The organism is Microbacterium sp. NPDC090225 (assembly GCF_044772365.1).
Classification (GTDB): Bacteria; Actinomycetota; Actinomycetes; order Actinomycetales; family Microbacteriaceae; genus Microbacterium.
Genome location: NZ_JBIVYS010000001.1, coordinates 2,475,143 through 2,888,438, shown reverse-complemented (window position 1 = coordinate 2,888,438; position 413,296 = coordinate 2,475,143). Strand labels below are relative to the sequence as shown.

The following is a 413,296-nucleotide window of genomic DNA, read 5'->3' as shown; positions in this document are numbered from 1 at the left end:
AAATTCTTTCCAGACGCAGACCATGCGGTCACGTCACATATCCAGTATTAGACGCCGTTTCCAGCGCTTATCCCAGAGTCAGGGGCAGGTTGCTCACGTGTTACTCACCCGTTCGCCACTGATCCACAGAGCAAGCTCTGCTTCACCGTTCGACTTGCATGTGTTAAGCACGCCGCCAGCGTTCATCCTGAGCCAGGATCAAACTCTCCGTAAAAAAGAAATGCATACCACCCGGGGAAAAACCGGGAAGCAGCGAGTTTGATGCTGACCAAAGAGACAAATTCATTGCTGACTTCATCCGTTGCCAACCCCACAAGGAGGTTGGTCTTTGATCCAAAGGAATCTCATCCAGCCGAAGCTGAATCGAGGTTATTTGGCATTTGACAAGTGCACGCTGTTGAGTTCTCAAGGATCGGATGCTCCCACGACCCAGTCATCACAACCAGGCCCGAAGGGCAACTTCTCTATCTTACTGTTCTCGTTCCTGTTGTCAAATCGCGTTTCAGCGACTTGCTCATCGAAATGAGGCAGTTCCTTCATCCAGAACACTCACAAGAGTTGATGTGGATTCGGGGGTGGTTCTCCGCTTGAGGGGGGTGAGGCTCTCGGCCTTTCCGCTTCCCTGTGGGGCGAACAGGTAATAACTTACGTGGATTCCGGGGGTCGGGCAAATCCAGCCCGTCCGCCGGGCGTGTCGCCCCGGTTTTCCGCGGAATCATGGTCACCAGGCGGTCCATGCCGCCCAGAGCCGCGCGTAGGGCCCCGGCGCCTCGACGAGGTCGGCGTGCGTTCCCGACTGCACGATCCGCCCGTCCTCCATCACCAGGACGCGGTCGGCGGTCACCGCCTGCGTGAGCCGATGGGCGATCACGATCCCCGTGCGCGCGCCGATCGCCCGCGCGGCCGCGTCGTCGAGGATCTCGGCGTCGGCCGAGCCCGCCTCCGCGGTCGCCTCATCGAGGATCACGACGGAGGCATCCGACAACGCCACCCTCACCAACGCCAGGTGCTGCGCCTGCCCCGGTGTGAGCGGATGGCCCGACTCGCCCACCGCGGTGTCGAGCCCTTCGGGCAGCCGGTGGATCCAGTGCGCACCCAGCGCGTCGATGACCTCGAGCATCCTCTCCTCGTCGACCTGCGCGAACAACCCCAGGTCGTCGCGGACCGTGCCCGCGAACACGTGAGGTTCCTGGCTCAGCATGATCACGGCGTCCTGCAGGTCATGCGGGTGCCAGTCCCCGATAGTTCGGCCGTCATGACGAACGTCGCCCCCGCCGGCCGGGAGGGCTCCGGCGAGCACGCGGGCGAGCGTCGTCTTGCCCGCACCGCTCGCGCCGACCACGGCGATCTTCTCGCCCGCCGATGCGCGCAGCGAGACACCGGCGAGGTCGTCGCGCTCGGGACGGTGCCCGAACCACAGCCCGTCGACCTCGATCGCGCCGCGACGTGCCGGCGCGCTCTCCGTACGCGGCGCAGGAGAGGGGAGCCCGATCACACCGAACAGACGCGCAAGGCTGGCCCCGGCATCCTGCAGGTCGTCGATCCGGTAGAGCAGGCTGCCCATCGGCCCGAACAGCCCCAGGAAGTAGAGCGCGGCGGCGGTCGCGGCACCCAGCTCGACCAGACCGCCCGAGACGAGGAAGTACCCCGTCACCAGGACCGCCGCGAGTCCCACGAACTCCGCACCGTTGAGGAAGACGTTGAAGTCGTTGCGCACCCGCGTCGCGCGGACCTCGAGCCCGATCGCCTGCTCACTGGCCTCGGCGATACCGGCGAGGTGCTTCTCCTCGGTACGCAGCGCCACGACCGTATCGACCCCGCGCACCGCCTCGATCGTGCGCTGCCCGCGCTCGGCCACGACCGTGCGATGCTCGCGGTAGACCGGAGCGGACCGGCGCAGGAACCACCGCAGCGAGAAGAACTGCACCGGAGCGGCGCACAGGGCCGCGAGCGCGAAGCGCCAATCGAGCGCCCCCATCCCGACCAGGCTCAGCACGATGCCGAACACCGCGGTGAGGAAGGCGGGCAGCGCCTCTTCGACCACCTCGCCCACCGCTCGCACATCACCCGAGAGCCGCGCCACCAGGTCGCCGGTTCCCGCGGACTCGATCCGCGACGTCGGCTGCGCGAGAGCCGTGCGGAACGCCGCCTCGCGCACCTCCCGGATCGTGCCCTGCCCGAGTCGGGCCAGCAGCACGCGCCCGACCCAGGTGAGCACGGCCGCCGACACCACGGATGCCGTGAGCACCAGTCCGAACGGCAGCAGCCCTGCGCCGCCCGCCACGATGTCGTCGACCATGAGCCCGATCACCCACGGGGCGACGAGCGCCGCCCCGACACCGGCGAACAGGGTCACGAGCGCGAGGATGACGAGTCCCCGGCGATGCCCGAGGGCGGTGAGGAGACCGCGCGCGGTGTCGCGGCGGCTCGCGATCGGCAGCTTCTCGCCGTTCATGCGTCGTCCCTCGGATCGTGATCGCCGCTCGGGTCGTGATCGTCCCTCAGGTCGTGCACGTGCGCGCACGCCGCGAGCAGCGAGGCGCGGTCGGTGAGCAGGAGGATCGTGCGCCCGTCGCCCGCGAGCCCCGCGGCGACCTGCGCCTCGGTGACGGGGTCGATCGCAGTGGTCGGCTCGTGCAGCACCAGCAGCGGTTGCGGCTGATGCAGCGCGCGGGCGAGCAGGAGGCGCTGGCGCTGCCCGCCCGAAAGTCGCAGCCCCCTCTCTCCCACGCGCTCGTCGAGCCCGTCGGGAAGTCGGCGCACCACCTCATCGAACGCGGATGCCTCGAGGTGCGCGGCATCGATCGGATCGGCGATGTTCTCGGCGGCCGTACCGCTGAACACCGCGGCGTCGTGCGGCGGTGCGAACACCCGCGAGCGCAGACCGTCGGCATCGAGGTGCGCGGCATCCGTTCCGCTCAGCACCAGCTCACCCGCCTCGGCCTCGCGCTGCCCTCCGAACAGACGCGCGAGATCGGCGATCCGCGCGGGGTCGGCCCGGAGGCCGGTGACCTCGCCCGCGCGGATCTCGATCGACCGACCGTCGACGTCGAGGCGCGCGACCACCCCGCCTGCGGCCACTCCGCCTGCGGTCGCGGCGAGGGCATCCGTCCCCGGCATCCGCGCGACGGCATCCGCTCCCGCCTCGGTGGCACCCGTTCCCGCCTCGGCATGATCCGCGCCGGCCTCGGCGGTGAACTCGGCGATGCGCGTCGCCGACCCGTGCTTGCTCGCGATCTGCGCCGGCAGGTAGCCCAGCGACTGCAACGGCCCGCGAATCGTCTGCGCGAGTCCCATCGCCGTGACGAATCCGCCGATCGTGATCGCGCCCTCCAGCGCCAGCCAGCCTCCGAGCATCGCGATGCCGGTGAAGGCGAGGCCGCTCACCAGCAGGTTCAGCGCCGTGAGGCCGGCCGCCGCCTTCTCGGCGCGATAGGCGGCCTCGGCCGCGATCGTGCTCTCGGCGACGTAGCGCTCCGCCGCCCGGGGCGCCCCACCCAGGGCTCCGAGCACGCGCAGGCCGGTCGCGAAATCGGTGCTCACCGCGTCGAGCCGCGCGGCCTGCTTCTGAGCCGCGTACCCGCGCCGCCGCAGCGGACCGCTCAAGAGGTGCACGACGAACGCCTGCACCAGCGTGCCGATCACGACGGCGATCGCGAGCGGCCACGCGATCACGAGCAGCGTGATGCACGCGACGAGCACAGCCGTCGCCGCGGCCGCCTGCTCGGCGATCACCCAGAAGAATCCGGCGGTCTGCCCGGCATCCGACGAGGAGATCGTCAGCACCTCGCCCGCCGGGCGCCGCACCCGACGGCGCAGCGCGAGCCCGAGCACCCCCTGCCGCAGTGCGTGCTCGCCGCGCGCGTAGACCACGGTGCCCGAGCGATCTCCCAGCTGCCACGCGCAGATCAGCACCGCGAACACGGCGACGAGGAACGCCAGCGCCCATCCGAGCGCCACCGGATCGTGCGGCGCGATGGCCCGGTCGATCACGACGCCCACCGCCACCGGCACCATGACCTCGGCGAGCTGATGGCCGCAGAAGCCCGCGATCGACAGCACTGCGCGCAGCCGGCGCCCGCGCCCCCACACCCCCTCGCGGAACACCCTGCCGACGGTCGTCGGAGCAGGATTCGGCGCGAGGTTCGGCGCAGAATTCAGCGCGGTGTTCGGCGCAGGGCGGGGCATCGGGACTCCAGGAATCGGGGGCCCTCTTCACGCTAGCGAGGGCGGGTGTCGCCCAGCGGACAAGTGCTGTCGGCCACCGGACCGGTTCGCACGGCCGAGGATTCCCGCCTCTGTCGCGATGTCGAATCGGGCGTGCGCCGCCGCGCGGAGTACTGCCACACTGGTGCGCGGAGAGGGAGTCCCATGAGCGCGCAGGAGCACGAGGCAGAGTCGGCACGATCGGCACGTCCCGAGAAGGGGCGCCGTCCGTGGCGGCGGACGAAGATCGCCGTCGCCTGCGTCGTCGGGGTGGCCGCGGTCGTGGCGATCATCGGCTCGCTCACCCCGTGGCCGTCGGCGATGATCATCCGCGCGGTGTTCACGAAGGGCGGCGACGAGACCGCCGCCGAGATGGACCGGCACGTGCCCGACACGAAGCTCACCGAGCATCTCGACGTGGCGTACGGCGACCGGGGCGCGGACACGACCTTCGACGTCTTCTCTCCGGCATCCGCCACCGGCCCGTTGCCCACGGTCGTCTGGATCCACGGCGGTGCCTGGATCTCGGGCGCGAAGGAGAACGTCGACCCGTACCTGCGCATCCTCGCCGCCGAGGGGTACACCACGATCGGAGTCAACTACACGATCGGCCCGGAGGGCGTGTACCCGCTCGCGGTGAACCAACTCAACGAGGCACTCGCCTACATCGATGAGCACGCCGCCGAGTTGGGCGTCGATCCCGCGCAGATCGTGCTCGCCGGGGACTCCGCCGGTGCCCAGCTCGCCAGCCAGATGGCCACTCTCATCACGAGCCCCGACTACGCCGAGATCATGGACGTCACGCCGTCGATCGAGGCTTCGCAGTTGGTCGCGACCGTGCTCAACTGCGGCGTCTACGACCTGTCGGCGCTCGCGCAGCTCGACGGCATCGCCGGCTGGGGTTTCAAATCGGCGATGTGGGCGTACTCCGGCACCAAGACCTGGGCCGAGGACTCGACGGGTGCGACGATGTCGACCGTGGACTGGGTGACCGCCGACTTCCCCGCGACGTACATCTCGGGCGGCAACGGCGATGGCCTCACCTGGCTGCAGTCGATCCCGATGGCGAAGCGCCTCGACGAGGTGGGGGTCGAGGTCACCACGCTCTTCTGGCCCGCACCGCACGAGCCGGCACTCCCCCACGAGTACCAGTTCCACCTCGACCTGCCGGATGCCCGGACCGCACTGCAGAAGACCATCGACTTCCTGGACGCGCATACGACCCGCTGAGGCTCAGGCAATCCGTCAGGGCATCTGTCAGGCCATCGTGTCGAGGATGCCGACGAGGTCTTCGAAGGTCGTGAGCGGGTTGAGGATCGCGAAGCGGGTGTTCGGGCGGCCCTGGTGCGAGCTCGGCACGACGAACGCGCGCTGCGAGTCGAGCAGGGCGGCCGACCAGCGGTCGTAGTCGGCGCGTTCCCAGCCGTCGCGCTCGAACACGACGACCGACAGCTGCGGATCGCGCACGAGCCGGAGCCCGGGGCGCGCCGCGATCTCGTCGGCGATGCGGCGGGTGAGCGCCATCGTCGCGCCGACCGCGTCACGGTAGGACGTGACGCCGTAGGTCGCGAGCGAGAACCAGAGCGGCAGGCCGCGGGGGCGACGGGTGAGCTGGATCGAGTAGTCCGACGGGCTGAAGTCGTCACCGTCGGTGAGCGTGTCGAGGTACTCGGCGTGCTGGGTGTGCGCGCGGCGCCCCGCCTCGGGTTCGCGGTAGATCAGGGCGCAGCAGTCGAACGGCGCGAACAGCCACTTGTGCGGATCGACGATCACCGAGTCCGCGCGCTCCACACCGGCGAAGATGTGCCGCGCCTCGGGCGACAGCATCGCGGTGAGACCGTATGCGCCGTCGATGTGCAGCCAGAACTCGAACTCGTCCTTCAGCGCCGCGATGCCGGCGATGTCGTCGACGATGCCGAAGTTCGTCGATCCCCCGGTCGCGACGACCGCGCAGATCTCGTCACCGTGCTCGGCGAGGGCGTCGCGCACGGCATCCGCGCGGAGGACGCCGTCGTCGCCCGCCGGAACGAGCAGCACGTCGGCGTCCATCACCCGCGCGGCCGACTTGTTCGAGGAGTGCGCCTCGACGCTGCAGACGATCTTCCACCGTGCCGGGAGCTGCTTACCCGCGTCGAGGAGCCGCGCCTTGGCGGCCTCGCGTGCGGCGACCAGCGCCGACAGGTTGCCGATCGTGCCGCCCTGCACGAAGACCCCGCCGGCGGTGTCGGGAAGCCCGAACTCCTTCGCCAGGAACGAGAGCACCTCGTTCTCGGCGTGCACCGCGCCCGCACCCTCGAGCCAGCTGCCGCCGTAGAGGCCGGACGCCGACACCACGAGGTCGAACGCGATCGCCGCCATGGTCGGCGCGGTGGGGATGAACGACAGATAGAGAGGATGGCTCGTCGTCAGGCACGCCGGCGCGAGGATGTGCTCGAACACGCTGAGCGCCCGGTTCGCCCCCAGTCCCGCATCGGTGATGGTCGCACCGACGAGGCGGTTGAGCTCGGCCTCGCTCTGCGGCTTGTCGAGCGGCACGTCGGCCGCCAGCATCCGCCGTCGGGAGTAGTCGAGCACCGCGTCGACGATGGCCGTCGACTCGGCCGAGGCAGCGTGCATGCGCACAGCATCCATGAGGGCGTTCCTTACTTCGCGGAGGAGGAGTCGGACGCCGAGGCGTCGCGCGGGTTCGAGGTGAGGGGATTCCGGGTGAGCGGATTCGGGGCGAGGAGGTCGGGTGCGTCGTCGCGCGGGTCGAGCACGACGGCCAGCGCGCGTCGGGCGAGCGCGGCGCGATCGTGCGGTGCCCATTTGACCAGCGAGTGCGCGTTCATGCCGTCGATCATCGCGAGCAGCAGCCAGGCGGCGGTCTCGGTGCGGGTCGCCGAGATCTCACCGGAGGCGACGGCGCGGGCGAGATGCGCCTCGAGGGCGCTCTGCCAGAGGTCCATCTCGGAGCGCACTCGCGCGGCGAGCGCCTCGTTGCGTGCGCCCAGCGCCCATGCCTGCACCCACACGAGGGTCACGTCGTCGCGCCGCCCGTCGAGCAGCGTCTCGGTCATGCGCAGCAGGTTGTCGCGCACGGTGGCTGCGGGGTCGAACGACGCCATCACCTCGTCGCGTTCGGCCGCCACGATCACGCCGAACACGTCGGCGAGGAACGCGTCCATCCCCGGTCGGTAGTGCGCGACGAGCGCCGGAGTGACGCCGACGCGTGCGGCGACGGCGCGCATGGTGAGAGCCTCCAGACCGCTCTCGCGGGCGAGACCGATGGCGCCCTCGAGGATCGAGCGGTCGCGCTCTTCGGGAGGGAGGCGCCGGGGGCCGGAGACTCTTGACGTCGTGTTCATCACGGGTTACCGTAGCACCTGTTGATCACATGATCAATAACCGCTCCACCGCGAGGAGACACCGATGGCCTGGCGCATGCCCGCAGAGACCGCACGCCACGATCGCACCTGGATGGCGTTCCCCGTCGAGGGGCAGACGCTCGGCGCGAGCGCGGCCGAGCGCGAGGAGGGCTACGCGACGTGGACGGCCGTGGCGCACGCGGTCGCCGAGTTCGAGCCGGTCACGATGCTCGTCGATCCGCGCGAGATCGCGCGGGCGCGCCGGATGCTGGGATCCGGCGTCGAGATCGTGGAGGCGCCGGTCGACGAATTCTGGATGCGCGACTCCGGGCCTACCTTCGTGGTCGACGACGACCGCCCCGAGGCGCTGGGTGCGGTCGACTGGATCTTCAACGGCTGGGGCGACCCGGACTGGGCCGACTGGGCGGCAGCCGCGCAACATGCCCGCATCATCGCGCGCTACGTCGACGCCGAGCTCGTCAGTTCGACCCTCGTGAACGAGGGCGGCGGCATCCACGTCGACGGTCAGGGCACCGTGCTGCTCACCGAGACCGTGCAGCTCGACCCGCGCCGCAATCCCTACGCCGACAAGCAGCGCGTCGAGGCCGAGATGCTGCGCACGATCGGGGCGACCAAGGCGGTCTGGCTGCCCCGCGGCCTCACCCGCGACTACGACGACTTCGGCACCAACGGGCACGTCGACATCGTCGCGACGATCGTCTCGCCCGGGCGCCTGCTGCTGCACGCGCAGAACGATCCCGCGCACCCCGACCACGCGGTGACGCGCGAGCTGCGGGCGCACCTCGCCGCGCAGACGGATGCCGCCGGCCGCAGCTTCGAGGTAATCGACCTCCCCGCGCCCTCCACGCTGCGCGACGACGAGGGCTTCGTCGACTGGAGCTACGTCAACCATCTGGTGACGAACGACGGCGTGGTCGCCTGCGGGTTCGGGGACGCACCCGCGGATGCCGCGGCGCGAGAGATCCTCGCCGAGGCGTATCCCGGCCGGCGCGTCGTGACGGTCGATGCGCGACCGCTGTTCGACCGCGGGGGCGGCATCCACTGCATCACCCAGCAGCAGCCCGCGCTCGGGCAGTCCTCGTTCGGGACGGCGACCGGCTCGACGACGGTGGCAACGGGATCACCCACGGGCGCGTTCGCATGATCGACGTCGTCGAGGCGTCGATCGCCGACCTGCGCCGCGCTCTCGATTCGGGCGCGGCGACGGCGGTCGATCTCGTCGACGCCTACCTCGCCCGCATCGACGCCTACGACGCCCCCGGCACGCCCACGGCGTTGAACGCGGTCGTCGTGCGCAACCCGGAGGCCCGTGCCGAAGCGGGGGCATCCGACGAGCGTCGGGCGCACGGCGAGACACTCGGTCCGCTCGACGGCATCCCCTACACGGCGAAGGACAGCTATCTCGTGCAGGGGCTCACCGCCGCCGCCGGCAGCCCGGCCTTCGCGCGGCTCGTCGCCCAGCGCGACGCGTTCACGATCGAGCGTCTGCGAGCCGGCGGAGCCATCTGCCTCGGACTCACCAACATGCCGCCGATGGCGAACGGCGGCATGCAGCGCGGGGTCTACGGACGCGCCGAGAGTCCCTACAACGCGGCGTGGCTCACCGCGCCCTTCGCGTCGGGGTCGTCGAACGGGTCGGGCACGGCGACCGCCGCGAGCTTCGCCGCGTTCGGCCTGGCCGAGGAGACCTGGTCGAGCGGTCGCGGGCCGGCGACGAACAACGCCCTCTGCGCATACACGCCCTCGCGCGGAGTGATCTCGGTGCGCGGCAACTGGCCCCTCGTGCCCACGATGGACGTCGTGGTGCCGCACGCCCGCACGATGGCCGATCTGCTCGAAGTGCTCGACGTCATCGTCGCCGACGACACCGAGACGCGCGGAGACCTCTGGCGCACGCAACCGTGGGTGCCGATCCCGGCCGCCTCCGCGGTGCGCCCCGACTCCTATCCGGCGCTGGCCGCCGCGAGTGACCCCTCCCGCACGAACGCCCTCGCCGGCACCCGGATAGGCATCCCCCGCATGTACATCGATGCCGATCCCGAGGCGGGCACGACCGAGGGCACCGGGGCGGGCACCGAGGCGGGCACCGCGGCGGGCACCGCGGCGAACCCCGCGGCGACCCGCGGAATCGGCGGACCGACCGGTCGGCGCATCGAGACCCGCGCATCCGTCCTCTCCCGCTGGGCCGCCGCGCGACGTGACCTCGAGGCGGCAGGGGCGACCGTGGTCGAGGTCGGCTTCCCCGCGGTGTCGAACTACGAGGGCGACCGCCCCGGCGCCCCGACGATCGCAACGCGCGGACTCGTCTCGCCCGCCTACCTGCACCGCGAGATCATCGATCTCTCGGCGTGGGCATGGGAGGACTTCCTGCGCGCGAACGGCGATCCCGCCCTCGACACGCTGGCCGGCATCGACGGATCCACGATCTTCCCGCACCCGCCGGGAGCACTGCCCGACCGCTACACCGGCTTCGACGACGACATCGCCGAGTACCCCGACTGGGTGCGGCAGCACCCCGATGCCGGGCTCAGCGACATGCCCGAGCTGCCCGAAGGGCTTCGCGGCCTCGAAGAGACCCGGCGCCGCGATCTCGAGCAGTGGATGGACAGCCTCGCCCTCGACGCCGTCGTGTTCCCCGCGGTCGCCGACATCGGCCCCGCCGACATGGACGTGAACCCGGCATCCGCCGACCTCGGCTGGCGCAACGGCACCTGGATCGCCAACGGCAACCTCGCCATCCGCCACCTCGGCATTCCGACCGTCACGGTGCCGATGGGGCTCCTCGACGACATCGACATGCCGATCGGGCTCACCTTCGCCGGCCGCGCCTACGACGACGCGCGCCTGCTGCGGCTCGCGGCGGCGTTCGAGGCATCCGGAGCACCCGGCGAGCGCCGCACGTCCCCGCCGCGCACGCCCGCGCTCTGAACGGCGAACCTCCGCGGGAGATGCGGGATTCCCTCACTCCCAGGTGTGCACCGGCTCACCGACCCGCGCGAGTTCGAGGTAGTCGCCGAGCATGCCGTGCAGAGCATCCGCCCGGGTCTGCCCCGCGCGCTCCCGGGCTGCGACGTTCCCGCGCTGCCAGGTCGCACCGTTGCGGCCGGTCACACAGCGCTGCTCGATGATGCCGAGGTACCGATCGCGCGCGGCCGGGTCGACGCCGTACGCGTCGAGCCCCTCGGCGGCCATCGGCAGCAAACGCCGCAGCACGAGTTCGCGCGCGCCGACCCAGCCCACCTCGGGCCAGTACAGGCGCGCCTCGATCCCATCGCGCGCACCCGCGTGCAGGTTCTCGGCCGCGGCGTCGAAGCTCATCTGCGTCCACAGCGGACGATCCGCCTCGGCGATCGTGCGGACGAGACCGTAGTAGAAGGCGGTATCGGCGAGCACGTCCACGACCGTGGGCCCGGCGGGCAGCACGCGATTCTCGACGCGCAGATGCGCCGAGCCGTCGACCGTGTCGTAGATGGGCCGATTCCAGCGGTACACCGTGCCGTTGTGCATGCGCAGCTCGGCGAGAGACGGGGCGCGACCGGCGGCGAGTTCCGCGAAGGGGTCCTCGTCGGTGACGGCGGGAAGCAGGGCCGGGAAGTACCGCGAGTTCTCCTCGAAGAGGTCGAAGATCGAGGTGACCCAGCGCTCCCCGAACCACACGCGCGGGCGCACACCCTGATTCTTCAACTCCTGCGAGCGGGTGTCGGTGGCCTGCTCGAACATCGGGATGCGGGTCTCGTGCCACAGGGCGCGTCCCGCGAAGAACGGGGAGTTGGCGGCGAGCGCGACCTGCACGCCGGCGATGGCCTGCGCCGCGTTCCAGTACGGCGCGAAGGAGTCCGGTTCGACTTGCAGGTGCAGCTGCACCGAGGTGCAGGCGGCCTCGGGGAGGATCGTGTCGGTCACGATGTCGAGGTTCTCGCGGGTCCTTCCCGGCAGCGGTACGCCCTCCAGCTTCAGCTCGATGTCCTCCCCGCGCGCGGCGAGCACCTGCTGGCCGAGCAGGCTGTAGCGCGGGTCGTCCGAGATCCAGCGCTCGGTGAAATGGCGCTCGTCGAGGGTCGGCAGCATCCCGATCATCGCGATCGCATTGCCGGTCGCCGTCTGCACCCGGGCATCCGCCTCGTCGATGGCGTTGCGCAGTGACGTCTCGAGATCGCGCGTGCGGCCACCGCCGATCGGGCGCGGCGCGACATTGACCTCGATGTTGAACCGGCCGAGTTCGGTCTGGAACGCCGGGCTGGCGATCGCTTCGAGAGCCGCCTCGTTGGCCATGGCCGGGTCGCCGGAGGGATCGACCAGGTTGAGTTCGATCTCGAGACCGAGCTGCGGCTGCGCGTCGTCGAAGCGCCCGTCGGCGAGCATCTCGGCGAGCGCATCGAGGCACTGTTCGGTCTTGGCGCGGAATCTCGTGCGGTCCTGGCGCGTGAAACTGCGCGCGTCGATGCGGTCACCCATCCCTCGACGGTAGCCGCCACAGGAGAAACACCCCGCCCCCTTGACATTTCATCATTGTGACGAACGGCACAGTTGTTATATGTTTGCCGCATGAGCGTCGAGAGCCCGAATCCCGAGAGCACCCCCGCCACGCAGAGCACCCCCGCCGAGAACGCCACCGCCGAGAACACGCGCGCGCTCGAGGGCGGGATCGTGACCGATCTCGAGGGCAAGATGACCTACGGGTCGTACCTCGCACTCGACCAGCTGCTCACGGCGCAGCGCCCGGTGAGCAGCCCCGAGCACCACGACGAGATGCTGTTCATCATCCAGCACCAGACCACCGAACTGTGGCTCAAGCAACTGCTGCACGAGCTCTCGTCGGCGCGGGAGCTGCTCGCCCGCGATGACCTGCGCGAAGCCCTCAAGCGGATCGCCCGCGTCAAGCGCATCCAGGACGTGATGACCCAGCAGTGGGCGGTGCTCGCCACCCTCACCCCCACCGAGTACGCGCAGTTCCGCGGAGCACTGGGCAACTCCTCGGGCTTCCAGTCGGTGCAGTACCGTGCCGTGGAGTTCGCCCTGGGCAACAAGAACGAGAAGATGCTCGGCGTCTTCCGCGATCACCCCGCGAATCTCGCGCTGCTCACCGCCGAGTGGGAGAAGCCGACCCTGTACGACGAGTTCCTGCGCTTCGCCGCCCGTCGCGGGCTGCCGATCCCGGCCGAGATCCTCGACCGCGACGTGCGGGAGCCCTACCGGATGACCGCCGAGCTCGTGCCGGCGATCCGCGAGATCTACCAGGACCCGAGCCGCTATTGGGATCTCTACGAGGCGTGCGAGGACCTCGTCGATCTCGAGGACAACTTCCAGTTCTGGCGCTTCCGTCACCTCAAGACCGTGGCCCGCACGATCGGCATGAAGGTGGGCACGGGCGGCTCCAGCGGCGTCGGATTCCTGCAGCGCGCGCTCGATCTGACGTTCTTCCCCGAGCTCTACGCCGTGCGCACCGAGATCGGCAGCTGATGATCGCCGCGACCTTCTTCGACGGCGAGGAATGGCGCGAGGGCGTGATCGACACGTCCGGCGATCGGATGCTCGTGCGCGATGCGACCCCGGCCGATCACCTCCCCCGCCTCGACGGCGTCGTGACCGGCGGGTTCACCGACCACCACGTGCACCTGCAGCTCGTCGATACCTCGGGCCTCGCCGCCTCGACGCTCGGTCGGGTCCTCGACCTCGGGGCGAACGTCACGGAGATCGCACGGCTCGGTGCGACGCTCTCCCCCGTACGGCTCGAGTACGCCGGCGCGTTCCTCACCGCTCCGGGCGGCTACCCCTCCGACCGCGCGTGGGCGCCCGCCGGTTCGGTGCGCGAGATCAACGACGCGGTGCAGGCCGCCGAGGCGGTGGCCGAGATGGCGGATGCCGGGGCGCGGTGCATCAAAGTAGCCAGCAACACCACTGCGGGGCCGGTGTTCGGCGACGAACTCATCCGCACGATCGTCGACCTCGCCGCCGCCCACGGCCTCACCGTGACCGCCCATGCGGAGGGACCGGGCGAGGCGCAGCGCATCGCCCGACTCGGCGTCGCGCGCCTCGCGCACGCACCCTTCACCGAGACGCTCGACGACGACGAGATCGCCGCGCAGGCGGCATCCGTCGCGTGGATCTCGACGCTCGCGGTGCACGACGACGCGACCCGCGCGGTCGCGGTCGAGAACGTGCGGCGCTTCCACGCCGCCGGAGGCAGGGTGCTCTACGGCACCGACATGGGTAACGGGCCGACACCCGTCGGCGCGAACCCCGTCGAGATCGCCGCGCTCCGCGACGCCGGTCTCGACGCCGCCGCCCTGCTGCGGGCCCTCGCTCCACTCGACCCGCGCGATCCCGGCGCGCGACCGCTCGTCATCCCCGGCGCGCCCGGCACCTCCCCCGACCCGCTCCGCGCCCGCCCCCTCCGCCCCGAAGACCTGAAGGTGTGACATGACCGACCTCCACGACTCCGCCGTTCTCGACTCCGCCCTTCTCGAGCACGCCCGCGCCCTCGACGCCGCCGATCCGCTCGCGGCGCACCTCGACGCCTTCGCCGATGCCCCGGGCGTCGACGCCTACCTCGACGGGAACTCGCTCGGCCGCCCCCTGCGCGACATCCCCGAGCGGCTCGCGGCCTTCGTGCGCGAGGACTGGGGCACGCGCCTCATCCGGTCGTGGGACGAGCAGTGGATGGCACTGCCGATGGAGCTCGGCGACCGCATCGGCCGCGTCGCGCTGGGCGCGGCATCCGGTCAGACCGTCGTCGCCGACTCGACCAGCGTGCTCATCTACAAGCTGATGCGCGCCGCGGCCGCCGCCGACCCGACCCGCACCGAGCTCGTGATCGAGGCGGGCAACTTCCCCACCGACCGATTCCTCGCCGAGGGCGTCGCCGCCGAGACCGGCATGACGCTGCGCTGGATCGAGCCCGACCCCGTGCTCGGCGTGAGCGTCGCCGACGTCGTCGCCGTCGTGTCGGAGCGCACCGCGCTCGTCTCGCTCAGCCACGTCGACTACCGCTCCGGCGCGCTGGCCGACATGCCCGCGATCACGGATGCCGTGCACGCCTCGGGCGCGCTCATGATGTGGGACCTCTGCCACTCGGCGGGCGTCGTTCCGATGCACCTCGACGCGTGGGGCGTCGACATGGCGGTCGGCTGCACCTACAAGTACCTGAACGGCGGCCCCGGATCCCCGGCGTTCGCGTACCTGAACCGCGCGCATCAGGGCACACTGCGCCAGCCGATCCAGGGGTGGTGGAGCGCTGCCGACATCTTCGCGATGGGGCCGGAGTACGTGCCGGCCGGCGACATCCGCCAGCTGCTCAGCGGCACGCCGCCGGTCACCTCGATGCTGGCGATGCAGGGGATGCTCGACCTGATCGAGCAGTCGACGATCGAGGCGGTGCGCGCGAAGTCGCGCTCGCTCACCGACCTCGCGGTGCGCGCGTTCGACGAAGTGCTCGCCCCGCTCGGCGTGCGGCTGCTCAGCCCGCGCGACGCCGACCTGCGCGGCGGGCACGTGACGATCGGGCACGCCGATTTCCGCGAGGTCACGCAGAAACTCTGGGCGGAGGGCATCATCCCCGACTTCCGGTTCCCCGACGGCATCCGCCTCGGCCTGTCGCCGCTGAGCACCTCGCACGTCGAGACCGTGACCGGCGTGCTGGCGGTGCGCGACGCGCTGCGCGCATGACGACGACGGCCGAGGGCACGGGGGTGGCGGCATCCGTCGTCGACGACATCGACGCGCGCCCCGGCAGCACGGCGTCGCTGCTGCGCACGGTCGTGGGCCTGTTCCTGCGCCCGCTCGGCTGGATCTCGACGGCCGATCTCGTCGCGCTCGCCGGTGATCTCGGCATCGAGCCGGCACAGGCCCGCACCGGCATCGCGCGGCTCAAGCAGAAGGGCCTGCTGCTGGCCGAGCGGCGCGACGCCGTCGGCTACCGCCTGAACCCTGCCGCCCTGCCGATGCTGCAGCGCGGCGATCGGCGCATCTTCGCGATGCGGCAGATGACGGATGCCGATCCCTGGTGCCTCGTGTCGTTCTCGATCCCCGAGACCGAGCGGGCGGTGCGGCATCAACTGCGTCGGCGACTGCACTGGATCGGGGCGGGGGTGGTGTCCTCCGCCCTGTGGATCTGCCCCGGACACCTGCAGGACGAGGTGCGGCAGATCGTCGACGAGGTCGGGGCGCGGGCGTGGGTCACACTCTTCCCCGCAGGGATGCCGGTGGGCTCCGGCACGCTGGCCGAGGCCGCGGCGCGCTGGTGGGATCTCGACGCCCTCGCCGCGGAGCACCGGCGGTTCCAGGAGTCGCTCACCGCGCTGCCCGCCGAACCGTTCGCCGCGTACGTGCACCTGCTCGACCGCTGGCGCACACTCCCCTACCTCGACCCCGGCCTGCCGCCGTCGATGCTGCCCGCCGACTGGCCGGGCACCCGCAGCTTCGCCGAGTTCGCCTGGCTGTCCGACACGCTCGAGGGCCCGGCCATGGCGCACGTGCGCGCGGTCACCGGGGGCTGACGGGTTTGGGCCGGGCCCTTCGACAGGCTCAGGGACCCAGTAGTGGGTCGCTGAGCCTGTCGAAGCGTCCCCGCACGAGAGCGGTCAGCCGTCGAGGCCGGCGAGGAAGGCGCGCACGTGCTCGCCCAGCTTCACGATGCGCAGCTCGCGCGCGAGTTCGCGGTCGAAGCCCTCGTAGGCGAGCGGGGGCAACCGACGCACGTTCGCCGAGCATCCGAAGTTCGCGCACACGAGGGTGCCGACCGTGTCGCCCTTGCGACCGGCCGGCCCGGCCTTGCGCGCGGTGAACAGCTGCACGTCGTTGCGCAGCGTGACGTCGTCGCACCACGAGCACTGCGCGCGGGCGATCACGCGCTGCTCGGCCTGTTGCAGCAGGGCGCCCGTGAACTCGCCGTCGACCTCGGCGATCACGTATGCGCGGCGCGGCGCCTTGGGGTCGACCCAGCCGAGGTAGTCGATCCGGTCGAAGTCGATGTCGGCGAAGCCGGCGGGCAGATTCAGGTCGGAGACCTCTTTGCGGGAGGCGTTGCGGAAGGAGGCGCGGATGGCGCGCTCGTCGATGGGACGCATGGGAGTGGATGCTTTCGTCTGATGCTCGCCACGGGAGGACGAGTCGAGAAGTGGAGGATGAGGGAACGATGAAGCACCGGAGACGGCATCCGCCTCCGGCCGGTCGTCAGCCTCTGCCCGCGGCACTGTGCGCGCCTGCGGCTCCTGCCTGCGCCACCCGGGCGCTCCTCGAGAACATCACCCGGCGAGCCTACACCCGCCCCCTGTCGGGGGATCAATATGTCGGTTTCCGGGGCCATTGGAGGCGACAAAGTGATCCCGCAGCGTGAACCCGCGGCCTTAAACATCCGTGGAGGGAGCGGACGGCCGAACGCAACGGCGAGACGACGAAGGCCCTCCCCGCGAGCATGCGGGGAGGGCCTTCCTGCGGGTGAGCGCTACGCGGTGAGCGTGGGGATCTCGTAGCGGCGCGGGGTACCGAAGCGATGCGCCGAGACCGACACGGCCTGCTCGCGCAGGTACGGGAGCATCTCGATGCGGCCGGCGGTGACGACCGGCTGGCCGTAGACCGCGACGGCCGGGGAGCCGCCGGTGCGGGCCGCGGTGTCGGCCGTGCTGCCCCCGACGAGACGGATGCGTCCGCCCGTCTGCGCGAGGCGTGCGGCGCGGGCGGTCCAGGCGGTGCCGCTCTCGACCGCGATCGTGACGCCGGCGGCGCGCAGCCACGACGAGACGGATGCCGGCAGGTCGGCCGCCGCGCTCACCGTGAGCGCGGCTCCGGTGCGGAGTCCCGCCGCGAGGGCGCGGATCGCGTGCACGGTCGTCGCGTCCTCGACGCGCACCGTGACGGGCACGGCGTCGTAGCGCAGGGCGTTCTGCTCGGTCTCGAGACCGGTCGCGTCGACCACGGCACCGAACTCCGCGGCCCATGCGGCCACGTCGGTCGACAGCGCGCCGGCGAGCCAGGCCGCGTCCTCACCCGAGAGGTCGCCGGCGGCGACGAGCGCGGCCTTCGACAGGGCATCGGTGGGGGCATCCGCGGCGATCGGGGCGTCGACCCAGTCGGACAGGCCGATCAGGTAGCTCGGGCCTCCGGCCTTGGTGCCGGCGCCGACGGCGGCCTTCTTCCAGCCTCCGAACGGCTGGCGCTGCACGATGGCGCCGGTGGTCCCGCGGTTGACGTAGAGGTTCCCGGCCTGCACGTTCGCGAGCCACTGGGCGACCTCGTCCTCGTCGAGCGAGTGCAGGCCCGAGGTGAGACCGTAGTCGATCGCGTTGACCATGGCGGTCGCCTCGTCGAGGGTCTTCGCCGTCATGATGCCGAGCACCGGGCCGAAGTACTCGGTCAGGTGGAACGGGCTGCCGGCCGCGACACCCGAACGGATGCCGGGGCGCCAGTACTGCCCCTCGTCGTCGAGCTTCTGCGGCTTCAGCACCCAGTTCTCCCCGGGCTCGAGCGTGGTGAGGGCGTGGAGCAGCTTGCCCTCGGCCGGTCCGATGAGCGGCCCGATGCGGCTGGAGCCGTCGCTGGGGGCGCCGACCTTGTACGAGCCGACGGCGTCGACGAGCTGGCGGCGGAACCGCTCGCTCTCGGCGACCGTGCCCACGAGGATCACGAGCGAGGCGGCCGAGCACTTCTGGCCCGCGTGGCCGAACGCCGAGTACGCGACGTCCTTCGCGGCGAGGTCGAGGTCGGCGCTGGGGGTGACGATGATCGCGTTCTTGCCGCTGGTCTCGGCGAGCAGGGGCAGGTCGGGGCGGAAGCTGCGGAACAGCTCGGCCGTCTCGTACCCGCCGGTCAGGATGACGCGCTCGACGGCGGGGGCGCTGACGAGCTGCTTTCCGAGCTCGCGCCCGTCGAGCTGCACGTACTGCAGCACCTCGCGGGGCACACCGGCCTCCCACAGCGCCTCGACCATGACGGCGCCGGAGCGACGGGCCTGGCGTGCGGGCTTGATGATCACCGGAGAACCGGCGGCGAGGGCCGCGAGGGTGGATCCGGCGGGGATCGCGACGGGGAAGTTCCACGGCGGGGTCACGACGGTGAGCCCGACGGGGCGGTGCTCCGCGCCCGGGATGTTCTCCGCGCGCTTCGCGCTCTCGGCGTAGTAGTGCGCGAAGTCGATCGCCTCGGAGACCTCGGGGTCGCCCTGCTCGAGCACCTTCCCGGCCTCCGAGCCCATGACCTCGAGCAGGTCGGCGCGGCGCGCCTCGAGCACGTCGCCGGCGCGGTGCAGGATCTCGGCGCGACCGGCGGCGCCGAGCGCACGCCAGGCCTCGCCTGCCGCGGTCGCCTCGGCGATCACTGCGTCGAGGGCCGCGGCATCCGACAGCGTGTGCGTGCGGACGGTCTCGTCGCCGAGCGTCGACGACTCCATGCGCGAGCGGATGCCGTCGCCCCAGGCGCGGTTGGCGGCGAGGCTCGGGTCGGTGTCGGGGGTGTTCTCGAAGTCGTCGCGCGGGGCGGCGGGGGCTGCCTGGGTACGGTCCTGCACGCGGTTCGAGGCGGGGACCTCGGTCGGCATCGACGCGATCGAGGCGAGGAAGCGGTCGCGCTCCCGGGCGAACAGCGCGGGCTGCTCGTCGAGGTCGAACACGGCCGACATGAAGTTGTCGGTCGACGCTCCCTCTTCGAGGCGGCGGATCAGGTACGCGATCGCGACATCGAACTCGGCCGGGTGCACGACGGGCGTGTAGAGCAGCAGCGAGCCGACCGTGCGGCGCACGACCGTCGCCTGCGCGGATGCCATGCCGAGCAGCATCTCGAACTCGATGCCCTCGGTGGCGCCGCGCTGGTTCGCGAGCAGCCAGGCGAGGGCGATGTCGAAGAGGTTGTGACCGGCGATGCCGATGCGCACGTTGCCGATGCGCTCGGGGTGCAGGGCGTAGTCGAGCACGGCCTTGTACGAGGCATCCGATGCCTCCTTGCTGTGCCAGGTCGCGAGCGGCCAGTCGTGCGACTCGGCGTCGACGCGCTCCATGGGCAGGTTCGCGCCCTTGACGACGCGCACCTTGACGGGCGCGCCACCGGAGGCTGTGCGGGCCGCCGACCACTCCTGCAGGCGGATCATCGCGCCGAGGGCATCGGGCAGGTAGGCCTGCAGCACGATGCCGGCCTCGAGGGAGCGGAACTCCTCGCGCTCGAGGATCGTCGTGAAGACCGCGATCGTGAGGTCGAGGTCCTTGAACTCCTCCATGTCGAGGTTGATGAACTTCCCGCGCTTCACCGCGATGCGGTACAGGGGGGCGAGGGCGTCGACGGCGTGCGCGACCGCGTCGTCGAAGGCCCAGGGGCTGTGCGGGGCGACGGTGGACGACACCTTGATCGAGACGTAGTCGACGTCGCTGCGCTCGAGCAGACGACGGGTGCCGTCGAGGCGGCGCGCGGCCTCCTCCTCGCCGAGGATCGCCTCGCCGAGCAGGTTGACGTTGAGGTGCACGCCGTCGGTCGACTTGATGCGCGTGATGGCCTTGCCGAGCTTGGCGTCGGTGGCGTCGACGATGAGGTGGCGCACCATACCGCGGAGCACCCGGCGGCTGATCGGCACGACGATGCCGGGGAACGCGGGGGCGAGCGCGCCGCCGAGCTTGATGAGTCCGCGCAGCGCACCGGGCAGGAACGCCGGGGTGAGCGGCACGAGGTCGCGGAGGTTGGCGGCGGCGACCCTGAGGTCTTCGGGGCGCACGACGCCGTCGACGAAGCCGACCGTGAAGTCGAGACCGTTCGGGTCGCTCAGCACACCGGCGAGGCGCTTGGCGGCGGTGTCGGCCGGCACCTCACGGCTCTCGACGAGCCAGCGCTGGACGAGCGCGACCGCGTCGTCGGCGAGGGCGGCGAGCTCTGCGCTACCGGTCGGGGCGGGGGAAGTCTGCGTCATCGGGGGTCCTCTTCGTCTGAGCTCGTACGCCGAGCACGCGCGCGTATGGGTGCGACTCTCAGTGTGGAGCGAAGCATCCGTTATGAAAAGCGAACGTTTACGATGGGTACTGTTCGGTATCATCGATGCTTTCGGGAGGTCTCCGTGTTCGAGCTGCGCCGCCTGCGCCTGCTGCACGAATTGCACCTGCGCGGCACGATCGCCGACGTCGCCGCCGCCCTGTCGTTCAGCCCCTCGACGGTGTCGCAGCAGCTCGCGCAGCTCGAGCGCGAGGCCGGCGTCGCGCTGCTCGAACCCGACGGACGGCGGGTGCGCCTCACCGCGCGCGGACGCCTGCTCGCCGCGCATGCCGCACGCGCGCTCGAACTCGACGAGGCCGCTCGCGCCGAGCTCTCGGGGGAGGCTCCGGCGCAGGTGCGCATCGCCGTCATGCCCACGGCCGCGGAGGCGCTCGTGCCGGCGGCACTCACGCTGCTGGCCGAGCGGATGCCGGGGCTCCGCCTCGAGATGGTCGAGCTGCCGCCCGAGATCGCGCTCTTCGAACTGCAGGCCCGCGCATTCGATCTGGTCGTCGCCGAGCAGTACCCCGGCCACACGCGGGAGATCGCCGACGGGATCGACCGCACGTTGCTGGGCGTCGATCCGATCCGACTGGCCGTGCCGCGCGGCGATGCAGCCCGCGGGCTCGACGACCTTCGCGACCGCGCCTGGGTGCTCGAACCGCAGGGCGCCGCGGTGCGGAGATGGGCCGTGCAGCAGTGCCGGGCCGCGGGGTTCGAGCCCGATGTGCGCTTCGAGGCCACCGATCTCGTCTCGCACGCCCGACTCGTGGCCGCCGGCCACGCCGTCGCGATGCTGCCCGACCTCGTGTGGACAGGCGGGCGGTCGACCGTGAGCCTGCGGGAGCTGCCCGGGTCGCCCGTGCGTGAGATCTTCGCCGCCACCCGCTCGTCGTCGCGCGACGATGCCGCGGTCACGGCGGTGCGCGACGCGCTGGCCGACGCCCTGGCGGCGCACGACCCGCGCTGAGTCGCGCCGAGGTTCCGCTTCGCGAGCGAGACGAAGAGCCGCCGCCGTGCGCACTCCCGGTTCCTGAGCGAGCGCAGCGAGACGAAGGGCCGCCGCGGCCCGGAACTGGGTCCTTGAGCTTGTCGAAGGGCCCCGCCCCGCGTGCACTTCCGGTTCCTGAGCAAGCGGAGCGAGACGAAGGGCCGCCGCGGCCCGGACCTGGGCCCCTGAGCTTGTCGAAGGGTCCCGCCCCGCGTGCACTTCCGGTTCCTGAGCAAGCGGAGCGAGACGAAGGGCCGCCGCGGCCCGGAACTGGGTCCCTGAGCCTGTCGAAGGGTCCCACCCCGCGTGCACTCGTTCTGCACCGGTGCTGCGTTGCCCCGAGTTCTCCACCATTCACGTCGATACTGCCTGTGGCCTGGTCTTTTCGTGTCCGAATGTCGGTGGCCCCTGGTGGACTGAGTGACATGAACAGCACCGCCGAACTTCTGGATCGGGTCGCCACCGACCTGGCCACGGTGCTGCGTGCCGATGTCGTGGCGGGGCTGTCGGATGCGGAGAAGATGGAGGTCCTCCGCGCCGCCGGCGAAGTCGCCCGCCGGGTGGACGCGGTGATCGCGGAGACGGTCGGGTCGGTCGATCAACGCCCCGCCGGGTCCGGGGAGCTCGCATTCTGCGGGAGGTTCGGATGCCGCACGATGAACGAACTCATCCAACGCGTCCTCCGCACGGACGCGGCCGGCTCGGCACGGGTCGTGAAAGCCGGGAAGATCGTCCGGCGGGAGCTGGACTACTCGTCCGGTGCGCTGCTGCCCGCCCGCTGGCCGGCCCTGCGGGAGACGTTACTGGAGGGGGCCGTCGGGATCGCGGGACTGTTGGCGGCGACCGGGCCGGTCGAGCAGGCCGGGCCCCGCATCGGCGCGGCGGACCGGTTGCGTGCCGATGCCGAGCTGGCCGAATACGCGCGTGGGCTCGTGGCCGTCGATGGATCTGACGTGGATGCCGCCGCGGATGCGGGCCCGCCGGCCACACCCGAGGACTTGAAGTTGTTGTCGCGGGTGATCGTGACGTATCTCGATCCGGACGGTGCGGAACCCGCGGAGGAGCGGGCGATGCGTGCCCGCGGGATCGTGCTCGGCCGGGTGAAGGACGGGGTGATCCCGATCCGCGGGTCGCTGCTGCCCGAGGCGGCGGGGCAGTTGCAGCGCATCTGGGATGCGTACCTGAACCCGAAAGTCGACGGACCACCTGTCCCGGTGACCTCGCCTGGTGCGGGAGCGGCCAGTGGGGTGAGGTTCGTCCCCTCCGCCGACGGTGCTGCGCTCGGTACGGATGACCATTCACTGACCGGCGAAACGCAGGATCTGCTCGACGATAACCTCCTCCCGCTCGAAGATCGTGTCCTCTCGTCCGACACATTCCTGCCCTCCGGCGACCCAGGCGGGATGGTCGATGACCGGTCGCGGGCGCAGAAGCAGCACGACGCCCTCGCCGCGGCGCTCGGCATCGCGGCGCGTCACGGTGACATGCCCTCCCTCGGTGGCGCGGCCCCCACCCTGGTCGTGTCGGTGACTGTGGAGGACTACACGTCCGGGCGGGGCTGGGCGCACGTCGACGGTGTGGATGATGCCCCCGTCTCCCTGTCGACCGCCCGGCACACCGCCTGCGGCGGCAGCATCCAACGCGTCACCTCCGACCCGGCAGGCCGCATCATCGGGATCGACACCACCGACCGGGTGTTCACCGCCCACCAACGTCGTGCGATCACCCTCCGCGATAGGGAGTGCCTCATCCCCGGATGTCACGTGCCCGCGAGCTGGTGCGAGATCCACCACGTCATAGAGCACGCCCGCGGAGGACCCACCAGCACCGACAACGGCGTCACCCTCTGCTGGCACCACCACCGCACCCTCGACACCTCCGGCTGGCACATCCGCATGCACAACGGCACACCCGAGATCCGCGGACCCGCCTGGTGGGACCCCCACCAGAAATGGCGAACACCCCGCCCCACCACACGCACCACCACCACCACACGCACCTCCACCACCGCCACCGCCACCACCGCCGTCACCCCCACCGCGACCACCACCGCCGCCGCCGCCGCCACCGCGGCTAGACAGCGAACCCGAACCCGAACCCGAGCACCGATGCGCGCATGAACGAGTGCACGACCTGTCACGCGCCCGACCGGTTGTCAATCCCGTGGTCGCCTCGCGCGGGCGGTGCGATGGTGGCCATTCCAACGATCCCCACACGGAGAGGATGACGCCATGAGCGCGGGAGACGACATCAAGAACAACGCCGAGAAGCTGGCCGGAAAGGCCAAGGAGGGCGTGGGCAAGCTCACCGACAACGAGCGCCTCGAAGCCGAAGGTCGCGCAGACCAGACGAAGGCCTCCGCCAAGCAGGCGGGCGAGAACGTGAAGGACGCCGCGCAGAAGGCCGGCGAGAACGTCAAGGACGCGTTCGACCGCTGAGACAGAAGAGCCCCGCTCCTGGGAGCGGGGCTCTTCGCCCTCCGGCACGACGTCCGGACACAGAGGAGGCCCGCCACTCGGGCGGGCCTCCTCTTTCTGGTCTAGCTGCGGCGACTGCCGGTGATCGATCGGATGAGCCATGCGATCACGGCGATAGCGAGGAGCACGAGGCCCACCCACAGGAGGAACTGCAGAGACTGCACGAGTCCTCCGGTGATCGCGAGAATCACGGCGATGACGATGACGATGATGAGGAGGATGTTCATCGTTCTTCCCTTCTGTTCGAGGCGGGCGCCCCGAATTGCTGTAGCCCTCACGTTAGGGGCCGATGCCCGCCGGAGCAGAGGGGGTTGACGCGGACACCTCCGGAATGCCAAGGGAAACTGAGGAGAGGACGACATCATGCCCGGACGACGCAACAGTTCATTGAAGGATCCGGAGCTCTACGAAGAGCTCCGCGATGACGGAGCTTCGAAGGAAAAAGCCGCCCGCATCTCGAACGCGGCCGCCCGTGACGGCCGCAAGGCCGTCGGCCGACGCGGCGGGGAGAGCGGCGACTACGAGGATTGGACGGTCTCCGAACTGCGCGCCCGCGCGAAGGAGCTCGGAATCACCGGCTACAGCGGCAAGCGCAAGGCCGAGCTCATCTCGATGCTGCGGAACCACTAGGCGGCCTCGGTGACGCGCTTCGGCATCGAGGAGGAGTTCCTGCTGGTCGACCGGAGCACGCTCGTGCCGCTGGCCATGGCCGACGGCACCCGGGAACGGCTCGCACCCGAGGGCGGCGGGCGGATCCTGCCCGAGTTCCTCACCTCCCAGTTCGAGTGCGTCACCGATCCCCTCTCGTCGATGACGGATGCCGCGGCGCAACTGCGGCACCTTCGCGCTGCACTCGCGGCGCACGCCGCCCCGTTGGACGCCGTGATCGCCGCATCCGGCACGCCGTTCAACACCACCGGACACGCGACGATCTCCGCGTCGCCGCACTACGACCGCGTCTCGGCGCAGCTCGGCGCGATCGCGCGCGGCCACGAGGTGAACGGGCTGCACGTGCACGTCGAGGTCGCGGATGCCGAGGAGCGCGTGCGAGCGCTCAACCGGGTGCGCGGCTGGTTGCCGGTGCTACTCGCCCTCACCGGCAACAGCCCCTTCGCCGAGGGGGCGGCAACGGGCTTCGCGAGCTGGCGCAGCATCCTGATCCGTCGCCTGCCCGCGACGTGGACGCCGCCCCGATTCCACGATCTCGACGACTACGAGGAACAGGTGGACCGGCTGATCGCACTCTCCGCGATCCCCGAGCGGTCGTCGCTGTCGTGGGCGGCGCGACTCTCGGACCGCTTCCCGACGGTCGAGTTGCGCGTGTGCGACGCGCAGCTCGAGATCGACGACACACTCTTCACGGCGGCCCTCACCCGCGCGATCGTGGTGAGCGACGACGGCCCCACGTCGGCGGCCCCGGTCGAGCAGATCGACGCCGGGCTCTGGGTGGCCGCGCGGCACGGCATGGCGGGGACGGTCGTCGATCCCGCGACGGGCCAGACGACGGATGCCTGGGCCGCGGCGCACCGGCTGCTCGACATCGTAGGGCCCGCGCTCGAGCAGCTCGGCGACGCGGAGTTCGTCACCGCGCAGGTCGACCGCATCCGGAGGGACGGCACGGGCGCCGAGCGCCAGCTCCGCGCCCATACGCACGACGGCCTGAGCGGCCTCCGACGACTGCACCTCGCGGGGAGCGACTCTGGAGGGTCCGCAGGAGAGCCCGCCGCAGCGTCCGCCGCAGAGTCCGCCGCAGAGTCCAGCCCCGGGGAGTGAGTTCCCGGCATCCGCCCTCGACGTCTGCCGCCGGGAGTAGCCTTCGCCTGTGGCATCCTTCTCCGGCGTCCAGCGCCTGGTCATCTCGATCGCGGTCCTCGCGTCTTTCGTGACGTTCCTCGACGGCACCGTCGTGAACGTCGCACTGCCCGCGATCAGCCGCGAGCTGGGCGGCGGCATCACGACTCAGCAGTGGGTGGTCGACGCGTACCTCATCACGCTGAGCGCGCTGATCCTGCTGGCGGGTTCGGTCTCCGACGCCTACGGCCGCGTGCTCGTGATGCGCGTGGGGCTCATCGCCTTCGGCGTCGCTTCGATCGCGGTGGCCGCGGCCCCTGACCCACTGGTGCTCATCATCGCCCGCGCGGCACAGGGTGCGGCGGGCGCACTACTGGTCCCGAGTTCGCTCGCCCTGATCACCGCGACCATGCGCTCCGACGTGCAAGCGCGCGCGATCGGCGTGTGGACCGCGTTCACGACGGCGGCGCAGCTGGTCGGCCCGCTCATGGGCGGACTCTTCGTCGACTACCTGTCGTGGCGCTTCGTGTTCCTCATCAACGTGCTGCCGATCGCCCTGAACCTGATCCTGCTGTCACGGCTGAAGCTGGCCGAGAAGCCGAGCGGTCGCCGCGTCGACTGGTTCAGCGGTGCGCTGTGCGCGATCGGCCTCGGCGCCGTGGTGTTCGCGCTCATCGAGCAGCCCAACTACGGCTGGGGCTCCCCCGCCATCTGGATCCCGGGCATCGCGGGGGCCGCCCTGTTCGCGTGGTTCCTGCTGCGGCAGCGGGGCTCGGCCTCACCGCTCATGCCGCTGTGGCTCTTCCGCGTGCGCGATTTCGGCTGGGGCAACCTCGCCACCTTCTTCGTCTACGCCGCGCTCTCGCTCAACGGATTCGTCGTGGGCGTCTACCTGCAGCAGGGCGCCGGTCTCAGCGCCACCGCCGCCGGTCTCGCGAGCCTGCCCATGACGATCCTGATGATCCTCGTCAGTTCGCGCGCCGGGGCATGGGCCGGGCGGTTCGGTCCGCGCATCTTCATGACGATAGGTCCCGCGATCATGGCCGTCGGGGCCCTCATGCTGCTGCTCGTCGCCGAGGACTTCGACTACTGGTGGCAGGTGCTGCCGGCCATGATCGTGACGGGTCTCGGCCTCGCTCTCACGGTCGCTCCGCTGACCGCCGCGATCCTCGGCGCGATCGATCAGGAGCACTCCGGCATCGCCTCGGCGGTCAACAACGCCGTCTCGCGCGTCGCCGGCCTCCTCGTCGTCGCGATGCTGTCGACCATCGTCGGCGGCATGCTCGACCTCGACGGGTTCCACAGCGCCGCCTGGGTCACCGCCGCGCTGCTCGTGCTCGGCGCGATCGTGTCGTGGATCGGCATCCGCCGCAATCCCGCCGAGGTCGAAGACGCCGTGACCCCGGCATCCACTCCGTCCCCGGCGGCGCCGACGGCCCCGACGGCCCCGACGGCCCCGACGGCCCCGACGGCCTGAGTCGAACCCTGCCTGCGCAGGATCTCGCAGATCTGCAGCCATCTCGCACGAATGCGGCCGATTCCACGTGAGACTCCGCAGATCTGCGAGATCGGGTCAGGCGCGGCGACGGCGGCGCCGTGCAGCTGCGCCCGCCGTCGCGGCACCGGCGGCGAGCAACCCGCCGGCCAGGAAGAGCGCGGCGGCCGGCACGTCCCCGCCGGTCGTCGCCAGATCGTCCTGAACGCCTGCATCGGATGCCCCGCCCGACCCGTTTCCGGAGCCGGAGCCTGAACCCGAGCCCTCACCGGGAGTGCCCGGATCCACCGGATCCACGGGATCCACCGGGTCGACAGGGTCCACCGGATCCACCGGGTCGACGGCATCCGCGACCGCGACCGGCGCGCTCTCGACCGCCGCCGCATCCAGCGCGGTCACGACCCAGCTCTCCCCCGCCGCGCGAGCCGCGACATCCGCAGCACCCGCATCCGCAGCACCCGCATCCGCAGCACCCGCATCCACGGGAAGAGCCCACGCGAACTCCCCCGCACCCCCGGCCCACACGGTGTCGACCAGCGTGCCCGGAGCGGCGACGATCTCCTCGGCCGTCCCGGTGCCGCGGTAGATCGCGTACTGACGGGCCTCCGTCACATCACCGGCCGCCCAGACGAGCGCGCCGTCGTCGACCGCGACGCCCGTCGGAGCGGCGACCGCACCGTCGGAGAGCCACGGCTTCGCCGGAACGATCGTCGGATGCGCGAACGCCTCGCCCTTCAACAGGTCGATCGCCGTGTTCTTCGCCTGATTCTTGGGCTGCTGGTCGGCGGGCAGCGCGGCGATGTCGCTGGGCTTCATGTCGTTGTAGCTGAACAGCACGCTGCCGTCGATGCCGTCGAGCTTCTGGTTGAAGCGGATCTGGTTCGGCACCTCTTCGGGGTTCATCCACGCGGCTTCCCAGCCGCCGTTGTTGACGTGCTTGTAGAGCGCGTGCCCGACGTAGATCTGCGTGCGGCTCTCGGCCGTGGTGTCGCTCCACCACTGTGCGAGCTCGCCGTAGGGGGCTGCCGCCTGGTCGAAGCTCCAGTAGATCTGCGGGGTGAGGTAGTCGATGAGCTCGTCCTGCACCCAGCCGCGGGTGTCCGCGAACACGGCATTGCTGTAGGTCTGCGACGACCCGGTCGGGGTGTGCGATCCGGCGGGGTCGAGGGCCTGGTGCTCCCAGATGCCGAAGGGGCTGATGCCCAGCTGCACGGCGGTGCCGGCATCCGCGTTGTGGGCGTCGACGGCACCGGCGACCTGTGTGACGAGACCCGTGATGTTGTCGCGGCGCCATGCCTCGATGCCCGCCTGCGTGTCGGGGTAGCCGGCGGTGAGTCCGAATTCCTCGAAGGTCGCGCGATCCTCGCCCTGGGCGCCGAAGAAGACGTTCACGCCGTCGACCGTGATCCGGTACGGGTAGAAGTAGTCATCGAAGTGGATCGCGTCGACGTCGTAGTTCTCGACGATCTCGGCGACGGATGCCGCGACGTACGCGGGCACCTCGGGCTGGCCGGGATCGAGGAACAGCTTCTCCTCGAACGAGAGCACCCAGTCGGGATGCTGCACGGCGAAGTTGTCGTCGGCGAGGATGCCGGCGCCGTTGAGTGCGGCGATGTACTCCGGGATCGTGAGCGCCTTCACCTCATCGGCGGTCAGCCCGAGGGCGGCGAGGGTCGCGGGCGCGGTCATCTTGGTGTTGGTGACGCGGTAGGGGTTGAGCCAGGCGTGGAACTCCATACCGCGCGCATGGGTCGCGTCGACCATCTTCTGCAGCGGGTCGTACCCGGGGTCGGTGCCCTGCGGACCTGCGAGGAACTCCGACCACGGGTTGAGCTCCGAGGGGTAGTAGGCGTCGAGCAGCGGGCGCACCTGGAATATCACGGCGTTCATGTTCCACGAGGCGAAGTCGTCGAGGACGGTGGCGTACTTCGCGTCGAAGTCGGCGGCATCCGCGGGCTTGCCGAAGTTGAGGTTGCCGATCGTGCCGACCCAGGCGCTCGAGAAGCGTCGGTTCTCGGCTTCCAGCGTCGTGGGGATCGCGACCTGCTCCCCCGAGCCGGGGAAGGTCTCGACCGCGTCGGTGCCGTAGCCGTAGACGCCGGCGGCATCCTTCACGAACTTGTACAGCGGATCCTCGTCGGGAGCGGCGGCAACGGCCGCGGCCGGGAGGGCGAGCATCAGCAGGGCGGCGGTCGCGGCGGCGGTGGATCTTCTCAGCATCGAGTCCTCGTTCACTTCGGCGTTCACGGTGGTAACCATTTCCACATTCAGCATTGTTAGTGGAACTAACTAACAGCGTGCCACAGCATCCGCCTGACCACCACCCCGAGATGCGCGGATGAGGCTCGCAACGCCCGAGTAGATTTGCTGACATGCGCGCCCGCCTCACCCCCGCCCTCGCGATCGCCGCGCTGACGGTCGCGGCGCTCACGGGATGCGCCACGACGACGGATGCCCCGGCATCCGCATCCTTCACCGCACCGCCCGCCGGCGCGGTGCCCGACTACCAGCTGGGCGGCGCCTACCCACCGGCATCCGGGGTCGGGATCGTCGGGCGCGATCGCGCGGCCGAGCCCGCCGAGGGCGTGTACTCGATCTGCTACGTCAACGGGTTCCAGACGCAGCCCGGCGAACTCGACCTCTGGGACGACGACCTGCTGCTGCAGCGCGACGGCGCCCCCGTGTTCGACCCGGACTGGCCCGACGAGGCACTCGTCGACACCTCGACGTCCGCGCAGCGCGAGCGCATCGCCGCCCTCGTCATCCCGTGGATCGAGGGATGCGCGGATGCCGGGTTCGACGCCGTCGAGTTCGACAACCTCGACTCGTACACGCGGTCCGACGGCGCCCTCACCCTCGAGGGGAACCTCGCCCTCGCGACGCTGCTCGTCGATGCCGCGCACGGTGCGGGTCTCGCCGCCGGGCAGAAGAACGCCGCCGAGGATGCCGCTGTGCTGCAGGACGAGGCGGGATTCGACTTCGCCGTCACCGAGGAGTGCGCCGCCTATGAGGAATGCTCGGCGTACACCGATGTCTACGGCGAGGCCGTGATCGACATCGAGTACAGCGATGAGCTGCCCCGCCCCTTCGCCGAGATGTGCGCCGACGACGAGTCGCCCGCCTCGATGGTGCTGCGCGACCGTGACCTCGTGACACCCGACGACGAGGCGTACGTCTTCGAGACGTGCGCCGGCTGACCTCTTCGGCGCGGGCCGCGCGCGAGGAGACGAGCAACCCCGCCGATACGGTGGGGGCATGACCACGGATGCACGCGTGATCGCGATCCTCGAAGAACTGCCCGAGCTCGTCGACGCCGGCGAACAGGACGGACGCCGGTGGTTCGCGCGCTGGAACGAGGGGGCGGTCCGCCTGCTCGACGATCAGCTGAGCGAGGTCAACGGTCGCGCTCTCGAGCTGACCGGAGACGTGCGTGTGCGCGCGGCATCCGCCCTCGACCGCCTGGTGCTCACCACCGGCGACGACACCGTGCTCGTCGGCGCCGAAACGGTCACGGTCGCGGGGCTCTCGATCGACGCCGCCGCGTTGGTCGGCGAGCTCGTCGTCGCCACCGCGCCCGTCGACGACGGCGGGCATCGGGTGCTGCTGCTCGACCCCGCGACAGGAGCGGTCGTCGACGAGCACCGGGTCGATGCCGACGATGCGATGGCGGTCGTGCACCCGCATCCGACCGGTCCGGTCGTCGTGATCGAGCTGGCGATGGGGCAGGACGGATGCCTCGCCCTCCGCGTCGAGGTCGACGCGTCCGGTCCGTCGGGGGCGCAGCTGCGGCTGACCGAGATCCTCGCAGGACACGACCCGGTGATCGCCGGCTTCCGCCCCGCCGGGGACCGGCTGCTGATGGCGCCGTACCCGAGCGACCCCGAGACCGCGCGGGTGTTCGCGTGGCCGTCTCTCGACGAGGTCGGCCAGGTGTCGGCCGCCGATATCGATGCGGAGTACGGTTTCGGCCTCGCCGCCTGCTGGATCGACGACGACCGGGCCGTGCTCGTCGCACCGGAGCACGCGGTCGTACTCACCGGTTCGGCGCTCGACGCGCCCGAGCGGGTCGACCTGTCGGAGATGCTCGGCGACGACGCGGAGATCGAGTCGCTCACCCCGCTCGCCCCCGGCCGCATCGCCGCGGGCGTCTGGACACCGAACGGGCGATCGACGCGGGTGATCGAGTTCGCGGCCTCGCACGACTGAGGCGAGCGACAGCCTTTCGTCGCTCTGTCAACGGGCGGGTGCCGACCGAGGCGATGCGCGAGCCTGGGCATCCGCCCGGATCGACCGACGGTCCACCGACGAGAGGACACCCCATGAGCGACCCGAAAGCGTACCCCGACGACAGCGGCCCCTACGACGCCGCCGCGGATGCCGCCGCCGAACCCGCCGACGACGGCAAGGTGTTCACCGCCGATGAGGGGTCCGACCACGACAGCCCGCACGACGGTGAGCAGGACCCGCTCGATCAGAGCGACAGCCTCGAGCGCTGACCCGCTCCGGGCCCGGAGCGATCCCGGTCGGTCGGGCCACCGCGTCAGACGCGGTCGTCGTCGACGACCGTCGTGGTCGTCGCACTGCGAGCGCGGCTGCGGCGCGTGATCAGCAGGATGATGCCGATCAGGAAGATCAGCACGCCCGCGGCCATGAGGATGTACCCGACGAGATCGAGATCGATCCAGTCGAGCCTCACCTCGAGCGCGAAGGTCAGGATCGCGCCGACCACGAACAAGAAGATTCCGGTTCCGATGCTCATGCGTGTTCTCCTTCCGGCATCCGATGACGCCGTCCCGCTTCATGATCCCGGAATACTCGGCCGGCGGGAAGGGCTTGACTTCGGCGCCGGGACGCCCGCTTCACGCCCGACGCGGCGCGGCGGTCGAGGCCCGCACGATGAGCTGCGAGCTGAGCGTCGCCGCCTCCCCGATCACGGCGCCCGCGATCGCCTGCAGCAGCAGGTCGACGCCGAGGGCGCCGCTGCGCTCGATCGGCATCTGCACGGTGGTGAGCCCGGGAGTGACGGCGCCGGCCAGGTCGATGTCGTCGATGCCGACGAGGCTCACGTCGTCGGGGCAGGTGAGGCCGAGGTCGAGGAGCCCTGCTTCGAGGCCGATGGCGACGAGGTCGTTGTAGGCGACGACGGCGGTCGCCCCGCTGGCTGCGGCGAGCGCGGCGGCGGCTCGGCCGCCCTGGATGGATGCCTCGTGGTGGCTCAGGCGGGTGAGGCGGATGCCGTGGCGTCCGCAGGCGCGTTCGATGGTGTCGAAGCGGCGTGCGTCGGCCCACGAGCCGCGCGGGCCGGAGGCGTAGGCGATGTGCTCGTGCCCGAGGGCGACGAGGTGCTCGATCGCCTGCGCGGGGCCGTGCTCGGCATCCATCAGCACGCTCGGGATGCCGTCGATCTGCCGGTTGACGACGACCGAGGGGGTGTCACCGATGAGGGCGACCACGTCGGCGTCGGGGAGGCGGGGAGAGCAGAGCAGGATGCCGTCGAGCTTGCGGGCCTGTTCGATCTGCTCGCGCTCGCGGCGCAGGTCCTCGTCGGCGTCGAACAGCACGATGCGGTGCCGCCCGTGCCATGCCTGGCCCTGGATCGCCTTGAGGAGCTTGCCGTAGACGGGGTTGGCGACGTCGGGCACGATCACGCCGAACGTGCGGGTGGCGGTGCCCGCCTGCGGGCCGGAGTATCCGAGATCGCCGGCGGCTTCGAGCACCCGGCCGAGGGTGGCGGGGGCGAGGCGTTCGGGTTCTCCGAAGGCGCGCGATGCCGTGGCGATCGAGACGCCTGCGCGCTTCGCCACGTCGGTCAATGTCGCTGCCACGTCCACCCCTCCGGTTGCCGCAATCCTATGGCACGATCCCCACCATGAAACGGACTTGACAAGTTTGTACAACTCATACACACTGCTTTACATGACGATCAACGCCGATCTCCGGATCCTGAGCCGCGCCACCCCCGCGGACATCGCTCCGCTGGTCACCCCCAGCGGCACCGGAATCCTGCACCTGGGTCTCGGCAGCTTCCACCGGGCGCACCAGGCCATGTACACCGCCGCCGCCATCGCGCAGGACGGCGGGGACTGGGGCATCGTCGGCGCCGCCTCCCGCTCGCGCACGGTCGTCGACGCGATGCACGCGCAGGACTTCCTCTACTCGGTCGCCACCATTTCCCCCGCCGGCACCAGCCTCGCGATCCCCGGCGTGCACACCGACGCCTTCGTCGCCGGCGACGAGCCCGAGCGCGTGGTCGCGCACATCGCCGATCCCGGCATCCGCATCGTCACGCTCACCGTCACCGAGAACGGCTACAGCTACTCCCCCGCCACCGAGCACCTCGACCTCGACGACCAGGCCGTGCGCGCCGATCTGCAGGGCGGCGCGCCGCGGTCGACGATCGGCCAGCTCGCCCGCGGCCTCCAGGCCCGTGCCCGTTCCAGCGCCGAGCCGATCGCGATCCTCAGCTGCGACAACCTCGCCGCGAACGGCAAGCACACCGAGAAGCTCGTGCGCGAGTTCCTGCAGGCCCTTCCCGGTGGCGAGGCATCCGACGCCCTCGACTACCTCGACCGCTCGGTCACCTTCCCCTCGAGCATGGTCGACCGCATCGTGCCGTCGACCACCGCCCGGCTGCGCGACGAGGTCACCGGCCTCCTCGGCGCGGTCGACGGCATCCCCGTGCCGGGCGAACCGTTCACGATGTGGGCCATCGAGGACGCGTTCGCCGGCGGACGCCCGGCCTGGGAGGCCGGCGGCGCCGTCTTCACCTCCGAGGTCGCCCGCTACGAGCAGATGAAGGTTCGCCTGCTCAACGGCACGCACTCGCTCATCGCGTACCTCGGTGCCCTCCGCGGAGTCGGCACGATCCCCGAGGCGATCGGCATCGACCGGATCGCGGATGCCGCGCGCGGCGTCATGCGCGGCGAATACGAGCCGTCGGTCGACGTGCCCACCGGTGTCGACATCCGCGCCTACGAGGCCGAGCTGTTCGAGCGCTGGGGCAACAGCGCCCTCGGGCACCAGACCCGCCAGGTCGGATCGGACGGCTCGGTGAAGCTGCGCCAGCGCATCCCGGAGCCCGCGCTCCTCGCCCTCGGACAGGGGCGAATGCCGCACCTCATCGCACTCACGGTCGCCGGGTACCTGTCGTGCCATGCCCCGCTCGGCGGCTTCGACCCCGGCGCGCACGCGGCCGCGATGACCGACCCCGCCCGCGAGCGCCTCGCCGGGCTGGCCGCGGGCGCACGCGACGGCGTCGATCTCGCCCGCCGCGTGATCATGGACCACCGCCTCTTCGGCAGCGAGCTCGCCCATCAGGACGCCTTCGCCGCCCGCGTCGGCGAACTGGTCGACACGATCCGTCGCGCAGGCGTCGACGCCGCGATCACCGATGCCCTCTCCGCCGCGGAAGAGGGCGAGCTCGACAACGACACGACCGCCACGACCACCACGAACGCCACGACCGCCACGAAGGAGGCCCGCCGATGAAGTCGCTCGTCATCCACGGCAAGGAGGACATCCGCTGGGACGACCGGGATACCCCGGAACCCGGCGCGGGCGAGGTGCGACTGCGCGTCGGCTTCGTCGGCATCTGCGGATCCGACCTCCACTACTACTTCCACGGCGCCAACGGCGAGTACACGATCCGCGAGCCCCTCGTGCCCGGCCACGAGCTCTCCGGCGTCGTCGACCTCGACCCCTCCGGGCGTCTCGCCCCGGGAACGCCGGTCACCGTGCACCCGGCCCGCTACGGAGCATCCGTCGCCGGCCTCGAGGACCGCCCGCACCTGCGCCCCGGCGGCGACTACCTCGGCAGCGCCGCGGCGAACCCGCACCGTCAGGGCGGAGCATCCGAGTACCTGATCGTCGAGGAGCACATGATCCGCGTGCTGCCCGACGGCCTTCCGCTCGAGCGCGCCGCACTCGCCGAACCCCTCGCCGTCGCGCTCCACGCCGTCGGTCTCGCGGGCGACATCGCAGGCCGACGCGTACTCGTGATCGGCGCCGGCCCCATCGGGCTGCTGGTGGTCGCCGCGGCCGTGCACGCCGGCGCCGGCGTCGTCGGCGCGAGCGACGTGCGCCCCGAGCCCCTCGACCGCGCGCTGGCTCTCGGTGCGACCGAGGTCTCCCTCGTCGGCCGGGACACGATCGAGAACGAGTCGTACGACGTCGTCTTCGAGTGCTCGGGCGTCGGTGTCGCCCTCACCCAGGCCGTGCGCGCCACCCGCCGCACCGGCACGATCGTGCAGGTCGGCATGCTTCCGAACTCCGACATCGGCGTGAACCTCGCGCCGTTGCTGGCGAAGGAGCTCACGATCCGCGGCGCCTTCCGCTTCTCGACCGAGATCGACGACGCGGTGCGCATGCTCGCGGAGTCGGATGCTCTCGACCCCGTGATCTCGCACGTGCTCCCGGCATCCGATGCCGTGAACGCGTTCACGATCGCTCGCGACTCCTCCGCCTCGGCGAAGGTCCTGCTCTCCCTTTAATCCACCCCCTCACGCTTCACCCCCCTTTTTCTCTGGTCCGAAGGAGTACCTCCCATGTCAGACGCCACCACGACGGCCCCGGCCGCCGATCCCGCCGCGAAGAGGTCGGTGCGCGACCTCGTCCGCGCGGCCATCTCGGGCTGGCTCGGCACCGCGCTCGAGTTCATGGACTACCAGCTGTACTCGCTGGCGGCCGCGCTCGTCTTCGCCGATCTGTTCTTCTCGTCCGAGAACCCCGCCGTCGCGGTCGTCGCCGCGATGGCCACCTACGGCGTCGGCTACGTCGCCCGCCCGGTCGGAGCGTTCTTCTTCGCCCGCCTCGGCGACAAGACCGGCCGCACGAAGGTGCTCTTCTACACGATCCTGCTCATGGGCCTCGCGACGACGCTCATCGGCTTCCTGCCGACGTACTCGCAGGTGGGCGTGCTCGCGCCGATCCTGCTCGTGCTGCTGCGCATCGCCCAGGGCTTCGGTGCGGGAGCCGAGATCTCCGGCGCCGGCGTCATGCTCGCCGAGTACGCCCCGGTCAAGCGCCGCGGCATCATCGCCTCGCTCGTCGCGCTCGGCACGAACTGCGGAACGCTGCTCGCCTCCGGCATCTGGGCGATCCTGCTCGTCGCGTACAGCGAGGACGAGGTCATCGACTGGGCTTGGCGCATCCCCTTCATCGCCAGCGCCGTCATCATGCTGTTCGCGATCTGGGTGCGCTTCAACCTCAAGGAGACCCCGGTCTTCGAGGAGCGCGACGACGTCGTCGACGGCAAGGCACTCTCCCGCGAGGAGACGATCCAGCTCGCGACCGAGACCGGCGACATCCGCACGCTCGAGGCCATGCAGCGCAAGCCCATCAAGGCCTTCGTCATCGCCCTCCTCCTGCGCTTCGGCCAGGCCGGCAACTCCGGCATGATCCAGACGTACCTCATCAGCTACATCACCGTCGTGCTTCTGCTCGACCGCTCGATCGGCGTCAACGCCGTGATCGTCTCGTCGCTCGTCGCCTTCATCACGGTGCCGCTGTCGGGCTGGCTCGGCGACCGCTTCGGCCGCAAGCGCATGTACATGGTGTGGGCGGTCATCGCCCTGATCGTCATCGTCCCGACGATGCTCATGATCGCCAGCAAGGACACCACGCAGGTCTTCATCGGCTACGTGGTGCTGCACAACCTCGCGGTGATGAGCTTCGCGTCGCTCGAGAACCTCACCCTCCCCGAGCTGTTCGGTGCGCGCAACCGCTACACCTACACCGCGATGGCCCGTGAGATCGCGGCGATCGTCGCCACCGGCGCCGGTCCCGTCATCGCCGCCGCATGGGTGTCGGCCGTCACCGGATCGTTCATCCCGATCATCGTCATGCTCGTGTTCTTCACGCTCTGCGCGCTCGTCGCGTCGATCATCATGCCCGAGGTGGCCGGTCGCGATCTGACCGACCCCCGCGACGCCGCCTGACCGCGACGCGCATCACGACCCGGGGTGCGGCCGAGACCTTCGGCCGCACCCCGCACCGCACCCGCACCGCACCCCGCTTCACACCCGCTTCACCAGGAGAACCGAGAACGCCATGACCATCGAGCTCGTCGACGTCAACATCACCAGCCCCGGACGCAACTTCGTCACGCTCAAGATCACGACCTCCGACGGCATCACCGGCCTCGGCGACGCGACCCTCAACGGGCGTGAGCTCGCGGTCGCCTCGTACCTCGCCGATCACGTCGCCTCGATGCTCGTGGGCCGCGACGAGGACCGCATCGAAGACACCTGGCAGTACCTCTACCGCGGCCCGTACTGGCGCCGCGGCCCGGTCACGATGGCCGCGATCGCCGCGGTCGACATGGCCCTGTGGGACATCAAGGCCAAGAAGGCCGGCATGCCCCTCTACCAGCTGCTCGGCGGAGCCAGCCGTGAGGGCGTGCGCGTCTACGCCCACGCCTCCGGCACCGACTACGCCGCCCTCAAGAACGCGATCACCGGCTACGCGGAGCTCGGCTACACGGCCGTGCGCGTGCAGACCGGCGTTCCCGGCCTCGGCCAGATCTACGGCGTCTCGTCGTCGGGCCCGGGCGTGCGCTACGACTACGAGCCCGCGAAGCGCTCGGGCGACCGTCCCAGCGAGGAGCGGTGGGACACCCGCAACTACCTGAACCACATGCCCGGCGTCTTCGCCAACATCCGCGAGGACTTCGGCACCGACCTGCGCATCCTGCACGACGGCCACCACCGCATGACCCCGATCGAGGCCGCGCGCTTCGCGAAGGACATCGAGCCCTACGACCTCTTCTGGCTCGAGGACTGCACCCCGGGCGAGGACCAGACCGCGCTGCGCCTGGTGCGCCAGCACTCCACGACGCCGCTCGCGATCGGCGAGGTCTTCAACTCGGTCTACGACTACCAGACCCTCATCACCGAGCGCCTGATCGATTACGTACGCTCGGCCGTCACCCACACCGGCGGCATCACGGCCATGAAGAAGCTCCTCGACTTCGCCGCGATCTACGGCATCAAGTCCGGCATCCACGGTCCGACCGACATCTCGCCGGTCGGCATGGCGGCAGCCCTGCACCTCGACCTCGCGATCCACAACTTCGGCATCCAGGAGTACATGCCGCACAACGCCCAGACGCTCGAGGTCTTCCAGACCTCGTTCACGTTCGACAAGGGCTTCCTGCACCCGGGCGACAAGCCGGGTCTGGGCGTGGAGCTCGACGAGGATGCCGCGGCGGGCCACGAGTACACCAAGGCGTACCTGCCGGTGAACCGTCTGCTCGACGGCACCGTCCACGACTGGTGACGCGTTCATGACGGGTGACGATCGCGGGATGATCACGCCCGGCGGGGTGATCACGCTCGGCGAGAGCATGGCGCTGATGCGCACCGTCGAGCTCGGCTCCCTCCGGCACGCGAGTGCGATGGCGCTCGGTGTCGGAGGGGCTGAGAGCAATGTCGCCATCGGGCTGCGGCGCCTCGGAGCCTCCGTCGCGTGGCTCGGTCGGGTCGGCGACGATTCGCTCGGCGAGCGGGTGCTGCGCGAGATCCGCGCCGAGGGCGTCGACGTGCACGGCATCGTCGATGCGGATGCTCCGACCGGGCTCATGGTGAAGGAACGGCCCTCCGCGGCCTCCACCGCCGTGCACTACTACCGCGCGGGGTCGGCCGGATCGCGGCTGCGCCCCGACGATCTGCCCGCGGAGTGGGTCGAGCGCGCGGCGATCCTGCACGTCACCGGCATCACGCCGCTGCTGTCGACCTCGGCGCGCGAGGCGCTGCTCGTCGCGGTCGACCGCGCGACGGCCGTCGGGGTGACGGTGAGCGTCGACATCAACTACCGCTCGGCTTTGGCCCCCGTCGCCGAGGCCGGCCCCATCCTGCGGGAGATCGCGGAGCGCGCCGACCTCGTCTTCGGCGGCGCCGAGGAATTCGCCGTTCTCTACCCCGAGGCATCCGCGACCGACGCGGCAGCGCTGCTGCACGCCGCGGGCGTCGGCCAGGTCGTGCTCAAGCAGGGCCCGGACGGGGCATCCGTCTTCACCCCCGACGAGGTGGTCGCTGCCCCCGGCTTCGCGATCGACGTGGTCGACACGGTCGGCGCGGGCGATGCGTTCGTGGCGGGCTATCTCAGCGCGCGGCTCGAGGGGCAGGGCATCGCCGGCACCCTCCGGCGAGCCAACGCCTGCGGCGCGATAGCCTGCCTCGTGCCCGGCGATTGGGAAGCCGCTCCGACGATGCGGGAACTCGCGCGGTTCCTCGACGGCGGGGGCGACCCCGTACGTCGCTGAGCAGACCTCCGCCCGCGGGCGTCTCTCAGTTCTGGGGGGTCTCGGGCGTCTCGAGCATCTCGTCGACGAGGCTGATGCCACCCGAGGAGTTCGCCGACATCATGAGCTGCTCGATCCACTTCAGGTTCAGCTGCGGCGCCTCGGGATCGTCGAACGTGAAGCGCAGCGGGATCGACGGGTGCAGCCAGATCGTCGACCGGCCGTCGTCGCCGCCGTCGGCGTGACGCCACGACAGCGTGAAGCTCTCGTTGCGGCGCAGCTTCGTGGCGATCGCGACCTTGAGATGCGCGAGTGCACGGTCATCGATGTGGATGGCGTCGTCCGAGCCGCCGTAGTGCAGAGAACCCATATCCGAAACCATAGTCGGGTCCGACGCTGGCGGATGCCGGATACGGCTACCAACGGCATCCGCCTCGCGCAACCCCCTCAGCGTCGGGGCGGTTCAGGTCTACCGTCGAGCGCATGGACGGGTCGAGAACGAAGCCGAGAACACGGATCGAGATCGACGGACGCGAGTTCCTTCTGGACGGCGACCGCGACCTCGTCGATCTCATGTCGCGGATCGAGGCGGCCGCACGGTCGGAGCCGACCTTCGTCGACATATCGAGCCGCGGGGGTCTCGTGAGCGTGCTCGTCTCACCCGGCGCACGCGTCGTCATCTCGGTCGAGCACGAAGGACGCGAGAGCATCGACCACACCCCGCCGATCGCCCCGCTCAGCGACTGGGACCTCTGACCGGTCGGTTGACGGGTCGGTCGGGTGGACGATCAGTTGATGATCTCGGCGCGCTCGTCGGCGTGCAGCGCGGCGAGCTTCCGCCGCCACTCGGCGAGCGCTTCCGGTGCCAACCGGACCCAGTCGTCCACCTCGCGCACGACCCGCAACGCGGCAGCGCTGCGGTAGGAACGGGTCGGGTTGCCCGGAAACTTCTTGTCGGTGACGTTGGGGTCGTTCTCGAATTCCCCGGTCGGTTCGACCTCGTACACGCGCGGTGCACGATCGCCGGGAGCGAGCTCGGCCGCGAGACCCGCACCGTTCGGCATCGCCGTGAAGTAGATGTGGTTCATGACGATCTCGGGGCGGTAGTTCGAGGGGAACCCCGCGGTCAGCAGATCGCCCGGCCGCAGATCGGCCTTCGTGCCGTGGAAGAACGGTCCGTCGTCGAGTGCGTCGCTCACGCCGACAGCCTATGCCGGGGCCTCGCCCACCGACAGTGACGACCGTCAGCGCCCGAGAGCGACGGCGACCGCCCAGACGGCGGCGGCCACGCCGATGATGATCGCGCCGACGGGGAGCAGGTGCGAGAGCATCTCACCCCGGCCGGCCGCCCCCGGGTAGCGACTGGACGCCTCGGGCGGAGTGAGCGGATCCGCGATCACGACGGGATCCCATCCGAACCTGGCGAGCGCCGCGGCGAATCCCGCGTCGCGCGGGGTGAAAGCCATGACCAGCCCTCCGCTCTGCCGCAGGACGACCCGTCGCGTCGCTGTCGGCCCCAGGCGCGTCGGCAGCACGAGGGAGATGAGCACGACCTCATCCACCGACGCTCGGTCGATGGTTCTCCTGCGCCCCCACACGCGTCGGATCGTGACGCTCCGCTCACCGACGGTCGCCTCGACTAAGCGGACAGTGAGGGCGTCACCGGCGATCCACAGGACGCCAGAGATCGAGCCCAGTGCCAGCAGGACGCCCAGCGCGCCGGCACCCGATCCCCCGCCGAGTGTGGAGAGGACATCGCTGTGATCATCTGGACCCGCTGGGGGATTCTCGTACCGCTGGCGCTCGCCCTGTCGGCGTTTCTCGGGAATCAGACACTGACCGGACTCGGCCTGCCCTCGAAGGGTCCCCTGGTCGGCGTGGCCATGTTCGGCTACGCCACGCTGGTCAGCCTGGCGCTGACGCTGTGGGTGTTCCCACGGCTCGACAAGCCGCAGCCCGCGATGCTCGAACGCGTGCTCGCCGAGCCGATCGTCGATGAGAAGGGCCGCAAGAAGACGACCGAGATCGTGCAGGCGGTCGACGACGAAGGCAACGGTCTCTTCGTCACTCCGCGGTCGACGCTCTTCTTCATCCCCGTGCGCTTCTACTGGATCGTCTTCGCCGTCGTCGCGGTGGTCGCGACGATCCAGTGGATCTTCACGCGCTGAGGGTCACCGCTCCGGCAGCTCGACCGTCTCGTTCTCACCCTCGAGCGGCTCGCCGGTGATCTTCGACTTCACGAAGCTGAACAGCGAGGCGATCTTTCCGCCCGGGCTGTCCCAGTACTCGGCGGACTCGGCGGTGAACTTCAGCAGGCCCACGTCGGGGTCGTCGGGCCCGTTCGTGAACCAGGCCTCGACCGTGGGACTCCAGAGCTCCCGCACCTTCGCCGGGTCGTCGACGAGCGCCGCGGTGCCCGACAGCGACACCCACGAGTCGTTCGACGAGAGCGATACGCCCACGCGCTCGTCGGCCTGGGCATCGAGCACGAGCGTCGCGCTCTTCGACACGAGGAACCAGAGGTCGCCGTCGAACTCGGCCTCCTGCACGGTGAGCGGATGCGAGACGAGGCGCCCCTCGGCGTTGCGCGTGGTGAACATCGCGAAGCGGAAGTCCTTGAGGAGCTCGGCGACCCGCTGGACGGGGGTGGTGTCGGTCATGAGAGTGTCCCTTCTGCGCCACGATTCGCGCGGCATCCCCGCCATCCTGCGACGGGCGGATGCCGGCGCCGAGGGGGTTGCGGATCCGCGCGGGAGGGCATAGTCGTGACGCGCGATGGTTGCGCAATCACCGCACGTCGCTTCTGACAGACTGGGAAGGTCGAGGGGAACGACGAGGGAGAGATCGATTCGATGACCGCAGGAGACGCCGAAGACCTCGAACGATCGCTCGCCTCCGCGCAGGATGACGGCGACTGGACCGGGGTGCTCGGCATCCTGGGGTCCCGCTGGAGCGATCTCTACCAGAGCCACCCGCAGGTGTTGATCCGCACGATCGAGAATCTGCCCCCGAAGGTGCTGCAGGCGAACCCGCGCCTCCGCTTGGCCGAGGAGCACCTGCGTCGACGCTCGACCCGCCAGCCCGAGAGCCGCGCGTACACCGACATCCTCGCCGACGACCCGGATGCGCCGCCGCTGGATCGTCTCGCCGCTCTGACCGGCCGCATCGCGACCGCCCGTGGCGACGGTCGTCTCGACGACGCGACCGCCGCCGCCGACCTGGCCGTGCAGACGCTGCGCGCCGTACCGGTCGACATCATCCCGACCTTCGCCAACGCCCTCCCGGAGCTGCATTACCACTGGGGCGTGACGTACTTCCTCGCCAACCGGTTCGACGATGCGCTCGAGCAGTTCGCCCGCAGCTACGACTGGGCCGCATCGGTCGACAACCGTCTCGTCCGCCTCACGGCGGGCGGGGCCAGCGCCTTCATCCATGCGGTGCACGGCCGCGGACGCGACGCCGCGCGCTGGCTCGCCCAGCTCCCGGAGGTTCCCGACGGCGCCTGGTGGGCGGCGGATGCTCCGACCGCCGCACGTCTCGCCGATGCAGTGCTGCACACCGACCGCCTCGACATGGACACCGCCGGCGAGATCCTCGAGGGCATCGACATCACTCTGTCGCTGGATTTCTGGGGTCCGTACTTCGCGCTGCGCGCCTTCATCACCACCCCGGACCGGCGCGACGACGCGCAGGTGCTGCTCTCGGAGTTCGACTCCTTCGTCGCCTCCCTCGCGCCCGAGTACGCGCGGGTGCAGGTGAATGCCGACTACACGCGCCTGGTGCGCTACCTGCTACTGCTCCTGCTGCATCAGCCCGATCGCGCCGCGCGCGAGCTCGACATCGCGGCCCCCTCCGCCGACGAGAGCCTCGTGGTGCAGATCGGCGCGACGCTGCTCGCCCGCCGCCTCCTGCAACGCGACCAGGCCGCGGCGGCGCGGCGCATGATCGTCCCTCTGCTGCAGACGTCGAACGCGCGCCCGCGCATCCTCATCGCCGCGCTCACGATCGCCGCGGAGACGGGCGCGCCCGAACAGCGCGACGATCTGCTGCAGCGCGCCGCCGCTCTCGCCACCTGGAACGGCGTGTACTCCGCCCTCCCCCAGGCGACGACCCCGGCGCGCCTCGCCCTCGCCGACATGATCGAGGAACGCGGGGAGCCGGAGATCGCCGGTCTCCTGCGCGTCCTCGCGGAGGTGGCGGCGGTCGCCGGGACCGAGGCCCTCACCCGCCGCGAGGCCGCGGTCGTGGCATCGGCCCTGGCCGGACTGTCGAACACCGACATCGCCGCCCAGCAGCACGTGAGCGTCAACACGGTCAAGTCGCAGCTGCGGGGCGCGTTCCGCAAGCTCGAGGTCTCGAGCCGCCAGGAGCTGATCGCGCTGTTCCAGCTCGGGCGCTGAGCCAGGACTCAGGTGTACGGGATAACGTCGGTGGGTACGACCACCGCGATCCCCGACACCTGAGGACACGATGAGCCGCATCACCCCCGCTCTGGAAGCATCCGCCCCCGCCTACGACGGTTTCGTCGGCTGGGTGCTGAGCCTCATCGAATCGCTCGGGGAGGTGGGCGTCGGCATCGCGATCCTCATCGAGACGTTCGTGCCGCCGATCCCGTCGGAGGCGATCCTGCCGGTCGCCGGGTTCCTCGCCTACGAGGGCCGGATGAGCGCGTGGGGCGCGTGGGCGGCGGCCACCCTCGGCGTGCTCGTCGGTGCCCTGATCTGGTACGCGATCGGCGCCGCGGTCGGGCGCGACCGCACGCGTCGGATCGTCGGTCGTATCCCGCTGCTCGACCACGACGACTTCGACAAGGCCGAGGCGTTCTTCGCCCGCTGGGGCGGCGGGGCGGTGCTCTTCGGGCGTTGCGTGCCGCTCGTGCGGTCATTCATCTCGATCCCCGCGGGCATCGAGCGCATGCCGCTGTGGAAGTTCACGCTCTACACGCTGATCGGCTCGGGCGTCTGGAACGCGATCTGGATCGGTCTCGGCTTCGCGTTCGGCCCGGCCATCAAGCCGGTGCTCGAGGAGTGGAGCGGCCTCATCTCGAACATCGCCGTCGGGGCGATCGCCCTGCTCGTGCTCGCGTTCATCGCCGCGCGCATCCGCCGGCGGCTGCGCGAGGGCGACGCACGACGGATGCCGCAGCCCGACGCCGACTGATCCCTCAGGCGTCGGCGGTGCGGGCGGCGCGCTTCGCGTCCTGGAACACCCGGATCGCCTCGTAGCGCTCCGCCGAACGCGCCTGGCGCTTGGCAGCCTGCTCCTGACGGTTCTTCGGCGGCGCCGAGGTGACGAGTCCGTCGAGCAGACTCCGCACCGACCGTTCGATCTCGGCGATCGCCCGGTCGAACACCTCCTGGTTCGCGCGCGACGGCGCGTTCGTCCCCGAGATCTTGCGCACGAACTGCAGTGCGGCGTCGTGGCATTCGTCGTCGGATGCCGGGGGCTCGAGGTTGTTCAGGGGGATGATGTTGCGGCACATGCCTGCCAGGCTAGATCGCTGAGCGCCGGAGTCAAGAGGTGGCGGCGTGGCCCCGGCGACGGGCGCGGACCCGTGCCCACCCGTTGGCACGGGTCCGCCCCTCCGAACGGGTGGTCAGCCGCGCGCGATCGCCGCGAGTTCGACCCGCGAGGTGGCCCCGGACTTGCGCAGCAGGTTTGAGACGTGGAACTTCACGGTGTTCTCGCTGACGCTGAGCGTGTGCGCGATCTCGCGGTTGCGTCGACCAGCGGCGATCAGGCGCAGAACGTCGCGCTCGCGGGGACTGGCGTCGATCGCGGCGGGCAGGTCGCCGGCATCCGCGGGTGGGTCCAGGGGCAGGCGGATGCCGACCTCCGAGCCCCAGCCCGGGGTCGCCGACACCGAGAAGTCGCCGGCGAGGGCCGACACCTGCTCGCCGATCGAGCGCAGGGTGTCGTCGTGGGTGGTGAGGTCTCCGCGGCCGTCGTCGCGGATGCCGATGAGCAGGTTCAGGCCGTCGCAGTCCCACTGGATGCGCACGCGCCGGGTGTCGCCGCGGTCGACGATCGCCAGCACGGTGCTGCGCACGATGGCGCGCGCGGGGTGCGCGATGTCGCCCGGGAGGGCACGACCGTTGGCCGGTGGCTCGACGAATTGCACGTCGAGCTCGCTGTACCGAACGAGCGGGCGCAGGTCGCCGCGCAGCCGCTCGAACGCCCCGCTCACCGGCTCGAGGCCCGCCCCCTGCTCGTCGTTCAGGGTGCGCAGCCCCACGAGGGCACCGGCGGCGACGTCGACCGCGATCGTACGCGCCGCCCGGTCGTCGAGGCGGGTCGAGCGCAGCGTCGCGAGCAGGGACTCGAGCGTGAGCGCATACCGGTCGCGCTGCTCGGCGAGTGCGCGGGAGTGGTCGGCGGTGAGGCGGCGCGACGTGGTCTGCGCGGTGCGGTCGGTGGCGCTCATGGGTACCCACTCTATCCAGCCCCCTCCTTTCGGGTAGGCCGAACGGTCCCGAGGCAGGAGCGCCCGACGATCGGATGCTGACGAGGCTGGGTACATGCCCCTCACCACTACCATCTCCCCGGGAGCGGCGATCTCCCTCGTCGCGAACGAGCTCCTGCACGCCGCCGAGCGCACGAGCGTCGCGAACGCGCGACAGCTCGACGAACTCGCCGCCCTCCTCACCGACGCCGACCGCGTCTTCGTGATGGGCGCGGGCCGCTCGGGACTCGCCCTGCGCATGACGGCGATGCGCCTCATGCACCTGGGCCTCGAGGTGCACGTGGTCGGCGACACCACCACTCCCGCCATCGCGGCGGGCGACGTGCTGCTCACCGCGAGCGGTTCGGGCACGACCGAGTCCATCGTGCGCGCGGCCACCCGCGCCTCCGGGATCGGCGCACGCGTCGGCGTGATCACCACCGCCGAGTCGTCGCCCCTCTCCGACCTCGCCACGGTGCGGGTGCGGGTGCCCGCGGCGCAGAAGCTCGACCGCAGCGCAGAAGCGTCGGCGCAGTACGCCGGGGGCCTGTTCGAGCAGATCGTCGTCGTGATCGGCGACGGGCTCTTCCACGCGCTGTGGCAGCGCCAGGGATCGAGCGCCGACGAGCTGTGGCCGCGGCACGCGAACCTCGAGTGACGCCCGACAGCGGCATCCGTCTGCTCCCCCCGAAACCATCCCCAGAAGAACGGAACACCCATGAAACTGCAGTTCGCCATCGACACCCTCAGCACCGAGAAGGCCCTGGAGCTGGCCGCCGCCGCCGCCGCGCACGTCGACATCCTCGAACTCGGCACGCCCCTCATCAAGAGCGAGGGCCTGTCGGCGATCACCGCGCTGAAGGAGGCGCACCCCGACAAGGTGATCTTCGCCGACCTCAAGACGATGGATGCCGGTGAGCTCGAAGCCGACATCGCCTTCGGCGCGGGCGCCGACCTCGTGACCGTGCTCGGCGCCGCCGACGACAGCACCATCGCCGGTGCCGTGAAGGCCGCGAAGAAGCACGGCAAGGGCATCGTCGTCGACCTGATCGGCGTCGCCGACAAGGCAGCCCGCGCCCAGCAGGTCATCGGCCTGGGCGCGGAGTTCGTCGAGATGCACGCCGGCCTCGACGAGCAGGCGCAGGAGGGCTACTCCCTCGACAGCCTCCTCACCGACGGCACGGCATCCGGCGTCGCGTTCTCGGTCGCGGGTGGCGTGAACGCGTCGAGCATCGCCGCGGTGCAGGCATCCGGCGCGCAGGTCGCCGTCGCCGGCAGCGCGATCTACAGCGCCGACAACGTCGGAGACGCCGCAGCGGCGCTGCGCGCCGCGATCGTCTGACCCGCGGGCACGCCCCCCACACGAGCGCCGAGACCCACCGCCCCCGACGTGCGGGTGGTGGGTCTCGGCGTTCGCGGTGGGCGACCCGCCGGAGTGCCGACCGGTCAGGCCTCGGAGCGCGAGTCCTCGAGCGACGGGTAGTCGGTGTAGCCCTCGGCGGTCGAGCCGTAGAACAGTTCGGGGCGGGGCTCGTTCAGCTCGGCGCGCGTCTGCCAGCGCTCGACGAGGTCGGGGTTGGCGATCACGGGGCGCCCGGCGGCGACGGCATCCGCCCATCCCTCCTCGACCAGCTCCTCGGCCTCCTCGCGGGTGGTCGGGGTCGAGAAGCCCGAGTTGACGATGAGCGGGGCCTTCGACGCGGCACGGATCGCCTGCACCAGGTCGGCGCGCGGGTCGGCGTTGAGCACATCGACGAACGCGAGTCCGAGGGCGGCGAGGCCGTTCGCGACGGCGGTGTAGGTCGCACGCACGTCGGCGTCGTCCTCTTCGAGCACGCCCTGGATGTTGTGCTGGGGAGACAGACGGATGCCGGTGCGTTCCGCTCCGACCGCCGCGGCGACGGCGCGCGTCACCTCGACGGCGAAGCGCGCGCGGTTCTCGGGAGATCCGCCGTACGAGTCGTCGCGCACGTTCGACACCGGCGAGAGGAACTCGTGCACGAGGTAGCCGTTGGCGCCGTGCACCTCGACACCGTCGAACCCGGCCGCGATCGCGTTGCGCGCCGCCTGCACGAACTGCTCGACCACGACGGGGATCTCGTCGAGGGTGAGCGCGTGCGCGACGGGCAGGTCGGCCTTGCCCTCGGGCGTGCGGGTCTGGCCCGGGGCGGCGAGCGCGCTCGGGCCGACGACGCGGTCCTCCCCCGAGATGAGCGGGTGCGAGACGCGTCCGCCGTGCATGAGCTGCATCACGATCGTTCCTCCGGCCGCGTGCACGGCGTCGGCGACACGGCGCCAGCCCTCGATCTGCGCGGGCGTGACGATGCCCGGCTGCCCGGGGTACGACTTGCCCTCGGCCGCGGGCCACACGCCCTCGCTGATGATCAGGCCCTGACCGGCGCGCTGGCGGTAGTAATCCACCATCGTGTCGGTGGGCACGCCGGCGTCATCGGCGCGGGTGCGCGTGAGCGGCGCCATCACGACGCGGTTGGACAGGTTCAGGGCGCCGAAGACGGCGGGCGAGTAGAGAGTCACTCTGAGGGGAAGGCGCGGGCGCGGCGACGTATTCCCGGTCGCTCCCGCCGCGCCTCCCGCCATGCCGCGATCACGCGCCCGGTCACGCCTCAGGACGGATGCCGGCCAGCATGATGTCGAGGAACAGCTGCCGGTCGCGCGCGTCTCCGATGCGCACGGCGTGCTCGACTCCGCAGATCAGTCGTTCGAGCTGCACGATCGTGAGCTCGGGGCGCACAATGCCCTCTCGACGCGCACGCTCGAGCACTCCCTCGAATGCGGTGAAGATCTCGACCTTCATCGCGCGCACGCTCTCCTCCTCGTCATCCGGTGAGAGCAGCACGGCCTGCAGTCCGCCGTCTTCGAGCTGCAGCGCGAGGGCGTTGTCGAGGAAGGCCGCGAGGGCTGCGCGGGTGTCGGGATCGCCGGTCGCTGCGCGGGCGATCGTCAGCATCCGCTCGAGCGTCTCGACCGACAGCGCCTCGACGAGCGCGTGCACGGTCGGGAAGTGGCGGTAGACCGTGCCGACGCCGACGCCGGCCTCGCGGGCGACGGCGTTCAGGCTCAGCCCGTCGCCGCGCTGGGCACGGGCGACCTCGAGGATCCGCGCCCGGCTGCGCGCGGCATCCGCCCGTATCTGTCGCATGCCCCCAGGGTATCACCGCAAGCGGATAGATCATCCGGTTGTGTTATGGTCAAACGGATAACTCATCCGCTTAGCATCCGAGGACTGCTCATGACCTGGAACCCCGTCCTTCTCCCCGACCAGACCGGACGCACGATCGTCGTCACCGGCGCGACCGCCGGCATCGGCTACTTCGCCGCCGAGCAGCTCGCGGCGGCCGGCGCCGACGTCGTGCTCGCCTCGCGTTCCGAGAGCAAGCTGCGCCTCGCCGAGGCCTCCATCCGCGCCCATGCCCCCGGCGCTTCCGTGCGCAGTGTCGTGGTCGATCTCGCGTCGCTCGCATCGGTCGATCGCGCAGCCGAAGAGTTGCAGGCACTCCCCCGCCTCGACGGCGTGCTCCTCAACGGCGGCACCATGTCGGGCTGGCGCGGGGCACCCACCGCCGACGGACTCCCACCCCTGCTCGGCACCCACGTCGTCGCGAACGTGCGCCTGCTCTCCGGCATCCTTCCCGCCCTCGTCGCGACCGGCGAGGCGCACGGACGGGCCGCCCGCATCGTGCACACGTCGACCGGTTTCGTGAGCCAGTTCCGTGTCGACGTCGACGACGTGCGGGCGACACCGCGGCTGGCGATCAGCGCCTACACGAAGGCCAAGACGGTCACCGAGGTCTTCGCCTTCGAGCTCGACCGGCGCCTGCGTGCGAGCGGCCTGCCCGTGGCGTCGCTCGTCGTGCGGCCCGGGGTCGGCGTCGATGCGAAGACCCCCGAGCGCGCCGGCATCCGCGATGCGACCACGCCGTACCAGCGCAACCCGTACACGCCGTGGGCGCAGGGCAAGGACACCGCCGCGTGGGCGGCCGTGCGCGCCCTCACCGATCCCGAGGCGCAGGGCGGCGAGTACTACTCGCCCGCCGGTCGCCTGCGCGGGCTGCCCGTGCGCGTCGAGCCGCTGCCCCGGACCCACACGCCTCCCGCGGCACTCGCCGCGTCGGTCTGGGAGCAGCTCGAGCAGCTCGCCGGGGCGCCGATCCGGATGCCGAGACCCACCGGTCGCACCGAGACCCACCGCCCCTGACGTACAGGGCGATGGGTCTCGACGGGCGCGGTGGGTCTCGACGACCTCAGCCACGCGCAGCGCCGCCCACAGCGGATGCCGCGCCTACGGCACGAGCGTGAACCTCACCTCCGTCACGTTCCCCGCCACGTCGTGCACGGTGAGCACGTTCTCGCCGACCACCGCGCCGAACGACCCCGGCTTCACGTTGTTGAGGTCGGACCAGACGTTGTCGCTCAGATCGGTGCCGGTGTCGTTCACCGTCACGCGGTCGATCTTGAAGGCGTCGTTCAGCTTGAACGACACCTTCGAGAAGACGCCGTCGGCGCCGATCGTGAACGCGGATCCGGTCTTGAGCGTGACGGTGGGCGGCGTGACGTCGAGCGTGAACCGCACCGTCGTCTCGTTGCCCGCGGCATCGCGCACGACCAGGGTGTTCGCGCCTTCCACCGCGCCGAACACCCCCGGCTTCACCCCGTTGAGGTCGGACCAGACGGCATCCGTCACGTCCTTCTCGACGCCGTTGAGCGCGAGGCCTGAGACCAGCCCCTCGTCGTGCAGCTTGAACGAGACCTTCGAGTAGACGCCGTCACGGCCCACCGTCGTCCCGGCATCCGTCTTGACCGTCACGGCCGGAGCCGTGGTGTCGGTCGCAGCCGCCGTGACCGTCAGGTCGCGCAGGCGCCCGAAGTTGTCGAACGAGCCGAACCCCACCCGGCCCTCCGGGAACGTGGTGTCGGTGGCGGTGAGCAGCGGGGTGTCGAGCCCGTCGAGGTAGACGGCCACCTCACCCGTGTCGCAGCGCACCACGCGCACGTCGTGCCACTCCTCGTCGGTGATCGCCGGCGGGGCACCGACCGTGCCGTCCCACTGATCGTCGACCCGCACACGGTCGGCCTTGTTCACCGTGAAGATGCCGTTGTGCGGGTAGATCGTGTTGTCCTTCGACAAGTGCACGTAGGAGTACTCGGTGTCGGACTTCCACCCGAACACGATGATGACGTCGCGGTTGTTGACCGACGCCTTCTCGTCGATGCGCACCTGGGCCGAGAGATCGAACGACCCGAGCTCGGGGCCCTCGGTCAGCACGGCGTATTCGAAGGGCCGACGGATGCCGTCGTTCGGGTTCGCGCCCGCCTCGGTGAGCACGATCTGATCACCGGGGAAGTCCCACTTGGCGGGCGTCCGCGGCGTCCAGTTCTCCTCGCCCATCACGTCGGTGATGACCTGCCCGTCGGGCGTGCAGGCGGCGGGGGTCGGCGGCTCGACCGGCGGCACGGCGTAGAGCGCGTACTGCGCCGCGATCTGCTCGGCGGTGGGCACCGTGTCGAGCAGCATCACGTCGTCCATGCGGCCGTGGAACGGGTTCGCCTCGCGGGTGTTCTGCGGGAAGCTGCCGCCGATCTTGATGCCCGCGGGCGTGGTGTCACTCGTCGCGCCCCCACCCCACGGGTTCGCCGCCGTGTACCGCCCGGCGAGCTCCTCGCCGTTCATGTACAGCTTCATCTCGCCGCCGGCGAAGTCGAAGGTGGCGGCGAGATGCACCCACTGCCCCTTCTTCAGGATCTCGTCCCACGGCAGATCGGCCGCGAACGTCCACGACCCCGCACCGTCGACACGGCGGCCGAGGGCGACGAGCTTGAGCTCACCGTCGACCGTGATCACCTCGAGCAGCGCCCGCACGGCGTGGCCGTCGGAGGTGCCGGTGAGCACGCCCGCGAGGCCGATCGCGTTGTAGACGTCGTCGGGGTTGGCGGTGCCCGAGTTCAGTGCCGGGTGATCGCCGGTGGGCTTGAACCAGCCCATCACCGAGATCTCCTCGGCACCGGCGAAGTCACCGAGCGTGTCGACGCCCGCAGCGTCGTAGACCCCGGCCTTCCAGTCGTCGTTCGAGGCCGTGGTCGGGCTCATCTGCTGCGTCTGCAGCGCCTTGCCCGCTCCCGGGTAGGCACGATCGGCCACCCGCTGCTCGACGCCGCCGTTGATCAGCGCGATGTCGGTGCCCGAGCGCCCCTGGTCGACCTCGACCGTCGGGTCGGCGCCCGGGTGGTCGAAGTCGTGGTGGGTCACGACGTTCGGTGCGAGCTCCGGCAGCACGAACGGGGAGGACGGACCAGCCTCGCGGGCTCCCGTCACCTTCCAGATCTTGCCGTTCGCCTTCGAGACGAGGTACAGCTCGCCGTCGGCATCCGATCCGAAACGCAGGTCGACGCGCGTGTCGCCCACCAGCTCCTGGAACGTGGTCTCCTCGCCGTCCTCGAACACCCGCAGCTCCTCGATCGTGGCGAGGTCGTCGGGGTCACCCGCGTTGCGAACCATCTCGTCGGCCTGCGTCGAGAGCACCCAGCCGCGCACCAGATCGGTGAACAGGTAGCGGCCCTGCAGCGCCTCGATGTCGCCGCGGTAGACGAAGCCACCGTTCACGGCCACGCCCGCATCACCGGTCTGGCCGGGGTCGCGGTTGTGGTCGTAGGCGGCGACCGGGTAGGTGAAGCCGAACTCGGCATCGTTCTCTGGCAGCGGGAAGATCTGCCGGTTCTCGGCGAGGAACGAGCCCTCGCGCACCGACCAACCGAAGTTGTCGCCCGGCTCGACGGCGTAGACCGACTCGACCTGCCACTCGCCGATGTGGGCGAGGTACATGGTGTGGTCGCCCTCGGGATCCCAGCTGATGCGGTGCGGGTCGCGCAGACCCACCGCGTAGATCTCGGGCAGCGCGTCCGCGTCACTCAGGAACGGGTTGTCGGCGGGGATGCCGTACGCGCCGTTCTCGCTGTCGTCACCGGTCGGGTCGATGCGCAACACCTTGCCCTGCGGGGTCGCAAGATCCTGCGGGTTGCCGTTGCCGACGCCGTTACCTCCGTCGCCGACGAGGATGTACAGGATGCCGTGCTCGGCGGTGCCTTCTGCGGCCGTCGGGTTGAAGGCGATCTGCTGCACCGTGTGCACGCGTCCGCCGAAGGGGATGCGCATGACCTCGCGGTGCGTGCCCTCGAAGGTCTCCGCCGAGGGATCGGATGCCGTCCACTCGGTGATCACGCTGTGGAACTGCGTGTTGCCGTAGGCAGGGAAGTCGGGGGTGTCCTCGGTGAGTGCCGTGCCGCCCTCGGTGTGCACGGTGTAGAAGAGCCCGTTCTCGGCGAAGTCCGGGTGGAACTCGGCCGCGCCGAGTCCGGTGCCCAGGCCCGCGCTGTTGTGGAAGTTGTCGACGAACTCGTCGCGCACGTTGAGATACGGCACGTACTCGCCGGATGCCTTGTCGACGAGGTACAGGATCGCGTTGTTGTCGGGCACCATCAGGCGGCCCGAGTCGTCGGGAACCTCGTCGAGGTGCGTGATGCGGTTGTGCCGCACGAGGCGCGGGTCCTGCGTGGCCGGAGTCGTCGTCGACTCGGGCAGCTGGGCGAGCTCGGTGACCTCGATGCCCAGGCTCGAGAGCTCGGGGTCGGGCAGCGGATTCAGCAGGGGCTCGGCGGGCGTCTCGCCGGGAGCGCAGTCGCCTTCGTTGCCCGTGGCGATCGCCAGGTTCTCCCCGGTGGTGTCGACCGCGACGTCGTCGAGGAGCAGGCGTCCGGTGCTGGTGGCGCCGTTCTTCCAGAAGAACCGGTCGAGGTCGCCGTTCACGGCCTGGCGGAAGCCGAACTGCTGCTCGGTGCCCTCGGGCAGGCGGGTGATCTCGTCGTAGGCGCCGCCCTGGCTGTAGACGGCGACCTTGTCGGTGGCGTTGTCGGCGACGATCCAGACGCACTGCCAGGCGTCGCGCGACCAGACGCCGGCGGGTTTGAAGGCCCCGCCGTCGCGGACGCGCAGCACGTCGTCGTTCTGGTTGTTCACGTACGCGCGGCTGTGCGCGTAGTCGTTCGGAGCGTCGACGTCGGTCAGCCCGAACGAGGTGTCGACGCTGCCGGTGCGCAGGAAGCGGAAGAACAGCGTGCCCGTCGTTCCGTCGGCGATCGCCGGGATCTCGCGGAAGGCCTGCTGCCCGCCGCCGACCGACTCGACGACCTGGTTGTTGCCGTTGAGCGGGTCGGCGACGACGCGAGGAGCGGCGGATGCCGTCCACCCGTCCTGTCCGTTCAGCGCCGTGCGCTCGTAGCCCTCGAAGTCGATCACCTCGGGGAAGGTGGCATCGGCCGTCGCGGGGGTGGCGGCGAGCAGGGTGCCGATCATGGCCGCGGCGATGGCGGCCGCCCCGGCTCTGCGGTGGCGCCTGCCTCCCGGTGGCACGGCATCCGTTCGCCGGTTCGCGCTCGTCGACCGTGTGTTTCGCTTCTGCATCAGAGACCTCTCAACGTCATCGTCGTGTGGTGTCGTGCCGGTGTGGTGTCGCGCGCCTCCCCGGGGCGGCACTGCAGAGGGGAGGGCGATCAGCATCACGGAAGCGCATGCGTAAGCGCTTTCGCAACCGCTTTCGTCGAGGCTAGCGCGCAGGCGCGGGGGAGGCAAGAGTCATCTGTGCCGAGGGCGGGGACGCTTCGACAGGCTCAGCGACCCGGCTTCACGCCACTGGGTCCCTGAGCCTGTCGAAGGGCCCCACCCCGACGCACCTACTGGGTCCCTGAGCCTGTCGAAGGGCCCACCCCGGGGTCAGCCCGGCGAGCGCGCGAGCACTGCCCCGGCATCCCGCAGCCAGCGCGCCGGGTCCTGCATCGCGGCCTCCCCCGACCCCGCGAGCTCGGTCAGCGAGGCGTGCGCGGCGAACACCGAGGTGTCGGCATCCGCATCGATCCGCCCGGCCACGAGGAGAGCATCGACCCCGGCGCCGACCGCAGTGGCCGCGACGTACGAGGGCACCTTGCCGGCTCCCGACTGCCCGTCGAACGCGCCCTCGCCGGTGATCACGAGGGTAGGACCGACAGCGGATGCCTCGGCCAGCGCACCCGGGAGCCCCACGAGTTCGCCGACCTCGGCCGAACCGGCCACGAGTCGCGCACCCCAGGCCAGCAGGCCGAAGCCGGTGCCTCCGGCCGCGCCGGCACCCGGGGTCTCGGGATCGACGGGCAGCACGGAGGCGAGTCGCGCGAGTCCCGCATCGGCGCGCGCGATCGCGTCGCCCGTGAGCCCCTTCTGCGGGCCGAACACCGCCGCCGCCCCGAGCGAACCCACCAGTGGATTCGTCACGTCGCTGAGCACGAGAACGCCACCCGGGGGCAGAGCGCGCAGCCCGGTCAGATCGAGGGACGCGAGCTCGGCGAGCCCGCGGCCACCGACCGCGATCGGCGCCCCGGACGCGTCCAGGAACCGCGCGCCCAGCGCCGTCAGCATCCCGGTCCCGCCGTCGGTCGACGCACTCGACCCGATCCCGAGCACGAGGCGCGAGACCCCGGCGTCGAGGGCGGCGGCGATCGCCTGTCCGAATCCGAGCGTGTGCGCCTCCTCCCCGATGCGCCGCTCGCCGAGCAGTTCGATGCCGCTCGTGGAGGCGAGTTCGACGACGCCCGTGCCTCCCGGGGCGTCGGGCGTCGCGGGCAGCCTCAGCCACGCGGCATCCGTGGGCGCACCGTCCGGACCCGTCACCCGCACCGGCACGCGCACCGCACCGTCGACCGCGGCGGCGAAGGCATCGACCGTGCCCTCTCCCCCGTCCGCCATCGGCCGCAGCACCACACGATCGCCGGGGCGCACCGAGCCCCACCCCGCGGCGAGCGCGGCGGCGACGTCGGCGGCACCGATCGTGCCCTTGAAGCTGTCGGGGGCGAAGACGACGGTGTGCACGCTCGGGGTCACGCTCACGACACTACGCGGGGCGCGAGAGCGCGGGCGCGAGGAACGGCGAGACGCTGCGCCCGAAGGTCTCGGCCGTGCGCCGTACGACGGCGGCGGGATCGTCGGCCCAGATGTCGGCGTGGAAGATCTCGACCTCGATGTCGCGGTCGTACCCGGTGGCGACCACGGCCTCGGTGAGGGTCTGCAGATCGATCACGCCGTCGCCGGGATAGTGCCGACTGAGCAGCACGTCGGCGGGCAGCGGGGTCTTCCAGTCGCACACCTGATAGGTCGCGATGCGCCCGTCGCGTCCGGCGCGGGCGATCTGCGCGAGCACGTCGGGGTCCCAGAAGATGTGGAACGTGTCGACCGCGGCGCCCACCACCTGCGCGTCGAAGTCGGCGGCGATGTCGAGCGCGAGTCCGAGCGTCGAGACGACGCAGCGGTCGGTCGCGTACATCGGATGCAGCGGCTCGATCGCGAGCGTCACCCCCGCCTCCGCTGCGTAGGGCGCGAGGTCGCCGATCGCGTCGCGCACCCGTTCGCGCGCTCCGGCGATGTCGCGCGAACCCTCGGGCAGCCCTCCGGCGACGAGCACCAGCACGGCGGTCGACCCGGGCGCCCCGGCAGCGGCGAGCGCCGCCGTCTCGTCGATCGCGACGCGGTTGTCGTCGAGCGATGCGCGTCGGGCATCGCCGTCGGGCACCGTGAAGAATCCGCCGCGGCAGTGCGTGGTGAAGCGCAGCCCCGAGTCGGCGAGCATCGTGGCCGCGGTCGCGAGGCCGACGGCCTGCACGGGTTCGCGCCAGAGACCGATCGCCTCGATGCCGGCCCCGCGCGTGACCTCGAGAGCGGTACGGAGGTCGGCGTGCTTGATGGTGGCCTGGTTGATCGACAGCCGGGGATCGGGCGCGGTCATGCGAGCACTCCGTTCATGCGATGACTCCGTTCAGCTTCAGCAGCGCGTGCCAGCGGCCGGCCGCGAGGTCGGGGTTCTCCAACGCGCGCGCCTCGTTCGCGAGCTCGACGATGCGCGACAGGTGCGGCAGGCTGCGCGCGGAGTGCAGGCCGCCGACCATCTGGAACGCGGGCTGGTGTCCGTTCAACCACGACATGAACGCGACCCCCGTCTTGTAGTAGAAGGTGGGTGCGGCGAAGATCTGCCGGCTCAGCGCCTCGGTCGGGCCGAGGATCTCGAGGTAGCGGCCGGGGTCGCCGGCATCCAGCGCCTGGATCGCCGCCGAGGCCGACGTCGTCAGCGCCGCGAAGGCTCCGAGCAGCGCGTCGGAGTGCCGACGCGGCTCGGCCGCCTCGCTCACGGGCTGCGCGGCATCCGGCACGTCCGCTCCGCCGATGAGGCCGACGTAATTGAAGTCGTCGCCGGTGAACATGCGCACGCCGTCCGGCAGGCGGTCGCGCACGGCGACCTCGGACGCCGCGTCGAGCAGGCTCATCTTGACGCCCGACACCTTGTCGGGGTTCTCGCCGATGATCTCGATCAGCACATCGGATGCCGCGCGCCAGTCGTCCGAGCCGAAATACCCCTGCAGCACGGGGTCGAAGGCGGTGCCGAGCCAGTGCAGCACGACCGGGGTCGTCGCCGCCCCCAGCACCTCGCGGTACACCCGGCGGTAGTCGTCGGCCGACCGGGCGGCGCGGGCCAGGTGGCGCGACGCCATGATCACGGGGCCGGCACCCTGCTCCTCGGTGAAGTGCAGCTGCGTCTTGTAGGCGTCGATCACGGCATCCACCGTGATCTGCTCGTCGTCGACGTGGTCGGTGTTGACCCCGACGACGACCGCGCCGCCCTCCTCGCGGGCGACCGCGGCCGAGCGCGAGATCAGCTCGCGGGTGGCCGCGGCATCCAGTCCCATATTGCGCTGGGCGGTGTCCATCGCGTCGGCCACGCCCAACCCCCACGCGTAGGCGTGGCGGCGGAAGGCGAGCGTCGCATCCCAGTCGATCTCGGCGGGACGCCCCGGGGTGTTGTCTCCCGCGACCTTCGGCACGACGTGCGCCGCGGCGTAGGCCACACGGCTCTGCAACGGACCGTCGGGACGGGTGTAGGCGGGCGCCGCGGACAGCTCGACCGTCGTGGTCGAGCCGTCCGGGGCGAGCAGGGTGAGCGCGCCCATGCCCGTCACCCCTCGGTCAGCGGGGTCAGTTCGATCTTGCGCCCCTCGCGCGACGACGCGAGCCCGGCCTCGGCCAGCTGCACACCGCGCGCGCCCGCGAGCAGGTCGAAGGCGTAGTCGGTGCCGAGCACGTACGACTCCAGGAACTCCTCCCACTGCTGCCGGAAGCCGTTCTGGAACACCTCGTTCGTCGGCACGCCGGCCCAGTCGGCCGCGTAGTCGTGGTCGTCGGCGAGGTCGGGGTTCCACACCGGCTTCGGCGTGGCGTTGCGGTGCTGGATCTTGGCGCCGAAGAGCCCGACGACGGCCGAGCCGAGCGTGCCGTCGACGTGGAACTCGACGAGCTCGTCGCGGTTGACGCGCACGGTCCACGAGGAGTTGATCTGCGCGATCGCCCCGCCCTCCAGCTCGAAGATGCCGTACGCCGCGTCCTCCGCGGTGGCGATGTAGCGCTCGCCGTGCTCGTCCCAGCGGTCGGGGATGTGCACGGCCGCCTGCGCGTAGACGCTCTCGACCGTGCCGAACAGGTTCTCGAGCACGTAGTTCCAGTGCGGGAACATGTCGACGATGATGCCGCCGCCGTCCTCGGTGCGGTAGTTCCAGCTCGGGCGCTGCGCGGGCTGCCAGTCGCCCTCGAAGACCCAGTAGCCGAACTCGCCGCGCACCGAGAGGATGCGCCCGAAGAAGCCCGAGTCGATCAGTCGCTTGAGCTTCTGCAGACCGGGGAGGTAGAGCTTGTCGTGCACGACACCGGTCTTGACGCCGGCCTCGCGGGCGAGGCGGGCGAGTTCGAGCGACTCCTCGAGCGACTCGGCGGTCGGCTTCTCGGTGTAGATCGTCTTGCCCGCCGCGATCGCCTTGCGCAACGCCGTGGCCCGCGCCTTCGTCACGAGGAAGTCGGCGTAGATCTCCCACTGCGGATCGGCGAGCGCCGCATCGAGATCCGTCGTGTAGTCGGCGATGCCGTGGCGTTCGGCGAGCTCGGCGAGCTTCGTCTCGCTGCGGCCGACGAGGAGCGGCCGCACCGTCACCCTCGTGCCGTCGGAGAGTTCGATGCCACCCTCGTCGCGGATCGCGAGGATCGAGCGCACGAGGTGCTGGCGGTAGCCCATGCGTCCCGAGACGCCGTTCATGATGATGCCGATCTCGCGCGTCTTCGCGGGAGCGGATGCGGGAGCCTCGGGAGAGGCGGTGGTGGTGAGTGACATCTCGTTCCGTTCTTCCGTCAGGGTGCTGTTCATGCGAGTCAGTTGCCGGCCGCGGCGGGCTTGCCGCCGAGGTAGAGCGCGGCGAGGGTGGGGTCGGCGAGCAGTTCGGATGCCGGACCCGAGATGTGCACGCGACCGAGGTCGAGCACGCAGCCGATGTCGGCGGTCTCGAGCGCCCGTCGCGCGTTCTGCTCGACGAGCAGCACCGCGGTTCCGGCATCGCGCATGCGCACGATCTGCTCGAAAACCTTCTCGGTGGTCTTGGGGTCGAGGCCCATCGACGGCTCGTCGAGGAGCACGACCTTGGGGCTCACCATGAGCGACCGGGCGAACTCGACCTGCTTCTGCTGGCCGCCCGAGAGGAGCCCGGCGAGCTGCTTCCACCGCTCCCCCACGATGGGGAAGAGGTTCTGCACGAACTCCACGCGCTCGTGGATCACCTTCTGGTCCTTGAGGGTGAAGGCACCGAGCATCACGTTCTCGCCGACCGTCATCTCGCGGAAGACGCTGTGGCCCTGCAGCACGTGGGCGAGGCCGTGGCGCAGCATCGACTGCGGGCCCTCGCCGGTGATGTCGCGGCCGTCGACCTCGATCTTCCCCGAGCGCGGCTTGAGCATGCCGCTCGCGACCTTCAGCACGGTCGACTTGCCGGCGCCGTTCGGCCCCACGAGACAGACCACCGATCCCGGCGGCACCTCGACGGTGAGACCGCGGAGCACGAGCGCCGCCCGGCCGTACCCGGCCTCGATGTCGCGCAGCTCGAGCAGGTTCTTCGCTTCAGACTCCAAGGTAGGCCTCCAGGACTCGCGGGTCTTGCTGGATGATCTCGGGGGTGCCCGCGGCGATCGGACGCCCGCGGTCGAACACGATCACGTGGTCGCACAGGCTCATGACCATCTCCATGTTGTGCTCGACGATGATGAAGGTCTTGCCCTCCTCGTTGAGCTCGCGCACGAGGGTCGCGATGCGCCCGATGAGGGCGGGGTTCACGCCACCGGCGGGCTCGTCGAGCATGATCGTGTCGGGCTCGCCCATGAGCACACCCGCGAGCTCCAGCAGCTTCTGCTGGCCGTAGCTGAGGTTGCGGGCCTCGGCGTGCTCGAGGTGATCGATGCCGACGCGTCGTAGCCAGCCGCGGGCGCGCTCGAGCTCTTCCGGATCGTGCGCCGAGCGCAGCTGCTGGCGGATGCTCGTGCTGCGCACCGCGACCAGCAGGTTCTCCATCACGGTCATCCGCGGGAAGACCCGGCACAGCTGGAAGCTGCGGCCGATGCCCGCACGGGCGATGCGGTCGGGCGACTTGCGGGTGATCGCCTGCCCCCGGTAGCGCACCTCGCCGGAGTCCGGCTTGATCATGCCGGTCACGCAGTTGAAGAAGGTCGTCTTGCCCGAGCCGTTCGGCCCGATCAGGCCGTTGACCTTGCCCTCCTGGAAGGTGACCGTCGCGGCGTCGACCGCGGTCACGCCGCCGAACCTCTTGGTCATCTCGACGGTGCTGAGGCTGTCGAGCGTGGTGGTAGCGGCGTTCATGCTGACGTCTCCTTCGCCGCGGCATCCGCTGTTCGCTTCTCGTTCTGCTCGAGCAGCTCGCCGGCGGTCACCTCGCGGATCGAGGCCTGGTCGGATTTGCGGGTGACGAGGTTGCGCACCGCGGGGATGACGCCGTCGGGCATGAAGAGCACGACGATGCCGAGCAGGATGCCGGTGGCGATGAGGTGGAACTGCGTGTCGCCGAACTCGAGCTTGAAGTACTCGAGGGCGACACCCACGACGACTGCCCCGAGGAGCGGGCCGAAGAGGTTGCGCACCCCGCCGAGCAGCGCCATGAGCACCATGTAGGAGCCGATGAGGATCGAGAACTGGAAGATCGGGTCGAGGTCGCCGAACCACAGCGCGTACAGCCCGCCGCCCAGCGACACGAACAGCGCCGAGAGGATGTAGGCGATGAGCTTGTAGCGGGTGGTCGGCACGCCCAGCGACTGCGCCTTGTCCTCGTCCTCGCGGATGGACTTGAGCGCGGTGCCGAACTTCGACCGGTCGATGATCCACCACACCAGCAGCGCGAACGCGAGCAGGGCGACGAACAGGTAGAAGAACACGCGGTGATGCTCGGGGCGCAGCATGCCCGGGAACGGCCGGGGGACGTTGAGTCCCTCGGAGCCTCCGGTCACCTCGCGCCAGCTCTGGAAGACCAGCAGCATGATGAGCACGAAGGCGATCGAGACGATCACGAACGACGCTCCGCGCACCCGGAGGGCGGCGATGCCGATCGGGATCGCGATGACCGCGACGAGCAGGGCGGCGAGGACCCAGGCGACGAAGCCCGGCAGCGCCAAGTACTTGATCAGGAGCGCGGTGCCGTAGGCCCCGAGCCCGAAGTAGGCGGCGTGGCCCAGGGAGATGTACCCCGTGAACCCGCCCATGAAGTTCCACCCCGTCGACAGCACGGCGTAGTTGAGGATGACGACGCCCGCCGACAGGATGTACGGGTTCGGGGCGATGGTCGGGAACGAGAGGATGAGCGCCGCGCCGATGATGAGGGCGGCGAGCTTGATCCACGTCGTCGAGCGACGGCGGGTGGGAGCGGGCGGAGCGATGACGACCGTCTCGGTCGCGATCGGTTCGCGGCTAGAAACGCTGGGCAAGACGACCTCCGAAGAATCCTTGCGGGCGGAACATCAGCGTGGCGAACAGGGCGACGTAGAAGATCGTCTGCGCCCACGTGGGTCCGAGGGGGAGCTGCAGCAGGCTCTGCGCGACTCCGAGGACGAGCGCCGCGATGGCCGCGCCCGGGATGCTGCCGAGACCGCCGACGACGATGATCGCCATGAGCGGGCCGATCCAGTGCCAGTGCAGCGACGGGTAGATCGTGGCATCGAGCGAGAGCGCGGTGCCGCCGATCGCGGCGGTCGCGAGGCCGAGGCCGAAGCCGTAGCCCGCGACGCGGTCGGTGTTGATGCCGACCAGCCGCGCCGCCTCCGGATGCTGGATCGTGGCCCGGAGCGCCTGGCCGAACTTCGTGTACTTCAGCAGCACGAAGAGGCCGGCGAGCGCCACGGCTGCGAGGCCGAACGCGATGAGCTTGACGACCGGCACCGAGGCGCCGAAGAAGTCGAGGCTCGCGCTGGCGTACGGCAGCGGGATGCGCCGCTGGGTGCCCGAGAAGAAGAACCCGAGCGCTCCCTCGATGATCAGCGCCACCGCGAAGGTGAGCAGCACCGACATCATGGTCAGCGTCAGCGGCTTGAGACGCGACACCAACAGCCGCTGCATCACGACGCCGGTGAGGAAGAACAGCGGCACGGTGACGACCAGCGAGAGGAGCGGGTCGAGCCCGGTCTCGCGGTTGAACCACCAGGCGAGGTACGCGGCGAGGATGAGGAACGCGGAGTGCGCGATCATCACGACGCGCATGATGCCGAAGTAGAGGGTGAGGCCTGCGGCCAAGAGGGCGTAGAGCCCTCCCAGCAGCACACCGAGGATCAGGCTTTGGAGAAGAAGAGAACCACTCACGATGTGCGGATCACCACGTCGGCTTCGGGAAGAGGAAGTCGGTCTCCTTGACGTCCTCGGGGAGGACGATGCGGATCTCGCCGCCGACCCACTGCTGGATGAGGTGGGCGCCGGTGGGCTTGCCCGTCTCGTCCCAGCTCAGGGGTCCGACCACGGTCTCCACCTCGTTGTCGCGGAGCCAGTCGATGAGCTGCTGCTGGCACTCGCCCTGCTCGGCGCAGCCGACGGCCTCGACGGCCGCGGCCACGACCTGGCCGGTCGTGTACGCGTTCGCCTCGTCCTCGGCCGGCGGGTTGCCGTGCATCTCGGTGTACTTCTCGACGAACTCGATGTTGCTGGGGAACTGCGAGTCGGGCGAGTAGCCGGTGGGAGCCAGGATGCCCTCGGTCGCCCCGCCGATCGCCGCGGCGAACTCGGGGTTGGTCGGGGCGGTCGAGAACGCGGCGAGCTCGGGCTGGTAGTTCAGCTGCTGCAGCGCGATGATCAGGTTGACCGCGTCCTGGTACTGGGTGCCGCCGATCACGATGTCGGCATCCGACTGCGCGATCTTCGCCGCGATCGTCGAGAAGTCGGTCGTGTTGGGCGGGTAGACCTCGTCGACGAGGATCTCGACGCCGGCCTCTTCGAGCTTGTCGCGGAGGCCGTAGGCGGTGCCCTGCGCGAAGGGGTCGTCCATCGCGGCGACGGCCGCCGTCTCGGGACGCTGGTCCTCGGGAAGAGCGAGCAGGTAGTCGGCGAGGTTGTTGTAGTGGTCGTTCGCGATCGCGGGGGCGGCGTAGAAGAGGTTGTCGAAGCCCTGCTCGAACACCTCGGCCGCGGCTCCCGCCGGCTCGACGAACAGCATGCCGTACTCCTGCGCGACACGCGCCGAGGGCACGACCAGGCGGGTCGAGAACGGGCCGAAGACCAGGTCGACGCCGTCCTGGGCGATGAGCGACTCGTAGTCCGAGACGACGCGGTCGGCGTTGGACTGGTCGTCGAGGATCTTCAGCTCGACCTGGCGACCGAGCAGTCCGCCGTTCTCGTTGATGATGTCTCGCCAGGCCTCGTAGCCCCGCTCGACGCCCTTGCCCGGCTCCGAGAAGTCGCCGGTGAGCGGCAGCGAGATGCCGATGACGATGGGGTCGTCCGATCCACCCCCTTCCGACTGGTCACCGGTTCCGGAACAGGCCGAAACCGTGAGGGCGGCGATCGTCAACGATCCGATCGCTGCGGCAATCCGTCGACCTTGGCGGCGTGCAGTCATGCGGGTGTCTCCTACGTCATCGTAAGCGAAAGCGCTTTCGTAAGCGCTTCCGCCACTATACTTGCGTGGAAGAACGAGAGCAACCCACAGCGCGATCAGCGTCGATTTTGCTCCAGGGGGAGGTTTTCGTGAAGCGTACAGGTACGCCGCGACTCGTGGACGTCGCCGAGGCGGCCGGGGTCTCCCTGGCGAGCGCCTCCCGCGCGATGAGCGGGGGCTCGGGCATCTCGCCCGAGGTCGCCGCCCACGTGCGACGCGTCGCGCAGGAGCTCGGGTACGAACCCAACCTGCACGCGCGGGGCCTCGCCGGCGGGCTCGTGCCGACCATCGGTCTGCTGGTGCACGAGATCGGCGACCCGTACTTCTCCGAGATCGCCAGCGGCGTCATCCGCAGCGCCACCCTCGAGAACCGCTCCGTGCAGATCGCCCAGGCCGACCGCACCCCCGAGAGCGAGCTCGCGCAGGTGCAGGCGCTGCTCCGGCAGCGCGTGGGATCGATCATCATCGCCGGCTCCGGCTACGCCGACCCCGAGCACGAGCAGAAGATGACCGCCGCGCTCGCCGACTTCGCGCTCGCCGGCGGTCGCGCCGCCGTCATCGGCCGTCACTACCTGCCGATCGACGCCGTGCTGCCCGACAACCACCGCGCCGGCGTCTCGGTCGGCGCGCACCTCGCCGCCCTCGGGCACCGTCGCATCGGCGTCGTCGCCGGCCCCCTCGAGCTCAACACCGTCGCCGATCGCATCGCCGGTCTCCGCGAGGGCATCGCGGATGCCGACGTCGAACTCACCGTGGTCTCGAAGGAGTTCACGCGCGAGGGCGGCATCGCGGGGGCGCGCGAACTGATCGACGGCGAGTTCCGGGGCCGCGGCCTCACCGCGATCGTCGGCCTCAACGACGCCATGGCCATCGGCATCCTGAGCGAACTGCGCCAGCACGGCATCCGCGTTCCCGACGATCTGTCGGTCGTCGGCTTCGACGACATCGCGGTCGCCGCCGACGTCGCCCCCGCGCTCACCACCGCCCGCATCCCGATGTTCGAGATGGGGCAGCACGCCGTCGCACTCATCCTGCGCCCCGCGAGCGACGAGGCCCGCACGATCGCGACCTCGCACGAGCTGATCGTGCGCGCGTCGACGGCGGCGCCGCGCGGCTGACGCTCCTCACCGAGGAGTCACGACACGCCGCGCCCCTGCATCCGTTCGCGGCGTGTCGTGACCCCTCACGCCCCTCCCACCCCCGGGACTCAGCCGTGCGGCCAGCGCGGCACGACGAGCGGGCTCCCCGACTCGGGGTCGAGGATGACCCGGGCGTCGAGCCCGAAGACGTCGGCGACGAGCGACTCGGTGATGACCTCGCCGGGCGTGCCGGTCGCGACCACCTCGCCGTCCTTCATCGCGATGACGTGATCCGCGTAGCGGGCGGCCTGGTTGAGGTCGTGCAGCACCGCGACGAGCGTGTGCCCCTGCGTGCGGTTGAGGGTACGGCACAGCTCGAGCAGCTCGATCTGGTGGCTCACATCGAGATAGGTCGTCGGCTCGTCGAGCAGCAGGATCGGCGTCTGTTGCGCGAGCGCCACCGCCATCCACACGCGCTGCCGCTGCCCACCCGAGAGCTCGTCGACCATCCGACCCGACAGATGACGGATGCCGGTGGCGTCCATCGCCTCGGCGACGGCGGCCTCGTCCTCCGGCGACCACGGCGCGAACAGGCGCTGGTGCGGGTACCGCCCCCGCGTGACCAGATCGACGACGCGGATGCCGTCCGGAGCCACCGGCCCCTGCGGGAGGAGTCCGATCTCGCGCGCCACGTGCTTGGTGGGCAGATCGTGCAGGCTCTTGCCGTCGAGCAGCACGCTCCCCCGGGTCGGGGGCAGGAGCCGCGTCAGGCTCTTGAGCAGCGTCGACTTGCCGCAGGCGTTCGGCCCCACGATCACGGTGAACGCGCCGTCGGGGATCTCGACGGACACATCGGCGCACACGAGCTTGTCGGCATAACCGAGGGCTGCGCCATCGACCATCAGTCGGGTCATCTCTTCTTTCCCTCTCGCAGGAGCAGCCACAGGAAGTACAGTCCGCCGATCGACACCGTGACGATGCCGACGGGCAGGGGGGAATCGGGATGGATGCGCTGCGCGACCACATCGGCGAGCAGCAGCAGCAGAGCCCCGACGGCGGAGGTCGGGCCGAGCGCGAGCCCGTCGGAACGCACCACTCGGCGGGCGATCTGCGGGGCCGCGAGCGCGATGAACGAGATCGGTCCGACGGTCGCGGTGGCGAGGGCGGTGAGCCCCACCCCGATCACGATCGCTGCGACCTGCACCGCGCGCACGTTCTGGCCCAGGGCGGTGGCGAACGGCATCCCGATCTGCATCAACCGCATCGGTCTGCTCAGCGCCATCGCGGCGATCAGGAAGACGGCCGATCCGCCGAACGCCCCGAGGAACGTCGCCCACGAGACGCCGGACAGGTTGCCGGCACCCCACAGGCTCGCCATGATCGCGTCTTCGACGGTGGCCGTCAGCAGGATCCACACGTTCACCGAGGCGAGCATGGCGCTGACCGCGATCCCCACGATGATGAGCCGCACCCCGCGCACCGCCCCGCGCTTCGACGACAGGAAGAAGACGAGGAACGCGGTCGCCACACCTCCGGCGAGCGCGCCGGCCATGGTCTCGACCGAGCCGCCGCCGAGCAGCAGCATCACGACGATCGCGCCCGTGTACGACCCGGTCTGGAATCCGATCACGTCGGGCGAGCCCAGCGGGTTGCCGGTGAGGTTCTGGAAGATCGCGCCGCTCATCGCCAGGCACGCACCCAGCAGCACCGCCAGGAGGATGCGCGGCGCACGCCATTCGAGCACGACCATCGAGGTGTACGCGTCGCCCCGGCCGATGAGCGCTTCGAGCGCCTCGATCGGGGTGATCTGCGCCGAGCCCGAGAACACCGCGAAGACGGCGAGGAGCACGATCGCGATCCAGAGCCCCGCGCAGAGACGGGCCGAGCGTGCGTCGACGAGCAGGAAGGGGCGGGAGCGCGGGCCGATGCGGTGCACGCGCCGGCCGAAGTCGAGGCTGGTCATCCCGTCACACCTCCGAGACGCGGAAGCGCCGCACCATGTAGATGAGCACCGGCGCTCCGATGAACGCGGTCACGACGCCCACCGGCACTTCGCCGGCGGTGATGACGCGGCCGAGCACATCGGCGAACCCCATGACGGTCGGCGCGATGAGCACCGAGTACGCGAGGATCCACCCCTGGTGCGGGCCGACGATCATGCGCGCGAGGTGCGGGGCGAGCAGCCCCAGGAAGCCGATGGGACCGGCGGCGGCCGTCGCCCCGCCCGCAAGCAGGGCGATCGCGACGAGCACGACCAGACGGATGCGGTTCGGATGCGCCCCCATGGCGACAGCGGATGCCTCACCCAGCGACAGCACGTCGAGGGAGCGGGATGAGAGGAAGGCGATGAGAAGTCCGACCGCGATGAACGGCACGATCGCGAGCGTCGCCTCGAGGGGCTGCGAGGCCGTGGTTCCCGCCGACCACCCGCGCATCTTCTCGAGGATCTCGGAGTGCGTGAGCAGCACGGCGGAGGAGAAGCCCATGAGCACCGCGCCGAGCGCGACGCCCGAGAGCGTCATGCGCACGGGGTTGCCGCGGGCGGTGCCGGTGTTGCCGATCACGAAGACGAGCACCGAGGTGATCATCGCTCCGGCGAACGACCACCACATGTACTGCGAGATGTCGGTCATGCCGAAGAAGGCGAGCCCCACGACGACGGCGAGCGAGGCGCCCGCGTTCACGCCCAGGATGCCGGGGTCGGTCATGGGGTTGCGGGTGACGGCCTGCATGAGCGCTCCGGCGACGCCGAGGGCGGCACCCGCGACGAGGATGAGCACGGTGCGCGGAACGCGCGAGAACCAGACGGTCTGCGAGATCGCGTCGGCGAGGTCGGGGTGCAGGAGGGCCTGGATCACCTCGGCCGGCGGAACGGCGCGAGAGCCGACGAGCATGCTGGCGGCGAGGGCCGCGACGCAGAGGATCGCGAGCGGCACGAGGCCGACCCAACGTCGACCGGCGGCGGAGCGGGTGGAGGAACGGGCGGCGGAGCGGGGCGAGGGCGGACGCGGGTCCGCCCCGGACACGAGGGTGTTCGGGGCGGGCCCGGATGCCGCGGGCTGCGGGTTCATCCGACGGTCAGGAGACCTTCGTCGACGCCGAGACGAGGTCGGCGACGTCGTTCAGCCAGGCCGCGTACGTCGTGGCGGTCATGGCGCCCTTCGAGCTCCAGGCGCCGAGCTGGTCGGCCTGCACGGCGGGCAGTGCGTCCCAGAGGTCGGCGGTGAAGGAGAAATCGTCGTTGTAACCCTCGATGAGCAGGATGTCGGCCGGGTAGGTCGAGGCATCCTCCCAGGCGACCTGGCCCCACGGGTTGCCGGTCTCGGGGGCGTCGGCGCCGACGATGGTCGCACCGAGCTCTTCGAGCAGCTCGGCCTGGGCGAAGCCGACGCCGGTGTACAGCATCTCCTTCGTGGGGCTGGTGAGCATGATGTTCAGGCCGCTGTCGGCGATCGCCGCGCTGAAGGCATCCTTGGCGTCGGCCAGGTCGGCGTCGGACTGCACGATCGCGTCGGATTCGACGTCGGCGCCGAAGAAGGCCGCGATCGTGCGGGTGTCGGCGATGCGTCCGTCGATCGTCTCGCTGCCGGGCAGCGGAACGAAGGGCGCGACGCGCGTGAGCTGCGCATTGACGTCTTCATCGAACCACTGCCAGCCGTCGGCGGTGCCCTGACCGATGATCGCGTCGGGGCGCAGCTCGGCGAGCTTCTCGACGTCGATCTCGCCGTCGGTGCCCACCTTGGGGATGTCGGAGATGTCGGCGTCGCCCATCACGAAGGGGTTGTCGCACTCGTAGCCGAAGAGGGCGACGGGCTCGATGCCATACTCGTGCAGCGAGCTGTAGGCGTAGCAGTCCATCACGATGCTCTCGGGCTGCGCGGCGAAGTCGATCGACAGGCCCTCGAGCGAGGGGTGCTCGAGGGTGACGCCCTCCCCTGATTCCGGTTGTTCCGCGGTGTCTCCGGTCGAGGCGCACGAGGCGAGGAGCAGGGCGGAGGCGGCGACGAGGGCAGCGAGAGAGGACCGGCGGAGCACGGCGAAGACCAATCTGTCGGTGGAAGGGGGAGCCCTTCGACCGTAACAAGAATTTAGTTAGGGTAGGTAATCCTAAGTTCATCCTCGGGCGTGTCTCCTCCGCTCCATTAGGCCCCTGAGCCTGCCGAAGAGCCCACCCCGCGGAATCCGCAACGGAGGAGATCACGCGCTCGGCAGGACCCGAACCGCGGATACCCCCTGCAGAAGCAGAGATCTCCTCCCCTCGCGCGTACCGGGACGCTTCGACGGGCTCAGCGACCCAGATCCGGCGCAGCAACCGCGACTGGGTCCCGGAGCCTGTAGAAGGGTCCACCCCGCAGCGACCGCGCCCGGGCTACCGCGGGAGGGCGCAGGCAGCGGTACCGCCGCTCCCCCGCGATCAGCCAGACGTAGTGCGTCACGTCGTGGCGGCTCAGGCCGAGTGCGTCGAGGTCGAGCCACTGCCAGGGCTGGGCGTCGGGGAAGCGTGCGAGTCGCTTTTCGAGCACGCCCACCGCGGTGGTGCAGAACCCGCAGTCACCGTCGAAGACGAGAAGAGGCCGGGCGCGCATACCCCGACCCCACCACAGCGCCCGGGAGTTCTCAACCCCCTGGAACGCCCTCGGTCGCGGGCGGAGTTCTCCCCGATGGGCGGATGCCCGCGCCGAGAATGTCCGCCCGACACGGAGTTCTCCGCCCCTCGCGAAGGGGCGGCACGAACCTCAGGCGTCGATGACGAGGGTGTCGGAGAGCGCCCGCGAGACGCACGGGTACATCGTCATCGACGCGTCGTCGCCGGTGAGCGAGTCGCGATGCTCGGGGATGCCGTCGAGCACGTTCACCGCGCAGGAGCCGCAGATGCCGCGCAGACATGAGCCCTCGACGGGCACGCCCGCACTCTGCAGCGCGCCGAGCATCGACCGCTCGGCCGGCACCGCGACCGTGGTGTCGCTGCGCGCGCAGACCACGGTGAACGCCTCGTTCGGCCGGAACTCGCGCGGCTTCGGCTCGAAGCGTTCGACGTGCACGCTCGCACCATCGGTCGCGGACCCCGCGAGGTCGTCGAGCGCATCGACGAAGCGCTGCGGCCCGCAGGCGTAGACCGCGGTGCCGGGTGCGAGTCCCGCGTAAAGCACGCCCAGGTCGAGGCGCCCCGCCTCGGCGCCGACATGGATCGCGACGCGATCGCCGAGGGCAGCGAGATCGTCCGCGAAGGCCACGTCTTCGCGCCGGCGTACCAGGTAGGTCATCCGCCAGTCGGCATCCTCAGCGGCGAGGTGCCGCGCCATCGCCAGGATCGGCGTGATGCCGATGCCCGCCGCGAGCAGGTGGTACGCCGGAGCATCCGCCAGCGTGAAGAGGTTGCGGGGCGGGCGCACCCACACCCGGCTCCCCACCCGCAGGAACGAGTGGATGTAGTGCGAGCCGCCGCGCGAGAACTCCTCGCGCAGCACGGCGATCCGATAGCCGTGCGCATCGGCGGGGTCGCCGCACAAAGAGTACTGGCGTTCGTGCCGCGTGATGAGCTGCACGTCGACGTGCGCCCCCGGCTGCCACGGCGGCAGCACGGCGCCGTCGGGCGCTGCCAGCCGGATGCTGACGATCGACGGCGTCTCACGGACGATCTCGCTCACGACGAGGGGGAGCATCCCCGCACGGGACCGCATTCAGTACAGGTTCCGGTAGGCGCCGGCCATCGCGTCGTCGATCACGTCGCCGACCGAGGGATCGAAGCCCGACATGCTCGCCCAGATCTTGCCCGAGGTCGGCACCTCCTCGGCGAGGTCCTGCATCTCGGCGTCCCAGAGACCCGCCCGCACGAGCGCCCGCCCGCAGTGCAGGTACACCTGCTCGGTGCGCACGACGATCGCGAGATCGGGAACCGCGTGGTCCTGCTCGAGCATCGCCAGCAGCGAGGGGTCGTTGGTGACGGTCGCGGTGCCGTTGATGCGCAGCGTCTCGGTCATGCCCGGCACGAAGCACAGCAGCCCGATGTGCCCGTTGTCGATGATGTTGGTCATCGAGTCGGCGATCTTGTTGCCGAGCCGGTCGGGGATCACCAGCGTGCGCGGGTCGAGCGCCCGCACGAATCCGGGATAGTCGCCGCGCGGCGAGCTGTCGCAGTTGCCAGCGGCATCCGCGGTCGCCAGGCTGCAGAACGGCGAGTGCGCGAGGAAGGTCAGGCAGTTCTCGTCGAGGTAGTTCGTGATCTTCTGCGTGGTCGGCGCCTCGGGTTCACCGAGCGTCGACCTGAGGTACGCCAGATCGACGGAGGGGAAGTCGAAGCTCTCCATCCCTCCAGGCTAGCCAGGCGGATGCCGGTCGTCACCGTCGCGACGCCACAGCGTCGCCCCCACCGGCTGTGCTGAGCACCTACCCCTGCGACGCAGCCGGGCGTCAGTCGCCGAAGGCGGCCAGCAGCTCCGAGAAGCGGTCGAGGTCTTCGGCCGACCAGCGGCGCAGCCGCTCGGCGAGGCGCGCCTCGTAGCGGGAGCGGGCGAGCGCGACGCGCTCCTGCGCGAGATCGGTGGCGACCAGCACACGGGCCCGGCGGTCGTCGGGGTCGGGAACGCTCTCGACCAGTCCCAGTTGCTCGAGCTGGCGCACGTGACGGCTGACGGCCGACTTGTCGGTCTGCAGGCGCTCGATGATCGCGCCGGCCGAGGTCGCCTTGCCCGTCGCGATCGACGTGAGCACCTGGTAGCCGAGGGGCTGCAGGTCCGGGTGCACGGTGGTCGCCGCCTCTCGCCAGCTCACCCGGATGCGGGCGAACAGCCGCCCCAGCTCGTGCTCGACGCGCGAGACGGCCTGGTCGATGTCGACGCTGCCGGGGTGCGCTGCCGGGTGCTCGGCGGGCTCGCCCTGGCGGGCGGGTTCGTCGGTCGAGGCGCTCATGGTCGCCAGCCTACTGGCGACGGTTCACTTGCCGGTCGGATCAGGCGATCGGGTCGGATCAGGCGGATGGCGACAGCATCCGCCTGATCCGGCACGAACGCCTGACCCCGGCAACGGAACCCCGGCCGTGTCAGACCTCCGACAGCAGCCGGAAGACCTTGGATGCCGCGTGGATCTCCTCGGGAGTGAGCTCGGCGACCACCGCGCGCAGGCGCACCCCGTGGTCGCGGCGCAACTCGGCGAGCGCCGCGCAGGCCGACGGCGTCGCCGTCAGCACGCGCAGGCGCCCGTCGCGCTCGTCCGGGCGGGACTCGATCAGACCGAGGTCCTCGAGCATCCGCACCTGGCGGCTCACGACCGACTTGTCCATCTCGAACCGCTCCGCCAGCTCGTGGGCGCTGACGGAGCCGGCCCGATCGATGAAGGTCAGCAGCTTGTAGCCGCCCACCTGCAGCTCGGGCGAGATGCGGGCGGCGGATTCCCGCCACAGCGTCCGCGTCCGCGCGAAGATGAGGTTGAGGTGCGTCTGCAGGTCACCCAGCGCGGTCTCCGCGTCGGGCGATGCGACGGCATCCGAGCCGATCATCTCAGCCCCTCGACTCCCGGTCTTCGCGTTCGAGAACGGTCGTCACCGACCCTGTCGACGGGGCGGAGGAAGAAGCGGATGCCGTTCCCGCGATGCGGATCGCACCGGTCGACATCGTCGCACCGACCTCGGCCTCCGAGACCTCGATCACCGACTCCTCGGCCTGCTCGCGCAGCTGCTCCGCGGCATTCTTGGTCGACAGCGGCTTGTTCTTGATGAACGCGATCGCGATGACGGCGATGACCGCGAGCGGGATGGCGATGATGAAGGCATCCGCGATGCCGTGGCCGTACGCACCCTCGACGATCGCGCGGATCGTGTCGGGCAGCTGGCCGACCTTCGGCACATCGCCCGAGGCGAGGTGCTGCAGGGCATCGATCTCGTCCTGCGTCGACGGCACGAAGTCCTTCAGCGAATCGGTCATGTACCCGGCGACGCTCGTCGAGAGCAGCGAACCCATGACGGTGACGCCGATGGTACCGGCGATCGTGCGGAAGAAGTTCACGTTCGACGAGGCCGCACCCAGCTGCTGCGGGGCGGTGTCGTTCTGCACGATGAGCGTGAGGTTCTGCATGACCATGCCGAGGCCCGCGCCGAGCACGAACATGTACACGGCCACCAGCGGGAACGGGGTGTCGTAGCGCAGCGTCGACATCAGGCTCACGCCGACCGTGGTCAGCACGGAGCCCGTGAGCATCCAGCCCTTCCACTTGCCGAAGCGGCTGACGAGCTGGCCGATGATGATCGACGCACCCATCTGGCCGATGATCATCGGGATCGTCATGAGACCCGACTCGGTCGGCGTGGCGCCGCGGGCCAGCTGGAAGTACTGGGCGAGGAACACCGAGGTGGCGAACATCGAGACGCCGATCGCGATCGATGCGATGACCGAGAGCGTGAAGGTGCGGTTGCGGAACAGCGACATCGGCACGATCGGTTCCTTGACGAAGAACTCGACGGTGATGAACGCGGCGATCGCGACGCCGGCGATGACGGCGAGCATGATGCTGGTCGACGAGTCCCACTCGAACTGGCTGCCGCCCATCGAGACCCAGATGAGGAGGGTCGAGACGCCGACCGCGAGCAGCACGATGCCGAAGTAGTCGATCGAGACCTTGCTGTCGCGCTGCGGCTTGGGCAGGTGCAGCGTGAACTGCAGGAGCACGAGGGCGAGGAGCGCGAACGGCACGCCGACGAAGAAGTTCGAGCGCCAGCCCCACACGTCGGTGAGGAGTCCGCCGAGCAGCGGGCCGCCGATGGTGCCGAGGGCCATGATGCCGCCGACGACGCCCATGTACTTGCCGCGCTCACGCGGCGAGATGATGAGGGCGACCGCGATCATGACGAGCGACATGAGACCGCCGACGCCGATGCCCTGGATGACGCGCACCGCGATGAGCATGTTCGTGTCGGTCGAGAACCCGGCGATCACGGTGCCGGCCGTGAAGAGGATGAGCGAGATCTGAACGAGGATCTTGCGGTCGACGAGGTCGGCCAGCTTGCCCCAGATCGGGGTGGAGACGGCGGTGGCGAGCAGGCTCGCGGTGATGACCCAGGTGTACTGGGACTGCGTGCCGCCGAGGTCGGCGATGATGACCGGCATCGAGGTCGACACGACGGTGCCCGAGAGCACGGCGACGAACATGCCGACGACGAGCCCGGAGATCGCGGTGAAGACCTCGCGTGGTGAGCGCACGGTGTCGTGCGCGGGTGAAGAGGTGGTTGTCACAGGGGAACGCTCCAGCGTAGAAAGTTGATAAGTGTCAACCATACGCCGTTAGTTGCAAAAGTGCAACTGTTGACGGGGAGCAACCACCCGCACCGCCATCTACCCCGCGGCCACCCCCAGGATCCGCTGCAGTGTGTCGGCGGTGACCCGCCGCCGGACCGGACCCTCCTCGACGGCGAGCTCGGCGATCGTCGTGCGTCCGCACCCCGTCGCCGCCGCGATCCGCCGCAGCGACCAGCCGCGCGAGCGCAGGTCGCGGATGCGCGCGGCCGCCGCCCCGGAGTCGAGGGTCTCGGCCCGCGGCGCGACCCCCGCCGCACGGGCGAGGCCGCGCCGATGCTCGGCCCGGGCCTCGGTGCACGAGACCCCGTCGTCGCCGCGCGGGCACAGGCGCCGGTCACGACATCCCATGAAGTAGCCGTTCGGGGTGCCGTGATCGATCGGCGACCCCTCCCCCGCCGCCCGGCGCGAGACGTACTCGTGCACGTAGCGGCGACGCGACTCGGCGCAGGTCACCGCGCCCAGACGCCGGTTCGGGCACGACTTCGGGTCGCGGCATCCGCGGGCGTACCCCCAAGGCGTGCCGTGCACCTCGCGCACACCGCGCGGCGAGACGACACCGCCCGGCGAGACCACGCCGCCCGGCGGCACCACGACCTCATCGACGTCGCCCGAGCGGGGAACGGGCTGATCGAGCGGCATCCGCGCCAGTCGGTAGTCGCCGCGCCGCCGCAGCGCCGCCTCGGCGCACGTGAGGATCTCGGAATCGGGCCCCATCGGGCACATCGCCCGGGTGCGGCATCCCGCCTCGTAGCCGGCGACGCTTCCGTGCGGCGCCGACACCCAGACCGCGCGCCCGGTCATGACCGCCGGGCGGCCGGTTCGGCTCGGAGCACCCGCTCGGCCGCACCGATGATCTCGTCGACGCTGCGCCGCGCGTCGATCGTGAACCCGTTCTCGTGGCCCGCGAGCGGCTCGAGGGTGTCGAGCTGCGAGTCGAGGAGCGCGAGCGGCATGAAGTGCTCGGAGCGCACCAGCATCCGCTGGGCGAGCACGCGCTTGGTGGTCTCGAGGTGCAGGAAGAACACCTCGGGGGCGTGCGCGCGCAGCACGTCACGGTAAGCGACCTTGAGCGCCGAGCAGGCGATCACGAGACCCGGCACGCGATGCCGGACGATCTCCTCGCCGACGGCGTCGAGCCAGGGGTCGCGGTCGGCATCGGTGAGCGGGATGCCGAGCGACATCTTCTCGACGCCGGCAGACGGATGCAGGTCGTCGGCGTCACCGAACGGCAGCCGCAGCCGGTCGGCCAGGGCGGCACCGACCGTCGACTTGCCGGAGCCGGCGACGCCCATCACCACGACGAGCGGACGGGAGGCGGTCAGCACGGTCATCACGCCTTCCCGAACTGCAGCAGCACCTTGCTCGACACCGTCGGATCGGCGGCGGTCGCGAAGGCGTCGGCGGCGGAGCGCCAGCGCTTGACGTGGCTGATCACGGGCGCGATGCGCAACGTACCGTCGGCGAGCGCCGCGATCACCTCGTCGATCTCGTCGTTGAAGCGGAACGAGCCGAGCAGATCGAGCTCGCGCGCGATCGCGAGCGCGACCTGCACGGGCTGCGGACCGCTGGGCAGGAGTCCGACCATCGCGACGACGCCTCCGCGGGCGGCCCCGCGGATCGCCGTGTCGAGGCCCTGCGGGCTGCCGGACGACTCGATCACCACGTCGGCGTCGACGGCCTGGACGTCCGCGGCATCGGGCTGCTGCAGCACGACGTCGGCGCCGAGCTCCTGAGCGATGCGCAACGGGCGCTCGTGCAGATCGACGGCGGTGATGTGCCGCGCACCGCGGGCCTTGAGCACCGCGACCGCGAGCAGACCGATCGGCCCGCATCCGACGACGAGCGCCGACAGATCCGACACGTCACCGATCCGGTTGACGGCGTGCCAGGCGACGCTGGCGGGCTCGATGAGCGCCGCCTCCTGCAGATCGATCCCCTCGGGGAGGGCGCGCAGCATCCGCGTGGGCATCGCGACCCGGTGCGCGAACGCACCGTCGCGATGCGGGAAGCGCGCGGCCGAGCCGAGGTACCCGCCGCCCGCGATGTTGGGGCGGTCGATCGGATGCCGGACGTGCTCCTGCGCCGGGGTGGCGGGGTGCACGGCGACCCGCGCACCCTCCCACGGCCCGCTGCCGTCGGCGGCGGCCCGCCGGACCACACCGACGACCTCGTGCCCGAGCACCATCGGCGCGCGGAGGATCGACTCCCCCGCGGCTCCGTGCTTCCAGTAGTGCAGGTCGGACCCGCAGATGCCGCCGTAGACGATGTCGATGACGGCCTCGTCGGGAGCGGGAACGGGCTCGGCGATCGGGTCGATGCGCAGGTCGCCGGCCTCGTGGATCACGATGGCGTGAAGGGCGGGGGTGCTCATGGATGCTCCGTCCGGATCAGGAGAACTCGATCAGTAGAACTCGATGGTGTCGACGACGTTGCGCTGGGGCGTGCCGTCGAGGAGGCGGGTGGCGTTGTCGGCGAACAGCTCGGCGATACGCCCGTCTTCGCGGGCGTCGAGCGCTGCGGTGTGCGGGCTCACCAGCACGTCGGGGTGCGACCACAGGGGGCTGTCCGACGGCAACGGCTCGACCTCGAACACGTCGAGCGCGGCGAAACCCACGGTTCCGGCGTCGAGCGCCTCGAGCAGGGCGGCCTCGTCGATGACGGTGCCGCGTCCGACGTTGACGAGCGTTGCGCCCGGGCGGAGCGCGGCGAAGAAGTCGGGGCCGACGAGGTGGTGCGTGGCGTCGGTGCCGGGCAGGGTCGCCACGACCGCGTCGACCTCGGGCAGCACCTCGGCGACGTCGTCCGGGTGGATGACGCGCGAGACGCCCGGAACGGATGCCCCGCTGCGCGAGGTGCCGATCACCGTCGTGCCGAGGGCGGCGAGCTGGCGTGCGACGGCCTGCCCGATGCCGCCGAGACCGAGCACGAGCACCGTCTGGTCGGCGACCTGCGACATGACCCAGCGGCCGCTCCACTCGCGCTCGCGCTGCTGGCGCTGCAGCCGGGGCAGGTGCTTGGCGCCGGCGAAGACGCCGAACACCGCGAACTCGGCGAGCGCATCGCCGTGCACACCGGCCGAGGTCGTGAAGGTCACCCGCCGCAGCTCGTCGTCGGTGAGCTGCGCGGCGCGCACCTGACCGCCGCCACCGGCGGCCATCGTGTGCACCCAGCGCAGTGCCGGGTTGGCGCGCACCGCGCGGGCGAGGGCGGCGGGGTCGACGTCGGGGATGCCGTACAGCGCCTCGGCCGAGTCGATCAGCGCCTCGTAGGCGGCCTGCTGCTCGGGCGTGCGGCGGAACGACGGGTCGCCGGAGAAGTCGGCGGGATGCCGCATCGGCGGCAGCAGCGTCTGATCGACGACGAGGTCGATGCGCGGCTCGCGAGCGACCAGCAGATCGCACAGCTCGGGGGCGAGGGGCGCGGCGACGACGACGCGCAGGCGGTCGCTAGCCGTCGTGTCGCTCATCGCAGGACCGCCACGGCTTCGGCGATCTTCTCGAGCGCGGCGGTGATCGTGCCGAGGTCGGTCGCGAACGAGATGCGGAAGAAGGGCGAACTGCCGTAGGCGGAACCCTGGATCACGGCGACGCCGGCCTGGTCGAGCAGGTAGAACGTCACGTCCTGGTCGTCGGTGAGCACCTTTCCCTCGGAGGTGGTGCGGCCGATGAGGCCCGCGCAATCGACGTAGAGGTAGAACGCGCCGTCGGGCACGAGCGGGGTCAGCCCGTCGATCGCGCGGAGACCCGCCACGGCGACGGCGCGCCGCTCGCGGTACACCGGCACCGACTCGGCGATGAAGTCCTGCGGCCCCTCGAGCGCCGCGGCCGCGGCGGCCTGGCTGATCGACGACGGGCACGACGAGGTCTGCGACTGCAGGGTGTTGATGGCGCCGACGAGGGCGGGGTCACCCGCCGCATAGCCGAGGCGCCAGCCCGTCATCGCGTACGACTTCGAGACGCCCGAGACCACGAGCACGCGGTGGCGCAGGTCGGGGGCGACCGCGGCGAGGCTCGGGGCGGGGGTGCCCGTGAACGAGATCTCGCTGTAGATCTCGTCGGAGAGCACCGACACCGCGGGGTGACGACGCAGCACCTCGGCGAGGGCCGACAGCTCCTGCTCGGTGTGGATCGCGCCGCTCGGGTTGCCCGGACTGTTCAGGATCAGCCAGGTCGTGCGGTCGGTGATCGCGGCCTCGAGCTGCGCGGCCGTGACCTTGTAGCCGTTCTCGGCCGACGTCGGCACGATCACAGGGGTTCCCTCGTTCGCGCGCACCATGTCGGGGTACGACACCCAGTACGGCGCGGGGATGAGCACCTCGTCGCCGGCATCCACCGTCGCCATGAGCGCGAGGAAGATGACCTGCTTGCCTCCGCCGCCGACGGTGATCTCGGCATCCGAGTACTCGATGCCGTGTGTGCGCTGCAGCGCACCACGGATCGCCTGGCGCAGCCGCGGCGTGCCGTTGACGGGCGTGTACTTGGTCTCGCCGGCCTCGATGGCCGCGATCGCCGCCTGCTTGATGTGCGCGGGGGTGTCGAAATCGGGCTCGCCGACGGTGAGGTCGAGGATGCTGCGCCCCTGACCCTTCAGCTCGCGCACGCGTGCCGCGGCCGCCGTACTGGGCGAGGGCTTGATGCGTCCGAGGCGCTCGGCGGCGCGGAACGAGGACGCAGGGGTCTCGGTGCTCGCGGTCACGATGCATCCTCGATGTCGGAGGTGAGGCCCTTGGCCGTGAGCACCTCGGTGAGGTTGCAGAGCTCGATGGTCGTGCCGCCGGCCCAGTACTTCGTGATGAGCTCGGCCTCGTGCGCGTCGCGCGCCGCCGACAGCTCGGCCGCCTCGCGCACCTCTTCGCGGCGCACGACGACGATGCCGTCGGCGTCGCCCTTGACGATGTCGCCGGGGCGGATCAGCTCGCCCGCGAAGACGACGGGCTGGTTGAGCGCCCCGAGGGTCTCCTTGACCGTGCCCTTGATCGAGACGCTGCCCGAGAAGACGGGCAGGCCCAGCTCGCGCAGCTCCTGCGTGTCGCGCACGCCGGCGTCGGTCACCAGTGCGGCGATGCCCTTGGCCTTGCAGGCGTTGCCGAGCACGTCGCCGAACATGCCGGCCTCGGCGAACTCGCCCGCCGAGACGATGAGCACGTCTCCGGGCTGCGCGTAGTGGATGGCGACCTGCAGCATGAGGTTGTCACGCGGGGCGCAGACGACCGTGAACGCCGAGCCGACGAACGACATGTCGCGGTCGATGGGGGTGATGTTCGAGTTGAGCGCGCCGCGGCGGCCCTGTGCCTCGTGGATGGTGGCGGCGGTGAATTCGCCCAGGCGGGCGATGTCGGATGCCTCGGCGCGATCGATCTTGGTGGTGACGTGAACCATGGTGTCGTTCCTCTTACTCTGCTTTACTCGGCGTCTCGTTTACTCGGCGCTCGCGGCGGACGCCGCGGACTGCACGAGCTCGGCGTCACGGCGATCGAAGGTGAGTCCGCCGGGCACCTGGAAGGTGGGCATGAGCTCGATGAGCCCGATGTTCACGTGCGACGGGGCGTCGACCGCGTAGTCGATGGCCGCGACGATGTCGTCGACCGTGAGCGACTCGAAGCCCTCGTAGTAGGTGGCCCAGGCGGCGGCATCCGTCTCGGGCGTGCCACCCAGGTTGCGCGAGAAGATCTCGGTCTCGATGCGGCCCGGGCTCAGCTCGGTGACGCGCACCCGCTTGCCGAGAGCGTCGTTGCGCAGCTGGCGCGACAGCTGGTGCACGGCGGCCTTGGTCGCGTGATAGGCCGTGTGGCCGAAGAAGTTGTAGTGCCCGGCGATCGACGAGATGTTGAGCACGTGGCCGCGGTCGCGCTCGACCATGCCCGGGTAGAGCAGGCGCAGGATCTGCATGACCGCCGTGAGGTTGACCTCGACGAGGTCGTCGAGGTCGTCGGCCGAGGCGTCGAGGATGTTGCCCGCGCGGCTGACGCCGGCGCTGTTGAGCACGATGTCGGCTTCCACCCCGTCGAGCGCATGCGTGAGGGCGGCGGTGTCGCGCACGTCGAGCGCGTGGGTGATCACGCCCTTCTCGGCGAGGGCCGCCAGCCGCTGCTCGTCGCGGGCGATCGCGTGCACGGTGAGACCCTTCGCGAGGAAGAGGTCGATCGCGCCGCGGCCCACGCCGCTCGTCGCGCCCGTGACGACGGCGGTGCGGTAGTCGGAGAAAGTCATAGGAGGGTCCTTCCGGTGGTGGCTGTGGAGAGGGCGTCCAGCGCGTCGAAGACGGAGCGGACGCGAAGGCGGAGCGCCTCGAGCTCGACGAGCTCGGCGCGGGCACGGGCCGCGGCATCGGATGCCGAGAGCCGCCGGAAGCGGAGGTGCTGCCCCGGGCGCACCTGGGCGAGCACATCGAGCGAGCCGGAGGTCACGACCGCCAGCACCGGGTACCCGGCGGTCACGCCGCGCCCGCGGTGCAGCACGAGCAGCTCATTGCCCGGCGGGACCTCGACGGCCCCCACGGGGACACCGCGCGAGAGCACCTCGCCCTGCGTGCGACGCTCGGGCAGCGGTCCCGTCATGCGCAGCCCGATGTGGTTGCTCTTCGGGGTGACGAGATAGGGCTGGGCGAACAAGCGGTCGGCCGTGCCGGCGAAGTCGTCGAGGTCGGGGCCGTCGGTGACGTCGACGATGAAGCCCGTGGGCAGTCGCGGCACGTCGAGGTCGTAGAGCTCGGCGGTGAAGTGCGCGTTGAAGACCGGGGCCGTGGCGGCGCGCAGAGCGATCCGCTCGCCGGCGACCAGGCGCCCGCCGAAGCCGAGCACCGAGTCGGGGGCACAACTGCCGAGCAGCTGCGGCACGTCGAACGATCCGCGCACGGCGAGGTAGCAACGCAGGCCGCCCTGGATCTGCCGCAGGGCGATCGCCTCGCCCGCGCGCACCGAGACCGGCTGGTTCGTCGGCCGGCCGACGCCGTCGACGGTCAGGTGCCCATCGGCGCCGGAGACCGCGATGAGGATGTCGATGTCGGCGACGAACTCGGCGTCGAGCGCGGTTATCTCGAGCACCGGGGCGGTCTCGGGGTTGCCGACGAGGATGTTCGCGATCCGGGCCGAGCGCTGGTCGAGCGCGCCGTTGACCGGCACTCCGAAGCGGGGGCCCCGGCGCCGCCCGAGGTCGGTGACCTGGGTGGATCCGGCCTCGACGACCGTCAGCGCCCCGGCGTTCACGGCATCCGCATTCACGATGCCACCATCCGGGTGCCGAGCAGGGCGTCGTATTCCGCCTGGTCGATCGCGCGGAAGCGGATCAGGTCGCCGGGCTCGTAGGGCACGAACGGTTCGGCCGCGAGGTCGAGCACGACGAGCGGGGTGCGCCCGATGAGCGGCCAGCCGCCGGGGGCCGCGGCCGGAGTGATCGTCGCCTGACGACCGGCGACCGACACCACTCCCTGCGGCACGTGCGCCCGCGGGCTCGCGAGGCGCGGAACGGGCAGGGGGAACGGCGGGCCGTCGAGCATGGGCGAGCCGCCGGGAGCCCCGAGGCAGCGCACCACGTAGGTCGGCTCGGAGTGCAGGCGGACGACGTCGGCGACGCTCAGACCCTGGGCATCGGCGACGGTGCGGAGGTCGAGTTCGCCCTCGGTGTCGTAGAGCACGGGTACGTCGAAGGTGCGCGGGCGGTCGGTGAGCGGGCGGTCGTGATCGAGGCCGTCGACCACGTGCGCGAGGTACTCGCCGAGACGCTCGAGCGACACCTCCGCGGGGTCGATCTCGATGAGTGCCGCGTCGTAGGTGGGGATGACGCACTCGACGCCGGGCACGTGGGCCGCGTCGACGAAGCGGGCGAGGTGGTGCACGAGGCGCCAGCCCGCTTCGCGGTCGGCGAGGGTGCTGGCGACGCGCAGCGCGGAGTTGCCGCTGGGCGAGATGACGACGGATGCCGATGACATGGGTTCGCTCACGCCAGCCAGTCCGCGAGCGGGGCGATCTCGACGCCCGCCGATTCGAGGCCCGCGCGGATCTGGCGGGCGAGCTCCACCGCGCCGTCGGTGTCGCCGTGCACGAGCACGGTGTCGCAGGCGACGGGGATGAGCACGCCGTTGCGGCTCTCGATCACGCCGTCGACGACCATCCGCACGGTGCGCCGTCGGATCTCGTCGGCATCGTGGATCACGGCGCCGGGCTCGGTGCGACGAACCAGGGTGCCGTCGTCCTCGTAGGCGCGGTCGGCGATGCCGACGATGCCCACCCGCAGGCCCGCGGCCCGAGCGGCATCCGCGAGCTTGCCGTCCTGGGCGAGCACGATGAGCTCGGGGTTCAGACGCGCGGCGGCGGTGGCGACGGCATCCGCGTAGTCCTCGCGCACCGCGACGAGGTTGCCGAGCCGGCCGTGCGGGGCGAGGTGCGTGACGTGCGTGCCGTGGAAGGCGGCGATCGCCTGCAGCGCACCGAACTGGTAGAGCACGTCGGTGCGCACCTCGTCGGCCGTGAGGCCCATGTCGCGACGCCCGAAGCCCTGCAGATCCGGGAACGAGGGGTGGGCGCCGATGCCGACGCCGCGCTGCACGCAGGCCCGGACGGTCTCGTCCATGATCTGCGAGTCGCCGGCGTGGAAGCCGCACGCGATGTTGGCCGAGGTGAGCACGTCGAGGAGGGCGGCGTCGTCACCCATCCGCCATGGGCCGAAGCCCTCACCCAGGTCTGCGACCAGGTCGATCCTGCGGGTCATCGCCAGCTCCTCTCGTCGTCGATTCCGCCGTCGGGAAAAGGCTAGGACGCGCGGCATCGGAAGGTGCAGGATCGTGCCGCTTCCGTGCCGGATGCCCCGCCCGAACACGGTGTTTCCAGGCATCCGCTCTGCTGCTCTTGGCAAAATCCGTGCCATACTGCCTTCCGATCACCGGGACCCTTCGCTACCATCGAGCCATGGCCGTTCCCGCTCGCCGCGTTCAGCGCCGCGTCACCCTCACCGAGATCGCCGAGGCGCTCGGCGTCGCCCCCTCGACGGTCTCGCGCGCCCTCTCGAACCCCAACCGCGTGAGCCCGGCGATGTACGAGCGCATCACCAGCAAGGCGCAGGAGATGGGCTACACCTCGGCCCTCCTGCCCGCCGCCGAGAACCGCCTCGCGCGCGGCACGATCGCGCTCGTGCTCCCGAACCTCACCAATCCGTTCAACCTCGACGTGACCCGTGGCGCGCAGGCGCAGATCCGCGCGGCGAGCTACCTGCACCTGCTCGTCAGCACCGAGGAGTCGCTGCCGATGGAGGAGCAGTGGCTGCGCGAGCTCGCCCGCACGGTCGACGGCATCGTCGTGTCGTCGCCGCGCATCGATGACGAGGCCCTGCGCGCGGTCGCGCAGATCGCGCCGACCGTGGTGATCAACCGCCAGTCCCCCGGTCTCTCCGGCGTCGTGATCGACACCCCCGCCGGCCTCGCCCAGGCCGTGCACTACCTGCACTCGCTCGGACACACCCGCATCGCCTACGTGCGCGGCCCGCACGGCTCCTGGACCGACGGCACGCGCTTCGACGCGATCACGGCCGCGGCCGAGGAGGACGGCGTCGACCTCGTCGCCGTCGGCCGCTACCACGTGACCCTCGCGAACGGGGCGGCCGCAGCGGATGCCGTCGTGCTCACCCGGGCGACCGCCTGCATCTTCTTCAACGACGTGCTCGCGATCGGGGCGCTCGACCGGTTCCGCCAGCTCGGCGTCTCGATCCCCGACGACCTCAGCGTGGTCGGCTGCGACGACATCTTCGGCTCGTCGTTCTCGCATCCGCCGCTGACCACCGTCACCTCGCCGGGTGAGAGCGCCGGCCGCGCCGCGGTCGACATGCTGATCGGCCGCTTCGCGACCCGCGACCGCTCCGACCGCATCGACCACATCTCGGCGCACCTCACGGTGCGGGCATCCACCGGTCCCCGCAAGGCCTGACGCCCGCTCCTTCTCCTTCTTTTCTCCGCGAGGGGTCACGACACGCCCTGAACCGGTGCCGCGTTGCGGCGTGTCCTGACCTCTCACGGCTTCCCGCGTGCACGAAGGGCCCGGGATGCCGAAGCTTCCCGGGCCCTCGAGGCATCCGTCGTCAGGGGACGAGGATCGACGCGGTGACCGCGTCCTTCTCCTTCTGGGTCTGCTGCACGTCGTCGACCTCGTCGAGCGAGTAGCGGCGGGTCTCCTTGGCGGTGAGCGCCGCGATCACGGCGATCGCCATGAGTCCGAGCCCGAGGAGCGCCGGCCCGAACCAGTTCTGCAGGTCTTCCCCGGCGAGCGCCGTCGAGGCCACCGGCCCGATGGCACCGGCGATCGCGAAACCGATCTGCGTGCCGACCGCGAGGCCCGAGACGCGGACGCGGTTCGGGAACATCTCGGCGAAGAACGCAGGCCACGCGGCGTTGGCCGTCGAGTAGAAGAAGCCGTTGCAGAGGATGCCGAGCGTGAAGATCAGCGGCCAGTTGCCCTCGCTGATCGCCCACAGGTACGGAACGGTCGTGACACCGGCGCCCACGGCTCCGATGATGAAGACCGTCTTGCGGCCGATGAGATCGGAGATGTACCCGGCGAACGGCGTGTAGAGCAGCGCGAGCAGGCTGGCGAGCACGGGCACCCAGAGCATGGTCGACTTGTCGAGGCCGTATCCGGTGGTCGCGAAGGCGACCGAGAACGTGGCGAAGAGGTAGCTGACGCCGGCGATCATGGCGCAGGCGGCGACGCGGATGATCGTCACCCAGTGGAAGCGCAGCACCTGCTTGATCGGCGGCAGCTGCGCCTTGATCGCCTGGGTCTCGACGAACGACGGCGGCTCTTCGAGGTTGCGGCGGATGAGGTACGCGACCACGACGACGACCGCAGAGAGCCAGAACGGGATGCGCCAGGCCCAGCCGAGCAGGTCTTCGGTCGGGAGCGCCGCGAACGGGATGAAGACGGCGGTCGCGAGCAGGCCGCCCGAGGCGGAACCGCTGGTGACGAAGCTCGTGGTGAAGCCGCGACGGTTGTCGGAGGCATGCTCGAGGCTCATCGAGATCGCGCTGGCCTGCTCGCCCGACACCGACAGGCCCTGGATGATGCGGATGACGACCAGCAGGATCGGGGCGAGGATGCCGATCTGCTCGAAGGTCGGCAGGCAGCCGATGATGAACGTGCAGATGCCGATGCCGAACAGCGTCAGCATCATGACGAACTTGCGGCCGAAGCGGTCGCCGAGCGGGCCGAGGATGAAGGCGCCGAGCGGGCGGACCACGTAGCCGACCGCGAGCGTCATCATGCTGAGCAGCACGCGCACGCCCTCGGGGAGCTCCGGAGGGAAGAACAGCTGATTGAGCACGAGCGCTGCGGCCGTGCCGTAGACGGCGAAGTCGTAGTACTCCAGGGTCGTGCCGACCCACGACGCGATCGCCGCTTTCGCGGGCGTCTTCTTGGGAATTTCAGTATTCGTCATTTCGCCTCCATTGGCGGACTCTCAACACGTACCACGATCGAGCGTCAGGCGCCGATGTCGGGGGTGCGCGGGTCCGCTAGCTGATTCATGGGCGGCGCTTTCGCTCGCTTGAGAGGACTGTATGGATCGCCGATCCGGCAAGACAAGCGATGTGCCACAGATGTGCCACGCGATCCTTGTGATACCGCGCTTTTTCGATACCCGCGTCATCTGATCGTCACGTTGTTGCCATCCGATTTGCCAAGGATTGCCCTCGTTCGACGCCGATTTCCGAGGCCGACGAGAGCGCATCGACGCTACGCTCGAACCGCTACAGCCGACGGGGAGGGTCGCTTCATGAACGCAGCACCGGGATGGTACGACGCGGGCACGCCGGGACGCGTGCGCTGGTGGGACGGCACGCAGTGGACGGCGCACGAGGCGGATGCTCCGGCTGCGGTCGCGGCATCCGCACCGCCCCAGCACATACCGCTTCAGCACGTGCCGCCTCAGCATGCGCCCACGTCGTCGGCACCGGCGCAGCCGTCGTCGGCTCCGGTCGGCCCCGCTCCCGGCTGGTACGTCACCCCCGCAGGCCCCGCGCGCTGGTGGGACGGCCGCAAGTGGACCGGCCTGCGCTTCCGCAAGGACGGCACCCCGGGCACCGATTGGGGCAGCACGGAGCAGGTCGGCTTCACCTGGGCCCTCGGCGTGATCTTCCTCGCGCTGGCGAGCGTGCAACTGGTGCTCGGCATGGTCACGCCCGGTGTGTCGTTCGCAGGATTCCCCCTGCTGCTCGTCGCGGCGCTGTGGTTCGGCATCGCGATCCAGACGACGATCGTACTCCGCATCCCGGTGCCGGCATCGGCGCCGCTGATGCTCGACATCGTCCGCCCGTTTCCCGGCGAGCAGGAGGGTCCCGGCGCCGGCTGGTACCCGATCACCGGCACCGCGAGCCGTTGGTGGACCGGTGCGCGCTGGGCCGAGTACACGAACTCCCGCTTCGGCATCCGCCCCACCTTCCACGCGGCGCGGTCTCTGGCCGCTCTGCGGGCCACAGCGATCGGAGTGTTCGCGCTCGCGGCGCTCGTCGTGGTCGTCGGGATCGTGTTCATCGTCATCAGCACGAACGACCCCGGCAATTACGTGGCGGTGGTCGTCGGATGGGTCATGGCGATCGGCGGCGTGCTGTTCGCCGGCCTGGGTGCCACCGTGATCGCCATGAACCGCTACCAGGCCCGGCTGCTCCTGCCGCCCTCCGAGCCGCCGCGGGCCTGGCTTCCGCCGGCGGCACCGGCGCGCCCCTGAGTTCCGCGGGCAGCACCGCGCTCCGATCTGCGCCGGGCCCGGCTGTCAGCCCCGCCCTGCCGACAGCTCGTCGCGGAGCAGCGCAGCACCGGCGCTGAGCGCGCTGAGCTTGCCCAGCGCGACGTCGCGCGGAAGGGGCGCCATGCCGCAGTTCGTGCTCGGCACGAGCTTGTCGGCGTCGACGAACGCGAGCGCATCGCGCAGGGTGTCGGCGACCTGCTCGGGCGTCTCGACCGTCGTGCTCGACACGTCGATCGCGCCGAGCATGACCTTCTTGCCACGGATGAGCTCGATGAGGTCGAGCGGCACGTGCGAGTTCGCGCGCTCGAGCGACACCGTGTCGATGATCGACCGCTGCAGCAGCGGGAACGACTCCTCGTACTGGCGCCACTCCTCCCCGAGCGTCGCCTTCCAGTCATTGTTCGCCTTGATGCCGTAGCCGTAGCAGATGTGCACGACGGTCTCGGCGCGCAGTCCCTCGGCGGCCCGCTCGAGCGTCGCGACGCCCCAGTCCTTGAGCTCGTCGAAGAAGACGTTGAACGCGGGCTCGTCGAACTGGATCACATCCACGCCGGCGGCCTCCAGCTCGCGTGCCTCCTGGTTGAGGATCGTCGCGAACTCCCAGGCCAGCTTCTCGCGGCTGCGGTAATGGCGGTCCGAGAGCGTGTCGATCATCGTCATCGGGCCGGGCAGCGCCCACTTGATCGGCTGATCGGTCTGCTGGCGGAGGAAGCGCGCGTCGTCGACGAACACCGGCTTCTCGCGGCTGACGGCACCGACGACGGTCGGCACGCTCGCGTCGTAGCGATCGCGGATGCGCACCGTCTCGCGCTGGTCGAAGTCGACACCGCTGAGGTGCTCGATGAACGTCGTGACGAAGTGCTGGCGGGTCTGCTCGCCGTCGCTGATCACGTCGATGCCGCGCCGGGTCTGCTCCTGCACGGCGCTGCGCAGCGCATCCTGCTTGCCCTCGGCCAGGGCATCGCCCTCGAGCTTCCAGGGCGACCAGAGGGTCTCGGGCTGCGCGAGCCAGGAGGGCTTCGGAAGGCTGCCGACGATCGAGGTGGGGAGAAGCGTGTTCATATCGGGTGAGGCTCCGCGGGTCACGCGGCCGCGACCGGGTAGCCGGCGGCCCACTGGGCGAGCACTTCGCCGTGGGGTTTCATGAAGTGCTCCTCCGTGTGCTTGCCCTGCGCGAGCGCGAGCTGGCTGCGCTCCTCGCGGTCGTACGCGATCTGGGTCGACGAGTAGTCGTTCTGACCGAGGCTCGGGCGGTAGATGCTCGCCGCCGCGGAGTTGGCGTTGTAGACCTCCGGACGGTAGATCTTCTGGAACGTCTCCATCGTCGCGATCGTGCCGATGAGCTGCAGATCGGTGTAGTCGTTCAGCAGGTCGCCCTCGAAGTAGAACGCGAGCGGCGCCACGCTTCCGGGAGGCATGAAGTACCGCACCTGCAGGCCCATCCGCCCGAAGTACTCGTCGGTCAGGGAGTGGTCGTCCTGCAGGTACTCGACGCCGAGCACCGGGTGGTGGTTCTCCGAGCACCGGTACTCCTTGCTCGTCGAGACGCTGATGCAGATGACGGGCGAGGTCGTGAAGCGCTCCCGGTAGGCCTCCGAGGCGAGGAATCGCCGGAACAGCTTGCCGTGCAGACCGCCGAAGTCCTCGGGCAGCGTGAACGTACCGGCCGCCTCGGTGACCGCCGGCAGCAGCACGCTGAAGTCGTAGTCGCGCACGTAGGACGAGAAGTTGTTGCCCACGATCCCGTGGTGGCGGCGGCCGCTCACGCGGTCGACGATCTGGATGTCGAGCACCTCGAGCAGCGGGAACCGCTTGTCTTCACCCTCGGCCTCGAACTCGAGCCCGGCCGAGATGATGTCGAGCTCGAGCGTGTAGCGGTCGCGGGCCGGGTTGTCCCAGTGGGCGAGGTCGTTGAACCGCCGGTCGATCATCGTGAGGGCGTTGCGCAGGTTCTGCTGACGGTGCTCGCCACGCGCGAGGTTCGCGAAATTCGTGGTGATGCGGGAGTCGCTCGACGGCGAGTAGTCCTCGTCGAAGCGCGTGGTGGTGATGTGGAACGTGAAGTCGTTCGCCATGAGAGGCCCATCTGCTGAATGATCGGCCGAGAGGCCGCGGGGAAGTCTGTAGCTCCATCGTGCAACCAGACACCGGTTATCAGGTAACTTGCCGCGGCTATGCATCCATATAGGCTCTCCCTATGGCTCGCTCGTCCAGCGGCATCACGCTGCAGCAACTCCACTACTTCGTCGAGGTCGCGGCGGAGGGATCGATCAGTGCGGCCGCCGACCTGCTCTACGTCTCGCAGCCGACCATGTCGGCCGCGATGAAAGACCTCGAGTCGCGGGCGGGGCGCACGCTTCTGCTGCGATCGGCGCGCGGCGTGACGCTCACCGCCGACGGCGCGGAGTTCCTCGGCTATGCGCGGCAGGTCACCGAGCAGGTCGAACTGCTCGAGCAGCGCTACCTCGGCCGCCCGCCGTCGCGGCGCCTGCTCGGCGTCTCGGCGCAGCACTACTCGTTCGTGATCGACGCGTTCGTGCGGATGGTGAAGACCAGCGGCGCCGCGGAGTACGAGTTCTCGCTGCGCGAGACGCGCACGTGGGACATCATCGAAGACGTCCGCACCCTGCGCAGCGAGATCGGCATCCTGTACCGCAACGACTTCAACCGCAGCGTCATCGACAAGCTGCTGCGCGACTCGGGGCTCGCCTTCCGCCCGCTCTTCCTCGCCGACCCGCATATCTTCATCTCGCGCAAGAACCCGCTGGCCGCCCGCGAGCGGGTCACCCTCGACGATCTCGCCGGCTTCCCGCGGCTCACCTTCGACCAGGGAGCGAACAACTCCTTCTACTTCGCGGAGGAGATCCTCTCCACCCTGTCGACCCCGCAGGAGATCCGCGTCTCGGATCGCGCCACCATCTTCAACCTCATGATCGGCCTCGATGGCTACACGATCTCGACGGGAATCATCAGCGACGACCTCGACCCCGAGATCGCCGCGATCCCCCTCGACGTCGACGAGCGCATCGAGATCGGGTGGATAGGCCACTCCGCGATCCCGCTCACCGAGCAGGCGCAGCGGTATCTGGAGGAGCTGCGGGCGGTGGTGTCGGACTTCGGGGTGGAGTTGATCGACTGAGCGCTGAGCTCGGCGGCGGCGGGGAGTCCGCTCCGATCGGCGAGCGCGCGGGATCCCGGTCGCGGATTGCGCTGGCTAGAGTCGGAGCATGGTCGAGGTCATCGGTGGGTCGGGTCCTGCTGTGCTGCTGCTTCCGGGCGGCGCGGAGGCGGTGTCGGGGTTCTTCCCCGGACTGATCGAGGAGCTGACGGCCGACCCCGGCTACCGCATCATCCTCTTCGACCGCCCGGGCAACGGCCCCTCCGATGCGCGAGACGGACTGCGGATCGCGGCATCCGCCCTGCACGAGGCGATCGCCGAGGCCGGCACCGGGCCGGTGATCGCCGTGGGCCAGAGCCTCGGCGGCGCGGCTGCACTCCTGCTGGCGTCGCAGCATCCGGATGATGTCGCCGGCCTCGTGCTGCTCGACCCGACGCCGATCAACGATCCCGATCTCGCAGCGAAGGTCGCTTCCCGGGCACGCATGAGCGTGACCCTGTTCGAGGCGCCCGTCATCGGAAGGCTCCTGCGCGGCGCTCTCCGGCGCAGCGCACGGAGGTCGGCCGACCGGCACGGGATGGATGCCGCCGCACGAGCGGCCATGCTCGCCATGACCGATCTGATGCGCGCAAACTCGGGCGCGCGGTCGCCGGGATCGAAGCCCTCTCCCGCGACCTCGACCTCGCCGGGCTGTCGGGCATCCCGGCAGTCGTGGTCACGGCCGACCGCACGCCGAGCGATCCGATCCGTCGCGCCCACAGCGCTCTCGCCGAGACGCTGGGTGCCCGGCTGGTGAGCTGGCCGAAGGCGGAGCACGCCGTGCACCTAACACATCCGCACGAGGTGCTCGAGGAGTTCCGGAGCGTCGCCGCCGCGAGCTGAAGCGATCAGGTAGGGGTGGTGCGCGTCGCGAACGAAGAGCAGGATCGAAGAGAGGCAGACGACGCACGAGAAGGGCACGCCCATGGCCACCGCAGAACCGCACCCGCCGGCACCCGATGCCCTGCTCGCCGACCTCGACGAGGCGGAGTGCTGGCGTCTGCTCGAAGCGACGGAGCTCTGCCGGTTGGCGTTCACGGCCGCCGATGGACGCCCGGACATCCGGCCGGTGAACCATCTCGCCGTCGAGCGCAGCATCTACATCCGCTCCGCCGCCGATGCGAAGTTCCTGGCGGTGGCGTCACCGTCCGCGGTGGCCCTGGAGGTGGACGGGGAGACCGCCGACGCGTACTGGAGCGTGGTGGTGCGCGGAGAGGCGGAGCAGGTCACGAGCGAGTCGGAGCTGTATCACTCCGGCGTCGAGCACCTCGCCTCATGGACGCCGACGCCGAAGCAGTTCGTCGTCAAGGTCGCCTCACCGACCGTGACGGGGCGGGTGTTCCCGAAGAGGCCCCGCGTCACGCTCCCCGTCTACGCCGTGCCCCTCACGGATGCGGCCCGAGCGCAGCATCGCACCGAACGCGGCGAGCGCCCCTCCCCCATCCCGCATTTCGAGCCGCCGGCGTCGTGAGTGCGGCTCGGGCCGATACGCGAAAGGCCCCCGATCTCTCGAGGGCCTTCCGGTGGGTCAGCGTCAGCGTCAGGGAACGATGACCGCGCGACCCCGGATGCTGTTCGAGGCGAGATCCTCGTAGGCCTTCGGGCCGTCGTCGAGCGAGTACGACTCGGTCTGCACGTGGATCTTGCCGGCGCGGGCGAGGTCGAGCACCTCGATCAGCTCGGAGCGCGAACCCCAGTACGGCACGCGCACGGCGGCGTCATAGGCGATCGAGCCGAAGCCGAGTGTCATGTTCCCGCCGCCTATGCCGACGATCGTGACGTCGGCCTCGAGCGCGGCGACGCTCTGCGCGAGGGCGATCGTCGGGTTCGCGCCGACGAAGTCGAACACGGCGTTGGCACCGAGGCCGCCGGTGATCTCGCGGATCTTCTCGGCCGCGGACGCATCGCTGATCAGTACGTGATCCGCCCCGACCTCGGTGGCGAGGCGCAGCTTCTCGTCGTTCACGTCGAGCGCGATGACGGTGGCGCCCGAGACGGACTTCAGGATCTGGATGCCGACGTGCCCGAGCCCGCCGGTGCCGATGACGACCGCGAACGTGCCGGCGCCGAGCTTCGGGAGCGAGTTCTTGATCGCGTGGTACGGGGTGAGCCCGGCATCCGTCAGCGAGACGTTCTGCACGGGGTCGAGGTCGCCGAGCGGCACGAGGTGGCGGGCGTCGTCGACGATCATGTACTCGGCCATCGATCCCTGGCTTCCCAGCCCGGGAGGACGGATGCCTTCGGCGGCGGCGTTCGTGCAGTAGTTCTCCTTGCCCATCGAGCAGTTGTGGCAGCGGCCGCAGCCCCAGGGCCCGTAGACCGCCACGGCATCCCCGACCTTCAGGGTGGAGTCGACGCCCTCGCCGATCTCGTGCACGATGCCCGCACCCTCGTGGCCGAGCGTCAGCGGCAGCGGGTAGCCCTGCTCGAGGTAGTCCTTCTCGGGCAGGCCCATGACGTAGTCGTCGGAGTGGCAGACGCCACCCGCGGTGATCTTGAGCAGCACCTGACCGGGGCCGGGCTTCGGAATCGGGATGTCGACGACCACCGGGGGCTTGCCGATCTCGACGTAACGGAGGGCTTTCATGTACTTCTTCTTCCTGCCGAACGAGCGGTCTGCCGCGCGGTGCGGAAGGCGGGAACGCTCGACGGCGTCCCTTCCATTGTCTGCCCGGGGCGGGGGTGGGTGGCGCGCGGGCGGATGCCATGATGTGAGGATGAGCCGCTTCGCCTCGAGAACGATCACCCTGAAGCAGGAGTACGTGCTTCTTTTCGTCACCGTCGTGCTCTCGTTCGTCGGGGGCGCGCTGGCCATCTGGGGCGCCCCGTGGAATCTCCTGCCTTTCGCGGTGGGCAACGTGATCGGGATCCTCCTGCTGCTGCTCGCCCTCGCGATCTCCGTGCTGGTGAAGCCGCAGGACGGAAGCCGTTGGGGGTGGCTCCTCGTGATCCTGATCGGAGCGGGCGGCGCCTGGACCGCCACCCGCGGCCTCGGTTCCGTCATCGGCATCGGACTGGCGATCCTCATCGTGATCCCGATCCTGCTCGTACGGCAGTACCGGAAGGCGTCGAAACGGTAGACCTCGAAACGGTAGGTTGGCATTCGGGCGGGTGCTGAAGACGCTCGTAAATCAGGAGAAACGGGTTTTTCTCTCCTGCCCCTTCGCTTCGAGCTCCCCGAGGACACGACCATGACGGACGAGACCAGCGCCTCCCCCTCCCCGCGCCGTCGCGGGAAGCGGACCCTCGCGATCACCGCCGCCGCCGCCGCGGTCCTCCTCGTCGGCGGCATCACGGTGACGTCGGCGAGCATCGCACAGGCGGAGGCCGACGAGACCCTGCGCCTGTGCACGGCCGCCCTCGATGTCGGCGACGCCGCGGCGGAGGCTTCGGCCAGCGTCGCTCGCACGTGCCGATACCGCGCTCGAGGCCGTCGCCGCGACGACTCTCCCCGACACGGAGGGATGGGTCAGCGCGGACTACGCCGACCGTCCGGGCGCCGAGGAGGGTGACGCAGGCGAGGCGGGTGCCGCACGCCCGAGCGGTGCCGAGCGCATCGCCGTCGTCGCCGATGGACGGTCGTCGCTCGCAGACGCTGCCGTCACCGACGAGTGCGCGGACCGCGACGAGGCGGCGGCGATCGGCGAGCGCGCAGAAGCCACCACTGCGGATGCCGCCGCACTCGACGAGAGCGTGGCCGCGCTGACCGAGGACTTCGCCGACTTCCAGGCGGAGGAGACCGCGCGCATCGCCGCCGAGATCGAGGCTGCGCGTCTGGCCGCGGAGGCGGAGGCCCGGCGCCTCGCCGAAGAGGAAGCGGCGCGTCAGGCCGCGGCCGAAGAGGCTGCCCGTCAGCAGGCCGCTCAGCGGAACTGGAGCGACGGCGGGAGCCGTCCGCCGGCGAACTCCGGCGGCACCCCGCCCGCGGCCGGCGGCCCTCCGCCCGGCGGCCAGGTCGGCGGCGGACCCGTCGGATGCGTCGCCGACAACGGCATGGGCGGCACACGCCCCTGCTGAGAGTCGAGTCGACCGTACAGAACCGGCGGACCGCGATCACGGGTCGCTGTCGTCGATGAGGTGGCGTTCTCGCCGAACGATGTTCGGGTCTGTCGTTGTTCCCGCGACCGGCTTCAGTAGTCCGGGCAGAGCACCACGAACGATGCCGTCGCATCCACGCGCTGACCGCCGTCGATCGCCTCATTGAACGTCTGCTCGGAGCCCGCCTCACGTGCGGCGACCGTCGCCGTTCCCGACAGATCCGTCACCGACAGGATCGCGTCGGAGCCGTCGGGCGTGACGGTCACTTCGCCCTCCCCCTGGAAGTTCGCGGCGAACTCGTCGCCTCCGACCCACGCCGCGACACTCGACTCTGCGGGATCCTCGTCGTCGAGACGGAGCGTCACCCCGGTGGACGTTCGCGAGTCGCCACCGATGACGATGATGGAGCCGTCCGGATCGCACATCGGCTGCGTCGCCTCCCCGACGACCTCCCGCTTCTCGCCCTCCCACTCGAACGAGATGCGCACGATCGGGGCGGAGTCGGGGCCGATCGCCTCCGCTGTCGCCGTCGGTGACGGCGCGGGGCTGCCACCGAACGAACATGCGGTGAGCGGGACCGCGGCACAGACGAGCGCGATCGTTGCGCACCTTCTCACCATCAGGGACAGGCCGGTCTTCTCATCGTGGAGCACAGGGCCAGCCTAGGGAACATCGGTCGGAACACGCACGGCCGCATCCCTGCCCGCCTTACCGGCACACATGACGAAGGCCCCGCATCCCAGTGTTTCCAAGGGAGTCGGGGCCTTCGTGGTGGCGGTGACGGTGGGATTTGAACCCACGGTAGGGGGTTACCCTACACAACTTTTCGAGAGTTGCACCTTCGGCCGCTCGGACACGTCACCGCGGACAAGCTTACGACACCGCGCGCTCGCGCGCGAATCGAGAGCGCTCACCAGGCCGCGGCGACCTCCGCGTGCGTGCGCAGGATGCCCTCGGTGGATCCGGCCGGGGCCCGGCCGATGCCGCACTCGGTCGCGACGCCGAACACTGGCACGAATTTGCGGGCCGCGGCGATGCGGCGTTCAGCGCCCTCGGCACCGTCCTCCCGGTGCACGAGCCCGAGGTAGAGCTCGTTCACCGGCAACAACTCTGCGAGCGGAGCGAAGTACGCCTCGTCGTCGCGGTCGATCGGCACCGGCAGGTGGAGCCACGTGAACGCGCGATCGGATGCCTCGGCCACCGCGTTCGCGTAGGCGACGAGGTGCGCAGCATCGGTCGGCTCGAAGAAGTGCTGCTCACCGGCGTCGCCGTAACAGAGGTGCACCCCGACCTCCACGTCGCCCGGCACCGCGTCGACCAGCGTGGCCAGCCGCGCGACGAGCCCGGTGAAGACGTCGCCGTCCCACCAGGCATCCATCAGCGCGCCGTATCCCGACGCGCCCTCGATGATGCCCATCTCGCTCGCGACGTCCCACTGGATCGCGAGGTCGTCGTGCGGGATCGCCTCCGTGATCTCCTCGAGCTCGCGCACCATCGCGGCCGTGTAGTAGACCTCGAACGCCTCGCGGTCGGCGCCCTGGAAGAACGACGAGATCACGGCGAGCGGCGTCGGCAGCGACACCTGGAAGCGCGTGCCCGCGGCGATCGCCCCCTCGTCGCGCAGACGGCGGAAGATCTCGTAGGACTCGATCGCGGCCGACGCGTAGCCGAGCGCGGGAATCGCGATGTCGCCGGGGTCGACCCCCTCGGCGAGGCGCAGCCCGCGCGCATCGAGGCCCGCGCCGAACGGGATCGGCTCGTCGCCCACGCGCTCGATGCCCTCGGCCTCGCCGAGCACGTCGGGCTGGAACATGATCCAGTGGAACCGCTTGCCGACCTCGCCGTCGGGGATGCGTCGGAGGCGATCCCCGAGCAACTCCGATGCCGTGCGCATCGTCGTCTCGGCGTCGTCGAAGTTCACACTGCCCACGAGAAGGGCGCCCTGTGGCTGCGTCATGACCTCAGGGTAGCCGCGGCATCCGACATCGTCCCGACCGGATTAAGCACGGTGACGGCCCGAGCGGTGTCGGAGGGGTCAAGTTAGGATGACCTCAGGGAAACCGAAGGAAGGATGCACCATGGCATTCATCACCTCCGATGCTCTGGCCGAGACCGGATACGTCGTGCTCGACGACCACGATCAGGCCGCCGACCCCGCCGAATGGCTCGACCTCGAGTACATCCCCTGGCGCTCCTCCGGCATCACCCGCTTCGCCCCGCTCGCCAGCTACGCCGGCGACCTCGAGTGCAACGGGTTCTGGAACCACACTCCCCCGCGCACCGACAAGCACGGTGTGTGGGTCGAGCCGCAGGTCGCGCTCGCCCCGACCCTGCAGGCGCGGGCGCTCGAGCCCGGCGCCGCGGTCGGCCGCTGCCGCGTGATCGAACTGCAGCCCAACGAGTACGCCGACGCCATCTACAACCTGCACCAGGACGACAACAACCGCCTCAACGACGAGGGCACCGGCTGGGTCGTGCGCGGGTACTACAACCTCACCGACGATTCCGACTCGATGCTGATCCTGCGCAGCGACCGCTTCGATCCGGCCACCGAGATCCGCCTGCCGCTACGCGAGGGCTCGCGCATCATCGTCGACACGCAGCGCTTCTGGCACGCGGTCTGGCACCGCGGCACCGCCCCGCGCTACGCCCTCATCACCTCGTGGACCTCGGGTCCCGAGCTCGACGCGTACATCGCCGCGAACCACGGCGACCCGCACCCCGCGACCGTCGACCTCGACCCCGCCTTCGTCGATGCCGCGCAGGTCGAACTGCACCGCCGCATCGAGGAGCGCCGCCGCGCCTTCGAGGCCCAGGGCATCGTCATGGAACCCCCGACGCCCCTGCACATCTGACGCCCGCACACCCGCACGGTCGAATCACACCTGCACGACCGGATGCCGCATCTCGCCGTGCAGGTGTGATCGCTCCGTGCACTCGTGAGCGCGCAGCATCCGCTCTTCCCCGCGCGCGGCGCGCGGGTCGCTTCATCTGCAGGGAGAAAAGACACGTGCAGGGACGATCTCGAGAATCCTCCCTGCACGTGTCCGAATTCCCTGCAGGTGACGGCCGCACGTTCGACGAGGGATGCCGCACGCCCCGGTTCCTGAGCGAGCGCAGCGAGACGAAGGGCCGCCCCGCCCTCCTTCAGACCGTACGCCCACCTTCGAGCCGCACGACCCGGTCGACCGACCCGGCGGGCGGTGCGATGTGCGAGATCAGCAGCACCGACTGCTCGCCCGCCGCACCGAGCAGGTCGCGCAGCAGGGCGTCGGAGGCATCCGGGTCGACACCGGCGGTCGGCTCGTCGAGCACCAGCACCGGGAACCCGCGCAGCAGGGCCCGGGCCAACGCCAATCGCTGCGCCTGGCCTCCCGACACGAGCGCACCGCGGTCGCCGACGCGGGCGTCGAGCCCTCCGCGCTCCTGCGCCCAGTCGGCGAGGCCGACCCGCGCGAGCACGTCGAGCAGTTCGTCGTCGGTCGCGGTGTCTCGGGCGAAGAGCAGGTTCTGGCGGATGTCCTCGTCGAACAGCTGCGGGCTCTGCTCGCACAGCCCGACCACGCGTCGCAGAGCCGGCCCCGCGAGCGACGACGCGTCGACGTCGCCGACGAGGTACGAACCCTCGGCCCGCAGGAACCCCACGAGCACCGCGGCGAGCGAGCTCTTGCCCGCCCCGCTGGGCCCCGCGACGAGCACGCGCTCCCCCGGCGCCAGATCGAGAGAGACCCCGCGCAACGCGGGAGCACCGCCGGGCCAGGATGCCGTCACATCACGCAGCCGCAGCGCCGGGGTTCCCACGATCGCCGCGTCTCCCCCGTCGTCGGAGCGCAGCTCGGCCGGCATCCGTTCGGGCAACACGTCGACGATGCGCGCAGCACTCGACCGCACGCTCCGCCACGACGCGGCCGCGATCGGCACCGCCCCGAACACCTCGAACACGACCATCGGCACGAGCACGACGACGGCGAGCCACGGCCCGTCGATCGCTCCGGTCGCCAGGCCGGGTGAGGCGGCGGCGACGGCCCAGACGGATGCCGCGCCCGCGACCGCCGAGACCACTCCGGCGGCTGTGGCCTGCGCGAGCGAGGCGCGGGTCACGACACGTCGGAGCGCGGCATCCGCTGCCATCACGCGCTCGCGCGCCTGCGGCTCGGCCCCGTAGGCGAGGAGCACGTCGAGGCTTCCGAAGTAGTCGACGAGTGCGGCCGAGAGGTCGGCGTGACGATCCGAGACGAGGGCCTCGGCGCGCGAGCCGAACAGCCACCCCATCCCGATCGCGGCGGCGCCCGCGAGGATCAGGCAGGCGAGCAGCGTGAGGGCGGCGATCGGCGAGACGAACGCGATGAACACGACGGCGCCCACGGCCACGAGACCCGAGACGCCCAGCGGCTGGACGACGCGCAGGGGCAGGTTCTGCAGGTTCTCGACGTCGTCGACGAGCGCCGAGAGCACCTTGCCACGGTCGGTGCGACCGAGTCCCGCCGGAGAGAGCGGGATGAGGCGGCGCACCATGTCGGCGCGGGTGGTGGCGAGCTGACGGAGTGCGGCGTCGTGCCCGCTGAGACGCTCGAGGTAGCGGGTGACAGCGCGCGACACCGCGAAGAACCGCACCCCGACCACCGCGATCGACAGCGGCACGAGCGAGTCGACGATCGAGGCGCTGACGATCAACCAACCGCTCACGGCGAGCAGGCTCACGGCGGCGGCGGCCGACAGCAGGCCCCAGATCAGTCCGGGCGTGAAGCGGCCGAGCGGCGGCTGAGCGAGACGCAGCACCTCGCGGATGCGTGCGGCGCGGGTCGTGTCGATCGACGCACTCATGCGTGCACCCCCAGCGCCACGACGTGGTCGGCGATCTCGCGGGCCGTGCGGCGGTGCGAGACGAGGAGGATCATGGCCCCGGCATCCGCCCGCTCGCGCAGCGACGACCACAGGCGCTGCTCGGTGTCTGCGTCGAGGGCGCTGGACGGCTCATCGAGCAGGAGCACCCGACGCGGGCCTGCGGCCTGGCGGTAGAGGGCGCGGGCGACGGCGACGCGCTGCGCCTGTCCGCCCGACAGACCGTTGCCCTGCACGCCGAGCACGAGTTCGGGGTCGAGGTCGGCGCACGCCCCCGCCAGCGAGGCGCGGACCCGCGCCTCGTCGGGCGCATCATCGCCGAGCGACACGTTCGCGGCGATGGTGCCCTGCAGCAGACCGGGGGCTTGACCTGCCCAGGCGGTCCAGTCCGCCGGCGACAGCTCCCGCACATCCACCCCGCCGAGCGCCGCCGCGCCCTCGAACGCCACGGCTCCGCGCAGCGCCGCGAGCAGACTGGTCTTGCCCGACCCGCTCGGCCCCTCGATCAGGGTGATGGTGCCGGGCTCGGCGGCGAACGACACGGGCGGCAGTTCGCGCACGCGCAGGTTCTCGACGGTCAGATGCGGCGGGGCATCCGTACCCAATTCAGGAAGGATGCCGGAAACGGGCCGCGAACCCGCGGAATCAGCCGCCCGCGGAGCCGTTCTTCCTGAGTTAGGTACAGCCTTCCGCCGCGCCCCCGCCTCGTCGAGCACCGCGAAGATGTCCTCGGTCGCCGCCACCCCCTCGGATGCGGCGTGGAACTGCACCCCGACCTGACGGATCGGCAGGAACGCCTCGGGCGCGAGCAGCAGCACGAACAGCCCGATCTCGAGCGACAGGTCGCCCGACAGCAGCCGGAATCCGACCGCCACCGCGATCAGCGCGACCGCGAGCGAAGCCAGCAGCTCCATCGCGAACCCCGAGAGGAACGAGAACCGCAGCACCTTCATGGTCTCGCGGCGGTAGTCGTCGGCCGTGGACTCGATGCGGTCGGCGGCGCGGCGCTCGCGCCCGAACAGGCGCAGCGTCGAGAGTCCCTGCACGGTGTCGGCGAAGCGCACGGCGAGCTGCTGCAGCGTGTTCCACTGCTTCTGCTGCACGGTGCGGGTCGCGATGCCGATGAGGATGAGGAAGAGCGGGATCAGCGGCAGGGTGACGGTGGCGATCAGCCCGCTCTCCCAGTCGAACCACCACATGATCGCGAGCAGCACGGGCGTCGCGATCGCGGTCATCACGAGTTGCGGGATGTACCGCGCGAAGTACGAGTCGAGCGCCTCGAGTCCGTGCCCCGCGGTCACCGCGAGCCCGGCCTGGTTGCGCTGCGCGAGCCACGACGGGCCGAGCGTCCCGACGGCGCGGATGAGCGCGGCTCGCAGCTGCATCCCGGTCTTCGCCGCGGCCCGCGTGCCCGCGGCATCCGAAGCGGCGATCAGCAGCCCGCGCAGCAGGGCGGTGCCGAGCAGGGCGAGGAGGGATGCCGTGACGTCGCGGCCCGCGATGGCGCCGGTGACGGCATCCGTCAGCAGCCCGGCGAAGACGATCACGACCACCGTCTGGACGACGCCGATCAGCGCGGATGCCGCGAGGAATCCCCTCGCGGCACCCGCGTAACGCAGCAGTCTCGGGTCGACGGGTTTCACGCGTGCGCCGGAGCCCCCTCGATGGACGAGCGCGTGACGCGCTTGCGGAAGACCCAGTACGTCCAGGCCTGATAGGCGATGACGAGCGGGGTGGCGATCAGCGCCGTCCAGCTCATGATCTCCAGCGTATATTGCGTGCTCGACGCGTTCGCGATCGTGAGGCTGTGGGCCGGGTCGATCGTCGAGGGCATCACGAAGGGGAACAGCGCGGAGAACAGCATGACCACCGCGAACAGCACGGTGAGCATCCCTCCGATGAACGCCCAGCCGTCGCGGCGCACGAGCGAGAAACCGACGGCGGCGATGAGGCTCACGGCGGCGAGCGCCCCGGCACCGATCACGAGCCACAGCAGCGGCGCCTCGCGGTTCATCGCGATCAGCACGGTCCACACCACGGTCGCCGCCGCGGCGAGGATCGTCGGCCCGGCGGCGAGCTTCGCGAGACGGTGGGCGTCCTCGTGCACGGGGCCGTCGGTCTTGAGGGCGACGAACAGCACGCCGTGCAGGAAGAACAGCAGCAGCGTGGTCACGCCGACCATCAGCGCGTACGGGTTCAGCAGCGAGAAGAAGCCGCCCACGAAGATGTGGTTCTCGTCGAGCGCGACGCCCTGCACGATGTTGCCGAACGCGACGCCCCAGAGCAGGGCCGGCACGACCGAGCCGATCACGATCATCCGGTCGAAGCCCTGCTTCCACTTCTTGCTCTCGCGCTGGTGTCGGTACTCGAACGAGACGCCGCGCAGGATGAGCGCGAGCAGGATGAGCAGCAGCGGCAGGTAGAACCCGCTGAACAGCGTCGCGTACCACTCGGGGAACGACGCGAACAGCACGGCGCCGGCGACGATGACCCAGGTCTCGTTGAGGTCCCACACCGGACCGATGGTGTTGATGACCTGGCGGCGCGAGACGTCGTCCTTGCCGAGGAAGGGCAGCGACATGCCGACGCCGAAGTCGAAGCCGTCGAGCACGAAGTAGCCGACGAAGAAGAAGGCGACGATGAAGAACCAGAGCGTTGCGAGATCCATGGTGTTCCTTCCTCTCAGTACACGACCGACGGCAGCTGGGCCGTCTCCTCGTGGGGTTCTTCGGTGGTGTCGGGGCCCTTCTGGGCAGCTCGGATGATGAGGCGGATCTCGACGACCGCCAGCGACGCGTAGATCGCGGTGAAGGCGATGAGCGAGATCAGCACCTCGAGTCCGCTCACGCCCGGCGAGACGCCGTCCTGCGTGGTCATGAGCCCGAACACGATCCAGGGTTGGCGCCCCATCTCGGTGAAGACCCAGCCCATGATGTTGGCGGCGAGGGCGAGCGGGAACGACCAGATCGCGATCTTCCACATCCACGGCGCGGGCTCGCGCTTCGCGTTCTTGCGGGTGATCCAGAGGCCGACGAGCGCGACGAGGGCGGCGGCGATGCCGAGGCCGATCATCCAGCGGAACGCCCAGTAGGTGACCCAGAGGATCGGGGCGAAGTCGGTGATGCCGGTGTCGGCGAACGTGGTCATGTACTCGGCGTTCAGGTCGTTGATACCGTGCACGCAGGCGTCGAACGAGTGCGTCGACAAGAGCGACAGCAGGTACGGCACGCGGATCGAGAACAGTTCTGAGCTGCCGTCGGGTGTGCCGAGCGTGAAGATGCTGAACGAGGCGTCGTAGCCGCAGACGGTGTTGAACGTCGCCTCCGCCGCGGCCATCTTCATGGGTTGCGCGGCGTACATCGCGAGGCCCAGCTGGTCTCCGGTGAGCACGACGCCGGCGGTCGAGACGATCATCGCCCAGAGACCGAACTTCAGCGAGATGCGCATGGTGTCGAAGTGCTGACGACGGGCGAGGTGCCAGGCCGAGACCGAGATGACGACACCGGCGGCGAACATCAGCGCGCCGAAGATCGTGTGCGGGAAGGCCGCGAGCGCGACGGGGTTGGTGAGCAGCGCCCAGAAGTCGGTGAGCTCGGCGCGGTTCGTCTCGGGGTTGTAGACGTAGCCGACGGGGTTCTGCATGAACGCGTTGGCGGCGATGATGAAGTACGCCGAGAGGATGCTGCCGATCGAGACGCACCAGATGGTGGCGAGGTGCAGCTTCTGGGGCAGCTTGTCCCACCCGAAGATCCAGAGGCCGATGAACGTCGCCTCGAAGAAGAAGGCGAGCAGGCCCTCGAAGGCGAGCGGTGCGCCGAAGACGTCGCCGACGAAGCGGGAGTAGTCCGACCAGTTCATGCCGAACTGGAACTCCTGCACGATGCCGGTGACGACACCCATGGCGAAGTTGATGAGGAAGATCTTGCCGAAGAAGCGCGTGAGGTGCAGGTACTGCACCTTGCCGGTGCGCACCCACGCGGTCTGGAAGATCGCCGCCACCAGCGCCATGCCGATCGTGAGCGGCACGAACAGGTAGTGGTAGACGGTCGTCAATCCGAACTGCCATCGTGACAGGACCAGGGGGTCGAGCCATTCCATGGAGCACTCCTCTTTCTCAGCCTGCTGCCACGCTAACGACGGGCCTGCCGCCCTCGTGGGGCTGCGGGCCGTGAATAAAACGGATGCTCGCCTAGGCGGCGGACATCTCCGTCAGACGCAGCTGCACGGTGCAGTCCGCCGGGAGGGCGGACGTGCGCACGGCATCCGCAGAGATCGGCCCACCGGCTTCGGTGAGCACCCCCTGCATGAGGCCGAGATGCACGCTGCAGAGCATCGGACGGTCTTCCGCGCGGCCCGCGGCATGCGGGCACGGGCTGAGATCGACGGTGAGCCGCACGTCGTCGACGACGGGCTCGAAGCCGCTCTCTTCCAGGTGTTCGATGAGTGCATCGAGTTGATAGGTCGCGTCGCGACCGAGATCGGATGCCGCGGCGGGGAGCACCCGGCGCAGGAGGTCTCCGCGGCGGGCCGCGGCGCTGACCTTGTCGCGCGCGATGGGGCTGGAGGCATCCGCCATCCCGGTCGCGGCGCTGTAGAGGGTGCGGGGGCGGCCGCGGGTGGTGCGGTGCTCGGTGGCCGCGATCACGTATCCGCCCTCGATGAGGCGCTGCAGGTGCTCGCGCACCGTGTTGGCGTGGAGGCCGGTGGCCTCGCACAGCTCGCCGATCGTGCGCTGCGCACGGGTCTGCACGAGGTGCAGGAGCTGCACTCGTGAGTACGTGGAGATCGGCCCGCAAATGGGCCCGGCGCTGGCCATGACTCCAGTATGGCCGCGGGGTCGGACACGTGGGGACCGTTTGCGATAGGGATGTCGGATGCCCGCGATAGCCCGGTCGCATGGGTGCGCCGGGTGCCGGTTCCCGGCGCCTGCGCCGCGATGTCGGATGCCGCGGCTAGCCTGGCTGAATGGCCACCCGTCGTCCCGCCCCGCCCGCGTACGTCTGCACCGAGTGCGGGTGGACGACCGCCAAGTGGGTGGGCCGCTGCGGCGAGTGCCAGCAGTGGGGAACGGTGCAGGAGCAGGCGACGAAGACCGGCATCGTGCAGCGCGTGAGCGCGCAGTCGCCGCTGGCGGAGAAGGCCGCGCGTCCGATCACGCAGATCACCACGACCGATGCCCCCCGCCGCACGAGCGGAGTCGGCGAGTTCGACCGCGTGCTCGGCGGCGGCATCGTGCCGGGGGCGGCGATCCTGCTCAGCGGCGAACCGGGAGTGGGCAAGTCCACGCTGCTGCTCGAGGTCGCGGCGAAGGCCGCGCACGCCGGGCGGCGGGTGCTCTACGCGAGCGCCGAGGAGTCCCCCGCTCAGGTGCGTCTCCGCGCCGAGCGCACCGGGGCGCTGCACGACGAGCTGTACCTGGCGAGCGAGACCGATCTCGCCACGATCCTGGGTCACATCGACCAGGTGCAGCCGCAGCTCGTGATCGTCGACTCGGTGCAGACCGTCTCCTCGGCGATGATCGACGGTGCGGCCGGGCAGCCCAGCCAGGTGCGCGAGGTGGCCTCGACGCTCATCCGCATCGCGAAGGACCGCGACCTGCCGATCATCATCGTCGGGCACGTCACGAAGGACGGCCAGGTCGCCGGCCCGCGCGTGCTCGAGCACCTGGTCGATGTGGTGTGCCACTTCGAGGGAGACCGGCAGACGTCGCTCCGCTTCATCCGCGCGCTCAAGAACCGGTTCGGCCCCACCGACGAGGTGGGATGCTTCGAGATGACCGGCGACGGCATCGCCGAGGTTCCCGACCCCTCCGGGCTGTTCCTCTCACAGGGCGCGACCGAGCCCGGCACCTGCGTGGCCATTTCGCTCGAGGGGCGCCGCGCCCTCCCCGTCGAGGTGCAGGCGCTCACCGTGCCCACGCAGGCGCCGAACCCCCGCCGCGTCGTGCAGGGCGTCGATGCGGCGCGGGTCGCGATGGTGCTCGCGATCCTCGAGCGTCGAGCGGGAGTGCCCACGAGCAACCTCGACGTGTACGTCTCGACCGTGGGAGGAGTGCGCTTCACCGAACCGGCCGCCGACCTGGCGATCGCGATCGCAGTGGCGGGGTCGATCCGTCAGATCTCGGTGCCGCGCACGGTGGCGGCCGTCGGCGAGCTCAGTCTGGCGGGCGAGATCCGCCCCGTGACCCAGTCGGCGCAGCGCCGATCCGAGGCCGCGCGCCTGGGCTACGAGCAGGTCGTCGACGACCGGTCGAAGACGCTGCGCGCCGCCCTCACCGACGTGAAGGCGCGCAGCGGCGGAGGCGGTCGACGCGACGAGCGCGATATTCCGCCGTTCTGAGGACAGTCCCGGCGGAGGGTCTGCGGAGGGCTCGTCGGGAGGCTCCCCTCGCGCGCCTCAGGCTTCGAGCGCCTTGAGCAGCTCCTGGGGCGAGGCCTGCATCGGGTGAGGACCCGCGATATCGAGGAACACGGTCGTGATCGGATGCGTGCCGAGGAAGTTCCGCAGCCACTCGGCCGTGTAGATGCCGACGCCGGGCGGCAGGTTGTCGGGCTTGTTCTTCGCGTCGCTGAACAGCAGCAGCGCGAGGTCGCCGGTGCTCGGGTCGCGGTAGGTCCACACCTCGCCGGTGTCGAGAGGGTTGTCGCGCGCCCCGGGCTTCACCAGCGGCACGACCGTCGTGCCGTTGCGCAGCGCGAGGGCTACCGCCGCGACATCCTGCTTCTCGAGCGCCAGTGCCAGGGCATCCGATCGGAAGTCCTCGGGGGCCGGCTTCTGCTTCGAGCTCTTCGCCTTCTTCGCTGCCATGCCTCCAGCCTAGGCGCGCGAGAAACCACATTCGCCGCGAACCATCACGTCTGGCGTGGTGTCTCGCGGCGAAAGTGACGTTCTCGACGCGAGCGGAGCCCGCGGAGACGATTGGGGCCCTCTCGAGTCCCACATTGGGGACTGGGGTACTCGAGAGGGCCCTCGGATTCTCGAGCGGCGGTGTCGAAGCGCTGGGGACGCTGTAAGTCGACGCCACTGGGGATGGCATGGTGCCGCATGAATCAGAGAATCGACTTCAATGGTATCCCAAAGAACCAGCCCTGTCAGCCGTTACCGATGCATCAGAGCTTTTCGGAACAATAAACCGGGACTCCTACGCTTTTCGAAGCGTTTCGAGCCGAAGACGGTCGGAATCGACTCAGTAGAGCAGGATCTGCTGCGTGGATACACTGGCGAATCCACCGATCGACACGGCCACGTGATACGACGCGCCGCCGCCCGGAGCCCGCTGGCGGTTCTCCTGCTCGCAGGTCTCGACGCTCGATCGCGTGCGATCCCAGGTGACCGGGTCCTTGCTCGTGACGGTCGTTCCCGCGGTGAGCGTCGCGATCATGCTGCTCGGGTTCTGCTGGCAGTCGGTCGAGCGCCACCACACGTCGGAGCCGCTCGAGACCGTGATCGACTGCATGGTCGAGCCGACGTCGAGCGTGCAGTCGCTCGAGCCCCGGTTGGTGAGCGAGATCGACAGCTTCGGCAGCACACCGTCGGCGTACGATTCGGCGTCGGCGACGGCCTTCACCTCGATGTCCTTCGCCTGGCACGCCACGATCGCCGGCGTCTGCGATGCATCCGGCACGTCCTCCGGAGCCTCGTCCGGCGGGAGCTGCGGGTTGGATGCCTCGGCATCCGGACTCGCGACCGTGCCGGGCGTCGGGGTCGACGCGGTCGACGAGGTCGTCGGGGTGGGCTTCGGGGTGCTCTCGGTCGCGGCCGAGGCCCACGGCTGGGCGATCAGCAACCACACGCCGATGCCGATGGCCGCCAGCACGAGGATCAGCCCGCCGAGCAGAACGATGCGCCGACGACGATAGACGGCTGCGGACTGACGGGGCATGGGTTCCAGGCTAGTTCAGGTGCTTCAGCATCCGCGTGTTGCCGAGCGTGTTGGGCTTGACGTGCGCGAGATCGAGGAATTCCTCGACACCCGCGTCGCCGCTGCGCAGGAGCTGCGAGTACACATCGGGATCGACGACCTGCTCACCGATGGTGGTGAATCCGCGGCGCGTGAAGAACTCCACCTCGAACGTGAGGCAGAACAGCCGCGAGAGTCCGAGCGTGACCGCGTTCTGCTCGAGGCGGTCGACGATCGCGCGCCCCACCCCGTGGTGCAGCCAGGCGTCGCTGACGAGCAGCGTACGCACCTCGCCCAGGTCTTCCCAGAACACATGGAGCGCACCGCATCCGATCAGTTCGCCGTCGGCCTCGGCCACGACGAACTCCTGCACGGCGCCGTAGAGCACGGCGAGGTCCTTGCCCAGCAGGATGCGTTGCTCGACCATCGGCTGCAGCAGATTTCGGATGCCGACGATGTCGGCGCTCCGTGCCGGCCGGACGATGTAGTCACTCACCCGTCCAGCCTAGAACCGCCGCTCGCCTGCGACCTTGAGGCGGGCACAGAAAAGGGGCGGATGCCGAAGCATCCGCCCCTCCTTCAGGTCACTCCCCGCTGGCGATGGCCAGGTCGGGCGTGCCGGAGATGTCGCCACCGGTGTTGACGCCGACCGAGACCGGGCCGCCCTCGCGCGGACCGTGCTCGAACAGGAACTCCCCGTCCTTGGCGTCGACCTTCACGTGGTCGCCCGAGTTGAGCTCGCCGTGCAGGATCTTCTCCGACAGACGATCCTCGACCTCGTGCTGCATCGCGCGACGCAGCGGACGGGCACCGAGCGACGGGTCGAACCCGATCTCGATGAGACGCTCCTTGGCGGCCTGCGACAGCTCGATCGTCATGTCGCGGTCGAGCAGCCGCTCGCTGAGGCGCTTGGTGAACAGATCGACGATCTGCACCAGCTCCTCCTTGTTGAGCTGCGGGAACACGATGATGTCATCGACACGGTTGAGGAATTCGGGCTTGAAGTGCCGCTTGAGCTCTTCGTTCACCTTGCCCTTCATCCGCTCGTAGGTCGTGGCGTTGCTGCCCTCGATCTGGAAGCCGACCGGGCCCCCGGCGATGTCGCGCGCACCGAGGTTCGTGGTCATGATGATGACGGTGTTCTTGAAGTCCACCACGCGACCCTGGCCATCGGTGAGCCGACCCTCTTCGAGGATCTGCAGCAGCGAGTTGAAGATGTCGGGGTGGGCCTTCTCGATCTCGTCGAACAGCACCACGCTGAACGGCTTGCGGCGCACCTTCTCGGTGAGCTGGCCACCCTCTTCGAATCCGACGAACCCGGGAGGGGCACCGAACAGACGCGAGACGGTGTGCTTCTCGCCGAACTCGCTCATGTCGAGCGAGATGAGGGCGGCCTCGTCGTCGAACAGGAACTCGGCGAGCGCCTTGGCCAGCTCGGTCTTTCCGACGCCCGTGGGGCCGGCGAAGATGAACGAGCCCGAGGGACGCTTCGGGTCCTTGAGGCCGGCGCGCTGACGGCGGATCGTCTTCGACAGGGCGGCGATGGCCTCTTCCTGACCGATGACCCGCTGGTGCAGAGCCTTCTCCATGAAGACGAGTCGCGAGGACTCCTCTTCCGTCAGCTTGAAGACGGGAATGCCGGTGGCCTGTGCGAGCACCTCGGCGATCAGACCCTCGTCGACCACCGCGGAGGTGGCGACGTCGCCCGCACGCCACTGCTTCTCGAGGCGCAGACGCTCGGCGAGGAGGCTCTTCTCCTCGTCGCGGAGGGCGGCGGCCTTCTCGAAGTCCTGCTCTTCGCTGGCGACTTCCTTCTGCTCGCGCACCTTGGCGATCTTCTCGTCGAACTCGCGCAGCTCGGGCGGGCTCGACAGGATCGACAGACGCAGGCGTGCGCCGGCCTCGTCGATCAGGTCGATGGCCTTGTCGGGCAGGAAGCGGTCGGAGACGTAGCGGTCGGCGAGGTTCGCCGCCGCGACGATCGCGCCGTCCGTGATCTGCACCTTGTGGTGCGCCTCGTAGCGGTCGCGCAGACCCTTGAGGATGTTGATCGCGTGCGGCAGGCTCGGCTCGTTGACCTGCACCGGCTGGAAGCGGCGCTCGAGCGCGGCATCCTTCTCAAAGTGCTTGCGGTACTCGTCGAGCGTGGTGGCGCCGATGGTCTGGAGCTCACCGCGGGCGAGCAGCGGCTTGAGGATGCTGGCCGCGTCGATCGCACCCTCGGCGGCACCCGCACCCACCAGGGTGTGGATCTCGTCGATGAAGACGATGATGTCGCCGCGCGTGCGGATCTCCTTGGTGACCTTCTTCAGGCGCTCCTCGAAGTCACCGCGGTAGCGGGAACCGGCGATGAGCGAGCCGAGGTCGAGCGAGTACAGCTGCTTGTCCTTCAGCGTCTCGGGCACATCGCCCTTGACGATGGCCTGCGCGAGGCCCTCGACGACGGCGGTCTTGCCGACGCCGGGCTCACCGATCAGCACGGGGTTGTTCTTGGAGCGGCGGGAGAGGATCTGCATGACCCGCTCCGCCTCCTTCTCGCGCCCGATGACCGGGTCGAGCTTGTTGTCGCGCGCGGCCTGCGTCAGGTTGCGACCGAACTGGTCGAGAACCTGCGAGCCGCCCTGCGCGCTCGGGGTGTCGTTGCTCTGCGCGCCGACGGCGGCCGGCTCGCGGCCCGGGGCGCCCGAGAGCAGCTGGATGACCTGCTGGCGCACCTTGTTGAGGTCTGCGCCGAGCTTGACGAGCACCTGCGCGGCGACGCCCTCACCCTCGCGGATGAGACCGAGCAGGATGTGCTCGGTGCCGATGTAGTTGTGGCCGAGCTGCAGGGCCTCGCGGAGGCTGAGCTCGAGCACCTTCTTGGCGCGGGGGGTGAAGGGGATGTGGCCGGTCGGCTGCTGCTGCCCCTGGCCGATGATGTCCTGCACCTGCTCGCGCACTGCGTCGAGGGAGATGCCCAGGGACTCCAGCGCCTTGGCGGCGACGCCCTCGCCTTCGTGGATGAGACCGAGCAGGATGTGCTCGGTACCGATGTAGTTGTGGTTGAGCATCTTCGCCTCTTCTTGGGCGAGGACGACCACACGACGGGCTCGGTCCGTGAATCTCTCGAACATTGTCAACTCCTTGGTTCGCACGTTCCCTGTGGGTGCGAGCGCTTGTATACCGAGAGTAACGACCGCGGATGCCGTGTATGCCCGTGTTCGCCGTCGGCATAGTGCGGTGACGTCCTGCTACGCGGCCGATGGGACGGAAGGGTTGACGCCTTTATCGAGAGTCGATATGTTAACGGGAATCGATAACAACGATCATCGATAAGGAGTGGATATGGACCCGCGCACCGGATCTCTCACCCGCGGCGACCGCTGGTCGCTCATCGCGTTCGCCCTCACCGGTCTCGCGATCGCGGGATGGTTCGTCATTCAGACCACCGGCCGCATCATCTCCCTGGCGCGCGGCATCGACGTGCCGGTCGCGGTGGACTTCATCGACACGACGACCGACATCCCCTTCACCGACCGTTCGGACTCGGTCGCGGTACGCCTCGACGGCGGAATTCTCACGGCGCCTCAGCTGACTCCGATCGCGACCGTGCCGGGGATCCTCGGGCAGATCGTGCTCGCCCTCACGGTCGTGACCGTCATCGGATGCCTCCTGCTCCTCTCCCGCGGCATCCTCCGTGGACAGATGTTCAGCCGTCGTCACACCGTCCTCGTCTCCGTCGCGGGTATCGGCGGCTTGATCGGCTTCGCGCTCGCCCGCCTCTTCGACAACATGCTCGCCAACGCCACCGTCTCGCTGATGACCGACAACCGGCTCGATACGGCAGTGCTCACCGTCGAGCCGTTCACCTGGGTGCTCGCCGCCTTCATCGTCGCGGTGATCTCCACGGCATTCACCATCGGCGACCGCCTGCAGCGCGAGAAGGCAACGCTCCAGAAAGACACGGAGGGGCTCGTATGACGCCCGCGGAGAACGACGACGAGCTCACCGGCATCCACTGCCGTCTCGATGAGCTGCTCGCCGCGCGAGGCATGACCCTCACCGAGCTCAGTGCGCGTGTGGGCGTGAGCATCGTCAACCTGTCGGTGCTCAAGAACGACCGCGCCCGCGCCATCCGCTACTCGACACTGCGGGCGATCTGCGACGCGCTCGGCTGCGAGGTCGGCGAGCTGCTGGTGCTCGCCGACCGCCCCTAGAACCGGGGCGGCTGGGGCGGCGCGGGCTGTTGCGGCTGCGGGGCGAGCGGCTCGACGACCACCGCAGTGCCGTAGGCGCAGATCTCGGTGAAGTTCTGGATCGACCCGGCGTCGAAGCGCATCGCGACGATCGCGTTGCCGCCGCGCTGCTGCGCCTCAGCCCACATGCGGCCCATGACGACCTGCCGCGCCTCGTACATGACCTGGGTGTACTCGGGGATCTCCCCACCGCCGAGAGAACGGAAGCCCGCGGCGAACCCCTGCCCGAAATCGGTCGAGCGCACCGTGAGGCCCATGACCTCGCCGAGCACCTGAGTGATGCGGTAACCCGGAATATCGTTCGTCGTCACCATGAACATGAGGCCATCGTGCCACCACTACCAGAAATCGTGATGGGTAAATATCCCCATGCTGATATTCCTATCAATGGCCTGAGAGCCGATAACCTGGCCGCATGATGAACTTCGACCGGAAACTGCGTACCCGCTCCCGCCTGCTGCTGGCCCTGCCCGCTGCGGCCCTCGCCCTCTCGCTCGCCGCCTGTGGTGGTGCGAGCCGTCCGTCCGAGGCGCAGGTCGCCGACGGGCTCACCAAGTACTTCGAAGACGCCGGCCAGTCCGAGATCTTCACCGCCGACGCCGCCGAGTGCTTCGCCGGATACCTCGTCGACTCCGACCTCAGCAACGAGACCCTCAACTTCCTCGCCAACGGCGAGGACAAGCAGGCCAACCAGGAGGACAAGGATCTCACCACCAAGATCCTCCAGGACAACATGGCCGAGTGCATGGGGACCGGAGAGTAATCCTCCCGCTCTGACCTCCGGTCGGATCGACATCGAAGGATGACGGATGCTGCGGCATCCGTCATCCTTCGTCATTTCCGCCCAGGGAATTCTCAGACAGACCTAGCGTTGAACGTTCTGGCGTGCATATCGGCATGCCGCAATCTGTTCTGGAGTTCCCCCGCAATGAGTACCACCGCTCGCGCGCAGAAGGCGCCTGATACCCGCGGACCGATCCGGAAGCTGCTGACGTCATTCGGCTTCCAGATCCTCGCCGCCCTCGTCCTCGGCATCGCCGCCGGCCTCATCGGCCGCCAGCTCGGCGCCACCGCCGAGAACCCGAACGGCCTCTCGGCCACCCTCGACACCATCGGCAGCTCGTACGTGACGCTGCTGCGCGCCGCCGTCGTGCCCCTCATCTTCACCGCCATCGTGGCGAGCATCTCGAACCTGCGACGCGTGCAGAACGCTGCCCGCCTCGCCGGGCAGACGCTGCTGTGGTTCGCGATCACCGCGTTCATCGCCGTCGTCATCGGCATCGTGCTCGGCCTCGTCATCCAGCCCGGTGCCCGCGCGGGTGAGGGCCTCGAGCCCGGCGAGCCCTACACCGTCGGCACGTGGTGGAACTTCCTGCTCGGGCTCATCCCGCAGAACTTCCTCGGCATCGGCGTGAGCAGCTCGTTCGACGCCGAGGCCGGCGCCGTCTCGTCGAGCGTCAGCTTCAACATCCTGCAGGTCATCGTCGTCGCCGCGGTCGTCGGCATCGCCGCACTCAAGGCCGGCAAGAAGGCCGAGCCGTTCCTCGTGTTCACCGAGTCGCTGCTCAAGGTCATCCAGCGCGTGCTGTGGTGGATCATCCGCATCGCCCCGCTCGGCACCTTCGGCCTCATCGGCGCCGCCGTCATCAAGTACGGCTGGGAGAAGCTCGCCTCGCTCGGATGGTTCGCGATCGCGATCTACATCGGCCTCGCGCTCGTGCTCTTCGTCGTCTACCCCGTGCTGGTGAAGACCCACGGCCTGTCGATCAAGCAGTACTTCTCGGGCGTCTGGCCCGCCGTGCAGCTGGCCTTCGTCAGCCGCTCGTCGATCGGCACCCTGCCGCTCACCGAGCGCGTCACCGAGCGCAACCTCGGCGTGCCCCGCTCCTACGCCTCGTTCGCCGTGCCGTTCGGCGCCACCACCAAGATGGACGGCTGCGCCGCGATCTACCCGGCCATCGCCGCGATCTTCGTGGCGCAGTTCTTCGGCATCGAGCTCAACTTCGTGCAGTACCTGCTCGTCGTGATCGTCTCGGTCGTCGGTTCCGCCGCCACCGCCGGCACCACGGGCGCGGTCGTCATGCTCACGCTCACGCTGTCGACGCTCGGCCTGCCGCTCGAGGGCGTCGGACTGCTGCTCGCGATCGACCCGATCCTCGACATGGGCCGCACCGCGGTCAACGTCGCGGGACAGGCGCTCATCCCGACGATCGTCGCCAAGCGCGAAGGCATCCTGAACGAGGATCTCTACAACGCGCCGCGCGCGGGCCTGCCCTTCGCCGAGGACGATGACGACGACGCCCCCGAGGCGGATGCCGGCACCCCGGCCACCCCGGAGCCCGCCGCCACGCGCTGATCACCACCCCGCGGCCGCCGCACCACCCCGCCGAGATCCCCCTTTCGGCACGAGATCCCCCTCTTCCGCACGTGCGAAGAGGGGGATCTCGTACGTAGAGGGGGACCTCGGCGATCGACGACGGGGGCGCGGACGGGGAGGACGGGACGGGAGCGGATGCCGCAGCTACGCGCGCTCGCCCGGACGGGTCGCCCCGCGGGTGTCCATGGCGAGCTCCTCGGCATCCATCGCCGCGATCAGCTCGCGCATGACCTCCTCGTCGAGGTTGCCCTTGTCGCGCTCCTCGAGCAGGATCTCGCGGCGCACCTGCAGCCACCCCTTCGACAGGGCGACGAGGTCGTCGTAGGAGGGCTTGGCGACCGAGTCCTCGACCTCCTGCGCCTCGTCGGTGTCCTTCTCGACGCGGGTCATGCGCTTGGCGAAGGCGTCGAAGATCGACAGGTCGATCTCGCCGTACTTCTCCTCCCACTCCACGCGCTTCTCGGCCAGGAAGGCCTTGCCGGCCTTGCGGCTCTTCTCCTTCACGGCGGCGAGCGCCTTCTCGTCCTCGGCGTGATCGACGTCACTGGCGATGCCGAGGCGGCGGATCAGCATCGGCAGGGTGAGCCCCTGTAGCAGCAGTGTGCCGACGGTCACGACGAACGCGACCACCACGATCGCGTGCGAGGCCTCCTCGTCGAGGGTCGCGAGATCCGCCGCGGCGAGCGCGGTCGCGAGTGTGACCACGCCCCGCATGCCCGCCCACGAGATCACGGCGTTGTCCTTCCAGGTGAGCTGGAGCCCGGCCATCCGATCGCGCACGATCTGGGTGCGCAGCTCGTCGGGGCTGTACTGACCCCAGCGCCGCGACTGCTTCTGCCGCTTCTGGAACTCTCCCGACTCGACCCCGCGATCCCAGCGCTCCAGACGCTTGCGGTCCTGGAAGTTCGCCCAGGCGCTCACCGGATAGATGTAGAGCGGGCGCACGACGAGCACCACGACGAGCACGACGCCCGAGAGCAGCAGGATCTCGCCGATCGACTCGGCCCCGAGGTCGCTGACCACGCGCGGCAGCTGCAGACCGATGTACGCGAACACGAAGCTCTCGAGCAGGAAGTCGGCCGAGAGCCAGATCGGCTTCTCCTGCTGCCGGGTCGTGTAGTCGGTGCGCGGGGCGTTGAAGCCCACGTAGAGGCCCATCGCGACGACCGCGAGCACGCCCGAGCCGTTCAGGTGCTCGGCGATCGCGTAGGCACCGAAGGGCGCGAGCAGCCCGAACGTTCCGATCACGACCGCGTCGTTGATGCGCATGCGCAGTTGGTGCAGCGCGACGCCGAACACGAGGCCGATGAGGACGCCGACCGCGACGGCGACGATGAACTGCCAGACGCCGTCCCAAACCGTGAGCGTCGCACCCGCGAGGATCGCCGCGAACACCCGGTACAGCGTCAGCGAGGTCGCATCGTTGATGAGGCTCTCGCCCGAGAGCACGGTCATGATGCGCCTCGGCAGGCCGAGCTTGCGGCCGATCGCGGCGGCCGAGACCGCATCGGGCGGCGAGACGATCGCGCCGAGCAGGAGCGCACCGGGAAGGCCCAGGTCGGGGAAGATCCACCACGCGATCAGGCCCACGGCGAGCGCCGTGATCAGCACCAGCCAGATACCCAGTCGCCGGATCTGCGGCAGGCTGCGCTTGAACCCGACGAACGAGACGTCGAGGGCCGCCGAGTACAGCAGCGGCGGCAGCACGAGGTTCAGCAGCAGGTGCCCGTCGGCGCGCAGCTCGGGCACGAACGGCAGGAACGACACCGCGAGCGCGACGACCGTGACGAGCAGGGGCGCAGGCCACCCGCGCCACCGGGCGATGGCCGCCACGACGACGGCGCCGACGAGGACGTAGAAGATCTCGGCATCCATGCTGGCCAGGGTATCGGGGAATGCCGCGCCTTCCTGGTCGGTTGCAGCAGGGGATGAATGACGTCGCACTCTCCGTCCTCGACCTCGTGCCCGTGCGCACCGGTCAGACCAGCGCCGAGGCCATCCGCGCCTCCCTCTCGCTCGCCGAGATCGCCGACCGGCTCGGCTATCGCCGCTACTGGTTCGCCGAGCACCACAACATGCCGGCCGTGGCATCCACCACTCCCCCGGTGCTGATCGCCGCCGCCGCGACCCGCACCTCGAGCATCCGCCTCGGCTCCGGTGGCGTCATGCTGCCGAACCACGCGCCGCTCATCGTCGCCGAGCAGTTCGCCGCCCTGGCCGCCATCGCGCCCGGGCGCATCGACCTCGGCCTCGGGCGCGCACCCGGCAGCGACCCCGTGATCACGCAGTTGCTGCGCGGCTCGGGCGTCACCAGCGACGTCGAGCAGTTCCCCCGCCACGTGCAGGACATCGCCGCGCTCGTCTCGAACGAGGGCGCGACCGTGCGGTTCACCTCCGGCGGCGAGTACACCGTGCGCGCGACGCCCGCGGCGACCGACGCCCCCGAGGTGTGGCTGCTCGGCTCGAGCGACTACTCGGCCCAGCTCGCGGCATCTCACGGCCTTCCCTACGTGTTCGCCAACCATTTCTCGGGCGAGGGCCTCGAGCGCGCGCTCGATCTCTACCGCACGAACTACCAGCCGAGCGAGGAGCACCCGTCGCCGCGCACCTTCCTGACGGTCAATGCGGTCGCGTCGCCGACCGTCGAGGAGGCCGAGGCACGCGCCCTGCCGCAGCTGCGCATGATGTCGCGGTTGCGCCTGAACAAGCCGCTCATCGCGCTCGAGACGGTGGAGGAGGCTCTGGCCGCCGAATCGGATGCCGCGACCGACCAGGTCGTGCAGGCCGCCCGCTCGCGCTGGTTCGTCGGGACGGGAGAGTCCGTCGCCGCCGAGGTGCGCGAGTTCGCGAGCCGCTGGGGCGTCGACGAGGTCATGCTCTCCCCCGTCGCCGGTGCCTACGAGGCCGAGGCCGCCGAATCGGCCGCGGGCCGCGCCCAGACCCTGGAGTTGGTCGCCGCAGCGCTCTAACCCCCCTCCCCCTCCGCCCTCCCTACCCTCCCCGCTGAGGGATCAATATGTCGGCTTCGCAGCACGACTGACACGACATTTTGATCCCGCGCGGGCTTCGAGCGGGAGCCCGCACGGGCGGCGAGCGGAATTCCACAGGGCCAGTTATCCACAGATCCCGCAGGAAGGTCGGATCTCGCGGGGTCCAGCCGGTCGGGAGCGGAGACGATGACCCGATGCGTCATCGAATCCCCCTCCCGGCCGAACTCGGCCCGTGCTTCTCCGTCCGCGATGCCGAGCGATCGGGCGTGGGTCGAACGCGACTGGCCGCTCGAGATCTCGCCCGCCCGTTCGACGGCATACGCGCACTGCAGCATCCGGAGAACTTCGCGCAACAGCTCGCGTGCTTCGCCCCACGAATACGACCGGGGCAGGTTCTCGCCGGACGGACTGCGGCGCGCCTCTGGGGTCTCCCCCTGCCGATGCGCTGGCGCCTCGACGAGCCGATCGATGTCGCCGTGGCGACCGGAACCAGTCCCCCGCGCACCAGTGGAGTAAGGGGCCGAAAGTTGGCCGGCGAGCGTCTCGCGGCCCTCATGATCGACGGTATGCCCGTGCTCGACCCGATCGCCACGGTTTTCCTCTGCGCCGCAGAGCTGACGCCTCGCCAGACCGCCGTGATGGTCGAGGCGTTGATCTCGACGGCACGGAACTATCCCGGCATCCGCCTCGATCGCCCTCCCGCCACGCTTGCGATGATCAGCGATCGGATCGAGGAATGGGGCCGCTTCCCGGGGTGCGGAAAGGTTCGCGACGCGCTGAGGATCGTGCGTGAAGGGGCGGAGTCGCCCAAGGAAACCGAGACGAGGATGCTGCTGAGCGACTTCCATCTCCCCGAACCGGTCGTACAGCATTCCGTCGTCATCGACGGTCGCTTCCTCGCGCGGGTCGATCTCGCCTACCCGCAGTGGCGGATAGCCATCGAGTACGAGGGCGATCACCACCGGACCGATCGGAACCAGTGGCAGACAGACATCCGTCGACACCGCGCCCTCGAGGACCACGGATGGATCGTGATCCGGGTCACGCAGCTCGATCTCCACGGCGGAGGTGCGGCCCTCGCCGCGCGAATCCGCCGAGCGATCGCATCCCGCCGCTGATACGACCCGAGCCCGGTCTCCCCTCCCCTTCCCACCTCCCTCCGGGATCAGAATCTCTTCTCGTGACACCTGGGGAGCCGACATATCGATCCCGCGAGGCGGCACCGCGACGCGCGCGACGGAGGTCTGGCGCACCGGCCCCGGTGGGCGTACCCTCAGCCCTGGAGAGGAGTTCGATGATGAGCACCAGCACCACACTCGGCCTCTGGGTGGCCTACGGCCCGAACGGCGTCGTCGGCAGCATCCGTCATGACGACGAGGGCTATCGGGTGACGATGGCGGGGGCGGATGCCTCGGCCGGCACCTACCCGTCGCTCACCGTGGCGAAGAGCGCGCTCTACGCACTCATGACGCCGGGCAGCGACTGGCCGAACTTCCGGGAGCACTGATCACCGCACCTCGGGGATCAGAATCGCGTCTCCGGGCGCCCGCGAAGCCGACATATCGAACCCGCACCGGACGGAGTGGGTGGGAGAAGGAGGCTCAGGCCTCGGGCTCACCCGAGACGATGCCGCGCAGCCAGTCGCGCGCCTCGACGAACACGTCGTCGGCGTAGCGATCCGGGTAGTGCACGATCTGGCGATCGGCGCGCGGGTACGATCCGAGGAACACGACGCGCGGACTGAACCGACGGATGCCGAGCAACGCGTCCGCCATGCGCTCGTGCTCGATATGCCCGTCGGCGTCGATGACGAAGCGGTAGCGGCCGAGCTCGTCGCCGATCGGGCGCGATTCGATCAGCGACAGGTTGATGCCGCGGGTCGAGAACTGCTCGAGCATCTCGAGGAGCGATCCCGGGTGGTCGTGCGGCAGCTCGACGATGAGCGAGGTCTTGTCGGCACCGGTCGGGGCGGGCGGCGCGGTCGTGCGCGAGACGAGCACGAAACGGGTGACGGCGTTGGCGTTGTCGCCGATGCCGGAGGCGAGCACGTCGACGTCGTAGTGATTGACGATGCCGGGGGCGGCGATCGCGGCCTGGGCGGGCAGGCTGCCGTCGAGCACTCCGATCGCCGAGGCGACGTTGCTGGACGCCGGAACGTGCGAGTGCGCGGGGATGTTCGCGCCGAGCCATCCGTGGCACTGGGCGTAGGCGACGGGGTGCGCGGCGATGACCGACACCTCGTCGAGGGTGGTGCCCCGCGGGGCGACGAGCACGAAGTTCACCTTCACGAGGTACTCGCCGACGATGCGCAGACCGGGGAGGGTCGCGAGGGCGTCCTGCGTGGTGGAGACGCCGCCCTCGATCGAGTTCTCGATCGCGATCATCGCGGCGTCGCTGCGCCCCTCGAGCACGTCGGCGAGGGCTTCACCGACGTTGTGAACGGCACGCCAGTTCTGGCCTCGGGCTTCGGCGACCTGGTCGAGTGCCGCCTCCGTGAACGTTCCAGCGGGTCCCAGATAGCTGTAGGTACGGCGTTCGGTCACGCGTTTCACCTTAGCCCTCCGCGTCAAGCCTCCGACGCGAAGTTTCCTCCGGGCCCGGATCGGTGCAGACTGAACTCATGACGAGCCGTGCCGGCCTCCCCGCGGAGGAAAGTGACCTCATCGATGTCGACGAGTTGATCGCCGCCTACTACGACCGCATCCCGCGCCCGGATGTCGCCGCCGAGCGCGTCGCGTTCGGCACCAGCGGCCATCGCGGCTCGGCGCTCAGCGGCAGCTTCAACGAGGTGCACATCCTCGCCACCACCCAGGCGATCGTCGACTACCGGAACGCCCAGGGCATCACCGGCCCGCTGTTCCTCGGTCGCGACACGCACGCCCTGTCGCTGCCCGCCGAGCGCAGTGCGATCGAGGTGCTCGTCGCGAACGGCGTCGACGTGCGCGTCGACTCCCGCGACTCGTGGGTTCCGACCCCGGCGCTCAGCCACGCGATCCTCACCTACAACCGGACCCTTCGACAGGCTCAGGGACCGGCGGAAGCGAACGCCGGCCGCGCCGACGGCATCGTCGTGACCCCCTCGCACAACCCGCCCCGCGACGGCGGCTTCAAGTACAACCCGCCGCACGGCGGCCCCGCCGACACCGACGCCACCGGGTGGATCGCCGACCGCGCGAACCAGCTGATCGAAACGAACCTCGACGGCGTGAAGCGCGTGCGCTTCGCCGACCTCGACGGCGACACGATCGGCACCTACGACTTCCGCGACGCCTACGTGCGCGACCTCTCGTCGATCATCGACGTCGAGGCGATCCGCCGCGCGGGTGTGCGCATCGGGGCCGACCCGTTGGGCGGGGCATCCGTGGAGTACTGGGCGCTCATCAAGGAGGTCTTCGACCTCGACCTCACCGTCGTGAACCCCGAAGTCGACCCGACCTGGCGCTTCATGACGCTCGACTGGGACGAGAAGATCCGCATGGATCCGTCGTCGCCGTCGGCCATGGCCTCGCTCGTCGCCAAGAAGGGCGACTTCGACGTGCTCACCGGCAACGACGCGGATGCCGACCGCCACGGCATCGTGACGCCGGATGCCGGTCTCATGAACCCGAACCACTACCTCGCCGTCGCGATCGACTACCTGTTCTCGCACCGCACCGAGTGGCCGCGGGATGCCGCGATCGGTAAGACGCTCGTGTCGTCGATGATCATCGACCGGGTCGCCGAGTCGCTCGGCCGCCGCCTGCTCGAGGTTCCCGTCGGGTTCAAGTGGTTCGTTCCCGGTCTGCTCGACGGCTCGGTCGCGTTCGGCGGCGAGGAGTCGGCCGGTGCGTCGTTCCTGCGCTTCGACGGCTCGGTGTGGTCGACCGACAAGGACGGCATCCTGCTGTGCCTGCTGGCCGCCGAGATCATCGCCGTGACGGGCAAGTCGCCGTCGGAACGGTACGCCGAGCTCGAGACGGCATTCGGCTCGTCGGCCTACCAGCGGGTGGATGCTCCGGCCACGCCCGAGCAGAAGGCGACGCTCGCGAAGCTGGCACCCGAGTCGGTGTCGGCGACGACGCTGGCCGGCGAGGAGATCACCGCCAAGCTCTCGCACGCGCCCGGCAACGGCGCGGCGATCGGCGGCCTCAAGGTGCAGACCGAGCACGCCTGGTTCGCCGCGCGCCCCTCGGGCACCGAAGACGTCTACAAGCTGTACGCCGAGAGCCTGCGCGGACCGGAGCACCTCGCCGAGGTGCAGGCCGAGGCGCGCGCGGTGGTGTCGGCGGCGCTGGGGGCGTAGCTCTCAGCGGGTCGCGGTGCTGGCGCGGACGACCAGCGACGTGGGGATGACCGACGTCGACGGAGCAAGAGCGTCAGGGTCGGCATCCGGGGCGCCCTCGATCTCGGCGACGAGCGCGGCGACCGCGCGGTCGGCGAGGGCTGTGAAGTCTTGGCGGATCGTGGTGAGCGGCGGGCGGTAGTTCGCGGCATCCGGCACGTCGTCGAAGCCGACCACGCTCACCGCGCCCGGCACATCGCGCCCGCGCTCGGCGAGGCCGCGCACGAGCCCCAGCGCCATCTGGTCGTTGGCGCAGAAGACGGCGGATGCCGCGGCGAACGAGCCCGCGGCCGCATGCCCCGAGTCCGATGACCAGTCGCCGCGCACGACGGCGGGCGGGCGGATGCCGTGGGCGACGAGCGTCTCGCGCCAGCCGCGTTCGCGTTCGGCGGCGGCGAAGGAGTCGGCGGGTCCCGCGAGGTGGTGCACCGTCTCGTGGCCGAGGTCGAGGAGGTGCCGGGTGGCGGCAGCGGCCCCTCCGGCGTGGTCGCTGTGCACGGCGTGCAACCCGCCGTCGGCGATGGCATCGATCACGACGAGGCGAAGTCCGTCCGGCCGGGCCGACGACGGGACGAGCGCGGAGGCCTCGTTGAGCACGATCGCGCCGTCGACCTCCTGCTCGGCGAGGCGATCGAAGGCGGCGTCGACACCCGCGACCCCGTCGGGTCCGGGAGCGGCGGTCGCGACCGTGAGGGCGTAGCCGCGTTCGGCGGCGGCCTCGGCGGTGGCCTGCAGCATCCGCGAGTTGCCGACCGTGGCGAGCGTCGTCACGACGAGTCCGATGGTCTGCGAGCGCCCGGTGCGCAGCGCGCGGGCGGCGCGGTGCGGGCGGTAGCCGAGGTCGGACATGGCCTGCTCGACCCGGGCGCGGGTGTCGGGGTCGACCCGGGGACTGTCGTTCACGACGCGCGAGACGGTCTGCCCCGAGACCCCGGCGCGGGCGGCGACCATCGCCATCGAGACGCGGCCCGACGTCGGTCGCGGGGAGATAGCGGGATCGGACATCCCTCCATGTTGACGTAATCATGGCCGCGGATCTACCATGTTTACGTGAACACGCCTGAATCTGCTCGTCCGGAAACTGCGGAGATGCGCATCGACAACCTGAGCGCCGGCATCGTCAAGCGCGCGACGCTGCTCGCCGACGGCCGCGACATCATCTACTACGACGACCCCGACACGACGCTCGGCGCCGAGCGCGCCGTCGATGCCCGCACGCTCGACCCGCGCCCCGCCACCGCGACCATGCGCCAAGACGTGCTCACCGGCGACTGGATCACCGTGGCCGCCAACCGGCAGAACCGCGTCATGATGCCCAGCGCCGACGCCGACCCGCTCGCGCCGCAGACCCCGACCAACCCGTCGGAGGTGCCCTCGCGCTACGACGTCGCGGTGTTCGAGAACCGCTCCCCCGCGTTCGGCCCCGCCCTCGCCGAGGCCGTCGGCACCGCCCCCGCGGCGAGCGACGCCCCCCGCGGCCTCGACGACCTCGACGCCCTCGGGCTCGGCCGCACCCGCACCTCGGTCGGCCGCTGCGAGGTCGTGTGCTTCAGCCCCGCGCACTCCGGGTCGTTCGGCACCCAGTCGGTCACGCGCGCCCGCACCGTGATCGAGGCCTGGGCCGACCGCACCGCGGCGCTCTCGCAGCTGCCCGGCATCCAGCAGATCTTCCCGTTCGAGAACCGCGGCGAAGCGATCGGTGTCACCCTGCCGCACCCCCACGGGCAGATCTACGCGTACCCCTACGTCACCCCGCGCACCGCCAAGCTGCTCGACTCGATCGATCGCACGGCACCCGACCTCTTCGCCCGCGTCCTGGAGTTCGAACAGGCATCCGAGCGAGTCGTCTTCCGCGGCGAGCACTGGACCGCCTTCGTGCCCTTCGCCGCCCGCTGGCCCCTCGAGGTGCACCTGATGCCGCACCGCCACGTGCCCGACTTCGCCGCCACGACCGAGGCCGAGCGCGACGAACTCGCCCCGCTCTACCTGCGGCTGCTGCGCGGTGTCGACGCGCTCTACGACACCCCCACCCCGTACATCGCCGCCTGGCACCAGGCACCCGTGAACGTCGGCCGCGACACCGTGCGCCTGCACCTCCAGCTCACGAGCCCGCGCCGCGCCGCCGACAAGCTCAAGTTCCTCGCCGGCTCCGAGGCCGCGATGTGGGCCTGGGCCGCCGAGGTCACCCCCGAGCAGGGGGCGGCCCGCATCCGCGACGCGATCGCGTCCGCCGAGGCCGCAGCCACGGCATCCGCTCCGGCATCCGCCCCGGCACCCGCTCCGGCATCCGCTCCGGCATCCGCCCCGACCTCCGAGGAGACCCCCGCATGACCGTCACGGAGACCAGCCCGGAGACCGCCCCGGAGACCACCGCTCAGGATGCCGCGCGGGCACTGTTCGCCGAGCTGACCGACCGCACCCCCGACGGCATCTGGTCGGCGCCGGGGCGCGTCAACCTCATCGGCGAGCACACCGACTACAACGAAGGCTTCGTACTGCCGTTCGCGATCCCGCACCGCACGGTCGCCGCCGTCGGACTGCGCGACGACGCCCGCGTCCGTGTCGCCTCGACGTTCTCCGACGAGACGGTCGAGGTCGGGCTCGACGAGCTCGACGGGCTGTTCCCGACCCTTCGACAGGCTCAGGGACCCAGTGGAGAGAACCCGGCCGTGCCGGAGTGGGCCGCGTACCCGCTCGGCGTCGCGTGGGCGCTGCGACTCGCCGCGCCGGAGGGCGCGTTCCGCGGGGTCGACATCGCGATCGCCTCCGACGTACCCGTGGGTGCGGGGCTGTCGTCGTCGGCGGCCATCGAGGGCGCGACCGCGACCGCGCTCAACGACCTCTGGCACACCGGACTCGACCGCACCGCGCTCGCCCGCGTGGGCCGCCGCGCCGAGAACGAGGCGGTCGGCGCCCCCACCGGCATCATGGACCAGATGGCGTCGATGCTCGGTGAGACCGATGCCGCGATCTTCCTGGACTGCCGCTCTCTCGAGGCGCAGCTCGTCACGGTCGGCGTCGCCGAGGCCGGCCTCGCGATCCTCGTCATGGACACCCGCGTCAAGCACGCCCACTCCACGGGCGGCTACGGCGAACGCCGCGCCTCGTGCGAGCTCGGCGCCGAGATCATGGGCGTGCCCAGCCTGCGCGACGTGTCGACCTCCGACCTCCCCCGCGCCGAGGAGCTCATGGATGACGTGACCTTCCGCCGCGTGCGGCACATCGTCACCGAGAACCAGCGCGTGCTCGACACCGTGCGTGTGCTGCGCGAGCAGGGCGCCCGTGCGATCGGTGAGCTGCTGGTCGCCTCGCACGCCTCGATGCGCGACGACTTCGAGATCTCGGTGCCCGAGCTCGACACGGCCGTCGAGGCCGCGCTGGCCGCCGGCGCGCTCGGCGCGCGCATGACGGGTGGCGGATTCGGCGGCGCGGCGATCGCGCTGATCGAGCAGGATGCCACCGCCGCCGTGTCGGAAGCCGTGACCGCGGCGTTCGCCGACGCGGGCTTCACCGCCCCGCACCTGTTCACGGTCGTGCCGTCGGCGGGCGCGCACCGCGACGCGTGACCGACGTTATATCGGTGGCGGCGGCGCCGCAGTCCACAGCATCCGCCTGAGAGAATCGAACCCGGAGTCGCGCGGTCGCGCGCGGCCGGAGAGGAACGCAATGTCCTGGATCGTCACCGGCGGCGCCGGCTACATCGGCTCGCACGTCGTCCGCGCGCTCGCGGATGCCGGGCTCACCCCGGTCGTCCTCGACGATCTGTCGAGCGGTGTCGCCTCGTTCGTTCCGGAGGGCGTGCCGTTCGTGCAGGGCAGCATCCTCGACCGCGACCTCGTCGAGAAGGCGCTCCGCGACCACGACGCCCAGGGCGTCATCCACGTCGCCGGCTACAAGTACGCCGGCGTCTCGGTGCAGCGCCCGCTGCACACCTACGCGCAGAACGTCGAGGGCACCCGCGTGATCCTCGAGGCGATGGAGGCCGCAGGCGTCGCGAACATCGTCTTCTCGTCGTCGGCCGCCGTGTACGGCACCCCCGACGTCGCGCTCGTCGTCGAGGACACCGCCAAGAAGCCCGCGAGCCCCTACGGCGAATCGAAGCTCATCGGCGAATGGCTGCTGCGCGACCAGGCCGTCGCCACCGCCGAGTCTGCGGCCCCGCTGCGGCACACCTCGCTGCGCTACTTCAACGTCGTCGGATCGGCTGACCCGACGGTCTACGACGTGAGCCCGCACAACCTCTTCCCGATCGTGTTCGAGGCGCTGCTCGCAGGACGCACCCCGCGCATCAACGGCGACGACTACGCCACCGAAGACGGCACCAACGTGCGCGACTACGTGCACGTGGGCGACATCGCCGCCGCACACGTGGCCGCCGCGCAGCGTCTCGCCACGGGCGAACCGATCGAGCCCGCCTACAACCTCGGCTCGGGCGACGGCCTCAGCGTGAAGCAGATCATGGACGCGATGGTGCGCGTCACCGGCGTCGACTTCACCCCCGAGATCGGCCCGCGCCGCGCCGGCGACCCCGACCGCATCGTCGCCGACGGCACCCTCGCCGCCCGCGACCTCGACTGGAGGATGCGGTATTCGGTGGATGAAATGGTGCGCACGGGCTGGGAGGCTCGGGGCTCTTCTTCTTAGTTTCTTGTGGGGCGGGCTCCGGGATGCTCCGTTCGTTCGCAGAACGGGGCGCCCCTCCCCGCAAGCGGGGCCCCTCCCCGATGCTCACGACCGGAGCATCCCTGCGCCCGCCAGTTGCATGCGTCGGCGATACCCGCGCTCTCAGCTTGCGTTATTAATGGTGGCGGGGAGGTCGCGGGTGCGGATGGGGTAGAGGAAGAAGCAGACCCAGGCGAGGGCGATGAAGCCCACCGGGATGACAGCGAGCATCAGGCGGATGCCGCCGTCCACCGCATCGGGCTGCGCGTCGCCGAGGGCGGCATCGAACCCGGATGCCGTCAGCACCCACGCCGCGACGATCGCCTGCAGCACGACGGAGCCGCGCACGATGAACCCGTTGACCCCGAAGTAGGCGCCCTCGCGCCGGTGCCCGGTGCGCACGGCATCCTCGTCGATGATCTGCGCCAGCACCACTTCGAGCAACTGCAGCAGTCCGCCCACACCGATACCCACCGCGACGCCCACGAGGGCTGCGGCAAGGATGCTCGTCGGGGCGAGGAACCCGAGCACCGAGAGCCCGAAGACCGCGACGCTCCACAGCAGCGCGGTGCGCGGGCTGGTGCGACGAACGACCGCGCTCCACAGCACGATCGCGGGTATGGCGGTCACGAAGATCGCGCCGAGCAGGATGCTGCCCTCCCCCTCGGGCGCACCCAGCGAGTAGCGCACGTAGAAGGGCAGCGCCGCGAGGATCACGGCGATCGCCGACTGGATGAACAGCGAGCCGATCACGTAGGGCACGAAGGCCCGGTTCGCGAACGTGTAGCGCATCTGCATGCCGAACGGCAGCGGTGCCGCGACGGATGCCTCGGGCACGCGCCGCTCGACCATCCCGCCCGTGAACGACCAGACCAGGAACGCGAGGCAGACCGCGCCGAGCACGATCGCCATCCCCGGCCAGCCGATCGGCGAGGCGTAGAGCAGCGGCGCCCCGGCGGTGCCGAGGATCATTCCGAGGATCGCGAAGATCTGCCGGGGCACGTTGCCCCGCGCGCGCTCGTCGGTGGTGCGGAAGATCTCGGGGAACAGCGCCGAGATGTTCAGCACGACCACCACGTAGGCGATGTCGTACACGGCCACGACCACGAGGAACCAGGCGATCAGGCCCGCGGCGGGCAGCTCCGGCGGCATCCAGACCATTGCGAACGCGACGACCAGCGGAACGATCCCGAGGCCGATCCAGGGGATGCGGCGTCCCCACGGGGTGCGCAGGCGATCGGAGATCGCGCCGACGAACGGATTGAGCACGGCGTTCAGGATGCCGTGGGCGATCATCGCCGCGGCCACCCACCCCGCCGGCACCGCGAGGTGCGAGACGTAGAAGTAGACGATGAACGCCGAGAACGTCTGCGCCATCAACTGGGTGGGGAACCCGGAGGCCCCGAATGCGATCGCCTGCGCCCGGGTGGGAGCGGCGTCGAGCCGTCGGTCGCGCAGGCGCTCGGTGAACGTGGTCATCGCGTGGTGCCCCTCTGCAGATCGCGCAGCGCCCGCCAGCCGATGCGCACGAGTTCTTCGTCTTCGATCGCCTGGAGCACGATGGGGTCGGCGAGAAGTCGTCGCTCGAACTCGCGCTTGGGGGAGGCGAAGTCCACGGCGGCCCGCAGCTCCTCCCCGTCGACCATCGGATGCAGGTAGATCTCGGTGAGCCCCGCGGGCACCGCGCGCAGCAGCGTCACGAAGCCGTCGCGCACCTGCTCGTAGGTCTCCTCCGTCGCGGTGCCCTCGCCGGTGAGCTCGAAGGGATGCGACCAGAGCCGATCGATGATCTCGACACCGAGGGAGTCGGCTGCGGCGGCAGCGCGCGCGAGCTTGTCGCGCAGCTCGGCATCCGATTCTGCGCCGTCCATGTGCCGCGGAAGGCGGAACGGCAGTCCGTTCGCGGCGGCCAGTGCGAACACCTGCTCGAGGAAGTCGCGACCGGTGGCGAGGCCGTAGACCGAGCCCATGTGGTTGTCGAGGTGCGTGACGTCGACCCCGGCGTCGAGGGCGGCGCGCAGCTGCGCGGCGATCTCGGCGGCGACCTCGTCGTACGTCGCACGGGTCTCGACGGCGACGACGTCGACGGGGAAGAAACCGTCGCCGTCGACCAGCGAAGGGGCGGCCGTGAGCGGGCGCCAGCGGTAGCGGGTCCACTCGCTCGTGAGCACCAGGTGCACTCCGACGTCGAGGTCGGTGCGGGATGCCGCGAACGCGAACGCCTCGGGCGACCACGAGCACGGCACCATGATCGTGGCGGAGTCGACGTGCCCGGCATCCAGCAGCTCGGCGATCGCGACGTTGGCCGCATGGCACATGCCGAAATCGTCGGCGTTGAGGATGATGGCGCGGGTGCCGGGTGCGAGACCCAGCCGTTCGATGAGGTCGGAGGGTGCGGTCATCGTCGGATCCTGTCGGGAGTGCCGGTCACCGGCTGGGCTTGTCGGGTGTGGTGAGGACGCGGGCGAAGAGTGTGGCGCGCAGGGCGGATGCCGCTTCGCCGACCGCGCCGACGAGCGGCGCCTCGGGGCCGAACGTCGAGACGACGAACCGCAACGGGAGGCGGGTGGAGTACTGCTCGGCGACCTGATGGATGATGTCGACGAGCACGGGGTGCGCGGCCTGCCCGCTGAGGATGAACGCTTCGGGGTCGAGGACGAGACCGATGCTGCCCGCGACGAGTGCGAGGCGCTTGCCGAGCTCCATCGCCATCTGCATCGCCGCCTCGTCGCCGGCGGCCGCGGCATCGAGATGCTCTTCGAGGGGCGCGTTCTGGTCACGGCCGTTGATGAGGGCGAGATCGGCGACGACCTGGTCGTTCGCGACAGGGGCGCCGACGGGCAGGGGCGTCTGCGGCAGGTACATGACTTCGCCCGCCACCCCGGAGAAGCCACGGTGCAGGGCGCCGTCGATCACGGTTCCGGCACCGAGGCCCTCGTCGAGCAACAGCAGCGAGAAGCTCGAGAGCTCGGCTCCTGCACCGGCGGTGAGTTCGGCGAGAGCGGCCAGGTTGACGTCGTTCTCGATGCGAACGGGGCACCCGAGCCGGTCGGTGAGAGCCGAGCGGAACGCACCGCCGTCGGGTCCCTGGTCGTTGCGGATGCTGCCGTCGGCGGTCACGATGCCGGGAACGCCGATCAGCGCGAGGTGCAGCGGGCCGGCGACGGTCGCATTGCATCGGTCGATGAGCGCGGCGATGTGCGCGACCCGGGTCTCGTTGTCGTCCTTCCGGGGGAAGTCGCCGTGCGCTTCGGCGCGGATCGCTCCGGTCGCATCGACGAGCACGACGTGCGCCGCGCGATGGTCGACGTGCACAGCGGCGGCGAATCCGAGGTGCGGGTGCAGCCCGACTTTGCCGGCGGCCGGTCCGCGCGAGCTGCGGTCGACACCGTCGGGCGCGACGGCCCCGGCGCTCTCGAGCATGCGCAGCACCTGCGTCACGGCGGTTCGCGACAGCCCGGTCGCGTCCATGAGGTCGGTGCGCGTCTGGGGACCTTCGCGGGCGAGCGTTTCGAGGATCGCACGCCCGTTGATCGAGCGCAGCAGTGTCTGCGGTCCAGCGAGGGGCCTGCTCATCGCGCTCCGGTCGATCTTTCTGTGAGACGTTCGATTGGGACGTTCGATTGGTGAGAGAGGCCGATCCCCCATCGGCTTCATCGAGCATGGCATACCGAAGACCCACAGGTCGACACTTCGTGTCGCACTCGGGCATTCGGTGCTTGCGATCGGGCATGCGGTGCGCGGGCATGCTGCGCTCGCGTTCGGTTGGGTGGGCGCTCATGCGCGAATCGGTGGGCGCTCATGCGCGTATCGGTGGTCGGGTTCGCTGTTTCGCGGGCGCGGTCCCTGTGGTGGTGGTGCGGGTGGTGGGTCGGGGTGTTCGCCATTTCTGGTGGGGGTCCCACCAGGCGGGTCCGCGCACGGCGGGGACGCCGCGGATCATGCGGATGTGCCAGCCGTTGGTGTCGAGGGTGCGGTGGTGGTGCCAGCAGAGGGTGACGCCGTTGTCGGTGCTGGTGGGTCCTCCGCGGGCGTGTTCGGTGACGTGGTGGATCTCGCACCAGGCAGCGGGCACGTGGCACCCGGGGATGATGCACTCTTTGTCGCGGAGCGTGATCGCTCGGCGTTGGTGGGCGGTGAACACCCGGTCGGTGGTCTCGATCCCGATGATGCGGCCTGCCGGGTCGGAGGTGACGCGTTGGATGCTGCCGCCGCAGGCGGTGTGCCGGGCGGTCGACAGGGAGACGGGGGCGTCATCCACACCGTCGACGTGCGCCCAGCCCCGCCCGGTCGCGTACTCCTCCGCAGTCACCGACACGACCAGGGTGGGGGCGGCACCGCCGAGGGAGGGCATGTCGTGGTGGCGGGCGGCGATCCCGAGGACCGCGGCGAGGGCGTCGTGCTGTTTCTGCGCCCGCGACCGGTCATCGGCCATCCCGCCCGGGTCGCCCGAGGGCAGAAAGTCGTTGGACGGGAGGCTATGCGTCTCGCCGTTCAGCGCATGGTCATCCGCGCTGTAGGTCGCCTCGTCGGCCGAGGGGACGAAACGCACTCCGCCCTCGAGCCCCGCACCAGGCTGCGGCACGACCGGGATGGGTGGTCCGTCGACTTTCGGGTTCAGGTAGGCGTCCCAGATACGTTGCAACTGTCCCGCCGTCTCCGGGAGGAGCGACCCGCGGATCGGGATCACCCCGTCTTTCACTCGGCCGAGCACGATTCCCCGCGCACGCATCGCGCGTTCTTCCGCGGGTTCCGCGCCGTCGGGGTCGAGGTACGTCACGATCACCCGCGACAACAGCCTCAGGTCCTCCGGCGTGGCCGATGGACCTCCTTCGACACGATGCTCCGTGCCGGCATCGGCATCGCCGCTCTCATCGGAGTCCCCGTCATCGCCGCCGTCACCGTCACCATCGGCTAGTCCACGCGCGTATTCGGCCAGCTCGGCATCGGCACGCACCCGGTTCGCCGCACCGATCCGCGGCCCGGCCTGCTCCACCGGACCAGTCGCCGCGAGCAGCCCCGCCACCCCGACCGCCCCGTCCAGCAACGTCTCCCGCAGGGCCGGCCAGCGGGCCGGCAGCAGCGCACCGGACGAGTAGTCCAGCTCCCGCCGCACCACCTTCCCCGCTCTCACGACCCGCGCCGCGCCGGCCGCGTCCGTGCGGAGCACCCGTTGGACGAGTTCGTTCATCGTCCGGCATCCGAACCTCCCACAGAACGCCAGCTCCCCCGCCCCAGCGGGGCGTTGATCGACCGATGCGACCGTCTCCACGATCACCGCCTCCACGCGCCTCGCGACCTCACCGGCGGCGCGGAGGACCTCCATCTTCTCCGCATCCGACAGCCCCGCCACGACATCTGCGCGCAGCACCGTGGCCAGGTCGGCGGCGACCCGATCCAGGAGTTCGGCGGTGCTGTTCATGTCACTCAGTCCACCAGGGGTCACCGACATTCAGACGCGAAAAGACCAGGCCACAGGCACTATCGGCGCGAATGGTGGAGAACTCGTAACAACACGACGGCGGTGCAGAACGAGTGCACGCGGGGTGGGACCCTTCGACAGGCTCAGGGACCCAGCTATGAGACGCGGCGGCCCTTCGTCTCGCTGCGCTCGCTCAGGAACCGGAAGTGCGGGCGGGGTGGGACCCTTCGACAAGCTCAGGGACCCAGCTATGAGACGCGGCGGCCCTTCGTCTCGCTGCGCTCGCTCAGGAACCGGAAGTGCACGCGGGGTGGGGCCCTTCGACAAGCTCAGGGACCCAGCTCCGGGCCGCGGCGGCCCTTCGTCCCGCTCCGCTCGCTCAGGAACCGCGCGCTCAGTCCAGCGCGCTCATCACGTGCTTGATGCGGGTGTAGTCGTCGAAGCCGTACTGCGAGAGGTCCTTGCCGTAGCCGGAGTGCTTGAACCCGCCGTGCGGCATATCGGAGACGAAGGGGATGTGCGTGTTGATCCACACGCACCCGAAGTCGAGGTCGCGCGAGAACCGCATCGCCCGGGCGTGATCGGTCGTCCAGACCGACGCGGCGAGCGCGTACGGGACGTCGTTCGCCAGCTCCAGCGCCTCCTCGTCGGTGGAGAACGACTGCACCGTGAGCACCGGCCCGAAGACCTCGCCCTGCACGATCTCGTCGTCCTGCCGCACCCCCGACACGATCGTCGCGGGCCAGAAGTAGCCACGATCTCCCTGCCGCGCTCCCCCGGTCTCCACCCGGGCGTGCTCGGGCAGCCGCGATACGAAGCCCGACACCTGCTCCAGCTGCGCCGCACTGTTGAGCGGCCCGTAGAGCACGCCCTCCTCCTGCGGTCCGCCGGTGCGGGCATCCGACTCCGCCCGCGCGACCAGCGCCGCCACGAGCTCGTCGTGCAGCGACTCGTGCACGAGCACCCGCGTCGCCGCGGTGCAGTCCTGCCCGGCGTTGAAGAACGCACCGGTGACGATCCCCTCGACTGCTTTCGGCACCGAGGCATCCGCGAAGACGATCGCCGGAGCCTTGCCGCCGAGCTCGAGGTGCACGCGCTTGACGTCGTTCGCCGCCGACCGCGCCACCGCCATGCCTGCGCGCACCGATCCCGTGATCGCGACCATCTGCGGGGTCGGATGCTCCACCAGCGCGACGCCGGTCTCGCGGTCGCCGAGCACCACGTTCAACGTTCCGGCCGGGGTGTGCAGCGCCACGATCTCGGCGAGCAGCAACGTCGACAGCGGAGTCGTGTCGGCGGGCTTGAGCACGACGGCGTTGCCCGCGGCGAGCGCCGGCGCGATCTTCCACACGGCCATGTTCAGCGGGTAGTTCCAGGGCGTGACCTGCCCGATCACGCCGATCGGCTCGCGGCGCACGAACGACGTGTGCCCGGCGAGGTACTCCCCCGCCGCGCGCCCCTCGAGCGACCGCGCGGCGCCGGCGAAGAACCGCAGCTGATCGACCGACTGCATGATCTCGTCCTCGACGAGGCTCGCCCGCGGCTTGCCTGTGTCGCGTGACTCGAGATCGGCGAACTCCTCGGCGCGCGCGGCCATGTCGTCGGCAATGCGGAAGAGGGCGAGCTGCCGGTCGGCGGGCGTCGTGTCGCGCCACAGCGGGAAGGCAGCGGATGCCGCGGCATAGGCGGCGTCGACGTCACCGGCATCCGACACCGGGAGCCGGCCGTACTCCTCCTCTGTGGCGGGGTCGATGAGCGGAAGGTCGCCTGCGCCCGACACGGGGACGAACCGACCGCCGATGAAGTTCTGCAAGGTCTCTGTGCGCATGCCGCCCACAGTAGCGCGGCACTTTCGGAATCGAAAGACCTCGATACAAGAGACGACTGAATCGGTTGCACCACCGGCATCCGCCTGTCAATATCGACGCATGGGCACGAAGACTCAGCCGGCGCTGGACGACATCTCGAAGCGGATCATCGAGCTGCTCCAGGAGGACGGCCGGCGCCCCTACGCCGAGATCGGCCGCGAGGTGGGCCTCAGCGAGGCAGCCACCCGCCAGCGCGTGCAGCGCATGACCGATGCCGGAACGATCCAGATCGTCGCGGTCACCGACCCCCTGCAGCTCGGCTTCCACCGGATGTCGATGATCGGCATCCGCGTCACCGGCGACCCGCGTGCGGTCGCCGAGCAGCTCACCGAGATCACCGAACTCGCGTACGTCGTCGTCACCCTCGGCAGCTTCGACATCCTCGTCGAGGCCGTGTGCGAGAACGACGCCGACCTGCTCGAACTCATCGCGACGCGCATCCGCACCATCCCGGGCGTCGTGCACACCGAGAGCCTGCTCTACGCCGGGCTCTACAAGGACCTCTACAACTGGGGAACGCGCTGACCGCGCACCCCACCCGCTGAGAGAAACAGCGGAGAGAACAGCTGAGAACAAGGGAGCGCGCATGGGAACCACCGTCTTCGAACGCCGCCGCCCGCAGGACTCCGTGATCGACGAGTCCCTGCGCGACACCTCCTTCGCCGTGTTCTGGCTCGACGACGTGCAGCGCACCGAGTATCCGACGCTGACCGGTGCGATCGAGGCCGACCTCGCGATCGTCGGCGGTGGGTACGCGGGGCTGTGGACCGCGATCCGCGCCAAGGAGCGCGACCCCGACCGCCGGGTCGTGCTGATCGAGGCGTCGCGCGTCGCGTGGGCGGCATCCGGCCGCAACGGCGGATTCTGCGAGGCGAGCATCACCCACGGCCACGAGAACGGCGTGAACCGCTGGCCCGACGAGATCGAGCAGCTCGAACGGCTCGGGCTCGAGAACCTCGACGGCATCGCCGACACCGTCGAGCGCTACGCGATGGATGCCGAGTTCGAACGCACCGGTCAGCTCGCCGTCGCGGTCGAACCGCACCAGGTCGAGTGGCTGCGCGAGGAGGAGGGGTTCCTCGACCAGGAGGCGGTGCAGGCCGAGGTGCACTCCCCCACGTTCCTCGCGGGAGCCTGGGAGCGCGACAGCACGGCCCTCGTGCACCCCGCCAAGCTCGGACTCGAGCTCGCCCGCGTCGCGACCGACCTCGGCGTGGAGATCTACGAGCACACCCTCGTGCAGGACATCCTCGGCGACGGATCGGGTCCGATCACCGTCGAGGCGCGCGACGGCCGGGTCGTGGCGGATGCCGTCGCGCTGGCCACGAACGTCTTCCCCTCACTGCTCAAGCGCAACCGTCTGATGACGGTGCCCGTGTACGACTACGTTCTGATGACCGAGCCGCTGAGCACCGAGCAGCTCGCCGCGATCGGGTGGCAGAACCGGCAAGGCCTCGCCGACAGCGCCAACCAGTTCCACTACTACCGGCTCACCGCCGACGACCGCATCCTGTTCGGCGGCTACGACGCGGTCTACCACTATGGCGGCAAGGTGCGCCCCGAGTACGAGGATCGGATGGAGAGCCACCGCCGACTCGCCTCGCACTTCTTCACCACGTTCCCCCAGCTCGAGGGGCTGCGCTTCACGCACCGCTGGGCCGGGGCGATCGACTCGTCGAGCCGCTTCTGCGCCTTCTTCGGCACCGCGCGCAAGGGACGTGTGACCTACGCCACCGGGTTCACCGGGCTCGGTGTGGGCGCGGCACGGTTCGCCGCCGACGTCATGCTCGACAAGCTCGCGGGCGAGGAGACCGAACGCACCGCGCTGCAGATGGTGCGCCAGCGCCCCGTGCCCTTCCCGCCCGAACCCGCGGCCGCCGTCGGCATCAACCTCGTGCGCGCGGCCATGGATCGCGCCGATCACAACGGGGGCAAGCGCAACCTCTTCCTCAAGACGCTCGACGCGCTCGGCATGGGGTTCGACTCGTGAGCGACACGATCCCCGAGGAGGGGCTGCTCCCCGAACCTGCCGACGGGCTGCTCCCCGGCACGGGCGCGGATGCCGCGACCCTCGCCCTCGTGCACGTTCCGCTGCCGGGATCCGAGGTTGTGGCGGGCGATCCGACAACCGCCGTGCACCCGCTCGCCCTGGTCGGCGGCACCGAGGTCGGTATCTGGGAGATGACGCCGGGAACGGCATCCGACACCGAGACCGACGAGGTCTTCGTCGTGCTCGCGGGGCGGGCGCGCATCGCGTTCAACGACCCCGCCCTGCCCGATCTCGAGGTCGCGCCGGGCTCGGTCGTGCGTCTGGCCGAGGGACAGCGCACGGTCTGGACGGTCACCGAGACCCTGCGCAAGATCTACATCGCCTGAGGGCGAGGCGATCCGGCTCAACCGACGCGGGTGACCTCGGCGTGCGGCATCCGTTCGCGCATCACCCGGATCGCCTCGGGGTTGTCGTCGACCAGCACGCTGTCGCGCCCCAGCGCCGATGCGACCGCGCCGGTCGTGCCGCTGCCGGCGAAAAGGTCGAGCACGCGGTCGCCGGGGCGGCTCGACGCCCGGATGATGCGGCGCAGGATGCCCTCGGGCTTCTGCGTCGGATACCCCGTCTTCTCACGCCCCGTCGTCGGCACGATCGTGTGCCACCACACATCGGTCGGCAGCTTTCCCCGAGCCGCCTTCTCAGGCGTGACGAGCCCCGGGGCCATGTACGGCTCGCGGTCGACCTCGTCGGAGTCGAAGAAGTACGCCCGCGGATTCTTCACGTACACGAGGATCGTGTCGTGTTTGGTGGGCCAGCGACTGCGCGACTTCGCGCCGTAGTCGTACGCCCAGATCAACTCGTTCAGGAACGAGTCGCGCCCGAACACGGCGTCGAGCATCACCTTCGCATAGTGCGCCTCGCGGTAGTCGAGGTGCAGGTAGAGCGTGCCATCGTCGGCGAGCAGCCGCCACGCCTCCTCGAGACGCGGCATGAGGAAGTCGCCGTAGTCGTCGAAGCGGTCGTCGTAGGTGCGCAGCATCCCGCGCACCCGCTCGTAGCGGTGGCCGTGGAAGCCGTGGCGGATCTCGGTGGGAACCGCCTCGGCATCCGGCTGTGCGTAACTCCGGACGGATGCTTCGGAAGAGGCCGATTCGGGCCCGCTCGGGCCCTCTGCCGGCGATTCTTCCGGAGTCATGGACGCCCGCGTCGCGGTGACGATCTGCCGTTCGCGCGCACGGCCCGTGTTGAAGGGCGGGTCGAGGTACACCAGCGTGAACGAGGCGTCGGGCAGCGCGCGTACGGCGGCGAGGTTGTCGCCCTCGAGGATCGAGACCGACCCGACCCTCACCGGTGCGATGGAGACGTCCTGCTCGATCGGGACGGGCGGAGTCGGTACCGGATCGGTCACGGCACCCGGTGCAGCCACGCGTCGGTCGAGAACTTCGTCTCGACCAGCTCTTCGGCCGCGGCGTACTCGTCGTCGGCGACCGTGCCGTCCTCGGCCGAGGTGAGCGAGCGGAAGGTCTCGATGAAGCGGTCGATGATCGCCTCGCGGCTGAGTCCGGTCTGGCTGCGCAGCGGGTCGACGCGCTTGGCCGCCGAGGTGGTGCCCTTGTCGCTCAGCTTCTCGCGGCCGATGCGCAGCACCTCGGTCATGACCTGACCGTCGAGGTCGTACGACAGCGAGGCGTGGTGCAGCACGCCTCCGTTGGCGAGACGCTTCTGCGCGGCGCCGCCGATCTTGCCGGTCGAGCTCGCGATGTCGTTGAGGGGGCGGTAGACCGCGTCGATCCCCAGAGAGCGCAGCGCCTGCAGCGCGAAGTCGTCGAGGAACGCATACGAGTCGGCGAACGTCATGCCCGCGACGAGGGATGCCGGAACGTACAGCGAGTACGTGATGATCTGCCCCTCGGGGATGAGCATCGCGCCACCGCCCGAGATGCGGCGCACGACGTCGAAACCGTGGCGCGCGGCGCCCTCGGGGTCGACCTCGTTTCGGTAGGACTGGAACGATCCGATGACGACGGCCGAGCCGTCCCACTCCCAGATGCGCAGGGTCGGGCGACGCCGCCCCTCGCCGACGCGCGAGGTGAGCACCTCGTCGAGCGCGAGGTTCATGGCCGGCGAGACCGCCTTGTCGTGCACGATCTCCCAGTCGAAGTCACGCCAGCCGGGAGCGGTGACGAGCGCGCGGCGCACGACGGTTCCGACGGCCTCGGGCGTGAAGCCGAGAAGCTGAGCCCCCTCGGGGAGCGCATCGCGTACGGCGGCGGCGATCACGGAGGCATCCGATTCGACCGGCAAGCCGTTCACGGCGTCGTTGATCGCCTCGAGCGCCGTGTCGGGCTCGAGGAAGAAGTCGCCTGCGAGCCGGAACTGCGCGATCTTCCCGTCGTCGACCTCGAGGTCGACGACGACGAGCTTTCCTCCGGGGACCTTGTATTCACCGTGCACCTCCCCAGCCTACGGCCGACGGGGGTTGTTGGTCGCGGTCGAAGTTGTGGGGCCCTTCGACAAGCTCAGGGACCCAGTGCGAAGAGCTGGGTCGCTGAGCCTGTCGAAGCGTCCCCGCACGCGAAACGGGGTCAGCGACCGAGGACGATGGCGCGCTCGCCGGCGCGGATGGGGGCCGTGAAGCGGTTGCCCGCGGGCGGGAGCGGGCACACGAACTGGTCGGAGAACGCGCACGGCGGCAGGTACGCCCGGTTGAAGTCGACGACCGCGGTGCCGTCGTCATCGGGCTCGTCGATCGCGAGGAAGCGGAACGGGAAGGTCTCGATGCCGTTGGTCCCGTCGGCGAACACGGCACCGAGGCCGCCACGCACGTTGCGCGTCACGGTGAGCTCGTGCGCGACCCCGCGGATCTCGAACCGCAGCCGCCCGGCGACCGGCGCCTCGTGCTGGTCGCCGTCGATCGCGACGATCGTGATCGATTCGTCGGTGGCGGGCTCGAACGTCGCCGGAAGTCGCCAGGCGGGATCGGGACGGTAGGCGTCGATCGCGCTGAAGCGCTCGCGCTGCGGGCGCGCCGGGTTGAACACCCGCAGCGCCACGGTCTCGCGCCGCGGGAACACCCGCAGTTCACGTCGCCCGAAGCGCAGCGCTTCTCCCCGACGGAGGGTGACGGTGGCCCCGGCGACCCCGAGTTCGGTGCCGCGGATGTCGCCGTCGCCGCCGACCGCCCAGAGCCCCGGCACGTTCTCGACCGCGGCGGGTTCGGAGATCAGCCAGTTCGTGGATTCCAGGGCCGACGGGCCGTAGTCGGCCCCCGCCACGCGTTCGCGTTCGTCGTGCCACGCACGCCAGTCGCTCTCGAAGCTCATCGAACCGTCCTCCCCTCGCGGAATGTTGCCCTGAATCTACGGCGGGGGCGGAGCATCCGTCGGGCCGGTGTCATGCACCTTCACCCGACGTCATCCGGCGTCATACCGGCACTCGCGGGGGACGCTTCGACAGGCTCAGCGACCCGGTTTCACCTCTGGGTCCCTGAGCCTGTCGAAGGGCCCCAGTTTCACCACTGGGTCCCTGAGCCTGTCGAAGGGCCCCATCGGAAGAACCCTCAGCGCGCGGGGATGTGCGTGTCGAGCCAGGCGAGGGTGTCAGCGCGCACCTCGTCCTGCTGCAGCTCGGCGAAGATCTCGTGCCGGGCATCGGGGTAGACGAGGGTCGTCACATCGGTGAAGCCCGAGCGGCTGCGGTACTCGTCGGCGAGTTTGTGCACGCTGCGGGGTCCGCCGACCGGGTCGTCTCGCCCGACGAGCAGCAGCAGCGGGATGTCCCGGCCGGCCGTCTCGCGCAGGTCGCGGCGCGGGCGCCCGTAGAGCTTGGCGGCCTCGATCGGCCCGAACAGCTTCAGCAGAGGTTCGCCCGTGGTGAGCGGGTCGGCGTCGAACGCGGCCCACACCTCGGGGTCGCGGCTGAGCCACTCGTAACCGGTGGCGTCGGGCCCCGCCCAGCGGGCGTTGAGGGGCGCGGCGCTGAGCGATCCCGGCATCCGCAGTGCCGAGCCCGAGAGGATCACGGCATCGAACGCCTCGGGATGCTCGTTCAGCAGCATCTGCGCGAGGAACGACCCCCACGAGTGGCCGAGCAGCACGAGCGGCAGGTCGGGGTTCTCGTCGCGGATGATGCCGGTCAGCTGCCAGACGGCATCCTTCGCGGCGCGCAGCCCGCCCTTGCCCAGGCGGCCCAACCGTGCCGGCCCTCCGTGCTGGCGGATGCCGGTGCGGCCGTGGCCGCGGTGATCGTCGGCGTAGACGGTGAAGCCCGCTGCGGTCAGCGCGGCGATCAGCGCACCGTAGCGCCCCGCGTGCTCGCCGACGCCGTGAAGCAGCTGCACGACGCCCCGGGGCTCGACCGTCGCCGGGTGGACGTCGTAGACGATGGCGATGCCGTCGGCATCCGTGAACTCTCGGGTTTCCGTCACGCTGCGAGCCTACCGATCGAGGGCGCGGCTCACAGCCCGATGGCGGTGCGCACCGCGAGGGCGGTGTCGCGGTCGGTGACCTCGTACCCGCCGACGCCGTCGGAGGCCGAGCCCATGCGCACGCCGCCCTCGGCGACCACGGTGCGCTTGGCCGAGAAGTGCAGCGCGTCGACTCCGGTGCCGGCGAGCTCGGCGGCGTTCGCGGCGTCGACTCCGCTGCCCGCCATGATCTGGATGCGTCCGTCGGCGCGGGCGACGAGCGCACGGAGGGTGTCGATGCCGTCGATCGCGGCGGATGCCCCACCCGAGGTGAGCACGCGCCGCAGCCCGAGCCCGATCGCGGCGTCGAGGGTCGCGAGCGGGTCGGGGCTGACGTCGATGGCCCGGTGCAGGGTGACGGATGCTCCGCCGGCCGCGTCGCGCAGCCGGGTCATGGCGTTGATGTCGAGCACGCCCTGCGCATCGAGAGCACCGATCACGACGCCCTCGGCCCCGGCCTCGATCGCGCGGCGCACGTCGCGTTCGCAGATCGCGATCTCCTCGTCGGCGTAGTGGAAGTCGCCGCCGCGCGGGCGCACGAGCACGTGCACCTCGACGCCGGCGTCACGCGCCGCCTCGACCGACAACTCGAGCGTGGCGGGCGAGGGGGTGAGACCTCCGAGGGCCAGCGCGGACGCGAGTTCGACGCGGGCGGCGCCGACCTCTCCGGCGATGCGCACTCCGGCGGGGTCCTGCACGGCGATCTCGAGAGCGGGGGTTCGGGTCACCCGACCCATTCTGCCGTTCCCGCGCCGCACGTCGATTACTTAGATAGACTAACTAAGTAATGACTTCGCCTGACGACTCCCTCCACCTCACCGCCACCGAGCTCCGCATGGCCACCTTCCGGCTCGCGCGACGGCTGCGCTGCGCCCGCGCCGCCGACTCCATGAGCGACGCCCAGCTCGCCGTGCTCGCCGACCTGCGCATGAACGGTCGACGCACGATCTCGACCCTCGCCGAGCGCGAACGCGTCACCGCCCCCTCGATGACCAACACGATCAACGGTCTCGAGGAGCAGGGCTACGTCACCCGCGCCGTCGACGAGGACGACCGCCGCCGCGTGCAGGTCGAGATAACGGATGCCGGCGCCGAACTCGTCGTCGAGACCATCCGCCGGCGCGACGTGCTGCTGGCCGACATGCTCGCCGAGCTCGACTTCACCGAGGACGAGCTCACGACCCTCCGCGAGGCGAGCATCCTGATGCGACGGGTGACCGACCGATGAGCGCGATGTTCCGTTCGTTCGCGAACATCAACTACCGCATCTGGTTCGCCGGCGCCCTCGTCTCGAACGTCGGCGGGTGGATGCAGGCGACCGCGCAGGACTGGGTCGTGCTCACCGAACTCACCGACAACGACGCGGCGGCCATGGGCTTCACGATGGCGCTGCAGTTCGGCCCTCCCCTCGTGCTCGTGAGCCTCACCGGTTGGGTGGCAGACCGGTTCGAGCGTCGGCGCATCCTGCTCGCGACCCAGAGTGCGCTGCTGCTGCTCGCGATCGCCGTGGGCGTGCTGCTGCTGAACGGCCTCATGACCCTGCCGATGATGTTCGGGTTCGCGCTCGGGTTCGGAATCGTGAACGCCTTCGACGCCCCGGCGCGCCAGGCCTTCGTGTCCGACATGGTGTCGGCATCCGACACTTCCAACGCCGTCGCCCTCAACTCGGCCTCGTTCAACCTCGCGCGCATGATCGGCCCCGCCGTCGGCGGTCTGCTGATCGTGGCGATCGGGTCGGGCTGGGTGTTCATCGTCAATGCGGCGACGTTCCTGGCGATGATCCTCGCGCTCGGCCTGCTGCGCACGAGCCTGCTCGCGAAGCGCCCCAAGAATCGCGGGCGGGGCGGACTCGCGGCGGGCTTCCGCTACGTCTGGGGCCGCAGCGACCTGCGGGTCGTGTTCGTGACGGTGTTCCTGATCGGCGCGTTCGGCATGAACTTCCCGATCTTCGCGTCGACCATGGCCCTCGAGTTCGGCGCCGGGGCAGACGGCTACGGCGTGCTCTCCTCGGTCCTCGCGATCGGTTCGCTCGCCGGCGCGTTGCTCGCCGCGCGGCGCGACCGGGCACGGGTGCGCGTCGTGATCCTCGCGGCCGGGGGCTTCGGCGTCGCCGCGTTCGTGTCGGCCGCCATGCCCACCTATCTCACCTACGGCATCACGCTGATGTTCACGGGCTTCATGATCGTGACGCTGCTGACGACCGCGAACGGCTACGTGCAGATGACGACCGACCCCGCTCTGCGCGGCCGTGTGCTCGCGCTCTACATGGCGGTCATCATGGGATCGACCCCGGTGGGTGCACCGATCGCCGGCTGGGTGGCGGATGCCTTCGGTCCCCGCACCGCGATCATGCTCGGCGGCACCGCGGGGCTCGTCGCCTGCGCGATCGGCGCGATCTGGGTGTTCACCTCCGGGCGCCTGCATCGCGACGAGAACCGGCGCTTCCTTCTGACGCTCGACGAGACCCGCCCCCTCAGCGTGATCGACGAGGTCGACCCCGTGGAGTTCAGCGACGAGGCCGCGGTCACCACGCCGATCCGCCGCCCGAAGGACCCCGAGGCGCCGTAGCCTTCGGCCCCGGGGCACCGGCGGTGAGTGCGGTAAGGCAAGGCTTGTCAATGGGGTCTTCGGATGCCGTCGCCCCCAGTACCGTCGCGGGCATGGACGAGAACACGGAACACACCCCGCACGCGGAAGACCCGGCCGAGGGCGCGGAGGGCGTCGGCGTTCCGTCCGGAAAGGGCGGAGCGATCCAGGGCGACAGCTCCCACGGGGATTCCCCGCGCGGCGCGATCCAGGGCGATGCCGACGAGGATGCTCCCGACGACGCGCACGGCAACCAGGGCGCGGCCCAGGGCGGTGCGCTCCAGGGCGACAGCTCGCACGGCGACTCCCCGCGCGGCGCCATCCAGGGCGACGCAGGCCCCGATCGCGAGGCGCCCCTCGGCGGCGACGAGACCACGGAGCGGCAGCTCCACGCAGACAACGAAGCGGAAGAGGACACCCTGAAGCTCCTCGACCCCGATAACCCGCCCGCGTAAGTCCCCCGCTTCGCGGGCGCGCGCGTCATCCCCAGTGACGCATGAGCCACCCCCTTTCAGCGCGAGCCACCCGCATGCGGGAGGCCCCGGAGGGGGTGGTTCGCGCTGTGGGCGGAACGGGCTCAGCGCAGCGGCGGCCACTCGTCGAAGCGATACGTGAGTCCGAGTCCGAGGTCCTCGTCGGCCTCTCCCAGCTCCTGACGGATGTCGTAGGTGTCACCCCACCACGACGGGCTCTCGATCGCGACGACCAGGCGGTCGACATTCTGGCGCTGGTCGATCTCGAGGGTGAAGCCGTCGGCGTCGGTCCACCCATAGCCGCGCTCCGATGCCGTCCAGCCGAGCTCGCTCAGCCGGGAATTCCACGCCTCGTCGTACGAGTCGAAGCCGGCGGGCGCCTTCTCGAGGGCGAATCCCACCTCGAAGACGTAGCACTCGGCATCCGATCCCCCGCAGGAGCCGTACGACGAGGCGAAGGCCGGCCCTCGCACCCAGCCGCCGTTCTCGTCGCGCACGCTCCAGCCGTCGTCGGCGATCAGCTCCCGCACCTCCGACAGCTTCTGCTGCGTGAGCGTGTAGTTCGCCTCCGCCCGATCGGCCTGCGCGGCGATCGGGAGGGCCTCGACCTGCGAGACCGTGTCGCCCGCGGCATCCGTCTCGAGCGCCGTCACCTGCACACCCAGCGCCACGGCGCCCACGAGCAGGGCGGGCACGAGGAAGGCGGCGTTCCACGACACCGCATCCCATGCACCGCCGCGTGTCGGCATTCCGGGCCGCGGCTGCGGCTGAGCGATCGCCACGAACAGGATCGCCAGCCATGACAGGCACGCGATCGCGACCGCTCCCAGGAAGATGCCCTGCTCGAAGCCCGACGAGAGGCGTGCGGGCAGGACGCCGCCGAGCATCGTCTCCATCGGGCCGGAGTCGCCGGCGTCCTGCATCGTGATCGTGAAGGCGACCCACGCCCACCAGTTCACGAACAGCAGCCAGACGATCGGCCCCGGAGCGGTGCGGTGACCGCGCTTGCGCAGGATGAAGCGCGGGAGCATTCCGAGCAGCCCCATCGCGGGGATGAAGATCGGCGACGCGAACAGCAGCAGCAGCGTGCCCCACCCGCCCCCGCCGAGGAACCCGTGGAAGGCGAAGAAGACCGGTAGCACCCAGCTCATCCACGGCCAGAGCGCCCAGGTGAACCCTCGGATGCCGCCGGACGTCGGGCGGGGCTGCGGCGCCGGCAGATGCCAGGGCGGCGCTCCCGCCGCCACGGCATCGGGATTCTGAAATACCATCGGTTCCCCCTCCGCCGACAGCCTAGCGAGGCGGCAGGGGGAACCGAGGAGCGGATACCGTGGCGCTACGCGCCCAGGACCACCCGGAGCTGCTCGACCGCCCAGTCGAGCTCGGTCGCGCGGATCACGAGCGGCGGGGCGATGCGGATCGTCTGGCCGTGCGTGTCCTTCACGAGCACGCCGCGATCGAGGAGCTTCTCCGCGATCTCCCGACCGGTGCCCTTCGCGGGGTCGATGTCGACACCCGCCCAGAGCCCGGCGATGCGCACCGCGGTGACGCCGTGGCCGATGAGCGGCTCGAGAGCCGCGGCGAGGTGGGTGCCGAGTGCGCGGGCGCGCTCCTGGAACTCGCCCGTCTCGAGCATCTCGACCACGCGCAGGCCGACGGCCGCCGCGAGCGGGTTGCCGCCGAAGGTCGAGCCGTGCTCGCCCGGACGGATGACACCCAGCACGTCTTCGTTTCCGACGACCGCCGACACCGGCAGCAGTCCGCCGCCGAGAGCCTTGCCGAGCAGGTAGAGGTCGGGCACGACACCCTCGCGATCGCTCGCGAACGTCTCGCCCACACGGCCGAGCCCCGACTGGATCTCGTCGGCGATGAAGAGGACGTTCTTCTCATCGCAGATCTCGCGGATGCGACGCAGGTACCCCTCGGGCGGGATCACGACGCCGGCCTCGCCCTGGATGGGCTCGACGAGCACGGCGGCGGTGTCGTCGGTGATCGCGGCGGCGATGGCATCCGCGTCCCCATAGGGCACGATGTCGAAGCCGGGGGTGTACGGGCCGAAGCCCTCGCGCGCCTGCTCGTCGTCGCTGAAGCTCACGATCGTCGTCGTGCGACCGTGGAAGTTGCCGGCCGCGACGATGATGCGGGCCTTGCCGTCGGCGATGCCCTTGACCCGGTAGCCCCAGGCGCGCGCGACCTTGATGCCGGTCTCGACCGCCTCAGCGCCCGTGTTCATCGGCAGCACCAGGTCCTTGCCCGCGAGCTTCGCGAGCGCGGCGGCGAAGGGCTCGAGCCGGTCGCTCTGGAACGCGCGGCTGATCAGGGTCACCCGACCGAGCTGCTCGGTGAGCGCCGCGACGAGCGCCGGATGCCGGTGCCCGAAGTTCACGGCCGAGTACGCGGCGAGCAGGTCGAGGTAGCGCTTGCCCTCGACGTCCGTCACCCACGCACCGTCTCCGCGCGCGATGTTCACCGGCAGCGGGTGGTAGTTGTGGGCGACGTGTCCTTCGTCTCGCTGCGCTCGCTCAGGAACCGGGGACTCGACTGTCGAAGCGTCCGTCGCCACGGCGTCCGTTGTCATTTCGCGCCCCGGAGCTCGAGCGTGCAGCACTTGATGCCGCCGCCGCCGAGCAGCAGCTCGGAGAGGTCGACGGTGATCGGGTTGTAGCCGCGCTCGCGCAGCTGCTTCTCGAAGCCCTTCGCCCGCGGCGAGATGATGACGTTGTAGCCGTCGCTGGCCGAGTTGAGGCCGAAGACCGCGCCGTCGTCGTCCGACACGAGGATCGCGTCGGGGAAGCGCTCCTCGAGGATCGCGCGGCTCGCGTCATCGAAGGCGCCCGGCAGGTACGCGATGTTGGCGCGCTCGGGCCCGCCGTTCTCGACACCCTGCACCGGATCGAGCACCGCGATGGCGGTGTCGAGGTGGTAGAAGCGCGGGTCGGTCAGGGTGAGCGAGACGACCTCGCGGCCGAAGACCTCGCCGACCTCGCGGTGGCTGTCGCCGGTGGAGCGGAAGCCCGTACCGGCCAGGATCACGTCGCCGACGAGCAGGAAGTCGCCCTCACCCTCGTTGACCTCTTCGGGCATGACCGTGTCGTAGCCGGCCTGTCGGAACCACTCGGCGAACGCGGGCGCCTCACCCTGGCGCTCGACGAAGCGGAACTCGGGCACGTACGCGCGACCGTCGATGAGGAATCCGCCGTTGGCCGTGTAGACCATGTCGGGGTAGCCGGCGAGCGGTTCGATGAGCTCGACCTCGTGGCCCAGTTCGAGGTAGAGGTCGTGGAGCTTCTGCCACTGCGCGACCGCGTTGGCGGTGTCGGTCGGCTTGGTGGGTTCCATCCACGGGTTGATGGAGTAGTTGACCGTGAAGTGCTCCGGCTTGCACATCAGGTAGCGGCGGCGGTGCGCGGTGCGCGCGGGGGCGGATGCCACGGCGGTCTCAGGCGTCGACATGGATGCTCCTCGAATGAACGGGTGCGGCGGACGCTGTCCAGGGGCCCGGCGGAAGTTCGACCCGGAACTCTTTTCGGAGCGGGGACGGGGAAGATGCGACTCGGGCACGCCGGTTTCATTGTGCCATCCGTGGGCTGTGGGGTGCCAGAGCGCCGGGCGTTCGGTTGATTCGCGTTTCGAATCGCCGCGGCTCCGCCGTGAGGGGTCAAGACACGCCCTGCCCGCGGCATCCGTTGCGGCGTGTTCTGACCCCTCACGGGTGGGTGGCCGGGGTCAGGCGGTGCCGACCACCACGACTTTGCCGGCCGTGTGGCCGGCCTCGAGGTGGGCCAGGGCGGCGGATGCCTCGGCGAAGGGGTACTCGCGTTCGATCACCGCGCGGAGCGATCCGGCCGCGGCGAGCGAGAGAATCTCGCGCACCACCTCGGGCTTTACACGCTTGTCGCACGGAGCGGAGGAGATCTCAGGAAACACAGGATGCTGCGCGCGAATCGCTCCTCCGATACGAGAGATCTCCTGCTTTACGGGCGAGGGCTCAGATCACGTCGGCGAACACCGGATCCGGATTCCCGAAGCGGTGGGCGGTGATCGAGATCGCCTGCTCGTGCACGAAGGGCAGCAGCTCGATGCGCCCGGCCGAGGTCACCTCGCCGTCGTAGACCGCGAGGTCGGGATCGCCGTCGACCGCGCGGGCGAGAGCCGCGTGCGCCGCCGCCACCGCGGGGCGCGATCCGATCAGGCGGATGCGGGACGCCGGCGTCGTGGACACCACCTCGCCCCCGTCGGCCTCGCCGGAGCGCGAGACCCGCGCGAGCCACTCGTCGTCGCTCTCGAGGAACACCGCCGCGTCGAGGTCGCCGAGCGCGTGGCGCACCCCGGCCGGGAGTCCCGCCGAGACAGACAGCACGAATCCCGCACCGGCGCGCACCGCGGCGAGCACCGTGCGCAGCACCTCCTGCAACGGGGCATCCGCCGTCGCCCGCAGTTCGACGGGCAGCGGGCGGTACCGGAAGAGGTTGCGTTCGACGCCCAGACGCGAGACGTCGCGCACCTGGCCGAACTCGCGATCCCAGGCGAGGGCGTCCGACAGGGCCGACCGCCGCAGCCACTCGAACGACTCGAAGTCGAGAGACGGCTGGGCCGACTCGATCAGCGCGGTGATGCGCGAGTCGAGGCCGCGCAGATGCAGCGTGCTCGACGGGGTCGATCCGGGGCGCGAGCGCCACGATCCGAGACCTGCGAGGTAGTTCGGGCCGCCGGCCTTCGTGCCGGGTCCGACCGAGGAGCGCTTCCACCCGCCGAACGGCTGCCGCTGCACGATCGCCCCGGTGATGCCGCGGTTCACATAGAGGTTGCCGGCCTGCACGGTGTCGAGCCAGGTCGCGAGATCGCCCGGGTCCTGGGTCTGGAGCCCCGCGGTGAGACCGTAGGCGACCGCGTTCTGCATCTCGATCGCGGCCGAGAGCGTCGGCGCGTACATCACGCCCAGCACCGGCCCGAAGAACTCCTCGAGGTGGAACCGCGACCCGGCCCGCACGCCCACGCGCACACCCGGGGTCCACAGGCGCCCGCTGCCGTCGTCATCGGCCGAGAGCGACGGTTCGATGAGCCACTTCTCGTCGCCCTCGAGCTGCGAGAGCGCCCAGGCGAGCTTGCCCTGCGGCTTCTCGATGACGGGTCCGACCTCGGCGAGCGGATCGGTGGGCCATCCGACGTGCAACGAGCGCACGGCATCCGCCAGCTGTCTCGCGAAGCGCTGCGAGCGTCCGACCGGTCCGACGAGGATCGCGAGCGACGCCGCCGAGCATTTCTGCCCCGCATGGCCGAAGGCGCTCTTGACGAGGTCGGCGACCGCGAGGTCGAGATCGGCGGACGGCGTGATGATCATAGCGTTCTTGCCGCTGGTCTCGGCCAGCAGCGGCAGGTCGGCGCGCCACGAGCGGAAGAGCGCCGCCGTGTCCCACGACCCTGTGAGGATCACCCGATCCACGGCCTCGTGCGTGATGAGCTGCTTCCCGAGCGCGCCCTCCTCGATGTCGACGAGGGCGAGCACGTCGCGCGGCACCCCCGCCTGCCAGAGCGCCTCGGCGATCACCGCCGCGCACCGTCGCGCCTGCGGCGCCGGCTTGAAGATCACACCCGACCCCGCGGCGAGCGCCGCCAGCACTCCCCCGGCCGGGATCGCGACGGGGAAGTTCCAGGGCGGGGTGACGACGGTGACGGATGCCGGAACGAACGCCGCCCCCGCGATCGCGTCGAGCTCGCGCGCGGTCGCCGCGTAGTAGCGGGCGAAGTCGACCGCCTCGCTCACCTCGACGTCGGCCTCGGCGAAGACCTTGCCCGTCTCGGACGCTGCGACCTCGATCAGTTCGCCGCGACGGGATTCGAGCGCGGCGGCCGCCCGCAGCAGCACCTCGGATCGGTCGGCGGCGGGGCGGGAGCCCCAGCTCGGCGCGGCATCCCGCACGGTCGTGATGATGTCGTCGAGGGCCGCGGGATCGTCGACCAGCGCGGTGGCGAGGGTGTCGTCTCCGGCGGTGGAGGTGGCGATGCGTTCGCGGATGCCGCGCGCCCACTCGCGGTTGGCGGGCAGAGCCGGGTCGCTGTCGACCGCGTTCGTGAAGCCGGGCGCACCCGCCGAGGCGTCGGCGAGCTCTCGGGGCGCATACACCGCGGTCTCGAGGAACTGCTCCGCGTCGAAGCCGTCGTCGTCGGACGATCCGCGCGAGATGCCGAGCACGGCCTTGGTCAGGTCGGCTTCGGGCACCGGGTCGATGAGCACCGGACGCACGGACTCGTGCATCGGCGCGAGCCGGTCCTGTCGACGCCGCGGCCCCGTGCGCAGGTTCGGGTCGGCCGAGCGATCGAGGGCGTCGAGGAAGCGGTCCTGCTCGCGCACGAACAGGGACTCGTCCTCGCCGAGCTGGAATGCCGCCGAGAGGAAGTTCTCGCTCGAGGCGTTCTCCTCGAGACGGCGCACGAGATAGCTGATCGCGACGTCGAACTCGGCGGGTGCGACGACCGGCACGTAGAGCAGCACGGGGCCGACCTCGCGCGAGACCGCCTGCACCTGCCCCTGGGCCATGCCGAGCAGCATCTCGAACTCGATGCCCTCGCGCACTCCGCGCTCGCCCGCGAGCAGCCACGCGTAGGCGATGCCGAAGAGGTTGTGCCCGGCGATGCCGAGGTGCACGGCCGCGGTGCGCTCGGGGTGCAGCGCCCAGTCGAGGCAGCGGAGGTAGTTGGCATCCGTGTCGAGCTTGGTGTCGTAGGTCGCCGGCGTCCACCCGTGCATGGTCGCTTCGACGCGCTCCATCGCGAGATTCGCGCCCTTGACGAGACGGATCTTGATGGGGGCGCCGCCGTGCGCGACGCGGTCCTGCGCCCAGGCGGTGAGCTCCTGCAGGGCGGGGAGCGCATCGGGCAGGTAGGCCTGCAGCACGATGCCGGCATGCAGGTTCGCCAGGCGCGGGTCTTCGAGGATGCGCGTGAACACCGCGATCGTCAGGTCGAGGTCGCGGTACTCTTCCATGTCGAGGTTGATGAAGGTGGGGGCGCCTGAGCCTGCGCCCTCCTGGGTCCCTGAGCCTGCGCCCCCCTGGGCCCCCGAGCCTGCGCCCTCCTGGGTCCCTGAGCCTGTCGAAGGGCCCGCCGCCGTCAGGTACAGCGGCAGCAACCTCTCGACCACCCGGTCGACGACCTCGTCGAACGCCCACATCGAGATGTGGCTGACGACGGCCGAGACCTTGACCGAGACGTAGTCGACGTCGGGGCGGCGGACCAGATCGTGGATGCCGTCGAGCCGGCGCTGCGCCTCTCCCTCGCCGAGCACGGCCTCGCCGAGGAGGTTGAGGTTGAGTCGGGCGCCGGACTCGCGGATCTTCTCGATCGCCGGGCCGAGCTTGGCGGGGCGCGCATCGACGACGAGGTGCCCCACCATCTCGCGCAGCACGCGGCGGGCGATCGGCACGGTCGGGGCGGGGAGCACCGGGGCGATCCCGCCGCCGAGCTTCACCGCGCCGCGCAGGTACCAGGGCAGGAAGTCGGGCACGATCGGAGCGATCCGATGCAGACGGGATGCCGCGGCGCCCAGGCTCTCGGGCCGCATCACGCCGTCGACGAAACCGAGCGTGAAGGGCAGACCGTTCGCATCGCGCAGCACCCCGGCGAGGCGCGCGGCGGCGGGGTCGACGTCGGCCGCCGCGGCTTCGATCACCCAGCGACGGGCGAGCTCGACGGCCCGGTCGGCCAGAGGAGCGGATGCCGCGGCATCCGAAGAAGGAGACGACGACTCTGCCATGTCTCTCACCCTAGGGCGGGGGCGGGGTCTCGGCTCGCTGGCTCGCCCGTGATTCCGCGGGTGACGCCCTGAGCTCGGGGAACGGAAGCAGCCCCCCGAGCCGCGCGCCCGATATGAACGCGATCATGATCATCACGCCCTGCAGCGCGGCAGCCCAGCGCACCCACCCCCAGCGGCGGACGCAGCAGACCAGGCCGACGATGCTCATGATGACGGCGAAGATCTCCACGAGCAGCGCCAGCAGGCTCGAGCCGGTCTCGATCGTGACGGCGATGAGGATGAGGCGATGCACGCCCCGAACGCCACGATGAGCGAGGCGCACAGGATGGCGAGAACCACGGTCCACGGCAGGTCATTCGTTCGCGCCGTCCTCGGTACCGCTCCATGATCCATCAGGACTCCCTCGAGTACACCGGCTGCACATTCTTCGGGTGATACCACCGATGCGACGACAGCAGGAACTGCAGCCCCGCGTGGATCACGAGGATGACGATCACTCCCAGGACGGGCAGAAACAGCGGCAGCACGAAACCCAGCGCGGTGCCGACGACGAGCGTTTGCGTGAGCGCCGCCCACCGCACCCACCGCCATCGGCGCACGCATCCGACGACACCGACCACGCTCATGACTGCAGCACTCGCTGACGCGAGCGTCCAGACACCGGGCACCCCCTCCACGGTTCGGAACGCCGCGATGAGCAGCACGGTCACGCAGACCCAGAAGATCACCACGCCCACCGCGAACACGGTCGCGAGAATGATGGAGGCGGGCATCGGGCCGCGCTCTCGCCCCGCAGACGGCTCGGCGCGCATGTCGAACTCACTCATGCCCCCGTCGTGCACCGACAGCCCCCTCACGCGAGCCCGCACAACTTCGGAGACTGCGGGCGACACGCCACGCTAGGCCGCGTCACGACGGCGTGTCGATCCGAAACTCCGAAGTCATGCGAGGCGTACCGATATACCTCACTAACAGGGGAAAGTCGCGAGGGGACGAACCGTCAGTTCCAGTCGCTCGGGGCGTCCGCGCGCACCGGCGGCAGGGCGGATGCCGCGGCCCACTCGTGCACCCAGGCGTCGATCTCGGGCACGCCCTCCGGCTTGCCGACCGCGGCGAACAGCTCCTCGTTGGCGACCGTGCCGCCGGTGCGGCGCAGCATCCGGGCCCGGATGATCGCCCGGGCGTAGATCTGCCCCTTCACGACCGCCCGGTGCTCGAGGAACAGCGCCCGATCGTCGTGCCCGATGAACCGCGACTGCACCTCGAACCGCTTCCACGGCACGAGCGAGCGGCGGAACGTGATCGTCTCGCTCGACACCACCGCGTACCAACCGTTCTCCTTCATGGCGTCGAACAGCCCCGAACGGATCAGCAGGTCCCAGCGCCCCAGGTCGAACAGCGACAGGTACCGGCCGTTGTTCATGTGCCGCAGGATGTCGATGTCGGTCGGCAGGGTCGTCAGACGGATGCTGCCCACCGCCGTCGGATCGAGGGTCTTGCCCCGCCGCACGCGGGAGCGGGCACGGAAGATCACCAGGAGGGTGCGCCAGATCACATTCACGAGGATCGATCGTATTCATCCGCGCACGATCCGCGAAGATCGTTGTCGAGATCCTCCATGACCACTCGGGGCGTTGTCGACGGCATCCGCTCGATTTCCGGATAGCGGATGCCGCGCGTAGAGTCACGAACATGAGCGCCGAAGCCCAGCCCGAAGTCATCGTCCGTCCGGTCCGTGATGTGGACGCGGAAGCCCTCGGTCGCGTGCACGCCCAGTGCTGGCACGAGACCTACGACCACCTGATCAGCAAGGCCGCGCTCGAGAAGGTGTCGCCGCGCCGCATGGCCGAGCTGTGGACGCACTGGGCCTCGCAGGGCCCCGACTTCACGATGCGCGCCGCCCTCGTCGACGGCGAGATCGTCGGCTTCGCCGGCTCCGGTCCCGCCCGCGACAAGGACGCCCCGGCGCTGCGCGAGCTCTACTTCATCTACCTGCTCGACGCGTGGCACTCCACCGGCATCGGCCAGAAGCTCTTCGACGCCACGGTCGAGAAAGACGCCCCGCTCTACCTCTGGGTCGCGGACGACAACCCCCGCGCGCACCGCTTCTACGCGCGCAACGGCTTCACCCTCGACGGCGCCAGCCACACCGAGCCGTTCCTCGGCGAGACGCTGACCGAGGTGCGCTTCACCCGCTGAGGCATCCTCCGCCCCGGGGCGAGGTCGTCGAGATCCCCCTTTCTGTACGAGATCCCCCTGTGCAGTGCGCACGCACAGGGGGATCTCGCACGTAGAGGGGGTTCTCGGCGTCGGGAGGCGGCGGCCGCGCTCAGCGCCCCGACACGTTGCCGAAGACCTTCGCGATCGGCGCGAGCACCAGGGGGCGAGCCGCCACCCACGCAGCGGCGATCACCACGAGCGACGCCACGAACACCCAGAAGCCCGTCCACGTCACGGCATCCTGAGACGCGTACATGTGGTTGAGGTTGCGCAGGAATCCGGTCAGCATCACCAGCGCCACGTGCGCGATGATGAACGCCACGAAGTACAACATGATCGGGAAGTGCAGCGCGCGCGCCCACTCCACCGGGTACGCCTTCGACAGCTTCTCGGCCTTCTTGGGCCACAGCCCCGACATCCGGAACCCGGTGATCGCCGCCAGCGGTGCGGCGATGAACACGGTCACGAAGTAGGCGAGCTGCTGCAGGCTGTTGTAGTTGTTCCAGCCGTTCTCGTGCGGCCAGTCGAACGACACGTACTGCAGCGCCGCCGACAGCGCGTTCGGGAAGACCTCCCAACTCGTCGGCACGATCCGCACCCAGTGCCCCGTGACGATCAGCAGCACCACGAACACGACACCGTTCACGAGCCACAGGATGTCGAGCGCCTGATGGAACCACAACGTCAGGCTGATCTTGCCCTTGGGATTGCCCCGCGGCGCCCAGAACACCGTCGGCCGCTTCTCGGTGCGCACCCGCAGACCCGAGCGGATGATCAGCACCATCAGGAACACGTTGAAGAAGTGCGCCCAGTTGACCCACGCGGGGAACCCGGACTCGACGGCGATCGGCGGCACGTACTCGCCCGGGAACGCGGCGAGGAAGTCCTGCATGAACGCGAAGCTCAGCAGTGTGCGCACGAGCGCGACCGCGGCCGCCGCGAGCACTCCGAGGGCCGCCGCACCGAACAGCACGGCGATGCCCTGCGTCCAGGTCGGGCGGGAACGAGCGGATGCCACGGCCGCGGTCGTGATGCGGCGCGGGGCGGTGCCGTCCCAGGCGGAGGGAGGGCGGGGCGGGGCGGTCACGGCGGGGGCGGGGGCCTCGTGGGGGGACGCTTCGACAGGCTCAGCGACCCATTCCTGCTCAGCGACCCCGTCCTGCTCAGCGACCCCGTCGGGTTCGACGGGAAGAACCTTGGCCCCTGAGCCTGTCGAAGGGCCCCGCCACGCGACGGTACCGGCCGGCGGCCAGGGGTCTCCGCCGGGTGTGCGCGGGAGCCCGCGACGGATGCCGGATGCGGCGGGAGCCTCATGGGCGGACGCTTCGACAGGCTCAGCGACCCGGTTTCCTTCAGCGACGCGGTTCTGCTCAGCAACCGATTCCTGCTCAGCGACGGGCTCCGGATCAGGGACCGGGTCAGCGACTGGCTCGGACACCTGGGTCCCTGAGCCTGTCGAAAGGCCCCGCCCCGCAGGAGCTCCGACCGGAGGCCACGGCTCGCCACCCGGCGTGCGCGGCAGCCCGCGGCGGAGGGAGCTCGGCGTCTCGTGGGGGGACGCTTCGACAGGCTCAGCGACCCACTTCGTCTCAGCGACCCGCTCCGTCTCGGCGGGAAGAACCTGGGCCCCGGAGCCTGCCGAAGGGTCCCACCCCGCCGAGGCGCCCGCCGGCGGCCAGGGCTCTCCCCCGGGTACGCGCGGCAGACCGCGACGCAGCATCCGCCCCTCCTGAGCCTCGGAGACCATGGACTCCCCTACTTCCGGGCCTCGAGGGCGGCGATCACCTGAGGCACGATCGTGAACAGGTCGCCGACGATACCGAAGTCGGCGACGTCGAAGATCGGGGCCTCGCCGTCTTTATTGATCGCCACGATGGTCTTGGAGGTCTGCATGCCCGCGCGGTGCTGGATCGCACCCGAGATGCCGAGCGCGACGTACAGCTGCGGCGACACCGAGACACCGGTCTGCCCGACCTGGTGCGACTGCGGGACGTACCCCGCGTCGACGGCCGCGCGCGAAGCGCCGACCGCGGCGCCGAGGGCATCGGCGAGCTCCTCGACGAGCACGAACTTCTCCTTCGAGGCGAGTCCGCGTCCGCCCGAGACGACCCGGGTCGCCCCACGCAGTTCGGGTCGCGAGGAGGCCTGCTCGACGGCTTCGATCGGGCCCACGGATGCCGCCGCCACCCCCGACCCGGCGACATCGAGCGCCTCGATCGAGGGTGACGCGACGGCCTCGGCCCGAGCATCCACCGCCCCCTGGCGCACCGTGATGACGGGCGCGCCGTAGGTGGGAGCGGAGTCCACGAGGTACGCGCCGCCGTAGACGGAGTGGTGCGCGACCACGCCCTCGTCGTCGCGCGACACCCCGATCGCGTCGACCGACAACGCGAGCCGGGCGCGCACGGCGAGGCGGGCAGCGGCGTCGCGTCCGGCGATCGAGTTCGACACGAGCACCGCGTCGGGCTGCACGCGGTCGAACGCGGCCTGCAGGGCGTCGACCACGGGAACGGTGAGGGCGGCGGCATCCGCATCGGCGGTCAGCACGACGGATGCTCCGAGCGCGGCCACCTGCGCGGCGGCATCGGTCGAGCCGCCGACGACGAGGGCGACCGGCGCGCCGACCGTCGACGCGGCGCCGATCAGCGCCGCGGTGCTGCTCGCCGGAGCGCCCGCGGCGTCGATGTCGACGAGCACGAGGATCGGGTTCTCGGGGTAGCCCATGTCACACCAGCCTGTTCTGCACGAGGTAGTCGACGAGCTGCTGGGCGGCATCGCCCTCGTCGGTGATCTTGACGCCCGCCGCACGCGGGGGCTTCTCGGCGACCGCGGTCATGATGGTGCGCGGCGCCGCGGAGGGATCGGCCGAGACGTCGAGGTCGGCGAGCGAGAGCACCTCCACCGGCTTCTTCTTCGCGGCCATGATGCCCTTGAAGTTGGGGAACCGGGCATCCGGCAGTGCCTCGGTGATCGAGATCACGGCCGGCAGCGCGGCGGTCACCGTCTGCGACCCGAAGTCGGTCGCGCGGGTTCCGGAGACGGCATCCGTCCCGATCTCGACCGCCGTGAGTGCCGTCGCCTGCGCCCAGCCGAGGTGCTCGGCGAGCATCGCGGGGATGACCCCGCCCGAGCCGTCGGTCGACAGGTTGCCGGTGATGACGAGGTCGGGGGCGCCGCGGCGGATCGCGGCGGCGAGCACCTCGGCGGTGAGACCGAGGTCGGCGCCGGTGAGCTGCTCGTCGGCGATGTGCACCGCGGATGCCGCGCCGATCGCGAGTGCACGTCGCACCGTGGCGGTCGACCCCTCGGGGGCCATCGAGACGGCGACGACCTCCGTGCCCTCGCTCGCATCGGCATGGCTCAGGGCGACCTCGAGGGCGCGCTCGGTGATCTCGTCGAGCACCACGTCGCCGGCGGCCCGATCGGCCAGTCCGGTCTCCAGGTTCAGCTTGCGGTCACCGTAGGTGTCGGGCACCTCTTTGACCAGGACGAAGATCTTCATCGATTGCTCCTCACGACTGTGTCGATTCTAGCCCTGCGGCACTGGGTTTCAGTCTTGTTGAAACCCAGGCCCAGAGTCAGGGCACCGTCCCACGCTGATAGTTCAAAAACGCAGCTTGAGGCGCCGTTTGAGAAGCGTTTCTGAACTATCACGGGCGGGAAATCGGAGGCGGGTAACTTAGAGGCGTGGTCCGACCCCGCCCCCTGCCCGTGGATCCGCTCGCCGAGGCGAAGCGGCAGTGGCTCGCGCACGGATGGACGGATGCCGCCGACGGCATGGCCGTCGTGACCTCGGTCATGCGGGCCCAGCAACTGCTGCTCGCCCGCGTCGATCAGGCCCTCAAGCCCTTCGCGCTGAGTTTCGCGCGCTACGAGGTGCTGCGTCTGCTCGCGTTCAGCCGCGAGGGCCGCCTGCCCCTGTCGAGCGTGGTGGCGCGCCTGCAGGTGCACGCGACCACCGTCACCAGCACCGCCGACCGCCTCGTGCGCGACGAACTGATCGTGCGCGAACCGCACCCGCACGACGGCCGCGCAGCCCTGCTCGCGCTCACCGTGGCCGGTCGCGACCTGGTCGAGCGGGCCACCGCCGCGCTCAACGCCGACGTGTTCGCGTCCCCCGGCGTCGACCGCGACGATGCGGCCGAGCTCGTCGCGATCGTCGCGCGCCTGCGGAAGGATGCCGGCGACTTCACCGACCCGCGCCCGACCCCGGAGCCCCTCTGACGTGGCGAAGTTCGTGCTCGAGACCGTGATCGCGGCTCCCGTCGACGCGGTGTTCGCGGCATCCCTCGATCCCGAACTGCACGTGCGTTCGATGGCCGCGCACGGCGAGAAGATGATCGAAGCTCCCGCGGGCGGCGTGTTCACCGAGGGCTCGACCGTCACGTGGCGCGCGCGGCACTTCGGCATCCCGTTCCGGCTGCGGTCGCGGGTGTTCGACATCGATCCCCCGCGCGGGTTCCGCGACCGGCAGATCTCGGGGCCGTTCGGGTCGTTCCTGCATGTGCACTCGTTCGCGGAGCATCCGCGGGGCACCCTCATGCGTGACGTCGTGACGTTCCGCTCGCCGTTCGGCCCGATCGGGCGCGCGGTCGACGCACTGTTCCTGCGCGAGTACATGCGGCGCGTGATCGCCGCACGCAATCGCACCCTCGTGGCGGAGCTCGAAAACGCCTGATCACGGCGTACCCTGTGCGCATGAGCGAACTGCGCGTCCACACGACCCTCCCGGCCAGCGGGCCGGCGACCGCCATCGTCCTCACCGACGAGCAGGTCGCCTCGTTCGGCGCGGGCAAGGCCTTTCCGGTCGCGGTGACGATCGGCGACCGCACCGCCCGACTGCGTCTCAGCCGCATGGGCGGTCGCAACCTCATCGGCCTGAGCAAGGCGTCGCGCGCCGAGCTGGGCGTCGAGATCGGCGACGAGGTCGATGCCGTCATCCGCCTCGACGCCGCTGAGCGCACCGTCGACGAGCCCGCATCGCTGACGGCAGCGCTCGACGCCGACCCCGCGCTGCGCGCCGCCTTCGACGCCCTCGCCTACTCGGCCCGCAAGGAGCACGCTCGCGCGATCGCCGAGGCCAAGCAGGACGCCACCCGCGAGCGCCGCCTCGCCAAGATCGTCGAGGCACTGCGGGGCTGAGGCGGACGCGGGAGTCATCTGTTCCGGAAGTCGGGCTGCCGCTTCTCGCGGAACGCCGACATGCCCTCCTTCTGATCCTCGGTGTCGAAGAGCAGCGCGAACGCCTGCTTCTCGTGCGCGAGGCCGTCGGTGAGGCTCGTCTCCATCGCGGTGTCGAGGGCCGCCTTCGCGGCGTAGAGCGAGGGCAGCGACTTCGACGCGATCGTCTCGGCGAGCGTCGTCGCCTCGGTGAGCAGATCGGATGCCGGAACCACCCGCGAGACCAGGCCGATGCGCTCGGCCTCCTCGGCGCCGATGATCCGACCCGAGAGCACGAGCTCGGCGGCCTTGTAATACCCGACCGCGCGGATGAGGCGCTGCGTTCCTCCCATGCCGGGGATCACGCCGAGGTTGATCTCGGGCTGCCCGAACTTCGCGGTGTCGGCGGCGAGGATGATGTCGCACATCATCGCCAGTTCGCATCCGCCGCCCAGCGCGAAGCCGGAGACCGCCGCGATCACGGGCGTGCGCACGGCCGCGAAGTCGCTCCATGCGCCGAAGTGGTCGGTGGCGAGCATCTCGGCCGACGACATGCCCTCCATCTCCTTGATGTCGGCACCCGCGGCGAAGGCCTTCTCGGACCCGGTGACCACGATCGCCCCCACGCCCTCATCGGCGTCGAACGCGACCGCTGCGGCCGTGACCTCCTCCGACACCCGGCCGTTCAGGGCGTTCAGGGCCTGCGGTCTGTCCAGCGTGATCCACCCCACGCGTCCGCGCTGCTCGACCAGGATCGTCTCGTACTCGGTCATGTCTCTCCTTCGTCGCGTGGTCTTCAGTATCGCGCCCGCGTCCTTCGTCTCGCTCCGCTCGCTCAGGAACCGGGTGCGGAGTCGCGGATGTCGGTGATGATGCCGGAGAAGTCGCGGCCGGCGCCGTCACCCGCGGCGTAGGCGGCGTAGAGCTGCTGGGCGAGCCGACCCATGCGGGCATCCGTCGAGGTCTGCTCGATCGCCTGCAGGGCGAGCCCCAGATCCTTGGCCATGAGGGCACCGGCGAAGCCCGGCTGATAGTCGCGGTTCGCGGGACTCGTCGGCACCGGACCCGGCACGGGGCAGTTGGTGGTGATCGACCAGCACTGACCGGATGCCTGCGACACCACGTCGAACAGCGCCTGATGTTCGAGCCCCAACCGCTCCCCCAGCACGAACGCCTCGGCGACGGCGATCTGCGACACGGCGAGCACCATGTTGTTGCACACCTTCGCCGCCTGGCCGAGCCCGGAACCGCCGCAGTGCACGATCCTCTTGCCCATCGCCTCGAGCAGCGGCAGGGCAGCGGCGAAGTCCTCGTCGCTGCCGCCCACCATGAACGCGAGCGTGCCGTTCTCGGCGCCCACGACCCCGCCCGAGACGGGAGCGTCGATGTTGCGGTGCCCCGCGGCGAGCGCGAGAGCGTGCGCCGCGCGCGCCTCGTCGACCGCGATCGTCGACGATTCGATGAACAGCGTGCCGGGCCGGGCCGCCGCGAGCAGCCCGCCGTGGTACGCGTCGAGCACGTGCTTGCCGGCGGGGAACATCGTGATGACGACATCCGCGTCGGCTGCGGCATCCGCCCCGCTGGCCGCGATCGGGATGTCGGCGGCCCGCGCCGCATCCACTGCCGCCGGCACCGGGTCGAACCCCTGCACCTCGTGCCCGGCCGTCACGAGGTTCGCCGCCATCGGCAGCCCCATGTGGCCGAGGCCGAGGAAGGCGATGCGCGTCATGATGCGCTCCGCATCGAGGCGGAGCCCGCGGGCCGCAGCATCTCGCGCCCGACGATCAACCGCATGATCTCGTTCGTGCCCTCGAGGATCTGGTGCACGCGCAGATCGCGCACGACCTTCTCGATGCCGTAGTCCTGCAGGTAGCCGTAGCCGCCGTGCAGCTGCAGCGCCCGATTGGCGACGTCGAAGCCCGCATCCGTCGCGAATCGCTTGGCCATCGCGCAGCGTATCGTCGCGTCCGGCGCCTTCGCGTCGACCGCCGCCGCGCCGTCGCGCACCATGAGGCGCGCGGCCTGCAGCTCGGTGCGCATGTCGGCGATCTGGAACAGGATCGACTGCTTCTCGGCGAGCGGCTCGCCGAAAGCGACCCGCTCGTGCACGTACTGCACGGCCCGGTCGAGCGCCCACTGCGCCCCACCCAGCGAGCAGGCCGCGATGTTGAGGCGGCCGCCGTTGAGGGCCGACATCGCGATCGCGAAACCGCGCCCCTCTTCGCCGAGCAGAGCGGATGCCGGCACCCGCACTCCGTCGAAGATCACCTGGCGCGTGGGCTGCGCGTGCCAGCCCATCTTCTTCTCCAGCGCTCCGAAACTGAGGCCCTCGGCATCGCCGGGGACGAGGATGGCGCTGATGCCACCGGCACCGGGGCCGCCGGTGCGCGCCATCACGACGTACACCGCGGCCTCGCCCGCGCCGGAGATGAACTGCTTCACGCCGGTGAGCACGTAGTCGTCGCCGTCGCGCACCGCGCTCGTGGCGATGTTCGCGGCATCCGATCCGGCACCCGGCTCGGTGAGGCAGTAGCCGCCGAACTCCGCCATGGCGGTGAGATCGGGCATCCACCGGGCGATCTGCTCGTCGCTGCCGTAGGTGTCGATCATCCACGCCACCATGTTGTGGATCGAGATGTACGCCGCGACCGCGGGGTCGCCCTGCGCGAGCTCCTCGAAGATCGCGACGGTGTCGGTGCGGCTGAGTCCCGTGCCGCCGGATTCCTCGCGCACGTAGATGCCGCCGAGGCCCAGCTCGCCGCCGCGGCCCAGCGACTCGCGGGGGAAGATGTGCTGCTCGTCGCGCTCGAGCGCGTGCGGGGCGAGCTCGATCTCGGTGAACTCGCGCACGGCCTCGAGGATCGCGTCGCGCTCGTCGGCGGTGAGGGGAGTGGTCACGTCGGTCATGGTCATCATCGACTCCTTGATCCTGGGTTCCTGCCCTTCGACAGGCTCAGGAACCGCAAAAGATGTGGTCAGTGCATCGTGGGGATGACGAAGCTGGCACCGTCGCGGATGCCCGCCGCGGGCCAGCGGCTCGTCACCGTCTTGGTCTTCGTGTAGAAGCGGAAGGCGTCAGCGCCGTGCTGGTTGAGGTCGCCGAACCCGCTGCGCTTCCAGCCGCCGAACGTGTAATAGGCGATGGGCACCGGGATCGGTACGTTCACCCCGACCATGCCCACCTCGACCCGGGCCGCGAAGTCGCGGGCCGCGTCGCCGTCGCGCGTGAAGATCGCGACGCCGTTGCCGTACTCGTGCTCCGAGGCCATGCGCAGCGCCTCCTCGTAGTCGGCGGCGCGGGCGATCACGAGCACCGGGCCGAAGATCTCCTCCCGGTAGATCGCCATGTCGGTCGTGACGTGGTCGAACAGCGTCGGTCCGAGGTAGAAACCCTCCTCGTGGCCGGCGACGGTGAACCCGCGGCCATCGGCGAGCAGGGTCGCGCCCTCGTCGATGCCCTGCTGGATGTATCCCTCTACCCGTTCCACGGCGGCGCGGGTGACCAGCGGGCCGTAATCGACATCGGGCGCCAGCGAGGGCCCGACCCGCAGCTGCCCGACGCGTTCGAGGAGCTTGGCGGCGAGAGCATCCGCCGTCTGCTGACCGACCGGCACCGCCACCGAGATCGCCATGCACCGCTCACCGGCCGAGCCGTATCCCGAGCCGATCAGCGCGTCGACCGCCTGATCGAGATCGGCGTCGGGCATCACGATCATGTGGTTCTTGGCTCCACCGAAGCACTGCGCGCGCTTGCCGTGCGCGGCTGCGGTGGCGTAGATGTACTCGGCGATCGGGGTCGAGCCGACGAAGCCGACCGCGCGGATGCGGTCATCGGTGAGCAGCGTGTCGACGGCCTCCTTGTCGCCGTGAACGACGTTGAGCACGCCGGCGGGAAGCCCCGCTTCGCGGAACAGCTCGGCGAGGCGCACCGGCACCGAGGGGTCGCGCTCACTGGGCTTGAGCACGACGGCATTGCCCGCGGCGAGCGCCGGGCCGGCCTTCCAGAGCGGGATCATCGCGGGGAAGTTGAAGGGGGTGATCGCGGCGACGACACCGAGGGGCTGGCGCATGGAGTAGACGTCGATGCCCGCGCCGGCGCCCGTGGAGTACTCCCCCTTGAGCAGGTGCGGGGCCCCGGCCGAGAACTCGATGACCTCGAGCCCGCGCTGGATGTCGCCCTTCGCATCGTCGACCGTCTTGCCGTGCTCGCTCGCGAGCAGTTCGGCGAGCGACTGCATCTCCCGCTGCACCAGATCGAGGAAGCGCAGCAGCACACGGGCGCGCTTCTGCGGGTTGGTGGCGGCCCAGTCCTGTTGGGCGGCCTCGGCGTTCGCGATCACCGCGCGCACCTCGTCGGCCGAGGCGAGCGGCACCCGGGCCTGCACGGCTCCGGTGCTGGGATCGAAGACGTCGGCGAAGCGCCCGTCAGCCGGGGTGAGGTGCGATCCGCCCACGAAATGCGGGATGGTACGAGTCATTGTGCGACGTCCCTTCGTGCCGTCGTTGGCACATCGCAAGTTTACTTTGATGCCCGAATATTTACTAGGACTCCCTTGCAATGCGTGCGTGCGCCCCTTGCGGGAGTCGGATGTTGAGGCGGCGTTCACCGGCCGGTCACTTCGGCGAACTACAACTACAGATGCGCGGACGACTCAGACCGGATCGGGAAGTCACAGGATTCCGCGCCTCGGGCGCCAAGCGCCCGCAGACCCCCGCCGAATCGGGTCGGCGGGGGTCTTCTCCGTCTTCGGGACGTGTCAGCCGCGGCATCCGCCGTCCATGACCCAGGACGAACAGCGCCGATCGGCCGACTCGGGCCCGGTTCGCGGTCGATTCGGCGCATCCGTCCTGAGCTGTGGCCCCCTCACGCACTCGGGACGACGACGACCTTGCCGCGCAGCGTGCCGGCCGCGGCGGCCGCATGCACCGACGCGACCTCCTCGAGACCCACGCGACGCGACGCCACCAGCCGCAGCGCTCCCTCATCGACCAGGGTCACGAGATGCGCGAGCTGTTCGGGGTCACTGCGCACGTACACGGTCTCGCTGCGCACGCCTCGACCCTCGTCGCCGGGCGTCGGCATCCACGCGGTCGAGCTGACCACGAAGCCGCCGTCACCCACCAGTGAGACGAGCGCCGCGAATTCCTCGGGCTCGATCGGCGCGAGATTCAGCAGCACGTCGACCGAAGCCGCCACGTCGTCGCGCACCGAACCCGCCGTGTGATCGACGACCTCGTCGGCGCCGGCCGCCTCCACCGCGGCACGGCTGCGCGGGCTCGCCGTCGCGATCACGAACGCCCCCGCGTGCTTCGCCAGCTGCACGGCGTACTCACCGACCGTTCCGCCGGCGCCCACGATCAGGACGCGCTGCCCCTTCTGCAGCCCGGCGAGATCGAACAGCGCCTGCCAGGCGGTGAGCCCGACCGACGGGAGCGCCGCGGCATCCGCAAGTTCTCCGGCGCGGGGCGCCGCGACCAGCAGATCCGCCGGCGCCAGGGCGTACTCGGCATCCGCCCCGTCGTCGGTCATCGACAGGAATCCGACGACCCGGTCGCCGATCGAGAGACCGTCGACGCCGAGCCCGAGCGCGTCGACCGTGCCGGCGACGTCGTAACCGGGAATGTGCGGGAGCGCGACGGGGAACGGAAGGGTTCCCCCGCGGATGCCGCCGTCGGCCGGGTTGAATCCGGTGCCCGCGACGCGGATGCGCACCTGACCCTCGCCGGGCTCGGGAACTTCGACCTCGTCGATGCGCAGGACCTCGGGGCCGCCGAGCTGGTGGAAACGCACTGCCTTCATGATGACTTCTCTCTCGATTCGGATGCTTCGAAGTTGAAGCACTTATTGAACCGTAGCACTGCTTCGATATCGAAGCAACTAATTCGAGATCGAAACATCTACACTGGTGAGCATGGCCGCCGACACCCCTCCCCTCGACCCCGCCGAACTCGGTGCGTACTTCGCACTGATCGAGGTGAGCAGCCTGCTGCGGCACGCCGTCGAACAGCAGCTGAAAGAGACCGGAGACCTCAGCTACGTCCAGTTCCAGCTGCTCGCGACCCTCGGGGATTCGCCGAACGGCAGCGCCCGCATGACCGCGCTGGCCGACGGCATCGTGCTCAGCCGTAGCGGACTCACGCACCAGGCCGGCCTGCTCGAGAAGAGAGGTCTGGTGACGCGCTCGCCGTCGCCCGAGGACGAGCGCGGCGTGACGCTGACGATCACCGATGCCGGACGGTCGGTGCTCGCCGCCGTCTTCCCCAGGCACATCGGCGAGCTGCGCCGCCTGTTCCTCGCGCCCCTCGACGCCGACGACATCCGCTCGCTCACCGCACCGCTCGAAAAGGTGCGCGAGCACATGCGCCGGATCCCCCCGCGCTCGGCCGCGCCCCGCCGCCGCAAGACGGCCGAGTAGCCCTACAGCCTCTCGACGATCATCGCGTTGGCCATGCCGCCACCCTCGCACATCGTCTGCAGTCCGTAGCGTCCGCCGACCGCGTCGAGGTGATCCACGAGAGTTCCGAGCAGGCGCGTGCCCGACGAACCGAGTGCATGGCCGAGCGCGATCGCCCCACCGCGCGGGTTGAGCTTGGCCGGGTCGGCGCCGAGTTCGGCCGCCCACGCCAGCGGCACCGACGCGAACGCCTCGTTCACCTCGTACGCATCGAGGTCGTCGATCGTGAGGCCGGTGCGGTCGAGGATCCGCCGGGTCGCCGGGATCGGCCCCGTCAGCATCATCAGCGGATCGTCGCCGACGACGGCGAACGAGCGGATGCCGGCACGCGGAACCAACCCGAGCAATGCGGCCCTCTCGGCGCTCATCAGCAGCGCGGCCGAGGCGCCGTCGGTGAGCGGCGAGGAGTTGCCCGGGGTGATCCGCCAGTCGAGGTCGGGGAAGCGCGCGGCGAGCGCATCCGTGCGGAACGCGGGGTTCAGACCCGCGAGCCCCTCGGCCGTGGTACCCGGACGGACGGTCTCGTCGGTCACGGCATCCGGCGCCTCGGCGACCCCGACGATCGCGCGATCGAAGAAGCCCTCGGCCCAGGCATCCGCCGCCCGTCGGTGCGACTCGGCGGCGTAGGCGTCGAGCGCGTCGCGATCGAGCCCCCAGCGCTGCGCGATCAGCTCGGCCGAGACGCCCTGGTTCACCAACCCCTCGGGATACCGCGCCCGCACGCGCGGCGACATCGGGGAGCCGCCGGCCGCCGACGATCCGAGGGGCACCCGGCTCATCGACTCGACCCCGCCCGCGATCACGATGTCGTAGGCGCCGGCCATGATCCCCTGCGCCGCGATGTGCACCGCCTGCTGGCTCGACCCGCACTGCCGGTCGATCGTCGCCCCCGGCACGCCCTCGTCGAAGCCCGCGGCCAGCACCGCCTGCCGGGCGATGTTCGTCGACTGGTCGCCGACCTGGCTCACGCAGCCGAGCAGCACGTCGTCGATCTGACGCGAGTCGAGGCCGTTGCGCTCGAGCAGCGCCTGCAGCACCCCGGCGGCGAGATCGACCGGATGCACCCCCGAGAGCGCACCCCCGGGCTTGCCGCGCCCGACCGGAGTGCGGACGACATCGACCAGAACGGCTTCGCTGCGCGTGCTCATGCCCCCATTCTGCGCCGATCGCTGAGCCCGCGCCGTAATCCGCCCGTCACACGCCGCGAATAGAATCGACGACGCGCCATCACCCCGGCGCACCCCCGCACGCAGGCCCGCGACCCGGGCCGCCCGCTCTCTCGAGGACCCCACCATGTCCAGTGATCCCATCACCGTGTCCATCCGCCGTGAAGTCGACCCCGCCCGCATCGCCGAGGCGACCGCGTGGGTGCAGACCGGCGTCAACCTCGCCAACAAGTACCCGGGATTCCTCGGGTCGGGCTGGGTGCGGTCGGGCGATGAGACCAACGTCTGGCACATGCTGTACCGGTTCGCCGACGAGCAGACGCTCACCGCGTGGGAGGACTCCGGCGAGCGCGGCTGGTGGCTGTCGATGGGCGAGGGCTTCGTGCGCAGCGAGCGTTCGCGGCGTCGCACCGGAATCGAGGGCTGGTTCGACGAGCCGACCACCGGCACGATCACGGTGCAGACGACGGATGGCCGGGCCGAGGTCGCGGTCGTGAACGCCCCTCCGCGGTGGAAGCAGGCGGTGTCGATCTGGCTCGGGTTCTTCCCGGTCAACCTCGCCTTCACGTACGCGATGTCGCCGGTGCCGGGCTGGGATGCGCTGCCGATCTGGCTGCGGGTGCTCGTGACCACCGCGGTGCTGACGCCGATCATGGCGTACCTCGTGCTGCCCTGGGTGACCCGGCGCCTGCGCCATTGGCTGGCGCGCTGAAGTCAAGGGACACCACCCGGAGCGGATGCCGTGGCACTGTGGTGACATGCGCATCGCTCTCACCGGATCATCGGGCAAGCTCGGCCGCGTCGTCGCGAGGGAACTCCGGGCGAACGGGTACGAGGTCATCGGGATGGACGTCACGGGGGTCCGCGGTCCGGACTTCGTGCAGGTCGACCTGACGGACTACGGGCAGGTGGTCGACGCGTTCACCGCCGTCGGCGACCGCCACGACGGCATCGATGCGGTCGTGCATCTCGGGGCGATCCCGGCCCCTGGCATCCGCAGCGATGTCGCAACGTTCCACAACAACATGCCGGCCACGTTCAACGTGTTCTGGGCGGCGGTGCGCCTCGGCATCCGTCGCATCGTCTACGCGTCGAGCGAGACCGTGCTGGGGCTTCCGTTCGACGTGCCGCCGCCCTACATCCCGGTCGACGAGGACTACCCCGCCCGCCCCGAGTCGGTGTACTCGCTGGTGAAGACGCTCGAGGAGCAGCTGGCGACCGAACTCGTGCGCTGGCACCCGGAGGTGTCGATCACGGCACTGCGGTTCTCGAACGTCATGGACCCCGGGGACTACGCCGCCTTCCCCGCCTTCGACGCCGATGCGACACTGCGCAAGTGGAACCTGTGGGGCTACATCGACGCCCGCGACGGCGCCCAGGCCGTGCAGCGCGCCCTCGAGGTCGCCGCCCCCGGGTTCGACCGGTTCATCATCGCGGCCGCCGACACGGTGATGTCGCGGCCGAATGCCGAGCTGATCGCCGAGGTCTTCCCCGGCGTGCCGGTCACCCGCGACGTCGGACCGAACGAGACGCTGCTGTCGATCGACAGGGCCCGGCGGGTGCTGGGCTATGACCCGCGGCACTCCTGGCGCGACGAGGTCTGACGCCGCTTCACCGAGGGGGTGCTTCGACAGGCTCAGCAACCCGGTTCCTCGCTGGGTCCCTGAGCCTGTCGAAGGGCCCCACCCCGAGAAGCCCCTACAGCCCCAAGCGTTGTAGGTACCCGTTCACCAACCGCCGCTCCGGGTCGAATCGCGCGGCGAGCGCGGCGAAGTCGTCGAAGCGGGGATACCGCTCGCGCACCTCGGCGGCGTCGAGTGTGAACACCTTGCCCCAGTGGGGGCGAGCGGTGGGCGGCAGCGCCGCCTCGAGCGTCGGCAGGAACGCGCGCACGGCGTCCTCGTCGGGCTTCCAGGTGAAGTGGATGCCGACGGCATCCGTGCCGTACGACGAACTCAGCCAGAGGTCGTCGGCCTTCACCGTGCGGATCTCGTTCACCAGCAGCAGCGGGGCGATCTGACCGGCGAGCGAGCGCACCGCCTGGATCGCGGCGACGGCGTCGGCACGGGGCACGAGGTACTCGCTCTGGATCTCGGCACCGGCCGAAGGGGTGAACTCGAGCTTGAAGTGCGCGAGCCGCTCGAACCACGGCCCAGGCGCGCCGAGCTGTTCGGTGCACGCGACGGGGTCGACGCCGAGGATCGGATGCCGCTTGCTCGCCGCGGCTTCGGCCCCCAGGCTCTCGAACAGCGACTCGCGAGCGGCCTCGCGCGCTTCGGGGAGGCGCTGCTTGACCCAGATCTGATCGGCGACGTCGGTGTGCTGCCAGGTCGAGAAGATGCTGACGCTCGTGCCGATGCCGGTGACCGCTTCGAGGTCCGTGAGGATCGCGTCCCACGACGGGTGCTCGAAGACGTGCTGCGCGACGTCGTAGGTCGGCTCGACGTCGAGGGTGACGTCGACCACCGCGCCGAGGGCGCCGAGGCTCACGACCGCACCGTCGAAGTCGGCGTCGCCGCGGCGCAGCTCGCGGGTCTCGCCGGCCGGCGTGACGATCGTGAGAGCGCGTACGGCGCTCGCGAGCGAGCCGATCGCGTCACCGGAGCCGTGGGTGCCGGTGGCGACAGCACCGGCGACCGAGATGTGCGGCAGCGAGGCGAGGTTGGCGAGCGCGAGCCCCTCGGCGGCGAGCAGGGGGGCGATGTCGCCGTAGCGCAGCCCTCCGGCCACTCGCACGGCGTCGCGCTCCGCGCTCACCTCGAAGACGGCGGGCAGCCGGTCGAGGGCGATCAGCACACCCTCCGTGTCGGCGATGTCGTTGAAGCAGTGGCGCGATCCCAGCATCCGCACCGGTCCGCCCTGCGCGAGCAGCGTCCGCAGCTCGTCGATCGACGCCGGGTGCTCGACCCGGGATGCCCGATAGGTGAGGTTGCCCGCCCAGTTGCGCTCGTTGCCCATCGCGCCAGCATAGCCAGGCGCACATCTTCTACAACGATGTACTGCGGCGAATGACGACCCCGCGGGTAGGCTGACCGCATGACGACGACCCCGCCGCGCCGCGCGACGATGAAAGACGTCGCCGCTCTCGCCGGCGTCTCGCCGAAGACGGTCTCGAACGTCGTCACCGGCACCGTCCCCGTGAACGACGACACGCGCTCGAAGGTCGAGGCGGCGATGGCGCAGCTCGACTTCGTGCCGAACCTCAGCGCCCGCGGGTTGCGCAAGGGACGCTCGGGGATCATCGCGGTCGCCCTTCCCGATCTCGCGACCGCGTTCTCGGCCGAGCTCGTGCACCGGATCGTCGAAGCCGCGCACGAGCGGGGGCTGGCCGTGCAGATCGAGGAGACGGCATCCGAGCCCGAGCGTGAGAAGGAGCTGGTCTCCCGCGCCCGCGCCCACCTCGTCGACGGCCTGATCCTCAACCCCATCCGCCTCGAGGACAGCGTGCTCAAGTATGCCGACCGCCTGCCGCCGCTCGTCGTGATCGGCGAGGTCGAGCAGAACCGCGCCGACCACGTGCGCATCGACAGCCGACTCGCCGCCGCCGACGCCACGCGGCACGTTCTCGCGCGTGGCGCCCGACGGATCGCGGTGGTCGGCGCCGACGACGACCCCTCGGTCGCGACGGCGACGAGCCGCCTGCGACTCGAGGGCGTGCACGACGCGCTGCGGGAGGCGGGCATTCCCCGCGACCCCGCGCTCGAGGTCAACCGCCTGCCGTGGGAGATGGCGGGCGGAGCGGATGCCGTGCGCACGCTGTTCGAGCGCGGCGTCGCCTTCGATGCGATCGTCGCCTTCACCGACTCCCTCGCCCTCGGTGCCCTGCACGCCCTGCACGACCGCGGTGTGCGCGTGCCGGATGACGTGATCGTCACGGGCTTCGACGACGTCGAGTTCTCGAAGTACACCTCACCCTCGCTCACGACGATCGCGTTCGATCGCCGGGCCTTCGCGGTCGCCGCGCTCGGCCTGCTCGAGACCCGTATGGACGACCGGGCCGCTCCCCCGCGCGCCCTCACGCTCTCGCATCATCTGCTGGAGCGCGACAGCACGGGCGCCGCCCCGCTCGGTTACCGGCCCTGAGCCGCGGCATCGTCGAGGATCGCACGCTTGCGCCAGCGATTACATCGATGTAATGATGAGGCGTCCACCATCCGGTCACGAAGGAGTGACGATGACGCCCCCGCTCGATCTGTCCCGTCGGCAGTTCCTCACCGCCGCCACGCTCACCGCCGGCGCAGCCCTGCTCGCCGGCTGCTCCCCACTCTCGCCCACCGGTTCTCGCACCGAGACCCTTCAGTTCTGGCATCTGCTCTCGGGCGGCGACGGGGTGACGATGTCGTCGCTGCTCGACGGCGTGAACTCGGCGCAGTCCGACTACCGCATCCGCCCCACCGTCCTCGCCTGGGGCACCCCGTACTACACGAAGCTCGCGATGGCGGGTGCGGGTGGTCGCGCCCCCGACGTCGCGATCATGCACGCCACCCGTGTGAACGGCTGGGCACCGGGCGGTCTGCTCGACAGCTGGGACGTCGACCGGCTCGCCGAACTCGGCGTCGACCGCTCCACCTTCCCCGGCCCGATCTGGGAGAAGGGCTTCGTCGGCGACCGGCTCTTCAGCGTCGCCCTCGACGCCCACCCCTTCGTGCTCATGTTCAACACCGACATCTGCGACGCCGCGGGAGTACTCGACTCCGACGGCACGCTGCGTGAGACCTCGTCGCCCGAGGAGTTCGTCGACCAGCTCCGCGAGGTCGGCGCCCAGGCATCCGACCACGCCCTCTCGTACGGCTACCTCGGCGACGGCGCCCAGATGTGGCGCCTGTTCTATGGCCTCTACGCGCAGCACGGCCTGCAGATCGAACTGCCCGTGGGCGGCAGGGCCGTGATCGACAAGGATGCCGCGGTCGAGGCGCTCCGCTTCATGCAGACGCTCCTCGACGGTGAGATCGCGGCCGCGCGCGCCGACTACGGCGGAGCCGTGGCCGAGTTCGCGACCGGCAAGAGCGGCATGCTCATGACCGGTGTCTGGGAGCTGCGCACGATGCAGGCCGCGAACCTGCCGTTCGATGCGACGACGATCCCGACCCTCTACGGCACACCCGCGGTGTACGCCGACTCGCACTCCTTCGTGCTGCCGCACCAGGCGAACGCGAACGACGAGCGCCGCGACCTCGTGTACCGCTTCGTCGCCGACATGCTGAAGGACTCGTTCCAGTGGGCCGAGGCCGGGCACATCCCCGCTTACCTCCCCGTGACCTCATCACCCGCCTACGACGACCTCGTGCCCCAGGCGCACTACGCCTCGGCCGCCGACCACGTCGTCTACGACCCGACCGCGTGGTTCACGGGCTCCGGCTCGAGCTTCCAGGGCGAGTTCGGTGCCGCGGTGCAGAACGTGCTCCTCTCGGGCGCCGATCCGGCCGCCGCGATCGACCGCTTCGAGGCGCGCGTGAACACGCTGCTGCGCCAACCCAATCCGGCCGACCCCGAGGGGACGTGGAAGTCATGACCTCGACCGCCACCCGCACCCTCGTCACCGGCGGAGCATCCGACTTCCGCGACCGCCGCGCCGGTTCCCGCAAGCGCGAGCAGCTCATCAGCTGGGCCTTCCTGGTCCCCTTCCTCATCGCCTTCGCACTGTTCCTCGTCTGGCCGATCCTGCACGGCATCTACCTGAGCTTCACCGACCAGTCACTCACGGGCGCCGGCGGCGGATTCGTCGGGTTCGCGAACTACGCCGAAGCCCTCGTCGACCCCGTCATGTGGCAGTCGATAGGGAACACGGTATGGTTCACGCTGCTGTCGACCGTGCCGCTCGTCGTCGTGGCGCTGCTCATGGCGGCGCTCGTCGACCGGGGCCTTCCCGGCCAGTGGCTCTGGCGGCTGTCGTTCTTCATGCCGTACCTGCTCGCGTCCACCGTGATCTCGCAGATCTGGGTCTGGATCTTCAACCCGCAGATCGGTGCGGCCAACAACATCCTGACCTTCTTCGGCCTCGAGCCGATCGCCTGGCTGCAGAACTCCGACACCAACATGCTGTCGATCGTGATCGCGACGGTGTGGTGGACGGTCGGGTTCAACTTCCTGCTCTATCTCGCGGCCATGCAGAACATCCCACCGCAGCAGTACGAGGCGGCGTCCCTCGACGGGGCCGGCGCCTGGCGACAGTTCTGGTCGATCACGCTCCCCCAGCTCGGACCGGCCACCGTGCTGATCCTCATCCTGCAGATCCTCGCGTCGCTGAAGCTGTTCGACCAGGCGTACCAGATGCTCGGCGGGGTCGCGAGCGACACCACCCGCTCGATCGTGCAGTACATCTACGAGGCCGGCTTCGTGAACTACCGCTTCGGATACTCCGCGGCGATCTCGTACGTCTTCTTCGCCCTCATCGTCATCATCGGCGTCGCGCAGGCCCTGGTCACGCGTCGCAAGAAGGAGCAGTGATGTCCTCCGCCACCCTCATCCCCACCGAGTCGGCATCCGACGACCACACCCGCACGCTCACCGTTCCCCGCCACCGTCGCACCGTTCGCCCGAAGCTCCCCGGCCAGAAGCCGTTCTCGCCGCTGCGCATCGCCGCGTTCGTGGTACTGGCGCTCCTCGCGATCGGATGGCTGCTGCCGTTCCTCTGGGCGGTCGCGACCGCCTTCAAGACCGAGACGGATGCCGCATCCGGCGATCCCGGATGGATCGGCGCGAGCGGCCCCACCTTCGAGGCGTTCACGGCGATCCTCTCGCAGGGCAACGTGTACGTCTGGGCGCTCAACAGCCTGTGGACCTCGGTCGCCGTCACCCTCATCACGCTGACGATCTCGGCTCTGGCCGCCTACGCCTTCTCGCGGCTCGACTTCACCGGCCGCAAGTGGCTGTTCGTCGTGATCATCGCCTCGATCGTCGTGCCGCCGCAGGTGCTGATCATCCCGCTGTTCTACGAGATGCTCGCGTTCAACCTGATCGACACGCACTGGGGCCTGATCCTGCCGCAGGTCGTGGCGCCGGCGATGGTGTTCATCCTCAAGCGGTTCTTCGACGCGGTCCCGATCGAGCTCGAAGACGCCGCTCGCGTCGACGGCGCCAGCCGCCTGCGCATCTTCTGGTCGATCGTGCTGCCGCTGTCGCGGCCGATCCTGGCGTCCGTGGCGATCTTCGTGTTCATCGGGGCGTGGAACAACTTCCTCTGGCCGTTCCTCGTCATCAACGACACCACGCTCATGACGCTGCCGGTCGGACTCCAGACCGTGATCAGCGCCTACGGCGTGCAGTACGCGCAGGTCATGGCCCAGGCCGTGCTCGCCGCGCTCCCGCTCATCGTCGTGTTCCTCATCTTCCAGAAGCAGATCGTCAAGGGAGTCGCGACCAGCGGCTTCGGCGGTCAGTAGTCCCCGCACCCCGCATCCCGGCGTCCGCCGCAACCAAGGAGAGCAATGTCTCACGCCCGCATCACCATCGACCGCGACTTCACCATCGCCGACGTTCCCCGGAGGCTCTTCGGATCCTTCGTCGAGCACATGGGGCGCTGCGTGTACACCGGCATCTACGAGCCGGGGCACCCGCAGGCCGATGAACGCGGATTCCGACAGGACGTGCTCGCCCTGGTGAAGGAGATGGGGCCGACGGTCGTGCGGTACCCGGGCGGCAACTTCGTCTCGGGCTACCGCTGGGAAGACGGTGTCGGCCCGGTCGAGGACCGCCCGGTACGCATCGACGGCGCCTGGCACACGATCGAGACCAACGCCTTCGGGCTGCACGAGTTCATGGACTGGGCGAAGGAGGCCGACGTCGAGGTGATGGAGGCGATCAACCTCGGCACCCGCGGCGTCGAGGAGGCCCGCGCACTCGTCGAGTACGCCAACCACCCGGGTGGCACGTACTGGTCGGACCTGCGCCGCAAGAACGGCGCCGAGCAGCCCTTCGACATCAAGCTGTGGTGCCTGGGCAACGAGCTTGACGGGCCGTGGCAGATCGGCGGCAAGACCGCTGCCGAGTACGGCCGTCTCGCGCAGGAGTCGGCCAAGGCCATGAAGCTGGTCGACTCGTCGATCGAACTCGTGGCGGTCGGGTCGTCGAGCAGGTCGATGCCGACGTTCGGGTCGTGGGAGCACACCGTGCTCACCCACGCCTACGACGAGGTCGACTTCGTCTCGATGCACGCGTACTACCAGGAGCACGACGGCGACACAGAGTCGTTCCTCGCGGAGTCGGTCGACATGGACGGCTTCATCGAGGGCGTCATCGCGACGGTCGACGCCGTGAAGGCCGCCGGCAAGCACACCAAGCAGGTCGACATCTCGTTCGACGAGTGGAACGTGTGGGATCAGCGCAAGTACAACGACGTCGAGGCGGGCGAGATCGCGAAGGCCGGCTGGCGCGAGCACCCGCGCCTCATCGAGGACACCTACTCGGTGACGGATGCCGTCGTCGTCGGCACCCTGCTCAACAGCCTGCTGCGGCACGGAGACCGCGTGCGCATCGCCAACCAGGCGCAGCTCGTGAACGTGATCGCGCCGATCCGCTCGGAGGAGAACGGCCCGGCCTGGCGCCAGACCAGCTTCTGGCCGTTCGAGCGGATGGCGCGGCTGGCGAAGGGGCGCATCCTGCGCCTCGCGGTCTCGGCCTCGCAGATCGCGACGAAGCGCTACGGCGACGTCGACTCGGTCGATGCGGCCGCCACATGGGACGAGGAGACCGGACGCCTGGTCGTGTTCGTGGCGAACCGCTCGCTCGACTCGGCGAACGACCTCACGATCGACCTGCACGGCCTGGGCGACCTGCGCGTGCGTCAGGCCGAGACGCTCACGATCCCGGAGGGCGGCGACCGCTCGACCGCCAACCTCGAGACGGCGCCCGACACCGTGCACATGGTGCCGCTCGCCGCCGCCGAGATCGTCGACGGCACGGTGCGCGCGACCCTGCCGGCCCTGTCGTGGTCGGTCATCGAGCTCGAGGTGACGCGCGCCTGAGCCCACCTGGGTCCCTGAGCTTGTCGAAGGGTCCCGAACCGCGCAGAAGGGCCCGGACCAAGAAGGCCCGGCATCGACCTCCGATGCCGGGCCCTCTCTGCGCGAGACGGATGCCGCGTCTACTGGCAGACGAGCCACCACCTGCTCTACTCGAACCGAGCGACCTGCACGAGGGTCGCCCCCGAACCGCGACGCACGAACCGCCCGCGCCCCGGCACCATCTGCTCGGCGTACACCTTCGCCAGCAGAGGGCCCTCGCCCCGATCGCCGCTCATCACCAGCGTCGATCCTCCGGTGTCGCGCAGCGACTGGAGCGACGAATCGAAAATCGCCCGCGATGACCCCAGCACCGGCCGGGTGAGCACGACGTTCAGGCCGAGGTCGCGCGCCGAGGCGAGGTAGGGCAGCAGCGGACGCAGCGGCTCGGTGCCGCCCGCCGCCAGCACGTCGAAGTCGTCGATGACCACGAGGATCCGCGGCCCCGGCACCTTGGCCGCCTGCCGCTTCTCGAGCTCGATGGCGATCGACTCCGCGAGCTGGCGCGCCAGCGGAGCGGTGGCGGCGTGCCCGCCGAGGTACGGCTCGGGCACCTCCTCGGCGAGATCGCCGCGCACATCCATCAACGCGATGACCAGGTCGTCCGGCGTGTGGCCCGCGAGCGCGCCGCGGACGATGCCCCGCAGCACGGTCGTCTTGCCGCACCCGGTGTCTCCGAGCACCATCAGGTGCGGGTCGTTGCGTGCGAGGTCGAGCGAGAACGCCGTCATCGTGTCCTGCCGCAGCCCCAGCGGGATCACCGACGGATCGATCCCGGCATCCGAAAGCATCCGCGGAGCGAGGTCTTCGGGAAGCAGCCGGATCGGCGCCGCCTCCGGGCCCGCCCACGACTCGGCCGACTGCCGCGCGAGCGCCTCCAGCATCTCGCCGACGCCCACCGAGTCGTCGTCCTCGAGCACGGGGAGGGCGATCTGCGCGAACTCCGAGGCATCCGTCAGCGCGCGCCCCGGTTCATCGCGCCGGAGCGATGACGAGAGCTTGCGCGAGACCTGCGAGTCGCTCGGTTCGTTGAGCCCCAGTTCGATCCGCGTGCCGATCACGCCCTGCTGCGGCGAGCGCAGATCGTTCCAGCGATTGAGCGTCACCACGACGTGGATGCCGTAGCTGCCGCCGCGATCCAGGAGGCGCTGCAGCGCTCCCTCGTTCTCCTCGAAGTCGGCGCGGAGGGTCGCGTACCCGTCGACGAGCAGCACGACATCGGCCGAGGGCAGCTGCGGGAGGCCCCCGGCCGCGTGTCTGCGTCGCAGCTCGTCGACCGAATCGATCCCCTCCGCGCGGAACACCTGCTCGCGCACGTCGAGCATGGTCGTGAGTTCCTCGAGCACACGACCCACGCGCTCCCGATGTCCGCGCGTCGCGACGCCGCCGACGTGCGGGAACCCCTCGATACGGGCGAGACCGCCGCCGGTGAGGTCGAGCCCGTACACGCTCACCTGCCGCGGCGTGCGGGTCACGGCGATCGACGCGGCGACGGTGCGCAGGAACGTCGAGCGACCGGACTGCGGCGCGCCCATCACGCTGATGTGTCCGCCGGAACGGGTCAGGTCGAGCCTCCAGGGTTGCTGCCGCTGCTGCACCGGTTCATCGAGCAGACCGATCGGGATGCTCAACCCCGCGGCATCCTCGATCGCACCGCTCGACGGCAGCAGTCCGCCGAGCGTGACCCGCGTGGGAAGAGGCGCCAACCAGACCGGGCGCGTGCGGATCGCGCCCTTCGCGAGCCGCTCGACGGCCACGTCGACCAGTGCCCGCTCCGGCAGCACGTGTTCCGCCGGAGCGGACTCCCGCACCCCCACGGCGTCATCGGCCACGGCCTCGGGCAGCGGCGGCAGGGTGTCGTACGCCGTGATCATCCGCATCCGCGGGCCCTCGGTCGTCTCGACCGGCCGATCCCGGGCATCGTCGACAGGGCCCGAGACGTAGCCCGCGCGGAGGCGGGTGTATATGGAGGTGTCGACCTTGAGATAGGCGTAGCCCGGGATCGCCGGCAGATGGAACGCGTCCTGGGTGTCGAGCACCATCGCGCTCTCGGCGGCCGAGAACGTGCGCAGCCCGATCCGATACGAGAGGTACGTCTCGAGGCCGCGGAGCTTGCCCGCCTCGATCCGCTGGCTCGAGAGCAAGAGGTGCACGCCGATCGAGCGACCGATGCGTCCGATCGTGAGCAGCAGGTCGACGAACTCCGGTTCGGCGGTGAGGAGCTCGCCGAACTCGTCGATCACGAGGAACAGGTGAGGCAGCGGCGGCAGCTCGGGACGAGTGCGTCGAAGCAGTCGGTACTGCGTGATCGACGCCGAGTTGTCGGCGGCTTTCAGGAGCTGCTGGCGCCGCACGACCTCGCCGTTGATGCTCGCGCGCGCCCGCTCGGTGAGCTGCGGATCGTCGGCGAGGTTGTCGATGATCCCGGCGACGTGCGGGAGACGCGCGAACGGTGCGAACGCCGCCCCGCCCTTGTAGTCGACGAGGATCATGCTGAGGTCATCAGGCCCGTGCGTGGACGCCAGTCCCAGCACGAGCGTGCGCAGCAGCTCACTCTTGCCCGACCCCGTCGCGCCGATGCAGATGCCGTGCGGCCCCATACCGAGCTGCGCCGATTCCTTGAGGTCGATGAGCACCGGGGCGCCCGTATCGTCGACTCCGATCGGCACGCGGAGGAAGTCCGCGGAGGAGCGCGGTGCCCACGCCCGACGCGGATCGATCTGCGCCACGTCGCCGAGTCCGAGGAGTTCACCGAGGTCGGGCGCCACGGCATCGGTCGCCTCGGCCGCCGTCGCCCGGCTCATCCGCAGCGCCGCCAGAGGACGAGCGATCGTCTCGAGCAGGGTCTGCTCGACGGCATCCGCCGCGCAGATCACCGGCTCCCCCGACTCGACGGGGTTCGCGATCGCACATCCCTCCGCGTCGACCGCGATACGGGCGACCACGTGCTCGGGTTCCTTGAGACGATCGTCGACGAGGTGCACGACCGTGATGCCCAGATCGGCGGCGTCGAGCACCGAGTCCCAGCGCGGCGGAGTCGTGGCATACCCGTCGCCCTCATCGACGAAGAGCACCAGACGCACCGGCCGGATGCGACGCCCCGCGCGACGTGCCGCCGTCGTGGCCGCGACGCGATCACGCAGTTCGGGCGCGATCAGAGCGAGCATCTCGTCGAGGGTGGGGGCGATGCGGCGCGCCAGCGGCTGATCACCGGCAGGGCGCGGCGCACCTGCGTGCGGGAGCAGATCGAACCCGCGCCAGTCGGCGACCGCGGCTGCCGGGAACACGGCCGCGAGGTGCACCTCGTCGGGCGAGTGGAACGTCGCGAGCTGCACCGCGATCGATCGCGCCACCTGCAACGCCCGCGTCCGGTCGCCGACGATCGCGTACTGCCCTCCGGTCGAGAGATCGATCGTCGCCGGCATCCCCTGCACCACCCCCGCCGAACGCACCAACCGCTCGGCGGCGGCCTTCATGATCGGGTCGTACGGCTGCACCGGATTCGATTCCTCGGGTAGCACCACCGGGAGCACCGGGAGGTCGCCGGTGCCGATGCGCACCTGCAGGAAGTCGGGGTCGGATGGGCGGCATTCCCAGCGACGCGCCGGGTCGTGCCCGAGCTCGACGAGCGCCGAGGGCGACGGATGCCGGGTGAGCGCCGCCCGCCGCACGTGCGCCACTCGGTCGCGCTGCTCGGCGCGGACGTGCTCGAGGTGGTCGAGATAGCGTTCTCGCTGCATCCGACGCTGACGTGCCGCGTTTCCGCGCGTCGTGAAGGCCATGCCGATGCCGCCGACGAGAGCGACGACGAGGATCACGGCGCCGATCACGACGAACATCGGGTTACCGCGGAGGAGCACCATCATGGTGATTGACGAAAGGCTGCCGACGATCGGCAGCACCGACTGCAACGGGAAACCGGCGGCGTTGTCGTTGCTCGCCGGCGGAGCGGTGAGCACGATGCCCTCCGGGGGGTCCTCCGGGAGGACGGCCCGCGCAGGACGATGGACGATGGACTGCGTCATGCGCCGACCTTCCCGATGAGGGTCCCCGCGAGACGGAGCAGGGCCTGGCGCGCCCGGAAGGATCGCGCCGGCTCTCCCCCGGCCAACGCCGCATCGTGCGGAACGACGATCACCGGCTGCTCGGTCTGCGCCGCGATCACCGCGGGAACCCGTCGCGATTCCCTGCTCGCATCGACGAGGGCGACGACCGCCCGCGGACTCCCCGGCAGGACGTCGATCGCCTCGACCACGACCCGGGCCAGTTCCGCCCCCTCGCGCCGTGCGGGAGCGACGACGCAGACCGCATCGCAGAGCCCGGCGATCTCGCCGATCTCACGATCGGGATCACGCGGACCGAAGTCCGCGATCACGACGTCGTGGAAGCGCATGACGGGTGAGACCTCACGCTCCCACGCGGCGACCGGGCGGGCCGCGGCATCCGACGGTCGGGCCCCGAGCACACCCGACGTCATCTGCAGCAGCTGCCGAGCGTCGCCGCTCGTGCGGAACAGGCGTCGGTCGCGACGCGGTGACGTCTCGACGATCCCGAGCCGCCGGGCGAGATCGCCCTCGGGCGAGAGGTCCGCGACGAGCGGGGGAGCAGCGCGCCGTCGAGCGACGAGGCGTACGATCTCACCCGCGACGGTCGTCGCACCGGCTCCGGCGGAGAGCTGGACGAAGCCGATCCGACGGACCGTGCTCATCGGTCGGGTGATCGCGGCGTCCCACGCGGCGAACCGGGTGAGGAGCGCTGCACCGCTGCCGAACATCGCCACGGGGATCGCCCCGCGGTCGAACGGCATCACGCGCCCCCTCCGAACAGTGCGAGCAGATCGGCGTAGATCCCGAAGACCCCCACCGCCATCGGCACGATCGCGATCACGGCAGCGGTCTCCAGCGCGTCACCGAAGGAGCGGAGCCGCGCCCGCCGATGCGCTTTCGGGCGGGCGAGCCCGGCGATGGCCGCTGTCACGCCGATCACCACGGCACCGGCGACGACGGTCCACCCGAGCGAACCGTTCACGATCAGGGTCGCCGCGGCGACGGCGGCGATGCCGATCCCGGCCACCCAGAGCAGGAAGCCCTGCGACCGGAGCGGGAACGCCCGCGATCGCAGCAGCACCACGAGCGCGAGCGACGCAGCGAGGAGCCTCGGCCAGACGGCATCCGTCATCCAGAGGACGATGCCGCAGAGGGCGAGCACCGCGGCCAGCACCGCCACGGCCCAGTCGAGGGTGCGATACGCGTCGGACACGGCGCCCAACGCGGCGGGTCTCGGCAGATCGGCGCTCTCGGCCGCCCGATGGTCGAGGCCCGTGAGACCGGAGGCCGAGAGCGCGAGCCACGGCACGAGTCCGAGGAGCACGGCGGCGACGACGCCGATCACCGCGGCGGCCTGATCGTGGCGCATGCCCATCACCAGTGCCGTCAGCAGCGGCACCGTCAGCACGATCCCCAGGGCACCGCCGACCATCGCGCCGCGCGAGCCCCGCGCGACCCCTCCCCCGATCAGGAGCACCGCCGACCAGACGAGTGCGACCCATAGAGCGGTGATCGGAAGGACGGATGCCGGGTGCGTCGCGGCCTGCGCAGCCGCCGCGTGCAGGGCGGCAGGCACGCCCGCCCCCACCGCGGCGGTCGTCATGACGGCCGCCGGCCGACGTCGACCGAACAGACCGAATCCCACGGCGAAGACGAGGAGCAGGCCGAGCAGACCGAAGCGCACGGCGCCGCCGACGACGCCGTCGAACGGCACCGCGATCGACGCGGCAGCCGCGGACAGCGCGACGACGACCGCGCTGACGGCGGCCCTCGATGCGTCGCTCCAGCGGTCGTTGCGGTTCTCGAGCTCGTCGGCGAGCACGTCGACCACGTCGATGACCATCGGTGGCGGCGGCGCGGAGTCGAACGGGAGCAGGCGCAGCACCGAACCGTCGACGAGACTCTGCTCACGGGCGGAGCGCTCGAGGTCGAGCGAGTCCCCGATCGCGGTGACGAGCGCGAGGGGGCGTCCGCCGGCACCGGAGGGTTCCGCCAGAGCATCGATCAGCTGTGGCAGCAGACTGCCGAGCGGGTCATCGCTCGACACCGCGATCTCGGCGCGCCGCGACGAACCCCGAACGCTCAGGCGCGTGTAGTCGCTCACACCGTCTCCTCTTCGATGATGCTGATCGACGCGTTCTGCCGCGCCTTCTCGGCCGCCTGCGCCTGGAGCAGGTCGGTGACGAACGAGATGCCGACGCACACCGCGCAGGCGAGGGCCGCCACGATGAGGGAGGCGATGAATCGGCGGACATTGTCGTTCACCGTGCGTCGATCCGGGATGCGCCCGTGCAGCAGTGCAGAACCGAGCCGGAAGCGCTGCGTGCGCGCCTCCTCGATGAGGGCGCGATCGCGGAGGTCAGGCATAGTGCACTCCTCGGGCGGCTTCATCACCGTCATCGGCCGCATCGGAGGCACCCCGGCGATCCCGACGGGAGCCGGCGATCGTGAGGCTGCGATCACCCAGCCGGAGCACGGCATCCGCGGGCATGCGCGTCGGCACGAACGGGTCGAGCGAGGCGCGCTCCACGCCGACCTCCATCGCCGTCCCGTTGGCGGAGCCGAGGTCGGTGACCCACACGCTCTCGCCGTCCCATTCGAGCCGGGCGTGGGTCTTCGACAGTGTGCGCGAGAGGTCCGGCCAGGAGAATCGCTGCTCGCCCCGGGCATCCGTCGTCGGGTTCCTGCCGACCACCAGAGCGCGCGCGAACGGAAGTCGCTGACCCGAGTCCAGCAACGCGACGGTGTTCGTCGCCCGCGCGGGCGGATGCGGCGCGGCGGCGCGTTCGGGGAACCGGTGGAGCGCCACGGCGGAGGAGATCGGATCGCGGCCGCGGCGGATGTCGATCACGAGCAGACGACGACCGGAGAGATCGGCGACGAGGAGGCGTCCGGAGGGGCATCCGCTCGACCGCTCGACGATGCGGAGCCCGAACATCCGCGCGCCGAGCGTACGCCCGGCGAGGGCGAGCGCGAGCACCTGACCTCCCGTGATCCCCAGCGCGAGGAGCACCAGTCCCGCACCCGTGAGGGGCATCCGCACCGCATACATCGACACGGCGCAGATCAGCGGTACGAGGACGGCGAGGGTGTCCGATACCAGGGCGAGACACCGCGCCCTGGTACCGGCTCGCACGCTGTAGACGAACGCGTCGACGCCGCCATCCGTCTTTCCAGCCGTGCTCATGACCCCCCTTTGTGGAGTGCGCCCCACGCGCACCCACGGTCGGCGAGTTTATACATACGAGGACACCTCGCGATGACCCCCTGTGGATAACTTCGCGATCCTCGGAGGCGGTTTTGTTACGCTCCCGGCGCTCGACCGTGGGGTCGAGCAGACCGGAGGAAGTGAAATGAACTGTGAAGGTTGGCGCGTGGATCCGGACGGGGTGGCCGGTGTGCTGGCGGGTGTCGATGACACCGCATCGCGATTCGAGAAGAGTCGCGACGAGATCGAGGAGGCGGCGTTCGAGGGCGCGGAGACCCTGATCGCCGACGGACGCACGGCGCTCTCGTCGGCCTGGGAGGTGTTCCTCGAGGATCGCCGCCTCGTGCCGGGCAAGATCATGTACGCGATCAACGCCGCGGCCGGCGCCGTGAGCGATGCGACGGTCGCCGTCATCACCGGCGACGAGCAGATGGCGGGTGAGATGCGCACCGCCGCGCAGCAGGCGGAGGACGCGTGGGGCATCTCACCGCCGCCTGCAGCCGGCTCGAACGGAGGACGACGATGAGCGTCTCGGAGCAGCTGCCGACGGTTCTCCCGCCGTCGGCGCTCGACGCATTGGCGGATCGTCTCGACCTCGCCGCGGGCAGGATCGAGTCCGCGATGACGGATGCCGCCGACCGGTGGGGACGGCTGCACGAGGTCTTCGACGTCCGCGGGGCGGAGGGCGCGTACGACCTGCTCGACCGCCCCGCGCGAGCATCCCAGGACTTCGCCGAGGCCCTTCACGACGCACGCGACCGCCTCGCCTCCGTCGCTCGCGAGTCGCTCCCCGATCTGCTGCGACGCCGCGAGGCCCTCGCGGCGCGGATCGAGGCCGTCGATGTCCGCGCCACCGCTGCGGCGCTCGACGTCGCCGCCGCCGAGGCGCGGTTCGTGCGGGCCCGCGATGCCGAGGACGCCGAAACGGCCATGCCCCGCGCATCGCGGGAACGGCTCTCGGCCTGGGCAGACCAGCATGTGGCCGAGACCGCCGTCGGAGAGCTCGAGGGCGAGATCGCCCGGCTGCGACGCGATGTCGAACAGGTCGAGGAGGGCTTGGCGAGCAGTCTCCGAGGCATCAGCGGTGGCGACACCGTGTCGGATGCCGGGGGTGGAGCCGTCGGCATCGCGCAGAGCTACTGGGGCGCGTCTCGGGCGCTCTATCCCGGTGCCGCCGGGGCGGCCATCGGACTCGAGGAGCGGTTCACCCGTTCGCTGTCGGATGCCTCCGCGCGGCGGATCTCGTGGATGGGGCGGGCCACTCGTGACGATGTGCGCGCCTGGGTCGAGAGCCATCCGGACTTCGCCGCCGCCGTCGGGATGGTCGATCCGGCGAAGGCGCAGCGGCTGTGGGCGCAGACCGAGCCGGCCTCCGCGGCGCAGCTCTTCGCCCTGGCGCCGTTCGCGATCGGCAACCTCAACGGAATCTCGTCGGTCGTGAAGAATCGGTTCAACCGCGAGTCGCTCGACCGGATGCTGGCGCGCGACGACCTGCGCGGCGACTACCGCGCCCATCTCGAGAAGCTCGAGGAGAAGCTCGATGAACCCGGGGGCCCGAAGCTGCTCTCGCTCTTCCAGGAGACCGTCGACGGTAGCCCGCGCGCGAGTATCGGGTGGGGCGACATCGACGGCGCGGATCAGATCACGACCCTGTCGCACGGCATCACGGAGGACCTCGCCGCTTTCCCCGACTGGGCGCACAGCGCCCAGACGATGCAGACGGAGGTCGCGAAGCGCACGGCGGCGACGACCGCGACCGTGCTCTTCATGGAGTGGGACTCCGGCGACATCCCGGAGGTCGAGCACATCGAGCGGCCCGACAACGGTGCCGTGCGGCTGTCGCATCTGCTCCATGGATTCCGTGCGCAGAACCCCGACTCCCAGCTCGACCTCGGTCTGCACTCCCTCGGCACGACGATGGGCGCGCAGATGATGGCGGACAATCCGCGGCTCGTCAGCAACGCGTGGTTCTACGGATCGGCGGGCATCAGCGGGCACACCGCCCGCGAGCTGGAGCGACAGATGGATGCCGGCGAGCTCGTGATCCATGCGACGTACGCGCACGGTGACGGCATGTTCAGCGGCGACCGCGTGGCTCCCGTCGGCCGGATGGGCGAGCATCCTGTCGATCCGGCCGATATCGACGGCGTACGGAACTTCAGCTCGGAAGGAGGACTGGTCGGGGACGTGGGGAACGGTGAGCCGGTGATCACGGCGCGCGGCGATCGAACCGACGGACACAACTCGCAACGCTCGAATCTTCCCTACTACCGGGCGCACCCGTTGCAGGTCCTGGTCGATCCGATCGGAGCGCTGCTGAGTCCGTGGCAGGCTCCGGCCGTCGGCTATCTCGACCCCGATTCGCAGTCGTTCCGGCAGTCCGTCGTCGACATCGCCCACACGGCCGAGACTCCGCGTTCGAGCAATTAACGTCCTCGAATCCGAGAAGAAGGGTTTCAGGTGCGGTCTGTGGATAACTTCGACGTCGTCGCAGACCACCCTGTTACTCTCTCCTCGCCCATCGGGGGCGATGGCGTCTTCGCGACCGCGGGGACGGGAGGGCAACGAAAGGAAGACCGGAGCATGAAGTTCGATATGGGGGCCGAGACGCTCAGCGTCCTCGGCAAGCAGACGTCGGGATCCAGCGACGACCTCGGCGCGCTCGTGAAGCAGCTCGTGGTCGCCGCCGACCCGCTGATGCAGGTGCACGCGGGTGCGGCGAAGGCCGCGTTCGACAGCTTCAAGGGCCGCACCGATGAGGTCGCCGCCGAGCTGAACTCGTCGCTCGCCGCTGTGCTCGGAGGCATCTCGGGCATGGACCGCGCGTTCCGCGAGGGAGAGTCCGAGATGGTCGACCAGACCCGTGGAGCCGAGAGCGGTGCGTCCTTCGAGGCCGCCCGCTTCGGCGGATCGCGCTGAGAAGAAGGAGACAGACAATGGCATACGAAGATCGCCGCGCCTACAGCGTCGCCGCCTCGCAGGAGGTCCAGGGAGAGTTCAACCGCGTCTCGGGCCTGCTCGAGAGCCTGATCGCCGACCGCGACAAGGCCGTGCAGAACGCCATGGCCGACTACTCCGCCGACGGGGTCTCCGAGGAGTACCGCGGCAAGGAGCTGCGGTGGAAGAACGCAGCCGACGAGGTGCGCAACATCATCACGCTGCTGCGCAGCACGATGGAGAGCAACGACGGCACCGCCTCGCAGGCGGGTGCCCGCGCACGCGCGGCCGTCGAGAACATCGGCTGACGCTCGAGAGCGGATGCGTCACCGCGAGCACCTGGGTCCCTGAGCCTGTCGAAGGGCCCCAGGTGCTCGCGCATCGGCGATGCGCCGCGATCAGCCCGCGATGTGCCGCTCGTCCGGGCCGACGTACTCCGAGAGCGGGCGGATCAGCGCGTTGGCACCGGCCTGCTCGATCACATGCGCCGTCCACCCCGTCACCCGCGCCGCGACGAAGAGGGGCGTGAAGGTGAGGGTGTCGAAGCCGATCAGGTTGTACGCCGGACCCGAGGGGTAGTCGAGGTTCGGATAGATGCCCTTGCGTGCGACGAACTCCGACTCGAGCGCGTCGTACAGCGCCCCGACCTCCGGCTTGTCGAAGTGCTCGACGAGCGTGTCGAGGGCCGCCTTCATGGTCGGCACCCGCGAGTCGCCCTTCTTGTACACGCGGTGCCCGAAGCCCATGATCTTGCGCTTCTCGGCGAGGGCCTTGTCGAGCCAGGCCGCGACCGCATCCGCCGTTCCGATCTCATCGAAGATGTGCAGCACGGCCTCGTTCGCCCCGCCGTGCAGCGGACCCTTGAGAGCGCCGATCGCCCCGACGACTGCCGAGTACAGGTCGCTGAGCGTCGACGTGATGACCCGCGCGGTGAAGGTGGAGGCGTTGAACGAGTGCTCGGCGTAGAGGATCATCGACCGGTTGAACGCGTCGACGACCACGGCATCCGCCTCTTCGCCGAACGTCATCCAGAGGAAGTTGGCCGAGTAGTCGAGGTCGTCGCGCGGCTCGATGAGTTCCTGCCCGCGGCGGCGGCGCTGGCCGTAGGCCACGATCGCGGGGAGCGCCGCGAACAGACGGATGCTGCGCTCGAGGTTCTGTTCCGGGCTGCCACCGGCATCCAGCACCGATCCGCCGGCGCCCGGATCGGAGGCTCCGATCAGGCTGACCGCCGTTCGAACCTCGTCCATCGGATGCGCTTCGAGGGGCACGAGGTCGATCGCGGCCTTCACGTTGTCTGCGAGAGCACGGTGCCGCCGTTCCTCGACGCGGAACGCCGCGAGCTCCTCCGGCGTCGGCAGCTCGCCGTGCCACAGCAGGTACGCCACGGCCTCGAACGACTGCGTCGCGGCGAGCTCCTGCACCGGGTATCCGCGGTAGAGCAGGCTGTTGGTCTCGGGGTTGACCTTCGAGATCGAGGTCGTGTCGACGACGATCCCGGCGAGGCCCTTCTTGATGTCCGGTTCGGTCATGCTCACTCCTTCGTGTGCTGCGTCGTGTGCTGCGTATGTGCTGCGCTCAGCGACCGGTCTGGTCGAGTGTGAAGTTGAAGACGCCCGAGTCGAAGTGGTTGTACGACTCGTAATCGATGAGCTCGTAGAGATCCGCGCGGTGCTGCATCTCTCCGAGCATCGATGTGAGGTGCCCCTCCGTGTTCAGCGTATCGAGCGCACGACCCGCCGCGCCCATCGCAGTGCGCAACAGCGACACCGGCCAGATGACGATGCTGACGCCGGCGCTCTGCAGCTGGGCGGTCGAGAACAGCTCGCTCTTACCGAACTCGGTCATGTTGGCGAGGATCGGCACGTCGAGCGCGTTCGCCATCGCCTCGAACTCCGAGAGCTCGCGCATCGCCTCGGGGAAGATCGCGTCGGCCCCGGCATCCACCAGCGCCTTGGCGCGGTCGATCGCGGCATCCAGCCCCTCGATCGCCCGGATGTCGGTGCGCGCCATGAGCAGGAAGTTCTCGTCGCGGCGCGCATCGGCGGCGGCGCGGATTCGCTTGATCGCCGTGTTCTCGTCGACGACGCTCTTGCCGTCGAGGTGCCCACAGCGCTTGGGGTTCACCTGATCCTCGATGTGCATGCCGGCGAGCCCGGCATCCTCGAGCTCCTGGATGGTGCGCGCGACGTTCATCGGCTCGCCGAACCCGGTGTCGGCGTCGACGATCGCGGGCAGATCGGTCATGCGGGCGATCTGCTTCGCGCGGCCGGCGACCTCGGTGAGTGTCGTGAGCCCGATGTCGGGAAGCCCGAGATCGGCCGAGAGCACGGCGCCCGAGATGTAGACGCCCTCGAAGCCCTTCTCGGCGATCAGGCGCGCGCTCAGCGGGTTGAAGGCACCGGGGAAACGCAGCAGCTCGCCGCCCGCGAGGCGCTCGCGCAGCACGCGACGCTTCTCGGCGGGGGTGGTGGTGGAGTACAGCATCAGAACAGCCCCTTCGGAGCGTCGACGGCTTCGAGCAGGCCGGGCTTCGCGACGATCGACAGCTCGCCGACCTCGGCCGCGGTCAGCTCGGGCAGGCGCTGCACGAGCTCGAGGAAGCGCTCGATCTCGGCGGGCTCGAGCACGGGCTCGGCCAACAGCCGGAACTTGGCGATGTAGTTCTCGCGGGCGAAGGGGCGGGCGCCGAGCGGGTGCGCATCGGCCACGGCGATCTCGTCGACGACGGTCGAGCCGTCGGTCAGACGGAACTCGACACGACCGCCGAACGCCTTCACGTCCGGGTCCTCGGAGTGGTAGCGACGGGTCCACTCGGCGTCCTCGGCCGTGGTGATCTTGTGCCACAGCGCGACGGTGTCGTCGCGACCCGCGCGCGACGGAGCGTAGGAGTCGACGTGGTGCCAGCCGCCGTCTTGCAGCGCGACCGCGAAGATGTACGGGATCGAGTGGTCGAGCGTTTCGCGCGACGCCGTCGGGTCGTACTTCTGCGGGTCGTTCGCCCCCGATCCGATCACGTAGTGCGTGTGGTGGCTGGTGTGCAGCACGATCGCTTCGATGTTCGCCGGGTCGCGGAGGGCCGGATTCTCGGTGCCGAGCTTGCGGGCCAGGTCGATCCACGCCTGGGCCTGGTATTCGGCCGAGTGCTCCTTCGTGTACGAGTCGAGGATCGCGCGCTTGGCCTCACCGGAGGCGGGCAGCGGCACCTCGTACGCGGCATCCTTGCCGTCGAGCATCCACGCGATCACGCCGTCCTCCCCCTCGTAGATCGGGGCGGGGCTGGTCTGACCGCGCATCGCCCGGTCGACCGCCTCGACGGCCATCTTGCCGGCGAAGGCCGGGGCGTGCGCCTTCCACGTCGAGATCTCGCCCTTGCGGCTCTGGCGGGTGGCGGTGGTGGTGTGCAGACCCTGGCCGACGGCCTGGTAGATCGTCTCGACGTCGAGGCCGAGGAGCGTGCCGATACCGGCGGCAGCCGACGGCCCGAGGTGGGCGACGTGGTCGATCTTGTGCTTGTGCAGGCAGATCGCGCGCACGAGGTCCATCTGGATCTCGTAACCGGTGGCGATGCCGCGCACGAGAGCCCGACCGTCGGCACCGGTGTGCTGCGCGACCGCGAGGATCGGCGGGATGTTGTCGCCGGGGTGCGAGTACTCGGCGGCGAGGAAGGTGTCGTGGTAGTCGAGCTCACGCACGGCCACGCCGTTCGCCCAGGCCGCCCACTCGGGGCTGGTGCGGTGGTCGAGGGCCGGGCCGAAGAGGTTCGCGCCGACGCCGCCGGTCGACACCGGGTGGCTGAACGCCTGCGCGCGGGCGGCGTTGATCGGAGCGCGCGTGAGGGATGCCGCGGCCACCGAGGCGTTGTCGATGATGCGGTTGATGATCATGTCGACGACGGGCTGCTCGACCTCGACCGGGTCGGCGGCGACCTCGGCGATCTTCCAGGCGAGCTGGTCTTCGCGGGCGAGGTTCTCGTCGCTGCGGTGGACGCGGACGTGGTGGGTGACGGTCATGGTCTTCCTTCGGTCGCGGGGGCTGTCGCCGGGTCGGCGGGGAGGGAGTCGAGGATGCCGGTGAGCGCGTTGTGCAGGTGCACGTGCGTGGCATGGGCGGCGAGGTCACCGTCGCGGGCGGCGAGCGCCTGGGCGATGGTGCGGTGCTCCGAGGCGGATGCCGCGAGCCGCGCGGGCTTGTCGCGGGCCATGCGCCGCACCCGCACGAGGTGCGTGCGCACGGTGCGCAGGGCGGCGGCGATGTAATCGTTGGCGACGGCCGCGTCGAGGGCCGCGTCGAAGCGGCCGATCAACGAGTAGTAGGCATCGCGGCCTTCGGATGCCGCGAGGTCGACGTGCGCGAACTCCTCGGCGAGCGCGGCGAAGACGGCGGCGTCACCGCGGGCGGCGGCGAGGCGGGCCGAGGTCTCTTCGAGCGCCCGGCGGATCTCGAAGAGTTCGCGGATGTCATCCGCATCGAGGTCGGCGACGACCGTGACGCGCGGCGACTGCTGCACGACGAGTCCGTCGGCGGCCAGACGGCGCAGCGCTTCGCGGAGCGGCGTGCGGCTGACGCCGAGCCGCGCGGCCTGCTCGACCTCGCCCAGCACGGAGCCCGCGGGAAGAGCCCCGGACTGGATGCCATCGAGCAGCGCCGCGTAGGCGCGATCGCCGGCGGTGGTGCGCTCGACGGGGAGGGTCATGGTCTTAGTGTATACACAAAGGCGTCCACTGGGCGCTCATCGACGCGAGCGAGCATCTGCCGTATACACTCCGCGACGCTCATGCCTTCTGGCGCGAGTACGGATGCCAGTGGGTCGTGAGCGCTGCGATCATCACGCCGCCGGCCGGCGTCTGCTCGGACACGGGCTCGAGCACGATGCCGTCGGCGGCGAGATCGGCGAGCACCGCCGTGCGGAGCGCGACGATGCGCTCGCTGTCCTCGGCCCCGAGCTCTGCAGATGCATCAGCCTGGATCTCCGCTGCGCGTGCATCGAGCTCGGGCTGCACGCGCTCGACGGCGACGTTGATCACCGTGTCGATCTCGAGCCTCTCCTCCGGGCGCAGCATCCGCACGAGCAGTACGAGCAGCATTCCGCCGACGCCGATGACGCCCCCGGCGATGACGAGGGGCATCACCCACATCTCCGGACGGGAGAGCTGGAAGGCAGTCGCGGCACCGAGCGCGATCGCCAGACCGATCTGCAGGCGCACGACGGCCCGGTTCCACGGACGCCAGCCCGCGACGGCGAGCACGACGAGGTCGGCGACGGTCGAGCCACCCACCAGCACCGCGAGAACACCCTGCGTCGCTTCAGGATCGGTGCGGGCGCCGCTGGCGAGAACAGCGCCGACGCCGGCCGCGAGGAGAGAGAGGAACAGCACCGGGAACGTCCAGCCGCCGTGCGGACTCCGGCCGCCGTACTCCCGTCTCATCCGCCGTCGGCACTCGCGCCATGCGCCCACCGCTGCCGCATGGGCGTCTTCCCAGACCTGGAACGCGAGATCTCGGTGCCCGACGACGCCGAAGGCGGCACGCTCGACCTCCCTCGCGTCGATGTGCGCGCGATTCGGCGGCAGATTCGACCGCGTGCGCGCGACCTGCTCGGCGAGCTCCTCGGGATCGCCCGGCTTCGGCACTCGCGCTCTCTCCACATCCGCCAGGCTAGCGATCGCCTTCGATCGCCTCGGGCACCGGCTCGACGAACTCCGCCGGCGGCGCGGGCTCACCGAGCTTCACCACGACGACGCCCGCGAGCACGAGCGCGCCGCCGAACGCCTGCAGCAGATCGGGGAGTTGCCCCAGCAGCAGCCAGCCGAACAGCAGAGCAGCGACGACCTCGGCGAGCGCGACGAACGACGCCAGTCTCGATCCGAGCATCCGTGTCGATGCGATCCCCAAGAGGTATGCGAGTGCCGTCGCGAGCACGCCCATCGCGAGCACGGGCACGAACCACGGCACGGTGCCGAAACGGTAGGCGATGTCGTCGGCGCTCCAGGAGATCGGGAGGATGCCGACGGCTCCGGCGACGGTGAGCCCGAGCGCTCCGAGCAGCAGACCGCTGCCGGCGAGCGCGAGCGGCGGAAGCCCCGTGTCGGCCTTGGCCGAGAGCACGAAGTACGTCGCCGCGCCGACCATCGCGCCGAGCGCCCAGAGGATGCCGGCGACGTTGACGTCGGCACCGGTGACGATGTCGAGCATGAGCACGAGGCCGACGAAGGCGATCGCGGCGCCGAGGATGCTGCGGCGGCTGGGCTTCTCGCCCCGGCGGATCCAGAGCCAGAGGATGACGGCGACCGGCGCCGTGTACTCGATGAGCAGGGCGAGCCCGACGTCCATCACGGCGACGGCCTGGAAGTAGAACAGCTGCGTCGCGGTGACGGCGAGCAGCCCGTAGGCGGCGATGATGCCGGCGTTGCGGCGCAGCAGGTGCCAGCGTCCGCGCAGGGTGAGGATCGTCGGGATGAGGAGCACGAGGGCGGCGACCCAGATGCGCGCGGTGACGGCGGCGCCCGGTGTCCATCCGGCGTCGATCAGGCCGCGCGCCCAGCCGCCCGACATACCGAACGCGAAGGCCGCGCCGATCGCCAGCGGAAGTCCCAGCCGCACGCCGCGCGCGGTGCGCGCGTCATTGGTCACAGTGCTCATGGCATGTGACGCTACTCGTGGCGAATGTAAGATGTCAACATGATCTTCACCGATGACACGGCGGATGCCCTGCAGGCATCCGTCTGGCTCGTGAACTCCGCCGAGCATCCCGACACGCTCGAGTCCGTCGCCGACGAGGAGGCCTTCCTCGAGGAGTTCCCCTACACGGGTCGGCTCGACCGCGACGAGGCCGAACTCGCCGATCTGCGCAGCATCCGTCCGCGCCTGCGCGCCCTGCTGCTCGCGCCGCGCGACGAGATGGCCACCCGTGTGAACGCCGTGCTCACCGACACCCCCGTCGCGCCGCAGCTCGTGCGCCACGGCGACACCGACTGGCACCTGCACGCCGTCGGCGACGAGCGACCCCTCGCCGAACGCGTGCTGATCGAGACCGCGATGGCGCTGGTCGACGTGATCCGGCAGGACGAGGGCTCGCGCCTCTCGATCTGCGACGACGAGACCTGCGAGGCGATCGCCCTCGACCTCAGCCGCAACCGGTCGAAGCGCTACTGCTCCCCCACCTGCGCCAACCGCAACGCGGTGGCCGCGTACCGCGCCCGGCAGGCGGAGGGGTAGCCGCGCACCTGCGCAGGCGACCGCGCGCAGATGCATGTAGACGCCAACCTGTAGTAACAGGTATGCTCACCTGTAATGACAGGTTGTGGCGCGATGCCCGACCAGCAATGACGCTGCGCGACGAGGAGCACCGATGCCCACCTTCCACACCCCGCCGATCCAGCCGATGGCGATCGCCTTCGACGCCGAGAAGCTGACCCTCTCGCCCGAGGGCCCCACTCTCACCCGGCGGATGTCGGACCTCGAGGGCCTCTTCCTCGATCACGACGCCTGGAAGACCGCAGCCGAGGGCGACAACCCCGTCGTCTACACCGTCGTCAGCTCGCCCGTACCCGAAATCGACCGCGAACTGCCCCAGTCGATCACCACGATCATGCCCGGCGACACCTCCGGCGAGCTCTGGATGACCAAGGGCCACCAGCACCCGAACCACCAGGGCGAGATCTACCTCGCGCTCAAGGGTCGCGGCGGACTGCTCATGTTCGACGGCGAGCGCACCGAATGGCTCGACATGCTGCCCGGCACCATCGGGTACATCCCGCCGGGCTGGGCCCACCGCTCGATCAACACCGGCGACGAGCCCTACGCGTTCCTCGCGGTCTACCCCGGGGGCGCCGGCCACGACTACGGCTGGGTGCTCGAGCACGGCATGGGAGCCCGCGCCTACCGCGGCACCGACGGCTCGGCCGACCTGCGCCCGTACACGACCGCGAGCTGAGCCGGCCATGCTGATCGCCCACGACCTCGGCACCACGGGGAACAAGGCTTCGCTGCACCACGATGACGGACGCCTGGTCTCATCGGTCACGGTGCCCTACCCCGCGCACTTCGCCGCGGGTGGTGTCGCCGAGCAGAACCCGCTCGACTGGTGGAACGCGGTCGTCGAGGCGACCCGCACCCTGCTCGCGAAGACCAGCACCCTCCCCACCGAGGTCGCGGGGCTCGTCGTGGGCGGCCAGATGATGGGCGCCGTGCTGCTCGACGCCGACGGCGAGCCCGCACGCCCGGCGATCATCTGGGCCGACACCCGCTCGGGCGGGCAGCAGCGCGAGCTCGAGCAGGCGCTCGGCGCCGAGCACGCCTACGGCATCCTGGGCCACCGACTGAACCCCACCTACTCGGTCGAGAAGATCATGTGGGTGCGCGACAACGAGCCCGACGTCTGGGCGCGCGTGCGCCGGTTCTGCATCGCGAAGGACTTCATCGTGCTGCGCCTCACCGGACGCCTCGCGACCGACCGCTCCGACGCCTCGGGCACCAACGCCTACGACCAGCGCACCGGCACGTGGTCGAGCGAGGTGCTGCAGGCGGCACGTCTCGACCCCGCACTGTTCCCCGAGATCCTCGACTCCACCGCGATCGCGGGTCCGCTGACGGATGCCGCGGCCGAAGCCCTCGGCCTGCACACGGGTGTGCGTGTGGTGATGGGCGGCGGCGACGGCCCCCTGGCCGCGGTCGGCTCGGGCGTGGTCGCGCCGGAGGACGGCGCCTACGTGTGCCTGGGCACCTCGTCGTGGATCTCGTTCGCGGCCGATGCCCCGCTGCACGACCCGGCGATGCGCACGTTCACGTTCGACAACGTCGTGCCGGGGTCGTTCGTGCCCACCGCCACCATGCAGGCGGGCGGAGCATCCGTCCAGTGGATCGCCGAGGCCCTGTCCCCCGACCCCGCGCACCCCGACACGGGGCGGCTCACCGCCGAGGCATCCGCCGACGTCGACACCGACGACCTCTACTTCCTGCCCTACCTGCTCGGCGAGCGCTCACCCTTGTGGGACCCGGACGCCCGCGGCGCCTTCGTGGGTCTCGCCCGTCACCACACCCGTGCGCACCTCGTGCGCTCGGTGCTCGAGGGCACCGCGTTCAACCTGCTCACCTGCATCCAGGCGTTCCGCGCCTCGGGCGCCACGATCGACCGCATCGACGCGGTCGGCGGCGGCGCGCAGAGCGACGTGTACCTCTCGGTGCTGGCCGACGTGTGGGGCGTGCCCGTGCGGCGCCGCACCATCGTCGAAGAGGCGAACAGCCTCGGTGCCGCGGTCACGGGCGCCGTCGGCCTCGGCCTCGCCGAGTTCTCGGCCGCCCGCGCGCTCAGCGAAGTCACGGCCGAGTTCACGCCCGACCCCGCCCGCCACGCGGTCTACGCCCAGCGCCACGCGCGCTTCACCGAGGCGTACACGGCCCTCGCCCCCTGGTTCGCCGGGCGACCGAGCGTCGAAACGACGAGCTGATGGGCGTCATCCTCGTCACCAGCCGCTCGTTCTCCGACGGCGACCTCGACCTGGTCGAGCGGGCGGCGATCGCCGGGCATCGCATCCTCCGTGGCCCCGCGCACCATGATCTCGACGAGCTGCGCGTGCTGCTGCACGGGGCGGATGCCTGGATCGCCGGCACCGGACCCGTCACCGACGCGCACCTCGCCGCCGCGCCCAAGCTCAAGATCATCGCCCGCTACGGCGTGGGCACCGAGGCGGTCGATCTGGCCGCCGCCCGGGGCCGCGGCATCCCGGTGTCGAACACTCCCGGCGCGAATGCGGATGCCGTCGCCGACCACGCGGTCGGCCTGATGCTCGCCGCCCTGCGGTTCGTGCCCGACGGCGATCGTCGGGTGCGCGCGGGCGATTGGGGCGTGCGCCGGGGCCGTGAGCTGGGAGCGGCGACCGTCGGGATCGTGGGCTTCGGCCGCATCGGCCAGGGGGTCGCGAAGCGGCTGAGCGGGTTCGGATGCCGCCTCCTCGCCGCCGACCCGTTCCTGCCCGCCGAGGTCGTGCGCGCCGCGGGCGCCGAGCCCGCGGGCCTCGACGAGCTGTTCGAGACGGCCGACCTGATCTCGCTGCACGCCCCGGGCGGACAGCTGCTCGTCGACGCCGGGCGCCTCGCGCGCATGCGCCGCGGAAGCGTCATCGTCAACACCGCGCGCGGCGACCTGATCGACGAGTCCGCCGTCGCCGATGCCCTGCACGACGGCATCCTCGCCGGATACGCGGCCGACACCCTCGACGGCGACACCGCCGCGAAGGACAGCCCGCTGCTCGCCGATGCCCTCGCCGATCGGGTGATCGTCACCCCGCACCTCGGCGCCCAGACGACTCAGGCCGTCGACAACATGGGCTCCCTCTCGCTCGACGACGTGATCGCCGTGCTGAAGGGCGCCGACCCTCGCTTCCCCGTGAAAGCCCCGTAGGAGAACCCGATGACCACGTCCCTCCCCACCTCCCTCCCCGTCGACGCGGATACCGGCGCCGGATACATGGGCTTCGTCGGCGTGAGCACCGCCTCGTCGTCGATCATGCAGGTCTTCCCCCGCTGGGCCGATGTGCTGGGCCTCCCCACCCGCGAACTGGTCGGTCACGACCTCCCGATGGACGCCACACCCGCTCAGTACGTCGCGATGGTCGAACAGATCCGCGACGACCCGAACCACCGGGGCGCGCTCGTGACGACCCACAAGATGAACGTGTACGCCGCGGCATCCGATCTCTTCGACGAACTCGACCCCTTCGCGGTCTCGTGCAGCGAGATCTCGAGCATCTCGAAGCGCGGCGACCGCCTCATCGGCCGCGCGAAGGACCCGATCACCGTCGACCTCGCCCTGAACGACTTCCTCCCCTCCGATCACTTCGCCCGCACGGGGGCCGAGGTCGTCATCCTCGGTGCGGGCGGATCGGGCACGGCGCTCAGCTGGGCCCTCGCCGAACGAGCGGATGCCCCGACACGGGTGACCGTGACGGCGCGCAGCGACGAGGCGCTGGAGCACCTGCGCGCCGTCCACGCGCAGCACGGCACGGCGGAAGGACTCATCCGTTACGTGCGCACCGACTCGCCCGCCGAGGCCGCGGCCCTGGTGGCGGCGGCACCGGCGGGCTCCGTGATCGTGAACGCCACCGGCCTCGGCAAGGACCGCCCCGGCTCTCCCCTGCCCGATGACGTCGTCTTCCCCGAGAACGCGTACGTGTGGGAGTTCAACTACCGCGGATCGCTCGAGTTCCTGCACCAGGCCCGCGCGCAGGAGCAGGCACGGTCGCTCGTCGTCGTCGACGGCTGGCGCTACTTCATCCACGGCTGGTCGCAGGTGGTCGCCGACGTGTTCGAACTCGACCTGACGCCCGAGGTCGTCGAGCAGCTCGCCGAGGCGGCGGAGTTCGCGCGCCGATGATCCGCACGGTCCTCGGCGACATCGACCCCGCGCGGCTCGGGGCGACGAACTATCACGAGCACCTGTTCCAGGTGAGTCCGCTGCTGCCCGGCGACGAGCTCGACGACGAGGCGCTCTCGGGTGCCGAGGCCGAGGGCCTGCGCGACAGCGGCTTCGCCGCGATGGTCGACGCGACCCCGTTCGGGATCGGCCGCGACCCCGAGGCCGTCGCCCGCATCAGTGCCGCGACCGGACTGCAGATCATCGCCACGACCGGGCGCCACCGCGAGGCGCACTACGCCCCCGAACATCCCACCCGCACCTGGGACGTCGACACCCTGGCCGCGCTGTTCGTGCGCGACATCGTGGAGGGGATGCCGGTCGACGACGCCGAGGCGCTCACCTCGGAGACCCCGCGCGCCGCACACTCCCCCGACGGAGCCCCCGTGCGCGCCGGACTCCTCAAGGGCGGCATCGACTACTGGCGCATCAGCGCCTTCGAGCGCACCACTCTCGACGCCCTCGCGGCCGCACATCGCGAGACCGGGGCTCCGATCATGGTGCACCTCGAGTTCTGCACCGCGGCCCACGAGGTGCTCGATCTGCTCGCGGCCGCGGGCGCGGCATCCGATCGGATCGTGCTCGCGCACGCCGACCGGGATCCCGACCCGGGCCTGCACGCCTCGCTCGCCGAGCGCGGCGCGTACCTCGGGTACGACGGCATGGCCCGGCCGCGCACGCGATCGGATGCCGAGCTGCTCGCCCTCACCGCCGCGGTCGTCGAGCGCGGCGCCGTCGACCGGGTGCTGCTCGGCGGCGACGTCGCGCGCCGAACTCGCTACCTCGCCTACGGCGGGATGCCCGGACTCGCCTACCTCGGCGAGCGCTACGTGCCGCGCCTGCGCGACCTCATCGGAGACGACGCCGTCGATCGGCTGCTCGTCGCCAACCCTGCCCGCCTGCTCACGCTCTCGCACTGAACCGATCGACCTCTGGAGACACCGTTGTCCGAAGCATCCGCATCCGAACCCACCATCCTGCACGCGACCTTCACGGCCCGCCCCGGCGAGGGCGATCGCGTCGCCGAACTTCTGCGCGAGTTTTCCGTGGAAGTACAAGCAGAAACAGGTAACGTGGTCTTCGATGCCACGCGACTCGTCGACGATCCCGATCGCTTCTTCGTGTACGAGGTCTATCGCGATGACGCAGCGTTCCAGGCGCACCTCTCGGCTCCGGCCGGAGGGCCGTTCAATGAGGCTCTGCAGCAACTGATCGTGGAACCCTCTTCGCAGCTCACATTCCTCCGCCGTCTCTGACGGCGGATGCAACCGGAGGATCCCCCCCTCTCTCCGGTTGGGAAAGGCCCGGTGTGTCCCCCTCGGATACCGGGCCTTTCCGGCGTTCGGGGTTTCTCGCGGTGGGGCCCTTCGACAGGCGCAGGGGCCCAGTTGCAGACGCTGGGTCGCTGAGCCTGTCGAAGCGTCCCACCTCGGGACGCGAAGAGGCCCCCCACCCGAAGGTGAGGGGCCTCTCGATCCGGAGATCGGATCGGATCAGATCACTGGTAGAGAACCGCAGCGATCTTGTCGTCCTCGAGGTTCGTCTTGTCGTACCAGTACGAACCCGTGTCGTAGAACTCGTCGACCGTCTCGCCGTTGGCGGCGTCGTACGCGGCCTGCACGACCTGCGCGCCGATGCCGATCGGGTCCTGCGTGATGGCGCCGGCCATCGTGCCGTCCTTGATCGCGTTGATCTGGGCCGCACCGGAGTCGAACCCGACGATGGTGAGCTTGCCCTTCTCGAGGCCGAGCTCGTTGACCGCGTTCACGACGCCGATGGCGGAGCCCTCGTTGGTGCCGTAGATGCCCTTGAGGTCGGGGTGCGCGGCGATCATGGCCTTCGCGATGTCGGCCGACTTCAGGTGGTCGCCGTCGCCGTACTGCACGTCGACGATCTCGATGTCGGGGTAGTCCGCCTCGATCTTCTCGACGAAGCCGTCACGACGCTCGACACCGGTCGAGTTGATCTGCGAGTGGCCGACGATGGCGACCTCGCCCTCACCGCCGATGAGCTCGGCCATGTGCTCGGCGGCCAGGGCTCCTGCGACCTTGCTGTCGGTGGCGGCGAGGCTCAGGCCCACGTCGCCGTCGCACGGTGCGTCGAAGTAGACGACGGGGATGTCGGCGGCCTTGGCCTTGTCGAGGTACGGGACGCAGGCCTCGGGGTCGAGGGCGGCGTACGCGATGGCGGCCGGCTTCTTGTCGATGGCGGTCTGCAGCATCTGCAGCTGGGCGTCGACCTCGGTCTCGGCGGCGGGGCCCTCGAAGGTGATGGTGACGCCGAGCTCGGCGGCCTTCTCCTCGGCGCCCTTCTTCACGGCCTGCCAGAACTGGTGCTGGAAGCCCTTCGAGACGAGGGCGATGTACATCTCGTCACCGCTGCCGGCGTCGCCACCGGCGTCACCGCCGCCCGCGTTGCTCGAGCAGCCTGCCACGACGATCGCCGCGGAGGCGATCAGAGCCGCGAATGCGGCCTTCTTTCCGAACTTCATGGAAACTCCGTTGTTTGTGTGTGTGTGCCGGCCCGGGAGCCGGAGTGGGACATTCGTGGTGCGGTGTGCCGGTGCGGATCGCTCCGCGGTGTCGGCCGGGTCGCCGATCGGAGGCGGCGGGCACAGCGCCGCCTCCGGGGTCAGGTGCGTGCGCGGTTGCGCAGGGAGTCGAAGAACACCGCGATCAGGATCACGACGCCGACGACGATGTTCTGCCACTCGGACTGGATCGACATGATCCGGAGGCCGTTGACGAGCACGCTCATGATGAGCGCACCGATCACGGTGCCGAGGATCGAGCCGCGTCCGCCGAGCAGCGAGGTGCCGCCGATGATGACGGCCGCGATCGCCTGCAGCTCGTAGCCCGTACCGATCTGCGGCTGGGCCGAGTCGAGACGCGAGGCGATGATGACGCCGGCGATGCCGGTGAACGCTCCGGCGAACATGTAGACGAAGATCGTCCAGCGGCGCGTGTTGACGCCCGAGAGGCGGGTGGCCTCTTCGTTCGAGCCGATCGCGAAGGTGTAGCGGCCGAGCAGCGTCTTCGACAGCACGAGGTACGCGATGACCGCGAGCACGAGCGTGATGAGCACGGCGTTCGGGAGGCCCGGGATGAGGGTGCCGAGGGCGATCTGCTTGAAGTCCGGAGCGGACGACGAGAAGTAGATCGGCGCGACGCCCGAGATCACGAGGGCGAGGCCACCGGCGATCATCATCATCGCGAGGGTCGCGATGAACGGGGGCAGCCGCAGGAACGTGATGTTCACGCCGTTGACGAGGCCCATCAGCACACCGGTGGCGATACCGCCGATGACGCCGACGAACACCGGCAGTCCCATATTGGTGATGAACACACCCGTCATGACCGAGCAGAGCGCCATGCCGGTTCCGAGCGACAGGTCGATGCCACCGGTGATGATCACGAACGTGGTGCCGAGGGCGAGGATGCCGATGACCGCGGTCGAGAGCAGGATGCCGGAGACGTTGCTCCAGGTGAGGAAGTTCGGGCTGGCGACCGAGAAGAAGATGAACAGCACGACGAGCGTGCCGAACGCCAGCGACTGCTGCACCTGGCGCTTGAGGAAGCCGCCGATGTCGCGCTTGTCGGTGTTCTCGTTCACGGCGGTCTGGATGATCGTCGTCGTCGACGACCCGTTCTGCGGGGTGCTCATCAGTCTTCCTCCCCATGGGCTGCGAGTTGCATGATCTTCTCCTGGCTGGCTTCCTCGTTGCGGAGCGTGCCGGTGATCCGACCGTTCGCGAACACGGCGATGCGGTTCGCGACGCGGAGGATCTCGGGCAGTTCCGACGAGATGACGATGATGGACTTTCCCTGGTCAGCGAGCTGCTGCATCAGGCGGTAGATCTCTTCCTTCGCTCCGACGTCGATGCCGCGGGTCGGCTCGTCGAAGATGAGGATGTCGCAGTCGCGCATCAGCCACCGGGCGATGACGACCTTCTGCTGGTTGCCGCCCGAGAGCAGCTTGACGACCTGGTTGACCGAGGGCGTCTTCACCCGCAGCTGCTGGACGTACTCCTTGGTGCGGTTCTTGGCCTTGCCGTCGCCCATCCAGCCGATCGCGTTGGCGTAGGAGCCGAGCGAGGCGAGCACGGTGTTGAAGGTCACGTCCTGCTCGAGCATGAGCCCGAGGAGCTTGCGGTCCTCCGAGAGGTAGCCGACGCCGTGCTTGACGGCATCCGCGGGCTGCCCGATCTTCGTCTGTCGACCAGAGATGGTGACCGTGCCGCCGTCGCTGGGGTCGGCGCCGATGATCGCGCGAGCGGTCTCGGTGCGCCCCGCGCCCATGAGGCCGGCGAAGCCGAGGATCTCGCCCTTGTGCAGCTGGAACGAGATGTCCTTGAGCAGGCTCTTGGTCGACAGGTCCTGCACGTCGAGCACGACCGGGTCGTTGATGTGGTCGCGGGCGCTGGGGCGGGTGCCCTCGTCGATCGCCCGGCCGACCATCATCTCGATGATCTTCGGGATGCTGACCTCGGCCTTGTCGAGTGATCCGATGTATGCGCCGTCGCGCAGCACGCTGACGCGGTCGGCGAGGCGGCGCAGCTCGTCCATGCGGTGCGAGATGTAGACGATGCCGGTGCCGGATGCCTTGAGCTGCTCGATCAGCACGAACAGCGTCTCGACCTCGGAGTCGGTGAGGGCCGAGGTCGGCTCGTCCATGATGAGCACCTTGGCGTTGAACGAGAGGGCCTTGGCGATCTCGACCATCTGCTGCTCGGCCACGGTCAGGTCGCCGACGCTGGCCTTGGGGTCGAGGTGGATGTTGAGCCGCTGGAGCAGTTCGGCCGTCTGCTGGTTGAGCCTGCGCTCCGACAGGAACGGACCGGTGCGGGGCTCGCGGCCGACGAAGATGTTCTGCGCGACCGTGAGGTCGGGCATCATGTTGAGCTCCTGGTGGATGATCGTGATGCCGAGCTCCTGCGCCTGGAGCGGGCTCGTGAGCTCCACCTCCTGACCCTCGAACACGATCGTGCCCTCGTCCTTGGCGTAGATCCCGGAGAGGATCTTCATGAGGGTCGACTTGCCGGCACCGTTCTCTCCGACGAGGACGAGAACCTCACCGGCGCGCACCTCGAGATGCACGTCCTTGAGCGCCTGGACACCGGGGAATCCCTTGCTGATGCCCTCCACTTTGAGGATGGGATCACTCACGTGCCTCACCTGCTTCCTTGAAGGTTCTTGTTCACTGCTGCTTCGTTGCTGAGTTCACCCGATGGGGTTAAACATCGGATCAATTCTGACGCTCCGCGGTCTCCCGCGCAAGTTGTACCTAAATGTATCTAATGAAGTCCGGGAGGGGAAGACCTGTAATAACAACTTGGTCACAGGTTCCCCCCACCGGCTCGCCCCGCCTAGTGCAGACGGATCGAGTCGACCGCGACGAGCTTGTCGCGGATGAACGCGTTCGCATGCGCACCCAGCTCGACGTTGTCGGTCCACAGGTTGCGCCAGATCCCCAGCATCCGACTCAGGTCGGGCGCGACGACCGCCGACGAGAACGACTCGAACACGATCGGACCGTCGTAACCGATGCGCCCCAGCGCCTTGAAGAACGTGTCGAAGTCGACCGATCCGGTGCCGAGGTAGCCCCGGTGGCTCTCGCCGATGTGCACGTACTGCAACTGCGGAGCGGCGTCGAGCACCGGCGCGAACATATCCGACTCCTCGATGTTCATGTGGTACGTGTCGAGGTGGATGCCGAGGTTCGGTCGGTCGATCCGGCCGACGAAGTCGATCGCCTGACGCGCGGTGTTCAGCACGTTCGTCTCGTAGCGGTTGACGACCTCGAGGGCGACCGAGACGCCGCGCTCGGCGGCGTGGTCGGCGATCGTGGAGATCGCGCGGCGGCTGCTCTCGAGCCCCTCGGCGGTGACCGGCTCCATGTACTTCTTCATGGCGCTGTAGATGACGCCGCAGAAGTGCGTGCCACCGAGGTCGGCGAGCACGTCGACGGCGCGGAGCAGCAGGGCCTCGCCCGCCGCGACGATCGCCGGATCGGAGCTCGTCACATCGGTCGCCTCCGACAGGCCGAGCGAAGCGCTGACGGCGAGGTCGTGCTCCTCGAGGGCGTCCTTCGCGGCGGCGACGTCGAACGAGAACGGATCCATGAGGGGGAACTCGATCAGATCGAAGCCGGCCTCCTTGGTCTTCTCGACCGACAGACGGATGCCGTCGGCGTCGAAGTTCCCGGTCCAGACGAGCCCGTGGCAGCCGATGTTCATGAGATCCCTCGGAGGCGGGTGTGCGGCACCGTCGCCTCCACCGATTGGCACGTGCCAACTCGGTGTGCAGGTCACGCTATGCGCCGCGGCCGATCGGTGTCAAGAACTTTCTTGTAACGTGCCAATAACGTCGGTTACGCTGATGCCACCCATCGGCGCACGGTGCGCCGGACGGTGATCACGGAGGATCGATGCCCGCGAGCGTCAAAGACGTCGCCGCCCTCGCCGGCGTCTCGTCGTCGACGGTGTCGAACTACCTCAACCACCCGCACGTGCTCCGCGCCTCCAGCCGCGAAAAGGTGCGGGCGGCCATCGAGGAGCTCGGCTACGTGCCCAACGAGTCGGCCCGCCAACTGCGCGCGGGCTCCAGCACCGCGCTCGCGCTGATCCTGCTCGACGCGTGGCTCCCCTACTTCCACGAGCTCTCCCGCGGCGTCGAAGACATCACCCGCGAGGCCGGGTGGTCGCTGTTCTTCAGCAACAGCAACCGCGACGGCGCGCAGGAGAGCCGCAACCTCGACATGTTCGAGGCGCACCGCGTGCAGGGCATCATCATCTACCCCTTCAGCGATGTCGTGCCGCGGCTCGAGACGCTCGCCGATCGCGGCATCCGCTCGGTCGTCGTCGGCCCCATCCCGCCCTCCACCAAGGTCGCCTCGGTGCTCTTCGACGATGTCGGCGGCGGACGCCTCGCGGGCGAGCACCTGCTCTCGATCGGACGCCGGCGGCTGCTGTTCCTCGGCAGTCCGACCGTCAGCCAATCGAACGACCGCCTCGCCGGTCTGCGGCAGTCGGTGGAGGGCACGGATGCCGCGATCGAGGTGATCGACGTCGACCACCTCACCACCGAGGACGGAATGGCCGCCGGGGCGCGCATCGCCGCGCTGCCCGCCGCGGAGCTACCGGATGCGGTCTTCGCCGCGAACGACATGGTCGCGCTCGGCGTTCTCACGCAGCTCGTGCGCCGCGGCATCCGCGTTCCCGACGACGTCGCGATCATCGGCTTCGACGACGTCGCCCAGGCGCACCAGGGCGTGGTGCCGCTCACGAGCGTGCGGCAGCCCGGCTACGAGATCGGTCGCGCCGCCGGGGCAGTGCTGCTGCAGCAGCTCGCCGATCCCGCCGCTCCGCCGCCCGCGATGACGCCGTTCGCCGCCGAGTTGGTCGTGCGCGAGTCGACCGTCGGGCGCGTGCCAGCCGCCGGGCGTACCTAACTCAGGACAAACTGCCCGGAACCCCCGTTTCTGGGGCGATTCGGCCCGTTTCGGCCCATTCGTCCTGAGTTGGGTACGCGTTGTCGCGCGCATAGATCCGGAGAAGTGCGTCCGGGATCTCAGGCCGACGCGTGCCCGACGACGCCCTTCCGCAGTAGCGCATTGCCGTATTTACGGGTCTCACCCGTGCGCACCATCAGATACGCGGATGCCGCGACCTCGTAGTACGCGAAGCGCTCGACGAACCGCGTGGTCTCGAGCTCGGTACCCGCAGCGGCCATGAGCTCGCGCTGCACGTCGAGCAACTCGCCGTCGGCCGAGGTCATCAGGTCGATGCCGGGGGCGTCGTCGAGCGGCAGCACGGTGCGGATCGCGGCGACGACCTCGGGCGTGGTCGTTCCGGGCAGGTCGATCACCCGCGCGCCGAGCCCCCAGGCGGGGAAGTGCGCATCGGCGATCACGACCGCGTCGGAGTGCCCCATCCGATCGAGGTGCAGCAGCAGCTCACCGGTGAGCAGGGGATGGATGCCTTCGAGCACGGGGTTCCTTCGATCGGGGTGGTGCGTGGCCGCGCGGTTCGGGTCCGCGCGGCCACGGGTCTCTGCGGCCACGGGTCAGCGGTGGTCAGCTCGCCGGGATGAGTCCCTCGGCGGCGAGGTTCTGCCAGAGCTCGGCGGGGATCGCCAGCGCGGCGTACTCGGCGTTCTCCTCGAGCTGCGCGGGGCGGCTGCCGCCCACCACGACCGAGCGCACCTCGGCCGCCTGCAACGGGAACTGGATCGCGGCGGCCGGCAACGGCACACCGTGGTCGGCGCAGACCGCGGCGATGCGCACGAGGCGGTCCCACAGTTCGTCGGGCAGCTGGCCGTACTCGTACCGACCGTCACGGCGCGGCTCGCTCGCCGCGAGCAGCCCGGAGTTGAAGACGGATGCCGCGACGATCCCCGTTCCGGTCTCCCGGCACGCCGGAAGGACGTCTGCGGCCGCGGGCTGCTCGAGCAGTGTGTAGCGCCCGGCGACCATGATGAGGTCGAGGTCGGCGGAGCGCACGGCGGCGGCCAGGGCATCCGACACCATCGATCCGATGCCGATCGCCGCCACCTGTCCGTCGGCGCGCAGCTGCTCCATGGCCGGCAGGGCTTCGGCGAGCGCGAGGTCGAGGTCGTGCCGCTCGGGGTCGTGCAGGTACAGCAGGTCGATGCGCTCGATGCCGAGGCGCTCGCGCGACTCGTCGAGGCTCCGACGGATGCCGTCGGCCGAGAAGTCCCACTCCCGCTGCAGATCGTCGGGCACGTGGAAGTCGTTGGCCGTGTCGAGGCCGCCGGTGTGCTCGGGGTTCGGGCGCAGGAGTCGTCCGGCCTTGGTCGACAGCACGAACTCGTCGCGGGGCTTCGTCTGCAGGAACGCGCCGAGGCGCTGCTCCGACAGGCCGAGGCCGTAGTGCGGGGCGGTGTCGTAGTAGCGGATGCCGCTCTCCCACGCGGCATCCAGCACCGCCCAGGCGTCGTCGTCGCTCAGCGCGCGGAAGAGATTGCCGACGTTCGCCGCACCATAGCCGAGGGCGGGGATGTCGAGCACGCGGTCAGGCGACGACATGCTCGCCCGTCCACGTGTAGGTGCGGATGCTGTCGGCCTTCATCTCCATGCCCGACCCGGGTTCGGTGGGGGCCATGTACGACCCGCCCTGGATGTCGGTCGGCACGACGAAGTGCTCGTGCAGGTGGTCGACGAACTCGATCATGCGGCCCTCGCGGGTGCCGGTGACGGCGACGAAGTCGAACATCGACAGGTGCTGCACGGCCTCGCAGAGCCCCACTCCGCCGGCGTGCGGGCAGACCGGCACACCGAACTTGGCGGCGAGCAGCAGGTTGGCGATGTTCTCGTTGACGCCGGCGACGCGCACGGCGTCGATCTGCATCACCGAGATCGCGTCGGCCTGCAGCAGCTGTTTGAAGATCATGCGGTTCTGCGCGTGCTCGCCCGTCGCGACACGGATCGGGGCGACGCCGCGGGCGATCTCGGCGTGGCCGAGGATGTCGTCGGGGCTGGTGGGCTCCTCGATCCAGGCGGGGTGGAACTCGGCGAGCGCGTTCACCCACTCGATCGCCTCCGACACCTCCCACCGCTGGTTCGCGTCGATCGCGATGGGGAAGTCGGGGCCGCACACCTCGCGGGCCTTGCGGAAGCGGCGGATGTCGTCGTCGAGGTCGGCGCCGACCTTGAGCTTGATCTGGGTGAAACCGTCGGCCATGGCCTCGCGGGCGAGGCGCTCGAGCTTCTCGTCCGAGTAGCCGAGCCAGCCGGGGCTGGTCGTGTATCCCGGGTAGCCGGTGGCGAGCAGCTCCCGCTCGCGCTCGATGCGGCCGGGTTCGGCGGCACGGAGGATCTCGAGGGCCTCGTCGCGGGTGAGGGCGTTGGTGAGGTAGCGGAAGTCGACGAGGTCGACGAGCTCCTCGGGCGTCATCCGGGCGAGGAGCTGCCACAGCGGCATCCCCGCACGCTTGGCCTTGATGTCCCACAGCGCGTTGATCGCGGCGCCGATGGCCATGTGCATGACGCCCTTCTCGGGGCCGAGCCAGCGCAGCTGCGAGTCGCCGATGATCTCGCGGAAGGTTCCGCCCATGTCGTCGAGCAGCGGTTCGATCTCGCGTCCGACGAGGTGCCCGGCGAGGGCGTCGATCGCCGCGACCTGCACGTCGTTGCCGCGGCCGATCGTGAACACGAACGCGTGGCCCTCGATGCCGTCCTCGGCATCGGTGCGCACGACCACGTACGCGGCCGAGTAGTCGGGGTCGGGGTTCATCGCGTCGGAGCCGTCGAGGCTGAGCGATGTGGGGAAGCGGATGTCGGTGGTGTCGAGTGCGACGATACGGCTCACGGGTACGGTTCCTCTCGGGGCATGGAGAAATCCCATGCAATCCCTTGGAGTGTAAACATCCGATGTCTATACTGTCAACGACGACGGCCGTCACTGGGCGGCCACCCGAAGGATCAGGAGAATCATGAAGTTCGCGCGGCTCGGCACCCCAGGTACAGAGATCCCCGTCCTCGTCGAGGGTGATCGCTACCTCGACCTCCGCTCGGTGACATCCGATGTGAACGGCGATTTTCTCGGGAGCGACTTCGTCTCCCGCGTCGCCGCCGCCCGCGACGCCGGTGAGCTCCCCGAGCTCGAGGATGCCGCGGCCCTCCGCATCGGCGCGCCCATCGCGCGTCCGAGCGCGGTGATCTGCATCGGCATGAACTACGCCGCGCACGCCGCCGAGTCCGGCTCCGAGCCGCCGACCATCCCCATCCTGTTCCTGAAGACCCCGAACACCGTGGTCGGGCCGAACGACACCGTCACGATCCCCCGCGGCAGCAGCAAGACCGACTGGGAGGTCGAACTCGGCATCGTCATCGGCACCCGCGCCGCGTACCTCGACTCCCCCGAGGAGTCGCTGGCGCACGTCGCCGGCTTCGTGCTCGCGAACGACGTCTCGGAGCGCGACTTCCAGATGGCCGTCTCGGGTGGCCAGTGGTCGAAGGGCAAGATCGCGGCGGGCTTCAACCCGACCGGCCCGTGGCTCGTCACGCCCGACGAGGTCGACCATCACGCCCTCGGCCTGCGCAGCTTCGTCAACGGCGAACCGCGCCAGGACTCGAACACGAGCGACATGATCTTCTCGGTCGAGCACATCGTGCACCACCTGTCGCAGTACGTGACCCTCGAGCCGGGCGACCTCATCCTCACCGGAACCCCGCAGGGCGTGGCCCTCTCGGGCAACTTCCCCTACATCGCCCCAGGCGACGTGGTCGAGGTCGAGATCGACGGCCTGGGCCACCAGCGCCAGGAGTTCGTGGCCTGGGAGGCGGCGAAGTGAGCGGCGCGCTCGACGGCCTGGTCGCGATCGTCACCGGCGGCGCCTCGGGCATCGGCGCGGCGATCGCTGCGCGGCTGCACGAGGATGGCGCGCAGGTCGCCATCCTCGACCGCGACACCTCGGGAGCGGATGCCCGTTTCGCCGCGTTCACGGCCGACATCTCCGACCGGGCGAGCGTCGACGCGGCGGTCGCCGCCGTGGGCGAGAAGTTCGGCCGCCTCGACATCGTCGTCAACAACGCCGGGATCGGCGCGACCGGCGACATCACCGCGAACGACGACGACGAGTGGGCCCGCGTGCTGTCGATCAATGTCACCGGCATCGCCCGCGTGACCTCGGCCGCTCTCCCCTGGCTGCGCGAGTCGCCGGCCGCGGCGGTCTGCAACACGGCATCCATCGCCTCCACCACCGGCCTCCCCCAGCGCGCGCTGTACACCGCATCGAAGGGTGCCGTCTCGGCCCTCACCCGCGCCATGGCGGCGGACCACCTGCGCGAGGGCATCCGCGTCAACGCCGTCAACCCGGGAACCGCCGACACCCCCTGGGTCGGGCGACTGCTGGGCGCGGCATCCGACCCCGACGCCGAGCGCGCGGCCCTCGAGGCCCGCCAGCCGCACGGCCGGCTCGTGAGCCCCGCCGAGGTCGCGGCGGCCGTCGCCTACCTCGTCTCGCCGGCGGCCGGTTCGACGACCGGCACGTTCATCGAGGTCGACGGCGGTATGGCGCAGCTGCGCCTGCGGTCGGAGTAGTCCCGGGCGGCGCACGTAACGGAGGAGATCTCGCGTTCCGCAGGAGCAGATGGTTCGGATGCTTCTGCGGAACGCGAGATCTCCTCCGTTGTGTGTGCGGGGTCAGGGGGTGGAGTCGTCCGGTTCGTCGCTCGGCCACTCCTCCAGGGGGAAGCAATCGCTTCCCCCACCGCACCCCCTCGTGATCGACGAGCGCGTTCATTCGCCTTCGGGAAAGCAATCGCTACTCACACTGAATCCGACCGGCCCGCCCTCAATCGGTTGCGAATAGTCAAGGCCGAAACCGTCGGCGGCCTGCGCCGACAAGACCGGGGTCGTCGTGTCCGCACCGTTGACATAGGTCGCGAATCCGGCTTCTTCAAGAGCTTCACGTACAGAGGTGTACGACGAATCGCGATCCGTTGTCGGTGATCCGCTCCAGCTCGTGGTCCATTGACTGTGCGTTCGAGAGCAACCGAGAAGAGTGGGTTCCACATCGGTAGCCCACTCTTGCCCGGTCGCACCCTTGACCACATCTACAGCCGTCAAAAGTTGTTCTCGTGCCTCATCGCTGGTCATCTCTTTCCTTCCAGGTGATCCGCAGGCCGTCAGCGCATGGAGGCTCAGCAATACGGCGACCACGGCAAACCAGCCCGCCTTCTTCACACACCTCATCTGACTTCATCCCCCCTGCCGGCCGCGATCCGCGCCCCATCCTTGATGGAATCCGAGCCCCGACTCCAGTAGCCATCGGACCTCGGGGTCTTGTCAGCCGCATGCCCGAGAACTCCGTCCGACACGAAGACGTTCGAGTCGTGGCCACCCCAGAACGTCGGATCGTTCGGATCCGCATTGTCTACGCCGACATCCGACAACGCTTCCCCTAGTTCTGCCATGCCTGCCTGCCCCGACGCGGCTGATGTCGCCATTACGAAGCCATACACCTGGACCTGCACAATCTCGGGTCCCGGCAGCCTCAGCTGATCCCCGACCGACTTCGTCGAGTACACCTCACCCGGAGGAACCCCGACGAGATCGTCCACCGTTCGCACAGGCTCTGCCAGGCCCGGCGATCCGTAGAGGATCAGATGATCGACTTCGCCACCGCCGTACGGACCGGCGGACAGTGCGTAAGTCGCGAGACGCGTCGAGTACGAGTACGCATGAACCGTCGTCTCAGCGGCGGCGTTGGTGACATCAACGCCGCCCAGGAAGCGCACCAGTGGCGCCGCCCCCTCCTGCGCGAGGTCGTCACGCCCGAGGAACTCGCTCGTGAATGGATTCGCTCCCGCCGACTCGAATCCCATCCAGACCACTGTCGCGGTTGGCTCCGTGTTACCGACGCGAACATGCGCGTCCTGCATATTGACCGCGTTTCCGACGAGACCGTACATCGACACCGCGACGCTGCTGTCCATCCCCGGGAGCATCACCCCCACGTATTGCGCAGTGTCGAGGTCACCCACCGAGATCGCCGCGCGCATGTCGCGCTCGCCAGCGTCGGCCGGAACCCCGAACGCGACGAGTTGCACCACCGTGCCGGCAGGCGACGCATCCAACGCGCGATCCAGCGCCTTCTGCATCTGCTCAGCCGCGGCACGCTGCTCCGCGGACGCATCCGGATCGTCGAGCGTCTGCCGGAGCATTTCGCGATTGAATTCGTCACGGTCTCTCGCCAAGACCCCGTTCAGGTTGCCGATCGTGAACGGCGCGATGTCGAAGAGCTGGGCCAGCGGCCCTGTCGCCCAGCTCTCACCGCCGTCATCGGCCGGCCCTCGCGTCGATTCCGACGCCATCCCCTGCCACAGGCGGGCCGCCACCGCCGGGTCGATGAGCCCGACCGTCGCCGCGAACTCGGGGTGCGCATCGAGCCATTCCTGCGCCGCCGCCGGATCCGTCACGCTCAACTTGTTGATCCTCGACACGGCCGCGTCTTCAACGGAGTCGCGCAGATGCTCCGTCAGGTCGACGGCCCGTCGGGGCGCACCCGGATACGCCTGCTCGGCAAGACCCCAGAACGCCTGCGAGACCCGCACCTCGTCAGCCCATGCGCCGAGCACCTCGTCGCCACCACTGATTCCCGTCAGTTTCCTCGCGATGGCCTCTTCCTCCGCTTCGACGTCACGCCGGAACGCCTCGATGTCGCGCTCCAGTTGCGACACGACCTCACGCGCCTGCTCTTGGCTGTGCAGCGCATCCGTCCGCGCCTCGCGAGCCGACGTGGTCGAACTCGACTCCGGATCACTGCCGTACGCCGACCAGTACTGAGCATCCGCGAGGGCCACCGCACCATCGGCATCCGACGACTGCCTGTTCACCTCGACGATCCGCTCGAGCAGTCTCGCGCGCCGGGTGACCAACGCGGGCAGCGTGTCGGAAGCCGCATCCGACAGGGCCGTCCGAGCCGAGCCGAGCGCAGTCCCCCACTCCTGCACCGCACGCGAGGACGGGTCGAGCAGATAGTTCATGCCGTCGGCGCCGTCGACCTGCAAGACGTCCGGCAACGTCAGCCAGTGCTTCTGGCCTCCTCCATCGCCGCGTCCAACTTCGACTGCGCCGACGACAGGAGAGAGCTGAGGTGCTCGACGTTCGCCGGCGCAATCACTTCGGCGACCGAGCTCACGGCGATCGCCATCAGTTCTCACCTGCTGATGCGCTGTACGCCTCGACGGGAGCAATACCCCAGCCCTCCGCTCTGCTCTGCGCCGCTCGGGTGTCGAGCGACACCTGCTCGTCGCCCGCCACCAGAGCGGCCGTGGCTTCGCTCATGGCCGACGCGGCGGCGGCGACCTCGTGCATGATCTTTCCCGGCACGAGCGCTCGGTCTTCGATGAACGTCGTCCATGCTGTTTTTACAACCGTCCGTCCACCCACAGACAGCGTCGTGCCCGATTCGGCGGCATCGGTAACGTCTCGATGCGCTCTTTCGAAGTCCGGCCCTGCCGTGTCGATACTCGTCAGCAGCGCGAGCACTCCGTCCGCATCCACCGTCCAGTCGCCCATGCGATCCCCTCACCGCGCTCGACGCGCCGGGGAGAGCCTGACACATCAGAGATTGCGGCGGGCTCGCAGACGGCAGGGCTGTGGATAACCCCGACACCGCACAGCTCAGACCGCGCCTCAGCCCCCGAACAACCGCCCGAAGAACCCGCGCCGCGGTGCCTCCGCCGCCACCGGCCGCAGCGTGTCGAGTCCGTAGAACCGCCGCCCGTTCGCCCACAGGATCGCGTCGACGTCGTGCCCGCGCGCCTCGGCCCACTCGACCACCGTGTCGAGCCAGCGCTGCCGCGCGTGCGGCTGGTACGTCGCCGAGCCGTCGGCCGGCGTGTGCGGGTCGCCCTCCTCGGCCGGGCCGATCGACGACACCGGCCAGTCGCTCCCCCACATCAGGCGCTCCACGCCGAAGGCATCGGCCGCGACGTCGAGGAACGGCACGAGCTGCTGGGCGCTCCAGAAGCCGCCGGATTCGGCGGGCAGTCCCGAGAGCTTGCAGAACGCCTCCGGATGCTTCGCCACCTCCTCCATGTCGCGCACCCATTCCGCAGAGGGAGCGAGCGGGGCCTCCGCCGTGCCGACCGCCGGCTTCCCGAGGTGGTCGAGCACCATCCGCAGCTCCGGCACGGCGCCGGCGAGGCGGGCGATGTCGGGCAGCTGCGCGGCACGCACGCACACGTCGAACGTCCACCCGCGAGCGGCGACCTCCCGTGCGCCCGTGACGAACGCGCTCGACACGGCCAAGCCGTCGGGGTCGTTCTGCAGGTTGTGGCGCACGCCGACGACGAGCGGATGCGTCGCCAACTCCTCGAGGTGCGTCACCGTGTCGACGCCGCGGTGCAGCTGCGCTCCGGCGACGATCCCGGAGATCCCGAGGCGTCCGGCGAGGGACTGCACCCACCGCACCTCTCCGATGTAATCGCCCTCGGTCGTCTCGGCCTGGACGAACACCGCCTCCTCCCGCTCGACGTCGAGGCGATCGTGCTCGACCTCCGTCTCGGCGAAGCGGTAGGCGTAGGGACCCTCCAGCCAGGTGTAGGTGAGGACTTCTTCGTCCCACATGTGCAGGTGCGTATCGAGGACTCGCATACGCCCATCCTGCCTCAGACATCGGATCACTGGCTAGGATGACGGCCATGGCAGTCACCGATGAGGCGATCGAGAAGATCAAGGCGATGATCGTGTCGGGCGAGCTGTCGCCGGGCGATCGGCTTCCCCCCGAGAAGGAACTGTCGGAGCGTCTGGGCCTGTCGCGCAACTCGATGCGCGAGGCGGTGAAGGCCCTCGAGGTCATCCGCGTGCTCGACGTGCGCCGCGGCGACGGCACCTACGTGACGAGCCTCGAACCGCACCTATTGCTCGAGGCGATCTCGTTCGTGGTCGACATGCACGACGACGACTCGATGCTCGAGATCTTCGCCGTACGGCGGATGCTGGAGTCCCAGGCCACGGGCCTCGCGGCGACCCTCGGCGACGACGAGCAGATCGCGGCCCTCGTCGAGGAGGTCGAGCGGGTCGACGCGTCGGTGACGATCGAGGAGCTCGTCGAGCACGACATCCGCTTCCACCGCGAGATCGTGGGTATGGCCGGCAACGCCTACCTCGCGAGTCTCATCGAGCATCTGAGCAGTCAGACCGTGCGCGCCCGCGTGTGGCGCGGACTCACCGAGGCGCACGCGGTCGAGCGCACGCTGTCGGAGCATCGCGCGATCGCCGATGCGATCGCCCAGCACGACCCGGCGCTCGCGACCTCGCTCGCCACGGCCCACATCGCGGGCGTGGAGCGGTGGCTGCGCCAGGCCGCCTCGGCCTAGGCATTCGCGCCGACCGTCACGCCCCGAGGCGCACCATGGCGGCGTCGAACTCGGCCGCCGAACTGTCGCTGACCTCGTGGAACAGCGCCTGCTCGATCACGTCGGGCGCGGCGGTGAAGTAGGGCACTCCGGCCAGGCGCAGCCCGACGATGTCGTCGGCCGTGCGCAGCGACGCCGCGAGCACGTTCGATCCACTGCCCTCGCAGACCTCCTGCATGCGGGCGATCACCGTGTCGCCGTCGATGCCCGCGTCGCGCATGCGACCGAGGTAGGGCGCGATGTACTGCGCACCGATGCTCGCGCACGCGAGCGCCTGGGCGACGGAGTAGACGGCCGTCACGAGCACGGTCGCTCCATCGGCGACGAGGGCGGATGCCGCGGCGAACCCGGCGGCGGTCGCCGGCACCTTCACGGCGACGCGCGGCCCGAGTTCGCGGATGCGCTCGGCGTTGCGCAGGAACGACGCGGTGTCGCCGCCCCACGTCTGGAAGAAGACCTCGGCGGCGCCCTCGGACTCCCACCGGGCGTAGAGCTCGGGGATCTCGCCGGCGGTGCGCCCGCCGCGTTCGAGGATCGTGGGGTTCGTGGTGACACCGTGCACGACGCCCGCGGCGAGGAGCCGGGACACCCGGTCGACGTCGGCGCTGTCGACGTACAGGCGGGGGGCGATCACGGTCATCGGGACTCCTCGGGGACAACCTGTCGTTACAGGTTCGCTTTCGGCTAATGTAATGACAGGCGCGGGGCGATGTCAAAGCCCCGGCCGACGTACATCGCCGTCGAAGACGACCAGGAGCGACATGGCCCCCGCACACCCCGAAGACCGTTCCGGCGTCGTGATCGTCGGCAGCGTCACCGCCGATGTGACCACCTTCTCGCAGCGCCTCCCCGCGCGCGGCGAGACGATCCTGGGCGATCAGTTCACCCTCATGCTCGGCGGCAAGGGCGCCAACCAGGCCGTCGCCGCCGGCCGCTCCGGCGCCCGCACGAGCTTCGTCGGATGCGTGGGCGACGACCTCTTCCACGACCTCGTCGTCGACGGCCTGAGCGAGGCCGGCGTCGACCTCGCACACCTGCGCACGGTGCCCGGCCCGACCGGCATCGCGCACATCCGTGTCGACGCCTCTGCGCAGAACGACATCGTGATGGTGCCGCTCGCCAATGCCTCCCTCAACACCGACCAGATCGACGAGGCTCTCGCCGCCCTCGCCCCGACCACTTCGGTGCTGCTCACCCAGCTCGAGACGCCCTCGGCCCTCACGGCGCACATCACCGGCCGCGGCCGCGAGCACGGCATGACCGTGATCCTCGACCCCGCACCGGCCGCGACGCTCCCCGTCGAGGTATGGGCGAACATCGACATCGTCACGCCGAACGAGACCGAGGCGACGCTCATCAGCGGCATCGAAGTGACGGATGCCGAGTCCGCCGAGCGCGCCGGACGCTGGTTCCTCGACCAGGGCGTCGGCGCCGCGGTCATCACGCTCGCGGGCCAGGGGTCGTGCGTTGTCACCTCGGACGGAGCATCCGTCATCCCCCCGTTCCCCGTCACCGCCGTCGACACCACCGCCGCCGGCGACGCCTACGCCGGGTATCTCGGCGCCGCGCTCGCGAACGGCAGCAGCCTCGACGACGCCGTGCGTCTGGCGACGGCCGCGGGCGCCCTCACCGTCACGAAGCAGGGCGCCTCGCCGAGCCTGCCCCTGCGCGCCGACGTCGACGCGTTCCTCGCGGAGCGCGAATCGGCCCCCGTCGGCTGACCGCCGCCACACCACAGAGACCGGAGCCGCCATGCGCAAGACCGCAACCACGATCAATCCCGCCCTGTCGCGGGTCATCAGCGAGACCGGGCACACCGACCTGCTCGTCGTCACCGACGCGGGGCTTCCGATCCCGTCCGGGTCGGAACGCATCGACCTCGCGTACCGCCCGGGGGCACCCGCCTTCTTCGACGTGCTCGACACCGTGCTCGCCGAGCTGGTCGTCGAGGGCGCCACGGTCTCGGCCGAGGTCGCCGAGAAGAGCCCCGAAGTGCTCGAGGCGCTGCGCGAGCGATTCGCCGGCATGGACTTCGAGATCGAGCTCGTGCCGCACGTCGACTTCAAGAAGCTCACCCACGGGGCGCGGGCGTTCGTGCGCTCCGGCGAGTTCACCCCGTACGCGAATGTGATCCTGCACGCGGGCGTGGCGTACTAACATGTCCGCCGTGCTTCCCGACGCGATCGACCGCCACTCCGCCGCACCCATGTACGACCAGTTGCGGCAGCTGATCGTCGACGGCATCGCGCGCGACGGGTTGCAGCCGGGCGATCCCCTCCCGGGTGAGCACGGACTCTGCGAGCGCTACGGCGTCTCGCGCACCGTCGTGCGCCAGGCGCTCGCGCAACTCGAGCACGAGGGTCTCGTCGAGCGCGTCAAGGGCAAGGGCACCTTCGTCTCGCGCCCTCGCACGGCGGAGAGCCTGGTGCACACGCTCGTGGGGCTTTACGACGACGTCGAGCGTCGCGGCGGGCACGTGCACAGCGACGTGCTGCGCCACGAGTTCGCCTTCGCCGACGACGAGATCGCTGCGGCCCTCGAGATCCCTGTCGGGTCGCGGGTCGTGGTGCTCGAGCGCCTGCGCCACGTCGACGACGAGCCCTGGTCGCTGTCGACCACGTGGATGCCGGATGCCGTCGGCGCGGTCACCCTGGGCGTCGATCTGTCGGACTCCTCTCTGTACCGGGTGCTCGCCGAGCACGGCATCGTCGCCACCCGCGGTGTGCGATCGGCCGAGGCCACGGTCGCGACGCACGAGCAGGCCGGCCACCTCGGCGTCAGCGCCGGATCCGCCCTGCTGCGCCTGCGCAGCGTGAGCCGCACCGACGACGACACCCCGATCGAGTACTTCATCGCCTACCATCGCGGCGACCGCTCGCGCTTCGAGTTCCAGCTGCAGCAGGAGCAGTCGCAGGCCTCCCTCCTGCACGTCGACGGCCGCGGCGGTATGACACTCGCCGGTAGCACGCGGGTCCAGCCGTGACGGGCGACGACCGCGCATCCGAATCCGCGCCAGGAGCGGATGCCGACGCGGTCGTCCCGCCGGAGGCGCCCACGCCCGCCTCTCCCCCGCCGCCCGCGCAGCCGCCGTTGGCTCCGCCGGTGGGGACGGATGCCGACGCCCCTGCGCTGCCGCCCGGCGCCCCGCTGCCACCCGGATACCGCCCCGCCTACCAGCCGCCCGCGGGCTATCAGCCGACTCCGGCGTATCGCCCGGCGCCCGCGTACCAGGCGCCTCCGGCACACCCCGGGGCTCCGGCGTACCGGCCGCCGTCGGCGACGCCGGGGGCTCCGGCATACCCGGCCGCCACCGGTCAGGCGCCCGCCGCTTACCCGCCGCCCGCGACTCCGGCGCCGGCATCCGCTCCGGCATCCGCGGCACCGATGCACCCGCCGCAGCCCACGCAGCTGACCTACCCGCCGCAGCAGACGTCCGGCACCCACCCGCCGGCCGGGGGATATCCGACCGGCCCCGCGTTCGGCATCCCGTCCCCTCCTCCGGCTCCCCGGCGCGGCGCACTGCCGATTCTGGTCATCGTGATCGTCGTGATCGGAGTGCTGATCGCCGCGGTGATCGGCATCGTCGCCGCGAGCAGCGGTGATCGTGCCGATCCGGCACCGGCATCCGGCTCCGACGATTCGGGCCAGGGCGCCCCCGGTCCGGACGGCACCGACGCCGAACCCGAGGAACCCGACGACGCTCCCTCGCTGCCCGATACCGGCGGCTCGGCCGAAGCACAGCTGCAGTCGAAGATCGACGAGTACAAGGCCGCGCGCACCGACGGGTCGCTGTGGGAGCGGATCCCGAACACCGAGTTCAACCAGACCGCGGTGAGCGCATACCTCTACCTGATGACCGACATGAAGCTCGCGGCCTCGTTCGGCGCCGACACCTCGGAATACCTCGAGCGCGCCGCTGAGCTCGAGCAGAAGCTCCTCGCCGAGCAGCCGCTCGGCACCGACATCCAGATCACACTGTCGGACCGCACCTTCACCTACGACGGCGACACCGGCGAAGGCGGCTACACCGACAACTGAGCCCGGGTACGCTCGAACGGTGGACTCCTGGACCAGCAACGCGATCGCTCTGCTGGAGGCCGACGCCAACCGCAGTGCCGACACCCATCTGCACGTCTTCCCGCTGCCCGCCGAGTGGGGCATCGACCTGTATCTGAAGGATGAGTCGGTGCACCCGACCGGGTCGCTCAAGCATCGCCTCGCCCGGTCGCTGATCCTCTACGGCCTCGTCAACGGGCTCATCCGTCACGATACGACGCTCGTCGAGTCGTCGAGCGGTTCGACCGCCGTCTCCGAGGCGTACTTCGCCCGGATGCTCGGGCTCCCGTTCGTGACCGTCGTGCCGCGGTCGACCGTGCAGGAGAAGATCGACCTCATCGAGTTCTACGGCGGCACGTGCCACTTCGTCGACCGCGCCGAGGACATGTCGCCCGAGGCCCGCCGCCTCGCCGCCGACTGCCACGGCCACTACCTCGACCAGTTCACCTACGCCGAGCGCGCGACCGACTGGCGCGGCAACAACAACATCGCCGAGAGCGTGTTCAGCCAGTTGTCGCAGGAGCGGCATCCGATCCCCCGCTGGATCGTCGTCGGCGCCGGGACCGGCGGCACCAGCGCCACCTTCGGTCGCTACGTGCGCTACCGGCGGCACGCCACCGAGATCGCCGTCGTCGACCCCGAGGGGTCGGCGTTCTACGACGGCTGGGCGGGAACCGCGGATGCTCCGGACGGGCGCCCGAGCCGCATCGAGGGCATCGGCCGCCCGCGCGTGGAGCCGTCGTTCGTTCCGAGCGTGATCGACGAGATGATCCGCGTGCCCGACGCCGGATCGATCGCCGCGATCCGGCTGCTGCGCGAGCGCACCCTGCACTGGGCGGGCGGATCGACCGGCACCAACCTGTACGGGGCGTTCGAGTTGATCGCGCGCATGCGCGCCGCGGGTGAGACCGGGAGCGTGGTGACGCTGATCTGCGACAGCGGAGTCCGCTACGCCGGCACCTACTACTCCGACGAGTGGGTCGCCGCACAGGGCTGGGACCTCACCCCGCACCGTGCCCGCCTCGACGGCTTCCTCGACACCGGAGTCTGGGCCGACCCGGCCTGAACCAGCGAGGTCTGCGCACGGCTCGGTCCCTGAGCCTGTCGAAAGGCCCCGTCCCCGGAGATACCCGTACCCAACTCAGGAAGATCGGCCCAGATCCCGTCGATCTCGGCGGTTGCGGGCACTCCGGACTGCATTCTTCCTGAGTTGGGTACGGGCCCGACTCCGCAGATGGGCGCCGACTACGCTGACCCCATGACTACTCTGATCCTCACCGTCGCGGGTGCAGACCGTCCGGGCCTCGTCGCCGCCGTCGCCGATGCCGTCGACGCTCACGGGGGCAACTGGGAGAACAGCCGCCTCGCCGAGCTCGCCGGCACCTTCGCCGGGGTGATCGAGGTCTCGGTCGCCGCCGATCGGGTCGCCAAGCTGCAGGCCGCGCTGCGCGCCCTGACCGGACTGCTCACGGTCGCGATCCACACCGGCTCGGAGGCCGCGGCCCATCGCGATGCGAACTCGATCTCGCTCTCGGTACTGGGCAACGACCGCGCGGGCATCGTGCACGAGATCTCCGGCGTTCTGACCTCCCACGCCCTCAGCATCACGAGCATGGACACCGAGACGCGCGACGCCGCGATGGCCGGTGGACGCCTGTTCGAGTCGACGGTCACGGCGACGGTTCCGGCATCCGCTGATCTGGATGCGCTGCGCACCGACCTCGAGAAGCTGGCGGCCGAGATCCAGGTCGACATCTCGCTCACCTGAGCACCGCGTCGGCGGACCCCGACTGCGACGCTCGAAGCACTGTCACACGACGAGGCCCCCTGTCGCGGCGTGCGGCAGGGGGCCTCGTGCGTGTGCGTCAGACGTGGATGCTCAGACCAGGCGCGTCTTCGGCGAGGTCGAGTAGGTGTGCTCGGCGTCGCGGTTGACGGTGTCGCCGAGGGCGGTGTCGATCGCCGCCATCGTGTCGGCGTCGAGCTTCACTCCGGATGCCTTGACGGTGTCGGCGAGCTGCTCGGGGCGGGAGGCTCCGACCAGGGCTGCCGCGATGTTCGGGTTCTGCAGCACCCAGGCGATCGCGAGCTGCGGCATCGTGAGACCCGCCTGCTCGGCGATCGGCTTGAGGCGCTGGACCGCGGTGAGGATGTCATCCTGCAGGAAGTTCTTGATGAAGTCGGCGCCGCTGTGCGGGTCGGTCGCGCGCGACCCCTCGGGCACGGGCTGACCGGGCAGGTACTTGCCGCTGAGCACGCCCTGCGCCATGGGCGACCAGACGATCTGCGAGATGCCGAGCTCTTCGGAGGCCGGAACGACCTTGCCCTCGATGACGCGCCACAGCATCGAGTACTGGGGCTGGTTCGAGATGAGCTGGATGCCGAGCTGCTTCGCAAGCGCGTGACCCTCGCGCAGCTGCTCGGCCGTCCACTCCGAGACGCCGATGTAGAGGGCCTTACCCTGACGGACGACGTCGGCGAACGCCTGGAACGTCTCCTCGAGCGGGGTCTCGTAGTCGAAGCGGTGCGCCTGGTAGAGGTCGACGTAGTCGGTGCCGAGGCGGGTCAGCGAGCCGTTGATCGACTCCATGATGTGCTTGCGGCTGAGGCCGGTGTCGTTCGGGCCCTTGGGCCCGGTCGGGAAGTAGACCTTGGTGAAGATCTCGAGCCCTTCGCGGCGCTGTCCCTCGAGGGCCTTGCCGAGCACGACCTCGGCCGCGGTGTTGGCGTAAGTGTCGGCGGTGTCGAACGTGGTGATGCCGGCGTCGAGCGCCGCGTGCACCGTCTTGACGGCGGCGTCGTCGCCGACCTGAGAGGCGTGGGTGACCCAGTTGCCGTAGGTGATCTCAGAGACCTTGAGACCGCTGTTGCCGAGATAGCGATAGTTGACCATGCTCTAACGCTAGCGCCGGTCGCCGACGCTGGAGGCCGGATTCCGTGACCGGTCTCAGAAGTTTCTGTTCGATCATCGCGAGGAGTCAAGACGCGCCGCTCGCGCGGCATCCGTTGCGGCGTGTCTTGACCCCTCACCGAGAGAAGAAACCCCTCAGCTCGTGCGCGCGGCCGTCTCGGTCACCGCGGCCGACTGCGTCTGCACGATCGAGGCACGATCGGCGAAGCCCTCGGCCGTGACCTTGTCGAGCGCGACCTGCTTGCGGATCGCCGCGGCCTTCTCGTAGAGGCTCGGGTCGCCGTACGAGGTGAGCACCTTCACCAGCACGGGCAGCAGCTCGATCATGAAGAACAGCGCGGCGATGAGGATGTGCGCCCAGAGGATCGTGGGCTCCTTCTCGCTCAGTCGGTTCAGTCCGCTGATCTGGCTGAGGAGGCCGGTCGCTCCCGCGTTGCCCTGCGCCACGGCATCCGCTCGGGCGTTGTAGGCCGCGAGCGCCTGGTCGTAGGTGTTGCGTGCGGCGGGCAGCTGGTCCTGCGCGGTCTGGCGGTTCGTCGTCTCGGAGGTCGACGTGTTCTCCTTCGCGGCGGTGCCGGCCGTGGCGAGCTCCTCGTTCGCGACGCGCAACTGCTCGGCGAGGCCGTCATAGGTCTGCTGAGCCTGGGCGAGCTGGGCCTGGGCCGCGTCGGAACTCGCGCCCTCGCCGTTCACCCCGGTGCAGCCGGGCACAGTGCCCGCACCCTCGCCGGTGAGCTCGCACTGGTAGAGCGCGCGGGCCTGGTCGATGACGGTCTGCTGGTCCGCGAGCTTGGTCGTGAGGTCGTCGACGGTCGCCTGAGCGGCGGATTCGGATGCCGACGACGAATCGGTTCCCGCCACGATGCCCGTCGCCGCCTGGTTCTCGAGCTCGGCGACCTTGGCGGTCGCGGCGTCGAGCGCGATCTTCTCGGGGCCGGATTCGAGGGCCTCCTGGTCGGTCTGCGACTGCGTGATGTTGGTCGATGCGACCTCGCGGGCGATGTCGTTGTGGAACACCTGCAGCACCAGCGGCTCGGCGACCACGAATCCGATGATCGCGGCCATGATCACTCGCGGGATCGCGAGGCCGATGAGGCGCCACACGTTGCGCGTCGACGCCATGGTCGAGGTGAGGAAGCGATCGAGGTTGAAGATGATGAGCGCCCAGACGAGCGCGAGCGGAACGGCCAGCCAGATCGCGGCTCCCACGCCGGTCGTGAGCGCGAACAGCATCGAGATCGCCGAGACCAGGGCGGTGCCGGCGAGCACGAAGAACATCTGCACGAAGCGCGGCGTCTCGCCGGGCACGCGGTCGAGGATCTCGCCCTCGGCCCCGCCGAGGATCGCGAGCTGGCGCAGGCGCGATCCGGGGGTGCGGGGCTCGCGGGGCTTACGCTCGCGCGGCGGGCGCGGCGCGCGAGCGGGCTTCGTCGGGGCGGATGCCGCGGCATCCGATCCTGCCGAGTCGTCGGCGGTCTCCGGGCGCGGGGTCTCGCGCGTGGCAGAGTCCGTGATGAACGGCTCGTCGGCGGATCCTGTGGGCTCGTACTCGCGCAGGAAGTCGAGGTCATCCGTCGAGGCGTTCGGGTCGCCGTCGATGATGATCCGACCCTGCGAGTCGAAGCGACCCGGTCGGTGGGCGGAATAGGGCATCCCGACAATCTACGAAAGGTCGCCTGTGCGCCCGGTGGAAGAAGGCTTTGACGGCTCCCAGGTTCGGCGGGCGGCCGCAGCGGCTCAGAGCCCGGCGAACAGCCGGTCGAGCGCGGCCTCGTAGGAGCCGAGGGCATCGTCGAGGCCGAAGTGCCCGGCGGCGGCGAGAGTGCCGAGGCCGTGGATGAGGCCCCAGAGCGCGACGACGTCGGTGGGTCGGTCGAGTCCCGTGGCGGCCGCCGCCGCGGCGAGCGCTCCTTCGAGCGCATCGATCAGCGGGGCCATCGTCGCAGTGGGCGAGCCCGGCACGCAGACCGTGGGGTCGTAGACGGCGTCGAAGGCGTGCGGATGCTCGACGGCGAAGCGGATGTAGGCCTCGCCACCCGCGGCGAGCGCCGCCCGGGGAGTCGCGGCATCCGTCGTCGCGTTCCGAACCTGGGCGAGCAGATCGGCCATGCTGCGCTCGGCGATCGCCTTGAGCAGGCCGAGACGATCGGAGAAGTGGTGGTACGGCGCGTTGTGGCTGACGTCGGCGGCGCGAGCGACCTCGCGCAGGCTGATGTCGGCGGCCGGCATCCGCTCCAGCAGTTGCATCGCGGCGTCTTCGAGGGCGCGCGCGAGATCGCCGTGGTGGTACCCCGTCTTCGAACTTGACATGCGCAACATTGTCTCCTATCTTGACACTGTCCACCTGCTTGACACTGTCCAGATTGGAACCGACGCATGACCGCTCTCGTGATCGACGGCCACCCGTACGCCGAATCCCTCACCGCTTCGCTCGCGCAGCGGTACGCCACAGGTCACGGCGATGCCCGCGTGCTCGCCGTGCGCGACCTCGACTTCGACCCGCACCTGCGCTTCGGATACCGGCAGCGCATGACCCTCGAACCCGACCTGCTCGCCGCCAAGCGGGCCCTCGCCGAGGCGCAGACGATCGTCATTGCGACGCCGCTGTGGTGGGGGTCGGTGCCCGCGCTGCTCAAGGGCTTCTTCGATCGCGCCCTGCTGCCGCAGCAGGAGTACCGCTACTCGCCGCAAGGCCTGCCGATCGGCCTGCTCACCGCGCCTCACGGACGCCTGCTGCTGCTCGCCGACACCCCCTGGTACGCGGCACCCTTCACGGGACTGCCGGCGCAGCGCCAGGTCGTGCGCAACACGATGCGGTTCTGCGGCATCCGTTCGGTGCGCGCGCACCGGATGCTGGGCGTCAAGAACGCCTCACCCGAGAGGATCGGACGCTGGCTCGAGGATGCCGAACGGCTGGGCGCCGCGGATGGGCGCCGCGATGCGCGCCGCGGTCAGGCCATCGCGGCCGAGGCCGCTTCGTCCTCCGTCGTCGCGACGAGCTGACCGCAGGCGCCGTCGATCTCCTTGCCGCGGGTGTCGCGGAGGGTCGTCGGGATGCCGGCGTCGTTGAGGCGGCGCACGAACTCGGCCGTGACGTCCTTCTCCGACGAGGTCCAGATCGAACCCGGCGTCGGGTTCAGCGGGATGGGGTTCACGTGCACCCAGCCGCGGCCGCGCTGGTTGAGCTTCTCGGCGAGGAGATCGGCGCGCCAGGCGTGGTCGTTCATGTCCTTGATGAGCGCGTACTCGATCGAGACGCGGCGGCCGGTCTTCTCGTAGTAGTTGTAGGCGGCGTCGAGGGCCTCGTCGACCTTCCAGCGGGAGTTCACCGGGATGAGCTCGTCGCGCAGGTGGTCGTCGGGCGCGTGCAGCGACAGCGCGAAGGTGACCGGGATGCCCTCGTCGGCGAGCTTCTTGATCGCGGGCACGAGGCCGACGGTCGAGACGGTGATGCCGCGGGCGCTCATGCCGAGACCCTCGGGTTGCGGAGCGACCATGATGCGCACGGCATCCATCACCCGCTTGTAGTTGGCGAGCGGCTCACCCATGCCCATGAAGACGATGTTGGAGACGCGCTCCATGCTGTGGTCGTCGGACTTCTTGCCGCCCAGACCGCCCTCGGCGATGAGGCGGTTGGCGCGCACGATCTGCTCGACGATCTCGGCCGTCGACATGTTGCGCGTGAGGCCCGCCTGGCCGGTGGCGCAGAACGGGCAGTTCATGCCGCAGCCGGCCTGGCTCGACACGCAGAGCGTGATGCGGCCGGGGTAGCGCATGAGCACCGACTCGACGAGGGCCCCGTCGTGCAGGCGCCAGAGGAACTTGATCGTGTCGCCGCGGTCGGTCTCGAGACGGCGCACCTCGGTCATGAGCGGGGGCAGCATGCCGGCGACCAGATCGTCGCGGATGCCGGCCGGGAGGTCGGTCATGTGCGCGGGGTCGGAGGTGTAGTGCCGGAAGTAGTGGGTCGCGAGCTGCTTGGCGCGGAAGCCGGGCAGGCCGAGCTCCTTCACCTTCTCGACGCGCTCGTCGGGCGTGAGGTCGGCGAGGTGCACGGGCGGCTTGCCGCGCTTGGGGCTGGCGAACTGCAGCAGCGGGCGCCCTTCGGCGTCCTTCTGCTGGGTCCAGCCCTCGGTCGCCGGACGCACCTGGGCGGGGCCCGTGGTGCGCACCTTGCCCTGGGCGGGTCGACCCTCGGGGGCGGACGCGGATGCTGCGGGGCGCGTCTCGCGCGTGCGGGGGTTCTCGGTCATACCCTCCAGGGTACCGGCGAGCGGGTGGGAGACGGCTGGACTGTCGGAGGCCCTGCCTAGACTGACCGGCATGGACTTCGTGTGGATCATCGGGATCATCGTCGGCGCGATCATCGTGATCGCCATCGTGGCCGCAGCCCTGCGGGGCATGCGGCCGAAGGTGCCCGAGGTCGCGGCCGGCGTTCCGGTGCCGATCGCCCCCGAGGTGGTCGCGAGGATCGACGACCTGGTGCGCGCCGACAGCAAGATCGCCGCGATCAAGACCCTGCGCGATCACACCGGCGAGAGTCTGCAGTCCGCGAAGCGCCGCATCGACCACTGGCGCGTCGGCGCCGCCCCCGCCACGACCGCGATCCCGATCCAGCCGCCCGTGTTCCACGACGTCGGGTCGCTGCGCGCCTCGCTGCCGTCCGAGGCGGTGGCCGAGATCGACCGACTCGTCGCCGCCGAGCAGCAGATCGCCGCGATCAAGCTGCTGCGTGAGGAAGCGGGCCTCGGCCTGAAGGAGTCGAAGGATCTGATCGACGCCTGGGGCGTTTGAGAAGGCCTGCCGCACACGTTGTAATGACAAGTTGGCGTCGGCGAGAATAGAACGACCCCCCACCACAAGGAGCATGATGTCCGACCGTCTCACCCGCGCCCGCGCCACCGGAGTCCTCGCCGTGCTCCGCGCCTCCACCCCCGAGCTCGCCCTCGAGGCGTCCGAGGCCATCATCCGCGGCGGGGTGACCGGCATCGAGGTCACGTTCTCGACACCCGATGCCCCCGCCGTCATCCGCGAACTCATCGCCCGTCACGGCGATGCCGCCTACGTCGGCGCCGGCACCGTCACCACCGCCGAGCAGGCGACGCTCGCCGCCGACGCGGGCGCCGAGTTCCTCGTGAGCCCGGGCACGCTCCCCCACCTCACGCGTTCGATGCTCGACACCGGCCGCGTCGTGATGACCGGCGCCATGACGCCGACCGAGGTCATGGGCGCGCTCGAGCTGGGCGTCGACGTCGTCAAGATCTTCCCCGCGTCGCTCGGCGGCCCCTCGTACCTGGGCGCCCTGCGCGGCCCGTTCCCCGAGGCTCCCCTCATGCCCACCGGTGGCGTGAACCCCGACAACCTCGCCGACTGGTTCGCTGCCGGTGCCGTGGCCGTCGGAGCCGGAGGCGACCTCGCCAACGGCGCCTCGCTCAAGGCCCAGGACTGGGCCGACATCGAGAAGCGCTCCGCTCGCTTCGCCGCCGCCCTCGCGGCCGTCCGCGCCTGACGTCTCGGTGATCGCCCTCGACCCGTGGGCGTGGGTCGCGCTGGCCCTCGCCGCGGTGACGATCGGCATCTCGAAGACGGCGCTCCCCGGCGGCAGCATCCTCGCGATCGCCCTGTTCGCGGCCGTGCTGCCGGCGCGCACCTCGACTGCGGCCATGCTGCTGCTGTTGATGGTCGGCGATGTGTTCGCGCTCATCGCCTACCGCCGTCACGCTCACTGGCCGACGCTGCTGCGCCTCGCCCCGGCCGTCGTGCTGGGACTCCTCGCCGGGTTCGCGTTCCTCGCGCTCACCGGCGACGGGGTCGTGCGGCGCGCGATCGGCGTGATCCTGCTGGTGATGATCGCGGTGACGCTGTGGCGGCGGTGGCGGCAGAACAGGGCGGATGCCGTGGTGCCCGCGCGCGGCGGCATCCTGCTCGCCGGCACCTACGGCACGCTCGGCGGGTTCACGACGATGGTCGCGAACGCCGGCGGCCCGGTGATGTCGATGTACTTCCTCGCGACGCGCACCCCGGTGCAGGTGTTCCTCGGCACCTCGGCGTGGTTCTTCGCGATCATCAACCTCATCAAGGTGCCGTTCCTCGCGGGACTCGGTCTCTTCGAGGGGCAGGTGCTGCTGATGGATGCCGCGCTCGCCCCGCTCGTGGTCGTCGGCGCTCTCGTCGGACTCGCGGTCGCGAAACGCCTCGACCAGCGCCTTTTCGACCGCATCGTCATCGTGCTCACGGTGCTCGGCGCGGTGTACCTGCTGTTCTGAGCGTCACGGGGCGGGCCCTTCGACAAGCTCAGGGACCCAGTAACGAGCGGCGGCGCCCGGTCCCGAAACTGGGTCGCTGAGCCTGTCGAAGCGTCCCCCGCAGAGCCCGGTCCCGAAACTGGGTCGCTGAGCCTGTCGAAGCGTCCCGCGCGCGACGCCCCGCGTCAGTCGAGGAAGATGTCGGGGAACAGCGCCCCGTCGGGGGTCCCCGGGATCGCTGCGTAGCCCGAGAAGTCGGTCACCCCTGCAGCCTCGAGAACGTCCTCCACGATGAGCGTCTGTCCCGTGTACGACCCGGCGGGCTGCAGGAGCACCTGGTACGCGGCATCCGCGTAGATGTCGGGCGTGCGGCTCGCGGCCATGACCTTGTCGCCACCGAGCAGGTTCTGCACCGCCGCGGTCGCGATGGTCGTGCGAGGCCAGAGCGTGTTCGCGGCGATGCCGTCGCGCGCGAACTCCGCCGCGAGACCCAGCGTCGCCATCGTCATCCCGAACTTCGCGAGCGTGTATCCGGTGTGCGCACCGAGCCACTTCGGCGTGGGGTTGAGCGGCGGCGAGAGCGACAGGATGTGCGGGTTCTCGGCATCCTTCAGCATCGGCACGGCCGCGCGCGACAGCATGAAGGTGCCGCGCACGTTGACGTCCTGCATCAGGTCGTACTTCTTGGGATCGAGGTCGAGCGACCGCGAGAGATCGATGACGCTGGCGTTGTTGACGACGATGTCGATGCCGCCGAACTCGCCCTGCGTCTTCATCACGGCCTCGGTGATGTCGGAGTCGTCGCGCACGTCGCCGACGATCGCGAGCGCCTGCCCGCCGGCCGCGCGGATCTGCTCGGCGGCGGTGTGGATCGTTCCCTCGAGCTTGGGGTGCGGGGTGTCGGTCTTCGCGAGCATGGCGATGTTCGCGCCGTCGGCCGCGGCGCGCAGCGCGATCGCGAGTCCGATCCCGCGGCTGCCGCCGGACATCAGGATGGTCTTTCCTGCGAGTGACATGGGTCTCCTTCTGGGTCGGATGCCGGTGCGGGCGGGTTACTTCGGCGCCATGCGGATCGCGCCGTCGAGGCGGATCGTCTCGCCGTTGAGGTAGTCGTTCTCGACGATGTGCTGCACGAGGGCGGCGTACTCGTCGGGGCGCCCGAGGCGCGAGGGGTGCGGCACCTGCTGACCGAGGGAGTCCTGTGCAGCCTGCGGCAGGCCCATGAGCATGGGGGTCTCCATGATGCCGGGGGCGATGGTGACCACGCGGATGCCGTAGCGGGCGAGCTCGCGGGCGACCGGCAGCGTCATCGCGTGCACGCCGCCCTTCGACGCGGCGTACGCGGGCTGGCCGATCTGACCGTCGAACGCGGCGACACTGGCGGTGTTGACGATGACACCGCGGGTGTCGCCGTCGCTGTCGACGGCGTTCTTCACGATGACGGCGGATGCCTGCGACAGCACGTTGAACGTGCCGACGAGGTTGATGCGCACGATGCGCTCGAAGTCGGCGAGCACGGCCGGGTTGCCGTCGCGGTCGAGCACCTTCGCGGGCGGCGCGATGCCGGCGCAGTTGACCACGACGCGCAGCGGGGCGACGGCCTGTGCCTGGGCGACGGCATCCTGCACCTCGTCGACGCTGGTGACGTCGGCCGGCACGAAGAGTCCCCCGAGTTCGTCGGCGAGCTCGGCGCCCTTCGACGTCGAGAGGTCGATGATCGTCACGTGGGCGCCGTCGGCGGCGAGTCGACGCGCGGTCGCGAGGCCCAGACCCGAGGCGCCTCCCGTGATGAGCGCGCCCTGTCCGCTGATCTGCATAGTATTCTCCTTCGAACGTCGTCGTGCGACTGAGTTTCAGCCTACGTGGTTCTTGGTGTCACCACGATCCCCCGGAGGCGGCTGTGTGTGAGCGAGCCTACGGGGTCGGCGTTCATAACTCCGGAGAATCGACGACGTGCGCGGGCCGCACCCCCGGAACGGCGCGGAGCCACGCCCGGAACGCACGCGATTCTGAGGAGTTGTGAACGCGCAGCGCGGCAGACTGGAGGGATGAGCATCCCCGACGCCCACATCGAGATCCCCGCGCGCGTGCGCGACCTCGCCGGTCGCGCCGCCGTGACCCCGGTCTGGCGCAACGGCATCGGGGGTCTCACGTTCCGCACCGACGACGGGCGCTACATCAAGTGGGGCCCGCTCGACGACGAGGCCAACATGCACGACGAGGCCGAGAGGATGCGCTGGGCCCGCCGCTGGATCACGGTTCCCGAGGTGCTCGCCCAAGGGGAGGACGACGCGCACGAGTGGCTCGTCACCCGCGCGCTCGACGCGTTCAGCGCCGTCGATCCGCGCTGGGCGGGCAAGGCTGAGATCGCGGTGCCCGCCGTCGGCCGCGCCCTGCGGGTGCTGCACGAAACACTCCCCGTCGCCGACTGCCCGTGGGAGTGGAGCGTGCAGTGGCGCGTCTCGAACGCTGCCGAGCGCGGAGTCGTCGTGCCGCCCGAGCTGCACGAGGCCCCGCCGATCGACCGCCTGGTCGTGTGCCACGGCGACGCATGCATGCCCAACACGCTTCTGAACGCCGCGGGAGACCCCGTCGCCCACGTCGATCTCGCCGCCCTCGGCCTCGCCGACCGCTGGGCCGATCTCGCCGCCGCGACCATGAGCACCGGGTGGAACTTCGGCCCCGGGTGGGAGGACCCCCTGCTCGAGGCGTACGGCGTCGAGCGCGACGACGAGCGGCTCGAGTTCTACATGCGGCTCTGGAACGAGACCTGAGCGGCGCCTACGAGCTCGGCCCGAGGATGAAGTTCCACGCGCCGGTCGCGATCGCGGCGACCACGGCCACCCCGGAGATCGCGAGACCGATGGCGAGCAGCATCCATTCGGCCGCCCCGAACCGCGACTCGCGCGCCCAGGTGCGCCGCCCCGGAGCCCCGAAGCCGCGCGCCTCCATCGCGGTGGCGAGTTTCGCACCCCGTCGGATCGAAAGCACGAGCAGGGCGAACGCCATGCCGAAGAACCGGCGGATGCGTCCGCGATCGGCGACTCCGCGGGCCCGGCGCGCGAGTTCGAGCGCCCGCCAGTCGTCGAGGAACAGCCCGATCATGCGCAACCCGGCGAGCGCACCCAGCACGAACCGAGCAGGCAGTTTCAGCACCTGCGCGAGACCGTCGGCCAGGTCGGTGGGGTCGACCGTGATGAACAGCACCACCGACGGCAGCGCGATCGCGAGCACGCGCAGGAAGGTCGCGAGAGCGAGCGCGAGCGACCCGTCGCTGATGCGCAGCACGAACCATTCGACGTAGATCGTCCCGCTGGTCTCGCCGTAGAGGGCGATCGTGACCGCGGTGAGCGGCGCCGCGAGCCAGACCGGCCAGGTGCGCAGCCAGAACTCGCGCCAGCCGATGCCGGCGAAGAAGAACAGCACGCACTCGAGCACGAGGGCGACGGATGCCGACACCGGATCGAGCGTGAGGATCAGCGGGATCGCGATCAGCGCGCTCACCCCGAGCTTGGCGACGGGGTTGATGCCGGCGATGCGTCCGGTGCGGGCGGTGGCGTCGAGAACGGTCATCAGGTGCCGCCCAGCTCGTATCGTTCGGCGTGGAGCGCGCGGGCGACGTCGAGGTCGTGCGTGATCGTGACGATCGCGGTCCCCTCGTCGCGGAGCGCGGCGAGCATCGCGACGAGCTCGGCCCAGGTGCGGGCGTCCTGGCCGAAGGTCGGCTCGTCGAGCACGAGCACCCGAGGCCGGGTCGCGAGGGCGGCGGCGACCGTCAACCGGCGCTTCTCACCGCCCGACAGCGTGTAGGGGTTGGCGCGCGCGAGCCGGTCGAGGCGCAGCCGGTGCAGCAACTCGTCGCTACGGGCCGCGATCTCGTCCTCGGGCAGGCCGAGAGCACGCGGGCCGACCGCGAGCTCGTCCTGCACGGTCTTCGCCAGCAACTGATGCTCGGGCTCCTGGAAGACCATCCCGATACGGGTGAGCAGATCGCGCGACGCCCAGTCGATCGGCGCCGGTCCGATGTCGGCGGCCAGGGCTGCGGATGCCGCGACCGCGCCGCCCGCGGGCGGAAGGAGCCCCGCGAGCGTCAGCCCGAGGGTCGACTTGCCGGCACCGTTCGGCCCGGTGATCGCGAGCGCCTGCCCGGCCCGCACGTCGAGGTCGATGCCGGTCGCCACGGCCTTCCCCTTCACCCGGGCGACGGCGAGATCCCGGGCCGAGATCAGCACCTCTCCGGGCGCCGACAGCGGGGCGGGCGGAGCATCCGGAGCGAACCCCGGCACCCACACGCCGTCGGCCGCGAGCCGGGCGCCCTCGACGCCGAGCACGTGAGCGGGCGGCCCGTCGGCGACGACCCCGCCTTGCCCGACCACGATCACCCGCGTGATCAGCGGCAGCCACACGTCGAGGCGGTGCTCGACGACGATCAGCGTCGCGGGGTGCGCCTGCAGCATCCGCTCGACGGCGTCGCGCACCTCGACCACGCCCTCGGGATCGAGGTTGGCGGTCGGCTCGTCGAGCAGCACGAGCCCCGGGCGCATCGCGAGGATGCCGGCGAGCGCGAGCCGCTGCTTCTGCCCGCCCGACAGCGCCTTGGTCGGGCGATCGAGCGGCGCGTCGAGGCCGACCGCGTCGAGCGCCTGCGTCACGCGCGGCCAGATCTCGGCGCGCGGGACGCCGAGGTTCTCGCACCCGAAGGCGACGTCGTCACCGACCCGAGCGAGGATCACCTGCGAGTCGGGGTCCTGCAGCACGAGCCCCGCACGCCCACGCGTCGACGTGGCGGGGATGCCGTCGACGAGGAGCGAGCCCTGGGCTTCACCCTCCTCGTCGCCGCCGAGCACCCCGGCGAGTCCCTGCAGCAGCGTCGACTTGCCGGCACCAGAGGCGCCGAGCACGAGCACGCGCTCCCCCGGTTCGATCCGGAACGAGACGTCCTGCAGCGCCCACGCCAGACGACTGGCGTGGCGCCAGCCCCACGCGGTCGCCTCGACCGTCGCGGGGCCGGCCTGATCGGTGGCCATCAGACGCGGACGCGCGCCTCACGGCCCGAACCGAACCGGTCGAGCGCTCCCGTGGCCGCGATGCCGCGCGCCAGCACCCACGACAGGGCCCCGGCGATCACCGCGCCCGACACGACCGTGCTGATCAGGTAGATCACCGTGAACTCGGTGCCCGACCCCGCGTACCAGAGGATGAGGTTGTTGATACCGCCGGCGAGGGCCGCGCCCGCTCCGGCGAGGATCGCGACGGGCAGCGACCAGCGACGGTAGAAGAACAGCAGGAAGATCAGCTCGGCGCCGAGGCCCTGCACGAGACCGGCCTCGAGCGTCAGGAACCCGCCCCACTGGTTGCCGATCAGTGCCGACACGACCGCGGCGAGCAGCTCGACGTAGATCGCCGCGCCCGCCTTGCGGATGATGAGGCCACCGAGCACACCGGCGAACAGCCACGGTCCGTCGAGCAGCCCCTGCAGGCCCGGGAGCAGCGGCTCGAGGAGCGCCTTCGGGCCGAGGTAGCCGACGTTCCAAGCCAGGAAGATCAGGCCGGCGGCGACGCCGAGCACACTGGCGACGACGATGTCGACGACGCGCCAGCGCCAGATCGTGGCGGGGGCGCTCTTCGCGGATGCCGGCGTCGCGGCGGATGCCGTGGGCTTCGCGGTGGATGCCGTCTTCGATCCGGATGCCGGTGCGGATGCCGTTTCGCCGGTGTTCTTCTCGGCGGATTCGGGTGTGGACGTACTCATCTGAACTCCTCCCTGCGCTGGCATGACCCAGATCAGGTTCGACGGTCGAAGCGCGATTCGCTCCCTCTCAGCCCGGCTCGCCGGACTCCCGTGGTTGTGCTGACCAGCATACCCGCGCGCCGACACCCGCGCCCGACCGTGACGCATCGCCGCAGATGAGCCCGGGGATTGGGTACCGTAATCGAGTGACCGCCGCTCATCCCCCCGACGCCGCCACGGCCGCCGTGCCCGATTCCGGCGCGACCGCGACCGATGCCCCGGGCGAATCCGCTCCGACCGTGACGGCATCCGTGCCCGTCTTGGCGGGCCCGGTGGAGGGCGCGATCGTCGGCGACGACCGGGCCGCACCCGAGGGAGATGGACCCGCGGGGGCTGGTGTCGAGGCGACTGCTGTGGAGGCATCCGCGACCGAGGCATCCGCTGCCCCGGAGGCGAGCGAGAGCGAGGCTCCCGAGACCGCGTGGGCCGATGAGCAACGCCCGGCCACTGCTCTCACCTGGATCGATACCGCCACCGTCGCGGCGGGTTCTGCGGCGCGCACCTACGACGAGCCGTACGTCGAGGATCCCGCCGTCGCGATCATGCGCGGCGCCCGGCTGCGTCCTGCGATCGCCAGCGCCCGCGTGCTCGTCCCGATCGGCATGGTCCTCGGGCTCGTCGGCGCGTACGCCGGCACGACCATCCTCTGGCCGCTGCACGAGGTCGCCCCGACCGTGCACTCGGTCGAGTTCACCACCGTGGCCGCTCCCCCGGCCGCCGTGGCGTGGCCGGGCGTCGGCAGCGCAGCAGTCGGCGTGGGCGGCATCGGCTCGACGGCATCCTCGGTGGATCCGGCGAGCATCGCGAGCATCACCAAGGTGGTCAGCTCGCTGATGGTGCTCGATCGGATGCCCCTGGCCCTCGGCGAGCAGGGCCCCGAGTTCTCGTTCACCCGCGCCGACAGCCAGTCGTACTGGTCGTACCGGATGTCGGACCAGTCGTCGCTCGATGTGCCGGTCGGCGGAGTGCTCACCGAGTACCAGATGCTGCAGGGCACTCTGCTCGGGTCGGCGAACAACTACATCGACCGTCTCGCGCGCGAGGTCTGGGGATCGAACAGCGAGTTCGCGGCTGCCGCGGAGATCTGGCTGGGTGCGCGCGGCCTCAGTGACATCACGGTCGTCACCCCGTCGGGCTTCGACGTCGGCAACGTCGCGACGCCCGACGCCCTGGTGCGCCTGGGTGAGCTCGCGATGAAGAACCCGGTGTTCGCCGAGATCGTCGGCACCCCGGCTGTCGAGCTGCCCGGGGCGGGCCTCGTGACCAACACGAATGGCATGCTGGCCGACCCGGGCGTCGTCGGTATCAAGACCGGCACGCTCGTCGGGTGGAACCTGCTCACGGCCAAAAACGTGACCGTGGGCGACAGCACCGTGCAGCTGTATGCCGCTGTGCTGAATCAAGACGACGATGAGCAGCGGCTCGCGGCCACGCGCTCTCTGTTCGCCGAGGTCGAAGCGGCGCTCCTCGCCCAGGAACCCGCGGTTCCGGCCGGAACGGTCGTCGGTCAGGTGCGCACCGAGTGGGGCGCAGCGGTCGACATCGTGACGGATGCCGACGCCGACGTGCTGCTCTGGAACGGTGCCGCGGCGACGACCTCGACGAGCTTCTCGCTCGGGGATGCGCGTGAGGACGGCGATGCCGTTGGCTCGCTGAGCACGGCCGGCCCGATCGACGCGACGACGACGGAACTCGTTCTCGACGACGACGTCGAGGGCCCCAGCATCTGGTGGCGCCTCACGCATCCGATGAACCTGTTCGGCCTCGACTCGGAGTAGAGCCGGGGTTGTTCGCACCTCCCCGCTCCCGGCGAGGGGTCACGACACGCCCTGTCCGTACCCGCCCGTGAGGCGTGTTGTGACCCCTCACGTTCGGATTGCCTCCTCGCACGCCTGTCTCCCTCTGCTCATCCGCAGGGAGGAACGACACGTGCGGGGAGAATCCCGCCGATCCTCCCCGCACCTGTCGTTTCTCCCTGCACGCGACGCCCGCCATCACGCCTGCACGGACGGATCACGTCTGCACGGCGAGACCCCGGGATTGCTGTGCGGACGTGCCCGCTCCGTGCAAATGAGCGGGATCGAGCGGATGCCGCGGCCCGCACGGTGAGCGGATGCCGCGACCGGCAGGGTGAGTGGATGCCGCCGCGCCGGGCGAGCGGATGCCGCGGCGGCGGATTGCTCGCGGCGATGTCGCTGCACACGGAAGCGCCCCGGCCCGCGGATGCGGGTCGGGGCGCTTCGGGTGGGCGTGCGCCCGGGTGCCGGTGGCGGGTCAGATGCGGCCGGTCGGATGCGGCGGGTCAGCCTCGGCGGGTGTCGCCCTCGGGAGACGGGTGCTCGACCACGGCCTGAGCCGCGGCGGCCTCGGCGGCGGGCTGCTGGGCTCCGACCGATGCTCCGGTGACGGCATCCGCTGCTGCGGCCTCGGCCGCGTTCTCGTCGTCGGCGTCTCCCGTGATGACGGTCGGCGTCGAGCCGGTGAGTGCCTCCTCGGCGTCGATGTCGGTCGCCGCCTGCTCGAACTGCGACTGGTACAGCCGCCAGTACGCACCCTGTGCGGCGATGAGCTCGTCGTGCGTGCCCTTCTCGACGATGTCGCCGTGCTCCATCACGAGGATGAGGTCGGCATCGCGGATCGTCGACAGACGGTGAGCGATCACGAATGACGTGCGTCCTTCGCGGAGCGCCGCCATCGCGTTCTGCAGCAGCAACTCGGTACGGGTGTCGACCGCCGATGTGGCCTCATCGAGGATGAGGATCGACGGCTTGGCGACGAACGCCCGCGCGATCGTGATGAGCTGGCGCTCACCCGCCGAGACGTTCGACGCGTCCTCGTCGAGCACGGTGTCGTAGCCCTCGGGCAAGGCGTGCACGAAGCGATCGACGTACGTCGCCTTCGCCGCCTCGAGCACCTCATCATCGGTCGCGGTGGAACGCCCGTACCGGATGTTCTCGCGGATGCTGCCGTTGAAGAGCCACGGATCCTGCAGCACCATGCCGGTGCGCGAGCGCAGCTCGTCACGCGTGACCTCGGAGATGTCCTGTCCGTCGAGCAGGATGCGCCCGCCGTTCAGCTCGTAGAACCGCATGATGAGGTTGACGAGCGTGGTCTTGCCCGCGCCGGTCGGGCCGACGATCGCGACCGTCTGGCCCGGCTCGACCCGGAAGGAGAGGTCGGTGATGAGCGGACGCTCGGGCGTATACGAGAACGCGACGTTCTCGAACTCGACGACGCCGTTGCCCTCCACGAGTTCGGGGGCGTCGACGGCATCGGCCTCCTGCTCCTCGGTGTCGAGCAGCTCGAACACGCGCTCCGCGGAGGCGGTGCCCGACTGCACGACGGCAGCCATCCCACCCAGCTGCGACAGCGGCTGCGTGAACTGCTGCGAGTACTGGATGAAGGCCTGCACGTCACCGATGCGCAGCTGGCCGCTGGCGACCATCAGACCACCGAGGACGGCGATGCCGACGTAGGTGAGGCTGCCGACGAACGTCATGCCCGGCATGATGATGCCCGACAGGAACTGCGCCTTGAACGCGGCCTGGTAGAGCTCTTCGTTCTCGTCCTGGAACCGGTCGAGCGCGTCGCGCTCGCGCCCGAACACCTTGACGAGCGCGTGGCCGGAGAACGCCTCTTCGACGCGCGCGTTGAGACGACCGACCTTGCGCCACTGCGTGCCGAAGGCCTTCTGCGAGCGCGGACCGATGACGCCGAAGATCACTCCCATGAGCGGAAGCGCCACGAGGGCCACGAGCGCGAGCTGCCAGGAGATCGAGAACATCAGCACGAGCACACCCACGACCGTGAGCACGGCCGTGATCGCACCCGACAGGGACTGCTGCATGGTCTGCGTGATGTTGTCGATGTCGTTCGTGACGCGAGAGATCAGGTCTCCGCGCTGCACCTTGTCGAAGTACGACAGTGGCAGCCGGTTGATCTTCGCCTCGACCTGCTCGCGCAGACGCCACATGGTGCGCACCATGATGACGTTGATCACATAGCCCTGCAGCCACTCGAGGAACGCGGCGACGACGTAGATCGCGAGCACTGCGGCGATGACCCAGCGCAGACCGTCGAAGTCGACGCCGTCACCGACCCGGAAGCTGTCGAGCGCGGCGATCTGGTTGGCGAAGTCATCCTGGCCCACGCTTCGCAGGGCGGACACGGCGTCGGCCTGGGAGGTACCGACCGGGAGCCCCGGAGCGTCTCCCACCGGCTGCGCGAGCTGATTCGACAGGAATCCGGTGTAGATGATGTTGGTCGCCTCGGCGAGCACCTTGGGCGCGGCGACGGTGAGGACGACACCGATCGCACCGAAGATCGAGACCAGGACGAACCATACGGCCGACGGCTTGAGCAGACCGATCATGCGGGCGAAGCTCTTGCCGAAGTTGTCGGCCTTGCCCGGCGCGACGCTGTCCCAGTCGCCGCTGTTCTGGCGTGCCTGCTCGGCGAGTTCGGCCTCGTACTTCTCGTCGTCGGTGAGTTCGGGCTCGACGGTCGCCGTGGCGGCCGTGGTCTTGCCGCCGCGACCTCGACGCTTCGGCGTCTCGTTCTGCGCGCTCATGCGTCGACCCCCAGCTGCGACTCGACGATCTCTCGGTAGGTCGTACTCGTCTCGAGCAGTTCTTCGTGCGTGCCCACGCCGACCATGGTGCCGCCCTCGAGGACGACGATGCGGTCGGCATCGGTGATCGACGAGACGCGCTGCGCGACGACGATCTTCGTCACGTGCGGGAGCTCGCGCCAGAGCGCCTGACGGAGACGCGCATCGGTCGTGAGATCGAGCGCCGAGAAGGAGTCGTCGAAGACCAGGATCTGCGGCTGGTGCACGATGGCGCGGGCGATCGCGAGACGCTGACGCTGACCGCCAGAGACGTTGGTGCCCCCCTGCGTGATGCGCGAGTCGAGCCCCTGGGGCATCTCCTCGACGAAATCGCGCCCCTGGGCGATCTCGAGCGCGTGCCAGAGCTCCTCGTCGGTGGCCTCCTCGCGCCCGTAGCGCAGGTTCGACGCGACGGTGCCGGTGAAGAGGAAGGGACGCTGTGGCACGAGCCCGATCGTCGCCCACAGTGCGTCGACATCGGCCGTGCGCACGTCGGCACCGCCCACGAACACCGCACCACCGGACACATCGAACAGACGCGGGATGAGCGAGACGAGCGTGGTCTTACCGGCGCCGGTCGAGCCGACGATCGCCACGGTCTCGCCCGGCTCGGCGGCGAAGCTGATGCCGGAGAGCACCGGGGAGTCCGCCCCGGCGTAGGTGAACTCGACGTCGTCGAAGGCGACCGAACCGGGGGTGGGGAACGACGCGACACCGTTCGCCGGGCGCTCCATGCTCGAGGGCGTGTCGAGAACCTCGCCGATGCGCTCGGCCGAGACCGCTGCCCGGGGGATCATGATCGCCATGAAGCTGGCCATGATGACGCCGCCCATGATCTGCCCGACGTACTGCATGAACGCGAAGATCGTGCCGACCTGCGCCGTGCCCGCGTTCACCTCGACGCCGCCGAACCAGACGACCGCCACCACCGTGACGTTGAGGATGAGCATGAAAAGGGGGAAGAGGAGGACGAAGAGCGAACCGACCTTGCGACCGACGACCATGATGTCGGTGTTCGCTCCGCGGAAGCGCTCTTCTTCGATGCGCTCGCGCACGAACGCGCGCACGACGCGCACGCCGGTGAGCTGCTCGCGCATGACGCGGTTGACGGTGTCGAGCTTGCCCTGGTAGCTGCGGAACAGCGGCACCATGCGGCTGACGACGAGACCGGCGACGACGAGCAGCAACGGCACCGACACGGCGATGAGCCAGCTCAGCCCCGGGTTCGTCTGGACGGCGAAGATGATGCCGCCGATCGCGAGAAGCGGAGCGGTGACCAGCATGGTCGCACCCATCATCGCCAGCATCTGCACCTGCTGCACGTCGTTGGTGTTGCGGGTGATCAACGAGCCTGCGCCGAACTGCGAGACCTCGCGCTCGGAGAAGCCGTTCACCTTGCTGAAAACGTCGGCGCGGATGTCTCGGCCGGCACCCATCGCGGCCTTGGCGGCGAAGTAGGTCGCCACGATCGCGGCGATGATCTGCCCGAGAGAGACGGCCAGCATGAAGAGGCCGGTCCGCCAGATGTAGGCGGTGTCGGACAGCGCCACACCCTTGTTGATGATGTCTTCGTTGAGACGGGGGAGGTACAGGGTGGCGAGCGCGCTGGCGAGCTGGAAGACCAGCACCGCCACGAGCAGCCACTTATAGCGGGACAGATATCGAACGAGAATTTTACCCAGCACAGGCGGACTTTCTGAGAGATGAAGCTGTGGACTCAGGCGTGGGGGGGAAGATGCCGACCGAGATCGGCCACAACAAAGCGTGACACGAAGCTCCGACATTCGTACCGTCGAGTTCGGAACCTTCGCTCACAGCGAACCCATCGACACCCGCTCCACGGCTCGGAACAGCCGCGCTGCGCCTCAGAACAGCGGCGTCTCCGGCACGTACGCGCGAGCATCCGCCCCGGCATCCGCTCCCAGCTCGGCGAGCGAGGCAGGCTGCCACCGCGGATTGCGGTCCTTGTCGACCAGCTGCGCGCGGATGCCCTCGACCAGGTCGGGATGCTCGTGCACGAACCACAGCACCCGCCGGTACTCGCCCTCGAGCGCCTCGCGCAGCCCGGAGGCCGCCCGCGCCTCGCGCACGGCGTCGAGCGTCACGACCAACCCCGTCGGCGCGAGCCCCTCCAGCAGGTCGGCCGTGGCCGCGGCATCCGTCGTACCCAGTGCCTGCAACCGCTCGACGATCTCGACGACCGTGTCGGCGGAGAAAGCCGCGTCGATCCACTCCGGCGACGGCGACAGCTCCGAGGGCTCCGGCGTCTCGTCGAACAGCAGCACGATCTCGCTCGGCCCCGTCGGGTCGGCGCGGAACGCGAGAGCCTCGCGCAGGGCGTCGAGATTGGCGGAGGGCACGTAGTAGTCCGCGAAACCGAGGGCGATGGCATCCGCCCCGTTCATCGACCCTCCGGTCAGAGCGAGGTACTCGCCGAGGCGACCCGGCGCACGACCGAGCAGCCAGGTGCCGCCGACGTCGGGGGTGAAGCCGATGCGCGTCTCGGGCATCGCGAGCGTCGAGCGCTCGGTCACGATGCGGATCGCCGCGTGCCCGGCGAGGCCGATGCCGCCGCCCATCGTGATGCCGTCGGCGAAGGCGACGATCGGCTTCGGGTACTCGGCGATCATCGCGTTGAGCGCGTACTCCGCGCGGAAGAAGTCGGCGGTGGACTCGGGATGCCCCGACACGATCTGCGCGTGCAGGGCGCGCACGTCTCCCCCGGCGCAGAAGCCGCGGTCGCCCGCGCCGTCGAGCAGCACGATCTGCACGTCGGTATCGGTGCGCCAGCCGTCGAGCGCCGCCGTGAGCGTCTGCACCATGTCCAGGTCGAGGGCGTTGATCGCCTCGGGGCGCTGCAGCGTGAGCCGCCCGAGAGCGCCTTCCGTGCGGACGAGGACGCGGTCGGAAGCAGAGGTCTCGGTCACGGGAGCCAGGCTACCCCGGTCGCCGCGAGGGCTCGCAATCCACAGGAAATACGCGATCCGGACGGTTTTCCGGCAGGATAGGGGGAATTGACCAAGCAAGGAGAGGTCGCGCATGACCGACGGACAGGTTCTCGAATTCACGGGCGTGACGAAGCGCTTCAATGAGGTGACCGCCGTTTCCGACTTCTCTGCTCGGATCGAGCCGGGTGCGGTCACCGCCTTCCTCGGCCCCAACGGGGCCGGCAAGACGACGACGCTGCGGATGCTTCTGGGCCAGGTGCGCCCGACGTCCGGCACCGCGACGATCGGCGGCCAGTCGTACGCCGACCTCCGCCAGCCGCTGCGGGTGATCGGCTCGGTGCTCGAGGAGACCGTCTACCGCCCGCGCCGCACCGCGAACCGCCAGCTCACGATCGCCGCGAAGGCCAACGACATCCCTCTCGGCCGCGTCGCCGAGGTGCTCTCGCTCGTCGGCCTCGAGAACGAGGGCGACGCCCGCATCGGCGGCTTCTCGCTCGGTATGCGTCAGCGCCTGAGCGTCGCGCACGCCCTGCTCGGCGACCCCGGCGCCCTCGTGTTCGACGAGCCGGCCAACGGGCTCGATCCCGAGGGCATCCGCTGGATGCGTCTGCTCATGCGGCGTCTCGCCGACGAGGGGCGCACCGTGCTGGTGTCGTCGCATGTGCTCAGCGAGGTCGAGCAGGTCGCCGACAACGTTCTCGTGCTCTCGAAGGGCCGGCTCGTGCTCGCGAGCGGCATCGAGGAGCTGGCCGATCCCTCGGCCGGAGCCGTCATCGTCGACGCGGCGGATCGCGCCGCACTGACCGCCGCCCTCGCCGCCGCCGGTTTCGACATCGAGATCCTGCGCTCGGGCCTCACCGTGCGCGGTACCGACGCCCGCCGGGTCGGGGCCGTCGCCGCGGATGCCGGGATCGCCCTCACCACTCTCGTGCAGCGCGGTCCGACGCTCGAGGACGTCTTCATCCAGCTCACCCGCGGCGGCCGGCTCGAACCGCACGCCGGCCTGCTCGCCACGCAGCTCGTCGCCCCCGCGGCGACGCCCGCCCCGACCTCCGAGGCGCTCGCCCCGGCCTCCGAGGCTCCCGCCCCGGCAGACGCCGAAGAGCAGGTCGCAGCAGACGACACGGCGGCACTGACCGCCTCCGCGATCGCCGCCGACGCCGCCGCTGCGGTTCCCGGCGGTCCCGTCGCGGCCGCTGTGGTCGCCGCCGGCGCAGGAGCCGCGATCGTGAACGAGGGCGACGTCGTCGCGGAAGAAGCGGATGCCGAGGGTGCGGTCGATGTCTCCGTCGACGACTCCGCGGCCGTCGACGAGACGCCCGCCGACGAGACTTCTGCCGACCAGACGACCGCCGACGCGGATGCCCCGGAAGCCGCACCTGTCGAGGTGTCGGCCGCGGGCCTGCCCTCGTTCGACGACATCCTCTTCGGTAACGGCGCGGCCGCCGAGGAGGAGGCCACCTCGTTCCCGGGTGCCGATGACGCTCCCTCCGACGCGATCGACGGCGAAGCCGCCGGCGTGCCGATCGGCGAGGAGGCAGGCGTCGAGGTGTTCGACGACCTGGGCCCGTCCGACGAGGCATCCGAGTCCGCCGAGGCATCCGACAGCAGCGAGACGGACACCGACGAGGACGCCGACCCGCGCTCGGCCGCGGTGAGCTCGATGCTCGCCGACGCCGCCCGCACCTACTTCGAGGACGAGCCGAAGGACTACCCCCTCGGCGAGGCGCCCTCCGAAACGGGCGATGCCGAGGCGGACGACGCCGAGACCACGAACGACGCGCACTCGACTGACGAGGTCGCGACCGACGAGCAGCCGACAGACGACGCATCCGACCACGCGCCCGAGGAGGCATCCGACGTCGACGCTCCCGAGGACGACGCTCCCGCCGACGGCGCACCCCGCACGACGGTGATCGAGATCATCCCGGAGATCCCGCTCACGGCGACCGACGACGAACTCGCCAACGCCGACGACTACGACCAGAGCGGCGACGGCGACCAGCACCACGAGCACGGCGAGTACCGCCCCCGCGACTGATCGCCCGCGCAGCGAGACGCCCTCCCGACCGATGGTCGCGGAGGGCGTTTCGCTTGTGGTCTGCGAGCGCGGTGGCTCAGGCGGGCCGCGGCCGGATCACCGGGCGCCGGGGCTGCTTCGTCGTGGGGATCGAGCCGGTCGACACGATCTCCTCGACGTCGGCCGGTTCCTCGGAGACCTCGAGCCGCAGAGCCTGCGTGAGGGCGAGACCGTGCCGGGTGGTCAGGATGAGGCGACGGTACTGCTCGTCTCCGGTGAGGTCGATCACGACGCTCGGGCGGCGCTTGCGGATGAGCACGAAGTCGGTGCTGCCCGCGGCCTTCCACGTGCCGGCGGCGAGGATGCCGGGGATGTGCGTGCCGGGGTTGGGCACGCCGCGCAGCCACGTCCAGGCATCGTCGGTGAGCTGCACCTTGGTGATCGTCTCGCGCACGATGCGGAGATTGTCGCGGTGGAAGCTCGCGGCGCGTTCCAGCGGCGAGAGCACGATCTCGAGTTGCGTCTGATCCAACAGCAACGTCACCATGACACCCAGTCTGCCAGCGGCATCCTCCCAGTTGTCTGGATCTTGCTCACAGGAACACAACGATCCGTTGTGGGAATGCGCTCACTCAGGGACGAGCGGATGCCGCGGCGGCGGCCGCGAGGGGCAGCGCCGCCTCGATGCGCAGCAGTTCCTCGTCGCCGTGGGCGGCCGTGAGGAACCACGCCTCGAACACGCTCGGCGGCAGGGCGATGCCCTGCTCCCGCAGCGAGTGGAAGAACGGCGCGTAGCGGAACGACTCCTGCGCCTGGGCCTCGGCGTAGTCGCGCGGGGCGGAGGCGCGGAACGAGGCGTTGAAGAGGTTTCCCGCCTTCGCCACCGCGTGCTCGACGCCGGCACCGGTGAGCGCTGCACCGAGCGCACGCGAGAGCCGGTCGGCCGCGGCGTCGATGGTCGCGTAGACCTCGGGCGTCGCGAGACGCAGCGTGGCGAGGCCCGCGGCGACGGAGAGCGGGTTCCCCGAGAGCGTGCCCGCCTGGTAGACCGGGCCCAGCGGCGCCAGGAGGTCCATCACGTCGGCCCGTCCGCCGAGGGCGGCCAGCGGCATCCCGCCGCCGACGACCTTGCCGAAGGTGACGATGTCGGGCAGGTAGTCCTCCCCCTCCGCGGCCTGCAGGCCCCAGAATCCGGCGGGGTGCACGCGGAACCCGGTGAGCACCTCGTCGAGGATCATCAGCGCGCCGTGCGCGTGGGCGGTGTCGGCGATGAGGCGGTTGAAGCCGGGGAGCGGGGCGACGACGCCCATGTTCGCCGCGGATGCCTCGACGATGACCGCCGCTATTCGCGGTCCGTGCTCGGCGAAGACCGCCGCCAGCGCCTCGGGGTCGTTGTAGTCGATCACGAGCGTCTGCGCGGCGATCGGCGCGGGCACGCCGGCGGAACCGGGCAGCGCGAGCGTCGCGACGCCCGAGCCCGCCGCAGCGAGCAGCCCGTCGGAGTGGCCGTGGTAGTGGCCGGCGAACTTCACCAGCAGGTCACGGCCGGTCGCGCCGCGGGCCAGGCGGATCGCGGTCATGGTCGCCTCGGTGCCCGTCGAGACCAGGCGCACGCGCTCGATCGGCCGGATCTCGCCGAAGCGCACCCGGTCGGCGATCAGTGCCGCGAGTTCGACCTCACCCTCGGTGGGCGCCCCGAACGACAGGCCACGGGTCGCGGCCTCCTGCACTGCGGCGACGACCTCCGGGTGCGCGTGACCGAGCAACGCCGGACCCCATGAGGCGACCAGGTCGATATACGTCGTCCCCGCAGCATCCGTCACCGTCGCGCCCTGCGCGGTGGTGAGGAACCGCGGCGTTCCGCCCACCGAGCCGTAGGCGCGGACGGGAGAGTTCACCCCGCCGGGGATCACCGCACGGGCGGCGGAGAAGAGATCATCGTTGCGATCGGACATGGTGCTTCCTCTCGAAGTGCGGCGGCGACCGATCAGTCGCGCAGCCAGCGGGCGGCCTCGGTCGCCCAGTACGTCAGAACCGCGTCGGCACCGGCACGCCGGATCGACAGCAGCGACTCGAGGATCGCCGCGCGGCGGTCGATCCATCCGTTCGCGGCGGCGGCCTCGATCATCGCGTACTCGCCGGACACCTGGTATGCCCAGACCGGAATATCCACGGTGTCGCGCACCTCGCGCAGCACGTCGAGGAAGGCCATCGCCGGCTTGACCATGACGATGTCGGCGCCCTCCTGCTCGTCGACCACGGCCTCGCGCACGCCCTCGCGGCGGTTGCCGGGGTCGAGCTGGTAGGTGCGACGGTCGCCGGTGAGCTGCGAGTCGACCGCCTCGCGGAAGGGCCCGTAGAACGCGCTGGCGTACTTCGCCGCGTACGACATCAGGATCGTGCCGGTGAAGCCCTCGGCGTCGAGCGCACGGCGGATGGTGGCGACCTGGCCGTCCATCATGCCCGAGAGCCCGAGCAGCTGCGAGCCCGCCCGTGCCTGGGCGAGAGCCATCGAGGTGTAGCGCTCGAGGGTCGCATCGTTGTCGACGGAGCCGTCGGCGGCCAGCACACCGCAGTGGCCGTGATCCGTGAACTCGTCGAGGCACAGGTCGGTCTGCACGACGAGGGCGTCGCCCACTTCGGCGGCCAGCGCCTCGGTCGCGAGGTTCAGGATGCCGTGGGGAGCGTCTGCACCGGAGCCCTGCGCATCGCGCACCGCGGGAACGCCGAAGAGCATGACCCCGCCGACGCCGGCCTCGGCCGCCTCGACCGCCGCGGCGCGCAGCGAATCCATCGAGTGCTGGACCACACCGGGCATCGAGCCGATCGGGGCGGGGTCGGTGAGCCCTTCGCGCACGAACATCGGCAGCACGAGCTGCTGCGGCCGCAGGGTGGTCTCGCGCACGAGCTGGCGGACGGCCGGCGACTGGCGCAGGCGTCGCAGACGTACCTCGGGGAAGCTCACGGGGTGAACTCGTCGGCCGCGTGCGGGAGGGTGAAGTGCGAGACCGCGTCGATCAGCGCGTCGACCGTCTGACGGTCCGCGACCACCGACACCGGCAGTCCGGCGTTGCGGGCATCGCGCGCGGTACGCGGACCGATCGCGGCGAGCAACGTGTCGTCGGGGATCTCGGGGAACTGCTCGCGCACCTGCTCGGCGACCGAACCGCTCGTGATGAGGATGGCGTTGATACGACCGTTCTCGACGTCGCGCTTGATGCGATCCGTCACCGGCACGCCGACCGTGCGGTACGCCACGACGCTGTCGACGTCGTGACCGGCCTCGGTGAGCTGCACGCTCAGCACCGGCTTCGCGATCTCGCTGCGGAGAGCGAGGATGCGGCGCGGCTCGGTCTCGAGCGAGATCATCTGCTGCGCCATGCCCTCGGCGGAGTTGTCCTGCGTGGGCACCAGCGCGACCTCGTACCCCACGGCCTGCAGCGCCGCGGCCGTGGTCTCGCCGACCGCCGCGATGCGCGTCGTCGCCGGCACGACGGCACGGTGCGCGAAGAGCACGTCGACCGTGGTCGCACTCGTCACCGTCAGCCAGTCGTAGGCGCCGGCCGCGAGCTGCTCGAGGGCGACGTCGAGCGCCGCCTGATCGGTCGTCGGGGCGAAGTTGATCAGGGGCGCGACGACGGGAACCGCTCCCTGCAGGCGCAGGCTCGCGGCGACGCCATCGCCCCACGGGCCTCCGCGGGGGACGAGGATCCGCCAGCCGTCTAGAGGCTTGTCGTGCTTCGATTCGGGTGTCGTGGTCATCAGGATTGCTCTCGGGGGACGAGTTCGGCCGCCCCTTGTTCGAGCAGCCGACGGGCGACAGTCAATCCCAGCGATCGAACAGCCTGGATCGGATCTGTGCCATCGGCAGCATCCGCATCGTTGCCACTGCCGTTCCGTTGAATATACCCCTCGTTCAGAGGTTCGGTGACGTCGAGCCCGATCCGACGACCGCCGTCAGCGGCGTACACGACCGTCCTGACGCGGATCGCGTCACCTTCGACGACCGCGTGCGCGGCCATGGGGGCTTGACATCCGGCGTCCAGGCCCTCGAGGATCGCGCGCTCCAGCGTGATCGCGAGTCGGGTGGGCGCATCGTCGAGAGCGGCGAGGGCTTCGCGCAGCTCGGCCGGGGCATCCGTCGTCGTCTCCACGGCCAGGGCGCCCTGGCCCGGAGCGGTCGGCCACTCGGTCAGCCCGAGCTCCTCCCGATGCAGCGGGGAGTCGGTGCCCAGGCGCGAGAGTCCCGCTGCGGCGAGGATGACGGCATCCAGCTCACCCGAGGCGACGCGTGCGAGACGCGAGTCGACGTTGCCGCGCAGGTCGACGACCGTCGCGTGCGGGGCGCGACGGTGCACCTGCGCGATGCGGCGGGGCGAGCCCGTGCCGACCGTGCTGCCCGCGTGCAGTTCGTGCAGCGGCGTGCCACCACGGGTGATCGCGACGTCGCGCGCATCCTCGCGCACGGGCGTCGCGGCGATCACGAGACCCTCGGGGATCGCGGTCGGGAGGTCCTTGAGCGAGTGCACGAGGAAGTCGCACTCCCCCGCGAGCAGAGCCTCGCGCAGACGCGTGGCGAAGATGCCCTGCCCGCCGATCTCCGACAGCGAGGCGCGATTGGTGTCGCCCTCGGAGGTGATCGGGACGAGCACGACGGGTCGGCCGACGACCTTCTCGAGGGCGGCGGCGACGTGACCGGACTGGGCCTGCGCGAGAGCGCTGCGGCGAGTACCGAGACGGATCGGGGAACTCACGGCCGGCCTACTGCAGCACGTCCGCGATCTCGTCGAACCGGAGCCTGCGCCCCGTGTAGAAGGGCACTTCCTCCTTCACGAACTTGCGGGCCTCGGTGTAGCGGAGGTCGCGCATCATGTCGACGAGATCGGTGACGTCGTCGGCCTCCATCGGGAGGATCCACTCGTAGTCGCCGAGGGCGAACGCGGCGACGGTGTTGGCGACGACGCCGGTGAACGCGGCGCCCTTGCGGCCGTGGTCGGCGAGCATCGCGCGACGGTCGGCCTCGGGTGCCAGGTACCATTCGGGCGTGCGCACGAAGGGGTAGAGGCAGAGCCAGTCCTTGGGCTCGACGCCCCGGAGGAAGCCGGGCACGTGCGAGCGGTTGAACTCGGCGTCGCGGTGCACGCCCATGACGTTCCAGACGGGCAGGAGCGAGCGCAGCAGCTCGGTGCGACGCAGACGGCGCAGCGCCTTCTGCAACTCTTCGGCGGTGTCGCCGTGCAGCCACACCATGAGGTCGGCGTCGGCCTTGAGGCCCGAGACGTCGTAGAAGCCGCGGACGGTGACCCCGGAGTCCTCGACGTACGAGACGATCGTCTCGAGTTCGGTCGAGTCGGACTCGGTGACGGGCACATCGGGATTGCGTCGCCACACGGCCCAGAGGGTGAAGCCGGACGGGTTCTCTGCGCTCTCATCGGACATGATCCCAGTCTGCCCCTTTTGTCGGACGGCTGCGAATGCGGCCCGGCGTGCAAAAAACGCGACGCCCCGGAAGCGGAGTTCCGGGGCGTCGCGAAAGAAGTCGCGAGAGAAGCGGTCAGCGCGAGATGGCCCGGGCGATCACCCAGACGGCGCTGCCGACGACGGCCGCCGCACCCACGGCGATCGCGATCGCGCCCGCGGGGTTGCGCTCGGAGAACAGTCGCAGACGCACGGCCGCGCGCTTCGAGGCCTTGTCGAGACGACGCGGCACGTTGCCCTTGATCTCGATCGCGGCGAGAGCCGCCTTGAGCTCTGCCCGCGCCGAGGCGACGGGGTCGACGATGCCGCCGGGGACGGCGGTGATCGGCAGGTCAGAATTCGTCATTGTCGCCGGCCTCCTTCACGATGCGAACGTCTGTGGCGACGGCCTGCGCGGGGTTCTCCCGGCGCAGCGCCTTGCGGAACTTGAGAAGGCCGAGCAGTGCGAAGAACAGCACGGCCAGGATCAGGATGCCGAACACCGCCAGCGCGGAGAGCCACACGGGCCACCACGAGGCGATGCCCGCGATGGCGAAGACCAGCAGCACCGGAATGGCCCAGAACAGGAAGAACAGGGCGACGACGAACCAGACGGCACCGATGCCCGCGTCCTTCGCGGTGCGCGAGACCCACGCCTTGGCGGCGTTGATCTCGGCCTTGACCAGGTTCGAGATGAGTTCGGGAAGGTCGCCGATCAGCGACAGGAAGCTGTCATCGGCGCGGTCGCGATAGCCGCGGGGCATGATCAGTTCCCGGTCTTCTTCGGGGCGGACTTGCGCGCCGCCGGCTTCTTGGCGGCGGGCTTGCGAGCGGCACCGGTCGACGCGGAGGCGTTCGACGATGAGGTCTTCGGGGAGGACTTCGTCGACGAGTTCTTGGCCTCCTCGACGCGATCCTTCACCTCTTCGGCGGCATCCTCGAGGTCTTCGGCGACGTCCTTGCCCGCGGCGATCACCGAGTCGAGCTTCTGCCCGGGGGTGCCGTCGCTGCCGACCGACTTGACGACCTTGACGGCGCCGTTCCAGAGGGCGCCCGGAACGGCCGCGGCCTTCTGGCCCACGAAGTCCTTGACCTGCTCGACGCGCTCCTGCACGGGGTCGAGATTCCAGACCTTGAGCCACTGCGTCTTGATCTGCTCGTAGCGCTCGCGTCCGGCGCGCGTTCCGAGGACGTATCCCACGCCGAGTCCGACGACGAGTCCGATCTTCCCCTTCATGGGGTCTCCTCACGTTGTTCCGGTCGAGCCGCAGGCGTTCGATCCCCGTCGGCCAGGTTCCCAGCGTAACCCCATATGCCGATTTCGGCATTGAGAGGTCAGGGGGTTGACAGGCGCGAGGCGCTCACTCCCAGATCAGGGTGCGGCGCAGGCGGTCGGTTTCCTCGGTCGCATCGGGGATCACCTGCGCCAGGCCCGTGCCCGCGAGCCAGGCGCCGACCGCCGCGAGGCCCGGAACGGCCTGCACGACGGAGCGTGCCGCCGCACGACGTTCCGCCGATCCGATCACCGATGCCGGCTGCGCCTGCACGTAGCGCGCGCGGTGCGCGGCGACCAGCGCCGACGGCGCCAGATCGACGCCGAGAAGAGCGGATGCTTCGCGCAGCGCGAGGTCCGCCGCAGCCTCGTCGTCGAGCGTCGCGGTCGCCGCGGGCTCGCCCTGCGCGCCGAAAGACACCCGCACGACGTGACGGCCACCGGCCGCCCGACGCACCCACTCCCACTTCGCGGTGGAGTGTGTGAGTGCCTTCGCGACGTGGCTGCCGGGCACCGTCAGCACGCCCGTGCCGCGGGGGGCCGCATCGAGCGCCGGAGCGTCGAGGAGCAAGGTCACGATCTCGATCTCGGGTGCCGGCACGTCGTCGCTCGACGCGAGCGCGGGCACGACGTGGGCGAGCAGCGCACGGGCGGTGCGCTCGTCGACGGCGACGACGACGGCATCCGCCTGCCACTCCTCGGCGATCGCGACGATCTCGTCGTCGGAGTCGGCGGTGTCCTCGGGTGCGACCTCGGATGCCGAAACGACGGGCGCATCGGCGACGACGATCCAGCCCTCGCCGTCACGGCTGATCGTGCGGGCCGGCGATGCCGTGCGCACCTCGACGCGGAAGCTCTCGAGGTCGGCGAGCAGGGCATCGACGAGCACGGTCATGCCGCCGTCGAGTCCTTCGACCGCCGCCCCCGGCTTCTTGCCTGCGGTACGGGCCGCCCCTTCATCGCGCAGTGCGGCGACCGCGCCCGACAACGATCCGGTGCGCGTGAGCGCGGCGTTGAGTCCGGGGGCGGCGATGTCGACGTCGATGTCGGCGGGCGACGCGGAGTACACGCCGGTCGTGACGGGAGCGACGAGGCGGTCGCGCACCTTGTCGCCCATGCGCGTCGAGACGAGCTTGCCGAGGCTGTGCTCGTGGCCGATGGTCAACGGCGGGCGCACGCGGTCGAGGTACGCGCGCCAGGCGCCCGACCAGCCGATGATGCGGCGCACGTCGTCCTGGAACGGGTTGGCGGGGATGCCGAGCAGACCGCCGACGGGAAGCGGTGCAGCCCCGACCCCCGGAATCCCGGCGAGCCAGGCTCCCCCGGGAGCGGGCGCGACGACGCGGTCGTCGATGCCGAGCTCGGCGAGGAGCGCACGCACGTGCCCGCCGCGGGTCGCGAAGCTCTCGGCCCCCGCATCGAGGGAGACCCCGTCGAGCTCGGCTCGACGGATCGCGCCGCCCACGGCATCCGACGCTTCCAGCACCGTCACGCGCATGCCGACCTTGGCGCACTCACGGGCGGCGATGAGGCCGCCGATCCCACCGCCGATCACGACGACGTGCTTCTCGGCGGCGCGGGCGGCGAGTTCGGAGGGCTCGGTCATGCCTTCCATCCTCGCATCGCCCCGCTCGGCGCTCACCGGGGATAACCCGGGTGAGGGGTCACGACACGCCGCATGCCCGAGCGGAGGCGCGGCGTGTCGTGACCCCTCACGGCATCCGTCAGTCGCGCTGCGCGTGCACCAGTTCGACGATGCGCGTGAGCTGATCGGGGTCGGTCTCGGGCGGCACGCCGTGGCCGAGGTTGACGATGTGCGCGCGGGCGGCGCGTCCGCGCTCCAGCACGTCGAGCACGTGCGCCTCGAGCACCGGCCACGGGGCCGACAGCAGCGCGGGATCGATGTTGCCCTGCACCGTGGTGTCGGGCCCGAGGATCGCCGCCGCCTCATCGAGCGGCTGCCGCCAGTCGACGCCCACGCCGTCGGCCGCACCGTCGAGACGCATGTCGGCGAGGAAGGGTCCGGTGCCGACGCCGAAGTGGATGGTCGGCAGTCCGATGCCCTCGAGCGCGGTCTTCGAGTGGGGACGCACGAAGGTGCGGTAGTCGGCAGGACTCAGGCCGCCCGCCCACGAGTCGAAGAGCTGAACGACGGATGCCCCGGCGTCGCGCTGCGCCGAGAGGAACCCCCGTGAGACCTGCGCCAGCCACCCGGCGAGGCGGTTCCACGAGTCGGGGTCGGCGTGCATCATGGCCCGTGCGCGCAGATGCTCCTTCGACGGCCCGCCCTCGACGAGGTAGGCCGCGAGGGTGAAGGGCGCTCCGGCGAAGCCGATCAGCGGGGTGTCACCGAGCTCGGCGACGGTGAGGCGCACGGCCTCGGAGATCGCGGTGGCGTCGAGCGAGGCGGGATCGATCGCGGTGATGCGGTCGACATCGGATGCCGTGCGCACCGGGTTCGCGAACACCGGACCGCGGCCCGGCTCGATCTCGACCTCGACTCCTGCCAGGCGCAGCGGGATGACGATGTCGCTGAAGAAGACGGCCGCGTCGACGCCGTGACGGCGCACCGGCTGCAGCGTGATCTCGGCGGCGAGGTCGGGGGTGAGGCACGCGTCGAGCATCCGTGTGCCCACCCGCAGCTCGCGGTACTCCGGCAGCGACCTGCCGGCCTGGCGCATGAACCACACAGGGGTCTGAGCGGGGCGTTCGCCCGCGAGGGCGCGCAGGAGCGGGGCGTCGGAGAGGGCCATGCCTCCATCCTCGCATCCGCCCCCGATGCGGATGCTGTGGGCCGGGCGACCTCGACGTCGGGAGCCTCCGGTACAATCGAAGGGTGCTGCTGTGTGTCACGGCGAGTCACAAGACCGCCAGCTTCGATCTGCTCGAACGCCTGAGCCGCACCCCCGACGACGTCGCCCCCACCCTGGTGGACATGACGCCGTGCGTGCAGGGTGCCGTTGTTCTCGCGACGTGCAACCGGTTCGAGGCGTACGTGGAAATGGACGAACCGGTCACCGCAGCCGGCGCGATCGGCGTCGAAGCCGTGCTCGAGGCGGTCGAGGCCGCGACCGGCGTTCCGGCCACCGAGCTCGACGGCGCCTACACCGTGCACTCGGGCCGCCGCGTCGCCGAGCACCTGTTCTCCGTCGCCTCGGGCCTCGAATCCGTCGTCTCCGGCGAGGGCGAGATCGCCGGCCAGGTGCGCCGTGCGCTCAAGTCGGCCCGCAAGGAGGGCACGACCTCCCCCGAGCTCGAGCGCCTGTTCCAGCGGGCCAGCCAGGCGCAGCGCAAGGTCAAGAACGTCACGGCCCTCGGCCGCGCCGGCCGCTCTCTCGTGCGGCTCGCCCTCGAGCTCGCCGACTCCCGCATCGCCGACTGGTCGGCCGAGCGTGTGCTGCTCGTCGGCACCGGTGCCTACGCCGCCGTCACGCTCGCCACCCTGCGCGAACGCGGTGCCGTCGACATCTCCGTCTACTCGCCGTCGGGTCGCGCCGAGATCTTCGCCGCGAAGCACGGCATCCGCCCCGTCGCCGAAGCCGACTACGCGCGCACCGCCGCCCGGTCGAGCCTGCTGATCACGTGCACCACCGCCACCGAACCGGTACTCGGGCCGCAGCACCTGCAGGCGCCCGTCGGGCTCGCCGCGGCCACTGCCGGGGGCTGCCCCGTCTCCCACGGCAGCCAGCTGGTCGTCGACCTCGGCATGCCCCGCAACGTCGACCCGGCCGTCGCCGCCCTCGAGGGTGTCGCGCTGCTCGACCTCGAGACCATCCGTCTGCATGCCCCGCTCGAGGAGCTGCAGGCGACGGATGCCGCACGCACCGTCGTGCGCGAGGCCGCGGATACCTTCCACGTCGTGGGCGCCCGCCAGAGCGTGACTCCGTCGGTGATCGCCCTGCGCTCCCACATCTTCTCGCTGCTCGACTCGGAGATCGATCGCGCCCGCGCGCGCGGCGACGAAGACGGAAAGGTCGAGCAGGCACTGCGTCACCTCGCCGGCGTGCTGCTGCACGAGCCGACGACCCGGGCGCACGAGCTCGCCGCCGTCGGCCGCGCCGACGACTTCGCCGCGGCCCTCGCGACCCTCTACGGCCTCTCGCCCGAGCAGCCCGCCGTGTCGGCGGTCGATCCGCTCGACGACGCCGCCTCCGCCTGACGCTGTCCCGGGCCTGACGTCTTCCCGGGCCGTCACTGTCCCGGGCCGTCACTGTCCAAACTGGGGGCTTGCGGCGCAGATGTCGGACATTCGCGCCCGATCGGTCCGACATTTGTCCTTTCGGCCCCCGAACTGACCGCACACGCCGGTGATCCGTGGCCGGGCATCCATCGCGCAGCGCCTCACGCGTCACCGCGCCTGGTGCGAGAATGAACGCATGGCCCTTCACATCACCGGAGACACCGCCGCCGACGCGCTCCTGACCGACAACCCGCTCGCCCTCCTGGTCGGGATGCTGCTGGATCAGCAGGTGCCGATGGAGACCGCGTTCGCGGGTCCGTTGAAGATCGAGCAGCGCACGGGTGCGACGGATGCCTCGGCCATCGCGAGCATGGACCCCGAGGAGTTCCTCGAGGCGTTCAAGGCGACGCCCGCGGTGCACCGCTTCCCGGGGTCGATGGCGACACGCGTGCAGACGCTGTGCCAGACGCTGGTCGACGACTGGGGCGGAGACGCCGCTGCCCTCTGGACGCAGGGCGAGCCGAACGGTGCCGAGGTGCTGAAGCGCCTGAAGGCGCTGCCGGGCTTCGGCGAGCAGAAGGCGAAGATCTTCCTGGCGCTGCTGGGCAAGCAGTACGGATTCACCGGAGCCGGTTGGCGCGAGGCGGCGGGCGACTACGGCGTCGACGGGTCGTTCCGCAGCGTCGCCGACATCGTCTCGCCCGAGTCGTTGACGAAGGTGCGCGAGCACAAGAAGGCGATGAAGGCCGCCGCGAAGGCCGAGAAGGCCTGATCATGAAGCAGACCGGTGACGACGTCGCGGGCCTGATCGCCCGCTCGACGCCGGCGAAGCGGCGGCGGGATGCCGAGACGCTGACCGCCCTCATGCAGGAGATCACCGGCCGGGAGCCCGCGACCTGGGGCACGATCATCGGGTTCGGGTCGTGCCACTACCGGTACCCGACCGGTACCGAGGGCGACTCCGGGCTGCTGGGTTTCGCTCCGCGCAAGGCGGCGACGACGGTGTATCTGCTCGACGGCGTGGCCGCGCACGAGCAGGCCCTGGCCGCACTCGGCCCGCACACGACGGGCGCCGGATGCCTCTACATCACGGACCTCGAAGAGATCGACCTCGACGTGCTCCGGGGCGTGCTCGAACGCTCGCTCGCCTGGGTCGAGGCCGGCGGCACCCCCGAGATGCAGCTCACCGTCACGGGCTGACGCCGCGGCATCCGCTCGCTCGCCCGCCCGCCGCCCTGCCGAGATCCCCTCTTACGCGCGAGATCCCCCGCTAAGAACAGTGCGCACGGGGGGATCTCGTACGGAACGGGGGATCTCGGCCTGCAACGAGCGCAGAGCTCAGCGGAGCACTTCGACCAGGGCCACCCACGACACCACGATCGCCGAGACGATCGCCAGCAGGCATCCGGCGGCGGCCAGGTGCAGTCCCGACAAATGCCCCACCGCCACCATCACGCCGGCGACGAGATACGCGGCCAGCGGCAGGAAGCCGATGAGGTACTTGAGCGGGCGCGCACGATCGGCCGGGTTCGGGTCGCGTGCGATGAGGCGCGTCACGTTCACCTGGAACACGGCCGCGAAGAGTGCCGCCGCGACGATGAGCACCCCGTACCAGGTGAGATCGAGGCCGGGAACGAGTCCGATCGCCGACACCGCGAGCGCCAGCACGAGCGCCGCGATGCCCGCGAGCAGGCGTGCGGTGAGCGTGCGCGACTTCACGATCTCGGCGATGTTGACGCTCGCGGCGACGATCACGAGACCGGCGAGCGCCGCGGTCGCACCCGCCATCGCGACGTTGAACTCGCTCCACTCCTCGATCATGCGGTCAGCATAGACCCGCGCCGAACACCCCCTCCAGAGACGAGACACCCCTCTGCGAGAGGTGCGCAGAGGGGTGTCTCGAACGGAAGGGAGTGGCTCGGCATCCGCTCGCCCGGATCAGGAGGAACGGATGCCGCGACTCACGCGCCCTTCAGGCGCTCGGCCAGGTACTCGTGAAGCTCGTCGATCGAGACGCGCTCCTGAGCCATGGTGTCGCGGTCGCGCACCGTGACGGCGCGGTCGTCGAGCGAGTCGAAGTCGACGGTGACGCAGAACGGGGTGCCGATCTCGTCCTGGCGGCGGTAGCGGCGGCCGATCGCGCCGGCGTCGTCGAAGTCGACCGCCCACGAGCTGCGCAGGGTGTCGGCGACCTCGCGCGCGAGCGGCGAGAGGCGCTCGTTGCGCGACAGCGGCAGCACCGCGGCCTTGACCGGCGCGAGGCGCGGGTCGAGCTTGAGCACGGTGCGCACGTCGGTGCCGCCCTTGGCGTTGGGCACCTCTTCTTCGCGGTACGCGTCGACGAGGAAGGCCATCATGGCGCGCGTGAGACCGAACGACGGCTCGATCACGAACGGCGTGTAGCGCTCGCCGGTGGCCTGGTCGAAGTACGTCAGGCTCTGGCCGGAGGCCTCGCTGTGGCTCGACAGGTCGTAGTCGGTGCGGTTGGCGACACCCATGAGTTCGCCCCACTCCTTGCCCGCGAAGCCGAACTTGTACTCGACGTCGATCGTGCCGGCCGAATAGTGCGCGCGATCGTCCTCCGGCACGTCGAACTGGCGCATGTTCTCGGGGTCGATGCCGAGGTCGATGAACCACTTCCAGCAGGCTTCGACCCAGTGCTCGAACCATTCCTGAGCATCCGCCGGCGGGGTGAAGAACTCGATCTCCATCTGCTCGAACTCGCGCGTGCGGAAGATGAAGTTACCGGGGGTGATCTCGTTGCGGAACGCCTTGCCGACCTGGCCGATGCCGAACGGCGGCTTCTTGCGGCTGGCGGTGAGCACGTTCGAGAAGTTCACGAAGATGCCCTGCGCGGTCTCGGGGCGCAGGTAATAGAGACCCGACTCGTCGTCGACGACACCGAGGTACGTCTTCACGAGACCCGAGAACGACTTGGGCTCGGTGTACTGCCCTTTGGTGCCGCAGTTCGGGCAGGGCACGTCGGCGAGACCGTTCTCGGCCTTGCGGCCCTTGCGCGCCTCGAAATCCTCGACGAGGTTGTCGGCACGGAAGCGCTTGTGACAGTGGAGGCACTCGACCAGCGGGTCGGTGAAGGTGGCGACGTGGCCGGAGGCCTCCCACACGCGCTTGGGCAGGATGATGCTCGAGTCGAGGCCGACCATGTCGCCGCGGCCGCGCACGAACGTCTGCCACCACTGGCGGCGGATGTTCTCCTTGAGTTCCGTGCCGAGGGGGCCGTAGTCCCAGGCCGAGCGTGAACCGCCGTAGATCTCACCCGCTTGGAACACGAACCCGCGGTGGCGGGCGAGGGCGATGACCTTATCGAGGCGGGACTGTTCGGCCATGGTGGCTCCAATGGTCGGATGCGAGTGGGATGCGGCACGCGGATGCCGCGGCATCCCCATTCTATCTGCGGGTCCGCGCGAGGTCGGAGCCGCCTGCGACTCGTGCACGGCGACCACGAGGACTACCGTCTAACCATGAGCACGACCGCGCAGCCCCGCAAGAACCGCGACGAGAACACCCGCTTCTTCGGGCAGCCCTGGGCGCTGGTGCATGTCTTCGGCGTCGAGATGTGGGAGCGCTTCAGCTTCTACGGCATGCAGGGCATCCTGCTCATCTACCTGTACTACTCCGTGAGCGAAGGCGGTCTCGGCATCCCCCAGGCGGTCGCCGGCGGAATCGTCGGCGCCTATGGCGGCTCGGTATACCTCTCGACCATCCTCGGCGCGTGGCTCGCTGATCGTCTCTTCGGCTCGGAGCGCGTGCTCTTCGTCAGCGCGATGGTCATCGTCGCCGGGCACCTCGCCCTCGCCCTGCTGCCGGGGTTGCTCGGCGTCGGGGTCGGCCTGATCCTGGTGGCGCTCGGCTCGGGCGGGCTCAAGGCCAACGCGACCTCGGTGGTCGGCACCCTCTACGCCCCGGAGGACGTGCGCCGGGATGCCGGCTTCTCGCTCTTCTACCTCGGCATCAACCTGGGCGCGTTCCTGGGGCCCATCCTCACCGGCATCCTGCAGTCGACCCTCGGGTTCCACTACGGATTCGGGTTGGCGGCGATCGGCATGACGCTGGGTCTCGTGCAGTACGCCTTCGGCCGCCGCGCCCTGCCCGACGAGGCGCGGCGCGTGCCGAACCCGCTTCCGAAGACGCGCTATCCGATGGTCGCCGTCGTCGGCCTCGCCGCCGTCGCCGTCATCGTCGTGCTGGTACTGCTCGGCGTCATCCGCGCCGACAACCTCGCGCCGATCGTGATCGGTGTGACCGTCGTCGCGGCGATCGCGTACTTCGCGGTGATCCTCTCGAGCCGCCGCATCGACGCCACCGAGCGCTCGCGCGTCTGGGGCTTCCTGCCGCTCTTCGTCACGAGCGTCGCCTTCTGGTCGCTGTACCAGCAGCAGTTCACGGTGCTCACGGTGTACTCCGACGAGCGCCTGAACCGCGACCTCTTCGGCTGGGAGATGCCGGTCTCGTGGGTGCAGTCCATCAATCCCGTCTTCATCATCATCCTGTCCGGCGTCTTCGCCGCGATCTGGACCCGCCTCGGCAAGCGCCAGCCGTCGACGCCCGCGAAGTTCGGGCTCAGCGCGATCATCATGGGCACGGCCTTCCTGCTGTTCCTCCCGTTCGCGGGTGGCGGGCCGAACTCCACGCCGCTGCTGGCCATCGTCGGCATCCTCTTCGTGTTCACCGTCGCGGAGCTGCTGCTCTCGCCCGTCGGCCTGTCGGTGACGACGAAGCTCGCCCCGAAGGTGTTCCATACGCAGATGGTGGCGCTGTTCTTCCTCTCGGTCGCGCTCGGCACGGCGATCTCGGGCTGGCTCGTCGGCTTCTACAACCCCGACGACGAGGTTCCGTACTTCTCGATCCTCGGCGGGATCGCGATCCTCGTGGGCATCGGGCTGCTGCTGTCGATCAAGCCGGTCCTCAAGCTCATGAAGGACGTGCGCTGACGGCGACGAGCTGGGGCGGACAGTTCGGGGGCCGACGGGACAGATGCCGGACGGATCGGCGCGATGCGTCCGACATCTGGCGCTTCGACCCCCGAACCGGATGCCCCTTTTCGGATGTCGGATGCCGGTGACAGACTCGTCTGCATGGAACAACGCGTCAGCTTCATCACCCTCGCCGTGTCCGACCTCGCGCGCACCCGCGCCTTCTACGTCGACGGTCTCGGCTGGGAACCGATGTTCTCCGGCGACGACGTCCTGATGCTCCCGATCGGCGAGAGGCTCATGCTGTCGCTGTGGTCGATCGAGGGCTTCACCGCCGAGATCGGCGAGGCCCCGGCATCCGGCGTCGCCCCGATCACGCTCTCCCACAATCTCGCCACCCCGGGCGAGGTCGATGCGGTGCTCGCCGAGGTCGCGCTGCTGGGCGTTCCGGTGAGCGCGGGGCGCGAGCGCGAATGGGGCGGGTACTCCGGGTACTTCTCCGACCCCGACGGCTTCCGCTGGGAGGTTGCGGTCAACCCCGGCGAGACGGGTGACTTCGTGCTGCCACCGCGATAAGCGGCTCGCGACGACCCCCGCCCCTCTCAGACGCCGATAGCCTGAGTCGGTGGGAGTGAACGACGACAAGGCCAGACGACGACTCTCACGGAACACCCCGCGGTGGGCGATCGTCGCCGTGCTCGCGTTCGCGGGCCTGTGCTCGTCGTTCATGTTCACCCTCGTGGTGCCGCTGCAGGCCGAGCTTCCGGCGCTGCTGAACTCTTCACGTGAAGACACCACCTGGGTCGTCACGATCACGCTGCTCGTCGCCGCCGTCGCGACGCCGATCTCGGGCCGCCTCGGCGACATGTACGGCAAGCGTCGCGTGGCGATCGTGCTGCTCGCCCTGCTGATCGTCGGGTCGCTGATCGCCGCGCTGTCGGGCTCGATCGTCGGCGTGATCATCGGGCGCGGACTGCAGGGCGCGGTCACGGGTGTCGTCCCCCTGGGCATCGCGATCATGCGCGATATGCTCCCTCCCGAACGCCTCGGCACCGCAGTCGCCCTCATGAGCGCGACGATGGGCGTGGGCGGTGCGCTCGGGATGCCGATCGCCGCCTACCTCGCGGTCAACGCCGACTGGCACGCCCTGTTCTGGCTCGCCGCCGCCCTCGGCGCCGTCGGGCTGCTCCTTATCTTCTTCGTCGTCCCCGAAGACGTGCTCCGCTCCCCCGGACGCCTCGACGTGCTCGGCGCGATCGGCCTCGCGATCGGCCTCACCGGCATCCTGCTCTTCGTGTCGCGCGGCGCGGAATGGGGCTGGACGTCGCTCCCGACCCTCGCCTGCATCATCGGCGGCCTCGTCGTGCTGCTGATCTGGGGCTGGTACCAGCTGCGCACGACCGATCCCCTGCTCGACCTGCGCGTCGCCGCGCGCCCCGCCGTGCTCTTCACGAACATCGCCGCGATCGGCATGGGCTTCGCGCTCTTCGCCTCGAACGTGACCTTCCCGCAGATGCTCGAGATGCCCGCCGGCACCGGCGCCGGCTTCGGCCTCGACATGATCTCGGCGTCGCTCGTCGTCATGCCGGCCGGCCTCGTGATGATGGTGATCTCGCCGCTGTCGGGATGGCTCGAGCGCACCGTCGGACCCCGCCCGCTCTTCACGGTGGGTGCCGCGGCGATCGTGCTCGCCTACGTCTTCGTGCTGCTGCTGTCGAGCGAGGTGTGGCACATCCTCGTCGGCAACCTGCTCATCGGCGTGGGCATCGGGTTCACCTTCGCCGCGATGCCGATGATCATCATGCGCTCGGTGCCGGCCAACGAGACCGGCGCCTCCAACGGCCTCAACGCGCTGTTCCGCTCGGTGGGCACATCGAGCGCCTCGGCCGTCATGGGCGGGGTGCTCGCGGCGATGAGCATCGACGTCGACGGCGTCGCGGTGCCGACGCACGACGCGTTCCAGGTGTGCTTCTGGTTGGCGATCGCCGCCGGCATCGTCGCCCTCGTGCTGTCGCTCTTCATCCCGAAGCAGCGCGCCGCCGAACAGCATCCGTCGCTGCCCTGAGTCGGGCAGCCCGGAGCCGGTCAGAGGGCGCGCGGGTCGGGGTCGTCGACGCGGGGCGGGCGCAGGCGGCTCGGGATCGGCCACGGCAGCTCGAACCGCTCGGTCGGCGGACGGGTGACGTCGCCGAAGTCGTCGACCTTCACCACGATGCGTCCCGGCACGCCGTCTCGATCGGGGGTCACTTCGACGATGCGCACCCCGAGCGGGCGATCGGCTTCGCCGTCGAGCATCCACGGGTCGGCGAGCCAGGCGATGCCCCGCTCCTCGAGGGCGGCCTCGGCATCGAGCCAGTCGGTGGGGACGGATGCCGGGCGCCCGAGCACATCGACGGCCACCCAGTCGTCTCCCGCCGAGTGGATCCATCCGAGCAGCTCGCCGTCGTCGCGGCGGTGCGGGGTCCAGTCGGAGCGGGTCACCCGACGAGCCTAGCGAGCGGGCCCTTCGACAGGGCCAGGGACCCAGGTTTCTCGACGCTGGGCCCTTCGACAGGCTCAGGGGCCCAGTTACAGAAACTGGGTTGCTGAGCCTGTCGAAGCACCCACCACGCGGGACGTCAGTGCGTGTACTCCATGAGTTCGACGCCGAGCACGCGGAACGCGTCGTGGGCGCGCAGCCGGTGGGTGATCGAGAGGTCGTCGAAGCAGACGATGAGCGAGTAGGCCACCCCTGCGCGCGGGCCGGCGAGTACGCCTGCCTCGGCACGCACGCCACGGTCGCGCCCGGTCTTGTTGACGAACAGCAGACCGTGCGCGTCGTGGTCGTGGGCGAACGGGTCGAGTCCGGTGGATGCCGCGACCAGGCTGAGATCCTGGTTGAGGCTGAGCCACTCCGACACGCGGGCGCTGACCGCGGCGTCGACGACGGCGGAGTTGACGAGGGCCGAGAAGAGACCCGCGAGCTCACGCGTGGAGCCGACGGCCACCTGCGGGGCATCGTCGGGCCCGCGCTGGTCGCGGAACCGGTCGAGCACCGCGGTGCGGCGCAATCCGAGGGCTTCGATGCGCTCGCGCACGCGATCGTGGCCGACCTTGCGAAGCAGGGCGTTGACGGCGATCGGGTCTCCCGCGGTGGCGGCGAGCACGGCGAGGTCTTCGAGCGGCAGAGCGGGAGCGTGCAGGTGTCGCCACAGTCCGGAGGTCGAGACCTCGTCGACGCTCGATCGGTCGATGATCTCGAGCGGGTCGAGGGCACCGCTCTCGAAGCCGGCGGCGACCTCGATGAGGAGCGGCACGACACCGAGTCCTGCCACCGGCATGGTGACGTGGTCGTCGCCCGCGAGCACGTGCACGTGACTGTCGAGATCGACGACGTGCACCGATACCTGGGCTCCGGAATCGACCAGATTCTCGAGGGCGCCGAGCGTCGCGGTGAAGGAGCGTCGGCCTACGGCTGCACGCCGGGGACTGCGCCTACTCGGGCGCTGAGAGCGACGCAGCACCGCGTTGGAGCCGTCGACAGGCTCGGGAATCGAGGGTTGGGGGGAGCCCACGCGTGATCCTTACCGGGGGGATGGATGGCGGGATGCCGAGGGGCTCGTCCCCCGCGGCAGGGCTATCGTAACCCCGCCGCGTGGGACGGCCTCACAGACTCCGGTGATTGGTCACCAGATCGTCACGCGTGCGTCTTCTGCGAGCCACAGAGCATCGCCGGAGGTCACGTCGAACGCCTCGTAGAAGGCGTCGATGTTGCGCACGATCTGGTTGCAACGGAACTCGTTGGGCGAGTGCGGGTCGATCGTGAGCAGGCGCAGCGTCTCGGCATCGCGGCTCTTCTGCTGCCACACCTGCGCCCACGAGAGCAGCAGGCGCTGCACACCCGTGAGCCCGTCGATCACGGGCGCCTCGGCCCCGTTCAGGGAGAGCTCGTAGGCCTTCAGCGCGATGCCGAGACCGCCGAGGTCGCCGATGTTCTCTCCGATCGTGAGGGCGCCGTTGACGTGATGCTCGGCGTCGAGCCCCTCGGGCACCAGCGCATCGTACTGAGCGATGAGGGCCTTCGTACGCTCCTCGAATGCCGAACGGTCGGCATCCGTCCACCAGTCCTCGAGGCGTCCGTCACCGTCGTAACGGCTGCCCTGGTCGTCGAAGCCGTGGCCGATCTCATGACCGATCACGGCGCCGATGCCGCCGTAGTTGGCGGCCGCGTCGCGGGACGCGTCGAAGAACGGGTACTGCAGGATCGCGGCCGGGAACACGATCTCGTTCATCGACGGGTTGTAGTAGGCGTTGACCATCTGCGGGGGCATGTGCCACTCGGTGCGGTCGATGGGCTTGCCGACCTTGTCGATGTTGCGATCGTGCTCGAAGGTCGAGGCCCGGCGCACGTTGCCGAAGAGGTCGTCGCGGTCGATCTCGAGGGTCGAGTAGTCGCGCCACACCTCGGGGTGCCCGATCTTGGGGGTGAAGGAGTCGAGCTTGGCGAGGGCGCGCTCGCGCGTTTCGGCCGTCATCCACTCGAGCTCGGTGATGCTCTGCCGGTACGCCTCGATGAGGTTCGCGACCAGCTCGTCCATCGCGGCCTTGGCGGTCGCCGGGTAGTGCCGCTCGACGTAGACCTTGCCGATCGCCTCGCCGAGGGCGCCCTCGGTGAGCGAGACGCCGCGCTTCCACCGCTCGCGGAGGGTGGGCACGCCGGTGAGCTGGGTGCCGTAGAAGGAGAAGTTCTCCTCGACCAGGTCGTCGGTGAGGTACGCGGCGGCGGCGTGCACGGCCTTGGCGCGCAGCCACGCCTTCCAGTCGTCGAGGCGGTCGGCGGTGAGCAGCGTGCCGAGGCCCTCGAAGAAGCTCGGCTGCGAGACGACGACCTCGTCGAAGGCACTCGGGTTCGACGGGGTGACCGCCTCGCGCCACGGCGTCAGGTCGACCCCGGCGAGCTCCTGCAGCTCACTCCAGGTCTTGAGGTTGTAGGTGGCGACCGCGTCGCGGCTGCGCACGTTGTCCCAGTGGTGGCCGGCGAGCTCGGTCTCGAGCGCGATCGCACGGTCGGCGTTCGCCGCGGCATCCGTGATTCCCGCCAGCGCCAGCAGGCGCTCGAGGTGCGCGCGATACGCCGCACGCGTCTCGGCGAAGGTGTCGAGACGGAAGTAGCTCTCGTCGGGGAGCGACAGCCCTGCCTGCACCAGCACCGGCACGTAGCGCTCGGGGTTGCCGGGATCGCCGTCGACGTAGAGCCCGATCACGGCGGCGCGGCCGTCGCGGTCGTAGGCGCCGACGGTGCGCAGGAAGGAGGCGACATCGTCGATCGCGTCGATCTCGGCCAGGGTCTCGGCGAGGGGCGCCGTGCCGGCGGCGGCGATGCGCTCGGTGTCCATGAAGCTCGCGAAGAGGTCGCCGATCTTGCGCGCGAGGGTGCCGGGCTCGGCATCCTGCGACTCCTCGATGATGGCTCGAACGTCTTTCTCCGCCTGCTCGGCGAGCAGGTGGAACGATCCCCAGCGAGCCTTGTCGCCGGGGATCTCGGTGCGGTCGAGCCATGCGCCGTTGACGTGGCGATAGAGGTCGTCCTGCGGGCGGATGTCGGAGCTGAACTCGTCGAGGGCAAGGCCCGAAGGAAGCGCATCAGTCATACGCTCCACCCTAGGACGCACCCCCGACATCGTGTCCAGGGCAGGTGCGATTCCGTCACACGGCGTCAGCGCCCGCGCCGCCACAGACGACGTTTGGTCGGACTCCCGGATGCCGCCGCCGCGGCTGCGGCACGCTCCGCACGGCGCTCCGCCCACGCCGACACCTCGACCTCCACGTCGCGCGGCTCGGTGACGACGGGAGGTCCGCCCTGGAGCTGTCGACGCGCCTCGCGCACGCGACGGTTGAAGTCCTCGAGCACGGAGCGCACGTCGGCCTCGCGCCCGAGCAGATCGAGCTCGGCATCCAATCCCCGATCCTCCGTGCGCAGGAGCAGTGCGGGCGGGCCGAGACCGGTGAGATTCTCGGTCTCGATCTTGCGGCGGATCCACCAGTCGGGGTCGTGATGGTCACCGAGCCCTTCGAGCGGCTTGCCCGCGCCCGGCAGATCGTCGAAGTCGCCGCGCCGGATGGCGACCTGGATCGCCGTCTCGATGAAGGCGGCGCGATCGACGGCCGCGGCGATGCCCGGGGCCGCGCCGTCCTCGTCGTCGATCTCGTGGCCGTGGCGACGCGCCTGCTGCCGCGCCCGATAGCGTGCGGCCTCCTCGCGGGGATCCGTCATGACGCTCCGATCTGCTGCATCCGATCTCTTCCAGCCTACGACCGCCCAACCGGGCGACTCCATGTCGGCGGCGGCCAATAGGCTCGGAGGATGACCGCGCGCCCCTCCCTCAATCGAGAGATCCTGCGGCTCGCCGTCCCCGCGCTCGGTGCGCTGATCGCCGAGCCGGCTTTCCTCATCGTCGACGCCGCCCTCATCGGCCACCTCGGCACGACGCCGCTCGCCGGCCTCGGCATCGCCGGCGCCGTGCTGCAGACGATCGTCGGCCTGATGGTGTTCCTCGCCTACTCCACGACGCCCGCCGTCGCCCGTCGCTTCGGGGCCGGACAGCCGGGAGAGGCCGTCAGCGTCGGCATCAACGGCATGTGGCTCGCGCTCGGACTCGGCGCGGTGCTCGCCGTGATCGGCGCCGTCTCCTCCCCCTGGCTGGTGTCGCTCTTCGGCGCGAGCGAGGCGGTCTCCGCGCAGGCCAACGACTACCTCGTGATCTCGATGTGGGGCCTACCGGCCATGCTCATCGTGTTCGCGGCCACGGGCCTGCTGCGCGGCCTGCAGAACACGATGACCCCGCTCTGGATCGCGGGTCTCGGCTTCGGCGCGAACGCGCTGCTCAACGTGCTCTTCATCTACGGGCTCGGGTGGGGCATCGCCGGCTCCGCCGCGGGCACGGTCACGGCCCAGTGGGGCATGGTCGGCGCCTACGTGCTGGTCGTGCGCCGCCTCGCCGCGAAGCACGACGCCTCGCTGCGGGCGCAGCGCGACGGTCTCACCAGCACCGCGAAGTCGGGCGGATGGCTGTTCCTGCGCACCGTGAGCCTGCGCGTCGCGCTGCTCGCCACCGTCGCCGTCGCGACCGCGGTCGGCACCGACGAGCTGGCCGGATGGCAGATCGTCTTCACGATCTTCTCGGCCGCCGCCTTCGCGCTCGACGCGCTCGCGATCGCCGCACAGGCTCTGATCGGCAAGGAGCTCGGCGCCGGCGACGAACGCCAGGTGCAGCGCGTGCTCGGGAGAACGGTCGCGTGGGGCGCGTGGTTCGGGGTCATCGTGGGCGGGGCGATCGCCGCGCTCTCGGGCGTGCTGGGGATCGTCTTCACGGGCGATGCCGAGATCGCGGCCCTCGTGCAGCCCGCGCTGCTCGTGCTCGCGGTCGCCCAGCCGATCGCCGGCGTCGTCTTCGTGCTCGACGGTGTGCTGATGGGAGCGAACGACGCCCGGTACCTCGCTCTCGCGGGAGGACTCACCCTCCTGCCGTTCCTGCCGACGCTGTGGATCATCTCGGCGCTCGGCGTCGGCGGATCCGCAGGACTCATCTGGCTCTCCGTCGCCTTCTTCGGCGTCTATCTGCTCGCGCGTCTCGCCACGCTCGGGTGGCGAGTGCGCTCCGGGCGGTGGATGACGGCCGGCTACTAGTCCTGCACATCGGCGCCGTTCCACACGTTGTCCACAGCTCACGTTCCGCGCGAAATCTCACCCCCACGCGGCCTGGCAGTCTGAAGCTCCGCGGTCGACAATGGAGGAATGCTGGGCATGAACGAACCACAGGTCTGGGTGCTGATCGGCGTCTTCGCCGCAGCAATGTTCGGCATGATCACCATCGTCTCGACGCTGTTCATCCACGTGATGAAGACCGAAATCCGGAGCGTGCACAGCCGGATCGACGCCCTCGACCGCGACGTCAGCGCCCTGTACCGGCACGTCCTCGGCATCGATCGCGACTGATTCCGACATGACGACGCACGAATGGCCGGGAGACTCCGCCACGGTGGAGCAGTGGATGCGGGAGTCCCTGCGACCCGACCCGTCCGAGTTCGAGCTGCGCGGGATCGACGACGTCCGTATCTCGAGCACCGTAGACGGCGACCACCTCGAACGGCTCATCGTCGACGGCACCGGAGTCGCCCTCCGGCTTCGGGTCCCGAAGCACGACTCAGCGCCCACGGCATCCGCCTCGCCCGTGGCTCCCGACGTCGTCGAACGACGCCGCGGCACGGCCCGCACGGTGCGGATGCTCGCCCGCCCCGTCGAGATCGAGGGCATCCCGCTCACGATCGATGTGCAGCTCGACGACGCACCGATCGAATGGCAGGTCTTCGCGTCGCCCGTCGTCGCGGGCCGACCGGAGAGCCTCTACGGCATCGTCTTGGCCGACGATGGCGCGGGGATGCGCGGATCCTTCCTCGCCTCGATGACGGCAGACGACCTCACTCCCCTCCTCACTTCACTCCTCCGCCCGGCACTGAAGGCCGCCGGCATGCGCCTCCGGCACCTCTCGGTCACCGGCGCGCAGGACGGCACCGACGGCATCCGCATCGACGGGGCGGCCGCCGTGCGCTGGCGCCTGATCGGGGCGTCCGCCCGCGGCAGTGCGCGCATCGGCATCGAGCCCGACGGCGTGGTCACCGTGCGCGATCTGCGGGTCGGGAGCACGAACCCCTTCGTCGCCCTCGCGCTGCGCGCCGCGCGCAAGAACATCCGCGCCGAGATCGGCCGACGGCACGACCTGAACGCGAGCCTCGCCGCAGACGGGGTGGCTCTGCGCGTGCACGACCTGCGCGTGACGGTCGACGACGAGATCCGGATCAGCGCCCGGGTGGGGTGATCAGTCCGCGTACCGGCGGCACCACTCGTACATGATCACGGCGGCGGCGGCGCTCGCGTTGATCGAACGCGTCGATCCGTACTGCGTGATCTCGATGTGGGCGGATGCCGCGGCGAGCGCCTCCGCCGACAACCCCGGACCTTCCTGACCGAAGAGCAGCACGCAGCGTTCGGGCAGCTCGGCCTTGTCGACCGGCACCGACCCCTCGACGTTGTCGACGGCGACGATCGGCATCCCCTCGCTCGCAGCCCAGGCCGCGAACGTCTCGATGTCCTCGTGGTGCATGACGTGCTGGTAACGATCGGTGACCATGGCGCCGCGTTTGTTCCACCGGCGGCGTCCGATGATGTGCACGGTGTCGGCGAGGAACGCGTTGGCGCTGCGCACGATCGACCCGATGTTCATGTCGTGCTGCCAGTTCTCGATGGCGACGTGGAACGGATGCCGATGCGTGTCGAGTTCGGCGACGATCGCCTCCATCCGCCAGTACCGATAGCGGTCGATGACGTTGCGGGTGTCGCCGTGCTCGAGGAGTTCGGGGTCGTACTCCTCGCCTGCGGGCCATTCCTCCCGCCCTCCGGGCCATGGGCCGACGCCGTGGGTGGTGCGCTCCGGCGTCTGCTCGTCCATCCCGCCAGGCTATCCGTCGCGGCACCCCGAAGAGATTTCGGTGGACCTAAATATCCGCTAGGGTTTCGGTGTGCCTAAAAATTCTTCGCTGATCGACGCCCCGGCCACCCGCACCGCGCCACCGCGCAGCCTCTGGTTGCTCGGCCCCGCGCTCGTCGCCGGTGTCGCCTATCTCGATCCGGGCAACGTCGCGAGCAACATGACCGCGGGCGCCCAGTACGGCTACCTGCTCGTCTGGGTCGTGGTCGCGGGCAACGTGATGGCCTGGCTGATCCAGTACCTGTCGGCCAAGCTCGGCGTCGTGACGGGGCAGAGCCTGCCCGAGGTGCTCGGCTCGCGCCTGCGCAACCGCTGGGCCCGGCGCTCGTACTGGCTGCAGGCCGAGCTCGTCGCGATGGCGACCGACCTCGCCGAGATCATCGGCGGCGCGGTGGCCCTGAATCTCCTTTTCAACGTGCCGCTGCTGCTCGGCGGGTTCATCACCGGCGCGGTCTCGATGATCCTGCTCACGGTGCAGAACCGGCGTGGCGCACGCCCCTTCGAGTTCGTGATCATCGCGCTCATGGCGATCATCACGATCGGCTTCGTCGCCGGCGTCTTCGTCGCACCGCCCGACCCGGCGGGTGTCGTGGGCGGCCTCGTCCCCCGCTTCGAGGGAACCGGATCGGTGCTGCTGGCGGCATCCATCCTCGGCGCGACGATCATGCCGCACGCCATCTACGCTCACTCCGCCCTGAGTCGCGACCGGTTCGGCGCCAATCCCCGCCTGGCACCCGCGGATGCCGCGACCGAGGCCGCGCGCACCGAGCCCTCGCGCATCCGCCGTCTGCTCACCGCGACCCGCTGGGACGTCACGATCGCGATGGTCATCGCGGGCTCGGTGAACCTCGGCATCCTGCTGCTGGCGGCCGCGAACCTCGCGGGCGTCGAGGGCACCGACTCGCTCGAGGGTGCGCACGCCGCGCTGGCCGCGGGCCTCGGGCCGGTCGTCGCCACGTTCTTCGCCGTCGGCCTGCTCGCCTCGGGACTCGCGTCGACGTCGGTCGGCGCCTACGCGGGTGCGGAGATCATGCACGGCCTGCTGCACGTGCGGATCCCGCTGCTGCTGCGACGCCTGATCACCCTGATCCCCGCGCTCGTGATCCTGGGGCTGGGCGTCGATCCGACGCTCGCGCTGGTGCTCAGCCAGGTGGTGCTGTCGTTCGGCATCCCGTTCGCGCTCATCCCCCTCGTGGCACTCACGGCGCAGAAGCGCACGCTCGGCGTCTGGGCGAACCGGCTCTGGACGACGCTCGCGGGGGTCGTCGCCTCGGTGCTCCTCATCGCGTTGAACGCCGCCCTGCTCTGGCTCGTGCTCACGGGGGCCTGAACCGAAGGCGCCCGGGGCGCGGATAGGCTCGATGTCATGTCTGCCGACACCGCCCGCCGCAACGTCCGTCTCCTCAGTTGGATCGGACTCGCGACCGGACTGCTCGGGGGCGTGCTGGTCGCCTTCCCGACCGTCATCGGCCTGGCCAGCCCGTGGGTGCAGCTCGCGCTCGGCATCGCGACGCTGGTGCTGGCGTTCCGCGCCCGCAAGATCGGCATCGCCGAGGTGCCCGATTACGACGGGCGACTGTCGCTGGCCGGGGCGATCCTCGGATTCCTCGTGATCTTCTTCGCCGGCCAGGCCGCGTTCGGCATCCTGGTCGCCGTCGCCAACTGACCCCGACCCGGGCCGCAGGGGTGGCCTCACCTAAACTGGTGCGGTGGCATCCCCGGCAGCAGACGACTACCTGAAGACGGTGTACGCGCACACCGAGTGGCAGGACGCCCCGATCACCCCGTCGGTGCTCGCCGGCAAGCTCGGCATCGCCCCCTCGTCGGTCACCGAGATGGTGAAGAAGCTGGCGGCGGCCGGCCTCGTCTCGCACGTGCCCTACGGCGCGGTGCGCCTGACGGATGCCGGAACCCGCCGCGCCCTCGCGATGGTGCGCCGTCACCGGCTGATCGAGACGTGGCTCGTGCAGGAGTTCGGCTACGGCTGGCACGAGGTGCACGACGAGGCCGAGGTGCTGGAGCACACCATCAGCGACCGGCTGCTCGAGGGCATCGACGCCCGCCTCGGGCGCCCGCGTTTCGACCCGCACGGCGATGCGATCCCGGATGCCGACGGCCACGTCGAGCGCGTGCCGTTCGTGCTGCTGGCGGATGCTCCGACCGGTCACACCGGCACGGTGCTGCGCGTCGACGACCGCGACCCGGAGCTGCTGCGCGCCCTCGAATCACTCGGCCTCGACGTGTCGTCGACCGTGCGGGTGACGACATCCGGTGTCGAGATCGACGGCGCCGAAGTGGAGCTGCCCGAGGGTGCGGCCGAGGTGGTCTGGCTCGGGGCGTAAGGCGCGTACGTAGTTTCCACATGCTTTCGTTCGCCGAACGTGAGAGGTCTCCGAACTCGATATCGTGAATCGGTTCGAGGATCTGGGGGGATTCCGTGGCAGAAAGCGTCAGCGTCACCTATTCAGCGCTGTATACGCAGCGCATGGCACTAGAGGCCGCATCGCGAGATCTGACGGACTCGACGGACTCCGCGCACGACACCGACACCGGCGTGCAGGCACCGGTCGGTCGCACCTCACTGCGCGAGATGCTCGAGGGCGCGCTCGGCGAGACGCGAGCACACGTCGAACTCGGCGAGCACGACGTACAAGTGGTGATGGGGCGCATTCGCGATATCGAGACGCAGACCGAGGAACTCGACATCCGACTCGGAGCCGGTTGGGAGGACCTCCCGCTGTGACCAGCTCGCCCCGCGGCTACCCGTTCGAGGTGATCGCCTACGACGTCGGACAGATGAACACGCTCCACGAGCGCCTGACCAAGGCGAAGGAGGCAGCCGAGCAGATGCAGCTCGTGCTGAACAACCTCACCGGCCACCTTGAAGGGTCGGGCGCTGCCATTGACCGCGTGCGGAGCAGCGCCGGCGACGTGGCGGCGGCTCTGGAGAAACCGAGTGATCGAATCGAGCGGCTATCCGGCATCGTGCTCCGATACGGTACTGCCGTCGAGGCGCACGGCGGGAAGGCGAATCAGCTGATGGCCGACGTCTCGGCCGCGCAAACCGCGCTCTCTACGGCGGTCGCCGAAGTCGGCACGGCGGAGGACGAGCTGGGCGCATGGACTCGCAGCGACGACTACCGAGCTTGGAGCGCGGGCGAAGAAACCGAGACCTCGACCTCCACTCTGCTCTCCCGTGACGACCGCTTCCGCGAAGCCGTCACGACGGCCCAGGGCACGCGCGATCGAGCGGCCGAGGACCTCGCGGACGCCTGGACGGCGTGGGAGAGGGAATTTGAGGCCTGGGACGACGCATATGCGCGCGCCGTCGCCTCGCTCGCCCGCGTCGACAGCGGGTACATCAGCACCGCGGATGCTCCCTCGTTGGCTGCGCTCGCGGATGCCGACAGCCCGGAAGAGGTCGCGGCCATCTGGGACTCGATGAGCGAGGCGGAGCGCGCACGCATCGCGGCCTCGTACCCGGAGTTCATCGGGAACCTGGAAGGGATTCCGTACGAGTACCGGATCGCCGCCAACGTCGCGGTGCTCGAAGAGGCAAGCAAGACGTCCTGGGGCGAGCCTCGGGACGGGGAGATCGCCAAACTACTCACAGAGTTGCGACGCGGCGGGCTCCCGGTCTCCATGAATCTCTTCGACAAGAACCAAGCAACTGCGGCAATGCTCTACGTCGATGGGTTCAAGTACGATCCTGCCCAAATGATGGATCCGATGGTTGGGGTGACGAACGTGACTGTTCTGCTCGGCGGGATGCTCACTGAATTGAGTCATCTGGGGGACTGGGGAGAAACCGCGAGCAACCTGAACAAGGGCGTCGCCCGAGAAGGTGGCCGCGGCGCAACGATCGTGTGGTTCGGTTACGACACGCCGAACTATGGAACGGTGGGACTCATGGATCAAGCGATTACCGGAGCCGAATCGCTCACCACCTTCTTGCGCGGCCTCGACCACGCAGCACCACGAGACGCGGTCACCACCGTGGTCGGTCATTCGTATGGCAGCACGACAGCCTTCCTCGCCGTCGGCAGCGCCGTCGACAATCTCGGGGTCGACAACCTGATCGCCGTGGGCTCGGCCGGAGTGACGGATCGACCGTTGGGCGACGACCCTGATGCGCATGTCGACTACTCGGGGACGAATATCTATGCCTCGACGTCTCCGGAAGACATGTGGGCGAAGAAGGGGCGCTGGATCTCAGATGCTGCCGACGCTTTGCCGGGAGGATCTCACGCCATCGATCCAGGCAGCATCGACGGTGCCGTCTCCTTTGACTCGAACGGGGGCTACGGTCCGAACCTCGATGGCTCGGAACCGACGCCAGAGCATCACGACGGCACCCCTTTATTGCAGACGCCGGGGCACGGCACACACAGTGAAGGAGACGCGCCGATCGGTTTCACGGGCTTCCCCGGCGGCTACCTGGAGGAAGGATCGGAGTCGTTCGCAAACATCGTGGAGATCGTCAACACGGGCGATCCACTCACGACGCCCGGCGGCTACGGCAGCGACGACTGGTGGCTCTGGTGACCTCGATCTCCCCTCGGCCAGGACGCCGACGACAACTTCTCATAAACATCGCCCTCACCCTGACGGGAATCCTCCTGATGACTTCGTGCCAATCTTCCGAACCCGCGCCGACCGGTGATGATCTGTTTACGGATGCGGAGAAGACATATCTCGAGTACCGAACACTCGTCAACGGCGTCCAGTCCGTGCTCTCGTCGGGCCCGTGGATCGTTGGCCAGCTCGGCGAGTACGGCATGCAGCCCAGTCATTGCGACAACGACACCGGCTACCAGTTCAGCCTCGGGCGTCTCCTGCGCCTCGACGTCGCCGACCGCAACAGCAATGCCGACGCGATCGAGCAGCACCTCCTCGACATCGGCATGACACCCGGACGCCGCACGCTGGGCGAGGGGGCGAAGTCTCTCATCCAGATCGAAGCACGCGACGAACAAGGGCTCGAACAACTCCTCATCGAGTTCGGCTCCAACGGCACCGCCGTCGTCTCCGCCACCACCACCTGCCGCCCCGGCGACGCAGGGGAACTCGGCGATCTACTCTTCGGCGACATCTACTTCCTCGGCGACTACCTCCCGGCCGACACCGAGTCCCCCACCGACCCCTTGTTCTTCGGCATCACCCCCGGCGACCCGCAATTCACCCAGAAGCCTTCCCCCACGCCGACCCCCTGACGCCGTGCTCTCAAGAAGTGGTTTCCAGCGTGGTCCTGCCGTAAGCATCCTCGCCCTCGCCTTCGCCTCATCTCTGACCGGATGCGGCAGCGAACCGATACCTACTGGCGATGTGTTGTACGCGGAGGCCGAGCAGACTTATTTCGACTATCGAGGCTTGGTGAACGGGCTTCAGCTCGCTCTTCACGACGGCCCGTGGGAGATCGGCCAACTGGGCTCGTATGGCATGCAGCCGCTCCGTTGCGACGACGGAAACGGCTATTACTTCAGCCTCCATCGCAACGTGGTGTTGGACGGCGACAAACGTAAGGACTACGCCGACCTCGCGGAACAGTTTCTCGCCGAACAAGGCTTCTCCCCCGCCCGTGGAACGCTGGGGGCAGACGACCACGACGGCCAACTGATCCAGGTCATTGTCCGCGACGAGGGCGACTTCGAGATGCTACTCGTCGAGTTCCGCAAGAACGGCAACATCGGAATCAGTGCCGACACCCGCTGCCGCCCGGGCGATTCGTTCGAGCTGGGAGACATGCTCTTCGGCAATGAAAACCTTGGCCAGGGCTACCTCCCGATCGATACCGAGTCCCCTACCGACCCCCTGTTCTTCGGCATCATCCCCGGCGACCCGCAGTTCGTCCGCGAGAGTCCCCCGCCGACACCTGCTCCCTGACCCGTGCGCCAGGCGCATCGGAGCCGAGTCACTGCTGCCGCGAAAGCCCTCGCTCTCTTGAGCGCGCTAGTACTGACCGGATGTACGGTGAGCGAGCCCGCCCCGAGCGGCCAGGCGCTGTTCGACGAAGCCGAAGCGAACTATCTTCGCTATCGCGGATTCGTGAACGATCTCCAGTCGACACTTTCGACCGATGGATGGACGATCGGACAGATCGGCGTCTACGGCATGCAGCCGGTCGAATGTGACGCGAATCAGTATCGATTCGACCTCAACCGCAGCATCGCCCTCAACGGCGCACAGCGCGAGGAATATGCAGACACGGTCGAATCCTTCTTCACCGACCACGACATGTCCCCGCGACGCAGCGTCCTCGGCGGAGACGACCAAGAGGGCCAACTGATCCAAGTGACCGTACGCGACCAAGGAGACTTCTCGCTTCTCCTCGTCGAAATCCGCAGAGACGGCCAACTCCGGATCGCCGCAGAAACCACCTGCTGGCCGGGCGACCGCGACGAACTCAGCCGCCTGATCTTCCACGGCGAACGGCTCGGCGAGGGCTACCTCCCGATCGACACCGAATCCCCCACCGACCCCCTGTTCTTCGGCATCACCCCCGGCGACCCACAATTCGCCCGTGAGCCCTCACCTGCACCGACCCCCTGAGCCGCACGAGACCCCCGTCGCAACTCGCTCAGGCGCGCGCAACCCGCTGGCTCTAGGCTGAGCACATGGGACAACACCGCGACGACATCGAATGCTGGCTGACCGACATGGACGGCGTTCTCGTACACGAGAACACGCCCATCCCCGGGGCATCCGAGATGCTCGCCGGGTGGGAGCAGAACGAGATCCCCTACCTCGTGCTCACGAACAACTCGATCTTCACCGCGCGTGACCTGTCGGCCCGTCTGCGCGCGAGCGGCCTGGTGGTTCCCGAAGAGCGCATCTGGACCTCGGCGCTCGCCACGGCCGACTTCCTCGCCCAGCAGCTGCCCGGCGGTTCGGCGTTCGTGATCGGTGAGGCCGGCATCCTCACGGCGCTGCACGAGGCCGGGTTCATCATGACCGAGACGAACCCCGATTTCGTCGTCGTCGGCGAGACCCGCAACTACTCGTTCGAGGCGATCACCAAGGCGATCCGCCACATCATCAACGGCGCGCGCTTCATCGTCACCAACCCCGACGCGACCGGTCCCAGCTCCGACGGCGTGCTTCCGGCGACCGGGGCGATCGCGGCGCTCATCACCAAGGCCACCGGCAAGGAGCCCTACGTGGTCGGCAAGCCGAACCCGATGATGTTCCGCTCCGCCCTCAACAAGATCGGGGCGCACTCGAAGAAGACCGGCATGATCGGCGACCGCATGGACACCGACATCGTCGCCGGCATCGAGGCGGGCCTGCACACGGTGCTCGTGATGACCGGCATCAGCGACCTGGCCGAGGTCGAGAAGTACCCGTTCCGGCCCGACGAGATCGTCGACTCGGTCGCCGACCTGCTGCCCACCGTCACCTCGTCGATCCCGACACTCGACGAGGACTGACATGGGTGTTCTCGACGACGGCGAGCGCCTCACCGCGGCGGATGATGCGGCCTGGCGCGCCTGGCTCGAGGACAACCACGAACGGACCGCCGGCGTCTGGCTGCTGAGCGTGCGCGGCGGTTCCGGCGACGGCCTCGGCTACGAAGACGCCGTGCGGCACGCGCTCTGCTTCGGCTGGATCGACGGGCCCGTGCGGGTGTTCGACGGCGTGAACGCGCAGTGGTTCTCGCCGCGCCGCCCCGGCAGCGGCTGGGCGGCGACCAACAAGGCCCGCCTCATCGAACTCGAAGCCGCAGGTCTGCTCGCACCCGCCGGCATCCGCGTGCTCGAAACCGCCAAGGCCAACGGCTCGTGGACCCTGCTCGACGGCCCCGAGGCCGGGATCGAGCCACCCGAACTGACCGCCGCACTCGATGCCGTGCCCGCCGCGCGCACCAACTGGGACGCCTTCCCGAAGTCGGTGAAGAAGTTCGGGCTCACGCACATCGCGATGGCCAAGCGCGCCGAGACGCGCGATGCGCGCATCGCCAAGATCGTGGCGGATGCCGCGGAGGGGAAGCGACCGTGAACCAGAGCGACATGCTCTTCCTGGTGCTGATCGTGATCGGGCTCAGCTCGCTCACCCTGGTCATCGTGCAGTTCGTGCGGTCGCGGCGACGCGGGGGCGACTCCGACGACCGCGGCGGCAACTGGTGGGAAGGCCCCTGGGACGAGGACCAGCGGCGCTAGACCGCCCTCGCCGCTAGCCGGCGGTGGTCAGCGTCAGGCTCGTCACCGCGTCGACCGGCTGCGGCATCCGTAGCGGCCCCTCGCCCGGCGTGATCGTGCCGAGGATGCGCGGCGCCCTGGCGCCCGTGCCACCCGGCACGATCGCGGCGACGCCGTGCATCGTGCACCAGCCGATCAGCGCGAAGAGGATCGCCTCCTTGCTGTCGACCGAGGCTCCGAGTTCGTCGGCGAGCACCACGTCGACGCCGGGCAGGGCGGAGCGCAGACCCTCGAGGATGATCGGGTTGTGGCATCCGCCGCCCGACACGGCGAGGAAGCGGATGCCGGCGGCAGCGACATCCTGCGCGACGGAGCGCACGGTGAGTTCGGTAAGGGTGCGCACGAGGTCGGCATCCGAGATGGCGCGATCGGCGACGTGTTCGCGCACGTAGTCGAGGTGGAAGTGCTCCTTGCCCGTGCTCTTCGGCGCCGAGAGCGCGTAGTACGGATCGGCGAGGAGTTCGGCCAGCAGCGCGGCATCGACCGTGCCGACGCGCGCGATCGCGGCATCCTCGTCGTAGCCCTTGTCGTTGAGGCCCCGGTCGACGACCACGGCGTCGACGAGCGCGTTGGCGGGGCCGATGTCGTAGGCCGAGACGCGGCCGTCGGCGACGACCGTCATGTTCGCGATGCCGCCCAGGTTGAGAGCGGCGGCGACGTCGCCCCGACCGCGCAGCAACAACTCGTCGAGGAACGACACGAGCGGGGCGCCGTGCCCGCCCGCCGTGATGTCGCGGATGCGCACGTCCGACACGACCGGCGCACCGACAGCCTCGGCGATCCACGCGGGCTGCCCGATCTGCAGGGTGCCACGGGCGTGATCGCCCTCGACCCAGTGGTAGACGGTCTGGCCGTGCGTGCAGACGGCATCCACTCCCCCGACGGATGCCGCGGCCGAGGCGGCGACGTCAGCGAACGCCTGGCCGATCAGGGTGTCGAGCTCGCACACCTCGGCGAGCGTGGTCTGCGCGGGCGGGAGCGCGGCGACGAGCCGGGCCCGCAGCTCGGGCGCGTAGGGCACGCTGTCTTCGTGGAGCACCGTGCCGCGCAGGGCGCCGTCGCGCTCGGCGAAGTCGACCACCACCACGTCGATCCCGTCGTGCGAGGTGCCCGAGAGCAGTCCGAGTACGCGCATGCGCCGTCCTTCCGTCGTCCTGCTTCGAGGGTACGCGGAATTTGTTAGGAGTGCGTACGGATGTCGTCGGTGGGCTCTCCCACTCTTCCTGCACGGACCTCTCAACAACGGGTTTGTCCACAGCCCAGCGGCTTGACGCGGGGCACGTCGCGACACGACTCGGTTGACGGGTACCGTCGGTGGCGAAACCTGAGATCAGGTCGCACAATAGGAGCGTGTTCGTGTCCGCAGAGACTCTTGCGATCGTCGTCAGCGCGATCGGCATCGTGCTGACCCTCGGGGCCAGCATGCTCGCGGGCTTCGCCTGGTGCGTGCGTCGCATCGATGCGGTTGACGCGAAGCTCACCACCCGCATAGACGCGGTTGCCGATGACGTCACCGAACTCAAAATCGCGCTCGCGCGCCTCGAGGGCCCCGCGCGGCACCTCTACGTGCCCGGCCGCTGACCGCGCGTCGGACTAGCGCAGCACGAGCGCCGCGGCGCCGATCAACGGGCCCTCGTCCCCCAGCCCCGAGCGCACGACGCGCGCGCGACGGGAGTACTCGTGCACGGCGCTCGCGGTGAGCGCCTCCTGCACCAGTTCGATGTAGTCGTCGGAGACACGCGAGAAACCTCCGCCGATCGCGACCACGTCGAGGTCGACGAGGGTCGCGGCATCCGCCAACGCCTCGCCCACGGCCTTCGCCGAGCGTTCGATCGCGGCGCGAGCGGTCGCGTCGCCTGCGGCCGAGTCGCGAGCGAGGTCCTCGCCGGTCGCCCCGATCCAGCCCTGCTGCTGCGCCCAGGTCACGCTCGCGGGACCGGAGGCGATCTCTTCGAGCGTCAGCCCGCCCTCGCGGCGGATCTGCCCGAGGTGCCCCGCGTTGCCCGAGGCCCCGGGAATGTACGCGCCGTTCACCACGAAGCCTCCACCGATGCCGGTCGAGACGACGATCGAGAGCGAGGCCGCGGCATCCTGCGTCGCCCCGCGCCACGATTCGGCGAGCGCGAGCGCGCCGCCGTCGTGACCGAGCACGGTCGGCACGTCGCGGCCCACCACGGCGGATGCCTCGCGCCGAACCGCGGCGGCGAGGCCGTAGCCGCGCGCCGAGGGCATGTTCACGGGCACGATCGTTCCGCTCGGGCGGTCGACGGGGCCGGCGCTTCCCGCACCCGCGCCGACGAGCTCGGCATCGGCGGGAAGAGCGGCGAGCGCATGCTGCACGATCGCGGCCACCGCGGCATCCATCGATGCGAGGGTCGCCTCGCGTCCGGTCGCCTGCCGGCTGCGGGAGCCGTCGACGAGCGTGCCGTCCTCGGCGACGAGGGCGGCCTCCATCTTCGTGCCGCCGACGTCGACGGCGAGGGCGTAGCGGGTCACTGGGGGTCGAGCCCGAGGTCGTCGAGGTCGAAGGCGGCACGCCACTCGAGACCCTCGGCCTCGATCGCGGCCTGGGCGCCGGTCTTGCGGTCGACGATCACGGCGACGGCGACGACCTCGGCGCCCTCCTTGCGGAGCGCCTCGACCGCCTTGAGCGCCGACTGGCCGGTGGTCGAGGTGTCTTCGAGTACGACGACGCGCTTGCCCGCGACATCCGCTCCCTCGATCTGGCGACCACGGCCGTGATCCTTGGGCTCCTTGCGCACGACGAACGCATCGAGCGGATGCTCGGTCGCGACGGAGGCGTGAAGCACCGAGTTCGCGATCGGGTCGGCGCCGAGCGTGAGCCCGCCGACGGCGACCACGTCGAGGTCGGCGATCAGGTCGAGCATGATGCGGCCGATGGCGGGAGCAGCCCGATGGTCGAGGGTGAGCTTGCGCATATCGACGTAGTACGTCGCCTTCTTGCCACTGGAGAGGGTGAAGTCGCCGTGGAACACCGCCTCGTCCGTGATGAGGGCGAGGAGGTTCTGGCGGTCTGCGTCGAGTGCGGTCACGGCATCCAGTGTAGGAGAGTCGCGCTATGACTGCGCTGTCAGATGTCGCCGGGGCGTCATCTGCGTGTCGCGGGCCGCAGATCGCGTGTCCGACCCCGCAACTAGGCTGGACGCATGCGCTTGGCCACCTGGAACGTCAACTCCATCCGTACCCGTGTCACCCGCACCGTCGAGTTCGCCGTTCGCGAAGACATCGACGTGCTCGCGATGCAGGAGATCAAGTGCAAACCCGAGCAGTTCCCCTACGGGCCCTTCGAAGAGGCCGGCTACCAGGTCGAGGTGCACGGCCTCAACCAGTGGAACGGCGTCGCGATCGCGAGCCGTCTGCCGATGACTGATGTGCGCACCGGGTTCGACGGCATGCCCGGGTTCGCGAAGGGCCATGAAGGACCGGATGCCCCGCTCGAGGCGCGCGCGCTGGGCGTGATGGTCGACGGCGTGCGGGTGTGGAGCCTCTACGTGCCCAACGGTCGCTCGCTCGACGACCCGCACTACGCGTACAAGCTGCACTGGCTCGAGGCGCTGAAGAACTCGACCGCGGCCGAGCTCGCGGCGAACCCCGCCCTGCCGCTCGCGCTGGTCGGCGACTTCAACATCATCCCGTTCGACACCGACAACGGAGACCCCGACATCGTCGAGGGCGTCTCCACCCACGTCTCCCCCGCCGAACGCGCCGCGTTCTTCGCGATGGCGGATGCCGGGCTCACCGACGTCGTGCGCCCGATCCTCCCCGAGGGCTACACCTACTGGGACTACCAGCGCCTCAAGTTCCCGCGCAACGAGGGCATCCGCATCGACTTCATCCTCGGATCGCGCACCCTGGCCGATGCGGTCACCGGCGCCTCGATCCACCGCGACGAGCGCAAGGGCGAGCAGCCCAGCGACCACGTGCCGGTCGTCGCCGACATCGACCTCGGCGGCACGGACGACGATGACGATCTGCCGATGATCTTCTCGTGACGCGTCGGCCATGACGCTCCGGCTGATCGCCACCGATCTCGACGGCACCCTGCTCGACTCGACCTCGTCGGTCACCCCTCGCACGCGGGCGGCGCTCGACGCGGCGCGGGCCCACGGCATCCACGTCGTTCCGGTCACCGCCCGGCAGCCGATCGGGCTGCGCGCGATCGCCGGCGACGCCGATTTCCGCGACTGGGCACTCTGCAGCAACGGCGCTTACGCCACGCACCTCACCGACGGACGGATGCTGTTCGCCGAAGAACTGCCGGCCGAGACGATCCGCACGCTGGCCGAGGCGCTGCGCGCGAGCGTGCCCGGGCTGCTGTTCGCGAGCGTGCGCGAGGGCGGCGAGACCTTCGTCGCCCAGGAGGGGTACGCGGCGATCGCCGATCTCTCCGACCACAAGCGCGACCCGAAGACGATGGGCGGCGTGCCGCTCGACGAGGTGCTCGACGCCCCGAGCCTCAAGTTCGTGATCCGGCATCCCGAGCTCGCGCCGGCCGAGCTCTTTGACGCTCTGCGGTCGCTGGGCCTCTCCGGCTTCGAGGCGACGCTGTCGGGCGCGCCGTTCGTCGAGGTGATGGCCGAGGGCGTCACGAAGGCGACCGGCCTCGCCCGTCTCTGCGGGCACCTCGGCATCGACCGCGCCGACGTGATGGCCTTCGGCGATGCCCTCAACGACGTCGAGATGCTGCGCTGGGCCGGGCGCGGGGTGGCGATGGCCGACGCGGATGCCGTCGTGAAGGATGCCGCCGTCGAGGTCGCAGAGTCGAACGATGACGACGGGGTGGCGCGGGTGGTCGAGCGGATGCTGGCTGCGGCTGAGTCAGCCTGATTCGTCGCCCTCGCGTTCGCTCGGAAGGATGACCTGCGTGCGCACGCTGAAGCCGAGCTCCGTCCCGTCGCAGCCGTAAAGGAAGAAGTCGCTCCACCCGACGCTGCCGAACAGACCCGAATCCGCGTAGATGCTGAAGGAGTCGTCGGCGGAAGAGATCTGTAGTTCCCCTTCGCTGAGGAACTCCCAGTCGGCCCACCCAGTGAGCGATTCCCCTTCGAAGTCGATACAGCCCGGTGCTGACTGCCCATTCCACGCACCCGAGGGGAAGTTCTCCAACATCGCCGTGCCGTCTTCGTGCACCGTCAGCCGAGCTGACTGAAACGGGGCCATGTCAGGAGCGTTGGATGCCGACCACGCGATGGGGTAGACGAACTTACCCTCGAACGGGTTCCGTTCGGCGCAACCGGAGAGCGCAAGCGTTGCGACGACACCGATTCCGAGCACAGCTGCGAGACGCGGGGCCGCCCAGACGATCACTCGAACTCGCCTCCCGCCAGAAGCTTCCCGCGTGGCATGCGTAACGTGCTGGCGACGAGGAAAACAAACGCGCCGATTGCCAGGATCGGGCCAGCGATCGCGAAGAGCAGCGTCACCGCGCTCCCCTCCTGCGGCCCCGGAAGATCGATCGCGTCGTAGGCCATGCTGAGCCAAAAACCGACAGCCCAGAAACTCCCGAACGCACCGAAGGCGAGCCACAGGCGGATTGCCCACAGCGACGAGGCGGTGCCGGGCCTGCGCGTCAACAGCGCGACCCCCAGACACAACACGCAACCCGCGACAGCGAAGACCCAGGCGTTGGGCAAGGTGGCGACGTTACCGGGAGGAATCTCGCTCCAGCGCGGCCCGATGCGGAGCGCCGCCTCGATAGCCACCGGCACCACAAAGGCGATCACGCCGAGGGAGAACCACCCCGCCACTTGTCGAAGAGTCATGCCCTGCCCTCACTCCACACCTCGAAGACTATTTCTTGTCCAGCCAGACAACCGTGTCGCTGGACGGCACTTCCGGGTCCTTCGACGGATCCAGGATCGAAATCGACTTGATAACCGACGTCGGGGATCACCTGCCACTCACCCGCAGCATCGACCGAATCCGCCCAGTCGATCGCCCCGGCCGTGCGGGCATCAGGCTTCTCGCACAGAAGAGCACGCGGCCAGTCATCCGCCTGGAAAGAGCCATCCTCGAAAAGCGTCAGTTCGAACGAACCGTATACCTCCCGACCCTCCCAGTTGCCGACAACATCCTTGTGCGTCAGATCTGACGCGGGTTGCTGATACCCACAGCCCACGAGTAGCACACCGAGAACAGAGCAGAGAAACACCGCCGACCACGCCCTCCCTGGAGACCGACGCATCAGACGACGCTGCCGATCAGATTGAACGCGCCCAAACCGATCGCGACGATCCCGACGACGATGCTCCACCGCGGAGCGGTGCGCGGGTCCACCGACATCTCCGCAACCGCTCCGCCAACCGCACCCAGGAGTGAGAAGCATGCCCGCCCGCATCGCTCAACGTCGTGACGTGTGAAGCACGTACCAGTGGGGAGATCCATCGCAAAATGGCTGAGCCAAAGAGCTCCAGTCGTATCCGTCGAAACGACCAGGCAATGGAGCGATCACGGCGTCGCCTGCAGCGGTTCTGACGAGAAGAGAATTCTGAGCGTCGAGATCCCAGCGTGCATCGCCAGAAAACTCTGAATAGCCGGCTGACATGCAGCTCTCACCGTCGATCACAGCGACCTCTCCGACGTAGACCAGAGACAGTGTGGCCGTGTGATCCTCGTTGAGAGTGATCGACGACCCCTCAGGCGCCGACTCCCCACTCGAGTAGCCTTGCGCCGGGCTCCACGTAGCCGGAAAGATCACCTGACTTCCGGGACCCTTGCTTTCAACGGTCGCTCGAATCGCGATGAATGCGGCGCTGCCCACAATCACTAACGCGCCGCATATCGCGATGGCGCCAACTCCCCACCCACGCGTTGCTACCGACATAACCGCCCTTCTCAACTCGTCAGTAACAGAACCGTAGTACGGCATAGATGTGGGGCCCTCTCCGAACCCGAGATTCCCACCCGAGGCTCACCGTCTCGTCGTCTACGTACTCCCATTCACCTCGAATCGCGTTCAAAAATGACTGTCGTCGTCGAGTCGACCAAGTCCGGAACTGCGAGGTAGAAGCTAAGCGTGAGGTCACCGTCTTCCTCGACGTGCAGCGACCCCGACGGGCTATACCCAGAGCAAACGCCCGACGGGAAGAAAAACGTCATCGATGCCCCACTTCCCTCGTGGAGCACCCAGCGCCCCTCAATCGAAACCGTGTCGTTCCATGACACATCGGAGACGGACGTCGCTTGCGGGATGCCGCATGCGAGATTAAGGGGCCAGCGCTCCGCGCGGTACGTCCCATCGGAACGTACTGCAAGCACGAAATCTGCCGGGGCATCTCGGCCTCGCCAGTCTCCGATCACGTCCGCGTTCGTAATATCATCTGTCGGTTTCGCCCCTGACGCGCAACTGGTAAGGCCCGCCACGAGAAGAATGAGAACCAGAGCGATACGCAAGTCAACGGCGCGCTTCACCATGTTTTCGTTTCCCGCCAAACGAAGGTCGATGCGGCCGCAGAAAAAGCATCGGATTCACTGGAGAGCGCGGGCAGGAAATCCTGCCGCAAGGCGCGCTTAGCCGGATGCCTTGCGCGATCTTTAAATCCGCCCCAAGTGCTACTCACTTGCGAACTTCTCTCTCTCACCTGGACGTGGGAAGAATAATCTCCGACTCGACATTGAAGCTGAACTTCGTCCCGTCACACTTGTAAAGGTAAAAGTCAATCCAACTCACCGTGCCGAAGCGTCCTGCGTCGGCAAAGATGCTGAATGACCCCTCGGTCGAAGTGATGAGCATCTTACCTTCGCTCACGAACTCCCAACTCGCGTCGCCAGATACCAGGTCGCCCTCGAACTCGATGCAGCCCGGCTCCGACTCATCACTCCAATTGCCGACAGGGAAGTCCGTCAGCGCCGCGGTTCCGTCTTGGTTCAGAGTTAATCGCGTCGACTCCGTCGAATCGACCCCACTCGTGCTCGTTATCGCCCACTCGATCGGAAAGACGAACTTCCCCTCGAGCGGATCCCCGCCGGCACATCCGAGCAACCCAAAAGTTAGCGAGGCGAGAATCCCAGCAGTGACTCCAAAACGCACACTCTTCATAGAGAGGATCTCAGCTCCCGTTAATACTTGGCATCAAGCGTGCTATCCGGCATGGCGAGACTCCGAGTAGTCGTCGTTGTGCGCTTGCCGACCGCAACAGGCTGTGGACGCGCCGGGCGCGGCGCCGAAGCGGAGGAATTCAATCTCACGAAGTGAAAGCTATGTGTTCCCTGAGAGCCGTGTCAATACATCAGAGGCTTCCAGAGATTTGCCGCCACGGTGTAACGCTCCGACCCGGTCCGGAAATACCCTCCTCAATGAGTCTTGAATCCGCGGAGGAGGTGGCGATGTCGATCGAGGTGTTCGCCGACTTCTACAACCGCTACCACCGACTGATGGTGACGGTGGCGGAGCAACGCCTGCGCGGTGTCGGCAGCGCGGAGGACGTGGTCGCCGAGGTCTTTCGGATCGCCTGGTCACACCACAAGGGCGGCGAACAGCTGGCGCTGCCGTGGCTGTATCAGGTGCTGCGCAACGTCATCGGTAACGAGTACCGGCGGATCGCGGCATCCGGTCGTCTCACCGAGGCGATGGCTGCGGTGACCGTCGACGAGATCGAGGAACGAGCCGATGACGACGCGCTCGAGGTGCGACGCGCACTCGAACGACTCCCCGTCGGCGACCGAGATCTGCTCTACATGGCCTATTGGGAAGACCTGACTCGGCAGGAGATCGCAACGATTCTCGGATGCTCCGCCGTGACGGTTCGCGTGCGGTTGCTGCGCGCTCGACAACGACTGAAGGGCGAACTGGAACGCGTGGGCTTCGCAGATATCGAGGAGGTGCGGAATGGACGAGATTGAGCGACGCATTCGCCACGCCCGTCCGGCCAGCGGCCATCGCGACCTTCCCCTGACCGACCGGGCGAAGCGCGAGCTCGGCGAATTGATCATCGCGGATGGCGCACAAGGCACCGCTCGTCAGGTGGCATTCCGTCGACGGAGACGCGCCTGGGTGTTCGTCCCGGCCGCTGCTGCGGCGGTCGCGGTGGCGGTCGTCGTCGGCACGATCGCACTGTGGCCCTCGTCCGCCCCGGAGGCGCTCACTCCGACGCCCACTCCCGCGACGGCATCCACCGGTACGTCCGCGACGAGTTCGGACGCCATGAGAGCCCTGGCCGATGGGACCAGCTACGACTTCATCCCGCACCACAGCAATGAGGAGCTCGCCGAGACCGCAGACGTGGTCGTCAGCGGATCGGTCGTGAAGATCCAGCCCGGGCCGACCTACGGACGCTTCGACGACGACTTCTCCGACATGGAGACGGTCGTGGTCACGATCACGGCGTCGACGGTCGCCAAGGGCGACATCGCCGAAGGCGCCGAGCTCAACGTCGTTCTCTACACGTCTGCGCACTCCGACCTCGACGCCTGGAACGCGGCTCTCCCCGAAGGCACCGGGGTCGCTGTCTACCTCACGAAGATGTCATCCGAGCGCCCGGCCGTTCCTGAGGACTCCGGCATCGATGCGGAGGGGCTCGAAGCGTTCGAAGGGATCGATCTGTACGCGACCGGGCCCCAGGGATTCGCCGTGCAGACCGAGGGCAACACGATCCTCTGGCCATGGACCGACGTGACCCGCGACGGCTCGATCAACGAAGCACTCCCCGGCGGATCCGCCGTCGGCGTGCTGACCGCAGAGGAAGCCGCGAAGGTCGACGTCGAAGACTGACGGCTAGAACGTCGAGACCTCCGGGACACGGTCGGTACAACGGTAGCGGAGCAGCGTGACACCCGCCTCGTCGGTGACCGCCGGCTCGATCAGCTCGAGCACCGCGGGGAGCGCGCGGTCATCGAACACCTTCTTTCCGGCGCCGAGCAGGATCGGGTAGACCCACAGGTTCAGTTCGTCGAAAAGTCCTTCGGCGAGCAGAGAGTGCACGAAGTCGAGGCTGCCGATCACGTGCACCTCGCGGTGGCGGGCGCGCAGGTCGGCGATCTCGGCCGCGAGGTCGGCACCGACCCGTGTGCTCCCCGCCCAGTCGAGCGGATAATCGGCGTCGCGGGTCGCGACGTACTTCGGCACGGCGTTGAACAGGCGACCGATCGCCCCCTCCTCGCCGTCGGTGTGATGCGGCCAGTACGCGGCGAAGATGTCGTAGGTGCGGCGGCCTAGCAGCAGGGCGTCGAGCCCGCGCATGCCGCGCTCGACCTGCGGACCGAGGCCGTCGCTCGGATGCCCCGCCTGCCACCCGCTGAACCGGAAACCTCCGGAGGTGTCTTCGTCGACTCCGCCCGGCCCTTGAGCGACGCCGTCGAGGGTCATGAAGAGATCGATGAGGATGCGGCCGGAAGCGGTCATCTGCGGACTCCTTCGTCAACGCGGTGGACGGGCGGATGCCTGCGCGATCTCCCGTTGACGCCGATACTCGTCCGCGCGGGGGTTCGTGTCAACGATGGGGCGTCTCGGGCGGGGTGCTTCGACAGGCTCAGCAACCCAGTGGGGCGGGCTCAGCAACCCAGCGAGGTGGGCTCAGCAACCCGGTGAGGTGGCTCAGCAACCCAGTGAGGTGGTCTCAGCAACCCGATCCCGAGGCGTCCCCGCGAGAAAACGGAGACGGGAATGGCTCACGGTGGGCGCGCCGGGCAACGGCGCGCCGCGGCATCCGCCCTTCGTCTCCGTTTTCGCGCGTGGGCTGCGGCATCCGCCCTTCGTCTCCGTTTTCGCGCGTGGGCTGCGGCATCCGCCCTTCGTCTCCGTTTTCTCGCGCGGGCTGCCGAGACAGCGCAGCATCCGCCGCACGGGGGATGCCGGGGCCCCGCCCCGCGCCCTACGGTGGAGGGATGCCCGCCGAGTTCCAGCGCACACCCACCGCGCGCGAGCGGCGCAGCGATCTGCTGCTCGCCGCCGTGCTGTTCGTGGGCGCGATCCTCAGCGCCGCGCTCTCGTCGATCTCGCAGATCTACGGCGACGAGCAGGCCGAGCTGTGGACCGCCCTCGTCTACGCCGTGATCATCACCGCTCCGCTGGCGTTCCGGCGGCGCTACCCGGCCGCGGTCGCGATCGTCGTCTCGGCCGCCTACTTCGCGGCCGTGACCATCCGCATCCCCGAGATCTACGTCGGCAACATCGCGATGTTCATCGGCATCTATACGGTCGGCGCCTGGATGAACAACCGTCGTGGGGCGATGCTCGTGCGCGTCGGCATCATCGTCGGCATGTTCGCGTGGCTGCTGATCACGATGTACCGCGACGCGATCAGCCAGGCCGACGAGGCCGAGGTCGTCGCGGGCGCGATGTCTCCCTTCGTCGCCTTCATGATGCTGCAGATCCTGCTCAACCTCCTCTACTTCGGCGGCGCCTACTACTTCGGCGAGCGCTCGTGGATCGCGGCATCCGAACGATCGGTGCTCGAGCAGCGCACGGCCGAGCTCGAGCGCGAGCGCGAGGTGACGGCCGCGCAGGCCGTCGCGCTCGACCGCGTGCGCATCGCCCGCGAGCTGCACGACGTGGTCGCCCATCATGTGTCGGTCATGGGCGTTCAAGCGGGGGCGGCTCGGCTCGTCGTCGATCAGGATGCCGGGAAGGCGAAGGACCTCCTCGCCGGGGTCGAGGGGTCGGCGCGCGATGCGATCGGCGAACTGCGCCAGCTGCTGGAGACCCTGCGCGCTCCGGGCGGCGAGACCTCCGAGCAGGCGTCGACGCTCGGGCTCGACGACATCCGCGAGCTGGTCGATGCGTCGACCGAGGCGGGGCTGCCGACCGATTACACCGTGATCGGAGAGCCCGTCGACGTGCCCTCGGTCGTCGCTGTGAACCTCTACCGCATCACCCAGGAGTCGCTCACGAACGCGCGTCGCCACGCCGGCATCGGCGCCACCGCCGACGTGCGCGTGCGCTACGACGAGCACGGCGTCGAGGTCGAGGTCGTCAACACCGGTCGCATGATCGGCCAACTGCGGCCGGGCCTCGGACAACTGGGCATGCGCGAGCGGGCGATCGCCTCGGGTGGCACGATCGAGGTCACGCCGCGCCCCCTCGGCGGCCTGCGGGTGCGGGCGCGCGTGCCGCTGAACACCGCTCCGCGACCCGTGAGGATCCCCGAATGACCGACTCCCCGATCCGCGTGCTGCTCGTCGACGACCACTCGATGCTGCGCGCGGGATTTCGCACGATCCTCGGCACCCAGCCCGACATCGAGATCGTGGGCGAGGCCGCGACCGGAGCGGATGCCGTCGCCCAGGCCACCGCACTGCGCCCCGACGTGATCACGATGGACGTGCAGATGCCCGACATGGACGGCATCGAGGCGACCCGGCGCATCGTCGCCGACCCCGACATCACGGCGGCGATCGCGATCGTCACCACCTTCGACCGCGACGACTACCTCTACCAGGCGCTGGATGCCGGGGCGAGCGGGTTCCTGCTCAAGAACGCCGGCCCCGAAGACCTGATCGCGGCCGTGCGTGCGCTGGCGGCGGGCGACGGGATGCTGGCGCCCGAGGTGACCCGTCGCGTGCTCGCCCGGTTCGCCGGATCTGCGCCCGCCGCGGCGTCGACGCCGTCTGCAGCACCGTCTGCAGTGACGGCATCCGCCTCGGCCGCGGCCCCCGCGGCGCCGCGCACCGCGCCGCCCGTGATCACGGTTCCCGGCCTCGCCGAGCCGTTCACCGAGCGGGAGGCCGAGGTGCTCACCCTCCTCGCCGACGCGCGCAGCAATGCCGAGATCGCCGCTGCCCTCTTCATCGGCGAGGCGACCGTGAAGACCCACGTCTCCCGCATCCTGCAGAAGCTCGGAGCGCGCGATCGCGTGCAGGCGGTGGTGCTCGCGCACCGCCTCGGGCTCGCGTGAGCCGCGTACCCTCCTGACGGCACCGCCCGACGACACCGCGTGTCGGCGTCGGGCGATAGCCTCGGATCCATGTCCGCCGACGCGTCCGCCGCATCCGCCGCGCCCCCTGCCCCGCTCTCGCGGCCCATCCTCGCGGGCATCGTCACCGCTCTCGTCGGCTTCACCAGCTCGTTCGCGGTCGTGCTCACCGGGCTCTCGGCGGTGGGAGCATCCGCCGCCCAGGCCGCCAGCGGCCTGCTCGCCGCCAGCCTCACCATGGGACTCGCGTGCATCGTGCTCGCCTGGCGCTATCGGATGCCCATCACCGTCGCGTGGTCGACGCCCGGCGCCGCGCTGCTCGCCGCGACCGGCACCACGGCGGGGGCCATCGAGGGCGGGTGGCCCGCCGCCGTCGGAGCGTTCCTCGTCACGGCGGCACTCATCCTGCTCACCGCGCTGTGGCCGGCGCTCGGCGGATTCATCGCCCGCATCCCCGCCTCTATCGCGCAGGCGATGCTCGCGGGTGTGCTGCTGCCGCTCTGCCTCGCCCCCATCACCGGGATCGTAGAGAACCCCTGGGGCGTCGTACCGGTCGTCGTCACCTGGCTGATCGTCGCCCGACTCGCGCCGCCCTGGGCGGTTCCGGTCGCGTTCCTCGCCGCGGCGGTGGTCGTGGCCGTCGAGCTCGTGCGTCAGGGCACGGCGATCGATCCGGGCATCCTGCTCCCCCGCGTCGAACTCACCGCCCCCACCTTCACGGTCGGCGCGATCGTGGGCCTGGCGCTGCCTCTCTTCATCGTCACGATGGCGTCGCAGAACGTTCCGGGCGTCGCGATCATGCGCAGCTTCGGGTACGAGGTGCCGTGGCGGCCGGCGATGCTCGTCACCGGCCTCGGCACGGCGATCGGCGCTCCCGCGGGCGGGCATGCGATCAACCTCGCCGCCATCAGTGCGGCTCTCGCGGCGTCACCCGACGCCGACCCCGATCCGAAGCGCCGCTGGGTCGCGGGGGTCTCGACCGGCGCGTCGTATCTCGTGCTCGGCGCCGCCTCGGCCGCGTTCGCCGCGCTCGTGCTCCTCGCCCCCGCCGCCGTCATCCCGGCCGTCGCGGGACTCGCCCTCTTCGCGGCCTTCGGCTCGGCCGTGCAGCAGGCCATCGACGACCCGGGCGAGCGGCTGCCGGCCGTGGTCACCTTCCTCGTCGCAGCATCCGGCATCTCCGTGCTCGGCGTCAGCGCCGCGTTCTGGGCGCTCGTCGCCGGACTCGTCGTGCGCACGGTTCTGCACAGCGCGCGGCGGTAGCGCGGGCCGATCATCCGCGCGGTGGATGCCCGACAATCCCCCACAGGGGGGATGCCGCGGCATCCGCCCCCTCCCTAACGTGGAGGCATGACCTCAGGAAAGCTCGAACTCCACGGCATCACCAAGAGCTACGGCTCGCGGCGCGTGCTCGACGACGTCTCGTTCGATGTCGCCCCCGGCCGACTCACCGGCTTCGTGGGCGGCAACGGTGCGGGCAAGACCACGACCATGCGCATCGTGCTCGGACTCCTCTCCTCGGATTCCGGCACCGTCACCCTCGACGGCACGCCCGTCACCGGCGACGATCGCCGCAACTTCGGGTACATGCCCGAGGAGCGCGGGCTCTACCCCAAGATGAAGGTGCTCGAGCAGATCGTCTACCTCGCCCGGCTGCACGGCTTCAGCAAGACGGATGCCGCCACCCGCGCCACCGCGATCCTCACCGACCTCGGCCTCGGCGAGCGCCTGAACGACACGATCGAGTCGCTGTCGCTCGGAAACCAGCAGCGCGCGCAGATCGCCGCGGCCCTCGTGCACGACCCGAAGGTGCTCATCCTCGACGAGCCGTTCTCGGGCCTCGACCCGCTGGCGGTCGACGTCGTCGCCTCGACACTGCAGGCGACCGCCGCCCAGGGCGCGTCGATCCTGTTCTCCTCGCACCAGCTCGACGTCGTCGAGCGCCTCTGCGACGACCTCGTCATCCTCGCCGGGGGCACGATCCGCGCCGCCGGCTCCCGCGACGGCCTCCGCGCCCAGCACGCCGGCAGCCGCTACGAGCTGGTCTCGGCGGGCGACGCCGGATGGCTGCGCACCGAACCGGGCGTCACCGTCGTCGACTTCGAGGGCGGCTACGCCCTGTTCGACACCGACGGCGCGGAGACCGCGCAGCGCGTGCTGCGCACCGCCGTCGCCCACGGCGACGTCGCGAGCTTCGCCCCGAAGCATCCGTCCCTCGCCCAGATCTTCAAGGAGGTCATCCAGTGACCACGTCGACTCCCGGGGGCGGTTCCCCCATTCGCAGTTCCAGCGGGATCTGGCTCGTCGCCGAGCGCGAGATCGGATCGAAGCTGCGCAGCAAGGCGTTCGTCATCTCGACCGTCATCCTCATGCTCATCGCTCTCGCCGGTGTGCTGATCGGCGGGTTCGCCAGCAACAACAGCGGCACCGACAAGACGCCGGTCGCTGCGACCTCCGAGACGGCATCCACGGTATCGGCGCTGCCCGACGTCGAGGTGACCGAGGTCGCCGATGACGCGGCGGCCGAACAGCTCGTGCGCGAGGAGAAGGTCGACGCGGCGGTCGTGTCGAGCGGTGGGCCCACCGGCTACACCGTCATCGCACTGAAGGACGCCCCGAGCTCGCTCGTCAGCGGACTCTCCGAGACGCCCGAGGTGCAGATCCTGGAACCGGCGACCACCAACCCGCTGCTGCGGTACTTCATCGCTCTCGCGTTCGGCATCGTCTTCCTCATGGCGGCGTCGACCTTCGGCGGCACGATCGCGCAGAGCGTGGTCGAAGAGAAGCAGACCCGGGTGGTCGAGCTGCTGCTGTCGGCGATCCCCGCCCGCACCCTGCTCGCCGGAAAGGTCATCGGCAACACGATCCTCGCGATGGCGCAGATCGTCGGCCTCGCCGCGATCGCGACCGTCGGTCTGATCGTCACCGGGCAGAGAGACGTGCTGACGCTGCTCGGCGGGCCGATCCTGTGGTTCGCGGTGTTCTTCCTCTTCGGCTTCGTGCTGCTGGCCTCGCTGTTCGCCGCTGCGGCGTCGATGGTGTCGCGTCAGGAGGACATCGGCGCCACCACGACGCCGATCACGATGCTGATCATGGCGCCGTACATCCTCGTCATCGTCTTCAACGACAACGCGCTGGTGCTGACGATCATGTCGTACGTACCGTTCTCGGCCCCGGTCGGGATGCCGATGCGCCTGTTCGTCGGTGAGGCGCAGTGGTGGGAGCCCATCCTGTCGCTGGCGATCCTGCTGGTGAGCTGCATCGCGGCGATCGCGATCGGCGCGAAGATCTACGAGAACTCGCTGCTGCGCATGGGTTCGCGGGTCAAGCTCACCGAGGCGCTGCGCGGCTGAGGCGCGCTGCGCCGGGGAAGGACGGATGCCGATACCGCGGCATCCGTCCTTCTCCGCGTCACACGACGAAACCCGCACGACCTCAGGAATATCCATGCGGACACATGCGTTCAGACACGCGTAGGCGGACGACGGAGTCCGATCGGCACCCCGTCTGAAAGGCACCACCGTGAGCATTCCCACCCTCGTCCGCACCGCTCCCACCGAGCACCCCGTCCTCGAGGTGCTCGCCGAGCGCTGGAGCCCCCGCGCCTTCGACGCCGACAACGCGATCGACGAGGCCAAGCTCGCCGCCTCCCTCGAGGCCGCCCGCTGGACCCCCTCGGCCAACAACTCGCAGCCGTGGCGCTTCATCGTCGCCCGCCGCGGAACGGCCCTGCACGCACAGGTCGTCGACGCGCTCGTCGGCTTCAACCAGGCCTGGGCAGTCAACGCCGCCGTCCTCGTCGTCGCCGTCGCCGAGACCGCCACCGAAGACGGCACGCCGATCACCCACGCCCTCTACGACCTCGGCCAGGCCGTCGCGCACTTCTCGGTGCAGGCCCACCACGAGGGACTCCTCGTGCACCAGATGAGCGGATTCGACCCGGAGGCCGTGCGCGAGTTCGCCGACCTCGAGCCCCGCTTCTCGGCCGTGACGGTCTTCGCCGTCGGCGAGTTCGGCGACGTGACCGCGCTCCCCGAGGTGCTGCAGCAGCGCGAGACCGCACCGCGCGTGCGCCGCCCGATCGCCGAGACGGTCATCCTCAGCGCCTGATCTCCCCTCTCGACGCAGAAGAGCCCGGTACGCACATCGCGTACCGGGCTCTTCTGCGTCGAGGGACGATCAGTCGTCGAGCAGTTCGGCCTCGATCACGTCGTCATCGTCGTCGGGAACGGATGCCGGGGCCTCGGCCGTGAGCACGAGACCCGTGCCGTCGGCCGCGATGTCGACCCGCACCGTGTCGCCGTCGCGCACGCCGCCCGAGAGCAGCGCGGTGGCCAGCTTGTTCTGCACCTCGCTCTGGATGAGGCGGCGCAGCGGGCGCGCACCGAACACCGGGTCGTACCCGCGCTGGGCGAGCCACGACCGCGCATCGGGCGTGACCGCGAGAGACAGCCGGCGGTCGTGCAGCCGCGTGTGCAGCTGGTCGATCGACAGCTCGACGATCTGCGCGAGGTCGTCTTCGCTGAGCGCCTGGAACATCACGATGTCGTCGAGACGGTTGAGGAACTCGGGCCGGAAGGCCTGCTGCACGAGCGCCATCACCTGCTCGCGCTTCTGGTCGGGCGAGAGCACCGGGTCGATGAGGATCGGCGAGCCGATGTTCGACGTGAGGATCAGGATCACGTTCGAGAAGTCGACCGTTCGGCCCTGTCCGTCGGTGAGGCGGCCGTCGTCGAGCACCTGCAGCAGCACGTCGAACACCTCGGGGTGCGCCTTCTCGACCTCGTCGAGCAGGATCACGCTGTACGGGCGACGACGAACGGCCTCGGTCAGCTGACCGCCCTGCTCGTAGCCGACGTATCCCGGAGGGGCGCCGACCAGACGCGACACGGAGTGCTTCTCGCCGTACTCCGACATGTCGATGCGCACCATGGCGTGCTCGTCGTCGAAGAGGAACTGGGCGAGTGCCTTCGCGAGCTCGGTCTTTCCGACACCGGTCGGCCCGAGGAACAGGAACGACCCGGTGGGGCGACCGGGGTCGCTGATGCCCGCGCGCGAGCGGCGCACGGCATCCGACACCGCCTTGACGGCATCCTTCTGGCCGATGAGGCGCTTGCCCAGCTCGGACTCGAGGTGCAGCAGCTTCTCGGTCTCGCCCTGCAGCAGGCGGCCGACGGGGATGCCGGTCCACGCCGCGATGACGCCGGCGATGTCTTCATCGGTGACCTGCTCGTTGACCATGCGCCGCTCGCCGTCGGAGTCGACGGACTCCGACCGCTCGGCCTCCATGACCTCTCGCTCGAGCGCCGGGATCTCGGCGTAGAGCAGCCGGGAGGCACGCTCGAGGTTGCCCTCGCGCTGCGCGCGCTCGGCGTCGCTGCGGGCGGCATCCAGGCGCGTCTTCAGATCGCCGACGCGGTTGAGCGACGCGCGTTCGCGCTCCCACCGGGCCTGCAGTTCGCCGAGCTTGGCCTCTTCGGTGGCGAGGTCGGCGCGGAGGGTCGCGAGGCGCTCCTTCGAGGCGGCGTCCTTCTCCTTCTTGAGCGCCAGCTCTTCGAGCTTGAGGCGGTCGACGTGGCGGCGCAACTCGTCGATCTCGACCGGGGCCGAGTCGATCTCCATGCGCAACCGCGAAGCGGCCTCGTCGATCAGGTCGATCGCCTTGTCGGGCAGCTGACGGGCCGGCAGGTACCGGTTCGACAGGGATGCCGCGGCGACGAGCGCGCCGTCGGCGATGGCGACCTTGTGGTGCGCCTCGTAGCGCTCCTTGAGGCCGCGGAGGATGGCGATCGTGTCTTCGACGGTGGGCTCGCCCACGTACACCTGCTGGAAGCGGCGTTCGAGGGCGGCGTCCTTCTCGATGAACTCGCGGTACTCGTTGAGTGTGGTGGCGCCGATGAGGCGCAGCTCGCCGCGGGCGAGCATCGGCTTGAGCATGTTCGATGCCGCGACCGAACCCTCTCCACCACCCGCGCCCATGAGCACGTGCAGCTCGTCGATGAAGGTGATGACCTGACCGTCGGACTCGGTGATCTCCTTGAGGACCTGCTTCAGCCGCTCCTCGAACTGCCCGCGGTACATCGCGCCGGCGACCAGCGCCGAGATGTCGAGCGTGATCAGTTCCTTGTCCTTGAGGGACTCGGCGACGTCGCCCGCGACGATGCGCTGGGCGAGGCCCTCGACGACGGCGGTCTTGCCGACGCCGGGCTCGCCGATGAGCACCGGGTTGTTCTTGGTGCGACGGGTGAGCACCTGGCTCACGCGGCGGATCTCACTGTCGCGGCCGATCACGGGGTCGAGCTTGCCCTGGCGTGCGCGGTCGGTGAGGTTGATCCCGAACTGTTCGAGTGCGGACTGCTGGTCGTTCTGAGAACCGGTCTGCGGGTTGGTCATCTGTCCCTCCTGGGAGACTCCTTCTGGTCGATGGTCACTCAAAGTTGAGTTGTATTGACTCAAGTTTAACAGGATGCCGATGCTCTGACAATCCCCCGGTCAGCGCAGCATCCGCACCGCATCCCAGATCGCCGCTGACACCTCGCGCTTGCTCCCGGATGCCGCGGCCACGACTGCGCCGCCGACGCCGATGATCTCGACCGCGTTGTCGGTGCGCTCGAACCCGTTCTCGGCATCCGCGAGGTTCACCGCCAGCAGGTCGACACCCTTGCGCTCGCGCTTGCGGCGAGCGCGCTCACGGCGCTGCTCGGCATCCGACAGCGTCTCGGCGGCGAACGCCACGATCGTCTGCCCCGTCGGAGCACCGCCGTCGGCACGGATCGCTGCGAGGGCCGCCACGACGTCCTCGTTCTCGACGAGGTCGACGCGATCCAGCGCACCCTCCTCCTTCGTGAGCTTGTGGTCGGCGGCGCGCGCCGGCCGGTAGTCGGCGACCGCGGCGGCCATGATCACGACATCCGCCGATGCCGCGGCATCCTTCATCGCCTCTCCGAGCTCGGCGGCCGTTCCGACGGGAACGATCGTGACCGACGGATGCCGCGCCGACGCCAGGATCGCGGCATCGATGTGCGCGGCGACGAGCGTGACCTCGGCACCGCGGGCCGCGGCCTCGGCGGCGAGTGCGGTGCCCTGACGTCCGCTCGAACGGTTGCCGAGGAAGCGCACGGGGTCGATCGGCTCCCGGGTGCCGCCCGCCGAGACGACGACGCGGGTGCCCGCGAGATCGCCGGGAGCGAGCAGCGCCTGCGCAGCGGCGAAGATCTCCTCCGGTTCCGACATCCGACCCGGCCCACTGTCTCCCCCGGCCAATTCGCCGTCGTCGGGACCCACCAGGCGCACGCCGCGCTCGCGGAGGGTCGCGATGTTCGACTGCGTCGCCGGATGCCGCCACATCTCGGCGTGCATGGCGGGCGCGATCAGCACGGGCGCCTCGGTGGCGAGCAGCGTCGTGCCGAGCAGGTCGCTCGCGAGCCCGGCGGTCATCGACGCGATCGTGTTCGCGGTGGCCGGGGCGACGATCACGAGCTCGGCCGCCTGACCCAGGGCGACGTGGCGCACGCGGGCGACGTCGTCGTGCACGCTCGTCGTGACGGGGTGGCGGCTGATCGCCTCCCAGGTCGGCGTGCCGACGAAGCGCAGCGCGTCTTCGGTGGGCACGACGGTCACATCATGACCGGCCTTGATGAGGAGGCGCACGAGGTGCACCGTCTTGTACGCGGCGATGCCGCCCGTGACTCCGACGACGATGTTCACGCTTCCGATTCTGCCGCAGCATCCGGGTGCGCGGGGCGCCAGTGGCGGAGAACTCACGTTATGCAGGAAGCATCCGCACTCCCTGCCCCTCGGAGCGAGGGATCTCCTCCCCGACGGGCGGAGAACTCCGCGTCGGGCGGATGCCTCGCACGAGAACCTCCGCCCAACGGGGAGAACTCCGCCCAACGGCGCGCATAGGATCGAGAGCGTGTGCACGGTCGTGATCGATGTCGAGAATGCCGCGACCGTGAGACTCCTCGCGGTGCGCGATGAAGACCCGCAGCGCGAATGGGATGCCCTGGGCTCGTGGTGGCCCGAGCAGTACCCGGGCGTGATCGGCATCCGCGACCGCCGTGCGGGCGGCGCCTGGCTCGCGGTCGACCCTCAGCGCCGACGCCTCGCCGTGCTGCTCAACCGCGCCGACGTGCAGGAGCTGTCCGGCGACCGCGCCGTCTCGCGCGGATCGCTCGCCCTCGAATCGGTCGCCGGCCGCTCACCCGAAGGCCCTCTGCCGATGCACGGCTTCAACCTGCTCGAGGTCGGGCCCGAGGGAGCGCGGGTGCTCTCGTGGGACGGCGCCGAGCTGCGCACCACGCCCGTCGCCGCAGGCACGCACATGATCGCCCACGACGATCTCGACGATGCGGTGACCCCGCGCATCCGCACCTGGCTGCCGCGATTCCGGGCGCTCGCTCCGGCCGCCGAGGCCGCGGACTAGGTGGCAGAGTGGACCGCCCTCCTCGCCGAGAGCGCCGAGCTCTCCCCCGAAGACGACCGCGCGATCATCCGCGACAACCGCCCGCATGGCTACCCCACTCAGTCGCTGCTGTACGCCACGGCATCCGTCGCGCCGTCGGGCGTCGACGTGCGCGACCACACCCTGCCCTCGCCCGCGCACTGGCGCGCCTGACGGGCGTTCGGCGACATTCCCGGGCCGCCTTCGCGCGACGCGGGAGGGGCCGCACCGAGGGTTGCGTAGTCATCCTCGCCCCTCGCCGTCTAGCATGGGAGTCCCGGCACGCCCAGAGGAGATCCCATGCCGCCGAAGTCCCGCGGTGTCACGAGCATCGATGTCGCCAAGGCGGCCGGAGTCTCGCAGACGACGGTCTCGCGCATCGTCAACGGGCGCGAAGGGGTGTCCGACGACATCCGCGCCAAGGTCGAGGCGGCGATCGAGAAGCTCGGCTATCGACCCAACCTCAGCGCCCGCAGCCTCGTCACCAGCCGCACCCAGACGATCGGCGTCGTGCTCGGCGACCCGCGCAACAGCTACTACGCCGAACTGCTGCACACCATCAGCGGCGAGCTCAATCAGGCCGGCTATCGCACGCTCATCCTCTCGGGGCGCGCCGACACCACCGAGGACCTCGCCCGCACGCTCTGGGAGACCAACGTCGACGGCGTCATCCTCACCACCACACTGCTCTCCCCCGACGACGAGGGGCGCATCGTCTCGCTCGGCGTCCCCTCGGTCACGATGGGTCCGGGCGCCGCCCCGGCATCCGATTCCATCTCGCCCGACAACTTCGAGGGCGGACGCATCGCCGCCCGGCACCTGCTCGACCTCGGCCACCGGCGCATCGGCGTGATCTCGGGGCCCCTGGGCGCGGCATCCGTCAACGACCGGCACCGCGGCTTCCTGCTCGAGTTCGCCGCCGCCGGTGTCTCCTTCGACGAAGACCTGCTCGAGGTCGCCGATCTCGACTACACCCGCGCCTTCGACGCCGCGACCCGCCTGCTGCAGCTGCCCGAGCCGCCCACCGCACTCTTCTGCCACAACGACCTCGTCGCCTTCGGAGCACTGAACGCCGCCACCGAGCTCGGCGTCGCGGTGCCCGAGGACGTCTCGATCCTCGGCTTCGACGACGTGGCGATGTCGTCGTGGCAGGCGTTCGACCTCACGACGGTGCGGCAGCCGATCCTCGACATGGCGCACGGCGCGGTCGAACTGCTGCTCTCACGGCTGGCGAACCCCGAGCAGGATGCCGCGCACGTGCTGCTGCCGTGCTCGCTCGTCGAGCGCTCCACGACCCGCGCCCTCTGACGCGGTTTCTCGCCGGGACGCTTCGACACGCACGAGCTCCGCAGGAGAACACGCGCTCCACAGGGCCGGAAAAGCGGATGCCTCCTGCCGAAGGCGAGATCTCCTCCCGAGTGTGCAGCCTCAGGCGGCCGGCATCTCGTCGGCGGCGCAGGAGAAGCGGGCGCGGTAGGCGGTCGGCGTCAGGCCGAGCACTCGGGCGAAGTTCTGACGCAGCACGGCCGCCGAACCGAACCCGCACTCGTCGGCGATGCGATCGAGGGGGAAGTCGGTGCGTTCCAGCATCCGCTGGGCGTGGATGATGCGCTGGCGCGCGAGCCAGGCCGCCGGCGTCGCCCCGTACTCGGCCTTGAATCGGCGGGCGAAGGTGCGGGGAGACATGAGAGCGCGGGCGGCGAGCTGATCGACTCCGAGTTCGTCGCGGAGGTGCTCGACGGCCCAGTCGGCGACCGCGGCGAGCGAGTCGCTCGGCACGACCGGGATCGGGCGGTCGATGAACTGCGCCTGCCCGCCGTCGCGCTGCGGCGGCACGACCATGCGGCGCGCGATGCGGTTGGTGAGCTCGGCCCCGAGTTCCTGCCGCAACAGGTGCAGGCACGCGTCGATGCCCGCGGCCGTGCCGGCGCTCGTGATGATGCGGCCGTCCTGCACGAAGAGCACGTCGGGGTCGATCTCGACCTCGGGGTACATCGACGCCATGATCTCGGAGTACATCCAGTGCGTGGTGGCGCGACGCCCGTCGAGCACGCCCGCTGCCCCGAGGATGAACGAGGCGCTGCAGATCGTGAGCACCCAGGCGCCACGGGCGACCGCGTCACGGGCGACGTCGAGGAGCAGCGGGTCGATGCGGTCCCAGTACTCTCGCGGCACCGGGCAGAAGACGACGAGGTCGGCCTCGTAGGCGAACGAGAGGTCGTGCTCGACGTTGATCGAGAAGCCGAGCTTGGATGCCACGACCCCGGGATGCGGGGCGACGACCCGGAAGTCGAAGTTCGGCACGCCGTCGTTCGAGCGGTCGAGCCCGAAGGCCTCGCAGGCGAGGCCGAACTCGAACGGGGCGAACCCGTCCTGGACGATGCAGGCCACTGTCTTCATGCGCGCTCCCGATTGGCAGTTTTCGTTCGATATACGTCTATCCTGCCACTCGTGGCGGATCGACGTCGACCGTAGCGTTTCTGCCATGGTACTCCTCATCCTCCTCGCCGCCCTGGCCCTCTGGGCCCTCGTCGCCACGGTCGTCGAACTCCGCCGTGACGGATACCGCCCCACCCCCACCGACTGGAACCGGGTCGCCGAACGCGACTCCCTGCACCGGGCTTCCCGCTGAGAGGTCAAGACACGCCGTACGGATGCCGTCGAGCACGGCGTGTCTTGACCCCTCGTCCCGAACCGTTCACCCCGCCGGGCCGCTCGCACGACTACGCTCGGAGCCATGAGCGACCCGCAGCTGCCTCCCGTTCCGCCCACGCCCCCGAACGGGAACGCCACCAACCCTCCGCAGCAGCCGCAGTTCCCGAGCGCTCCGCCCGCGGCATCCGCTCTTCCGGCCGACCCGCAGTACCCGGCCGCGCCGGCGTACGGAACCCCGCAACAGACAGCCCCGCAGCCGCCGTACGGCCAGCAGGCGCCGCAGCCGCAGCAGGCATACGGCCAGCCGCAGGCGCAGCCCTACGGCCAGGCCGCCCCGCAGGGCGCCTACGCGCACCCGGGTGCCGCTCCCTACGCCGCAACTCAGCAGCCCGCGTACGGTGCGAACCCGGCACCGGCGCGCCCCGCCGGGTCGACCAACGCCCTCGCGCGCGTGGCGTTCATCATCGCCCTCGCTGTCGCTGCGATCGGTGCACTGCAGGTGCTGATCCAGCCGTTCCTGCTGTCGTCGATCGGCTACTACTCGGGCTACGGCGATGGCGGCTACGGCATCTTCACCCTGCTGTTCGGCGTGGTCACGTTCCTCGCCAGCGCCGCCGCCCTCGTGCTCGGACTCATCGCGGTACGGCGCCCCGGCGGCCAGGTCTTCGCGGGTGTCGCGATCGGCGTCGGCGGTGTGCAGCTGCTGGGCATCATCCTCGGCTGGATCTCCAGCCTGTTCTACGCGTTCCTGTAAGCGGACGCGTCGAGACATCACTTCGGCCCCGAGACACCACGCCTGACGTGATGCCTCGGGGCCGAAGTGGTGTCTCGGCGACTCAGCCCTCGGCGAGCACGCGCTCGTAGACCTCGATCATCGCGGCGGTGCGCGACGACTGCCGGAAAGCCTCGGCCACCGCGGGCAACGGGGTGGGCGCCGTGCCGGCGGAGATGTCGGATGCCGCGACCCGCAGCGTCTCGGCGAGTGCCGCGACCCGCGCCGGCTCCGGACCCTCGGCGTCGGCCACCGCCCAGAACCCGCCCCCGAGCTCCGCGGCGATGTCGGGGTCGCTGATGATCGAGGGCGTGCCGAGCGTCGCGGCCTCGAAGGGCGTCATGCCCTGCGTCTCGAAGCCGATCGACGTCTGCACGAGCGCGTCGGCCGCGGCGATGCGGGCGAGGGTCTGCGGGTAGGTGAGGCGTCCGGCGAAGCGCACGCCCTCGCGACCCGCGACGAGCTTCTCGGCCGCCGCGCGCTGCCCTCCCCCGCCGATGATCTCGAGGTCGGCGTCGATGCCCGCCGCGTTCCACGCCTCGAGGAACGGCAGCAGCCGCTTCTCGGGGCTCATGCGTCCGAGCCACACGAACCGCGGGCGTCCCGGCATCCGCTCGACGGGCGCCTCGGCGAGCACGGCGGCGCGCACGTCGTCGTCGATGCCGTTCCAGATCACGTCGACCGCGTCGAACACGTCGTGCTGCTCGAGGCGGCGGGCGAAGTGCGTCGAGGGGGCGGTGACGGCGGATGCCCCGGCCGCGAGACCCCGCAGGAACGCCCAGCCGTCGCCGCCGTCGACCGGTCGACCGATCCCGCGCAGCGCCGCGCGGCGCCACACGTTCAGCGCCCCGAGCACCGGACGGTGCAGGGGAGTGACGGCGGCGATCCCGACGTCGACGCGGTTGTGCATCGTGTGCACGACGGCGATGCCGTGCCGCTGCGCATACCGGTGACCGATGAACGCGCCCCAGAAGTCGGCCTGCACGTGCACGAGGTCGACCGGCGGTCGCGTGGTCATCGCACGGTCGAGGAAGCGGTCGGTCGCGCGCCCCGGCCAGGTCATCGAATACTCGCGGTCGAGCGTGATCGGCATCGACGGCAGGTCGAGGTACGCGGCATCCGTCGCCCCGACCGCCGCGCGCGACCCGTGCATGCGCGGCGCGACGACGGTGACCGTGTGCCCGGCGCGCTCGAGGAACTCCCGCTGCAGTCGCATCGAGACCTGCGCCCCACCGAGCGAGTCGAGGTGCTGATCGCCGAAGAACACGACGTGCATGCGCGTCACTCGGGCAGGGGGGCGTCGCGGTACAGCGCCTCGAAGGTGTCGAGGGTGCGGTTGATGTCGTGGATCGCGACGCCGTCGAGCGACGCCTGCTGCATGCGCGCGTACAAGGCCGACTCGGCGGTCAGCACGTCGGTGAGACGGGCGGCGAGCTCGTCGACGTTGCCGGGCTCGAAGAGGTAGCCGTTCTCACCGTCGTGCACGAGGTGCGGGAGGGCGACGGCATCCGCGGCGACGATCGGCAACGCCGAGGCCATGGCCTCCATCGTCGCGATCGACTGGAGTTCGGCAATCGAGGCGATCACGAACAGACTGGCGCGCGACAGGAGCGCCCGCAGCTCGTCGTCGGAGGTGCGGCCGTGGAAGGTGACGCGGTCACCGAGACCGAGCTGGGTGGCGAGGCTCTCGAGCTGCTTGCGCTGGTCTCCGCCGCCGACGATGTCGAAGGTCGTGTCGAGCGCCGGGTCGAGCTTCGTCATGGCCTGCAGGATGACGTCGATCTGCTTCTCGGCCGTCAGACGCCCGACGAACACGATGCGGTTCTTCTCGCGCGGCCCGATGATCGGGGTGTACTGCGTGCGGTCGATGCCGCAGCTCACGGGGATCACGCCCTTGACCGCGACCGTGCCCTCGAGGAAGTCGGCGGCCCGGCGCGTGGGCGTGGTGACCGCACGGGTCAGGTCGAAGGTGCGCTTCGCATCGGCCCACGCGTGCTTCGTGATGAAGCGGTTCACGGCGTCCGGCATCGTCGTGTGCTCGAGGATGTTCTCGGCCATGACGTGGTTCGTGGCGATCACGGGGATGCCGCGCTGACGCGCGATGCGGGCGAGGCCGCGACCGATCACGATGTGCGACTGGATGTGCACGACGTCGGGGTTGACCCGGTCGAGCACGGTGCGGGCCCAGTGCTTCGAACGCCACGGCCACACGAAACGCAGCCAGTCGTGCGGCGCCCACCGCACCGACGGCAGCCGGTGCAGGGTCATGCGCTCGCCCTCGATGATCTCGGTGTGCGGCTTCGAGCGGCGGTAGGCCTGGTTCGGAGCCGAGACGTGCACGTCGTGGCCGCGCTGCACGAGACCGGCGGCCAGACGCTCGGCGAAGCGGGCGGCGCCGTTGATGTCGGGCGCGAACGTGTCGGCGCCGATCAGAATGCGCAGCGGTCGCTCCCCGGTGTCGGGTGCGCTGGTCGGGTCGGTGGGAGAAACAGACATGCTGCCTTACGGTTCGCGGCCAGGGGTGCCCCGGAGGGCGCTGGCAACTCTACCGGAGGCCCCTGCGCGCCGCCCCGAGGCCCACCGGCATCCTCCCGGCAACACCGTCTAGCGTTGAGGCATGCGACTGACTGCGGATGCCGACCCCTCGCTGTGGATCCCCGTGACCGACTCGCTGGGCTGGAAGGGCCGGCGCCACCGCAAGGCGGCCATCCGGATGCTTCTGGGCCAGGCGAACGCGGCCCTCGGTGCGACCGAGCGACCGGGATCGCGCCTCGGCGCGTGGATGATGAGCCAGGCCGCCCCCATGCTCATGAAGCGCGCCGACGGCCGCGTGCTGGTGTGGACATGGAAGGCCGACCCCGAGCTGGTCGTCGCGATGGCCACGACGCAGGAGCTCACGCCCGAGGTGCGCATCGCGCGCGCGTCGATGCCGATGGAGTACGACGACACGGTCTCGTTCCGCACGGTTCTCGGTGCGGGCGAGAAGCTCGTCGTGGCGATGCCTCCTTCGCCGAGCGCGCCGCCGTTCACGACCTACACGTGGGACACGGGCACGCACCTGGTCACTCTCACCGCGATCTGCAGCGAGCGCGAGCGCTTCGGCACCCTCGACGGCGCACTCGACGACCTGGCGCGCAGCATCCGCATCTCCGACGACCTCACCGGGGGCGAGTCGCCCGACGTGCTGCGCCTGCCGCCGGCCTGACGCTCCCTGTCACGTGGCGTGAGGGGTCAGAACACGCCGCGCTCCGGGGCTGCGGTTCGGCGTGTCATGACCTCTCACGAGAAGAGAAGCGCATGCAGACGAGGGCCGGGCGGGCGTCCCACGACGGCACGCGCACGAAGCCCCGCGACTCGTACAGGCGGATGACGTCGGTGCGCCACTCCCAGACCGACAGGCGCACATCGCCCTCACCGGCGGTGATCGCCGCGTCGAGCAGACCGGATCCGACGCCCCGCCCCCGCACGAGCGGCGATGCCCAGAGTCGCTTGATCTCGACCCCTCCCGCATCCGGGCGCAGCACCACGACCCCGACGACCTCGCCGTCGATCTCGGCGACGAACACGGGGCATCCCGCGTAGGCGTCAGCCGGGTCGTCGACCTCGCGTCGGTAGGCGGCGGGCAGGGCATCGGATGCCGGGGCCGGCGCGGCGCCGTGGGCGACCTTCTCGCTCTCGGTCTGCCGGAGGTAGTCCTTGACGAGGCGCCCGACGGCGACGGCATCCGTCCCGCTGAGATCTGCTGTTCGGATCATCCCTCCAGTCTCCCCCTTCCCGACTGCCGGGGAGACCACGGATGCCGTGGCTAGGCTGGCCGGATGGACAACGTCGCCCTCTCCCCCGCCGACCCCCTGCGCTTCGGCGCGAACTACACGCCGCGATCGAAGTGGATGCACGCGTGGATGTCGCTCGACCTCGACGAGGTGCGCCGCGACTTCGCCGCCCTCGCCGATCTCGGGCTCGACCACCTGCGCATCTTCCCGCTGTGGACGGTGCTGCAGCCCAACCGCACGCTCATCCGTGAGGAAGCCGTCGATGACGTGCGCGCCGTGGTCGACGTCGCCGCCGAGTTCGGACTCGACGCGAGCGTCGACGTGATCCAGGGACACCTCTCGAGCTTCGACTTCATCCCCTCGTGGCTGTTCACCTGGCACGACAAGAACATGTTCACGCACCCCGAGGCGCTCAGCGGGCAGGCCGAACTCGTCACGCGTCTGGGCGAGCGGCTGACCGATGCGCGCAACTTCCTGGGCTTCACGCTCGGCAACGAGACGAATCAGTTCTCGGCGCAGACGCACCCCTCGCCCTGGCCGGTCACCGAGGCCGAGGCCGCGAACTGGATCACGACGCTGCTCGATGCGGCCGAGGCGTCCGCGCCCGCGCAGCGTCACGTGCACAGCGAGTACGACGCCGCCTGGTACATGGACGGTCACGGCTTCACCCCGGCGCTGGCCTCACGGCTCGGCGCGATGACCACCGTGCACTCGTGGATCTTCAACGGCACCGCGCAGAAGTACGGCGGGCGGTCGACGGCATCCGATCGTCACGCCGAGTACATGATCGAGCTGGCGCGGGCGTTCGCGACCGACCCGCACAAGCCGATCTGGCTGCAGGAGGTCGGGGCGCCGTCGAACTGTCTCACCCCCGAGCAGACGCCCGACTTCCTCGAGGCGACGCTGCGCTCGGTCGCCCGCACCGACGATCTGTGGGGCGTGACCTGGTGGTGCTCGCACGACGTCAGCCGCGACCTCGCCGACTTCCCCGACCTCGAGTACACGCTCGGGCTCGTCGACCAGACCGGCACCGCCAAGCCGATCGGCCGCCGCTTCGCCGAGCTCATCCCCGAGCTGCGCGAACGCCGGTCGGCGCCGAAGCGCACGCTCGGCATCGTGGTCGAGGTCGACGAGGCCGAGACACCGATCAGCCGCGGGGCGATGGGTCCGGGCGGCTCGATCTTCCAGGCCTGGGTCGACGCCTGCGAGTCCGGTGCGGACCCGGCGTTCGTGACGTCGAAGGATGCCGCGGATGCCGCGCTCCTCGAGCGGCGCGGCATCACCGAGCTCGTGCGCCCCGTGGTCGAACGCACCGCCTACGTGTCGCGCAACACGGAGGTGTGAGCGGGCGGGACCCTTCGACAGGCTCAGGGACCCAGTTGCAGGAACTCAGGCCTGGGGCGCTGAGCCTGTCGAAGCGGCGCAGGCCGCACACGAAAGGGGCGGATGCCGAAGCATCCGCCCCTCCGCCCCTCCGGGGTTCTCAGACCGCGACGTCGCCGACGAGGTTGACCTTGATGCCCATGCCGGCGAACATCGCGGCCTTCGCGATGAGCGCCTTGTCGGCGGTCTCGGCGTCGGGCGCGTAGACCGTCTGAGCGTGGTTGGCCTTGTGGCGGGCCATGAACTGGTCGCGCGATACGCCGTGCAGCACGACGTGGGCGATCGGCCACTCCGGGTTCGTGGCGTCCTTGCGGCGCTGGGTCTCTTCGGCGGGCAGCTCGACGACGGATGCCCGGAAGATGTCGGCCTGCAGGATGCCGTCGGCGATGAACACGCGCGAGAGGACGAGCTCACCGGGCTTCGAGACGCCGTTGATCGTGGCTCCGCCGGCGGGGAAGAAGACGTGGCCCTGACGCCAGCCCTCGGCGTTCTGCCATCCGCCGAGGTGCGAGGCGGGGACCGAGCCCGAGATCTCGTAGACCCACACGAACTGGCCGTCGAAGTCTTCACCCCAGCGCACGTCGTGCAGGGTGTTGTCGGGCACGAGACCCATCGCGCGCCACACCCGGTCGGTGACGAGCGCGTCGACCGCGACGCCCTCGTCGGCCTCGTTGAAGTGCGGGAACGCACGACCCTCGTGCAGCACGCGCGAACCGTCGCGCGAGGTGACCGGCGGGCGCTCGGTGGAGTTCAGGATGCCTTCGGCCAGGTCGGATGCCGGCACCAGGTCCTTCAGACCCTGCTGGTACTGGATGCCGACCGCGTCGAGCCCGAAGTCGTCGGCGATGCGCAGCGCGGCGATGTACATCTTGAGCTGCCACTGCACCTGCTCGCGGGTGAGCTCGGTGGCGGCATCCTCGCCGTAGACGAACGTCATGCCCGCATCGATCAGCCAGTCGTAGGCGGCGTTCGCCTCGTCTTCGGTGACCTCGAGCATCTCGGCGTAGAGCGCAGACTGCGACAGGCGCTCTTTGTAGATGCCGGTCTGGTTGAGCAGCTCGTCGTCGAAGATCGCGTTGTACATGCCCATGCAGCCCTCGTCGAAGACGCCGATGATGGCCTTCTCGGCGAGGAGCTCTGCGGCGAGCGCCTCGCCCAGCTGCTTCTCGGGACTGTCGGGCAGCTCGGGCAGCGGGCGCACGTGCGAGGCGTCGTGGGTGATGGCGCCGGTCTCGGTCCACTCCTTGATGCCGTTCTTGAACCACTCGTCGGTGAAGTCGACCGACCAGATCGAGGCGTAGGGCTTGTCCATCTTCGTGAGCCCGGCGTTCAGCCCGAGCAGACCGACCAGTCCGGGCCAGTCGCCCGCGAAGTTCGCGACCGTGAGGATCGGGCCCTGGTGCGTGCGGAGCCCGGCGAGCACGTGGTGAGAGTACTGCCAGACGGCCTCGGCGACGATGAGCGGAGCGTCCGTCGGGATGTTCTTGAAGACCTCGAGGCCCATGCGCTGGCTCGAGATGAAGCCGTGGCCGGTGGCGGGATCGACGTCGTTCGCCCGGATGACGGTCCAGCCGAGGTCGTTGAAGACGCCGGTGACGCCTGCTTCGAGCTCGACCTGCACGGGCCAGCCGCCGGTGTTGGCGGCTTCGCGCAGGTCGCCGGAGGCGATCAGGTACGCGGTCTTGGGGGCGGATGCCGGTCGGGATGCCGGGGTCGGCAGGGTGTAGGTCATGATTCCTCCGATGCGGGGGTGGATGCGGTGGTCGTGGGGCGGGTGGCACCGCGCTGTTCGGCGGCGAGTTCGTGGACGACGTCCTTCGTTCCGGCGTAGAGACGCACGTACCGGTCGAAGAGGGTGTCGTAGGTCGAGCGCAGATCCTCGTTCGGGGCGATGGTGTCGGTCACCGGGTTCCAGTCGGTGATGAGCGGCGGCTCGTCGGCGGTGGCCACCGCGGCGAGGAAGGCCGCGCCGTAGCTCGCGCCGATCGTGGTCGCCGGAACCTCCTGCACGAGCCCGGTGACGTCGGAGACGACCTGCAGCCAGAGCCGCCCCTGCGTGCCGCCGCCGACCGCGACGATGCGCCGGATGTCGGCGCCGGCCGCGCGCATGGTCTCGACGTTGTGGCGCACGCCGAGTGCGGTCGCTTCGAGGGCCGCGCGGTACAGGTCGCCGCGGGTGTGCTCGAGGGTGAGGCCGGCGATCACGCCGCGGGCGTCGGGGTCCTGGATCGGGGTGCGCTCCCCCGCGAAGTACGGGAGAACGAGCAGGCCGCGGGCGCCGGCCCCGGATGCCTCGGCCTCGGCGAGGAGCTGCGGGTAGTCGGCATCCGTCAGGTCCTTGAGCCACGCGGTCAGCGCGCCCGACGTCGAGAGTCCGCCGGCGAGGTTGCGGGTGCCGGGGAAGGCGCCCGCCGTGGTCCACATCGACGGGGTGCGGAGCGTCTCCTCCCCCGTGGCGACGAGGAACATCGTGGTGCCGTACATGAGCATGAGGTCGCCGACCTCGTGCGCTCCGACGCTGACGGCCTCGGTCCACGCGTCGATCGTGCCGGTGATGACCGGCGTGCCGGCCGGGATGCCGGTGATCTCGGATGCCTGCGTCGTCACCGTGCCCGCGATGTCGCCCGCCCAGGCGAGGCGCGGCTGCACGATCGCCGTCGCGTAGCGGCCCCAGAACGGAGCGTGCCAGCGCTCGTTCTCGATGTCGTAGAGCGGCGAGACCTGGCTGGCCGACTGGTGGTCGAGCACGTATGCGCCCGTGAGCTTGCGCGCGAGCCACGACGCCGGCATGAAGAGGCGGCGGGCGCGGGCCCAGGCATCCGGCTCCTCCTCGGCGATCCACGCGATCTTCGGGCCGCCCGCCTGCGAGGTGAGCACCGAGCCGCCGACGCGGGTGATCTCATCGACCCCGAGGTCGGCGGTGATGCGCTCGATCTGGGCGGTCGCGCGGGTGTCGACGCCGTAGAGGATCGCGGGGCGCACGGGCTCGTCGTTCTCGTCGGCGAGCAGGATGCACGGGCCCATGCCGCTCACTCCGACGGCGGTGAGTTCGGCATCGGGCCGGGCGGCGATCAGTTCGCGTGCGATGTCTGCGAACTCGTCCCACCAGATCGCGGCATCCATCTCGACCCAGCCGGTGCGGGGGCGCGAGACGTCGTGCGCGCGGGTCGCGGTGGCGAGGATCGTGCCGTCGGACGCCGTGAGCACGCCCTTGGTGCTGGATGTGCCGACGTCGACCCCGAGGGTGCATCGCATGGTGGTCCTCCTTGATCACGCTCGGGTTCAGGATATGTGAAATCGATTTCAGATTGCAACCGGCGATCCTGGTTGCGTAGTCAGACCCCCTCTGCAGGCCCCCAGCCCTGGGTTGCTGAGCCTGTCGAAGCATTCCAGGGCGGCCCTTCGTCTCGCTTCGCTCGCTCAGGAACCGGTTCCTGAGCGAGGGGCCAGCGACGAGACGAAGGGCGACTAGCGGGTCGAGCGCGCGTGCTGGGTCTCGCCGCGCAGCACGACCGTGCGGGCGGGCTGGGCGTCGCCCGCGATCCGCTCGAGCAGCATGCGCGCGGCCGTCACCCCCATGTGCCGTGCGGGCAGGCGCACGAGGCTCACGGCCGTCGGCGACAGCGTCGTGAACGGCAGCGAACCCACCACGGCGACGCCGATCTGCGGCGGGGTGAGCCCGCGTTCGGTGAGCACCTGGATCGCACCGACGCCGATGAGGTTGTTACCGGCGACGACGGCATCCGGCGGTTCGGGGAGCGCCAACAGCTCCTCCATCGCCGCCCGCGCCCCGTCGACCCGGAACGTCGCGAACCGTTGCAGCGCCGCGATGTCGGTCTCGCGCCCGGCATCCGTCAATGCCTGTCGCCACCCGGCCGCGCGATCGGCGGCGGTGTCGATGTCCTCCGGCCCGCCGATGTAGGCGATGCGGCGGTAGCCGGCGGCGATCATCGACTCGGTCGCCGCGACGCCCGCCTCGCGGTTCGCCATCACGACGCCGTCGAGGTCGTAGCGCGTGGCACGGTCGACGGCGACCACGGGGCGACCGGTCGCGAGGATGCTGTCAAGGTTCGTCGCGTCAGATGCTGCGGCGATGATGACGCCCGACATGTGCTCGGCGATCGCGATCTGCAGGTAGGTCGACTCCTTCGCCGGCTGCGAGTCGGAATTGCAGAGTACGACCGAGTACCCGGACTCGCTGGCAACGTCTTCGACGCCGCGCGCCATCTCGGTGAAGTACGGGTTCTCGATATCGGGGATGACGAGCGCGATCACCTCGGAGGTCTGCGTGCGCAGGCTGCGGGCGGCGCGGTTGGGCGTGAAGTCCAGATCGGCGGCGGCGCGCCGCACGGCCTCGACCTTCTCGGGCGAGACCTTGGTGCCGTTGAACACGCGCGAGACAGTCGCGGGCGACACCCCGGCGCGCGAAGCGACGTCGTAGATCGTGGTCATGTCCCGCCCTCTGCTGCCCGGATGCTTCACCCTATCGCCGGTCGCGCGCATCCTCCTCGGCGGTCGTCGCGATGTGGTGCTGCAGGCGTGCGTACACGTCGTCGAGACGGGCGCGCCCGGCGTCGTCGAGGGCCGGCAGCGGCGACCGGCAGTCGCCGAGCGACAGAGCGGATGCCGTGCCGCCGAGGTACTTCGCGGCGCCGAAGACGCCGACCTCGACCATCGCCTCGACCGTGTCGTTGATGCGCACCTGCACCGCGCGCGCCCCGGCGAGGTCGCCCGCCTCGAACCGGCGGCGGAGCGACAGGAAGAGGTCGATCTGCAGTGCGACGGTCGTGCCGATCGCACCCCGCGCGCCGATCGACAGTGCCGGCAGGTAGAACTCGTCGAAGCCGTTGATGAGCGTCTGGTGGGGGTAGCGGTGCAGGATGCGCTCGGCGCCGTAGAGGTTGCGCGAGGTGTGCTTGACGCCGATCACCTGCGGAAGGGCGAGAAGTTCGTCGAAACCACCCTCCGAGATGTCGCGACCGGTGAACTGCGGGATGTTGTAGAGCACGAACGGCAGGTCGACGGCGTCGATCACGGTGCGGAAGTGCCGCACGACGTCGTCCGTGGAGTAGCCGTAGTAGAGCGGCGGGATCATCGAGATCGCGCCGACCCCGGTATCCTTCGCGGCCCGCGCGATGCGCACCGCCTCGCCGGTCGACATCGCGCCCACGTGCGAGACGACCGGCACGCGCCCGGCGGCGGCAGCGACGGCGGTCTCGGCCACCGCGATGCGCTCGGCCTCCGAGAGCAGCACGCCCTCCCCCGACGAGCCGCACACGTAGACGCCCTCGACGCCCCGGCGGATGTCGCCATCGAGCATCGCGGCGAGCGCCTCGTGATCGACGCTCTCGTCGGAGCGCATCGGGGTGACCGCGGCCATGAAGAGCCGTGTGCCCAGCAGGTCGTTCACCATGCCGTCCACCCTCCGTCGACGACGACGTTCGACCCGGTCATGTAGGTCGAGGCGTCGGAGGCGAGGAAGACCAGGGCGCCGTTGAACTCGTTCGCCTCGGCCATGCGCCCGATCGGCATGCGCGCGGTGTAGTTGGCCTGGAAGGTCGCGTCCTGCGTGTCGCGGCGCACGCCCGAGGGCGTGAGCGTGTTGACGCGGATGCCGGCGCGCCCCCAGTACGTCGCGCAATAGCGGGTGAGGTTGTACAGCCCCGACTTCGCGGCCGAGTACGCGACCGGCTTGATGAAGGGGATGCCGGTCTGCTCGGCCTTGTAGGCGTAGATGTCCTGCACCGGCGAGACCATCCCGTAGATCGATCCGACATTGACGATCGAGCCGCCGAGTCCGGCGTCGCGCATCCGACGACCGGCCGCCTGGGTCACGAGGAAGGTGCCGACGAGGTTGGTGTCGACCACCTCGCGGAAGACCTCGGCGGGGAACTGCTCGAACGGACCCGAGACCTCCGGCGGCGCGCTGGGCTGGGTGTCGACGCCCGCGTTGTTGACGACGACGGTCGGCACGCCCCAGGTCTCCAGGACCCTGTCGAATCCGGCGTCCACGCTCTGCTGGTCGGTGATGTCCATCGCGACCGCGAGCAGGCGGCCCTCGGGGTCGGCGATGCCGAGTTCCGCCGACGGGTCGGCAACATCACGGCGGGAGGTGACGGCCACACGCGCACCGCGCCCGTGCAGTTCGCGCACGAACTCGGCGCCGATCTGGCCGAAGCCGCCGGTGACGACCACCACCTTGTCGCGCACGGAGAACAGCGGGTCGAATCCTTCAGACATGTCTTTCGATACTCCAGGTTGCAGGGCGCTCAGCCCTTGACGGATCCGGCGGTCAGGCCCGACACGATGCCGCGCTGCGCCCACAGGAAGAAGATGATGGCGGGCAGGGCGAACAGCAGGGCGCAGAACATCACGACGTTCATCGGCGTGTAGAACTGGCCGAGGAACGACGACAGACCCACGGATGCCGGCCACAGATCGCTCGACGAGATGAACGTGTTCGCGAACATGAACTCGTTCCAGCCGTCGAAGAACGCGATGACCGAGGCGGCGGCGAGGCTCGGCATGATCAGCGGCAGCACGATCGTGGTGAGGATGCGCAGGCGGGAGCATCCGTCGATGCGCGCCGACTCCTCGATCTCGTAGGGGATCTTGTCGATGCCGCTCTTGATGATGAACATCGCCACCGGCATCACGAACGCGGTGTCGGCGAGCACGAGGCCCCAGTGGCTGTTGAGCAGCCCGGCGCCGGCGAAGATCGCGTACAGCGGCACGATGATCAGCGCTTCGGGCAGCATCTGGGTGCTGAAGAAGATGAACCCCGCGACGCCGCGGCCGTGGAACTTGTAGCGACTGAGCGCGTAGGCGGCCATGGTCGCCAGCACGAGGCTGAGGATGGTGGTGCCCGCGGCGATCACGAAGGAGTTGCCGAGCCAGCGGAAGATCGGGATGTCGGCGAGGAATCCGCCCCACTGGCCGATGTTCTGCACCTCGGGCACGAGCGGCTGCGATCCGCCGTACAGCGACGCCTCGGTGCCGAGAGAGGTCGACAGCATCCAGTAGACGGGGAAGCCGGCGAACACGACGAGCAGGGTGATCAGCGCGGCCTTGCCGAGGCTGCCGAACTTGGCGGCGACGCCGCGGCGGCGCGGGAGGTCGGTGGGGATGCGCACGGTGGTCATCGCTGGCTCTCCTGACGTTCCTGGATCTGCTCGACGATGAAGTACACGACCGTGACCAGCAGCGAGAGCACGAGGCCGAGGGCGCCGATCGCGGCGGCCCGCCCGAGGTTCTGGTCCTGGAAGGCGGTGCGGTAGACGTTCACCACGAGCGTGTTGGTGACGTCGAGCGGTCCGCCGCCGGTGATGAGGAAGATGATCTCGAAGCGCCGGATCGACCAGATCGTCATGAGCAGGGTGATGACGCGGACGGTCGGCATGATGTGCGGGAGGGTGACCGCGCGGAACGACTGGAAGCGCGTCGCGCCGTCGACCCAGGTCGCCTCGCGCAGCTCGTGCGGCACGCTCTGCAGCGCACTGAGCATCACGAGCATGACGAGCGGGGTGAGCTTCCAGACCGTCGCGAGCGTGACGGCGAACAGCCCGTACTGAGGATCGACGAGCCAGCCGTGCTGCCCGAGCCCCAGCGCGCTGGTGGTGCGGTTCAGGATGCCCTGCTCGTTGTTGTAGATCCACACGAAGATGAGGGCGGCGGCGACCGTCGGCACGGCCCACGGGATCGTCGCGATCGCGCGGATGATGCCCCGGCCCTTGAACGCGGTGTTCAGCAGCAGGGCCCCGGCGGTGCCGATCGCGACCGAGAACACGACGGTGAAGAGCGTGTAGAGCAGCGTGGTGGCGACCGACGACCAGAACTTGTCGCTCGAGAGCAGGTACTCGTAGTTCTCGAGACCGACCGGGCGTCCACCCGAGGGGTTCACGAGCTTGGTCGCCGTGAACGACAGCAGCACGCCGCGGATCAGCGGGAAGACCGTGAAGATCGCCAGGTACGCGATCGCCGGGAAGAGGAAGAGGTAGGCGCCGTTGCGCTCGATGAAGCGCGAGATCGCGCCGCTGTCGCGGCGGCGCCTCGGCGGTGAGGCAGGGGGCGCGGTGTGCGGCGCCTCGAGCGTGGGGGTGGCCATGGCCGGGTGTCCTTTCGCGTCTCGCGGGGATGACCGAGGGGCGGGCGGCGGGGGGAGAACCGCCCGCCCCTCGGGGTGCTCAGCCGAGTTCGGCTTCGAGGGTCTCCTGCACCTCGGCGAGCTTGGCCTTCACGTCGCCGCCGTTGACCCGCAGGTCTTCGACCGCCGTGAGCACCTCGCGCCAGATGACCTTGCTCTCGGTCTCGAAGCCCTCGACGAGCGTCGACTTCGAGGTCTTCGCGGCCTCGAGGAACTGCGTCGCCCACGGGTTCGCCTCGAGGAACGCGGCATCCGGCTCGACGTCGGTCGCCATGGCCGAGGCACCGAGGCCCGCACGGATCGCGGTCTGGCCCTCTTCGCTGAGCACCCAGCGCACGAAGTCCTTCGCGGCCTCCTTGTTGTCGCTGTTCGCGTTGACCGCGATGATCAGCTGCGAGTTCGAGCCGGGGTTCGCGAGCGGCAGCGGCGCCGCACCCATGTTCTGGCCGTTCACGGCGTTGTCGGGGTTGCTCGTGATCGTCGTCGCGACGCCCGAGTTCTCGAACAGCATCCCGACCTGGCCCTGGCCGAACTTCGCACGGAACGTCGACGCGTCGTCGCCGATCGGGGCGACGCCCGAGGCGAAGGTCTCGAGGAACGCCTCGACGGCCTCGACGTTCTCGGCCTTATCGATCGTCAGCTCGTCGCCGTCGCTGAGCTCGCCGCCGAATCCGTAGATCCAGTTGGCCATCTCGAGCGTCCAGCCGTCGATCTCGGCGGTCTGGTGGCGACCCGCCCAGCCGGCGATGCCCAGCTCGTCCTTGATGGTCTGCGCGGTGGTGAGGAACTCCTCGAACGTGGTCGGCACCTCGAGTCCGAGCTGCGCGAAGATGTCCTTGTTGTAGATGACGGTGCTGTAGGTCGGGCGCTCCCAGTTGAAGCCGTACTGCCCGCCGTCGAAGACGCCCGCCTCGTTGGTGTTGTTGAGGTCGTCGCCGAGCTCGTCGGCGATGTCGTCGAGAGGCTCGAGCACGCCGGCATCCACCAGCGAGGCGAACTGGCTGTCCTGCAGCACCATGACGTCGGGGCCGCCGCCGGCACCGAGTTCGGTGCTGAGCTTGTCGGCGTAGTTCGCGAACGGGATCTCGACCTTGGTGAGCTCGATGTCGTCGTTCGGTCCGGTGTATCCCTTGACGGCGTCCCAGATGATGGGCCCCTTGCCGTCTTCGAGGAACTGCCAGTTGGAGAACGTCAGCTCTCCGCCGGCGCTTCCGGCATCGCTGTCTCCGCCGGATGCGCAGCCGGCGAGGGCGAGCGCGGCGACGGCGGCGAGACCGGTGATCCGCAGCATGCGAGCGCGGGGGGACGGGTGTGCGGGATTCAACTTCACTGTTCACTCCTTTGGGCAGCAAGCTCTCTGCGACGATGCAGCCGACTTCTCACCCGGGTGTGTGTGAAATCGGTTTCATAAAGATAACTTCGTAGTCTTCACTCTGTCAAGCACCAAATGGTTACGCAACCTCGGCATGAGAAAGAACCTCCGGAAATGACGGATGCCGCGAGGCTGAGCCCCGCGGCATCCGTCATTTCCGAACTCAGGCGAGCCAGGCCGGGGCACGTCCGCGGAGGACTCCACGGTCGACCGAGAAGCGTCCGGCACCCGTGAAGGCGATCGCCAGCGCTGCGGCTCCGAGCAGGGCGACGAACTCGTACCCGCCCTCGCCGACCCAGAAGCCCGAGGGCAAGTGCACGAGCAAGAGCGCCACCACCATGTCGACGGCCAGCAGGATGCCGGCGAGGCGCGTGAAGAGACCGAGCACGAGCATTGCCCCGCCGATCAGCTCGAGGAAGGCGACGAAGGGGGCCGCGATCTCGGGCAGCGGCACGCCCATCCCGGCGAAGCTCTGTGTGGTTCCGGCGAGCGTGTACTCGAAGATCTTCTGCGCACCGTGGGCGAAGAAGATGCCGCCGACGACGACGCGGAGGACGAGGAGTCCCCATGCGGTCGCGGCGGAATTGTGGGCGGTGGTGTTCGTCATGAGGAGGCCTTCCTTCGTGGCAGGACACCGCGCGCCAGGCGCGGAGCGGGCGGGGGCACCCGTCTTCGACGCTAGGAAGGCCACCTTTCGGTTTCCTGTGGGCGGGGCCCGCAGGCAAGGCTCAGGGACCCAATTCCTCAGGCCCATACGGCAGGGCCCCTTGACAGGCTCAGGGACGCAGTGGTGAGGCCACCCCACTGGGTCGCTGAGCCTGTCGAAGCGTCCCGAACCGAGAAACCTCAGCGGTGCGCGGCGACCACCTCGGCGACGGCGGTGCGCTCGGCCTCGGTCGGCTCCGCGATCGCCATGCGGCAGTACGCGTCGACCACGTCGAGCACGCGGTACGCCTCCTTCATGCGCGCCATGTCGCCGCCGATGAGGGACACCACGTCGTCGACGGCGGTCTGGGCGGCGGCGATCGCTCCCGCGTCACCCGAGCGACCGGCATCCGCCAGGGCGCGGAACGGCTTCGGCGTCACCGACGAGACGCCCGAGACGACGCCCTGCGCCCCGGCACCGACGGCGGCGATCAGGTCGCGGTCGGCTCCCGTGTACAGGTCGAAATCGGCGGGCACTACCGCGCGGTACGCGGCGATCTCGTCGAGCGACAGCTCGCTGAGCTTCGCCCCGACCACGTTCGGCAGCTCGGCGAGGCGCACGAGCAGTTCGGGCGAGACCGTGTTGCCGCTGCGCGCCGGGTAGATGTAGACGTACAGGCGTCCGTCGCCCACGGCATCCGACACGGCCTGGAAGTAGTCGAAGATCGCGTCGTCGGTCGACTTCAGGTAGTACGGCGTGAGGGCGGCGAACTCGGTGGCGCCGAGCCCGCGGGCGATCTCGACCAGACGCACGGCCTCGAAGGTGCTGGGCTGGCCGACGTGCACGATCACGCGCATGGTGCCGGCGAGCTCGGCGATCGCCGCGCCGACGAGGGAGCGGAACTCCTCGACGTCGACCGCGGGGAACTCCCCCGTCGTGCCCAGGATGAACGCGCCCTCGTTGCCCGACTGCCCGACGAAGCGGAAGATCGCGCGCGACCCCTCCAGGTCGAGGCTGCCGTCGCGGTGGAACGCGGTGGGGACGGCGGTCAGGATGTCGTAGCGGGTCACTTCTCGTTCTCCTTGGAGTTCTTGCGCGCCTTGCGCAGCGCGCGGGGGGATGTGTCGACGTTGCGCACGGTGGACGTGAGCAGGTCGGGGTTGGCGGCGAGTTCGTCGTGCGCCTTCTCGATCTGCCGGCGGCTCTCCTCGTCGAGGATCGAGTCCTCGAGCGAGGTGCGCTCGGCGCGCGGCTTGCGGGCCGCACGGATCGCGGGCATCACGATCGAGAGCACGGCGAGGGCGAGCAGCACGATCGCGATCGGGCTGACGACCTCGAAGAACGGGCGCGTCGGGAGGATCGCGAGGGTGCGGGCGAGGTTCTCCTCGGCGAGCGGGCCGAGGAGCAGGCCGAGCACGACGGGCCCGGCCGGCACCTGCATGCGCTTGAGCAGCACGCCCACCACGCCGAACACGAGCATCGTGACGACGGTCGACAGGCTGTTCGAGGTCGCGTAGGTGCCGATGATGCAGAAGATCAGGATGCCGCTCCACAGGTACGGCTGCGGCACGTCGAGCAGCTTCACCATGCCCTTCATGCGGATGAGGCTGAGCACGAGCGAGAGGATCGTGGCGACGAGCATGATGCCGACGATCGACACGACGAGGTCGGGGCGGTTGGTGAACAGCGTCGGGCCGGGGGTGATGCCCCAGATGATCATCGAGCCGATCATCACCGCCATCACGGAGTCGCCGGGGATGCCGAGCGCCATCGTGGTCGTGAGCGATCCGCCGAGCGTCGCGCTGGAGGCGGTGTCGGATGCCGCGACGCCCTCGATCGAGCCCTTGCCGAACATCTCGGGGTGCTTCGACGCCTTGCGCGCCCGCTCCCATCCGATGAGGCCGGCGATGTCGCCACCGGCAGCCGGGATGAGCCCGACGCCGAGGCCGACGGCACCGCCGACCGCGGTCGCGCGACCGGACTGCGTGAGCTCCGAGCGGTTGGGCCACCAGCGGCCGAGGCTCGAGATGGGGCGCACGTTCGACTTCTTGTGCGTGAGCAGCTGGTCGAACAGTTCGGCGATGCCGAAGAGGCCGATGATGACGGCGATGAAGTTGACGCCCTCGACGAGTTCGAGCACCCCGAAGGTGAAGCGCTGATCGGCGGTCGCGGCGTACGTGCCGACGCTGCCGAGCATGAGACCGAACAGACCCGCGAGGATGCCCTTGAGCATCGACTTCGATGAGATGCCGATCATGATCGAGATGCCGAAGACCACGAGGGCGAACAGCTCGGGCGACTTGAAGTAGTCACGGGCGAAGCTGGCGATCGGCACGGCGGCGACCGAGAACAGCACGAGCGAGGCGAGGATGCCGACGGCCGAGACGATCGCCGAGATCGTGAGCGCGAGTCCGGCCCTGCCCTGCTTCGCCATCGGATACCCGTCGAGGGTGGTGGCGATGGATGCCGGGGTACCGGGGGTGTTGATGAGGATCGACGGCACCCGGTCGCCGAAGTTCGCGGCGACGTAGATCGTGAGCAGCACGGCGAGGCCCTGCACGGGCTCGAGGGTCATCGTGAAGCCGGCGGCGAGGGCGACCGCCATGGTCGCGGTGATGCCGGGGAAGGCTCCGACCATGAAGCCGAGCACGAGGCCGACGAGCATGTAGAGCAGGATCGAGATGTCGAGGAGCGAGTTCAGCCCCTCCATGAGCGCGTTCACAGGGGAATCCTCAGGAGCATCCCGAACACGACGTAGACGAACGCCGTGACGGAGGCGGAGTAGATGACGAGGCTCAGCCAGCGGCGGTGGCCGTAGAGGAGCATGAGGGCGGCCATCAGCACGGCGGCCGCGACCGGGAACACCTCGATGCGGTAGCCGAACAGGATGACCGTGCCGAGCGACCAGAGGGCGATGAACGCGCCGGTGATCGCGAGCGTGGCGATGACGCGCAGGTAGCCGCCGGGCTGGATGCGCTCGAGGTCTTCGCGGGTGGGCGCCGGGCGGGTGAGGGCGATGGCGAGGATCGCGATCGCGACGACCACGCCCGTGACGCCGATGACGAGGGGCCAGAAGCGGGCGTCGATCTGCCCGGGGGCGGCCTCGCGGCGCAGCGGGATCTGCGTGGAGAGGAAGAGGTAGCCCGCGGTGAAGGCGAGGGCGACGACGCCGAACGCGATCTCGAGGCCCCGCGAGGCGGGTGCGCCCTCGTACTCGTCCTCGGATGCCGCGTCGGCGGCGATGTCGGGGGTCGACATGGGTTCTCCTTCGTTGGAGGGGTGCGCTGCGGGGCCGACGGACGCCGGCCCCGCAGGAGTGCTCTCAGCCCAGGAGGTCCTGGAACAGCGTGAACTGGTCGTCGACGTACGTCGTCCACTCGGCCGAGTCACGGTAGACGACGAGGTTGCCGGCATCCGCCTGGAACTGCTGGTAGGTGTCGGACTCGACGGCCTCCTTGACGGCGGCCTCGAGCGTCTCCTTCACATCGTCGGGCAGACCCTTCGGCGCGTAGATGCCGCCCCAGCCACCGAACACGACGTCGTCGCCGATGGCCTCTTCGACCGTCTCGACGTCTTCGGCGTCGGGGTGGCGCTCGTCGTTCATGACGGCGAGGATGCGCACGGCATCGCCCTGCGCGAGCGCCTCGCCGAGTCCGGAGACGGCGGCGACGGTCTCACCGGATGCCGCGGCAGCGACGGCGGTCGCGCCGCCGTCGTACGGGACGGGGGTGAAGTCGGCGTCGGTCGCGGAGCCGAGGCCGACGGTCGCGGCCTCCCAGATCGAGCCGGCGCCGGAGTTGGCGACGGTGACGGGGCCGGCCTGCGCCTGGGCGACGAGGTCTTCGAGGGTCTCGATGCCGCTGTTCGCGCCGACCGTGATGACGCCGGGGGCGAGCATGATCTGGCCGAGCAGGTCGAAGTCCTCGGGCAGCACGTTGGCGCCCTGCGTGGTGTTGAGCATGGCGATCTCGACCGGAGCGAAGCCGATCACGTAGCCGTCGGCGTCCTGCGAACCGACGTACTCCATGGCCAGGGCGCCGGCTGCGCCGGGCATGTTCTCGGGGATGACGCTGACGCCGAGGATCTTCTCGAGCTCGGTCGCGAGGGCGCGCGACGACAGGTCGGATCCACCGCCCGGGTTGGCCTGGATGATCAGGCGGATGTCCTTCTCGGGGAATGCCGACGCGGCATCTTCGCCCTCTTCGACCTTGGTGCAGGCCGAGACGACGAGAGCGGTGGCTGCGAGGGCGGCGAGTGCGGCGGCCGCCCGGGTGATGCGCTTGCGGGGCATCTTTGCTCCTCTACGTGGGTCGACCGTGTTGTCGACACCGTGAGGCTAACAGTGTTGACTGTTAACAGTCAACACTGGGCGCGAGGATCGGGCTCCCGCGCCCGTCGGGAACAACGGATGCCGCGGCTCAGACGCGGTCGGAGATCTCGGCGAGCATCCGGTCACGGGCGCCGTCGAGATGGGCTGCCAGAACAGCGGATGCCTCGTCGGGGGTGCCGGTGCGCATGACGTCCATGAGCGTGAAGTGGTCGCCCGAGGACTCGTGCAGGTCTTCGTCGTGGTTGATCGTGACCTCGAGCAGCGCGGCGAAGGTCGGGAGGTACTGACTCCACGCCCCCTCGAGCCGCGGGTGGTCGGCGAGCGCGTAGATCTGGGAGTGGAAGTCGAGGTCGGCCGCCACGAAAGCTGCGTGATCACCGGCATCCGCGGCCGCGCCCATGCGCCCGACCGCCGCCGCCATCGGCGCCCACCGCGAGGCGTCGTCGACGCGCATCGCTCGCGAGAGGGCGAGCTGTTCGAGTGCGCCGCGCAGGCTGTAGAGCTGGTCGACGTCGTCTTTCGTGAGCCCTACGATGTAGACGCCGCGCGGACGCTGCACCTCGACGAGGTTCTCGAAGCTGAGCTGCGTGAGCGCGTCGCGGATCGGACCGCGGCTCACGTCGAACTCCTCGGCGAGCGCCTCTTCGGTGATGCGAGTGCCGGGCGCGAGATCTCCGCGCACGATGCGCTGTCGCAGCACACGCGCGACCTGGGCCCCGAGCGACTCCGCCCGCTTGACGATCTGTGTCACGCCGACCTCCTGTTAACAGTTGACAGGATACACAGGTGGATGCGGTGCGGGCCCTGCGACGCTTCGACAGGCTCAGCGACCCAGGGCGGTGACGCACGACTGGGTCCCTGAGCCTGTCGAGGGGCCCCACGCCGAGAAGCTCAGCCGCGGTTCTCGCGCGGGTTCCAGAGCACCACTTCGGTGGACCGGCGGATGCGGCGGCCCGAGGGCATCGGCACCACACCGGCGGAACCGGCGGCGAACACGCGCACGCCGGGGCGGTTCTCGCGTTCGGCGCGGAGAGACGCCTCGAGTTCGGTGACCCGTCGGCGGAGCATCCGATTCTCGTCCTCGAGGTCGAGCAGTCGGGCGATCGCCGGCAGGCTCATCCCCTCGGACGACAGCTGGGCGACCTCACGGAGCTGCTCGATGTCGCGATGCGAGTACCGGCGAGAACCGCCGCGCGTGCGGCCGGGGGTGACCAGGCCGATGCGGTCGTACTGGCGCAGCGTCTGCGGGTGCATGCCCGCGAGCTCGGCCGCGACGGCGATCGCGAAGACCGGGGTGTCAGCGTCCATCCGACACCCCCGTCCTCGCGCACGAAGAGCGGATGCTCGTCATCGCCGCGCCTTCGCCATGAGCTCGGCGCGGGGGTTCTCGGTCGGCTCCAGGGCCTGGAACTTCTCGAGCGCCTCGCGCGCCGCCTCGTCGAGGTGCGTCGGCACGGCCACCTGCAGTTCGGCGAGCAGATCGCCGGTGCCCTTGCCTGTCGTGACGCCGCGGCCCTTGACCCGCAGCACCCGCCCGGAGGGGGTGCCGGGGGCGACCCGGAGCTTGACGACGTCTCCGCTCAGCGTGGGGACCTCGATGGTCGCGCCGAGCGTCGCCTCGGTGAAGGTGACCGGCACGACGACGCGCAGGTTGAGACCGTCGCGGGTGAAGACGGGGTGCGGGCGCACCGTGATCTGCACCACGATGTCACCGCTCTCGCCTCCGTCCGGCGAGGGTCGACCTCGGCCACGCAGACGGATCTTCTGCCCGTCGGCGACCCCGGCCGGGATCTTCACCTTGAACGGCTTGCCGTCGTCGCCCTGCAGGGAGATCGTCTCTCCCTGCACGGCGGTGACGAAGTCGAGAGTCGTGCGGGCGGTGACGTCGGCACCGCGCTGCGGGCCGCCGAAGCCGCGGAATCCGCCGCTCGTCTGCCCGAAGCGCCCGTTGCCGAAGCCTCCCCCGCCCTGACCCTGGTTGAACATCGCGAAGATGTCCTCGAAGTCGGCGGACTGCCCGCGACCTCCCTGGCCGAAGCGGCTGAAGACGTCTTCGAATCCGCCGGCGCCCGAGCCACCCGCCGTGAAGCGGGCGCCCGAGCCCATGGCGCGGATCTCGTCGTACTCCTTGCGCTGCTCGGCATCCGAGAGAACCGAGTAGGCCTCGCTGATCTCCTTGAAGGTCGCCTCTGCCTTGGCGTCACCCTGGTTGGAGTCCGGGTGGTACTTCCGGGCCAGCTTGCGGTACGCCTTCTTGAGGTCGGCCTCGCTGACATCCTTGGCGACCCCGAGGGTCTTGTAGAAGTCCTTGTCGAACCAATCCTGGCTAGCCATCCGTCACCTACTCCGCAGGGACGGCGACGACGACCTTCGCGGGACGCAGCTCGACGTCTCCGAGGCGGTAACCCACCTCGACGACCTCGAGCACCGTGGTCTTGTCGACGCCGGGCGTCGGCTGCTGGAAGATGGCCTCGTGGCGCTGCGGGTCGAACTCCTCGCCCTTCTCGCCGTACGAGACGACACCGAGGCGCTCCACGACCGCGCGCACCTTCTCGGCGATCACGGCGAACGGAGTGCCGTCGACGAGGTCGCCGTGCTGGCTGGCGCGATCGAGATCGTCGAGCACCGGGATCAGACCCTTGACGGCTTCACCCTTCGCGCGCTCGATCTCGACCTGACGCGACTCCTCGGTACGGCGACGGTAGTTCGCGTACTCGGCCTGCAAGCGCTTGAGGTCGTTGAGCAGCGTCGACTCGAGGTCGGCGAGCACGGCGTCCTCCGCCGCGGCCTCGCCGGTCTGCGTCGCGCCGAGGATGTCGTCGACCGTGAGCCCTTCGACAGGCTCAGGAACCGAATCCATCGCGTCGACCGGCGTCTCGTCCGAGCCCTCGGCCGCTGCGGCCTCGGTGGAATCGGGGTTCTGCGGCTGGGGGCCGGCCGCATTCGCGGCCGACCCCTCTTCCGGAACCCCGGCGTTGTCGTCGAAGTTCTTGTCCGTCATGATTACTTCTTCTCGTCCTCGTCGTCGACGACCTCGGCGTCGATGACGTCTTCCTCGGAGGAGGAAGCGTCACCCGCGGGGGCGTCACCTTCGGGAGCTGCACCGGCCGCGGCATCCGCCTGGGACTGCGCGTAGATCGCCTCGCCCAGCTTCGTCTGCGACTCGTTGAGCTTGTCGAATGCGGTCTTCACGGCGTCGTCGTCCTCGCCGGCGAGAGCCGTCTTGAGGGCGTCGACGTCGGCCTGGACCGACTCCTTGACGTCGGCGGGGAGCTTGTCCTCGTTGTCCTTGATCAGCTTGTCGATCGAGTACGCGAGGGTCTCGGCCTGGTTGCGGACCTCGGCGGCCTCACGGCGCTTCTTGTCCTCCGCAGCGTTCTCCTCGGCCTCGCGCACCATGCGCTCGATGTCGTCCTTCGACAGCGACGAGCCACCGGTGATCGTCATCGACTGCTCCTTGCCCGTGCCCTTGTCCTTGGCGGACACGTGCACGATGCCGTTGGCGTCGATGTCGAAGGTCACCTCGACCTGCGGGATGCCGCGGGGCGCCGGGGCGATTCCGGTGAGCTCGAACGTTCCGAGCGGCTTGTTGTCGCGGGTGAACTCGCGCTCGCCCTGGAAGACCTGGATCGCGACGGACGGCTGGTTGTCGTCGGCCGTGGTGAAGGTCTCGCTGCGCTTGGTCGGGATCGCGGTGTTGCGGTCGATGAGCTTCGTCATCATGCCGCCCTTGGTCTCGATGCCGAGGCTCAGCGGGGTGACGTCGATGAGGAGGACGTCCTTGCGCTCGCCCTTCAGGACACCGGCCTGCAGAGCGGCGCCGACGGCGACGACCTCGTCCGGGTTGACGCCCTTGTTCGCTTCCTTGCCGGTCTCGCGCTTGACGAGCTCGGCGACGGCGGGCATACGCGTCGATCCACCGACGAGCACGATGTGGTCGATGTCGGCGACCTTGATGCCGGCTTCGCGGATGACGTCCTCGAAGGGCTTCTTGGTGCGGTCTAGCAGGTCCTTCGTGAGGTCCTCGAACTTCGCGCGGGTGATGGTCTCGCTGAGCGAGACGGGGCCCGAGTCGGTGAGCGAGAGGTACGGGAGGTTGATCGAGGTGCTCGTCGAGGACGAGAGTTCCTTCTTCGCCTGCTCCGCAGCCTCCTTGAGGCGCTGCAGGGCGATCTTGTCACCCGAGACGTCGACACCGGTCGTGGACTTGAACTGCGAGATCAGGTAGTCGACGAGGCGCTGGTCCCAGTCGTCTCCACCGAGGCGGTTGTCACCGGCCGTGGCGCGCACCTGGATCGTCGAGAAGTCGTCGTCCTTGCCCACTTCGAGCAGGGAGACGTCGAACGTTCCACCACCGAGGTCGAAGACCAGGATGAGCTCGTCTTCCTTGCCCTTGTCGAGGCCGTACGCGAGGGCCGCGGCGGTGGGCTCGTTGATGATGCGCAGGACGTTGAGGCCCGCGATCTCGCCGGCCTCCTTGGTGGCCTGGCGCTCGGCGTCGTTGAAGTACGCGGGGACGGTGATGACCGCGTCGGTCACCGTGTCACCCAGGTACGACTCGGCGTCGCGCTTGAGCTTCATGAGGATGCGCGCGGAGATCTCCTGCGGCGTCCACTTCTTGCCGTCGACGTCGAAGGTCCAGTCGGTTCCGATGTGACGCTTGACCGACGCGATGGTGCGGTCGACGTTCGTGACGGCCTGGCGCTTGGCGGTCTCACCGACGAGCACCTCGCCATCCTTGGTGAAGGCGACCACCGACGGGGTGGTGCGGAAGCCCTCGGCGTTGGCGATGACCTTCGGCTCGCCGCCCTCGAGGACGCTGACGACGGAGTTCGTCGTACCGAGGTCGATTCCCACAGCACGTGCCATGTTGTTCTCCTTTGTGTTGCTGACGATGGTTGGTCTGAAATCTGCGGCGATCAGGAAAACCTGAGTCGCGATGGCTCAACTGTAACCGAGGCCGGGAAGGACTGTCAAATGAACTTGATATGAACAGGCTCAACTTTGACCCTGAGAGTGATGTGGGCCCCCGGCCGAGTCGCATGGCAGGATGGAAGTAAGGCGAGCCTTACCCGACGGCTCGCGGCGGCGTCGCCCGGGCGGCGCGGCCGCATTCCATCCGAGATCGCGTCCGCGACGAACGCAGGTCAGAACGCAGGTCAGGAGGATGCTGTGGCCCACACCGAGCACGACGTGATCATCGTCGGCGGCGGCCCCGCCGGACTCTCCGCCGCCCTCAACCTCGGCCGCTCCCTCGCCCGCGTGCTGGTGATCGACGCCGATCGGCCGCGCAACGCCGCCACGCTCGCCTCGCACGGATTCCTCACGCGTGACGGCATACCGCCCCACGAGCTGCGCCGGCTCGCCCGCGAGGAGCTCGCGGCGTATCCGAACGTCGAGATCCGCTCGCGGGTGCGAGTCGTCTCCTTGCGGCGAACGGATGCCGGGTTCACGGCCGAGATCGGGCGCCGCGAACCCGCGGGCACGGCATCCGCGCCGGCCGTACTGATCGCGACCGGCCTGCGCGAGACGCTCCCCGCGGTGCCCAACCTGCGCGGCTTCTACGGCATGAGCCTCTTCAGCTGCGCCGCCTGCGATGCGTGGGAGCTGCAGGGGCGCACGCTCGCCCTGATCGGGGAGACGGCGGATCTCGCCGACCGCGCCCGTCTGATCTCGCGCTGGACCGAGAGCCTCACGGTGTTCACGAACGGAGCGCCGATCGTCACCCCGCAGGAGGAGGCCGAGCTCGCCGCCGCCGGAGCGGTGGTGCAGCGGCATCCGATCGTCGAGCTCGTCGGCGACCGAGGACATCTCGAGGCCATGCGGCTCGCCGACGGCACCACCGTCGCGGTCGAGGGCGGGTTCGTGCGCCCGGAATGGAATGCCGCGCTGCCCTTCCTCGACGGCATCGACCCGGCGCGCGACGCCGCGGGTCACCTGCTCACCGATCGCTCCGGGCGCACCGACGTCGCGGGACTATACGCGGCCGGAGATGCCGCAGCGCCCGGTCCTCAGCAGTTGATCGTGGCAGCGGGCGCGGGCGCGCGGGTCGCGGCGGTCATCGTGCACGACGGACTCGGGATCGCGACCTCGCACTGACGCGGGATGGGCAGTCCTGCCCCTGTGCGCGCCACAGGCGGGTGATTAGGCTCACGGTATGCCCCGGATGCCCCTGCCCCGCCTCGCCGCCGCCGTCATCGCAACCGCGGCCCTCCTCCCGCTGAGCGGATGCATCTACGCACAGATCCCCGCCGACGTCCCCGCCGCCGAAGACACGACCGCGCCCGCACCGGACGATTCGCCGACCACGGCGCCCGGCGACGGCATCCCGACCACGATGTCGTTCGACGACGGTCTCTCCCTGCCGTCCACCACCTACATCCAGTGGGGTGATGGACTGCTCGTCGACGAGGGGTGGGAGATGGCCTCACCCGACGACGGGCAGGGCAACTGGAGCTACGCCACGGTCGACGGTGCCTGCACCGCCCACTTCTGGCAGGGCACGATCGGCGCCGACATGCAGGTCGCAGGTGACGACAGCGCCACGTCGGACGCCGTCATCGCCGCCGTCCTCGGAGGATCCCCCGACGACATCACGCCGAACGCGACGACGGGTGCGTTCAGCTATCAGGTCGGCGGCAACACCGACGTCGAGAATCGCCAGGTCGTCGGCCAGGACACCGGCCGCACCTGGATCATGGCGGCTCGTGCGTTCAGCGAGGTCGGCGTCGGTCTGTACGTCATCGTCGACTGCACGACCGGCGACCCCGCCGCGGTCCTCGCCGAGATCGCCGATACCAACTCGGTCGTCGTCACGCCCTGAAGCGGGCGGTCGCGCTCACTTGCCGCCGGGAGGGCCGGCGAGCAGAAGGATCACGTAGAGGGCGACGATCGCGACGGCGAGCAGGAGCACGAGCACGACCGGGCGACGCAGGAACCAGCGCATCAGGCGGTCGTACCAGCGGCGGTCGCGCGGGTCGTCGGTGGCCTCGAGGCGCCAGGCTCCCGCGAGGCGCCCGGTGCGGTGCAGCCAGATCTCCATCGGGATCGTCGCGTACGGCACCACGGCGCTCGCGACGGCGAGGATCGCGACCCCGACGTGCCAGCGCTGGTTGATGGCGACGAGCAGCGCCGTCGCCCCGTAGGCGAGGAACACGAACCCGTGGATGCCGCCGCCGATCGTCACCACGATCCCCGGGGCGCCGAGGGCACGGGCGATGATCGCCCCGATCAGCAGGGTCCAGGTGATCGCCTCCGCGATCGCAAGAACTCGGTACAGGCGGTCGGGCGTACGGAACACGGGACTCCTCGGGTGGGGGTGGTTCCAGAGTATCGGCGGCGGCTATGAGCGGAATAAGGGCGGGCGCAGCCGCGTTGCCGAAAGCATGACTGTGGATGCGGATGCTCTGGCGCGCGTGCTCGCGACCGTCGACCTCCGCGTGGGCTTCGCCCGCCGCGTCCCCATCTCCTCGGGCGAGCTGCTGCCGATGATCCCCGACGCCATGACGCTCGTCTACGTCGCCGAGGGCGGGGTGGCGGGGCATCCGCCGCTGAGGGCAGGATGCCGTCTCGACGTCGATCGTTCCTCGCAGGAGGTGTCCGTCGACCGCAGCGCGCCGCGCGATCTCCTGGTCGCCGGCGATGCGTTCCTCACGCGCGGCGGCTCACCGTTCGCCCTCGAGGCCGACGGCGACACCACTCTCATCGTGCTCGACATCGAGCTCGCCGACGCGGCCTCCCCGCTGCTCCTGCTGCTCCCCGACCTCGTGACCGTCACCGGCTTCGACGCCCTCGAACCCGCGGCGGCGACGCTCGCCGCGAGCATGGGACTCGTCGACCCGACGCAGTTCCCGCTCCGGCGCACCGATCCGGTGATCTGCAAGCTCATGGCGACCACCGTCTTCCTCTCGGTGATCCGCGCGTGGGCCGAGAACGGCTGCGCGCCCGCCGGGTGGCCGCACGTGTCGAGCGATCCGTTCCTCGACCGCGTGATCGACGCGATCCACGACGAGCCCGGCCGCGACTGGACCGTCGAGCGCCTCGCGAGCGTCGGTGCGATGTCGCGCTCGGCCTTCGCGGAGCGGTTCCGCAGCGCGATCGGCCGCTCGCCCGCCGAGTACGTCACGGAGGTGCGCGTCGATCAAGCCAAGCGGATGCTCGACGCCGGGCAGTCGGTGTCCGACATCTCGCGTGCGCTGGGCTACGCCTCCGACGAGGGCTTCAGCCGCGCCTTCCGCCGGCGCACCGGCATGACGCCGTCGTCGTGGCGCCTGGCGCACCGCACGCCGGTCTCGGCGTAGCCCGCACGGCGACCCAGCTTCAGAAACTGGGTCCCTGAGCTTGTCGAAGGGCCCCAGGTCTCACGGGGCGGGACGCTTCGACAGGCTCAGCGACCCAGGTGCGTGGCACGGCGACCCAGGTGCGTGGCACGGCGACCGAAGTGCGTGGCACGGCGACCGAAGTGCGTGGCTCGACGACGTACCGGACTCAGCCGCGCACGCGGTTCGAGAGCCCGAAGAGCACGGCTCCGACGACCAGCAGCGCCGCGCCGAGCACGTAGGCGACCTCGACCCCGGCCCCGTCGACGAGGAATCCGCCGAGTCCGGCCGCGATCATGATGGCCCCCTGGAACCCGACGACCACCAGGCTTCCGCCGGCTTCCAGTCGTGACGGCATCCGATGCCCGACCCACGTGTTCACGACGATCAGCCACGAGGCGAAGAAGAAGCCCCACACGAACACCACGACCGCGATCCCGACGACCGAGCCCGACAGCAGCAGCATCGAGGCGACCGACACCGCGATCACTACGGGCGCGAGCACGGCGAAGAACGCGAAGGTCTTGTCGATCACGAAGCCGATGACGAGGTTGCCGATCAGGCCTCCGGCGCCGAACAGCGCGAGCAGCACGACGATGGTCGTGGCATCCGCGTCGGGGATGCGCTCGAGCGCGAGCCGCACGTACGTGTAGGCGAGGAAGTGACCGAGAACGACGAAGACGTGACCGATCAGGCCGAGCCCGATGCCCGGCTGACGGATCGTGTCGACCAGCAGACGGATGCTCGACGCCTGCGCCGCGGGCACCGAGGGCAGCAGCGCGCGCAGGGCGATCGCAAGCAGTCCGGTGGCGACGCCGGCGATCGCGAACACCGTGCGCCAGTCGACGATCTCGGCGAGCATCACGCCGAGCGGCACACCGGCGACGGTCGCGAGCGAGGTGCCGGCGGCGGTGAACATCACGGCACGACCGAGGCGCTCGGGCCCCGCGATGCGAGCGGCGACCGTGATCGACATCGACCAGAAGGCGCTGATCGCCGCGCCCAGAAGGAACCGGGCGAGCAGCACGATGATCAGATTCGGGGCGATCGCCACGATGAGGTTCGAGACGGCGGCGGCGAGCGCCATCCACACCAGCAGCGACCGGCGATCGAGGCGCGGGAAGACGAGGCCGATGGTCGGCGCGACGATGAACCCGACGAGCGCGGTGACCGTGACGGTCTGACCGGCCTGCCCGGGCGTCACGCCGAGCGCGGTGGCCATCTCGGTGAGCACGCCGTTGGGCAGGAACTCCGCCGTCACGAGCAGGAAGCTCATGAGCATGACGACGATCAGCCCGCCGTAGCGCATCCGTCCGGCCGGGGCGGATGCGGTGGTGGGCACGGGAGAGGTGATCGTCATGCTTCCAGCCTGGTGCAGACGGATGCCGCGCGCCCGACGTCTCGTCCACGGCATCCGACCGATCGTCCGGGGCCTCCGGCACGGCGCGCCGTCACCGCCCGTTCACCGGGTGCGGCCAGACTTCGACTCATGAGCGCACCTGAACCCCCGCCCGGCGTCCCCGAGCCGGTCGCCACGGCGAACAGCGGCGCCGTCGCCGTCATCGGCCTCGACCTGCGCGGCGAGACGCCGGCCCCGAAGAAGCAGGTCTTCTCGTGGGCGCTGTGGGATTGGGCGACGCAGCCCTTCAACACCGTCATCCTGACCTTCGTCTTCACCGCCCTCTATCTCGTGGGCGAGGGATTCCTGCCCGCCGACATCGCGGCGCTCGACGAGAACGATCCGGTGCGCCTGGCAGCCGAGGCCGACCTGACTTCGGGCCTCGGGCTGGGATCGACGATCGCGGCGTTCGGCATCCTGCTGCTCGCGCCCGTGCTGGGCCAGCGAGCGGATGCCGCGGGGCGGCAGAAGCTCTGGTTGGGCATCGGCACCGGCGCCCTGATCCTGTGCATGCTGGGGCTGTGGTTCGTCGAGCCGAGGCCGAGCCTGTTCTGGCTGGGTGTGGCACTGATCTCGGCGGCGACGGTCTTCCAGGAGATCGCGGCGGTCAACTCCAACGCGATGCTCATCGGCATCGCCAACCCCAAGAACGTCGGCCGCATCTCGGGTCTCGGCTGGGGCTTCGGCTATCTCGGCGGCATCCTCGCGCTCGCGATCGTGGTGGCGCTGAACGCGGTCGACTGGTTCGGGATGCCGACCGACAACGGTCTCGTCTACCGCCTGATCGCGGTCGGCTGCGCGGTGTGGGCGATCGTGTTCAGCATCCCGATCTTCCTCAACGTGCCCGAGCCGTCGCTCGGCCGCCCCGAGCGCAAGGTCGGATTCTTCCGCTCCTACGTGCTGCTCGTGAAGGACGTCGCGGGTCTCTACCGCGACCCCGAGACGCGCCCGACCTTCTGGTACCTGCTCTCGAGCGCCGTCTTCCGCGACGGCCTCGGCGGGGTGTTCGCCTTCGGGGCGATCATCGGCACCGCCGTGTTCCGGTTCGAGACCGACGACATCATCATCTTCGGCATCGCCGCGAACCTCATCGCCGGGGTCTCGACGATCCTCGCCGGGCGCCTCGACGACCGCGTCGGCCCCAAGCGCATCATCCTCGTGTCGATCGGCTCGATGATCGTCGCCGGACTCGCGGTCTTCCTGCTGCGCGACGGCGGGGCGATGGTGTTCTGGATCGGCGGACTCATCCTCTGCGCGTTCGTCGGGCCGGCGCAGGCAGCCGCGCGTTCGTTCCTCGCCCGGGTCACCCCGGCCGGACGCGAGGGCGAGATCTTCGGCCTCTACGCGACGACCGGCCGCGCGGCGAGCTGGATGGCCTCGGGCGCCTGGACGCTGCTCATCGTGCTCACGGCGCAGACCGCCTTCGGCATCCTGGGCATCATGATCGTGCTGATCATCGGCTTCCTGCTGCTGCTCCCGGTGAAGGCGCCGCGCTGATCTGACGCTCCGGGTTAGCGCTGCCAGTTGTCGGCGAGCTTGTTGAGAAGACGGGCCAGCTCGGTGCGCTCCTCGTCGGTGAAGGCGGCGAGCGCGCCACTGAGCATCTGACGCCGCTCGCCCCGCACGCCGCGGGCGAGGCTGCGTCCCTCGTCGGTGAGCGCGATGCGCGTGCGGCGGGCGTCATCGGGATCGGCTTCGCGCCGTAGGAACCCGTGGTCGACGCCCTGCTGCACCAGCCGTGAGGCGCGCGGCTGGTCGACACCGATCGCCGCGCCGAGCTCGCTCACGCTGAGCGGTGCGGATGCCGCGGCGAGGGCTTCGAGCATCCGCATGCGCGCGGGTCCGCCGAGGCGTCCGGAGGGATCCCCCATCCACGGGGGCATGCCGGGGCGTCCGTGGCCGAAGGGTCCGCCGCGGTCGCTCCCGTGCGGGCCGCCGTGCCAGCCGTGCGGGCCACCGTGACCGTGATCGTGGGGTCCGCCGCGGTCTGCGCGATCGCCGCGGTCACCCGGCCGACGTCCGCGCAGACGGGACAGGGCCTGGGCGATCGCTTCGGCGGGGTCGATCTCTTCGGTGCTCACGCATCGATTTTACATGCGACTTGACATGCATTCATATCGCATGTCACACTACATGTACATGCACAGTGACATACACGTGCACCCTGACATGCAAAAGGACGCATCCCATGAACACCTCTGAACAGAACCCCGAGAACACCACCCGCCCCTTCGGCTACTGGCTGAAGGCCGTCGACCGCCTCATGGCGGCCGAGTTCGCCTCCGCTTTCGACCGCGAGGGTGACGAGGTCGGTCGCCGCGACTGGCGCCTCCTCAACGTCATCGACGGCACGATGCCGGCGCGACGCCCCCTGAACGAGCACAAGCTGCACCGCCTCGTCGAGCGCGGCTGGGTCATCGCCGACGGCGACGGCTGGACACTCACCGACGACGGACGCGCAGCGAAGGAACGCCTCGGCGCGATCGTCGACGGCATCCGCGCGAAGGTCACGGGAGCCGTCTCCGAAGACGAGCTCGCCACCACCCTCGCCTCGCTCGAGAAGATCGCCCGCGCCTTCGGGTGGGACGAGGAGACCCCTCTCCCCCGGTCGCGCCGCCACGGCTTCGGCCCGCGCGGACGCTTCGGAAAGCACGCCGGCCCGCGGCACGGCTTCGGCCGCCGTCACGGTTTCGGTCCCGGCTTCGGCCCGGGTCGCGGCTTCGGCCCCGGTCAGGGCTTCGGACCGGATGCCGACGGCGAGCGCGACTTCGGACCCCGTCACGGTTTCGGCCCCCGACACGGCTCCGGCCGCGACGCGGACTGCGGCCACGGCGCGCGCGGCGAGCGCGGTCACGGCACCCACGCCCACGGTGACGACCGCGGTCACGGCCCGCACCGCGTCGCCCGCCTGGCGCAGCACGCCTACGAGCGCGGTTTCGACGCCGGCTTCAGCCGCGGTCGCGACGCCTGACCCGAGTCACCCCACGAGAGAGGGGCGGATGCTTCGGCATCCGCCCCTCTCTCGTCGTGCCCCTGTACCCAACTCAGGAAAAACGGCGCTCACCCCCGTCGAATCGGCCGAAACGGCGCCGATTCCCGGCATCCGTCCTGAGTTAGTGCCAGCTTCCCGTTCATGACTCCTCAAAACCGCCGGCCGAAACCCCGAAATCCGGGGTTTCCGGGCCTTCGCGTCCCGTTTCTCCGGCGTTATGAACGCTGAGACCGGGTCAGATCGGCAGGGCGAGGTAGAACTGGTTCGTGGCGTCGTCGGGTCCGGTGACCTTCAGCACCCACGGATTGCCGTCGTCGTCGGCGACCACCCAGAGGATCGTCATCCCCTCGGCATCGCTGAAGGTGCGCTGCTGGCCGCGACCGTCGCCGTAGACCGTGTCGCTCGATACCGGCTCTCCGCGGTCCGCCGTCTGCGCCTCGAACCCGGCCAGCGCAGAGGCGTCGTCGTCGAAGCGCCACACCGTGAACTCGAGCGAACCCGCCGACGACGAGTACGTGCCGACCGACTGCTCCACGGCATCCGCAGCAGCACCGTCCGCAGACGTCCACGGCTCGGCGATGCCCCACCTCACCGCACCGTCGGCCCCGACCACCGAGGCTCCGACGGCACGGGCGACCTCGCCGCAGAAGTCGCTGCAGGGCTGCCCGGCGACGACGCCGACGCCCGGCAGCGCATCGGCGTCGGCCGCCGGCGCCGATGTCGCGACGGTGCTCGGGCCGTCATCGGACGAGGCGTCGTCGAAGCCCGGGATGTTCAGCGTCGTGCTCGTCGCGAGGTAGATGACGAGGGCGATCGCGCTGGCGAGCAGCAGCAGCAGGATGCTGAAGATCGCGACGGTCCAGCCGCGGTATCCGCCCGATGCCGGCACCTCCGGCGCGACGAAGGCGGGGTCGGGTTCGGGTGCCGTCGATCCCGGTTCGGGCACCGGGACAGGGAGCGGCGGCGTACGCCGACGGAGGGACTCGGATGCCGGGGCAACCGCGCCGGTGACGGTCCCGTCGAATGCAGGAGGCGGCGGCACCACGGCGTCTCCGGTCGTGCCCTCGAACACGGGAGGCGGCGGGACCACATCGTCGGTGCTCGACGTGAGCGGCGGAACCGACCCGGTCAGGGGTCCGTCGAACGAGGGAGGCGGCGGCACCACGACGGCGGCTCGATCGTCGTCGAAGACCGGGGGCGGCGGCACGACCGCATCCGCCGCGGCATCGTCGAACGCCGGAGGTGGGGGAACGACGGCATCCGCCTCGCCGTTCTCGCGCTTGTCGGGGTCGGGCGGGGTGGTGCTGTCGCTGGTCATGTCAGCCTCCGAGGGCTCCGACGTCTGTGACGCCGACGTCTGTGCGATGGAAATTCTGGAAGGAGCGGGATGCCGTCGGCCCCCGCTGTCCCTGGTACCGGTTGCCGTAAGGGCCGGAGCCGTAGGGGTTCTCGGCGGGCGAGGTCAGGCGGAAGAAGCAGAGCTGCCCGATCTTCATGCCCGGCCACAGCTTGATCGGCAGCGTCGCGACGTTGGCGAGTTCGAGCGTGACGTGACCGGTGAATCCCGGATCGATGAACCCGGCGGTCGAGTGGGTGATGAGGCCGAGGCGGCCGAGCGACGATTTGCCCTCGAGGCGGGCGGCGACGTCGTCGGCCAGGCTGACCTGCTCGAACGTCGCGCCGAGCGCGAACTCGCCCGGGTGCAGGATGAAGGGCTCGTCGGGGGCGACCTCGATCAGACGCGTGAGCTCGGGCTGATCGACCGAGGGATCGATGAAGGGGTACTTGTGGTTGTCGAACAGCCGGAAGTACCGGTCGAGTCGCACGTCGACGCTCGACGGCTGCACCATCGCCGGGTCGTGCGGCGTGAGCCCGATCTTGCCGGAAGCGAGTTCTGCCCTGATGTCGCGGTCGCTGAGAAGCACGGGCACCAGCCTAGTTGCCGCGTGGTTCGCGTCGACGAAGTATGCCCGTATCCGACGACCGATTCGGGAATCTCCATCGTCTGGATTTGTGACGCACTCCCCCGGGTGCGTCATCCATCAATGAATGATGACCGGAGAAGAAACATGTCGATGAAGACGAACAAGAAGAATCGCTGGGTCGGACTCGCTCTGGCCGCGCTTTTCGTGGCCGGAGGAGTCGTCGCGATGCCGCAGGCTGCGAGCGCCGCGACGGTGACGACCAACTCGACGACGTGCACCTCGCACGCGTCGACCTGTTCGAAGACGAAGACCGCCCGTCACGGGCTGATCGTTTTCAACGCGACCGATCCGTGGATGAACAAGCACTCCCAGCGCTACACCGTGAAGACGGACAGCGGTCGGATGCTGTGCTCGGGATCGATCACCGTCAACGGCGGCGCGCGCCAATGCCTGACCGGGTCGCATCGCGGCAACGTCAAGGTGACGATCAGCAAGCAGGAGAGCCGGAGCATCCGGATCTCCGCGACGTCGTGATCGTTCGCTCGGCGCACTGAGCACAGAGCGCGCCTTCGGCGTCCGCCGGAGGCGCGCTCTGCGTTCGTCCCCTCGCGCATGCGCCGAAGTATGCCCGTACGCGACGACCGATTCCTCGTCCGGCAACGTCACACAGTCGACGGGCTCGCCGAGCCCCGCAATCCCCCACAGTAGAAGACCGGAGAGACACATGCTCACGAAGAAGAAGGCCGGCCGCTGGCAGGCGCTCGCACTGGCCGCACTCTTGCTGGCCGGCGGATCGATCGCCGTACCGCAAGCCGCGGATGCCGCCGGCGGAAGCTTCTGCAACGACGGCAAGCGCGCGTGCCAGACGACGACGATGGCGAAGAAGAGCGTCAAGTTCCGGATCTCCGCGCCGCTGCCCGCAGGGTCGAAACTGCGATTCTCGGTGACCTCGCTCAACGGGGCGGCCCTCTGCAGCGGATACGCGAAAGTCGGATCGACCCGCACCTGTTCGTTCCAGTACTACGGGAAGGTGCGGATCAAGGTCCCGGCGAGCTTCGTCAGCTGGGTGAGCATCACCGTGCGCTGACGGCCGCACGGCCCCGCATCCATGCGACGCCGCGAACGCTTTGGTCGCGGGCCGAGCGGCAGGTAGGCTGGCGTCACCCCGTTCCGCGAGGATGCGGGGTGCGGGGCTGTAGTTCAATGGTAGAACTTCTGCTTCCCAAGCAGACAGCGCGGGTTCGATTCCCGTCAGCCCCTCCACTCGCAGTCCTCCCTTGCTCCGGCACCACTCCCGCAGACGCCCTCTCAGGGGTCGATCACGACCTCGGCGATGCAGGGTCGAGGCGTACGACGAGCTTCTGGGCGGATACACCACAGCGAAGGATGTCGATGGCTTCCTGGATCGCCGAAAGGCCTTCTCCGACGATGCGCGCTTCGGGGTAGAGCTGATGGCTGCCCGAAGCGAGTGCGCCGGGGAGATACTCCCCCCAGACGGCCGGTCCTACGGGTGACGTGGCGATGGCGCTCCCCCAGATGAACGACGCCCGGATACCGCGGGCCCGACTGCGCACCTGCAGGAGGGCGGTTCGCGTTCCGAGCTTGAGGAAGAGCCGGATGCGGGCCGGGGAGAAGCCGCGACGACGGGGCTGTTCGTAGAACGAGACGGGAGGGCTCGCCATCGCGATACGCGTGGCGCCGGTGGCACGCGCGATCCTCAGACACGGTTCGGCCGACCCCACCGCGATGGCGAGGACTCCCGCCACGGCGGAGTCGCCGATCTCGTCGACGATCCGAGCCGCCACCGCGGGATCGCGATAGTCGAAGACGGCTTCCGCCCCCAACCGCCTCATCCGCTCGTGGTTCTTCTTCGAGGCTGTCGTGATGACCCGATATCCGGCTGCCCGGGCGAGCTGGATCGCATTTCCTCCGACCGCCGTCGCCCCACCCCAGATCACGACGACGTCGTCGCGGGGTGCCGCGTCTGCGAGACGGGAGAAGTCCAATCCCAGCTGGTCCTTCTCGAACAGGCCTGCCGCCGCGGTGGATACCGCCAACGGCAGGACCGCAGCATCCTCGAACGTCGTCGCGGCCGGCAGAGCGACGGCCAGGCGGGCATCGACCACGACGTAGGCCTGGAAGCCACTCTCGGAAACGGCATCCCGCCCCTTCTCCAAGCCCATGGCATACGCCACGACGCGGTCGCCGACGGCGAAATCGTTCGCGTCGGCGCCGGTTCCGACGACGACGCCGGCGACGTCCTCCCCGAGGATCACCGGGTAGAGCAACCACCCGTACATCACGGTGCCGTTGGACTGGATGATCGCATCGAGCGGATTCACCGCCACCGCGCGCACCTCGACCAAGAGCTGCCCCGCGCCGGGCTTCGGCATCGGAGCATCTCGGATCGTCAGATCCGCATAGGGGGAATCGATCCACGCCGCGCTGTTGTCACTCATTGCCGTACACCCTTCGGGTCTGATGACATCCCATGTCATCAGACCCACCTTACGACAGTTCGTGTCATCATGGCTCTATGCCTCGTTGGTCACCGGACGCCGCCTTGCGGTTGGAAGCCGCGGCGATGACCCTTTTCGCAGAACAGGGGTACAGGGGAACCACGGTTCCGCAGATCGCCGAGGCGGCGGGGCTGACGACTCGGACGTTCTTCCGCCACTTCTCCGACAAGCGCGACGTGCTGTTCCTCCGGGATCGCGAGTTCCCTCAGGCGGTGAGCGACTTCATGGCGTCCATCCCGCAAGAACAGGGCGGAGTGTCCACCGTGCGCTCAGGCCTTGCCGCCGCCTGCCGAGGCATCCAGAACTGGCGAGAACAGATCGCTCGCCGACGCGGCATCATCCACAGCGAACCCGCGCTTCACGAGCGTGATCTTCTGCGCAGCCATCACCTCGCACGCGCCATCGAGCAGTCCCTGACCGAACGCGCAATCGACTCCGAGCACGCGCACGCACTGGCCGCGCTCGCCGTGACCTGTTTCGATCTCGCGATGGACCGATGGCTGGAGGGTCCCGCCGACCTCTCGCTGGAAGGCGCCCTGACGATGGTGTGGACCGATATGCAGGGGTGGATCACCGAGTGACAGGGGGATGATCTCGATTTTTTGGACACTCGTCCACAAAAGCGTAGGGTTCGACTATGCCAACGAGGTCCGATCGCGCCACTGACCCACGTCCGGCACGCACGCGCAACGCGCTCCTCGACGCCGTCCAGCACATCGCCGAAGCGGGCGAGGCCGTGACGCTGGCGCAAGTGTTGAGCACCTCCGGAGTGAGCCGCTCGTCGTTCTACATGCACTTCACCGGCCTGGACGATCTCGCCCTGACCATGCTCGTGCGGGAGTTCTCCGCGATCAGCGAGGGCGACGTGGTCGATCGGGCGACCGGCGCCGACGATGTGAGGGCCATTGCCCGCCGGGCGGCCTCCCGCCTGATCGTCTTCGTGCACGAGAAGCGTGACATGTACCGCGCCGCCCTCGACGGGCACCTGTCGACGCAGTCCGCGGACGCACTCGTGGATGCCTTCGCCCGGGCGGTGCTCAGATCCATGGACTTCCTCGACGATCCGCCACCGGCCGCGCTGGACCACAGTGGGCATGCGCGCTTCATCGCCGGTGGAGCCATCACCCTTCTGCGCGACTGGCTCCGGGCGGACCGCCCCGTTCCCCCTGACGTGATGACCGACCGGCTCATCGCCGCGATGCCCACGTGGCTCGTCGGAGAAACCGAAGATCCCTCTTCGAAAGGAACACACTCATGACCGACAGGCTCGCGGGCAAAGTCGCCCTCATCAGCGGCGCCGCAGGAGGGATGGGCGCCGCCCACGCCGAGCACTTCGTCGCGCACGGCGCGAAGGTGATCCTCGGCGACATCGACCTCGATGGGGCGCGAGCTCTCGCGGCCCGGCTCGGCGAATCCGCACTGGCCGTCGCGTTGAACGTCACCGAGCCCGCGACGTGGCGCGAGGCGATCCGACTCGGAGCCGAGAGATTCGGACCCGTCAACGTCCTCGTCAACAACGCGGGCGTGTCGGGCAGCGCGACCTCGACGACGGAGATCTCCGATGAGGAGTGGCACCGAACCATCGACATCGACCTGAACGGCACATTCCACGGCATCCGCTCCGTGCTGCCGCACATGCTCGACCACGACGGCGGCTCGATCGTCAACATCTCCTCCGCTGCGGGAATGGCGGCGGCCCCCGGGGTGAACATCGCCTACGTCGCCGCGAAGTTCGCCGTCCGCGGCATGTCGAAGCAGGTCGCCATCGAGTACGCGCAGAAGGGTATCCGCGTGAACTCCGTGCACCCCGGGGCGGTACGCACGCCGTTGACGCAGGCTCTCGTCGAGCAGCTCGGCCCGGAGTTCATGGAGGGCTTCTACGCCTCCGTTCCGATGCACCGCATCGCCGAGATGAAGGAGGTCTCCGATGCGGTGATCTTCCTCGCCTCCGACGAGTCCTCGTTCATCACGGGCACCGAACTGGTCGTCGACGGCGGCCTCCTCGCGCTCTGATCGAGTGCGCCACCCACAGAGAGGAAACGACATGACCCGCACCTACCTCGTCACCGGCTCCGCATCGGGCATCGGAAAGGTCACGGCCGCGACGCTGTCCGAACGCGGGCACCGCGTCATCGGCGTGGACCTGAAGGATGCCGACATCGAGGCCGACCTGTCGACGGCCGAGGGCCGCGACGAGCTCGTCCGTCGCGCCACCGAGCTCAGCGGAGGAGTTCTCCACGGCGTGCTGGCCGTCGCCGGCCTCGTGGTCCCGCGTCCGGTGACCGTCGCGGTGAACCACTACGGCGCCGTGGCCACCCTGGAGGGGCTGCGCCCCCTGCTCGCCGCCGCGGAGAACCCGCGCGCCGCCGTCGTGTCGTCTCTCGCCGCGCTCGAGGAGATCGACGATCGGTTGCTCGAGATCATCGAGACCGGAACCGAAGCGGATGCCCTCGCCCACGCGGACTCCCTCGGCGCCACCGCGAACGCCACGGGATCGAGCGTGCTCTACACGACCTCGAAGCTCTCGATCGCGCGGTGGGTTCGGCGGACGGCCGCCTCCGCGGACTGGGCGCGTGCGGGCATCGCGCTCAATGCCGTCGCTCCCGGCGTGATCCTCACCCCGATGACGGCCGCCGCCCTGGAGACGGAGGAGGGCCGCGCCGCGCTGGACGCGGGAGCGCCGGCTCCGTTCGGCGGTCCTGCCGCGGATCCCCTCGCCGTGGCGAACCTGCTCGCCTGGCTCACCAGCGAGGAGAACGTGTACGTGACGGGACAGATCGTCTTCGTCGACGGCGGAGCCGAGAGCATCCGACGCCCCGACCTGGTCTGACGCTCGGCCGGTCGAGCCTCCCACCCCTGCACGAGAAACCCCCGGACACGCCCGGGGGTTTTCTCTTCCCATCCGGATCCCCTCCGGCTCCGAACAGGAGCAGATGGGCGACTCGCGCGCGCCCGCACGACGAGAGGACCTCCCCATGATCGAGTCGTCGACCCCACCGCTCGCAGCCCTCGACGGCTACCGCAACGTCACCGACCTGCTGGCCCGGCGCGAAACGGCCGCCCCCGACCACATCGCCTTCGAGGTGGACCGGGACGGCGGCTGGCAGCCCGTCACCACCCGGGAGTTCGCAAACCAGGTGCGCGCCCTGGCGAAGGGGTTCATCGCCCGCGGCATCCGCACCGGCGACCCGATCGCGATCATGGCGCCGACGCGCTACGAGTGGGCCGTCGCCGACCTCGCCGCGTGGTTCGCCGGCGCCGTAGTCGTGCCGATCTACGAGACGTCGTCGCCCTCGCAGGTGAACGCGATCGTCGCCGACGCCGGCGTGCGTCTGGCGATCGGCGGCACCCTGCAGCACACCGAGCTCCTGCGGGCGGCGCTCACGCAGGCCGACGAACCGACGCTGGGCGCGTGGACGATGGATGCCGACACCCTGGGCGATTCCGAGCCGACTGCCGCGGCATCCGGAACCCTCGACGACCTGGTCGCGCTGGGCGCCGACGTCGCCGACGAAGAGGTCGAGGCGCGCAGGACGAACGCCGCGCAGACCGACCCCGCGACCATCGTCTACACCTCGGGCACCACGGGCGAGCCCAAGGGCGTCGTGCTCACGCATCGGAACTTCCTCGGCCAGGTGCTCAACATCGCCGCCGCGTACCGCGAGATCGTGAACGAGAACGGCAACACCGTCATCTTCCTGCCGCTCGCGCACGTGCTGGCGCGCGGACTCCAGCTGATCTGCCTGGCCAGCGGCATGCGCATCGCTCACCTCTCTGATCCGTCGACCGTCGTGGCCACCCTCGACACCCTCCGCCCGACGTTCCTGGTCGTCGTGCCGCGGGTGCTCGAGAAGATCCAGGCGGCCGCCGCCACCAAGGCGGCCGACAAGGGTCTCGGCCGCGTCTGGGCGAAGGCTCACGAGACGGCCGTCGCCTGGGGCCGCCGCGCCGAGCGCATCGACGCGGGACGCAGGATCCCGAATCGCCGAGGACTCCGCCTGCGACACCGCTTCTTCGACGCCCTCTTCTTCCGCCGCCTGCGCAGTGTGATGGGCGGTCGGGTCGGATACATCCTCTCGGGTGGTGCCGCGCTCGATCCCGAGCTCTCGCTCTTCTTCCGCGGCCTCGGCGTGCCCGTCATCGAGGGGTACGGGCTGACCGAGACGACGGCACCCCTCACCGGCAACCTCCCGGGCCTCATCTCCTCGGGCAGCGTCGGCCAGCCCCTGCCCGGACTGACCGTGCGCATCAGCGACGACGGCGAGGTGCTCGCGCGCGGCATCGGCGTGTTCGACGGCTATCGCAACCCGGCGCACAACGCGGATGCCTTCGTCGACGGATTCTTCCGCACGGGAGACCTCGGGCGACTCGACGACCAGGGTCGGCTGATCCTCGACGGCCGGCTCAAGGAGGTCATCGTCACCTCGAACGGCAAGACGATCGTGCCCACCCGATGGGAGCGGTCCGTCGAGGCCGATCCGCTGGTCTCGCACGCGGTGATGGTCGGCGAGGGCAAGCCCTACCTCTCGGCTCTGCTCGTGCTCGACCCCGAGCAGACGCACGCCTGGGCATCCGCCGAGGGCGTGACCTTCCCCGCCGGCCCGCATGCCGACATCCGCGCGGTGAGCGACCCGGCGCTGCATGCACACCTGCAGCGCGCCGTCGACGCCGCCAACGCGCTCGTCGCGCGCAGCGAGCAGGTGCGCCGCTTCAGCGTCGTGCTCGCCGACCTCGACGACCGCGAGCTGGTCACGCCGACCATGAAGCTCAAGCGGAGCGTCGTGCTGGACCGCGCGGCCGTGACCGTGAACGACCTGTACCTCTGAGAAACGGAAAGAACGCCATGTCGTCACCGACGCCCTCGAACACCAAGTCCTCCCGCTCCTCCCTCATCGCGATCGCGGCCGCCCTCGTCATCGGCGCGCTCGTGGCCCTCGCCGGCAGCCAGAACGGCGCGACGCTCGGCGGCATCCCGCTGTTCGCCCTCGCCGTCGCCGCCGCGTTCGCGATCCAGATCATCGCCTTCATCCCCGCGATGCTGCTGCGCACCGAGCGGTTCTTCGATCTCACCGGCAGCCTCACCTTCTTCGCGATCTCGGCAGCACTCGTGCTGCTGACGCCGATGCCCGACGCGCGCAGCTGGATCCTCGCCGGGATGGTGATGCTGTGGGCGATCCGCCTCGGATCCTTCCTCGCCCTGCGCGTGCACAAGGCCGGATCGGATGGCCGATTCGACGAGATCAAGGGCTCCCCGGTGCGCTTCCTGCAGGTGTGGGTGATCCAGGGGGCGTGGGTGTCGTTGACGGCGGCGGCCGCGTGGATCGCGATCAGCACGGATGCCGCGGCCCGGCCGCCCCTCGGATGGCTGAGCATCGTCGGCGTCGTCGTGTGGGCGATCGGCATGGTGATCGAGGTCGTCGCCGACGCGCAGAAGTCGGCGTTCCGGAAGGACCCGGGCAACCGCGACGAGTTCATCCGCACCGGGCTCTGGTCCCGCTCGCGCCACCCCAACTACTTCGGCGAGATCGTGATCTGGGTCGGTGTCTTCGTCACCGCCGCGCCCGTGCTCACCGGGTGGCAGTGGGTCGCTCTGCTCTCACCGCTGTTCGTGATCCTGCTGCTCACGCGGGTGAGCGGCATCCCGCTGCTCGAGGCACGGGCCGAGAAGAAGTGGGGCGACCGCGACGACTACATCGCCTACCGCGACACCACTCCCGTGCTGATCCCGCGGCTCACGCGGCCGCGGGAACGCGTGACGACGGTGTGACCCCCTCGCCCGCGGGTGCGCGCCCGCCCACGGGCGGGCACGGCCGTCGTGGGCGGTGTCAGCTGGCGATGTCGGTGATGCGCGTCGGAGCCGGGCGGAGGTTCGTGAGCGCCGCCCGCGTCAGCGCGCGCACGATCGGGAGCGCGGTGGCGGTCGCCGCGGCGATCTCCTGCGGGGAGAGTCCGAAATACCTCGCGAGCGCGACGCATTCGCGCTGCTCCTTCGGCAGAGTGCGCAGGATGCCGCTGTCGTAGCGGTCCACCGCCCGCTCGTGCGCGATCTCCGCGATCCACCCGAGAACGGATCCGGCGACGATCGCACCTTCGCCCGCACATCGCCAGACGGCGAGGTACGCGGCCTGCAGAATCTCCTCCGTAGCCGCCCGCTCGCTGACGACGTCGTGGATGAGCCGGAGCACCTGCGCAGAGGTGCGGTCGTAGACCTCGGCGAAGGCCTCCTGGTCTCCGCGGGCCGTCCGATCCATCAGCACGCGCAGGCTCGCCTCGTCACATCCCCGGGGGACAAGAGTCGAGGCCACCGCATCCATGATCCGATGGTTCCACTCCGAGGCATTCCGCAGTGAGCCATTGCTTCGACGCTCCTTTTCCGCTACGGGCGTCGACGGCGTCCCGTCGACGCCCGCGACGCACGACACCTCTATGTGCGGACCGTTCATTCCGAGCATCCGACCCTGTGCCCTGCGCACATGAAGACCTCCGGACGACCTGCCTAGCCTGGGTGAGGTTCGCCCGCCCACCGATGACCTCGGCGCGCGCACCACCACCTCGACACACAGGAGTGCCATGGACATCGACATCGCCGACGACATCGATCGCCCCGGACTGGACCCGCGCGCACAACGCCGTCGGGCCGTCATCGGAAGCTCGGTCGGAACCATCATCGAGTGGTACGACTTCACTCTCTACGGGCTCGCATCGGCTCTGGTCTTCGCGCCGCTGTTCTTCCCGGGCGGCGGCGACTTCGCCGGTCTGCTGGGTGCGTTCGCGACGTTCGCCGTCGGTTTCGGCGCCCGCCCGATCGGCGGCCTCGTGTTCGCGCACTTCGGTGACCGGATCGGCCGCAAGGGAACCCTCCTCGCGACGCTCCTCATGATGGGCATCGCGACGACCCTCATCGGCCTGCTGCCGACGGCCGAGACGATCGGCATCTGGGCACCGATCCTGCTGATCGTCCTGCGCCTCTTCCAGGGCGCCGGAGCGGGGGCCGAGTTCGCGGGCGCGATGACGATGGCGAGCGAATCGTCCGACACGCGCAACCGCGCCTTCATCGCGGGCTTCCCCGGAGCATCCGTCTACGTCGGCATGGCGCTCGCCACTGCCACCTTCGCGCTCATCAGCCTGCTGCCCGTCGAGCAGTTCCAGGCGTGGGGATGGCGCATCCCGTTCATCGCGAGCATCGTGATCGTGGCGTTCGCGCTGTACTTCCGCCTGCGCGTGAAGGAGACCGCTGCGTTCGAGGCCGCCGAGCGCGACGGCGAGGTGACGCGTGCGCCGCTGGTCACGGCGGTGCGCTCGCACTGGCGCACGCTCCTCGCCGGCATGGCACTGTTCGCGTTCGCCCTGCCGTGGGTCTACGTCGTGCAGACGTTCTCGATCTCGTACACGACCGGCACGCTCTCGGTGAACCCCACGCACGCCCTCATCGGCCTCATCGTCGCCGAGCTGCTCACGATCCCGGCGACCCTCGGGTTCGGGCGACTCGCCGATCGCATCGGCCGCAAGCCGGTGCTCATCGGGGCGGCGATCTTCGCGATCGCGTTCGCGTTCCCCATGTTCATGCTGTTCCAGACCGAGAACTCGGTTCTCGTCGCTCTGGGGCTCATCCTCGGCCTCGCGATCGTGCAGGGGGCGACGATCGGGGTGAGCGCCGCCATGCTCGCAGAGCTCTTCCCCACCCGCATGCGCTGGAGCGGCATCGCGATCTCGCGCGAGATCCCCGCCGCCCTCGTCGGCGGCACGGCACCCCTGGTCGCCACCGCACTGGTCGGCCTTTCCGGGGGCGCGCCCTGGCTGGTCGCCGGTTATCTCGTGGGTCTCAGCGTGATCGGACTCATCGGCATCTCGGTGCTGCCCGAGACGCTGCACCGGGCGGATGCCGCGGCCCCCACCGACACGACGGACGGGTCGCTCGTCACGAAGTGAGAGCCGCTCAACCTGAGTGATCGCACCGAATCGGAGGCGCCGCACACCGCCTCCGCGCTTCTCCCACCCGGCGGCGCCGGCAGGCTCCACCGGGCCGATATTCTGCTGGGCGATCGGGGGGAGGGCGCTCTGGCGGCGCATGCGCGCCGTCCCGTCATGACTGCCTCGATCGGCATACCGGAAGGCCATTGAAATACCCGATCACAGGTGAGAAATTTACCCTCTCGGGGGGTGTGCGATCCCGCACGGAGATGCGTAGCATCCAGCGGTGGACGCTCCACGCGTCGACGTATCCACACCCGTCGCCCTCCCGAGAGGTACACGAATCGTGCTGTCGCCCCGCACCGACGATCTGCCGACCGTCTCGGTCGTGATCCCCGCCCTGAATGAGGAGCTGACGATCGCTCGCTGCCTCCACGCCCTGTCGCGAACGCCGGATCCTCCCGAGGAGATCGTCATCGTCGACAACGGATGCTCGGATCGCACCGTGCCTCTCGCGCGGGCGTTCGACCGCGTCAGGGTCGTCCAGGAGCCGCGTCGAGGGATCACTTTCGCGCGATCGACCGGTTTCGACGCGGCCCGAGGAGACGTCATCGCCCGGATCGATGCGGATTCGGAGGTGGCCCCTGACTGGCTCCATCGGATCCGCGATCGATTCGCCCACGAACCCGACCTGGATGCCATCGGGGGCGATGCCGCGATCTCCGAACTCTCCCCCGGCGACCGCCTCTGGTTCCGCTGGTGGTATCGCGGATTCCGGGCATGGCATCAGCGGAGCATCGGAGTGCAGCCGATGCTCTACGGATTCAACTGCGCGTTCCGGCGCACGGCGTGGGAGAGCGCTCGGCACCTGACCGGCACGGATGACCTGCGCGTCACGGACGACCTGGATGTCACCATCGCCCTGCTGCGCGCCGGACACACCCTGCGGCACGACCCCGGGCTCCTCGTGAAAGCGCGTCTCTTCCGCTCGATCCAACGCGAGAAGCTGCGCCAGTACTACCTCTCCGACGGCCTCACGCTCGCACGCCACGGAGTCGGCAATCCCCAGCGCTGGGTATCACCGCTCACCAGCGGGAGTCGGACGTGACGGACGGGAGCATCCCCCGCGGCGCCGGCACGCCGTGGTATCGATCCGGCAGGTTCTGGGTGAGCGCCGCGACCGTCGTGGTGGTGGGCGGCATCATCTGGAGTGCGTGGCCGCAGGTGATCGAGGCGATCGGGTCCCTCGCGACCGTGAACCTCTGGGTGCTGGCGCTCCTCGTCCCGGTGCAACTGGCGAGCTTCGCCGTCACGGGCGAGGTTCTCTACTCCTTCCTCCGCTCGCGCGACGAGATCGCGCGTGTGGGCCCTCTCGCCGCCATGCGGATGTCTCTCGAGTTCAACTTCGCCAACCACATGCTGCCGTCGGCCGGCGCCGCCGGCGTCGCGTACACGACCTGGAAGCTCTCGACGCTCGGCGTCGCCGCCAGTCGCGGGACGCTCGCTCAACTCGTCCGATTCGGCGTCACGTTCGTGTCCTTCGTCTGCCTCCTGGCGGCGGCCGCGCTCGCCCTCATCCTGGAGGGGCGCGGGCGCTCGGACGTCCTGTGGCTCGCCGCCCTGATCGCGTTCCTCGCCATCGTCGCGATCATCGGGACGATCGTCCTGCTTCGACGTCGCCGCCTCCTGCACCGCTTCGCGGGGGTGATCTCGCAGACGGCCGCACGCGCGGCTCGGGTCTTCCGAAAGCCGCCCCCCATCGGCACGGTGGCGCTCGTGCGCTTCTTCGACGGGCTCCACCTCGAACTCCGCGATGTCGCCCGCCGGCCTCGCGCGCTCCTCACGCCGCTCCTGTGGTCCTTCGTCGTCAACGTGCTCGACGCGGGAATCCTGTGGGTCGGACTCGCCGCGTTCGACATCCGCGCAGACCCCGCACTCCTGTTCGTGGCCTACGGAATGGCGACCCTCGCAAGCATCGTGATCCTCACCCCCAACGGCGTCGGCGGGTACGAGGTCGTCCTGGTCGGAACCCTGTTCGCCGGCGGCATGAGCGGCGGCGGCGTCATCGCCGCGGTGGTCGTCGTGCGAGTCGTCCAGCTGCTCGGCACGATCGTGTTCGGGTGGGGCTTCTACCAGCACAGCGTCGCCACCGCCGGAGCCCCGGCGCTGCGGTCCGCTCGGGCGCAGGTCTGAGCAGGAGGGACGCGCCGACAGACTCGACGATTCCGCTGTCGACGTCGCGACCGGCCGCCGTCGCGACCGGCCGCCACTCAGCCCGCGTACATCTCCCCCACCGGCACCGCGACGGGGAGCACGTTGCCGGGCTGGGCGAGCGGGCAGGCCCACGCCGGGTCGTAGGCGCACGACGGGTTGTACGCGAAGTTGAAGTCGAGCACGAGCGTTCCGCCCGCGGCATCCGATCCGAGGTCGGCGCCCTTGATCGTGTCGACGAGGTAGCGGCCGCCGCCGTAGGTGCCGCCGGGCTTGCCGGCGAGCGCATCGCGCACCGGGATGAAGAGCCCGCCGCCGTACGTCGTCAACCGCCACACGTCGAGCGAACCGGCATCGGGCACCTCGACCCGACCGATGCGCTCGAAGGGCACGACGCCGTCGGTGCCGGTCGGGAAGTCGAACGTCGCGGGCTCGGCCTCGAGGATCGGCAGCTCGAAACGCCACTGCGCGTCGTACGACGCGATCGGCAGCCCCTCGAACATCACGCGGTCCTCGGGGAGCAGCGCGGTCGCGGGGTGATGCAGCATCAGATCGTCGCGCTCGATGCGCCACAGTTCGTGGGCGTCTTCGGGAGAATCCGCCTCGCGCACGGCGGCGTAGAGGGCGAAGACGCGGCGTCGCCAATCGGCGACCTCGAGGGCGGTGCGCGAAGCGGTGGTCGACATGCGTCCAGGCTACGGGGCTTCGCCCGCCGCCGGGCAGGATCGGGAAGGCCTGGCGCGGATGCCGCGCGCCGGACTACCGTGACCCCATGGCGACCTTCGCACTCATCCACGGCGGCGGATCGACGGGCTGGGACTGGCACCTGGTCGCGCCGCACCTCGAACGCACCGGGCACGAGGCGGTGACGGTCGACCTGCCGACCGAGCGAGCGGATGCCGAGCTCTCCGACTACGTGCGCACGGTGCGCGATGCCGTGGGCCCTCGCGAACACACGATCGTCGTCGGCCATTCGCTGGGCGGCTTCACGGCGCCCCTCGCCGCGGAGGCGCTCGGTGCCGACGGACTCGTCTACTTCTCGGCGATGATCCCGCAGCCGGGTGAGACCTTCATGGACTGGTGGACGAACACCGGCCACGACCGCGAGAGCATCGACGACGATCCCGAGGTCTCGTTCTACAACGGGGTGCCACGGGAGCTCGCCGACGAAGCGCGTCGACGCGAGCGGGATCAGCAGGGCGCGTGGCTGTCGAAGCCGTGGCCCGGCGAGCACCTGCCCGCGATCCCCACCATCGGGATCGTGTGCACCGACGACAACTTCTTCCCCGCACCGTTCATGCGTCGGGTCATCCGCGAGCGACTGGGAACCGACGCGGTCGAGGTGCCCGGCGGGCACTACGCGGCACTCACCCACCCCGCCGAGGTCGCCGCCGCGCTCGACCGTTTCTCGCGCGAGGTGACGTGAACGACTCGTCGTTTTCGGGCGAGGCGCGCAAGGATACGAACATGCGCCTCGCCGATCTCACTCCTCCGTCGTCTCCCGCCGCCGTCGCCGCCCGCGACATCGCGACCCGGTACCACTCGCCGTCGCTGCTCAATCACGTGGTGCGGTCCTGGCTGTGGGCCGAGGGATTCGCGCTCCTCGAGGGCCGCGACGAGATCGATCACGAACTGCTCTACGTCTCGGCCCTGCTGCACGACATCGGCATCGTTCCCGCCTTCGACAACGCCTCCCTCTCCTACGAGGAAGCGGGCGGACATGTGGCCGTGGCGCTGACGGCGGGCGCGGGATGGTCGGCGGAGCGCAGCGATCGTGCTCTCGACGTGATCATCCGACACAACTGGCCCTCGGTCGACCCGGCGTTCGACATCGAGGGTCACCTGCTCGAGATCGCGACGGGCCTCGACATCTCGGGCGCCCGCCCCGATGCCCTCCCGGCGGACTTCGTGCGGGAGGTGCTCGACGCCTACCCGCGCCTCGATCTCGCCGAGGAGTTCGGCGCGGGCGTCGTCGACCAGGCCCGGCGCAAGCCGCACACCGCGGCCCTCCGACTCGTCGACGGCGGAGTGGTCGACAAGCTGCGCAACAACCCGCTCGAACGGATCGGGTGAGGTGTCGACCCCTCGGAGCCACCCCTCGACCACGGGGGGCGCCGAGCGGAGCGACGTCAACCCCCTCCGCGGCGCTCTCGACGAGACGTACCGTCGAACTCCCGACGGAAAGAGGACGACATGAGCGATCCCGTGAGCAACGACCTGCACGACGACGACCACCAGAACACGCAGGGCACGCCCGGCGCCGACGAGGAGGCCGACACGGCCTCTGGCGGCGCGCCGGAAGAGCCCGACAAGGACTGATCCCGGCGCTGAGGGGTCAAGACACGCCGCGCGCGCGAGCGCGATTGCGGCGTGTCTTGACCCCTCAGCAGTGTGCGGGAATGACAGGGGCGGGGTCGCACCCACGACCCCGCCCCTCTTTCATCCCCTCAGGTCACGAGGCATCCGCCTCCGACGCGTCGGCCAGGACGGACCGACGACGCCACACCATCAGCACGCCGAGCGCGAGGAGAAGCGCTGCGGCGATGCCGACGGGCACCACGGGGAAATCGGAGCCGGTCGACGCCAGCCCATCGGGGCCGGCCACAGCGGCTCCACCGGCGGGGTCACCGTCCGACCCGCCGTCCGACCCACCCTCGGCCGGGGCCGCCGCGACGGTGACCGCGAGCGACGCGAGCCCCGAGGGGCCGGTGGCGGTGAGCGTGTGCTCTCCGACGTCGACCGAGTCGGGCACGGTGACGACCGCGCGGGCCGTTCCGTCCTCACCGATCGTGAGGGTGGCGAGGAGGACGGGCTCGGAGTGCAGCACCAGCTCGACCTCCTCACCCGCGACGAATCCTGCGATGTCGATCGTCGTCGGCACGCCGATCCGCAGCGCACCGCCCTCCAGCGAGATGCTCCGCGCGGGGGTCTCGCCCTCGCCCGGATCCACCTCGGCGATCGCGGTCGAGAGCACTCCCGCGACCTCTTCCACCTCCACCTGGCTGACCTCCGCATTGCCGGAGCCGGGGGTGGTGCGGTTCACCTTCGCGACGAGCGCCCGAGCATCGTCGAGGGCCGCATCGAGAGCGGCATCCGACACCGATGCGGCGAGCGCATCGCCCTCGGAGATCAGCGCCTCGATCTCGCTCGTGTCGACGATCTCCACCGTGACGCGCACGGGGGTGCCCGCACTGAACTCGAAGATCAGCCCGGACGTCCCGAGCATCTTGTCGGCATAGAAGGCCGGAGTCAGCCGGTACACGCTGACGCCATCTGCCCCTGCGGTGACGGTGTAGTCGTCGGCGTCGAGCGATCCGACGACCGCTCCCGAGGTCGTGACATAGCGGATCGCGTCGAGCGTGGCGCCATCGGCATCCGCGGTGAACTCCACCGCGTTGTTCGGGTTGTCGGCCTGCGCGGGGTTGCGGTCGAACACGCCGATCGCGGGCGTGACGACCGGCTGGGAGTCGTCGGCATTGCGGTAGACCGAGATGCGCGTGAGCGTGGGCTTGTAGATCTCGCCGGACCGCATGCTCGTGATCGAGAGGCGCAGCTTCGACGAGGTGACCGTGCCGAAGCCGTCGATCACGGCATCGCGGCCGATGCCCGAGTCGCGGGTGACGAACGCCTCCCACTGCTCGGTGTCGGCGTTCCAGCTCTGCAGGGTGAAGTCCATCACGCGCAGCCCCGTGCCCGAGTCGGTGAACTCGTCGAGCACGACCTCGTCGAAGGCGGTCTCGGCACCGAAGTCGATGTCGATCGTCAGCGGGAACGTGGCGTCGTCCGCGGCCGCCCAGCGGGTGGTCGGGTCGCCGTCGACGAGCTTGTCGGCCGAGAGCACGAAGTTCTGGTGCGGATGCGTCGAGCTCGCCGTCGCGGTCTTGCCGAGGGCCAGGTCGACACGCGTGTCGACGCCCTCCTCCTCGATCGGGTCGTCGTCGACGGGGTTCGTCACCACCGGGCCGTTCGCCGTCTCGTGCAGTCCGATGTCGGGGGCGTCCCCGCGGTACGAGGGGTCGCCGAAGAAGTCGAACTCGCCGATGCGCTCGTTGTAGCGCCCGGCGTCGACGAGCGGCGAGGCGTCGTCGAGGCGGAAGATGCTCGCCGACTGCCGGATGTTCTCGACACCGGCGCCCTGCGCATAGTCGGCGGGGTCACCGACGAAGAGCGGGTCACCGACGACGGCCCGGTCGTCCTTCGGCTGCTGCGTCGAGTACTCGCCGCTCGCCTCGTAGTAGGCGTTGTTGGAGAACACCGCACGGTCGAGGCCGCCCGGCTTCGCCGCCCACGTGGTCGTGTCGGTCGTGGAGGTGTTGTAGAAGATGTTGTTCGCGAAGTAGACGCGGTCCTTCAGCACCTCGTCGTGCACCGATTCGAGGATCGACCCGTCGTAGACGAACACGTTGTTGAGCACGTACGTCGGCGAGTAGTTGCTCGACAGCATGTTCTTCCAGATCACGCCGTTGTCGTTGACGCTGAGGTTGTACCGGGCGACGGAGTTGCCGCTGTTGCCCATGTAGGCCATCCAGCCGCCCTTGTTGTCGTGCGAGTAGTTGTACTCGTAGGTCACGTCGAAGTTGGTGAACTCGAGGTCCCAGGGAGTGGCGTCGTACTGGTTCGCCGGCCCGTCGTAGATCTCGTTGAACCGCATGACCGACTCGGCGCCCGCCCAGAGGTACAGACCGGCCGAGACCTGCTCGTAGCGCTGCAGCCACCCGTTCGCCTCGTTGTACTCGGCGAGCAGGTTCTTGGTGTTCGCGAACTGGTACGGCCCCTGGCCGATGCTCTCGGCGTAGTTGTGGGCGATGTGCACGTTGCGGCTGTAGAGGTCGCGGTCGCGTACCCAGAGCTGCTCCCAGCCCTCGTGGAACTTGCCGGTCTCGTCGTTGTATCCGACCTGGTCTCCGAACCAGTTGAAGCCGAACTGGATGGCGTGCAGCTCGACGCGCTCGAACGTGTTGTTCACGATCTCGATGTCGCGGAAGTAGTGGCCGCCCGTCGCGTACGCGCCGTACTGCTGCGAGCCGAACACCTGGAAGTTCACGCCGCCGTAGTGGATGCGCTGCCAGATGCTCGGACCGTCGATGTCGTGTACGTGGAGGTCGCGGATCACGATGCCGTCCATGATCGTGTCGGCACCGGCGGGGAGCAGATCGGCGTTGATCGACACCGAGACACCATCGCGCACGTAGGAGCCGCGCGTGATGTCGGTGGCGAAGTCGTCGTCGTTGCTGAGCTCCAGGTTCGCGATGTGCACGTACTCCTGGTTGCGCAGGTTCACGGCGCCGGTGAGCCCGACGGTCTGGACGTTCTTGGTCGTGCCCGAGGTGAAGGGGCTGGGCACGTTGCCGTTGGTGGCGATGTAGGGCAGGCCGTCTGCGGGGTCGCCGTAGGCGTCGATGACGATGGGCTTGCCCGCCTCGCCCGAGCCCTTGGGCCAGAGCTGCTGGTCGCTCCAGGTCTCGCCGCCCTTGAGCAGGATGCGGTCGCCGGGGAGGAAGGTGGTGTCGTTGGCCTTGGCGAGCGACTTCCAGGCGGTCGCCTCGGAGGTTCCGGATGCCGCGTCGTCACCGCCCGTGGCGTCGAGGAAGTAGTCGGTGCCGCCGTAGGGGTTGGCCGTGGCTCCTGCCCAACCGGTGTCGGCGACGTCGGCGACGGCGGGGGCCGCGGCGACGCCGACGAGGGCAGTCGTCGCGAGGATGCTCGTGAGGGCGAAAGCGCCGAAGCGCCGGCCTCGATGTCTCGGGGAGCGGTGTCGTGTCATTGCGGGTCCCTTCTTCGGAGGTTGCTGCGGAGGGCAGGACGGCAGGGGCCGTCAGTCGGAGACGTTCTGGTGGGCCCGGGCCTCGGCGATCGCCGCGGTGAGCTTCTCGTCGAGCAGGACGCTGCGGATGCGCTCGCGATAGCGCTCGTAAGCGGCCTCGGTGTCGACCTCTCGGGCGTCGACGCGATAGACCGCCCAGCCGGATCGCGAGGTTTCGGGACCCGCCGTTCCGCCGATGTCGGCGGCGCGGATCGCGGCGGCGGTCTCGGGGTTCCACAGGCCGTCGACGAGCTCGGCATCGGCGACGGTGATCGTCTCGACCTGCACGTCGGCGGTGTCGCCCGTGGCCAGGGTGCGTTCGAGGATCGCCTGCGCGGCGGCCGGGTCGGCCTCGTCGGTGCGGAAGCGGGTGAGGGTGTGAGTCGTCGCGGCGGATGCCCACTCCGACGATTCGGCATCGAAGCGCTCGCGCACCTCGTCGTCGCCGACGGCGAAGCGCGGGTCATCGGACGAGAGGAGCGCGCGGGCGGTCGCCTCCCGGATGTCGGTGAGGCTCTTGGAGTAGAACGTGCGGGCGCTGTAAGAGATCGGGCCGTAGACGACCTCGCCCGTTCGCTGCGCCTCGGCGCGGGCGGCGTTGACCTCGTCGAGCGCATCGAGGATGTCGGCCGGGCGCTCGAGGTCGGTCACGCCGACCTCGCGGGCGATCTCGAGGAGCGCCACGTCGTCACGGAGGGAGTCGATCGCCGCCGCGCGCACGGCGGCGTCATCACCGCCGGCCTGCTCGGCTGCGCGGCCGGCACGATCGATGCCGATGGCGAGCTCGTCGTCGGTGAGCACGATCCCGTCGATCTCGGCGCGGGCCGGCGATGACACGGCCAGCGGAATCGCCACCGCGGCGACCGCCGCGAGACCGAGCACACCCGCCCCCCAGGCGGCGAGTCGCCGCCGATGCTGCCGTCTGTCCACGCTGTCTCCCTCGTCGGATCCGTGTTCAGGAGGATGGCACAGATTGTGATGGATCACAACCGTTGCAGATAACTCTTTCCGAAATGAATAAATCCTTGGAATGTCGGGAGTGATATCGATGCCAATTTGCCCCCATAATGGATCTCATGCCTTCTGCACTCGTCACTCCCGCGTCTGACGCGACCGTTCCGGCGCCCGCCGCGCCGACGCTCTCCTGGGCCGGGAACCGCCTCCTGCGCGAAGGCACGCGCACCCGCATCCTCGCCGGGTCGCTGCACTACTTCCGCGTGCACCCCGACCAGTGGCGCGACCGCCTCCAGAGGCTGCGCGACCTCGGCCTGAACACGGTCGACACCTACGTGCCCTGGAACTTCCACCAGCCTCGCCCCGACGACGCTCCCGACTTCACCGGATGGCGCGACATCGCCGCGTTCCTGCGGATCGCCGCCGAGGTCGGGCTCGACGCGATCGTTCGCCCCGGGCCCTACATCTGCGCGGAGTGGACCAACGGCGGACTGCCCACATGGCTCACGGCATCCGGCATCCCCTTGCGCACCGCCGATCCGCGCTTCCTCGACGCCGTCGACGCCTGGTTCGCCGCGCTGCTCCCCCGCATCACCGACCTGCAGGCCAACGTCGGCGGCCCGGTGATCGCCGTGCAGGTCGAGAACGAATTCGGCAGCTACGGCGACGACCCGTCGTACGTGGCCGAGGTCGCGCGGCTCCTGCGCGCGCACGGCGTCACCGAGATGCTCTACACCGCCGACGGCCCGACCGACCTCATGCTCGACGCCGGCATGCTGCCCGACACCCTCGCCGCCCTCACGCTCGGCTCGCAGCCCGGCGCCGCGCGCGAGCTGATCCGCCGGCGCCGACCCGACGAACCCTTCTTCGTCGCGGAGTTCTGGAACGGCTGGTTCGACCACTGGGGCACCGCTCACCACGTGCGCGGCACCGCGAGCGCGGCCGGCACCCTCGCCGGCATCATCGAGGACGGCGGCAGCGTCAGCATCTACATGGCCCACGGCGGCACCAACTTCGGCCTCTGGTCGGGCGCGAACCGGGTCGACGGAACACTGATGGCGACGACGACGAGCTACGACTCCGACGCGCCCATCGCCGAGGACGGCACGCTGACGCCGAAGTTCTTCGCGATGCGCGAGGTGCTCGGCGCCACCGAGCCGGTGCGCAGCGCCCAGCCCGAATTCCTCGCGCCCCAACGGATCGACGTCGCGCGCGGTGCCGACCTGCCGGCGATCCTGGATGCCGCCGCCACGGGTCCCCGCCGCGTCGCCGCCACGAGCAGCTTCGAGGAGCTCGGCGCCGACGACGGCTTCGTCCGCTACACGGCCGACACGCTTCTCCCCGATCGCGAGCTGCGCCTGGTCTTCGAGCGCATCGCCGACCGCGCCTTCGTCTTCGTCGACGGAGAGCCCGTCGGCGAGATCGAGGAGCGCGGAGAGATCGTCGTGCGCGGTCACGGCGCCCGCGCCCGAATCGTCGTGCTGGTCGAGAACCGCGGACGCGTGAACTACGGATCATCGATCGGCGAGCGCAAGGGGATGCTCGGCCCCGTCCTGGTCGATCGCCGGATCGTGCAGCGCTGGGAGGCATCCGCCGTCGACCCCACGACCTTCGACCTCGAAGCCCTGCGTGCACCCGCACAGCCCGACACCGCACGGCCCGACGCTCAACGACCCGGCCTCGCCACGGCATCCTTCGACATCACCGGCGCCGTGCGCGACACGCACCTCGCGCTCCCCGGCTGGGGCACGGGACTCGTCTGGGTCAACGGCTTCCTTCTGGGCCGCTACGCCGAGGTCGGACCGCAGCAGACGCTGTACGTGCCCGCGCCGCTGCTGCGCGCCGGCTCGAACGAGATCGTGCTCCTCGAGCTGCGCCGCCGCGGTGGCGCGCTCGAGCTGCGGGCGACGGCCGAGCTCGGCCCCGAAGAGGAGTACGTCGAGGAGTTCTGAGCGTCAGCGCGCGGGCGGCGCTGTGCTGCCGCGCACGATCAGCTCGGGCGCGATGTGGGCGTTACGACGCTCGTCGCCCTCACCGTCGAGCTCGGCGATCACCCGCTCGACGGCGAGTTCACCCATGCGCTCGAACGGCTGGCGCACGGTCGTCAGCGGCGGCGACAGGTACTGGGCGACCGGGATGTCGTCCATGGCGACCACCGAGATGTCGCCGGGTACGTCGCGCCCCAGTTCGCGCAGCGCGTGGATCACCCCGATCGCCATCTCATCGGAAGACACGAACACGGCCGTCGCGTCGGCCACCCGGCCGAGCACGAGACCCAGCTGGTAGCCGGATGCCGGGGTCCAGTCGCCGTTGAGCACGGGAGGCGCGGTCTTGCCGGCCTCCGCGAGCGCCGCGGCCCACCCCTGGGTGCGGCCGGAGGCGTCCTTCCAGTTCGCCGGACCGGCGATGTGCCAGACGGTCTCGTGCCCCAGATCGATGAGGTGCTGCGTGGCCAGGCGTCCGGCGGCCTCCTGATCGAGGTCGACCACGACGTCGGCCGCGGAGGTGTCGGCATCGATGACCGCGGTCGGGATGCCGTGGACGGCCTTCGCGAGCGCGGGCTCGTCCCAGATCGGCACGGCGATGACGAGGGCGTCGACGCCCTGGTCGCGCAATCGCCCGATGCCGCCGGCGATCGCCGCGGCCGAGACCGAGGTCGTGCCGGCAGAGGAGACGAAGTAGCCACGGGCGCGAGCGGCGCGATGGATGCCGAGCATGATCGAGCTCGCCGCGTACTGATCCGACTCGTGGGTGAGCACGCCGATGGTCATGCTGCGCCCCGTGACGAGGGCGCGCGCGAGACCCGTGCGGCGGTATCCCGTGCTCTCGACCGCGTTCTCGACCTGCAGTCGGGTCACCTCGGAGACGTTGGGGTGATCGCGGAGCACGCGCGAGACGGTCTGCGGAGACACTCCCGCCAGGGCGGCGACATCCGCCATGGTCGGAGGGCGGACGCGGCCCGCGTGCGTGGTCTTCGGCATATCCGTTCCGGTGGGATCAACGGCGCCCCTGGTGGCGTGTTGCCTCATGTTAGCGGATGTGATCGGTGCCGCCGGGGACGTCACCAGGCACCCGTCCGGCGGAACACCCGCACCTGCGAGAGCGCCACGGGGCCGCGGCATCCGACGATCTCGACCTCGACCGCGCGCACGCCGTCGACCGCGGCATCGACGATGCGCTGGGCACCCACCGACGCGCCGCTGCGCTCGGCCAGCACGGCGCCGTCGGCGTCGTGGAAGCGCACGACGAAGCCGTCGATCCGCTGACCTTCGACGATGTCCTCGCGCAGGGCGACGCCGGCGATGTCGGCATCCGTCTCGAAGCGCAGCACCACGGATGCCGGCACGTCGTCGGCCTCGACCCGCCACACCCCGCCGGGGCCGGGCGCCGCCGACAGCGGCGATGACGAGAACTCGGCCGCGGCCGTCGCGGCGATGTCGCTCTCGTCGAGCGAGCGGATGAGCTCGCCGAGTCGCGCGAGCATCACGCGGTCGGACTCGGCGATGCGGCCGAACGCCGTGGGCGGCACGTTGAGCAGGAACGTCGCGTTGCCGCCGACGCTGCGACGGTAGATCTCGAAGAGCTCCTCGGGCGAACGCACGGCGTCGTCCTCGGCGGGGTGGTGGAACCATCCCGGTCGCGTCGACGTGTTCACCTCTGCCGGGTACCAGACCAGCGGATCCGTCGACGCGAGGAGCGCGTCGCGGCCACCGAGGTCCTCCTCATCGCTGCGCACCATGCGCGAGAAGAGACCGTCGTCGACCTGCTGCGAGCGCGACGCGGTCGACTCCGCCTCGCGGAGCGATGCCGGGACGACGCTCCACTCCTCGGGACGAGTGTCGCCGGCCTCGTTCCCGCACCACCGCACGTCCGGTCCGCACACACTGATGACGGCCTCGGGCTGCAGGCGGCGGACGAGTGCGTAGTAGCGATCCCAGTCGTAGTACTGGCGTCGCCCGTCCGCGCCCTCGCCGTTCGCACCGTCGAGCCACACCGAGAAGATCGGCCCGTAGCCGGTGAGCAGCTCGGTGAGCTGGGCCACGAAGAAGTCGTCGTAGGGCGTGCCGGTGCCGTAGGTCGCCTCGGTGCGGTCCCACGGCGAGAGGTACACGCCGAACGCGAGCCCCTCGGCGGCGCAGGCCTCGGCGACCTCGCGCACGAGGTCACCCGACCCACCCCGCCACGGGCTCGCCGCGACCGTGTGCGCGGAGTGCGCGCTCGGCCACAGGGCGAAGCCGTCGTGGTGCTTGCAGGTGAGGATCACCGCGGTCATCCCGGCGGCGGCGAGGGCGCGCACCCAGGCGCGGGCATCCACGTCGACCGGGTCGAACAGCGCGGGGTCCTCGTGCCCGAGCCCCCACTCACGATCGGTCATCGTGTTCATGCCGAAGTGCAGGAAGCCGTAGAACTCCCGACGCTGCCAGGCGAGCTGGCGTTCGGAGGGCACGACGACGGCGGCCTCGGCCAGACGGGCGGATGCGGTCGGACGGGCGGATGCGGTCGGACGGGCGGATGCGGTCGGACGGGCGGATGCCGAGGTCAACGGTGCCTCCTGTTGAAGATCGCGAGCTGCGCGATGAGCACGGCGAGGGCGCCGAGCATCGTCAGCAGTTGCGGCCAGCCGGTCGTCTGCTGGGCCACGATGATGGTCGTGATCGCGGCGACGAAGACGACGGCGTGGACGATGCCGACGACGAGCGCCTGCACGTCGATCACACGACGGGGAGTGGGACGACCGGTCATTTGATGCCTCCCCCGCCGACGGACTGCAGCAGTCGGCGCTGGACGATGAGATAGAAGACGATGACGGGCACCATCACGATGACCATGCCCGCGTAGAGCTGGCCGTAGTCCGCCGCCGCGCGCTGCGCCTGGAACAGGTTGAGGAGCCCGACCTGGACGGTCTTGTTCTCGCCCGGCATGAGGGTGAGCGAGATGATGAAGTCGTTCCAGTACGCCAGGAAGTTGAACAGCAGCGCGGTGTTGATCACGGGCGAGGCGAGCGGGAGCATCACCGACACCATCGTGCGCAGGCGGGAGCTGCCGTCGAGCGTCGCCGCCTCTTCGTACTCGACGGGGATGGTGCGGAAGAACGACGTCAGCAGGTAGATCGTGAACGGCAACGAGGTGGCCGCGTAGACGAGTGCGAGCACCGCGAGGTTGTCGATGAAGAAACCGCCGCGGAGGACGTCCTTCAGCGCGCGGTCCCAGCCGAGCAGCATGAGGAAGATCGGGATGACGATGTAGTTGACGTTGATGAAGAGGCCGGCGAGCATCAGCACCTCGACGACCGACTTGCCGCGGAAGTCGAAGCGGGCCATCACATAGGCGGCGGGCACCGCCACGACCAGGCAGATCGCGAGGGCGAGCGCCGTCACGAGCACCGAGTTGACGAAGTACTCGCCGATGCGGGCGTTGACGAACGCCTGAACGAAGTTCTCCCAGTGCACGCCGAGCGGGATGGCCCAGGGGCTCTCGTAGAACTCGGGCTTGGTCTTGATCGAGGCCATGAAGACCCAGGCCACCGGGATGAGGATGGCGAGGGAGATCGCGCCGAGCAGGATGTTGACCAGCACGCGGTAGGTGCGATCGCTCGCCGCGCGGCCTCGGGTCGGGGTGAGGAAGGCCATCAGAACTGCTGCACCTCTCGCTTGGTTGACCGGTTGATGATGAGCGCCAGGGCGAACGAGAAGAGGAAGATCACGACGCCGATCGCCATGCCGTACCCGTAGCTGGAGTTCGTGTACGCCTGCTTGTACATGTAGTTGAGCAGCACGTCGGAGGAGCCGTTGGGGCCGCCGTCGGTCATCGCCCGCACGAGCACGAACGCGAGGTTGACCGACGAGATGATGAAGAACGTGAGCGTGGTGCGCAGGGTGCCCCACACCAGCGGCAGCGTCACGTCGAAGAAGCGACGGAAGGCACCGGCGCCGTCGAGCGCGGCCGCCTCGTAGACGTCGGCGGGGATCGAGCTCATCCCGCCCATGTAGAGCAGCACGTAGTAGCCGAGGGACTGCCACAGCATGGCGAGGGCGATGCTGTACATGATGATCTTCTCGTCGCCGAGCCACACCTGCGCGAGGTTCTCGAGGCCCACCGTGCTGAGCGATCCGTTGATCAGACCGTTCTTCTGGTCGTAGACGGCGGAGAAGATCGCCGCGACGACGACGATCGAGAGCACGCTGGGTAGATACAGCACGAAGCGGTAGAAGTTGCGGGCGCGGATGCGCGGGTTCACCATGATCGCCGCGATGCCCAGCGCTCCGGCCATCGTCACGATCGTCACGATCACGAGCAGCAGGATCGTGTTCTGGAACGAGCGCACGAACTGCATGTCGCCGAGCAGGGCTGTGAAGTTGTCGAAGCCGATGAACGTCTGCGAGCCGCCGAAGCCGGTCCACTGGAACAACGACATGCGGAACACGTCGATGGTCGGCACGATCATGAACACGAAGTACAGCACGAACGCCGGGAGCAGCGAGAACAGGATGAAACGACCGCGACCTCGGTGCATCGCGGAGCGGGTGTGGGCCACGGGGGTGTCCTTCGGGCGTGGGGATGGAAGCGGGGCCGCCGACGGATCGGCGGCCCCGCGGGGTGTCACTGTGCGGCAGCGCCGAGCTTGTTGCTGGCGTCGTTCACCGCGGCCTGCCACTCGTCCAGGCTCATGGTGCCCGAGATCACGCTGTTGGCCGAATCGAAGAGCGTCGCCTTGAGGTCGACGCCCGGGACCGGGGTGGTCGCGGCGAAGCTGCCGACGAGCGCCTTGACACCATCGCCCGAGTACCCGGCGTAGAACTCCGCCGAGTCTCCCGTGAGTCCGTCGGCGAGTCCGACGATCGGCTGGATGGCACCGGTCGCGGCGAAGATCTCGGCCGCCTCATCGGAGTAGAGGTACGCGAGGAAGGTCTTCGCCTCCTCCTTGTGCGTCGCCTCGGCCGGCACCCACGCCGACTCCACGAAGGTCGTGAGGTAGCGCTCGCCACCGGCCTCGGGCGCCGGCACCGCGGTGAGACCCCAGGTGAACCCGTCGCTGCGCGGAGCATCCGCCATCTCGTTCGCGATCCAGGTGCCGTTGGGCATGAAGATCGCGGTGCCGTCGAGGATCGTCTGCTGGTTCTTGGTGAAGTCCTGGCCGTTGGCGTAGCCGACGGTCGTGGGCGCGGTGTACTCGGTGAGCAGCTCGGTGGTGAGCTCGAGCACCTCGCGGGCCTCCGGCTGCATCCAGACGTCTTCCTCGTAGGTCATGACGTCGGAGTAGAAGTCCTCGCCACCCGCTGCCGCGAGGAGCGAGAAGAAGTAGGAGTCGAGGTACCCGGCGGTCGGGTAGGTGAAGAGCGAGATGCCCTCGGCCTTCGCGGCCTCGCCGAGTGCGAAGAACTCGTCGAAGTCGGTGGGCACCTCCCAGCCGTGCGCGTCGAGGAGGCCCTGGTCGTAGACGAGCCCCGTCGGGGAGGCGAACATCGGCAGCAGGTAGACGCTGTCGTCGCCGTAGGGGTTGGTGTTGAGGTTGCCGACGATGCCCTCGGTGAGCTTCTCGCCGACCGTGACGTCTTCACCCGGGACGGTGAGGTCGAGCACGTCGGAGAGGTCTTCGAGACCGCGGTCGCGGATGAAGCCCTCGGTGAAGCCCTCCTTCGCGCCCTGTCCGAGCACGACGACGTCGGGGTAGTCGCCCGCGGCGACCTGCGGGGTGAGCTCCTGGGCGAGGGTCTTGCTGGTGACGAGCTCGACGTCGATGTCAGGGTTCGCCTTCTCGAACGCGGCGACGACGTCGGCGTACATCTCGGCGCCGTAGCCGCCTTCGAACGCGGCGACCTTGAGCGTGTCGCCGGAATCGGCATCCTGCCCTCCGGCGCCGCTGCAACCGGCGATGAGCGAGACGCTGGCGATCATGGCGACCGCGCCTGCGATGGTCTTCTTCTTCACGGGGGTCCTCTCGGGTTTCTGCATGATCATCGACCGGGCGAGCGTGCAGCCCGGTGCTGTCGTGATCGGGTGTGAGACTTCGTCGTTCCGCGGCTCAGAGAGGAGCCGTGGAGATAGTGTGTCACACTTTGGCATCGATGCCAACATAAACATCCGATGTATATATTCGATGCACGAATGGAGCGCCCGGACGCACTGAGGGGTCGAGACACGCCGCGCGCGCGAGCGCGATTGCGGCGTGTCTCGACCCCTCGGGTGTCGGAGCGTCAGTCCTCGGACGACACAGCGAGCCGGCGGCGTCGTGCGACGAGCAGTCCGCCGGCGGCCAGCAGCAGCAGCGCGGCCACGAGCGACCACCCGAGCACCAGGCCGGTCGCGGCGAGGTCGCCGTCGGATCCCGAACCGTCTCCGCCGGCACCCTCTCCCGAGCCACCTCCGGGAGTGCCGGGAGTGCCGGGCTCTCCGGGCTCACCCGGATCCACCGGCACCGCGGTGACCTCTCCGGCGAAGGCGCGGGTCGAGGCCTCGCCGATCCCGTTGTCGGCGGCGACCGTGAAGGCGTACGCACCGACCGTCGTCGGCGCACCCGCGAGCGCACCGGTGGCGGGATCGAGGGTCACGCCGTCGGGCAGGGCACCGGCCACGACGGCATACGTCGGGGCCGGAACACCGGATGCCTGCAGGGCGCCGTTCACGTCCGCACCGACCACGAGCGCGGGGATCTCGCCTCGGATCGCGCCCGGGGCGGCATCGTCGACCGCACCCGGAACGAGCACGCGGAGTGCCGTGAGGCCCGGGCCCCCGGTCTTCCACGCGGTACTCAACGCCACGTAGCGCGCGGTCGCGTCGACGGGCACGGCGCCGTGCGTCGTTCCCGCGTCGATCGCCCCGACGTCGCGGAACGTGACGCCGTCGTCGCTCACCGACACGGTGGCGGCGGGGGCATCCGATCCGTCCCACAGCGTCGTGACGGTGCCGATCGGCTGCGCGGACCCGAGATCGGTCACCATGCGGCCGTCGACGCCCGGCGTCCACGACGTCTTCTCGTCGCCGTCGACCGCGCCCTGCGGCGAGGTCATGCCCTCGGGCAGGACGGATGCCGGGAACGTCAACGCGCTCAGCGCCCGGTCGGGCACGGGGAACGGCGTCGCACCGGGGAAGCTCGCGGCGGCCGTCACGACGGGCTCGCCCACCGGCAGCGCCCGCGTCTCGCCCGTCTCGACGTTCGTCACCTCGAGGGTGGGCGCGGCGGCGGATGCCTCCGCTCGCACATCGGCGGCGGCACCCGAGATCCGGATCGTGCGCCCGTCGACCACCGAGACCCCGACGCCCGCAGACCTCGCGACCTGGGTGGGCACCGTGGCGCGCGGAGCGAGCACGGCCGCCTGCCCGGCCGGCACCGTGACCCGCAGGGTCGAGGCATCCGCGCCGAGCGTCTGCTCCCCGGCGAACAGCGACATCGTGTCGCCGACGTACGGGATCGTGACGTCGGTCGTCACGTCGGCGCCCGAGAGGTTGAACGCGGTGAGGTAGCCGCCGAGCGAGCTGACCAGCAGCCCCTCGGCCGACGGCTGCGGCGCGGCGTCCTGAGCCGCCGTCGCCGCAGCGTCGCCCGGCACCATCTCGACGAGCAGCGGGCGATCGCCGCCGCCGAGCCGGAGCGCGTTGATGCCGGGCTTCTCGGCCGACACCGTGATCGGGGCCTGGCCGCCGCGCACGACGAACCCGGCCTGATCCTCGACGTTGATCCACGACCCCTCGGTGGAGGTCACCTCGTCGCCGGTGTACCGGAAGCTCGCGGCATCCGTCCATGTCTGGCCGTCGGGAGAGACCTGGATGCGGTACTCGCGGCCGGCCGACGCCTCCCATCCCAGCTGCACCTGCGCGATTGCGGTCGGTGCTCCGAGATCGACCTGGATCCAGGAATCGGCGCGCGTCCGGTCGGCGCGCGACACCGCCCAGCGCGAGGCCGCGTCGTTGTCGGTGACGCTCGAGGGCGCACGGCCCGTGTCGGCGCTGGATGCCGTGGCCGGCTTACCCGCCGCCGCATCGACGCCGGATGCGGTCAGCGCGCGCAGCGTGTACAGCGAATAGCCGTAGGCGGGGTCGCCCTGCACGCCCTGCATGCGCACGAAACGGGTCTCGACCGGTGCGGGCGCGGTCGCGCCGGCGGGCGTCAGGTCGACCGTGTCGAGGCGGGCGACATTCGCGTCGACGCCGCCGGTGCGAGCGGTCTGCGTCGTCCAGGTCTGGCCGTCGACCGAGGTCTGCACGAGGTAGCGCTCACCCGCGCTCGCCTCCCACGCCAGACGGACCGCGGAGACGGTGCGCTCGCTGCCGAGGTCGACCTGGATCCACGAGTCGGCACGCGTGCGATCCGCGCGCACCACCGCCCACCGGGTCGTCGGGTCGGCATCGGTGACGGTGGTCGCGAGACGCGCCGGGTCCTCGCTTGATGCGGTCGCGGGGCGTCCGGCGGCGAGGTCGGTCGTGGCCTCGGCATCCGCACCATAGGCGTGGAACGAGTACAGCGAATAGCCGAACTGCGGGTTGCCCTGCTGCCCCTGCATGCGCACGTAGCGCGCCGGCACCGGATCGAACGACAGGTCGTCGACCCGGGCGGCGTTGGCGTCTGCCGGGTCCGGCGGCGTCACGACGGGAAGGGTGTCGGTGGCCGAGCCCTCGGCCGTGACGTACGTGCGCGAGCCATCGAGGCCGTTGTACCCGCCCATGTCGAGGTTGCGCACCGACACCGAGCCGTCCTGCCAGCCCGCCCCCGTCGACGCGTAGAGCGCCGCGCCGTTCGGCAGGGTGACCTGCCCGGCGTAGCCGTCGCCGATGCGGAACACCGAGGAGGTGCCCTCGAAGCCGTCGCGCGGGGTCGTGAAGGTGCTCGTGCGCCGGTCGTCGACCGTCGCGGCCGAGTTCGGGTAGAGGTACGGCGTCGCGCCGGAGAGGGCGAACAGCCACGAGTCGTGGCCCGGCACCCACGGGAACTTCAGGAACCCCTTCTTGCTGGATGCCGCGGCCCAGGCATCCGCGGTCTGCTGCACCGAGAGCCCGGGACCGGCGCCGAAGTCGCGCACGCCCGCGAGCCGGGCGAAGAACTCGTCCTGCGGGGTCGGGGCGACCGGCCCCTCCTCGGACTCGGCGGCCGCGACGTGCAGGAGGTACGAGATCGCGATCTCGGCCCGTGCTTCGGGCTCGTACTTCGGCTCGCCCGAGAACTTCGCGAGGCGATCGACCGGGGCGTAGGCCTGATACGCCTCGAGCGAGGCGGCCATGTTCGCCTCGGCCCGCACGGCGTCGGGGTCGCGCAGCACCTGGCCGAGGAAGGCCATCGGGATCACGTCGCGCCCGTACAGGTACTCGCGGTCGTTGACCATGGGCATGAAGGGCTCGCCCTGGTTCGACATCACCATCTTGATCGACTCCCAGAGCTCCGCCGAGTTCGGCTGGTGCTTCAGGTACTCGGGGATCGGCTGGTCGTTGAGCACGAACTGGATCGCGTTGCGTCCGCCCGAGCGCCAGATGTCGGACTGGTAATGCGGGCCGAACGACCCGTGGTTCTCGACCAGGTACGTGTCGTAGATCGTCTGCATCGTGTTCGTCGAGACGGGCTTGCCTGCGACGATCGCCGGGTTGTTGAGGTCGGCGGTCGGCTGACCGGCGGCGTTGCGCGCCCAGTCGCCGAGCTGCTCGTCCCAGCGCGCGGCATCCGCGTGATCGGGCGCCCAGGCGAGGCCCGGGGCGAGGGCCTGCGTGTAGACGCCGGCCTCCTCCTGCGCGGTGTCGCCCTCGTGCTTTCCGGTCGGCCAATCGGCGGTCCACGAGCCCGAGAGCGGGTCGTTGCCGTAGTTCAGATCGGACGTGTACGCGGACTGCCCGACCGCGATCGTCTCGAGGTTCTTCTGAGTCGTGGCATCGAGCTGATCCCAGAGCACGCGCCCGGCATCGAGGAAGTACGACTGGAACGTCGAGTCCCAGAAGAGCTTCTTGCCCCAGGTGCCGTTCGGATCGACGAAGCGGTTCTTCGCGGCGTAGTAGCGGATCGTGTCGACCGTGCGCTGCTGCAGCTGCTCCTTCGGGATGCCCGTGACCGCGGCGTCGTACTCGCCGTGCGTGAGGATCACGGCGTTGCCGAGCACGACGGCGAAGTTGAAGTCCTTGAACTGATAGGCGCCGATGGCCGGATCCCAGACCGTGTTCACCCAGCGCGTGTGGCGCAGCAGGGCCGCGTAGTAGTCGGCGGCGATGTCGTCGGGGGCGCCGAAGGCCGCGGTCTTCACGACCGGGGCGGCGGATGCCTGCGCCGCGGGCGCGAGGGCGGCGATCGGGGCGGCGAGGGTCGCGGCGAGGGCGAGGGTGACGGTGCGCTTCAGGATGCCGAGGCGACGGGAGCGGGCGGTCGCGCGGTGGGAGCGGGCGGGGCCGGAGCGGGCCATGGGGTCTCTCCTGGATTCAGCGGGCTTCGGGGGCGCCGCGTACGGATCGACAGGAGTCACATCGGGAGGATTCGGAATGACAACGCTGTCAGAACGGGGTGCGGCAACAGTAACCCGGGTGTCGAGGGCGCGTCAAGAACCGGTTCATCTCAGTGGGTGCCGCGACGGCGCTCGGTCGCGCGACGCGCGCTTCGGGAGGAGATCTCCGTCTAGGGAGGAGAAAAAGGAGGGATTTCTCCTCCCCACCCCGAGATCTCCTCCCAAGCGGCGCCTCAGACGGCGAGTCAGACGGCGAGTCAGATCGCGGGCAGCGAGGGAACCGCGTCGATCAGCAGGCGCGTGTACGCGTCGGCCGGGGCCTGGAGCACCTGCGAGGTGGGACCCTGCTCGCGCACGACGCCGCCCTGCAGCACCACGACCTCGTCGCAGACCTTCTGGATCACACCGAGATCGTGCGAGATGAAGAGGTATCCGACGCCCGTCTCGGCCTGTAGGCGCGCGATGAGCTCGAGGATCTGCTTCTGCACCGCCACGTCGAGCGCCGACACCGGCTCGTCGAGCACGACCACCGCCGGCTCCACGGCGAGCGCCCGGGCGATGCCGAGACGCTGGCGCTGACCGCCCGACAGCGACGAGGGTCGGCGGTCGGCGAAGTCCGCCGGGAGTCCGACGCGCTCGAGCCAGTCCCGCACGCGCGCACCGCGTTCGGCGCGCGACAGGGACGGATGCCGCAGCCCGATCGCCTCGTCGAGAAGCCGCCCCGCTGTCCACCGCGGATCGAAGGACGATCCCGGGTCCTGGTACACGAACTGCACGTCGCGCGGGTCGTCGCTCGCACGACGCACGGTCCCGGCATCCGCGGTCTCGAACCCGGCCAGGATGCGCGCGACCGTCGTCTTGCCCGACCCAGACTCGCCCACCACGCCGAGCGAGCGTCCGCGGCGCACGGCGATCGAGACGTCCTTCACGGCGGGGCGCGTCGCGCCACCCGGCAGGCGGAAGGTCTTGCTCACGTGCTCGGCGGCGAGGACGACGTCGGGGTCGTGCGGGGCGGGGCCCTTCGACAGGCTCAGGGACCCGGTTTCGGCTGGAGCGGCGCCCTTCGTCTCGTCGCTGCGCTCCTCGCTCAGGGACCGATCCACACCCGGTTCCTGAGCGAGCGCAGCGAGACGAAGGGCCGGGCCGCTGTCGAACCGCGGGGCGGCGTCGATCAGGGAGCGCGTGTACGGGTGCGCGGGGTTCGACAGCACGTCGGCCGTCTCGCCCTTCTCGACCACCGCGCCGCCCTGCAGAACCAGCACGCGGTCGGCGAGCTGCGACACCACGGCGAGGTCGTGGCTGATGAGCAGCAGCGCGATGCCCTGCTGCTTGAGCTCGCTGAACAGAGCGAGGATCTGCTTCTGCACCGACACGTCGAGCGCGGTCGTCGGCTCGTCGGCGATGAGCACGGCGGGGTCTCCGGCGAGCGCGGTGGCGATGAGCGCACGCTGGCGCTGACCGCCCGACAGCTGCGCCGGACGCTCGTCGATGCGCGTCTCGGGATCGGGCACGTGCGTGCGGCGCAGCAACTCGAGGGCGCGCTCACGCCCGACTCGTCCGCGCGGACCGCCGGTCGCGGCGATCGCCTCACGCACCTCCTTGCCGACCGTTCGCAGCGGGTCGAGCGACGAGAGGGCGTCCTGCAGGATGTACCCGATGCGGCGTCCGCGGATGCGGCGCCAGCGGCGTTCGGTGAAACGTCGGGCGTCGACGCCGTCGATCTCGAGCACCGCGGCATCCACCCGAGATCCCGTGCCGACGAGTCCGAGCAGGCTGCGCGCGCTGACCGACTTGCCCGACCCCGACTCGCCCACGAGTGCGACGCACTCGCCGGGGGCGATCTCGAAACCGACGCCCTCGACGGCCGTGCGAACGCCGAACGACACGGTCAGGCCCTCGACCCGGATCAGCGCGTTCATCCGCGACCCTCCAGACGCGCCTGCAGGCGACGACCGAGCACGGTCGTGCTGATGACGAACAGGGTGATCGCGAGACCGGGGAACACCGCGGCCCACCACCCCAGCGTCAGGAAGTTACGCGCGTTCGAGAGCATCGAACCCCATTCGGGAGTGGGCGGCGGGCTGCCGAGACCGAGGAACGACAGGGCGGCGCCCGCGAGAGTCGCCCCGCCCAGGCCGATCGTGGCGATCACGACGACCGGGCGCACGGCGTTCGGCAGCAGGTGCCGGCCGAGCACGCGGGCGCGCGACAGACCCATGCCGCGGGAGGCCTCGATGAAGGCCGAGGTGCGCACGCGCAACGTCTCGCCGCGCACGACGCGCACGTAGTACGGGATGCCGGCGATGCCGATCGCGATGGTGGCGGTCGCGAGCCCTCCACCGAAGAGCGCCAGGATGAGGATCGCGAGCACGAGCTCGGGGAACGCCGCTCCGATGTCGGTGAGCCGCAGCGTCACGGTCGAGATGACCCGGTTCGACAGCCCGGCGACGAGGCCGAGGATCGTTCCGAAGAAGAGCGAGATGACGACGGCGCCGAACCCGAGCACGAGCGAGCTGCGCGCACCGAAGACGATGCGGGCGTAGACGTCGCGCCCGATCTCGTCGGTGCCGAGCGGATGCCCCGGTCCCGGAGGCGCGAGGATCAACGCCCGGTCGGCGGCGAGCGGGTCCTGCCCGGTGAGCAGCTGCGGCCACAGCGCGGCGAGCACGAACAGCACCAGCACCAGCGCGCACAGCAGCGTGCCGATGTCGGCGGCGAGGCGCACCCAGCCGCGCCAGCGCACGTGCTGCCGCGCGGTGACGGCCTCGGCGACGACTCCCCCGCTCATGCGGTGACCTCCGTTCGGTCGGCATCCGTCTGTTCGGATGCCGCCTGTTCGGATGGCGCGGCGGCGTTCTTCGAGGAAGTGAGCACGCGGTCGGCGTCGCGCACGCACGGATCGACGAGCGCGTACGACAGGTCGACGAGCGTGTTGACGAGGATGAACACCGCCGTGCCGACGAGCACGACGCCGATCACGACCGGGATGTCCTGCGAGGCCACCGAGTCGACGAGCAGGCGCCCGAGCCCCGGACGGCTGAACAGGGTCTCGGTGATCGCGGCACCGCCGAGCAGGGCTCCGAACGAGAACCCGAGCATCGTCAGATACGGCACCGCGGCGTGGCGGAGCGCGTGCCGCACGGTCACGGCGAGCGACCCGAGACCGCGCGCACGCGCCGAGAGGATGAAGGGCTGCTCCAGAGCGTCGTCGAGCGACTGGCGCAGCACCTGCAGCAGCAGGGCGGCCGTCGGCAGCGCGAGTGTGAGAGCGGGGAGGACGAGCGAGCGCAGATCACCGCTGTCGAGAATGGGAAGGGCTCGCAGCCACACGGCGAAGACCAGCATCAGCACGAAGCCGAGCCAGAACACCGGGGTCGAGGCGAGCACGAGTTCGACGCCCGAGGAGATCCAGCTGGGCAGACGGCGCCCGGCGGTCAGCACGCCGCCGGCGAACGAGATCACGACGGCGAGCACGATCGCGGCGAGCGCCAGCGCGATCGTCGGCCCCGCTTGCGCGGCGAGCAGCGGGGCGACCGGCTGCTCCTGCACGTACGACATGCCGAGGTCTCCGCGCAGCAGCCGACCGAGGTAGAGGAAGTACTGCACGATCAGCGGCTCGTCGAGGTGGTACTCCTGCCGCACGACGGCGAGGACCTCGGGACTGATGTCGACCTGCTGCTGACCGGCGCCGAGGATCGCGAACGCCGGGTCGACCGGCACGAGCCGCAGCGCGAAGAACGTGAGGGTCGCCGCGCCCCACAGGGTGATCAGGCTCACGCCGAGACGGCGCAGTACTCGCCAGACCGTGCTCATGTCGTTCCTCCTCCTCTCGTCAGCATCCGTCCCCAGCCCGCCCCCTCCGCTGCGGGATCAATATGTCGGCTCCCGAACGTGTTCTATCCGACATATTGATCCCGCACGAGACGCAGGAGCGGGTCAGTTCTTCCAGGCGTCGAACAGGTACGGCTGCGGCCACGCGTAGTCCCACGCGACGCCGTGCACGTTCGGCTGCCACGCCACCACGCGGGCCCGTGAGTACAGCGGGATCGACGGGGCGAGCGAGGGCAGCAGTTCCTGCGCCTGGCCGTAGAAGTCGGCGCGGGCGGCCGGGTCGGCGCTGGCGCGCGCCTGGGCCAGGATGCCGTCGAGCTCGGCATCCGCCAGGAACGACGCGTTCGAGCCGATCGACGACCCGTCCGACACGTTGTCGCCGCCGTAGAGGCGCCACAGCTGCATGCCGGTCGCCTCCGACTGGAACGACGGCATGATGCCGTACTCGCCGGTGTAGAGGCGCTGCGAGAAGTCCGCCGCCGGGACCGGCTGCAGAACGAGCTCGAAGCCGAGCTCCTTCGCGTCGATCTGCACCTGCTCCAGCGTGCGCTGGGCGAGCTGGTCGTTGTCAGCGTAGGGCACGGTGGTGCTCAGGCGCTCGCCGTCCTTGGTGCGGTAGCCGTCGGCATCCGTTCCCGTCCAGCCGGCCTCGTCGAGCAGCGCTCCCGCGGCATCCGCATCGAACTCGATGACGTTCTCGAGATCCTTCTTGAAGTCGGGGGTCGTGGTGGCGAGGTACTCCTGCACGGGGTAGGCGCCGAAGGTGGCGCTCTTGACGATCGCCTCGCGGTCGATGCCCGTGAGCAGCGCCCGGCGCACGTTCACGTCGTCGAACGGGGCGGTGCGCGTGTTCAGGTGCAGCGTGAAGCCGACACCCGGCAGCAGGAACTCGTCGGACTCGTAGCGGTCGTCGGCCTTGACCCCTTCGGCGTACTCGGGAGCGATGTAGTCGACGATGTCGGCCTCGCCCGTGAGCAGCGCGTTGTAGCGCGTCTGGTCCTCGGGCAGGAAGCGGTACGTGATCTTGTCGAGGTACGCGGCGCCCTCGTGAGTGCCCTCGGGGCCCCAGTCGTAGTCGTCGTTGCGCACGTAGCTGATGCTCTGTCCCTTGACCCACTCGTCGAAGACGAACGGACCGGTGCCGACCACGGTCGACGCGAGCGAGTCGGGGTCGTCGAGCAGCTGGGTCGGCGACACGATGCCGAAGTACGGGGCGGCGATCAGCGTGAGGAAGCTCGACTCCGGCTGCTCGAGCGTGATGCGCACGGTGTACTCGTCGAGCACCTCGGCGCTCGGGCCCAGCTTCGCGACCGAACCCGTGGACTTGTTGGCCGGGTCGGCGACGTAGTCGAAGTTCACCTTCACGGCCTCGGCGTCGAACGGGGTGCCGTCGTGGAAGGTCACGTCGTCGCGCAGCGTGAACGTGTACACGCGGGCGTCGTCCGACACCTCCCAGTCGGTCGCGAGCCACGTGCCGTACGTGCCGTCGCCGTTGTCCCACACGAGGGAGTCGACGACCGGGGTCAGCACGTGCGCACCGCCCATCTGGTCGACGAGCGGGTTGAGCTGCGGCGGTTCGGAGCGGGCCGCGACGACGAGGTCGCCGCCGGTGACGGGCTCGCCGTTGCCGCCCGAGGACTCGGGGGCAGCGGACGCGCAGGCGGTCAGGCTCAGCGCGGTGACGACGGCTGCTGCGACGGCAGCGCCGAGGCGACGGGGGATTCCGGATGCCACGATGGGTCCTCTCGGGTCGGCACGGGCTTCCGACGCTATCCAGGGCAGCGGATGCCGGTCGCCCGGGGCTACACAGGGAGACACCGTGCGTCAGATTGCGTCACACGGGTGAGTTGCGGCATCCGTTCCGATAGGGTCGGCGCTTCTTCGGGGTGGGACCCTTCGACAAGCTCAGGGACCCAGTTCCGGGCCCTCGACGCCAACCGCTGGGTCGCTGAGCTTGTCGAAGCGCCCCGCCCCGCACCGCCTCGGAGTTCCGCGGCGACACCCCGCTGACGGATGCTCCACTCCGGCGCGCCGCTCCGAATCTCCGAAGTCATGCGGGGTCAACCGCAGCGGAGGAGAACTCGCGCTCCGCAGGAGGCATCCGCCATTCCAGCCCTGCTGAACGCGAGAACTCCTCCCGAACGGATGCCGCGGGGCACCGCCTCAGCCGAGCAACTCCCGCCGGAGGCGCTCGAGTCGCACGGCGGCCTGCAGGCGGAACCGGTACTCGGCATCCGCGGGGTCGCCGTCGAGCAGCGTCCAGATCCTGTCGAGCCGCTGCTGCACCGTGTTCGTGTGCACGCGCAGTGCCGTCGCGGCACCCTGGCGGCTCTCCCCCGCGTCGAAGTAGGCGACGAGGGTGTCGACGAGCGCCGTGCCCCGCCGGTCATCCCAGTCGCGCACCGACCCGAGCACTCCGTCGACGAATCTGGCCGCAGCCTCCGGCTCTCCGGAAGTGAGTACGTGATACGGCGCGAAGTCGTCCGACCGCACGGTCGCCCCCGACACCCCGAGCGGCCCGAGGAACCGCAGGTCGCGCACCGCGCGCTCGACCGACGCGCGCAGCGCCGGCACCCCCTCGACCGTCGCGCCGACGACCGCGGTGACGGCCTGATCGTCGAACCGTTCGGCGAGGATCCGCCGCACCCGCTCGGTCGCGGTGGCGAGACCGTCTCCGCCGGCGTCGGAAGCGGATGCCGTCCACACGACCACGAGCCCGTGCTCGCGCACCGCGACGAGGCCGTCGTCGCCCACGGCATCCGCGGCCACCGTCAGCGCACCCTCGCGCCCGCGTACGTCGATCGCCGCCGCGCCCACGAGCGGGTGCACGACCTCGGCGGAGAGGGCGGATGCCTCGGCCGAACCGTCGAGCACCGCACCGAGCACGCGCGCCCGGCGTTCGGCGCGGATCGCCGAGACGGCATCGCGTTTGAAGGAGACGAGGGCGGCGACCTGCGCGGCGCGCTCGAGCGTGGGACGGGCGACGTCGTCGGGTACGGCGACCTCGTCGTCGGCGACCATCGCGCCGAGCACCCGGTCGGCGCCGAGGATCGCGACGACCAACCACCGGCGCTCCCCGTCGGTCACTGCGACCGCGTGCCCGCTGGCCCGGCTCTCCTTGATCGCATCGGTGAGCGGTCGGCGGCGCGGCAGGCCTGTCCGCGCATCCGCCCCCGCATCGAGGGGGCGGCCCGTCTCGTCGACCGCGCGCACGCGTCGCCCGAGGCGATCCGACACCGTCGCGACCAGATCGATCAGGGTCGCGCCCGAGACGACGGCGGCGGTGAGCTCTTCGTGGATGCCGCCGACGATCTGCGTCGCGGCGAGGTGGCGCTCGAGCTCGGCATACGCCTCTTCGGCGCGTGCACGGGCAGCCGCGCTCTCGGCCAGCACGCGGGCGCTGTGCAGCACGGCGGCGGCGTGATCGGCGAACGCCGAGAGCAGCAGCACCTGGTCGGGGGTGAAGTCGTGGGCGAACCGGTTGCAGGCGAACAGCGCCCCGAGTACCTCGTCGCCGACGGCCAGCGGCACGCCGAGGAACGAGACGAGCCCTTCGCGCGCGACCGCGTCGTCGATGGAGGGGTCGTGCGGAGCATCCGCCATGCGCGTGTACTCGCGCACCCAGACCGGTTCGCGGGAATCGGCGACGAGGCTCGCGAGGCCGAACCCGGCGGGCACGAGCAGATCGCGGAACTCCGGGGTCACCGTGCCCGCCGAGTACCGCACGCGCAGATCGCCCCGCGCGTTGTCGACCTCCGAGAGGTACGTGACGTCGGTGCCCATGAGTTCGTGCGCGCGCTGAACGAGGCGGCGCAGCACATCGGTCACGTCCTGCAGCCGCACCAGTTCGCGCGCGGTCGAGAACAGGGCTTCGAGTTCGACGGTGCGCCGCCGGAGCCGTGCGGTCTGCTGCTGCGACTCCTGCACCGCGGCGAGGATCTCCTCGACATCGGATGCCGCAGCATCCGCCTCGGTGAGCAACTGCGTGAGAGCGAGCATCCGCTCTCCCGGCTCGGCGCGCGCGGCGGCGACGACCTCGCGCACCAGCGCCGAAGCGGCGTTCTCGACCATGAGGCTCCTCTCACCCCCACCTTCCCACGCCCGGCGCCGGCCTCGGGCGTGACCCCGGGCGTGGCCCCGCCCCCGGCCCTCCGCCTGTTGCGGGTTCGATATGTCGGCTTCCGGAGGCGTTTCATCCGACATATTGATCCCGCAAGAGGTTGGTGGGGGGGTGGGGGCGGGGAAGGTGGGGCGGGGGAAGGCGGGGGCGGCGGGGGGGGTCAGGCTCGGGACGGGAACCGCGGCGGGCGGCGCTCGGCGAAGGCGGCCAGGCCCTCGCGGGCATCGTCGCTCGCGAACGCCTGCTGCCCCAGCACCGCCTCGAGACGGAACGCCTCGGGCTCGGGCAGGTCGGCGAGCGCCCGCACCGCGCGCTTCACGGTCGCGAGCGCCGTGGCGCTCTTGGTGAGCAGCTGCTCGGCGACCGCGATCGCCTCGTCGTGCAGAGCGGATGCCGGAACGACCCGGTTCACGAGCCCGTACCGCAGTGCGGTCTCGGCGTCGATGCGGTCGCCGCGCAGCATGAGGTCCATGGCGAACGCGTAGGGGATCTGCCGGATGAGGCGCACGAGGGTGCCCCCGGCCGGCACGACGCCGACGCCGGTCTCGGGCAGCGCGAACTGGGCATCGGCGGAGGCGAGACGGATGTCGGTCGACAGCATGATCTCGAACCCGCCGCCGAGGCAGAGACCGTTGATCGCGGCGACCACCGGCTTCTCGAGCGTCGAGTGCTTCTGGTGCGCGGCATCCCACTCGCTGATGTCGAAGCGCTCCTCGGTGAGGGCGGGGATCGACTCGCCCAGATCGGCACCGACGCAGAACGCGCGCTCCCCCGCACCCGTCAGCACCGCCACCCCGATGCGCGGGTCATCACGCACCTCGGCGAACGCGGCGCCGAGCTCGTCGTACATCGCGAGCGTCAGCGCGTTGAGCTTCTCGGGGCGGTCGATCGTGATGACGCCGATGCCGCCCGAGCGGTCGAGACGAATGCCCATCAGATCGTGCCTCCCGTGCGCAGCGCGGCGACCTCGTCGGCCGAGTAACCGAGGAACTCCCCCAGCACCCGGTCGGTGTGCTCACCCATGTCGGGCGCGAGCCCCGCGGTCTGCGCGGGCGTGCGGTCGAGCTTCACCGGCGACCCGAAGGTGCGCAGCGACCCGTGCCCCGGGTAGTCGTTGTCGACGATCATGCCGCGCGCGGCGATCTGCGGATCCTCGACCACCTCGCCGATGTCCTTCACCGCGCTCAGCGGCACGAGGTCTCCGGCGAGCGCTTCGAGCTCGGCCTTGGTGCGGTCGGCGAACCAGCGCACCACCATCGGCTTGACCCTCTCCTGGTAGACCTCGGCGTCGAAGCGGGTGGCCATGGCGTGCAGGTCGGGGTTGTCGTCCCAATCGGCCGGGCTGCCGAACGTCTCGCACGAGATGCGCCAGAACTTGTCGGTGTAGCCGCCGAAGAACACGAATCCGTCGGCGCAGGGGAACAGCTCGTAGGGACGCACGAACGGATGCTGGTTGCCGAGGGGCTTCGGCACGACGCCGTCGACCGTGTACGACACGACCGCGTTCTCGGTGAGGGTGAGCACGGAGTCCTGCTGCGAGATGTCGACGAGCTGCCCCTCGCCCGTCTGCTCGGCGTGCCGGAGCGCGGCGAGCACCCCGATCACACCGTAGAGGCTGGCCGCGAGGTCGCCGATGATCGTGCCGACGCGGGTGGGCGGCCCGCCGGCCTCGCCGTTCATCGACCACAGTCCGCCGGTGGCCTGGGCGCTGTTGTCGTAGGCGGGGCGCAGCCGGTACGGACCCGACTGGCCGTAGCCGCTGAGCGCGGCGTACACGAGCTTCGGGTTCACCCGACGAAGACGCTCGTAGCCGTGCCCGAGGCGATCCATCGTGCCGGGGCGGAAGTTCTCGACGAGCACGTCGGCGCGCTCCACGAGCCGGTCGAGCACCTCGGTGGCACCCGGACTCTTGAGGTTGAGCGTCACACCCAGCTTGTTGCGGTTGTACTGCGCGAAGAATCCGCTCAGCGGCTCAGCATCCTCGCGCGGCAGCATCGGCGGGAAGGTGCGCGTGTAGTCGGGGTCGTCGGGGTTCTCGACCTTGATGACCGTCGCGCCCAGGTCGGCCAGGATCATCGAGCAGTAGGGACCGGCGACGACGCGCGTGACGTCGACCACCACCACCCCCGCGAGCGATCCGGGTGAGGCATCCACCCCTCCGAGTCCGGCGAGCAGGGCGCGGGTGGCGTCATCGATCATCGAGAGGATCCTTCCGGGACGGCGGAGTCGCGCCGGGCGGCGCGACGCGAGAGGCGGTGGAGCAGGGCGACCGAGACGAGGGTGACGATGCCCGCGACGACCATGTAGAGGGCGATCGCCCACGAGCCGCCGAACACGTCGAGCAGCTCGAGGTAGATGATCGGCACGAACGCCGACCCCACGATGGTGCCGATACCGAGCGCGAGCGACATGCCCGTGTAGCGGATGCGCACGTCGAACGCCTGCGCGTAGAGCACGCCGAGGGTGCCGTAGGTCGCGCAGAAGCCGATCGTCGTCGCGATGTACGCGACGTAGGCGGCGGCGAGGCTGCCGGTGTCGATCAACCAGAACGCCGGGAACGCGAGCAGCACCGAGAGGATCGTGCCGGCGGCGAAGACCTTCGCGACGCCGAAGCGGTCGGCGAGCCACCCGGCGAGCGGCAGGCCGACCAGCGCCAGCAGCGAGCAGATCGTCGCGATGGTCAGCATCTCGGGCTGCGTGTGCCCGACGAACTGGGTGCCGTAGGTGAGGCTGAACGTGAACAGCATGTAGAAGACCGCACCGATGACGGCGAAGCTGAGGGCCGCGAAGACGACCTGGCCCGGGTGGGTCTTGAGGGTCTCCCAGAGCGGCACGCGGGCAGCCTTACCGGCATCGCGCATCTTCTCGAACTCGGGCGTCTCGCTGATCTTCAGACGGATGAACAGGCCCACCAGCACCAGCACCGCGCTGATGAGGAACGGCACGCGCCAGCCCCACGCCTGGAACGCATCGCCGGGGAGGGCGACCAGCGGCAGGAACACCAGTGTCGACAGCGTCAGACCCAGCGCGAGCCCCACCTGCGGGAAGCTGCCGAGGAACGCGCGACGACGCGGCTCGGCGTGCTCGACGACGAGCAGGACCGCACCGCCCCACTCGCCGCCGAGAGCGAAGCCCTGCACGAAACGCAGCACCATCAGCAGGATCGGGGCGGCGACCCCGATCGCGGCGTACGTCGGCAGGAGACCGATCAGGAACGTGGCGATCCCCATGAGGACGAGCGAGATGACGAGCATCCGCTTGCGTCCGATGCGATCGCCGAAGTGCCCGAACACGATCGACCCGAGCGGGCGACCGAAGTACCCGACAGCGATACCGCCGAACGCCAGGATCGTGCCGACGAGCGGGTCGTAGTCGGGGAAGAACAGGCTGTTGAGGATCAGTGCCGCCGCCGTCGAGTAGGCGAAGAAGTCGAACCACTCGACGGTCGTGCCGACGACGCTCGAGGCGACGATCGTGCGGATCTGCGAGCTCTGAGGTGTGGGCGCTTCGCGCGTGGCAGTGGATGCCGAGGTCATGGGGGTTCCCTTCCACCGGCATCTCCGCTGACGCCGGCCAGGGATCAGCCTGTCAGGGCGGGAAGTGTGGGCCTATGTCTCAGTCGCATATACCTGTGGTCTCCATATGGCTCTCCGCGCCACGGCATCCGCGGGGCGGGGCCCTTCGACAGGCTCAGGGACCCAGTACAGGAGCTGGGTCGCTGAGCCTGTCGAAGCGTCCCCGCGAGAGACGGAGTCAGCCGCGCAGCAGCCGGCGCCAGGCGAGCTCGGCGAGGACGGATGCCTGCAGCGGAAGCACCTCGTCGTCGAAGATCGCCTGCTCGGAGTGCAGGGGCATCGGGCCCGAGTCGGGGGCGGCACCGACGAACACCAACGCGCCGGGCACTTCCTGCAGCACGTACGAGAAGTCCTCGGATGCCATCGACGGCGCCGCGAGCCGGGTCACGCGCTCCTCCCCGACGAGCTCGTCGAGCACCTCCAGCACCTCCCGCGTCTCGGCGGGGTCGTTGTAGGTGACGGGGTACGAGGCGATGAACTCGGTCTCCAACCGGCATCCGTTCGCCTCGGCGATGCCGGCGAGCATCACCGGCAGCTGCTCGCGCACCGTATCGAGGGTCTGCATCGACAGGGTGCGGATGTTGGCCTCGAGCGACACGGTCGCCGCCAGCACGTTGCTCGCCTCGGAGTCGCTGCTCAGGCGCGTGATCGAGATCACGGCCTGGTCGGTGGCGGGCAGGCGGCGTGCGGCGAAGGTCTGCACCGCGAGGATGAGCTGCGCCGCCACCGGCACCGGGTCGATACCGAGCTGCGGGAAGGCGGCGTGGCCGCCGGTGCCGTGCAGGGTCAGGCGCAGCGCGCTGGCGCTCGCCATCATCGCGCCCTCGCGGGTGACGAGCTGTCCGCGCGGGGTGGCGCTGTCGACGTGGATCGCGTACGCCGCGACCGGCCGCGCCCCGGCGGCGTCGAGCACGCCCTCCTCGATCATGATGCGACCGCCGGCCTGCCCCTCCTCACCGGGCTGGAACATGAACACGACCGTGCCGGGGAGTTCGTCGCGGCGGGCGGCCAGCAGCCGCACGGTACCGAGCACTCCGGCCATGTGCAGGTCGTGGCCGCAGGCGTGCATCGCGCCCGAGGTCGCGGCGAACGGCAGACCGGATGCCTCGGTGATGGGCAGTCCGTCCATGTCGCCGCGCAGCAGCACCACCGGGCCCGGACGCCCGCCGCGCAGCACGGCGGTGATCGACGACAGCGACTGCCCGAGGGTGATCTCGAGTCCGAGACCCTCGAGCTCGCGCAGCAGGATGGCCTGCGTGTTCGGCAGGTCGAGTCCGATCTCGACCGCCCCGTGCAGCTCGCGCCGCACGGCCGTGAGGTGCGCGCGCAGTTCTTCCGCCGCACCCCCGAACCCGCCGTCGAAACCAGAACCCGCGTCCGAACCGGAACCCATCAGAACTGCATCCTCTCGCCGAGAACGGGGACCGCGTCGAGCAGGTCCTCCGTGTAGGGGTCGGCGGGGTTCGCGAGCAGTGCTTCGGTCGGCCCGGCCTCGACCAGCTTGCCATGACGCATCACGCAGACCTCGTCGCTGATGTATCGCACGACCGCGAGGTTGTGCGATATGAACAGCATCGACAGCCCCAGTTCCTGCTGCACCTCGCGCAGCAGGTTGAGGATCGCGCCCTGCACCGAGACGTCGAGGGCGCTGGTGACCTCGTCGGCGATGAGCACCGAGGGCTCGCCGGCGAGGGCGCGCGCGATCGTGATGCGCTGGCGTTGACCGCCCGAGAAGGCGCCGGGCCTCTCGCCCGCACGGTCGGGGTCGAGGTGCACCTGTGCGAGCAATTCGCGCACGCGGGCGATGCGCTCGGCGCGGGTCCAGCGGCGGCCGGTGGCGCGCAGGGCCTCGGCGATCGAGTCGCCGATGGGCATGAGCGGGTCGAGGGCCGAGAACGGATCCTGGAAGACGAGCTGCATGCGGCGGCGCGCACGGCGCGCGGCCGCGCCACCTGTCGCCGTCTCGACCCCGTCGACGCGGATCGATCCGGACTCGGGGCGCACGAGCCCGACGGCAGCCGCCGCGATCGTGCTCTTGCCCGACCCGGATTCGCCGACGAGTCCGACCGTGCGACCCTTCGGCACCGACAGGCTCACCCGTTCGACCACGCGGGTGCGGCCGTAGCGGACGCTCAGGTCCGTGATCTCGAGCGCGTTCACACCGGCACCTCCTTCTCGTGGGCGTCCTCACGGGCGTCCGACGGTTCCTCCACCGGAGCGGAATCGTCCAGCGCTTCGGGCATCAGCTCCGGCGGGATCACCGGCAGCGGTTGCGTGCGGTCGCTGGTCATGTCGGGCAGGCATGCGATGAGCGCCTGCGTGTACGGGTGCTGCGCATCCTGCCGGATACGCCCGGCCGAGAGCGCCTCGACGACCCGCCCGTCCTTCATCACGATGACCCGGTCGCAGAACGCCGAGACGAGCGCGATGTCGTGCGAGATGAACACGATCGCCGCCCCCGTCTCCTCCTGCGCCCGGTGCAGCACGCCCATCACCTGGCGCTGCACGGTCACGTCGAGGGCGGTGGTGGGCTCGTCGGCGATGATCAGCCGCGGCTTGCCGGTGAGAGCCATGCCGATCATGGCCCGCTGGCGCATACCGCCCGAGAACTCGTGCGGATACTGCTTCAGCCGGCCCGCGGCATCCGGGATCCCGACGGCGGTCAGCGCGTCGGCGGCGCGCACGCGCGCCTCCTTCGGACGCATGCCCATGTGCACCTCGGGCACCTCGGTGAGCTGGCGCCCGATGGTGAGCGCGGGGTTCAGCGAGGTGAGCGGGTCCTGGAAGATCATGCCGAGCTCCACACCCAGGCGGGCACGATCGGATGCCGTCAGCTGCCCGGTCATGTCGAGGTCGTCGAAGCGGTGCGCCGAGGTCGTGATGATCGCGTCGTCGCCGAGGAGCCCGGCGAGCGCCATCGCGGTGAGCGACTTGCCCGACCCGGATTCGCCGACGATCCCGACGATCTCGCCCCGGGCGACCCGCAGGTCGACGCCGCGCACCCGCTCGACCACGCCGCCGTCGGCGGTGGGGAAGGCGATGTGCAGGTCGGTGATCTCGGCGACCACGTCGCCCTCGGGCGCCGCTGCGGCCGGGGCCGGGTTCCGCCGGCGCGAGGTGATCGTCACCCCGCCGGCGGCCCGGGCGGCGACGGCGCGGAAGCCGGAGCCACGGGTTCCGGCGACGGCCTCGCTGAGCAGCGTGAAGACGAGCCCCGCGAGCACGATCGCGATGCCGGGGCCGATCGCCGCGAGCGGGTTCACGTAGATGCGCAGGATGCCCTCCTGCAGCATCCGCCCCCAGTCGTACGCGGGAGCCTGCACCCCGAGACCGAGGAACGAGAGACCGGCGAACGACAGCAGCGTGACGCTCGCGGTCGCGGCGGCGTTCACGAAGAACGGGTTGGCGATGTTCGGCAGCACGTGCCGCAGCAGGATGCCGACCGGCCCGACGCCCACCACGCGGGCGGCCCGCACGTAGTCGCGGCCCGACACGGATGAGGCGAGGTTGTACACGAGACGGGCGAACGAGGGGATGCCGGCGAAGCCGATCGCGAGCATCGCCCCGGTCGCCGTCGCACCCCAGATGACGGTGAAGAACAGCACCATCAGCAGCCAGGGGAACGCGAGCAGGATGTCGAGGAGACCCGTGAACCAGCGCCGCGGATACTTGGGCAGGATGCTCGCGACGAGACCGAACACGATGCCGCCGGCGAGCGCGATCGCCGTGGCGCCGAGGGTGAGCAGCAGTGTGAGGCGCGTCGCGGTGAGCACACGGGCGAGGATGTCGCGGCCCAGCTCGTCGGTGCCGAACGGGTGCGCCGCGCTCGCGCCGAGCAGCCGCGAGGCGACGTCGGTGGTGTCGGCGGCGGGGCCCCAGATCGTGGGACCGGCGACGGCGAGGAACACCAGGAGCGCACTGCCGGCGAGGGCGGAGATCGTGGTGGCGTTGAGGAGTTTCTTGCGCACGGACATGTCTCAGCCCTCCGTGATCGACGAGCGCGGATCGATGGTGGCGAGGATGACGTCGACGACGAGGTTCACGCCCAGCACGATGAGCGCGTAGACGATGACGACGCCCTGCACCATCGGGTAGTCCTTGGCCCCGACCGACGAGACCATGATGGTGCCGAGCCCGGGGATCGCGAACACGGTCTCGATGAGCACGGTCGCGGCGGTGAGGCCGGCGAGGATCAGCCCACCGACGGTGAGCGACGCGGTGACGATGTTCGGCAGCGCGTGCCGCAGATGGATCAGGTGCCGCGGCAGGCGCTTGGCCCGGGCGGTGGTCATGTAGGTGGTGTCGAGCACCGCCAGCATCTCGACCTGCACGATGCGCACCAGGTACGCCATCGGCCCGATCGCGAGGGCGATGACCGGCAGCACGGCATCCGCCGGCTTGCCCCATCCCGCCGCCGGCAGCCAGCCGAGCTGCACCGCGAACAGCGAGATGAGTCCGACCGCGACGAGGAAGCTGGGCACCGCGATCAGGATGCCGAGCACGGCGGAGAGCGTCATCGACAGGCCGCGGCGGCGACCCGAGCGGGCGAGCACCGCCGCGCCGATCCCGGCGGGGAGTGCCCCGATCACGGCGATGATGAACGCGAGCACCGCGAGGAGCAGCGTCGTCGGGAAGCGCTGCGCGAGCACATCCGCCACCGGTCGCTGCAACCGCACCGAGGTGCCGAGGTCGCCCGTGAAGAGACCGCCGATGAAGCGGAAGAACTGCTCCCACATCGGCCGGTCGAGGCCGAGTTGGGTGCGGGTCGCCTCGACGAGCTGCGGCGTCGCGCTCTGCCCCAGCGCCGCGCGCACGGGATCGCCGGGCACGAGGTACATGAGCAGGAACGACGCGACGATCACCACGGCCAGTGAGATCACGAGCCGGCCGAGGCGGCGGAGCAGGAACGCGCTGCGCGGGGAGAGTCCCCGACGCAGGCGGCGCTCCTCCACCCGCGCCGCCAGGGCGGCCGTGGTGGTGTCGACCACCTCGGCGGTCGCGGGAGGAGGAGTCGTCGTCATGTCAGCCCAGCATCCGGATCGAGGTCGGCTGGATGAAGTTCGGCTGCTCGAACACCGCGCCCGACTGGTAGGTCGGCAGGATGTTGTCGGTCACCGGGAACACGTCGAAGCGGTTGATGAGCTCGGCCTCGGCGTCCTGCCAGATGCCGCAGGTCTCCTCGGGGCTCGCGCTCGAGGCCTCGGCGGCGAGAGCGGAGTACTCGGGGTTGTCGACCCACATGAAGTTCAGACCGCCCTGGTCAGGGGTGGCGCCGTCGAAGAACGTCGACAGCACGACCGGGCCGCCCGGTGCCACCTGCACCCAGCCGGTGTCCCAGTCGAAGGTCGACCAGAGCTGCTCCGACCAGGCCGCCGCGTCGTTCGCGAACAGCTCGGTCGTCACGCCCAGCTCGTCCCAGGTCTCCTTGACGAGCTCGGCCGCGGCCGCGTGCGTCGAGGTGGGGGCGTTGTAGACGAACTTGATGGTCAGCGGCTGGCCGTCCTTGGTGCGCGTGCCGTCGGAGCCGACCGTCCAGCCGGCCTCGTCGAGCAGCTCGGCCGCCCGGTCGAGGTCGGTGTCGGGCAGCTCCCACTTCGGGCCGTCGGCGACGCAGAGCAGCGGGTTCTTGGTCACCAGCGAGACGGACTCCAGTGCCTCGCCGTCGGCGATCACCGTGCCGACCTCGTCGCGGTCGATCGCGATCGACAGCGCCTCGCGCACGAGCGGGTCGGAGAACGGACGCCCCTCCTTCTCGTTGAAGAGGATCATGCCGACCGGGTTGCGCACACCCGAGTGGGTGAGTCCGGCGCCGTCGAGACGGGCACGGTCCGCGCCCGAGATCGTCGCCGCATTGATCTCGCCGGAGACGAGCAGGTTGGCGGCCGTGCTCTCGTCGGTGACGACGCGCGCCTGGATCGTGTCGGGCAGGCCGACGGTCTCGCTCGTGACGTCGTCGGGACCCCACGTGTAGTCGTCGCGCTTGGTGAACGTGTAGGTGTCGCCCGGCTTGACGTCGCTGAGACCGAAGAGACCGGTGCCGTCGGTCGCGTCCGACAGCGTGGTCGGGTCGGCGAGGCCGGTGTCGCAGACCAGCATGATCGTACCGACGTTGACGGCCAGGAACGGGTTGTTCTCGGTGCTCGTCACCGTCACGACGTTACCGTCGGCCGTGGCCGAGATCGTCTCGTCGATGACCGAGCCGTACGAGAAGGTCGCGTTGGCGGGATCGGCGTTGTAGTTGAGGTTGTCGGCGACGGTCTGCGCCGTGAACTCCGACCCGTCGGTGCAGGTGATGCCGTCCTTGAGGGTGAAGACGACCTCGGTGCCCGTCTCCTCCCAGCTCTCGGCGAGCCAGGGCACGAGGTCTCCCTCGTCGGTGACGGCGATCAGCGACTCGTAGGCGAGGCTGACGACCGCGAACGTGTCGGGCGAGACGGCCTTGAGCGGGTTCAGGTCGCCCGGGTCGTCGCCGACGGCGGTCACGAAGGTGCCACCGGAGACGTAGTCGCCCTCGGCGGGCGCGGACGAATCGTTCGAGCCCGCGCAGGACGTCAGTGTCAGCGCAAGCGCAGAGAGAACGGCGGCCACGGGTACTGCGGTACTGCGTTTCATAGCGATCTCCTGATTTCGGGTGAGGGGGTGGAGCTGCGGATGCTGTGGTCTTCTTCTTCCGGTCAGCGGACCGGGACCTCGGCCGAGAGCCGCGCGAGCGGGCCTGCGGCCTTGACCGTCACGTTGACGGTGGGCTGGGCGGTGTAGGGGACGTGCGTCTCGAGGACCTCGACGATCGACACCTGCAACGGGTCGGCGCCGGCCTGGATCGCCTTCGCGATCGCGGCTTCGGATGCCTGCTCGATGGCCTGGTCTCGGTCGCCCATCGGTGCCATCTGGTCGGCTCGGCCGCCGGCGAGCGAGATCGCCGCGCCGACCGCGTTGGCGACACCGCCGTGGTCGGGGCGCAGGATGCTGCCCGCGCTCGCGAGGCTGTCGGGAACGAGGAATCCGCCACCCCCGACGACGACGAGGGGGATGTCCATGCGGCCGAGGGAGAGGCGTTCGACGGCCTCCTCCAGACGATCGGCGACCTTCGCGAGGGCCTGCTCGAGCGCCTCGGTCACCTGCGACGACAGCGCGGGCAGCGTGCGGCCGGCGACGGGGCTGCCGGCGAGGGCCGCGGCATCCGTCAGCGTCGGGGTGGAGCCGCCGAACAGCAGGCCCTCCCGGTCGATGCGGTAGCCGACCGAATCCGGGCCCACGCGGCCCGAGGCGACGTCGACGATCGTGCCGCCGCCGATGCCGACGCTGAGGATGTCCGGCATCCGGAAGTTCGTGCGCACCCCGCCGATCTCGCGCGGCAGCGTCGATTCGCGGGGGAAGCCGCCCACGACCACGCCGAGGTCGGAGGTCGTGCCGCCCACGTCGATCACGATCGCATCGTCGTGGCCCGAGAGGTACGCGGCGCCGCGGATGGAGTTCGCGGGGCCGGAGCCGATCGTGAGCACGGGGTACTGCGCGGCGTAGTCGAGCGACATCAGGGTGCCGTCGTTCTGGGCGAAGAAGGTGGTCGCGTCGAGGCCCTCCTCGGCGACGACGGTGACGAGCGCCTCGGTGACCGACCGCGCCACGCTGTAGAGCGCGGCGTTGAGGAGCGTCGCGTTCTCGCGCTCGAGCAGCCCGGTCGGGCCGATGTCCTGGCTGAGGAACACCCGGGTGTCCTGACCCAGGTGGCCGCGCAGCAGGTCGGCGACCTCGAGCTCCTGCTCGGGCGACGAGGGGCTGAAGATGCCCGCGACGGCGATCGCGTCGAAGTCGTCGAGTCCGTCGACGAAGCGCAGGATGCCGTCGCGGTCGAGCGGGGCGATCGGGGTGCCGTCGACCATGTGGCCGCCGCCGAGCATCGTGGCGCCGGCGAGCACCATGCGCACGAGGTCGTCGGGCCAGCCGGTCAGCGGCGGGTACTCGGTCGCGGCCGGGGCGCCGAGGCGGATCATCGCGACCCGGTCGAGCTGGCGGCGCTGCACGATCGCGTTGGTCGCGTGCGTGGTGCCGAGCATCACGCGCGAGACGCGGGAGCGGTCGTCGCCGATCGCGGCGAGCACGTCGCGGATGCCGGCGCGGATGCCCCCGGTGATGTCATCCGTCGTGGCGCGCTTGGTCCACGCGAGCACCCGGCCGTCACCGTCGAGTACGACCGCGTCGGTGTTCGTGCCGCCGACGTCGACGCCGATGGAGAGGTCGCGGGCGGTCATCGGGTCGCTCCTTCGAACGGGACGTACGGCAAGTCGTAGCCGAAGGCCAGGGGCCCGGCGAGTTCGAGGCCGCGGGGCGTGCGCCAGATCGGGTCGCAGGCCCACGCGAGCACCGAGACGCGCTGGCCGAAGCGCAGCATCTCGGTCGTGATCGCGTGGCCGGTCTCGGCATCGATGATCGTGATGAGGTCGGGAACGCTCACCAGCACCTCGCCGTCTTCGAGCACGAGCAGGTTCTCGTTCTGCAGCTCGAGACGCTGCAGGCGTCCGCGGTCGGCGCCGGTGCCGGTGATGGTCACCGAGCCGCGCACGAAACCGCCGACGGTGCGGCGGTCGAGGTCGGTGATCTTGCCGGTCATCAACACGCGGGCGTCGAGCTCGGCCGCGACGGCGGCGACCGGGTCGGACGACGACATCAGGGCGTGGCCGACGCGGATGGCGGCGCTCACCGTGCCCTCGATGACCGAGCCCTTCACCTGATCGGCGGTCATCGGGTAGTGCGCGCCGATGCAGATCGAGCCGCTCGCGACGGTGAGCGCGCGGGCGTGACGCTCGAGCCAGTGCAGGTCGACCGTCTTCATGACCGAGATGTTGCCGACGACATCGCTCTGCACGGCCCATGCGCACGGGACGCCGGCGACGTTCATCGCCACCATCGCAGCATCCGGGAACGCGCGGCCCATGCCGTCGGCATCGAGGATCTGCAGGCCGAGGCGGGCGGCCCAGCCGATCGGCTGCACGCCGTTGCTGCCCCCGATCTCGGCCGCCATCAGCGTCGTCACCTTGCGGCCGAGAAGGCGCTCGGCCTCGGCGAGCAGCGCGTGGATCTGGTCCTTCGCGGCCAGCATCTCGATGCCGACCGTCGGCGCGCCGATGCCCGACATCAGGATGACGACGTCGTCGGCGGTGAGGTCGTCGACCTGCACCAGCCGCACGGGGCCGTGCTCGCGCAGTGCGGTCTCGACCATGATCTGCGAGGTGTAGACGGCGCCACCACCGCCGGTGCCGAAGATCGCGGTGCCGACGCCGAGCGCGGCGATGTCGTCTGCCGTGATCTCGGTGATCGGAGCCGCGGTGCGTGCGACGGAGGAAGTCTGGGCCATGTGTTCACGGTACGGAGCCGTTCACCTCGCGGCAATGTTTCCCGCATCCAGTGTTTCCGGGCATACTGTGCGCATGGCACAGTACACACTGCGAGATCTTCGTGATGACGCCGACCGGCTCGGGCTGCGCTCCCACGCCGGCCCCGTCGACGACCGGCAGATCGTGCGCGTCGACCTCGCCGCCGTCGACCGCCTCGACGCCCTCGCCAGCGGCACCCTCGCGATCATCGACGGCGAAGAGCAGCCGCCGCCCTTCCGCATCGACGTCGCCCTGCGGCAGGCCAGCGCCCGTGGCCTCGCCGGCCTTGTCTTCACCTGTCCGCTCACGCTCGCCGAGACCGCCCGCGTGCTCGCCGAACGCGCCGGTGTCCCCGTGTTCTCGGCCGTGGGCGTCGGCGCCGCCGACCTCGCGAAGACCATCGACCGGGCGATCTCGGGCGGGGCATCGGAGGCGATGATGCGCGGCGCGCACGCCATCGCCCTCGCGACCGAGGCAGCGGCATCCGCAGAGAGCACGACCGAGAGCATCCTGTCGGTCGCCGGCGGCGCCCTCGGGGTCGCGCTGTCGATCGCCCCCGACCCGACCGCCGCGTGGACCGATGCGGATGCCGTGTTCATCGGCGAGGTGCTCATCGGACGCCTCGTGGCCGATCGCACCGACGGCGCGACCGAGGTGTCACTGCCCGTGATCGCCTCGCTGCTCTCGCGCGTCGCGCAGCGGCAGAGCCGCGACCGGTTCGCCCCCACGCAGTCGCGCGCCGACCTGCTCGTCGAGCTCGTGCTCGCCGAGCCGTCGCGCGCCGAAGGCTTCGTCGCCCAGGCCGCTCGTCTCGGGTTGCCCCTCCCCCAGTCGCACGCGGTCGCCTGGCTCGCCCCGACCGGCACGACCGACCCCGACGCCCGCGCGCCGCGCAGCGTGCAACCCGCGCTCGAACTGTTCGCCCTGCAGCTCGTCGAGGCGCGCGAGGAGATGTGGCACGTCGCCTTTCTGCAGGACGACCTGCTGCTCGTCTGCACCGAGGAGCACGGGGCCGGCGATCACCAGCGCCGCGTGCGCGAGGTCGCGATGCTCATCCAGGAGCGGGCGCAGGAGATCGCCGGCTCCGACTGGGCCTACACGCTCGGGCTCGGCACCCCGCAGGTCGGCGCGCTGGGGCTGCGGCAGTCGGCGGCCGAGGCGCGCATCGCGGCCGAGTCGGCGATCGCCGCCGGACGCCTCGGCGGGGTCGAGCTCACCGACGTCACAGGCCTGCGGCGGGTGCTGCTCGACGTCTACGCCTCGCCGATCAGCCGTGAGCTGCTGCACGACATCCTGCGTCCTCTCGACGACCTCGGCCCCGAGCGGGCCCTGCAGTCGGTGCGCACCCTGCTCGTGTACCTCGCGCACGAGGGGTCGCTCGTGCACGCGGGTCGCGAACTCATGCTGCATCCGAACGGCGTGGGGTACCGGATGCGGCGCATCCGCGAGCTGCTCGGCATCGACCTCGCCGACCCCGACGCCCGCTTCGCCGTCGAACTCGCCTGCCGCGTGCGGTTGCTCGGCGCCGGGTAGCTCTCCGCCGTTGGCTCGGCGGGTCCCTGAGCCCGTCGAAGGGCCCCCGGCGGCGAGACCGAACCACGTGAGGGGTCACGACACGCCCTATCCGGATGCCGTCGCGCGGCGTGTTGTGACCCCTCGAGGGAGTCTGCCTCTCGTCGGGGATGCGGGCCCGAACCGGAGAGCCCGGTCGGGTCTTCCGCGAACCTCGTCCCCAACTCAGGAAAACCGCCTCGAAACCGGCCAAAACCGAGGTTTCGGGGTGCGAGCACGCCTTTCTTCCTGAGTTAGGTACGCAGCTCCGCGCGGAGTTCCGGGCCGTCGGCGTCGAGCTCCGGCGCCCGGGCCAGTCGGGCCGTGCCGTTCGTGCCGAGCGCCGAGCGGGTGATCGACACCCCGTCGTCGTTCTCGATCAGGCCGAGGGCATCCGCCTGGGGTCCGCGGGCCGCCTCTTCCGGCGTGCGCACGCGCGCCACGAGCACGCGCGCCGCCTGCAGGCACCCGACCACCGTCTCGAGGCGAAGCGACCCCACCCGCGCGGTCAGGATGCGCTCGAGCTCGTCGCGTCCCTCCACACGGGCCCGGTTGCCCGCCCACTCCGGTCCGCCCAGCACCGCCCCGAGATCGAGCGCCGCCACCAACCGCGCGAACATCGCGTCGTTCGTCGCGCCGAGCACGACATGGCCGTCGGATGCCGCGAACGCGCGGTACGGCACGATCGACGGGTGCGAACTGCCCCACGGCTTCGACGGCGGTCCGCCGGCCGAGGTCGCGGCGATCACCGTTCCGAGCGAGCTGAGCGCGGTCGCGAACAGCGAGAACTCCAGCCGCCGGCCGACACCGGTGCGCTCGCGTTCGAGGAGGGCGGCGAGCACGCCGTTGATCATCGACATCCCGGTCGCGATGTCGACCATCGCCACTCCCGACCGCACGGGGTCGGCGCCCTCGTACCCGGTCACGTGCATGAGCCCGGACTCGGCTTCGACCGTCACCGCGGTTCCCGGCTCGGCCGCGAGCGGCCCGTCCTGCGAGAAGCCGCTGATCGAGGCGTAGACGAGCCCCGGGAACCGTTCGCGCATCGCGTTCGCTCCGATCCCGAGCCGATCGGCGACCCCCGGACGGAAACTCTCGACCACGACATCCGCCGTGCCGATCAGCGCGTGCGCGGTCTCGCGATCTGCGGGGTCGGCGAGGTCGAGGGCGATGCTGCGCTTGCCGCGGTTGATCGCGTGGAAGTACGCGCTCGCCCCGTGCACGTAGGGCGGGCCCCAGTGCCGGGTCTCGTCGCCGATGCCCGGCTGCTCGACCTTGATCACGTCGGCGCCGAGTTCGGCGAGGGTCATGGTCGCGTACGGGCCGGCGAGCAGTCGCGTGAAGTCGATCACGCGCACGCCCTCCAGCGGTCGGAATTCCCCGTCGGTCATCGTCGCCCCTTCGCTCCCGAGCGAGGTTATCGGCGGTCGGATGCCGTCGGCGATGGATGCTTCGCACACCGGAAGCGTCGCGGGGTGGGCCCTTCGACAGGCTCAGGGACCCGGCCGCGGCGAGAGACCGATTCCTGGGTCGACAGGCTCAGGGACCCGGCCGCGGCGAGAGACCGATTCCTGGGTCGACAGGCTCAGGGACCCGGCCGCGGCGAGAGACCGACTCCTGGGTCGCTGAGCCTGTCGAAGCGTCGCAGGAATCCCCCCGGAGTTGCGCGGGGTGGGCCCTTCGACATGCTCAGGGACCCAGTTCGGCTCAGGGACCCAGTTCGGCTCAGGGACCCAGTTCGGCTCAGGGACTCGGTTCGACTCAGGAGCCCCGGAGGCCTCAGCGCACGAAGACCCGCTCCCCGCGGATCCAGGTCTCCGCCACGCGCACGGCGGCGATCTCGTCGTCGGGCACGCCGAAGACGTCACGGTCGAGCACGGCGAAGCTGCCGTCGAGCCCCGGCGCGAGGCGTCCGACCCCCTCCAACGGCGACAGCGAGGCCGCCCGCGAGGTGTACAGCAGCAGCGCCTGCGGCACGGTGATCGCCGCCTCGGCGCCGAACTCGATGCCGTTGTAGGTGCGGCGCCGCACGGCGGCCTCGACCGAGAGCATCACGTCGTCGGCGCCGCTCCACGCGGTGGCCGGCCGGTCCGACGACAGCGCCAGAGGCTCGAGGCCCGCGTACAGGCGCGCGATCGGGTAGGCATCCGGCACCTGCTCGACGCGTAGCGCCTTCTCGTAGCCGTCGTACTCGGCGAAGAAGAACACCGTGTGCGTGGCGATGCCGAACGACATGCGCGCCGAGCGCAGACGCTCCAGGTACGCGTCGCTCACGATGGTCGCGTGCTCGATGCGCACCGAGGGGATGCCGTCGAGCCACGGCTCCTGGTCCTCGAACAGCTCGACCACCCGATCCAGCGCGCGGTCGCCCATCGCGTGCACGGCGAGCTGCACGCCGTTGCGGCGCGCCCAGTCGCCGGCCGCGAGCACGTCGGCGTCGTCGACGAGGCGCAGTCCGTGGTCGCAGGAGTCGGGGTACGCCTCGTGCACCCAGGCCGTGCGGTTGGAATAGGCGCCGTCGAGCACGACCTTCACGCCCGCGATGCGGATCGGTCCCGTGCGGTCGTCGTCGGTCAGGTCCCCCAGAGGCGCCTCGGGGTCCCACCCCGGGTACAGCGCCACGCGGGTGCGCAGGCCGCGCTCGGCGGCGGCGCGGAAGGTCTCGAGCGGACGATCGATGCGCGATGACAGCAGGTCGCAGACCGCGACGATGCCACGCGAGGCGAGCTCGTCGCCGATCGCCACGATCGCATCGATCTGCTCATCGCGGCTCGGTGCCGGGATGAACGCGGCGACGACGTTGACGGCGGCGATCTCGGTGAGCACCCCGTTCGGATTCCCGTCGGCGTCGCGTTCGAAGCGCGCGCCGTCGGGGTCGGGCGTCGCGGCCGTGATGCCGGCGAGTTCGAGCGCCCGGGTGTTGCACACGGCCGAGTGCGCGTCGCAGCGCCACACCAGCACGGGGCGATCGGTGGCGATGCGGTCGAGGTCGTCGGCCGTCGGCATCCGCCCCTCGGGGAACTTGGTGTCGTCGAATCCGCGACCCAGCACCCAGGCATCCGTCCCGGTGATCGTCGCGGCGTGCGCGTCGAGCACGCGTACGAGGTCGTCGGCGCTCAGGACGGCGGGCGGGAAGCACTCGGCCGCCGCTGCGGTTCCGGCGAGCAGCGCGGGGTGGGTGTGGCTGTCGAGCAGACCGGGCAGCACGGTGCGGCCGCCGAGGTCGACGGCATCCGCATCGGTCACCTCGGCCGCGTCGCCGACCCAGTCGACGATCCCGTCGACGATGCGGAACGCCGAGGCGAACGCGGTCTCGCTCTCGCCCGTGAACACACGGCCGTTGGTGAAGGTGGTCATCACAGCTCCCGGTGGGTGAAGCGGCCGCCGAGCAGGGTCGCGGCGACGGGCATGGATCGCAGTTCGTCGCGGTCGCTCGCGTAGGGGTCGCGATCGCCGATCACGAGATCGGCGGGCTGCCCGACGGCGAACGACGTACGAACGGATGCCGCGAGCGCCACGTCGAGCGGAAGACGCTGTTCGGGGTGCCAGGCGTCGCGGTCGCCGCGGCTGCGCGCGGTGGCCGCGCTGAGCGAGATCCACGGGTCGAGCGGGGCGACCGGGGCATCCGACCCCAGGCGCAGGGTCGCTCCCGAGCGGTGCAGCGAACCGAACGCGAAGGCGCGCCCGGTGCGGCCGGCCCAGTGGTGGTCGGCGACGTCGCGGTCGTCCATGGCGTGCTCGGGCTGCACGCTGGCGATCAGACCCAGTTCGGCGAACCGGGCGAAGTCGTCGTCGCGCACGAGCTGGGCGTGCTCGATCACGCCCTTCATGTCGAGGGCGTGGAACGTGTCGAGCACCTCGGTGTTCGCCCGGTCGCCGATCGCGTGCACGGCGGCCTCGATGCCGGCGCCGCGGGCGCGCTCGAGCAGGCGGCGCAGCTCGGGGATCGGCACGCTCTCCATGCCGCAGGCGTGGGGGTGCCCGGGGTCCATGCCGGGGTACGGGTCCCAGCACCAGGCGGTGCGGGTGTTCAGCGAGCCGTCGACGACGACCTTGAGGCGGCCGAAGGTGACCAGTCCCGCCTCGTCGACGATGTCGCCGGTACGGACGCCTGTGGCGATCACCTGCTCGAGCAGGTCGGGCCACACCGCGATGTCGGTGCGCAGGCTCGTGAGCCCGCCCGCCGTGCGCGCCGACCACTCGGCGATGTTGTCGGTCTTCTCGTACTCGACGATGCCCACGACACCGCGGGCGGTGGCGGCCGCGGCAGCCTCGGCGTAAGCGTCGGCCGGCAGCTGCGACGCCTCGTCGAAGTCGTGCAGGATGCCGATCCACGGCCCCTCGCGCAGCAGCCCCGTCTCATCGAGCTCGACGCCCAGGCGCGCGGCCGCGGCGCGGTTCATCCATCCGCAGTGCAGATCGCCGCTGACGAGCACGACCGGGATGTCGCTGACCGTGGCCTCGAGGGCCGCGAGCGAGGCGGGCACGGGCCACAGCCCGTCGCGGAACCCGTAGCCCATCAGCATCCCGTCGCTCAGCGGCGCACCCTCGGCGCGTGCCCGCCGCACGATGTCGAGCACGTCGTCGGCGCTGTGCGTCTCGGTGAGGTCGAGGCGGCGACGGCGGATCACGTGCTGCGTGAAGTGCACGTGCGCGTCCCAGAACCCCGGGCCGATCCAGCGCCCACCCGCCTCGACGACCTCGCCGGTCGGTGCGACCGTTCCGGCGGGGGCGATCTCGGCGATCAGTCCGTCGCGCACGAGCACGTCGACCGGCTCGCCGCCGTCGTACGGGCGCACGTCCCGCAAGGTGAGGGACTCGGTCATGGTGCTCCTCTCGGCGCGCGGTGCGCGCGGGGATGGTCGGGGTCGGCGGGCGGGGGCGATCGCGGCCGGCGGTCAGGCCACGGGGACGGGCGAGGTCGCGAAGCCGAAGAGGTCCTTCGGGTCCTCGGGAGCGGCGACGAGGTCGATCTCGGTGTCGAGCCCGATGCCGACGAGATCGGCGCGCAGGTGGCGCAGCGCCGAGAAGTCCTCGATCGCGAAACCGACCGAGTCGAAGATCGTCACCTGCTCGGGCGAGGTGCGTCCCGCGGCGGTGCCGTTCAGCACCTGCCAGAACTCCGTCACCGGGAAGTCGGCGGCGACGTTCTGGATCTCGCCCTCGACGCGCGTCTGCGGCGTGTACTCCACGAACACCGGGCCCCGGTCGAGGATGCGCGGGTCGAGCTCGGTCTTGCCCGGGCAGTCGCCGCCGATCGTGTTGATGTGCATGCCCGGGGCGACGTCGGCATCCGTCAGCACCTGCGCGACCGCCTTGTCGGCCGTGCACGTCGTGACGATGTCGGCGCCGGCGGCGGCCTCCGACGCCGAGGCGCACACCGTGATGTCGAAGCCGCGCGGTGCGAGGTTGCGCACGAACTTGGCGGATGCCGCGGGGTCGACGTCGTAGATCCGCAGGCGCGAGACGCCGAGCACCCCGCGGAACGCGAGGGCCTGGAATTCGGCCTGGCTGCCCGCGCCGATCATCGCCATGGTCGACGAATCGGGACGCGCGAGCTTGCGGGCGACCATCGCCGAGGTCGCGGCGGTGCGCAGCGCGGTGAGCATCGTCATCTCGGCGAGGAACACCGGGTAGCCGTTGTGCACGTCGGCGAGCACGCCGAACGCGGTCACCGTCTGGTAGCCGCGGCCCGGGTTGAACGGGTGGCCGTTGACGTACTTGAACGCGTAGACGTCGGGGTCGCTGATCGGCATGAGCTCGATCACACCGAAGGGCGTGTGGTTGGCGACGCGCTCGCTCTTGTCGAACGACTCCCAGCGGCGGAAGTCCGCCTCGATCGTGTCGGCCATCTCGGTCATGATCGTCTCGGCTCCACGGCGCGAGATCCACTCGACCATGTCACCCACTCCGACGAACGCGGTCATGCGGTCACTTCCTTTCCAGCGAGCACGTCGCGGTTCACATCCGCGATGCGATCGGCGAGCTTCGGGTTCTCATAGGGGCCGGGGTTGCGCAGCGCCTCGACGACGCGCGCGATCACCTCGGGGGACTTGTCCTGGTGCATCTTCTCCTTGGCCTCGATGCGGGTGGCCCGCAGGCGGAACCCCACGGTGCCGTGCACGATGCGCTCCGCGTAGGCGCTGTTCTCGAGGGTGCGGCGCATCAGGAAGGGATCGGGCAACGGGCTCTCGAACCACGACACGAGGCGGTCGAGCACCGCGAGGTTCTCGTCGTCGGAGAGAATCTCGGGGGTGCCGAAGAGGTGCGCGACGGCGAAGTCCCACGTGGGGACCGCCGGCGAGGTGCCGTACCAACTCGGCGAAACGTACCCCTGCGGACCGTAGATGATCACCATCGTCTCGTGCTGACCCAGTTGATGCAGCCGCTCATCGGGGCGTCCGACGTGACTCACGATCGAGACGCCCTCGGCATCCTCTTCGAGCAGCACCGGGTAGTGCGAGGCGACGAGTCCCTCACCGGGCACGTGGCTGACGATCGTCGCCCACGGGTTCTCGCGCACGAGTGCGCGCACGGTCTCGACGTCGTCGAGGGCGTAATCGGGGTTGTGCCTCACGGTGTCTCCTGGTGGGGGTGGGGTGGCCGTCAGGCCCAGGTGATGTCGGCGGTGGCCAGCACCACGTCGTCGGCGTCGACGGCGGTGACGCGGATGCCGTCGGGCGTGGTGTTTCCGACCAGGCGCAGCGGCCGGTCGACGAGCACCGGGGCGATCGCCCGCACGTCGAGCCGGGCGGGGACGCGCTCGGGGGCGTGCCGGCGGGCGGCGTCCATCAGCAGGATGCGCGTCAGCGGACCGTGCACGAGCAGGTCGGGCAGGCCCTCCACGTCGCGCGCCCAGGCGCGGTCGTAGTGGATGAGGTGCGTGTTGAACGTGAGCGCCGAGAAGCGGAACAGCTGCCGGGCGTCGGGCGTGACCTCCTCGACCCACTCCCCCTCGGCCGCGATCGTCGGGTCGGGGCGCGGGGCGCGGGCGGGAGCATCCGGATCCGCCGCCTCGAGGAACACGTCGTGCCACACGCTGCGCACGGCGACCTCGCCGGAGACGGCGTATTCGCGCACGATGTCGACGAAGGTCAGGCGCCCGCGAGAGCCAGTCTTGTCGACCACCGAGCCGAGCGTCGTGGTCTGGACGACCTCGTCGCCCAGGCGGATCGGCCGCAGGAACTCGGTCGTCTCGCCCGCGTACATGCGGCGGGGCAGGTCGATCTCGGGCACGACGCCGTCGCGCGCCGGGGTGCCGTCGGGGCGCAGGTCGGCGAGCGGCACCGCGAACGGGAAGAACACGCCTTCCCAGGCCGCGGGCAGCAGGGCGCCCGCGGCGAGCGCGGGATCGGATGCCGCGAACGTGCCGCGGTACGCCTCGACGGTGTCGGTGGTGATCGTCTCGGTGCGCGCGACGGGCGCGGGGGTGCTCACGGCAATGCCCCGGCGGCGCGCAGCTCGGCGATGCGGGCGGCGTCGTACCCGGCGAACCGCTGGAGCACCTCGTCGGCGTGCTCGGCGAAGCGGTTGGCGGTGCGGGCGGGGGTCGCGGGGGTCTCCGACAGCTTGATCGGCTGCCCGAACATGCGCAGCACGCCGAGGTCGCCGTAGTCGGCCTCGACGATCATGTCGCGCTCGGCGGTGCCCGGATCCTCGACCACCTCGCCGATCGTCTTCACGGCGGTGAGGGGCACGACGTCGCCCGCGAGGTCCTCGAGTTCCTGCTTGGTGCGCGAGGCGAGCCACCCCGCCACGATCGGCTTGACCCGCCGCTCGTAGACATCGGTCTCGAACCGCTTGCGCATGGTGTCGATCTCGGGGTCGTCCTTGTGCTCGGGGGTGCCGAACAGGTCGCAGCTCGCGTTCCAGAGCTTGTCGGTGTACGCCCCGAAGAAGACCTGGCCGTCGGCGCAGTCGAACAACTCGTAGGGGCGCACCCAGGCGTGCGCGTTGCCCTGCGGCGAGGCGACGGTGCCGTTGACGGTGTAGTCGACGACGGCAGTCTCGGTGAGGGCGACGATGCTGTCGACCTGTGCGACGTCGACGACCTGTCCGACGCCGGTCGCCTCGGCGTGACGCAGGGCGGCGAGCGTGCCGATCACCGCGAACAGGGTCGCCGAGAGGTCGCCGATCGTGACGCCGACGCGCACCGGCGGATGCTCGGCGTAGCCGTTCATCGACCAGATGCCGCCCGCGGCCTGGGCCGTGTTGTCGAAGGCGGGGCGCTTGCTGCGCGACCCCGTGCGGCCGTAGCCGGAGATGGCGGTGTAGACCAGGCGCGGGTTGATCTCGCGCAGCACCTCGTAGCCGACGCCGAGCTTCTCCATGGTGCCGGGGCGGAAGTTCTCGACGAGCACGTCGGCGCCGCGCACGAGGTCCTTCAGCACCTCTTTGCCCTCGGGGGTCGCGAGGTCGAGACCGACGCCGAGCTTTCCGCGGTTGTACTGGGCGTAGTAGGCGCTGAACTCCTCGTCGCCGTCGGTGAGGTACGGCGGGAACCCGCGCGACACGTCGGGGTCGCGGGGGTTCTCGACCTTGATGACCGTCGCGCCGAGGTCGGCGAGGGTCTGCGAGGCGTAGGGGCCCGCGAGCACGCGCGACAGGTCGATCACGGTGACTCCGGCGAGCGCGCCGGGGGCGGGGAGTGTGGTGTCGATCATGCGGGAGTGACCTCCTGTACGGGTTCGGGGGTGTCGAGTCCGGCGGCCGCGAACGCGCGGGCCACGTTCGACGCGGGACGCACGGTGCGGATGCGGGAGAGCCAGAGCGTGGTGGCGGCCAGGGCTTCGAGATCGAGTCCGGTCTCGATGCCGAGGCCGTGCAGCATCCACACGAGGTCCTCCGTCGCGAGGTTACCGGTCGCGCCCTTGGCGTAGGGGCAACGGCCGAGCCCGCCGACCGACGCGTCGAACTCGGCGACGCCGAGCCGCAGGGCGGCGTGCACGTTCGCGAGCGACTGCCCGTAGGTGTCGTGCAGGTGCAGGGCGATCGCCTCGACGGGGATGCCGGCGTCGAGCGCCTCGTCGATGACCGCGATCGTGTGACCGGGGGTGGCGACGCCGATCGTGTCGCTGATCGCGATCTTCCGGGCACCGGCCTCGTGCAGGGCGCGCGCGGCTTCGGTGACGGCATCCGTGTCAACACTCCCCTCCCAGGGGTCGCCGAACGCCATCGAGACGTAGCCGCGCACGGGGATGCCCTGCGCGGTCGCCGCGGCGATCACCTCGACCGCGCGGTCGATGGCCCCTGAGCGGGTGGTGTTGAGGTTGGCCTTCGCGAACGACTCGGTGGCGCTGACGACCACCGACACCTCTCGGATGCCGGCGTCGATCGCGCGCTGCAGGCCGCGGAGGTTCGGCACGAGGCCGACGGCGCGGGCGCCCGCGGGCACCTCGAGGCCGGCCACGACCTGCTCGGCGTCGGCGAGCTGGGGAATCCAGGTCGGCGGCACGAAGCTCGTGACCTCGAGGTCGCGGCTGCCGGCTGCGTACAGCCGACGGCAGAGCTGGATCTTGACGGCGGCGGGGATGATGTCGGTCTCGGCCTGCAGGCCGTCGCGCGGGCCCACCTCGAACACGGTGACGCGCGCGGGCAGCCCGTCTTCGCGGATCACCCGGGGCGCCGGGACCGTGGCGGTCATGCGCCGGCCCCGCCCCCGCGCAGTTCGGCGAGCACCTCGCGGGCGTACTCCACGCGGATGCGGCGGTCGGCGACGATCCGGGCGGCGACCGCACCGATCTCGTCGACGTCGGCACCGGCGGATGCCGCGATCGTGCGCGCGTGCAGGGTCATGTGTCCGCGCTGGATGCCCTCGGCGGCGAGCGCCCGGCAGGCGGCGAGGTTCTGGGCGAGTCCGACGGCGGCGATGACGCTCGCGAGTTCGCGCGCGGTCTCGACGCCGAGCAGCTTCACGGACGCCTGTGCGGTGGGGTGCGCGCGGGTCGCACCGCCGACGAGCCCGACGGCGAGGGGCACCTCGAGCGTGCCGACGAGGTTGCCGTCGGCATCCTTCTCGAACTGCGACAGCGCCGTGTAGCCGCCGGCGCGGGCGGCGTGCGAGTGACAGCCCGACTCGACCGCGCGGGTGTCGTTGCCGGTGGCGAGCACGACCGCGGTGATGCCGTTCATGATGCCCTTGTTGTGCGTGGCCGCACGGTAGGCATCCGCTTCGGCGAAGGCGCTCGCGGCGACGATGTCGTCGACGACCTGGGGCCCGCCCAGCAGTTCGGCGTCGAACACGGCGCGGGCGCGGGTGAGGCGCAGCTCGGCCTTGTTGGTGAGGATGCGCAGCAGCGTGCGGGTGCCGGCGAGTTCCGCGATGCGCGGGGCGATCGCCTCGGCCATCGTGTTCACCGCGTTCGCGCCCATCGCGTCGCGCACGTCGACGTGCAGGTGCACGATGACCTGCACTCCGGCGCGGGTGGGGAGCACGCGCACCGAGATGTCGAAGGCCCCGCCGCCGAGGGAGACCAGCATGGGGTCCTGCTCGTTGGCCAGCTCGAGCAGCTCGTCCTTCGCCTCGAGCAGTGCGAAGCGCGCGCCGTGCGGGTCGATCGCGTCGAGCACCTGGATCTGGGCGATCATCACGTCGCCCGTGTACGAGGTCGTGAAGCCGCCGTGACCGCGGGCCATGCGGGCGGCGTTCGAGGCGGCGGCGACGACGCTCGGCTCCTCGGTGGCCATCGGCACCAGGCGGTCGCGTCCGTCGATCGTGAAGTTCGTGGCGACGCCGACCGGCACCGCGATGAGGCCCACGACGTTCTCGACCATGTGGTCGGCCTGGGCGAGCGAGAGACCGCTGTCGGGGCGCAGCGCCCCCAGAGCATCCGCATCCAGCTCCGCACCCTGCGCGACGAGCGCGAGGCGCTCATCGGGGGTGTGATCGCGGAGTCCGGAGATTCGGCTGTTGATCGACATCGGCCACCTTCCTTCGGGACAGCGGCCGGGTCATCGGCGCTGTGGTCAAGGAAGACACTAGGAGCGGGCGGCAGGGCCGACGATGGGTGGAACACTCATCCTCGGGGCCCCGCTGTATGCGGTCGACACATCACCCCGCCTCACCACGGAACCTAGACTCGCACCATCACCCGGAGCGCGGACCGCGGGTCCCCCGAGCGCGAGGAGTACCGATGCCCTATACCGATTCCGCCGATGTGCGCCTGTACTACGAGGTGTTCGCCGAGGCCGACGCCGCCGCCGACGCCCCCGTGCTCGTGCTCGTCTCGGGCGGCGGCGCCCAGCTGCTCAGCTGGGACGAGGAGTTCATCGGCATCCTCACCGCCGGCGGCCTGCGGGTGGTGCGCTTCGACAACCGCGACACCGGACTCTCGCAGCTCTTCGGCGGGGCCGACGATGTCGACGGCGGCTACGACCTCATCGACCTCGCCGAGGACGTGCTGCGCGTGCTCGACGACCTCGGGGTGGCGCAGGCGCACGTCGCCGGGCACTCGATGGGCGGCATGATGGCGCAGATGCTCGCGATCCACCATCCCGAGCGCATCCTCAGCCTGGGACTGCTGTCGACCATCCCCGGCCAGTCCCGCCGCTGGGTGGCGCACGGCGAACGCCCCGAGCTCGCCGAGACTCCCGTGCGCGTCACCCGCGAGCAGGCGGTCGCATTCACCCGCGCCGCGTTCGACGCCGCTCCGGTCGGACGCTTCGACCACCAGGTCGAGTGGCACGTGCGCGCGACCGGAGAGGCCTACGACCGCGGCTATTACCCGGAGGGGTTCTCCCGGCAGTGGGCGGCGCTCACGCGCGCGCCCGAGCGCCTCGAGGCCCTGCGCGCCGTGACCGCGCCCACGTTCGTCTTCCACGGACGCGACGACGACGTGCTGCACTGGGCATCCGCCGTCGACATCGCCGAGGCCATCCCCGGCGCCGAACTGCAGGTGCACCCCGACATGGGGCATCTCATCCCGCACGAGCTGTGGCCCGAACTGGCCGCCGGGCTCCTGCGCACCGCGGCGCGCGCCGAGGGCCGCGCCGAGGGCCGCGGCTGAACGACCTGATTTGAGGGCGACCGCGCTCATGCTCGACACTGAAGTCACGCGCCTGTCGGCGCCGCCCTCCCCCGAAGGGACGAAGATGCCCGAGCACGACGACGCCATCGCCTCGCTCCTCGATGCGGCCCACGACCCCGAACTCGTCGGCCCCACCGGTGTCAGCGACGCCCTCCGCGCGCTCGGGGCCAGCGAAGCGGATGCCGCACTCCTCGCCGAGCGCGTCGCCCGCATCCAGCGCGAGCTGTCGCGTCTGCGCCGTCGCGAGCACGAGCTGACCGCCCTCTTCTCCAGCGCCCGCGAGCTCGCCGAGCTGCGCGACAGCGACGCCGTGCTCGCCCGGCTCGTGCAGCGCGCGCGCGAGATGATGGGCGTCGATCTCGCCTACCTGTCGGAGTTCGACCCCGACACCTCCGAGCTGCGGGTGCGCGAGACCAGCGGTTCGGTGAGCGCCTCGTTCCAGCAGTTGCGCGTACCCCCGGGTCGGGGCCTCGCGAGCGTCGTGGTCGAGTCGCGCAGCGCGCAGTGGGTCGCCGACTACACCGCCTACACCGAGGACCGCCACGACACCGGCATCGATGACGCCGTCTCGGCCGAGGGCCTGGTGTCGATGCTCGGGGTGCCGATGCTCAGCAGCGACGACGTGCTCGGCGTGCTGTTCGTCGGCAACCGCGAGACCAAGGAGTTCTCCCCCGACGAGGTCGCGCTGCTGTCGGCTCTCGCCGACCACGCCTCGGTCATCCTCCAGACGACGCAGACGCTGCGCGAGCTGCAGGTGTCGGAGGACGCCAGCCGCCGCACCCTCGAGAGCCTCACCGCCCACCTCGTCGAACGCGACCGCGCGAACACCGTGCACCAGGAGCTCGTGCAGGCGGTGCTCGCCGGCGGCGGGTTCGGCCCGGTGGCCGAAACCCTCGCCTCGGCGCTCGGCCGCGCGGTCGCGATCATCGATGCGCAGGAGAACGTGATCGCCGCCGCGGGGCTTCCGCTGGCCCCCGGGATGCTGTCGCTCGACGAGCCCGTGCGCGACGCCCTCGCCGAGAGCCGCCGCAACGGACACTGCGTACCGGTCGCGGGGGCGGGCGTGCGCGCCGTCTCGGCCCTCACCGCCGGCAACCGGCACTTCGGGGCGCTCCTGCTCGGCGACGGCGCCTTCGAACTCGGCGCCGTCGACCTCCGCACCATCGAGCGTGCGGCCCAGGTCGGGGCGCTGCTCGAGCTGCAGCAGGAGGCGGCATCCGGAGCCGACCACCGCGTGCGCAGCGAACTGATCGCCGACCTGCTCGACGACGTGCCCGAGCGGCGCTCCGACGTCGAGCGGCGGGCGCGGCGCCTCGGCGTCGACCTCGCGACCCTCGACTCCCTGCTGCTGCTGGCGGTGCCGGGCGATCAGCAGACCGCTGCGGCGCGCGCCGTCGTGCGCTCGCTCGACGATCGTGCGCTCGTCGGCGAGTACCGCGGATTCGTGGTCGCCGCGCTGTCGGAAGACCGGGGCCCCGTCGATCCCGAGCGGCTGCGGAGGGAGGTCGCCTCCGCGATCCAGGAGGCGGTGACCGTCGTCGTGCCGCCCGCGAAGGGCCCGCTGCCCTCGGCGTTCCTCGCCGCCCGGCGCACCGCGCGCCTGCTCGCCGCGCTCGAACTCACCGACCTCACCGCCCGCGTCGAGGACTTCCTCCCCTACTCCGCCGTGCTCGACACCGACGCGCAGGGGCTGTCGGCGTTCCTGCGCGACACGATCGGGACGGTGCGCCAGTACGACGCCGAGCGCAACGCCGATCTGCTCGGCACGCTGCGCGCGTTCGTTCGCAACAACGCCAGCCCCACCCGCACGGCGCGCGCCCTCAACTTCCACACGAACACGATCCTGCAGCGCCTCGACCGGCTCGACCACGTGCTCGGGGCCGGATGGCGCGACGACGAGCGGATGTTCCGCATCGGCATCGCCGTGCGCCTCGACGAGCTGCGCGAGCGCCTGCGGGGCCCCGCCGCGTAGCGTTGCGCCCCTGTGTGCACCGATCGGTCATGAATGCCGGTTCTGAGGCATGAAAACCGGCGTTCATGACCGATCGGTGCATCCATAGCGCGGATGCCGCGGGGCGGGGCCCTTCGACAAGCTCAGGGACCCAGTGCCTGGCACACCGGGTCACTGGGTCGCTGAGCCCGTCGAAGCGTCCCCCACGCGCGACTCGGGAGGAGAACACAGCCTCCGCAGGAAGCATCCGCCGTTCCGATCCTGCTCAGGCCGCGAACTCCTCCCGAACGGATGCCGCGAGGCGCCCCCACGCGCGACTCCGGCGGAGAACTCCCCATCGGGCGGAAGCATCGGCCCGAGAACTCCGCCCAACGACGAGAACTCCGCCCATCACGGATGCCGTCGAGCGACCCGTCGTCGACCGGTTCCTGAGCGAGCGCAGCGAGACGAAGGGCCCCCGCCCTCACCAACGGAGGAGAACACGGCCTCCGCAGGAAGCATCCGCCGTTCCGATCCTGCCGAACGCGAGAACTCCTCCCGAACGGATGCTCGGGGGGGGGTGGGCCCTTCGACAAGCTCAGGGACCCAGCTCCAGACACTGGGTCGCTGAGCCCACCCCGCTGGGTCGCTGAGCCTGTCGAAGCGTCCCCCACGCACAACTTCGGAGTTCCGGCCGCGACACCCCGGAAACGGATGCTTCGCCCCGGCGTGTCGTCTCGAATCTCCGAAGTCGTGCAGGGAACGGCGACTCAGACGAGCCGGCCGGCAGGGTCGAGGGCCGGAGCCTCGGGGCGCCAGGGACGGTCCCAGATCATGCGGTCGGCCGTCAACTCCTCGCCGCAGGCGCTGCAGATCTGGCCCTGCGTCGTCTCCTCGCCGCAGACCGTGTGGATGAGGGCCATGTGCCCACCGCCGGTCGGGGTAATCGTGTGCCGCTCTCCCCAGATCGCGAGCTGCTGCAGGATCGGCAGCAGTTCGGTTGCAGCATCCGTGGCGGCGTAGCCCTGACGGGCGCGCCCGTCAGCATCGTCCTGCTCGACGCGAGTCAGCAACCCGGCGTCGACCATGTCGCGCAGACGCCGGGCGAGCACCGCCTCCGACACGCCCAGGTTGTCGCGCAGGGTGTCGAAGCGCCGCGGGCCGTGCATCACGTCACGGATGACGAGCATCACCCACGGGTCGCCGACGACGTCGAGCGACCGCCGGATCGGGCAGAGCTCCTCCGACCAGTCAGACCGCAGCGCCATGTGCTCGCCTTCCGACCCCCGCGTGTGGTTTCATGGGTCCAGATTACAACTTCGTTCAAGAAAGTACATCGATGACGACTCCCGAGACGGATGCTTCCGCCCCGCGCCGACGACACCGCATCCACCCGGCGTGGTGGGTTGCCGCCGTCGCTTTCGTGGCGCTGCTGGCCGCGGCCGGGTTCCGCGCCGCACCCGGCGCCCTCATGGTGCCGCTGAACGAGGACTTCGGCTGGTCGACGAGCGTGATGTCGCTCGCGGTGAGCGTGAACCTGCTGCTCTACGGCCTCACCGCCCCGTTCGCCGCCGCCCTCATGGATCGCTTCGGCGTGCGCCAGGTCGTCGCGATCGCGCTGCTGCTCGTGTCGCTCGGCGCCGGCGGCAGCATCCTGATGACCGCCTCCTGGCAGTTGCTGATCTTCTGGGGCCTCCTCATCGGACTCGGCACCGGATCGATGGCGCTCGTCTTCGCCGCCACGATCGCCAATCGGTGGTTCGTGAAGCGCAACGGACTGGTGATGGGCATCCTCACCGCCGGCTCCGCGACCGGCCAGCTGATCTTCCTCCCGCCCGTCGCCGCCCTCGCCGAGAGCAGCGGCTGGCGACCGGCATCCCTCGTCATCGCCGCCGCGGCGCTGCTCGCCGTGCCGATCGTCTGGTTCGTGCTGCGCGACCACCCCGAAGACCGCGGCGTGCTCCCTTACGGCGCCGACCCCGCCACCCACGTGCCCGCGGTGCGCGCGACCGGCGGCGCGGCGAAGCGGGCGATCGAGGGCCTCGTGTTCGCCTCGAAACACCGATCGTTCTGGGCGCTCGCGGCGGCGTTCGCGATCTGCGGCGCGACGACGAACGGGCTCATCGGCATCCACTTCATCCCGTCCGCGCACGACCACGGCATGCCGACGACCACCGCCGCCGGGCTGCTCGCCGTCGTCGGCGTCTTCGACATCGCGGGGACGATCGCCTCGGGTTGGCTCACCGACAAGTTCGATCCGCGCAAACTGCTCGTCGCCTACTATGCCTTCCGCGGCGCGGGACTCGCCCTGCTGCCCTGGTTGCTCTCCGACACAGTGCACCCGAGCATGGTGCTGTTCATCGTGATCTACGGTCTCGACTGGGTCGCGACCGTGCCCCCGACCGCCAAGCTCTGCCGCGAGATCTTCGGCGACCGCGGCACGATCGTCTTCGGATGGGTGTTCGCCTCGCACCAGATCGGCGCGGCGATCGCGGCCCTCTCGGCGGGCCTCATCCGCGACGGCCTCGGCACTTACACCTACGCCTGGTGGGGCGGGGCTGCGCTGTGCGTGATCGCCGCCGTGCTCTCGATCGCGGTGCGGCGACGGCTCGCGCCCGACGCGAAGGTCGCACCCGTCGCACCGCGCGAGCCCGAGGTCGAACCCGCGCCGCCCGGGATGTGAGCACGTGACCCCGGAAGCTTCCACCCCCGCGCCCGCGCACCCGCACGCGCCGGAGGTCGTGGCGTGCGTCGTCGCGCTGATCGGGGTCGTCGACACGTGGCTCGGGCTGTGGCTCGCCCCGGTGTTCTGGGCGGCTCTGATGATCGTCGGGGCGCTCGTGTTGACGGCGCTGCGCGCGCGGGCGTCGCGCGGCGGTTGGTCGACCCATCACGCCGCTCTCGGGCTGCTGCTCGTGGCCGTGCTGCAGATCGCGTCGATCCCGACCGGCGAGGGTCCGCAGCTCGCCGCGACCGGGCACTCCCACGGCGCACCTCTGGCGGCCGGCGGACTCCCGGTGATCGCCTCGATCGCCGCGATCGGATACGCGGTGCTCACCGTCCTCGTGCTACCGCGCGTCTCCGGTTGGCGGGCGCGAGTGCCGGTGGTCGCGATGGCCGCGGTCGTGCTGCTCATGGCCGGGAGCGTCGTCGGCTGACGGCCTCCGCGTGGCGGGACCCTTCGACAGGCTCAGGGACCCAGTTGCAGACACCGGGCCGCTGAGCCAGCACCATCACCGGGTCGCTGAGCCTGTCGAAGCGTCCCTCAGGCGCGACAGCGGCGGAGAACTCCGCGTTGGGCGGAAGAATCCGCGCGAAAACTCCGCCCAACGGCGAGAAGTCCTCCCGAACGGATGCCTCGACGAATCCCGCCCTACCGCTCACCCTCCGCGTCGAACGCCTCGACCCCGGTCTGCGGGAACGGATGCTGGCCGCGAGGCCCGAACACGAGCACGAGCTCGGCGACGGCATCCGACTCGTTGCGCACGCCGTGCCGCATACCCTCGGGCGCGTAGAAGGCGTCACCCACCCGCAGAACCCGGCGATCGGAACCCGCCGTGATCACGACCTCGCCGCGCGTGACGATGTACATCTCGTCGGAGCTGTTCGGCGAGCAGCTCGTGGGGTCGTCGTCGAGGTGATGGTGCTGCCCCTCCTCGGCGCCCGGCTCGAGCCGGTACATCATCACCGAGGTGGGCAGCGACGACGATTGCTGGAAGTACCACTCGATGCCGATCCGGCCCTCGCCGTGGTACAGCTCCCAGTCGTGCTCGTTGTCGCCGCGTCTCTGCACGCGCATGTGCGACCCCTTTCGAAGAGACCCTCAGCTCCGGTACAGCACCGGCATCGATTCGAGGAGCTTCTGGGTGTACGGATGCTGCGGAGTGTTCATGACCTGCTCGCCGGTGCCCTCCTCGACGACCCGCCCCTGGTGCATCACGGCCACCCGGTGGGCGATGTGGTGCACGACGGAGAGGTTGTGGGTGATGAAGAGGTAGGTGACGCCGGTGTCCTTCTGCAGCTGCACGAGCAGGTTGAGCACCTGCGCCTGCACCGACACGTCGAGCGCCGAGGTGGGCTCGTCGAGCACCACGAACTCGGGTTCGGCGGCCATGGCCCGCGCGATCGCGATGCGCTGGCGCTGCCCACCCGAGAACTCGTGCGGGTAGCGTCCGGCGGAATCCATCGGCAGCCCCACGCGGTCGAGCGAGTCGGCGATCCGGCGGCGGCGCTCCTTCGGGCCGATGCCGGCGGCCACGAGCGGCTCGGCGATCGACCGCGCGACCGTGAAGCGCGGGTCGAGGGAGTCGTTGGGGTCCTGGAAGACCATCTGGATACGGCGGCGGTGCGTGCGCAGGGCGCGACCCCGGATGCCGGTGACGTCGGCGCCGTCGAACTCGATCGTGCCGAGCGTGGGCTTGCGCATGAGCAGGATGGCTCGGGCGAGCGTGCTCTTGCCCGACCCGGATTCGCCGACGAGACCGAGCGTCTCGCCGCGGGGCACGCTGAGGCTCACGTCGTCGAGGGCGGTCATGACGTTGTCGCCGTGCCCGAATCGCTGGGTGATGTTCTTCACCTGCAGCACGTCGTCGGGAAGGGCTGCGGGGGTCTGCAGGGCGTCGGTCACGATGCCTCCTCGAGCACGGCGGGAACGCTGTCGAAGTCGTTCACGGCGGGGATGACGGCGAGCGGCGAGCGCACGGGCACCGAGGGCCGCGGGATGCTCTCGAGCAGCGCCCGGGTGTACGGATGCCGCGGGTCGTCGAGCACGCGTCGGGCCGAACCGGTCTCGACCACGCGTCCGCGGTACATCACGGCGACCCGCTCGCAGAGCTGGCCGATGACGCCGAGGTCGTGGCTGATGAACAGCACGCCCATGCCGGTCTCGTCGCGGAGGCTCTTGATGAGGTCGAGGATCTGCGCCTGCACGGTCACGTCGAGCGCGGTGGTGGGTTCGTCGGCGACCAGCAGGTCGGGGCCGGCGGCGACGGCGATCGCGATGACGACGCGCTGACGCTGACCGCCGGAGAGCTGGTGGGGGTAGTAGTTCAGGCGCTTCTCGGCATCCGGCATCTGCACGAGCCGGAGGATCTCGAGGGCACGGGCGCGCGCCTGCTTCTTGTCGGCCTTGCCGTGGATCTGCAGCACCTCGGCGATCTGGGCACCGATGCGCATGCAGGGGTTGAGCGCCGACATCGGCTCCTGGAAGACCATGGATGCCTTCACCCCGCGCACCTGGGCCCAGTCGCGCTCGGTGGCGTCGTTCATGTCGGAGCCGGCGACGTCGATGCTCGCGGCGGTGACGCGGGCCGAATCGGGCAGCAGCCCCATCATGGCGAGCGCGATGCTCGACTTGCCGCTGCCGGACTCGCCGATCACACCGACGATCTCGCCCTTGCGCACGCGCAGCGAGACGCCGGAGACCGACGGCGGGGCGCTGCCGTAGGCGATGCTGAGGTCTTCGACGCGGAGGGCGTCGGTGGCGTCGGTCATGCGCGACTCGCTTCTGTGAGGGAGCTTCTGTGAGAGAAGAGGGGTGCCCCGGCGCCTCCCGGGAGAGAGGCGCCGGGGCGGGGTGTCACTGCGTCAACCAGGCGTGGTCGAGAGCCGAGCGCGCGTAGAACGCGTCGTTCTCGTAGTCGTGCAGCTTGTTGCTGTCCCAGACCTCGAAGTACACCGGCACCGCGGCGGGCACGAACTCGAGCGCCTTGTCGGCCGCCTCGGTCGCGAGTTCCGCCACGAGCTCGTTGTACTCCTCGGGGGTGGCCGCCGACTTCGCCTGCACGAGCAGTTCGCGGGCCTTCTCGGCGTCGGGGTTGCCGTCCCAGTGGTTGTAGTAGCCGCCCTCGAGCAGCACCGGCTCGAGGTAGTACGCCGCCGAGGCGCGCGGGCTGCCCGGGATCGCGACGAGGTCGGTCCAGGACTCGCCGGTGGTGAAGATCGGCGAGATCTCGGCGAGCGGCGTGGCCTTGAGGTTGAGGGTGATCCCCGCCTCGGCCAGCTGCTGCTGCATCATCTCGTAGACCGGGTGGTGCGCCGCCGCGACGTCACCCATGTAGCTGAGGGTGATCTCGGGGTTGGGCTGACCGGCCTCTTCGAGCAGACGCTTGGCCTCATCGACGTCGCGCTCGTGGTACGGGAGCTTCGTGGCATCGGTGGCGCCGGGGTCTCCGGCGGGCGGCACGAACGAGATGCCGGCGTTGCCGAGCATGGCCGTGTCGACGATCGCCTGTCGGTCGAGCGCGAGCGAGAAGGCGCGGCGCACGTCGACGTCGGCCAGCGGACCCGACTCCGGGTTCACGTAGACGGCGAGGTTCTGACGGAACGCGGCCTCACCGAGCGTGAAGCCCGACGATGCGGCCTGCTGCGCGAGGCTGCCGTCGATGAACGACGCCGCCTGCACGCTGCCCTGCTGCACAGCGGCGAGCAGGGTGTTCTCGTCGGGGTACAGCTCGAACACGATCGTGTCGATGTAGGGCTCCTCACCCCAGTAGTTCTCGTTCTTCTCCATCGTCACCGAGACGCCCTGGTTCCACTCGGTCACCTGGTAGGCACCCGTGCCGACGCTCGTGGTCTGACGCTCTTCCTCGGTGGCGTTGCCGTAGGCCTCCTCGCTGACGATGAGGAAGGTCTGCCGCGCGGAGACCGCGTCGAGGAACGTGCCGTCCGGGGCGCTGAAGTGGAACGTCACCTCGTAGTCGCCGGTGGCCTCGACGCTGTCCATCAGGCTGAGGTAGGTGGCGTTCGTGCCGCCGTCCTTGCGGGTCTCGAACGAGTAGACGACGTCACCCGCGTCGAACGGGGTGCCGTCGGCGAACGTGACGTCGTCGCGCAGCTGGAACACCCACGTCGTCTCGTCGGTCTGCTCCCACTCGGTGGCGAGGGCCGGCTCGATGGTGCCGTCGTCGTCTCGGGTGAGGAGGGTGTCGTAGGCCATCGAGTAGATGACCTCGGCGGCGATGGCCGAGGCCACCATCGGGTCGATGCCGCCAGCCGAGGGCTCGGCGGGCACGCCCCACGTGAGGGTTCCGCCGGCGACGGGGTCACCGGCATCCTGCTCGCCGGTTCCGGTACCGCCGCCGGACGTGCATCCGGCGATCGCCAGGGTCGCGACGGCGAGTGCCGCCACCCCTGCCCAGTGTCGTCTGTTCATACCTCTACTCCGTTCGGGTGTGCTGCGTGGATGTGGTGGTGCGGTCGGGATGCGCGGGGCCGCGGCGTTTCGTGCGCTTGCCCAGCGAGAAGGCGGGCTCGCGCCGAGGAGCGAGGTAGTCCTGCATGCCGTCGGCGAGCAGGTTCCAGGCGGCGGACAGGAGGATGATCACCAGCGAGGGCAGGATGATCAGCAGCGGCTGCAGCTGCATGAAGCGGGTGAACTCGCTGATCATGCGGCCGGCCGAGGGCTCGGGCGCCTGCACGCCCTGGCCGAGGTAACTCAGCGCCGCCTCGATCAGCACGACCTGCGAGGCGACGGAGGCGAACTGCACGAACAGCGGGGTGAGCACGTTGGGCAGCAGGTGCTCGACGATCACGCGCGCCGGGCGCACTCCGCTGAGGGTCGCCGCGAGAACGAAGTCCCGCTCGCGGAGGGCGATCACCGGAGCCCGCATCACCCGGGCGAAACCGGGGGCGAACACGAGTCCGAGGGCGAGGATGAGCGGCCAGGGCCCGTTGCCGATGACGACGCCGACGACGAGGGCGACGAGGATCGCCGGGAGGGCGAGCACCGCGTCGACGACGCGCATGATCACGGCATCCACCCATCCGCCGACGTACCCGGCCACCAGTCCGAAGAAGGTGCCGATGACCGCGCCCAACAGTGCGGCCGCGCCGGAGATGATGAGGCTGGTGCGGGCGGCGAGCGCCAGGCGGGTGAACGTGTCGCGGCCGAGGTTGTCGGTACCGAGGATGTGATCGAGGCTCGGCGGTGCGAGCGCCGGGCCCGAGGCGACGAACGGGTCGTACAGCGGCGCGACGGTCATCCAACCGGCAAGGATCAGGATGACGCCCAGGATGCCGGCGCCGCTCCAGAACGCGGGGCCGAACTTCCGGCGGGCCGGACGCTTGCCGGCGACCTTCGCGAGGGCGAGTTCTCTTGTGACGGTCATCGCGTGTGCACCCTCACTCGGGGATCGATCAGCGGATAGAGCAGGTCGACCACGAAGTTGATCACGACGTAGACGACACCGATCAGCAGCACCGTGGCCTGGATGATCGGATAGTCGGACGAGCGGATGCCGGTCAGCAGCAGCGACCCCATACCCGGCAGTGAGAACACCGCCTCGATGACGACGGTGCCGCCGACGAGTGCCGCGAGCTCGATGCCGATGACGGTCGTCACGGGGATGAGCGCGTTGCGCAACGCGTGCCGGCCGACCAGGCGTCCGGGCGCGGCGCCCTTGGCCCGGGCGGTGCGCACGAAGTCCTGACCGAGCGTGTCGAGCAGGGTGCCGCGCGTGTACCGGGCGACGATCGCCGCGAGCACGATGCCGATAAGCAGGGCCGGCAGGATCAGCACCCCGATCGCCCGCAGCGGATCGTTCGCCGCCCCCGCGTAGCCCACGAGCGGGAGGCGGAGGGTGAGCGAGTTCACCAGGATGAGCACCGTGCCGAGCACGAACGGCGGGGTAGCCAGCAGCACGAACGACAGACCGCGCACGACGTGGTCGGGCAGGCGGCGCCAGCGGGTCGCGGCCAGCACACCGGCCGGGATGCCGAGCACCGTGCCGAACACGGTCGCCATCACCGCGAGGGTGAGGCTGAGCGGCAGGCGCGTCGCGATGAGGGTCGACACCTCGCCCGGGACGGTGATCGCGCGGCCGAAGTCGCCCTGCACGACGCCCAGTAGCCAGGAGAAGTACTGCGTGATCCACGGCTGGTCGAGACCGAGTTCGGCGCGCAGGGCCTCGAGCTTCGCCGGGTCGGGGTTGGCCGGGTCGACGAACGCGGCGAGCGGGTCGCCCGGGATGATCCTCACCATCGAGAACACGATGATCGAGAGGATGAAGAGCACGAACAGCGACGAGAGGATGCGCTGGATGATGTAGCGGGTCACCGTCGTGTCACTCCCCCGTGCTCGTCGCGCGGTGGCGTGCGCCCGCTGTCGCGTGCGTGCGGGGTCCGAGAACGGAGGGTGTCGTCGATGACATGGCGGTCACGCTACTCAGCGCACGGCGGCTACTGTACGGTGCGGCAGCCCAGGGGAACGGTCGCATGATGGGCGAAACCTCCATAGCAGGGACGGGAGAGGGGCGCGGCGGTCGGGATGCCGCCGGGACGCGGGTCAGACGACCATCGAGTCCGCCGCGGCGAACTCGCTCAGGTCGTCGGTCGACTCGCCGTCCAGGGCGAGCTCGGCGAGCACGCGACCGAGGGCCGGGGTGAACTTGAACCCGTGCCCGGCGGCGAGTCCGACGATGATGTCGGGGTGCTGCGGGAGGGCGCTGAGCACGAACCGGCGGTCCTTGGTGAGCGCGTACTGGCAGGTGACCGTCCGCAGCTCGGGGCCCGATCCGGGGATCACGTCGTGCATGAATCCGGTGAGCTGTTCGATGAGCTCGGGCGACGGGACGAACGACCGGTTCTCGGGCGTCATCCGGTTCTCCGACACGTCGCGGGCGGCCTTGATGGTCGGTTCGCCGTAGGTCGGGAACCCGTAGTAGCACTCGTCGTCCTCCCAGATCCACACGGGGAAGACCGAGCGGTCGTAGTTCTCGGGTTCGGCGGGACGGAAGTAGCTGACCTGCTCTTGCATGATGTCGAGCGGGATCGTCGCGCCGAGCGGGTCGAGGAGCGTGTTCGTCCAGGCATCCGTCGCGAGGATCACCTTGCCGGCGCGGATGTCGCCGTTCGACGTGTGCACGATCACGCCGTCGCCGTCGGGCGTGAGGCTCTCGACGGCGGTGCGGTCGCGGATGTCGGCGCCGTGCACGCGGGCGCGCATCTGGAGCGTCGCGACCGTGCGGGCAGCGTGGGCGATGCCGGTGTCGGCCGTGTAGACCGTCTCGACGTTCTCGGGCACGCGGAACTGCGGCCAGCGGGCCTGCACCTCGGCGGGCGAGAGCAGCTCGTGGGCGACGTCGCACTCGGTGAGCGCGGCGGTGAAGTCGGATGCCGAGTAGGGGCCGTCGGAGGGGATGAGGATCACGCCGCCGGTGATGGTGAGCAGGCGCTCGCCCGACTCGGCTTCGAGGTCTGCCCAGTCGCGGTACGCGGACTGCGCGAGGCGCACGTAGGCGCTGGATCCGTAGGAGGTCCGCACGATGCGCGAGGTGTCGTGCGAGGCTCCCCGCACGTGACCGAGCTCGTACTGCTCGAGCGCGACCACCTTCGCTCCACGACGGGCCAGGTGGTAGGTGGCGGCGCTGCCGAGCGCTCCCATCCCGACGACTGCGACCTCGAACGACTCCATGATGCTCCGTCTCTTGTGCGCCCGGGCACTCCACTCGGGCTGTTGTCGTTCAGTGTGGATGCCGCCGCGGGGCCGCTGCTATGGGGCGATGTCCCATGTTGTGCGCACAGGAATGTGCGTTCGATACGCGTCGGACCCCGCATATGACAGTCGTCGGCAGAAGGTGTTTCCGGCGCGTTTCGGCGGCCCTTCCGCGGGCGACTGGGTCGCTGTGGACCCCCGCGCTCACTGGGTCGCTGAGCCTGTCGAAGCGCCCCACCCCGACTACTGGGTCGCTGAGCCTGTCGAAGCGTCCCACCCCGACTACTGGGTCGCTGAGCCTGTCGAAGCGCCCCACCCCGACGAACGCGAGAGCCCCGGCAGGTCCTCCCCCCGCTCTTCGATGAGCGCGATTTTCTTCGCCCGACTCCAGCCCTGGATCTGCTTCTCCCGGAAGAAGGCGGCGTCCACGGTGTCGAACTTCTCCGCGTAGACGACGATCACGGGTCGTCGGACACGAGTGAAGTGCGCCGCGAACTCGTCATCGTGGTTGTGCTGCCACACGCGTGCGTCGAGATCGCCGTTCGTGCTTCCGGTGTAGAAGCATCCGTCGTTGCAGCGGAGGATGTACGTCCAGGCCATGGGCCATTGTCGGATGCTTCGGCACCGCGTTTTCACGCCTGGGGATAAGTCGCGCAGTGAGGAACCCTTCGACAAGCTCAGGAACCCAGCCCTGACACCCCGCGTCGCCGAGCCCTCCCTCCTCGGGGCGGAACCCTTCGACAGGCTCAGGGACCCAGCCCCGACACCCCGCGTCGCCGAGCCACCCCACTGGGTCGCTGAGCCTGTCGAAGCGTCTCCCACCCCCCCCCCCC

390 protein-coding genes, 2 tRNA genes, 1 rRNA gene and 1 riboswitch are annotated in these 413,296 nt (G+C 70.0%); of the genes, 160 read left to right on the top strand and 233 right to left on the bottom strand.

Annotated elements, in window-relative coordinates; translation table 11 throughout:
• From ACIQTT_RS13870 to ACIQTT_RS13860, 3 genes are all read right to left on the bottom strand, one after another.
• A 16S ribosomal RNA gene (locus ACIQTT_RS13870) occupies positions 1-214 on the bottom strand; the annotation flags it as partial.
• 507 nt (positions 215-721) lie between these two features.
• Positions 722-2,455 (bottom strand): ABC transporter ATP-binding protein, encoded by a 1,734-nt coding sequence (locus ACIQTT_RS13865; protein ID WP_402791036.1) that lies wholly within the window; start codon positions 2,453-2,455, stop codon positions 722-724.
• Complete coding sequence (locus ACIQTT_RS13860) at positions 2,452-4,188, bottom strand: ABC transporter transmembrane domain-containing protein (protein ID WP_402791033.1); 1,737 nt, start codon at positions 4,186-4,188, stop codon at positions 2,452-2,454. Before ACIQTT_RS13860 ends, ACIQTT_RS13865 begins: the two co-directional genes overlap by 4 nt.
• A gap of 183 nt (positions 4,189-4,371) precedes the next feature.
• On the opposite strand from ACIQTT_RS13860, the gene ACIQTT_RS13855 reads away from it, so the two are divergent.
• Positions 4,372-5,436 (top strand): alpha/beta hydrolase, encoded by a 1,065-nt coding sequence (locus tag ACIQTT_RS13855; protein ID WP_402791030.1) that lies wholly within the window; start codon positions 4,372-4,374, stop codon positions 5,434-5,436.
• A gap of 27 nt (positions 5,437-5,463) precedes the next feature.
• On the opposite strand, the gene ACIQTT_RS13850 is transcribed toward ACIQTT_RS13855, so the two are convergent.
• Both ACIQTT_RS13850 and ACIQTT_RS13845 read right to left on the bottom strand, forming a co-directional pair.
• On the bottom strand, positions 5,464-6,837 hold the full coding sequence (locus ACIQTT_RS13850; protein WP_402791027.1) for a pyridoxal phosphate-dependent decarboxylase family protein: 1,374 nt from the start codon (positions 6,835-6,837) through the stop codon (positions 5,464-5,466).
• An 11-nt stretch (positions 6,838-6,848) separates the two neighbouring features.
• Complete coding sequence (locus ACIQTT_RS13845) at positions 6,849-7,553, bottom strand: TetR/AcrR family transcriptional regulator (protein WP_402791024.1); 705 nt, start codon at positions 7,551-7,553, stop codon at positions 6,849-6,851.
• Between the two features lie 64 nt (positions 7,554-7,617).
• Here ACIQTT_RS13845 and ACIQTT_RS13840 point away from each other — a divergent pair, with 64 nt between their 5' ends.
• The gene (locus tag ACIQTT_RS13840; RefSeq protein WP_402791021.1) at positions 7,618-8,718 is read left to right on the top strand and encodes an agmatine/peptidylarginine deiminase; all 1,101 of its coding nucleotides are present in this window, start codon (positions 7,618-7,620) and stop codon (positions 8,716-8,718) included.
• Positions 8,715-10,502 (top strand): amidase, encoded by a 1,788-nt coding sequence (locus ACIQTT_RS13835; RefSeq protein WP_402791018.1) that lies wholly within the window; start codon positions 8,715-8,717, stop codon positions 10,500-10,502. Before ACIQTT_RS13840 ends, ACIQTT_RS13835 begins: the two co-directional genes overlap by 4 nt.
• A 33-nt stretch (positions 10,503-10,535) precedes the next feature.
• Here the strand turns inward: ACIQTT_RS13835 and ACIQTT_RS13830 are convergent, their stop codons facing one another.
• Entirely contained in the window at positions 10,536-12,029 is a 1,494-nt protein-coding gene (locus tag ACIQTT_RS13830; protein WP_402791015.1) for a glutamate-cysteine ligase family protein, read from the bottom strand.
• 213 nt (positions 12,030-12,242) lie between these two features.
• Between ACIQTT_RS13830 and ACIQTT_RS13825 the strand changes: the two genes are divergently transcribed.
• Genes ACIQTT_RS13825 through ACIQTT_RS13810 form a run of 4 tightly spaced genes read left to right on the top strand, consistent with a single transcriptional unit; the run spans position 12,243 to position 16,069 of the window.
• Positions 12,243-13,034 carry a tryptophan 2,3-dioxygenase gene (locus tag ACIQTT_RS13825; protein ID WP_402791198.1) on the top strand — a complete coding sequence of 264 codons (792 nt, stop codon included), beginning with the start codon at positions 12,243-12,245 and terminating at the stop codon, positions 13,032-13,034.
• Positions 13,034-13,993, top strand: a complete 960-nt coding sequence (locus ACIQTT_RS13820; protein ID WP_402791012.1) for an amidohydrolase family protein — start codon at positions 13,034-13,036, stop codon at positions 13,991-13,993. Before ACIQTT_RS13825 ends, ACIQTT_RS13820 begins: the two co-directional genes overlap by 1 nt.
• 1 nt (position 13,994) lies before the next feature.
• Positions 13,995-15,239, top strand: coding sequence for a kynureninase (locus ACIQTT_RS13815; protein ID WP_402791009.1), 1,245 nt, complete (start codon positions 13,995-13,997; stop codon positions 15,237-15,239).
• Positions 15,236-16,069, top strand: coding sequence for a PaaX family transcriptional regulator C-terminal domain-containing protein (locus ACIQTT_RS13810; protein ID WP_402791006.1), 834 nt, complete (start codon positions 15,236-15,238; stop codon positions 16,067-16,069). The genes ACIQTT_RS13815 and ACIQTT_RS13810 overlap by 4 nt, the downstream gene beginning before the upstream one ends.
• Before the next feature lie 84 nt (positions 16,070-16,153).
• Here the strand turns inward: ACIQTT_RS13810 and ACIQTT_RS13805 are convergent, their stop codons facing one another.
• Both ACIQTT_RS13805 and ACIQTT_RS13800 read right to left on the bottom strand, forming a co-directional pair.
• Positions 16,154-16,639, bottom strand: coding sequence for an FBP domain-containing protein (locus tag ACIQTT_RS13805; RefSeq protein ID WP_402791004.1), 486 nt, complete (start codon positions 16,637-16,639; stop codon positions 16,154-16,156).
• Between the two features lie 377 nt (positions 16,640-17,016).
• Positions 17,017-20,457, bottom strand: coding sequence for a bifunctional proline dehydrogenase/L-glutamate gamma-semialdehyde dehydrogenase (locus ACIQTT_RS13800; RefSeq protein ID WP_402791001.1), 3,441 nt, complete (start codon positions 20,455-20,457; stop codon positions 17,017-17,019).
• 144 nt (positions 20,458-20,601) lie between these two features.
• On the opposite strand from ACIQTT_RS13800, the gene ACIQTT_RS13795 reads away from it, so the two are divergent.
• The 3 genes from ACIQTT_RS13795 (at position 20,602) to ACIQTT_RS13785 (ending at position 23,945) form a co-directional block, all read left to right on the top strand.
• A complete protein-coding gene (locus ACIQTT_RS13795; protein WP_402790998.1) occupies positions 20,602-21,486 on the top strand; it encodes a LysR family transcriptional regulator in 885 nt (294 codons plus the stop codon).
• Between the two features lie 446 nt (positions 21,487-21,932).
• Complete coding sequence (locus ACIQTT_RS13790) at positions 21,933-23,627, top strand: DUF222 domain-containing protein (RefSeq protein ID WP_402790995.1); 1,695 nt, start codon at positions 21,933-21,935, stop codon at positions 23,625-23,627.
• Between the two features lie 111 nt (positions 23,628-23,738).
• Entirely contained in the window at positions 23,739-23,945 is a 207-nt protein-coding gene (locus ACIQTT_RS13785) for a CsbD family protein (RefSeq protein ID WP_402790992.1), read from the top strand.
• Between the two features lie 101 nt (positions 23,946-24,046).
• Here the strand turns inward: ACIQTT_RS13785 and ACIQTT_RS13780 are convergent, their stop codons facing one another.
• Positions 24,047-24,211 carry a hypothetical protein gene (locus ACIQTT_RS13780; protein WP_247624650.1) on the bottom strand — a complete coding sequence of 55 codons (165 nt, stop codon included), beginning with the start codon at positions 24,209-24,211 and terminating at the stop codon, positions 24,047-24,049.
• Between the two features lie 136 nt (positions 24,212-24,347).
• Between ACIQTT_RS13780 and ACIQTT_RS13775 the strand changes: the two genes are divergently transcribed.
• From ACIQTT_RS13775 to ACIQTT_RS13765, 3 genes are read left to right on the top strand one after another with little or no spacing between them, the layout of a single operon-like run.
• Positions 24,348-24,614: a Rho termination factor N-terminal domain-containing protein gene (locus ACIQTT_RS13775; RefSeq protein WP_247624649.1), complete on the top strand. Its 267-nt coding sequence runs from the start codon at positions 24,348-24,350 to the stop codon at positions 24,612-24,614.
• 9 nt (positions 24,615-24,623) lie between these two features.
• Positions 24,624-25,757 carry a YbdK family carboxylate-amine ligase gene (locus ACIQTT_RS13770; protein WP_402790988.1) on the top strand — a complete coding sequence of 378 codons (1,134 nt, stop codon included), beginning with the start codon at positions 24,624-24,626 and terminating at the stop codon, positions 25,755-25,757.
• Positions 25,758-25,806: 49 nt separating this feature from the next.
• Positions 25,807-27,252, top strand: coding sequence for an MFS transporter (locus ACIQTT_RS13765; RefSeq protein WP_402790985.1), 1,446 nt, complete (start codon positions 25,807-25,809; stop codon positions 27,250-27,252).
• 96 nt (positions 27,253-27,348) lie between these two features.
• Here ACIQTT_RS13765 and ACIQTT_RS13760 read toward each other — a convergent pair whose 3' ends face one another.
• The gene (locus ACIQTT_RS13760) at positions 27,349-29,529 is read right to left on the bottom strand and encodes a glycoside hydrolase family 10 protein (RefSeq protein ID WP_402790982.1); all 2,181 of its coding nucleotides are present in this window, start codon (positions 29,527-29,529) and stop codon (positions 27,349-27,351) included.
• Between the two features lie 113 nt (positions 29,530-29,642).
• Here ACIQTT_RS13760 and ACIQTT_RS13755 point away from each other — a divergent pair, with 113 nt between their 5' ends.
• From ACIQTT_RS13755 to ACIQTT_RS13745, 3 genes are all read left to right on the top strand, one after another.
• Complete coding sequence (locus ACIQTT_RS13755; protein ID WP_402790980.1) at positions 29,643-30,467, top strand: endo alpha-1,4 polygalactosaminidase; 825 nt, start codon at positions 29,643-29,645, stop codon at positions 30,465-30,467.
• Between the two features lie 58 nt (positions 30,468-30,525).
• Complete coding sequence (locus tag ACIQTT_RS13750; protein WP_402790977.1) at positions 30,526-31,476, top strand: hypothetical protein; 951 nt, start codon at positions 30,526-30,528, stop codon at positions 31,474-31,476.
• A gap of 113 nt (positions 31,477-31,589) precedes the next feature.
• Positions 31,590-31,766: a hypothetical protein gene (locus tag ACIQTT_RS13745; RefSeq protein WP_247633935.1), complete on the top strand. Its 177-nt coding sequence runs from the start codon at positions 31,590-31,592 to the stop codon at positions 31,764-31,766.
• A gap of 44 nt (positions 31,767-31,810) precedes the next feature.
• Here the strand turns inward: ACIQTT_RS13745 and ACIQTT_RS13740 are convergent, their stop codons facing one another.
• Both ACIQTT_RS13740 and ACIQTT_RS13735 read right to left on the bottom strand, forming a co-directional pair.
• Positions 31,811-32,029 (bottom strand): DUF6458 family protein, encoded by a 219-nt coding sequence (locus ACIQTT_RS13740; RefSeq protein ID WP_402790974.1) that lies wholly within the window; start codon positions 32,027-32,029, stop codon positions 31,811-31,813.
• Between the two features lie 100 nt (positions 32,030-32,129).
• Positions 32,130-33,095: a LacI family DNA-binding transcriptional regulator gene (locus tag ACIQTT_RS13735; RefSeq protein ID WP_402790972.1), complete on the bottom strand. Its 966-nt coding sequence runs from the start codon at positions 33,093-33,095 to the stop codon at positions 32,130-32,132.
• Between the two features lie 91 nt (positions 33,096-33,186).
• Here ACIQTT_RS13735 and ACIQTT_RS13730 point away from each other — a divergent pair, with 91 nt between their 5' ends.
• From ACIQTT_RS13730 to ACIQTT_RS13710, 5 genes are all read left to right on the top strand, one after another.
• On the top strand, positions 33,187-34,758 hold the full coding sequence (locus ACIQTT_RS13730) for a mannitol dehydrogenase family protein (RefSeq protein ID WP_402790969.1): 1,572 nt from the start codon (positions 33,187-33,189) through the stop codon (positions 34,756-34,758).
• A complete protein-coding gene (locus tag ACIQTT_RS13725; RefSeq protein WP_402790966.1) occupies positions 34,755-35,759 on the top strand; it encodes an L-idonate 5-dehydrogenase in 1,005 nt (334 codons plus the stop codon). Before ACIQTT_RS13730 ends, ACIQTT_RS13725 begins: the two co-directional genes overlap by 4 nt.
• Before the next feature lie 54 nt (positions 35,760-35,813).
• Positions 35,814-37,205: an MFS transporter gene (locus ACIQTT_RS13720; protein WP_402790963.1), complete on the top strand. Its 1,392-nt coding sequence runs from the start codon at positions 35,814-35,816 to the stop codon at positions 37,203-37,205.
• 112 nt (positions 37,206-37,317) lie between these two features.
• Positions 37,318-38,544, top strand: coding sequence for a D-mannonate dehydratase ManD (gene manD / locus ACIQTT_RS13715; RefSeq protein ID WP_402790960.1), 1,227 nt, complete (start codon positions 37,318-37,320; stop codon positions 38,542-38,544).
• Between the two features lie 28 nt (positions 38,545-38,572).
• Complete coding sequence (locus ACIQTT_RS13710; protein WP_402790957.1) at positions 38,573-39,529, top strand: sugar kinase; 957 nt, start codon at positions 38,573-38,575, stop codon at positions 39,527-39,529.
• Between the two features lie 25 nt (positions 39,530-39,554).
• Here ACIQTT_RS13710 and ACIQTT_RS13705 read toward each other — a convergent pair whose 3' ends face one another.
• A complete protein-coding gene (locus ACIQTT_RS13705; protein ID WP_402790955.1) occupies positions 39,555-39,878 on the bottom strand; it encodes a hypothetical protein in 324 nt (107 codons plus the stop codon).
• Positions 39,879-39,991: 113 nt separating this feature from the next.
• On the opposite strand from ACIQTT_RS13705, the gene ACIQTT_RS13700 reads away from it, so the two are divergent.
• Positions 39,992-40,264 (top strand): hypothetical protein, encoded by a 273-nt coding sequence (locus tag ACIQTT_RS13700; RefSeq protein WP_402790953.1) that lies wholly within the window; start codon positions 39,992-39,994, stop codon positions 40,262-40,264.
• Positions 40,265-40,296: 32 nt separating this feature from the next.
• Here the strand turns inward: ACIQTT_RS13700 and arr are convergent, their stop codons facing one another.
• Both arr and ACIQTT_RS13690 read right to left on the bottom strand, forming a co-directional pair.
• Positions 40,297-40,707 carry an NAD(+)--rifampin ADP-ribosyltransferase gene (gene arr / locus ACIQTT_RS13695; protein ID WP_402790950.1) on the bottom strand — a complete coding sequence of 137 codons (411 nt, stop codon included), beginning with the start codon at positions 40,705-40,707 and terminating at the stop codon, positions 40,297-40,299.
• A 45-nt stretch (positions 40,708-40,752) separates the two neighbouring features.
• Positions 40,753-41,058, bottom strand: a complete 306-nt coding sequence (locus ACIQTT_RS13690; RefSeq protein ID WP_402790947.1) for a hypothetical protein — start codon at positions 41,056-41,058, stop codon at positions 40,753-40,755.
• 210 nt (positions 41,059-41,268) lie between these two features.
• Here ACIQTT_RS13690 and ACIQTT_RS13685 point away from each other — a divergent pair, with 210 nt between their 5' ends.
• A complete protein-coding gene (locus tag ACIQTT_RS13685; RefSeq protein WP_402790944.1) occupies positions 41,269-41,676 on the top strand; it encodes a hypothetical protein in 408 nt (135 codons plus the stop codon).
• A gap of 3 nt (positions 41,677-41,679) precedes the next feature.
• On the opposite strand, the gene ACIQTT_RS13680 is transcribed toward ACIQTT_RS13685, so the two are convergent.
• Positions 41,680-42,168, bottom strand: coding sequence for a pyridoxamine 5'-phosphate oxidase family protein (locus ACIQTT_RS13680; RefSeq protein ID WP_402790941.1), 489 nt, complete (start codon positions 42,166-42,168; stop codon positions 41,680-41,682).
• A gap of 192 nt (positions 42,169-42,360) precedes the next feature.
• Here ACIQTT_RS13680 and ACIQTT_RS13675 point away from each other — a divergent pair, with 192 nt between their 5' ends.
• Complete coding sequence (locus ACIQTT_RS13675; RefSeq protein ID WP_402790938.1) at positions 42,361-43,908, top strand: LuxR C-terminal-related transcriptional regulator; 1,548 nt, start codon at positions 42,361-42,363, stop codon at positions 43,906-43,908.
• A 70-nt stretch (positions 43,909-43,978) separates the two neighbouring features.
• The gene (locus tag ACIQTT_RS13670; protein ID WP_402790935.1) at positions 43,979-44,668 is read left to right on the top strand and encodes a DedA family protein; all 690 of its coding nucleotides are present in this window, start codon (positions 43,979-43,981) and stop codon (positions 44,666-44,668) included.
• 4 nt (positions 44,669-44,672) lie between these two features.
• Here the strand turns inward: ACIQTT_RS13670 and ACIQTT_RS13665 are convergent, their stop codons facing one another.
• Complete coding sequence (locus tag ACIQTT_RS13665) at positions 44,673-44,990, bottom strand: DUF2277 domain-containing protein (RefSeq protein WP_402790932.1); 318 nt, start codon at positions 44,988-44,990, stop codon at positions 44,673-44,675.
• A 114-nt stretch (positions 44,991-45,104) separates the two neighbouring features.
• Positions 45,105-45,932: a LuxR C-terminal-related transcriptional regulator gene (locus ACIQTT_RS13660; protein ID WP_402790929.1), complete on the bottom strand. Its 828-nt coding sequence runs from the start codon at positions 45,930-45,932 to the stop codon at positions 45,105-45,107.
• Positions 45,933-46,026: 94 nt separating this feature from the next.
• Between ACIQTT_RS13660 and hxlB the strand changes: the two genes are divergently transcribed.
• Positions 46,027-46,608 (top strand): 6-phospho-3-hexuloisomerase, encoded by a 582-nt coding sequence (gene hxlB / locus ACIQTT_RS13655; protein ID WP_402790926.1) that lies wholly within the window; start codon positions 46,027-46,029, stop codon positions 46,606-46,608.
• A gap of 60 nt (positions 46,609-46,668) precedes the next feature.
• On the top strand, positions 46,669-47,292 hold the full coding sequence (gene hxlA / locus ACIQTT_RS13650) for a 3-hexulose-6-phosphate synthase (protein ID WP_402790923.1): 624 nt from the start codon (positions 46,669-46,671) through the stop codon (positions 47,290-47,292).
• 104 nt (positions 47,293-47,396) lie between these two features.
• Here hxlA and ACIQTT_RS13645 read toward each other — a convergent pair whose 3' ends face one another.
• Positions 47,397-48,485, bottom strand: a complete 1,089-nt coding sequence (locus ACIQTT_RS13645; protein ID WP_402790920.1) for an alkene reductase — start codon at positions 48,483-48,485, stop codon at positions 47,397-47,399.
• A gap of 82 nt (positions 48,486-48,567) precedes the next feature.
• Positions 48,568-49,110 carry a TetR/AcrR family transcriptional regulator gene (locus tag ACIQTT_RS13640; RefSeq protein ID WP_402790917.1) on the bottom strand — a complete coding sequence of 181 codons (543 nt, stop codon included), beginning with the start codon at positions 49,108-49,110 and terminating at the stop codon, positions 48,568-48,570.
• 90 nt (positions 49,111-49,200) lie between these two features.
• Between ACIQTT_RS13640 and ACIQTT_RS13635 the strand changes: the two genes are divergently transcribed.
• Positions 49,201-50,166 carry an SDR family NAD(P)-dependent oxidoreductase gene (locus ACIQTT_RS13635; protein ID WP_402790915.1) on the top strand — a complete coding sequence of 322 codons (966 nt, stop codon included), beginning with the start codon at positions 49,201-49,203 and terminating at the stop codon, positions 50,164-50,166.
• Positions 50,167-50,250: 84 nt separating this feature from the next.
• Here ACIQTT_RS13635 and ACIQTT_RS13630 read toward each other — a convergent pair whose 3' ends face one another.
• From ACIQTT_RS13630 to ACIQTT_RS13585, 10 genes are all read right to left on the bottom strand, one after another.
• Positions 50,251-54,423, bottom strand: coding sequence for a PQQ-dependent sugar dehydrogenase (locus tag ACIQTT_RS13630; RefSeq protein WP_402790912.1), 4,173 nt, complete (start codon positions 54,421-54,423; stop codon positions 50,251-50,253).
• 309 nt (positions 54,424-54,732) lie between these two features.
• Positions 54,733-55,860, bottom strand: coding sequence for a glycerate kinase (locus tag ACIQTT_RS13625; RefSeq protein ID WP_402791195.1), 1,128 nt, complete (start codon positions 55,858-55,860; stop codon positions 54,733-54,735).
• Positions 55,861-55,882: 22 nt separating this feature from the next.
• Positions 55,883-56,770, bottom strand: a complete 888-nt coding sequence (locus ACIQTT_RS13620) for a sugar phosphate isomerase/epimerase family protein (RefSeq protein WP_402790909.1) — start codon at positions 56,768-56,770, stop codon at positions 55,883-55,885.
• A 13-nt stretch (positions 56,771-56,783) separates the two neighbouring features.
• Complete coding sequence (locus tag ACIQTT_RS13615; protein WP_402790906.1) at positions 56,784-57,986, bottom strand: dihydrodipicolinate synthase family protein; 1,203 nt, start codon at positions 57,984-57,986, stop codon at positions 56,784-56,786.
• A 5-nt stretch (positions 57,987-57,991) separates the two neighbouring features.
• Positions 57,992-59,194, bottom strand: coding sequence for a Gfo/Idh/MocA family protein (locus ACIQTT_RS13610; RefSeq protein WP_247633913.1), 1,203 nt, complete (start codon positions 59,192-59,194; stop codon positions 57,992-57,994).
• A gap of 38 nt (positions 59,195-59,232) precedes the next feature.
• Complete coding sequence (locus ACIQTT_RS13605) at positions 59,233-59,982, bottom strand: ABC transporter ATP-binding protein (protein WP_247624612.1); 750 nt, start codon at positions 59,980-59,982, stop codon at positions 59,233-59,235.
• Positions 59,972-60,724 (bottom strand): ABC transporter ATP-binding protein, encoded by a 753-nt coding sequence (locus ACIQTT_RS13600; RefSeq protein ID WP_247624611.1) that lies wholly within the window; start codon positions 60,722-60,724, stop codon positions 59,972-59,974. Before ACIQTT_RS13600 ends, ACIQTT_RS13605 begins: the two co-directional genes overlap by 11 nt.
• Positions 60,721-61,839 carry a branched-chain amino acid ABC transporter permease gene (locus ACIQTT_RS13595; RefSeq protein WP_402790900.1) on the bottom strand — a complete coding sequence of 373 codons (1,119 nt, stop codon included), beginning with the start codon at positions 61,837-61,839 and terminating at the stop codon, positions 60,721-60,723. The genes ACIQTT_RS13600 and ACIQTT_RS13595 overlap by 4 nt, the downstream gene beginning before the upstream one ends.
• Positions 61,823-62,707 (bottom strand): branched-chain amino acid ABC transporter permease, encoded by an 885-nt coding sequence (locus tag ACIQTT_RS13590; protein WP_402790897.1) that lies wholly within the window; start codon positions 62,705-62,707, stop codon positions 61,823-61,825. The genes ACIQTT_RS13595 and ACIQTT_RS13590 overlap by 17 nt, the downstream gene beginning before the upstream one ends.
• Before the next feature lie 10 nt (positions 62,708-62,717).
• Positions 62,718-63,953, bottom strand: a complete 1,236-nt coding sequence (locus tag ACIQTT_RS13585; protein ID WP_247624608.1) for an amino acid ABC transporter substrate-binding protein — start codon at positions 63,951-63,953, stop codon at positions 62,718-62,720.
• Positions 63,954-64,081: 128 nt separating this feature from the next.
• Here ACIQTT_RS13585 and ACIQTT_RS13580 point away from each other — a divergent pair, with 128 nt between their 5' ends.
• Complete coding sequence (locus ACIQTT_RS13580) at positions 64,082-65,110, top strand: LacI family DNA-binding transcriptional regulator (protein ID WP_402790893.1); 1,029 nt, start codon at positions 64,082-64,084, stop codon at positions 65,108-65,110.
• Between the two features lie 89 nt (positions 65,111-65,199).
• On the opposite strand, the gene ACIQTT_RS13575 is transcribed toward ACIQTT_RS13580, so the two are convergent.
• The 20 genes from ACIQTT_RS13575 to ACIQTT_RS13480 all read right to left on the bottom strand — a co-directional run bounded on the left by ACIQTT_RS13575 (position 65,200) and on the right by ACIQTT_RS13480 (position 83,063).
• The gene (locus ACIQTT_RS13575; RefSeq protein WP_402790890.1) at positions 65,200-65,985 is read right to left on the bottom strand and encodes an ABC transporter ATP-binding protein; all 786 of its coding nucleotides are present in this window, start codon (positions 65,983-65,985) and stop codon (positions 65,200-65,202) included.
• Complete coding sequence (locus tag ACIQTT_RS13570) at positions 65,982-67,034, bottom strand: FecCD family ABC transporter permease (protein WP_402790888.1); 1,053 nt, start codon at positions 67,032-67,034, stop codon at positions 65,982-65,984. Before ACIQTT_RS13570 ends, ACIQTT_RS13575 begins: the two co-directional genes overlap by 4 nt.
• 4 nt (positions 67,035-67,038) lie before the next feature.
• Positions 67,039-68,142 (bottom strand): iron chelate uptake ABC transporter family permease subunit, encoded by a 1,104-nt coding sequence (locus ACIQTT_RS13565; RefSeq protein ID WP_402790886.1) that lies wholly within the window; start codon positions 68,140-68,142, stop codon positions 67,039-67,041.
• A gap of 7 nt (positions 68,143-68,149) precedes the next feature.
• Complete coding sequence (locus ACIQTT_RS13560) at positions 68,150-69,106, bottom strand: ABC transporter substrate-binding protein (protein ID WP_402790883.1); 957 nt, start codon at positions 69,104-69,106, stop codon at positions 68,150-68,152.
• Positions 69,107-69,357: 251 nt separating this feature from the next.
• Positions 69,358-69,657: a hypothetical protein gene (locus tag ACIQTT_RS13555; RefSeq protein WP_402790880.1), complete on the bottom strand. Its 300-nt coding sequence runs from the start codon at positions 69,655-69,657 to the stop codon at positions 69,358-69,360.
• A gap of 150 nt (positions 69,658-69,807) precedes the next feature.
• Positions 69,808-70,734, bottom strand: a complete 927-nt coding sequence (locus ACIQTT_RS13550) for a PDR/VanB family oxidoreductase (RefSeq protein ID WP_402790877.1) — start codon at positions 70,732-70,734, stop codon at positions 69,808-69,810.
• Positions 70,735-70,752: 18 nt separating this feature from the next.
• Positions 70,753-71,379: an MSMEG_1061 family FMN-dependent PPOX-type flavoprotein gene (locus ACIQTT_RS13545; RefSeq protein ID WP_402790875.1), complete on the bottom strand. Its 627-nt coding sequence runs from the start codon at positions 71,377-71,379 to the stop codon at positions 70,753-70,755.
• A gap of 103 nt (positions 71,380-71,482) precedes the next feature.
• Positions 71,483-71,980, bottom strand: a complete 498-nt coding sequence (locus ACIQTT_RS13540; protein ID WP_402790872.1) for a MarR family winged helix-turn-helix transcriptional regulator — start codon at positions 71,978-71,980, stop codon at positions 71,483-71,485.
• A gap of 130 nt (positions 71,981-72,110) precedes the next feature.
• Positions 72,111-72,566: a MarR family winged helix-turn-helix transcriptional regulator gene (locus ACIQTT_RS13535; RefSeq protein ID WP_247624597.1), complete on the bottom strand. Its 456-nt coding sequence runs from the start codon at positions 72,564-72,566 to the stop codon at positions 72,111-72,113.
• 1 nt (position 72,567) lies between these two features.
• On the bottom strand, positions 72,568-74,337 hold the full coding sequence (locus ACIQTT_RS13530) for an MDR family MFS transporter (protein WP_402790869.1): 1,770 nt from the start codon (positions 74,335-74,337) through the stop codon (positions 72,568-72,570).
• Positions 74,338-74,394: 57 nt separating this feature from the next.
• Positions 74,395-75,159: a helix-turn-helix domain-containing protein gene (locus ACIQTT_RS13525; protein ID WP_402790866.1), complete on the bottom strand. Its 765-nt coding sequence runs from the start codon at positions 75,157-75,159 to the stop codon at positions 74,395-74,397.
• The gene (locus ACIQTT_RS13520) at positions 75,156-75,689 is read right to left on the bottom strand and encodes a gluconokinase (RefSeq protein ID WP_402790863.1); all 534 of its coding nucleotides are present in this window, start codon (positions 75,687-75,689) and stop codon (positions 75,156-75,158) included. Before ACIQTT_RS13520 ends, ACIQTT_RS13525 begins: the two co-directional genes overlap by 4 nt.
• A complete protein-coding gene (locus ACIQTT_RS13515; protein WP_402790860.1) occupies positions 75,689-76,729 on the bottom strand; it encodes a zinc-binding dehydrogenase in 1,041 nt (346 codons plus the stop codon). The genes ACIQTT_RS13520 and ACIQTT_RS13515 overlap by 1 nt, the downstream gene beginning before the upstream one ends.
• Before the next feature lie 30 nt (positions 76,730-76,759).
• Positions 76,760-77,824: a D-2-hydroxyacid dehydrogenase gene (locus ACIQTT_RS13510; RefSeq protein WP_402790857.1), complete on the bottom strand. Its 1,065-nt coding sequence runs from the start codon at positions 77,822-77,824 to the stop codon at positions 76,760-76,762.
• Positions 77,821-79,053: an aspartate transaminase gene (locus ACIQTT_RS13505; protein ID WP_402790855.1), complete on the bottom strand. Its 1,233-nt coding sequence runs from the start codon at positions 79,051-79,053 to the stop codon at positions 77,821-77,823. Before ACIQTT_RS13505 ends, ACIQTT_RS13510 begins: the two co-directional genes overlap by 4 nt.
• Positions 79,050-79,736: a 4-carboxy-4-hydroxy-2-oxoadipate aldolase/oxaloacetate decarboxylase gene (locus tag ACIQTT_RS13500; RefSeq protein WP_402790852.1), complete on the bottom strand. Its 687-nt coding sequence runs from the start codon at positions 79,734-79,736 to the stop codon at positions 79,050-79,052. Before ACIQTT_RS13500 ends, ACIQTT_RS13505 begins: the two co-directional genes overlap by 4 nt.
• A gap of 39 nt (positions 79,737-79,775) precedes the next feature.
• Positions 79,776-80,567, bottom strand: coding sequence for an SDR family oxidoreductase (locus tag ACIQTT_RS13495; RefSeq protein WP_402790849.1), 792 nt, complete (start codon positions 80,565-80,567; stop codon positions 79,776-79,778).
• A complete protein-coding gene (locus tag ACIQTT_RS13490; RefSeq protein ID WP_402790847.1) occupies positions 80,564-81,577 on the bottom strand; it encodes a biotin-dependent carboxyltransferase family protein in 1,014 nt (337 codons plus the stop codon). Before ACIQTT_RS13490 ends, ACIQTT_RS13495 begins: the two co-directional genes overlap by 4 nt.
• Entirely contained in the window at positions 81,574-82,296 is a 723-nt protein-coding gene (locus ACIQTT_RS13485) for an allophanate hydrolase subunit 1 (protein ID WP_402790845.1), read from the bottom strand. The genes ACIQTT_RS13490 and ACIQTT_RS13485 overlap by 4 nt, the downstream gene beginning before the upstream one ends.
• A complete protein-coding gene (locus tag ACIQTT_RS13480; protein ID WP_402790843.1) occupies positions 82,293-83,063 on the bottom strand; it encodes a LamB/YcsF family protein in 771 nt (256 codons plus the stop codon). The genes ACIQTT_RS13485 and ACIQTT_RS13480 overlap by 4 nt, the downstream gene beginning before the upstream one ends.
• 197 nt (positions 83,064-83,260) lie before the next feature.
• On the opposite strand from ACIQTT_RS13480, the gene ACIQTT_RS13475 reads away from it, so the two are divergent.
• On the top strand, positions 83,261-84,271 hold the full coding sequence (locus ACIQTT_RS13475) for a LacI family DNA-binding transcriptional regulator (protein ID WP_247633888.1): 1,011 nt from the start codon (positions 83,261-83,263) through the stop codon (positions 84,269-84,271).
• Positions 84,272-84,422: 151 nt separating this feature from the next.
• On the opposite strand, the gene ACIQTT_RS13470 is transcribed toward ACIQTT_RS13475, so the two are convergent.
• On the bottom strand, positions 84,423-85,775 hold the full coding sequence (locus ACIQTT_RS13470; RefSeq protein WP_402790841.1) for an MFS transporter: 1,353 nt from the start codon (positions 85,773-85,775) through the stop codon (positions 84,423-84,425).
• A 336-nt stretch (positions 85,776-86,111) separates the two neighbouring features.
• Here ACIQTT_RS13470 and ACIQTT_RS13465 point away from each other — a divergent pair, with 336 nt between their 5' ends.
• On the top strand, positions 86,112-87,062 hold the full coding sequence (locus ACIQTT_RS13465) for a DUF2510 domain-containing protein (protein WP_402790839.1): 951 nt from the start codon (positions 86,112-86,114) through the stop codon (positions 87,060-87,062).
• Positions 87,063-87,107: 45 nt separating this feature from the next.
• Here the strand turns inward: ACIQTT_RS13465 and ACIQTT_RS13460 are convergent, their stop codons facing one another.
• Together ACIQTT_RS13460 and ACIQTT_RS13455 are read right to left on the bottom strand one after the other, a co-directional pair.
• Complete coding sequence (locus ACIQTT_RS13460) at positions 87,108-88,145, bottom strand: methionine synthase (protein ID WP_402790837.1); 1,038 nt, start codon at positions 88,143-88,145, stop codon at positions 87,108-87,110.
• A 20-nt stretch (positions 88,146-88,165) separates the two neighbouring features.
• Complete coding sequence (locus ACIQTT_RS13455; protein ID WP_402790835.1) at positions 88,166-89,158, bottom strand: putative oxygenase MesX; 993 nt, start codon at positions 89,156-89,158, stop codon at positions 88,166-88,168.
• Between the two features lie 122 nt (positions 89,159-89,280).
• On the opposite strand from ACIQTT_RS13455, the gene ACIQTT_RS13450 reads away from it, so the two are divergent.
• From ACIQTT_RS13450 to ACIQTT_RS13440, 3 genes are all read left to right on the top strand, one after another.
• Entirely contained in the window at positions 89,281-90,222 is a 942-nt protein-coding gene (locus tag ACIQTT_RS13450; RefSeq protein ID WP_402790833.1) for a LysR family transcriptional regulator, read from the top strand.
• Between the two features lie 88 nt (positions 90,223-90,310).
• A complete protein-coding gene (locus ACIQTT_RS13445) occupies positions 90,311-90,997 on the top strand; it encodes an alpha/beta fold hydrolase (RefSeq protein ID WP_402790831.1) in 687 nt (228 codons plus the stop codon).
• Between the two features lie 168 nt (positions 90,998-91,165).
• Positions 91,166-91,711, top strand: a complete 546-nt coding sequence (locus ACIQTT_RS13440; protein WP_402790828.1) for a pyridoxamine 5'-phosphate oxidase family protein — start codon at positions 91,166-91,168, stop codon at positions 91,709-91,711.
• Between the two features lie 69 nt (positions 91,712-91,780).
• Here ACIQTT_RS13440 and ACIQTT_RS13435 read toward each other — a convergent pair whose 3' ends face one another.
• Positions 91,781-92,827, bottom strand: a complete 1,047-nt coding sequence (locus ACIQTT_RS13435) for an NAD(P)-dependent alcohol dehydrogenase (RefSeq protein WP_247633866.1) — start codon at positions 92,825-92,827, stop codon at positions 91,781-91,783.
• A 130-nt stretch (positions 92,828-92,957) separates the two neighbouring features.
• On the opposite strand from ACIQTT_RS13435, the gene ACIQTT_RS13430 reads away from it, so the two are divergent.
• Both ACIQTT_RS13430 and ACIQTT_RS13425 read left to right on the top strand, forming a co-directional pair.
• The gene (locus ACIQTT_RS13430; RefSeq protein WP_402790825.1) at positions 92,958-93,320 is read left to right on the top strand and encodes a hypothetical protein; all 363 of its coding nucleotides are present in this window, start codon (positions 92,958-92,960) and stop codon (positions 93,318-93,320) included.
• A 283-nt stretch (positions 93,321-93,603) separates the two neighbouring features.
• Positions 93,604-94,257 carry a hypothetical protein gene (locus tag ACIQTT_RS13425; RefSeq protein WP_402790822.1) on the top strand — a complete coding sequence of 218 codons (654 nt, stop codon included), beginning with the start codon at positions 93,604-93,606 and terminating at the stop codon, positions 94,255-94,257.
• A 113-nt stretch (positions 94,258-94,370) separates the two neighbouring features.
• On the opposite strand, the gene ACIQTT_RS13420 is transcribed toward ACIQTT_RS13425, so the two are convergent.
• The 3 genes from ACIQTT_RS13420 to ACIQTT_RS13410 form a co-directional block, all read right to left on the bottom strand.
• Positions 94,371-94,931: a hypothetical protein gene (locus tag ACIQTT_RS13420; RefSeq protein ID WP_402790819.1), complete on the bottom strand. Its 561-nt coding sequence runs from the start codon at positions 94,929-94,931 to the stop codon at positions 94,371-94,373.
• A gap of 119 nt (positions 94,932-95,050) precedes the next feature.
• Positions 95,051-95,141 (bottom strand) — tRNA-Ser (locus ACIQTT_RS13415).
• Positions 95,142-95,188: 47 nt separating this feature from the next.
• Positions 95,189-96,235: a hypothetical protein gene (locus ACIQTT_RS13410; RefSeq protein ID WP_402790817.1), complete on the bottom strand. Its 1,047-nt coding sequence runs from the start codon at positions 96,233-96,235 to the stop codon at positions 95,189-95,191.
• Between the two features lie 121 nt (positions 96,236-96,356).
• Here ACIQTT_RS13410 and ACIQTT_RS13405 point away from each other — a divergent pair, with 121 nt between their 5' ends.
• On the top strand, positions 96,357-97,133 hold the full coding sequence (locus tag ACIQTT_RS13405; RefSeq protein WP_402790815.1) for a hypothetical protein: 777 nt from the start codon (positions 96,357-96,359) through the stop codon (positions 97,131-97,133).
• A 292-nt stretch (positions 97,134-97,425) separates the two neighbouring features.
• On the opposite strand, the gene cydC is transcribed toward ACIQTT_RS13405, so the two are convergent.
• The 5 genes from cydC to ACIQTT_RS13380 all read right to left on the bottom strand — a co-directional run bounded on the left by cydC (position 97,426) and on the right by ACIQTT_RS13380 (position 103,936).
• The gene (gene cydC, locus ACIQTT_RS13400) at positions 97,426-99,102 is read right to left on the bottom strand and encodes a thiol reductant ABC exporter subunit CydC (protein WP_402790812.1); all 1,677 of its coding nucleotides are present in this window, start codon (positions 99,100-99,102) and stop codon (positions 97,426-97,428) included.
• Entirely contained in the window at positions 99,099-100,763 is a 1,665-nt protein-coding gene (cydD, locus tag ACIQTT_RS13395; protein WP_402790809.1) for a thiol reductant ABC exporter subunit CydD, read from the bottom strand. Before cydD ends, cydC begins: the two co-directional genes overlap by 4 nt.
• Positions 100,760-101,788, bottom strand: a complete 1,029-nt coding sequence (gene cydB, locus ACIQTT_RS13390; RefSeq protein WP_402790806.1) for a cytochrome d ubiquinol oxidase subunit II — start codon at positions 101,786-101,788, stop codon at positions 100,760-100,762. The genes cydD and cydB overlap by 4 nt, the downstream gene beginning before the upstream one ends.
• Before the next feature lie 14 nt (positions 101,789-101,802).
• A complete protein-coding gene (locus ACIQTT_RS13385; protein ID WP_402790803.1) occupies positions 101,803-103,218 on the bottom strand; it encodes a cytochrome ubiquinol oxidase subunit I in 1,416 nt (471 codons plus the stop codon).
• A 91-nt stretch (positions 103,219-103,309) separates the two neighbouring features.
• Positions 103,310-103,936: a helix-turn-helix transcriptional regulator gene (locus ACIQTT_RS13380; protein ID WP_402790800.1), complete on the bottom strand. Its 627-nt coding sequence runs from the start codon at positions 103,934-103,936 to the stop codon at positions 103,310-103,312.
• Positions 103,937-104,085: 149 nt separating this feature from the next.
• On the opposite strand from ACIQTT_RS13380, the gene radA reads away from it, so the two are divergent.
• Positions 104,086-105,459: a DNA repair protein RadA gene (radA, locus tag ACIQTT_RS13375; protein WP_402790797.1), complete on the top strand. Its 1,374-nt coding sequence runs from the start codon at positions 104,086-104,088 to the stop codon at positions 105,457-105,459.
• Positions 105,460-105,516: 57 nt separating this feature from the next.
• Here the strand turns inward: radA and ACIQTT_RS13370 are convergent, their stop codons facing one another.
• The 4 genes from ACIQTT_RS13370 to ACIQTT_RS13355 form a co-directional block, all read right to left on the bottom strand.
• Positions 105,517-105,927, bottom strand: coding sequence for a dehydrogenase (locus tag ACIQTT_RS13370; RefSeq protein WP_402790794.1), 411 nt, complete (start codon positions 105,925-105,927; stop codon positions 105,517-105,519).
• 379 nt (positions 105,928-106,306) lie between these two features.
• Positions 106,307-107,002, bottom strand: a complete 696-nt coding sequence (locus tag ACIQTT_RS13365; RefSeq protein WP_402790791.1) for a hypothetical protein — start codon at positions 107,000-107,002, stop codon at positions 106,307-106,309.
• A gap of 10 nt (positions 107,003-107,012) precedes the next feature.
• A complete protein-coding gene (locus ACIQTT_RS13360) occupies positions 107,013-107,516 on the bottom strand; it encodes an amino-acid N-acetyltransferase (protein WP_247624548.1) in 504 nt (167 codons plus the stop codon).
• 88 nt (positions 107,517-107,604) lie between these two features.
• Complete coding sequence (locus ACIQTT_RS13355) at positions 107,605-110,133, bottom strand: ATP-dependent Clp protease ATP-binding subunit (RefSeq protein WP_402790787.1); 2,529 nt, start codon at positions 110,131-110,133, stop codon at positions 107,605-107,607.
• 211 nt (positions 110,134-110,344) lie between these two features.
• Between ACIQTT_RS13355 and ACIQTT_RS13350 the strand changes: the two genes are divergently transcribed.
• Complete coding sequence (locus tag ACIQTT_RS13350) at positions 110,345-110,980, top strand: hypothetical protein (protein ID WP_402790785.1); 636 nt, start codon at positions 110,345-110,347, stop codon at positions 110,978-110,980.
• A complete protein-coding gene (locus ACIQTT_RS13345; protein WP_402790783.1) occupies positions 110,977-111,216 on the top strand; it encodes a helix-turn-helix domain-containing protein in 240 nt (79 codons plus the stop codon). The genes ACIQTT_RS13350 and ACIQTT_RS13345 overlap by 4 nt, the downstream gene beginning before the upstream one ends.
• Here ACIQTT_RS13345 and ACIQTT_RS13340 read toward each other — a convergent pair.
• A complete protein-coding gene (locus ACIQTT_RS13340) occupies positions 111,213-111,575 on the bottom strand; it encodes a YbjQ family protein (RefSeq protein WP_402790780.1) in 363 nt (120 codons plus the stop codon). The genes ACIQTT_RS13345 and ACIQTT_RS13340 overlap by 4 nt on opposite strands.
• A gap of 95 nt (positions 111,576-111,670) precedes the next feature.
• Here ACIQTT_RS13340 and ACIQTT_RS13335 point away from each other — a divergent pair, with 95 nt between their 5' ends.
• Together ACIQTT_RS13335 and ACIQTT_RS13330 are read left to right on the top strand one after the other, a co-directional pair.
• A complete protein-coding gene (locus tag ACIQTT_RS13335; RefSeq protein WP_402790777.1) occupies positions 111,671-112,018 on the top strand; it encodes a hypothetical protein in 348 nt (115 codons plus the stop codon).
• Positions 112,019-112,183: 165 nt separating this feature from the next.
• Positions 112,184-113,611: a dicarboxylate/amino acid:cation symporter gene (locus tag ACIQTT_RS13330; RefSeq protein WP_402790774.1), complete on the top strand. Its 1,428-nt coding sequence runs from the start codon at positions 112,184-112,186 to the stop codon at positions 113,609-113,611.
• A 165-nt stretch (positions 113,612-113,776) separates the two neighbouring features.
• Here ACIQTT_RS13330 and ACIQTT_RS13325 read toward each other — a convergent pair whose 3' ends face one another.
• On the bottom strand, positions 113,777-115,507 hold the full coding sequence (locus ACIQTT_RS13325) for a cation:proton antiporter (RefSeq protein WP_402790771.1): 1,731 nt from the start codon (positions 115,505-115,507) through the stop codon (positions 113,777-113,779).
• Between the two features lie 53 nt (positions 115,508-115,560).
• On the opposite strand from ACIQTT_RS13325, the gene ACIQTT_RS13320 reads away from it, so the two are divergent.
• From ACIQTT_RS13320 to ACIQTT_RS13310, 3 genes are all read left to right on the top strand, one after another.
• On the top strand, positions 115,561-116,601 hold the full coding sequence (locus ACIQTT_RS13320) for an LLM class flavin-dependent oxidoreductase (RefSeq protein ID WP_402790768.1): 1,041 nt from the start codon (positions 115,561-115,563) through the stop codon (positions 116,599-116,601).
• Positions 116,602-116,816: 215 nt separating this feature from the next.
• Positions 116,817-117,740, top strand: a complete 924-nt coding sequence (locus ACIQTT_RS13315) for an endonuclease domain-containing protein (protein WP_402790765.1) — start codon at positions 116,817-116,819, stop codon at positions 117,738-117,740.
• A gap of 179 nt (positions 117,741-117,919) precedes the next feature.
• Complete coding sequence (locus tag ACIQTT_RS13310; RefSeq protein ID WP_402790762.1) at positions 117,920-118,129, top strand: methyltransferase; 210 nt, start codon at positions 117,920-117,922, stop codon at positions 118,127-118,129.
• A 94-nt stretch (positions 118,130-118,223) separates the two neighbouring features.
• On the opposite strand, the gene pheA is transcribed toward ACIQTT_RS13310, so the two are convergent.
• The gene (pheA, locus tag ACIQTT_RS13305; RefSeq protein WP_402790759.1) at positions 118,224-119,174 is read right to left on the bottom strand and encodes a prephenate dehydratase; all 951 of its coding nucleotides are present in this window, start codon (positions 119,172-119,174) and stop codon (positions 118,224-118,226) included.
• Between the two features lie 68 nt (positions 119,175-119,242).
• On the opposite strand from pheA, the gene pgm reads away from it, so the two are divergent.
• A complete protein-coding gene (pgm, locus tag ACIQTT_RS13300; protein WP_402790756.1) occupies positions 119,243-120,904 on the top strand; it encodes a phosphoglucomutase (alpha-D-glucose-1,6-bisphosphate-dependent) in 1,662 nt (553 codons plus the stop codon).
• Between the two features lie 3 nt (positions 120,905-120,907).
• On the opposite strand, the gene ACIQTT_RS13295 is transcribed toward pgm, so the two are convergent.
• Positions 120,908-121,948, bottom strand: coding sequence for a LacI family DNA-binding transcriptional regulator (locus ACIQTT_RS13295; protein WP_402790753.1), 1,041 nt, complete (start codon positions 121,946-121,948; stop codon positions 120,908-120,910).
• Between the two features lie 84 nt (positions 121,949-122,032).
• Here ACIQTT_RS13295 and galT point away from each other — a divergent pair, with 84 nt between their 5' ends.
• From galT to galE, 3 genes are all read left to right on the top strand, one after another.
• On the top strand, positions 122,033-123,274 hold the full coding sequence (gene galT / locus ACIQTT_RS13290) for a galactose-1-phosphate uridylyltransferase (RefSeq protein ID WP_402790750.1): 1,242 nt from the start codon (positions 122,033-122,035) through the stop codon (positions 123,272-123,274).
• Entirely contained in the window at positions 123,271-124,509 is a 1,239-nt protein-coding gene (gene galK, locus ACIQTT_RS13285; protein WP_402790747.1) for a galactokinase, read from the top strand. The genes galT and galK overlap by 4 nt, the downstream gene beginning before the upstream one ends.
• A gap of 100 nt (positions 124,510-124,609) precedes the next feature.
• Positions 124,610-125,587 (top strand): UDP-glucose 4-epimerase GalE, encoded by a 978-nt coding sequence (galE, locus tag ACIQTT_RS13280; RefSeq protein WP_402790744.1) that lies wholly within the window; start codon positions 124,610-124,612, stop codon positions 125,585-125,587.
• Positions 125,588-125,728: 141 nt separating this feature from the next.
• Here galE and ACIQTT_RS13275 read toward each other — a convergent pair whose 3' ends face one another.
• The 5 genes from ACIQTT_RS13275 to ACIQTT_RS13255 form a co-directional block, all read right to left on the bottom strand.
• The gene (locus ACIQTT_RS13275) at positions 125,729-127,084 is read right to left on the bottom strand and encodes an MFS transporter (protein ID WP_402790741.1); all 1,356 of its coding nucleotides are present in this window, start codon (positions 127,082-127,084) and stop codon (positions 125,729-125,731) included.
• On the bottom strand, positions 127,081-128,007 hold the full coding sequence (locus ACIQTT_RS13270) for a polysaccharide deacetylase family protein (RefSeq protein WP_402790738.1): 927 nt from the start codon (positions 128,005-128,007) through the stop codon (positions 127,081-127,083). The genes ACIQTT_RS13275 and ACIQTT_RS13270 overlap by 4 nt, the downstream gene beginning before the upstream one ends.
• 25 nt (positions 128,008-128,032) lie before the next feature.
• Positions 128,033-129,181, bottom strand: coding sequence for an ROK family transcriptional regulator (locus tag ACIQTT_RS13265; protein ID WP_402790735.1), 1,149 nt, complete (start codon positions 129,179-129,181; stop codon positions 128,033-128,035).
• Between the two features lie 223 nt (positions 129,182-129,404).
• Positions 129,405-131,027 carry a DUF222 domain-containing protein gene (locus tag ACIQTT_RS13260; RefSeq protein WP_402790732.1) on the bottom strand — a complete coding sequence of 541 codons (1,623 nt, stop codon included), beginning with the start codon at positions 131,025-131,027 and terminating at the stop codon, positions 129,405-129,407.
• A 394-nt stretch (positions 131,028-131,421) separates the two neighbouring features.
• A complete protein-coding gene (locus ACIQTT_RS13255) occupies positions 131,422-132,855 on the bottom strand; it encodes a gamma-aminobutyraldehyde dehydrogenase (protein ID WP_402790729.1) in 1,434 nt (477 codons plus the stop codon).
• Between the two features lie 100 nt (positions 132,856-132,955).
• On the opposite strand from ACIQTT_RS13255, the gene ACIQTT_RS13250 reads away from it, so the two are divergent.
• From ACIQTT_RS13250 to ACIQTT_RS13240, 3 genes are all read left to right on the top strand, one after another.
• Positions 132,956-133,420, top strand: a complete 465-nt coding sequence (locus ACIQTT_RS13250) for an Lrp/AsnC family transcriptional regulator (protein WP_391479995.1) — start codon at positions 132,956-132,958, stop codon at positions 133,418-133,420.
• A 61-nt stretch (positions 133,421-133,481) separates the two neighbouring features.
• On the top strand, positions 133,482-134,885 hold the full coding sequence (locus ACIQTT_RS13245) for an NAD(P)/FAD-dependent oxidoreductase (protein ID WP_402790725.1): 1,404 nt from the start codon (positions 133,482-133,484) through the stop codon (positions 134,883-134,885).
• Entirely contained in the window at positions 134,882-135,271 is a 390-nt protein-coding gene (locus ACIQTT_RS13240; RefSeq protein WP_402790722.1) for a cupin domain-containing protein, read from the top strand. The genes ACIQTT_RS13245 and ACIQTT_RS13240 overlap by 4 nt, the downstream gene beginning before the upstream one ends.
• A 17-nt stretch (positions 135,272-135,288) precedes the next feature.
• Here the strand turns inward: ACIQTT_RS13240 and ACIQTT_RS13235 are convergent, their stop codons facing one another.
• From ACIQTT_RS13235 to ACIQTT_RS13215, 5 genes are all read right to left on the bottom strand, one after another.
• Positions 135,289-136,260, bottom strand: a complete 972-nt coding sequence (locus ACIQTT_RS13235; protein WP_402791192.1) for a DNA-methyltransferase — start codon at positions 136,258-136,260, stop codon at positions 135,289-135,291.
• Between the two features lie 29 nt (positions 136,261-136,289).
• The gene (locus ACIQTT_RS13230) at positions 136,290-137,339 is read right to left on the bottom strand and encodes a lipoyl protein ligase domain-containing protein (protein WP_402790719.1); all 1,050 of its coding nucleotides are present in this window, start codon (positions 137,337-137,339) and stop codon (positions 136,290-136,292) included.
• 131 nt (positions 137,340-137,470) lie between these two features.
• Positions 137,471-138,208 carry a DUF1684 domain-containing protein gene (locus ACIQTT_RS13225; RefSeq protein WP_402790717.1) on the bottom strand — a complete coding sequence of 246 codons (738 nt, stop codon included), beginning with the start codon at positions 138,206-138,208 and terminating at the stop codon, positions 137,471-137,473.
• Positions 138,209-138,444: 236 nt separating this feature from the next.
• Entirely contained in the window at positions 138,445-139,311 is an 867-nt protein-coding gene (locus tag ACIQTT_RS13220) for an alpha/beta fold hydrolase (RefSeq protein WP_402790714.1), read from the bottom strand.
• 29 nt (positions 139,312-139,340) lie between these two features.
• The gene (locus ACIQTT_RS13215; RefSeq protein ID WP_402790711.1) at positions 139,341-140,078 is read right to left on the bottom strand and encodes a copper homeostasis protein CutC; all 738 of its coding nucleotides are present in this window, start codon (positions 140,076-140,078) and stop codon (positions 139,341-139,343) included.
• A 59-nt stretch (positions 140,079-140,137) separates the two neighbouring features.
• Here ACIQTT_RS13215 and ACIQTT_RS13210 point away from each other — a divergent pair, with 59 nt between their 5' ends.
• From ACIQTT_RS13210 to ACIQTT_RS13200, 3 genes are all read left to right on the top strand, one after another.
• Positions 140,138-140,578, top strand: a complete 441-nt coding sequence (locus ACIQTT_RS13210) for a MarR family winged helix-turn-helix transcriptional regulator (protein ID WP_402790708.1) — start codon at positions 140,138-140,140, stop codon at positions 140,576-140,578.
• 5 nt (positions 140,579-140,583) lie between these two features.
• Positions 140,584-141,918 carry an MFS transporter gene (locus ACIQTT_RS13205; RefSeq protein WP_402790705.1) on the top strand — a complete coding sequence of 445 codons (1,335 nt, stop codon included), beginning with the start codon at positions 140,584-140,586 and terminating at the stop codon, positions 141,916-141,918.
• Between the two features lie 92 nt (positions 141,919-142,010).
• Positions 142,011-142,391 carry a hypothetical protein gene (locus tag ACIQTT_RS13200; protein WP_402790702.1) on the top strand — a complete coding sequence of 127 codons (381 nt, stop codon included), beginning with the start codon at positions 142,011-142,013 and terminating at the stop codon, positions 142,389-142,391.
• A 122-nt stretch (positions 142,392-142,513) separates the two neighbouring features.
• Here ACIQTT_RS13200 and ACIQTT_RS13195 read toward each other — a convergent pair whose 3' ends face one another.
• The 8 genes from ACIQTT_RS13195 to ACIQTT_RS13160 form a co-directional block, all read right to left on the bottom strand.
• Positions 142,514-143,680 carry a hypothetical protein gene (locus ACIQTT_RS13195; RefSeq protein ID WP_402790699.1) on the bottom strand — a complete coding sequence of 389 codons (1,167 nt, stop codon included), beginning with the start codon at positions 143,678-143,680 and terminating at the stop codon, positions 142,514-142,516.
• 65 nt (positions 143,681-143,745) lie between these two features.
• Positions 143,746-144,987 (bottom strand): ornithine--oxo-acid transaminase, encoded by a 1,242-nt coding sequence (gene rocD, locus ACIQTT_RS13190; RefSeq protein ID WP_402790696.1) that lies wholly within the window; start codon positions 144,985-144,987, stop codon positions 143,746-143,748.
• Positions 144,984-145,862 (bottom strand): dimethylargininase, encoded by an 879-nt coding sequence (gene ddaH / locus ACIQTT_RS13185; protein ID WP_402790694.1) that lies wholly within the window; start codon positions 145,860-145,862, stop codon positions 144,984-144,986. Before ddaH ends, rocD begins: the two co-directional genes overlap by 4 nt.
• A gap of 273 nt (positions 145,863-146,135) precedes the next feature.
• On the bottom strand, positions 146,136-146,285 hold the full coding sequence (locus ACIQTT_RS13180) for a zinc-binding dehydrogenase (protein ID WP_402790691.1): 150 nt from the start codon (positions 146,283-146,285) through the stop codon (positions 146,136-146,138).
• 112 nt (positions 146,286-146,397) lie between these two features.
• A complete protein-coding gene (locus ACIQTT_RS13175) occupies positions 146,398-150,162 on the bottom strand; it encodes a proline dehydrogenase family protein (RefSeq protein ID WP_402790688.1) in 3,765 nt (1,254 codons plus the stop codon).
• A 10-nt stretch (positions 150,163-150,172) separates the two neighbouring features.
• Positions 150,173-150,454 (bottom strand): hypothetical protein, encoded by a 282-nt coding sequence (locus ACIQTT_RS13170; RefSeq protein WP_402790685.1) that lies wholly within the window; start codon positions 150,452-150,454, stop codon positions 150,173-150,175.
• A 100-nt stretch (positions 150,455-150,554) separates the two neighbouring features.
• Positions 150,555-150,989: a hypothetical protein gene (locus ACIQTT_RS13165; protein WP_402790682.1), complete on the bottom strand. Its 435-nt coding sequence runs from the start codon at positions 150,987-150,989 to the stop codon at positions 150,555-150,557.
• Between the two features lie 173 nt (positions 150,990-151,162).
• Positions 151,163-151,723, bottom strand: a complete 561-nt coding sequence (locus ACIQTT_RS13160) for an acyl-CoA thioesterase (protein ID WP_402790679.1) — start codon at positions 151,721-151,723, stop codon at positions 151,163-151,165.
• A 131-nt stretch (positions 151,724-151,854) separates the two neighbouring features.
• On the opposite strand from ACIQTT_RS13160, the gene ACIQTT_RS13155 reads away from it, so the two are divergent.
• Positions 151,855-152,361, top strand: coding sequence for a GNAT family N-acetyltransferase (locus ACIQTT_RS13155; protein WP_402790676.1), 507 nt, complete (start codon positions 151,855-151,857; stop codon positions 152,359-152,361).
• Between the two features lie 130 nt (positions 152,362-152,491).
• Here the strand turns inward: ACIQTT_RS13155 and ACIQTT_RS13150 are convergent, their stop codons facing one another.
• From ACIQTT_RS13150 to ACIQTT_RS13140, 3 genes are all read right to left on the bottom strand, one after another.
• Positions 152,492-153,469: a cytochrome b/b6 domain-containing protein gene (locus ACIQTT_RS13150; protein WP_402790673.1), complete on the bottom strand. Its 978-nt coding sequence runs from the start codon at positions 153,467-153,469 to the stop codon at positions 152,492-152,494.
• A gap of 668 nt (positions 153,470-154,137) precedes the next feature.
• Positions 154,138-155,106, bottom strand: coding sequence for an electron transfer flavoprotein subunit alpha/FixB family protein (locus tag ACIQTT_RS13145; RefSeq protein ID WP_402790670.1), 969 nt, complete (start codon positions 155,104-155,106; stop codon positions 154,138-154,140).
• Position 155,107: 1 nt separating this feature from the next.
• Complete coding sequence (locus tag ACIQTT_RS13140) at positions 155,108-155,884, bottom strand: electron transfer flavoprotein subunit beta/FixA family protein (RefSeq protein WP_402790667.1); 777 nt, start codon at positions 155,882-155,884, stop codon at positions 155,108-155,110.
• A 185-nt stretch (positions 155,885-156,069) separates the two neighbouring features.
• On the opposite strand from ACIQTT_RS13140, the gene ACIQTT_RS13135 reads away from it, so the two are divergent.
• From ACIQTT_RS13135 to ACIQTT_RS13125, 3 genes are read left to right on the top strand one after another with little or no spacing between them, the layout of a single operon-like run.
• Positions 156,070-156,606 carry a MarR family winged helix-turn-helix transcriptional regulator gene (locus ACIQTT_RS13135; RefSeq protein ID WP_402790664.1) on the top strand — a complete coding sequence of 179 codons (537 nt, stop codon included), beginning with the start codon at positions 156,070-156,072 and terminating at the stop codon, positions 156,604-156,606.
• A 1-nt stretch (position 156,607) separates the two neighbouring features.
• Positions 156,608-157,060 carry an SRPBCC family protein gene (locus tag ACIQTT_RS13130; RefSeq protein WP_402790661.1) on the top strand — a complete coding sequence of 151 codons (453 nt, stop codon included), beginning with the start codon at positions 156,608-156,610 and terminating at the stop codon, positions 157,058-157,060.
• 20 nt (positions 157,061-157,080) lie between these two features.
• Complete coding sequence (locus ACIQTT_RS13125) at positions 157,081-157,524, top strand: YdeI/OmpD-associated family protein (RefSeq protein WP_402790658.1); 444 nt, start codon at positions 157,081-157,083, stop codon at positions 157,522-157,524.
• A 14-nt stretch (positions 157,525-157,538) separates the two neighbouring features.
• Here ACIQTT_RS13125 and ACIQTT_RS13120 read toward each other — a convergent pair whose 3' ends face one another.
• The 5 genes from ACIQTT_RS13120 to ACIQTT_RS13100 all read right to left on the bottom strand — a co-directional run bounded on the left by ACIQTT_RS13120 (position 157,539) and on the right by ACIQTT_RS13100 (position 163,342).
• A complete protein-coding gene (locus tag ACIQTT_RS13120; protein ID WP_402790655.1) occupies positions 157,539-158,315 on the bottom strand; it encodes an enoyl-CoA hydratase-related protein in 777 nt (258 codons plus the stop codon).
• 62 nt (positions 158,316-158,377) lie between these two features.
• On the bottom strand, positions 158,378-159,271 hold the full coding sequence (gene mmsB, locus ACIQTT_RS13115; RefSeq protein WP_402790652.1) for a 3-hydroxyisobutyrate dehydrogenase: 894 nt from the start codon (positions 159,269-159,271) through the stop codon (positions 158,378-158,380).
• Positions 159,268-160,455, bottom strand: a complete 1,188-nt coding sequence (locus ACIQTT_RS13110) for an acyl-CoA dehydrogenase family protein (RefSeq protein WP_402790649.1) — start codon at positions 160,453-160,455, stop codon at positions 159,268-159,270. The genes mmsB and ACIQTT_RS13110 overlap by 4 nt, the downstream gene beginning before the upstream one ends.
• A 62-nt stretch (positions 160,456-160,517) precedes the next feature.
• Entirely contained in the window at positions 160,518-162,020 is a 1,503-nt protein-coding gene (locus ACIQTT_RS13105; RefSeq protein ID WP_402790646.1) for a CoA-acylating methylmalonate-semialdehyde dehydrogenase, read from the bottom strand.
• Positions 162,021-162,406: 386 nt separating this feature from the next.
• Positions 162,407-163,342: an NADP-dependent oxidoreductase gene (locus ACIQTT_RS13100; protein WP_402790643.1), complete on the bottom strand. Its 936-nt coding sequence runs from the start codon at positions 163,340-163,342 to the stop codon at positions 162,407-162,409.
• Positions 163,343-163,454: 112 nt separating this feature from the next.
• Here ACIQTT_RS13100 and ACIQTT_RS13095 point away from each other — a divergent pair, with 112 nt between their 5' ends.
• Positions 163,455-163,958 (top strand): MarR family winged helix-turn-helix transcriptional regulator, encoded by a 504-nt coding sequence (locus ACIQTT_RS13095; protein WP_402790640.1) that lies wholly within the window; start codon positions 163,455-163,457, stop codon positions 163,956-163,958.
• A gap of 2 nt (positions 163,959-163,960) precedes the next feature.
• Here ACIQTT_RS13095 and ACIQTT_RS13090 read toward each other — a convergent pair whose 3' ends face one another.
• Positions 163,961-165,145 carry a thiolase family protein gene (locus tag ACIQTT_RS13090; RefSeq protein WP_402790636.1) on the bottom strand — a complete coding sequence of 395 codons (1,185 nt, stop codon included), beginning with the start codon at positions 165,143-165,145 and terminating at the stop codon, positions 163,961-163,963.
• Positions 165,146-165,290: 145 nt separating this feature from the next.
• Here ACIQTT_RS13090 and ACIQTT_RS13085 point away from each other — a divergent pair, with 145 nt between their 5' ends.
• On the top strand, positions 165,291-165,875 hold the full coding sequence (locus ACIQTT_RS13085) for an antibiotic biosynthesis monooxygenase (protein WP_336641695.1): 585 nt from the start codon (positions 165,291-165,293) through the stop codon (positions 165,873-165,875).
• 46 nt (positions 165,876-165,921) lie between these two features.
• The gene (locus ACIQTT_RS13080; protein WP_402790632.1) at positions 165,922-166,767 is read left to right on the top strand and encodes an NAD-dependent epimerase/dehydratase family protein; all 846 of its coding nucleotides are present in this window, start codon (positions 165,922-165,924) and stop codon (positions 166,765-166,767) included.
• A 94-nt stretch (positions 166,768-166,861) separates the two neighbouring features.
• On the opposite strand, the gene ACIQTT_RS13075 is transcribed toward ACIQTT_RS13080, so the two are convergent.
• A complete protein-coding gene (locus ACIQTT_RS13075; protein WP_402790629.1) occupies positions 166,862-168,121 on the bottom strand; it encodes a D-arabinono-1,4-lactone oxidase in 1,260 nt (419 codons plus the stop codon).
• A 78-nt stretch (positions 168,122-168,199) separates the two neighbouring features.
• Here ACIQTT_RS13075 and ACIQTT_RS13070 point away from each other — a divergent pair, with 78 nt between their 5' ends.
• The 5 genes from ACIQTT_RS13070 (at position 168,200) to ACIQTT_RS13050 (ending at position 174,126) form a co-directional block, all read left to right on the top strand.
• On the top strand, positions 168,200-169,246 hold the full coding sequence (locus ACIQTT_RS13070) for a LacI family DNA-binding transcriptional regulator (RefSeq protein ID WP_402790627.1): 1,047 nt from the start codon (positions 168,200-168,202) through the stop codon (positions 169,244-169,246).
• A 91-nt stretch (positions 169,247-169,337) separates the two neighbouring features.
• Complete coding sequence (locus ACIQTT_RS13065; RefSeq protein WP_402790625.1) at positions 169,338-170,675, top strand: extracellular solute-binding protein; 1,338 nt, start codon at positions 169,338-169,340, stop codon at positions 170,673-170,675.
• Positions 170,672-171,610, top strand: a complete 939-nt coding sequence (locus ACIQTT_RS13060) for a carbohydrate ABC transporter permease (RefSeq protein WP_402790623.1) — start codon at positions 170,672-170,674, stop codon at positions 171,608-171,610. The genes ACIQTT_RS13065 and ACIQTT_RS13060 overlap by 4 nt, the downstream gene beginning before the upstream one ends.
• Complete coding sequence (locus ACIQTT_RS13055; RefSeq protein ID WP_402790620.1) at positions 171,610-172,545, top strand: carbohydrate ABC transporter permease; 936 nt, start codon at positions 171,610-171,612, stop codon at positions 172,543-172,545. Before ACIQTT_RS13060 ends, ACIQTT_RS13055 begins: the two co-directional genes overlap by 1 nt.
• 45 nt (positions 172,546-172,590) lie before the next feature.
• Positions 172,591-174,126, top strand: coding sequence for an alpha-N-arabinofuranosidase (locus tag ACIQTT_RS13050; RefSeq protein ID WP_400443056.1), 1,536 nt, complete (start codon positions 172,591-172,593; stop codon positions 174,124-174,126).
• Positions 174,127-174,272: 146 nt separating this feature from the next.
• Here the strand turns inward: ACIQTT_RS13050 and eccCa are convergent, their stop codons facing one another.
• Genes eccCa through ACIQTT_RS13025 form a run of 5 tightly spaced genes read right to left on the bottom strand, consistent with a single transcriptional unit; the run spans position 174,273 to position 181,395 of the window.
• Entirely contained in the window at positions 174,273-178,187 is a 3,915-nt protein-coding gene (gene eccCa / locus ACIQTT_RS13045; protein ID WP_402790616.1) for a type VII secretion protein EccCa, read from the bottom strand.
• Positions 178,184-178,969 (bottom strand): hypothetical protein, encoded by a 786-nt coding sequence (locus ACIQTT_RS13040; protein WP_402790613.1) that lies wholly within the window; start codon positions 178,967-178,969, stop codon positions 178,184-178,186. The genes eccCa and ACIQTT_RS13040 overlap by 4 nt, the downstream gene beginning before the upstream one ends.
• Positions 178,969-180,312 carry an EsaB/YukD family protein gene (locus ACIQTT_RS13035; protein WP_402790610.1) on the bottom strand — a complete coding sequence of 448 codons (1,344 nt, stop codon included), beginning with the start codon at positions 180,310-180,312 and terminating at the stop codon, positions 178,969-178,971. Before ACIQTT_RS13035 ends, ACIQTT_RS13040 begins: the two co-directional genes overlap by 1 nt.
• Positions 180,309-180,575, bottom strand: coding sequence for a hypothetical protein (locus ACIQTT_RS13030; RefSeq protein ID WP_247956952.1), 267 nt, complete (start codon positions 180,573-180,575; stop codon positions 180,309-180,311). Before ACIQTT_RS13030 ends, ACIQTT_RS13035 begins: the two co-directional genes overlap by 4 nt.
• Complete coding sequence (locus tag ACIQTT_RS13025; protein WP_402790606.1) at positions 180,568-181,395, bottom strand: FHA domain-containing protein; 828 nt, start codon at positions 181,393-181,395, stop codon at positions 180,568-180,570. The genes ACIQTT_RS13030 and ACIQTT_RS13025 overlap by 8 nt, the downstream gene beginning before the upstream one ends.
• Positions 181,396-181,561: 166 nt before the next feature.
• Here ACIQTT_RS13025 and ACIQTT_RS13020 point away from each other — a divergent pair, with 166 nt between their 5' ends.
• From ACIQTT_RS13020 to ACIQTT_RS13005, 4 genes are all read left to right on the top strand, one after another.
• Positions 181,562-181,942 (top strand): DUF6507 family protein, encoded by a 381-nt coding sequence (locus tag ACIQTT_RS13020; RefSeq protein WP_402790603.1) that lies wholly within the window; start codon positions 181,562-181,564, stop codon positions 181,940-181,942.
• Positions 181,939-183,846, top strand: a complete 1,908-nt coding sequence (locus tag ACIQTT_RS13015) for an alpha/beta hydrolase (RefSeq protein ID WP_402790600.1) — start codon at positions 181,939-181,941, stop codon at positions 183,844-183,846. Before ACIQTT_RS13020 ends, ACIQTT_RS13015 begins: the two co-directional genes overlap by 4 nt.
• A 153-nt stretch (positions 183,847-183,999) precedes the next feature.
• Positions 184,000-184,335, top strand: a complete 336-nt coding sequence (locus ACIQTT_RS13010) for a hypothetical protein (RefSeq protein WP_247624474.1) — start codon at positions 184,000-184,002, stop codon at positions 184,333-184,335.
• 17 nt (positions 184,336-184,352) lie between these two features.
• Complete coding sequence (locus ACIQTT_RS13005; protein ID WP_247624473.1) at positions 184,353-184,661, top strand: pore-forming ESAT-6 family protein; 309 nt, start codon at positions 184,353-184,355, stop codon at positions 184,659-184,661.
• 90 nt (positions 184,662-184,751) lie between these two features.
• On the opposite strand, the gene ACIQTT_RS13000 is transcribed toward ACIQTT_RS13005, so the two are convergent.
• The 6 genes from ACIQTT_RS13000 to ACIQTT_RS12975 form a co-directional block, all read right to left on the bottom strand.
• Positions 184,752-185,885 carry a bifunctional 2-methylcitrate synthase/citrate synthase gene (locus tag ACIQTT_RS13000; protein ID WP_402790597.1) on the bottom strand — a complete coding sequence of 378 codons (1,134 nt, stop codon included), beginning with the start codon at positions 185,883-185,885 and terminating at the stop codon, positions 184,752-184,754.
• Positions 185,886-185,931: 46 nt separating this feature from the next.
• Positions 185,932-186,840 (bottom strand): methylisocitrate lyase, encoded by a 909-nt coding sequence (prpB, locus tag ACIQTT_RS12995; protein ID WP_402790594.1) that lies wholly within the window; start codon positions 186,838-186,840, stop codon positions 185,932-185,934.
• A complete protein-coding gene (locus tag ACIQTT_RS12990; RefSeq protein WP_402790591.1) occupies positions 186,840-188,366 on the bottom strand; it encodes an MmgE/PrpD family protein in 1,527 nt (508 codons plus the stop codon). Before ACIQTT_RS12990 ends, prpB begins: the two co-directional genes overlap by 1 nt.
• Positions 188,363-189,049: a GntR family transcriptional regulator gene (locus ACIQTT_RS12985; protein WP_402790588.1), complete on the bottom strand. Its 687-nt coding sequence runs from the start codon at positions 189,047-189,049 to the stop codon at positions 188,363-188,365. The genes ACIQTT_RS12990 and ACIQTT_RS12985 overlap by 4 nt, the downstream gene beginning before the upstream one ends.
• A gap of 79 nt (positions 189,050-189,128) precedes the next feature.
• The gene (locus ACIQTT_RS12980) at positions 189,129-190,001 is read right to left on the bottom strand and encodes a hypothetical protein (RefSeq protein ID WP_402790585.1); all 873 of its coding nucleotides are present in this window, start codon (positions 189,999-190,001) and stop codon (positions 189,129-189,131) included.
• Positions 190,002-190,011: 10 nt separating this feature from the next.
• Positions 190,012-190,995, bottom strand: a complete 984-nt coding sequence (locus ACIQTT_RS12975; protein ID WP_402790582.1) for an EamA family transporter — start codon at positions 190,993-190,995, stop codon at positions 190,012-190,014.
• Between the two features lie 39 nt (positions 190,996-191,034).
• Between ACIQTT_RS12975 and ACIQTT_RS12970 the strand changes: the two genes are divergently transcribed.
• The 7 genes from ACIQTT_RS12970 to ACIQTT_RS12940 all read left to right on the top strand — a co-directional run bounded on the left by ACIQTT_RS12970 (position 191,035) and on the right by ACIQTT_RS12940 (position 197,022).
• Complete coding sequence (locus ACIQTT_RS12970) at positions 191,035-191,571, top strand: CGNR zinc finger domain-containing protein (protein WP_402790579.1); 537 nt, start codon at positions 191,035-191,037, stop codon at positions 191,569-191,571.
• Between the two features lie 133 nt (positions 191,572-191,704).
• Positions 191,705-192,289: a glucose-6-phosphate isomerase family protein gene (locus ACIQTT_RS12965; protein WP_402790577.1), complete on the top strand. Its 585-nt coding sequence runs from the start codon at positions 191,705-191,707 to the stop codon at positions 192,287-192,289.
• Positions 192,290-192,296: 7 nt separating this feature from the next.
• A complete protein-coding gene (gene xylB / locus ACIQTT_RS12960) occupies positions 192,297-193,802 on the top strand; it encodes a xylulokinase (protein WP_402790574.1) in 1,506 nt (501 codons plus the stop codon).
• Positions 193,802-194,755 carry a phosphoglycerate dehydrogenase gene (locus ACIQTT_RS12955; RefSeq protein ID WP_402790571.1) on the top strand — a complete coding sequence of 318 codons (954 nt, stop codon included), beginning with the start codon at positions 193,802-193,804 and terminating at the stop codon, positions 194,753-194,755. The genes xylB and ACIQTT_RS12955 overlap by 1 nt, the downstream gene beginning before the upstream one ends.
• A 9-nt stretch (positions 194,756-194,764) precedes the next feature.
• Complete coding sequence (locus ACIQTT_RS12950) at positions 194,765-195,727, top strand: shikimate dehydrogenase family protein (RefSeq protein ID WP_402790569.1); 963 nt, start codon at positions 194,765-194,767, stop codon at positions 195,725-195,727.
• Positions 195,724-196,686 carry a phosphotriesterase gene (locus ACIQTT_RS12945; RefSeq protein ID WP_402790567.1) on the top strand — a complete coding sequence of 321 codons (963 nt, stop codon included), beginning with the start codon at positions 195,724-195,726 and terminating at the stop codon, positions 196,684-196,686. Before ACIQTT_RS12950 ends, ACIQTT_RS12945 begins: the two co-directional genes overlap by 4 nt.
• A 24-nt stretch (positions 196,687-196,710) precedes the next feature.
• Entirely contained in the window at positions 196,711-197,022 is a 312-nt protein-coding gene (locus ACIQTT_RS12940; protein ID WP_402790564.1) for a putative quinol monooxygenase, read from the top strand.
• Positions 197,023-197,264: 242 nt separating this feature from the next.
• Here ACIQTT_RS12940 and ACIQTT_RS12935 read toward each other — a convergent pair whose 3' ends face one another.
• The 4 genes from ACIQTT_RS12935 to ACIQTT_RS12920 all read right to left on the bottom strand — a co-directional run bounded on the left by ACIQTT_RS12935 (position 197,265) and on the right by ACIQTT_RS12920 (position 202,001).
• Positions 197,265-198,257, bottom strand: a complete 993-nt coding sequence (locus ACIQTT_RS12935; protein ID WP_402790561.1) for an ABC transporter substrate-binding protein — start codon at positions 198,255-198,257, stop codon at positions 197,265-197,267.
• A 140-nt stretch (positions 198,258-198,397) separates the two neighbouring features.
• Complete coding sequence (locus ACIQTT_RS12930) at positions 198,398-199,429, bottom strand: ABC transporter permease (protein ID WP_402790559.1); 1,032 nt, start codon at positions 199,427-199,429, stop codon at positions 198,398-198,400.
• A complete protein-coding gene (locus ACIQTT_RS12925; protein WP_402790556.1) occupies positions 199,429-200,931 on the bottom strand; it encodes a sugar ABC transporter ATP-binding protein in 1,503 nt (500 codons plus the stop codon). Before ACIQTT_RS12925 ends, ACIQTT_RS12930 begins: the two co-directional genes overlap by 1 nt.
• Before the next feature lie 200 nt (positions 200,932-201,131).
• Positions 201,132-202,001 (bottom strand): sugar phosphate isomerase/epimerase family protein, encoded by an 870-nt coding sequence (locus tag ACIQTT_RS12920; protein WP_402790553.1) that lies wholly within the window; start codon positions 201,999-202,001, stop codon positions 201,132-201,134.
• Positions 202,002-202,192: 191 nt separating this feature from the next.
• Here ACIQTT_RS12920 and ACIQTT_RS12915 point away from each other — a divergent pair, with 191 nt between their 5' ends.
• Complete coding sequence (locus ACIQTT_RS12915) at positions 202,193-203,215, top strand: LacI family DNA-binding transcriptional regulator (RefSeq protein WP_402790550.1); 1,023 nt, start codon at positions 202,193-202,195, stop codon at positions 203,213-203,215.
• Between the two features lie 119 nt (positions 203,216-203,334).
• Here the strand turns inward: ACIQTT_RS12915 and ACIQTT_RS12910 are convergent, their stop codons facing one another.
• The 3 genes from ACIQTT_RS12910 to ACIQTT_RS12900 all read right to left on the bottom strand — a co-directional run bounded on the left by ACIQTT_RS12910 (position 203,335) and on the right by ACIQTT_RS12900 (position 206,093).
• Positions 203,335-203,754: an RbsD/FucU family protein gene (locus ACIQTT_RS12910; protein WP_402790547.1), complete on the bottom strand. Its 420-nt coding sequence runs from the start codon at positions 203,752-203,754 to the stop codon at positions 203,335-203,337.
• A gap of 85 nt (positions 203,755-203,839) precedes the next feature.
• Positions 203,840-204,811, bottom strand: coding sequence for an aldo/keto reductase (locus ACIQTT_RS12905; protein WP_402790544.1), 972 nt, complete (start codon positions 204,809-204,811; stop codon positions 203,840-203,842).
• Complete coding sequence (locus ACIQTT_RS12900; RefSeq protein ID WP_402790541.1) at positions 204,798-206,093, bottom strand: L-fuconate dehydratase; 1,296 nt, start codon at positions 206,091-206,093, stop codon at positions 204,798-204,800. Before ACIQTT_RS12900 ends, ACIQTT_RS12905 begins: the two co-directional genes overlap by 14 nt.
• A gap of 124 nt (positions 206,094-206,217) precedes the next feature.
• On the opposite strand from ACIQTT_RS12900, the gene ACIQTT_RS12895 reads away from it, so the two are divergent.
• Both ACIQTT_RS12895 and ACIQTT_RS12890 read left to right on the top strand, forming a co-directional pair.
• Positions 206,218-207,078, top strand: a complete 861-nt coding sequence (locus ACIQTT_RS12895; RefSeq protein ID WP_402790538.1) for a fumarylacetoacetate hydrolase family protein — start codon at positions 206,218-206,220, stop codon at positions 207,076-207,078.
• Entirely contained in the window at positions 207,075-207,827 is a 753-nt protein-coding gene (locus ACIQTT_RS12890; RefSeq protein WP_402790535.1) for an SDR family NAD(P)-dependent oxidoreductase, read from the top strand. Before ACIQTT_RS12895 ends, ACIQTT_RS12890 begins: the two co-directional genes overlap by 4 nt.
• A gap of 198 nt (positions 207,828-208,025) precedes the next feature.
• Here ACIQTT_RS12890 and ACIQTT_RS12885 read toward each other — a convergent pair whose 3' ends face one another.
• The 5 genes from ACIQTT_RS12885 to ACIQTT_RS12865 form a co-directional block, all read right to left on the bottom strand.
• Complete coding sequence (locus ACIQTT_RS12885) at positions 208,026-208,472, bottom strand: hypothetical protein (protein WP_247633759.1); 447 nt, start codon at positions 208,470-208,472, stop codon at positions 208,026-208,028.
• Positions 208,473-208,477: 5 nt separating this feature from the next.
• Positions 208,478-210,274, bottom strand: a complete 1,797-nt coding sequence (locus ACIQTT_RS12880) for an alpha/beta hydrolase (RefSeq protein WP_402790531.1) — start codon at positions 210,272-210,274, stop codon at positions 208,478-208,480.
• Positions 210,275-210,312: 38 nt separating this feature from the next.
• On the bottom strand, positions 210,313-210,441 hold the full coding sequence (locus ACIQTT_RS12875) for a hypothetical protein (RefSeq protein WP_402790528.1): 129 nt from the start codon (positions 210,439-210,441) through the stop codon (positions 210,313-210,315).
• Entirely contained in the window at positions 210,441-210,809 is a 369-nt protein-coding gene (locus ACIQTT_RS12870; RefSeq protein WP_402790525.1) for a DUF6507 family protein, read from the bottom strand. Before ACIQTT_RS12870 ends, ACIQTT_RS12875 begins: the two co-directional genes overlap by 1 nt.
• Before the next feature lie 117 nt (positions 210,810-210,926).
• Positions 210,927-211,889 carry an amidohydrolase family protein gene (locus ACIQTT_RS12865; protein WP_402790522.1) on the bottom strand — a complete coding sequence of 321 codons (963 nt, stop codon included), beginning with the start codon at positions 211,887-211,889 and terminating at the stop codon, positions 210,927-210,929.
• A 47-nt stretch (positions 211,890-211,936) separates the two neighbouring features.
• Between ACIQTT_RS12865 and ACIQTT_RS12860 the strand changes: the two genes are divergently transcribed.
• On the top strand, positions 211,937-212,614 hold the full coding sequence (locus ACIQTT_RS12860) for a FadR/GntR family transcriptional regulator (protein WP_402790519.1): 678 nt from the start codon (positions 211,937-211,939) through the stop codon (positions 212,612-212,614).
• 16 nt (positions 212,615-212,630) lie between these two features.
• Here the strand turns inward: ACIQTT_RS12860 and ACIQTT_RS12855 are convergent, their stop codons facing one another.
• Positions 212,631-213,293, bottom strand: a complete 663-nt coding sequence (locus ACIQTT_RS12855; protein WP_402790517.1) for a transaldolase family protein — start codon at positions 213,291-213,293, stop codon at positions 212,631-212,633.
• A gap of 121 nt (positions 213,294-213,414) precedes the next feature.
• Here ACIQTT_RS12855 and ACIQTT_RS12850 point away from each other — a divergent pair, with 121 nt between their 5' ends.
• The 6 genes from ACIQTT_RS12850 (at position 213,415) to ACIQTT_RS12825 (ending at position 218,477) form a co-directional block, all read left to right on the top strand.
• Positions 213,415-214,374: a ribokinase gene (locus tag ACIQTT_RS12850; protein ID WP_402790515.1), complete on the top strand. Its 960-nt coding sequence runs from the start codon at positions 213,415-213,417 to the stop codon at positions 214,372-214,374.
• A 31-nt stretch (positions 214,375-214,405) separates the two neighbouring features.
• Positions 214,406-214,810, top strand: coding sequence for a D-ribose pyranase (gene rbsD / locus ACIQTT_RS12845; protein WP_402790513.1), 405 nt, complete (start codon positions 214,406-214,408; stop codon positions 214,808-214,810).
• A gap of 1 nt (position 214,811) precedes the next feature.
• On the top strand, positions 214,812-215,636 hold the full coding sequence (locus tag ACIQTT_RS12840) for a GntR family transcriptional regulator (RefSeq protein ID WP_402790510.1): 825 nt from the start codon (positions 214,812-214,814) through the stop codon (positions 215,634-215,636).
• Positions 215,633-216,691, top strand: coding sequence for a hypothetical protein (locus tag ACIQTT_RS12835; RefSeq protein WP_402790507.1), 1,059 nt, complete (start codon positions 215,633-215,635; stop codon positions 216,689-216,691). Before ACIQTT_RS12840 ends, ACIQTT_RS12835 begins: the two co-directional genes overlap by 4 nt.
• Positions 216,692-216,710: 19 nt before the next feature.
• Entirely contained in the window at positions 216,711-217,775 is a 1,065-nt protein-coding gene (locus tag ACIQTT_RS12830; protein WP_402790504.1) for a PLP-dependent cysteine synthase family protein, read from the top strand.
• A 192-nt stretch (positions 217,776-217,967) separates the two neighbouring features.
• Positions 217,968-218,477: a glycine cleavage system protein R gene (locus tag ACIQTT_RS12825; RefSeq protein WP_402790501.1), complete on the top strand. Its 510-nt coding sequence runs from the start codon at positions 217,968-217,970 to the stop codon at positions 218,475-218,477.
• A gap of 111 nt (positions 218,478-218,588) precedes the next feature.
• Here ACIQTT_RS12825 and ACIQTT_RS12820 read toward each other — a convergent pair whose 3' ends face one another.
• The 3 genes from ACIQTT_RS12820 to ACIQTT_RS12810 form a co-directional block, all read right to left on the bottom strand.
• Entirely contained in the window at positions 218,589-219,602 is a 1,014-nt protein-coding gene (locus ACIQTT_RS12820; RefSeq protein WP_247956984.1) for an aldo/keto reductase family protein, read from the bottom strand.
• 153 nt (positions 219,603-219,755) lie between these two features.
• A complete protein-coding gene (locus ACIQTT_RS12815; RefSeq protein ID WP_402790497.1) occupies positions 219,756-221,273 on the bottom strand; it encodes a DUF4407 domain-containing protein in 1,518 nt (505 codons plus the stop codon).
• Positions 221,274-221,357: 84 nt separating this feature from the next.
• On the bottom strand, positions 221,358-221,930 hold the full coding sequence (locus ACIQTT_RS12810) for a TetR/AcrR family transcriptional regulator (protein ID WP_402790494.1): 573 nt from the start codon (positions 221,928-221,930) through the stop codon (positions 221,358-221,360).
• Positions 221,931-221,996: 66 nt separating this feature from the next.
• On the opposite strand from ACIQTT_RS12810, the gene ACIQTT_RS12805 reads away from it, so the two are divergent.
• The gene (locus tag ACIQTT_RS12805) at positions 221,997-222,623 is read left to right on the top strand and encodes an NAD(P)H-dependent oxidoreductase (protein ID WP_402790491.1); all 627 of its coding nucleotides are present in this window, start codon (positions 221,997-221,999) and stop codon (positions 222,621-222,623) included.
• Here the strand turns inward: ACIQTT_RS12805 and rlmN are convergent.
• Positions 222,572-223,873, bottom strand: a complete 1,302-nt coding sequence (gene rlmN, locus ACIQTT_RS12800) for a 23S rRNA (adenine(2503)-C(2))-methyltransferase RlmN (protein WP_402790488.1) — start codon at positions 223,871-223,873, stop codon at positions 222,572-222,574. The two genes, ACIQTT_RS12805 and rlmN, sit on opposite strands and share 52 nt — an antisense overlap.
• A 70-nt stretch (positions 223,874-223,943) precedes the next feature.
• On the opposite strand from rlmN, the gene ACIQTT_RS12795 reads away from it, so the two are divergent.
• The 3 genes from ACIQTT_RS12795 to ACIQTT_RS12785 all read left to right on the top strand — a co-directional run bounded on the left by ACIQTT_RS12795 (position 223,944) and on the right by ACIQTT_RS12785 (position 225,886).
• Positions 223,944-224,414: a hypothetical protein gene (locus ACIQTT_RS12795; RefSeq protein WP_402790485.1), complete on the top strand. Its 471-nt coding sequence runs from the start codon at positions 223,944-223,946 to the stop codon at positions 224,412-224,414.
• A 76-nt stretch (positions 224,415-224,490) separates the two neighbouring features.
• Positions 224,491-225,129, top strand: coding sequence for a bifunctional 4-hydroxy-2-oxoglutarate aldolase/2-dehydro-3-deoxy-phosphogluconate aldolase (locus tag ACIQTT_RS12790; RefSeq protein ID WP_402790482.1), 639 nt, complete (start codon positions 224,491-224,493; stop codon positions 225,127-225,129).
• A gap of 7 nt (positions 225,130-225,136) precedes the next feature.
• Entirely contained in the window at positions 225,137-225,886 is a 750-nt protein-coding gene (locus ACIQTT_RS12785) for a sulfite exporter TauE/SafE family protein (protein ID WP_402790479.1), read from the top strand.
• A gap of 164 nt (positions 225,887-226,050) precedes the next feature.
• Here the strand turns inward: ACIQTT_RS12785 and ACIQTT_RS12780 are convergent, their stop codons facing one another.
• Together ACIQTT_RS12780 and ACIQTT_RS12775 are read right to left on the bottom strand one after the other, a co-directional pair.
• Complete coding sequence (locus ACIQTT_RS12780; RefSeq protein WP_402790476.1) at positions 226,051-226,881, bottom strand: SDR family oxidoreductase; 831 nt, start codon at positions 226,879-226,881, stop codon at positions 226,051-226,053.
• Positions 226,882-226,917: 36 nt separating this feature from the next.
• Positions 226,918-227,682, bottom strand: a complete 765-nt coding sequence (locus ACIQTT_RS12775; protein ID WP_402790473.1) for an SDR family NAD(P)-dependent oxidoreductase — start codon at positions 227,680-227,682, stop codon at positions 226,918-226,920.
• A 231-nt stretch (positions 227,683-227,913) separates the two neighbouring features.
• Between ACIQTT_RS12775 and ACIQTT_RS12770 the strand changes: the two genes are divergently transcribed.
• Positions 227,914-228,639 (top strand): phosphotransferase, encoded by a 726-nt coding sequence (locus ACIQTT_RS12770; protein WP_402790470.1) that lies wholly within the window; start codon positions 227,914-227,916, stop codon positions 228,637-228,639.
• A gap of 7 nt (positions 228,640-228,646) precedes the next feature.
• On the opposite strand, the gene ACIQTT_RS12765 is transcribed toward ACIQTT_RS12770, so the two are convergent.
• From ACIQTT_RS12765 to ACIQTT_RS12755, 3 genes are all read right to left on the bottom strand, one after another.
• Positions 228,647-229,438, bottom strand: coding sequence for an energy-coupling factor transporter transmembrane component T family protein (locus ACIQTT_RS12765; RefSeq protein ID WP_402790467.1), 792 nt, complete (start codon positions 229,436-229,438; stop codon positions 228,647-228,649).
• Complete coding sequence (locus ACIQTT_RS12760; RefSeq protein ID WP_402790464.1) at positions 229,438-230,892, bottom strand: ABC transporter ATP-binding protein; 1,455 nt, start codon at positions 230,890-230,892, stop codon at positions 229,438-229,440. Before ACIQTT_RS12760 ends, ACIQTT_RS12765 begins: the two co-directional genes overlap by 1 nt.
• Positions 230,892-231,617 carry an ECF transporter S component gene (locus ACIQTT_RS12755; protein ID WP_402790461.1) on the bottom strand — a complete coding sequence of 242 codons (726 nt, stop codon included), beginning with the start codon at positions 231,615-231,617 and terminating at the stop codon, positions 230,892-230,894. Before ACIQTT_RS12755 ends, ACIQTT_RS12760 begins: the two co-directional genes overlap by 1 nt.
• A riboswitch (TPP riboswitch) is annotated at positions 231,608-231,719 on the bottom strand. It overlaps the preceding gene by 10 nt.
• An 83-nt stretch (positions 231,720-231,802) precedes the next feature.
• On the opposite strand from ACIQTT_RS12755, the gene ACIQTT_RS12750 reads away from it, so the two are divergent.
• Positions 231,803-233,434, top strand: coding sequence for a D-alanyl-D-alanine carboxypeptidase (locus tag ACIQTT_RS12750; protein WP_402790458.1), 1,632 nt, complete (start codon positions 231,803-231,805; stop codon positions 233,432-233,434).
• A gap of 524 nt (positions 233,435-233,958) precedes the next feature.
• Here ACIQTT_RS12750 and ACIQTT_RS12745 read toward each other — a convergent pair.
• The 3 genes from ACIQTT_RS12745 to ACIQTT_RS12735 all read right to left on the bottom strand — a co-directional run bounded on the left by ACIQTT_RS12745 (position 233,959) and on the right by ACIQTT_RS12735 (position 239,192).
• Positions 233,959-236,226: an ABC transporter ATP-binding protein gene (locus ACIQTT_RS12745; RefSeq protein WP_402790455.1), complete on the bottom strand. Its 2,268-nt coding sequence runs from the start codon at positions 236,224-236,226 to the stop codon at positions 233,959-233,961.
• Positions 236,223-237,950, bottom strand: a complete 1,728-nt coding sequence (locus tag ACIQTT_RS12740) for an ABC transporter ATP-binding protein (protein WP_402790453.1) — start codon at positions 237,948-237,950, stop codon at positions 236,223-236,225. Before ACIQTT_RS12740 ends, ACIQTT_RS12745 begins: the two co-directional genes overlap by 4 nt.
• 180 nt (positions 237,951-238,130) lie before the next feature.
• The gene (locus ACIQTT_RS12735; protein WP_402790450.1) at positions 238,131-239,192 is read right to left on the bottom strand and encodes an enoyl-CoA hydratase/isomerase family protein; all 1,062 of its coding nucleotides are present in this window, start codon (positions 239,190-239,192) and stop codon (positions 238,131-238,133) included.
• A gap of 112 nt (positions 239,193-239,304) precedes the next feature.
• On the opposite strand from ACIQTT_RS12735, the gene ACIQTT_RS12730 reads away from it, so the two are divergent.
• Positions 239,305-241,254, top strand: coding sequence for an ATP-binding cassette domain-containing protein (locus ACIQTT_RS12730; RefSeq protein ID WP_402790447.1), 1,950 nt, complete (start codon positions 239,305-239,307; stop codon positions 241,252-241,254).
• Positions 241,255-241,330: 76 nt separating this feature from the next.
• Here ACIQTT_RS12730 and ACIQTT_RS12725 read toward each other — a convergent pair whose 3' ends face one another.
• From ACIQTT_RS12725 to hemE, 11 genes are all read right to left on the bottom strand, one after another.
• Positions 241,331-241,780, bottom strand: a complete 450-nt coding sequence (locus ACIQTT_RS12725) for a hypothetical protein (protein ID WP_247624416.1) — start codon at positions 241,778-241,780, stop codon at positions 241,331-241,333.
• A gap of 85 nt (positions 241,781-241,865) precedes the next feature.
• Positions 241,866-243,188, bottom strand: a complete 1,323-nt coding sequence (locus ACIQTT_RS12720) for a glutamate-1-semialdehyde 2,1-aminomutase (protein WP_402790444.1) — start codon at positions 243,186-243,188, stop codon at positions 241,866-241,868.
• Positions 243,189-243,220: 32 nt separating this feature from the next.
• A complete protein-coding gene (gene hemB / locus ACIQTT_RS12715; RefSeq protein WP_402790441.1) occupies positions 243,221-244,198 on the bottom strand; it encodes a porphobilinogen synthase in 978 nt (325 codons plus the stop codon).
• Complete coding sequence (locus ACIQTT_RS12710; protein WP_402790438.1) at positions 244,195-244,995, bottom strand: uroporphyrinogen-III synthase; 801 nt, start codon at positions 244,993-244,995, stop codon at positions 244,195-244,197. The genes hemB and ACIQTT_RS12710 overlap by 4 nt, the downstream gene beginning before the upstream one ends.
• On the bottom strand, positions 244,995-245,987 hold the full coding sequence (gene hemC, locus ACIQTT_RS12705; protein WP_402790435.1) for a hydroxymethylbilane synthase: 993 nt from the start codon (positions 245,985-245,987) through the stop codon (positions 244,995-244,997). The genes ACIQTT_RS12710 and hemC overlap by 1 nt, the downstream gene beginning before the upstream one ends.
• 7 nt (positions 245,988-245,994) lie before the next feature.
• Positions 245,995-246,672, bottom strand: a complete 678-nt coding sequence (gene hemQ, locus ACIQTT_RS12700) for a hydrogen peroxide-dependent heme synthase (RefSeq protein ID WP_402790432.1) — start codon at positions 246,670-246,672, stop codon at positions 245,995-245,997.
• A 115-nt stretch (positions 246,673-246,787) separates the two neighbouring features.
• A complete protein-coding gene (locus ACIQTT_RS12695) occupies positions 246,788-247,057 on the bottom strand; it encodes a hypothetical protein (protein WP_247624410.1) in 270 nt (89 codons plus the stop codon).
• On the bottom strand, positions 247,044-247,454 hold the full coding sequence (locus ACIQTT_RS12690) for a phage holin family protein (RefSeq protein WP_402790429.1): 411 nt from the start codon (positions 247,452-247,454) through the stop codon (positions 247,044-247,046). The genes ACIQTT_RS12695 and ACIQTT_RS12690 overlap by 14 nt, the downstream gene beginning before the upstream one ends.
• A 2-nt stretch (positions 247,455-247,456) precedes the next feature.
• The gene (locus tag ACIQTT_RS12685; RefSeq protein WP_402790426.1) at positions 247,457-247,927 is read right to left on the bottom strand and encodes a hypothetical protein; all 471 of its coding nucleotides are present in this window, start codon (positions 247,925-247,927) and stop codon (positions 247,457-247,459) included.
• A 124-nt stretch (positions 247,928-248,051) separates the two neighbouring features.
• The gene (gene hemG, locus ACIQTT_RS12680; RefSeq protein WP_402790423.1) at positions 248,052-249,569 is read right to left on the bottom strand and encodes a protoporphyrinogen oxidase; all 1,518 of its coding nucleotides are present in this window, start codon (positions 249,567-249,569) and stop codon (positions 248,052-248,054) included.
• Positions 249,570-249,687: 118 nt separating this feature from the next.
• The gene (hemE, locus tag ACIQTT_RS12675; RefSeq protein ID WP_402790420.1) at positions 249,688-250,716 is read right to left on the bottom strand and encodes a uroporphyrinogen decarboxylase; all 1,029 of its coding nucleotides are present in this window, start codon (positions 250,714-250,716) and stop codon (positions 249,688-249,690) included.
• A gap of 83 nt (positions 250,717-250,799) precedes the next feature.
• Here hemE and ACIQTT_RS12670 point away from each other — a divergent pair, with 83 nt between their 5' ends.
• The 3 genes from ACIQTT_RS12670 to ACIQTT_RS12660 all read left to right on the top strand — a co-directional run bounded on the left by ACIQTT_RS12670 (position 250,800) and on the right by ACIQTT_RS12660 (position 253,343).
• Positions 250,800-252,122 (top strand): glutamyl-tRNA reductase, encoded by a 1,323-nt coding sequence (locus ACIQTT_RS12670; RefSeq protein ID WP_402790417.1) that lies wholly within the window; start codon positions 250,800-250,802, stop codon positions 252,120-252,122.
• Positions 252,123-252,339: 217 nt separating this feature from the next.
• Positions 252,340-252,915 carry an HhH-GPD-type base excision DNA repair protein gene (locus tag ACIQTT_RS12665; protein ID WP_402790414.1) on the top strand — a complete coding sequence of 192 codons (576 nt, stop codon included), beginning with the start codon at positions 252,340-252,342 and terminating at the stop codon, positions 252,913-252,915.
• Positions 252,916-252,917: 2 nt separating this feature from the next.
• Entirely contained in the window at positions 252,918-253,343 is a 426-nt protein-coding gene (locus tag ACIQTT_RS12660; protein ID WP_402790411.1) for a DUF1801 domain-containing protein, read from the top strand.
• Positions 253,344-253,481: 138 nt separating this feature from the next.
• Here the strand turns inward: ACIQTT_RS12660 and ACIQTT_RS12655 are convergent, their stop codons facing one another.
• Together ACIQTT_RS12655 and ACIQTT_RS12650 are read right to left on the bottom strand one after the other, a co-directional pair.
• Entirely contained in the window at positions 253,482-253,964 is a 483-nt protein-coding gene (locus ACIQTT_RS12655; protein ID WP_402790408.1) for a hypothetical protein, read from the bottom strand.
• Positions 253,965-254,104: 140 nt separating this feature from the next.
• On the bottom strand, positions 254,105-255,490 hold the full coding sequence (locus tag ACIQTT_RS12650; RefSeq protein ID WP_402790405.1) for a glycine--tRNA ligase: 1,386 nt from the start codon (positions 255,488-255,490) through the stop codon (positions 254,105-254,107).
• 135 nt (positions 255,491-255,625) lie between these two features.
• Here ACIQTT_RS12650 and ACIQTT_RS12645 point away from each other — a divergent pair, with 135 nt between their 5' ends.
• The 3 genes from ACIQTT_RS12645 (at position 255,626) to ACIQTT_RS12635 (ending at position 259,142) form a co-directional block, all read left to right on the top strand.
• On the top strand, positions 255,626-257,095 hold the full coding sequence (locus tag ACIQTT_RS12645; RefSeq protein WP_402790402.1) for a peptide MFS transporter: 1,470 nt from the start codon (positions 255,626-255,628) through the stop codon (positions 257,093-257,095).
• Between the two features lie 144 nt (positions 257,096-257,239).
• Positions 257,240-257,653 carry a VOC family protein gene (locus ACIQTT_RS12640; protein WP_402790400.1) on the top strand — a complete coding sequence of 138 codons (414 nt, stop codon included), beginning with the start codon at positions 257,240-257,242 and terminating at the stop codon, positions 257,651-257,653.
• A 49-nt stretch (positions 257,654-257,702) separates the two neighbouring features.
• On the top strand, positions 257,703-259,142 hold the full coding sequence (locus tag ACIQTT_RS12635; RefSeq protein ID WP_402790397.1) for an MFS transporter: 1,440 nt from the start codon (positions 257,703-257,705) through the stop codon (positions 259,140-259,142).
• Positions 259,143-259,162: 20 nt separating this feature from the next.
• Here ACIQTT_RS12635 and ACIQTT_RS12630 read toward each other — a convergent pair whose 3' ends face one another.
• The 4 genes from ACIQTT_RS12630 to ACIQTT_RS12615 form a co-directional block, all read right to left on the bottom strand.
• Complete coding sequence (locus tag ACIQTT_RS12630) at positions 259,163-259,558, bottom strand: hypothetical protein (protein WP_402790394.1); 396 nt, start codon at positions 259,556-259,558, stop codon at positions 259,163-259,165.
• A gap of 137 nt (positions 259,559-259,695) precedes the next feature.
• Positions 259,696-260,631, bottom strand: a complete 936-nt coding sequence (locus ACIQTT_RS12625; protein WP_402790391.1) for a serine hydrolase — start codon at positions 260,629-260,631, stop codon at positions 259,696-259,698.
• A gap of 111 nt (positions 260,632-260,742) precedes the next feature.
• Complete coding sequence (locus ACIQTT_RS12620) at positions 260,743-262,707, bottom strand: M13 family metallopeptidase (protein WP_402790388.1); 1,965 nt, start codon at positions 262,705-262,707, stop codon at positions 260,743-260,745.
• Between the two features lie 65 nt (positions 262,708-262,772).
• Entirely contained in the window at positions 262,773-263,330 is a 558-nt protein-coding gene (locus tag ACIQTT_RS12615; RefSeq protein WP_402790385.1) for a DUF1992 domain-containing protein, read from the bottom strand.
• Between the two features lie 90 nt (positions 263,331-263,420).
• Between ACIQTT_RS12615 and ACIQTT_RS12610 the strand changes: the two genes are divergently transcribed.
• The 3 genes from ACIQTT_RS12610 to ACIQTT_RS12600 all read left to right on the top strand — a co-directional run bounded on the left by ACIQTT_RS12610 (position 263,421) and on the right by ACIQTT_RS12600 (position 265,932).
• Positions 263,421-264,743 (top strand): MATE family efflux transporter, encoded by a 1,323-nt coding sequence (locus ACIQTT_RS12610; protein ID WP_402790382.1) that lies wholly within the window; start codon positions 263,421-263,423, stop codon positions 264,741-264,743.
• A 117-nt stretch (positions 264,744-264,860) separates the two neighbouring features.
• Positions 264,861-265,052: a hypothetical protein gene (locus ACIQTT_RS12605; RefSeq protein ID WP_247633715.1), complete on the top strand. Its 192-nt coding sequence runs from the start codon at positions 264,861-264,863 to the stop codon at positions 265,050-265,052.
• A gap of 7 nt (positions 265,053-265,059) precedes the next feature.
• A complete protein-coding gene (locus ACIQTT_RS12600) occupies positions 265,060-265,932 on the top strand; it encodes a hypothetical protein (RefSeq protein ID WP_402790379.1) in 873 nt (290 codons plus the stop codon).
• On the opposite strand, the gene ACIQTT_RS12595 is transcribed toward ACIQTT_RS12600, so the two are convergent.
• Positions 265,933-266,562 carry a TrmH family RNA methyltransferase gene (locus ACIQTT_RS12595; RefSeq protein ID WP_402790376.1) on the bottom strand — a complete coding sequence of 210 codons (630 nt, stop codon included), beginning with the start codon at positions 266,560-266,562 and terminating at the stop codon, positions 265,933-265,935.
• A 70-nt stretch (positions 266,563-266,632) separates the two neighbouring features.
• Between ACIQTT_RS12595 and ACIQTT_RS12590 the strand changes: the two genes are divergently transcribed.
• The 11 genes from ACIQTT_RS12590 (at position 266,633) to ACIQTT_RS12540 (ending at position 274,757) form a co-directional block, all read left to right on the top strand.
• Positions 266,633-267,931: an Nramp family divalent metal transporter gene (locus ACIQTT_RS12590; protein ID WP_402790373.1), complete on the top strand. Its 1,299-nt coding sequence runs from the start codon at positions 266,633-266,635 to the stop codon at positions 267,929-267,931.
• A 36-nt stretch (positions 267,932-267,967) separates the two neighbouring features.
• Positions 267,968-268,267, top strand: coding sequence for a hypothetical protein (locus ACIQTT_RS12585; RefSeq protein ID WP_247624386.1), 300 nt, complete (start codon positions 267,968-267,970; stop codon positions 268,265-268,267).
• A gap of 43 nt (positions 268,268-268,310) precedes the next feature.
• Positions 268,311-268,943: a metal-dependent transcriptional regulator gene (locus ACIQTT_RS12580; RefSeq protein WP_402790369.1), complete on the top strand. Its 633-nt coding sequence runs from the start codon at positions 268,311-268,313 to the stop codon at positions 268,941-268,943.
• Between the two features lie 143 nt (positions 268,944-269,086).
• Positions 269,087-269,344 carry a hypothetical protein gene (locus ACIQTT_RS12575; RefSeq protein ID WP_402790366.1) on the top strand — a complete coding sequence of 86 codons (258 nt, stop codon included), beginning with the start codon at positions 269,087-269,089 and terminating at the stop codon, positions 269,342-269,344.
• Positions 269,341-271,146 (top strand): alpha/beta hydrolase, encoded by a 1,806-nt coding sequence (locus ACIQTT_RS12570; RefSeq protein WP_402790362.1) that lies wholly within the window; start codon positions 269,341-269,343, stop codon positions 271,144-271,146. The genes ACIQTT_RS12575 and ACIQTT_RS12570 overlap by 4 nt, the downstream gene beginning before the upstream one ends.
• 77 nt (positions 271,147-271,223) lie before the next feature.
• Positions 271,224-271,814, top strand: a complete 591-nt coding sequence (locus ACIQTT_RS12565) for a hypothetical protein (protein WP_402790359.1) — start codon at positions 271,224-271,226, stop codon at positions 271,812-271,814.
• A gap of 115 nt (positions 271,815-271,929) precedes the next feature.
• On the top strand, positions 271,930-272,484 hold the full coding sequence (locus tag ACIQTT_RS12560) for a hypothetical protein (RefSeq protein WP_402790356.1): 555 nt from the start codon (positions 271,930-271,932) through the stop codon (positions 272,482-272,484).
• Between the two features lie 3 nt (positions 272,485-272,487).
• A complete protein-coding gene (locus ACIQTT_RS12555; RefSeq protein WP_402790353.1) occupies positions 272,488-273,150 on the top strand; it encodes a hypothetical protein in 663 nt (220 codons plus the stop codon).
• 65 nt (positions 273,151-273,215) lie between these two features.
• Positions 273,216-274,028 (top strand): HAD-IIA family hydrolase, encoded by an 813-nt coding sequence (locus ACIQTT_RS12550; protein WP_400442893.1) that lies wholly within the window; start codon positions 273,216-273,218, stop codon positions 274,026-274,028.
• Position 274,029: 1 nt separating this feature from the next.
• Complete coding sequence (locus ACIQTT_RS12545; protein ID WP_402790350.1) at positions 274,030-274,596, top strand: YdeI family protein; 567 nt, start codon at positions 274,030-274,032, stop codon at positions 274,594-274,596.
• Positions 274,593-274,757 carry a hypothetical protein gene (locus tag ACIQTT_RS12540; protein WP_391479801.1) on the top strand — a complete coding sequence of 55 codons (165 nt, stop codon included), beginning with the start codon at positions 274,593-274,595 and terminating at the stop codon, positions 274,755-274,757. Before ACIQTT_RS12545 ends, ACIQTT_RS12540 begins: the two co-directional genes overlap by 4 nt.
• A 13-nt stretch (positions 274,758-274,770) precedes the next feature.
• Here ACIQTT_RS12540 and ACIQTT_RS12535 read toward each other — a convergent pair whose 3' ends face one another.
• Positions 274,771-275,931: an anhydro-N-acetylmuramic acid kinase gene (locus ACIQTT_RS12535; protein WP_402790347.1), complete on the bottom strand. Its 1,161-nt coding sequence runs from the start codon at positions 275,929-275,931 to the stop codon at positions 274,771-274,773.
• Between the two features lie 221 nt (positions 275,932-276,152).
• Here ACIQTT_RS12535 and ACIQTT_RS12530 point away from each other — a divergent pair, with 221 nt between their 5' ends.
• Positions 276,153-276,377 (top strand): hypothetical protein, encoded by a 225-nt coding sequence (locus tag ACIQTT_RS12530; protein WP_402790345.1) that lies wholly within the window; start codon positions 276,153-276,155, stop codon positions 276,375-276,377.
• A gap of 12 nt (positions 276,378-276,389) precedes the next feature.
• Here the strand turns inward: ACIQTT_RS12530 and ACIQTT_RS12525 are convergent, their stop codons facing one another.
• Both ACIQTT_RS12525 and pyrE read right to left on the bottom strand, forming a co-directional pair.
• The gene (locus ACIQTT_RS12525) at positions 276,390-277,292 is read right to left on the bottom strand and encodes an ROK family protein (protein WP_402790342.1); all 903 of its coding nucleotides are present in this window, start codon (positions 277,290-277,292) and stop codon (positions 276,390-276,392) included.
• A complete protein-coding gene (gene pyrE, locus ACIQTT_RS12520) occupies positions 277,289-277,849 on the bottom strand; it encodes an orotate phosphoribosyltransferase (RefSeq protein ID WP_402790339.1) in 561 nt (186 codons plus the stop codon). Before pyrE ends, ACIQTT_RS12525 begins: the two co-directional genes overlap by 4 nt.
• Before the next feature lie 114 nt (positions 277,850-277,963).
• On the opposite strand from pyrE, the gene ACIQTT_RS12515 reads away from it, so the two are divergent.
• Together ACIQTT_RS12515 and ACIQTT_RS12510 are read left to right on the top strand one after the other, a co-directional pair.
• Positions 277,964-278,809, top strand: a complete 846-nt coding sequence (locus ACIQTT_RS12515) for an exodeoxyribonuclease III (RefSeq protein ID WP_402790336.1) — start codon at positions 277,964-277,966, stop codon at positions 278,807-278,809.
• Between the two features lie 10 nt (positions 278,810-278,819).
• Entirely contained in the window at positions 278,820-279,644 is an 825-nt protein-coding gene (locus ACIQTT_RS12510; RefSeq protein WP_402790333.1) for a Cof-type HAD-IIB family hydrolase, read from the top strand.
• Here the strand turns inward: ACIQTT_RS12510 and ACIQTT_RS12505 are convergent.
• A complete protein-coding gene (locus tag ACIQTT_RS12505) occupies positions 279,636-280,124 on the bottom strand; it encodes a hypothetical protein (RefSeq protein ID WP_402790330.1) in 489 nt (162 codons plus the stop codon). The two genes, ACIQTT_RS12510 and ACIQTT_RS12505, sit on opposite strands and share 9 nt — an antisense overlap.
• Positions 280,121-280,579: a hypothetical protein gene (locus ACIQTT_RS12500; protein WP_402790327.1), complete on the bottom strand. Its 459-nt coding sequence runs from the start codon at positions 280,577-280,579 to the stop codon at positions 280,121-280,123. Before ACIQTT_RS12500 ends, ACIQTT_RS12505 begins: the two co-directional genes overlap by 4 nt.
• A gap of 35 nt (positions 280,580-280,614) precedes the next feature.
• Between ACIQTT_RS12500 and ACIQTT_RS12495 the strand changes: the two genes are divergently transcribed.
• Positions 280,615-280,908, top strand: coding sequence for a hypothetical protein (locus ACIQTT_RS12495; protein WP_402790324.1), 294 nt, complete (start codon positions 280,615-280,617; stop codon positions 280,906-280,908).
• Positions 280,909-282,393: 1,485 nt separating this feature from the next.
• Here ACIQTT_RS12495 and ACIQTT_RS12490 read toward each other — a convergent pair.
• Positions 282,394-282,855: a hypothetical protein gene (locus tag ACIQTT_RS12490; RefSeq protein ID WP_402790321.1), complete on the bottom strand. Its 462-nt coding sequence runs from the start codon at positions 282,853-282,855 to the stop codon at positions 282,394-282,396.
• Between the two features lie 257 nt (positions 282,856-283,112).
• On the opposite strand from ACIQTT_RS12490, the gene ACIQTT_RS12485 reads away from it, so the two are divergent.
• Both ACIQTT_RS12485 and ACIQTT_RS12480 read left to right on the top strand, forming a co-directional pair.
• A complete protein-coding gene (locus tag ACIQTT_RS12485; protein ID WP_402790318.1) occupies positions 283,113-283,658 on the top strand; it encodes an RNA polymerase sigma factor in 546 nt (181 codons plus the stop codon).
• Complete coding sequence (locus ACIQTT_RS12480) at positions 283,645-284,526, top strand: hypothetical protein (protein WP_402790315.1); 882 nt, start codon at positions 283,645-283,647, stop codon at positions 284,524-284,526. Before ACIQTT_RS12485 ends, ACIQTT_RS12480 begins: the two co-directional genes overlap by 14 nt.
• A 3-nt stretch (positions 284,527-284,529) precedes the next feature.
• Here ACIQTT_RS12480 and ACIQTT_RS12475 read toward each other — a convergent pair whose 3' ends face one another.
• Positions 284,530-285,156, bottom strand: coding sequence for a dihydrofolate reductase family protein (locus ACIQTT_RS12475; RefSeq protein WP_402790312.1), 627 nt, complete (start codon positions 285,154-285,156; stop codon positions 284,530-284,532).
• A 482-nt stretch (positions 285,157-285,638) separates the two neighbouring features.
• On the opposite strand from ACIQTT_RS12475, the gene ACIQTT_RS12470 reads away from it, so the two are divergent.
• The 6 genes from ACIQTT_RS12470 to ACIQTT_RS12445 all read left to right on the top strand — a co-directional run bounded on the left by ACIQTT_RS12470 (position 285,639) and on the right by ACIQTT_RS12445 (position 291,775).
• Positions 285,639-286,904 carry a sensor histidine kinase gene (locus tag ACIQTT_RS12470; protein WP_402790309.1) on the top strand — a complete coding sequence of 422 codons (1,266 nt, stop codon included), beginning with the start codon at positions 285,639-285,641 and terminating at the stop codon, positions 286,902-286,904.
• Entirely contained in the window at positions 286,901-287,647 is a 747-nt protein-coding gene (locus ACIQTT_RS12465; protein WP_402790306.1) for a response regulator, read from the top strand. The genes ACIQTT_RS12470 and ACIQTT_RS12465 overlap by 4 nt, the downstream gene beginning before the upstream one ends.
• A gap of 69 nt (positions 287,648-287,716) precedes the next feature.
• Positions 287,717-288,928 (top strand): benzoate/H(+) symporter BenE family transporter, encoded by a 1,212-nt coding sequence (locus ACIQTT_RS12460; protein ID WP_402790303.1) that lies wholly within the window; start codon positions 287,717-287,719, stop codon positions 288,926-288,928.
• An 87-nt stretch (positions 288,929-289,015) separates the two neighbouring features.
• Positions 289,016-289,912, top strand: coding sequence for an ABC transporter ATP-binding protein (locus tag ACIQTT_RS12455; protein ID WP_402790300.1), 897 nt, complete (start codon positions 289,016-289,018; stop codon positions 289,910-289,912).
• Positions 289,909-291,018, top strand: a complete 1,110-nt coding sequence (locus ACIQTT_RS12450; RefSeq protein ID WP_402790297.1) for an ABC transporter permease — start codon at positions 289,909-289,911, stop codon at positions 291,016-291,018. The genes ACIQTT_RS12455 and ACIQTT_RS12450 overlap by 4 nt, the downstream gene beginning before the upstream one ends.
• A 169-nt stretch (positions 291,019-291,187) precedes the next feature.
• A complete protein-coding gene (locus tag ACIQTT_RS12445; protein WP_402790294.1) occupies positions 291,188-291,775 on the top strand; it encodes a nitroreductase family protein in 588 nt (195 codons plus the stop codon).
• A gap of 69 nt (positions 291,776-291,844) precedes the next feature.
• On the opposite strand, the gene ACIQTT_RS12440 is transcribed toward ACIQTT_RS12445, so the two are convergent.
• Both ACIQTT_RS12440 and coaBC read right to left on the bottom strand, forming a co-directional pair.
• Positions 291,845-294,058 (bottom strand): ATP-dependent Clp protease ATP-binding subunit, encoded by a 2,214-nt coding sequence (locus tag ACIQTT_RS12440; RefSeq protein WP_402790291.1) that lies wholly within the window; start codon positions 294,056-294,058, stop codon positions 291,845-291,847.
• Positions 294,059-294,157: 99 nt separating this feature from the next.
• Positions 294,158-295,372 (bottom strand): bifunctional phosphopantothenoylcysteine decarboxylase/phosphopantothenate--cysteine ligase CoaBC, encoded by a 1,215-nt coding sequence (gene coaBC, locus ACIQTT_RS12435; RefSeq protein ID WP_402790288.1) that lies wholly within the window; start codon positions 295,370-295,372, stop codon positions 294,158-294,160.
• Between the two features lie 208 nt (positions 295,373-295,580).
• On the opposite strand from coaBC, the gene ACIQTT_RS12430 reads away from it, so the two are divergent.
• The 3 genes from ACIQTT_RS12430 (at position 295,581) to ACIQTT_RS12420 (ending at position 297,416) form a co-directional block, all read left to right on the top strand.
• Positions 295,581-296,090 (top strand): NRDE family protein, encoded by a 510-nt coding sequence (locus ACIQTT_RS12430; protein ID WP_402790285.1) that lies wholly within the window; start codon positions 295,581-295,583, stop codon positions 296,088-296,090.
• Positions 296,091-296,282 (top strand): hypothetical protein, encoded by a 192-nt coding sequence (locus ACIQTT_RS12425; RefSeq protein WP_402790282.1) that lies wholly within the window; start codon positions 296,091-296,093, stop codon positions 296,280-296,282.
• A 126-nt stretch (positions 296,283-296,408) separates the two neighbouring features.
• Positions 296,409-297,416, top strand: a complete 1,008-nt coding sequence (locus ACIQTT_RS12420; RefSeq protein WP_402790279.1) for a LacI family DNA-binding transcriptional regulator — start codon at positions 296,409-296,411, stop codon at positions 297,414-297,416.
• Positions 297,417-297,536: 120 nt separating this feature from the next.
• On the opposite strand, the gene ACIQTT_RS12415 is transcribed toward ACIQTT_RS12420, so the two are convergent.
• Positions 297,537-298,508 (bottom strand): GlxA family transcriptional regulator, encoded by a 972-nt coding sequence (locus ACIQTT_RS12415; RefSeq protein ID WP_402790276.1) that lies wholly within the window; start codon positions 298,506-298,508, stop codon positions 297,537-297,539.
• Positions 298,509-298,593: 85 nt separating this feature from the next.
• On the opposite strand from ACIQTT_RS12415, the gene ACIQTT_RS12410 reads away from it, so the two are divergent.
• Together ACIQTT_RS12410 and ACIQTT_RS12405 are read left to right on the top strand one after the other, a co-directional pair.
• Entirely contained in the window at positions 298,594-298,740 is a 147-nt protein-coding gene (locus ACIQTT_RS12410; RefSeq protein WP_402790274.1) for a hypothetical protein, read from the top strand.
• Between the two features lie 105 nt (positions 298,741-298,845).
• Positions 298,846-299,517, top strand: a complete 672-nt coding sequence (locus tag ACIQTT_RS12405; protein ID WP_402790272.1) for a hypothetical protein — start codon at positions 298,846-298,848, stop codon at positions 299,515-299,517.
• A gap of 82 nt (positions 299,518-299,599) precedes the next feature.
• On the opposite strand, the gene ACIQTT_RS12400 is transcribed toward ACIQTT_RS12405, so the two are convergent.
• Positions 299,600-300,811 (bottom strand): glycosyltransferase, encoded by a 1,212-nt coding sequence (locus ACIQTT_RS12400; RefSeq protein ID WP_402791189.1) that lies wholly within the window; start codon positions 300,809-300,811, stop codon positions 299,600-299,602.
• A 5-nt stretch (positions 300,812-300,816) separates the two neighbouring features.
• Complete coding sequence (locus tag ACIQTT_RS12395) at positions 300,817-302,031, bottom strand: glycosyltransferase (RefSeq protein ID WP_402790269.1); 1,215 nt, start codon at positions 302,029-302,031, stop codon at positions 300,817-300,819.
• A 121-nt stretch (positions 302,032-302,152) separates the two neighbouring features.
• Here ACIQTT_RS12395 and ACIQTT_RS12390 point away from each other — a divergent pair, with 121 nt between their 5' ends.
• Positions 302,153-302,740: a hypothetical protein gene (locus tag ACIQTT_RS12390; protein ID WP_402790266.1), complete on the top strand. Its 588-nt coding sequence runs from the start codon at positions 302,153-302,155 to the stop codon at positions 302,738-302,740.
• Between the two features lie 64 nt (positions 302,741-302,804).
• Here the strand turns inward: ACIQTT_RS12390 and ACIQTT_RS12385 are convergent, their stop codons facing one another.
• Positions 302,805-303,290, bottom strand: a complete 486-nt coding sequence (locus tag ACIQTT_RS12385; RefSeq protein ID WP_402790263.1) for a GNAT family N-acetyltransferase — start codon at positions 303,288-303,290, stop codon at positions 302,805-302,807.
• Between the two features lie 63 nt (positions 303,291-303,353).
• Between ACIQTT_RS12385 and ACIQTT_RS12380 the strand changes: the two genes are divergently transcribed.
• Complete coding sequence (locus ACIQTT_RS12380) at positions 303,354-304,652, top strand: glycosyl hydrolase (protein ID WP_402790260.1); 1,299 nt, start codon at positions 303,354-303,356, stop codon at positions 304,650-304,652.
• Positions 304,653-304,791: 139 nt separating this feature from the next.
• Here ACIQTT_RS12380 and ACIQTT_RS12375 read toward each other — a convergent pair whose 3' ends face one another.
• The 18 genes from ACIQTT_RS12375 to dnaK all read right to left on the bottom strand — a co-directional run bounded on the left by ACIQTT_RS12375 (position 304,792) and on the right by dnaK (position 324,051).
• Entirely contained in the window at positions 304,792-306,423 is a 1,632-nt protein-coding gene (locus ACIQTT_RS12375; protein ID WP_402790257.1) for a fucose isomerase, read from the bottom strand.
• Positions 306,420-307,946 (bottom strand): FGGY-family carbohydrate kinase, encoded by a 1,527-nt coding sequence (locus ACIQTT_RS12370; protein WP_402790254.1) that lies wholly within the window; start codon positions 307,944-307,946, stop codon positions 306,420-306,422. Before ACIQTT_RS12370 ends, ACIQTT_RS12375 begins: the two co-directional genes overlap by 4 nt.
• 213 nt (positions 307,947-308,159) lie before the next feature.
• Positions 308,160-309,143 (bottom strand): LacI family DNA-binding transcriptional regulator, encoded by a 984-nt coding sequence (locus tag ACIQTT_RS12365; protein WP_402790251.1) that lies wholly within the window; start codon positions 309,141-309,143, stop codon positions 308,160-308,162.
• 31 nt (positions 309,144-309,174) lie between these two features.
• Positions 309,175-310,104 carry a dihydrodipicolinate synthase family protein gene (locus tag ACIQTT_RS12360; RefSeq protein ID WP_402790248.1) on the bottom strand — a complete coding sequence of 310 codons (930 nt, stop codon included), beginning with the start codon at positions 310,102-310,104 and terminating at the stop codon, positions 309,175-309,177.
• Positions 310,098-310,931 carry an SDR family oxidoreductase gene (locus ACIQTT_RS12355; RefSeq protein ID WP_402790245.1) on the bottom strand — a complete coding sequence of 278 codons (834 nt, stop codon included), beginning with the start codon at positions 310,929-310,931 and terminating at the stop codon, positions 310,098-310,100. Before ACIQTT_RS12355 ends, ACIQTT_RS12360 begins: the two co-directional genes overlap by 7 nt.
• Before the next feature lie 29 nt (positions 310,932-310,960).
• Positions 310,961-311,833, bottom strand: a complete 873-nt coding sequence (locus ACIQTT_RS12350; protein ID WP_402790242.1) for a carbohydrate ABC transporter permease — start codon at positions 311,831-311,833, stop codon at positions 310,961-310,963.
• A complete protein-coding gene (locus tag ACIQTT_RS12345) occupies positions 311,830-312,795 on the bottom strand; it encodes a carbohydrate ABC transporter permease (protein ID WP_402790239.1) in 966 nt (321 codons plus the stop codon). Before ACIQTT_RS12345 ends, ACIQTT_RS12350 begins: the two co-directional genes overlap by 4 nt.
• A gap of 79 nt (positions 312,796-312,874) precedes the next feature.
• On the bottom strand, positions 312,875-314,164 hold the full coding sequence (locus ACIQTT_RS12340; RefSeq protein WP_402790236.1) for an ABC transporter substrate-binding protein: 1,290 nt from the start codon (positions 314,162-314,164) through the stop codon (positions 312,875-312,877).
• Between the two features lie 205 nt (positions 314,165-314,369).
• On the bottom strand, positions 314,370-314,813 hold the full coding sequence (locus tag ACIQTT_RS12335; protein ID WP_402790233.1) for a DoxX family protein: 444 nt from the start codon (positions 314,811-314,813) through the stop codon (positions 314,370-314,372).
• Between the two features lie 239 nt (positions 314,814-315,052).
• Positions 315,053-315,922: a dihydrodipicolinate synthase family protein gene (locus ACIQTT_RS12330; protein WP_402790230.1), complete on the bottom strand. Its 870-nt coding sequence runs from the start codon at positions 315,920-315,922 to the stop codon at positions 315,053-315,055.
• Complete coding sequence (locus ACIQTT_RS12325; protein ID WP_402790227.1) at positions 315,919-317,574, bottom strand: tripartite tricarboxylate transporter permease; 1,656 nt, start codon at positions 317,572-317,574, stop codon at positions 315,919-315,921. The genes ACIQTT_RS12330 and ACIQTT_RS12325 overlap by 4 nt, the downstream gene beginning before the upstream one ends.
• Positions 317,571-318,110: a tripartite tricarboxylate transporter TctB family protein gene (locus ACIQTT_RS12320; RefSeq protein WP_402790224.1), complete on the bottom strand. Its 540-nt coding sequence runs from the start codon at positions 318,108-318,110 to the stop codon at positions 317,571-317,573. Before ACIQTT_RS12320 ends, ACIQTT_RS12325 begins: the two co-directional genes overlap by 4 nt.
• Positions 318,111-318,174: 64 nt before the next feature.
• The gene (locus ACIQTT_RS12315; protein WP_402790221.1) at positions 318,175-319,143 is read right to left on the bottom strand and encodes a tripartite tricarboxylate transporter substrate binding protein; all 969 of its coding nucleotides are present in this window, start codon (positions 319,141-319,143) and stop codon (positions 318,175-318,177) included.
• Between the two features lie 127 nt (positions 319,144-319,270).
• Complete coding sequence (locus ACIQTT_RS12310) at positions 319,271-319,933, bottom strand: GntR family transcriptional regulator (RefSeq protein WP_402790218.1); 663 nt, start codon at positions 319,931-319,933, stop codon at positions 319,271-319,273.
• 140 nt (positions 319,934-320,073) lie between these two features.
• Positions 320,074-320,490, bottom strand: coding sequence for a heat shock protein transcriptional repressor HspR (locus ACIQTT_RS12305; protein WP_402790214.1), 417 nt, complete (start codon positions 320,488-320,490; stop codon positions 320,074-320,076).
• Between the two features lie 39 nt (positions 320,491-320,529).
• Positions 320,530-321,516 (bottom strand): DnaJ C-terminal domain-containing protein, encoded by a 987-nt coding sequence (locus ACIQTT_RS12300; protein WP_402790212.1) that lies wholly within the window; start codon positions 321,514-321,516, stop codon positions 320,530-320,532.
• A 7-nt stretch (positions 321,517-321,523) separates the two neighbouring features.
• The gene (locus ACIQTT_RS12295) at positions 321,524-322,183 is read right to left on the bottom strand and encodes a nucleotide exchange factor GrpE (protein ID WP_402790209.1); all 660 of its coding nucleotides are present in this window, start codon (positions 322,181-322,183) and stop codon (positions 321,524-321,526) included.
• A 2-nt stretch (positions 322,184-322,185) separates the two neighbouring features.
• Positions 322,186-324,051 carry a molecular chaperone DnaK gene (gene dnaK / locus ACIQTT_RS12290; RefSeq protein WP_402790206.1) on the bottom strand — a complete coding sequence of 622 codons (1,866 nt, stop codon included), beginning with the start codon at positions 324,049-324,051 and terminating at the stop codon, positions 322,186-322,188.
• A 303-nt stretch (positions 324,052-324,354) separates the two neighbouring features.
• On the opposite strand from dnaK, the gene ACIQTT_RS12285 reads away from it, so the two are divergent.
• Positions 324,355-325,281: an NAD(P)/FAD-dependent oxidoreductase gene (locus ACIQTT_RS12285; protein ID WP_402790203.1), complete on the top strand. Its 927-nt coding sequence runs from the start codon at positions 324,355-324,357 to the stop codon at positions 325,279-325,281.
• 58 nt (positions 325,282-325,339) lie between these two features.
• Entirely contained in the window at positions 325,340-326,005 is a 666-nt protein-coding gene (locus ACIQTT_RS12280; protein ID WP_402790200.1) for a hypothetical protein, read from the top strand.
• A gap of 15 nt (positions 326,006-326,020) precedes the next feature.
• Here ACIQTT_RS12280 and ACIQTT_RS12275 read toward each other — a convergent pair whose 3' ends face one another.
• A complete protein-coding gene (locus ACIQTT_RS12275) occupies positions 326,021-326,482 on the bottom strand; it encodes a DUF3817 domain-containing protein (protein WP_402790197.1) in 462 nt (153 codons plus the stop codon).
• Between the two features lie 85 nt (positions 326,483-326,567).
• On the opposite strand from ACIQTT_RS12275, the gene ACIQTT_RS12270 reads away from it, so the two are divergent.
• The gene (locus tag ACIQTT_RS12270; protein ID WP_402790194.1) at positions 326,568-327,482 is read left to right on the top strand and encodes a helix-turn-helix domain-containing protein; all 915 of its coding nucleotides are present in this window, start codon (positions 326,568-326,570) and stop codon (positions 327,480-327,482) included.
• A gap of 187 nt (positions 327,483-327,669) precedes the next feature.
• Here the strand turns inward: ACIQTT_RS12270 and ACIQTT_RS12265 are convergent, their stop codons facing one another.
• Complete coding sequence (locus ACIQTT_RS12265) at positions 327,670-328,860, bottom strand: MFS transporter (protein WP_402790191.1); 1,191 nt, start codon at positions 328,858-328,860, stop codon at positions 327,670-327,672.
• Positions 328,861-328,989: 129 nt separating this feature from the next.
• Between ACIQTT_RS12265 and ACIQTT_RS12260 the strand changes: the two genes are divergently transcribed.
• Entirely contained in the window at positions 328,990-330,396 is a 1,407-nt protein-coding gene (locus ACIQTT_RS12260) for an MFS transporter (protein ID WP_402790188.1), read from the top strand.
• Between the two features lie 14 nt (positions 330,397-330,410).
• Here the strand turns inward: ACIQTT_RS12260 and ACIQTT_RS12255 are convergent, their stop codons facing one another.
• Positions 330,411-330,980: a MarR family winged helix-turn-helix transcriptional regulator gene (locus tag ACIQTT_RS12255; RefSeq protein ID WP_402790185.1), complete on the bottom strand. Its 570-nt coding sequence runs from the start codon at positions 330,978-330,980 to the stop codon at positions 330,411-330,413.
• A gap of 107 nt (positions 330,981-331,087) precedes the next feature.
• Here ACIQTT_RS12255 and ACIQTT_RS12250 point away from each other — a divergent pair, with 107 nt between their 5' ends.
• Positions 331,088-331,870, top strand: a complete 783-nt coding sequence (locus ACIQTT_RS12250) for a hypothetical protein (RefSeq protein WP_402790182.1) — start codon at positions 331,088-331,090, stop codon at positions 331,868-331,870.
• A 256-nt stretch (positions 331,871-332,126) separates the two neighbouring features.
• On the opposite strand, the gene ACIQTT_RS12245 is transcribed toward ACIQTT_RS12250, so the two are convergent.
• Both ACIQTT_RS12245 and dcd read right to left on the bottom strand, forming a co-directional pair.
• Positions 332,127-333,209, bottom strand: a complete 1,083-nt coding sequence (locus ACIQTT_RS12245; protein WP_402790179.1) for a hypothetical protein — start codon at positions 333,207-333,209, stop codon at positions 332,127-332,129.
• A gap of 1 nt (position 333,210) precedes the next feature.
• Positions 333,211-333,816, bottom strand: a complete 606-nt coding sequence (gene dcd, locus ACIQTT_RS12240) for a dCTP deaminase (protein ID WP_400442821.1) — start codon at positions 333,814-333,816, stop codon at positions 333,211-333,213.
• A gap of 144 nt (positions 333,817-333,960) precedes the next feature.
• Between dcd and ACIQTT_RS12235 the strand changes: the two genes are divergently transcribed.
• From ACIQTT_RS12235 to ACIQTT_RS12225, 3 genes are all read left to right on the top strand, one after another.
• Complete coding sequence (locus tag ACIQTT_RS12235; protein WP_402790176.1) at positions 333,961-334,350, top strand: hypothetical protein; 390 nt, start codon at positions 333,961-333,963, stop codon at positions 334,348-334,350.
• 190 nt (positions 334,351-334,540) lie between these two features.
• Positions 334,541-334,903, top strand: coding sequence for a hypothetical protein (locus ACIQTT_RS12230; RefSeq protein ID WP_402790173.1), 363 nt, complete (start codon positions 334,541-334,543; stop codon positions 334,901-334,903).
• Positions 334,904-335,005: 102 nt separating this feature from the next.
• Positions 335,006-335,079 (top strand) — tRNA-Gly (locus ACIQTT_RS12225).
• A gap of 56 nt (positions 335,080-335,135) precedes the next feature.
• Here the strand turns inward: ACIQTT_RS12225 and ACIQTT_RS12220 are convergent.
• Positions 335,136-336,275, bottom strand: a complete 1,140-nt coding sequence (locus tag ACIQTT_RS12220; protein WP_402790170.1) for a zinc-binding alcohol dehydrogenase family protein — start codon at positions 336,273-336,275, stop codon at positions 335,136-335,138.
• Positions 336,276-336,385: 110 nt separating this feature from the next.
• Here ACIQTT_RS12220 and ACIQTT_RS12215 point away from each other — a divergent pair, with 110 nt between their 5' ends.
• The 6 genes from ACIQTT_RS12215 to ACIQTT_RS12190 all read left to right on the top strand — a co-directional run bounded on the left by ACIQTT_RS12215 (position 336,386) and on the right by ACIQTT_RS12190 (position 342,102).
• Complete coding sequence (locus tag ACIQTT_RS12215; RefSeq protein WP_402790167.1) at positions 336,386-336,916, top strand: helix-turn-helix domain-containing protein; 531 nt, start codon at positions 336,386-336,388, stop codon at positions 336,914-336,916.
• Between the two features lie 56 nt (positions 336,917-336,972).
• Positions 336,973-337,593, top strand: a complete 621-nt coding sequence (locus ACIQTT_RS12210; protein ID WP_402790164.1) for a TetR/AcrR family transcriptional regulator — start codon at positions 336,973-336,975, stop codon at positions 337,591-337,593.
• Entirely contained in the window at positions 337,590-338,348 is a 759-nt protein-coding gene (locus tag ACIQTT_RS12205) for an SDR family NAD(P)-dependent oxidoreductase (RefSeq protein ID WP_402790161.1), read from the top strand. Before ACIQTT_RS12210 ends, ACIQTT_RS12205 begins: the two co-directional genes overlap by 4 nt.
• Before the next feature lie 31 nt (positions 338,349-338,379).
• Entirely contained in the window at positions 338,380-339,165 is a 786-nt protein-coding gene (locus ACIQTT_RS12200; protein ID WP_402790158.1) for an SDR family oxidoreductase, read from the top strand.
• 145 nt (positions 339,166-339,310) lie between these two features.
• Complete coding sequence (locus ACIQTT_RS12195; RefSeq protein WP_402790155.1) at positions 339,311-341,161, top strand: AMP-dependent synthetase/ligase; 1,851 nt, start codon at positions 339,311-339,313, stop codon at positions 341,159-341,161.
• A 17-nt stretch (positions 341,162-341,178) separates the two neighbouring features.
• Positions 341,179-342,102 carry a DUF1295 domain-containing protein gene (locus ACIQTT_RS12190; protein WP_402790152.1) on the top strand — a complete coding sequence of 308 codons (924 nt, stop codon included), beginning with the start codon at positions 341,179-341,181 and terminating at the stop codon, positions 342,100-342,102.
• 58 nt (positions 342,103-342,160) lie between these two features.
• On the opposite strand, the gene ACIQTT_RS12185 is transcribed toward ACIQTT_RS12190, so the two are convergent.
• Complete coding sequence (locus ACIQTT_RS12185; protein WP_402790149.1) at positions 342,161-342,586, bottom strand: sigma factor-like helix-turn-helix DNA-binding protein; 426 nt, start codon at positions 342,584-342,586, stop codon at positions 342,161-342,163.
• A gap of 319 nt (positions 342,587-342,905) precedes the next feature.
• Between ACIQTT_RS12185 and ACIQTT_RS12180 the strand changes: the two genes are divergently transcribed.
• The 3 genes from ACIQTT_RS12180 to ACIQTT_RS12170 all read left to right on the top strand — a co-directional run bounded on the left by ACIQTT_RS12180 (position 342,906) and on the right by ACIQTT_RS12170 (position 346,439).
• Positions 342,906-344,264 (top strand): MFS transporter, encoded by a 1,359-nt coding sequence (locus ACIQTT_RS12180; RefSeq protein ID WP_402790146.1) that lies wholly within the window; start codon positions 342,906-342,908, stop codon positions 344,262-344,264.
• Between the two features lie 268 nt (positions 344,265-344,532).
• Entirely contained in the window at positions 344,533-345,354 is an 822-nt protein-coding gene (locus tag ACIQTT_RS12175; protein ID WP_402790143.1) for a glycosyltransferase, read from the top strand.
• 59 nt (positions 345,355-345,413) lie between these two features.
• Positions 345,414-346,439: a YbhN family protein gene (locus ACIQTT_RS12170; RefSeq protein WP_402790141.1), complete on the top strand. Its 1,026-nt coding sequence runs from the start codon at positions 345,414-345,416 to the stop codon at positions 346,437-346,439.
• Positions 346,440-346,516: 77 nt separating this feature from the next.
• Here ACIQTT_RS12170 and ACIQTT_RS12165 read toward each other — a convergent pair whose 3' ends face one another.
• Complete coding sequence (locus ACIQTT_RS12165; RefSeq protein WP_402790138.1) at positions 346,517-347,143, bottom strand: DUF1684 domain-containing protein; 627 nt, start codon at positions 347,141-347,143, stop codon at positions 346,517-346,519.
• 86 nt (positions 347,144-347,229) lie between these two features.
• Between ACIQTT_RS12165 and ACIQTT_RS12160 the strand changes: the two genes are divergently transcribed.
• The 3 genes from ACIQTT_RS12160 (at position 347,230) to ACIQTT_RS12150 (ending at position 348,776) form a co-directional block, all read left to right on the top strand.
• Complete coding sequence (locus ACIQTT_RS12160) at positions 347,230-347,883, top strand: alpha/beta fold hydrolase (RefSeq protein ID WP_402790135.1); 654 nt, start codon at positions 347,230-347,232, stop codon at positions 347,881-347,883.
• Between the two features lie 41 nt (positions 347,884-347,924).
• A complete protein-coding gene (locus ACIQTT_RS12155) occupies positions 347,925-348,530 on the top strand; it encodes an HD domain-containing protein (protein WP_402790132.1) in 606 nt (201 codons plus the stop codon).
• Between the two features lie 120 nt (positions 348,531-348,650).
• A complete protein-coding gene (locus ACIQTT_RS12150; RefSeq protein WP_402790129.1) occupies positions 348,651-348,776 on the top strand; it encodes a hypothetical protein in 126 nt (41 codons plus the stop codon).
• A 133-nt stretch (positions 348,777-348,909) separates the two neighbouring features.
• Here the strand turns inward: ACIQTT_RS12150 and ACIQTT_RS12145 are convergent, their stop codons facing one another.
• Together ACIQTT_RS12145 and ACIQTT_RS12140 are read right to left on the bottom strand one after the other, a co-directional pair.
• Complete coding sequence (locus ACIQTT_RS12145) at positions 348,910-352,221, bottom strand: discoidin domain-containing protein (RefSeq protein ID WP_402790126.1); 3,312 nt, start codon at positions 352,219-352,221, stop codon at positions 348,910-348,912.
• A gap of 51 nt (positions 352,222-352,272) precedes the next feature.
• Entirely contained in the window at positions 352,273-353,190 is a 918-nt protein-coding gene (locus tag ACIQTT_RS12140; RefSeq protein WP_402790124.1) for a peptidyl-prolyl cis-trans isomerase, read from the bottom strand.
• Positions 353,191-353,336: 146 nt separating this feature from the next.
• Here ACIQTT_RS12140 and ACIQTT_RS12135 point away from each other — a divergent pair, with 146 nt between their 5' ends.
• On the top strand, positions 353,337-355,166 hold the full coding sequence (locus ACIQTT_RS12135) for a beta-galactosidase (protein ID WP_402790122.1): 1,830 nt from the start codon (positions 353,337-353,339) through the stop codon (positions 355,164-355,166).
• A 3-nt stretch (positions 355,167-355,169) separates the two neighbouring features.
• Here ACIQTT_RS12135 and ACIQTT_RS12130 read toward each other — a convergent pair whose 3' ends face one another.
• From ACIQTT_RS12130 to ACIQTT_RS12025, 22 genes are all read right to left on the bottom strand, one after another.
• Positions 355,170-356,195: a LacI family DNA-binding transcriptional regulator gene (locus ACIQTT_RS12130; RefSeq protein WP_402790119.1), complete on the bottom strand. Its 1,026-nt coding sequence runs from the start codon at positions 356,193-356,195 to the stop codon at positions 355,170-355,172.
• Between the two features lie 80 nt (positions 356,196-356,275).
• Complete coding sequence (locus ACIQTT_RS12125) at positions 356,276-357,757, bottom strand: alpha-L-fucosidase (RefSeq protein ID WP_402790116.1); 1,482 nt, start codon at positions 357,755-357,757, stop codon at positions 356,276-356,278.
• The gene (locus tag ACIQTT_RS12120) at positions 357,754-357,957 is read right to left on the bottom strand and encodes a DUF6903 family protein (RefSeq protein ID WP_247957081.1); all 204 of its coding nucleotides are present in this window, start codon (positions 357,955-357,957) and stop codon (positions 357,754-357,756) included. Before ACIQTT_RS12120 ends, ACIQTT_RS12125 begins: the two co-directional genes overlap by 4 nt.
• On the bottom strand, positions 357,954-358,844 hold the full coding sequence (locus ACIQTT_RS12115; RefSeq protein WP_247624306.1) for a carbohydrate ABC transporter permease: 891 nt from the start codon (positions 358,842-358,844) through the stop codon (positions 357,954-357,956). Before ACIQTT_RS12115 ends, ACIQTT_RS12120 begins: the two co-directional genes overlap by 4 nt.
• Positions 358,844-359,749, bottom strand: coding sequence for a carbohydrate ABC transporter permease (locus tag ACIQTT_RS12110; RefSeq protein ID WP_402790111.1), 906 nt, complete (start codon positions 359,747-359,749; stop codon positions 358,844-358,846). The genes ACIQTT_RS12115 and ACIQTT_RS12110 overlap by 1 nt, the downstream gene beginning before the upstream one ends.
• Before the next feature lie 65 nt (positions 359,750-359,814).
• A complete protein-coding gene (locus tag ACIQTT_RS12105; RefSeq protein ID WP_402790109.1) occupies positions 359,815-361,143 on the bottom strand; it encodes a carbohydrate ABC transporter substrate-binding protein in 1,329 nt (442 codons plus the stop codon).
• A 266-nt stretch (positions 361,144-361,409) separates the two neighbouring features.
• Positions 361,410-365,588: a discoidin domain-containing protein gene (locus tag ACIQTT_RS12100; RefSeq protein WP_402790106.1), complete on the bottom strand. Its 4,179-nt coding sequence runs from the start codon at positions 365,586-365,588 to the stop codon at positions 361,410-361,412.
• 296 nt (positions 365,589-365,884) lie between these two features.
• Positions 365,885-367,546 (bottom strand): ATP-binding cassette domain-containing protein, encoded by a 1,662-nt coding sequence (locus ACIQTT_RS12095; RefSeq protein WP_402790103.1) that lies wholly within the window; start codon positions 367,544-367,546, stop codon positions 365,885-365,887.
• On the bottom strand, positions 367,543-368,415 hold the full coding sequence (locus ACIQTT_RS12090; RefSeq protein WP_402790100.1) for an ABC transporter permease: 873 nt from the start codon (positions 368,413-368,415) through the stop codon (positions 367,543-367,545). Before ACIQTT_RS12090 ends, ACIQTT_RS12095 begins: the two co-directional genes overlap by 4 nt.
• Positions 368,412-369,440 (bottom strand): ABC transporter permease, encoded by a 1,029-nt coding sequence (locus tag ACIQTT_RS12085; RefSeq protein WP_402790097.1) that lies wholly within the window; start codon positions 369,438-369,440, stop codon positions 368,412-368,414. The genes ACIQTT_RS12090 and ACIQTT_RS12085 overlap by 4 nt, the downstream gene beginning before the upstream one ends.
• A 123-nt stretch (positions 369,441-369,563) precedes the next feature.
• On the bottom strand, positions 369,564-371,192 hold the full coding sequence (locus ACIQTT_RS12080; RefSeq protein ID WP_402790094.1) for an ABC transporter substrate-binding protein: 1,629 nt from the start codon (positions 371,190-371,192) through the stop codon (positions 369,564-369,566).
• A gap of 429 nt (positions 371,193-371,621) precedes the next feature.
• Entirely contained in the window at positions 371,622-373,529 is a 1,908-nt protein-coding gene (locus ACIQTT_RS12075; protein WP_402790091.1) for a helix-turn-helix domain-containing protein, read from the bottom strand.
• Positions 373,530-373,738: 209 nt separating this feature from the next.
• Positions 373,739-374,512, bottom strand: a complete 774-nt coding sequence (locus ACIQTT_RS12070; RefSeq protein ID WP_402790088.1) for an enoyl-CoA hydratase/isomerase family protein — start codon at positions 374,510-374,512, stop codon at positions 373,739-373,741.
• On the bottom strand, positions 374,512-375,777 hold the full coding sequence (locus tag ACIQTT_RS12065; RefSeq protein ID WP_402790085.1) for a CaiB/BaiF CoA transferase family protein: 1,266 nt from the start codon (positions 375,775-375,777) through the stop codon (positions 374,512-374,514). Before ACIQTT_RS12065 ends, ACIQTT_RS12070 begins: the two co-directional genes overlap by 1 nt.
• Positions 375,774-377,114: an MFS transporter gene (locus ACIQTT_RS12060; protein ID WP_402790083.1), complete on the bottom strand. Its 1,341-nt coding sequence runs from the start codon at positions 377,112-377,114 to the stop codon at positions 375,774-375,776. The genes ACIQTT_RS12065 and ACIQTT_RS12060 overlap by 4 nt, the downstream gene beginning before the upstream one ends.
• Positions 377,115-377,331: 217 nt before the next feature.
• Positions 377,332-378,546: a M20 family metallopeptidase gene (locus tag ACIQTT_RS12055; protein WP_402790080.1), complete on the bottom strand. Its 1,215-nt coding sequence runs from the start codon at positions 378,544-378,546 to the stop codon at positions 377,332-377,334.
• Positions 378,546-379,313, bottom strand: a complete 768-nt coding sequence (locus ACIQTT_RS12050) for an ABC transporter ATP-binding protein (protein ID WP_402790077.1) — start codon at positions 379,311-379,313, stop codon at positions 378,546-378,548. Before ACIQTT_RS12050 ends, ACIQTT_RS12055 begins: the two co-directional genes overlap by 1 nt.
• The gene (locus tag ACIQTT_RS12045; protein WP_402790074.1) at positions 379,310-381,127 is read right to left on the bottom strand and encodes a dipeptide/oligopeptide/nickel ABC transporter permease/ATP-binding protein; all 1,818 of its coding nucleotides are present in this window, start codon (positions 381,125-381,127) and stop codon (positions 379,310-379,312) included. The genes ACIQTT_RS12050 and ACIQTT_RS12045 overlap by 4 nt, the downstream gene beginning before the upstream one ends.
• Before the next feature lie 3 nt (positions 381,128-381,130).
• Positions 381,131-382,174: an ABC transporter permease gene (locus ACIQTT_RS12040; protein WP_402790072.1), complete on the bottom strand. Its 1,044-nt coding sequence runs from the start codon at positions 382,172-382,174 to the stop codon at positions 381,131-381,133.
• 1 nt (position 382,175) lies between these two features.
• Positions 382,176-383,765: an ABC transporter substrate-binding protein gene (locus ACIQTT_RS12035; RefSeq protein WP_402790069.1), complete on the bottom strand. Its 1,590-nt coding sequence runs from the start codon at positions 383,763-383,765 to the stop codon at positions 382,176-382,178.
• A 62-nt stretch (positions 383,766-383,827) separates the two neighbouring features.
• On the bottom strand, positions 383,828-385,402 hold the full coding sequence (locus tag ACIQTT_RS12030; RefSeq protein WP_402790066.1) for a hydantoinase/oxoprolinase N-terminal domain-containing protein: 1,575 nt from the start codon (positions 385,400-385,402) through the stop codon (positions 383,828-383,830).
• Positions 385,399-386,505 carry a DUF917 domain-containing protein gene (locus ACIQTT_RS12025; RefSeq protein ID WP_402790064.1) on the bottom strand — a complete coding sequence of 369 codons (1,107 nt, stop codon included), beginning with the start codon at positions 386,503-386,505 and terminating at the stop codon, positions 385,399-385,401. The genes ACIQTT_RS12030 and ACIQTT_RS12025 overlap by 4 nt, the downstream gene beginning before the upstream one ends.
• 73 nt (positions 386,506-386,578) lie before the next feature.
• Here ACIQTT_RS12025 and ACIQTT_RS12020 point away from each other — a divergent pair, with 73 nt between their 5' ends.
• Positions 386,579-388,057: a PucR family transcriptional regulator gene (locus ACIQTT_RS12020; RefSeq protein ID WP_402790061.1), complete on the top strand. Its 1,479-nt coding sequence runs from the start codon at positions 386,579-386,581 to the stop codon at positions 388,055-388,057.
• Positions 388,058-388,329: 272 nt separating this feature from the next.
• On the opposite strand, the gene ACIQTT_RS12015 is transcribed toward ACIQTT_RS12020, so the two are convergent.
• From ACIQTT_RS12015 to ACIQTT_RS11975, 9 genes are all read right to left on the bottom strand, one after another.
• Positions 388,330-389,466 carry a CaiB/BaiF CoA transferase family protein gene (locus ACIQTT_RS12015; protein ID WP_402790058.1) on the bottom strand — a complete coding sequence of 379 codons (1,137 nt, stop codon included), beginning with the start codon at positions 389,464-389,466 and terminating at the stop codon, positions 388,330-388,332.
• Between the two features lie 388 nt (positions 389,467-389,854).
• Complete coding sequence (locus tag ACIQTT_RS12010) at positions 389,855-391,432, bottom strand: amidohydrolase (RefSeq protein ID WP_402790055.1); 1,578 nt, start codon at positions 391,430-391,432, stop codon at positions 389,855-389,857.
• Positions 391,432-392,901, bottom strand: a complete 1,470-nt coding sequence (locus ACIQTT_RS12005; RefSeq protein WP_402790052.1) for an amidohydrolase — start codon at positions 392,899-392,901, stop codon at positions 391,432-391,434. Before ACIQTT_RS12005 ends, ACIQTT_RS12010 begins: the two co-directional genes overlap by 1 nt.
• 72 nt (positions 392,902-392,973) lie before the next feature.
• Complete coding sequence (locus ACIQTT_RS12000; protein WP_402790049.1) at positions 392,974-394,002, bottom strand: ornithine cyclodeaminase; 1,029 nt, start codon at positions 394,000-394,002, stop codon at positions 392,974-392,976.
• Positions 393,999-394,652, bottom strand: coding sequence for an FMN-binding negative transcriptional regulator (locus ACIQTT_RS11995; RefSeq protein ID WP_402790046.1), 654 nt, complete (start codon positions 394,650-394,652; stop codon positions 393,999-394,001). Before ACIQTT_RS11995 ends, ACIQTT_RS12000 begins: the two co-directional genes overlap by 4 nt.
• A gap of 29 nt (positions 394,653-394,681) precedes the next feature.
• Positions 394,682-395,512 (bottom strand): MaoC family dehydratase N-terminal domain-containing protein, encoded by an 831-nt coding sequence (locus ACIQTT_RS11990; protein ID WP_402790044.1) that lies wholly within the window; start codon positions 395,510-395,512, stop codon positions 394,682-394,684.
• Positions 395,509-396,738, bottom strand: a complete 1,230-nt coding sequence (locus ACIQTT_RS11985) for a CaiB/BaiF CoA transferase family protein (RefSeq protein WP_402790042.1) — start codon at positions 396,736-396,738, stop codon at positions 395,509-395,511. Before ACIQTT_RS11985 ends, ACIQTT_RS11990 begins: the two co-directional genes overlap by 4 nt.
• Positions 396,735-397,718 carry a hydroxymethylglutaryl-CoA lyase gene (locus tag ACIQTT_RS11980; protein WP_402790039.1) on the bottom strand — a complete coding sequence of 328 codons (984 nt, stop codon included), beginning with the start codon at positions 397,716-397,718 and terminating at the stop codon, positions 396,735-396,737. Before ACIQTT_RS11980 ends, ACIQTT_RS11985 begins: the two co-directional genes overlap by 4 nt.
• Positions 397,715-398,995, bottom strand: coding sequence for a hydroxymethylglutaryl-CoA reductase, degradative (locus ACIQTT_RS11975; protein ID WP_402790036.1), 1,281 nt, complete (start codon positions 398,993-398,995; stop codon positions 397,715-397,717). The genes ACIQTT_RS11980 and ACIQTT_RS11975 overlap by 4 nt, the downstream gene beginning before the upstream one ends.
• A gap of 212 nt (positions 398,996-399,207) precedes the next feature.
• Between ACIQTT_RS11975 and ACIQTT_RS11970 the strand changes: the two genes are divergently transcribed.
• The gene (locus tag ACIQTT_RS11970; protein WP_402790034.1) at positions 399,208-400,080 is read left to right on the top strand and encodes an alpha/beta fold hydrolase; all 873 of its coding nucleotides are present in this window, start codon (positions 399,208-399,210) and stop codon (positions 400,078-400,080) included.
• Between the two features lie 28 nt (positions 400,081-400,108).
• A complete protein-coding gene (locus ACIQTT_RS11965; RefSeq protein WP_402790032.1) occupies positions 400,109-402,073 on the top strand; it encodes a helix-turn-helix domain-containing protein in 1,965 nt (654 codons plus the stop codon).
• A 728-nt stretch (positions 402,074-402,801) separates the two neighbouring features.
• On the opposite strand, the gene ACIQTT_RS11960 is transcribed toward ACIQTT_RS11965, so the two are convergent.
• The gene (locus ACIQTT_RS11960) at positions 402,802-403,299 is read right to left on the bottom strand and encodes a winged helix-turn-helix transcriptional regulator (RefSeq protein ID WP_402790029.1); all 498 of its coding nucleotides are present in this window, start codon (positions 403,297-403,299) and stop codon (positions 402,802-402,804) included.
• A 71-nt stretch (positions 403,300-403,370) separates the two neighbouring features.
• Between ACIQTT_RS11960 and ACIQTT_RS11955 the strand changes: the two genes are divergently transcribed.
• Both ACIQTT_RS11955 and ACIQTT_RS11950 read left to right on the top strand, forming a co-directional pair.
• Entirely contained in the window at positions 403,371-404,714 is a 1,344-nt protein-coding gene (locus tag ACIQTT_RS11955; protein WP_402790026.1) for an MFS transporter, read from the top strand.
• A gap of 4 nt (positions 404,715-404,718) precedes the next feature.
• Complete coding sequence (locus ACIQTT_RS11950; protein WP_402790023.1) at positions 404,719-405,189, top strand: hypothetical protein; 471 nt, start codon at positions 404,719-404,721, stop codon at positions 405,187-405,189.
• A gap of 215 nt (positions 405,190-405,404) precedes the next feature.
• On the opposite strand, the gene ACIQTT_RS11945 is transcribed toward ACIQTT_RS11950, so the two are convergent.
• The 8 genes from ACIQTT_RS11945 to ACIQTT_RS11910 form a co-directional block, all read right to left on the bottom strand.
• Positions 405,405-405,830 carry a cupin domain-containing protein gene (locus ACIQTT_RS11945; protein ID WP_402790020.1) on the bottom strand — a complete coding sequence of 142 codons (426 nt, stop codon included), beginning with the start codon at positions 405,828-405,830 and terminating at the stop codon, positions 405,405-405,407.
• A gap of 24 nt (positions 405,831-405,854) precedes the next feature.
• Positions 405,855-406,658 carry an ATP-binding cassette domain-containing protein gene (locus ACIQTT_RS11940; RefSeq protein WP_402790017.1) on the bottom strand — a complete coding sequence of 268 codons (804 nt, stop codon included), beginning with the start codon at positions 406,656-406,658 and terminating at the stop codon, positions 405,855-405,857.
• Positions 406,655-407,524: an ABC transporter ATP-binding protein gene (locus tag ACIQTT_RS11935; protein ID WP_402790014.1), complete on the bottom strand. Its 870-nt coding sequence runs from the start codon at positions 407,522-407,524 to the stop codon at positions 406,655-406,657. The genes ACIQTT_RS11940 and ACIQTT_RS11935 overlap by 4 nt, the downstream gene beginning before the upstream one ends.
• 85 nt (positions 407,525-407,609) lie before the next feature.
• Positions 407,610-409,184, bottom strand: coding sequence for an ABC transporter substrate-binding protein (locus ACIQTT_RS11930; RefSeq protein WP_402790011.1), 1,575 nt, complete (start codon positions 409,182-409,184; stop codon positions 407,610-407,612).
• Between the two features lie 4 nt (positions 409,185-409,188).
• Positions 409,189-410,139 (bottom strand): ABC transporter permease, encoded by a 951-nt coding sequence (locus ACIQTT_RS11925; protein ID WP_402790008.1) that lies wholly within the window; start codon positions 410,137-410,139, stop codon positions 409,189-409,191.
• The gene (locus ACIQTT_RS11920; protein WP_402790006.1) at positions 410,136-411,086 is read right to left on the bottom strand and encodes an ABC transporter permease; all 951 of its coding nucleotides are present in this window, start codon (positions 411,084-411,086) and stop codon (positions 410,136-410,138) included. Before ACIQTT_RS11920 ends, ACIQTT_RS11925 begins: the two co-directional genes overlap by 4 nt.
• Before the next feature lie 228 nt (positions 411,087-411,314).
• Positions 411,315-412,442, bottom strand: coding sequence for an N-methyl-L-tryptophan oxidase (gene solA, locus ACIQTT_RS11915; protein ID WP_402790004.1), 1,128 nt, complete (start codon positions 412,440-412,442; stop codon positions 411,315-411,317).
• 303 nt (positions 412,443-412,745) lie between these two features.
• Positions 412,746-413,063: a GIY-YIG nuclease family protein gene (locus tag ACIQTT_RS11910; RefSeq protein ID WP_402790001.1), complete on the bottom strand. Its 318-nt coding sequence runs from the start codon at positions 413,061-413,063 to the stop codon at positions 412,746-412,748.
• Positions 413,064-413,296 lie beyond the last annotated feature (233 nt).

What these genes read in the sequence shown, in the direction of transcription:
- ACIQTT_RS13865 (WP_402791036.1), bottom strand. Translation starts at nt 2,455, where the DNA reads ATGAACGGCGAGAAGCTGCCGATCGCGAGCCGCCGCGACACCGCGCGC.
- ACIQTT_RS13860 (WP_402791033.1), bottom strand. Translation starts at nt 4,188, where the DNA reads ATGCCCCGCCCTGCGCCGAACACCGCGCTGAATTCTGCGCCGAACCTC.
- ACIQTT_RS13855 (WP_402791030.1), top strand. Translation starts at nt 4,372, where the DNA reads ATGAGCGCGCAGGAGCACGAGGCAGAGTCGGCACGATCGGCACGTCCC.
- ACIQTT_RS13850 (WP_402791027.1), bottom strand. Translation starts at nt 6,837, where the DNA reads ATGGATGCTGTGCGCATGCACGCTGCCTCGGCCGAGTCGACGGCCATC.
- ACIQTT_RS13845 (WP_402791024.1), bottom strand. Translation starts at nt 7,553, where the DNA reads ATGAACACGACGTCAAGAGTCTCCGGCCCCCGGCGCCTCCCTCCCGAA.
- ACIQTT_RS13840 (WP_402791021.1), top strand. Translation starts at nt 7,618, where the DNA reads ATGGCCTGGCGCATGCCCGCAGAGACCGCACGCCACGATCGCACCTGG.
- ACIQTT_RS13835 (WP_402791018.1), top strand. Translation starts at nt 8,715, where the DNA reads ATGATCGACGTCGTCGAGGCGTCGATCGCCGACCTGCGCCGCGCTCTC.
- ACIQTT_RS13830 (WP_402791015.1), bottom strand. Translation starts at nt 12,029, where the DNA reads ATGGGTGACCGCATCGACGCGCGCAGTTTCACGCGCCAGGACCGCACG.
- ACIQTT_RS13825 (WP_402791198.1), top strand. Translation starts at nt 12,243, where the DNA reads ATGACCTACGGGTCGTACCTCGCACTCGACCAGCTGCTCACGGCGCAG.
- ACIQTT_RS13820 (WP_402791012.1), top strand. Translation starts at nt 13,034, where the DNA reads ATGATCGCCGCGACCTTCTTCGACGGCGAGGAATGGCGCGAGGGCGTG.
- ACIQTT_RS13815 (WP_402791009.1), top strand. Translation starts at nt 13,995, where the DNA reads ATGACCGACCTCCACGACTCCGCCGTTCTCGACTCCGCCCTTCTCGAG.
- ACIQTT_RS13810 (WP_402791006.1), top strand. Translation starts at nt 15,236, where the DNA reads ATGACGACGACGGCCGAGGGCACGGGGGTGGCGGCATCCGTCGTCGAC.
- ACIQTT_RS13805 (WP_402791004.1), bottom strand. Translation starts at nt 16,639, where the DNA reads ATGCGTCCCATCGACGAGCGCGCCATCCGCGCCTCCTTCCGCAACGCC.
- ACIQTT_RS13800 (WP_402791001.1), bottom strand. Translation starts at nt 20,457, where the DNA reads ATGACGCAGACTTCCCCCGCCCCGACCGGTAGCGCAGAGCTCGCCGCC.
- ACIQTT_RS13790 (WP_402790995.1), top strand. Translation starts at nt 21,933, where the DNA reads ATGAACAGCACCGCCGAACTTCTGGATCGGGTCGCCACCGACCTGGCC.
- ACIQTT_RS13785 (WP_402790992.1), top strand. Translation starts at nt 23,739, where the DNA reads ATGAGCGCGGGAGACGACATCAAGAACAACGCCGAGAAGCTGGCCGGA.
- ACIQTT_RS13780 (WP_247624650.1), bottom strand. Translation starts at nt 24,211, where the DNA reads ATGAACATCCTCCTCATCATCGTCATCGTCATCGCCGTGATTCTCGCG.
- ACIQTT_RS13775 (WP_247624649.1), top strand. Translation starts at nt 24,348, where the DNA reads ATGCCCGGACGACGCAACAGTTCATTGAAGGATCCGGAGCTCTACGAA.
- ACIQTT_RS13760 (WP_402790982.1), bottom strand. Translation starts at nt 29,529, where the DNA reads ATGGTTACCACCGTGAACGCCGAAGTGAACGAGGACTCGATGCTGAGA.
- ACIQTT_RS13755 (WP_402790980.1), top strand. Translation starts at nt 29,643, where the DNA reads ATGCGCGCCCGCCTCACCCCCGCCCTCGCGATCGCCGCGCTGACGGTC.
- ACIQTT_RS13750 (WP_402790977.1), top strand. Translation starts at nt 30,526, where the DNA reads ATGACCACGGATGCACGCGTGATCGCGATCCTCGAAGAACTGCCCGAG.
- ACIQTT_RS13745 (WP_247633935.1), top strand. Translation starts at nt 31,590, where the DNA reads ATGAGCGACCCGAAAGCGTACCCCGACGACAGCGGCCCCTACGACGCC.
- ACIQTT_RS13740 (WP_402790974.1), bottom strand. Translation starts at nt 32,029, where the DNA reads ATGAGCATCGGAACCGGAATCTTCTTGTTCGTGGTCGGCGCGATCCTG.
- ACIQTT_RS13730 (WP_402790969.1), top strand. Translation starts at nt 33,187, where the DNA reads ATGACGATCAACGCCGATCTCCGGATCCTGAGCCGCGCCACCCCCGCG.
- ACIQTT_RS13725 (WP_402790966.1), top strand. Translation starts at nt 34,755, where the DNA reads ATGAAGTCGCTCGTCATCCACGGCAAGGAGGACATCCGCTGGGACGAC.
- ACIQTT_RS13720 (WP_402790963.1), top strand. Translation starts at nt 35,814, where the DNA reads ATGTCAGACGCCACCACGACGGCCCCGGCCGCCGATCCCGCCGCGAAG.
- manD (WP_402790960.1), top strand. Translation starts at nt 37,318, where the DNA reads ATGACCATCGAGCTCGTCGACGTCAACATCACCAGCCCCGGACGCAAC.
- ACIQTT_RS13710 (WP_402790957.1), top strand. Translation starts at nt 38,573, where the DNA reads ATGATCACGCCCGGCGGGGTGATCACGCTCGGCGAGAGCATGGCGCTG.
- ACIQTT_RS13705 (WP_402790955.1), bottom strand. Translation starts at nt 39,878, where the DNA reads ATGGGTTCTCTGCACTACGGCGGCTCGGACGACGCCATCCACATCGAT.
- ACIQTT_RS13700 (WP_402790953.1), top strand. Translation starts at nt 39,992, where the DNA reads ATGGACGGGTCGAGAACGAAGCCGAGAACACGGATCGAGATCGACGGA.
- ACIQTT_RS13680 (WP_402790941.1), bottom strand. Translation starts at nt 42,168, where the DNA reads ATGACCGACACCACCCCCGTCCAGCGGGTCGCCGAGCTCCTCAAGGAC.
- ACIQTT_RS13675 (WP_402790938.1), top strand. Translation starts at nt 42,361, where the DNA reads ATGACCGCAGGAGACGCCGAAGACCTCGAACGATCGCTCGCCTCCGCG.
- ACIQTT_RS13670 (WP_402790935.1), top strand. Translation starts at nt 43,979, where the DNA reads ATGAGCCGCATCACCCCCGCTCTGGAAGCATCCGCCCCCGCCTACGAC.
- ACIQTT_RS13665 (WP_402790932.1), bottom strand. Translation starts at nt 44,990, where the DNA reads ATGTGCCGCAACATCATCCCCCTGAACAACCTCGAGCCCCCGGCATCC.
- ACIQTT_RS13660 (WP_402790929.1), bottom strand. Translation starts at nt 45,932, where the DNA reads ATGAGCGCCACCGACCGCACCGCGCAGACCACGTCGCGCCGCCTCACC.
- hxlB (WP_402790926.1), top strand. Translation starts at nt 46,027, where the DNA reads ATGCCCCTCACCACTACCATCTCCCCGGGAGCGGCGATCTCCCTCGTC.
- hxlA (WP_402790923.1), top strand. Translation starts at nt 46,669, where the DNA reads ATGAAACTGCAGTTCGCCATCGACACCCTCAGCACCGAGAAGGCCCTG.
- ACIQTT_RS13640 (WP_402790917.1), bottom strand. Translation starts at nt 49,110, where the DNA reads ATGCGACAGATACGGGCGGATGCCGCGCGCAGCCGGGCGCGGATCCTC.
- ACIQTT_RS13635 (WP_402790915.1), top strand. Translation starts at nt 49,201, where the DNA reads ATGACCTGGAACCCCGTCCTTCTCCCCGACCAGACCGGACGCACGATC.
- ACIQTT_RS13630 (WP_402790912.1), bottom strand. Translation starts at nt 54,423, where the DNA reads ATGCAGAAGCGAAACACACGGTCGACGAGCGCGAACCGGCGAACGGAT.
- ACIQTT_RS13620 (WP_402790909.1), bottom strand. Translation starts at nt 56,770, where the DNA reads ATGACCGCGCCCGATCCCCGGCTGTCGATCAACCAGGCCACCATCAAG.
- ACIQTT_RS13615 (WP_402790906.1), bottom strand. Translation starts at nt 57,986, where the DNA reads ATGGGCGCGCTCACCCTGCTCGCCCCGGACGGCTCGACCACGACGGTC.
- ACIQTT_RS13610 (WP_247633913.1), bottom strand. Translation starts at nt 59,194, where the DNA reads ATGTCACTCACCACCACCGCCTCTCCCGAGGCTCCCGCATCCGCTCCC.
- ACIQTT_RS13600 (WP_247624611.1), bottom strand. Translation starts at nt 60,724, where the DNA reads ATGAACGCCGCTACCACCACGCTCGACAGCCTCAGCACCGTCGAGATG.
- ACIQTT_RS13585 (WP_247624608.1), bottom strand. Translation starts at nt 63,953, where the DNA reads ATGACTGCACGCCGCCAAGGTCGACGGATTGCCGCAGCGATCGGATCG.
- ACIQTT_RS13575 (WP_402790890.1), bottom strand. Translation starts at nt 65,985, where the DNA reads ATGACCCGACTGATGGTCGATGGCGCAGCCCTCGGTTATGCCGACAAG.
- ACIQTT_RS13570 (WP_402790888.1), bottom strand. Translation starts at nt 67,034, where the DNA reads ATGACCAGCCTCGACTTCGGCCGGCGCGTGCACCGCATCGGCCCGCGC.
- ACIQTT_RS13565 (WP_402790886.1), bottom strand. Translation starts at nt 68,142, where the DNA reads ATGAACCCGCAGCCCGCGGCATCCGGGCCCGCCCCGAACACCCTCGTG.
- ACIQTT_RS13555 (WP_402790880.1), bottom strand. Translation starts at nt 69,657, where the DNA reads ATGCGCGCCCGGCCTCTTCTCGTCTTCGACGGTGACTGCGGGTTCTGC.
- ACIQTT_RS13550 (WP_402790877.1), bottom strand. Translation starts at nt 70,734, where the DNA reads ATGCTCCCCCTCGTCGTGAGCGAGATCGTCCGTGAGACGCCGTCGATC.
- ACIQTT_RS13545 (WP_402790875.1), bottom strand. Translation starts at nt 71,379, where the DNA reads ATGGAGAGCTTCGACTTCCCCTCCGTCGATCTGGCGTACCTCAGGTCG.
- ACIQTT_RS13540 (WP_402790872.1), bottom strand. Translation starts at nt 71,980, where the DNA reads ATGAGCGCCTCGACCGACGAACCCGCCCGCCAGGGCGAGCCCGCCGAG.
- ACIQTT_RS13535 (WP_247624597.1), bottom strand. Translation starts at nt 72,566, where the DNA reads ATGATCGGCTCGGATGCCGTCGCATCGCCCGACGCGGAGACCGCGCTG.
- ACIQTT_RS13530 (WP_402790869.1), bottom strand. Translation starts at nt 74,337, where the DNA reads ATGGTTGACACTTATCAACTTTCTACGCTGGAGCGTTCCCCTGTGACA.
- ACIQTT_RS13525 (WP_402790866.1), bottom strand. Translation starts at nt 75,159, where the DNA reads ATGACCGGGCGCGCGGTCTGGGTGTCGGCGCCGCACGGAAGCGTCGCC.
- ACIQTT_RS13520 (WP_402790863.1), bottom strand. Translation starts at nt 75,689, where the DNA reads ATGACCGTGCTGACCGCCTCCCGTCCGCTCGTCGTGGTGATGGGCGTC.
- ACIQTT_RS13515 (WP_402790860.1), bottom strand. Translation starts at nt 76,729, where the DNA reads ATGAGCACCCCCGCCCTTCACGCCATCGTGATCCACGAGGCCGGCGAC.
- ACIQTT_RS13510 (WP_402790857.1), bottom strand. Translation starts at nt 77,824, where the DNA reads ATGAGCGACACGACGGCTAGCGACCGCCTGCGCGTCGTCGTCGCCGCG.
- ACIQTT_RS13500 (WP_402790852.1), bottom strand. Translation starts at nt 79,736, where the DNA reads ATGGTTCACGTCACCACCAAGATCGATCGCGCCGAGGCATCCGACATC.
- ACIQTT_RS13495 (WP_402790849.1), bottom strand. Translation starts at nt 80,567, where the DNA reads ATGACTTTCTCCGACTACCGCACCGCCGTCGTCACGGGCGCGACGAGC.
- ACIQTT_RS13480 (WP_402790843.1), bottom strand. Translation starts at nt 83,063, where the DNA reads ATGACCCGCAGGATCGACCTGGTCGCAGACCTGGGTGAGGGCTTCGGC.
- ACIQTT_RS13475 (WP_247633888.1), top strand. Translation starts at nt 83,261, where the DNA reads ATGGCCGTTCCCGCTCGCCGCGTTCAGCGCCGCGTCACCCTCACCGAG.
- ACIQTT_RS13470 (WP_402790841.1), bottom strand. Translation starts at nt 85,775, where the DNA reads ATGACGAATACTGAAATTCCCAAGAAGACGCCCGCGAAAGCGGCGATC.
- ACIQTT_RS13465 (WP_402790839.1), top strand. Translation starts at nt 86,112, where the DNA reads ATGAACGCAGCACCGGGATGGTACGACGCGGGCACGCCGGGACGCGTG.
- ACIQTT_RS13460 (WP_402790837.1), bottom strand. Translation starts at nt 88,145, where the DNA reads ATGAACACGCTTCTCCCCACCTCGATCGTCGGCAGCCTTCCGAAGCCC.
- ACIQTT_RS13455 (WP_402790835.1), bottom strand. Translation starts at nt 89,158, where the DNA reads ATGGCGAACGACTTCACGTTCCACATCACCACCACGCGCTTCGACGAG.
- ACIQTT_RS13450 (WP_402790833.1), top strand. Translation starts at nt 89,281, where the DNA reads ATGGCTCGCTCGTCCAGCGGCATCACGCTGCAGCAACTCCACTACTTC.
- ACIQTT_RS13445 (WP_402790831.1), top strand. Translation starts at nt 90,311, where the DNA reads ATGGTCGAGGTCATCGGTGGGTCGGGTCCTGCTGTGCTGCTGCTTCCG.
- ACIQTT_RS13440 (WP_402790828.1), top strand. Translation starts at nt 91,166, where the DNA reads ATGGCCACCGCAGAACCGCACCCGCCGGCACCCGATGCCCTGCTCGCC.
- ACIQTT_RS13435 (WP_247633866.1), bottom strand. Translation starts at nt 92,827, where the DNA reads ATGAAAGCCCTCCGTTACGTCGAGATCGGCAAGCCCCCGGTGGTCGTC.
- ACIQTT_RS13430 (WP_402790825.1), top strand. Translation starts at nt 92,958, where the DNA reads ATGAGCCGCTTCGCCTCGAGAACGATCACCCTGAAGCAGGAGTACGTG.
- ACIQTT_RS13425 (WP_402790822.1), top strand. Translation starts at nt 93,604, where the DNA reads ATGTCGGCGACGCCGCGGCGGAGGCTTCGGCCAGCGTCGCTCGCACGT.
- ACIQTT_RS13410 (WP_402790817.1), bottom strand. Translation starts at nt 96,235, where the DNA reads ATGACGCAGCCACAGGGCGCCCTTCTCGTGGGCAGTGTGAACTTCGAC.
- ACIQTT_RS13405 (WP_402790815.1), top strand. Translation starts at nt 96,357, where the DNA reads ATGGCATTCATCACCTCCGATGCTCTGGCCGAGACCGGATACGTCGTG.
- cydC (WP_402790812.1), bottom strand. Translation starts at nt 99,102, where the DNA reads ATGAGTGCGTCGATCGACACGACCCGCGCCGCACGCATCCGCGAGGTG.
- cydB (WP_402790806.1), bottom strand. Translation starts at nt 101,788, where the DNA reads ATGGATCTCGCAACGCTCTGGTTCTTCATCGTCGCCTTCTTCTTCGTC.
- ACIQTT_RS13385 (WP_402790803.1), bottom strand. Translation starts at nt 103,218, where the DNA reads ATGGAATGGCTCGACCCCCTGGTCCTGTCACGATGGCAGTTCGGATTG.
- ACIQTT_RS13380 (WP_402790800.1), bottom strand. Translation starts at nt 103,936, where the DNA reads ATGGCCAGCGCCGGGCCCATTTGCGGGCCGATCTCCACGTACTCACGA.
- radA (WP_402790797.1), top strand. Translation starts at nt 104,086, where the DNA reads ATGGCCACCCGTCGTCCCGCCCCGCCCGCGTACGTCTGCACCGAGTGC.
- ACIQTT_RS13370 (WP_402790794.1), bottom strand. Translation starts at nt 105,927, where the DNA reads ATGGCAGCGAAGAAGGCGAAGAGCTCGAAGCAGAAGCCGGCCCCCGAG.
- ACIQTT_RS13365 (WP_402790791.1), bottom strand. Translation starts at nt 107,002, where the DNA reads ATGCCCCGTCAGTCCGCAGCCGTCTATCGTCGTCGGCGCATCGTTCTG.
- ACIQTT_RS13355 (WP_402790787.1), bottom strand. Translation starts at nt 110,133, where the DNA reads ATGTTCGAGAGATTCACGGACCGAGCCCGTCGTGTGGTCGTCCTCGCC.
- ACIQTT_RS13350 (WP_402790785.1), top strand. Translation starts at nt 110,345, where the DNA reads ATGGACCCGCGCACCGGATCTCTCACCCGCGGCGACCGCTGGTCGCTC.
- ACIQTT_RS13345 (WP_402790783.1), top strand. Translation starts at nt 110,977, where the DNA reads ATGACGCCCGCGGAGAACGACGACGAGCTCACCGGCATCCACTGCCGT.
- ACIQTT_RS13340 (WP_402790780.1), bottom strand. Translation starts at nt 111,575, where the DNA reads ATGTTCATGGTGACGACGAACGATATTCCGGGTTACCGCATCACTCAG.
- ACIQTT_RS13335 (WP_402790777.1), top strand. Translation starts at nt 111,671, where the DNA reads ATGATGAACTTCGACCGGAAACTGCGTACCCGCTCCCGCCTGCTGCTG.
- ACIQTT_RS13330 (WP_402790774.1), top strand. Translation starts at nt 112,184, where the DNA reads ATGAGTACCACCGCTCGCGCGCAGAAGGCGCCTGATACCCGCGGACCG.
- ACIQTT_RS13325 (WP_402790771.1), bottom strand. Translation starts at nt 115,507, where the DNA reads ATGGATGCCGAGATCTTCTACGTCCTCGTCGGCGCCGTCGTCGTGGCG.
- ACIQTT_RS13320 (WP_402790768.1), top strand. Translation starts at nt 115,561, where the DNA reads ATGAATGACGTCGCACTCTCCGTCCTCGACCTCGTGCCCGTGCGCACC.
- ACIQTT_RS13315 (WP_402790765.1), top strand. Translation starts at nt 116,817, where the DNA reads ATGCGTCATCGAATCCCCCTCCCGGCCGAACTCGGCCCGTGCTTCTCC.
- ACIQTT_RS13310 (WP_402790762.1), top strand. Translation starts at nt 117,920, where the DNA reads ATGAGCACCAGCACCACACTCGGCCTCTGGGTGGCCTACGGCCCGAAC.
- pgm (WP_402790756.1), top strand. Translation starts at nt 119,243, where the DNA reads ATGACGAGCCGTGCCGGCCTCCCCGCGGAGGAAAGTGACCTCATCGAT.
- ACIQTT_RS13295 (WP_402790753.1), bottom strand. Translation starts at nt 121,948, where the DNA reads ATGTCCGATCCCGCTATCTCCCCGCGACCGACGTCGGGCCGCGTCTCG.
- galT (WP_402790750.1), top strand. Translation starts at nt 122,033, where the DNA reads ATGCGCATCGACAACCTGAGCGCCGGCATCGTCAAGCGCGCGACGCTG.
- galK (WP_402790747.1), top strand. Translation starts at nt 123,271, where the DNA reads ATGACCGTCACGGAGACCAGCCCGGAGACCGCCCCGGAGACCACCGCT.
- galE (WP_402790744.1), top strand. Translation starts at nt 124,610, where the DNA reads ATGTCCTGGATCGTCACCGGCGGCGCCGGCTACATCGGCTCGCACGTC.
- ACIQTT_RS13275 (WP_402790741.1), bottom strand. Translation starts at nt 127,084, where the DNA reads ATGACCACGTTCACCGAGCGCCTGCGCGACCGACGGCTCGACGCCGCT.
- ACIQTT_RS13270 (WP_402790738.1), bottom strand. Translation starts at nt 128,007, where the DNA reads ATGACCGCACCCTCCGACCTCATCGAACGGCTGGGTCTCGCACCCGGC.
- ACIQTT_RS13265 (WP_402790735.1), bottom strand. Translation starts at nt 129,181, where the DNA reads ATGAGCAGGCCCCTCGCTGGACCGCAGACACTGCTGCGCTCGATCAAC.
- ACIQTT_RS13260 (WP_402790732.1), bottom strand. Translation starts at nt 131,027, where the DNA reads ATGAACAGCACCGCCGAACTCCTGGATCGGGTCGCCGCCGACCTGGCC.
- ACIQTT_RS13255 (WP_402790729.1), bottom strand. Translation starts at nt 132,855, where the DNA reads ATGCGCACAGAGACCTTGCAGAACTTCATCGGCGGTCGGTTCGTCCCC.
- ACIQTT_RS13250 (WP_391479995.1), top strand. Translation starts at nt 132,956, where the DNA reads ATGGGCACGAAGACTCAGCCGGCGCTGGACGACATCTCGAAGCGGATC.
- ACIQTT_RS13245 (WP_402790725.1), top strand. Translation starts at nt 133,482, where the DNA reads ATGGGAACCACCGTCTTCGAACGCCGCCGCCCGCAGGACTCCGTGATC.
- ACIQTT_RS13225 (WP_402790717.1), bottom strand. Translation starts at nt 138,208, where the DNA reads ATGAGCTTCGAGAGCGACTGGCGTGCGTGGCACGACGAACGCGAACGC.
- ACIQTT_RS13210 (WP_402790708.1), top strand. Translation starts at nt 140,138, where the DNA reads ATGACTTCGCCTGACGACTCCCTCCACCTCACCGCCACCGAGCTCCGC.
- ACIQTT_RS13205 (WP_402790705.1), top strand. Translation starts at nt 140,584, where the DNA reads ATGTTCCGTTCGTTCGCGAACATCAACTACCGCATCTGGTTCGCCGGC.
- ACIQTT_RS13200 (WP_402790702.1), top strand. Translation starts at nt 142,011, where the DNA reads ATGGACGAGAACACGGAACACACCCCGCACGCGGAAGACCCGGCCGAG.
- ACIQTT_RS13195 (WP_402790699.1), bottom strand. Translation starts at nt 143,680, where the DNA reads ATGGTATTTCAGAATCCCGATGCCGTGGCGGCGGGAGCGCCGCCCTGG.
- rocD (WP_402790696.1), bottom strand. Translation starts at nt 144,987, where the DNA reads ATGACAACGGACGCCGTGGCGACGGACGCTTCGACAGTCGAGTCCCCG.
- ddaH (WP_402790694.1), bottom strand. Translation starts at nt 145,862, where the DNA reads ATGTCGACGCCTGAGACCGCCGTGGCATCCGCCCCCGCGCGCACCGCG.
- ACIQTT_RS13175 (WP_402790688.1), bottom strand. Translation starts at nt 150,162, where the DNA reads ATGGCAGAGTCGTCGTCTCCTTCTTCGGATGCCGCGGCATCCGCTCCT.
- ACIQTT_RS13165 (WP_402790682.1), bottom strand. Translation starts at nt 150,989, where the DNA reads ATGAGTGAGTTCGACATGCGCGCCGAGCCGTCTGCGGGGCGAGAGCGC.
- ACIQTT_RS13155 (WP_402790676.1), top strand. Translation starts at nt 151,855, where the DNA reads ATGAGCGCCGAAGCCCAGCCCGAAGTCATCGTCCGTCCGGTCCGTGAT.
- ACIQTT_RS13145 (WP_402790670.1), bottom strand. Translation starts at nt 155,106, where the DNA reads ATGGGCTACCCCGAGAACCCGATCCTCGTGCTCGTCGACATCGACGCC.
- ACIQTT_RS13140 (WP_402790667.1), bottom strand. Translation starts at nt 155,884, where the DNA reads ATGAAGATCTTCGTCCTGGTCAAAGAGGTGCCCGACACCTACGGTGAC.
- ACIQTT_RS13125 (WP_402790658.1), top strand. Translation starts at nt 157,081, where the DNA reads ATGAGCGAACTGCGCGTCCACACGACCCTCCCGGCCAGCGGGCCGGCG.
- ACIQTT_RS13120 (WP_402790655.1), bottom strand. Translation starts at nt 158,315, where the DNA reads ATGACCGAGTACGAGACGATCCTGGTCGAGCAGCGCGGACGCGTGGGG.
- mmsB (WP_402790652.1), bottom strand. Translation starts at nt 159,271, where the DNA reads ATGACGCGCATCGCCTTCCTCGGCCTCGGCCACATGGGGCTGCCGATG.
- ACIQTT_RS13110 (WP_402790649.1), bottom strand. Translation starts at nt 160,455, where the DNA reads ATGACCATGACCGACGTGACCACTCCCCTCACCGCCGACGAGCGCGAC.
- ACIQTT_RS13105 (WP_402790646.1), bottom strand. Translation starts at nt 162,020, where the DNA reads ATGACTCGTACCATCCCGCATTTCGTGGGCGGATCGCACCTCACCCCG.
- ACIQTT_RS13100 (WP_402790643.1), bottom strand. Translation starts at nt 163,342, where the DNA reads ATGAAGGCAGTGCGTTTCCACCAGCTCGGCGGCCCCGAGGTCCTGCGC.
- ACIQTT_RS13095 (WP_402790640.1), top strand. Translation starts at nt 163,455, where the DNA reads ATGGCCGCCGACACCCCTCCCCTCGACCCCGCCGAACTCGGTGCGTAC.
- ACIQTT_RS13090 (WP_402790636.1), bottom strand. Translation starts at nt 165,145, where the DNA reads ATGAGCACGCGCAGCGAAGCCGTTCTGGTCGATGTCGTCCGCACTCCG.
- ACIQTT_RS13085 (WP_336641695.1), top strand. Translation starts at nt 165,291, where the DNA reads ATGTCCAGTGATCCCATCACCGTGTCCATCCGCCGTGAAGTCGACCCC.
- ACIQTT_RS13080 (WP_402790632.1), top strand. Translation starts at nt 165,922, where the DNA reads ATGCGCATCGCTCTCACCGGATCATCGGGCAAGCTCGGCCGCGTCGTC.
- ACIQTT_RS13075 (WP_402790629.1), bottom strand. Translation starts at nt 168,121, where the DNA reads ATGGGCAACGAGCGCAACTGGGCGGGCAACCTCACCTATCGGGCATCC.
- ACIQTT_RS13070 (WP_402790627.1), top strand. Translation starts at nt 168,200, where the DNA reads ATGACGACGACCCCGCCGCGCCGCGCGACGATGAAAGACGTCGCCGCT.
- ACIQTT_RS13065 (WP_402790625.1), top strand. Translation starts at nt 169,338, where the DNA reads ATGACGCCCCCGCTCGATCTGTCCCGTCGGCAGTTCCTCACCGCCGCC.
- ACIQTT_RS13060 (WP_402790623.1), top strand. Translation starts at nt 170,672, where the DNA reads ATGACCTCGACCGCCACCCGCACCCTCGTCACCGGCGGAGCATCCGAC.
- ACIQTT_RS13055 (WP_402790620.1), top strand. Translation starts at nt 171,610, where the DNA reads ATGTCCTCCGCCACCCTCATCCCCACCGAGTCGGCATCCGACGACCAC.
- ACIQTT_RS13050 (WP_400443056.1), top strand. Translation starts at nt 172,591, where the DNA reads ATGTCTCACGCCCGCATCACCATCGACCGCGACTTCACCATCGCCGAC.
- eccCa (WP_402790616.1), bottom strand. Translation starts at nt 178,187, where the DNA reads ATGACGCAGTCCATCGTCCATCGTCCTGCGCGGGCCGTCCTCCCGGAG.
- ACIQTT_RS13040 (WP_402790613.1), bottom strand. Translation starts at nt 178,969, where the DNA reads ATGCCGTTCGACCGCGGGGCGATCCCCGTGGCGATGTTCGGCAGCGGT.
- ACIQTT_RS13030 (WP_247956952.1), bottom strand. Translation starts at nt 180,575, where the DNA reads ATGCCTGACCTCCGCGATCGCGCCCTCATCGAGGAGGCGCGCACGCAG.
- ACIQTT_RS13025 (WP_402790606.1), bottom strand. Translation starts at nt 181,395, where the DNA reads ATGAGCACGGCTGGAAAGACGGATGGCGGCGTCGACGCGTTCGTCTAC.
- ACIQTT_RS13020 (WP_402790603.1), top strand. Translation starts at nt 181,562, where the DNA reads ATGAACTGTGAAGGTTGGCGCGTGGATCCGGACGGGGTGGCCGGTGTG.
- ACIQTT_RS13015 (WP_402790600.1), top strand. Translation starts at nt 181,939, where the DNA reads ATGAGCGTCTCGGAGCAGCTGCCGACGGTTCTCCCGCCGTCGGCGCTC.
- ACIQTT_RS13010 (WP_247624474.1), top strand. Translation starts at nt 184,000, where the DNA reads ATGAAGTTCGATATGGGGGCCGAGACGCTCAGCGTCCTCGGCAAGCAG.
- ACIQTT_RS13005 (WP_247624473.1), top strand. Translation starts at nt 184,353, where the DNA reads ATGGCATACGAAGATCGCCGCGCCTACAGCGTCGCCGCCTCGCAGGAG.
- ACIQTT_RS13000 (WP_402790597.1), bottom strand. Translation starts at nt 185,885, where the DNA reads ATGACCGAACCGGACATCAAGAAGGGCCTCGCCGGGATCGTCGTCGAC.
- prpB (WP_402790594.1), bottom strand. Translation starts at nt 186,840, where the DNA reads ATGCTGTACTCCACCACCACCCCCGCCGAGAAGCGTCGCGTGCTGCGC.
- ACIQTT_RS12990 (WP_402790591.1), bottom strand. Translation starts at nt 188,366, where the DNA reads ATGACCGTCACCCACCACGTCCGCGTCCACCGCAGCGACGAGAACCTC.
- ACIQTT_RS12985 (WP_402790588.1), bottom strand. Translation starts at nt 189,049, where the DNA reads ATGACCCTCCCCGTCGAGCGCACCACCGCCGGCGATCGCGCCTACGCG.
- ACIQTT_RS12975 (WP_402790582.1), bottom strand. Translation starts at nt 190,995, where the DNA reads ATGAGCACTGTGACCAATGACGCGCGCACCGCGCGCGGCGTGCGGCTG.
- ACIQTT_RS12970 (WP_402790579.1), top strand. Translation starts at nt 191,035, where the DNA reads ATGATCTTCACCGATGACACGGCGGATGCCCTGCAGGCATCCGTCTGG.
- ACIQTT_RS12965 (WP_402790577.1), top strand. Translation starts at nt 191,705, where the DNA reads ATGCCCACCTTCCACACCCCGCCGATCCAGCCGATGGCGATCGCCTTC.
- xylB (WP_402790574.1), top strand. Translation starts at nt 192,297, where the DNA reads ATGCTGATCGCCCACGACCTCGGCACCACGGGGAACAAGGCTTCGCTG.
- ACIQTT_RS12955 (WP_402790571.1), top strand. Translation starts at nt 193,802, where the DNA reads ATGGGCGTCATCCTCGTCACCAGCCGCTCGTTCTCCGACGGCGACCTC.
- ACIQTT_RS12950 (WP_402790569.1), top strand. Translation starts at nt 194,765, where the DNA reads ATGACCACGTCCCTCCCCACCTCCCTCCCCGTCGACGCGGATACCGGC.
- ACIQTT_RS12945 (WP_402790567.1), top strand. Translation starts at nt 195,724, where the DNA reads ATGATCCGCACGGTCCTCGGCGACATCGACCCCGCGCGGCTCGGGGCG.
- ACIQTT_RS12935 (WP_402790561.1), bottom strand. Translation starts at nt 198,257, where the DNA reads ATGAAGTTCGGAAAGAAGGCCGCATTCGCGGCTCTGATCGCCTCCGCG.
- ACIQTT_RS12930 (WP_402790559.1), bottom strand. Translation starts at nt 199,429, where the DNA reads ATGAGCACCCCGCAGAACGGGTCGTCGACGACGACGATCATCCAGACC.
- ACIQTT_RS12920 (WP_402790553.1), bottom strand. Translation starts at nt 202,001, where the DNA reads ATGAACATCGGCTGCCACGGGCTCGTCTGGACCGGGAACTTCGACGCC.
- ACIQTT_RS12915 (WP_402790550.1), top strand. Translation starts at nt 202,193, where the DNA reads ATGCCCGCGAGCGTCAAAGACGTCGCCGCCCTCGCCGGCGTCTCGTCG.
- ACIQTT_RS12905 (WP_402790544.1), bottom strand. Translation starts at nt 204,811, where the DNA reads ATGTCGTCGCCTGACCGCGTGCTCGACATCCCCGCCCTCGGCTATGGT.
- ACIQTT_RS12895 (WP_402790538.1), top strand. Translation starts at nt 206,218, where the DNA reads ATGAAGTTCGCGCGGCTCGGCACCCCAGGTACAGAGATCCCCGTCCTC.
- ACIQTT_RS12880 (WP_402790531.1), bottom strand. Translation starts at nt 210,274, where the DNA reads ATGAACTATCTGCTCGACCCGTCCTCGCGTGCGGTGCAGGAGTGGGGG.
- ACIQTT_RS12875 (WP_402790528.1), bottom strand. Translation starts at nt 210,441, where the DNA reads ATGGCGATCGCCGTGAGCTCGGTCGCCGAAGTGATTGCGCCGGCGAAC.
- ACIQTT_RS12870 (WP_402790525.1), bottom strand. Translation starts at nt 210,809, where the DNA reads ATGGGCGACTGGACGGTGGATGCGGACGGAGTGCTCGCGCTGCTGACG.
- ACIQTT_RS12865 (WP_402790522.1), bottom strand. Translation starts at nt 211,889, where the DNA reads ATGCGAGTCCTCGATACGCACCTGCACATGTGGGACGAAGAAGTCCTC.
- ACIQTT_RS12860 (WP_402790519.1), top strand. Translation starts at nt 211,937, where the DNA reads ATGGCAGTCACCGATGAGGCGATCGAGAAGATCAAGGCGATGATCGTG.
- ACIQTT_RS12855 (WP_402790517.1), bottom strand. Translation starts at nt 213,293, where the DNA reads ATGACCGTGATCGCCCCCCGCCTGTACGTCGACAGCGCCGACGTCGAC.
- ACIQTT_RS12850 (WP_402790515.1), top strand. Translation starts at nt 213,415, where the DNA reads ATGGCCCCCGCACACCCCGAAGACCGTTCCGGCGTCGTGATCGTCGGC.
- rbsD (WP_402790513.1), top strand. Translation starts at nt 214,406, where the DNA reads ATGCGCAAGACCGCAACCACGATCAATCCCGCCCTGTCGCGGGTCATC.
- ACIQTT_RS12840 (WP_402790510.1), top strand. Translation starts at nt 214,812, where the DNA reads ATGTCCGCCGTGCTTCCCGACGCGATCGACCGCCACTCCGCCGCACCC.
- ACIQTT_RS12825 (WP_402790501.1), top strand. Translation starts at nt 217,968, where the DNA reads ATGACTACTCTGATCCTCACCGTCGCGGGTGCAGACCGTCCGGGCCTC.
- ACIQTT_RS12820 (WP_247956984.1), bottom strand. Translation starts at nt 219,602, where the DNA reads ATGGTCAACTATCGCTATCTCGGCAACAGCGGTCTCAAGGTCTCTGAG.
- ACIQTT_RS12815 (WP_402790497.1), bottom strand. Translation starts at nt 221,273, where the DNA reads ATGCCCTATTCCGCCCACCGACCGGGTCGCTTCGACTCGCAGGGTCGG.
- ACIQTT_RS12810 (WP_402790494.1), bottom strand. Translation starts at nt 221,930, where the DNA reads ATGTCAAGTTCGAAGACGGGGTACCACCACGGCGATCTCGCGCGCGCC.
- ACIQTT_RS12805 (WP_402790491.1), top strand. Translation starts at nt 221,997, where the DNA reads ATGACCGCTCTCGTGATCGACGGCCACCCGTACGCCGAATCCCTCACC.
- rlmN (WP_402790488.1), bottom strand. Translation starts at nt 223,873, where the DNA reads ATGACCGAGAACCCCCGCACGCGCGAGACGCGCCCCGCAGCATCCGCG.
- ACIQTT_RS12795 (WP_402790485.1), top strand. Translation starts at nt 223,944, where the DNA reads ATGGACTTCGTGTGGATCATCGGGATCATCGTCGGCGCGATCATCGTG.
- ACIQTT_RS12790 (WP_402790482.1), top strand. Translation starts at nt 224,491, where the DNA reads ATGTCCGACCGTCTCACCCGCGCCCGCGCCACCGGAGTCCTCGCCGTG.
- ACIQTT_RS12780 (WP_402790476.1), bottom strand. Translation starts at nt 226,881, where the DNA reads ATGTCACTCGCAGGAAAGACCATCCTGATGTCCGGCGGCAGCCGCGGG.
- ACIQTT_RS12775 (WP_402790473.1), bottom strand. Translation starts at nt 227,682, where the DNA reads ATGCAGATCAGCGGACAGGGCGCGCTCATCACGGGAGGCGCCTCGGGT.
- ACIQTT_RS12770 (WP_402790470.1), top strand. Translation starts at nt 227,914, where the DNA reads ATGAGCATCCCCGACGCCCACATCGAGATCCCCGCGCGCGTGCGCGAC.
- ACIQTT_RS12765 (WP_402790467.1), bottom strand. Translation starts at nt 229,438, where the DNA reads ATGACCGTTCTCGACGCCACCGCCCGCACCGGACGCATCGCCGGCATC.
- ACIQTT_RS12760 (WP_402790464.1), bottom strand. Translation starts at nt 230,892, where the DNA reads ATGGCCACCGATCAGGCCGGCCCCGCGACGGTCGAGGCGACCGCGTGG.
- ACIQTT_RS12755 (WP_402790461.1), bottom strand. Translation starts at nt 231,617, where the DNA reads ATGAGTACGTCCACACCCGAATCCGCCGAGAAGAACACCGGCGAAACG.
- ACIQTT_RS12745 (WP_402790455.1), bottom strand. Translation starts at nt 236,226, where the DNA reads ATGAGCGCGCAGAACGAGACGCCGAAGCGTCGAGGTCGCGGCGGCAAG.
- ACIQTT_RS12730 (WP_402790447.1), top strand. Translation starts at nt 239,305, where the DNA reads ATGACCGACGGACAGGTTCTCGAATTCACGGGCGTGACGAAGCGCTTC.
- ACIQTT_RS12725 (WP_247624416.1), bottom strand. Translation starts at nt 241,780, where the DNA reads ATGGTGACGTTGCTGTTGGATCAGACGCAACTCGAGATCGTGCTCTCG.
- ACIQTT_RS12720 (WP_402790444.1), bottom strand. Translation starts at nt 243,188, where the DNA reads ATGTCCGATCGCAACGATGATCTCTTCTCCGCCGCCCGTGCGGTGATC.
- ACIQTT_RS12710 (WP_402790438.1), bottom strand. Translation starts at nt 244,995, where the DNA reads ATGACCACGACACCCGAATCGAAGCACGACAAGCCTCTAGACGGCTGG.
- hemQ (WP_402790432.1), bottom strand. Translation starts at nt 246,672, where the DNA reads ATGTCCGATGAGAGCGCAGAGAACCCGTCCGGCTTCACCCTCTGGGCC.
- ACIQTT_RS12695 (WP_247624410.1), bottom strand. Translation starts at nt 247,057, where the DNA reads ATGACGAATTCTGACCTGCCGATCACCGCCGTCCCCGGCGGCATCGTC.
- ACIQTT_RS12690 (WP_402790429.1), bottom strand. Translation starts at nt 247,454, where the DNA reads ATGCCCCGCGGCTATCGCGACCGCGCCGATGACAGCTTCCTGTCGCTG.
- ACIQTT_RS12685 (WP_402790426.1), bottom strand. Translation starts at nt 247,927, where the DNA reads ATGAAGGGGAAGATCGGACTCGTCGTCGGACTCGGCGTGGGATACGTC.
- hemG (WP_402790423.1), bottom strand. Translation starts at nt 249,569, where the DNA reads ATGACCGAGCCCTCCGAACTCGCCGCCCGCGCCGCCGAGAAGCACGTC.
- hemE (WP_402790420.1), bottom strand. Translation starts at nt 250,716, where the DNA reads ATGGCCCTCTCCGACGCCCCGCTCCTGCGCGCCCTCGCGGGCGAACGC.
- ACIQTT_RS12665 (WP_402790414.1), top strand. Translation starts at nt 252,340, where the DNA reads ATGGCCCTTCACATCACCGGAGACACCGCCGCCGACGCGCTCCTGACC.
- ACIQTT_RS12660 (WP_402790411.1), top strand. Translation starts at nt 252,918, where the DNA reads ATGAAGCAGACCGGTGACGACGTCGCGGGCCTGATCGCCCGCTCGACG.
- ACIQTT_RS12655 (WP_402790408.1), bottom strand. Translation starts at nt 253,964, where the DNA reads ATGATCGAGGAGTGGAGCGAGTTCAACGTCGCGATGGCGGGTGCGACC.
- ACIQTT_RS12650 (WP_402790405.1), bottom strand. Translation starts at nt 255,490, where the DNA reads ATGGCCGAACAGTCCCGCCTCGATAAGGTCATCGCCCTCGCCCGCCAC.
- ACIQTT_RS12645 (WP_402790402.1), top strand. Translation starts at nt 255,626, where the DNA reads ATGAGCACGACCGCGCAGCCCCGCAAGAACCGCGACGAGAACACCCGC.
- ACIQTT_RS12640 (WP_402790400.1), top strand. Translation starts at nt 257,240, where the DNA reads ATGGAACAACGCGTCAGCTTCATCACCCTCGCCGTGTCCGACCTCGCG.
- ACIQTT_RS12620 (WP_402790388.1), bottom strand. Translation starts at nt 262,707, where the DNA reads ATGACTGATGCGCTTCCTTCGGGCCTTGCCCTCGACGAGTTCAGCTCC.
- ACIQTT_RS12615 (WP_402790385.1), bottom strand. Translation starts at nt 263,330, where the DNA reads ATGACGGATCCCCGCGAGGAGGCCGCACGCTATCGGGCGCGGCAGCAG.
- ACIQTT_RS12610 (WP_402790382.1), top strand. Translation starts at nt 263,421, where the DNA reads ATGACCGCGCGCCCCTCCCTCAATCGAGAGATCCTGCGGCTCGCCGTC.
- ACIQTT_RS12605 (WP_247633715.1), top strand. Translation starts at nt 264,861, where the DNA reads ATGAACGAACCACAGGTCTGGGTGCTGATCGGCGTCTTCGCCGCAGCA.
- ACIQTT_RS12600 (WP_402790379.1), top strand. Translation starts at nt 265,060, where the DNA reads ATGACGACGCACGAATGGCCGGGAGACTCCGCCACGGTGGAGCAGTGG.
- ACIQTT_RS12595 (WP_402790376.1), bottom strand. Translation starts at nt 266,562, where the DNA reads ATGGACGAGCAGACGCCGGAGCGCACCACCCACGGCGTCGGCCCATGG.
- ACIQTT_RS12585 (WP_247624386.1), top strand. Translation starts at nt 267,968, where the DNA reads ATGTCTGCCGACACCGCCCGCCGCAACGTCCGTCTCCTCAGTTGGATC.
- ACIQTT_RS12575 (WP_402790366.1), top strand. Translation starts at nt 269,087, where the DNA reads ATGGCACTAGAGGCCGCATCGCGAGATCTGACGGACTCGACGGACTCC.
- ACIQTT_RS12565 (WP_402790359.1), top strand. Translation starts at nt 271,224, where the DNA reads ATGACTTCGTGCCAATCTTCCGAACCCGCGCCGACCGGTGATGATCTG.
- ACIQTT_RS12550 (WP_400442893.1), top strand. Translation starts at nt 273,216, where the DNA reads ATGGGACAACACCGCGACGACATCGAATGCTGGCTGACCGACATGGAC.
- ACIQTT_RS12545 (WP_402790350.1), top strand. Translation starts at nt 274,030, where the DNA reads ATGGGTGTTCTCGACGACGGCGAGCGCCTCACCGCGGCGGATGATGCG.
- ACIQTT_RS12535 (WP_402790347.1), bottom strand. Translation starts at nt 275,931, where the DNA reads ATGCGCGTACTCGGACTGCTCTCGGGCACCTCGCACGACGGGATCGAC.
- ACIQTT_RS12515 (WP_402790336.1), top strand. Translation starts at nt 277,964, where the DNA reads ATGCGCTTGGCCACCTGGAACGTCAACTCCATCCGTACCCGTGTCACC.
- ACIQTT_RS12510 (WP_402790333.1), top strand. Translation starts at nt 278,820, where the DNA reads ATGACGCTCCGGCTGATCGCCACCGATCTCGACGGCACCCTGCTCGAC.
- ACIQTT_RS12500 (WP_402790327.1), bottom strand. Translation starts at nt 280,579, where the DNA reads ATGACTCTTCGACAAGTGGCGGGGTGGTTCTCCCTCGGCGTGATCGCC.
- ACIQTT_RS12490 (WP_402790321.1), bottom strand. Translation starts at nt 282,855, where the DNA reads ATGAAGAGTGTGCGTTTTGGAGTCACTGCTGGGATTCTCGCCTCGCTA.
- ACIQTT_RS12485 (WP_402790318.1), top strand. Translation starts at nt 283,113, where the DNA reads ATGAGTCTTGAATCCGCGGAGGAGGTGGCGATGTCGATCGAGGTGTTC.
- ACIQTT_RS12480 (WP_402790315.1), top strand. Translation starts at nt 283,645, where the DNA reads ATGGACGAGATTGAGCGACGCATTCGCCACGCCCGTCCGGCCAGCGGC.
- ACIQTT_RS12475 (WP_402790312.1), bottom strand. Translation starts at nt 285,156, where the DNA reads ATGACCGCTTCCGGCCGCATCCTCATCGATCTCTTCATGACCCTCGAC.
- ACIQTT_RS12470 (WP_402790309.1), top strand. Translation starts at nt 285,639, where the DNA reads ATGCCCGCCGAGTTCCAGCGCACACCCACCGCGCGCGAGCGGCGCAGC.
- ACIQTT_RS12465 (WP_402790306.1), top strand. Translation starts at nt 286,901, where the DNA reads ATGACCGACTCCCCGATCCGCGTGCTGCTCGTCGACGACCACTCGATG.
- ACIQTT_RS12460 (WP_402790303.1), top strand. Translation starts at nt 287,717, where the DNA reads ATGTCCGCCGACGCGTCCGCCGCATCCGCCGCGCCCCCTGCCCCGCTC.
- ACIQTT_RS12455 (WP_402790300.1), top strand. Translation starts at nt 289,016, where the DNA reads ATGACCTCAGGAAAGCTCGAACTCCACGGCATCACCAAGAGCTACGGC.
- ACIQTT_RS12440 (WP_402790291.1), bottom strand. Translation starts at nt 294,058, where the DNA reads ATGACCAACCCGCAGACCGGTTCTCAGAACGACCAGCAGTCCGCACTC.
- ACIQTT_RS12420 (WP_402790279.1), top strand. Translation starts at nt 296,409, where the DNA reads ATGCCGCCGAAGTCCCGCGGTGTCACGAGCATCGATGTCGCCAAGGCG.
- ACIQTT_RS12415 (WP_402790276.1), bottom strand. Translation starts at nt 298,508, where the DNA reads ATGAAGACAGTGGCCTGCATCGTCCAGGACGGGTTCGCCCCGTTCGAG.
- ACIQTT_RS12410 (WP_402790274.1), top strand. Translation starts at nt 298,594, where the DNA reads ATGGTACTCCTCATCCTCCTCGCCGCCCTGGCCCTCTGGGCCCTCGTC.
- ACIQTT_RS12405 (WP_402790272.1), top strand. Translation starts at nt 298,846, where the DNA reads ATGAGCGACCCGCAGCTGCCTCCCGTTCCGCCCACGCCCCCGAACGGG.
- ACIQTT_RS12400 (WP_402791189.1), bottom strand. Translation starts at nt 300,811, where the DNA reads ATGCACGTCGTGTTCTTCGGCGATCAGCACCTCGACTCGCTCGGTGGG.
- ACIQTT_RS12395 (WP_402790269.1), bottom strand. Translation starts at nt 302,031, where the DNA reads ATGTCTGTTTCTCCCACCGACCCGACCAGCGCACCCGACACCGGGGAG.
- ACIQTT_RS12390 (WP_402790266.1), top strand. Translation starts at nt 302,153, where the DNA reads ATGCGACTGACTGCGGATGCCGACCCCTCGCTGTGGATCCCCGTGACC.
- ACIQTT_RS12385 (WP_402790263.1), bottom strand. Translation starts at nt 303,290, where the DNA reads ATGATCCGAACAGCAGATCTCAGCGGGACGGATGCCGTCGCCGTCGGG.
- ACIQTT_RS12380 (WP_402790260.1), top strand. Translation starts at nt 303,354, where the DNA reads ATGGACAACGTCGCCCTCTCCCCCGCCGACCCCCTGCGCTTCGGCGCG.
- ACIQTT_RS12375 (WP_402790257.1), bottom strand. Translation starts at nt 306,423, where the DNA reads ATGACCTACACCCTGCCGACCCCGGCATCCCGACCGGCATCCGCCCCC.
- ACIQTT_RS12370 (WP_402790254.1), bottom strand. Translation starts at nt 307,946, where the DNA reads ATGCGATGCACCCTCGGGGTCGACGTCGGCACATCCAGCACCAAGGGC.
- ACIQTT_RS12365 (WP_402790251.1), bottom strand. Translation starts at nt 309,143, where the DNA reads ATGACCACGATCTACGACGTCGCTTCGCGCGCCGGGGTGTCGCCCGCG.
- ACIQTT_RS12360 (WP_402790248.1), bottom strand. Translation starts at nt 310,104, where the DNA reads ATGGTGAACGACCTGCTGGGCACACGGCTCTTCATGGCCGCGGTCACC.
- ACIQTT_RS12355 (WP_402790245.1), bottom strand. Translation starts at nt 310,931, where the DNA reads ATGTCTGAAGGATTCGACCCGCTGTTCTCCGTGCGCGACAAGGTGGTG.
- ACIQTT_RS12350 (WP_402790242.1), bottom strand. Translation starts at nt 311,833, where the DNA reads ATGACCACCGTGCGCATCCCCACCGACCTCCCGCGCCGCCGCGGCGTC.
- ACIQTT_RS12345 (WP_402790239.1), bottom strand. Translation starts at nt 312,795, where the DNA reads ATGGCCACCCCCACGCTCGAGGCGCCGCACACCGCGCCCCCTGCCTCA.
- ACIQTT_RS12335 (WP_402790233.1), bottom strand. Translation starts at nt 314,813, where the DNA reads ATGACGAACACCACCGCCCACAATTCCGCCGCGACCGCATGGGGACTC.
- ACIQTT_RS12320 (WP_402790224.1), bottom strand. Translation starts at nt 318,110, where the DNA reads ATGTCGACCCCCGACATCGCCGCCGACGCGGCATCCGAGGACGAGTAC.
- ACIQTT_RS12315 (WP_402790221.1), bottom strand. Translation starts at nt 319,143, where the DNA reads ATGCCCCGCAAGCGCATCACCCGGGCGGCCGCCGCACTCGCCGCCCTC.
- ACIQTT_RS12305 (WP_402790214.1), bottom strand. Translation starts at nt 320,490, where the DNA reads ATGGACGCTGACACCCCGGTCTTCGCGATCGCCGTCGCGGCCGAGCTC.
- ACIQTT_RS12300 (WP_402790212.1), bottom strand. Translation starts at nt 321,516, where the DNA reads ATGGCTAGCCAGGATTGGTTCGACAAGGACTTCTACAAGACCCTCGGG.
- ACIQTT_RS12295 (WP_402790209.1), bottom strand. Translation starts at nt 322,183, where the DNA reads ATGACGGACAAGAACTTCGACGACAACGCCGGGGTTCCGGAAGAGGGG.
- dnaK (WP_402790206.1), bottom strand. Translation starts at nt 324,051, where the DNA reads ATGGCACGTGCTGTGGGAATCGACCTCGGTACGACGAACTCCGTCGTC.
- ACIQTT_RS12280 (WP_402790200.1), top strand. Translation starts at nt 325,340, where the DNA reads ATGCCCCGGATGCCCCTGCCCCGCCTCGCCGCCGCCGTCATCGCAACC.
- ACIQTT_RS12270 (WP_402790194.1), top strand. Translation starts at nt 326,568, where the DNA reads ATGACTGTGGATGCGGATGCTCTGGCGCGCGTGCTCGCGACCGTCGAC.
- ACIQTT_RS12265 (WP_402790191.1), bottom strand. Translation starts at nt 328,860, where the DNA reads ATGACGATCACCTCTCCCGTGCCCACCACCGCATCCGCCCCGGCCGGA.
- ACIQTT_RS12260 (WP_402790188.1), top strand. Translation starts at nt 328,990, where the DNA reads ATGAGCGCACCTGAACCCCCGCCCGGCGTCCCCGAGCCGGTCGCCACG.
- ACIQTT_RS12250 (WP_402790182.1), top strand. Translation starts at nt 331,088, where the DNA reads ATGAACACCTCTGAACAGAACCCCGAGAACACCACCCGCCCCTTCGGC.
- ACIQTT_RS12245 (WP_402790179.1), bottom strand. Translation starts at nt 333,209, where the DNA reads ATGACCAGCGACAGCACCACCCCGCCCGACCCCGACAAGCGCGAGAAC.
- ACIQTT_RS12235 (WP_402790176.1), top strand. Translation starts at nt 333,961, where the DNA reads ATGTCGATGAAGACGAACAAGAAGAATCGCTGGGTCGGACTCGCTCTG.
- ACIQTT_RS12230 (WP_402790173.1), top strand. Translation starts at nt 334,541, where the DNA reads ATGCTCACGAAGAAGAAGGCCGGCCGCTGGCAGGCGCTCGCACTGGCC.
- ACIQTT_RS12220 (WP_402790170.1), bottom strand. Translation starts at nt 336,275, where the DNA reads ATGAGTGACAACAGCGCGGCGTGGATCGATTCCCCCTATGCGGATCTG.
- ACIQTT_RS12210 (WP_402790164.1), top strand. Translation starts at nt 336,973, where the DNA reads ATGCCAACGAGGTCCGATCGCGCCACTGACCCACGTCCGGCACGCACG.
- ACIQTT_RS12205 (WP_402790161.1), top strand. Translation starts at nt 337,590, where the DNA reads ATGACCGACAGGCTCGCGGGCAAAGTCGCCCTCATCAGCGGCGCCGCA.
- ACIQTT_RS12200 (WP_402790158.1), top strand. Translation starts at nt 338,380, where the DNA reads ATGACCCGCACCTACCTCGTCACCGGCTCCGCATCGGGCATCGGAAAG.
- ACIQTT_RS12195 (WP_402790155.1), top strand. Translation starts at nt 339,311, where the DNA reads ATGATCGAGTCGTCGACCCCACCGCTCGCAGCCCTCGACGGCTACCGC.
- ACIQTT_RS12190 (WP_402790152.1), top strand. Translation starts at nt 341,179, where the DNA reads ATGTCGTCACCGACGCCCTCGAACACCAAGTCCTCCCGCTCCTCCCTC.
- ACIQTT_RS12185 (WP_402790149.1), bottom strand. Translation starts at nt 342,586, where the DNA reads ATGGATCGGACGGCCCGCGGAGACCAGGAGGCCTTCGCCGAGGTCTAC.
- ACIQTT_RS12180 (WP_402790146.1), top strand. Translation starts at nt 342,906, where the DNA reads ATGGACATCGACATCGCCGACGACATCGATCGCCCCGGACTGGACCCG.
- ACIQTT_RS12165 (WP_402790138.1), bottom strand. Translation starts at nt 347,143, where the DNA reads ATGTCGACCACCGCTTCGCGCACCGCCCTCGAGGTCGCCGATTGGCGA.
- ACIQTT_RS12160 (WP_402790135.1), top strand. Translation starts at nt 347,230, where the DNA reads ATGGCGACCTTCGCACTCATCCACGGCGGCGGATCGACGGGCTGGGAC.
- ACIQTT_RS12155 (WP_402790132.1), top strand. Translation starts at nt 347,925, where the DNA reads ATGCGCCTCGCCGATCTCACTCCTCCGTCGTCTCCCGCCGCCGTCGCC.
- ACIQTT_RS12150 (WP_402790129.1), top strand. Translation starts at nt 348,651, where the DNA reads ATGAGCGATCCCGTGAGCAACGACCTGCACGACGACGACCACCAGAAC.
- ACIQTT_RS12145 (WP_402790126.1), bottom strand. Translation starts at nt 352,221, where the DNA reads ATGACACGACACCGCTCCCCGAGACATCGAGGCCGGCGCTTCGGCGCT.
- ACIQTT_RS12135 (WP_402790122.1), top strand. Translation starts at nt 353,337, where the DNA reads ATGCCTTCTGCACTCGTCACTCCCGCGTCTGACGCGACCGTTCCGGCG.
- ACIQTT_RS12130 (WP_402790119.1), bottom strand. Translation starts at nt 356,195, where the DNA reads ATGCCGAAGACCACGCACGCGGGCCGCGTCCGCCCTCCGACCATGGCG.
- ACIQTT_RS12120 (WP_247957081.1), bottom strand. Translation starts at nt 357,957, where the DNA reads ATGACCGGTCGTCCCACTCCCCGTCGTGTGATCGACGTGCAGGCGCTC.
- ACIQTT_RS12115 (WP_247624306.1), bottom strand. Translation starts at nt 358,844, where the DNA reads ATGGCCTTCCTCACCCCGACCCGAGGCCGCGCGGCGAGCGATCGCACC.
- ACIQTT_RS12100 (WP_402790106.1), bottom strand. Translation starts at nt 365,588, where the DNA reads ATGGCCCGCTCCGGCCCCGCCCGCTCCCACCGCGCGACCGCCCGCTCC.
- ACIQTT_RS12095 (WP_402790103.1), bottom strand. Translation starts at nt 367,546, where the DNA reads ATGAACGCGCTGATCCGGGTCGAGGGCCTGACCGTGTCGTTCGGCGTT.
- ACIQTT_RS12090 (WP_402790100.1), bottom strand. Translation starts at nt 368,415, where the DNA reads ATGAGCGGGGGAGTCGTCGCCGAGGCCGTCACCGCGCGGCAGCACGTG.
- ACIQTT_RS12085 (WP_402790097.1), bottom strand. Translation starts at nt 369,440, where the DNA reads ATGAGCACGGTCTGGCGAGTACTGCGCCGTCTCGGCGTGAGCCTGATC.
- ACIQTT_RS12075 (WP_402790091.1), bottom strand. Translation starts at nt 373,529, where the DNA reads ATGGTCGAGAACGCCGCTTCGGCGCTGGTGCGCGAGGTCGTCGCCGCC.
- ACIQTT_RS12070 (WP_402790088.1), bottom strand. Translation starts at nt 374,512, where the DNA reads ATGGGCATTCGTCTCGACCGCTCGGGCGGCATCGGCGTCATCACGATC.
- ACIQTT_RS12065 (WP_402790085.1), bottom strand. Translation starts at nt 375,777, where the DNA reads ATGATCGATGACGCCACCCGCGCCCTGCTCGCCGGACTCGGAGGGGTG.
- ACIQTT_RS12060 (WP_402790083.1), bottom strand. Translation starts at nt 377,114, where the DNA reads ATGACCTCGGCATCCACTGCCACGCGCGAAGCGCCCACACCTCAGAGC.
- ACIQTT_RS12055 (WP_402790080.1), bottom strand. Translation starts at nt 378,546, where the DNA reads ATGGGTTCCGGTTCGGACGCGGGTTCTGGTTTCGACGGCGGGTTCGGG.
- ACIQTT_RS12045 (WP_402790074.1), bottom strand. Translation starts at nt 381,127, where the DNA reads ATGTCCGTGCGCAAGAAACTCCTCAACGCCACCACGATCTCCGCCCTC.
- ACIQTT_RS12040 (WP_402790072.1), bottom strand. Translation starts at nt 382,174, where the DNA reads ATGACGACGACTCCTCCTCCCGCGACCGCCGAGGTGGTCGACACCACC.
- ACIQTT_RS12035 (WP_402790069.1), bottom strand. Translation starts at nt 383,765, where the DNA reads ATGAAACGCAGTACCGCAGTACCCGTGGCCGCCGTTCTCTCTGCGCTT.
- ACIQTT_RS12030 (WP_402790066.1), bottom strand. Translation starts at nt 385,402, where the DNA reads ATGACCGCCCGCGACCTCTCCATCGGCGTCGACGTCGGCGGCACGAAC.
- ACIQTT_RS12025 (WP_402790064.1), bottom strand. Translation starts at nt 386,505, where the DNA reads ATGGCCCAGACTTCCTCCGTCGCACGCACCGCGGCTCCGATCACCGAG.
- ACIQTT_RS12020 (WP_402790061.1), top strand. Translation starts at nt 386,579, where the DNA reads ATGGCACAGTACACACTGCGAGATCTTCGTGATGACGCCGACCGGCTC.
- ACIQTT_RS12015 (WP_402790058.1), bottom strand. Translation starts at nt 389,466, where the DNA reads ATGACCGACGGGGAATTCCGACCGCTGGAGGGCGTGCGCGTGATCGAC.
- ACIQTT_RS12010 (WP_402790055.1), bottom strand. Translation starts at nt 391,432, where the DNA reads ATGACCACCTTCACCAACGGCCGTGTGTTCACGGGCGAGAGCGAGACC.
- ACIQTT_RS12005 (WP_402790052.1), bottom strand. Translation starts at nt 392,901, where the DNA reads ATGACCGAGTCCCTCACCTTGCGGGACGTGCGCCCGTACGACGGCGGC.
- ACIQTT_RS12000 (WP_402790049.1), bottom strand. Translation starts at nt 394,002, where the DNA reads ATGACCGCGTTCGTCGGAGTGGGTGACATGGTCGAGTGGATCTCGCGC.
- ACIQTT_RS11985 (WP_402790042.1), bottom strand. Translation starts at nt 396,738, where the DNA reads ATGATCGACACCACACTCCCCGCCCCCGGCGCGCTCGCCGGAGTCACC.
- ACIQTT_RS11980 (WP_402790039.1), bottom strand. Translation starts at nt 397,718, where the DNA reads ATGACCGCCACGGTCCCGGCGCCCCGGGTGATCCGCGAAGACGGGCTG.
- ACIQTT_RS11975 (WP_402790036.1), bottom strand. Translation starts at nt 398,995, where the DNA reads ATGTCGATCAACAGCCGAATCTCCGGACTCCGCGATCACACCCCCGAT.
- ACIQTT_RS11970 (WP_402790034.1), top strand. Translation starts at nt 399,208, where the DNA reads ATGCCCTATACCGATTCCGCCGATGTGCGCCTGTACTACGAGGTGTTC.
- ACIQTT_RS11965 (WP_402790032.1), top strand. Translation starts at nt 400,109, where the DNA reads ATGCTCGACACTGAAGTCACGCGCCTGTCGGCGCCGCCCTCCCCCGAA.
- ACIQTT_RS11960 (WP_402790029.1), bottom strand. Translation starts at nt 403,299, where the DNA reads ATGGCGCTGCGGTCTGACTGGTCGGAGGAGCTCTGCCCGATCCGGCGG.
- ACIQTT_RS11955 (WP_402790026.1), top strand. Translation starts at nt 403,371, where the DNA reads ATGACGACTCCCGAGACGGATGCTTCCGCCCCGCGCCGACGACACCGC.
- ACIQTT_RS11945 (WP_402790020.1), bottom strand. Translation starts at nt 405,830, where the DNA reads ATGCGCGTGCAGAGACGCGGCGACAACGAGCACGACTGGGAGCTGTAC.
- ACIQTT_RS11935 (WP_402790014.1), bottom strand. Translation starts at nt 407,524, where the DNA reads ATGACCGACGCCACCGACGCCCTCCGCGTCGAAGACCTCAGCATCGCC.
- ACIQTT_RS11930 (WP_402790011.1), bottom strand. Translation starts at nt 409,184, where the DNA reads ATGAACAGACGACACTGGGCAGGGGTGGCGGCACTCGCCGTCGCGACC.
- ACIQTT_RS11925 (WP_402790008.1), bottom strand. Translation starts at nt 410,139, where the DNA reads ATGACCGTCACAAGAGAACTCGCCCTCGCGAAGGTCGCCGGCAAGCGT.
- solA (WP_402790004.1), bottom strand. Translation starts at nt 412,442, where the DNA reads ATGGAGTCGTTCGAGGTCGCAGTCGTCGGGATGGGAGCGCTCGGCAGC.
- ACIQTT_RS11910 (WP_402790001.1), bottom strand. Translation starts at nt 413,063, where the DNA reads ATGGCCTGGACGTACATCCTCCGCTGCAACGACGGATGCTTCTACACC.